This window comes from Sphaerisporangium sp. NBC_01403, from assembly GCF_045040145.1.
Classification (GTDB): Bacteria; Actinomycetota; Actinomycetes; order Streptosporangiales; family Streptosporangiaceae; genus Sphaerisporangium; species Sphaerisporangium viridialbum.
Genome location: NZ_CP109534.1, coordinates 6,976,257 through 7,437,629, shown reverse-complemented (window position 1 = coordinate 7,437,629; position 461,373 = coordinate 6,976,257). Strand labels below are relative to the sequence as shown.

Genomic DNA, 461,373 nt, shown 5'->3' with positions numbered 1-461,373 from the left:
CCGCAGTGCCAGGACCCGTAGACCTGGAGCGGGGTGACCGCAGCCTTGGCCGGGGCCGCCAGGAACAGGGGAACGAGTAAGCAGAGAAGCGCGGCCAGGCGGTGCATGCCAACCTCCCGTTGAAGGAAATTGTTAAGAAGCTTAACTTTTAGCGAAGCCGATTCCCTTACCGCAAGGCAGCAAATGTGTGATCCGCGAGATCCCTGCCATGCCGCCGCTGATCCTCCGCCAACCCAGCGTGCAGCAGTGGGTGCACCGTGGGCACCCCTATTCGGGCGGCCCTTCGTAGACGATTCGGCAGCCGGATCCTCGTAGGAACACGTACACGGTTTCCACTTTCGATGCCCGGTCCTCCTCAGGTGCGGGTGCCGCGGTGGTCGGTACTTCGGCCGGCATGAGGCGCTCGTCGTCGGCCATCCTGGTGAGGGCAGTGTGATGGGCGTCGTGCCAAGTCCAATTGGTGCCCAGCCGTTCGTTGGCGCGCTGCAGCACCCGTTGTATCGCCCAGTACGTCATCGGCCGGGACTCGTCGCGGCGGCTCCGCCAGATCGGCTGTCCAGGGGCGGGAAGCCCATCGCTCGCCAGATAATGGCCCAGGTAGCGAAAGGCGTCCGGAGATGCCGGGATCGGCTGGCGGAGCTTGGTTCTCATGGGGACGACATAGATGAGCTGACCGCCCCAGTCGATGTCCTCCAAGGTCAGCCTGAGAAGTTCGCTCACCCGCGCTCCGGTGCTGACGTAGAACGCCAGCAGGGCGCGATCACGATCGCCGGCCATCGCCGCGAACAGCTCGGCCCACAGCGTGTCCGGGATCAGCCGTGGCGCTCGCCCCGCCACTTGCTGCCGTAGCGGGGCCCGCTGGACGATCTGTTCCAGTTCCAGGGAGTGACCGTGTGCCAGCACCTGCCATCGCTGGGCGGAGTCGGGAACCGGGTTGGTCACCGGACCATCTCCGGAACGGCCATGGAAGGAGTAGAAGCCATGAACGACGGTCAGCGCGTGATTGATCGTTCTCGGGGCATATCCCACTCGCGGTGATGGCTTGCCGGTCTTGAGGTTCACCGATCCCGCGGGACCCGGCTCGGTCTGCTTGCGTTCCCTCTTTGGATCGCGTGCGTTCTGCAGCCAGCCCACCAGCGTCGCGACCTCGGCCTCGGTCGCCTGCTCCCAGCCGATCTCAAGGCACCACAGCAGCCGGTACCACCGCAGGAGGCCGAACGCATAGCTTCGGCACGTCAGGGGACTGGCGTTCCCGAGCATCATGTACCGGAGGTAGGCGCTCACAGGCTCGAGTTCCTCTCCGTCGGCGTCCACGACGCAGAACGGCAACAGGGCCGCCCGGCCGGTGATCACCGATCCCACCGAAGGCACTGAGCACCGGCCCTCCATCAGTGCGCGCCGGACGCCGTCACCCACGTCCCGGCCCTCCCGACAGACCGGCCCGGACGGCCGTCGATGATCCAGATGAGGTGCGGTCAGCGGGGAGGAGGCGGGCGCTCGGTCGCCTACTCGTGGACTTCATCGCCGGCGAGAGCGGTCGGTTCCGCCGGCGCCGTCTCGGCCGGCGCGATGATCGCGGTGGGCGCCGGTACGGGGCTCGGTGCGGGGTTCGGTGTGGGACTCGGCGCGGGTGTCCTGGGGCGGCTTGGCTTGTCGGCGCAGCTGGGATGGGACCCGTCCGGATCGGATAGGGAGGAGCGCGACGGCTTCCGCGCGACATGTGGCTTCAGCGTGCCAGGCGTCTTCGAGGCGTCGGGCTCACCGGGGAGGACCGCCTTCGCCGCGGGGGGAGTGCTACCCGCCGCGGGCGGACCGGTCGTGTCGCCCCGGCCAGCCCGGTCGCCGGAATCCGGAGGGTCGCCGTCGAGGCCCGTGCCGGAGGACGGCGGCCGCGGCATCAGCGAGGTCGTGTTCGCCTGAAGGTCGGTGTCGCCGAGCGATCTCACCACCACGGTGGTCACGGCGACGGCCATCGCGCAGCCGACGACGCCGATCGCCATCTTGAAGGCCAGCGACTTCGCGAGTCTCGGCCTGGGCGGCTTCACGTCGGCTGGGAACGGGCGGGGCGAGGGCTCATGATCCGCGAGCAGCCCGGTGAGGCTCGCCAGCCGGCGTCGACCGCGATCCTCCCAGTCGGGGCCGTACTGGTCGAGCGCGACCGACTCCAGCTCCGCGAGGAAGACCTCGGCGTTCGCCGGTCGTTCCGCGGCCTGCTTGGCCAGGCCGCGCCTGACAAGGTTCCGCAATGCCGAGGGAACCTGCCCGATGGGAGGTTCGGCGGTCTGGTGCATGTGGGCGAGCGCTGCGATGTTCCGCGCCTGGAAGGGCCTGATGCCGGTGAGACACTCGAAGAACACGACGCTGGCGGCGTAGATGTCGGTCGCCGGCGACGCCGGCGACCCCGACCACTGCTCAGGCGCCATGTAGGGGGGTGTGCCGGCCCCGGCGATGCCGTCCCCCGAGTGGACGGCGATGCCGAAGTCGCCCAGCTTGCTCTCGCCGTCGCCCGTCACGAGGATGTTCTCCGGCTTGACGTCCCTGTGCACGATGCCGCCGGCATGGGCGGTGGCCAGCCCCAGCAGCGACCTCTTCAGCAGGACGAGCGCGGCTGCCGGCCCCGTCGGTTCCTCGGAGCGCAACAGGGTCCGGAGGGAGACGCCGTCCACCAGTTCCATGACAATGGCGGCGTGGCCTTGGCCGCTTTCGAAATACCCGTAGGAACGCACTGTGCACGCGCCGTCCAGCAGTCCGAGTCCGGGAGCCTCATGCCGTAGCCGAGAGATGAAGTTCGGGTTCGCGCAGAGATCCCTGGAGAGGTATTTGATGGCGACGAGCACGTAGCCGATGTCGTCGCGCGCCATGACGACACGCCCTGACACGCCGATGCCGAGATCGCGGATCTCGGTATAGCCGGGGACATGCCAGTCCCGTGTGTTGCTGTCCATGTGGTCTCCTTGTGCGGCCGGTACGACAGGTGCGGTTTCCGGTTGAGGCCAGGTCTCCATCGGTTGACGGAGTGAGAGGGACGGCGGTGTGTCGCCGGCCCACCTGCACCTCGGTAGCGGCCGCTCTCCGAGCACCAGCCACACCCAGGTGGTCAGGGACATCCGGTAGATCCGGGGCGGTGATCGTCAACGGATGCGTCGGCGATGGCGTCGGTCATGCGGCCGCGCTGCCAGTACCACATCCGGACGCCCTGCAGCACGCAGACATAAGCGGTGTCGGCGTCTGTAGACCGTTTTGCGGCGCGTGCGGCGATCTGGTCCCAGGTGGCCACGATAAGCGTGGAGTCGCGCAGCCCGGTGGTGACGCTGGTGAGGGTGTAGGGGGTGGCGTCGTCGGGGGTGATTTCGGTGACGCTGCCGAGGAGGCGGGGTTGCTGGTATCGGGTCAGGATGGTCTGCCAGGGGGGCCAGGCTGATGCGGCCAGCAGTGCCAGTAGTAGTGTCCCCGCGATCCACCAGTGCACGTTCATCGGGACTCCTTTCATCGCAGGAGCCTGTTTCCGGGAGTCTGTCGCCGGCGGATGAGGCTCTTGTGGTCGAATGCCGCGTAGATCTGCGGGGTTACCCGGAGTGCGGTGATGTTGATCAACCGTGCTCGGGTCGCTGAGTGAAGCGCGCGGAGCGGGCTTGGCCGAGTCGCTGTGGTGCGCTTGTGGTGTGGTCTGCCCGGCGGTCGAGGTCACGGTCCCGGGCGGGAGCGGCCGATAGAGCGGCTGCGATCCCCCATCGCAGCCGCTCTGCCGCGGCGTGTGCCCATCCCCGCGCTCATGCTCGGCCTGGCGGCGGAGCATGATGATCGTCCGGCTCACCGTGGAAGACAATCGCGCCACGGGCTCGACTCCAGGCGCGTACTGAGCATCCAGGATGTCCCCGCCGATCTCAGCGGGCGGGCTCCCTCCGCGTGTGTCCCGGTTCTGTCGTTGTCCGCGCCCCCGAGCCTGCGGGGACGTTCACCGCCCGGACACACTGGCGTCCGAACGGCCGGCGGCGACATCACCGGTTAACGCAGACCCCGGTCAGCGGTGCTGGCCCCCGCCACCACCGTTGCCGCCACCGTTGTGGCCGCCGCCACCACCGTTGCCGCCGCCGTTGCCGCCGCCGCCGTTGCCGCCGCCGCCGTTGTGCCCGTTGCCGCCGTTGTGGCCCCAGCCACCGTTGTGGCCCCAGCCACCGTTGTGGCCGCCGCGCTCGCCGTACCAGCGACCGGGCAGGCCGACGGGCTGGTCGCACCAGTCGCCCGGCAGGTCGTACTGGCGACCGCCCACGTAGTACACCGGACGGGTCTGGCCGCAGCCGGGGGCGATGTACACGCCACCGTTCACGATGGACTGGCAGCTGGGCAGGAGGTACGTCCGGCCACCCAGGACGTAGCGGTTGCCGGGCGGGTCGTACCGGTGACCACGCAGGCCGTACCAGCGGCCGGGCAGGTCGAGGCCGACGGGCTGGTCGCACCAGTCACCTGGCAGGTCGTACTGGCGACCATCCAGGATGTACACGGGACGGGTCTGGCCGCAGCCGGGGGCGATGTACACGCCACCGTTCACGATGGACTGGCAGCTGGGCAGGAGGTACGTCCGGCCACCCAGGACGTACCGGTTGCCGGGCGGATCCCACCTGTGACCGCGCATGACGTGCGCGAAACCGCGCCCGCCGTACCCGCGACCGTTCGGGCCGTGCTCGCGGGGGCTGCTGTGCCCGCCCTGGCTCGACGCGCTCGCGTGGTGCGCGGTGCTGGTCGTCTGCGCCGCGGCCGTGGTCGCCGCGCTTGCGGGCATGGTGGCCACGGCCGCGGGGGCGACCAGGGCAGACGCGGCGAGGAACCCAGTGACGAGAGTTCGTTGCATCGTCAAGAGACGACTCCTTTTCCTGAGGATGAGACTTGTGGGAATGGCGCTAGGCTCCGCCTAGCCGACGTAGCGTCGAGTACGTATCCCGGCCTTCGCCGAGATCCCCGTCCGAGGATCAAAAGCACGGACCCTCGGATCAGGCACGCGCACGGCGGGCATTGTCGCTCCCGTGTTTGTCAGCAGATTTTGCTGACATTCCGAGGTCGAACAGATCGAGAGTATGTACGCCCGCCGCCGCCGCGACGGCGTCCGCCGTGGTACGACGGCATGTGCCTCGCTTGAGCAGACCGTCGATGCACTGCCTTGTGAGTGCCGCGCGGCGAGCGAACTCGGCCACGCTGGGGCTGCGATGTCCGGACATCAGGGCGCGCAGGAGAGCTGCGCTCCGCAAATGCATCTGTGGCTTACCGGCCATCGTCAACCTCTCCGACGGATCGCTACGTCATCATTTTTTGCTGACAACTCGACTGCAGGTTGGACTCTAATCGAATGGCCATGCGGGCGCAGGTGAATTTGGAAGGTTCCATGCACGTAGCCCAAGCATGGGAGCCGTCCGGTCATCCATCTTGTTGACGGAACGGCTACTGGTTTCACCGAGGATTGCTCCTCGTCATCAGGCTCTAGCAGCCATCATTGATGCGATCATGCCGAAAAGAAATCGAGGAGCTGACAACCAAATGCCGCCATGGGGCGTGACAGCCGATCCGTCCCCCACCCCTCTGAGTGACCGCATCCGCGAGCATGTCAAGGACAAGGACCCCAGCATCCGCACGCTCGCCTTGCGGTCGGTGGATCCGGCCACCGGTCAGCATCTCACCGCACAGTGGATAACCGACGTGCTGAGCGGCCGGGTGCCCCGGATGCCCGACCTGTGGCGCCTGGACGCTCTGGCGACGGGCCTCGGCCTGGACCCCGACAGCGTGAAGGCGATGGCCATCACCCAGTGGATCGGATGGGACATCGCCGACGTCCAGACCGGCGCGGGAGAACGCCTGCTCTTCCGTGTGCCCAAGGACTACACCCCTGAGCAGTGCGCACGCCTGGCCGGCGAACTCAACCGAGCGATCAGCGCGGCAGAGCTCCATAGTGACAGGGAGGGTTGAGCCGCCCGGGTCTGAGGGAGGCTCGATTCCCTAAGTAGACCGGGTCATGGCACCTTCATGCCCTTGTCCCCTGAACCACGTAAGCGTGCGGTCCGCATGGTCGGCCCGCGTAAGGAACGGCACGCCGTCAAGCGGACCTTCGACCTGTTCGTTGACGAGCACGACGCGGGCTGCTGGAAGACCGTCGAGGCCGAGCTGCTCGGCGACGAACTGTCGATCCCGACATGAACAAAGCGGCTCGCTCGTCGTCGCTTGATCGCATGGAGGTGGGTGTTCGTCCGGTCCTACGCCGCATGGCTTAATGCGCCCGGCCACGCGAGGGCGTTGCCCAAGCACGCCAACCAGACAAAATGGTCAATTCAGACCTAACGGCATCGCGTACACCCGGAGGTACGTCTCGGATCAGGCGGCACTGATGGTATTCGGCAGCGTACGGCCATAAACAGTGTCGTTCATGGATTTCCGCCTCCTTTGTTTCCCACACCAACACGCGCAATGACAAATAGGAATTGGATTCGAGCTGAGTGGCCGGGTGCAACGTTGCCGGGCATCAATTGGATCAGCGACGTCATCTGTCCCGATCGCCGCACGCGACAAGGCCGATCCGCCGTGTTATCGGGTGAACCTCATGGTCGGTTGTCCCGACCTGCCGGCTGGGCCTCATCGGTCACCGGTGGCCCGGACACGCACACCGTGTCCGGGCCACCGAGTGACGGCCTTCTTGAGGTTCCCACCTGCGGGCCGCGATGGGTCGGCGCGGACGCCATCGGGGCCGTCAAGTCATCCGACGGATGAAGTCACGGGAGATCCAGGTGCCCGCGTCGCTCAGAAAGTTCGCCAAGTCCTCCGACAGGAGGGTCTTCTCGACCCCGACGGTGATCCCTTCTGGTGTGACCTCGACGACCGCGAGCTCACGTCCTAGGTCTCCGCTTCGTCGGACGCGGACGCGGAGCGCCGGCACCGGGCGCGTCTCTTCAACGGGTTGGAGCAGGCTGAGCGCTCGCATGCTGATCTCGTCCATAGGGAGCTTTAACTCAGGGCCGAACTGCAACTCATTGACATAGGCGATGATCCGGTGTCCTGGGGAAATGCGGTTAATCACTCCTGGGCAACCGTGCAGCAGTGGAATGCGGCGGTACTCCACCGATGGTTGTGACGGCGATGACGGACGGATCATCCCATCCACCGTAGCCTCTCTGCCAGTTACTTCCTGAGCGTTTGCGCGGCGTGCAGCCGCTCGTGTATCAGGAAAGCTTGACGCATCCGGCCCTGGTGGCGATGGTGTATCAGGAAAACCACTGTTTCTCTTCGTCCCCATTGGTCGCAGACTCTGCCGCGCTGATCGCTCGGTTGAGTTCGCCGGCCAGGCGTGCGCACTGCTCAGGGGTGTAGTCCTTGGGCACACGGAAGAGCAGGCGTTCTCCCGCGCCGGTCTGGACGTCGGCGATGTCCCATCCGATCCACTGGGTGATGGCCATCGCCTTCACGCTGTCGGGGTCCAGGCCGAGGCCCGTCGCCAGAGCGTCCAGGCGCCACAGGTCGGGCATCCGGGGCACCCGGCCGCTCAGCACGTCGGTTATCCACTGTGCGGTGAGATGCTGACCGGTGGCCGGATCCACCGACCGCAAGGCGAGCGTGCGGATGCTGGGGTCCTTGTCCTTGACATGCTCGCGGATGCGGTCACTCAGAGGGGTGGGGGACGGATCGGCTGTCACGCGCCATGGCGGCATTTGGTTGTCAGCTCCTCGGCTCTTTTCATCGTGACTGCCCTCATGATGCCCGCTAGATCCTGACGACAGGGAGCAATCCTCTGTAAACCAGTAGCCGTCCCGTCAACAAGATGGAGGCCAGAACACCCGCCCACATCCGGGGAGGTGGTATTTGGGAAGGTAACTGATAATTGACGACTATTGGGAAGTGGCCAGCTCAATAGCCATTTTAGCATCATTTGCCCGATTTCCGGACGTGGTCTTTCTCACGGCGGTCCGCGAGGATTCCCCGCCCCCATGTAACGGCGCTGCCCGGACCACTCGTCATCCCGCTCGGCCCGGTGCGGACTCTGGCGCTTTCCCGCAACTGGCGCGGGGCGGCTGGTGAGCCGGCGTCGACCGCGTTCGGCCGTGGCACAGGACGCGAACCGGGCATGGCCGGCGGGTATCGGCCCCGAACGTGACCACCATGGCGACGCTGGCTCCAGGATGCGCCGCAATGTCCTTGCGGGCAAGTGGCCTGCCGGCCCGTTCGGTCGAGGGTGAACGCGGTCCGGTCGTACCGGCCTGGACGCGCGCCTGGAGCGGTGGTCCGCGAGGACCGCTGTGGTCAACCGGCCGTGGGGCGCACGGGTACAGCCGTTTGGTCTCTGAGCAGGTGGGCTGAGCCGACTTGGAGAGCTCCCTCGGTCAGGTCCGTTCGCCGGAGACGTCGACGGTGAGGTCCAGGCGGTGGCGCGTCGGCAGCCGACCGAGTGGCTGGACGGGCTCAGGGCCGTCAATCCTCGGGCTTATCGGCTCGCTCGCGAACCGAGCCCGCGGCTGTCTGAGACTGACTGGAGGGGCGCTCGCCAACTCGCGGATCGTGGCCGGCGAGGTGGGCTTCGGCGAGCTTCCGGAAGGCCGCGAGCAGGCGGCTGCGGTCGTCAGGGCGGGTTGCCGGCACGTTCGAGGTCCTCGATGGGGACCGCGGTGAGGTCGGGTCGCAAGCTGGCGGTTCGGACGCCGGCCGGTGTGATGGACACGGCCTGGCCGCCGGCGATGAGTTCGATCTGGTCCTCGTGGGCCTCGACGAGGGGCCTTCGGGTGCCCGGCCGCCGTCGGGTCGGGGGTCGATACGCCAGAAGGCGTTCCAGTCAGGGCGGGGAAGCCGGGGGAGCGGTTCGCCGGCGATGTCGTCAGGAGCGACGGACTTCTTGCCGACCCTTCGGTGGACGTGATCCATTATCAGGAGTGTCCACGCCAAAGGGGAACTTCAACGGCGGATCGGGGCAAGCAGCGGGCCGGCCCGCATGGCCGGCCACTGAGCTGGGCTTACGGCCGGAAGCCGACACGTGGCGGGCCCTGCGGCGTCGCACCAGCTCGAAGAAGTCCGGGGTCTACTTGGGCGTCAGTCGTGAGACCTCGTGTCTATGGGGGTAGGAGAGGCGCGGGCGATCGGTGAGGCGGAGGCGCGACACCGCCGTTCTGGGTCTCGCCTGTCAGCAAATTTCGCTGACAACCGAGACCCAGAAAAGGGCCCGAGACCTCCGGGCCTGACTGTGAGCGCGCCGACCCCGGCGCGATCACCCGCGTGTGTAACTGGTCACGGCTTTCCTACCCGACAAGGCTCTGCCCGAGGACATTCCTCGTCGGACCGTCGCCCCATGACCGGTGCTGGATCAGCCGCAGACGCCGCAGCCGCTACCGATGCCGTTGGCGACGATTACGCCGCCGCCGCCGGACAGGTAACCACCGGGCAGGTAACCGGCAGGCAGGTAACCGGCAGGCAGGTAACCGGCGGGCACGTAAGGACCGCCCACGTAGCCGCCCCAGTAACCGCCCCCCCAGTAACCGCCGCCCCAGGGGCGGCCCCAGCCGCCGCCCCAGTGGCCGCCGCCTCCGGGACGACCCCAGCCGCCGCCCCAGCCGCCGCCCCAGTGGCCGCCGCCTCCGGGGCGGCCCCAGTCGCCACCCTGGTCGGCCTGCGCGGCTTTGACGGGATGGTGCGGAGCGGACGCGTCCGCCGAAGCGGCGACCGGTGCTACGACGGCGAGAGCGGCACAGGCAGAACTGACCAGAAGTAGTCGGCGAATCATACTTGTATCCTTCTGTCCGATTGCAGTCACTGATTGTGACTGCTGCCACGCTACCCAGCCGTCGATCATGGTTCTGGACGCAAGCAGGTCAAGGAATGGCAAGCAGGTGATCGCCGCACGGCACAGCGGCCGATTCCGGACAGACCGTCGCCTGCCCCGACATCGCATCCACTTCGTCGTAGCGGCTAGGACCCGGCACAGCGCCCCGGGGGCAGACGCGGATCTCGGCCACGTCGCGGAACAGGGGACACAACTCCCTTGCCATGCCGCCCTCTACCTGCGCCGTATGACTGGCGACGTCGAGCGCCTGCCACCGCGTCCCCCAACTCTCCGCCGCGGCCTAGCCGGTCGACGTCGACCTGGACTCCGCCGGTGAGTTGGCCACCGGGTGGGTGGACCGCCCCGAGGACCTCGTCCGCCGGGTGCGTGTCCGGCGCCGCCACCCACATCGGCGACGCCGAAGTCCCCCTGCGGCTCATCATGTGCGAGACCCGGCACAACAACCTCCGCACCGCGATGCGGTACGTCAGACCCGGCGCCGAGGCCATCGCCGAGATCCCTCTCGGCTTGCCCGTGCCCCCGTAAACATTCGCGTTTTGGGCTGGTGACGCGTTGGTTAACAACCCCTCGCGTTCCTCCCGGTAAGAAACTCACCAGCATTGGGTGAATGACCAGCCGAAGGCGAACCCCCGAGGGCTACCTTCAGTGCTCGTTCACATCCGAAAACGTATTCGGGGAGTTTTCATGCGCACTTCAAGCAATATTCGGGGCGTCCTCGCGCTGGCCGCCGTCACAGTGGGCGGTGTCTGGCTGGGGATGGGCAGCGCCGCCGCAGCGGTGCCCGGCGGTGACGACCCGGTGGCCTCGCAGGAGTCGTCGAGCACCGCGCCTGCGGTCACCGCCCCGGTGGCCTCGCAGGAGTCGTCGAGCACCGCGCCTGCGGTCACCGCCCCGGTGGCCTCGCAGGAGTCGTCGAGCACCGCGCCTGCGGTCACCGCCCCGGTGGCCTCGCAGGAGTCGTCGAGCACCGCGCCTGCGGTCACCGCCCCGGTGGCCTCCCAGGACCCGTCGAGCACCGCGCCGGTGGTCGACGCCCCGGTGACCGATCTTCAGGTGCCAAGCGTGATCAAGCAGAGCGCCGGCCGCGACCTGATCACCGACATCCGACACATCGGGACGAACGTACTGGACGTCCCTGCTCCCGACGCCGACCCGGCGCCTGGCCTCGACTCCACGCCGGACCTTCCCGGCCAGCCCGTCGACGATCAGACCCCACCCGTCCCCGGTGCGGAGACCGACCCCGTGGCGCCTTCTGCGGTGTCCCCGCAGGAAGCACCGAGCCTCGGGAACGTCGTCAGCGTGGCGCCCGCGGATGCCGCTCACCAGTCCGAGGCCGCGAAGAAGGATGACAAGGCCTCCCTCTCCGGGAGCGCCACGCAGCCGCAGAAGGATGACAAGGCCTCCCTCTCCGGGAGCGCCACGCAGCCGCAGAAGGATGACAAGGCCTCCCTCTCCGGGAGCGCCACGGAGCCGCAGAAGGATGACAAGGCGGTGAGCGCCGACCTCGAGAAGGTCCCGTCCGTCGACGCGACGCTGCCCAGCGTCCCCGTCCTCTGAACCTTCCGCACCTAGAAGATCAAATAGCAAGTCGGACCGTACGGGCCGTGACCGGTGGGGGTCACGGCTCGTACGGCTTTCCGGGTGCGCGTGTTGGTCGCTCCGTTCGATCAGGTCGAGCCAGACGGCTCACCACCTGCCCACCTGCCTTGCCGGCCTGTGCGCTGAGTCCCTGCCGTACACGGCGCGGCGGATGCCACTGCCGGGCGACTTCACCATCGGACATGCGTCAACGAGCCCTATCCAGCATCCGTGGTGCAACGCAGCGATCAAGACGTTGTAGCCCCTCTATCGATACTGAAGCCAAGACGACTGGCACCCTGACCAACGCAGGTAGCGAACAGCAGGACTTCCTGATCTACATCGATGTGCCGGAGAGCAGGGGTGCCCGATTTGCCGAGGCGTGCAACCGGATCGATTGGGTTAAGCCGGGCAAGGCCGTTTTGGGCCACTGGCAGTCGCGAGACCGCCGAGAAGATCACCGGCAGGCTGCAGCTTGAGCTCACGCGGGTCGAGATCGCACCTGAGTCGTAGATCATTGCCCTGCTGTCGTCGCGAGGGACGCACCATCAAGCGATTCACGAAGGTCCCAGCAAGTCTGGGACTTTTGGGGTACCAAGGGCTGACCTGGCCGAACAGCTCCAAGATCATCACCTGCATATTTCGTGAACAGCCAGTCAGGGTGGCTCACAGTGGCCTACGGCTGCACAGGGACGCATGCCGTCCTCAGAAAGAATCCGCAGACCAGACGCCGAATCACAAGGTCAACTAGTCTAGCCAGCAGCATCCCCCCTCAGTGCCTACTCCCGTGGTGACAGCGCTCCACTCTCGCCTTCGACGATTTCCCTCCAGTCGGCACAAGTGGCATTCCACCATGGAGAGGCTTCACGCTTCCCTGTTCGGTTCAGAAGTGTGGTCATGACTGGTCGGGGTGGTGGTGCGCGAGCGGCGGTGGTGTGCCGTCCAAGTCACCAGGGCGGTGGCGAGATTGAGCACGCCGACCGCTAAAGGAATCCATTCGCTGGGCTGCATGGGAACCTCCAGTCGTGGAAAGTTCTGGTGACATCCACGACATACCGAGAGCTCAAATCCGGCAGCACATCCGGACCAGGCCGTACCAGATACGCACGGCCAAGGTTGTGCGGTGCAGATGCCAGGCCAGGCCGGGCGGTGAGTGGCCATGGGCGGGTTGATGATGGAGAGTTGCAATGTCCGGCCCGTCCGGTCCATGGCTTCGGACACCCACGTTGGATCTCATTCCCACCGGGAGCACCGCATGACGGACAATCCTCCCCTGTTCATTCCCGGAGACCTCTTGGATGGACCGGATCCAGACGCCATCCACACCGCCGATGATCTGGCGGCTGCCCTGAAGGCACTTGCGGGAGCACGCTCCTATGCCGACATCAGCCGAGCAGCGCGCGGGAAACTCCCGAAGTCCACGCTCTCGGACGTGTTCGGAAAGGGACGTCCGAGCCGGGAAACGCTGGAGTTGATCCTGCGCGCCTGCCTGGTGCCACGGGACCGATGGTTAGCCTGGCAAAAAGCTCGCGATAGGGCCATCTCAGCAATTCCGGAGTTAGTCGGGCTGACCTGTGTTGAGCAGGCCGACGCGCGGCGGCTGGGCGTGCATGCCGCGATCGATGCCCCGGGAGCCATCGGTGATCTGCCTGATTACGTCCTTCGCGATACCGACACCGCGCCGGGAGGAGTACGCGCTCTGCTGGCCAAGGCGGCTGGCCGTGGTGGGATGGTGCTCCTGGTCGGCGGGTCATCGGTAGGCAAGTCCCGATGCGCATATGAGGCGCTCCGCGCAGTGATGCCACATTGGTGGTTGCTGCACCCTGCCGATGCCGAACAGGTTCGGCAGGCTGCCGCCCAGCCGCCCGCACGTCTGGTGGTGTGGCTCGATGAGCTGCAGCGATACCTGGGCGGCCCGGTCGGTCTGAACGCCGGGACCGTACGGACCTTGCTACAGGCGCGGGCGGTGCTGATCGCGACCATGTGGCCGGAGCGCTACACCGCTTACACCGCACTTCCAATGCGAATCCAGGCCGACGTGTATGCAGCCGAACGCGAGCTTCTCGACCTGGCCGACGTGGTTCACCTGCCCGCGTCCTTCAGCGCCGAGGAGCAGAAACGCGCCCAGGCCGCCGCGGCCGCCGGCGACCAGCGGATCACGATAGCCCTGCGATCAAACGACTACGGACTGACCCAGACGATCGCTGCAGCCCCCCAACTGGTGGACAGGTGGCGCGGCGCCGACCCCTACGCCGCCGCCGTACTGAATGCCGCCATCGACGCCACCCGCCTCGGCGCCCTGTCGCCGCTCAGCACCGACCTAATCCGCTCCGCCGCACCCGGCTACTGTGACGCCCGCCAACGCGCCGCCGCACCGACCACCTGGTTCGAGACCGCCCTCGCCTACGCCACTACCGACCTGAACGGTGCGGCCGCCGCGCTCGCTCCAATCGCCAACCCCAACGCCATGGGGCATACCACCGGCTATCTCGTCGCCGATTACCTCCAACAACACGCCGGGCACCAACGACGACCAACGCAGGTACCCACCACCTGCTGGCAGGCGCTGGTCGACCACCTCACCGACCCGGGAGATCAAACCCGCGTTGCCCACGCCGCACAAAACCGCCTGCTGGACCACTACGCCAAACCCCTCTACCGTCGCGCCATCCACGCTGGCAACGGGCAGGCAGCCAGCCTGCTGGCCGGGCTACTGGCCGGACAAGGCCAACTGGCGGACGCCTTGGCACTCTGGCGCGCCCGGGCGGACGCCGGTGAAGACTCGGCAGCCACCACGCTGACCGGGCTCCTTGACGAGCAAGACCGGGTAGAGGAAGCGCTCGCCCACTGGCAGGCGCGGGCGGACGCCGACGGCCGATCCGCCATCGTGCGATTGACCGGTCTTCTAGTCGCATGCGGTCGCGCGGAAGAAGCTGTCCCTCTCTGGCAAACCTGCAGAGATGCCGGAGACCAGTCCACCCCTGTGAGGCCTGACAATCAGCGCGACAGCCAGATCACCGCAGATGAACTAGCTGAGGCGCTGATGACGGCGGTGGAGATCAAAAGCCCCTATACGCGGCAGCATAGCGAGCGGATGGCCGAGCTGGTTGTCATGATCGGGTACCAGATCGGGATGCCACACGAGAGGATGCAGGCGGCACGGCTCGCCGGACTATTGCACGACATCGGCAAATTCGCCATCCCGAGCACCGTCCTGCACAAGGAAGGACGTCTCACGGAAGAGGAGTACAGGCTCATCCAAGGGCATGTCACTCACGGCGTCAGCATCGTCGCGAAGCTGGTGGAGCTCTTGGACCACATGCTTGAGCCCGCCGCCCGCCAGCTGCTGACCGACGCACCCTTCGAAGGGATCCTCCACCACCACGAGCGATTCGACGGCCGCGGCTACCCCAAAGGCTTGGCAGGCCAGGAGATCCCGCAGATCGCCCGCGTCATTGCCGTGGCCGACGCATTCGACTCATTGACGACCCATCGCAGCTATCGCAGCGCACGGACCATCCCGGAAGCCGTCACGATCCTGCGAGGTGAAGTGGGACGCTCCCTCGATCCTGAGGTCGTGGAGGCATTCCTGACGATCTTCGAAAGCCATGCCGACCAGATGGAACAACTTGCTTGGTCTTGCCCAGCCTGCAACTGCCGCATGACCGGGCCGCACACGGAATGATCCACAACGTTGGGCGGGACTCAACGTGTGTTACCCAACGAGCGATCACCAATCAAGACGCTCTTTAAGCACGGCCCCGGGCAAGATGCGCTTGGACGGCGAGGCAATGGTCTCGAAATCCAGTTACCGTAACGGGCATGGAAGCCGTTCTCACCGCTGTCATCGCGATTTCTGGCACCCTGCTGGGTTCTCTCGTTACGTTCATCTTCCAGCGGATGACGGCCAACAGGACCGAGCGCTTCACTCTTGCTACCCGGTTGCGCGAGGAGAGGATGGCCATATACAGCGGCTTCGCTGGTGCCGTGCTTGAGTTCCGCGTTGCGCAGTTCAACCGTGGAATATTGCGACGACGCGAGGGGCGGGAGAGTGAATACAACGAGGCAAGGGCGGAGTCTTCCCGTCTCCGAGCTTCCGCGTGGCATGCCCTCTATCGCGTACGGCTGATCGCTGATGACCTTGACGTGATCCGACTCGCCGAGGCCGCGATGAATCTGGCAACGGACATGCATCACGCGGGGAGCCGGGATGCTCTCACGGCCTGTTCCGAAGAGGTTCGGAAAGCCATCGAAGCGTTCGTGTCCGGTTCATCGACTCAGCTTCGACTGGCAGGGGTTACGCGAAGTGCGTCGAGGGACGGGTCACAGGCCGGGAAGAGCATGACGGCTCTAGAGGAGTGATCAAAAGGGTTGCCGTGGAAGGGCTCTGGCGATGTCGTGGGAGCTTGTCGTCTGGATGCGTGACCTGCGAAAACGCTACCTTGATCACTTCGCACATATTTCGCGATCACTGACATGCAACTGCCTATGGTGGCCTACACCTGCCCTCGATCAGCACAGGGCTGCGGCGAAGCCCCAGCTAGTGTCATGCGCCAGAAATTCGTCGGCAATATCGGGCGAGGGATTCGAGGATTTCCTCTGCGGTCTTCTTCCACACGAACGGGCGTGGGTTGTCGTTCCACTGATCGATCCAGGTGCGGATGTCCTTCTCCAGAGACTGGACGCTTTTGTGGACTCCGCGCCTGATCAACTGGTCGGTCAGGAAGCCGAACCACCGCTCGACCTGATTGATCCACGAGGACCCGGTCGGGGTGAAATGCATGTGGAACCGGGGATGCCGGGCCAGCCACGCCTTGATCGCCGGGGTCTTGTGGGTGCCGTAGTTGTCACAGATCAGGTGGATGTCCAGCTCGGTCGGCACCGCCTTGTCGATCGTGGCGAGGAACTTCTTGAACTCGGCAGCCCGGTGCTGGCGGTGCAACTCGCCGATGACGGTCCCGTCGGCGATGTTGAACGCGGCGAACAGGCTGGTGATCCCGTTGCGCACGTAGTCGTGGGTCCGAGGTATCGGCCTGGTGCGGCTTGAGGCCGAAGTCCCGCCAGATCCGCCCGATCGTCGACTTGCTCAGTCCGCTGCGCTGGGCCATCAAGGTGCGTGACCAGTGCGTGGCGTCCTTGGGGGTCTGCTCCAGCGTCGCCACCACGACCTGTTCGACCTGGTCCAGGCTGATGGACGGCGGCCGGCCCGGCCGCTGCTCATCCATCAGCCCCTCCAACATCAGCCGCAGGAACCGGGTACGCCACTTGGACACCGTGTCGGGGTGGACCCGCAACTCCGCGGCGATCTGCTTGTTGTCCTTTCCCGCCGCGCATGCCAGAACGATCTGCGAGCGCATCGCCAGGACCTGCGAGGACTTCGCCCGGCGTGCCCATCTCTGCAGCGTCGCGCGTTCCTCGTCGCTCACCGTCAGCTCAGCCTTCGGCCGCCCCGTCCGGGGCTTGTCGAGCAGGGCCTGTGTCCCGCCTTCGGCAAAGGCGATTCGCCACCGGCGGACCGTCGCCACACTCATACCGAGTTCCCGTGCCACCTCAGCGTTGCTGGCCCCGGGCTCGGCGCAAGCCAGCACGATCTTCGCGCGGCTCGCCAGTTCCGACGCCTGCGCCGTCAGGCCGCACAGCAAAGCACGCTCAGCATCGGTTAACTCGATTGGTACCGCAGACGGACCTGGATGCCTCATACACATCAGGTAAGAAATTATCCGACAGATTTCAGGTGCACCACACTAGTGGCCAGTTTGGCCTGGTCGAGAGGTGCCCCCGGCAGTGTGCTGGTTCAGGACATAGGACCCATCTCTCAAGACATAGGAAACCTCGGCGGTCGACAGTCGGCCCGTGTCGAAAGCCAAACTTGTCATCACCGCGGTGGTCATCGAGGGGCGCTCGCAGGCAGAGGTCGCCCGTTCCTACGGGGTGTCCAAGGGGTGGGTTTCCAAGCTGATCGCCCGCTACCGGGCCGAAGGTGAGGCGGCGTTCCAGCCGCGATCCAGGCGACCGAAGACCTCACCGACCGCGCGACCAGGGTTTGGACGCCGGACCGGACACGATCGGCTGGCACCTTGAGCACCACCACCAGGTGACCGCCTCGCGAGCCACGATCAGCCGCTACCTGACCCGGCACGGCCTGGTCACCCCCGAGCCGAAGAAGCGGCCACGCTCCTTCTACATCCGCTTCCAGGCCGCACTGCCCAACGAGACCTGGCAGGCCGACTTCACCCACTACCGGCTCGCCGACGGCACCGAGGCCGGGATCCTGACCTAGCTGGACGCTCCACATCGGAGGATCAGCGGGTCTTCACGCCGCTCACTCCCCGGGGGAAACCGCGCCCGTAGCGTCATCATCGCTGGTCTCCACCCTGCGCGGCCTGGATATGCTGTGAACGATCTCGTTATTACGTGAACTGTCAAGCTGTCGCAAGGGTGTCGGTGTCGCAGCTTCCGTGACGTTGACCCGATCCTGAGCCCGGGGGTCAGCCCTGGGACGCCACGGTGAGGATGCTGCACACCCGGTCCTCGGAACAGTCGGCGGGATCCGTGGCGGAGGCGCGACGCTTCAGGTCGCGGAGGGCGTCGCGGGCTTGGGCGAGTTCGGCGAGGCGTTGTTCTGCCTGAGCCAGGTGCTGGTCGATCAGGTCGGTGACGTGCTGGCAGGGGCTTGGCCGTCGTCGCGGATCGCCAGGATGCTCCGGATCGGGCTGCCGCCAACCCCGGTCAGGGCGACGACCGGCGCGTTGATCCACGGTGTACGGATGCCACCGACGGCGATCGTCGGCATTGGTGGGGAAGGTGCCATTCGCGAGTAACCCCGGCCCGGGCAAGGTACAATATAGACACCACACCTAGCATAATGATGTCGCTTTCGGCGCGATAGTTGTGGGTGGGCTGGTTTCTCGGGGGATACGTAGTCGAGAGATTTTCTCGGGGGGTACGTATGTGCTCGTCCCAAGGTCCTCACAGTAGAACGGTCGTTATTGCGTTGCTAACGATCGTGGTAACCCTGGCGGCTGCCTGCGCGCCGCGGTCGCTGGCCACCCGGCAGAGTGCGGTGGTTGGCGTGACACAGGCGCCGGCGTTGCCTGGCGCGCAGCCGATCTCGGCGAATGACCGGGTGTATACCGCCGACCAGGATTCCAACACGGTTAGTGTGATCAATCCGAAGACCGACACGGTGCTGGGCACGATCGCACTGGGCAAACCGCGCATGGATGTCGACGCAGATATTCTTGGCGCGATGTACGACGGGGAAATCGACGTCCACGGCCTCGGTTTCTCGCGCGATGGCCGGTACCTTGACGTCGTCGACGTCACCACCAACGCCGTCCACGTCATCGATACCGCCACCAATGCCGTCGTGCACACCATCTACCTTGAACGCGCCCCACACGAAGGATTCTTCTCCGCTGATGGAAACGAACTGTGGGTCGCCGAGCGAGGCGTGGACACCGTCGCGGTCATCGATTGGCGCCATGACCGGGTCATCGCCCGCATCCACTCCGAAGACGGCCCGTCGAAGGTGGTCTTCAGCCCGGATGGCCGGCGGGCCTATGTGAACCATCTGCGGGCCGAAGCCTTCGATGTCATCGATGTGCCCAGCCGCAAGATCATCCAGCACGTCACGGTACCGAACGTTGCTGGTGGTTCCTCCGACGAGGCGATCTCCCCCGACGGCAAAGAGATCTGGTTGGGCATGCCGGACAACGGCTATACCACCGCCGTGGTCAACGCGCAGACGTACAAGGTTGAGGCCGTCTTGAACACCGGTCCGCGGACGAACCACCCTAACTTCGTCACGGTCGATGGCGTGAACTATGCCTACATGACCGTGGGCGACCTCGGTCAGACCATCGTCTATCGGCGCTCGACCACCGGCGGCCCACCGACGCTGGTCAATCGCATCCAAAACCATGGTCTCGGTCCGCACGGTATCTGGCCCAGCCCGGACAACACCCGCATGTACGTGGCGCTGCAGTACTCCGACGCAGTCGACGTGATCGACACCAGATCCATGAAAGTGATCGATACCCTGCGCATTGGTCAGTCCCCGATGGCGTTGGTCTACGTCGCCCGCACCAGCCCAGGCAGCACCGCACACCTCGGTCAGCAGGGCTTGGGCATGCGCATCGAAAACTACCCCATCGAAGTGCAAGGAGTCCCCGGGGCGGCGGGGAACGCCCAAATCCGGGCACTTCCCGGAGTCGATGAAGTGGACATCGACGTCCGGGGCCTACCGGCGAACCGTGCCTTCACCGTGTACGCCACCCGCGGCAACAACGCCACCGCGCTGCTGACCGCACACAGCAACGAGATGGGTGTGATCCCCGAAGCACTGGCCTTCGTCTCCTTCTTCGCCAATCACTACGACAAGATCGTCCTGCGTCCCTCTACGGGATGACGGTTCCGGGTGCATTTCCCCTCGTAGCGTGGACATATCGCCTTGAGGGAGGCAGGCGATGGCAGAGATGCGCAGGAAGTTTGACCAGGACTTCAGAGGCAGGGTGCGGTCCGGGAGACCGGCAAGCCGATCGCACAGGTAGCCCGGGATCTGGGGATCTGTTCGAGCACGTTGAAGAAACTGGGTGGTCGGGGACCGCTGGCAGCGCGAGGGCGGCGATGGCAGGCTGGCGCGCGACAGCCCCCTGGCGGGGGCCGGCCTTGACCCCGGGGACCCTGCGGCCCCTGGGCAGGAAGACGCGGGCAGGCCCAAGCCGCTCTCGCTTGCGGCCGATGCCTGGCAGCGGGTGTCGTGTGGGGCGGGTCCAAGGATGAGCGGTGTTACGACTGGGCGTGGATTCACCTGGATTCCCGTCGCTGCGTGCTCGGTCCGCCGATCGGTGTCCGACCCGTCCGACCTGCGTGCGACCACCCTCGCCCAAGCCCGCGAAGGCATCGCGAGCCTCGAAGTGTCGGCCGCGTTCGGCGTCTGGGGGCCGCTTGGCCGCACTGGCCGCCGGCCTGTGGCTCGCCGTCGACGCCTGGAACTGGCAGGGCTGGATCATCGCCGGCCCCACATCCGGTTCCAAGCCGACGAACTCGAGACCGCCGAATTCTGGCCCCGGGAGGCGGCTGCCGCCAAGCTTCCCGCCGCCACCGCCGCTCGCATTCCGGCCGCCGCGCACCGCGCGCGAAAACCCAGCAGACGATCTCGTGCCTGCCGAACATGCCAATCCGCCGTACTTCTTTACGCACAGCGAGGCGTCACAGGGGTCCCAGTAGTCCCGGGGAAATTTCGGTCGGATTTGGCTGACCTGCGCTAACGCTGCCTCGGAGGCGTCGTGGCCGGAGGAGCGTCATCAGCGGTTCGGACAGATCCCGCAGCAGATCTTCACCGAGGACAACCGGGTCGCTCACGTCGCTGACTACGAAGGCCGTCCCGAACGGGGCCGCTCACCTACGAAGAAGTCCAGGCCCTGTTCGATGCCGCCGACGGTCGGGTGGAGGCCGCTCGAGACAGGGGTCGCAAGGGAGCGTTGACCGCGATGCGGGACTCCGCCCTGCTCAAGACCATCTACGCCTACGGGCTGTTCTTCGGGGCTCCGCCCGCGTGCGTCTCCGCAATTCTTTGAGTTTATGCAGCTCAGAGGCTGATGTGGGAGATGTTTGGCGGTCGCAACGGGTGTGGTGCAAGCAGGCGCGGTTCCAGGCGTCCTTACCTCCGGTGGGGACGCTGGACATTGGCGACGAACCGGCCACCCGCGGAACTGACCGCTCATGCCGAAGACAGCGCTGTCCGAACCGGCCACGGCGCCGAGGAACTCGGTCGGTCGGCCCGGGATGACTTGCACATGCACGGGCCGACCCTGACGACACCGGCTCAGGCCAGGGCGGGCAGATGGATCGAGGCGAGTTTGGCCGGGTCGACGATGATGTGGATGCCGGTGATCCGGCCTTCGGTGACTGTGAAGGCGATGACGGAGAGAGGGGTTCCGTCGGGGCGCCAGGACATGTGGCCGGGGATGCCGTTGACCAGCACGGGTCGGTGGCGGGCGACCTCGCCGGAGAACATGCGGGCGCCGGCGGCGACCTCGGTGGCGCCGAGGGTGACGACCACGCCGTCGGGGGTGTCGACGGTCAGCTTCACGTTCGGGTCGAGGACACGCAGGAGCGCTTCGAAGTCGCCGCTGAGGGCGGCGGCGCGGAATGCCTGGACGACCTCTCGGTGCTCGCGGCCGGTGCCCGCCGGCCGGTCCGTGGCTTGGACCTTGCGGCGGGCGCGGCTGGCGGTCATCTTGGTGGCGTCGGCGGATTTGCCCAGGATCTGGCCGATTTCGTGGAACGGGACCGCGAACATGTCGTGCAGGACGAACGCCAGGCGCTCGCCCGGGGTGAGCGAGTCGAGCACGACGAGCAGGGCGAGGCCGACCGAATCGGCCAGCGCCACCTGCTCGTCCGGCGCGGGGTCGTCGTCGGGCGTCACCACGAGGTCCGCAAACTCTTGCCCGTAGGCGGTTTCGGGGTGGGCTTGGCGGGATCTCAGGAGGTCCAGGCTGATTCGGCCGACCACGGTGGTCAGCCAACCCGCCAGGTTGCCGATGGTCGCCTCGTCCTGGCGGACGAGGCGCATCCAGGCTTCCTGGACCACGTCCTCGGCGTCGGCGTGCGAGCCCAGCACGCGGTACGCGACGGCGCGCAGCCGATCGCGCTGGGCTTCGAACGCCTCGGTCACGAGGCCGGACGGGTGTGCGCTCACGGCTTTCGCTGCTGACGGAGCGAGACCCGGTTGCCGTCCGGGTCCACCGCCTCGATGCGGACCCCGAACGGATAGTCCTCGGGTTCGGACTCTTCGAAGATGACGCCGCGCTGGCGCAGGATCTCGAAATCCTTTCGCAAATCGTCGGATTCGAGGATCAGCGGACCGGGCGCGGCATGCTGGCCCACGTCGGCCGGCTGTCCCGCGGCCGCCGCATGCGACCACAGGATGATCTGCACCGGGCTATCGGGAACGCCGACGGTGAGGAAACGTCCGTCGGGCCCCGGGAAGTCGATCCGCTTCTCCAGGCCGAGTCCCTCGGTGTAGAACCCCAGCGCGCGGTCCTGATCGGTGACGTAGATCGTCACGTACATGATGTTGGTCAGCATCCTGTTCTCGATTCACTCGTTGGTGCGACGACCGTTCGTATTCGGTCGTCGCACCTATGACGAGTGCCGACGGGAGAAGGTAACAGGACCGGTCCGCCGGAGCGGTTACCGGGCGCATGCGGTGTGGCTCGGCAGCACGTGTCCAGGCCCAGCACATGGTTCAGCTGATCGAAACGGAACACACCCCCGCCAGGGAGTATGGCCACCAGCCACCAGAATCGGTGGCCGCCCATCACCAGATCTTGGCCGTGTACCACCAGGTCCGGTTGGCCACTACCAGCCTGGGGGTGGGGTGTCTGATCAGGCGCTGGTCGGCTGGGCCTGCGCGGTGGTCTGTTCGTCGTGGTCGCGGAGCATCAAACGGCGAGGATGTTGCGCTTCACCTCCATCGACTTGGTCTGCCGGTGCCCACCGGAGTGGGTGAAGCAGTCCAGGAACCCGGTCCGCACGTCCAGCTCGATCAGCAGCGAGGCGATCGGCGCGAACGGCAGCATCCCGGCCAGTTCCTCCTTGAGCTCGCGGGCCTCGCCCGGGACGTCCTCGGCCGACAGCTTGGGGACCACCAGGTTGTCGTCGTCGTCCAGGCGGACCGCCCCCGTATCGTCCGGCAGCGCCCCGGCCAGGGTGTTCTCCAGCTCGCCCAGCGCCTCATGCAGCTCAGCCTTGCCCTGGGCGATCGCGTCAGCCGCATCGGCGGGCTTGCCGACCAGCTTGCAGAACTCCACGCGCCGCGGCGCCCACTGCGCCGGGGTGTACAGGTAGGTCGCCGGGTTGGCGTACTTCGGATGCGTTCACGGGTCCGAGCCAGGTCAATGCGTACGCCCGCTGCGCGAAGCTCGCCTGACGGCCAGGCGCGCCAGGCGCCGCAGCGTTGACGTTCTCCTACGCGTGTACGCCAAGTGCCTCGACGGCCAGCAAGACCACATCAACGGAAAGATCAACCACGCTCTCGGCTGACTGACCTCCGCTCATCTCGGCCCCGGCTTCCTCGCCGGGGCCTTCTGCTTGCCATACCTCCCGATGGCCCCCTTCCGCTCCCGCAACAATGGAGCACCCCGTCAGGCCGAGGAACTGGTCAAGGTGTACTGCGCGGAGCGCGGCGAGGACGAACGACAGGGTCGTTGCGCTCCCGGGGGTGATCCAAAAGCCGGAGCGGCCTCTATCCGTTGTGGTGAAATATGCCGAATGGAGCGGATGAGGCAGCTGGTAGGCGAGATGCTGATGTACTGTTTCGTGGTCGTCCTGCTCACCGGCGGCTTCCTCGCGTTCTTCTACACGCCAAGCGGCCAGATGGTGTCCTACGGCGGAACCTACGAGCCGCTGCGCGGCGTCCCGATGAGCGCCGCCTACGACTCGATCCTGAAGATCAGCTTTGACGTGCGCGGCGGCCTGCTCATGCGGCAACTGCACCACAGCTCCTCGGTCCTGCTCGTCCTGGGGACCGTCGTCTGGGCCATGCTCGGCCGGTTCCGGTATGCACTCGTGGTGCTGGGCCTGGGCGTGCTCGGGGGGCTCGCCGGCTACGGTGCCGCCGATGACCTGCTGTCCGCGACCGTCCTGGGAAAGCTCCCCGTTCCCTTGTGGTACGCCCTGCACCTGCTGGTGGCGTCGGCCGTGGGCACCGTGCTGGTGATCTCCTCGCGGCGAGAGGCCGCTCGGCACCCGAGGACGCTCCGCTTCGTGGCGCTGGGCCTGGGCCTCACTGTTCTGGTGTTCTTCTGGCTTTGACCCGCTACCAGCCGCGCTGAGGATGAGCCTCCACCTGCCTGACCCGGGGCCTAGGTTGGCTTCTCGTGAAGCATCACGTGACCGGCGAGGCCGAGAGAAGCAGCACGCGCAGACATCAGCCACGGTCACCGATGCCGTGGGCCGACGAAGGAGGCCAATCGGCGGCGATCGCCCCAGCCCGCTACGCAGATCAGCCACCGTCAGCGATCGTCACGGCGGATGGTGCTACGGGCCTGACCTTCTCAACGACGGCTCAATCCTGACCCCGTAGCGGCGAACCCACCCGACGCCATCGTGAGCACCTGCGTACGGCCGGCCCGAGCGCAGAGCTCGTCGATTTCCTCTATCCGGGCATGGGTCACAACCTCCCACGCGAACTCTGGCCCGCCATCACGGTCGATCCACCTGCCTGGATCGCCCCAATCAAGGGGCGTGATCTGACGACTGCTCGCGCGGTGCAGACCCGGCCGCTGGAACCGTCAGAGTGACGCTCAGGCCCCCGTCCGGGCGGGGAGCGGCGGTGACCGTGCCGTCGTGCACGGCCGCGATCGACGAGACGATCGCCAGCCCCAGCCCGAAGCCGTCGGACCCGGTGCGATCGGTCAGGCGCTGGAAGGGCTCGAACAGGGCGCCGACCCGGTCCGCGGGGACATCCGGCCCGGTGTTCGCCACTGAGAGCGTGACGTGCCCGTTCCTGGCGGAGGTGGTGAGCCAGATGTCGCCGCCGGGCAGGTTGTAGCGGATGGCGTTGTCGACCAGGTTGGCGACGAGCCGTTCCAGCAGCACGGGGTCGCCCCACGTCACCACCGGCTCCAGTGTCGTGTGCAGCTTGCGGTCGCCGAGCCTGGCCTCGTCGAGGACGTCCTCTGCCACGGTGGCCAGGTCGACCTTCTCCCGGACGCTCAGCCCGCGCTCGTTCCGCGCCAGGGTGAGCAGGGCCCCCACGACCGCCTCGGCCTGGTCGACGGCGACCCGGACGTCCCGGCCCATGCTCAGCAGCTCCGCCTCCGTGGGTGCCCGCTTGCCGAGGACGACGTCGACGGTGGCGCGCATGACGGTCAGTGGCGTGCGCAGCTCGTGGCTGGCGTTGGCGATGAACCGCCGCTGGCTCTCGAACGCCGCCTGCAGGCGGCCGAGCATGTCGTCGAAGGTGTCGGCCAGCTCGTGCAGCTCGTCGCGCGGACCGGTCAGCGACACCCGCGCCGACAGGTTGTGCTCGGACGCGGCGCGTGCCGCCGCGGTGATGCGGTGGACCGGGCGCAGCACCCGCCCGGCGACGATCCACCCGGCGAGCGCGGCGAGGAGGGTGACCGCCACGAGGGTGATCAGCGAGTACCGCAGCAGGTGTGACAGGGTCGCCTCGCGCTGGCCCGCCGCGCCGGCCACGACGCCTTCCAGGTAGGCCAGGTCGCACTTGGCCTGAAGCCCGGGGTCGGCGTCCACGCGGAGGGCCTGCCTGCAGTATGTGAGGAACTGCTCGGCATTGTCCGCCGGGCGCGTCCCCGTGCCTTGGATCTCGGGAAGCCCGGCCACGAGGAAGTAGGTGATGGCGACAACGATCGCCCCGCACGCCGCGAACAGGCCGGTGTAGAGCAGCGTGAGGCGGACCCGGATGGTGAGGCGCGGCCGGGTCACAGCCGGTAACCCCGTCCGACGACGGTCTCGATCACCGGCGGCGGACCGAGTTTGCGGCGTAACCGGGTCATCGTGACCGAGACGATGTTGCTGAACGGGTCGGCGTTGGCGTCCCAGACGTGCTCCAGCAGCTCCTCGGTGCTGACCACGCCGCCGTCGGCGGCCATGAGCATCTCCAGGATCCCGAACTCCTTACGGGTGAGCGACAACGCGCGGGTGCCACGGCTGGCCCGGTGGCGGGCCCGGTCCACGACCAGGTCGCCGCGGCGGACGATCGGCGGCGCGGACGGCGCGCGGCGGCCGAGCGCGCGCACCCGGGCGACCAGCTCGTGAAACGCGAACGGCTTGCCCAGGTAGTCATCGGCGCCCAGCTCCAGCCCGTCGACCCGATCGTCGACCCCGGCCGCCGCGGTGAGCATCAGGATGCGGGCCCTGCCACCGGCCAGCGACCGGCACACCTGGTCGCCGTGGACCCCGGGCAGGTCCCGGTCGAGCACGATCACGTCGTACGCCGTGGAGGCCGCCTCGACCATGGCGGCCGCTCCGTCGGTGACCACGTCGACCGCCATCCCGGCGTCTCGGAGCCCTTCGGCGATCCGATGGGCCAGCGTGACGTGATCCTCGACCACCAGGACTCGCATGAGGTCATTCTGCGTCGCCGGGCATGACATCGGTCCGACATCGGACGTAGCGGTGCTGTCACCGGCCGGGGCGTAGACCTCAACGGCATGAGACCAATTCTCGTGATCCCCGTCCTGCTGTGCGGGCTGGCGGTCGCCGCCTGCACCAAGGCTCCCGAGGGCACCGGTATCGCCTCGGCGACCAGCGGCAGCGCGAGTGCCGGCCCATCCGCGCCCCCGACCGGCGATCCGGTCGGCTTCGTGAGGTGCATGGGGGAGCACGGCCAGAACATGCCGGAACTCGGCCCGAACGAACCTCTCCGGCTCACCCCGCCGCCCGGCAAGGAACGCGCGTGGCGAACCGCCCTGCGGGCATGCCAGCGCTTCCTCCCGGAGGGGGTAGGGGAGGCCGGCCCCCCGCCAGAGCAACTGGAGCAGCTCCGGGCCTTCGCCGTGTGCATGCGCGCCCACGACGTCGAGATGACCGACCCCGACCCAACCGACGGAAACATGAAGATCAAAGGCCGATTCGCGAACGTCACCCGAGCACAGCTCGACAGCGACCCGGTCTACAAGGCGGCCATCAAGGCCTGCAAGGACAAGCTGCCCCAGGAACAGAAGGAGGGGAAGTGAACCGGCCGACCCGGACGGTGCTGGCAGGCGGGTCGGCTCTGCTGGCGGTCGCGGTGGTGACGGCCGCCGCGATCGGCTTCGGCGGAAAGAGTCCGTCGGCCTCGTCGAGCACCACCAGGGCACTTCCCGCCACCGCTCCGGTCACCCGGACCACCTTGACCCGGAGCCAGCAGGTGAACGGGGTGCTGGGCTATGGGGCGTCGGTGACCGTCGCCGGACGCGGTTCCGGCACCCTCACCTGGCTACCGAGCCTCGGCACCACGATCAAACGCGGCCGGTCGGTCTACCGGGCGGACGACGACCCGGTGCCGCTGTTCTACGGCAGGCTCCCGCTCTACCGGCAGCTGCGCATCGGGGACGTCGGCAGGGACGTCGAGGAGGTGGAGCGTAACCTGACCGCCCTCGGCTATCGGGGGCTGACCGTGGACCGGCGGTACACCTGGGCCACGGCGGTCGCCGTACGCCGGTGGCAGAAGGATCTCGGGCTTACGCAGACCGGGGTCTTCGACCCGGCGTCCGTGGTGATCGCGCCCGGCGCGATACGGGTGGCGTCACTCACCGGGCGCCTCGGCGCCCCCGGGAGCGGGCCGATCCTCGCCTACACCGGCATCACGAAGGTGGTCAGCATCGCCTTGGACGTGGCGCTGCAAACCCTGGTCAGGCGGGGGCTGCCCGCGACGGTCGAACTCCCGGACGGCAAGACCGTCAAGGGCAGGATCGCCAAGGTGGGCACCGTGGCCACCGCCGGGGCGGACGAGCAGCGCCCCGCGACGATCGACGTGACCGTGACCCTCCGGGACCAGTCGAAGATCGGCCGGCTGGACCGGGCCCCGGTCGTCGTCAGCCTGGTGTCGGACAGCGTGCGCGACGTGCTCACGGTCCCCGTCTCGGCGCTGGCCGTGCTCGCCGAGGGCGGTTACGGCCTGCAGGTGGTGACCGGCTCCACCAGCCGGTACGTGCCCGTGCGGCTGGGCATGTTCGGCGACGGCCGGGTGGAGGTCAGCGGTGACGGCATCGCCGAGGGCACGCTCGTGGGGGTGCCCGAATGATCACCCTCAACGGAGTGGGCAAGACCTACCCGGGCGGCTTCCAGGCGCTGCGCGACGTCTCGCTGACGATCGACGCCGGCGAGCTGGTCGGCGTCGTCGGCCCGTCCGGCTCGGGCAAGTCGACGATGCTCCATCTCATAGGGGCGCTGGACCTGCCGACCAACGGGACGGTGACGATCGCCGGAACCGACGTGTCCCGGCTGCCGGACCGGAGGCTCTCGGCGCTGCGGGGGCGCACCGTCGGCTTCGTGTTCCAGCAGTTCCACCTCGCGGCGGGCGTGCCGGCGGTGGACAACGTGGCCGACGGCCTGCTCTACGCCGGCGTACGGCTGCGCGAGCGACGCCGCCGGGCGGCCGCCACCCTGGAGCGGCTGGGACTGGGCCACCGGCTGGACCACCGCCCGCACGAGCTCTCCGGTGGGGAGAAACAACGGGTGGCCATCGCCCGCGCGGTGGTGGGCGATCCGCCCGTACTGCTCGCCGACGAGCCGACCGGCAATCTCGACTCCACCTCGGGCGCGGAGGTGATGCGGCTGCTGCGGGACCTGCGCTCCACCGGCACCACCGTCGTGGTGATCACCCATGACCGGGACCTCGCCGCAGGGCTGCACCGCCTGGTGCACCTACGCGACGGGCAGGTGGTCGCATGACCGCGCCATCGCGTCTTTCGCCCGCGGACGCCTTCCGCGTCGGCGCCGCCGGTCTGCGCGCCCGGCCACTGCGGGTGTTCCTGTCCGCGCTCGGCATCGCGCTCGGCATCGCCGCGATGGTGTGCGTGGTCGGCATCGCGAGCTCCAGCCGGGAGAGCCTCAACCGGCAGCTCGCCGCGCTCGGCACGAACCTGCTGCGGGTGTCCCCCGGGCACACCCTCCACGGCGACCAGTCGCACCTGCCGGAGGAGTCGGTGGCGATGATAGGCCGGATCGGCCCGGTGCTCTCGGTGACGGCCACGGGGACGCTGACCAGCGCCAACGTGTACCGGAGTGACCGTGTCCCGCCGGGCGAGACGGGCAACCTGACGGTGATGGCCGCGCGGACCGACCTGCTCGGCACAGTGGGCGCGAGCGTGGCCAACGGGACGTGGCTCAACGCGGCCACCGTGCGGTACCCCGCCGTGGTGCTCGGGGCCTCGGCGGCCAAGCGGCTCGGCGTCGTCTGGGCCACCCCGGACGTGAAGGTGTGGCTGGGCGGCCAGTGGTTCACCGTCGTCGGCGTCCTGCGCCCGGTCGTCCTCGCGCCGGAACTGGACTTCGCCGCCCTGGTCGGCTGGCATGCGGCGAAGTCCACCCTGCGCTTCGACGGGTATCCGACCACCGTCTACACCCGTACGCGGGACGACGCCGTACTGGCGGTGAAGGCTGTCCTGGGCGCCACCGCCAACCCGGAGAACCCGAATGAGGTGGACGTGTCGCGGCCGTCGGACGCGCTCGCGGCCAAGCAGGCCACGGACACGGCCTTGACCGGGCTGCTGCTCGGCCTCGGCGCGGTGGCCTTGCTGGTCGGCGGCGTGGGCGTAGCGAACACGATGGTCATCTCGGTGCTCGAACGGCGCGCGGAGATCGGCCTGCGCCGGTCGCTGGGCGCCACCCGGGGACATATCAGGATCCAGTTCCTCGCCGAATCCCTGCTGCTGTCGGCGCTCGGCGGCGTCGGCGGCGCACTGCTGGGGATCGCCGTGACAGGGGCGTACGCGACGTACCAGAACTGGCCCGCGGTGGTGCCCGCGTGGGCCGGCGTCGGCGGCGTGGTCGCCACGCTGGTGATCGGCGGTTTCGCCGGCATCTACCCGGCCTGGCGCGCCGCCCGCCTCTCCCCCACCGAGGCCCTTGCCGCCCCGTGACCCTCCGTCAGGGCCAACACAAAGCGCCCCGGAGCGATCAAGCTTCGGGGCGTTTGGGCTGTTCAGAGGATGTGGTCAGGGGCAGGGTCGAACTGCCGACCATCCGCTCTTCAGCCGCCCTCGGGGCCGACGTTCCTGGAATTCGCACAGACCTATGCTCAGCCGGTGGCGCACCTCGGCGGCCCGGACCCGGGAGACTGACGTCTACGGCCTGCTATAGCTGGTTCCCGCCCTGGTGACGGACCTGCCGAACCGGCCGCAGGAGAGCGACATGCGCGAGGTGCTGCGCAGTCACGCCTGCTGCCCAAGGACCGGCGCGGCGAACTGCCCCTTGCCCTGGCGCTGGCGTTGGCCTGGCTGGAGAAGGCATCGCTGTCGCTGGCCGACCTGCAAGACCCTCGTGTGGCGCGGACTGCCCTCGAAGCGATCTCGGTGACCTTCGTCGACCGCGTCAGGCGCGCGGTCGGTGAGCTCCCCGGTGTGAACAGCGTCGGGAAAGAGCTCTCCTGACTGGAGGCCGCCCGTCAGCGGCGCTAAACGCCGGCGCGTCGGCCACAGCCGAGGATATCCGCCTCAGTCCTGCCAGGCGCCGGCCGCGTTTCTACCTAAGCACCGGGAACTCCAGGACCGCTCTGCCTGTGGTGGTCTAGTACGCCCTCGCCGCCATGGTGCTCGCCGTAGGGTCACGCCCTGCGAAGGCGTCGGCTCGCCCCGCGGGTAGCTGAGTTATCCGCCACCACTTGGGAAAACGCCGTTGAGAGCGGATCGCGTATGGTTCGCGATCACTGGCCTACGGCTGTACACGACGGCACTCGGCTGCATCTGATCGCCAAGAGGCGAAGCGCTGAACCCCAGGTCAGGGGCTAAGCGGCTGGTCAGGTGAGTGCCCCCGGCAGGATTCGAACCTGCGGCACCCGCTTTAGGAGAGCGGTGCTCTATCCCCTGAGCTACGGAGGCGGGGCTGGTGTAAGCGTACCGAAAGGCGAGCACCATGTGTGCAGAGGCGTGGCTTGGCTTTGCGACTCCTATCTCATGTGTGCCCTGAGCTGGGGTAAAAGGCTGACATGCCAGCAACGTACGGTAGCGCTGGGTGACTACTGTCGCGCAGCGTGACCGTTGAGCGACGAATGCAGGTTGAGAGGCGCCGGGGTGTCCGGCCGGGTGTGCTCGTGGCGGCGATGCTGGCGCCCGCGGTCCTCGCGGCAGGGCTCCTTGTGGCTGAGCTCACTGGCTATGAGGAGCACGTGCGGGGCCGGCAGGCACATGTGGTGAATGTGAAGGCGCTGTCGGGGTGGCAAGGCGTCCCCAGCATGGTCTTCGTGACTCCGGTACCGGCTCCGCCGCATGCGGATTATGAATACGAAGGTGTGATTCCGTCTCCTTTGATCTCCGGGGACGAGGAGGCGCTGGACGTCTCGCGGATGACTGTCGGCGGGTGGGAGTCGATGTATCCGCTCCTGCGGGTCGGCCATGAGGAACCGGCCGGACGGTATCCGCAGGCTGATCGCGATGGTCGGCTGACTCGCGCGTTACGGGCGGACGTGCCGGAGGCGGTGGGGATGTGGCCTCGGGTGAGGAGTGATCGTCCGGGGCGGCATGTATGGCGAGCGCTGCCGGAGGAGGAGCGCGCGTCGGCGTTGCCGCTGGGAAAGCACGGGCGAGCGGCGCGACCGGATGAGCGGGCGCCTGCGGTGTCGCATGAAGATCACGCGAGCGCCGTGCGGCCGGAGGAGCCTGCGCAGGCGGTGCCCTCCGCAGATCACACGCCAGCGGCGCATCCAGCGGAGCGTGTGCAGGGCGTGGTTCCGGACGAAGGTGCACAAGCGGCACACCCAGAGGAACGACCACAACGCCTGCGAGCTGAGGAGCATAGGCAAGCTGGTCCGCCGCCGGGACATGTGCAAGCTGGTCCGTCCGATAAAACTGCGCAGGCCGGTCGGTCGGTGGGGCGTGCGCAGGCGGGTCCGTCCGATAAACGTGCGCGGGCCGGTCGGTCGGGGGGACGTGCGCAAGCTGGTCCGTCAGTGGGACCTGGGCGAGCGGTGGGGTCGAGGGGGCGTTCAAAGGTCACACGCCTGGCGGGACGTGGGCAAGTGGTCGGTTCGAGGGGGCGTAAAGGAGCCGCACGCCTAGGTGGACGTGGGCGAGCGGTGCGGCCGAAGGAGCATTCACTAGCCGCACGCACGGCGAGACGAGGGGAAGCGGAGCAACCGAGGAAACGTCAGGAAGCGGAGCCGTCGGCGCAACCTGGGGACGCGGGGCTGTCGGTAGGGCGAGGGGACGCGGGGCTGTCGGTAGGGCGTGGGGAAGCGGAGCCGCCGGTACGGCGTGGGGAAGGGGAGCCGTCGGCGCAATCTGGGGACGCGGAGCTGTCGGCAGGACGTGGGGACTCGGGGCCGTCGGCAGGGTCCGGGGTGTTGGCCGCGAGGTTCGCTGGGCTGGCGGTGCGGTCGGCATTGGGAGTGTTGATGGTGAGTTCGGCCATGGCGGGTATGCCGGAGGCCGGGTGGCGGCGGGGATGTTCTTCTGGGTGGCGCGGCAACGGGCTGTGGCAACTGTGCCAACCGTGCGATAGCGAGAAGGTATAAATGCCATGATCCGTACCTAACGGCTGGCATGACTCGGGTCCGACTATGCAGCTTGCTGTAGTAACGTGCGTGCCGGGCTCAGGTCACAAGTTCGCAAACGGAGGGGTCCGTAACGTGCCATCTCCCCGATCGGCGGGCCTGGTCGCCGCACTCATGGTGATGGTCTCCATGCTCACCATGACGTCGTCGGGCTCGGCGCAGGCGCGGGCGGTCACCCACCAGGCTGCACCCCAGGAGCTGGATCCTGGCAATCTGACGCAATTGCGCCGCGACGCCGAAAAATCGTCCCAGGCGCTGGCAGAAGCCACCAAGGCACTGGAGCAGCGGCAGGCGACGCTGGCGAAGGCCGACAAGGAGCTCAAGGGCAAGCTGGAGCAGCTGCGTACGGCCACCCTGGAGATGTCCAAGGTGCGAAGGCCGCTGGCGGACCTGGTGCAGTCCCTGTATCAGGAGCCTTCGGGCGGCGACATGGCGCCCTTCTTCACCGGCGAAAGCGATGGGACCAGCCTTCGCGCTCTGAGCGACATGACCTACATCGTTTCGGGACGTGACAAGGTTCTGGCCGACGCGGGGCGGCTCTACCAGGAGCAGCAGAGGCTGGCCGGCGAGGCGCAGGATCTTCGTGCGACGAAGCTGCTGGTCGAGGCCCAGCTCGGCCTTGAGATCGACACGCTGAGGAAGCGGTCGGCGACGGTGGTGAAGTCGCTCTCCCAGGCGCTGACCAAGCTCGGCGTGCGCGTCAACCAGGGCGGCCGTACGGGGGCGGCGTGCGACCCCACGCAGGTGAGCTCCGCCGCGCAGTATCCCAACGGGCTGCTGCCCAAGAGTGCCCTGTGCCCGCTGCAGCAGCCGGGCCGCGAGTTGCGGGCGGACGCGGCGATCGCCTTCGTCGCGCTCAACGAGGCGTACAGGAAGCAGTTCGGCAGGCCGATGTGCGTGACCGACAGTTACCGCAGCCTCGGCCAGCAGCAGGCCGTCTTCTACCGCAGGCCGGGCTTCGCGGCGGTGCCCGGGCGAAGCAACCACGGGCTTGGGCTCGCGGTGGACCTGTGCGGTGGTGTCGACGTCTTCCGCTCGGTGCAGTTCAACTGGCTTGAGGCCAACAGCAAGAAGTTCGGGTGGATGCACCCCGACTGGGCCTATCACAGCCCGTTCGAGCCGTGGCACTGGGAGTACGACCCGAAGCTCGGCTCTCTGCTTTAGTCGAGATCTGTGCTGCTGGGGTCGCCGGTAGCGGTCGTCATCGGGAGTGGCCGTGGATGGTGATTGACAGGCGTGAACCCGTGCCGGCTCGGGCGAGACGGGCGGCCTGCTCGGGTGTGGTGGCCAGAACGACGAGAGCGCCGCTTTCCGTCATGGAGTCGGCCGAGTCGGCCGAGCGCGGAAGGGCGACGACGGTGACGGCCTGGGCCACCGTGGCCGCCCGCGGATCGAGGGCGGCGTCGTCCCACTGGGCGGCGGCTGCGATCACGTCGATGACATCGCCCACGCGAAGCAGGCGGGCCGAACCGGCGTCCGTGATGCGTACGGGCGTCGCCAGCAAGCCGGGGCCGTAGGCGTCGACCAGGGCCGGGCCAAGCAGGCGTAAGTCGGTGAGAGGCTCGCCGCGGCGGGCTGGTGCGGCCAAGACGCGTCCGGCGACGGACGCACCTGGGCGGAGCGCGCCATCGGGCACGGTTGCTTCCGGAATGCGTGCCACGGTCAGGTCTGATGCTGTCAGCGTGCCTGCCCTGAGGTCGCGAGCGGCGGCCAGGACCTCAGTGAGGGGAGCTGGACGCATGGCCAGGCCGATGCTTCCCGCGGCCATGGCCGCGAGGACGACGGCCATGAGCCGGCGTCGCCGATTGAGTATCCGAGCTACACGTAGTGCGGCCCGCATGGCTGTCTCCTGCGGCTGAGGTGTACGTCGACATTCAGGACAGAGTTAGGCCTCGGGTAGCGCCCTAGCGAGATCCTTCGTACGGGCGGGCGGGCAGGTCACCTGCGGAAAGCCCTAAGGCGAGGGGCGAGGCATGGCTTTGCGCGCGTGTGGCGAGAGCCCTCACGGTACGGAGGCGGGGAGAGGGTGATCGGGCAACCGCTGCCGGGTCGCCGTTCAGGGCGGGCGGGGCGCGCCAGAGAAAGGCTTGGGGCTGATGCGCATAGCGAGGCGGGGTCAGGGTGGTGGTTTCGCGGGGCGTGGGATCGAGAGCGCTGGGCTGGGAGCCCAGGGGGTCAGTTTGCTGGAGTTGGGGGGTGGAGCTTGAGGGCCGTAGTTCGTTGAGTCGGGGGTGTGGAGGGGTCAGGGGAGTTCGAAGGGGAGGTTGATGCCGTTCAGCACGTCGCCGCAGGGGCAGGTGCGCTCCGTCGGGAGATCCTTGACCACCGAGCCGACGAGGGCTCGCATGCGCTCGCTGTTGGCCGCGAAGAAGGCGAAGACTTCATCCTGGGTGACGCCCTCACCCGTGTCGACGCCGGCGTCGTGATCGGTGACGAGGGCCAACGTCGTGTAGCAGAGGGCCAGTTCACGGGCGAGAACGGCCTCTGGGTAGCCCGTCATGCCGACGATCGACCAGCCGTTGGAGGTGAACCAGCGTGACTCCGCCCTGGTGGAGAAGCGGGGGCCTTCGATGACGACGAGAGTGCCGCCGTCGACGGCATCCCAGCCGTCGGACTCAGCCTTCGAACAGGACAGAGCCCTGCCGACGGGGCAGTAAGGATCGGCGAACGGGACGTGGACCGCGCCGTTCGCGTCGTAATAGGTCTGCACCCGGCCCGATGTGCGATCGACGAGCTGGTCAGGGATCACAAGGGTGCCCGGGCCGTACCGCACCTGGAGAGACCCGACGGCGCTCGGTGCCAGCACCTGGCGCACGCCGAGGGAGCGAAGCGCCCAGAGGTTCGCCCGATAGGGAATGCGATGGGGAGGAAACCGGTGGTCGCGGCCGTGGCGGGGCACGAACGCCACTGAGCGCGAGCCGATGTGGCCCACAGTGATGGTGTCGCTCGGAGGCCCGTACGGCGTGGCGACGTCGATCTCTTCGGCATCATCGAGGAGGGAGTAGAACCCTGACCCGCCGATGACCCCGATGTCCGCTCTCATGACCATGGCGCAGACACTAGCGCCCCAGGCCCGGGCAGAAGAGATCAGAGTCGAGACCTGTGGATAACCCTGGCCGTGAGATCGCCGGTGGGGCGGAAGTCGTGGTGCGTTGCGATGGGGGAGGCCGGGCCGCTAGAACGCCCCTGTGACCGGCTTCTTGGAGCACGGCGTGGCCGCGTGCGGTTCTGCGAGCCACTTGCAACGACCAGTCATGCCGCGACGGAAGGGCCGGTGGCAAGGTGCAGGCGGTCGGTTTGATGGTGTCGCGTCCGGCTTGCGCTGTGAAGAGGGCAACGCCACTACGGCCTGTGCATGGGAGAAGGCAGGCGTCCAAGCGAGGTTGTACGGCCTGCGGGAGCCGTACAACCCAGGGCGTCGTCAGGCTGCCGAGCTGCTCGCGGGCGCCGAAGAACTCGCCGAGGCGGGCTCCTTCTTGGTGGAGGTGGTGGTTCCGGAGTCGGAGCCGCCGGAGTCCCCGGAGCTGCTGGAACCAGAGGAAACCGAGGCACCAGAAGAAGCGGCGGAACCGCTGGACGTCGAGCTTCCGGTGGACGAGCGGTTGTCCGTCCGATAGAAGCCGGAGCCCTTGAAGACGATGCCGACGGCCGAGAACACCTTGCGCAGTTGGCCCTCGCAGCTCGGGCATGTGGTCAGCGCGTCGTCGCTGAATCTCTGGACGACCTCGAGCCCTTCACCGCAAGCGGTACAGGCGTACTGGTAGGTGGGCACGCACTCCTCCTCGTATGACTCACGCCGAGTATGACTCACGCAGACTGGCACTCTACCGATGCGACTGCTAATGGTACGCAGCCGATTAGGCTAAACGCCACCCAGGCAGGTTCTAATCCCCGTCACAAGCTCTGTGGGGTGCCCCGTAAAGGCTCTGCGGAAGCGATGCGGAAGCGAGCCGGCGGGCTGTGACGAGCGCGGCTCCGTACCTGGTCGTGAGATCCATCGGGCCTGGAGCCTCCGAGCGGGGCACGGCGAGGCGACGAGACCGAACTGGGGCTGGCAGCCTGGTCGAGCTGGGGCCGAAGTCAGGGGACCAGAGGGCCGGTGACGTCGGCTCAGGGTCACTCGCCGCGTTCGCCGTACCAGCCGGCGAGTTTGCCCCGGCGGCTCACCGCTCGGAGGCGGCGTTCGACGGTCTGCCTGTATGCGGCCGTGGTGACGACCAGGAGCTGGTCCTCGGCTCGGAGGCGCGTGGAGCCCTCGGGGACGAAGGAGCGGCCCTCGCGTACGACCATCGTGACGGCCGCGTCCGAGGGCAGGCGGAGCTCGAAGATCTCTACTCCGTGCAGCCCTGAGCCCGGCGGGATGGTGATCTGAAGGAGGTCGGCGTTGAGCTCTTCGAGCGGAGCCGCCTCGACACCCAGGTCACGGGCCTCGTCGAGCGCGTTGACCCGCAGGATCCGCGCGAGGTACGGCAGCGTCGGCCCCTGCACCATCGTGAAAACGATCACGATGACGAAGACCTCGTTGAACACCCCCTTGGCACCGATGAGCCCGGTGGCCCACGGGATGGTGGCGAGCACGATGGGCACCGCCCCCCGCAGTCCCGCCCAGGACAGGAACGCCTGTTCGCGCCAGGAGAGCTGGTCCACCCGCGCCAGCCGTACGATCAGGGCGGAGACCACGACGGACAGGGGCCTGGCGAACAGCAGCAGGGCGAGGCCGGCGATCAGGCCGGGCACGACGGCCGTGGGCAGCTCGTGCGGGCTGGCGAGTATGCCGAGCATGACGAACAGGCCGATCTGCGCCAGCCACGCGGCCCCCTCGGCGAAGCCCCGGGTCGCCGCCCGGTGCGGCAGCCGCGTGTTGCCGAGGACGAGCGTGGCGAGGTACACCGCGAGGAAGCCGCTTCCGTGCAGCAGCGCCGCGCCGCTGTAAGCGATGAACGCGAGGGCGAGCACGGCGATGGGGTAGAGACCGGACGACGGCAGAGCCACCCTGCGCAGCGCGTATCCCCCGAGGGGGCCGACCGCGAGGCCCACCGCGCACCCGACCGCGAGCTCGAAGAACGCGTCGAAGACGACGTGCCCCACGCTCGGCAGGGGTGTGTTCACCTGACTCAACATGGCGACGACGATGACCGTGGGCGCGTCGTTGAAGCCGGATTCGGCCTCCAGGATGCCGGACAGGCGCTGGGGGAGGCGAAGGCGCCGCAGTACGGAGAACACCGCGGCCGCGTCGGTCGAGGCGAGGATGGCCCCGAGCAGCAGGGCCGTACGCCAGTCCATCTTGAGCAGCCAGTGCACCGCGGCGGCGAGGGAGACGATGCTGATCGCCACTCCGACCGTGGCGAGCACCAGCGCGGTCGGTACGGCCCGGCGGACGTGCTGCCAGTTCGTGGTGAGGCCGCCCTCGGCCAGGATGACGGCGAGGGCGGCGAGGCCGATCTGCTGGGCGAGCTGCGCGTTCTCGAACTGGATGCCCAGCCCCGCCTCGCCGACCAGCAGGCCGAGCCCGAGGTAGATCAGCAGGCTCGGCAGTCCCGTGCGGTGGGCCACCCGTACGGAGGCGATGGCGGCGATGACGACGACGGACGCGAGGAGCAACCAGATATTAAGGTTCACCGGCCCCCCATCTCGCGTTTTCCGTCCATTGTGTCGTATTCGTGTGGGCCTCTACCACGATGAACTGCTATGAGCTACCGTCACACGCGACACAAGCGGCGCTATATCGACGGGTATCAGGTGACGGCAGTGACCGACGAGGCTTCCCCGGTTCTGGAGAACACGAGGAAGGATGATCCCGCCGGTGGCGAGGAGGCCGTGCCGGCGGAGCCGCCCAAGAAGCGGCGCCTGCTGCGCCGGCTGCTTATCGTTACGGGGCTCATCTTCGCCATGGTCTTCGCGGCGGGGTTCGCGCTGGTGATGGAGCGTCAGATCACGCTGAACGGCAACATCGAGCGTATCCCTGGAGCGTTCCCCGAGGACGTGGGGCGGCCGGTCAAGGCCGTCGGGGAGGCGCAGAACTGGCTGCTCATCGGGTCGGACAAGCGGCCGGGCGAGTCGGGCAACCAGCGGGCCGACACGATCATGATCGTCCATGTCCCGGCCGGCCGGGATCGGCTCACCCTCATCGGCATCCCCCGCGACTCTTATGTCCGTATCCCCGGGCACGGAAACAACAAGATCAACGCAGCGTACGCCTTCGGTGGCCCGAAGCTGCTGATCAAGACGGTCGAGGACCTCACCAAGGTGCGCATCGACCACTTCGCGGCGCTCGACTTCCAGGGATTCGTCGCGATGACCGAGGTGATCGGCGGCGTCGACGTCTACGTGGCCCGCAAGGTGTACGACCCGATGAACAAGATCACATGGCCGCAGGGTCAGGTGCACCTGCAGGGTGAGAAGGCGCTCCTGTTCGTGCGGCAGCGGTACAACCTGCCGGGGGGCGACTTCGACCGGATCAAGCGGCAGCAGGCGTTCGTCGGCGCGATGGGTCACAAGATCATCAGTAAGGAGCTGCTGACCGATCCGTTCAAGCTGAACGCCTTCCTGGAGGCGCTCACGAAGGCGGTCAGCGTCGATTCGGGCGTGACCCTGAGCACGCTGCGGGACCTCGCCCTGGAGCTGAGGGACATCCGGCCGAACACCGTCGACTCCACCACCATCCCCACGATCGGCACCGCGACCATCAAGGGCGCCAGCGTCGTACGCCTCGACAAGAAGGCCGGTATGTCATTCTTCGAGGCGGTCAGGAACGACACCCTGGAGGAGTACTTCAACGACAGCGGCGGCCTCAACGACCTCACGATCGTCCCGTGACACGTCAGAAGGTGATGATCCCGGACGGGAGCGCCGCCATCGAGACGGCCTGGTCGTGCGGCTCCGAGGGAATGCCCTCGATCAGCTCGCCCTCGTGGAGCAGCGCGACCGTCGGCACGTTCGGGCCGACCCGCGCCAGCGCCCGGTCGTACGAGCCGCCGCCGCGCCCGAGCCTGACCCCGCTGGACCGGTCGACGGCCAGCGCGGGGACGATGACCAGCGCGGCCGTGCGGATGGTGTCGACCCCCCGCCGCGTGTCCACGGGCTCCATGACGCCGCGCGGCCCGGGGGCCATCGAGTCGGGCCCGTCGTACACCGCCCAGTCGAGGTCGTTGTCCGGTTTGAGCACGGGCAGAATCACCGTGGCGCCGTGCTTCCAGAGGGCGAACACCAGGCCCTGCGTCGCCGGCTCCGTGCCCACCGACCAGTAGCACGCGACCAGCCCGGCCATCTGCACCCAGGGCTGGTCGAGTAGCGTTTCCCTGATCGCGGTCGCCGAGCCGCGCGGATCGGAGAGCCCTGCTCGTGCGGCGACGATCCTCCGGCGCAGCTCCGCTTTGTCCACTCGGCCCTCCATTAAGGTGCATCCCATGGCTGACTACGATCCAGTGACGAAAGTCGTCATCCCCGCCGCCGGTCTCGGCACGAGGTTCCTGCCGGCGACCAAGGCGACCCCCAAAGAGATGCTGCCGATCGTCGACAAGCCGGCCATCCAGTATGTCGTCGAAGAGGCGGTCTCGGTCGGGCTCCTCGACCTCCTCATGGTGACAGGCCGGAACAAGCGTTCCATCGAGGACCACTTCGACCGGGCGTACGAGCTGGAGGAGGTGCTCGCCGCCAAGGGCGACTCCGAGCGGCTCTCGCAGGTTCTCGAGCCGGTGGAGATCGCCACCTTCCACTATGTGCGGCAGGGTGAGCCCAAGGGCCTCGGTCACGCGGTCCTCTGCGCGAAGCAGCACGTCGGCGACAACCCGTTCGTCTGCCTGCTGGGCGACGACCTCATCGACCACCGCGACCACCTGCTGAAGCGCATGATCGAGGTGCGCGACACCTACGGCGGCAGCGTCGTCGCGCTGATGGAGGTGCCGAGGGAGCAGGTCTCCCTGTACGGCTGCGCGGCGATCTCGCCGACCTCCGAGGACGACGTGGTCCGCGTCACGGGGCTCGTGGAGAAGCCCGCGCCCGAGGACGCCCCGTCGAACTGGGCGGTCATCGGGCGTTATGTCATCGACCCCGCGGTGTTCGAGGTGCTGGAGAACACCGCTCCTGGACGTGGCGGGGAGATCCAGCTCACCGACGCGCTACTGGAGCTCGCCGGCCGTTCCACGGACGAGGGCGGCCCGGTCCACGGCGTGCTCTTCCGGGGGCGCCGTTACGACACCGGTAACAAGATCGACTACCTCCGCACGGTCGTCCAGTTCGCCGCTGACCGTCCTGATCTCGCGCCCGAGTTCATCTCGTGGCTGCGCGAATTCCTGGACGAGCTGCCCAAGTAAGGCACCGTTCGATGCGATGAAGCCTCCACAGACGGGTCGATGCGAATGGACGCGATGAAGACGGTTGACGCCCATCTGGCCGAGATCCTCGGCGCGGTGCGCCCGCTGGATCCGGTCGAGCTCGACCTGGAGGAGGCGCTCGGCTCCACCCTGGCCGAGGACGTCACCTCGCCGGTCGCGCTGCCGCCCTTCGACAACTCCGCCATGGACGGCTATGCCGTACACGCCGGGGATGTCGCGGGCGCGACCGGCGACGCCCCCGTGGTGCTGCCGGTGACCGTCGACGTGCCCGCGGGCGACACCGCGTCGCGGGTCGTCGAGCGGGGAACCGTCACGCGCATCATGACCGGGGCGCCCGTGCCCGAGGGCGCCGACGCGGTCGTGCCCGTCGAATGGACCGACGGGGGCACCGTCAAGGTGTCGATCAGCCGGCCGGCGCCGCCGGGCAACGCCATCCGCAGGTCGGGGGAGGACGTCCGGGCCGGCGACCTCGTGCTGGCCGCGGGCACCGTGATCGGCCCGCCCCAGCTCGGCATCCTCGCCGGGGTCGGGCGGCGTACGGTCCTCGCCCATCCACGCCCGCGCGTGGTGGTGCTGTCCACCGGCGCCGAGCTGGTCGAGCCGGGCAGGCCGCTGGGGCACGGGCAGATCTGGGAGTCCAACAGCTTCACCATGGTCGCGGCCGTCCAGCAGGCGGGCGGGGTGGCGTTCCGCAGGAGCGCCGTGGGCGACGATCCCCAGGAGTTCTTCACCACCCTGCACGGCCTTCTCGGCGAGGCCGACGCGGTGATCACCACGGGCGGCATCTCGATGGGCGCGTACGAGCCCGTCAAGGAGGCGCTGTCGCCGCTGGGCACCGTGCGGTTCGAGAAGGTCGCCATGCAGCCGGGCATGCCCCAGGGCTTCGGGCTGCTGGGCGACCGCCGGGTGCCGATCTTCACGTTGCCCGGCAATCCCGTCTCCTCGTACGTCTCTTTCGTGCTGTACGTGAAGCCCGCGCTCGCCAGGATGCGCGGCGTCGCCGCCGGGCCTCCCGCCACCGTGACCGCCACCACGGCGGCGGCGTTGCGTTCCCCGGCGGGCAGGCGCTCCTTCCTGCGCGGGGTGCTCAGCGTGGACGGCGGGAGCGCCGTGGTGACCCCCGTGCACGGGCAGGGGTCCCACCAGCTCGCGGCGCTCGCGGGAGCCAACGCCCTGATCGTGGTACCCGAGGATGTCACCGGCCTGCCCGAGGGTGCGGCCGTGGAGGTGATCCCGCTGTGAGTGAACTGACGCATATCGACGAGTCCGGCGCCGCCCGCATGGTGGACGTGTCCGCCAAGGACGTCAGCGTCCGCACGGCCCTCGCCACAGGCCGGGTGCTGCTGTCACCGGAGGCCGTGGCGATCCTCCGGTCCGGCGCGGTGCCGAAGGGCGACGCGATCGGGGTAGCCCGCATCGCCGGCATCCAGGGCGCCAAGCGCACGCCCGACCTGATCCCGCTCTGCCACCCGATCGCGCTGCACGGGGTGAAGGTGGAGGTCGTCGTGGTCGACTCGGGCGTTGAGATCACCGCCCGGGTGAAGACCGCCGACCGTACGGGCGTGGAGATGGAGGCGCTCACGGCCGTCTCGGTCGCGGGCCTGGCGATGATCGACATGATCAAGGCGGTCGATCCGGCGGCGGTGATCACCGATGTGCGGGTCGAGGAGAAGACCGGTGGGAAGACCGGCGTCTGGACCCGGCCGTGAGGGCGCTGGTGGTGACGGCCTCCAACCGCGCCGCCGCCGGAATTTACGCCGATAAATCGGGACAACTGCTGGCCGAGCTGCTCGCCGAGGCCGGCTGCGAGCAGGTGGACGGCCCGAAGATCGTCCCCGACGGTGAGCCCGTCGAGGCCGCCCTGCGCGAGGGTGTCCGCGAGGGGTACGACGTGATCGTCACCACCGGAGGCACCGGGCTGACCCCGCAGGACCTCACCCCGGAGATGACGGGCCGGGTGATCGAGCGCGAGATCCCCGGCATCGCGGAAGCCGTACGGCAGGCCAATCGCGAGAAGGTGCCTACCTCGATCCTCTCGCGCGGGCTCGCCGGTCAGGCGGGGACGACCCTCATCGTCAACCTTCCCGGGTCCTCGGGAGGCGTGCGGGACGGCATGGCCATCCTGGCTCCGATCCTCCGGCACGCCGTCGATCAGATCAGTGGTGGCGACCATCCCCGCCACTGACAAGGCACTGTCAGGGCGTGGGTCTGGCCCCCGCCATGGCGAATTCGGGGTCGGACAGGGGATGATTGACGCGTGGATCGACTTCGCGGCTGGCCGGCGACCCTGAACGAGGGACCGGTGGGACTCAGGCCGCTGCGTCTGCGCGATGTCAGTGCCTGGCGCGAGACGCGACTGCGCAACGCCGACTGGCTGCGACCATGGGAGCCGAGCAACCCTGAGACCCCGCTGTTCCGCACCGGCCTCGGGCCGTACATCTCCATGGTGGGCACCCTGCGGCGTGAGGCGCGGCAGGGCCTTGCGCTGCCCTGGGTCGTGACCTGGCGCGGGGCGTTCGCCGGCCAGCTCACGGTGGGCGCGATCGTCTGGGGCTCGGCGAGGTCCGCCCAGGTCGGCTACTGGGTGAGCGGCACCCTCGCGGGGCGCGGCATCACTCCCACGGCGCTCGCGATGGCCGTCGACCACTGCTTCTTCACCGTCGGCCTGCACCGCCTGGAGGCGAACATCAGGCCCGAGAACCACGCCAGCCGGCGGGTGGTGGAGAAGCTCGGCTTCCGCGAGGAGGGGATCCGCCGCCGGCAGCTCCACATCGACGGCGCCTGGCGCGATCACATCTGCTACGCCCTGACGCTCGAAGACGTGCCCCGGGGGCTGCTGGCCCAGTGGCGGCAGACCCGGGAGAAAACCGCCCACGACGGCTCCTCCTAGACGGCCATAGACAGCTTTGACACAGGCCTGGCGATAAACAGGTTGACGATCTCGCGACACACCGCACCGAATGCTCGTCAACCAGTGACACGCGGTCCTACGGTGCGTGACGTGAGCACATTTGCGACCCCACCGGCCCTGCGGTGTGTTCACGCTGCCCGCAGCAGGGCTCTCCGGCCTACTGCCGGGCGCGGACCTCTGATCGCGCCGGTGGACGTTGGCCGGGAGGTGGGCGGGTGAGCAGTGCCTTCCTCTATCTCGGCATCGTGCTCATGTGGCTGTGCGTCCTCGTGCCGATGTGGCTGCGCCGTGACCGTCACTCCGTCGAGATCGCCGAGCTCTACAACGAGGGCGAGGAGTCCGACGGGGACACCCTCGCCGACATCCCGGTCTCCGAGGTCCCGTCCGGCCATGCCGCTCTCGCCACGGACACCGCCGACGACGAGATCACCATGGAGCTCGGCACCCCTGAGCCCCGCGTCGAACCAGTCCCGCACGCCTCACCTCGTACGGTGTCCCACACGCGCGCCGATGCCGAGCCGTACGGGACGAGCAAGCCCGGCGCCTCCTCTCCAGTGGGCGACACCCCAGCGATCACCGGTCCGAGGGACGGCTCTGCCGAGGATGCCTCCGACGGCTCCACCGCAGCCGAGTCCGAAGCCGTTCCCGAGGAACTCTCGGAAGAGGACCTGTTCCAGGCCGAGTGCCGCCGCCGGGCGCGGGTGCTGGCACGCCGCCGCCGATGGCTTCTCTGGACCGTGCTACTCCACCTCGCCTCGGTGGTGACGGCGGCCGTCGGCGTGGCCCCTTGGTGGAGCGTAGCGCCTTCCGCCGTCCTGCTCGTGTCCTACCTCGCGGTACTGCGCGTCGCCGTGGCGGCGGACGCGGAGCGGCGCCGGGAGGCCGCCAAGGCCCGCGCCGAGCGGGATCGGAGGGCACGCGAGCACCAGCGTGCGCTCGAAGAGGCCGCCCAGCAGGCCGAGGCCGAGATCCTCGAGTTCCGCAAGCGCGTCGAGCCCTTCGACCAGTACGCGGACCGCACCCGCCGCGCGGTGGGCGACTGAGCCACCCTCGGCTGTTGGCCGCCCCTCACGTCTGGATGATTGACTCCAAGCGGTGTGCGGTCAGTGATCGTAGGCGGTGAGGGATCGGGCTGCGGGGGGAGTGTGAGGCGCAGTAGCCGTACTCGGCCCAGCCGGCCAGGTCGCTGCGGCGGGCGGTCTGGCGGCCGCATTCCACGAGGCCGGCCGCCACTCCACAGGCCGGTGCCCCTGCCCAGAATACCGATCATGTTCATGACCAGGGTTGATGCCGCTCGTAGCCGCTTGTTGTAGCCGCTTTGGCCGGGCAGATAGGGAAACATCCCGCTCAGGTGTGCGTGGGCGTATCGCAGCCGGCGGCGTTCTGAGGTGAATCCCAGCAGTGCCGACAGCACCGCCAACGTCACCAGTTCGGCATCGCTGAGGGTGGGCTTGAGAATCAATCATCTAGAAGTGCTCTGCTGTTCCGACACCCTTCATAGTCATTCGGATGCACAGCGATCTTGGTTTTGAGTCCAGCCCTGGAGGAGGGAGGCACGTCCCAGGGCTTCAGATGCCCTAGAAGGCCTTGACCAAGACGCTCCAATGCATCCCCCACCCTCAGCCGCGCCAGACGCCCCACGGTGGCCGACACAGCGGGCCAGATGATCACGATCACATTTCTCACCGGCGGACTGCCCGTCTGAGTGGCGCGGGTGGTCGCCAAAGTTTGCTAATCTGGTCGAGTCCTAGGGGCTGTAGCGCAGTCCGGTAGCGCACTTCGTTCGCATCGAAGGGGTCAGGGGTTCGAATCCCCTCAGCTCCACCCAGGGGCCGTTCTTGAGTTAGCTCAAGAACGGTTGACGAGATCCCGTCCGATCGGCTTGATCGGGCGGGATTCGCCGTTTCTTGGGTTGATGTGATCGCTTAGCGAGCTCTGAGGGGCGCGTCGGGCGGCTGTGGAGGCGGTGCCGACGGTGATGGATCGCTGCGGACGCGCGAAAATCTGGCCGTGGGGCGTGCTGGATCTCACGGTTGACGATGTGCTGTTCGGTTTCGGAGGGCGGAATTCAGCGGTTGGGCGGCGGCCTGCTGTGCGGGGAGAGGCCGGGCGTTGCCATCGTCATGGTGAGTGCGACGGTGGGATCGGTGATTCCGGCCGGATGGTCGCTGGTGTTCTGCTGGTGCCAAGTGGCCAGGATGTGCAGGTTGCCAATGCAGACCATGAGCGCGACCAGAACGGTTTGGGCCGCCTGGCCATGGGCGAGCCGGTTTTTGGGATCGGCCAGGTCGATGTGGTGTCCCTTGAGTCTGCCGTTGAGTCCTTCGTTCTGTGCCCGGATGGGTTTGTAGGCGCCCTTCCAGGAGTCGGTGAGGTAGTGGAGATCCTGGCGGAGTTTCCCCAGATCTTCGACACCGATGGTGATGGTGGTCTGGCGGCAGATCCGCGGCAGTTGGTCCGGGGTGGGCGGACGGCGAGTCTCGTTTGCGGGCAGCACGACGGTTGGTCGGGCGGCGGGGTGGGCGGCTCGCTGCCGGGGGTTGGCCAGATCGACCGGCGCGGGAGCAGCCTGAGCCTTGGGGTGCAGGCGATTGAATCGGGGGCAGGTCAGGGCGGGGGAGGTGCCGGCGGCGGGGCATTGCAGCCGGATCGCTCCGCGCGGGTCGGGGCCTTGCTTGTTCTTGAGGTAGTAGGGCTCGCGAGCAGTGATCTGCTGAGTGAGTTGGTCGCTGGGAGTGCGGATCGCTTTGTCGTCCAGGCCAGTAGTGGCGTGGGCGAGCGTGGTGGGGATGGCCGGACAGATCAGGTTCCCGTCGACCATGGGGGCGCCGTGCAGGCTGCCTTGGACGCCGCGTTGGTCTTGTTTGTAGTCCAGCACGAGTCGATATCCCAGGCGACGGGCCGGGATGGCGAAGTGTTGGGCGGTTTGGTCGGTGTATGCGCGGTCGACGGCCAGCAGTCCGGCCGGCAAACCGAGCGGGGTCAGACCGGTCAGGGCGGTGATGGCGTTTTCCCCGATGCGCTTTCCGGGGGTGTCCACCACCAGGCCGAGTGCGAGCTGCGGGTGGGTCGCGGTGTGGAGCGGTGTGGGGCGACGGCGGGCGGCGACTGCCAGGGTGGCGCTGTAGCCGAAGGTGGGCTGGGTGGCTCCGGCGCTGTGGTGCCAGCCTGCGGTGATCTCTATCGAGGCCAGATCGCGGGTAGGTCGGGGCGGCCGTGCCCAGCTGGCAATGGCGGTGGTGTCGATGCCGATATCACCCTCAAAGTGCTTGAGGCGCCCACGGACGGCGGCCTTGCGGACGGGGGCCAGCACCAGGCGGGTGGCGATGTCTTGCAGCAGTCGACGGAGCCGCAAGTGTTCAGGCTCGTCGTCTTCCCACGCCGAGGTCGAAACCGCGGCTTGGGCCAGAGACAGACGGCGGCGCCGGTCGGTGCGGGCCGGATCAAGGACGCTGGTCAGGCGGTCGAAGGCCCGGTAGAGACGCCGAGAGCAGGCCAGATGGGCATGCAGGTCGCCCTCGCTTGTGCCGTCAAGGCCGAGGTCGGCCTGGGCGTTTTCAGTGAGGGAGAAGGAGAGCAGCCGCCAGGCCTCGGCCAGGGTGGCCTTGCCGGTGTAGTGGATAGCCAGCATCAAACCAATCAAGACGGTGCGGACCGGGAGGCCGGAAGGTCCCGGCCGTCCAGCGAGTTCGGCGTCAATCAGCGGAAGGATCCCTGTCTCATCCAGCAGCGCGGCCAGCTGTGTCACCTTGGAGTCGGGGATCCGCACTGGTGCGTCAGTGGCCGGACGCGGACGGCAGGCTGCGGCACCGGCCACAGACCGCTGTCTGCTTGGGCTGGGTATCACCGGCGGCCACGTAGCAGCGTTGTTGCGGTGTCCTGGTCCAGAGCGGGCACGAAATGCTGGTAGCGGGCCAGCGCGGCGGGCGAGGCCAACCCCGAGGCCGCGGCGACCACCGCGGTGTCGATGCGGGCGGTCAGCAGTTCCACGATCCAGCTGGAACGCAACCGGCGAACAGAGAGCGCCGGCAGGCCACCGCTGGGGCGGTGTGCTGTGCACCACGAGCCGATCAAGTTCTTGGCATAGGCGGTGGTGCGGCTCGGCCGGAACAGATAGCGCTCGCCTGCGGTACTGGCCGCCCCGGCCAGTTGCTCCTCCCAGCAGGCGCGGGCGACGATCAACCGGCCCAGGTGCGCCGAGGCGATGACCACCGCCCCGCAAGGGGTGATGCGTACGTCACTTCCCCGAACTGGGGCCAGCTCGCCGGGTGCCAGCCCGCATCCGGAGGCCAGCGCCATCAACGCCAGCCCGTCAGAGCGTGCTCGGCCGGGCAGGTGCTCGGCCCAGGCCCGCAGGGCCGCGAGTTCACTCCTGGTGTAGGGAGCGGTGACGCCGGATGGGGATTTCATAGGCGGTGGAGTCTGCTCGCCCCGCTCAGCCCAGACCAGCACCGCCCGCATCCGGCGCAGCCAGGCACGGTAGGTCTGCGCCGAGCGCGGTGCCAGATCGGGGCAGCCGGTCAGCACGAACGTATCGATGGTCTCGTGCCGCAGCCAAAAATCCGGATCACGGGGCAGGCCGTGCCGCTCGGCCCAGATGGCGAGGCGAGCGGTGGCGTGCAGCAGCCGCTCGACGCTGTAGCCCGCCATCTGTGCGCTGGCGGCCACGAGCGTACGGACCAGGTCAGCGACGTGCTCCCACTCCGGTGGTGGCTTGTGGGGCCGGTAGTTGGAGATCTTCGCCGAGGTGACGGGATCGAGAGTCACCCACCATCCATACCGGCTGGACAAGCAGCCGTCCGGCGTTCGAGTCACATCGATAGAAAGAAGGACCGGTAGATGGTCGGAGGACGTGCCCGTGCCCAGGCCCCGAGGGAGCTGGCCCAAGATCCGGATCTCTGGCCCGAGGCGGACCTGGCCGCTCATGTGGCCGCGGCCGCTGTCCAAGACATCGCCCGCAACCTGGCCAGTGCTATGGCAAGCCGGCGATTGAGTCTTCGGCAGCTCGCGGCCCTCTCCGGGGTCAATCGCCAAGCCATCGCTGACCTGCTCGCAGGCCGCAGCTGGCCGGACGTGGCCACTGTCGCCCGCCTTGACCACGCCACCGGCAACCGGCTGTGGCCTAAAAGCGGCGAATCCTGATTTACCAGGTGATCCTGGCCGTCCTCGGGACACTGTCGTTCTCCCGCGCCAGCCCGGCGATCTTCGACAGGCATGGCGAATTACGGCTCGACGGCCCCGAGGCGTAGCGCACTGCATTACGCTCGAAGGCGCGTAGAGCTAACCGTTGGTTGACCTAGGGGCGCTCACGCAACCCCGGTGCCGTCGAGCTGAACCCTCGGCGGCACCGCACTCGTCTGGTCCTATCAGCGGAGGCGTCCGGGCTTACGCCGTGCCCCGCCTAGCCTCTGTCACACGCCAGCGCTGGCCACTCCTTTCTGGTGATTTCCATTCACCCCGATGGCGACAGTGAACTGCCCAGGTTCGCGCTCGGCCAGCCAACCTGCGGCCACCAGCCGCTTAAGCCGCGTGCGGGTGGTCTCGACCCGCCGATGCTCGTTGGGCTCGCCCATCGCCAGCGCCACATCCTTGGCCCGCATCGGCCGCCCGGCACTGGCCATTAGCACCATTACCTGTTCGTTGACGCCGGTCAACTCCCGCCGCCCTGGCGGGGCTGTAACTTCCGGGTCGCCGCCGGACACGGATCCCGAGCGGGCGTTGCCCTCGTTACCCTGGCCCGGCGTCCTCTCAGCTGCGTCCTCCTCGGCGAGCGACAACAGGGTGTCACGGGTGATGGCCAGATGGACGAGCCTGTTCTCCAGCCCGGCAACCTGCTCCTGGAGTACTGCGGCTTGCTCGCGCAACGCCACGAGTCGCAGCCGCACAGCTGCCTCGTGCTTATCCAAGCGGTCGAACTGCGACGTCATCGCCTGCCTCCCGAGCCTGCGGGAACCTTTGCAGCCGCCTCGATACGGCCGATCACTGAGAGGATGTCTGCAACTCCAAACTGTAGGGGCCTGTGGGCTGCTTGTGCAGACAGATCCCAACATCCCAGGCCCAGGAGGCGGACAACCTTCAACGGCTCAGGGGCGGGACACGACGCGCATCCCGTGACGGGCAAGGAGGCTCGATTGCGAAACGCACCGGTGTTGCAGTGAGCATGGTCACGAACCGCAGCGCTTGATCGAGATCGCTCATCACAACTATGTTCACAATCTGGAGACATGCCCTCTAATGGGAACCGGCCTGGCGTAAGCAGTCAGCATGGTGAACCACCCCGTATCGGAAGACCGCTTCGTCCCCGACTGGGCGACCTGCCAGTCCACCAGCAACGAGTCCTGCATCGGCATCCAGGCTGCGCCCTTTGACTGTTGCCTCAACCATCTCCAGGACGAGGAGCTGGGGCAGGTGCTCGACCGATTCCGGCCAGGCGCCGACATCGACGTATCCGGAACACGAATTGATGCGAATCTATTCACTCGGATTCGCATCGCCTTCCGCGGTGAACACGGCATCACGAGGTTTGGTGAAGCTCGACAGAGCCCAGTTCAGAGGAAACGTCAGGTTCTTCCCGGCGACTTTAATGGCCATGTCGGGCTCGGCAAGGCCCAGTTCAGCAAAGCTCTGGACTTCAGAGGTAGCAAGTTTGACCACGCTAAAGAACTGCGGCAGTTCTCTGCCAATCTCCTGAACCTGAATGAAACAGAGTTTTCCTTGCCAATCGATCGACGCTACGGTCGTTAGCGTATATGGGCAACGAGCGAAATTCGCATCGGGCGTGACACTACGACTTAATGGAGTCGAGCAGTTCACCCTAGACCAGGCTGTCTTGGCGGGTCCGTCCTCGGTCTCAGGTACCCCCCAATGCCGAATCACCTCACTCCGCGGGCTGGACGCATCCCATCTCGTCCTTACAGACGTCGACCTCACTCGATGCCGATTCGCAGGCAGTCACAACCTTGACAAGCTGCGCATGGAAGGCCGGATTCGATTCAGCCGCCCTCCCCGCTGGCCTCGCATCGGTCTCGCCTGGCCTCCACTGTGGTGGTGGACAAGTCGCCGACTCCTAGCGGAGGAGGTCGCCTGGCGCGCCCAAAACTCCCGTAAAAGCCGCGGCTGGCAGATACGCGGCGATGATGAGCAGCCCACCTCGGGCGTGGGAACTGAGCGACTGGCGGCTGTCTACCGCGCATTGCGCAAAGCCCGTGAGGACAGCAAGAACGAGCCGGGAGCCGCTGACTTTTACTATGGTGAGATGGAGATGCGTCGCAAGGCCACCTCCATACCTTGGCATGAACGACTTGTGCTCACTATGTATTGGCTTTTGTCCGGATACGGCCTACGAGCATCACGTGCCTTTCTCGTACTTATAGCCCTCGTTGCCCTCGCAGCGCTGGCGCTATCCCGCTATGGCTTCTGCCCTCCCGGTCACCTCTACACCGCAGCCGTCCAGCCCTTGCCTGACACCATCATCTACGCAGCTGGCTCCGCACTCTCCCTTGATATGAAGATCGGCGGTCTGCCGGAGAAGCTGACCTTGTGGGGACAAGGCCTGCGTATCGCGCTGCGGATCACAGGCCCAATGTTTGGGCCTTGGGGCACTCGCCATCCGAGGCCGCCTAAAAAGATAGATGAATCGCTAGCACGCGAGCGTTTTATCGAGGCACAATGATCCGAAAAGATGCAAATCATTCCGGAGAACACAAACTTCGCAAACCTTCTTGGCTCTAGGCGGTGATGTGCTAGATTTGAGCCGCAGATTCTCGGGTTCCAAGAAGGATCAGTGTCGGTTGTTGGACAAAGATGGCGGCCAGACGGGCCGTTTATCGATCTGGGCAGTTTTTGCCTGAGCGGTGGCGAGGCTGATATGCAGGCGTTCGGCTTCCCGGCACGTCCCTCCCGCTCGACCTCGGCGATGCGTTGATCAGCTCAGCAGTCGCCCGGTATCAATTTCAAGATTCCAAGGCTCCGGGAGCATGAGGACGCCTCCCAGTTCCACGCCAATCTCCTTAGAACGTCTCGGCGAGTTGGCCGCCCTCGACCGCAAGACCATTAACCGAATCGAGAACGGCATGTATAGCCCTCGACTCGATAACGTGTTTCAGATCGCTGACGCATTGGAGATCACAGTCAGAGAACTTTTCGAGACGGATATCAAGTCATAAATACTGTGAGCCCTTCTCTGATGGCACAAGGCGGGTCTTACTGGTGGGGGTAGGTAGGGGGCTCGGGTCGGTCGGTGATCCAGCGCAGCAGTCGGAAGGCGCGTTCGCTGTGACGGTCGCAGCCATACAGCGCGGTCGCCACAACGGTGAGGCCGGCAGCGGCCTCCACGGCGCTGATGGCGGCGCTAAGCGCAGGGTGAATGGCCCAGGCGGCGGCGGGGACACCGGCTGCGGCGGTGGTGAGGACGGCCAGTCGGCGGTGGCTCGAGGTCGATGTGGACATGGTCTGATCTCAGCAGCCAGATCTTCGTGGGTCTGCATTATCGGCCAACCCCGGTTTACGTTGAGTCGCCTTGATTGGCAGGGAAGGTGACGAGGTGGTCTTTTGCCTGCCGCTGCCACGAAGAGCCACTTACTCTGAGGGCCCGCGTCATGGACCACCGGCGGTCGGGGCGGATCTGTGGGGGCAGGACAGAAGGGAATAAGGGGCATGGGACAGCCGCAGACCACGCACGACGATGGGCCACAGGCCTTCATCGGCTATCTGCAGCGGGCCCGTGCGGTGGCTTGGAATCCGTCGGCCGAGTGGCTGGCCCGCCAATCAGGGATCCCAAAAAGCACCGTCGAGACATTGATCAATGGTCGGCGCAAACGGCTGCCCGACTGGAGCGAGCAGGTCTTCCCTTTGCTCGAGGCCTACCGCCTGAAGGTACGAGACGAAGGGCGCGGGGATCCGGATGCGCTGCTGGGCAGCATGCCAGCCTGGAAGAGGGCCTATGACGACGCCCAACTCCACCGGCCCCTCACGTGTCCGCTCCCGACGTCTTCTCCTGCAGGGCAGCCGGTTCAGCCTGGTCCAGGACGGCCGCTCGGCGAGGCACGCCCTCTAGATTTGGAGGTGCATCCGGCGATCGATGCCGGGGCGAAGGCGGCGGGGCTGGGGGAACTTCCCACCTACATTCGCCGCCCACACGATGAAGCCCTGGCGTTGGTGGTCGACCAGGTCCGCACTGAGGCTGCCAGTCGGATCTTGATGCTGGTGGGCGGATCCTCCACGGGCAAGACGCGCGCGTTATGGGAGGCGGTGCGCGGGCTCGGGGAGCCCTGGCGGCTATGGCATCCGATCAACCCCGGTCGGCCGGAGGCAGCGCTGGCCGAGCTGGAATCGATCAGCGCACACACAGTGGTATGGCTGAATGAGGCCCAGCACTACTTGCTCACCCCCGGCCCCGAAGGGGAACAGATCGCCGCCGGGCTACGTGAACTGCTGCGAACCCCGGAGCGGGGGCCCGTGCTGATGGTGGGCACGCTGTGGCCGGAATACTGGAACATCCTCACCACGATCCCGGAGCCTGAGAAGCCCGACTTGCACTCCCAAGCCCGGGAGCTGCTGAAAGACGTCACTGTGGCCCTCCCAGATACCTTCGACAACCTGCACGTTGTCGCTCGGACTGGAGCCATCAGTAGAGACCCACGGTTGGCCGAAGCCCTGCGTAGGGCGTCCGACGGTGCGCTGACCCAGTATCTTGCCGGCGGTCCGGCGCTGATCGAGCGCTACGAGAAGGCCTCCACTGCGGCTCAGGCGGTATTGCATGCGGCGATGGATGCCCGCCGCTTGGGTCACGGCCCTGCCTTGCCCCGGCTGCTGCTGGAACAGGCTGCCGCCGGATACCTCAACGACCAGCAATGGGACTTGCTGGCCGATGACTGGCTAGAACGAGCGTTCGCTTATCTGACAGACCCGATGTCCTGCCGCGGGGCCCGCGCTCCGCTGACCCGGATCAGAGCCCGGCCTGGGGGCTCACCTGCCAAAGAACAGCAGGACGGCGAGCCGTCCTACCGTCTAGCCGACTACCTCGAGCAACACGGCTCCTATACCCGCCGCACGCTCTGCCCCCCTGCCACCTTCTGGGATGCCGCCACTCGCCACGCCGCTGCCACCGATGACCACATCGCTCTCGCTCAAGCCGCAGGTCAGCGCTTTCGCTACCGTCACGCCTTCAGCCTGTGGCAGCGCGCTGCCGACGCGGGGGACACCGAAGTACTGGGGATCCTTGCCTTGCTGCGCGAACGGACTGGGGACCACGAGGGGGCCGAGCGACTGGCCCGCGCCGCCACTGAGGCCGGCGACACCGGTGTACTCAAGGAGCTGGCGGAGTCACGGGAGCGGGCCGGGGATCACGAGGAAGCCGAGCGACTGGCCTGTGCCGCCGCCGAGGTGGGTAATACCAGCGCACTGAGGTCTCTCGCCGAGTGGCGGGAGCAGGCGGGAGACTACGAAAGGGCCGAGCGACTGATTCGCGCCGCCATGAATGCCGGCAACATCGGTGTACTAGGGGATCTTGCCCGGCTGCGGGAGCGGGTCGGCGACCTCGAAGAAGCCGAGCGACTGTACCGCGCGGCCGCCGATGCTGGGGAGACCTACGCACTGGAATATCTGGCCGGCCTACGGGATGACGCCGGGGACTATGAAGGGGCCGAGCGACTGGCCCGTGCGGCCGCCGATGGGGGCAAAACCTACGCGTTGATGGAACTGGCGGAGTCACGAGAACGCGCTGGGGACCAGCAGGGGGCTGAGCGGCTGGCCTACGCTGCCGCTGAGGCGGGAAATACCAGCGCACTTAGGGATCTTGCCCGGCACCGGGAGCGGGCTGGGGACCACCAGGGGGCTGAGCGGCTGGCCTACGCTGCCGCTGAGGCGGGAAATACCAGCGCACTTAGGGATCTTGCCCGGCACCGGGAGCGGGCTGGGGACCACCAGGGGGCTGAGCGGCTGGCCTACGCCGCCGCAGAGGCGGGAAATACCAGCGCACTAAGGGCTCTCGCCGAGTCTCGGGAACAGGCAGGGGATCAGGAGGAGGCCGAGCGGCTGGCGCGCGCCGCCGCCGATGCCGGTAACCCCGGTGCATTGGGAAGTCTAGCCCGGCATCGAGAGCGGGCGGGGGACCGCGAGGAGGCCGAGCGATTGGCTTACGCAGCCGTTGGCATAGGGGACATCTATACATTGGAGGATCTAGCCGAGTCACGAGAGCGGGCCGGGGACCACCAGGAGGCCGAGAGACTCGCCCGCGCAGCCACCGACGCCGGCAATACCCGCGCGCTGTGGAGCCTGGCACGGCTGCGGGAACACGCCGGGGACCACCAAGGGGCTGAGCGACTGGCCCGCGCGGCCGCTGATGCCGGCGATCCAAGCGTACTGCAGAATCTAAGCCGGTACCGAGAGCGGGTCGGGGACCGCGAGAAGGCCGAGCGACTGATGCGCGCGGCCGCTGATGCCGGCGATCCAAGCGCACTGGCGAGACTATCCCGGCAGCGAGAACAAGCTGGGGAACACGTGGAGGCCGAGCGACTGGCGCACGCGGCCGCCGACGCAGGCAACACCAGCGCGCTGACGGCTCTGGCCGAGTCGCGGGAACAGGCGGGGGACCTCGAGAAGGCCGAACGATTGGCCCGTGCCGCCACCGATGCCGGTGATTCCAGCGCACTAGAGGCTCTATCTAAGCGACGAAAGGCGGCCGGGGGCCTCGGGAGGTGGGGGGATCTGCTGCAGTTTGGGTTGGAGGCGGACGGTGTGATCGCTCATCCGTGGTAGCCGCCTCCGTGGCCAACGAAACCTATGCAAGCTGTTTATAGCGTGCTATGGCACGGACCTGCCGCGCTCCACGGGCTATTACGCGGGTGTGTATCCAGTGCCTGACATGCTGCAACATCCTTAAAGGTTCAGCGCGGTGCCACGGTTCCTCTGGGCTAGTGGCCAGGGGCCAATTCCACCAGGCTTACCGTTTAACCTTGCACGCCGCCGTGTGAACGGAGACGGCGGGTCAGGCCGTGCGTGGACTGCGGCCGTCGAGGGCGTTGCTGTCCTTCTGTCCGATGGACCCTTCGTCGCGGGCGAGTTCGTCACGAGTTACGGTGATGAACGCCAGGATCCCGTCGGTCAGTTCCGCGAGAGCGGTATCCATCTGCGGGCCGGACGCAAGCTTCGGATTGCGACTGAGGATGCTTGTGCTCAAAAGATCATTGATTCCGCCGCTGACCGCGTACACCTCATCGGCAGCGGCCCTGGCCGGGGCGCTTCCTCCGATCGCAACGGCGGCGTATGCCACCTGGAACGACATGAGCGTCTCCGAACCTCGGTCGATTATCTCCTTAGCCTTGGCGTCTTCGGGGGCACCGTTGGCGTAGTAGAGCTGAGACCGGCGCAAATGGCGGAAGTGCCCTTGAGCCTCTCGCAGGAACTCGACGTAAAGTGCGCGGCGCCGGTCGATCTCGGCCGTCGACCGCGCCAGGTCGGCCTTGACCCTCTCTACCCTTGAGGCGATCCAGCCGCCTAAGCCGACGCCACCCAAACCGGTGAAGGCGGTGATGACGTTGCTCCAAATGTCGCTCACGAGCGGATCTTCCCGCATTCAACTCGGTAGCGCGAATCGAATGGCTAGACGAGATCACAGCGTGGCATCTGTCTCCCCTGTCTGATAGTGCCGCCGGCGTATCGGAGAACCCCTTGAACGGGGCTGCTGGTCAGTGGGCACGAACGCGGCGAAGACGACCATGACGAATATCACGCGCAGGATGATTGAGCGAGGGCTTCCCGGCACCGCTCTTCGCTGGCGCGCTGGCTACGCGTCTACTGGCTGTGCATCTTGGGAAAGGGGCGCGCGGCGCCCTTTGGTTCGTCCCCAACAGGCCACGGAGCCAAGAGCCAGCGATGGTGCGCATTTGTAGCGTGGGTGAGCTCGTCGACCAGATTGTGCCTCAACCTGGCGGCGCGTTGTGATCGTTCTGCTTCAGGCGGGCGAGCTCGTTGAGAGCATCGTGGGGTTGTGCTCTTTCGGCTCTTCGTGACGATCCAGCGCGAGGACCATGGTGCCCTGCGTAACCGTTGGCTTGCCTCAGCTGCCGGTCCGGGGGCGGCCAGCTTGTCCTTCGTGGCTTTCAGTCGAACCGGACCAAGCTGGGTCTCGGCCAGCAGCACCTTGCATGACGTGGGATCTCGGGTCATCCGATCGGCAGGCCTTGTCTGTGCGCTTCAAAGCAGCCGGGTAGTTTTTCATGCGAATTATGTCTTTTTAGTGGCTTGTGTCCAAATATGGCTTGATGTGAAGGGTCGCCCGCGATGGTCAATATCGATAGCATCGAGCGAACTGATTGTTGGCCAGCCATTTACGGTCCACTGCCACCGCTTGTCCATTGAATGATCAAGTGGTGATCTTATTTGGAGGTCGGGTGGGGGGTACGGACCGGCAGGTGGCGAGCGGGCAACTCGACTTGCTCACGGTGCTGGCTCAGGTTGACACTGATTCAACCGGTGTTGACACCTTTGAGCGTTACGTTTGGCAGGCTAAGCAAGCTGTTCGGCAGTGGCTGACCTGTCTGTCCAAAAACGACGGACCACAATTCCTGGTATGCGAGCGGGTTGAGGACCTTGTGCTCGTCTATGCCGACTACATCCGGTTCCTGCAGCTCAAGACACGCGATCGAGGTTCATGGAGCGCCTCGGGGATGTGCGACCGAGGGATTGACTCCCTGGTGCGTTCGTATACCGCTGCCCGTGCCGAAGGCCTTCACGAATCGGCCACGTTCGAATTGTGGCTGGAGGGACCGATCTCCGACGTTGCCGAGACGGTCGCCTTCGTTAAAGCGCCAGCCGGTGCGGCCAGAACGGTACGAAACAAGATCGTCGAACACGGGTTGGATCGGTCCTGGGTCGATGACTTCCTGCAACGCTTGGTCATTCGCCCAGACCAGCCCGGCAGAGCACACATCGACGCGAAGGCGTTGTGGGAACTTGGCGCGCTGTGGCCGGCATTGTCTCGACCGGAGCTCAGCCTCGTCTACGAACGACTACTGCTCGCCGCGACGGCCGCCCAGGCGGACTCTCCCACCCCGTTCACCGTTCAGGCTCACCTGGCAGCAGCACGTCCCCACATCGGCCATCGCCTCCCTGAATCCCATGAACCCGGTGGCGCGGCCGTTGATGCGATCCGCAACCAAGTGTTGAGCCATGGCGTCTTGGTCGGTCTCACCCCGCCGATCCCCGGAGCCTCTGTCGAACAACTACTGGCACGGGTGGCTGCCGGTTCTGACGCCTCGTTGCTTGAGCTGAAGATGATGGCAGCGGGTGCCGGAGCACAGACCATCCAGCAGGCGAAGGAACTGCGGGCCGACATGGAGGTCGAACGACAACTCCTCTTGGCCAGTCGTGAAACCGCCGAGATGGATCTCCAGCAGCTCGCCACCCGGGTATTGAGGGTAGCCGAGGCGACGGCCAAGAAGATCGCATTGTCATCGGCGAGTAATCCCGCCGCGGCCGCCCGCCCGGCAGAGGCGATCGCGGCCGATCTACTGAGTCGGCCTGCCGACCTGGGCCAGTGTGATCGTGCATCGCTCTTCGATCGCGACGGACAACTGATCTACGGCTTCCTTGGCCACCTGTCTGACATTTGCCACTTCGGCTGGCACGTGGCATGAGCGTCGCCGCAAGTAATGATGACTCCGGCCCCGACGCGGCTGCTGGTTCACCACCCGATTCTTCTCTCTCCTCGCAGCGTCTGCGGTTTCGCCCTTCGCGGGAAGCAGAAGCCCGGCTGCTGCTCCTCATCGACGCGTTCAGCCACAAGCAGCGAGGCGCGATCCGACACCTGGAAGGTCGCGTCAAACTCGCCAAGCTGGACTTCCTGCTGCGCTACCCCCGCCATCTGCGTCGGGTGTTGCTCGCACACGGCGCCTCCGGCGAGGAGGTGGCCAGCATCGATCCCAACGAGGCGCCGCTCGACACCCGCATGGTGCGCTACCGCTATGGTCCCTGGGATCCCTCGTACTACGCGGTGCTGGGTTCCCTCATCGGCCGCGGTCTGATCGACGTAACGCCACTCGCCAGGGGATTCGGTTATCGCACTTCGGCTACCGGTGCCGAACTCGCGGCCTCTTTGCGTTCCGATGAGAGCTTCGCCCATCTCGCCGATCGCCTCATCCTGTTGCGTCGCTATCTCGACAAGTCCGGTGCCACCTTGAAGAAATACCTCTACGAACTCCCCGATATCGCTGACGCCGCTTGGCATGAGGACCTCACGTGAACTCGTCTTCTTCACCCGTTGAACCGCAACAGTCAGGTGATGTCGAGGCCAGTGCGCATCGACTCGAACTCATCGAAGTCGAACTCGTCGGAGGCGATCGCACCGTCCCGTTCCATCCTGGCTTCAACATTATTTTGGGTGACATCACCACTGGGAAAACCACCCTCGTCCGGCTCATCCGGGCAATGCTCGGCACCATGCCCCGCGGCCTGGCGCCAGAAGTCGACCACCTCAAGGCCATCCGAGGACGTGTCGCGCTCGGCAACCGGACGTGGCAGATCTACCGGCCGAGAACCTCCGTGCGTGAGGCACTTGTTGAAGTCAGCGAAGAACATCCAGACCCCAACTGCGAACCCATCGCCCTCCGTCTTCCAGTAGCCGGCTCCAACCGCTCCTACAGCCTGTTTCTGCTCGACCGGCTCACGATTCCGGCCGTTAGCGTTCCTCAGGCACGCAACCAGCCCACCGGAACACTGACGCCGGTGACGATGACGGACTGGCTCGGCTACTGCATCATCACCGGTGACGAACTCGACACCGAGGTCTTTGGACATCGTCGCGAGTGGCGCAACATCAAACGCCGGTGGGTTTTTGAGCTGGCATACGGCTACTACGACCCCGACCTCGCGCAGCTGAACGCCGAACTACGTCACGTCGAACTTCAGCTCGCCTCCCTGGAGCAGGACGCCGCGATCAGAGAGAAGTTCCTGGCCGACACCCCGTTTGCCGACATGGCGATCCTTGAGCAGCAGCTCCTTGTGCGCCAGGGCGAACTCGAGCGCGTCGTCATCCAGAGGCGTGACCTCAGCACCGAGGTCAACGACATACCCGGCGTTCAGGAACTCCGCCAGACTCTCCTGGCGGCCCGCGCCCGACGAGCCGAGATCACCGACCGTCTGAATCGCCTGAACGCGCAGCTCACTGACCTCACCGACCTGCACCGTCAGCTGTCGAGCCAGTCTGCTCGGCTAACGCGCGCGATCGTGGCCGATGAGTGGCTCGTCGACTTTGACTTCGTTGTCTGCCCGCGCTGCGGCAACGACATCGACGCTGGCCGCACTGATCCTCATCTGTGCTACCTCTGCCTGCAAGAGCCGACGCCGGCACCGTCACGCGAACACATGCTCTCCGAGCAAAACCGCGTCGCCAGCCAGATCACCGAGACCGCTGATGTCATCACTTCTCGACGCACCGCTCACGAACGCCTGCGCGATGAGGCGGCCCGGCTTGACGAGCTCATCTCCGACTTCGCCACTGAACTCGACCAGCGTACGGACGCGTTCGTCTCCGACCGCGCCACCCAGCTCGAACACCACGCATCCGAACAAGCGCGAATCGAAGGAGAAATCAAACGGCTGCGCGAGTACTTCGCACTGCTGGAGCGCCACCACCAGCAACTTCAGGGCCGCGAAGAACTAGAAAACCGCCGCGAGGAATTAACCGCTGAAATCAACGCCCGGGAGCTCGGCCAGATCGATGCCGAAGGCAACGTGCGCGCACTGGAAGAACGAATGCTCGAATACCTTCAAGAGCTGCACATCCCCCACCTCGGCCAGGAGCTATCTGTCACGATTAATCGCACCACGTATATGCCGGAAGTATCAGGGCGTACCTTCGATGAGCTGTCCAGTCAAGGACTCAAAACACTGGTGAACATTGCTCACGCTCTCGCTCACCACACTGTGGCGATCGACCGCAACCTCCCCCTGCCGGGCCTGCTCATACTCGACGGCCTGTCAGCAAACGCTGGCCATGAGGGTTTCGACCAAGAACGCATTCGCGATGTATACCGGCTACTGCACACAGTCGCGCAGCGGTACCAGGGGGCACTACAAGTAATCGCGGTCGATAATGAGCTATCTAGAAACATTATTCTTGATTTCGTTAGCTACGTCGTCCTTACGCTCAAACAGGCCAACCGCCTTATTCGTATCCCAGCGACGCCTCCTGGCTAAACTAGTTAGAAACTTTATTTGGAACTATAAATAATGACTCGGGTGGCCTTGGTGAAACGGACCAGTGCGGCGATGCGGTCGGGCGACTAGCCCGCGTTCTGTAACAGGCGTGGCATCCTCCGCGTGACCGTTGCCTCAGGCGAGAACTCGCTTCTGGCTAGGCTGTCGCCGAAGCCGTCTCGATGCTCTTCACAACTCGTGACGGCAGGAGATCGCGGGCGGGACCGCTCTCTGGTGAAGCCAGGTAGTCCAGTAGTTTCGTCGGCTCTTCCGGCTGGCCGAGAGGGACCGGTTCGACGCGGCGCCAGCCCCTGGCGGACGCCGTCTTGATGGCCGTCAGATAGGTGCTGTCGCTCATGCGGCCCAGGGTGCGGGCGCGCATGAGGAGGGCCGCGAGGGACACTTGCCAGTGCCGCTTGAGTCCAAAGAGGGTCGGCCAGTCGACTGTGGTCGGCAACTGGTCGTGGATTTCGTCGGCGGGCATGAGGAAGGCTGCCGCGAACTGGTGGGCCTGGGTCTCGACCTCTTTGACACCCCAGATCTGCTCGCCGTGTAGGACGAGGTGGGCGAGTTCGTGCGCGCTGTCGAACCGTGATCGGGCGCGGTCGTTCTTGTCCGTGCCGAGGACGACGACCGGGTGGTCGGGGAAGGGCAAGGAGAAGGCGTCGACGCCTGCGCTGTCCAGCGGGAGACGGATCACGGCGATCCCGTGCGCTTCGAGGAGCCCGACGACGTTCGAGACCGGGCCGGAGGGGATGTCCCAGAGCGACCGGACTTGAGCTGCGGTCCGCTCGATTTCGGCCGCTCCGGCGTCAAGACCGCTCGCGGGAATCATCGGCACGTCGCTTGAGTGAAACTTATCTGTGGACGCGGCATGGACAGCGAGGTCGTGGGCTACGTGGGCGATCGCCCGGGCGCGGCGGCGATCGATCACAGACGTGCGACGCAAAGACCGGAAGAAGCCCTCGTGGGTCTCGATCATCGTCTGGTGGAGGAAATCGGTGGGTACCGCGAGGACCTCGCCCAGGGTGCTCACTGTGTCAGGGCTCGGGCGCGCGGCGCCGCTCTCGAACTGACTGATCGCGGCAGGCGTGAGCCCGGCCTCGCGCGCCAACTGCGCCTGGCTGAGTCCGGCCAGCTCGCGAGCGGTTCGAAGGCGCGTTCGCTCGAACGCCTGCGTGCTCATTTCTCTCCTTGTCTGATCTTGGTTCCCACATCTTGGCGGGTCGAGGAGGCCATCTACGCTCCGCCATGGTGGCACGGCGAAAGCGTTGCGATCTCAGTGTAGAAGGCCGCGCGGAAAACAATGCTGTGATATTAAGTACTCTCGATAGTGAAGATCGGCTCGACGAGCCGATCTTCAAGGACTTCCCGTGTGGAGGCGGTAGAGCTGACGAAGCGATTCCAGATCCTGGCTCTGGACGGTGGTGGCTTCCGCGGGATGTTCTCCGCGGCGGTCTTGGCCCGTCTCGAAGAGGATCTCAACGTCCGGATCACAGACCACTTTGACCTAATCGCGGGCACCTCTACCGGTGGAATCATCGCGCTGGGCCTCGGCCTCGGGCTGTCACCCCGGGAGATCCTTACGTTCTACACTGACCACGGCCCGCGGATCTTCCGTGACCGCAGCCGTATGCGCGGCGTCCGGCATCTCTTCCGCGCGAAGTACGGCTCCGGTCCACTGCGGGCCGCACTCACCGAGGTCTTCGGCGACCGTACCTTCGGGGAGAGCACCAAACGACTGGTGATCACTTCCTATAACGTCGCCGCCGATGACGTGTACCTCTTCCGGACCCCGCATCTGCCCACTCTGAAGCGGGACTGGCGCGAGAGCGCTGTCAACATCGCGCTGGCCACCTCCGCGGCACCCACTTATCTACCTGGAATGCGTCTGGACGGTGCGCGTCTCGTCGACGGCGGGGTCTGGGCGAACAACCCGGCCATGGTCGCGTTGACCGAGACAGTGGGACCGCTCGGCATTCCTCTCGACGCGATCCGCGTGTTCAGTCTCGGCACCACGATCGACGTCCGTCACCGCCACCGCCGCCTTGATCGCGGCGGCCTGCTGCCCTGGGCTGGTGACGCGGTGGAGGTGCTCATGCGAGCGCAGAGCGAGAGCGCGGCCAAGCAGGTGCGCCACTTCGTCGGGAAGACCAATGTTCTCCGTCTCAACCCAACGGTGCCCACCGGCGCCGTCGCGCTCGACAAGGTGAACATCGAAACTCTCTACGGGCTGGCCGGCCACGTGAGCAGGGACGCCTCTCCAAGCTTCGACCGCACCTTCGGCGATCACGTCGCTCATCCGTATGTTCCCTGCTATCCAGCACGTGAGGCATAACGTGGACTCACTTGATCAGATGTTATCGATGCTGCTCGACGGCGCCGTCGAGACGCTCGACATCACTCCACACCTCCATCGTCTCGCTGTCGAGCGCTACGAGGAGGTTGGTACCTGGCTTGCCGAACACGGCAGCTCAGGATGGCGGATCTATCCGCAGGGCTCTTTCCTCCTGGGCACCGTGGTCCGCCCCAACACCAAGACCGGCGAATATGACATCGACCTGGTCTGCAGGCTGCCGCTGTCCAGGGAGAGCGTCACTCAAGAATGGCTCAAGCAGCGGGTCGGCGATCAGCTGACTGCCTATCTGATCTGGAAAAAGGAGCAGAGGCAGACCGACGGTCCTAAGGACCTTGAGCCTCGCCGTCGCTGCTGGACCCTGGGTTACCCAGGGTTCCACCTCGATGTCCTACCGACCATTCCGGACACAGATCACCCGCCCACTGGCATCCTCCTGACGGACAAGAACCTGTGGAAGTGGCAGCACAGCAACCCCATCGGCTACGCGGCCTGGTTCCAGGGACAGTCCGACCTGTCCCGCCGGATCGAGGAGAAGCGGCATGCCAACGTCGCGCACGTCCCCGTGTGGAGGGCCCGCAGCACGCTGCAGCGCGTCGTCCAGATCCTCAAATGGCACTCCATGCTCGTATTCGCGAAGGACATCGACAACCGGCCGCCGTCCATCCTCATCACGACGCTCGCCGGCCGCGCCTACTCGGGTGAGAGCGACCTGTTCACCGCCGTGCGCAACGTGCTGGCGGGCATGACGGACTTCATCGAGAAGCGGAACGACAAGTGGTGGGTGCCCAACCCGGCCCATAAGGAGGAGAACTTCACCGACAAGTGGAACGAATACCCCGAACGGCGCGAAGCCTTCTTGGGATGGTACGACCAGATCGCTACGACGATCGGCGACCTCGCTCGCATGGAGAGCAAGGGTTTAGACGTCGTCGCCACCCGCCTGTCGGAAGCCTTCGACCGCGACCCCGTACTCCACTCGTACGAGCGATACGCAGCGCGTATGAGTATGGCCACGAACCTCCGGATGGGCACGACGGGAGCGCTCTCCCCGATCGTGACCGGCCCTCGTAAACGGGAGCACGTCTTTCATGGCCAGCATTCCGTCGCGCGCCCTTAACCTTGGCTTGCAGATGGCCGCGATCAAAGCGGTACTTCCCCAGGCTCAGGGAGCCGTGCGCGGCGGTGAGCTGGTCTGCAAAGTCGCTCTGCAACCTACTCCCGCCAGCAGGGTCTATACGGTGCGGATCGCCTACCGGCACAGGCGAAGGCCGAAAGTGACGGTTCCCGATCCGCTGCTAGCTCTCCGCCCGCACGCCACGGCATTACCGCACGTCTACCCCGGCAACGAACTGTGCCTGTAAGTGCCGGGGCAGTGGAAGGAGAGCATGCTCTTGGCCGACACGATCCTGCCGTGGACCTCAGAATGGCTCCTGCACTACGAACTGTGGCTGGTCATGGGACGCTGGGCTGGCAGTGGTCATGACCACGCCATGCCAGGAGCCGTTGAGGCCTCTGAAAGCTTCGTCGGGCGGAGATCTGTCGGTCTTAGTGTCCCCACGCTGTTGGAGTTAGAAGGTACGGCACGTGAGTGAACCCAAAGCCGCCGCTCCGGCTTGCGGCGCGCCCGAGGTAAGGAAACAAGCGAGTAGCCCCTATGCCGCCGGCGGTGGGGGAAGTACTTTCGGGCATCGTGTTGCAGCCATATATCTAGCACACGGGCTGCTCAATGAGGGGCGAGCCGAAACTGACGATCTACCGATCACGCAGGTGGAGTTCCAGACGAACCCCGAACATGACGTCGACGACCTGCTGGTCATCGCGGGTACCGGTGGCGATGAGGTTCGGCTCAGCGTCGCTGCCCGGAGGGCACCGAAATTTGTAGTCAGTCATGTGAAGACTCGTGAGCTGGTCGCGTCGCTGATGCTGGAAGTCGAGGCGGCCGGTGACGACGAGCGTGCGCGCGTCGTCGTGGCGGTGGCGGATTGGAAGGCCGAGTACGGACAGGTTCAGCAGTTGGCGGAGCTGGCACGGGGTAACGCCGACGAAGGCGTTTTCTACACCCAGCTTCACACGGAACGCCGCTGGGATGGTAAGGCCCGAGATCGTTACGGCTACCTTAAGAGCCTCGTCAGCGACGGCCGATTGTCAACGTCGACCGAGGATAAGGCGCGCCTGTTGACCTGGCGGCTGCTGAGGCGTCTGTGGGTCGTCCAGTTTCGGGTCGAAGCGGCGGATGAGTCGGACTGGTCGCAGATCGCGAACTCGTTGAACCGGCTGGTGCGGGAGGGGCGCACCGGCGCCGGGCTGCGCGACCGGCTCGCGGTCTGCTGCACTCAGTTCGACTCGCTCGGCACTGCAGTCGATATGAGAGTGGTTCGCCGAGAGGTGCACACGTTACTCAAAGCGACCGCTATCCGCCGCGACCCAGGATGGGCTGTCCTCGACAGTATGAAGCATCATGCGTACGAGGCGGTGCGGTATACGCTCGGGCCCGACTCTGACGGCGGCGCATCGGTCACCATCAACCGGGCCATACTGCACGGTCAGCTAGCTGACGCGCTGCTGGGCAACGGCGCGAAGGGCCAGGCGGTCGTCGTCAGCGGCGACTCCGGTACCGGGAAGAGCAGCCTGGTCCTCTCAGTGGTCAAGTCGTTGGAGGCCGAAAAGGCGGAGTCGTTCGAGGCCCTCGTCGTGAATCTTCGGCGACTTCCCGGCAGCGTCCCCGAGCTGACGAGTGTGCTTGGGCGCGGTCTCCGGGAGTTTCTGGAGGACCTGACAGCTCCATCTCGTGTCCTTGTGGTCGACGGCGCCGACAGTGCACTCGAGGGGCGAGGTCCACTGTTGGCTGAGATCGCCTCCGAGGCCCGCCAGGCCAACGTCGGCTTGGTCGTAGTCACCGCCGATACTGCGGCCGAGTTCGTCACCGACCAGGTCAAGCGAAGCTACAACGATCCTGGCCTGTTCACGGTCCCGGTGCTAGACGATGCCGAGATCGCCACGATCGCCGCTGGTATCCCGCAGATGGTTGGGCTGCTGCGCGATCTGCCGGAGCATTCGCTGCTGAGACGTTTGGTTGTGCTCGACCTGCTCTCCCGCACGGGTCTCACGCTCGGCAGCTCGATGACCGACTGGGCTTGCCTTGAGGTTGTCTGGAAAGGCCTCGTGCGGCGGAACGAGAGTGCCGAGTTCGGTTCGCCGGAGGCCCGCGAACGTGCGCTCCTGGCGCTCGCCGAGGACGAACTCAGGCTACCTAGTGTCGCCCGCCGGCATCCCTTGCCGGACCCCGCCGCGGTGGACGCGTTGCGGCGGGACCATCTTCTCGTACCGCCAAGTGTCTACGACTCGCGCCCGCAGTTCGCTCACGACGAGGTGCGACGGTACGCGACCGCGCTGACTCTGTTCCGGTCCAGGGACATCACCGGTGTGCTTGAGAACGCGGGCGTACCACGTTGGGCGATGTCCGCCGCCCAGCTGGCATGCCATGGCCAGTTCGTTCGAGGGAACGCGGACCCGAGTACGGCTTTCACCCAGGCTGCAGCCGCGTTCATGACCGTTGGGATCGAACATGGTGCCAGGTGGGCAGATGCGCCGATCGAGGCCGCGCTGGAGTTGCCGCAGGCGTTCGAATACCTGAGGTCGGTGCAGCCCGGCGCTGCCTCGGCGTCCGCGCCAGGACTAGAAGCCGTAATGCGGGTGGTCGAGCAGCGCCACACCGTCGACGGCCTGCCGGAAGTGCAGTGTGGTGAGGCAGTCGTTCGCGTCCTGCTTGAACAGGACGACACGCCTTGGCTGCTGTCCAAGCGCGCCTTCGAGACCATCGCCGGATGGCTCCAATCGATGGTCGTGGCGAATGCACCTACCGGGACCATCACCCGCGAGGTTCTGCGAGGCAAGCTGCTCGCCTACTGGACAGCGCACCAAACACCGCCATCTCCCACGCGCGGAGGGCTGGACGTTCCGAACACAGTCGACAACGGCGCCATGTCCCGCAATCTCGATCGACGTAGGCGCCGCCAGCGGAACCTCGACTACAGGCTTAGGCAAGAGGAGTTCGTTGAACTGCTCGCGCTTCTGGGCGCAGACATCGACGACGACATCGAACGCTGTCTTGCCGAGATTGCCGACGATGCGCCGGAGTATCTCGCGCCCGCCGTCGATTCGCCGCTGAGCGCTCGAGGCATTGCCCAGCACAGCGTCGACCTGCTGGTGAAACTCGTCGAGGCGTACTACATCGACAACCACCCGGGCAGGTGGGGCTTCCGGGACTGGGGCATCCGCAGACATCAGGGACGGTGGCATCAATTTTCGCCGCCGTTCGCGGCGTTCCACTTCGGTGCCTTCTGGCCCCTGTTCAACTACGCCGGTCCGGCGCAGTCAGCAGCGGTTCTCAACAAGATGTTGAACCACGCTGCTCGGTATCGGGTCGAGGACCTATCCGGGCGCCGTGGATACGATCCGGCGCCTGACGGTGAGAACGTCGACAACTACACGGTTTCGCTGCAGATCTCCGGAGAGGCGCGCAGCTACATCGATGACGCTCACATGTGGGCATGGTACCGGGGAGCACCTGGCGGTCCGTATCCGTGCATGAGTGCGCTTCAGGCGATGGAACGCATCATCGACGGCTGGCTCGAGCGTGGCGCTTCGATGTCCAGGGTCGTCGAAGTGCTCCTTGACGGCTGCGAGAACCTCGCGGTGCCTGCGCTGCTCGTAGGCATCATGGTCCGCCACCTGGACAAGGCCAATGGCGTCATCGATTCCTTCCTCCGCGAGCCGCTCGTCTGGCATCTGGAATTCGGGCGGACGGTTCAAGAGCAGGTGGGGCTTCGAAGTGCACTGTCGGACGGGCTGGCGAACGCGGAGCGTCGCACCTGGACCTTTCGCGAGGTCTGCATGGCGATGGTCTTAGGTGGGGACGAGAGCCGGCGCGAGGAGCTTCGCCGCCTCGGAACGGAGCTCGTGGCTACCGGTCAGGAAGCGGGAATGGCCGACGAAGTCGCGAACTGGGCCATCTGCTTGGACGCCTCCCGTTTTCAAGTTCGCTCGGAAAACGAGCAGCTGGTGGTCGAGGTCAGCCCGTCGAAGGAACTGGCTAAGTCCCAGGCGGAGTGGGCACGCGAGCAGGAACGGAACAGCAACGTGCTACGCATCCAGAACCGTTACTGGGCTGCGCCCCGACACGTCGGCGCCGGGTACGTGCCGCCGACGAGCGAGGAGATCGCAGTTGACCTCTCCCAGGCGAGGGACCTACTTGAGTCGCCACCCACCTTCACCGCGTCTGATCCGATGCGCGGGGCGGCGCACGTGGCTTCCACGGCGATACGGCACGCAGCTGACGGTGAGCCCACCGCGTTCGGCGACAACGCCGCCTTCGCGGTGGTACTTATCATGACGATCGCGTCCAGCTTCGAGGACTGCGAAGACACGACCGACGAAGACCAGGGTTTCGACCTCGGCGCTGATCGTGCGGCTGCCACCGCCGTCCCGTGTCTTCTGCTCCCGGCCCTCGAGACCACCCTCACCGACGCCGGTTTCACGCGGATCCAGGTCAACACCGCCGCCCTAGCAGTGGCCAGTAAGAGCTCGCTGGAGACGCGGCTGCATCTGGCTCGCGGATGCGATCGCGTTTGGCGGGCGTCGTGTACCGGCGAACCGTGTATCCACACCATCGCATTCGAGTGGGTCACAGAGGCGGCACGCGGTGTCGAGATCGGCCCGTGGGACGCCGAAGGCCAAACCCACCTTCGTGTGTGGATCGACGGCGACCTCGCGGAACGGCTCGCAGATTTGGACGGCGACTCCATCGATACGCGTGTCCTCGACGCAGCCATCCGCGGCTACGGGGCTGCCGCCGCAGAGGGGTGTTGCGTCTCCGAGCGGGCCGCCGAGCAACTCACTATCCTCATCCAGGCTCAACGCGAAGGGATGCTGATCCAAGACGAAAAGGGATGGTCGGTGGACGACCATGAGGCTCAGTCACTCGTCACCGCCCGCGCGCTCCTGCAGACCAGCTCTGGCGGCGCCGACGGCGATGCCCTGGTTGACCATCTGACAGCACTCAGCGGCAACGCTCTCCTACTCAGCAACTTCCTGCACGAGCTCGGCGCCGCAGGCGCGGAAACCGCGAAGCTCGCTGAGAGCGCCCGCGGGGTCTGGCCCACCGTGATGAAGCACGTCATGACGTTCGCCGACGCCGAACCCAGCCCGTTCACCGAGCGCTCGTGGGGTGAGTGGGCGCTTGCGGCGCTTATCCCACAGCCGCTGGTGTGGACAGACGGCCTGTTTAACGAGACCGACGCAAACCCGATCGACTGGGTCGTCCCTGAGGAACTGCTTGAGGCAATCCCGGAGTGGGTGCGGCTCGCCCATGGCAGCCGGAGGTGCCTCGACGACCTCATCAGCTTGATTCGAAGGCTGAGCATTCGGGAGCAAGTTGAGCTCGGCCTCCGGTGGGTCGCGGACATCTGTGTCCGGGAACGCAACATTGGCGTCTACCGGGCACGGTTGCTCGACGAGTGGCTCGTCGAACTCCATCCGCACACCGAAGCGTTCGGCCACTCGCGTGAATGGCAGCGACTGGTTGACCACCTCGTCGTGGCGGGCAACCAGCGGCTGGCGCGCTACTCGGTGTGAGCGTCGTGCGTCGCGGTTGGTGAGTGACCGAGCGGAGTCAGCGAAAAGTCAGTGAACCCGCTGACATGGGAGCGCAGCCGAGATCATCGGATGCCATCTTCCAGGGCACCTGACGGCACCATATGACACTCAGCGATCAGGCTCGGTACGCGGTGCCTGTCAAACCTCGTGAGACACGTCAGGCTGCTTGATCTGCCTCGGGGTCCTCTTTCTCCTTCGGCGGCTCGTTGATCCACACCGTCTTGGGAAGTTGCGGCGGGGTGGGCTTGCGGCGGAAGCGTTCAGGGTTGGCCGCGTAGGCCGCCTGGAGTGTCTTTGCCCGTTCGGCCCGGACCTGAGCCGCGGTGTCCAGGTGCACCGACGCGGGGGTGTGCAGTCCGATCCCCGAATGCCGATGCTCGTGGTTGTAGTAGGAGAAGAACTCGGCGCAGAACGCTCGGGCATCCTGGATCGAGGCGAACCGCCCGGGGAAGACCGGGCAGTACTTCAACGTCCGAAACTGCGCCTCCGAATAGGGGTTGTCGTTGGACACCCGCGGCCGGCTGTGCGACTGGGTGATGTTCAGATCGGCCAGCAGCGCCGCGACCGGTTTGGAGGTCATCGAGGTGCCCCGGTCGGCGTGTATCGCCTTGGGCGCGATCCCGCCGTTGGCAGCGATCGCATCGGCGATGAACTGCTCGGCCAGCTCGGCCGTCTCTCGTGGGGCGACCTGCCAGTGCACGACGTACCGCGAGTAGATGTCGAGCATCACATACAGATCGAAGTAGACACCTCTAACCGATCCCTTCAACTTGGTGATGTCCCAGCTCATGACCTCGTTCGGGCCGCGAGCGGCCAACTCGGGCCGTACCCGCGCGGGATGTGTGGCCTGACGGCGACGCTCACGCACCTCACCATGCGCCCGCAGCAGCCGGTACATCGTGGAGATCGAGCACAGGTAGATGCCCTCATCCAGCAGCGTCGCCCACACCTGTGCGGGCGCCTTGTCGGCGAACCTGGCCGAGCGCAGGATTTGCAGCACCTGCTCCCGTTCGGCCGCCGACAGGGCAGCCGGATGCGATGCCGGCGCCGGCCGAGGACCCAGTACGTGGGGCTGGGGGTTGCGCCGGCGATGCACGGTCGCCCGCGAATTACCCGTCAGGGCGCAGGCTGCTGTGATGCCCACGACCGGTTCCAACTGGGCGAACGCCTCATCGATCACTTCTTGCGCGGCGCGTCGGTCTCCGCGCTCTCGGACAGCAACTCCAAGAGCGCGTGCGCTTTTCCCATGATCTCCAGCGCTGCTTTGGTCTTGGCCAGCTCTCGTTCGGCCTTCTCGGCACGCTCGCGCAGCCGCTCGTTCTCCCTGTCGGTCTCGCTCTTGCGCGGCTTGGGCCCCGACGGCTTGGCGGCCAGGGCGTTCAACGCGCCCGCGTCGCGGGCCTTTCGCCACTCGATGATGTGGGAGTGATAGAGCCCCTCGCGGCGCAGCAGCGCTCCTTTGGCGCCGGACTCGGTCGCGGCGTCGTAGGCCTCCACCATCGCCAGCTTGTACTCCGGCGTGAACGACCGCCGCTTCGGCCGATCCGATCGAGGTCTGTTGCCCTTGCCCACCCCACCATCATCGGTGAGATCCACACGAAGGTCGGCCAACGTCAAGGTCGCTGTCTGAAAGATCCTATTCTCGCCCTGCTTGAGTCACAGAAGACTCCTTTGTCCTCAAGTCTCACGGGAGTCTGACAGAGAGGGACTACGCGTCCTGATCAGTGACGGTGAAGGTCCTCAACCGCACTCCGCGCTCCAGCACTTGGCCGTCGACGGCCGCACCACCCCCGAACTCCAGGCCAAATCCCGGCACCAGCACCTGGGCAGCCTCGGCCGCTACGTGCGACTCGGCGAACAGACCTCCGCTCAGGTCACCGCCGACGCAGACCCAGCCACCCGCCGCAAACCCCGCTGAACAGCGGGCCCCGACGCGACCCGACCAGCCATTGTCACCGCAGGTCAGCGGCGGGTTCGTTGGATTTTCCGCGATTACTACTGGCAGTTACTGATCGAAGTCGACGCTGGTCATGACCTGTTCCCTGGTGATCGCATCATAGGCGGACAGGTCCCAGGGCCGAAGAGCAGGGCCAGCCGGTCCAGGAGCGCGGAGTCCTGGACCGGAGGAGGCGGAGGCGGTCCGCGCCGTGATTGCTCACCAGACCGAGCTGTACCGGTTGCCGCGGACAGTACACTCGCCGAGCATCTGTGAGCGGTCTACCTGGCGCGCAGGGAGCACGGCCTGGGCCTTCAGACCTCGCCGGGACTACAGCTGGAGGATCAACGCCTCGACCTGCTGCAGAGCACCGACGCTGGCCTCGGCAGTGCTGCGAGCTTTGGTCAGTTTCTCCATCCATTCGATCCGCTGGTCGGCTGACAGGGGCTGCTCCTCCAGGTCGTCGCGCAACCGCCGGGCGGTTTCGAAGTCGGCCAGGAGCGCGTCTGCGGACTGGACGGCGCGTTCGTACGCGCCGGCGGTGAGCTCGATCCGAGCGGGCAGTTCCCGCCGAAGATCATTGAGTCGTGCACGAGGGTCGGCCGCCACGGTTTCAGGCGCCCGCATCACGCTCTCCGAATTGGAGTTGTCGCTGCCGGACTGGCCGTCGTCCTCGTCCTCGGCACTGCCTGCGGCCTGTGTCGTGACGGGTGGGAAGGTCTTGTCGAACCACGCCTTGTCCACGACGAAGGCCGTGGGGTTCCCATCAGTGTCCGGTACAAGGACCATGCCCGCAACGATCGGCGTCCTGTTGTCGGGTTCCCAGCCTTGCTCGCCGTAGCAGATCGGAACCGTTCCATCAGGCGCCGTCGGAGCGCTGGAGACGTCGGGATGGGCGAGGATCCCCTTCGCGAAGGCGATAAGCAGTCCCCGGGTGACGGATGGCGCACGCCCCTGCGTGTAGGCCAGTTTCAGCGCGGCGACGGCGCTGGACGGGCTACGGCGTAGCCCCTTGCGCTGCTCGCCGGCCTCGCTGCCCTGCCCGGGCGTGATCAGCGGCTGGGGGGCGTGGATCAGGTTGGGCACCATGCGGTCGACCAGAGCCGACCACGCCGCGGGCTTTCCGGCCTCAGCTTCCAGGAGCAGCGTTCTGACCGAGCGGGGGTCTTGTCGGGCGCCTTCCTTGACGTCCGGAACTCCGAACAGGCCTGTCGCGGACAGGATGTTGCCACGCTGCAGAAACAGCTGAGCGATGGCAGCCGACCAGAGCCTGGTACGGGTCTCAGCGGCCTTCTTGCCGATCTGGCTCCAGGCGGGCTCCTGAAGCGCGCCCCGCACGATCGGCCAATTCTTTCCGGTATCGCGCCACTGGCGTCGCCCCGTCGGTTCTGGCGCCGCCGGAATATCGGGAAAGACCAGCGCGGTGATGGCACGGATGGCGATATCTCGCAGTGTCACTGGATCGGGTGTCTCCTCCAGCGGCAGCAGCGGAGCGAGCGGGTCGAGCGGTCCGTTGGCGGTGAGTGCCGCCCGCACGCCATCCACGTTGAGCTGGTCAGCGGCCCGAGCCTTGGGAACGGCGTCGCTGAGCGCTGGCACGAGCTGCTCGTCGGTGACGTAGGCGTCGACAAGGATGGCCCATAGGGCCATGAGGCGGGCGTCTTCGTCGTAGGGCTGGACGCCGCGCAGGTGGTCGTCGACGTTCAGCGTCCGCAGCAGGTGCTCCAGGGCCGCCGGATTGCTGCAACCGATCACGATGTCCGTCGGCACGGTGGTGATCTTCGCAGCACGGTAAGCGGGGTACTCCTGGCCAGCGTCCTCTCGGGCTCGGGCGGCGTTGAAGGAGGCGGAGATGCGGTTCAGGACTTCCCGCAAGCTGAGCAGCAGCGTGGGGGCGGAATTGTGGTTCGGCATCGACCACTGAGATGAGGGCATGCCCGTCACCAGATGCTCGGCCTGCACACCGTAGAGGTCGAGCCGGGCCAGGGCTCTGTTGTTCGCCGTCACGGCGACCATCCGCCACAGCTTCGTCATCTGCCCGTCGGGCTGCTGGATCTGCCACTGCTGAAGAGCGCACATCCCTCGCGACAGTTGGCCGGAGGCGACCAGCGACTCGACTAGGTCGTAGCCCCGGCGGCGGCCAGCGCGGCGCAGTTTCTCCACTGCGTAGCGTTGGAGGTGCACGGCCACGTCCTGTGGCTGGGGCGCGAGCACGAACGCTGCAGCGGGCTGCCCGTTGTGCTCCGCGGGCCGGACGATGGGGCGGGGCCGGCGATGACCCAGCGACGACAGCAGGCGGTCCTGTTCTAGCCGTGCTTCTTTCGCTACCTTAGCGGCAGCTCGGTGCTTGTTGTCCGCTGCTTCGAGTGCGGCGGCGGCGTGGGGCTGGCCATGTCCTGAGCGGCCGCAGGACGCCAGTTCCATCTCGGCAAGCTTCGCTGCCTTGTCGGCCTGTTCCACGGCGAACTCGGCGACAACAAGTTCCTGGACCAGTCGTGTCGCTTCGTCGCTGGGAGTGGTCCAGGCTCCGACCGTGCGGTCGTTGAGGTCCCATGGGACGATGCCCGCGCCGTGCACGTCGCAGGTGAGCAGGATCACCCTGTCTTCACCGGCCCCGACGAGCCGGTAGGCATGGGGAACGAGGACCCTCTTGCCCCGCTGAGAGGTCACCAGCTTCTTGATCTCGGTGTCGCTCAGGGCGGAGGCGAGGCCCTCGATGATCGCGTCCCGAGGCGGTGGGGTCAGCTCCACCTCGGCGCAGGTGTTTTCGATGGCATCAGCGAGACGTTCCCCGTAGACCGGGGTGCTGATGTAGCGGTAGATGCCGTCCGGCCGCTTCGTCGCGGTCATGGTGATCTGCTTTCTCCGGCTGCGCCGGGAGAAAGCACGCCCTCGGCTGTCGAGGGTGTGACACGCACCCGAGAGCCGAAGCCTCGCGCCAGCAGAACACGGACCGGTCCGCCAAGCGTCCGGTTCCGACCTGCTCCGTACGACCCTCCTGCCGCTGCCCGCAGAAAGATCAGCCCCAACGGCGCCACGGCGGCACCTGGACGTCTCGCAACTGGCTCCTACTCCGCCGACGGCGGCACGAGGCGGACACCGGTGGAGAACCACCGACGTGCGGATCAATGCTGGCATAAGGGAGTCCCGAGTGATGTCGAAACGGGAACTTGCGCGGCTCGCGACTCGGTTTGAGGGGAGTTGGCAGGTGTCAATTCCCTCAAAACGTGGAGACGGTCCTATGCCACAGCAGCCCTCAGCAGGGCCGTTGATGCTTGCCTCTTCTCGATCACCCGACGCTCGAATGTGATGGGCGGCAGCCCTTCATTGGCGCTGTGCCTCCTCCTGGCGTTGTAGAAATCGGTGATCCAGGTCGCGATCTTCAGACGAGCCTCGGCTCGAGTACGGAAGCGCTGCCGGTGGACGTACTCGACCTTGCGTGTGCTGTTGAACGCCTCGGAGGCTGCATTGTCGAGCGCGCAACCGGCCCGGCCCATCGACTGGACCACCCCATGCCGACGACATTCGGCCTGGTAGCAGGCGGCGGTGTACTCCGACCTGCGATCGGAATGGAAAATCACCCCGTCCACATCACCGCCACGGGTGGTCACCGCCATCTGCAGCGACGCGACGGTTAACGCCGCATCGTGATGCTCCGACATCGCATAGCCGAGCAGGCGGCGGGAGAACAGGTCCTCAACGGTGGCCAGGTACAGCGACTCATCGGTATTGATCATGGTGCCGTCACCGACCCACAGAACATCCGCAGCGACCGCGGCGAACTTCCGGCCGACCAGGTCCGGCGCGGCCAGACGCCGGCCCTGCCGCGTCAGCGAGCGCGGCTTCTTCGGCTTGCGGCCGGCCAGGCCCAGCTCGGCCATCCGCTTGGCCACCGTGTTCTCCGATACCTTGCAGCCCTCCGCGCGCAGATCTTGAGTGATCCGCGGCGAGCCGTAGGTGCCCCCGACGCCTCGAAATACCGCTTGATCTCCTCATCCAGGCTGGCCCGTCGCTGCTCGCGGTCCGTCGGCGCGCGATTGTGGGTTTCCATCGAGATCAAGCGTAGAGAGCCGCACCGTCAAATTGGTACTTCTCTTCCCTCTCCGCACAGGCCATGTTGCTGATTGGGTGTCATAGCTGAGCGCGACCACCGGTCAGCCACAAGGATCACGAGCGTGGTGACCACTGTCGACACGCACAACCCGAAGGCCACCATAGTGCTGGGACTGAGCATCTTGGAGATCACGGCGCAGCCGTCCTGGGACGAGGGTCACTCAGCCGAGGATCAGGAAAGTGCGATCAGGTTGTCCCGATAGCCAAGGGCGCGTATCTTTCAAGCAGGCATGGAGTTCGGAATTGGGTCTGAGCCACCGCCGACACGCTTCGAGGTGCTGGTCTCGTTAGGTGTGACCAGGCACCACATCCTCCTCTCCTCGAGTCGATTGGACCTGATGCGTCCTTTCGGCTGAAAGGACGCATCCCCATGGCTATCTACTCCCAGCACGCGAATCGCGGAAAGGTGCAGATCCTGGCCACTTATCGTGCGCCGGACGGCGTTCGGTCGGTGACTGTGACGAGCGTGGAGAACACTGCGCTTGCTACACCTCTGGTGAGTGCACTCAACAGAATCTCCGCTTATGCCACCGTCCCTATCACTGTGTGGGACGAGCGCAGAGAGCGTGTGGCGCGCTATCCCGCCGACCACCTTGCAGCGCTCGTCGACCAGAATGCGCGAGAGGATCTGCTAAAGGGCGCGCACAGCCTCTGGTACGAGTACGTGAAGCTGCTGCTTCACCAGGCGCTGACCGATCTGGACGCGGCAACGTCTTCGGTGCCCGGACCTGTCCGGACCGCAGTCGAAGCCGAGATCGAAGCGGAGGCGGGCGCACTGACCAGTTCTTCAGGGGACCTCGACCCCGAGGAGACGGAAGACATGCGCTTGTGCGAGTTCGACAATCCGTTCGTCACTTTCGATAGCCGGCGCGGGAACGTCTTCTTTGGCGATCCTCACTGCCTGGAAGGCGAACGCACCCGCCTCGACCGCCTCGAACGCGGCGCTTCCCGCAAGCGCCTTGAACGGGCAGTTGACGATCTACGGCTCCTCTATGACGCCCATGCCCGATGTGACAACGAGGGGGCGAACCTGATCATCGACAGCTCTCTGTTCGTCGAATATGAGCCATGGGACGAACCGGGCCGCTACTTCCTCAACATCTTCGCCCCTATGCCCAGCGATGATGACAACGCCTGGCAGTTGGAGATCGGGCGATGGATACCCGATGACCCAGAGGATGAGGACGGTTCCGCAACCGGAGAGACAGTTCTTCGCTGCGTTCGAGCAACCCCACCTACCGCCTCAGAGCTCATAGAAGTGCTGAATCTTAGTTGGGGGCGAGCTCAGCAACTGGCTGGTTGGGCGGTAACTCCCGTAGGCGAGGCGCTCGACGGTACGACGTTCGTGGTGACCCGCCGCTACGACAATTAGTACAGAGGTGGGTGACGAGTTCGATGACCCTGGGAAACGATTAGTTTCGGCCTGGGAAGCGATCTTCTGACATCCGCCATCACGGCTGCTCGACCGTACTCGTGAACCCCCAACCCAGGGCCGTTCTTGAGTTGGCTCAAGAGCGGTTGACGAGATCCCATCCGATCGCTTGATCGGGCGGGATCTCATCGTTTCCGAGGCTCTGTGGCCGCTGGGCGGGCTGATTTCGGCTCGTGCGGTGGCCCTGGCGGAGGGCGCTGCTGGTGGTGGACCGCAGTGTGGGACTGGCCGGTGGGCGTGCGAAACCCAACGGTCGTCGTGGTGTTGTGCGGTTGGTGGCAGGGCGGATCACTCGCGAGGTGGTGGTCTGCTGTCTGCCTTGGGCGGGGCGGGGTCGTGCTCGGCAGGCGTTGTCGTGTCCTGAGGTGCGGGCTCGGGGCGGTCGTGGGTTTGCCGCCAGCTGAGCAGGATGTGCTGGTTGGCCATGCAGACCATGAGCGCGGTCAGCAGTGTTTGGGCCACGCGGCCGTGCGCGAGCCGGTTCATGGGGTCGCCGACATCGATGTGGTGGCCCTTGATCCTGCCGTTGACGCCTTCGGTGTTGCCTCGGATGATCTTGCAGGCGTCCTGCCAGGTGGGGTGAGGTAGCGCCGGTCTTGACGGAGTTTGTCCCTTGATGCCGAGGTCGTCGGGGCGCAGCGTGATGGTCGACTTCTGGCAGATGCGTGGCAGTTCGGCCAGGGGAAGGGGCCGTTTCCTCTCGTTGTCGGGCAGCAGGATCGTGGGTTTGGCGGCCATGTGGGCGGCGCGGGCGTTGGCCAGATCCATCGCTGCGGGAGAGGCAGGCGGGGTGGGGCGGGTGCGGTTGAGGCGCGGGCAGGTCACCGAGGGGGAAGGGCCCGCGGCCAGGCATTGCAGTCGTACCCGTCCTTGGGTGTCGGCGCTTTGTTTGAGCTTGAGCCAGTAGGGCTTCGCTACCCGCACGATGCTCTCCGCCCCGGCTGTCCTCACCGGTCTCGGCATCGCTGTCCATCAGGCGACCGGCCTGACCCAGAACGCCGACAGCATCACGCCCGCCGGGCTGACCAAGCTCTTGGACGGCATCCGCTGGGATAAGGAGCCCGCGTTCTGGTCCGGCATCGCCGGGAACACCAACGTCCATGGCAAGCTCACCATCGGCGGGGGCGCAAAGGACTCCGGCGGCCGGGTCGCCGACGCCGTTCTGTACCCGAACAGCACGACCGGTCGCCAGATCCGCGGCCGGTAGCAGCACTCGATGAGTGGTCCCCGCCGCCCGCAATGCGGCGGGGACCATCTCGTATTCTGCAGCCCTGGCTCCGCCCTCCCCCCGGCGAGCGGGGCCAGGGCGCGTCCAGTTCAGCCCGAGCCGCTACCCACCTGCTGCATGGTCACCCGACCCCCGGCGGATCTCGATCAGCGGCGCCTGGTGGTGACGACTACTACCAGAGCCAGTGCAAGATCTGGGGAAGCGGCCAGCCAGCGGGCCTGGCAGTAGTCGCCGAAAATCCAACGGATATCGCCGACCATCGTCGACGTGAGGCATCCGGGCGAGGTCAGTGGCACCTTCGGTCCGGCCCGCCGCACGCACTGACCGGCGCACCAGTTTGAGGGCTGAACCCACGGGGTCGGGGCGCGGCGCGTGTGGGTGCTGATCGATGACGCGCTGCGGACGTCCGGAGCGCTGCTGTAAGCCGACAGGAGTCCGCGGATGCTCAGCGGCTTGTTTCAGGCAGCATGCGCAGGGGGATCGAACAAATGATCGACGGGAGTGGTTTTCGGCAGAGTGAAGTTTATAATGGCTACATGTCTCGTCAGCCTGAGCCCTTCGCGCCTGGCGTGTTGTCCCTGCTTAGGGCGAATGCCAGGCTGACGGTGTCGGGTTTGGCGTCTGCGGTGGGGGTGTCGGCGCGGCAGATCATCTACTACGAGCAGGGCAGGCACTCACCCTCACCGGCGCGGTTGAAGAGGCTGGCTGAGGTACTTGGGACTTCGGCGCAGGCGTTGACGGGTGTTCCCCGCGAGGAGGAGACCCTTACGGACTTGCGTCGATTTGCTGGGCTGAATCGTGGGGGCGCCGCCAGGGCGTTGGCGGAACGGGTGCCAGAGGTGACGGTCTGGAAGCTGCAGGCGGTCGAGTCCGGCATCGTTGTCCAGGCGTGGGCTGACCCGGCGTCCCTCGAACAGGTCGTTGCAGGTTTCGCTGAGATATACGGCACGTCGACGTCTGCTGTTCGGCAGGCGTGGTTGCGGGCTTTTCCGCAGCAGGCGTACCTGTTCCGCGCGGCACCGGTCAAGCGGGGGAAAGACGAGACGGTGGTAGCTTCATCGGACAAGGGGATGCGTGACTGGCGGGCGTTGAACGAGCGGCAGCAGGCCTATCTGGTGGCCTGCTTCCATCAGGATCAGGAAGCCGAAGCTCACGCGCGCGCTGAGCACGCGGCTGGGCGTGATCTCGGACCGGCCAGCGTCTGGCGTAAGCTGCCGTTCACCATCAAAGCCGACCCTGCTTTCACCGGCTACACCGACATCCAACTGCGGCTCAAGGAACAGGGGCTGCTCGATCCAGGTGCAGGCTCGAGTCTGGCTGTGCTGAAACGCCACGGACTGATCACGCTGACCGAGGATCAGGTGGAAGTGTTCCCTCTGGGGCCGGTCAATCGCGTGCTGGTGGAATTGACCCGGGTAGGTAGGGCATGTGTACGGGCAGGACTGGGAGCCCAAGCGCCGGTTCGGACCCCGGCGCATCTGTTATCCGCGTGGTTGTGGGAGAACCTGTTGAAGGTCGCCTCAGCCGAGCCCGATGGGTTGCCGGAAGCCGGGTTGTGGGGGAAGGCCAGGTTCTATCTGGGGACAGGGTTCCGGCCGAATGGGGCGGCCAGTCGCGGCTACATCGACGCCGAGCCGATTCGCGTCGAGGTCGCCCAGGGCGCGTTCGTCAAGGAATACCGCTGGCATCTCACTGAAGCTGGCCGACGGCACATCGTTGATTATTTCGATGACTATCAGGACCTATATCCGCAGTTCGAGGTGGACGAAAGGACCCGTGCCGCGGCTGCTGCCGATCTCTGAGCGTTAGAGTGCAATCTCAAACTGTCACACCCACTGGTTAGCATGCCCGGTGTGAACGACCCGAGCTCACTCTTGGATGCTCCCGAGGTTCGGCATACGGTGATGGCGGCCGCTGCCTTGGCAGCGCAGGCCCTCACTGACGCCGAGGCGCCCCCAGAGCATCGACTACGCACCTTGATGGAATCCCACGGCCGGATCATGGCGGCCCGCGGCCCCTCTCACCCACTGACCTTCGCTGAATTCCGTGAACTGCTCACTGGAGACCTCAATCTTCTGCTGCCGGGGGAAGTGCCAGCGGAGGAGATGCAGGGCGTTCGTCTGATCACTGGAGACGGGCAGTTCGACGACGACCTATACGACCTGGAGGCCGAGCAGCGGCTGGTGCTGCGGACCTTGTCTCGGCTGACTCGCGGTGGCCGCTCAGCAAACGGAGATGATCTCGAAGCGGAGATGGACCAGGAACGGGCCTACGCTGGCCTGAAGAAGGCCATGGACCAGACCGTATATGTGGAGGGCCGCAAGGCACTCATTGACTATCCGGCCGGGCCGGTCAGCAAGCTCCGTAAGCTGCCGCTGCCCAGTAGCGTTCGGCAGTTCTACACCGACATCCCGCACGCTGCGGTCTTCGACCGTTGGTGGTTCGCCTGTCCGGTATGCGAATGGCCCATGCGGGTGACGCTTCAGCAGACCCGCGGCGGTCGGTCCGGAAGCGTCCAGTGCTTCCACCGACCGCACCGCGACTTCGGAGCCAAGTACCACTTCAAGATCCCGGCCGACGGCGGGGCGCCGAAGCTGGTCCCCGCCGCATCGGCGCCCGTCGCACGGTCGGGCAACGACAAGGTGCTGTTCCCCACAGTGCATGGCGTGACGCCGCAGGCGACACTGGTCAAGGACCACGCCGCGCTCACTCGTGGCGTATGGCGCTGGACCACCGTGCCAGGTCTGGTCGAGGTCGCACTCTACGAAGCCCTCAAGGCGCGCGGCCTGGCGCCAGTCCTGTGGCCCGATCTCGACTCCTACGACCTTCAAATCGAGGTTGCCGGCGCGGGAGGGAAGACGCAGTTCCGGATCGATCTCAAGGATTACAGCCACCCGCTGCTGCTGGCCCAGAAGATCCAGGCGGATAAGGGCGACGCCGGAGGAGCCGACTGGCTTGCTGTTCCCGACTACCGGGCCTCCAGCCTCCCCTTGCTGAGCCGCGTATGCAGCGAGTTCGGTTTGAGTGTCTCGACCGCGGGTGACCTCGGCGCGAAGATCTGTGAGGAGGCAGGTGTCCAGTGGGCCTGACGAAGCTATCGAAGAACGATGCTGCCATCTGCTGTGCGCTGGCGCTGGCCGCCCACTACTTCCCCGGTTACGACGAGGGGGGGAACCCGTGCGGCTCCTTCCGGTACGCCGCCTACCTGCTGAGCGGCCAGCTCGATAAGTGGTCGAGGTGGCGAGGCCTGCCGCATGAGGAGAAGCAGCGTCTCGCTGCCGTAATGGTGGCCGCGCCCGAAGACCTGTCCAAGACGACCGTGTTCGGCATTCGGGCCCGCAAGCTCCTCACGCCCACCGAGCAGGGTCCAGCCCCATGGCCGTTCCGCCTATCCGGTGAGAGCGGCCGCGAGCAGGCAGCTATCCCGATCGTCGGGGGCGATCTGCTGGCCTACGTGGACCGTATGCTGGATCGGCTCGGCAAAGATCATCGGCGACGGCGGCCACCCAAGCCTGCCGATGCGGGGGATTGGCTCACCCGCGATCGTTACGTGGCTGGCCATGGGCTCGTACAGGGAAAAGTCACGATTCCCGGCTTCACCTCAGGCGCTGGCGAGATGACGCCGCTGGAGGTGGTCACCGCTCCTTATCGGGCCGAGATCACAATCGACGTGCCCGACTTGCTGGAGGTGGCACGGGAGATCGACCTGCGGTACCCGCCGGAAGGCCGGTATCTGGAGCAGGTCCTCACCGATCTGACGAGTCAGTTGAACACCATCGACTCGTTGAAGGCTAGCGATATGATCCGGCTTCTGGCCGGGCCGATGGAGATCCTCAACGCACCCACCGGCACAGGAAAGAGTGTGCTGGTCCGGGTCGCCGCGTCCTGGTTCGCGCTCAACGGCATGACCATCACGATCGTCCTGCCGACCGTGGACGCCACCTTGGCCACTACCTGGGACATCCACGAGGACCTCCAGCACCTGTCCGCCCGTAGAACGATGCCCGCACCGGTCTCGTGCACGCCGTTGATGTCGGCTTGGGGGTTGCATGACCGGGCGATTAAGGCTGCGGGCCGTGTTGAGGGAGCGTTCCTCCACCAGTCGACCAAGACGCTCTGGAAAATCGACCAGCTGGCCTACGGATGTGCGCTGAAGGCCCACACCCAGATCAGCCACCCCCTCCCCAATGGGGAAGAGCCCTGTACGGCTTTGCGAGCCCTCCCTCCTGGCCGGGGCACGCGCTCATGCCCGTTCATGTCGACCACCTGCGGGAAGTTCGAGCAGCACCGACAGGCGGTGACCGCGTCGGTGTTGGTGACCAATCACCACAACCTAATGATGGGACGGTTCCCGCTCGGTGTCCTGGCCGACGGCCGTCTGGTCGGCGATATGACGATCGCCGAGCTGGTGCTGCGCCGCTCTGACATCGTCATGATCGACGAGGTGGACCAGTTCCAATCAGTCGCGATCGGACAATGTGCACGAGAGATCGTCTTGGATTCCCGGCACCGCCGCACCGTTCCACTCCGGCAGTTGGACGACGACAAGACCGACCTGCCGGTGGAAGCGGTCAAAGACCTCTGCCCGACAATCAGCCATGCCCGGTATCTTTCAGAATTCCTGCTGGCGTCGATCTGCACCGGGGACATCCACCTGAGGCAGTACGAAGGAAGCGGCCCCGCCAAAGACCGGCCCGGTCTCAACACGACCGGTTGGCACCTGGCAGGAGGCCGAGACCGTCGCCTCATCACTCTGCTGTTCCCAAGCGCTGGCATCACCGATCTGCAGGACATCCCGAAGGACCTGTTCGATACCCTCAACGCCCTGCACCCCGTCCCGCCCGCCGCGACGAGCGACACCCGGCCCGACTCTGCACCGGTCCAACTGCCCGACCCCTTGGCGAAGGTGCGGGACCTGCTGGAGAGAGTCCTCGCTCCCCGCGGCGACGACCTGCTCGCTCAGGTCAAACTGGAGCTGAACGAGGCGCTGGAGCAGACCGTCACCAATGCTCACGACCGTAGTGAGGCCATCGAACTGCTACTCGTGCGGACCTGGCTGACCGAGCTCGACGACGCACTCGGCCTGCTCCGCAGCAAGACCGCCCAACTACGATCCGTCGGCCTGCAGTCCGCTCGTGATCTGGCCGAACGCCTGGAGTCGAAGATCGGCGGCAACATCTTCCCCTACGGGATGCTCGGTGGCGCGATCGTCGGCTATCGGGTCACCGGACTGGACGACCCGGACAAGAACGCCGAACTCACTGCACAATTCATCACCGGCGACCCGCACACTTACACCGCCCAGCTAGGCAGCATCCTGTCCCTCGCCCTGGCCGGAGTCGAACGCCCTGTCATGGGGCTGTCGGCCACCGCCTACTTCCCCCAAGCGGTCCGTGAACATGTCCATGCCGACGTCAAGTGGTGGATGACCGACGCCGCACCCGCCAGCATCCGCGCCGAACGCCATATGATCACCGATGCGGTCACCGACAAGGCCATCCAGATCTCCGGTATCCCCCAGGCGATGAAACGCCGTGCGCTGATCACGCTCGGGGAACGGCTCTACGACACCGAGATCCACAATGAACTCGCCCGAATCGAGCGCACCGACCCGGCCCGCGCACACGCCGCCGTCGTTGTGAACTCCTACGAGCACTGCCGCCACATCGCCATCGGCATCCATAACGCTGGCCGGTTCACCGGCGGCCTGTGCATCGCCGTCCCCGCCGAAGCGTCCCGCCGCGAGCAACTACGGCGACTAGCGCCACTGCCGCCAGACGTCGTCGAGCTGACCCCGGACGAATTCGAAACCTTCCCGACGCGCGGCCGGATCCTCATCGTGCCGATGGCACGGATCGCCCGCGGCCTCAACATCGTCATCGGCACCAAATCCGCCATCACACCCGTCTACCTATGCACCCGGCCGCTTGCTCTGCTCACCGACCCACCCGAGATGTACGCGAGCGTTAACGCCGCCGGCCTGCACGCCCTGCCTGCTCTGCCCTCAGACGACCCCGTTGCCGCTCTCGCGGAGGCCCGTCAGGCAGCCTGGCAGCGTCTGGGAGTGATCATGCGCTCCGCTCCCGGGTTCGTCGCCGCCCGCCCCGAACTTCAGGAGGAAATCGTCGCGGGAATGATCGTCGACATGATCCAGCTTGCTGGCCGTGCCCGACGCGGCGGCACCGACATGACCTTGCACCTGGTCGACTACGCCTTCCACGAGGACTCCTGGCAGTCCGACCTGGCGAACATCCTGCGCCGCATGTACGACGGATGGCATCCTGACACTCGCCGCCGAATGAACGCGATTTACCGAGAAGCCCTGGCCGCGTTCCTCGCCTACGCCGGCATTGACACCAGCGCCGACGACGCCTGACCAACCGGCCTCCCCGAGGGAGACGCCCTTCACTTCCCCTAAGGAGGGAACCCTTCCCATGGCTGGAAAACTCCGTCGGCAGTTGGACCTGCTGGCCTACCGGGCTACCCCCGCCCTGCTTGCAGACGCCACAGTCAGCCTTCGACTGTTTGAGCCCGGTGTCGTGTCGATGTGGCGGCTGCTCGATCGGCAGTACCGGGAGTTGGTGAAGAACAGCGACGCTCAGACGCCCTACTCGATTGCGACCAACGCGCTGCGCTGCCTCACCGGCGGTTACGTTCACCTCGACACCGACCGCGGGTTCCTTGTCAGCCGCGACCCGATCGACGACGACACCCTCTGCGACACCTTCACCCTGCTCACCGGGCTGGTCAACGGGCAGACTGTCGAGGAGGTCAACCTATTCAAGCCCAGCACTCTCGCCGAACGCATCGCCGGTACCGTTCAGGAGGAGCGGCTTCTGGCTGACCACCTCCTCGTTACCACGAGCGGGCAGCCCAACGCCGACGCGTGGGTGTATCAAAGCATCGGCTGGGACCTAGCTCGCCGATTCTGCAAGGACCCGTGGGAAGTAGACGGGCAGACGGTCCATCTGCGACCTGACAGCGGCGGCGGGTTCATCGCTTGGAACCTTCCCTGGTCGAATAAAGCAGGCACCGCACACGCCCTGGCTCGCGGTCGCATGCTGATGAAGACCATGGCGAACATTGGCGACCCGCTCATCTTTCTATCGGCGTCCGCGACCCGCATCCAGAACAGCATGACTTGGGCCCGCACCGTCCTGGTCGAGCAGACCAAGAAAGACAGACCGATCATCGCGGTCGAATTGGCAGGGCGCGGTCAGTTGCGCGTCATCCATCGCATGACGCTTCAAACTCTGGCCCGTCTCAACATGGACCACTCGGTCCTACACGGCGTCCAAGAGCGGATCGACCACGAAGAACGTGCGCGTCAAGAGGCCAAGGAAGCCGGGGACGACACGTGGCGTCCTCCAGGCGGGCCGCTGACCAGGATTCGGCCCATCGAGAGTAAACATTACAAATTCCCTATCGGGACAGGCGTCGGCCTGTTCTTCGAACGCGAACTCGACCGTAGGTTCCGGGAGGTATTCGGCGACACGGCGATCAGCCCAAACGTCGTCGTCGACACCGTCGGAATGAAGCAGCGCAAACAAGCCGACATCCTGCCCACCCCCGAAGAAGTCGCGAGATCGCTTCGCACCATGGGCTACCAGCGGTTGCGTCTGGTCTGCCTGTGGTACAAGGACGAGAATCGCCTTCGGATGATCCGCGCCCTCTGCTCCGCCTACAGACTCGAGACCGAAGCCGACCCGGTCGACGGCGAGTCGGTGGCGTTGCTCGACGACCGCGTCACCGCTGTCTTCCATGAAGCACCCCGGTTTCTCAAGCACGGGCCCGACTCCGGGATGAAGGAGGACCTCGACGGCCTAGCTGGACTCCAGTCGGAGCAGGGAACCCTGATCGGGGTGTGGGCCGAGACCGAGTGGGATGACGACGAGGACGAACAGCAGGAAGCAATCGAAGGGGACGACCAAGAACTGACGGGTATAGAGGGCAGTAGCGAAGAATCCGCCGGCCGACCGGGCGAAGACGAAGACGCCAAGCACCGCAGCCGTCGCACCCTATCCCGCCGCAACATCGCCTCGCAGTACATCAAAGACGGCAAGAAGAAGACCGCCAAGACGAAGACCACCACCGCGAAGCAGCCTGTTGATCCGGCGCAGACCAAACCCAAGAAAAAGACCCAGGACCACCCGGCGATCTACGCCCAGCTCGACCTCTATCGGAGCCTGGGAATCGTCGACCGGCGCATCGACGACGTCATGGTCGGCGGTGTTGTCGACCGCATCGGTCCATATAAAGCGACCGAGGTCGCGCACTGCGGCATCCACGTCCGCCGCCAGAGCAAGCGCCGCGGTGAGCGGTCGGCGAAGATCTGCGTAACCGCCACCGTCCTGAGGCCTCCGGCTGACCCAAGTCAGGCATGGACACTGCACGGGTGGAGCTACACCGATCGCAACTGGCAGCCCTATACCGACGCCCAGAACGCCTTCCACGCCGAGGACTACCCGGAGGGCAAGATGACCGAGCTCATCGATGACAACAAGGGCCACAAGTTCGTCGCCAAGACCATCGACCAAGCCCTAAACGACCTCGCCCGCTACCTCGACGGAACCCCATACACCGTCACGGTCGACGGCAACGCTACTCGACGCCTTTGGGGCGGCCTACACAACAACAAGCAGGGCGAGACAGGCAAGCCCGGTACCACCTGGCTGCCTGGATACAGCCTCCGGGAGGACTATCGCCCCGTCGCTGTGATCCGGATCAACAAGGACACCTACGAGACACCTCGCCCGTTCGGCGCCACGTGGATCAGCGAGGACGACGAACACAACACTAAAACGACGTCGAAGAGTCTGTTCCGCGTTGACCCCGACTTCGGTCACCCAACCTGGCTGCTCGTCACCGTCCCACCCCAGCATGACGGTGCCAACAGCGGCCGACTCGGCGAGGATAAGACCCGCTGGGCCGCTGACCACGGCTCCAACATCGAAGGACAACTCCGCAAGAATGAGATGGCCGCCAACTGGTACGCGATGACCGCCACCGAGATCTACGTCATCCCGCTCCGCGACGACATCCAGCCCCGCCCCCTCGCAGTCCTCACCGCACGCCTGTGCAACCAGCCACTCACCTGGGCCAACCGCACCCGCTATAGCGCCCCACTACACGCGGCCCAAAAAATGGACCAAGATCATCCGCAATATCGCCGCACTCAGGTCGCCGAATCCGACGACGGCACTGCGCAGTTGGGATTGACTGACAGCCTCGACTGATCAGGACATGACTACTCGGGCGGCGCGTTCTGCGCGTCGAATTCGGTCAGTTGATCACGGAGTAGAGCGGCCTCGGCTTCAGCTTTTTGGAGACGACGTTGCAGGCTGGCTCTAGAAGGCGGTGCCGGAGGTTCGGGCTTTCGTTCTCGTGGAAGAAGCCAGCCGATGCGTTGATATGCGACGATGTATCGCGCACGAGGGCAGGTGTAGCACAGTTCCTCGGGTTGCGGCCTCGGCCAGCCTTGAGCGAGCATTCGCTTGTAGTGTTCACGTTCGCGCTCGTCCTGCCTATCAGGGTCTGACGCCCAGAACTCCTCAAAGTCAGCGGTCATCTCTTGAAGTCTCTCGGGACTGACTCGATGAGGGCCGTCCTCGGGCTTCCAATCCAGGTCCGTGACGACGTCGGTCGCGTGCCCACATGACAGGGTCACTTTCCAGAAAGCCTTGGTGCAGCGCTCATCGCGGCGGATCAGGGCCCACGACTCCGAGTCCTCACCCTCTGGTGGGTCGACGGGATCCGCAGGGAAGGAGACTTCTCTGCGGGTTCCCCAGTCGGTGATATCTCGATAGGGCTGGGGTGGAGTGTCGTCGTGGGAACAGAGAATCTGGCCTACGGGTAGTGAATTTTCGTTGACATGATCATGCCATCTTGCCTGGTCAGGCAGGTTGTTGTCGCCGTAGGTCAGGACCTCGGTAACGCAGTCGCAATCGAGTTGGATGCGCCACCGGTAAAACTTGTCTGGGTCAGGTGCCCAGAACGCCCAGAGGATGGATGGGATGCGTTCGCGACGCTTGGCGTTCAGGTCGAGGTACTCCCGCAAAATATCCGTGCGTGGTCGTGCTCTTCCAGGCAATCGCCGAGGGACTCCTGCTTGCGGAGGTGTGATTGCCGGCAGCGAAGATCCCGTCTCGGTGGTCGGCGAGGTATGCATGGTTGGGCTCCCTCCTACTTCCACCAACGATGGTAAGGACCGACACCGCATGACAGGCGTAGAAGCGGCAAGTCCATGTCCAGGACCGGAGGTGATCCTGGCCCAGGGCCGAGTCTTGCGGGGCATCGAGAGCGCCGAGCGGCTCGCAGGGCTGGCCGCGCGGCCCGCTGTGCCCAGCGGGCACAGCATCGTGCCCGGGAACGCGGCTGACGCCCGCTACTACGGCCGGGAAACGATCTTCGTCGCCTCGGGAAGCGATCTTCGAGATACCTTCAGCGCCCCAGGCCAGACCTACTCGTGAACACCCCACCCAGGGCCGTTCTTGAGACGGTTGGACTGAAGTTGACGGGATCCCGTCTGATCATCGAGATCGGGCGGGATCTTGTTGTTTCGGGGAGTTTCCGAATCGGGTTCGTCCTGGTTTGGGAGTCGCGGAACAGTGTCCGGGAAGGCCCGGGTGATGTCAGGCCGCTGGTGGAGGTCCGAGTTCGCGTCGCTGGGCATGCCGACGCCAGCTCCGGGCTGGGTGCTGCGACAAGGTGATCTGAATTGCAGGTTATGGGACGGGTGGTGGCCTGCTCCGGCCCGTGAGCGGTGTGCGGTCGATGGGCTTTGCTGGGATCTCGGGGATCTCGGGGATCTCGGGGATCTCGGGGATGTCGGCGGATGTGTCGGGCTCGTCTGGGGACTGGTGGGTGTGGCGCCAGCCGCCCCAACTGATAGATGCGGGAAGCGATCAAGTTCCATCCCGGAAGCGATCAAGGCGGTGCCCTCTCCGCCGCAGGCCGAAGCCATTCGTGAACACCCCACCCAGGTCAGAGGCCGTTTCCGTAGATCGGAAACGGCCTTTTGCGTGCAAGGGCTTGGGAATCGATGCTTGGAAAGATGGCGTCCATGGCTTGAGCCCCCTCAAGGAGGACCGGCCGGAGCTGCTTCCGGTAGACGGTCTCGTCACGATGGTGTTGCTGTGGCCGACCAAGCGGGAGATGTGCTCCAGGGGCACGCCGCTGTCCGAGAGCAGCGCTTGACTGCCGTCGAGTCGATTCGAGCCTACGGCCCCGTATGTCTAAGCGTATAGGCGCGGCAAAGCTGGCTGTCTGCACTGGAGTCCCAGCCATGCGTCTTGTCTGCTAATCAAGGCAACTTGGTTGCCTTGATTGTGGCAACTCGGTAGCCTAAGCTTGTGAAGCGAAATGACCTTCTCAATCGGATGGCGCGCCTGGCGAAGAAGTTCGGCTTCGACTTCTCCAAGACGCCTGATGCCCACGGTGCTAACCATGACAAGTGGTACGTCGGAGGTGAGCCGGTCATCGTGCCGCGACACAATGAGATCAACGAGTTGACGGCCAAGAGCATCCTCCGAAGCTGGGAAGAGATGCTTGAAGAGGCAGCGAGTTCGGAAGAGGGGGAGGGCGAGTGAGCACCTTCCGTGTGACGGCGCAGAAGTCCGATGACTGGTGGGCGCTGACTGTAGAAGGTCCAGGGCTCCGTCGCCCGGCGTACACTCAGGCTCGTCGCTTGGATAGGGCCGAGGCCATGGTTCGCGACTTGCTCGCTTTGCACTTCGACGCTGACCCTGCCGATGTGGGGGACATTGAGATCATCCCTGCCGACGAACCTCTGGCGGACGAGTTGGCCAGCACTCGCAAGGTTCGTCGTGAGGCCGATCGCCTTCGCGATGAGGCGACCACCCGCACCCGCTCGACAGCGCGGCACTTGAGGGAGCGAGGTTATGCCCAACGCGAGATCGGTGCATTGCTCGGGGTGAGCCATCAAGCTGTCGGAAAACTGCTTGGCGAACAGCCGAAGCGCAGCGTGGACGCCTGAAGCGGACTCCGCAGAGCGGCACGAGCAGGCGCAAAGATGCGGCTGGCCAAGATGCGCGATTCATAGTCTGGCGTTGGCGACGCGTCGTTGCCGCCCTCTACAGACCCACTGGAGAACAGCTCTTGGAGCGGGGTTCGAGGTGCAGTCGGCTGTTGCGGCTATTCCGTGGGTCGACGTGCCTGTCTTACTTCGCGGTCGATTGCCCAGGCGTCCGCCACTGGGCCCACGTGCCCGAGCTTGTCGGGGTTGATCACCGCGCGGATCGTCTGGATCTGCCCGTCGAGTACATCGAGCGCCAGGGTGTGGAGCACCTTGCCGTCCCGGTCGAGGAAGATCGCGCCCGGCTGGCCGTTGACCTCGTGCGGCTCGAACGTCACGCCGATCATGGCCATCTGGGGGAAGACGGAGGCGAGCAGCCGGGCCACGTTCTGGGCGCCGATGACGGCCTTGGCCAGCTGCGGGGCCTTGCCGCCGCCGTCACCGACCATCGATACGTCGGCAGCCAGCAGGTTCTGCAGGCCGGCGATGTCGCCTTCGCGGAGGGCGTCGAAGAACCGCGACGCCAGTTCTTCTCGCTCTTTGCGGTCCGCCTCGAAGCGGGGCCGGCCTGCGGCCATATGGCGCCGCGCCCGCACCGCCAGCTGGCGGCACGCCGCCTCGGAGCGCCCCACGGCCGACGCGACCTCGAGAAAGCCGAAGTCGAACACCTCCCGCAGCACGAAGACCGCCCGCTCGAGCGGGGACAGCCGCTCCAGCAGCACCAAGGCCGCCATCGACAACGAGTCGGCCAGCTCCGCCGACCGCTCCGGGTCCTGGTAAGGGTCGGAGAGCAGCGGCTCGGGGAACCACGGCCCGACGTACTCCTCCCGCCGGACGCGGGCCGAGCGCAGCACGTCGATCGAGATCCGGGTCACCGCGGCCGACAGGAACGCCTTGGCCGACCTGGGGTGTGTCGGGGAGGCCTCGAAGCGCAGCCAGGTCTCCTGGACCGCGTCCTCGGCCTCGCTCACGCTGCCCAGAATCCGGTAGGCGATCGAGAACAACAGCGGCCGCAGCTCCTGAAACTCCTCGGCCCTGCTCACACCAGCTCCTCCTTGAAACCCTGCCGCCACGAGGGGTAGCGCAGCTGCCAGCCGAGCTCCCGCTTGGCCTTGGCATTGGAGAAGCCGCGCCCCTCGGTCATCATCGTCACCGCCACCTGTCCGGCCAGCAGCCGGGCCAGCCATGTGGGCACCCGCTTCGGCCGCTTCGCTCCCGCGCACTCCGCCAGATACGGCAGCCATTCGCTGGCCGGGGCCGGTTCGTCGTCCACGACGTTGAACACCCCTCTGGCCTTCTGCTCCACCGCCAGGACCGTGGCACTCGCCGCGTCGTCCAGATGCACCCAGGAGGAGTAGCCGGTACTGCCCCCCACCAGCGGGAACTGCCGCCTGCGGATGAGCTCGACCTGGTCGTCGATGGCCCCCAGCCCGTACAGCCCGCCATAGCGTAGGGCCGCACCGCCGGCCTCGACGACCACATCCTCCACATGGCGGATCGCCGCCGCCCCGGCGCGCGCCACCGTACCCTCCTCCGGGTCCAGCGGGTCCTCCTCGGTCTTCACCCATCCGCCCTGCCGGACGCCGTTCCATGAGGCGTGGCTCTGCGCGACGACGTGGGAGACCCCGGTGGCCTCGGCGGCGGCGAGCAGGTGGTCCGTCCCCTCCGTGCGCAGCCGGTTGGTCTGGGTGAACCACCGGTCGATGTGCTTCATGTCGGGCTTGCCCGCGTGCGCCATCGAAATCGCGGTCATCTGATGCGCGATCGCGTCCGGCCGAGCCGTGGCCACCGCCTCACCGACCGACATCGCATCCAGGCCGTCCATCACCACCCCCTCCGCGCCCAACGCCGCCAGCAACCCCAACTTGGCCTCGCTCGTCGTCGTGGCCGTCACTTGGTGACCTCGCGCCACGAGCTGCGACACCAGCCGCTGCCCCAGAACCCCGCTCCCGCCTGCCACGAACACTCGCATGATCATCACTCTCCATGATCGACCATCGCCCCTCCGCGGGACGGGGCCAGATGATCGGGAACTGTGTGTCGCCGCCGGTCAGCCGGTGAAGGACCCGGGGCCGAAGCGGCCCCACGCGATGAACGCCGCAACCGCGAGATAGACCAGGTTCAGCACCACGAACGCGGATTCGCCACGTCGGCCGTGGGTGATCATCGCGCCGACCATCAGCAGGATCCAGCAGACCGCAGTCACCGGCACCAGAACCGGCGCGATGTCGAGCGCGGCGGGCAGGATCAAGCCCACCGCAGCCAGGAGCTCAAGGACACCCAGGGTCCTGACGAAGCCGACACTGGCGTCTGAGGTCCATCCCCCACCACGGAGCGCAGCGAGCTTCTCTTTGGGCACGAACGTCTTGCTGATGCCGCCGCTCAGCGCTACCACGGCCAGCAGCCCGGCAGCGATCCACAACGCGGGGTTCATCGTCTACTCCTTTGATCGAGGATTGCCTGCACCTCCCTAGACGAGACAGCAACCCCCGCCAGTGACATCCCCGAACACTCGCGCGCGTACGGCCTTCTCGGGCACGTCCTCATCCCGACCATCAATGACCTTCATCGGGGTCCCCGGCGGGGCGCATGCCGTGTGGACCACAGTGATCCTGATCTGGCGACTGGCTGACCGATGAACATGGTCCGCCGGTACCAGCCACCAGGCCGCAACGGGCTCTCGATTGTGAGGGCGCTCACACCGTGTCACAGCTCAGCGGGGTGTCTCGTCTCAGAGGGCAATGACGAACTCGGAACAGACCTCGGTGCTGATCACCGGAGGCAACAAGGGGCTCGGTTTTGAGGCGGCCCGGCGGCTCGGGGAGCAGGGTTGGACGATCTTCCTCGGCTCGCGCGACGAAGGGCGAGGAGGGGCGGCTGCCGCGAGCTCGCCTACAGCTCGTCGAAGGCGGCGCTGAACATGATCATCGTCCGGTACGCCCAGGCGCTCCCGGAGATCAAGTTCAACATCGTCACTCCCGGAGAAGTCGCCAACCGCAAGTTCGCCGCCACCGACATGAACAATCACACCGGCCAGCTGACGGTCACCGAGGGCACCGACCCGATCGTCAAACTCGCGATGATCGACGCCGACGGGCCGACCGGGATCTTCATCGATCGCCTCGGCCCCGTCGCCTGGTGACGGACGCGTAACCAACCTGCGGTCGACGACGCAGACCCCGCAAAGGCCCGAGGTGTCACATCTCGAGGCCACCCTTGACCCGGGAATCGCCGGGGTACGGGTAATCCAAGCCGTTCTTCGAGCTGAACATCGTTCGGCGAGTACCGCGACGACCTCCGCGCAGCACGAGATCGCGCCTGGCGTCGGGACGCCCGACTGAGCATCGTGGCGAAGGACGGCGTGCGGTCAGAGCGAGGTTCAGAATCACGCCCTGGCCGGCGTCGAGCTGCCCACCGGAGAGGACGTGTGTCAGGTGCCCGATCTCAATGTCGACGATTCTTATCTCAGGTCCTCACGCCGGTTACCTGCCAGTTCGGCGAGTGAGAACCCGATCCGTTCCATCGGGAAACATCACGCATGACACGTACGCAGCCGGTGGAGACGGCCGAGGCGGATGACGCCGAGCTGATCCGCCGGTCACACGACGACCCCGAGCAGTTCGCCGGGCTCTTCGACCGCTACATCCAGCAGATCCACCGCTATGTCGCCCGGCGGCTCGGTACCAGGTGGCCGACGACATCGCGGCGGAGACGTTCCTGAAGGCCTTCTACTGCCGCGAGTCCTACGACCTTGCGCAGCGGATGGCCAGGCCCTGGCTGTACGGCATCGCGACCAACCTCATCGCCAGGTACCGGCGCGACGAAGCGCGCTTCCTGCGGGCGCTGTGCCGTACCGGCGTGGACCCGTTGCCGGAGCCGATGGCCGCTGCGGTGATCGGCCGCGTCGCCGCGCAGGAGGAGGACCGTCGGCTCGCGGGGGCGCTGGCGGGTCTGTCGCAGGGTGATCGCGACGTGCTGCTGCTGGTGGCGTGGGGCGACCTGGCCTACGAGGAAGTGTCCGAGGCGCTCGGCATCCCGATCGGGACGGTCCGCTCGCGCCTGCAGCGCGCCCGCAAGAAGGCAAAGGTCGCCCTCGGTGGCGACGACCCGACCCGAGAGGAAGCATGATGGACAAGATCAAGCACTTCCGTGGCCCCATCCCAGTGATCACTAGCGAGGCCGAGGACGCGGCGCGTGCCCGGCTGTTGCACGCGATGCGCGAGCCGGCTCCGGCGCCCAGGCGGCGGCGCACGCCCGTCTGGCGTGGCGCTTCGTGTTGGCGGCATCAGTCGCCGTGGCCGTCGTCGGGGGCCTCACCGTGGCGCGCGACGGTGATCAGCGGACCCTCACCCCCGTCGCGAGCGTCCAGGATCTCGGCGAACGGGCCGCCAAGGCGGCCGAGACCGACCCCTACAAGATCACCCCTTCGCCAGGCCAGTGGCTGTACGTGGAACAGACCATCGCCCCGATCCGCGACGAGCCCAGGGCACATGGCGTAGACCTCGACAAGCGGATCACCCTTGAGACGTGGAACAGCGTGGACGGCAAGCAGACAGCATTGGACGACGGGAAGGGCAAGCTCGTCGTCCACAACGCCGGTCCGGGTATCACCGGCGCAGACCTCGCCAAGGCCCCGGTCACGCCAGAGGAGATGCTCACCAGGATCGAGGTGGCGATCTCCAAGGATCCCGCGTCCCTCGGGGTCGCATCCGATGACACCGTAAAGGCGCCCAAGGAACAGCGGGTCTTCGAGGCGATCTTCCATCTGATGAACAACCAGGCGCTCGTGCCCGACGTGCGGGCCGCGCTCTTCCGCGCGCTCTCGACGATCAAGGGAGTCACGGTCAAGAAGGACGCCGTCGACGCGGCGGGCCGCCACGGGATCGCCTTCGTCTACACCGGAGCATGGGAACGCTTCGAGATCATTCTCAGCGGCGATGACTACCGATTCCTGGGCACGTACGGTGAGACCGTCGCTGACCGCACGTTCAGCGTCCCGCAGATCGTAACGAATAACGTCAAGGCGGGCACTCCCGTGGTGTGGAGCGCCATGCTCGCGACCAAGGCCGTCGACAGGCCTGGCGACCGGCCATAGCGCGTGTCTGACAACTCGGCGTGACAATCCCGCAGGGCGCAGCTCCACCCCAGGGAGTGGTTGAGCTGGGCGTTTGTGGTCGGGGCTGTCTGAGCGAGGAGTCCGTTGTCCACCGTGTGAGCAGGTGCGCGAGGCGGTGGTGGCGATGGGCTCGTTGCTGGAGGAGTTGGCGCGGCGGGAGGCGGGCCGCTCGCCGGCACCCCATCGGCCGATTCCTACGTCAGGTCCTGGACCTCGAAGTCGCTGAACTCGGGTGGCGGACCAAGCCGAAGGTAATCGCCAATGCGGGACAGGCCGGTGCGCAGGTCGGACACGACCTGCTCTGGTGTGGCGTCGCCGAGATCGTAGGTGTGGTCGAAACCGAACCAGGACTCGGCTGTCGTCCATCCTCGGGAAGTTCGCTCGGTGCGCGGCCCCGGCCCGAGGTCTCCAAAGAGGATCAGTTCTTGCAGGCCTGAGCTCTGCCACCAGGCCCGCCATTGGCGGGATCCGTTGACGGCCTGGACGAGTTGGTCTGATCTGCGCTGGTAGGCGCTATCGCGGGGAAGGCTGCCGCGGTCGTCGCTCCAGAAGACCCACAGCCATGGCCGCTGCGGGTCGGAGTAGTCCGGGACGAAAGGCTCCGGCGGATCTTGGCGCTCGCCGTGCAGAGCCTTGCGGTAGGGCTCGAGGTGAGCGATGAACTCTCTCCAGGACTCGGGGCCGTAAGTTTCGGCGAGGTAGTTCCCCTGGGGCCGGGTGGCCAGGGCGAAGGCGGCAGCAGCCAGATCGCGCAGATCGTCATCGACGGTGAACGGGTTACGGTCGAGCCAGTGATGGGCGACCTCGTCCGGCGCGATGCCCGAGATCCGAGCAGCGACCAGGCAACTGATCGCCAACGACGACTCGACGTAGCCCTCCTCCACGTACTCCTGGCTGTCCTCAAGGAACTCAGTAAGTGCCTCCGCCATCGCGGCAGCGACATCCTCCTGCTCTTCAAGATCGGCGATGGCATCTGACGCCTCATCGCTGTCAAACGGGCCTTCGAAGAGAGTCCAGTCGTCCACCATGCAGCCTTTCCGGAGATATGCGCCGGTCGGGCTATATGGTCTCACCAGCACAAGACGCCCCGGCCGCTTGATCAACCCAGTCCCTCAAGGGGAGCCGCACCAAATCCCGCACCGGTCAGCGGCCCAAGCGGTTGACGTGGATCGGCGAGGTCCGCCGGCGGGGCCTGGCGGCGGAACATTCGCTGCCAGGCCTCTCGCGGGTTGAGTCAGCAAATGCCCTAGGGGCGGGAAACCAGCGGCGCGTACGAGTTCGGCGAACGCGGCCAGCATCGCGCGGGTCAACGGCATGGAAGCGAGTACGTTCCCGTAGAGCTCTGCGTAGTCCGCGGCGACGGTGTCGTAGGAGGCCCGGAGAGCGGTCAGGTAGGAAGGCTCGGTCATGCGGATCACCGTAGCCAGTTGCCCGGCACCAGCCCCATGTCCCAACTCCCCAAACTGCCCCCGACCATCGATGGCTCTCGAGCGGGAAACGATCAGTCCAACTGCGGGAAGCGATCTAGAACCATCCTTTTTTCGCGCAGGTCACACGTACTCGTGAACACCCCACCCAGGGCCGTTCTTGAGTTGGCTCAAGAACGGTTGACGAGATCCCGTCCGATCGCTTGATCGGGCGGGATTTCGTCGTTTCCGAGATCCTGTGGCCGCTGGGCGGGCTGATTTTGGCTCGTGTGGTGGCCCTGGTGTAGGCGGAGGGCGCTGGTGGTGGTGGACCGCTGTGAGCGCGTGTGGGACTGGCCAGTGGGCGTGCGAAACCCAACGGTCGTCGTGGTGTTGTGCGGTTGGTGGCGGGACGGATCACTCGCGAGGTGGCGGTCTGCTGTCGCCCTGGGCGGGGCGAGGTCGTGCTCGTCAGAGCGGTGGTGCGGTGACATCACCTATCTCCCGGTCGGGGACTCCTGGCTGTATCTCGCCACGGTGATCGACATCGGATCACGGCGGCTAATCGGCTGGTCGATCGCCGACCACCTGCGGACCGAGCTGATCAGCGATGCGCTGGATGCGGCGGTGCGAGCTCGTGGCGGACGCGTGAACGGGGTGATCTTCCACTCCGACCGGGGATGTCAGGGCGGACTCAACCGGTCGTCGCAACACATGAAGAGCGGAGTGTGTTGTGGCGGACAGAAGGTTGCGGGCCGCTTATCGGGCTGGTCGTGCGCCGATGCGGTCTCCCGGACGGCCTCCGGCCAACCGGCGAGAAGAGCAGCAGCGTTTCTGGCGGAAGATCGCTGAAGGGCTGTCCAGCGAGGACGCCGCGCTCGCGTGCGGCGTGTCGGCACCGCTGGGGCCTCGGTGGTTCCGTCAGGGTGGCGGGATGCCGCCGATCAGCCTCGCCCCGCCGTCGGGGCGGTATCTGTCGTTCGCCGAGCGTGAGGAGATCGCGTTGCTGCGCGCCCAAGGGTGCGGGGTGCGAGACATCGCCCGTAAGGTGGTCCGCTCCCCGTCCACGATCTCACGTGAGTTGCGGCGTAACGCCGCCACCCGCGGCGGCCGCCTGGACTACCGGGCCTCGACCGCGCAGTGGCATGCCGACCGGCGCGCCCGGCGCCCCAAGGTCGCCAAACTCGCCGCGAACGACCGGCTGCGCAACTACGTTCAAGACAGGCTCGCCGGCACGGTCACCGCAGCTTGCGGGACGCCCGTTCCCGGCCCGCAGGTGCGCTGGATCGGACGGCGTCACGGGCGCCGCCAAGACCGGCGCTGGGCGACCTGCTGGAGCCCAGAGCAGATCGCGGGCAGGCTTGGAGTGGACTTCCCCGAGGACGAGACGATGCGGATCTCACATGAGGCGATCTACCAGGCCCTGTATATCCAGGGCCGCGGGGCGTTGCGCCGCGAACTGACCGCGTGCCTGCGCACCGGACGTGCGATGCGCGTCCCCCGTGCTCGAGCCCGCCAGCGCGGCAGGAAATTCGTCACCGAAGAGGTGATGATCAGCCGGCGGCCCGCCGAGGCCGAGGACCGCGCCGTGCCAGGGCACTGGGAAGGGGACCTCATCCTCGGCGTGAACAGCTCCGCGATCGGCACCCTGGTCGAGCGCACCACCAGGGTCACCATGCTGCTGCACCTACCGCCCATGGACGGACACGGCGGCCCCCGCACCAAGAACGGCCCGGCTCTGGCCGGGCACGGCGCCCAAGCCGTCCGCGATGCCATCGCCGTCACGATCACGACGCTGCCCCACCAGCTCCGCAAGTCACTGACCTGGGACCAAGGGGCGGAGATGGCCCAACACGCCCAACTGCGCATCGACACAGGCCTGGCGATCTACTTCGCCGACCCGCACAGCCCCTGGCAGCGCGGCACCAACGAGAACACCAACGGCCTGCTCCGCCAGTACTTCCCCAAAGGCACCGACCTCACCCGGCACACTCCAAGCGACCTGGACGCCATCGCCGCAACCCTCAACACCCGACCCCGCAAGACCCTCGGCTGGAGAACCCCAACCGAAGCCCTCAACGATCACCTACTATCGCTCCAACAAGGCAGTGTTGCGACGACCCCTTGAACCCAAGCAGTACATGTCGGCCGAGTTCGCCAGGCTCTGCGAGGCGAACGGGATCCGCCGATCGAGCGGCAGGACCGGGACATGCCTGGACAACGCCCTGGCCGAGGCGTTCAACGCCACCCTCAAGCGTGAACTGCTGCACGGCAGGAACAAGCGCCGCTGGAGCGACGAGGCCCAGGCTCGCACCGAGATCTTCCGCTGGATCGCCTGGTACAACAACCGGCGCAGACACCCGGCCACGGGGAACCTACCCGCGACCGGGACGAGTATCGCGTGGCCGACATGGCGGCCGTCTACGAGCATGCGCACCGCGCGGCGGAGTCGGCCGGGGCACGGGTCCTCTTGGGCGTACGGTATGTCGACGCGTCGATGGGTTTTGTGCGGTTCGCGAGTGCGGAACCGGTGACGGCCCGGTTCATCGTCGGCGCGGACGGCGCCCGCTCCCGAGTGGCCCGTGATCTCGGCCTTGATGTCAACCGGCGCTTCCTCGTCGGTGCCGAGATCGTCTACCCGATCGCGTCGGGCACGACCACCCCGGCGTTCCACTGCGTGCTGGACCCCCGGATCGCTCCGGGGTACCTGGGATGGGTCATCGACGACGGCCGGCGTGCGCATGTTGGCGTCGCGGGATATCCGAACGCGATGCGCACCGGCATCCGCCACCTGCTGGACGCCTTCGCCGCGGATGCGCCCGGCAGTACACCGCCGGCTGGGCCGGTCGAGCGCCGAGGTGGTCCGATCCCGGTCGGCGGTGTGCTGCGACGGTTGGCGTGCCCCGCCGGACTGCTCGTCGGAGACGCGGCGGGCGCGGTGTCGCCGCTGACGGCCGGTGGGTTGGACCCTTGCTTACGCATGTCCGAACTGGCCGCGGCGGTCACCGCCGGGTACCTGCGTACTGGCGACCAACGCATGCTGAGCCGGTACGACGGGAACGCGTTGCGGACCCGGTTCCGAGGCCGACTGTTGCTGCGCCGCGTGTTCGCCGGCATCCGATCCCCTGCTGCGGCAGAGGCGGCGGTGACAGTGCTACGCGGTCGTGCCGGTCGTGCCTTGGCGGCGCGGATCCTGTTCGGCGACGGCTCGTTTCCCGGAGTCAACCCACGGCTCGCGGACCTGGCGATCGACCACCCTTAGTGCCTCGAACGGCGAAGGGCCCCATTGCGGCGGCGGCCGATTCGCGCCGCGCGATTTAGGATCGGGCCATGCCCCTGGCCGCGAACGACATCGACCGGTTCGAGGCCTCTAGGCCGCGCCTGGAGGCCATCGCCTACCGCCTCCTCGGCTCCGCCGGCGAGGCCGAGGACGCCGTGCAGGAGACATTCCTGCGCTGGCAGGCCGCCGACGTCGACCGCATCGAGGTCCTCGAGGCTTGGCTGACGAAGGTCCTCACCAACCTGTGCCTCAACCAGCTCACCTCCGCGCGGGCGCGCCGCGAGACCTATGTGGGCCAATGGCTTCCCGAGCCGCTGCTCGCCGGGGATCCGATGCTCGGCCCCGCCGAAACCGCCGAGCAGCGCGAATCGGTCTCGTACGCGATCCTCACCCTCATGGAGCGCCTCTCCCCCAACGAGCGGGCGGTGTACGTGCTGCGGGAGGCCTTCGCCTACTCGCACCGGGAGATCGCCGTGATTCTCGACATCACCGAGGCCGCCAGTCAACAGATCTTCCACCGCGCCAAGAAGCACGTCGCAGGCGGCAAGGCCCGAACCGAAATCGACGAGGCCACCGCTTGGCGGATCGTCGAGGAGTTCCTGGCGGCCGCCACCAGCGGTCAGACGGAGCCGCTCGTGCGCCTGCTCACAAAGGACGCCATCTCGATCGGAGATGGTGGCGGGAGGGTCCCGGCCCGCGCCAAGGCGTTCGAGGGCGCTGTCGCGGTCGCGAGGTTCCTGCGGGGCCTGTTCAAACCCGGCAAGGCCAAACGCGCCATGGTCGGCGGCGCGCCCGAGGTCTACGCCTGGACCGCCAACGGTGACCCCGCCGTCGTGGCCGTCGTGGACGGCCGGGTCGTCGGCGTCATGTGCCTGGAGGTCACCGCCGAGGGCATCGCCGCGTTCCGCAGCCAGGTCAACCCCGGCAAGCTCGAACGCGCGACCGCGCGCTGGGCGGCGGCCGACCATGGGGAGGTCCTGTGCAACGCTTTCTAACCAGTATGTGAGGTGCTTCACATCGCGTTCCTGTCAGGAAACGGCGGGCCGCCCGGTTCAAGTGGCAAACCTGCGCAAGACAGGAGCAAGGAAATGCAGCACCGCATCATCGTCCTGGGAGCCGGATACACCGGAGCCATCGCTGCCGGCCGCCTCGCCAAACGATTCCGCCGCGAGGACGTCGCCATCACCCTCGTCAATGCCGAACCCGACTTCGTCGAACGCGTCCGCATGCATCAGCTGGCGGCCGGCCAGGACCTCAAGCCCCGGCCGTTCAGCGAGATGTTCGCGGGCACCGGCGTCGAACCGAGGCTCGCGAAGGTCACCGGCGTCGACGTCGACTGCAAGACCGTCGCCGTCGTCGACGCGAACGGCGCTGAAGAACTCGCCTACGACACGCTCGTCTACGCCCTCGGCAGCGGCTGGAACGCCCAAGGTGTCCCTGGGACCGCCGAGCACGCCTATGAGATCGCCAGTCGCCCTGGAGCACTTCGGCTGCGCGAGCGCCTGGCCCGCCTCGGCGCCGGGCAGGCGGTGGTCGTCGTCGGCGGCGGCCTCACCGGCCTGGAGACCGCGACCGAGATCGCCGAGGCCCGCCCAGACCTCGACGTCGCCCTCGCCGCCCGCGGCGACCTCGGGGACTGGCTCTCGCATAAGGGCCGCGAGCATCTGCGGAAGGCCTTCGGCAAGCTCGGGATCACCGTGCATGACCGCACCGCCGTCACCGGCGTCGAAGTCGAGCGCGTCGTCACCGCCGACGGCAAGGCCATCCCGGCCGCGGTCACCGTGTGGACCACTGGCTTCGCGGTCCACCCGATCGCGAAGGCGACCGGCCTGGAGGTCACCGGCACCGGCCAGATCGTGGTCGACGGGACCATGCGCTCGGTCTCGCACCCGGACGTATACGCCGTCGGCGACGTGGCCATGGTGATGGGCCCCGGGGACAAACCGCTGCGGATGTCGTGCGCCTCGGGAATTCCGACCGCGTGGCAGGCCGCCGACGCGATCGCGGCGCGCCTGACCGGCGGGAAGCTCCCGAACGCGCCGATCCGCTACTTCAACCAGTGCATCTCACTGGGCCGCAAGGAGGGCTTGATCCAGTACGTCACCGCCGACGACCGCGCCGTGCGGGCGGTTCTGACCGGACGGCTCGCCGCCGTCTACAAGGAGCTGGTCTGCAAGGGCGCCGCCTGGGGCGTCGCCAACCCGATGCTCGGGCTGCCGACCCGGCGCCGCCGCGTCACGCGGGAGCGGGCCGCGGCGGGCTCGGCCGTCAAGGCGCCGGCGTAGAGCACGAAGCGAAGCAGGCGCCCTTGATGCTGTCGACCAGTGAAAGAAGACGGCGAAAAATCAAGAAGCCTCACGGCGGGCACCCTAACGACCTCGACACCTCACAACCCCGGGAAATGATCACAGGAATTCCGGGAAGCGATCTTCCTGATTCCTCCTGTGTCCCAGGCCGGCCCTACTCGTGAACGCTCCACCCAGGGCCGTTCTTGAGTCAGCTCAAGAGCGGTTGACGAGATCCCGTCCGATCGGCTTGATCGGGCGGGATTCGCCGTTTCATCGCTTAGCGAGCTCTGAGGGGCGCGTCGGGCGGCTGTGGAGACGGCGCCGACGGTGATGGATCGCTGCGGACGCGCGAAATCAGCGCACCCTCTGACGTGCGAGTTCCGGAGTCGGTCTGTCGTGTCGTGATCGGCTGAACATCGCGCCTGAGCCAGAGTGATGCCAATCTGAGCCAATATGGCTTGCTGATGGCATCACGGTGTGCCATAGTGATGCCATGGACCTGACCCCGTATGTGGCCTCCCTCGGTCGCGAGTTGCTGACCGCCGTCGAGACCGGTGATCCTGACGCCAGTGTGCTGATCGAGCGGTTGACCGTGTCGATGGAGTCGGCGATCCGGCTCACCCTGCTCGAGGCGTTGTCGGCGGCTGCCGACGAGATCACCCGAGACCTGGCTCCCGGTTCGGTCCAGGTGCACCTGCGTGGACGTGACCCGAACTTCGTCGTGACGGCTCGGCAGGTGGAGCAGCCACTCGAGGACACCCCGGATCTGGGCGCGGTGTCGGCTGATGACGCCGCGGCGAGCTTCGAGGACGGCCCATTGGCACGGATCAACGTCCGCCTCCCGGAACAGCTCAAGGCCGCGATCGAGGAGGCGGCGGGCAAGGAAGGTCGCTCGCTCAACGCCTGGCTGGTGCGGGCCGCCTCGACCGCGCTGCGTGCCCCGGAGCGCGACCCCGGCTCCGACCGGCGCGGCAAGCGCAGCGCGCAGCGTTACACCGGCTGGGCTCGCTAGCCCACGCCGACACCCAGAACTACTTTCTTCGTACATCTCCTACCAGCGGGGATGTTCTTCTGACTCATTCTGAGGGGATAGCCATGCCGGTTTTCGCCACGCCTGAACCGATTTCCGCCACGATCGAGCTCTCCGTCGGTGACGTGCAGATCATCGCGAGCGACCGGACCGACACCGTCGTCGAGGTGCGGCCGAGCGACGAGTCCGACGAGTCCGACGTGGACGCCGCGCAGAAGACACGCGTCGAGTACGCCAACGGCACGTTGACGGTCCGTGGGCCGAAGGCCCGCATGCTCGACTTCTCCAAGAAGACCAGGTCGGTCGACGTGCTGATCGAAATTCCCACCGGCTCGGACGTGCACGCGGACCTGTCGGTAGCGGACCTGCGCGGCGTCGGCACGCTGGGGGAGTGCCGGCTCAAGGCGTCGGTCGGGCATTTCCGCCTCGACCGGACCGGATCGCTTCGACTGGGCACCTCCGGTGGCGACATCACCGTCGAAACGGTCGCGGGCAACGCCGATGTCTCCACCGGCACCGGGCGCGTGCACATCGGCGAGATCGGCGGCACCGCCGTCATCAAGAACTCCAACGGCAACACCGACATCGGCACCGTCACCGGCGAACTGCGGGTGCGCTCGGCCAACGGCGACATCTCCGTCGACCGGGCCGACGCCATGGTGGAAGCCAAGACCTACAACGGAACCATTCGCGTCGGCCAGGTCACGCGCGACACCGTCACGCTGCACACCTCGACCGGCCACCTCGAAATCGGTGTCGCCGCCGGCACCGCCGCATGGCTCGACCTGAACACCTCGCACGGGCGGGTGGAGAACTCGCTGGACGGTTTCAGCGAAGCACCGGAGAAGTCCGAGCAGACCGTCGAAGTCCGCGCGCACACGTCGTTCGGCGACATCACCGTCCGCCGTTCCTGACCAGATCTCGAAGGGGTTCTCATGACCATGCCATCCCAATCTGCGATCACGGCGACCGGACTGCGCCGGTCGTACGGCGACCACGTCGTGCTCGACGGCGTCGACCTGAACGTCCCGCGTGGCACCGTCTTCTCGTTGCTCGGCGCCAACGGCGCCGGCAAGACCACCACAGTCAAGATCTTGTCCACCCTGATCCGCGCCGACGGGGGCAGCGCGCGGATCGCGGGTCACGACCTGTCCGCCGAGCCGGACGCGGTGCGTGCCGCGATCGGCGTCACCGGCCAGTTCTCGGCGGTCGACAACCTGCTGACCGGTCAGGAGAACCTGACCCTGATGGCGGATCTGCACCACCTCGGCCGGAAGGCGGGCAGGCGCAGGACCGCCCAGCTGCTCGAACAGTTCGACCTCATCGACGCAGCCAAGAAGACGGCGGCGACCTACTCCGGCGGGATGCGGCGGCGGCTCGACCTCGCGATGACGCTGGTCGGCTCACCGCAGGTGATCTTCCTCGACGAGCCGACCACCGGGCTGGACCCGCGCAGTCGCCGCGCCATGTGGCAGATCGTGCGGGAACTCGTGGCGGGTGGCGTCACCATCCTCCTCACCACCCAGCACCTGGAGGAGGCCGACGAGCTCGCCGACCGGATCGCGGTGCTCGACCACGGGAAGATCGTCGCCGAGGGCACCGCGGACGAGCTCAAGCGGCGCATTCCCGGCGGCCACGTCCTGCTGCGGTTCGCCGACGAGCGCGACCTCGAATCCGCCGCGCGCGCCGTGGGCCAGGTGTCCCGCGACAGCGACACGCTCGCCCTGCGCGTACCGCACGACGGCAGCCTCAGGTCGCTGAAGGCGCTGCTCGACCGGCTTGACCAGAACGCGGTCGAGGTCGACTCGCTGAGCGTGCACACCCCCGACCTCGACGACGTCTTCCTCGCTCTCACCGGCAACAAGGAGAAGGTGACCGCACGATGAGCACTGTGTCGTACGCCCTGACCGACTCGGCGACGATGCTTCGCCGCAACCTCAAGCGCATGGTGCGCTACCCGTCCATGACACTGCAGCTCATCGGCATGCCGATCGTCCTCCTGCTGCTGTTCGTCTATGTCTTCGGCGGCACGCTCGGCGCCGGGCTCGGCGGCGTCTCCGGCGGACGTGCGGAGTACGTCAACTACGTCACCCCCGCGATCATCCTGATGACGATCACCGCCGCGGTCCAGGGCACCACCATCTCGATCGCCATGGACATGACCGAGGGCATCGTCGACCGGTTCCGCACCATGGCCATCGCCCGCGTGTCCGTCCTAACCGGACACGTCATCGGCAGCCTCATCCAGACGATGCTCAGCATCGCGGCGGTCATCGGCGTCGCGCTGCTCATCGGCTTCCGGCCGTCGGCGGGGCTCGGCGACTGGCTCGCCCTCATCGGTGTCCTGGTGATGATGGCCTTCGCCTTCATCTGGCTGTCGGTCGCGTTCGGCCTGGCCAGCAAGACCGTCGAGTCGTCGAGCAACGTCGGTATGCCGCTGGTGCTGCTCCCGTTCCTGGGCAGCGGGTTCGTCCCGACCGACTCGATGCCCACCGTGCTGCGCTGGTTCGCCGAGTACCAGCCGTTCACGCCGCTCATCGAGACCCTGCGCGGCCTGCTGATGGGCACGCCGATCGGGAACAACGCCGTCATCGCGGTCGGCTGGTGCGTCGTCATCGCGCTCGGCGGCTACCTCTGGTCGAAGAAGCTGTTCAACCGCGAGTCCACCCGCTAAGCCACGACGGTGAACGTGTTGACCACGCTGCTGACCCCCGACGCCGGGAAGGTGGTCGTCGCCGGGCACGACGTGGCCACGGAAACCAAGGCGGTGCGCCCGGCGATCGGGGTCGCCGGGCAGTTCGCTTGGAACCTAGGCCGATGAGAGGAACGACCATGGAACACACCGTCACAACGCTGCCGGCCGCGCGTCAGCCCGGCTGTCCCTTTGACCCGCCCAAGGAGCTGATCCAGGCCCGCGAGCACGGCCCGATCAGCCGCTACACCTTCCCCGGCGGAAAACCCGGCTGGCTGATCACCGGATACGACCTGGTCAGGTCGGTCCTGGCCGACTCGCGGTTCAGCTCGCGCAAGGAGCTCATGCTCCACCCGTCCATCGACATCACCGGCATGGAGGTCCCTCCGGCGCCGCCCGGCGAGTTCCTGCTCATGGACGAGCCACAGCACGGGCGCTATCGGAAACCGCTGGTGGGCAAGTTCACCGTACGGCGGATGCGACTGCTCACCGAGCGCGTCGAGCAGATCACCGCCGACCACCTGGACGCCATGGAGAAGGCCGGGCCGCCGGCGGACCTGGTGACCGCGTTCGCCAAGCCCATCCCCGCCATCGTGATGTGTGAGCTGCTGGGGGTGCCGTACCAGGACCGGGGCTCCTTCCAGGAGCAGGTCGACTCGTTCCTCAGCGGGGAGGCAAGCGACGAGGACCAGATAGCGGCCTACACCGCGACCCAGCACTACCTCGCGGAGCTCGTGGCCGCCAAACGCGCGAACCCCACCGACGACGTGCTCAGCGACCTCACTGACAGCGACCTGACCGACGAGGAGCTGAGGGGTGTCGCCCTGATCCTCCTGGCGGCCGGGCTCGACACCACCGCGAACATGCTGGCGCTGGGCACCTTCGCCCTGCTGCGCAACCCGGCGCAGCTCGCCGCGCTGCGCGCCGATCCCGCGCTCGCCGACCGGGCCGTGGAGGAGCTGCTGCGGTATCTGAGCGTCGCCAAGACGTTCATGAGGACGGCGCTGCAGGACGTCGAGCTGGGCGGCCAGACCATCGAGGCCGGTACGACGGTCATCCTGTCGTACAACACCGCCAACCGCGACCCCGAGCGCTTCGCCGATCCCCACATGCTCGACCTCCGGAGGCAGGACGGCGGGCACCTGGCCTTCGGCCACGGCATCCACCAGTGCCTGGGTCAGCAGCTGGCCCGCGTCGAGATGCGGGTCGCCTTCCCCGCGCTGGTCAACCGCTTCCCCGCGCTGCGCCTGGCCGTACCGGCTGAAGAGGTCGGCCTGCGCCCGGAGACCGCGGACATCTACGGGGTGAAGAGCCTCCCGGTCACCTGGAACGTGTGACCGCGAGCCAGTGACGGGCGTCAGATGACACTTCATGATTCCTTTCCACGGCGACGGTGTCGTAGGAGGCCCGGAGAGCGGTGAGGTAGGAAGGCTCGGTCACGCGGATCACCGTGGCCAGTTGCCCGGCGCCAGCCCCCATTTCTCAACTTCCCCGAACCGCCCCGACCATCGATGGCTCTCGAGCGGGAAACGATCAGTCCAATTGCGGGAAGCGATCTAGAACCATCCTTCTTTCGCGCAGGTCACACGTACTCGTGAACACCCCGGACAGCACAAGGGATCGGCAAGCCATGGCCAAGTCGATTTCAAGCGCCGGGTGGTGTGCTTCAGCCACGAGCTGAAGACGTCTCCGCACCTTCCCGGGCGGGGCGCGCGGCTCACTGTGAAGGAAGGAAAGAACATGAACAAGAAGATCGTGAGTCTGGACGATCTCAGCAACGAGCCGACGGCGATCGATGAGGCCGACCTCTTCCTCGTCGCCGGTGGCATGATGTCGCGCTGCTACAGCACGGGTGGACACCCGGCCACCGACTGGGTCTCCGACTACTAAGAACAATCGGGGCCGCGTGGGAGGAGCGCACGCTCCTCCCACGCGGCTGAGGAGGCTACATGCTACTGATCCTTAGTGAACCCGGCGACGCCACCGTGGAACTGGTCCTGCCCAAGCTGAAAGCCCGGGGCGCGGAAGTTCTCTGGTGGGATCCCAGCGAGTATCCGGCCGCCACCCAACTGACCGTCCGATTCGAAGCCGACGGCCCCGAACTCGCCCTGGCCGGAGGCGGGCGTGCCGTCGACCTTTCCGAGACGACGGCCGTGTGGAACAGACGCCCCGGGCAGCCTCGCGCCGCGGAAAGCGTCACAGCCGCCGATCAGCGGGATCGCGTGGCGGAACTCTCGGCGTGGTTTCTCGAAGGCTTCTGGGATCTGCTGGACGCGCGATGGTTGCCGGGCAGGCAGCCGGTGCTGCGCAGGGCGCACAACAAGCTGATCCACCTGGCCCTGGCCCAGAAACTGGGCTTCGCCGTGCCGCGGACCGTGGTCACCAACGATCCGTCCGAGCTGGTCCTCGCATATGAGCGGGCGGATGGCAGGCTCATCGCGAAACAGATGGAGCACACCCTGTTCCAGATCGACGGCGCGGTGCATGCCGTGTACACCACCGTCGTGGACCGAAGGGCTCTTGTGGGCCGCAACCGGATAGCCCACGAGCCGGCCATCTTGCAGCCGTATGTGCCCAAGGCCGTGGAGTTGCGGGTCACCGTGGTCGGGCGGCAGGTCTTCGCCGCCGAGATCGCCTCGCAGGATTCTCCGCGCACGCGCGACGACTGGCGTCACTATGACTTCCAACGCGCCCGCCACAGCGTGCACAACCTTCCCGACGACGTCGCCCGCCGGTGCGTGGACCTGGTCGCCGCGCTCGGCTTGTCGTTCGGGGCGATCGATCTCATCCTGACCCCCGACGGGGAGTACGTGTTTCTCGAGATCAACCCGAACGGCCAGTGGGCCTGGATCGAAGATTTGACCGGCCTGCCCATCAGCGACGCCATCGCCGACTGGCTCATGGCCGGAGAAACGGACGCGCAATGACTGACTCTCCCCTCGGCCCGGCCCTCGAAAGCGGCGTGAGCCTGCTGCGCGGGCTGACCCGCCGGCGTTCCGCGGTGGAGGACGCACATCGCACCGCCGCCGCCTGGGCCGAGTCGCACCCTTCGTTGGCCGCCCAGCTCGTGACCAGCCCGCGTCCCGGTTCGCCGGTCGTCGACTACGACCTGCTGATCGACGACCCTTCGGGCGGCACGATCATGCTCGGCGTGCAGGTGGACGACGGAGCGTCCTGGCTCGTTGATCATTCGACCCATTGGGCGGCCAGTAATCTGGTGACCGTCGACGGGCGGCACATCTCCATGTCCGAGGCGATGCTCATGCTCCGTTCGCTCACGCGCCCCGGGCAGTCGCCGCAGGAGGAGTTGGTGCGGAGCTGCGTCCTGCGCAACGCCGCCGCCGCCGAGCAGGTCACCCTGGAAGACATCCAGGCGGCCGCGGACGGCTTCCGGAAGCGGCGCGGCCTTACCAGCCGCGACGCGATGCTGAAGTGGCTGGAACGGATGGATCTGAGCGCCGAAACGTTCCATGACCACATGGCCACGAGTGCCAGAGATCACAAGTTTCGCACCCGGATGCGTGATGAACTGGGCCCCGGGCATCTGGCCCGTCATCGCGACCAGTTCGCGCGGGTATGGGCGGCCTGGGTGCTGTCGGAGGATGCGATCGACGCCGCCGAACTCCACGGCTCTCTCAGCGACCGGTGGGAGCTACGACTGACCAAGACTCGGGGATGGTCCGGCGATCTGCCCTCACCCCTGCGAGAGGTACCGGCCGGAGGCAGCGTTGGACCGGTTCCCTTCGAAGGACGCTTCCTGACGGGCTTGATCCTCAAACGGGAGGAGGCCGTAGAGGACGCAGGCACCCTGGAGGCCGCGGGTGAGGCAGCCTTCGATCAGTGGCTAGCCGACGCCGCCAACCAGGCGCAGATCACATGGCATTGGCTTTGAGCTTGTCGTTCAACCGCTGATCTGCGCATTTGCGGCATTCTTCGCCTTCCTCGATCGCGAAACCCAGGGCGGGGCGAAGCTCGTGGGTGTCTCTCTATTGCGGGACGGCAGACACTAAGAGCCATCCAAGAAGACGACTATGCTGCCGCGTAGCCCAAAGCCCTGACGTGTCTGTCGAATCGGGGCAACTCCCAGCAAAGCGCTTAACGGTGGGCGTTGAGCTGATCACTTTTCGCAGGAGAGACAAGATGATCAAGCCCCTCCCCGGCAGGCCCACCAGCCCACATGAGCTGTCTGACGTCCCGATCTCAACACGGCTGGAGCGCTGGCACGAACTGTCCGACCGTGACCTGCACGTGCAGGCGATCGCCACGTTGAAATCCCGGGACGATTACCACCCCAGCCGCCACGGTGACGCCGGCAAGTACCCGCCGCTGACCGCAGGCGAGCATGTCGAACTGTTGGTACTGGGGGAGTTCCATCGCGAGGAGCATCCGGAACCCCGCCCACGTCGACCGGGCGCTCCAGGCGGGCGTGACCTGGCAGCAGGTGGCCACGGCGACCGGCCAGGACGAGCAGGACGCGCGCCGGGACTACCAGGTGTGGGCTGACGACCGGCACGATCTGCACCAGGACTACCCCGGCACCACCAGCGGCATGACCGACGAACAGCATGCCCAGGCGAGCGCCCGAGCGGCCGCGCCGTGATCGTCAGGAGGACAAGGTTCGGCGGTTGCGCCAAGATTCCCAAGGATGGCGGCTCACCGAGACGCGCAAGCGCCGAGGCCTCACCCAGATCCAGGTCGCCGCGCGCCCCCGCAGCCGACGGCCGGACACGTCGGACTAACGGCCGTGAGCGGCTCGCAGCTCGTGGAGCACTGCGTTGACCGCCGGCTGGGACGCCCGCGGCCGGCGTACCGCCGCGGTGATCCGCCGGGGCACCGGTGCCCGCAACTCCCGGGTGACCACGTCGAAGCGCGGCTCCACCGCCAGGCTCGGCAGCAGCGCGACCGACAGGCCCGCCTCCACGTGCTGTAACGCGATCATGTAGTTGTTGAACCGGCACATGACCATCGGTTCGAAACCCGCCTCCCGGCACAGCCGGGTCGCCAGGTCGGACATGTACGAGCCGGTCACGTCGAACGCCCACCGCTGGTCCGCGCAGGCCGCCAAGTCGATGGTCTCGTGCGCCGCCAACGGGTGGCAGGCGGGCAGCACCACCACGATCGTGTCCTCGGCTATCGGCACGAGGTCGATGCCCGGGTCGAGTTCCGCGCCGACGAAGTCGGGGGTCGTGATGATGATGTCCACGTCGCCGCGCCGCAGGGCCTGCATGCTCTCGTGTGGCTCCAGCTCCTGCAGCACCACCGCGACGTCCGGATATCGGGCCTCGAGACGTGCGACGGCCGGCACGGCGAAGGCGTGCACCGCGCTCTGGAACATCGCCAACGTGACCGTACCGGCCGGTTCGTCGCCCAGCCCACGCAACTCCGCCTCCGCGGCGTCCATCGCGGCCAGGATCCCCCGAGCGCGCTTGGCCAGCAGCACCCCGGCCGCGGTCAGGCGGACCCGCCGCCCGGTGCGCTCCAGCAGTGCTGTGCCGGTCTCCCGTTCCAGCACGCCGAGCTGCTGGGACACTGCGGACGGGCTCAGGTTGCCGGCCTGCGCCACGGCCCGGACCGTGCCGAGCACCTCCAGGTCGGCGAGCAGGCGCAGCCGCCAAGGATTCAGCGTCATGCCGAGACTGTACGGCGTGGCTGAACAGTAGCGGCACTTTTCTGAGATGGACGTGACGCTCGGCGTCTACCTACCGTGAACGCATGAGTGACACCTTCTGGTCAGACGCCGACCGCCACCTCGTCCGCTACTCCGGCGCCGGCGGCTTCGTATCGGAGATCATCGAACGGGCTGAGGGCAGCTTCGTCATCACCTCTGGTGGTCGTCGCATCCTCGACTTCACCTCCGGGCAGATGAGCGCGATCCTCGGGCACTCGCATCCCGACATCGTCGCCACCGTCCAGCGTCAGTCCGCCACCCTCGACCACCTGTTCAGCGGCATGCTCAGCCGTCCGGTGGTCGACCTGGCCCGCCGACTCGCCGACTCGCTGCCCGATCCCCTGAGCAAGGTGCTGCTGCTCACCACCGGCGCGGAGGCGAACGAGGCGGCGATCCGGATGGCCAAGCTGGTCACCGGCAGGCACGAGATCGTCTCGTTCACCCGTTCCTGGCACGGGATGACGCAGGCGGCCGTGAACGCCACGTACAGCTCCGGCAGAAAGGGGTACGGTCCGGCCGTGCCCGGCAACCTCGCGATCCCCACCCCGAACCCGTACCGGCCGGATTTCACCACCGCCGGCGGCGAGCTGGACTGGCGGCGGCAGCTGGCCTTCTCCTTCGACCTGATCGACGCGCAGTCTGTGGGGAGCCTGGCCGCGTGCATCGTCGAACCGATCCTCAGCTCGGGCGGCGTGCTCGATCTGCCGCCCGGCTACCTGGCCGCCCTGCGCGACAAATGCCGCGAGCGCGGCATGCTGCTGATCCTGGACGAGGCGCAGACCGGCCTGTGCCGCACCGGCGACTGGTACGCGTTCCAGCGCGACGGTGTTGTACCGGACATCATCACGCTGTCCAAGACGCTCGGCGCCGGGCTACCGCTGGCCGCGGTGGTCACCAGCGAGGAGATCGAGCAGGCCGCGCACGACCGTGGATTCCTTTTCTTCACCACGCACGTCTCTGATCCGCTGGTCGCCGCGGTCGGCAACACCGTCCTGGACGTCCTGGAACGCGACCAGCTGGACCGGCGGGCCGCGGAACTGGGCGCGCGCCTGCGACAGGGCCTGATCGCGATGGCGGAGCGGCACGAGGTGATCGGCGACGTCCGCGGCCGCGGCCTGTTGGTCGGTTTGGAGCTGGTCCTGGACCGCGAGACCAAGGAGGGCTCGGACGAGCTGGGCGCGGCGGTCACCCGGCGCTGCCTGGAACTCGGCCTGCACATGAACGTGGTCCAGCTCCCCGGCATGGGCGGGGTGTTCCGGATCGCGCCGCCGCTCACCTCCACCGCCGCCGAGCTGGACCTGGGCCTGGAAATCCTGGATGCGGCGATCGGCGACATCGCCCCCAAATTCCTGACCTGAATGAGCTCCTTCACCCACTGACCCCGTCAATGTAAGAGTTGATCAGCCGGGCGAGGTGTCGGCCGGCGATCTCCAGTGGCTCATCGCTTCTCGAAACCTGTGCGGCGAGCTCCGCGCCCTCAAGGGTGTTGATCACTGTGTGGGCTAGGTCGAGGACGTCGTTCTCGGCGATGTTCGTGTGGCGCAGATGGTCGGTGACCAGGCCTCGCCAGTGCTCGAAGGACTCGGTGACGGCCTGCTGGATCTCCGGGACACGCCCAGACGTTTCCAGGGCGGTGGCCGTGATCGGGCAACCGTCGAGCCAGCCGGAGTCGCGCAGGTGCGTGGCGAGTATCCGGGTGCACGCGATCATCGCGTCAGCCGGATCATCCTCGCCGGCCAGCGCTTCGCGCAGGATGTCGGCGAACTCCTGATCGGCGTGGCGGACCGCCTCGACGGCCAGTTCCTGCTTCCCGCTGGGGAAGAAGTGGTAGACCGAGCTGAGCGCGACGCCGGCCTCTCGGGAGATCTGCTTGATCCCGGTTCCTTCGTAGCCTTGTCGCTGCATCAGCCGTGAGGTTGTCCGGACGATGCGCTCGCGGGTGCCGAGAGAGGCGGCCGGCCGGACTACCTGAGCCTGCCGTGTCATGTCGTTCATCTCACCACAGTACTGGTTGGAACGTTCGCTACAGGCGCGTGTTATGTTGGGTAGAACGTTCGTTACAGACGCCTCGAAGTGAGGAGCAGAGACATGCAACAAAAGCGCGTTACCGCCAACGGGATCGACTTCGCCTATCTGGAGGAGGGCGAGGGACCGCTGGCACTGCTGCTGCACGGTTTTCCGGAGGCCCCGAGCATGTACCGGCACCTGATGCCCGTCCTCGCGGAGGCGGGTTACCGGGCCATCGCCCCCGCCATGCGCGGCTTCGCCCCGACCCAGATCCCGCCGGACGGCAGCATGCGTATCGCCGACCTGATCGCCGATGCCAACAGCCTGCACGAGGAACTGGGCGGTGACACGGACGCGGTCATCATCGGACATGACTGGGGCGGCTTCTCCACCTGGGGTGCCGCGGCCCACGCGCCTGAACGCTGGTCAAAGGTCGTGGTGGCCGACGTCCCGCCGGTCCGGTTCTACGACCGCAAGGCCACGGACCCCGTTCAGATCCACAAGAACAGCCACTTCTACTTCTTCCAGATGGCCATCGCGGATCAGATCGTGCCCGTGAACGACTTCGCCTATCTCGACTGGCTCTGGGAACACTGGAGTGGGTCCGTCCCGGGCTTCGACTCCACCGAGGACCGGAAGGCCGGGAAGGACAGCCTGAGGGCACCGGCCAACCTGCGTTCAGGTCTCGGGCTCTATCGCGACAACTTCAACTCGGTGACATTCGGAACCGACAAGTGGGAGATGGGAGCCGTATTGGCCGAGCTTCCCTCGCAGCCGACGCTCTACCTGCACGGCAGTGAGGACCCCGTGGTCGACGCGGCGACACTCGCCGACATCGTCGACGTGCTGCCCCCGGGCTCGGACGGCGCCCTACTGGAAGGGGTGGGCCACTTCCCGTTCCTGGAGCAGCCCGAGGAGGTGAACCAGCGGATCCTCAAGTTCCTGACGGCCTGACACACGGCCGGCCCCGGTGAGCCCCTCGCCGAGCGAGGGGCTCGCCACCGAACGGCGTACCCGCGAATTCTTCTCCTGCCGGCCGGTCGCCTCGCACCCGCTGACGCTTGGGACATGATGCCGATCTTGAACCTGCGATGCCACATCTGCTACCGTCATTTCGGAAAATCACGGTCAGGCGTGAATATCACGACCGCCTGAATACGAGGTAGTCAGGAGCCGGGCGATGGACAGGAAGGTGGCGACCATGATGGTCTGCTCCGCCTGTGATCCGGCCGCTTCCTCCTGTTGTCGCGACTGACGCGCAGCTCGTACCTTTGTACCGCCCCACAGGCGGATTCTCTCAACGCGATTAAGTGACGCCGCGTATTTCGTCTTCCAAAAAGAGTGGACCATCATGTCTGAAACGCTTTTGCCGATAGAGCCGCGGTCGAACGCGCCGTGGCGATCGCCGAGCGCATGATCGGCATACCCGCCGGGAAGATCGTCCTGCGGGACGAGGGCACGAAGACGAACTGGGAGGCCGAGGTGGCGGCCTTCCGGCTCGCGCCCTGCCCCGTGACCCGCGAGCTGTACCGCGCCGTTCGAGGTGAGGCGCCCGCGAGTGCGGCGGGCCCGCGTACGCCGGTGACCGAGGTCTCCTGGATCGAGGCCGTTCGGTTCTGCAACCTGCTCTCCCGGGCCAGGGAGCTCAACCCCTGCTACTCGATGGGCGACGACCCCGACGGGCAGGACGTGGTCTGCGACTGGGAGGCCGACGGCTATCGCCTCCCCTCCGAGGCGGAGTGGGAGTACGCGTGCAGGGCCGGGACCTCCGGCGTCCGCTATGGAGAGCTGGACGAGATCGCCTGGTACCGGGGGAACAGCGGCGGCGAGGTCCACGACGTCGCGACCAAGGCGCCGAACGCCTGGGGCCTCTACGACATGATCGGCAACGTGTGGGAGTGGTGCTGGGATGTCTATGACCCCAGGGTCTACGGCCCGTACCGCGTATTCCGCGGCGGAGGTTTGTACGATCAGCCCCGAGGATGCCGGGCATCGTGCCGCCGCAAGAGTCACCCGGCCTTCAACATCGACGATCTCGGCTTCCGGCTCGCCCGGTCTCTGTGAGCCGTCACCGGGTTCGAGCGCGTCGAGGTTCTGCCCTGTCATGGGATGAAGGTGATCTTGTCGTAGACGAAGCGGGGCGGTGCCGCTGACCCTGAGTCGTGTTTTCGCTGGTAAAGGTTGCATGATGAGTGGTATGCGGGGGAAGTGGACTGGGTTCACCGCACGCCACCGTGGCGAGATCGGGGACGTGCTGCTGGCTGCTGCCGTCCTGGCGTTCACGATCCCGACGACGCTCATGGGCGAGTCCTTCTCGCTGGTGGGTCGCGCGCCGGAGTGGCTGCTGATCCTCGTCGGCGCCGTCACGGCCGTGACCATGCTGCTGCGTCGTCGTACGGCCTGGCCGATGATCGTCGGCGCGGTCGCCTGCGCCGTGCTCGTCGGGGCGACCGTGCCGCTGGCCCTCGCCGCCTACTCGATGACGGCGGAGGCCAAGGTGCGCCGCTGGCGGTGGGTCGCCATGGCCATGACGGGCGTCTACATCGTCGTCGACTACGTGAACCCCTACACCGACCAGTTCCTTTACCTGATCACCGTGCGGGCGCTGACGCTGGTGTACCTGCCCGCGCTGGTCGGCACGTGGGTGCATGAATACCGCAGCATGAACGCCGAGCTGCGTACCGGGGTCAGGTTGCGTGAGGAGCACGCCGCCTCCCAGGAGCGGCGGTGGATCGCGGCTGAGCTGCACGACACCGTGACCCACGCGGTCACCGCCATGGTGCTCAATGCGGGGATCATCCAGGACACCGAGGACCACGCCGAGGTCCGCAAGCTGGCCACCACCATCGAGGACAAGGGCGTGCAGGCGCTCACCGAGCTGCGCGGCCTGCTCACGGTGCTCCGGCGCGAGGAGGTCTACCAGTCGTTGCAAGGGGTGGAGGCGATCCCCCAGCTGGTGGAGGAGGCGAGGGACATCGGCCTGCGGATCGACCTCCACCTCGACGTCCCGCAGGGCGCCCTGTCCCGGCAGCTGGGCCACGAGTGCTTCCGGGTGGTCCAGGAAGGGCTCAACAACGTCCGCAAGCACGCGCCCGGATCGGAGGTGCGGGTCGTCTGCGAGGCCAACGGTGACGTGGTCAACGTCTCGGTGGTGAACACAGGGGAGGGCCGGACGGAGACCGTCCGGGACTGCCCGGTGCTGGAGTCGGGCTTCGGGCTGGCCGGCCTGTGGGAGCGGATCACCCTCGCCGGAGGCCGGCTCGAATCAGGCCCCACGACCGAGGGCGGTTACGCCCTGACGGCCCAGGTCCCCTTCCAGCCCGTACGAGAAGACCAGACATAGATCAACTCGCGTGGCGTCCCGTGACGCGGAAGCAGGCGAACTCCCGTACACCAACTGCGTCCGACCAGCGTGCTCGTCCCCGCGATTCGCAGGTCGGAGGAGATGCTCACCCACCGGCCGAGCCGAGCAGAGGGACGATGGCCTCGCGTACGGTGACGCCGATGGGGCTCGGGCGCAGCGTCGCCGGGTCGATCTTCACCTGTACGCGCCGGCCTTCCGCGTGGACGACGGTGTGGTCGCCTGACAGGACGCGGAAGCCGTAGACCACGCTGGTCGTGCCGAGGCGCTCGACCCAGAAGTGCACGGCCACCTCGCCCACCGTGTTGACGGGGACGTGGTAGGTGATGGCGAACTCGCGCACCACGAAGAAGACCTCGGCGAAGTGCGGCCGGGTCGGGTCGAACGGCCAGCCGTGCCCGGCCCAGTAGGCCGACAGCGCGCGTTCGAGCAGCAGGACGTACCGGCCGTTGTGGACCACGCCCATCGCGTCGAGGTCCTCGAAGTGGATCTGGACGGGCTGGACGTGCCCCGTCTGAAGGGCGGTGGTCATATGTCAGGCCTCCGGGAGGATGGTGGGGTCGGTCGCGAGCGCGCGGAGCCGGTCGAGCACGGCGCGGCGGGCGTAGGCGTAGCCGCTCTCGCGGCGCAGAAGGTGGGCGTGGACGACCACGGCCTCGCCGAGCGCCTGGATCTCGAAGGCGAGCTGCCCGACGTCGGTGCCCTCCCGCAGCTCTCCTCGCTCGACGGCCTGGGCGGCGATCGTGGTCAGCAGGCGCATCCAGTCGTCGTTGGCCTGGGCGACGGACTCGCGCACAGGGCCCGGCCGGTCGTCGAGCTCGGCGCCGACGGCGGCGAAGAAGCAGCCGCCGGGAAGTGTCCCGGCCTCGTAGAAGGCCAGGCGATGCTCGTGCAGCGCCCAGAGGCGCGGCAAGGCCTTGGGGGCTCGCAGGGCGGGGCGCACGATGAGATCGGTCCACTGCTGCCGGGCGTGCTCGACGATCGCGAGCTGCAGCCGCTCTTTGTCGGGCCAGTGCACGAACAGCCCCGACTTGCTGACGCCGAGGGTCTGCGCGAGCCGCGCGAGGGACAGGCCCTCAAGGCCCTCCACCGAGGCCAGCGAGACCGCGGTGTCGAGCACGGCCTGCCGGGTGCGCTCCCCGCGCAGGAGTCGTCCGTCGATCACCCTTCGACCCTACCAAACAAAGTGACCGACCGATCATATAGATTTAATTTCGTAGGGCCAGCCGCGGGTCAGTGTCTCTTGGACGCGCAGGCGATGCAGGTCTTCGCCGCCGGGCGCGCCTTGAGGCGTTCGAGGGCGATGGGGCCGCCGCACCTTTCGCACACCCCGTACGTGCCGTCGCGCAGGCGTTCGAGAGCGTGGTCGAGGTCGGTGAGATGGGTGGCCGTCTGGTCGAGTAGCGACTGGATGTGAGCCCGTTCGAAGGCGGTCGAGGATCCTTCGGGGTCGTGCTCGTCGTCGGTGGCCGCCATCGCGGAGGACTCGACGATGTCGGTCCAGTCGCGCGTCAGCGAGGCGACGCGTGACATGGTGCGCTCGCGGTCGGCGCCGAGAAGGTTCCGCATGGTCGCCTGCTCCGAGGGGGAGAGGGCGGCGTCCTGAGATCGCTCAGCCATCACGGCCTCACCTCCTGATCCAGCTTATTCACGCCCGCCGCGAACCCTGTCGGCCGGGCGGGACGGGGAGCCGGTCGGTGGCCTGGCGGACGGCGAAACCGCCTGCCGCTGGAGGAATGGGGCTCCCGGAAACGGAGGAATGGCGCGATAACCCCGAAGAACGTTCCTTTCAGACGAGAACAACATATGTCTTCTTTGCCGTTCGAGGTGTTTACCTGATAACCGCCGAACGGGCGCCCATGGCATGTCACAGTGGGGGAACCCGCGCTCGGCGCGGGCGTCGATATTCGTATGGCACGCGTCTGGTCCGTCGGAGGTCTGAGTGGCGACAGTCGACAACGGGGATGGAAAGACGTCCGGATGGCCGCGCATTCTGGTGCCCGCCCTCATCGGCACCGCCGCGGTGCTCATCGCCTCAGCGATCGGCTATTCCGCCACGACTCCGGTCAAGTCGCCCTCGTCGGCCCCGCCCGCCTCCCAGGGCTCCTGCGAGCGGCTGGCTTCGCGCGTCGCGGTGCGCCAGGTGAGCGCCGCCATCGTGTTCCCCGAGGTGTCGTACGCGGTCGACGACGCGGGCGACCGGCCGCGCATCGACCTGGCCGGAAGCTATCGGGGGGCCATCGACGAGGGCAAACGTGTCGCCGTCATCGTGCGGGCCGATCCCCGCTCGTACGACTCGACGCCCGAGCACCAGCCGGGGGACGGCCGTTACTACTACGAGCAGGAGCTCCAGATCGACGAGCAGGCGCACTGCTGGTCGGCGATGTCGCTCAACCCGGCGCACAGCGGGTCGAGCGGGCTGGTCTGGCATATCTACCTGGCCCTGGTCCCCGCAGACTTCGGCGTCACCTCCGTGTCCGCGCGCAACGAGGTCGAGGACGGCGTCTTCAACGGCCTGGACGTGCTCGCCGCGTTCACCGTACGCACCTAGCCCCTCTTATGCCGAAATATCAACTCAATACGGGCAAAAGGTCTCGTCTATAGGAATTAGCTCATATCTCCTTATCCATGCCTATCGTTACCAGCCATGGCGAAGGGTAGGAAAGTAGCGTCAAGACGCCGCTATCAAGGGGGGCATATGATCAGGACACTCCACCGAATGGGCATCCGATCCGGCATGATGTACACGGCCGGCATCGTCTCCGTCGGCGCGTCATTCGTTTCGTGGCTTCTGTCCAAGGAGTACGAGCAGGATCTCGCCCGCGCCGACCGCTGGGGCCTGTTCGTCGGCGAGTGGGCGCCGACCTTCTTCGCGATCGGCGTCGCCCTCAGGATCGAGGAGACCCGCGAGGAGGTCATGACCGGTCGCACCGAGGAGGACCGGCGCCAGCAGGATCGCATGGGCCGACGCCTCGGTGGCCGCGTGACCGCCGGCGTCTAGCGGAGCCACGGGCCGTCGAAGGAACATGGTCGGCCGCGCGTCTTGCGAGCCACGGGCCGTCGGAGGAACACGGCCGGCCGCGCGCCTGAGGCATGCGGCCGGCCCGCGCGTCAGTTCAGCCGTTGCGCCTTGCTGAGCAGGCGCTGCGCGATCACCACCAGGGCCAGGAACCCGCCGCTCACCACCTGCTGGAAGGACGAGGTGAGGTCCCCGATCTGGTTGATGAGGCTCTGGATCACCCCGAGCAGCAGCACCCCTGCGACCGTGCCGGTCACCCCGCCCGCGCCGCCGGTCAGCAGGGTGCCGCCGATGACCACGGCCGCGATCACGTCCAGCTCCAGCCCGATGCCGAGGATGGTGACCCCCGAGGACAGCCGGGCCGCGTTGAGCGCCCCCGCGAGCCCGGCGAGCAGGCCGGACATGAGGTACACCAGCACCTTGGTGCGGGCGACGGGTACGCCCATCAGCGTCGCGGCGTGCTCGTTGCCCCCGATCGCGAAGACGTTCTGGCCGAACCCCGTGCGTTGCAACAGGAGCATCCCGAGCAGGGCGAGCGCGGCGGCGATGTACACGGGGTAGGTCAGGCCGAGAAGCTCGCCCTGCCCGAGGCGGGCGAAGGCCGGATCCTTGACCAGGTAGGTCGTCGCGCCCTCGTCCGAGATGGCGAGCATCAGCCCGCGCACGCCGAGGAGGCCGGCCAGCGTCACGATGAAGGGCGCCATGCCGGTGCGCGCGATGATCAGACCCTGGACCAGCCCCACCGTCCCGCACACCGCGAGGGGGAGCAGCAGCGCCACCAGCACCCCCGCCTGCGAGCCGTACGCCGCGAGCACGCCGCCGAGGACGAACAGCGACCCGACGGACAGGTCGATGCCGCCACTGATGATCACGAAGGTCATGCCGAGCGCGATGACGGCCAGGAAGGACGACGAGACCACGACGCTCGCCGCGTTCTCCGCGGTGGCGAAGAAGTCGAAGGCGACGCTCCCGGCCGCCACCAGGGCCACCAGGACGATGAGGGCCCCGTGGTGCTGCAGGACGTGCCCGAGCCGCTCGCGCCGCGCCGCGCCCGCGCCGCGTACGGCCGGGGTCTCGAACGCGGGGACCACCTTGGAGTCGGTCATCGCGATCCACGCTCCCGGGTGACGTACACGGCGGCGAGGATGATGACCGCCTGGACCATCTGGGTCCACGACTGGGGCAGGTTGTGCTTGATCAGGGTGGCCGACAGCAGTTGCATCAGCAGGGCTCCCATGACGGTGCTGAAGACCCTGATGCGCCCGCCGGCGAGCGGGGTGCCCCCGACGACGACCGCGGTGATCGCGGAGAGCTCGATGAACAGGCCGAGCGAGGTTGGGTCGCTGGCCTGCAGGCGGGCCGTGGCCAGCACTCCCGCCAGCGCCGCCAGCACACCGGAGATCATGTAGACCGTGAGCAGCACACGCTTCACCGGCAGGCCGGAAAGCTCGCTCGCGGTGCGGTTGCCTCCGATCGCGACGACCTGCCTGCCGAACGTCGTCCGCCGTACGAGGAACGCCACGAGCAGGGTCAGCGCCGCCGCGATCACCACGATGACCGGCACGCCCGCCACCGAACTGCTGCCGAGCGCGATGAGGTCCGGATTGCGGAACTCCATGAGCTGCGGCACGAGCACGTTGGCCACGCCCCGCACGCCGACCAGCAGGGCGAGCGTGGCGACGATCGGCTGCACGCCCACGTACGCGACCAGGGAGCCTCCGGCCGCCCCGACGGCGGCGCCCGCGACGAGGGCGACCAGCAGGGCGGGCAGCACGCCGTACCCGAGGTAGAGCACCACCATCGCGGCCGACAGCGCCATCACCGACCCCACCGACAGGTCGATGCCCTGCGTGCCGATCACCAGGGCCATGCCCAGCGACACGATCACGATCGGGGTGACCTGGACGAGCTGGGTACGGAAGTTCGCGACGTCCAGGAAGCGGGGCGTGAACAGCACGTTGAGCACCAGGAGCGTCAGCACCGCGGCGTAGACCCCGTACTCCTGGAGCCAGGCGAACAGCCGCGCCCGGTCCACGCGCGGGAGCGCCGCCGTCGTCTCAGTCATGGGACTCCCCCCTCGTAGAGTGGGCCGCCGGTGTCGTCGAGGCGGCCGGAGCGTGGTCGGCGATGGAGGCCATGATCCCTTCCTCGGTGACCTCGGCGCCGGACAGCTCGCCCACGACCGCCCCCTCGCGGAGGACGACGATGCGGTCGGAGCCCTCGGCGAGCTCCTCCAGGTCCGAGGAGATCAGCAGCACGCCCAGGCCCTCGCCGGCCAGTTCCTCGATCAGGGCCTGGACCTCCGCCTTGGCGCCCACGTCGATGCCTCGGGTGGGCTCGTCGAGCAGCAGCGCCCTGGGCCGCATCGCGAGCCAGCGGGCGAGGAGCACCTTCTGCTGGTTGCCCCCGGACAGCTCTGAGACCTTCTGGTGCGGCGAGGAGGCCTTGATCCGCAGCTTGCGCATGAAGGCCGCGACCACCTCGTCGATGCGGGCGTCCGACACCACCCCACCTCGCGCGAGGGAGGGAAGCGAGGCCAGGACGATGTTCTCGCGAACGGACAGATTGGGGATGATGCCCTCGGCCTTGCGGTCCTCGGGCAGCAGGCTGACCCCGGCCCTGATCGCCGTGCTCGTGGACCCGCGCCGCAGCGGGAACCCGGCCACGAGCACCTCACCGGAGTCGAGCGGCATCGCCCCCATGATCGCCTTGGCGGTCTCGCTGCGGCCCGCGCCGAGCAGCCCGCCGAGGCCGACCACCTCGCCCGGCCGCACGCTGACCGAGACCTCGCTGAGCACGTGCCTGCGGGTGAGCCCGCGTGCCTCCACGACGGGCTCGCCGGTGGCCACTGCCTCGTGGTCCCGGGAGAACCTCGTCGCGCCGCCCGTCCTGACCTCGTCCAGGTCGCGGCCGAGCATGAGGGAGATGAGCTGGAGCCGTTCGAGACCGGCCAGCGGACCGGTGTGCGCCGTGCGGCCGTCCCGCAGCACCGTCACCCGGTCGCACACCTGGTACAACTCGTCGAGCCGGTGGCTGACGTAGACCACGCCGATGCCGTCGTCGCGGAGCCGTCTGATCACCCCGAACAGCGTCTCCACCTCGCGGGGTTCGAGGGACGAGGTGGGCTCGTCCATGATGACGACCCTGGCGTCCACCGAGATCGCCCTGGCCAGGGCCACCATCTGCTGGGCGCCCATGCCGAGGGTGCGGAGGGGGCGCCGCACGTCCGTCCTGACCCCGTAGCCGGAAAGGACGCGCTCCGCCTCGGCGTACATGCGGGTGGCGTCGATGACCCCGAGCCGGTTGCGGGGCTCGCGCCCGAGCAGCAGGTTGCGGGCCACGCTCATCATGGGGACGAGGTTGATCTCCTGATAGATCGTGGAGATGCCCGACCGCCGGGCGTCCAGCGGGGTGGCGAAGGCCGCAGGGGCACCCTGGTAGCGCAGCTCACCGCCGTCCGGCCGGTAGACCCCGGTGAAGATCTTGATCAGTGTCGACTTCCCCGCGCCGTTCTCGCCGACCAGCGCGTGCACCTCTCCCGGGAGCACCGCGAACGACACGCGGTCGAGCGCGACGACGCCCGGGAAGCGCTTGGTGATCTGCCTGGCCTCCAGCACGGGCTCATCGGACGTGCCCAATGGCTTCCCCCCTCCACGTCGGTTTCACGAGCGCGCCTGATGTTCCTGCGGTCAGTAGGCCTCGTCCAGACCCGCCTTGGCGGTGTCCCCGGCGTACTCGCGGTCGGAGATGATGACCTTGTCGGGGATCGGCTGCCCGTCCAGGAACTTCTGGGCGGTCTCGAAGGCCAGCGGGCCGAACCTCGGGTTGGACTCGATCACCGAGTACAGCCAGCCGTCGACGATGCCCTGCACCGCGCTGCGGGTGCCGTCCACTGAGACGATCTTGATGTCGCCGGCCTCCTTGCCCGCGCCCTTGAGCGCGGTGACCGCTCCGAGGGCCATCTCGTCGTTCTCCGCGTAGATCCCGTCGATGTCCGGGTTCGACTGGATGAGCTGCTCGGTGACCTGCTGGCCCTTCTCCCTCGCGAACTCCCCGGTCTGCTCGAAGGAGATCTCGATGCCCGGGGCCTGCTTCACCACCTGCTCCTTGAAGCCGTTGGTGCGCTCGGTGGTCACGTTGTTGCCAGGAGCGCCGAGCAGGATGGCTACCTTGCCCTTGCCGCCCAGCGCCTTGATCATCTGGTCGGCCGCGCGTCTGCCCTGCTCGGTGAAGTCGGACCCGATGAACGTGAGGTAGTCGCCGCACGACTTGGCGTTGATCTTCCGGTCGACCGTGATGATCGGGATCTTCTTGGCGGACGCCTGCTGGAGCACCGGCTCCCAGCCGTCGGAGTTCAGCGGTGCGATGACGAGCAGCTGAGCCCCCTGCGCGATCAGTTGCTGCACGTCGGTGATCTGCTTGGAGAACTGTGACTGCGCGTTGGTCACCCTGAGCTGCTGGATGCCCAGCTTGGCGGCCTCGTCCTTGATCGACCTGGTCTCGGCGATCCGGAACGGGTTGGCCTCCTTCTCCGACTGCGAGAAGCCCACCGTGGCGGTCTTCAGGTCGAACTTCTTGCCGCCGAACTGGTCCAGCGTGCAGGTCGGCCCGGATTCTCCGGACGGCGTCTGCACGACCTGCCGCCCTTGGGTGCTGCTCGCGGCCGGCGTGGCCGTGGTCTCCTCTGACTTGGCGCAGCCGACGGCCGCGAGGACCACGGCGAGGGTGACGGCGGCCGTCCGGACATGGCGGCCGGGCTCCATGGTCATGGTCGTCCTTCCCTTCGAGCTGACGTGCCTGTACGGCGACGTCTGATGGGGTGATCGGTCTGTCCATCGCGGGGAGGGGCCTGACAAGATCCCTCCCCGCGCACCGGAGGCAGGTCAGCCGCAGCCGACCGGTGTTCCGTCGGTGACGGCCTTGTTGGCGTCATGGACGCGCCGCACGTCGGGCTTCGTCACGGCCCGGTCGTACGTCATCAGGCCGTTGAGCTCGGTCTCCACGTCGGTGGTCTGCGTGTAGATCGCCGCACTCAGGCCGTCGCAGGTCTGGAGCCGCCGGAGCCGCTCGCTCATCTCCACGTACCGGTTGGTGAGCGCCACCGGGTCCGGTTCGACGGCGTAGCCCCATCCGCCGCCCGACCAGGTGTGCCCGATCACCGGCATGCCGAGCCCGCCGTACTCGCCGAGGACCGAGGCGCGCGTGCCGGTGGGCCGCTCCGGGCTGCCGGGGCCGGGGTAGATGTGGAAGTCCTTCACGTCGCCGTTGCCGCCGTCGACCGCGCCGCAGCAGTTGACGCCGCTCATGTTGTTCACGAGCCGGGACGGATCCCAGCCCTTGACCGTGTCGGCGAGCCTGGCCTGGTCGTACTGGCCCCAGCCCTCGTTCAGGGTCACCCACATCACGATGGAGGTGATGCTGCGGTGCTGGTCGACCATCTCCCGCAGCTCCGCCTCGAACTGCCTCCTGTCGTCCGCGTTGGAGGTGTCGAACATCGCCGGCATGTCCTGCCAGACCAGCAGACCGAGCTTGTCCGCCCAGTAGTACCAGCGGTCGGGCTCGACCTTGACGTGCTTGCGCACCGTGTTGAAGCCCATCCGCTTCGTCTGGTCCAGGTCGTACTTCAGGGCTTTGTCGGTGGGCGCGGTGTAGATGCCGTCCGGCCAGAAGCCCTGGTCCAGCGGGCCCATCTGGAAGATCGGCTTGCCGTTGAGCAGCAGGCGGTTGACGCCGTTCACCTGTCCGAGCGAGACCGAGCGCATCCCGAAGTAGCCGCCGACCGAGTCCACGGTCTTGTGCCCGTCCTTGAGCGCCACGCTGAGGTCGTACAGGAAGGGGTCTTCCGGCGACCACAGGCGGGGGTCGCGAACCGGCAGCCGCAGCTCGGTGCCGGCCGGTCCTGTGACCGTTCCCACGACGCGACCCTTGGCACGGGCGGTGACCACGGCTACCTTGCCGGTGGCGCCGGTCGCGTCGACGGTGACCTTGAGTGCCTTGCCCGGGACGTCCGGGGTGAGGCGCAGGGCGTCGACGCGCGCGGCGGGCGCCGGCTCCATCCACACGGTCTGCCAGATGCCCGACGCGGAGGTGTACATGATGCCGCCGGGGTTCAGCCGCTGCTTGCCGATCGGGTGGTGTTCCTTGTCGGTCGGGTCGTACACGCCGACGACCAGCTCCTGTGCACCCGAGGGCTTCAGCGCGTCGGTCACGTCAACGCTGTAGTGGCCATAGCCGCCCTTGTGGGCGCCGACCTGCTTGCCGTTGACGTAGACGGTGGACTCCCAGTCGACCGCGTCGAGGTGCAGGAGCAGCCGGTCGCCGCCGGCGCGGATCTTCCACCCGTTCGGCACGGTGAAGGTGCGGCGGTACCACATCCGCTCCTCGTGCCGCCCGATCCCGGAAAGGACGGACTCCACGGGGTAGGGCACGACGATCTTCTCGCTGAGGTCGCGTCCGAACGGCGGGGCCTCGCCCTGCTTGGCGCCGGCGAACTGCCAGGTCCCGTTGAGATTGCGCCACTGGTCGCGGGTGAGCTGCGGGCGCGGGTACTCGGGGAGCGGGTTGGCGGGGTCGACGTCCTTGGCCCACTTCGTCCGGAGCGTGTACGTCGAGCCGTTCACCACGACGACGTGGGAGAACCCCTCCAGCGCCTTGCCGTCGGCGAACGTGATGCCACCCTGGCCGTCGTACGAGAGCCGTACGGAGCCGCCGGCCTTGCCGGGAATGGGATAGGCCAGCTTCAGCCGGATCACCGATCGGTTGGTGGTGTCCTGCGACACGGAGGTGATCGGCCAGGAGGTCCCGGCGACGGTCAGGACGAGGTGATCTCGCGCGCCGGCGGGAAGCGCGGCGAGGTCGGCCCCGAAGTCGAGCGACACGGTGTCGCCGACGGCCTCGATCACCGCGGACCGCGGGCCGGGCGGGTCGAAGCCCTCGGGCAGGAAGAACGCCTCCGCGGGGACGATCTCCTTCGGCCGGCTCGGGCTCTCCCAGCGCAGGCGCAGGTTGGAGCCGCCGAAGTGCTCGAAGTACTCGACCTTGACGTCGTACTTGTGGCCGGCATCGAGGGCGATCGGGGTGCCGACCTTCTCGACGTCCCAGGTGTCCGTCCAGTTGTCGATCACCAGTTGCCCGTCGACCCAGAGCCGGAAGCCGTTGTCACCGATCATCGAGAAGGTGTAGGGCTCGGAGAACTTCGGCTCGATCTGGCCGGTCCACCGTACGGTGACGTCGTCCACGCGGCCGGTGAGGTCCTTGAAGACCGGTTCGAGATCGGGGAACTCGATGGAGGGGTCGACGACGGTGGCCTTGAGCTGCCCGAAGTCGAAGGCCCCGGGAGCCGTGCTGAGGTAGTAGTCACCGCGCAGCCCGTGGCGCGGCGCGTCGGCGGCGGTCGCGCCGGTCATCCCGGCGACCTGCCACGACAGGCAGAGGAGTACGGCGAGCAGGATGAGGGAACTTCGTCTCTTGGCTTGCATCCAGGGGGGTCCTTTCCGCATAAGGCGGGAAGCCGAGCCTTTTCGCGCAAAACCGAACATGTCCGGACTCGTACAGAGCCAAAATAAGCACCTCTGGACGCAAACAGTCAAGAGATCCGATCGCAAACGCTCTGAATCGGTCACTGCCGAAGGCGTAGCAGGCGGTCGGCGCCCGGCTCGCGGTGTCCTGGGTGGCCGACTATGATCAGAATCGGTTATACGTGCGGCACGGATGACAAGGTGGGAGCCGTGGGCGACACCGAGGGATCGGGGGAAGTCCGCCGGCCCGTGTTCGCCGCCGAGCGCAGGCAGCGCATCATCGAGCTGGTGCGCGTCAACGGCGCGGTCTCGCTGAGGGAGCTCGCCCTGGCGGTGCGGTCCTCGGAGGTCACGGTCCGCCGCGATTTGCGCGCCTTGGAGGCCGAGGGCCTGCTCAACCGCCACCACGGCGGCGCGACCCTGCCCGGCGAGCTGTCGCGGGAGCCGACGCACTCGCAGAAGGCGCAGGTCGCCTCCGTCGAGAAGAGCGTGATCGCCGACCTCGCGGCGTCCCTGGTCGAGGACGGCGACGCCATCGTGGTCGGGCCCGGCACCACCACCCAGGAGTTCGCCCGCAGGCTGAGCAGGAACACCGAGCTCGCCGTCGTGACGAACTCCCTTCTCGTGGCCCAGGCGCTCGCCGGCTCGCCGCGCGTCGAGGTCGTCCTCACCGGCGGCACCCTGCGCGGCTCCATCCACGCCCTCGTCGGCAGCGCGGCCGAGCACTCGCTCGCGGGCCTGCGGGTGCGGCGGGCGTTCATCTCGGGCAACGGGCTCTCGGCAGAGCGCGGGCTCTCGACCCCCAACCTCCAGGTGGCCAGCGTCGACCGCGCGCTCGCGGCGGCGGCCGAGGAGGTCGTCGTGCTCGCCGACCACACCAAGATCGGCATCGACACGATGGTGCAGACGGTGGCGGCCGAGCAGATCGACCACCTGGTCACCGACGACGCGGCCCCGCGCGACGTGCTCGACGAGCTGGCCGGCAAGGGCGTACGGCTGCACGTGGCCAGGCTCGGCTGACCTTGACTGGTTCTGATCGGCTGTGACCGGATAAGTTTCCTTCTGTTACGAGATTGTTTCCTCGCGCGATCACCATCGGTCCCAACGAGGTGTCTCCTCTCGCCCAGGCAGGCAGTCCGGGGAGGAAGCTGGTGACAGGTAGCAGCATGGTCCTCCAGGCCGCCGGCGTCCTGAAGAGCTTCCCCGGCGTCCGGGCGCTCGACCACGTCTCCGTGGCCGTCGCCGAGGGAGAGGTCCACGCGCTCATCGGCGGCAACGGCGCCGGCAAGTCGACCCTGGTCAACCTCTTCTCCGGGGTGTACCAGCCTGACGGGGGCGAGCTGCGCTATCTCGGCGAGCCCGTGAGGTTCGGCGGCCCGCTGCAGGCGCTGCGCGCGGGCATCGCGACGATCTACCAGAAGGGCAACCTCGCCCCCCAGATGAGCGTCGCCCGCAACATCTTCCTCGGCAGGGAGCCGCGCGGGCGCCTGGGGCTCATCGACTTCGCCCGGATGCACGCGGACGCCGAGGAGATCCTCGCCCGGTACGGCGTGCGCGCCGACGTCCGCCGTCCGGTCGCGTCGCTCCCCGCCGGGACCCAGCAGATGGTCGCCCTGGCGCGCGCCGCCTCGGCCGGGCCCCGCGTCGTGATCATGGACGAGCCCACGTCGTCGATGGAGCCCGGCGAGATAGAGACGCTGTTCGGCGTCATCAGCGCCCTCCGCGACGACGGCCGGTCGGTGATCTACGTGAGCCACCGGCTGGAGGAGCTCTACCGCATCTGCGACCGGGCCACGGTGCTGCGCGACGGCAAGGTCGTGCACACCGGCCCGATGGCCGGCCTCGACCGCTTCAGGCTCGTCTCGCTGATGCTGGGCAGGCCCTTCCACCCGCCGCGGGCCCCCGTGGACCTCGGCGGCGGCCCGGCCGACGAGCCTGGCGACCTGCCGATCCTTTCAGCCAGGGGGCTCAGCCGCCGCCATGTCCTCGCCGACATCTCGATCGCCCTGCGTTCGGGAGAGGTGCTCGGCCTCGGCGGGCTGCTCGGCGCCGGGCGCAGCGAGACCGCGCGGGCCATCGCGGGCGTGGAGCCCGTGGACGCCGGGCAGGTGACGGTGGCGGGCGCCCCGCTGGGCAAGTGGTCGATCAAGAGCGCCATCAGGGCCGGCGTCGGGCTCGTCCCGGAGAACCGCAGGACCGAGGGGATCGTCCCGACCCTGTCCGTGCGGGACAACATCGCGCTCGCGGCGCTGCCCCGCCTCTCGCGGGCCGGCATCGTGTCGGACGCCCGCCTCGACCGGGTCGTGGCGACCTTCATGCGGCGGCTGCGCATCAAGGCGGTGTCACCCGGCCAGCGGGCGGGAGAGCTGTCGGGAGGCAACCAGCAGAAGGTGCTGCTCGCCCGCTGGCTCGCCATGAATCCCAAGGTGCTCCTGCTGGACGAGCCGGGCCACGGCTTGGACGTCCCCAGCAGGGCGGAGATGCGCGCGCTCATCGACGAACTGGCCGTCGACGGGCTCGCCGTCCTGCTGATCTCCTCCGACGTGGCCGAGCTGGCGGAGAACTGCGACCGCGTGGTGGTCCTGCGGGACGGCAGCATCGCCAGGGAGCTCACCGGCCAAGACGTGACCGAGGACAACATCATGTCCGCCATCGCGGCCCCCGGCCTCGGAAGCGCCCGAAGCTGACGGCGTGCCGGCCGCGCCTCGTGGCTCAGCTCAGGGCGGTGACTTAGCCGGCCGCACCTCGTGGCTCAGCTCAGCGTGGTGACGTACTGCCGGGGGCGCCTCTGGCTCAGCTCAGGGTGACGTACTGCCGGGGACGGAGCGCCTGACCGCGCAGGGCCGCCAGGGCGGCGGCCCTGCCCGCCGGGGTCAGCTCGGCCGGGGCCAGCGCGTCCGGCGAGGGGGCGGGGGAGACGCACAGGTCGAACGCCTCCAGGCGGTGGCGCAGCTCCACCAGGGGACGGACCACGTCGGCGGGGGTCGCCGTGCGCCAGCCCTCGCCCACGACCACCTCGGTGACCCGCTCGGCCAGCGACCCGCAGGGCACCTCCTTGCCGTCGGTCAGGAGCATCAGCCCGACCTCGCGCACCGACATCTCCATCTCGCGCTCACCGGGCGCGGGCGTCAGCAACGCCGAGGACGCGGCCTGCCACATGGCCTCGGGGTCGGCGAGCAGCCTCCTGCCCGTCGCGGTGATCAGAAGCCTCCTGCCGGTGCGGTGCACGGCCCGCATCTCGTCCTCGGCCATGTGGCGCAGCGTGCGCAGGGCGGCGACGCCGCCCTCGCTGCGCGTGCCGGTCAGCGGCCAGCCGAACCGCTCGGCCGCCTCGACGACGAGCGCGCGGGCGATGTTGTGCCGCTGGGTGAGCGGCACGCCCCCGGGCCTGGCCGCCGTCTCCAGCAGCCAGCACAGGGCGGCGAAATGTGACCCCTCGGGGACGGGGACGGGCGCGTGGAGGCGTACCTCGAAGGGCTGGGCCAGCTCGCGGCGGGCCGCGCCGCGGCCGAGCACCCAGCGGTTGAGGCGCTCACCGTGCACGCGGTTGAGCCAGTTGTCGCCGCCCAGCTCGGTGCGGGGGGCCGTGAGCCAGCGGCGGGTCAGCGCCTCGGCGTGGGTCTTCCAGCTGCTCGCCGCCGGCTCCAGCTCGCCGGACACGATGGCGATCTCCAGCGCGGCCGAGCACGCGAGGTGGGCGCCTAACTCCTCGGGACCCATGATCGAGCTCCACCGGAGCTCCGGCACGTCGGGCGGCAGCACTCCGGTGGCGGCGAGGGCGCGCTGGTAGGCGGCCGTCCCGGCGTCCTCGCCCTCGCGCGCGTACGTCCGCAGGATCTGGGAGGTGGTCGGGGACGCGCACAGGGCGGCGTAGCGGTCCATGCCCCCGAGGCGCAGCAGTCTTCCGAGCGCCCTGGCGATGTCGCCGTGGTCGCCGGTCACCTTGAGGGGCAGCGTGTACCAGAGGAACTCGCACACATCGAGCTGAGTGATCGTTTCGAGCGGCTCGGCGCCGGTCAGCCACTCGACGGCGGTCCTGGCGTCGTCGGCGACGTCCGGATCGGAGCGCTCGAGCTCTGTCAGGAGCGCGGCAACGTCGGGTGCAGGCATGCCTCGCAGTCTGCCGTATAGGCCTGCGCCCTGACGACGACCACCACCACGGACGATTTCCACGTCACCTACCTGTAAGGCCAGAAAGAGCAGAAGGGCTGGGTTGTGCGGGTTGAGGGGTCATATCCAGCGGTCGAGCAGCATGCGCCGATGCCAATCGTCGTAGGGGATGATCTCGGCGGCGATAACGGGGTACAGCCACCAGAAGTTAATCAGTGCCACGAGCACGAAGGCACCCGAAAGCGAGGCCCCGATGATCCGCCGCACCGGCTCGCCGTTGGCCGGACCGATGAGCAGCCCGGCGGCGAGCACGATGGCGAGGATCATGAAGGGCAGCATGGGCGCCGTGTAGAACAGGAACATCGTGCGCTTGTCGGCCAGGGCGTAGTAGACCCAGGGCAGCCCGCCGATGGCGTAGGCCAGCAGCACCGCCCCGGCCCGCCAGTCACGGGTGGACACGTACCAGACGATCATGGCGAGCAGGGCGATGATCGCTCCGTACCAGATGACCGGGGTGCCGACGCCGAGCACGGCCTGCGAGCACTTCGCCGCCCCGCAGCCGCCCGGGCTCTCGTAGAAGAACGCCACCGGCCGCAGCAGCAGGGGCCACTCCCAGGGCCACGACTGGTACGGGTGTGACGAGTCGAGGCCGGTGTGGAAGCTCAGGACCATCCACTGGTAGTTCCACCAGGAGCGCAGGGAGTCGAAGATGAAGTATCCCCAGCCGCTGGAGGTGGCCTGGGCCCAGTTGCGGCCGTACCCGTAAGCGCTGGCGAACCACCCGGTCCAGCTCAGCATGTACCCCACCGCGGGCACCACCGCCATCGCCACCACACTGGTCGGCGCGTCCTGACGCACCACCCCCGCCAACGGCCTGCGCAACCCGATCGCCCGCCGCGCCACCGCATCCCACACCAGGCTCAACACCCAGAACGCCACCAAGAAGAACACACCGCTCCACTTGGTCGCACACGCCGCCGCCAGGCACAACCCCGCACCGATCCGCCACGGCCGCATCCCCAGCCACGGACCCACCCCACTCAGCCGCGACCCCTCATACCAAACAGCCAGCCGCTCCCGCGAACGATCACGATCGACCACCAGGCACCCGAACCCCGCCAGCACCCAGAACATCAAGAACACATCCAGCAACGCCGTCCGGCTCAACACGAAATGCAGACCGTCCAACGCCAAAAGCAACCCGGCCATGCACCCCAGCAACGTCGAACGCGTCATCCGCCGCGCCACCCGCGCCAAAACCAGGATCGACAACACCCCGACCACAGCCGCCGCGAACCGCCACCCAAAAGGATCGGCCCCGAACAACCACTCACCCACACCGATCATCCACTTCCCCAACGGGGGATGGACGACGTACGAGGCGCACTTGTCGATCTCGGTGGGCGCGCAGTGCTGCCAGATGTTGGCGTCGCCCTTGAGCAGCAGCTTGTCGGCGTCCTTCACCGCGACCCGCTCCACGCCGAACTTGATCAGCGAGAGTGAGTCCTTGGCGTAGTAGGTCTCGTCGAAGACCACCGCGTTGGGCGATCCGAGGCGGTTGAAACGCAGGAACGCCGCGAAACCGGCCACCAGCAGCGGTCCCAGCCATCCCCACAGGGGGCTGCCCTGGAAAGGCGGAACCAGCCGGTCGCGTACAGATCCCGGCTGTGCGGGCTCGTCGCGCGGCTCCGGCTGCTCGAAGTCCTGGTTAGGGAAGTCCGTCAGGGCCATCCGGACATCGTACGGGGCGGCTATTACGTCCAGCCTAAGAAACACCTCTTACGTACCCAATTGGGGGACTCATGCCCGAAGGTGCTGTGCTGATGACCTCCTCGTGCATGGGAGAGGATGGGCATGTGAACGACAACGGCAGGTTGGTCCTGGCGGGTGCTCCGATCGGGCGGGTCGACGACGCCTCCACACGGCTGCGCGAGGCCTTATCCACCGCGAACATCATCGCGGCCGAGGACACCCGCCGGCTGCGGCGGCTCGTCGCCGACCTCGGAGTGACGCTCGGCGGGCGCGTGGTGTCCTACTACGACGCCAATGAGGCGGCCAGGGCGAAGGAGCTGCTCGGCGCCCTGCAGGACGGTGAGACCGTGCTGGTCATCACGGACGCCGGCATGCCCGGGGTCTCCGATCCCGGCTACCGCCTGACGCACCTCGCCGTCGAGGCGGGCATCCCGGTGACGGCGCTCCCCGGGCCGTCGGCGGTCACCACCGCGCTGGCGATCTCCGGGCTGCCGAGCGACCGGTTCTGCTTCGAGGGGTTCCCGCCGCGCAAGCCGGGGGAGCGGGCCAGGCGGCTGGCGAGCCTGGCCACCGAGGAGCGCACGATGGTCTTCTTCGAGGCGCCGCACCGGCTCCAGGCCTGTCTGGTGGCGATGGCCGAGGCCTTCGGCCCCGAGCGGCCGGCCGCCGTCTGCCGCGAGCTCACCAAGACCTACGAGGAGGTACGGCGGGGCGGGCTCGGCGAGCTGGCCGAATGGGCCGGGGGAAACGTGCGGGGCGAGATCACGCTGGTCGTCGCCGGGCACGAGCCGAGCACGGCCGAGCCCGACCTCCAGGAGCTCGTGTACGAGGTCGCGCGCAGGGAGGAGGCGGGGGTCTCGCGCAAGCAGGCCATCGTCGACGTCGCCAAGTCCGCGGGCATCCCCAAGCGCGAGCTGTACGACGCCGTCCACCGCTGACGGCGATCGTCTCGCCTGGCCTTCTTGATCCTCTGGATGCGGGCCGCCCGTGGCGCATAGGGTGCCCGGGTGGCTGTTCGCGCCTTCCCCCTAAAATTTGCTGGAATTTTGCGGCTTCTTGGGAAACCGCCCGCCTCCTCGGCTGAGAGGCCGGGCTCGGTGCCCACGGTGCGCGACCGGCTGGTTCCGCCTTTCCAGGGCAGCCCCCTGTGGGGATGGCTGGCGCCGCTTCTGGTGACCGCCTTCGGCGCCTTCCTGCGGTTCGACCGCCTCGGGTCGCCCAAGGACATCGTCTTCGACGAGACCTACTACGCCAAGGACGCGCTGTCGCTGCTCAGGTACGGCGTCGAGCGCACCTTCCTCGGCACCACGAAGAACCCCATCGCCGACCCCCGGCTCCTGGCCGGCCGCAAGGACCTCTGGGTCACCTGCACGCCGGACGATCTCAACCCGTGCGCGCTGTACGTGGCGCATCCCCCGTTGGGGAAGTGGATGATCGGTGTGGGTGAGTGGTTGTTCGGGGCCGATCCGTTCGGGTGGCGGTTCGCGGCGGCTGTGGTCGGGGTGTTGTCGATCCTGGTTTTGGCGCGGGTGGCGCGGCGGATGACGCGTTCGACGTTGCTGGGGTGCATGGCCGGGTTGCTTTTGGCGTTGGACGGTCTGCATTTCGTGTTGAGCCGGACGGCGTTGCTGGACGTGTTCTTGATGTTCTGGGTGCTGGCGGGGTTCGGGTGCCTGGTGGTCGATCGTGATCGTTCGCGGGAGCGGCTGGCTGTTTGGTATGAGGGGTCGCGGCTGAGTGGGGTGGGTCCGTGGCTGGGGATGCGGCCGTGGCGGATCGGTGCGGGGTTGTGCCTGGCGGCGGCGTGTGCGACCAAGTGGAGCGGTGTGTTCTTCTTGGTGGCGTTCTGGGTGTTGAGCCTGGTGTGGGATGCGGGGGCGCGGCGGGCGATCGGGTTGCGCAGGCCGTTGGCGGGGGTGGTGCGTCAGGACGCGCCGACCAGTGTGGTGGCGATGGCGGTGGTGCCCGCGGTGGGGTACATGCTGAGCTGGACCGGGTGGTTCGCCAGTGCTTACGGGTACGGCCGCAACTGGGCCCAGGCCACCTCCAGCGGCTGGGCCTACTGGGTGTTCAGCTCGCTGAGGTCGTGGGTGGACTACCAGGTGCAGGTGCTCGGATTCCACACCGGCCTGTCAGAACCTCACGCCTACCAGTCGTGGCCCTGGCAGTGGCCCCTGCTCCTGAGGCCGGTCGCGTTCTACTACCCCACCGACAGCAAGGGCTGCGGGGCGGCGAAGTGCTCGGAGGCAGTGCTGGGGGTGGGCACCCCGGTCATCTGGTTCGGCGCGGTGCTCGCGCTGATCGCGTTGATCGCCTGGTACGTGGCCACCCGTGACTGGCGGGCCGGAGCGGTGCTGCTGGCCTACGCCGTGGGATGGCTCCCGTGGTTCTACTACGCCGTCGCCGACAAGCGCACGATGTTCCTGTTCTACATGGCGCCGATGCTGCCGTTCATGATCCTCGCGCTGGTCCTCGTGGCGGGGCTCCTCATCGGGCCCGCCAGGGGCGAGACCACGCGCAGGGCCGTCGGAGCCGCGGTCGTGGGGGCGTTCATGCTGCTGAGCGTGGTGAACTTCGGCTGGCTGTACCCGGTGCTGTCGGCCGAGCTGATCCCCTACGACGAGTGGAACCGGCGCATGCTCTTCCGCAGCTGGATCTAGGCGGCCGTCTCCCCGGCGGGCACGGTGGCAGGCACGGCGGAGGGCCTGCGGCGCGGCCGTACCACGCGGCGGAGCACGATGGCGGCGGCGAGGAACGCCAGAGGGGCCGCGGGCAGCAGGTAGCGGTAGTCGAATTCCGCGGTGGCGGCGGGGGCGACCACCAGGGCGGCGGACGCCACCAGCGGCAGGAGCGCGGGGCCGCCCAGCCGCCGCCAGCGCACCACGACGCCGACGATGCCCACCAGCAGGGCGAGGCCCACACCGAGGCCGGGCAGGTAGAAGATGCGCTGGTAGCGCTCCATGAAGGTCGCCCACGGCCAGTAGGCCTTGGTGCTGGCCCGGCCCTGCTCATAGGCCACCATGTCGCGGTCGGTGGTGCTCCCCTGCGGGTAGCTCGGCCACTTGGGCACCGACGACGTCTGCCTTACGGGGTCCTTCCTGCTGACCCCCTTGTTGGAGAACTGGTACTGGTTCCAGGTGTTGGCGTCGGGGAAGACCGGACGGTCCCACCGGAAGCTGCGCAGCAGGTCGCCGGTGACCGCCGAGAGGTAGTCGCCCGGCTGGGCCAGGATCGCGCGCTTGGCGAACTTCCCCGCCGCGTCGTTGATCGACCTGTCGAACTTGTCGGTGCCCCAGCGGTGCAGGACCTCGCCGAGGCCGCTGTACCAGAGGTAGAGCTGGGAGAACTCGCTGCGCTCGATGCTCGGGTTGTTGCACAGCGGGATCAGGTCCTGCTCGCGCTGGAGGTCGGGCTTGATCTTCTTGCAGTCGGCGAACTTCGCCGTGCGCATGTAGAGGATGAGCCCGTCGCTCTGGGTCATCGCGAACTGGCCGTTCGCGGCGGCGAACCACCCCATGTACGCCACGACCGGCACCGCGCAGGCCGTCACGACCGCCGTGATCGGCTTCCAGCCGGTGCGCTTGATGAGCAGGAACACCACGACCACGGCGAGGATGGGCAGGCCGATGCTGCGGGTGAGCGCGGTGAGCGCCAGCAGCAGGCCGACGGCCGCGCCGGTCCGCCACGACATCTTCCTGTGCCACAGGACCACCGTCACCAGCGCCACGATCAGCAGCGTGAACATGGTGTCCGACATGACCATCTGCTCTAGCTGGATCTGGTACGCGTCGAAAAGCACCGGCACCACGGCGAGGGTCGCGCCCCAGTCGGGCAGCCCAAATTTGCGTCTGAGAAGCACATAGATCAGCACCGCCGTCGCAAGACCCATGAGGTGCTGCGTAAAGACCACCAGCGCGAAGCTGTGAAAAGGCTTGAGGATCAGCAGCCAGAAGGAGTAACCGTCGGGGCGGATGGGATGCGGGCGGGGGTGCAGGGCGACCGAGACGTACTCGTAGGAGTCGTTGAACCACATCGCCGGCCGGTAACCGAGCATCGCGACCACTCTGAGCAGCGAACCCAGCGTGAAGGCGATCACGAAAAGGCGGCGCCGGCCCAGGAACCCGAGAAGGCGCGCACCCTTGCTCGGCGTCGGCACATCGGCCTGCGCCGGTTCGGCAACGGTCACCATGGTTTACAGGATGCCAGCCCTTTCGCGGACTTGACCCGAGCATCTGGGGGCAGAGGGCATCATGGTCTAACTACGCACCGGATGATCGAGGCGCAAACGAGGGGTTTCGACGTGGAACTGACCGTGGTCATGCCATGCCTGAACGAGGCGGAGACCGTCGAAACGTGTGTCCGCAAGGCGCTTGCCTGCATGGCGGAGCACGGCATCGAGGGCGAAGTGGTGATCGCTGACAACGGCAGCACCGACGGCTCCCAGCAGCTCGCCCGCGACGCGGGAGCCCGCGTGGTCCACGTGGACGAGAAGGGGTACGGCAACGCCCTGATCGGCGGCATCCGCGCCGCGCGCGGCCGCTATGTGATCATGGGCGACGCCGACGACTCGTACGACTTCACGGCGCTGCTGCCCTTCGTCGAGGAGCTGCGCGCGGGCGCCGACCTGGTGATGGGCAACCGCTTCCGCGGCGGCATCGCGCCGGGCGCCATGCCTCCGCTCCACAGGTACCTCGGCAACCCCGTGCTCTCGTTCATCGGCCGGCTGTTCTTCCCCAGCGCCATCCGCGACTTCCACTGCGGCCTGCGCGGGTTCCGCCGCGACTCGATCCTCAAGCTCGGCCTGCAGACCGGCGGCATGGAGTTCGCCAGCGAGATGGTCGTCAAGGCCACGCTTCAGGGCCTCAACGTGCGCGAGGTCCCGACGACCCTCAGCCCCGACGGCCGTTCGCGCCCGCCGCACCTGCGCTCGTGGCGGGACGGCTGGCGCCACCTGCGCTTCCTGCTGCTCTACAGCCCCCGCTGGCTGTTCCTGATCCCCGGCGCCGTGCTGATGGCCCTCGGCCTGGTGGCCGGCGCCGCGCTGACCTTCGGCCCGGTCTACATCGGCAAGCTCGCCTTCGACGTCGACACCCTGGTGGGCGCGTCGGCGATGGTCGTGATCGGCTTCCAGGCGGTGCTGTTCGGCCTGTTCACCAAGGTGTACGCCGCTGAGGAGGGCTTCCTCCCCGAGGACCGCCGCATCAAGCGCCTCGTCGACGTGGTCACGCTGGAGAAGGGCCTGGTGGCGGGCAGCCTGCTCGCGATCGGCGGCCTCGCGGGCATGGTCGCGTCGCTGGCCCACTGGCAGGTGCGCAACTTCGGCGAGCTGATCCCGGCCGAGTCGCTGCGCCTGGTCGTGCCGTCCGCGACCGCCCTCATCATGAGCTTCCAGACCATCTTCGCCGCGCTGTTCATCAGCATCCTCGGCATCCGCCGCACCAAGGAGACCCCGGTCGACGTCGCCGCCTCCGCCGCGGAGGAGGCCGCCGAGGCCGTCAAGCGCGAGGCCACCCCCGCCGCCTGACCTCGGCGGCGACCGGCCGGGGTGCTTGGAAGATCAGCGCAACCTTCGTAATCTGTTCGAGACGCCATGCCCGGCCGTCTAGGCTTGTCCCATGTCCCAGCACATTTTGACCGCCGTCGCCTGGCCCTATGCCAACGGCCCCCGCCACATCGGGCACGTCTCCGGGTTCGGGGTGCCGTCCGACGTCTTCAGCCGCTACCAGCGGATGGCGGGCAACAAGGTGCTGATGATCAGCGGGACCGACGAGCACGGCACGCCCATCCAGGTGCAGGCGGACAAGGAGGGCGTGACCGCCCGCGAGCTCGCCGACCGCTACAACCGGGTCATCACCGACGACCTCACCGCCCTGGGGCTGTCGTACGACCTGTTCACCCGCACCACGACGGGCAACCACTACGCCGTCACCCAGGAGATCTTCAAGGGTCTCTACAACAACGGCTACATCTTCCCGAAGACCACGATGGGCGCGGTCTCCCCGTCCACGGGCCGCACGCTCCCCGACCGCTACATCGAGGGCACCTGCCCCATCTGCGGGTACGACGGGGCGCGCGGCGACCAGTGCGACAACTGCGGCAACCAGCTCGACCCGATCGAGCTGATCAACCCCAAGAGCCGGGTCAACGGCGAGACGCCCAAGTTCATCGAGACCGAGCACTTCATGCTCGACCTGCCCGCCTTCGCCGAGGCGCTGGCCGGCTACATGCACGCGAAGCAGGGCGAGTGGCGTCCCAACGTCCTGAAGTTCGCGCTCAACCTGCTCGGCGACATGCAGCCCCGCGCGATCAGCCGCGACCTCGACTGGGGCGTGCCGATCCCGCTCGACGGGTGGAGCGACCGCGGCGACAAGCGGTTGTACGTCTGGTTCGACGCGGTCATCGGCTACCTCAGCGCCTCCATCGAGTGGGCGCGCAGGTCCGGCGACCCCGACGCCTGGCGGCAGTGGTGGCAGAACCCCGACGCCCGCGGCTACTACTTCATGGGCAAGGACAACATCGTCTTCCACGCCGAGATCTGGCCCGCGATGCTGCTCGGCTACAACGGCGAGGGGGTGCGCGGCGGCACGGCCGGGTCGCTCGGCAAGCTGGCGCTGCCGTCCGAGGTGGTCTCCAGCGAGTTCCTGACGATGGAGGGCCGCAAGTTCTCCTCCAGCCGCCAGGTCGTGATCTACGTCCGCGACTTCCTGGAGCGCTACGACGCCGACGCCCTGCGCTACTACATCTCGGTGGCGGGCCCCGAGAACCAGGACACCGACTTCACCTGGTCGGAGTTCGTCAACCGCAACAACGGCGAGCTCGTCGCGGCCTGGGGCAACCTCGTCAACCGGTCGATCTCGATGGCGGCCAAGAACTTCGGCGTGGTGCCCGAGGCGGGCGAGCTGACCGACGCCGACCGGGCGCTGCTCGCGCGGAGCCGGGCCGCGTTCCCGGCCGTCGGCGCCGAGCTGGGCAGGTCGCGGTTCAAGAACGCCATCACCGAGTCGTTCGACGTCGTGCGCGATGCCAACCGCTACCTCGCCGAGCAGGAGCCGTGGAAGATCAAGGACGACCCCGACCGGGTGAAGTCCATCCTGCACGTCGCGCTCCAGATCGTCGACGACGCCAAGACCCTGCTCACCCCCTTCCTGCCGAGCTCCTCGAACAAGATCTACTCCATGCTCGGCGGTGAGGGCGTCTGGTCGGGGATGCCCGAGATCCGCGAGGTGGACGAGGGCGGCACCCCCTACCGCGTCATCACCGGCCAGTACGACGGCGCGGCGGTGTGGGAGTCCAGGCCGATCCGGCCGGGCGTCCCGCTGGCCCCGCCGACGCCGCTGTTCCGCAAGCTCGACACCAAGGTGGTAGACGAGGAGCTCGCCCGCCTCGCCGAGTGAGCTGAGTGAGCTGAGTGAGCTGAGTGAGCGCAGTGAGTCCGAGTGAGCGCAGTGAGTCGAGTGGGCCCGGTGGGCCGTTCACGCCGGCCGGTCAGCACGATGGGGAGTCGCGAGTGACCACCGTTCCCGCCCCGCCGCCTCTGGGCGCCGAGGTGTTCGACAGCCACTGCCACCTGGACATCATGGTCGGCGACCGCAAGGCGTCGTCGGGTGATCCGGTGGCGCTGGCCGCCCAGGCGGCCGAGGGCAGCGTCGGGCGCATCCTCGCCGAGGCGCGGGCGGTGGGCGTCACCCGGCTGGTGACCATCGGGTACGACCTGCGGTCCTCCCGCTGGAACGCCGAGGCCGCGCGCGACCACGAGGGCGTCTACGCCGGGGTGGCGATCCACCCCAACGAGGCGCACGCGGCCACGCCCGAGACGCTCGCCGAGATCGAGAAGCTCGCCCGCGAGCCGCACGTGCGGGCCGTGGGCGAGACCGGCCTCGACTACTACCGCGACTGGGCCTCCCGCGCCGACCAGGACGCCTCGTTCCGCGCGCACATCGAGATCGCGAAGCGCACGGGCAAGGCGCTGGTGATCCACGACCGCGAGGCCCATGACGACGTGCTGCGCGTCCTCGCCGAGGAGGGGGCGCCCGAGGTGGTGGTGTTCCACAGCTTCTCCGGCGACGCCGGCATGGCCCGCAAGTGCGTCGACGCCGGATATTTCATGTCCTTCTCCGGGCCGGTCACGTACAAGAACGCCGCCTATCTCCGCGAGGCCGCCCGGGTGGCGCCGCAGGAGCTGATCCTCGTCGAGACCGACGCTCCGTACCTGCCGCCCACCCCCCATCGGGGCAAGCCCAACGCGCCCTACCTGATCCCGCTCACGATGCGCTGCCTCGCCCAGGTCAAGGGCATGGACGTCGACGACCTGGCCCGTGCGGTCAGCGCCAACGGCGAGCGCGTCTTCGGCGCCTGGTAAACGGCGGCGCCCGTCGTCGTCATGGCCGTGCCCATCGCCGGGTGATGAAGGCCGGTAACGCCAAGTGACCGCCATGTGACCCACTGTTTTCGGTGATCCGGTTGAGGTGTGCGCGGGGCGGCGCTAGCGTCGGCAGCCGGTCTACCCCGAAGGACGCGCAGTGGATTCATCACCGGCCCCGACAGCCGCCGCCCGGCGTGCAGGGTCGCGCCGCGCCCCGCGCCGCCCCTCCCGGCTCCGCTCAGGCCTCGTGTCCGGCATCCGTTCCCCCTGGGCCCTCGTGGTCTGCGCCGTCGGGGCGGGCGTCTCGTTCGGCCTGCTCACCGGGGTCGTCCTGGCCAAGGAGGTGCGTCTGTCCGTCGACGGCGGCGAGACGACGGTACGCAGCTTCGGCGGCACCGTGCGCGATGTGCTCGCCGACGCGAAGGTCGAGGTCGGCCCACAGGACAAGGTGTTTCCCTCCGGGTCCGCCGAGGTGCGCGACGGCACCTCGATCGTCGTGCGGCACGCCAGGCCGCTGGTGCTCACCGTGGACGGCAGGAAGACCACCCACACGGTCACCGCGCTCAACGTCGGCGAGGTCCTCCAGCAGTTCAACCTCAGCGGCCGCCGGGCCACCCTGTCGGCGTCCCGGATGCGGCAGATCCCGGTGTCGGGCTTCGCGCTTGACGTCCGGACCCAGCGCCGGGTGACCGTCGTCAGGGGCGGGGTACGGCTGGACGCGGTGACCACCGGCCGCACGGTGCGGGCCGTGCTCGCCCAGCAGAAGATCACCCTGGCCAAGGGCGACCGGGTGCGCCCGTCGATGAGCACCTTCCCCGAGGACAGCGAGGTGATCCGCATCATCCCCGCCGCGCCTCCGCTCCCGGTGCACACGGTGCCGGTCAGCCCGTACGTCGCCTCGCTCAACTGGGCGGCGCTTGCGCGGTGCGAGACGCTCGCCAACCCCAAGTCGTTCAACCCCAGCGGGCCCTACTACGGCATGTACCAGCTCAGCCTTCCCATGTGGCAGGCCGTGGGCGGCAGCAGGACACCGCTCGACTGGTCGGCGCCCGAGCAGACCTACCGGGCGCAGTTGCTCTACCAGCGGGTCGCGGGCCGGTGGCGCGGCCAGTGGCCCGGCTGCGGCGCCCGCCTGTTCATCCGCTGACGTGCCGACCACGGCCCAGGAGGCCGACCGGCCCAGGGGGTCAGCCGCTGACTGAGGCGCCGAAGTCGGCGGGCGAGCCTTCTGGCACCGCCGGCACCCCGCCGCGTCCGGGCACCAGCAGCCGGGTGGGGCCGCCTTCCCGTATCACCGCGACGGCGCCGCCGGGAGCCGAGTGCTCGTCCGGCACCCCGGCCAGCAGGCCCGTACCGGCGGCGAACGGGCCGGTGGCGCCGAAGGAGGCGACGGACCAGCCGAAATGGTCGTGGGCGTGCGGTTTGTCCAGCCGGGCCGGTGGAGCGCCCCCGTCGCCGCTCAGGAGCACCCGCGTGATCGCGCCCGCCTCCGTCCCGCCACGGGAGTCGAACGGGTTGCCGATGGCCAGGTAGAGGGCCTTGGGCGTCGCGACCATGGCGAGCGACCAGCCGAGGGCGGCCTTCGCCTCGGCGGGCCGGTCGGCGAGGCCCTTGGCGCCGAGCCTGATGGTCTCCGCCGGTCGCAGGTTCCCGGCCTGGTCGGTCTGGAAGGTCTGCACCAGCCCGGAGTCCGCCACTCCTCCCGCGTCCGCGAGGGGCGCGCTCGCCGCGAGGTAGGCCGTGCCGCCGAACTCGGCGTAGGCCAGGGCGTAACCGTACCGGTCTCCCGCGTGCTCCTCGACGTCCTTGACCGACTGCGGGATGCCCCACTTCACACTGGTGTAGGCGTCGCCCGCCTCGGCGACGTCGAAGATGACCTCCACCGCTCCGGTGTCCGCCTTGCCGGAGTCCGCGCCCTGCTTGCCCACCCCGTCGTCGTTCTCGTACGGCGTGCCGATCGCGAGGTCGGCGGAGCCGGCCTGCCCGCCCAGGTGGCCGAACACCAGCGACCAGCCGAACATGTCGCCTTCCTCGCTGTTGCCCACGACGCCCTCGCTCTCCTGGGTGACGCGCTTGGGCGTGCGGGGCCCGAGGTCCGCCTGGGCGGGGTACACGTAGACCGCGCCCGCGTCGGCGGTGCTGTCGGCGTCCTCGTACGGCGCTCCGACCGCGATCACGCCTCCCGGGCCGTCCTTCGGCCCGGCGGCCGCGAGGGCCCAGCCGAAGTGCGCGTTCACCTCAGGCTGCGGGGGCGAGAGCTTCTCGATGGCCTCGGGAGGCACCTGGCCGCCCTTGGCTCCGCCGTGGATCACGTACACGGCTCCCGCGCCGGCCGTCCCGTCGGCGTCCGCGTAGGGGGCACCCACGATGACGTCCAGGCATCCGTCGCCGTCGACGTGGGTCGTGCGGACCGTCCAGCCGAAGGCGTACCCGGGGCCCACGTCGGGCGCGGTGACCACGAAGCCGCCGCCGCTCCCGTCGGCGGGCAGGATGTGGACGGCCCCGGCCCCCGGCACACCGGCGGCGTCCGCCAGCGGATCGCCCACGGCCACGTCGTCGCGGCCGTCACCGTCGAAGTCGGCGGCGCCGGCCTTGGAGCAGTCGGCCGCGGCGTCGGCGCGCGAGGGGGCCGCCCCGGTCAGGGATGCCGCCAGGAGCCCGGCTACCAGCGGGGAGACGAGAAGCGAGCGCCACGTCACAGCCGTACCTCGATCGTTCGCGTGTCGGAGATCCGCAGCTTGAGCACGGCCGCGTCACGTGCCGGGGGCACGTCGTAGACGAACACCCCGTCGATCTTGTCGCCGGGATAGAGGGTTTCGGGCACGGCCGTGGAGGACTGGTCCAACTCGTGCTCGCCGCCCCGGTCGTCCACCAGGACAGGTGGTTCGGCAGGCGGCGTGGCGGAGGTGCCGCCGGGGTTCATCAGGGTCCACGCGATCACGCAGAAGCGGCCCCGTGACGGCGTGGCGCCCTCGTACGTGGTCAGCCCGCACCTGGCGGGCCTCGGGACGACGAACTGCGCGTCCTCGATGAAGGAACCCGTTGTGAAGCGCCTGCCCACGTCGGTCTCGGGCGCTGCGGGGGTGGCGGCGGCCACGCCGGTCGCGCGGACCTGTGAGCGGCCGTGGACCACCATCGCCAGCACCCCGCCCGTGACGAGGAGCCCCGCGAGCACGGTGAGCACCGGCAGCAGCCACTTGCGGGACCCTCCCCGCGCCTGCTGTTCCTGCGTGAGGCCGGGCATCGTGGCGGCGGTCGTCCCGGTCTGCGGACGGGTGTCGTCGGCCGGGAGGGGTGGGTCTTCGAGGACCGAGGTGGCGGGGACGAGGGTCGCAGGAAGCGGGGAGGCGGGGGTGCCGGAGGGAGGTTCGGCGGGGGAGACACCTTCTGGGGGCGAGGCCGCGCCGGGGCCGGCCGCTTCGGCGGGGTCGGCCTCGGGTCCCGAGGGGGCCCCAGGGGCCTCCGCGTGGGAAGCGGCCCTCAGGTGGTAGGCGAGCCCCGGAAGCGACAGGCCCGGCTGGGTGTCGTCGGTGTCCGCGCCGTCGTCGGCGGCACCTTCGAGGCGGGAGTCGAAAGCGCTGCCGGGACCACCGCCGGAGCCACCGTCTGAGCCGCTGGCCGAGGCCGTGACGGCGGCGGCGACGTTCGCGGGCGGCTCCCACGACTCGCTGAGCAGCTCGGTCGCCACGAGCGTCGGTGGGTCGGCCGAGGCGGGCGACGGCGCGGGACCGGGCCGCGCGATGTCGCCGCCCACCAGCGCGATCAGCAGGTCCTGGGCGGAGGGCCTGCGTAAGGGATCGGGATCGGTGGCCAGCCGCACCAGCCGGTCGAGCGGCGCGGGCAGGGTGCCGAGGTCGGGCCTGCCGGTCAGCACGCGGGACGCGAGGGTCAGCATGTCGCCGCGCCCGTACGGATGCCGCCCGTTGCCGGCGTAGGCGACCAGGCACCCCCAGGCGAAGACGTCGGCGGCGGGGGAGATCTCCTCGCCGCGCACCTGCTCGGGGGCCCACCAGCCAGGACTGCCCAGCAGCTCGCCGGACTTCGTGACCCCCTGGGTCGCGTCCAGGGCGCGGGCGATGCCGAAGTCGATCACGCGGGGGCCCGACATCGAGAGGATGACGTTGGCGGGCTTGAGGTCGCGGTGCACCAGGCCCGCGACGTGGATGGCCGCCAGCGCCGCGGCCACGCCCAGCGCGACGCCGTGCAGCGTCCCGGCCTCCAGCGCGCCGTAGCGGGAGATCTGCGCCGACAGCGGAGTCCCGGCGATGTACTCGGTGACCATGTACGGCCGGCCGTCGACGGCGTTGCCGTTGTCGAGCACCTGCGCCGTGCAGAACGACGCGACCCGGCGGGCGTTGGCCACCTCTGAGTGGAACCGCACGGCGAAGCCCTCGTCGACCGTGAACTCCGCCTTGACCACCTTGACGGCGACCGGCCTTCCGGTGGGGGCCTCGGCGAGGTACACCGTGCCCATGCCGCCCTGGCCGAGCCGGCCGAGTAATCGGTACGGCCCGATCCGGGGTGGATCGTACGGTTGTAACGGTTCCGTACCGGCACGGTCCACTGACGACGCCTCCTCGCTTCCGGGCGCGGCCAAACTACCCATGCCCACTTTCCTCCCGCTTGAAGATCGGTTACGGCGAGTAGAGGGCTTGCGGCGATTTGTCGCCTTCCACCGGAGACCATTCGGTGCGGGACACTGGGTGGATGGCGAGCTCAATTGTTAACCTGCTCGGTCCGGTCGAAGTACGTAATTTGGCGGACAAGCTCGATCTTCGTCCGACCAAGCGGCTCGGGCAGAACTTCGTCATCGACGGCGGCACGGTGCGGCGCATCGTCCGGGTGGCCGAGGTGTCGTCCGACGACGTGGTGATCGAGGTCGGGCCGGGGCTCGGGTCCCTGACCCTCGCCCTCCTCCCCGAGGTCCGTCAGGTGGTCGCCGTCGAGATCGACCCCGTCCTCGCCGCCCAGCTCCCGCTGACGGTCGCCGACCGCGCCCCGACGCTGGCCGACCGGCTCACGGTCGTCCAGGCCGACGCGATGCGCGTGCGGCCGGAGCAGCTCGGCCCCGAGCCGACGGCCCTGGTGGCCAACCTGCCGTACAACGTGGCGGTGCCCGTGGTGCTCCACCTGCTGGAGGTGCTCCCCTCGTTGCGCAGAGGGCTGGTGATGGTCCAGTCCGAGGTGGCCGACCGCATGGCGGCGGGCCCCGGCTCCAAGGTGTACGGCGTGCCGTCCGTCAAGGCGGCCTGGTACGCCGACGTGCGCCGTGCCGGGCCGGTCGGCCGCACCGTCTTCTGGCCGGCGCCCAACGTCGACTCCGGGCTCGTGGCGATGTCCCGCAGGGAGCCGCCGGAGACCACCGCATCCCGCGAGGAGGTCTTCGCGGTGGTCGACGCGGCGTTCGCCCAGCGCCGCAAGACCCTCAGGGCCGCGCTGGCCTCGTGGGCGGGCACGGCCGCCGCGGCGGAGGCGGCGCTCAGGGCGGCGGGTGTCGACCCGTCGGAGCGCGGGGAGCAGCTCCGCGTCGAGGACTTCGCCAGGATCGCCGAGAACCGCCCCTGACCTTCCCCGGGAAGCCTCGGGAAGCCTCGGGAAGCCCCGGGAAGCCCCTACCCGGCGACCGCGGCGCCGAAGTCGACCCCCTGGGCACGGCCCTGGAACGGGGCGATCCTCCCGTCGCCTGGCCGCAGCATCCGGGCGTCGCCGCTTCCCGGCGGTACGAGCGCGACCGCGCCGATCCGCTCGCGGTCGGGCACGCCGACGACCAGCCAGCCGCCGCCCGCGCCGCTGACCGCCCAGCCGAGATGGTCGTAGGTCTGCGGCGTGCTCGCCCTGATCAGGCGTCCTGGCCGGCCCTGGCCGCTCACGCCAGAGAGGTCCATGGGGATGACGTGGACCGCGCCCGTCTCGGGGTGCGTGCCGTCGCCGTCGAACGGGACCCCCACCACGAGGTCCTCTCCGGAGAAGGCCAGCGAGAAGCCGAACGCGTCGTGCGGCTCGGAGACGTCCGCGACCCCTCCGGCCCCCTGCCACAGGGTTCCGGCGGGCTGCGGGTCCTGTCCGGGACGGCCCTGACGGATGAGCTGGACGATCCCGGCGTCCCGCGTGGCGAGCGGATCGGCGTGGGGAGCGCCGGCCGCGAGGAACCCCACGCCGCTCTTCTCCCCGTAGGCGAGGGAGTACCCGAACAGGTCGCCCCCGTCGGCCGGCACCTGCTCGGTGAGCTGGGACAGGTCCCATCCCTTGCCGCGGTAGCCGGTCCCGGTCCCGGTCCCGGTCCCAGGGTCGTACAGGACCGTCACCGCTCCCGCGTCGGTCATGGCCGTGCCCCCGCTGTCGGTGTCCTCGTACGGGGCTCCGACGGCGAGGTCCGGGGCGGGGCCGCCGCCGAGCGCGCCGAGGGCGACCGACCATCCGAACAGGTCGCCGGCCTCGCTGTTGCCGGGGACTCCGGGCGACTCCTGGGTGATGCGGCGGGGCGCCTCAGGGGTGCGGCCGTCGGCGCCGCCGAAGCGGTAGAGGTAGACCGCGCCGGAGTCGGGGACGCCGTCCGCGTCCTCGTAGGGCGCGCCCACGGCGAGGGTGCCGTCGGACACGGCCAGCGACCAGCCGAAGTGCGCGCCGTTGCGCTGCTCGGGCGCCCGCAGCTCGACGCGGCCCGCGTTCGTACGGCCGAAGTCGGCACCGCCCCAGTAGACGTGGACGTTGCCCGCACCGGGAACCGAGGTGGCGCCGCGGCCGGAGCCGTCCGCGGCCGAGCCCGTCCAGTAGGGGCTCGCGACCACCAGGTCCAGGCAGCGGTCGCCGTCGATGTGGCCCGCACGGGCGACCCAGCCGCTCAGGCCGTCGCCGCCGTAGAAGGGCGTGCCCCGCACGCTGGGGAACCCCTCACGGGTGCCGCGCAGGAAGAACAGGTGACCCCCGCCCGTCCAGGTGCCCGGAGGGTCGCCGAGCGGGTCGCCGACGACCACGTCGTCGAAGCCGTCGCCGTCGAAGTCCGCCGCGCCGGCGTTCGCGCAGCCGTCCGGGGCCCCGTACGCGGGGACGGCGCCGCCGAGCAGCAGGGCCAGCACCAGCAGGAGCCGTCTCACACCCGCACCTCGATGCTCTCGCCGCCGCTGATGACCTGTCCCGCGAGCGCGACGGCGCGCCGCCCCTCGGGGAGGGCGTACTCCCCGCCGAAGGCGAGCACCTGCCCGGGCTGGATGTCGACGGCCCCGGTGCCGGGCGCGGCTCCGGGGCCCGAGGGGAAGCGGTCGTCGGTGCGGATGACGCGGGAGACCTTGTGCCGTTGGGCCCGGTCGTCGACGAGTTCGAGGAAGCCGGCGAGCTTGATCGGTGTCCCGCCCATGTTGAGGACGAACCAGGAGGCGCGGCACGACCACGGGCCCGCGATCGGCTCACCGTCCGCGTCGAGCGGGCCGCCGCAGTCGGGGGGCTCGTGCAGGACGATCTGCAGGCCCTGGTCGCCGACGAGGATCCGCCGCCCGACGTCGTTCGCCCGCACGGGGGTGTCCGCCTCTCCCGTCCAGGTCGCGGTGCCCGTGGCCGTACGGTCCCAGCGGGCCACCACCGCGGCGGCGGACACGGCGAGCACGGCGGCCAGTGCGACGAGCGCCCAGGCCTTCTGTCGCCCGCGCGGCCGGCCGGCGGGGGCCTCCGTACGGGCGCGCAGGTTGTCCGGGGGCTCCCACATCGCTTCCATGACGCGCGTCGAGGGGCCGTCGGAGGCGGTGCCGCCGCCGATGAGGGCGAGCAGGAGTTCCTGCGCCGTCGGGCGGGCGGCGGGGTCGCGGTCCAGGGCGCGCGGGACCAGGCGGTCGAGCGGCGCGGGGAGGCCGCGCAGGTCGGGCTCCTCGTGCAGGATGCGGTAGGCCACCGTCATGGGGTCGCCCGCGCCGAAGGGGTGACGGCCGCTGCCGGCGTAGGCGACCAGGCATGCCCAGGCGTAGACGTCCGTCGCCGGGGTGACCGGACGCCCTTCGATCTGCTCGGGCGCCCACCATCCGGGCGTGCCGACGACCTCGCCGGTCAGGGTCGGGCCCGTCAGGCCGTCCAGAGCGCGGGCGATGCCGAAGTCGATGACGCGCGGCCCGGTCGTCGAGAGGATCACGTTGCCGGGCTTGAGATCACGGTGGACCAGCCCCGCCGCGTGGATGGCGGCGAGCGCGGCGCAGACGCCGAAGGCCACGCCGACCAGCGGGGACTCCTCCAGCGGGCCGTACTGCGCGATCTGCGTGGACAGCGGGGTGCCCGCGATGTAGTCGGTGGCCATGTACGGGCGCCCGTCCTCGGCCACGCCGTCGTCGAGGACCCTGGCCGTGCAGAACGACGCGACCTTGCGCGCGCTCGCGACCTCCGAGTGGAAGCGTGCCGTGAACCCGGCGTCCTCGGTGAACTGCCGCTTCACGACCTTGACCGCCACCTGCTGCCCCGTGGCGGACGTGCCGAGGTAGACCGTGCCCATGCCGCCCTCGCCGAGCCGTCCGGTCAGCGTGTACGGCCCGATCTCGGCGGGATCGCCCTTTCCCAGAGGGGAGGCGATGTTCTGGCCGTCGATGGATGCTCTCCTTCACCGTCACCCCGAAGCCCCCGAACGGTCACCGTACAGACATTCGATCTGCCTTGTCCGAGCGTTGCCCGGCATTGGGGACATGTCGTTCATCAGGGACACCGGGCGGGCGTTCACCTGGTCGGGCGGGGCGGAGCACTACCATCGACTTCCGTGACTTCCGTGACCGTCCGCGTGCCCGCCAAGGTCAATCTCCAGCTCTCCGTGGGCCCGCCGCGTGACGACGGCTACCACGACCTGGTGAACGTCTTCCACGCCGTCTCCCTGTTCGACGAGGTCACGGCCTCGGACGACATGTCGGTGCTCCCCGGTGACCTGGTCGGGGGCGTCGTCTCCGAGCAGGTCACGGTCATGGTGGGCGTCGAGGGCGAGTCCGCCGGCCAGGTGCCCGTCGACGCGGAGAACCTCGCGGTGAGGGCGGCCTTCGCCCTCGCAGAGCGCGCGGGACGTCCGCTGAGCGCCCGCCTGCTGATCCGCAAGGCGATCCCCGTCGCGGGCGGCATGGCCGGGGGCAGCGCCGACGCCGCCGCCGCGCTGGTGGCCTGCGACGAGCTCTGGGGGCTCGGCCTTCCCCGGGAGGAGCTCATGGAGATCGCCGCCGGGCTCGGGAGCGACGTGCCGTTCGCCCTGCTCGGAGGCACGGCCGTGGGCACCGGCCGGGGCGAGATGCTGGTGCCTGCCCCGGTCGCGGGCGGCTTCCACTGGGTCTTCGCGCTCGCGGAGGGCGGTCTGTCGACCGCCCGCGTCTACGCCGAGTGCGATCGGCTGCGCACGGCCACGGGGGAGCAGGTCGGCTGGCCCCGGGCCGACGAGGCCCTGATGGACGCCCTGAGCGCGGGAGACGCCGAGACGCTCGGCAAGGCACTCTCCAACGACCTGCAGCCCGCCGCGCTGATGCTCTGCCGCCCGCTGGCGCGCACCCTCGAAGCGGGCCGGCAGCACGGCGCCCTGGGAGCTCTGGTCTCCGGATCCGGCCCCACCTGCGCCTTCCTCGCCGAGTCCGAGACCCATGCGGCCGCTCTGGCGATGGCCCTCTCGGCCGCGGGGGTCTGCCGCTCGGCCGTCACGGCCCACGGACCGGTACCCGGAGCCACGATCGTTCATCCCCTGCCCTGACCTCGGCGTGGCACGGCGCGCATGGGCTGCCGATAGGCTTTGGGTGCGATGAATCTGGTAAACCTCGAATCGGTCTCCCATGCCTACGGGCCGAAGCCGCTGCTCGGTGACGTCTCCCTCGGCATCGAGGCGGGCGACCGCATCGGCGTCGTCGGGCGCAACGGCGACGGCAAGACCACCCTCATCTCCGTGATCGCCGGCACGCTGAAGCCCCACGGCGGCCGGGTGACGCACACCCGCGGCCTGCGCATCGGCTTCCTCTCCCAGCGCGACGACCTCGACCCCGCGCTCACCGTGCGCGAGGTCGTGCTCGGCGACCGCGCCGAGCACGAGTGGGCCGGCGACCAGGCGGTCAGGGAGATCCTGGCCAACCTCCTCGGCGACATCGAGCTGGCTGCCAGGGTGGGCGAGCTGTCCGGCGGCGAGCGGCGGCGCACGGCCCTCGCGCGGCTCCTGATCGACGAGCACGACCTGGTCATCCTCGACGAGCCCACCAACCACCTCGACATCGAGGCCATCGCGTGGCTGGCGGGCCATCTGTCGGCCCGCAGGTCCGCCCTGCTCGTCGTCACCCACGACCGGTGGTTCCTGGACGCGGTGTCCACGCGCACCTGGGAGGTCGTCGACGGCTCCGTCCAGCGCTACGAGGGCGGTTACGCCGCGTACGTCCTGGCGAAGGCCGAGCGGGCGCGCGTCGCCCAGGCCACCGAGGAGCGCCGCCAGAACCTCATGCGCAAGGAGATCGCCTGGCTGCGCAGGGGCCCGCCCGCGCGCACGTCCAAGCCCAAGTTCCGCATCGAGGCGGCGCAGGCGCTGATCGCCGACGAGCCCCCCGCGCGCAACACCGTCGAGCTGGTGAAGTTCGCCTCCGCGCGGCTCGGCAAGACCGTCTACGACCTCGGCGACGTCACCCTGCACGCCGGTGGCCCCGGCCAGGGACCGCTCGTGCTCGACCGGTGCACCTGGCAGTTCGGCCCCGGCGACCGCGTCGGGCTGATCGGGGTCAACGGCTCGGGCAAGTCGTCGGTGCTGCGGCTGCTCGCCGACTCGGTGAAGCCCGACTCCGGCAAGGTCGTCAGGGGCAAGACGGTGCGGCTGGCCCACCTGTCGCAGGAGCTCGCCGAGCTCGACCCTGGCCGGCGCGTGCTGGAGACCGTCGAGGAGATCCGCAAGTTCATCCAGGTCGGCAAGCGCGAGTGGACCGCCTCGCAGCTCCTGGAGCGGCTCGGCTTCCGCGGCGACGCCCAGTGGAAGGTCATCGGCGACCTGTCGGGCGGCGAGCGGCGGCGTCTCCAGCTCCTGCGCCTGCTCATGGACGACCCCAATGTCCTGCTGCTCGACGAGCCCACCAACGATCTCGACATCGAGACCCTGAACGAGCTGGAAGACCTGCTCGACGCCTGGCCGGGCACGCTGATCCTCGTCAGCCACGACCGCTACTTCCTTGAGCGGGTGACCGACCGCTGCGTGGCCCTGCTGGGCGACGGCAGCCTGTCGCTCCTGCCCGGAGGCGTCGACGAGTATCTCCAGCGCCGGTCGGCGGGCGCGGCCCTCACCGCGCGTGCCGGCTCCCCGAGTGCTCCTGCAGCCGCCGAGGCCCGCGAGGCCGCGCCCTCGGGGCCGTCCGCCAAGGAGCTGCGCGAGTCGCAGAAGGAGCTGTCCAGGCTCGAACGCCAGCTCGACAAGATCAGCGGGCGTGAGGTCACGCTGCACGCGGCCATGGCAGACGCGGCCTCCGACTACGGCAGGCTTGCCTCCCTGGACGCCGAGCTGAAGGACCTGAAGGCGCAGAAGGAGTCCATCGAGCTCGAATGGATGGAGCTCGCCGAGAGGCTCGGCGAGTAACCCCGCGAGGGGGTCAGGCGCCGTTCTCGGGGGAGTCGAACGGCACCAGGATGGTGCGGAGCAGCGAGGCCAGAGTGCGCTGGTCGCCCGGGTCGATGCCGGCGAGCAGGTCGCGCTCGCGCCGGAGCAGGTCGGCGAAGGCCTGGTCGACCCGCTCGCGGCCGAGGTCGGTCAGCGACACCAGCACGCCGCGCCGGTCCTCCGGGTCGGGACGCCTGCGCACCAGGCGGGCGGCGGTGAGCCGGTCGATGCGGTTGGTCATCGTGCCCGAGGTGACCAGGGTGGCGCGCAGCAGGGCCCCGGGGCTCAGCTCGTACGGCTCGCCTGAGCGGCGCAGCGTGGTGAGCACGTCGAACTCCCAGGGCTCCAGGCCGTGCTCGGCGAAGGACGCCCGGCGGGCGCGGTCGAGGTGCCGCGCGAGCCTGGACACCCGGCTCAGCACCTGGAGGGGCGACACGTCGAGGTCGGGACGCTCTTGCCGCCACGACATGACGAGCTGATCCACCTCGTCCCGCAGAGCGTCTTCGGCGTCTTCGGCGGCCCCGTCGCTTCGGCGCGTCGTCATGCGGCCGAGTCTATCTCTCTTGACATCGAGACATCTCTCCTTATAAGACTTATCTTGATGTCAAGAGATATTTGGGACCCCACGGTTTACGGCCGGTACGCCGACGAGCGTGCCCGCCCGTTCTTCGAGCTGGTCGGCCGGGTCCGCGCCGAGAATCCCGGCCTGGTCGTCGACCTCGGCTGCGGGACGGGCGAGCTGACCGCCGAGCTCGCCCGCCGCTGGCCGGGAGCCTCCGTCCACGGTGTCGACTCCTCGCCCGCGATGATCGCCAAGGCGCCCGAAGGCCCTGCCTTCAGCGTGGGCGACGTGCGGTCCTGGCGTCCCGAGCGGCCGGTCGACGTGATCGTCTCGAACGCCCTCCTGCAGTGGGTGCCCGAGCACCGCGAGCTGCTTCCGCGCTGGGCCGGGCATCTCACCCCCGGAGGCTGGCTGGCCTTCCAGGTGCCGGGCAACTTCGACGCCCCGAGCCACGCGATCGTCAGGCGGATCTGCCGCACACCCGCCTGGGAAGGCGAGCTGGGCGACCTGGTGCGGTACGACCCCGTGGACGGCCCCGAGGGCTATCTCGCGCTGCTCGCCGGGGCCGGCTGCGAGGTCGACGCCTGGGAGACCACCTACGTCCACCTGCTCCAGGGCGAGAACGCCGTGCTCAACTGGATCATGGGCACGGCCCTGCGGCCGATGCTCGACCGCCTGGGCCCCGGCGACAGGCGCGAGGCGTTCCTGGCCGACTGCGCGCGGGAGCTGGCCGAGGCCTACCCCCGCGAGCCGTACGGCACGGCGTTCCCGTTCCGGCGCGTCTTCGTGGTGGCGCGCTCAGGGCGGTGAGCGGCTTACTTCAGCACGCGCAGCCAGAGGTTCGTCGCCCCCGGCGCCTCGGTCAGGCTGAGGCGTTCGAGCCTGATGTTGGTGCCGCCCGGGTGGTCGAACAGCCGGACGCCGTCCCCGAGCAGGACCGGAGCGATGAGCACGAGGATCTCGTCGAGCACGCCGGCTTCGAGGCACTGCCGGGCGATGCTCGCGCCGAGGACGTTGACGTACTTGCCGCCGGCGGCGGCCTTGGCCGCGGCCACGCCGCTGTCGAGGTCGCCGACGAAGGTGACGTCGGGCACCGTGGTGTCCGGGATGTGGTGGGTGACCACGAACTGCGGTCCTTCCCAGCCGCCGCCGAACGGCTTGCCTTCCTTGTCGGTGCCTCTGTGGGGGTCGTCGCCGCGGAAGGTGCGGTTGCCGACGAGAAGGGAGCCGATCTGCTCGATGACCTCGCCCACCAGCGGGTTCGGGCCGAGATGATCGGTCAGCCACGACATGTCACCACCGGTCCCGGCGATGAAGCCGTCCAGTGACATGGTGACCGAATACATCAACTTACCCATGATCTGACCTCCGTCGAGGAGTGAATTCCGGCTGACCCCTGTTGAGACGGAGGATCGCGCGAAAACTCATCGGTGCGCCGGTGGCAACGCCGTGGCCAGGCCGAACGCCGCGAACAGGCCGGGGTCGTGGAAGGCGGTGAGCTCGGCGACGCGGCCCTCCTCGATCCCGAGCACGGCGATCGCGAAGGCGCGGTGGGCGGGCTCGCCGGGGCCCCGCACGTAGGCCGCCGCGGCCGGCTGCCGGTTGGCCCCCGTGGGCACCATCCGGAAGCTGCCCACGTAGTGCGGCGAGCCAGGGTCCCAGCTCGCGGCCAGTGTGGCCACGACCGCGTCGCGTCCCTGGAACCACATCAGGTACGGCGGCATCGTCGCCCGTACGTCCTCGGCCAGCAGGGCCGCGACCCCGGCCACGTCGGCGCGCTCGACCGCCTCCATGTACCGCCGCAGCACCGCCCGCTCCTCCTCGGTGGGCTCCGTGGACGGCGCCCACTCAAGGCGGCGCTCGGGCAGGTGCTCCCTCATCGTCGCCCTGGCCCGTTGCAGGGCGCTGTTCACCGACGCCACGCTGCCTGAAAGCAGCGCCGCGGTCTGCTTCGCCGGCCAGCCGAGCACGTCGTGCAGGATCAGCACCGCACGCTGCCTGGGCGGCAGATGCTGGATCGCGGCCAGGAACGCCAGCTCGATCGTCTCCCTGGCGACCGCCGCCATGTCGGGCCGCGCCTCGCTCGGCGCGGCCGGCTCCCACAGCCGATCGGGGAACGGCTGCAGCCAGGCGATGTCGGTGTCGGGCGGCAGCGGGACGCTCGGATCCGACGGCGCCGTCACGTCCTGCGGGAGCACCCGGCGTGCCCGGCCGTCCAGGGCGTCGAGGCATGCGTTCGTCGCGATGCGGTACAGCCAGGCGCGCAGCGTCGAGCGACCCTCGAAGGCGCCGATGCTCTTCCAGGCGCGCAGGAACGTCTCCTGCACCAGATCCTCCGACTCGTCGAACGAGCCCAGCATCCGGTAGCAGTGCACGCGCAGCTCTCTCCGGTGGCGCTCGACGAGCGAGGCGAACGCGGACCGGTCGCCCGCCCGCGCGGCGGCCACGACCACATCGTGCTCATGGTCCTCGTCCGTGGCCAACGACACCCTCCGTCCGCGCCTGCACCATCCCTTGTTCAGCTGAAAGTGACATTATGGTCGAAAGTCGGCTAGCTGCGGGGTAACCATGGCAATCGAGATCGAAGACAAGTTCGATGTGCCGGCGGAGTTCGAGACTCCCGAGTTCACCGGGGTCCCAGGTTGCGCCGAGGCGGTCGACCTGGTGAGCCACAATCTGACCGCACTCTACTTCGACACGCCCGATCTGCGGCTCGCCGCCCGGGGGATCACCTTGCGCAGGCGCCGTGGCGGCGAGGACGCCGGATGGCACCTCAAGCTGCCCAAGGCAAAGGGCGTGCGCGACGAGATCGCCCGTCCCCTGACCAGAAGCGCCAAGATCGTGCCCCGGGAGCTGGCCGATCTGGTCCAGGCGTACACCCGAGGCGAGCCGCTGATCCCGGTCGCCGAGCTGGAGACTCTCCGCAAGGTGACCAGCCTGCGCGACGCCGAGGGCCGGCCGCTGCTGGAGGTCGCGGACGACCACGTCAAGGGGACGGTGTTCGGCGAGGACCGGCACGTCGACCGCTGGCGCGAGGTCGAGGCCGAGCTCGTCGGCGGGGACGCCGACGTGCTGAAGCGGGTCGGCAAGATCCTGCGCAAGGCCGGCGCCACCCCGGCCGGCTCGGCGAACAAGCTCGCCCGCCTGCTCGGCCCGCGCATCCCGGTCACGCCGGTGCCGGACCCCGACGACGGCACGGCGGGCCGGGTCGTGGTCGACTACCTGAGGTCCCAGGTGGCCGCGCTGGTCGCCCAGGACCCGCAGGTGCGGCGGGCCACCCCCGACGCCGTCCACCAGATGCGGGTGGCGAGCCGCCGCCTGCGCAGCGCGCTGAAGTCCTTCTCCGGAGTGGTCGCGGAGACCACCGGCATCCAGGACGAGCTGCGGTGGATCGCCAACGTCCTCGGCGAGGTGCGCGACCTGGAGGTCATCCGCGAGCGGTTCGCCGCCCACCTGGACACGCTCGACCCCGACCTGGTCGTCGGCAGGATCCGCACCCGCCTCGGCGACGACCTGGCGGAACGCGAGCGTGCGGCGCTCGTGCGCGTCACCGGGGTGATGAGCGGGGAACGCTACTTCGCCCTGCTCGACCGGCTCGACGCGCTGGTCGCCGCACCGCCGCTCACCCCGCTCGCCATGAAGGACGCGGAGAGGACGCTCGCGAAGGTCGCCGGCAAGAGCTGGAAGCGCGTGGTCGGCAAGTACGAGACGGCCCAGGCCATCGAGGACACCGAGCAGCGCGAGATCGCCATGCACGACGTGCGCAAGGCGGCCAAGCGCGCCCGCTACACCGCCGACGCGCTCAAGCCCCTGCTGGGAGACCAGGCGTCCGTGCTGGCGAAGCGCGCCAAGGCCGTACAGGAGGTGCTCGGGCTGTACCAGGACGGCATCGTCGCCCAGCAGATCGTGCTGGAGGAGGCCCAGAGGGCGCGCGAGGCGGGCGAGGACACCTTCACCTACGGCCTGCTCCTCGGCATCGAGCGCGCCGACGCCGATCGCTCCCACTCGGAGTTCCCCGGGGTCTGGGCCGAGGTCACCGGCGAGGACCATTCCTGAGGGGGCGGGCCCCGCTAGGTGAGGTAACGCTCCACCGCCACGATGCGCCCGCCGGTGTGGTGCAGCACCGCGATCGCGCCCTTGCGCAGGTGGGTGTCCTCGGCGTGGCCGTCGAAGCGGTGCTCGCAGATGCCCGTGATCAGCTCGGGCAGCACCTTGCCGTGGCCGCAGAGCGCCGTCGGCCTGCCCTCGTCCAGGATGGACAGCACCAGCGACAGCGAGAGCGAGGTGTCGTACTCGGTCTCGGTCAGCAGCCGCTCGGTGCGGATCTTGAGCACCTCCCTGGCGGCGTACGGCAGGAGCGTCTGCACGCACCGCCTGCTCGGCGAGCTGACCAGCGAAGTCGGCCGGTAGCCGTACAGCAGGTCGGCGATGGTCGTGGCCTGCGCCTCGCCCGCCTCGTCCAGGGGGCGCAGGTCGTCGTCGCCGCTCCAGTCCTGGCGCGTGCCCGCGTACCCGTGCCTGGCCACGACGAAGGGCGTGGTCTCAAGCGGCGCCGCGCCGAACGCCCTGAGCAGCCCGGCGTCCCACTCGTACGTCAGCCGGGCGCGCGCCTCCTCGACGGGCAGCCACACGAGCGCGTCCACCTCGTCGGAGGGCTCCTGGGCCACCTCCTCGATGGCCCGCGCCACCCAGTAGTCGACCCGCTTGAGCCGTCCGCCCTTCATGTAGTGGACGGGGGGCAGGTGGCGGCCAAGCACGACGCTGAGCCCGGTCTCCTCGGCCACCTCGCGCAGGGCGCCCGCGATGACGTGCTCGCCGGGCTTCAGCTTGCCCTTCGGGAAGGACCAGTCGTCGTACTTCGGGCGGTGGACGACCGCGACCTCGGGATCGCGGCTGTCGCCCCGCCACACGATCGCCCCGCCCGCGCGGACGATGTCGGTCGGGTGGATATGGCATTCAGTCATCGATGGACCTCCACCGCCGGGTTCCGACCAGATGGGACTGGAGGTCGAGCAGGGGCTCGCCGTTCTCGCCGAGGTGGTGGCGCACCCATGTGCCGTCGCCGTTGAGCCACCAGCTGCTGGTGGTGTCGGCCATGGACAGGTCGAGCAGCTCTGAGAGGTACGCGCGATGCTGCGCACTGCTGACCTTCACCAGCGACTCCACCCGGCGCTCGATGTTGCGGCGCATCAGGTCGGCGCTCCCGATCCAGATCTCCGGCCGCCGGCCGCCGCCGAACTCGTAGATCCGCGAGTGTTCGAGAAACCGTCCCAGGATGCTCCTGACCCGGATGTTCTCCGACAAACCTGGGATGCCCGGCCGGAGCGTGCACACACCTCGCACGACGAGGTCGACGGGCACGCCGGCCCTCGACGCCGCGTACAGCGCGTCGATCAGCGGCTCGTCCACCAGCGAGTTGGTCTTGACCCGGATGCGCGCGGGGCGGCCGGCCGCGTGGTGGGCGATCTCCCGCTCGATCCTGGTCAGCAGCCCGCCCCGCATGGAGTGCGGGGCGACCAGCAGCCGCCGGTAGGCCGAGTGGGCGGAGTAGCCGGTCAGGTGGATGAACAGGTCGGTGAGGTCCTCGCCCACCAGCGGGTCGGCCGTGAGCAGGCCGAAGTCCTCGTACTGCCGGGCGGTCTTCGGGTTGTAGTTGCCCGTGCCGATGTGGCAGTACTGGCGGAGCTCGCCGGACGGCTCCTGCCGTACGACCAGCGCCAGCTTGGCGTGCGTCTTCAGGCCGAGCACCCCGTAGACCACGTGACAGCCCGCGCGCTCCAGCTTGCGCGCCCAGGTGATGTTGGCGTGCTCGTCGAACCTCGCCTTGATCTCCACCACGACCACCACCTGCTTGCCGGCCTCGGCGGCGTCGATCAGCGCGTCCACGATCGGGGAGTCGCCGCTGGTGCGGTAGAGCGTCTGCTTGATGGCCAGCACGTTGGGGTCGGCCGCCGCCTGCTCGATGAACCGCTGCACGCTGGTCGAGAAGGAGTCGTACGGGTGGTGGACCAGGATGTCGCGCTCCCGCAGGACCGAGAAGATGTCGTCCTCGGCGTGGACGGCCTCCGCGGGGACGAAGGGCGTGAAGTTCAGGTCGCCCCGGTCGAGGTCGGCGATCGCGTGCAGCCCCGTCAGGTCGAGCGGGCCGGACAGCCGGTAGATCTCGTGGTCGGACACGTCCAGCTCGTCCACGAGGAGGTCGAGCACCGCCTGGCTGATCGTGTCCTCCACCTCGAGCCGCACGGGCGGCCCGAAGCGCCTCATCAGGAGCTCCTTCTCCAGGGCCTGCATGAGGTTCTCCGTGACGTCCTCGTCCACGTCGAGGTCCTCGTTGCGGGTCACCCGGAAGACGTGGTGCTCCACCACCTCCATGCCCTTGAAGAGCTGGCCGAGGTGGGCGGCGATCACGTCCTCCAGCGGGACGAAGCGCTCCTTGGAGGCCGAGACGAAGCGGGGGAGCTGCGAGGGGACCTTGACGCGCGCGAACACGGTGTGCCCGGTGCTCGGGTTGCGCACCGTGACCGCGAGGTTGAGTGATAGGCCCGAAATGTACGGAAATGGGTGAGCGGGGTCCACGGCCAGCGGCGTGAGCACGGGCCTGACCCGCTCGCGGAACAGCTTGCGCATCGCCGTGCGCTCGTCCCTGTCGAGGTCGTCCCAGCGCACCACCTCGATGCCCACGCTCGCGAGCTGGGGGCAGACCTGCTTGTGGTAGGCGGCCGCGTGGCGCTGCGCGAGATCGTCGGCGATGGCGGCGATCCTGGCCAGCTCCTCGCGGGGCTTGAGCCCGCTTTTGGTGCGAAGCAGCAGGCCGGTCGCCATCCGGCGCTTCAGTCCCGCGACGCGCACCCGGAAGAACTCGTCGAGGTTGCTGGCGAAGATGGCGAGGAAGCGCACCCGTTCCAGCAGTGGCACAGAAGAATCTTCGGCAAGCTCTAGTACCCGTTCGTTGAAGTGGAGCCAGCTCTCCTCTCGATTGAGGAAGCGCTCCTGGGAAAGAGGCAGGTCGTCGTGTCCTTCAGGGGTCGGCGGCACGATCTCGGCGGACATATGTCCAAAATGCCCTACTTACTTGAACGGCACGTTAACTTTTTAGCAACGACGGTTTTACTTACCCGTAGATGCCGGGTCGCCGCCCTGCCGATGTTCCCCCGCCTGCCCGTGCTCCGCGCCCGCGACGAGCTCGGCACGTTCCACAAGCGGGACGCGCTCCACCAGCTCTACGCGCTCGACCGACTCCACCCGCTCCGCGCTCTCGGCGGCGAGCCGGGCCCGCCGCGCGGCCTCCCGTTCGGCCTGCTTGGCCTTCTGCTCCAGCAGCTTGAGCTCCTGTGCGCGGATCTTCTCCTGCTCACGGCGCTCCTGCGCCTCCAGCCGCTCAAGCTCGCGCTGCTCGCGTGCCCGGAGCTTCTCCTGGTCGCGAAGGAGCTTCTCCTGCTCGCGCTGCTCGCGCGCGCGGAGCTTCTCCTGCTCCTTGAGCTCCTTCTCCCGGGTCTTCTCCTGCTCCTTCAGCTCGCGCTCGCGGGCCTTCTCCTGCTCCTTGAGCTCCTTCTCCGTGGGCCGGGTCAGGCCGCGGAGCTCGATGACGGGAGGGACCGCGAGGCGCCCGCGCGTGGAGGCGGCGGTGAGGCCGGGATGGGCCTCCAGCCCCGTCAGGCCGTTCCAGGCGAGGTTGACCAGGTGGGCGGCCACTTCCTCGCGGTCGGGCTTGCGGGCGTCCAGCCACCACTGGCCGGTGAGGGCCACCATGCCGACGAGCATCTGGGCGTACATCGGGGCGAGCGTGGGCGCGTACCCTCGGTCGGCGAACTGGTCGGCGAGCACGTCCTCGACCTGGCTGGCGATGTCGCTGATGAGGCTCGCGAACGTGCCGGTGCCCGAGGCCGCGTGGGAGTCGCGCACCAGGATGCGGAACCCCTCGCTGGACTCCTCGACGTACTGCAGCAGGGCCAGGGCGGCGCGTTCGAGGCGGATCCTCGGATGGCCGGCGTTCAGCGCGACGGCCACCAGGCTGAGCAGCCGCTGCATCTCTCTGTCGACGACGACGGCGTAGATGCCCTCCTTGCCGCCGAAGTGCTCGTAGACGACCGGCTTGGAGACCTTCGCGCTGGCCGCGATCTCCTCTATGGAGGTGCCGTCGAACCCCTTCTCGGCGAACAGGGTGCGGCTGACGCGGATCAGTTGTTCCCTGCGTTCCTTACCGGTCATGCGTACGCGCGATCGCGGTTCGGTCATGGGTCTAATAATGGCGGGCGCGGCGGACACGGCAACCGCCAACGTCCCGGTTTGCACAGCTGTATCGAGATTTGAAGGGTCAGACGCGGAGGGAATGGGGGTTCGGGCCGCCGACCGGCGGCCCGACATAGGGGCTGAATCACCCAAGCCGCTTCGCCGCCAGACGCTCAGGGGTCGGCCACCTGACGTCGGTCGCCCAGCCGGCCTGCTCGAACCAGCGGATCACGCGGGCGCTCGGGTCGAGCTGTCCCTTGAGCGCGCCGTGGCGGGCGGAGGTCGGGTCGCAGTGGTGCAGGTTGTGCCAGGACTCGCCGAAGGACGGGATGGCCAGCCACCACACGTTGCGGGACTTGTCGCGGACCTCGAAGGTCTCGTCGCCGAACACGTGGCAGACCGAGTTGATCGACCAGGTGACGTGGTGCAGCAGGGCGATGCGCACCAGGCTGGCCCAGAAGAACGCGGTGAGCGCGCCGGTGAGCGACCAGGTCACGAGCCCGCCGATGACCGCGGGCAGCACCAGGGAGGCGAAGACGAGCCAGGGGAACGCGCGGTGGATGCGCGCGACGTCCTTGTCGTTCATCAGGTCCTTGGCGAAGCGCTCCTGGTTCGTGCGCTCGGAGGAGAACATCCAGCCGATGTGGGCGAACAGCAGGCCCTTGGTCAGCGCCTTCCAGTCGTTGCCGAAGCGCCACGGCGAGTGCGGGTCGCCCTCCTTGTCGGAGTACTTGTGGTGGCGGCGGTGCGTGGCGACCCAGTCGATGACGCCCATCTCCAGGGACATGCTGCCGGCGATGGCGAGCACGATCTTGAGCGGGCGGTTCGCCTTGAAGGACCCGTGCGTGAAGTAGCGGTGAAGACCGACGGTGACGCCGAGCCCGGTGAAGACGTAGAAGAACGCGGTGATCGCGATGTCGCTCCAGCCGAGGAAGTGTCCCCAGGCCATCGGCACGGCGGCGAGCAGCGCCAGGAACGGAAGCGTTACGAAGATGACCAGGAGGACACGTTCGAAGTTGCTCTTGGGCTCGGGCTCGAGATCGGGCCGGGGGGGCGGCGGCGGCGTCGAACGGTCTACGACGACGGTCATGGGCTACCTCACGTGATTCTCGACGAAGTACTGACGATCTGTAGCTACGTAACCGTAACCTACGCCATCGTAAGTTAGGAATCCCTAAGCTTGTAATGTGGAGAAGATGACGCTTCGGGCGTCATCCGGTGGCGGATCCACGCCTTGCGCAATCATGCCCGTATCTGTTAGAGCAACGCGCGCGGCAGGCCAAAAGGCTGGCCGAGATGTCCCAAGGATGCGTTCCTGTCCCCGGGACACCCGTGCTGACCAGGGGAATCGCCGCGCGGCACGCGGAGGGCCGAGGCTCGGCCGTATGGCCCGGCCGTAACGACGCGCGCGCCTCGCGCGGGGGGCCCGGCCGGGCCATGAGGGCCTCCCTGTCCCGCCGGTCGCGGGAATTGCGTTGAACGGTAAGGGGCTCTGGTGGGTATCCTTGTCACCGCGGTTTGGGAAGGTCTCGAATCGATCCGGCGTGGGGTAATTGGCAGCCCACCTGCCTTTGGAGCAGGGTTGTCCTGGTTCGAGTCCAGGCGCCGGAACTCTTTCCTCGCGGTCCCGCGCTGCCCGCGTCCGAGATTGTCAGTCCTCTTCGCCGAGGGGGCTGGATCGGTCCGGGGAGGCGGCAGGTATTCTCACGGTGTCGGGCGGATGGCCGTGCGGTGCCTGGGTGGTGGCCGTGCGTCATATCCCGCACCGTCATGTCTCAGCCGCGACGCCGAGGGAGCCTCAGTCCGTGAGTGTGCCGCGCCCGGCAGCCGTCATCGTCCTCGCAGCCGGCGAGGGAACCCGGATGAAGTCCAGCAAACCCAAAGTCCTCCACGAGCTATGCGGTCGCGCCCTTGTCGACCACATGCTCACCGCCGCCAGAGGCCTCGCGCCCGAACGCCTGATCGTCGTGATCGGCCACGCGCGTGAACAGGTCCAGGCCTACCTCGCCACAAACGGCCCCGACGCCCACGCGGTCGTCCAGACCGAGCAGAACGGCACGGGCCACGCCGTCCGCACCGTCCTTGAGTCGGTCGGCACGATCAACGGCACGATCCTCGTGACCTACGGCGACACGCCGTTGCTGCGCACCGAGACCCTGGCCGAGCTGCTCGCCACCCATGGGGCAGAGGGCAACGCCGTCACCGTGCTCACCGCCGAGGTCCCCGACCCGACGGGGTACGGCCGCATCATCCGCGACACCACGGGAGCCGTCCTCGAGATCGTCGAGGAGAAGGACGCCTCGCCCGAGCAGCGGGTGATCAAGGAGATGAACTCCGGCGTCTACGCCTTCGACGGGCTGCTGCTGGCCGACGCCGTGAAGCGCGTCTCCACCGCCAACTCCCAGGGCGAGGAGTACCTCACCGACGTGCTGTCGATCCTCAGGGAGGACGGCCACCGGGTGGGGGCGTACGTCGCCGCCGACCACGTCGAGGTCGAGGGCGTGAACGACCGCGTGCAGCTCGCCTTCGCCCGCTCGGTCCTCAACACCCGCATCCTGCGGGCCCACATGCGCGGCGGGGTCACGATCGTCGACCCCGCGACCACCTGGATCGACGTCGAGGTGACCATCGAGCCCGACACGGTGGTCCAGCCGGGCACCCAGCTCCACGGACGCACCGCCATCGCCGCGGAGGCCGTGGTCGGGCCCGCGACGACCCTCACCGACACGGTGGTGGGCGCGGGGGCCGTGGTGCGCAACTCCGTCTGCGAGGGGGCCGAGATCGGCGAGGGGGCCTCGGTCGGCCCGTTCGCCTACCTCAGGCCCGGCACGGTGCTCGGACGCGGGGCCAAGGCCGGCGCGTACGTCGAGATGAAGAACGCCCGCGTCGGCGAGGGCTCCAAGGTGCCTCACCTCACCTATGTGGGCGACGCGACCATCGGCGAGGGCACCAACATCGGCGCCGCGAGCATCTTCGTCAACTACGACGGCGTCGAGAAGCACCACACGACCGTCGGCGACCACGTCAGGGTCGGCAGCGACAACATGCTGGTCGCTCCGATCACGATCGGCGACGGGGCCTACACCGCCGCCGGCTCGGTCATCACCAGCGACGTTCCACCAGGGGCGATGGCGGTGGGCCGGGCGCACCAGCGCAACATCGAAGGGTGGGTCGCGCGCAGGCGCGCGGGCACCGCTTCGGCGGAGGCCGCGCGGCGTGCGACGGCTGACGAGGCCGCACAGGCCGACCAGGCCACGCAGGCCGGGGAACAACAGCGGGGGAGCACGAAATGAACGAGCACGCTGAGCCTGCCGAGAGGCACGGCGATGCTTTCGCGAGCGCGCCGGGCCAAGCGCCAGGCGAGGAGGGAAGCATGACCGGCAAGAAGACCACCGGAGAGAAGCACCTGATGTTCTTCTCCGGGCGGGCCTATCCCGAGCTCGCGGAGGAGGTGGCGCAGCACCTCGGCATCGAGATCACCCCCACCAAGCTGCACGACTTCGCCAACGGTGAGATCTACGCCCGCTACCTCGAATCGGTCCGGGGCAGCGACGCGTTCATCATGCAGAGCCACACCGAGCCGATCAACAAGTGGATCATGGAACAGCTGATCATGGTGGACGCCCTGAAGCGGGCGTCGGCCAAGCGGATCACCGTGGTCCTGCCGTTCTTCGGCTACTCCCGCCAGGACAAGAAGGGCCGTGGCCGCGAGCCGATCACGGCGCGGCTGATGGCCGACCTGTTCAAGACCGCGGGCGCCGACCGGCTGATGTCGGTCGACCTGCACACCCCGCAGATCCAGGGCTTCTTCGACGGGCCGGTCGACCACCTGTTCGCTTTGCCGGTGCTCCACCGCTACCTCAGCGGCAAGCTCGACCCCGCGAACACCACGATCGTGTCGCCCGACACCGGCCGGGTGCGCCTCGCGGAGCGCTGGGCCGACCAGCTCGGCACCGCGGTCGCGTTCATCCACAAGCGCCGCGACCTCGACGTGGCCAACCAGGTCAAGGTGCACGAGGTGGTCGGCCAGGTCAAGGGCCGCACCTGTGTGCTGATCGACGACATGATCGACACCGGCGGCTCGATCTGCAAGGCGGCCGACGCGCTGTACGAGCAGGGAGCCACCAACGTCATCGTGGCGGCCACCCACGCGATCTTCTCCGACCCGGCCGTCGACCGCCTGAAGAACTCCCGCATCTCCGAGGTGGTCGTGACCAACACGCTGCCCATCCACGAGGAGAAGCGGTTCGACAAGCTGACCGTCCTGTCGATCGCCCCGCTGATCGCCCGCGCCATCAGCGAGGTCTTCAACGACGGCTCCGTAACCAGCCTCTTCGAAGGCGACAGCTGACCTCACCGCCCAAGAACGGCCTCTGACCACTCCGGTCGGGGGCCGTCCGGCTTTCCGCGCGGGCCTTCAGCCAAGTACGAGGCATGGTCCGCGTCGTGCGGCGCTTCCGTTGATGGATCGGCCGTACCCGGCGGGCGGGTAGTCTTTGAGGGTTGTTCGCGCTCGTAACGCCTTCCGCTAGGGCGGGTGAGGGTGAGCGCCTTCCATTCACTGAGATTCCCTAGGAGACACGCCGTGTCCGAGGTACGCATCGCCGCCGAGCCCCGCACCGAGTTCGGCAAGGGGGCCGCGCGCAAGATCCGCCGCGAGAGCAAGGTTCCCGCCGTCCTGTACGGCCACGGCATCGACCCCAAGCACCTGACCCTGCCGGGCCACGAGCTGCTGCTCGCTCTGCGCACGCCCAACGTGCTGATCCGCCTCGAAGGCGAGGGCGTCAACGAGCTGGCGCTGCCCAAGGGCGTCCAGCGCGACCCGATCAGGGGGTTCTACGAGCACGTCGACCTGCTCCTCGTGAAGAGCGGCGAGAAGGTCACCGTCGACATCCCGGTCACCACGATCGGTGACATCGCCCCGGGCGGCCTGCTCGACCAGCAGCTCATCACCGTCTCCGTCGAGTCGGAGGCCACCCACATCCCCACCGGTGTCGAGGTCGACATCGAGGGCCTGGAGATCGGCGCCGTCGTGACCGCCGGCGACCTGAAGCTCCCCAAGGGCACCTCCCTGATCGCCGAGTCCGAGACGGTCGTCCTGCAGGTCATCAACGTCCCGACCACGGCCGGGGCCGAGGGGGCCGCGGAGGGCGAGGCGGCCGAGTCCGCCGAGTCGGCCGAGTAGTCTCCCGTATCCTCGGCAGGGCAGCCAGGAGGCCGGTCACCGGTCACCGGGCTGCCCTGTTCGGTATCAAGGGGTTCGGTATGAAGGGCACTCGAAGGCCAGGCGCTGAAGTGGAACGGAGAGGTCTGTCGTGGACCGCTGGTTGATCGTCGGGCTGGGCAACCCCGGGCCTGAGTACGCCGGTAACCGGCACAACGCCGGGTTCATGGTGCTGGACGACCTCGCCGCCCGGGTGGGCGGCCGGTTCAAGGCGCACAAGGCCCACGCGGAGGTCGTCGAAGGGCGCCTCGCGGGCGCTCCCGCCGTGCTGGCCAAGCCCCGGTCGTACATGAACCTCTCCGGCGGGCCCGTCAAGGCCCTGGCCGACTTCTACAAGGTCGCCCCGGCGAACGTCATCGTGATCCACGACGAGCTGGACATCCCGTACGGAGCGCTGCGCGCCAAGCTCGGCGGGGGCGACAACGGGCACAACGGCCTGCGGTCGATCAGCAAGTCGCTGGCCACCAAGGACTACCTGCGGGTGCGCTTCGGCGTCGGCCGCCCGCCCGGCCGCATGGACGCGGCCGACTTCGTGCTGCGGGACTTCGCCACGGCCGAGCGCAAGGAGCTGCCACTGCTGGTCGACCGCGCCGCAGACGTGGCCGAGTCGCTGATCGTCTCGGGCCTGGAGGCCACGCAGAACACCTTCCACCCCTCCGACCTGAAGCCGGTCAAGCCGCCGCGCTAGGCGAGCGCTCCGCGGAGTTTCTGGATTTCCCCAAGATTCTCTCATGTTGCCGCTAGCATCCCTCACGGACGGTGCCCGATCGGTTACGGGGAGGATGCGTGGTGGACGGCGAGAGGTCGGCGGTCACCGTCCGGAAGGCGTCGAATGCCGCCTTACCCGGTCGCCCGTCCCTGCCCGGGTGGGCGCGGCGCCACCGCCTCCAGGCCATGGCCGCCGATCTCGCGTGCGGTCTCCTCGCCGGGGCCGCCGCCGTGGTCGTGCGCTTCGGTGAGGTCACCCCGTACGTCACGCCCTATCTCCTGCTCAGCCTGGTTCTGCCGGTGCTGTGGGTCGCCATGGTGGGGCTCAACCGGGCGTACGAGGCGCGGCTGATCGGGGTCGGGTCCGAGGAGTTCCGGCGCATCACCCAGTGCGGGTTCTTCCTCACCGCCGGAGTGGCGATCACGGCCTATGTCACCAAGACCGACCTCGCCCGAGGGTACGTCGTGCTCGCCCTCCCGCTGATGACGGTGCTCACCCTTTCCTGCCGGTACGGCCTGCGCCGGAGGCTTCACGTGATGCGGGCCAGGGGGCTGTGCATGCGCCGCGTGGTGGCGGTGGGCCACCGGGCGTCCGTCGCCGACCTCGTCCGCCTGTTCCGGCGCGAGCCGTACCACGGCATGGAGATCGTGGGAGCCTGCCTGCCGCGCGAGGACTTCATGGAGGACGTCGAGGGCGTCCCCGCGCTGGGCGACTTCTCCGACATCCCCCTGGTGGTCTGCCAGGCCGCGGCCGACACCGTGGCCGTGCTCGCCTGTCCCGAGCTCGACGGCACCGCCCTGCGCCGCCTCGCCTGGCGGCTGGAGAAGACCCGCACCGACCTCGTCGTCGCCCCGGCGCTCATGGAGGTCGCAGGGCCGCGCACGACGATCAGGCCGGTGGCGGGGCTGCCGCTGCTGCACGTCGAGCACCCCGAGCTGTCCGGGGTCCGCCAGCTGCTCAAGAACCTCTTCGACCGCACGGTCGCGGCCGTGGCGATCGCCGTCCTCGCGCCCGTCCTCACCGCCCTGGCGCTGGCCGTGCGGGCCACGAGCCCCGGGCCCGCGCTGTTCCGGCAGACCCGCGTCGGCAGGGACGGCGTGGAGTTCACCATCCTGAAGCTTCGTACGATGAGCCGCGACGCCGAGCGCCACAAGATCCACCTCGTCAGTGACGGCGACGGCCTGCTGTTCAAGATCAGGGGCGATCCACGTGTCACCCCGCTCGGCGGCTGGCTGCGGCGCCACTCCCTCGACGAGCTGCCGCAGCTCCTCAACGTCCTGCTCGGCCACATGTCGCTGGTCGGGCCCCGGCCTCCGCTTCCCGAGGAGGTCGCCGGGTACGGTGACGACGTCCGGCGGCGACTGGTCGTCCGTCCGGGGATGACGGGTCTGTGGCAGGTGAATGGCAGATCCGATCTTTCCTGGGAGGAATCGGTACGGTTGGACCTGCGTTATGTCGAGAACTGGTCTCTCATGCTGGATCTTCAGATCCTGTGGAAGACCTGGTCCGCCGTGGCACGTGGCTCGGGTGCTTACTGACCCGGGGCCAGGAGAACTCGGGTGCGGCATCAGGAAGGGCAACGTGACGATACGCGACGACCACGCACTGGCCAGAGATCTCGCGGCCGAGGCGGGTGAGAGGCTGCTCGCGCTGCGCTCCCGCCAGGGGTTCGACGACCCCGTGGCCCTGCGCCAGGCGGGTGACCGCGAGGCCCACGCCTACCTCGCCGAGTCGCTGTCGCGCCTGCGGCCGAGCGACTGCGTGCTGTCGGAGGAGGGCACGCGCGAGGAGCGGCTCGACCCGCGCCGCCAGTCCGCCGACCGCGTCTGGATCATCGACCCGCTCGACGGCACGCGCGAGTTCGGCGACACCGGGCGATCCGACTGGGCCGTCCACGTGGCCCTGTGGCAACGCACACCCCGCGGGTCAGGCGGGCAGGGTGAGCTGGTCGCGGGGGCCGTGGCGCTGCCCGCCCAGGGCGTGACGCTCACCACCGCCCAGCCGCCCGCACTGACCGCCCACGGCCCGGCTCCGAGCGCCGCGCAGCCGTCCAGCGGACGCGAGGGCAGGGTGCGCATCGCGGTCAGCCGCACCCGGCCGCCGGAGTTCGTCAGGAAGCTGGCGTACCTCGTCGGCGCCGACCTCGTGCCGATCGGCTCGGCGGGCGCGAAGATCGCGGCGGTGCTCACCGGGCAGGTCGAGGCGTACGTCCACGCCGGAGGCCAGTACGAGTGGGACTCTGCCGCGCCCGTGGCCGTCGCGCAGGCCGCGGGAGCCCACGCGAGCCGCATCGACGGCTCCCCGCTGATCTACAACCAGGGCAACCCCTCGTTGCCGGATATCCTGGTCTCCCTACCGGATCTGGCGCCAACGTTGCTCGCCGGCATCCGCGACGTGCACCGTTAGGGCAAGACTCCCGGAGGAAGAGTAGATGCTTCAGAGCGACTACACGACGTCGCAGCTCGACGTCCTCGAAGCCGAGGCCATTCACATCATGCGTGAGGTCGCCGCCGAGTTCGAGCGCCCCTGTCTTCTCTTCTCCGGCGGCAAGGACTCCATCGTCATGCTGCGCATCGCCGAGAAGGCGTTCTGGCCGGCGCCGATTCCCTTCCCGCTGATGCACGTGGACACCGGGCACAACTTCTCCGAGGTCATCGAGTTCCGTGACCGGCGCGCCACCGAGCTGAACGCCCGCCTCGTCGTCGCGTCCGTCCAGGACTCGATCGACACGGGCAGGGTGACCGAGGAGACCGGGCGGCGCGCGAGCCGCAACCGCCTCCAGACCACCACCCTGCTCGACGCCATCGAGGAGCACGAGTTCGACGCCGTCTTCGGCGGCGCGCGGCGCGACGAGGAGAAGGCCCGTGCCAAGGAGCGCGTGTTCTCCTTCCGCGACGACTTCGGCCAGTGGGACCCGAAGAACCAGCGTCCCGAGCTGTGGAACCTCTACAACGCGCGCATCCGCAAGGGCGAGCACATCCGCGTGTTCCCGCTGTCCAACTGGACCGAGCTCGACATCTGGGACTACATCCGGCGCGAGGGCATCGAGATCCCGTCGATCTACTTCGCGCACACCCGCAAGGTCTTCGAGCGCGACGGCATGCTGCTCGCCGACGCCGACGTCGTCAACCGCTACGAGGACGAGCCGACGTTCGAGACCGTCGTGCGCTACCGCACCGTGGGCGACATGACGTGCACGGGCGCGGTGCAGTCCGACGCCGCCACGGTGGACGAGATCATCGCCGAGATCGCCGCCACCCGCATCACCGAGCGGGGCGCGACGCGGGCCGACGACCGCGCATCCGAGGCCGCCATGGAGGACCGCAAGAAGGAGGGCTACTTCTGATGCCCATCCTCCCTGTCCCGGGTCCGTTCCCCCGCCGCGCCGGCCGCACTACCGATGGAGAGCAGTTCTGATGGACATCCTGCGTTTCGCCACGGCGGGCTCGGTCGACGACGGCAAGTCGACCCTCATCGGACGCCTGCTCTTCGACTCCAAGGCGATCTTCGAGGACCAGCTGGAGGCCGTCGAGCGCACCAGCCGTGACCGAGGCACCGAGTACACCGACCTGTCGCTGCTCACCGACGGCCTGCGAGCCGAGCGCGAGCAGGGCATCACGATCGACGTGGCCTACCGCTACTTCGCCACGCCGAAGCGGAAGTTCATCATCGCCGACACCCCGGGTCACACCCAGTACACCCGGAACATGGTCACCGGCGCTTCCACGGCCGATCTGGCGATCGTGCTGATCGACGCGCGCAAGGGCGTGGTCGAGCAGTCCCGCCGCCACGCGTTCCTCACCACGCTGCTGCGGGTGCCCCACCTGGTGCTCGCTGTCAACAAGATGGACCTCGTCGACTACTCCAAGGACCGGTTCGAGGAGATCCGCGAGGAGTTCACGGCGTTCGCGGCCAAGCTCAACGTCTCCGACCTGACGTTCATCCCGATCTCGGCGCTGCACGGCGACAACGTGGTGTCCCGTTCGGAGAACATGCCGTGGTACCAGGGCACCTCGCTGCTGCACCACCTGGAGAACCTGCACATCGCCTCCGACCGCAACCTCGTCGACGTGCGCTTCCCCGTGCAGTACGTCATCCGTCCCCAGCGGGCCACCGACCCCGCCTTCCACGACTACCGCGGGTACGCCGGCCAGGTCGCGGGCGGCGTGATCAAGCCCGGTGACGAGGTGCTGCACCTGCCGTCCGGCCTGGCGACGCGCGTGGCCTCGATCGACACCTTCGACGGGCCCGTCGAGGAGGCCTTCGCGCCGATGTCCGTCACCCTCCGCCTGGAGGACGACATCGACATCTCGCGCGGTGACATGATCTGCCGGCCCAACAACAGGCCCCAGGTCGCCCAGGACCTCCAGGCGATGGTCTGCTGGATGACCGACGGCCTCAAGCTGGGCCCGCGCTCCAAGCTCGTCATCAAGCACACCACCCGCACGGCTCGCGCGCTGGTGCGCGACCTGCACTACCGGCTCGACGTCAACACCCTGCACCGGGACGAGGCGGCCACCTCCCTCGGGCTGAACGAGATCGGCCGGGTGTCGCTGCGGGTCACCCAGCCCCTGTTCGTGGACGACTACTCGAGGAACCGCCTCACCGGCGGTTTCATCCTGATCGACGAGACCACGAACGGCACCGTCGGCGCCGGCATGATCGTCGACGCTCGCTGAGAAGTGTCGGTGGCGGGTGGCAGACTCGCTCGGCATGAGTGACGATCTGCGGCTGAGGGCCGTCGACGAAGCCGACCTGGAAGTGTTCCTGGAGCAGGAGCACGACCCCGAGGCCGTGCGGCGGTCCAAGTTCCCTCCCCGGGAGCGTGAGGCCTTCATGACCCACTGGACCACCAGGATCCTTGGAGATCCCACGGTCCTGGTGCGGGCGGTCATCGTCGACGGCGAGCTGGCCGGCAACATCGTGTCCTGGTGGGAGCAGGAGCGGCGCTTCATCGGCTACTGGTACGGCCGCGCGTTCTGGGGCCGGGGCATCGGCAGCACGGCGATGATGCTCTTCCTCCAGGAGGAGAAGACCCGCCCGCTCTACGCCGATCCCTACGTCGGGAACACCGGCTCGGTGCGGCTGCTGGAGAAATGCGGTTTCCAGCGCACCGGCACCGTCCAGCACGGCGACGACGAGCACGTCATGCTCGTCCTCTCCGAGAGCTAGCCAACTGCTCCGGTCGTGGGAGGGCACGTCGTGCTCTGGCCAACTGCTCCGGTCCGTCGTGCCCGCAGCCATCGCACAGACCTTCAGCGGGCTCTCAGCTCTGCGGGCGTGGCACTCGAACCTCAGAAGAGACCGGCAACATTCTGAAGACTTCTGGCATCTCATGAAGCATGGAACTTCGTACGGTTCTCGCGACACTTCTCCTGACCGCCGTAACACTGACCGGACAGCCCGCGGCGGCTGCCACCCCGGTCACGATCGCGTACGCGCAGCGAACACAGACCTGGGAACTGGTGCTGACCAACGGAGATGTGGTGGAGGTGCCCGAAGCGCTCACCGTGGCGACTGAGGATCTTTCGATCAATGCCGGCGCGCGGGCGCCGTTCCTGGTCAGTGGGGATAGGCGGCATTTCTTTTATTTCCGGAAATCGGATGGGCTGTTTGTCGAGCGGACTCTGAACGGCAAGGAAAGGGTGGTGTCACGGAAGCGGCTCACGGCGTCCTCCATCTACGAGGAGTGGCCGGTGGTGTCGGACGACGGCAGCTATGTGGTCACAGAGACCTCGGCGCCGGGGCTGGGGGTCATCGCGGACCTGCGGAAAGGTAAGGTGTTGCCGCCTCCCGGAGGGACGGATGCGTGGAGCTTCGTCGGCTTCAGCCCGGACAGCAAGCGGCTGCTGCTGGTAGGGGAACGGCTGACGGTCTTCGATCGAGGGCTGCGTGCCCGGATGCGGCTGAAGACGCGGCTGCACCCGATGGCGCTGGCGAATGACTACCTCACGGCGGCGGTGCCTGTCGGTACGTCGGGCAAGTTCCGCAAGCTGCGCCTGCTCAACCTGCGTACCGGCCACACGAGCGGCACGGTGACCGTGCGGTTGCCGCGCGGGCAGTACATCGACGACCTCGACTTCGACCAGGCTGGACGCATGACCGTCCGATCGGAGACCCGGACGGGGGTGGCGATCTACCGGGTCTCGAAGGCGACCGGCAAGGCGACGCTGCTACGGACGATTGCCAGGCCTGATGCGGAGGTTTGGGTGCTCCCCGGAGACAGTACGTACGAGCCATGGACGGAAAGGAAAAGCAAGGCGCCTCAGGAATGACAGGCCCTCCCGGCACCCGTGTGACGGGGCAAGGTGTGGCTGCCCACCCAGACCATGGCTTCCGCACACCCGGCCGTTGCGGGGCTCACATCCGGCGCCGAGACGGTGGGGAGTGGAGCGGCGAAGTCGGCGCGGCTGTATGGCGGGCGACCGGTGCAGTGTGGTTCGTGGGCCCCTGATCAACCAAGGTGGGACGACGGGGACATGTCGAGTAGGAGTGGACCGGGGCCGAGGATGGTGGAGGTGTCGTCCGAGGGGCTGTCCCGTTCGGGCTGCTTGGTGGCGATCTCGCACCATACCGTTCGGCCAGGTCCATCAGGGTTGAGGTGAAAGCCCCAGTTCCCCTCCGACAGCATGTCGACAATGGCCAGGCCCCGCCCGCCCTCGGCGAGGAGGAATGCCGGATCCGCCGGGATGCTCTCCGTAAGGAGGAACGCCGGATCCACGCGTAGGCGAGGGCTTCCGACGGTCAGCCCGCTGTCTGTGACGTCGATGCGCAGCCGATCGCCACCCACCGACAACCGGAGTGTCACCGGCTCGATACACGCCTTATCGGGGAACCCAAGCTCGGTGCTCCCCGCGTGCTCGGTACCTCCCGCGGTCCCCGTACCTCCCATGTTGTCGGCGACCTTGTGCCGGGCGTGCCGTACGGCATTGGTGACCAGCTCGCTGACGGCCAGCCGTACGGGCTCGTAGGCCGGATGCTCCTCCCCGAGCCAGTCACGGACCTCGGCCCGGGCGCGAGCCGCTGATCCGGGATCGCTGGGCAGACGAATCTCTTTGAGCGTATCCGGCGCCATTGATATGCCTTCCCAGTCCGTTCCGGCTGAATTTCTGTTTCACTCGGCTCGCTGGCCGAGGCGCCGCCGTGTCTTCGGCGTGACCCTCATACGGTGGCAAACAATCGGGGGAGTGAAACGGTTATTCGTGTTCGCAATGTGTTCACAATCGCGTGAACCCTCTCGACCGACTTTGTGAACGCCCAGCATGATGGCCTTGACGCGGTATCAGGTGGCAAGAGAGGAGACCGAAGGATGACCGTCACCCTGGAGCCGGATCCATCCATATCCCCGCGCATTCAGTTCGGTACAGAACTGCGCAAATTCCGACTTTCCATGGGTTTCTCCCAGCGGAAACTCTGCGATGCGATCCATGTATCGATCAGCCAGCTCAGCATGATCGAGAACGGCCACCGGGCGCCGACGATGGAGTTGGCTCAAGCGGCGGACGAGGTCCTCGGACTGGGGACGACCCTCACCGGGCTCCTCGATCGCCTTAACCGCGCAGCCGCCCAACTGCCCCGCTGGTTCCGCCCCTGGCTCGACTTCGAACGCGAAGCCGAGGCCCTACATATCTGGGAACTGTCCATGATCCCCGGCCTGCTTCAGGTTGAGGGATACGCGCGAGCTCTGATCGCGAACGAACCGGACGTAACCGAAAGGCAGGTCGAAGAACGTATACAGGCTCGGTTGGATCGCCAGAAGATCCTCCATCGACCGACCCCCCCGATGTTGTGGGTGGTGTTGGACGAGAGCGTCTTGCACCGGCCTGTGGGCGGCCCTGACGTAATGACGAACCAGCTCTGCTACCTTCTTGATCTCGGCGAAAGCCGGCGAATATCGCTTCAGGTGCTCCCCTATGGTGCTTACGGGACGGTCGGCTTGCTCGGCGGATTTATGGTCGCCGACATGCCTGGAGCCTCTGCATCCGTGGCATACATCGACTCACAGAGCACTGAGGATCGAGTAAGCGATCGAGCCGACGAGGTCCGAGGTTTAGCATTCAGGCATGGCGTGATCCGAGCGGACGCACTACCCCGACGCGAGTCGCTCAACATGATCAAGGAGACGATGCGGAGATGGACAGCGTGACCAACGAACTCACCGACGTCCAGTGGCGCAAGTCCAGCTTCTCCGGGGGAGACGGGAGTAACTGCGTCGAGGTTGCCCACCCGGCCGGCGGGCGTCGGGCCGTACGTGACAGCAAGGATCGCAACGGCCCAGCCCTCCTCTTCACCGTCGCGGAGTGGACCACCTTCCTCGCCCACCTCAAGGCCGACCACTCCGCCTGACCCCGGCATCCCTTAACCGCTTCACCGAAGTCCTCCGACCACACATTCCCGGAGGGCTTCCCGTCACGGAAACGATGCGGAGATGGACGACGTGACCCAGGAACTCGCCAACGCTCACTGGCGCAAGTCTTCTCATTCGGGAGACGACGGAAGCAACTGCGTCGAGGTTGCCCACCTGGCCGGCCGCCGGGCCGTACGCGACAGTAAGGATCACGGTCGCTCCGCGCTTTTCGTCAGTTCGGTTGAGTGGGGCGCCTTCCTTGACCACCTGAAGGTCGATCATTTGGCCTGATGTCGGCACACCGCTCTGACCGCGTTTCCACTCTGGCTCGTACGGGGGCGGTGACGGCCTGCCGCTCCCAGTCGATCCAGCGTCTGGCGCCCATGCGGTAGCCGTTCAGCTCCACCTCGGCGTCCACCGGGCGGACCAGGCCGTTGTACGTGGCGGTGGGCGCGGCGTTGTACCGGGCGACCTCCTCGCGCACGCGGAGTCGTACCAGCTCCCGTGCCGAGATGCTGTCTGGAAGATCGGGGAGCGCGAACTCCTCTAAAGGCCTGCCCGTGGCAGTCTCATCCCGGAAGGTGACCGTGGCCATCCCATGTCTCCCTTGATGAAGGATCATCGTGATGGGCCAATGAGTATCAACCTGCTCCGACAGAACGGCATCCCTCGATCGTGAGCCTGGCAGGGTCGTACAGCGCGCCGTGAACCCGGATTGGGACTTGTGGCGAGATATCGCTGACAAGTCCCCTACGGGAAGGCCGGCTCGATGCCATGGTGTCGACGATGACCGCACCACCCACGACCCGGAGCCCGGATTCGGAGCTCATCGCCGAGTCCAGGGCGCGGCCGGAGGCATTCGCCGCTCTGTTCGACCGCTATTCCGGAATGCTCTACCGGTACGTCTCCCGAAGGCTCGGCCCCGAGGTCGCCGAGGACCTGGTGGGGGAGACGTTCCTGACCGCCTTCGGCCGTCGCGACCGGTACGACCTGACCCACACCGACGCCCGGCCCTGGCTGTTCGGCATCGTGACCAAGCTGATCTCCCGGCACCACCGCACGGAGGAGGCCCGCTACCGCGCGCTGATGCGGGCACCGGTCGAGCGCAGCACGGAGTCTCCCGCCGACCGGGTGGCCGCCGGGGTCACCGCGACGGCATCCCGCGCGCTGCTCGTGCCCGCGCTCGCGGGTCTCTCGAAGGGCGACCGCGACGTCCTGCTGCTGATCGCCTGGGGTGACCTGTCGTACGAGGAAGTGGCCGAGGCCCTCGGCATACCAATCGGAACAGTGCGTTCCCGCCTCAACCGGGCCCGGCGCAAGGTGCGCACGGCACTCGGTGACACCAACCCGATGACGGACGAGGAGTAGCGATGGACGACCTTGCGATGCTTCGCGACCTCGGCCGCGACCTGGAGCACGAGCCGCCCGCCACGCTGGCCCACCAGCGTCATCGCCTGCTCGGCATGACCGCGGGCGAGGGGTCCCGCCGGGACCTGTCCGGGGCGAGTTCCCGCCGGGGCCTGTTCGGGGCGATCACCGGTGGGGGGAGACGCCGTCTGACCGGCCGGATGCGGTGGATGACGCTCGCGGTGGTCGCGGGAGTCACCGCCGCGCTCGTCGTCGTACCGACGGTGCTGCTGCGGGGCACTCCCGCTTCGAGAACCCTGACGCCGCCCACCTGGGACAGACCGCCGAAGCAGAACGAAGCCCTCAACGTGCTGGTGGTGGGCTCAGACATGCGACCCGGACCGAGAGGAATGCCCGCGAACCTCAACCTCGGCGAGCGAAGCGATGTGATGATCCTTCTGCACCTGTCCGCGGACCGGAAGAACGTCACGGTGGTCAGCCTGCCGAGGGACTCCATGGTCCGCATGCCCACGTGCGCAACCGGTTCCGGTCAAGTGAGCATGATCAACCAGGCGTTCAACGTGGGGGGCCTGAAGTGCGCGTGGAAGACGGTCGAGTCCGCGACCGGTGTCCATGTCGACCACGCGATCGAGATCCGCTACTCCGGGTTCAAGGAGATGGTGGACGCGCTGGGTGGGGTCGAGGTCACGCTGCCCACGGCGGTGGACGACCCGAAGTCGAAACTGCGGTTGTCCGCGGGCCGGCACCATCTCGGCGGTGAACAGGCGCTGGCCTACGTCCGCACGCGCTACGGCCTCGGCGACGGGTCGGACCTAGGGCGGATCAAGCGGCAGCAGGCCTTCATGAACGCCATGCTGAAGCAGGTAACGGGCCATTTGAAGGAGCCCGACCGTCTGGCCGCCTTCGTCGACGTGGTCCGCAGGTCGATCACCACCGACGAGGGGCTGGATCTGGAGACCATGTACTCCATCGCCAGAAACGTGCATGAGGCCGGGGCGCGTGTCCGGTTCGTCACCGTTCCCTGGCAGCCGTATCGCGAGGACCCCAACCGCTTGGAATGGAAGCAACCCGAAGCCGCCCAGCTCTTCGCCAAGCTCAAGCATGACTGAGAGTGACCGCCAGAGGCAGGGGTCCACCCCGGCCCTGCCCGGCCTTTTGCCTGGATTATGACGATTCGTTGAGCCGGTGACGGCGGGGCGGCCCTCCCGGCCGCATGCCTGTCTTGAGTGGTCATGGTCCTCAGTAGGAAGCAACCGGGTGCCCCGGTCACACGGGAGCGGGGAGGGAATGACGCACCCGGCCCAACCAGTCCACCGCCCAACGGGTGCCGGGTTGTTGGTAGATCCTTTGTGATTCCAGCACCTAGCGATTACTCTCTGTGTTAGCTTCAGTACGTTTCGTGTTGGCTGTCCTCGGGGGTCCAGTGGCTGTTCGTGTGATCTTCCTAGGTGGGCTGGGGCGCAGCGGCACGACCCTGCTTGAGCGGTTGCTCGGTGAGGTCCCCGGCGTCGCGCCCCTTGGTGAGGTGGTTCACCTGTGGGAGCGTGGGGTCCGCGCTCACGAGCCGTGCGGGTGCGGGGAGCCGTTCGCCGCCTGTCCCTTCTGGCGCAGGGTCGGCATCCGGGCGTTCGGTGGATGGTCGCCCGGCCTCGCCGACCGCGTGCTCACGCTGCGGCACAGGGTCGACCGCACCCGCCACATCCCCGCCATGGCGGCACGGCATTGCCGCGTCGGCCTCAGCGGTTACACCCGGGCGTACTCGCGGGTCTACGAGGCGGCGGCGCAGATCGCCGCGTGTCCCGTGGTGGTCGACTCCAGCAAGCACGCGTCCCTGGCCTTCTGCCTGAGCACCTCCCCGGTCGTGGATCTGAGCGTCGTCCACGTGGTCCGAGATCCGCGCGCGGTCGCGTACTCCTGGCGCCGGCAGGTCAGAAGACCCGAGGACGGCACCCCGATGACCCGCTGGCGGCCCTTCCGCACCTCCGTTCACTGGGTCGTGCAGAACCTCGCCTTCGAGCTGCTCGCCCGCAGAGGCGGCACCGTGATCCGCATCCGGTACGAAGACCTGCTGGCCGATCCCCGCGCGGTCCTGTCCACGTTGCTGGCCCGCCTGGGGTTCGGTGAGGCCGACGGGGGTGACCTGGCGTTCCTCCGTCCCGGCCTGGCCGAGCTGTCGGTGGCGCACACCTGCGCCGGCAATCCGATGCGGTTCACGGCCGGGCCCGTGGAGCTCAGCAGGGACGACTCCTGGTGCGATCGACTCTCCCGCCGCCACGGATGGCTGGTCACCGCGCTGACCTGGCCCCTGATGATCCAGTACGGCTATCGCGTACGCGATCGGCAGGCACCGGAAGGGGCGACTTCCCCATGGCTCGCGGCAGGGCTTCCCGCGTCGGAATGCCGGTGAACCCCACCGTCGGCGTGGTCATCCCCACGCGGGGAGACCGTCCCCACCTGCTCCAGGCCGCGGTGCGCGCGGTGCTGGCCCAGCGTCATCCGGGCGGGGTCGACGTCGTCGTGGTGGTCGACGGCGACCAGGTGGACGCCGTGGTGGCGCAGGTGGCCGATGCCGTCGCCGAAGCCCCGGGGAGGGTCCGCGTCCTGCCGAACCGCTTCAGCCCCGGGCTGCCGGGCGCCCGCAACACCGGCATCGCCGCCCTCGCCACCGACCTGGTGGCCTTCTGCGACGACGACGACATGTGGCTGCCGGGCAAGCTCGGCGCCCAACTCGCCGCGCTCGCCGCCGACCCCGCGGCCGAGTTCGCGGGCTGCGCCATCGAGGTCGAGTACGACTCGCGGCGCGTCCCCCGCCTCGCAGGCACGAGTCAGGTCACCAGACAGCACCTCACCCGATCCCGCATGGTGATGGTGCACTCCTCGACGTTCCTGTTCAGGCGCGGGTCCGTATGGCCGGACGAGAGCGCCCCCGCCGGGCAGAACGAAGACTGGGACCTCGCCCTCCGCGCCGCCGGGCGCCATCCCCTGGCGTACGTCGACCGGCCGCTGGTGCGGGTCCGCTGGGGAGCCTCCGCGTACGCGACACGGTGGGCCGACCGCATCGCGGGGCTCGAATGGATTCTCGCCCGGCACCCCTACCTGGCCGCCGACCCGCGCGGCGCCGCGCGCATCTACGGCCAGCTCGCCTTCCACAACGCCGCGCTGGGACGCCGCCGCGAGGCGTGGCGCTGGGCCGTTCGCGCGTTCGCCGCCCGCTGGGGGGAGCCCCGCGTCCCGATCGCGCTGGCCGTGGCGCTCGGCGTGGTCCCCGCCCGGGCGGTGCTCAGCGCTCTGCACACCCGAGGGCATGGCATCTGATGGCACCTCGGACACAGACCCGTGAGGGCGCCGCGCTCGCGATCAACGGGAGCCGCCCCCGAGTGAAGGTCGCGGGCGTCGAGGTCGACGCCCTCACGGAGGGGGAGGTGGTAGGCCACGTCGTCGCCGCCCTCGCGCGGGGGGAAGGCGGACACGTGGTCACCCCCAACGTCGACATCTGCCGCGCCTGCTCGCGCGACCCCGAGGTACGGGCGCTCGTCGCGGGCGCCGACCTCGCCGTTCCCGACGGCATGCCGCTGGTGTGGGCGTCCAGGCTGCTCGGCACGCCCGTACCCGAGCGCATCACCGGTGCCGACCTGATCTGGTCGCTGTCGGAGGCGGCGGCGTCCAACGACCTGCCGGTCTATCTCCTCGGCGGGCCGCCGGGCGTGGCCGTCCGCGCGTCCGAGGTGCTGGCCGACCGTTATCCCGGCCTTCACGTAGCGGGGGTCGTCTCCCCTCCGCACGGCTTCGACACCTCCGAGGAGGGTGTGATGGCGGTACGTGAGGTGCTGCTCGCGGCACGTCCGCGCCTGGTCTTCGTGGGTCTCGGCTTTCCGAAGCAGGACCGCCTGATCGCCGCACTCCGCGCCGATCTGCCCGGGGCCTGGTTCGTCGGCTGCGGCTCGGCGATCGCCTTCACCGCCGGGTCGGTTCGGCGGGCCCCCGAGTGGATGCAACGCTCAGGCCTCGAATGGCTCTTCCGCCTGGCCGCCGAGCCTGGCCGGCTCGCGCGCCGCTACCTCGTAGACGACCTGCCCTTCGCGCTGCGCCTGCTCACCGTCTGCCTTCTGAAGCGCCTGATAAAGAGCGACAGAGAGCGCGTGACCCCCTCCTCTCATCCCTCCCGCACTCACGGACGCCGAAGCGCGGACAGCAGTGGCCGGCCGGGGCGGTAAACCGGTGGCGTGGCCGCCGAAGGCGGTGAAAGGCTCCACCGATGACTGTAGCCCGCATCGGTTCGGCGTCGGATTCCTGGCGCAGGAACACGCCGCCTTCCTGCCAGGTGAACTCGCTCCACGACGCACCGACGTCCTCGACCTTCGGCTGTACCGTCCACCGGCCGACGAGCGCGTCGAGCCCGGCGAGCGTGGGATGCCTGTCGTCCATGTTCGGGTCCCTTCTCGTTGACGTCCTCACCAGCTACCGGCGGCCATGACGGGGAAAGGAGCCGCGACCACTGTGCTGCGGCAATCTAGGGCAGCGAACCCCCTGTGGCCCAGGGCAGATCGCTCAGGGGGAATGGGTCAGGCGGCGGATTCGGGTGATCTCCTCGGGGGTGAGGTGATCACGGTAGCGGTCGAGGGCCCGGCGCGAGTCCATGGGCCGGTAGGCGGTGCGTGACAGGCCCGACCAGGCGAAGCCGCCGTCCTTCGCGCCGCGCGGCGGGCCGTCGCCGTTCGAGCCGTCCGCTGGGCCGGCGTTCGTCCGGCCGTCCGCCGGGATGGCGTCCGTCCGGCCGTCCCCCGGGATGGCGTCCGTCCGGCCGTCCCCCGGGATGGCGTCCGTCGGGCCGTCCCCTGCCGTGCAGGCCTGCTCGATCCGCCTTTCGGCCGAGGCCGACCAGGTGAGCCCGCACCACTCGTACAGATCCCGGTAGCCCGTCACCGGGTCGGTGGCGAGGTGCTCGTAGCGGGCCAGGCGGATGGACGGGTGCCGCTCGGCCAGCGCCTCGGCGACGGACCGCGCCACCCGCCACAGGGTGGCGGCCTTGGCGAGGCGGTCCTGTGAGCCGATGAGCGGGCGTAGCGCCTCGACGGATGGGTGGTCGCGCACCAGGAGCGGCTGTTCGAGCAGCTCGTGGAAGTAGACGGTCCACCCCAGCCGTTGCCAGCTCGCCGCGAACGACACCGGGTCGCGCACCAGCAGGACCACGCGGCAGCCCAGGCGCTCGGCGAACCAGCCCGCCGAGAACAGCGCGAACGGGTCGTCCAGCAGCGCCCGGCGTCCTCGTAGCCTGCCCAGCGTGAAGGCGGAGGCGTTCTTCGCCAGGCGCGCCAGGTCGCCGGGCGACCGGTTGCGGCGCAGCTCGGCGGCGTATCGGTAGCGCAGGGCCACGGTGTCGGCGAAGGCGCGCAGCCACGGGCCTTCGTTGTCCTCGCAGATGTACTGGAACCGGTGGCCGACCGTGGCGTTCAGCACCCCGGGGGAGCGGCCGGGCGGGCGCTGCGGGTTGAGCGGCTCGTTGACGTAGACGACCTCGCCTCCGGCGGCGAGCATCTTGCCGGCCCAGCTCGTGCCGCTCCTCGGGAGCCCGGTGACCAGGATGGGCCCACGGTTCACACGGCCTCCGAGCAGGGTGGGCCCCTCCTGCACGTGGCCTCCTCGACGCGTCATGTGGCCTCCTCGGCGCGCCAGGGCCGCAGGGAGGGCAGGCTGTGGACGCCGAACGGGCGCAGCTCGTACCGGCGGGCGATCTGGAAAAGGGGAAGCAGGTTCTTGGCGAGGACCCCGCCGGACCAGCCGAGGACGGCGCCGAACGCGCCGTGGGAGGGCACCAGGACGACGTCCAGGGCGATGGTCACCGCGATCGCACCGAGGATGTTCACCATGCTGGACGCGGTGGCCCCGGCGGCGATGAGCACGACGTCGGCCATGCCGCAGGCCGTCGCCAGCATCATGGTCGCGGCGAGCACGGCCGCCACGGCGGCTCCGTGCCGGTAGCCGTCGCCGAACACCCGCAGCAGCCATGGCGCGAGCGCGGCGTACCCGAGCCACAGGGGCCAGGTCAGGACGATCAGCCACATGGTGGTGATCTGGTAGAGCTTGCGGGCGAGGGAGAGATCGCCCTCCGCGAGTGCGCGTATGAGCCGGGGTTGCACGGCCTGGGTGAGCCCTTGGTTGACGAGCTGGCCGACCACCTTGAACCGCGTGGCGGCGGTGTACAGCGCGGCCTCCTCCGGCCCGGCGAGCACCGCCACGATCACGATGTCGAGCCGCTGGAACACCGCCTGCACCGCGCCCCCGAGTGCCCGAGGCCCCACATAACGCCAGAACTCCCCCGCCGTCCCCCCGACGTACGGCCCCGCCGTTCCGGGGACGTCCGGTCCCGGGGTTCCGGGGACGTCCGGTCCCGGGGTTCCGGGGACGTCCAGTCCCGGAGTTCCGGGGACGTCCGGTCCCGCGGTTTCCCCGGCGTCCGATCCTCGGGTCCCCGTGACGTACGGCTCTGCAGGCACGCGTCGGCGTAACCAGAGGGCGCTGAGGATCAGTACGGGCAGGGCGGGCACGGCCCAGGCGGCGGGGAGCGCCCAGCTGAGACCGGTGGCGGCGCCTGCCAGGGCCACGGCCCCCACGAGGACGAGCTGCGCCGCGGGCTGGAGCACCCCGCTCAGCAGTGCGGTCGGGCGCATCGACCCGAAGCCCCTGGTCGCGGAGACCAGGACGTCGGCACAGACGATCACCGGAAGCGCCACCCCGAGCACCCGAAGCGCCGAGCCCAGCACAGCCGTGACCGAGCTGGACGCGGTGCTGGTCACGGCGGTGCTGGACGCGGCGGAGCCGGACGCTGCCGTGGCATGGGTGGGGACCAGGGCTACCGTGATCGCGTCTGCCCAGACGATCACTAGGATCGCCGTGATGACGGACAGCACGATGACTGGCACCAGTGCTGTACGGAAATACCGGGATATGTCATGCCTGCCGTGCCTGCGTGACCGGGCGATGAAGTAGATCAGCCCGTTGCCCGAGTCCAGCCGGAGGATTCCCGCGACCATCAGGCACAGCGTCGTCGCGGTGAAGATGGCGCCCGCCGTGCCGGCGTCGAGCCCTCGGGTCAGAGCGACCACGATCAGGAACTGCGAACCCGCGTTGACCACCGCCCCGGCAAGCCCCGCCACACCCCCCCTGACCAACGACCCCCCGCCGCCCACCGGCGAGCCCGCGCCGCCCATCGGCGAGCCCGCGCCGCCCATCGGTGAGCCCGCGTCGTCCAGTGGGGAACTCACCCCCTTTACCGGCGAACCCTCGTCGCCCATCGGGGGTAGCGGCCCGTCTGTTGGCGGTGTCGTGTCGTCGCCGGTCATCTGCGCCAGGAGGGAGTGCCGGACAGCCAGGCCTGGAGTCGTTCGTCCCAGGGGGTGAAGTGGTCGGACAGGGTGTTGCGCAGCGAGGCGGGCATGTCGGTGGGCCGGGGACGCGCGTTGTGGCGCTCGAAGATCGGGTCGCCGAGGCGGGGCAACCCCAGGAACTCCAGCACCTCGTCGTACACGCACTCCGGCGAGGTGAAGAACCGCCCGCTGTCGATCACCAGGATCCGGCCCCGGCCGAACAGAGGCTCCAGCCGATCGAGCTGCTCGGCGTACTGGCCCCGGGCGAGGTACGCGTGGTGGCGGTGCGCGTGGCTCAGCACGTACGGCTGCTCGCACAGCCGCTCCGTCACGCCCGCCAGCCGGTGGGGTTCCAGCTCGATCGCGCGCTCGAATGACGGCTCGGTCTCGAAGCCCCGGGCCACCTCGTGGGCGTGAGCGGAGTACGCGCGCTCGACGGGATCGCGGACCAGCACGATGAGCTTCGCCCCCGGCAGGTCACCGGCGATCCGGGAGGCGGCCAGCGGGTGGAACATGTAGTAGGGCGAGGATTCGAAGGCCAGGGGCCGCATGCCGTACCTGCGCTCCAGGCGGTGGGCCGTGGCCTTCAGCGGGAAGTGCGCGCGGTACCACGACAGCCCCTTGCCGTACGCGGCGTCGAAGTAGTGGACGCCCTTGCGGAGCACGGGTTTGAGCATGAGCGGATGCTGAGCGAGGGTGCGGTACAGGGACGTCGTGCCGCCGCGCTGCGCCCCCACGATCAGGAACGATGGCAGGAGGCGCCCGCTCACGGTCAGCCGCCCCGCCGTGTGGGAGACGGCGTGGGCGGACAGCTTCACGGTGCGGTTCAAGGCAGGACCTCCTGATGATCGACGAGCGGATTGAGCCATTGGGAGGGAGGCCCGAGCGGCTGGTGGCCGTCCCGCTCATACCGGTCGGCCAGGGCGATCAGGTAGCGGACCGCAGTCTCCCGCGCCTCGCCCGCCGACAGCCCGAAGGGCGCGAGCGTACGTACGGCCTGCGCCAGGCACGCCTCGGCGGCGACTGGCGGTGGCATCCGGCGCAGCGCCCGCTGGAAGAAGTGGTGAAGTGCGTCGAAGCCCAGGGGCACGCCGGTGGCGAAACGCTCCCAGTCCCAGACGAGCAGCCGGCCGTCGGGCGAGGGAGCCATGTTCCACGGCGAGAAGTCACCGTGCCAGGCGTGGTGGCCGGTGCCGCTCGGCCCCGATGAAAGGCTCACCGGGTGCGGGTGCGGGTGCGGGTGCGGGTGCGGGTGTGCGTGCGCGAGCGGGTGTAGGTGTTGGTAAGGATGTGGATGCGGGTCCCTTCGGCCGGCTCCCGGGGGGGCCACGCGTGGCAGGCCGAGCGTGGCGATCTCCGCGATGGCGCGGTTGAGCAGGGCCGGTGAGATCCGGCCGCGCCGCACCGGCAGGGGGGAGATGCGGTCGCGCCTTACCGGCAGGGGTGAGAGGACCAGCACCTCCAGGCCGTTCCACACCCCGTGGTGCAGGACGGCAGGGCTGACCACGACCTTCAGGGGCGTGGCCGCCAGCAGTTCGAGCGTCGCGCTCTCGTGCCGGACCAGCGCCCGCGAGCGGTCGGTGTCGCCGATCTTGACGAAGGCGAGCGGCTTCCCGGTGGCCCCGTGGATCTCCAGGATCGGTTTGCGGTTCGCGCGCAGGGCCGGTCGTACGTGGCAGGTGGCCCTGACCGGCTCTCCGAGCACCTCGCTGAGGTAGCCCTCGATCGTGCCGGGCCCCTGGGGCAGACGCCGCCGTCCCGGCAGCCACCGGGACCGGGGCACGAGCCGGCGCGGCAGAAACCTGCTCGGCACCAGGGCGTACGCGGCGTACGAGACGCGGCTCGCCGGACAAGCCGCTGGAACGGAAACCGTCGCCCCCACCCCGGGTGGAGAGGGGTAGAGGAGGGGGAGCACCTGGTCGAGGTAGTGGAGGCGGGTGCGGTGGTCGGTCATGGGCGTGCCTCCAGCGCCCGGACGCCATCGGCCCGGCCGTTGCGCCAGAGCAGTGCGAACGAGATCAGGTAGAGGCTCAGCGCGGTCACCAGGCCGTCGTAGACGAACATGTAGAGCAGCACGAGAATCATCACGAGCGTGCCCGCCTGGCCGATCGGCGTGCGGTCGCGCCAGAAGCGGCGGATGGCCCCGGTGAAGAACGCCACGTACAGCGCCGCCCCGGTGAAGCCCTGAGTGATCAGCAGCAGCCAGATCTGCCCGTCGCTCCCCAGCGGCGGATGCCCGCATTCGGCGCACCAGCCGGTCCTGCCCGTAGTGATCGTCTGGTAGTTGCCGAAGGCGTTGCGGGTGTTGCCGTACCCGATGATCGGGGAGTGGGTGGCCGCCTCCAGCGTGCTCGCGACCGTGAACGCCCTGATGGCGTTGCTGTGCGGGCTCTCCAGGCGCTGGGCCACGATGGTGTTGAGCGGGCCGGCGACGAACACGAGCGCCGCCGCCGCGAGGGCCGTGCCGATCGCCAGCCCCGTGCGGGGACGGGCGCGCATGAGGACGTACGCGACGGCGACGGCGAGGCCGATCCACAGGCCGCGGTTCAGCGAGTAGACGATCGGGATCGTGGCCAGCGCGGCCACGGCCACGCACAGGACCCTTCGCATCGGCCCGCCGTAGGTCCACCAGCCGACGACGAACCAGATCAGCAGCACCGAGATGTTGCTGCCCCAGGCGTTGGCCCACTCGAACGGGGCCTCCGGACGCGGCGAGGCGTGCCCGAGGACGTGCTGCACCTGGGCCGCGGTCGGGTGGATCAGGTTGCGGACGAAGGAGTTGCCGCTGATCCACTCGGGCAGCACCATCTCCACGGGCGAGGTGAACTCGAAGCGCGGGGCCACCACGCCGAGCAGCCCGCCGGCCACGGTCGTGACGCACAGCACGCCGAGCATGCGCACCAGCGTGCGCTGCGGCAGCTCCCGCTCGGTGAGGTTGCCCAGGTAGAGCACCATGACCAGCAGGGCGACGTAGAGGGCGAGCCGCATGACGTAACCGAGGACGCGGCCGGTGCCGAGCTCGCCGTACGTGCCGGGAGGCGAGTCGCCCAGCATGAGCGCGCTCACGAGGTAGCCCGCGAGGAGCAGCATCCACAGGCCCATGCCCTTGGGGACCATGATCGGCCGCCGCCGCCAGAGCACGAACGCCATGGGGCCCGCGACGACGAGGATCGACAGGCCGCCGAAGCCCAGGGCCCACCAGAGGGGGTACCCGACGAGCAGCGCGGCGATCGGCCAGGTGACGGGGGGCGGCATCCTCAGGACCCCCGCGCCGTGGGGTCGTACGGGGGGCATCCTCAGGACGCCCGGACCGCCGGGGCGTTCGGGTGGCGGTGGGGTGGGGAGGGGTGGCAGTCGCACGATGCCCGCGCCGCGTGGTGGCGGGGTGGCGGCTGGGGGCCTCACGAGGCCCGGGCCGGAGGGTCGTTCGGGTGGCGGCGGGGGTGAGCGGGGCGGGACTCGCCGCGCGGGAGTGCGGCGGGCGAGGGGAGCAGGATCACGCCCAGCGCCGCGGTGTCGGTGCGCCGGAGCTGCCGCACGGCCTGGGCGAGCTGCTTGGAGCGGGCCGCGCGGCTCTCGACCACCAGCAGGGCGGCGTCGGCCCGTGCCGCCTGGTCGGTGCGCACCCAGATCGGCGCGAGGCCGGTCAGCGCCACGCGCAGGTCGTCGGCGATGGGTTCGGGGTCGGTGCCCGGCGACACGCTCCGTACGAGCAGCTCGCCGCCGTCGCGCAGGTGCCGTGCGACGGCGATGGCGAGCTCGCGCAGCTCGCGGGCGTTCTCGCCCTCGCACAGCACGGGGAGCCCGCTGAGCCGCTCGACGTCGGCCGCGGTTCTGAGCCGGGTGTCGAAGCGGTCGCGGACCATGGCGGCTCCGGTCCCGGCGAGCAGGCCGAGGAACAGCCCGCTGCCGAGGTAGAGCGACGGGCTCGGCTGGGCGGGCGAGGTGGGCGGGCGGGCGTCGCTGATGACGCTGCCGGGGGTGATCGCGACGGTCCTGAGGGCGTCGTACTTCACGGTGAGGTTGTAGACCTGCTTGCTCAGGACGTTCTGCCGCTGGGCGGCGATGGTGCGCGCCGCCGAGCCCGGCACCGTGCGGGGCAGGCCCGTGACGGTCGTGCCGAGGGCGGCGTCGACCTCGCGGAGCTTCCCCGCGAGCACCTTGAGCTGTGCGTTGAGCGCGTGCTTGGCCGTGGCCTCGCGGTTGGCGAGGTACGCCTTGGCGAACGCCTCGGCTCCCGCGGCGGCGGTGACCGGGTCACGGGCGGTGTAGGACACGGCGAGCACGGCGGAGTTGGGCGGCACGGTGACGGTGACCTGGTCCCTGAGCGGGTCGGGGTCCTTGACCTTCAGAGCGCGCGCGGCCCGGGAGGCGACGACGGCCGAACGGGCGACCTGGGCCTCCGTGTCGAGGTTGAGCGGCTCGCGCTGGCGCTGGCTCGTCTGGTTGGTCTGGTCCTGGACGCCGGTGGAGGACACCAGCACCTCGGCGGTCGCCGTGTAGGACGGCGGGGTCATCGCGAGCACGATGCCGCCGCAGCAGAGCCCGGCGAGCAGGAACCCGGCGAGCGCGACCCGGCGCCGCAGCAGCATCGAGCCGAACTCGGCGAACTCGCGCCCGGTGGCCGGGCCGGGGACTGAGGACGCCGGGTGGTTCATGAAAACGGCTGGCCTCTCGACGCGGGGTTGTTATGCATATCTGTCCCTATTGCTGCTTGGAGTCGTCGCCATGGGCGCCGACCCCTGGAACAGATCCAGTGAACTATAGGCACAACCCAAGATTCCTCGACCGCATACAGGAGTTTTTGGGGGTGGCGGATCCGTCCAGCCGCCGCGCATAAATGGATATTTCCATAATTAGGAAGCCGCAGCTCGGCGGCGGGGTACCGAGTTTCCGGCGGCCCGGCGGCGATTAGTGGGAAGGTGAATACCGGCCTTCGGGGAAATGGATTAGAAGGGGGTTTGACCGCCTTGCGCAGACTGACGGGAATGTGGGTTTTCGGGATGGGGATCGCCGCCGGCTGCGGGCTGATCGTTTACGCCGTGTCGTCGGTGCGGCCCCATGAGGAGGTCGCGACCGGAGACCGCGCGCCCGCGGCCGGCATGACGGTTCCGAGCGGTGCCCCGGGCTGTGTCGCGACGGCCAAGCTCATCCCGAGCTGCGGCGCGTGGTGGGGAGTGGCCCCCGACGTCTTCGGCGGCCGGCCGCCCTCACTGGCCATCGCCGCCGCCGAGGAGCGCATGGGCCGCAGGGCCGACATCGTGCACGTGTACCACCGGGGCGGCGACCCGTTCCCCACGCCGGAGGAGCGGCAGCTCGCCAAGAAGCGGCTGCTGCTGATCAACTGGAAGCCGTCCGTCCACGACACCTGGGCCGAGATCGCCGGCGGCGCGATCGACGCCCGCATCGACCGCGTCGCCGAGCGGATCAAGCACAGGCTGCGCGTACGGTTCTTCCTCACCATCCACCACGAGCCCGAGAACGACGTGCGCGCCAGCCCGGGGTCGGGGATGACCGCGGAGGACTACGCCGCGATGTACCGCCACGTGGTGCTGCGCCTGCGCGAGCGCGGCGTCAGGAACGCCGTGATGGTCATGACCTACATGGGGGCACCCAACTGGGCGACCAAGCCGTGGTTCGAGCAGCTCTATCCCGGTGACGACGTCGTCGACTGGATCGGCCTCGACCCGTACGCCGACCGCCGGGTGAACGACTTCGCCAACCTGGTCGACAAGACCCGTGGTGACCACGCGAGCTGGCCGGGCTTCTACCGCTGGACGCAGATGCGGTTCCCCGGCAAGCCGATCATGGTGGCCGAGTGGGGGGCCTTCGAACGGCACGACGATCCGGGCTTCAAGGTCACCTTCTTCAACTCGGTGCGCCGCCAGATCCGGGGGTACCCGCAGATCAAGGCCCTGGTCTACTTCGACTCGCCGCGCGCGCCGCGGGGCGACACGCGCTTCGACTCAACCGTGCCCGCCGCGCGCGCCTTCACCGAGCTGGCGCGCGCGCCGTACTTCAGCTCGACGCCCGTCCCCGACCACTGACCGCCGGCAGGCGTACGCGCCGGCAGGCGTACGGTCAGCGGATCCAGCCGCCCGAGCTGAGCACACCCAGCACGGAGTCGACGGCCCTCTCGACCGCCATGCCGGTCGTGTCGAGGGTCAGGTCGGCGTCGTCGGGCTCCTCGTACGGGTCGGAGATGCCGGTGAACTCCGGGATGAGCCCCGCCCGCGCCTTGGCGTACAGCCCCTTGCGGTCGCGGCGCTCGCACTCCCCCAGCGGCGTGGCCACGTGGACCAGCACGAAGTCGGCCCCCACCGCCTCGACCATGTGGCGCACCTCGTCGCGCGTCGCGGCGTACGGGGCGATGGGCGCGCAGATGGCCAGGCCGCCGTGCCGGGCGACCTCGGCGGCGACGAAGCCGATCCTGCGGATGTTCAGGTCGCGGTCGTGCTTGGAGAACGTCAGCCCCGCCGAGAGCTGCCGCCGCACCACGTCGCCGTCCAGGTAGGTGACGGTGCGGCTGCCGCGTTCGAGCAGCGCGTCGTGCAGGCCGCGGGCGATCGTCGACTTGCCCGACCCGGACAGGCCGGTGAAGAACACCACCAGGCCGCGCCGATGCGGCGGCCCGGGCAGCGTGATGGGCTCAGGCCCCGCCAGGTGCTCGTCGGCGCCGTAGGCGGTGGCGATGTGCTCGCGGAGCTCCAGGTCGATCTCGGGCTCGCGGGGGGCGAGGGGGACCACGGCGACCTGGGTGCCGGACGGGAGCCGGTCGCGGGCCTTGAGCGCCGCGCGCACGACCGCGGGGCCGCCCTCGCCGAAGGCCAGGGGGAGCAGCAGGATCGTCGCGTCCAGCTCGCGGGCCGTGGCGGTGATCTCGTCCAGGTCGTCCAGCGGGCCCCGCATGGTGACCACGAGGACGGCACGGTCGCCCAGCTCGGCGCGCACCTGCGCTGGGGGACGCCGGAGGCGCGCGAAGGGGCCGTGCTCGGAGGCGCCCAGCGACTTCACCGGGCCGGCCACCAGGCCGTCGGCCGTGCGCTCGGTCACGGTCATCGAGGCGATCGCGGCGCCCTCCGGGTCGCGCAGCGTGAGCTCCTGCCCGGCGGACACGGGGTGGTCGTGCGGCAGCATCAGCGTGACCGGGTCCGGCCAGGGCGTGCCGTCGGCCAGGCGGCCGTTCTCGACGACCGAGGCGACGTCGGCCGACCCGAGGAAGCCCGTGAGGGGGTCGAAGGCGCCGGAGAGCAGCAGCTCCAGATCGGCGAGCTCGCGGGCGTCGGGCACCCAGTCGGGGGTCCACTCGGGGTTCGCCGTCATCTGCTCCACATTTCCCACTGGGCCAGGATATTTACGGTTGGCGGGGGAGGCCTGGCCTGCCTCGTCCCGCGCGGCACCCTACCTTTCCACCCCGCGCCCCGTCGCCGCGCGGGGAAGCCGCTGGAAGCCGCCTGGGAAGCCGCTCGGGAAGCCCGTGCGATCGAGAGGCATAGCGAAGCGGAGCCGACCGCGTCCTAGAGGCTGACATCGACCCTCTGGAGGTGATCGTGGACGTTGCCGAGGAGCGACGTTTCCGCGAGTTCGTGTCGGCGAGCTCGCCGGCGCTCATGAGGCTGGGGTTCCTGCTCACGGGCGGGGACCAGCATGCGGCCGAAGACCTGCTTCAGACGGTCCTGGCCAGGACCGCCACCCGCTGGTCCCGTATCGGCGAGCCCGAGGCGTACGTGCGGCGCGCGATGTACCGCCAGCAGGTGAGCTGGTGGCGTCTGGCCTCCCGGCGGCGGGAGACCGTGGTGGCCCAAACCCCTGACGTCGCGGGACGCGACGACACGCACACGGCCGACCTGAAGCTCGTCCTGCGCCACGCGCTGGCCCGGCTCACCGCGCGGCAGCGTGCCGTGCTGGTGCTCCGTTACTTCGAGGACCTCCCCGAGGCCGAGGTGGCGCACATCATGGGCTGCTCGGTCGGAACGGTCCGCAGCACGGCCCACCGTTCGCTCGCCCGGCTGCGCGCCGTCGCGCCCGAACTCGCCGACCTCCGCCTGCCCGACCACCCTTTTGAGGAGGCCACCTCGTGAAGCTGGAAACCCTGCTGCCGGAGACGCTCCGGGACTGGGCCGAGGACGCCCGGGTCCCCCATGATCTCGCCGACCGGGCCCTGCGGGGGCGGCCCCGGCGTCCGATGATCACTGTGTCGTTCGCCGCGGGGGCGACCGCCGCCGTCGTGGTCGCGGGCGTGCTCGCCCCCAGGCTGATCCCCTCGGAGGCCCCGGGGGGCGGTGTGGCGGTCGCGGTGGATCCCTCGCCGGTGGCTCCGTCGCCGGGCGAGGACTCTGCCGCGCCCACCCCCGAGGACGTGCGGGCGCCGGACTCGGTGCTGACCGATACCGAGAACCCTCTGCCGAAGAAGCTGATCGCCGCGGGGAGGGTCGCCGTCTCGGCGTACTACGTGTGGGCGCGGGAGAAGATCGGCGACAGGAGTGACCGCCGTCACGAGACGTGGTTCCTCTACAACGCCGGGACCGGGACGTACGAACAGACCGACTGGGCCAAGCTCGACGTGGCTCCGGGCATGAAGCTCGCGGCCGTGCTGGAGCGCGACCTGCCCGCCCGCCGGGTCGGCGTGCTCGACATGACCACCCTGGAGGTCGTCAAGTGGGTCGACTTCGATCACCCCGTGGCCGACGTCTCCTGGTCGCCCGATGGCACCAAGCTGCTCGCCACGGCGTACGACAAGGACCCCACGATCCGCACCCACGTCTCCGCCGACGGGAACAGCTGGAGAAGCTCGGACCCCGGGCGCACCGGCTTCCAGGTGGTCGACGTGGCGTCGGGCCGGGCGTCGTTCCACCCCGTGCCCGCGCAGAGCGGCAGCCGGAGGTCGGCGATCTCCGCCTTCCGGTGGTCCGACGACGGCACGCTGATCTCGGAACCCGACGAGGTGAAGGGGTACGACAACAGGCTGTACTACGACCTGGACGGGCGGCGGCAGGACGACGCGCCGAAGGATCTGGTCAAGACCTACCAGCGGGCGGGCGTCTCCCCCAACGGGGCGCTGTACGCCGATGAAGGCACGCCGCCGGGCCCGGAGACGACGGTCAAGGATGTCGCCACCGGCAAGGTCGTCGGCAGGCAGAAGATGCTCCAGCTTCTCGCCTGGGCCGACGACGGGCACCTGATCGCCCTCGGCTGCGCGGGAGCCTGCGAGAACGAGTTCCACAACGGACTGGTGCTGGTCAGCATCGACGGGAAGACGAAGGTCCAGCTCTCGGGCAACCGCGAGAACACCCAACGCCCCAGAAGCTGGGAGCCCCTCTTCACTCGCCGCTGAACGACCGGCGGGTCACCCGCCGTAGTCCGGCGCCGGTACCGCCGTACCACGTCCCGCCGTATCGGCGCCGTGGCGTTAGCGCGCTGGTGGCGGGGTGTGAGGCGGTGGCGTGGTGGAAGCTGGTGGCCGGTGCGTCAGATCAGGCGGGCGAAGTGGTTCTGGGGTTTGCGGATCACCAGCGTGACCTCGTCCCTGGTGGAAGGGAGGCGGTCGCCCGCCAGCCTCCCGACCACCTGGCAGACGACGCGTACGAGCTTGGCGTGCGGGCCGCGCAGCGCGGGACCGGACGACCCGGAGTAGTCCTCGGCGATCATCAGCCCGCGCATCAGGCAGTACGAGTGGATGCCCTCGCGGGAGGCCACCTGCTCGTAGATCGCCGGGAGCGGGCCGACCATGCCCTTGGGGGCGAAGCGCGACCACAGGAGCCGGCGCAGCCAGCCCGGCATGAAGCGGTCGCAGAAGCCGTACGCGGAGGACCGGTCGCGCATGCGGATCAGCAGCAGGCCGCCGGGGCGCAGGGCGTTGACCATGCGGTCGAGCACGAGCTCGGCGTGGTGCACGCGCTCCAGCAGGAAGGCGACGTGCACGACGTCGAAGGTGCGGGGCAGCAACGGCGCGGCGCGCAGATCGCCGAGGAACCTCGCGTCCAGGTCGTCGCGGCGTCCGGTCGAGGCGCGCAGCACGGGGAGGTCCTCGTCGATGCCCGTGACGCGGGTCTCGACGCGGTCGACGTCGACGGTGTCGCCGCGCCCGCATCCGGCGATCAGGATGTCGAGCCGCCGGCCGAGCTGCTCGGTCCACAGCTCACGCATACGGAGACTGAACACGTCGCCTTGGGTTGCCGGCCACCATCGAACCTCAGACATGTGACTCAGGGTAGTCATGAAAACTCCTTCCGTAGTGGATTTACCGGGGAGCCGCAAAAGGCCCCGCCCTAAAGCTTTAGGGCGGGGATGAATGCGGTCCCCTTTAGGGGATGGCCCGCTGTGAGGCGGGAGGGCCCCGGAGCCCGTAGCGCGAGCCCGAGAGGTGCCCGAGAGGTCAGGTGGGGCGGCGCTGGTGTTCGATGTGCTGACCGGAAAATGACGACCTCAGCTGGGCAGGCGGCAGCGCACCCCGACCGATAATTGCCGATCGGGGCTGGTCGAGAACGGTATGGGTCAGGCAGTCTGGGTCAGAGTGACGGTGAACCCGAGTGCTTGGAGTTGCCGGACGTGGGTGCGGGTCTTCTTGCTCGGTCGATCTTGTTGGCGTGGTAGTCGGAGCCCAGATCGCGGTAGCGGGCGGTGGGATCGGCGAGCAGGTGCCAGACGATGACCAGGATCGAGCGGGCGACGGCGACCAGGGCCTTGAGCTTGCCCCGGCGTTTGACGATCCGCCGATAGCGTTCGCCAAGGAAGCTGTCGGTTCGGCCGCCACGGCCGCGGCGGTTCCCAGCACGCCCTTCAGGTAGGGGTTGCCCTTGCCGGTCTTGCCGCCCCGGCTCTTTGGGTCCGGACTGGATGGTGCGGGGACACAGCTTGGCCCAGGAGGCCAGGTGTCCGGCGGTGGCGAAGCAAGCCATGTCCAGCCCGACCTCGGCCAGGATGACCTGGGCGATCTGCGGGCTGATGCCGGGGATCTCATCCAGCCGTTCCACCGCGCCCATGGCTTGGCGGATGATCGCGCCAACCTCGAGATGCCCGGCCGGGTATCGCTGTCACGGTCGCCGTCGCTGTCCTGCTGATCGCGATCGTCGGCTGCTCGGGCGTCGGGCAGCTGGCCCAGTAGCGTTTCGATCCCGGTGGTGAGCTTGGCGATCGAGGCGTCCAAGCCGTCGATCTGCGCCAGCAGCATGGCGGCGAGTTCGGCGTGGTGGTCGTCGAACTGGCCGGTCAACGCCTCGACCAGCGCGGGAATCTTGACCCGCATCTTGCCCCGGGCCGGCTCGGCCGGCACCCGCGGGTTACGCTCCCCGGCGATCAGCGCCTCGATCATGTCCCGGATCGAGGCGCTCGTCAGCGTGCTGGCCACTGATGACACCTTGATCAGGGAGTCTTCGTTCTCCTCGCCAAGATCGGGGGATGAGACTTGCATGGCGGAAACCGGGTGTCCTCCACGCGATGTTCAGGTTCTGTCGTTCTGTCGTCACGGACCGGGTGCTCTGGATAATGTGTTCGAGTAACCGGTGAGGTTCCAGCTTGCGTTCGTGACGGGAGGTGTTCGGGGTGAGGCTGCGCTACAACTACCGGCTTTACCCTGATGAGTCTCAGCGGCAACTGCTGGCCAGGACGTTCGGGTGTGCCCGGGTGGTGTGGAACGACGCTTTGGCGGCGCGCAGGGCCGCCCGCAAGGCCGGGCTGCCCTACATCGGGGACGCCGAGATCCAGCGTCTGGTGCTCACCGCAGCGAAGAAGACCCCCGAGCGGGCGTGGCTGCGCGAGGTGTCCTCGGTCGTGCTGCAGCAGTCGGTCCGCGATCTGAACACCGCCTACAAGAACTTCTTCGACTCGGTGTCGGGTAGGCGTAAGGGCCCGAAGATGGGCTTGCCGGTTTTCAAGTCCCGCCACGACCACCGGCAGGCAGCCCGGTTCAACACCAACGCCTTCTCCCTCACTGCCGAGGGCCGGCTGTGCCTGGCGAAGGTCGGGCAGGTGGAGGTCCGCTGGTCGCGCGCGCTGCCCGCGGCCCCGTCGTCGGTCACGGTCGTCAGGGACGCCGCGGGGCGGTATTTCGCCTCGTTCGTGGTGGAGGTCGACGATGCCGCTCAGGTGCTGCCTGAGGTCGATGCGGAGACGGGGATCGATCTGGGGCTGACCCATTACGCGATCCTGTCCGGCGGGGAGAAGATCGCGAACCCGAGATGGTTGCGGCGCAGGGAGAAGAAGCTCGCCCGGCTGCAGCGGGGCCTGTCGCGTAAGAAGAAGGGCTCGGCCAATCGGGACAAGGCGCGGGTGCGGGTCGCCCGCCAGCACGTCAAGGTCGCCGACGCGCGCCGTGATTTCCTGCACCAGACCAGCACCTCGATCATCCGTGAGAGCCAAGCGGTGCATGTCGAGGATCTGGCGGTGCGGGGGCTGGCGCGGGGCCGGTTGGCCAAGTCGGTCCATGACGCGAGCTGGGCGGCGTTCCTGGCCCTGCTGGCGGGCAAGGCCGCCCGGTACGGCCGCACCCTGACCAGGATCGACCGCTGGTATCCCTCGTCCCAGCTGTGTCCCTGCTGCGGATGGCGGAACGGGAAACTCCCGCTCGATGTGCGGGAGTGGGACTGCCCGTCGTGTGGCGAGCATCATGACCGGGATGTCGCCGCGGCGATCAATATTCTGCTTGAGGGGCAGCGGCTCACCGCTGCGACCGTGGCCGCCGGGCCGGCTGGACACGGCATAAACGACTGTGGAGGGCAGGTAAGACCAGGGAAGGCAACTCCGACCCTGGCACCGCCCGGAACCTACGGTGCGCAAGCGGCGTAGCGGAAGCAGTAAGGACCTCACGGCGACGTGGGGGAATCCTTGGCGTTCACGCCGAGGAGGAGGTCAAGAAAGGAGCCTCGCCATGACCAGGCCACAGGCCCTTCGTGACCGGGCGGGGGCGCGAGGCCGCCCGCTGGTACTTTCGCGACAAGTCCCCCTCGATCGGGCGGAGGGGTGGTTCCCGGCATGGCGGGGCCGAGGGGGAAGTAGCCTTGTGGTAATCCCGGTGATTCGACGAACCCGGGATCGCGCGTGTCGCCGTACACACCGCACGGAGCCGTGCGGCCGTACGGAGTGGTCGCTGTTCGGGCGCGCGCGGTGGTGGGTCGCCACGTGGGGTGTTCGTAGCCGAGCAGGCGGTCCGCGAGGCGAATGATAAGGCGGGCGTGACCATGTGGGGGCATTTCTAAGATGAGTCTTTCCGGACTGCTCGACCTTGTCGTCGCCGAACCACAGCTGGCCGGGGCCCTGGAACGCACAGGTGAGGACATCAACCTCATCGCACCGCCTGCGCTCCGGCCGTTCGCGGTGGCGGCCCTGGCGCGCCACCGGCCCGTGCTCGCCGTCACGGCGACCGCGCGGGAGGCGGAGGACCTCGCCGCGGCGCTCACCGGCCTCGTCGGGGAGCACGCCGTCGCGGTCTTCCCGGCCTGGGAGACGCTGCCGCACGAGCGCCTTTCGCCGCGCAGCGACACGGTCGGCCAGCGCCTGGCCGTGCTGCGCAGGCTGGCCCACCCCGTCCAGGGCGACGCCGCCGCCGGGCCGCTGAGCGTCGTCGTGGCGCCGATCCGCGCCCTGCTGCAGCCGCTGGTCACCGGCCTCGGCGACCTGGAGCCGGTACGGCTGCGCTCGGGCGACGACGCCGACCTCGAAGAGGTGGTCGAGCGCCTGGTCGGCAACGGCTACCACCGGGTCGACATGGTGGAGAAGCGCGGCGAGGTCGCCGTGCGAGGCGGCCTGCTCGACGTGTTCCCCCCCACCGAGGAGCACCCCCTGCGCCTGGAGTTCTGGGGCGACACGATCGAGGAGATCCGCTGGTTCAAGGTCGCCGACCAGCGTTCGCTCGAAGTGGCCGAGGGCGGCCTGTTCGCCGCGCCGTGCCGCGAGCTGCTCCTCACCGCGGAGGTCAGAGAGCGGGCGAGCGATCTCGGCGAGCTGCATCCCGCGCTGAAGGAGATCCTCGACCAGCTCGCCGACGGCATCCCGGTCGAGGGCATGGAGGCGTTCGCGCCCGTGCTCGTCGACGGCATGGACCTCCTGCTCGACCACCTCCCCGCCCGCGCGGCGGTGTTCGTCTGCGACCCCGAGCGCATCCGCGGTCGTGCCGTCGAGCTGGTGCACACCAGCCAGGAGTTCCTCGAAGCGTCGTGGATCAACGCGGCGGCCGGGGGAGAGGCGCCGATCGACCTCGGCGCCGCGGCGTTCCGCAGCCTCGGCGAGGTGCGCCACCACGCCCGCGAGCTGGGGCAGCCCTGGTGGACCGTCGCGCCGTTCGCGACCACCGACCGCACCGGTCAGCCGGGCCGCGTGGACGGCTCCGGCGGGCCGGACCTCGCCGAGGACGACGTGTACGGCGAGAGCGAGATCATCGAGCTGTCGGCCCGCGAGGCCGAGTCGTACCGGGGTGACACCCAGCGCGCCCTGGGGGACATCAAGGGGTGGCTCGGCGACGGGCGCGCGGTCGTGCTGCTCAGCGAGGGCCACGGCCCCGCCGAGCGCATGGTCGAGCTGCTCAGGGGTGTGGACGTCGCCGCCAGGCTGGTGCCCGCCCTCGACACCGCCCCCGGCAGGGACGTGGTCAACGTCACCACCGGCCGCGTCGAGCACGGCTTCGTCAGCGACGCCGTGGCCGTGCTCACCCATCTCGACCTGGTGGGGCAGAAGGCCTCCACCAAGGACATGCGGCGGCTGCCGTCCCGGCGCAGGAACATGGTCGACCCGCTCCAGCTCAAGGTGGGCGACTACGTCGTGCACGGCCAGCACGGCGTGGGGCGCTACATCGAGATGGTCCAGAGGGCCGTCCAGGGCGCCACGCGCGAGTACCTCGTGATCGAGTACGCCAGGGGCGACCGGCTGTACGTGCCGACCGACCAGCTCGACGAGGTCACCCGGTACGTCGGCGGCGAGTCGCCCACGCTCAACCGCATGGGCGGCGCCGACTGGGCCAAGGCCAAGTCGCGGGCCAAGAAGGCCGTCAAGGAGATCGCCGGCGAGCTGATCCGCCTGTACAGCGCCCGCATGGCCTCGCCCGGGCACGCCTTCGGCTCCGACACCCCGTGGCAGCGCGAGATGGAGGACGCCTTCCCCTACGCCGAGACCGGCGACCAGCTAGAGGCGATCGACGAGGTCAAGCGCGACATGGAGCGCGCGGTGCCGATGGACCGCCTGATCTGCGGCGACGTCGGCTACGGCAAGACCGAGATCGCCGTGCGGGCGGCGTTCAAGGCCGTCCAGGACGGCAAGCAGGTCGCCGTCCTGGTGCCGACCACGCTCCTCGTCCAGCAGCACCTGTCGACCTTCGGCGAGCGGTTCGCGAGCTTCCCCGTCGTGGTCAAGCCCGTGTCGCGCTTCCAGACCGACGGAGAGGTCAAGGGGACGCTCGAAGCGCTCAGGGAGGGCGGCGTCGACATCGTGATCGGCACGCACCGGCTGCTCAACCCGGACATCCGGTTCAAGCAGCTCGGCCTCATCATCGTCGACGAGGAGCAGCGCTTCGGAGTCGAGCACAAGGAGGCCATGAAGCACATGCGCACGCAGGTGGACGTGCTCGCCATGTCGGCGACGCCGATCCCGCGCACGCTGGAGATGGGCCTCACCGGCATCCGTGAGATGTCCACCATCCTGACCCCGCCGGAGGAGCGGCACCCGATCCTCACCTTCGTCGGCCCGTACGACGAGAAGCAGATCGCGGCGGCCGTGCGGCGCGAGCTGATGCGCGACGGCCAGGTGTTCTTCGTGCACAACCGCGTGTCCTCGATCAACAAGGTGGCCGCCCGCCTCCGCGAGCTGGTGCCCGAGGCCCGCGTGGCGGTCGCGCACGGGCAGATGAACGAGCAGCAGCTCGAAAAGATCATGGTCGGCTTCTGGGAGCGCGAGTTCGACGTGCTCGTCAGCACCACCATCGTGGAGTCCGGCCTCGACATCCCCAACGCCAACACCCTGATCGTCGACCGCGCGGACAACTACGGCCTGTCGCAGCTCCACCAGCTCCGCGGCCGGGTCGGCCGGGGCCGCGAGCGCGGGTACGCCTACTTCCTGTACCCGCCGGAGGCGCCGCTCACCGAGACCGCGCACGAGCGCCTGGCGACGATCGCCCAGCACACCGAGATGGGCGCCGGCATGTACGTCGCCATGAAGGACCTGGAGATCCGCGGCGCGGGCAACATCCTCGGCGCCGAGCAGTCCGGCCACATCGCGGGCGTGGGCTTCGACCTGTACGTCCGCATGATGGCCGAGGCCGTGCAGGAGCAGAAGGCCAAGCTCGCCGGCGAGGAGGTCGTCGAGGAGCGCGCGGACGTCAAGGTCGAGCTGCCGGTCAACGCGCACATCCCCCACGACTACGTCACCTCCGAACGGCTGCGCCTTGAGGCGTACAAGCGTCTCGCCGCCGTGGGGTCCGGCGCCGACATCGTGGCCGTCCGCGAGGAGCTCGTCGACCGGTACGGGCGTCCGCCGCAGGAGGTGGACAACCTGCTGGAGGTGGCCCGCTTCCGGGTGCACGCACGCAAGGCCGGGCTGAGCGACGTCGCCTTCCAGGGCCAGCACATCAGGTTCGCCCGGGTGTCGCTGCGCGAGTCGCAGCAGGTGCGCCTGGACCGGCTTTACCCCAAGGCGATCTACAAGGTGGCCGCGGAGACCCTGCTCGTGCCGGTTCCGAAGACCAAGCCCATAGGCGGCCAGCCGCTGCGCGACCTCGATCTGCTCAAATGGTGCACCGACCTGGTCGAGGCCCTGTTCCTCGAACCCGCCAGGGCCGCAGGTGCTCGATGACCGTTCTCGCGCGCGGTTTGAGTAGAGTAAGCCCGCGTCTGTCGAAGGGACCGCTAGTGAAGTCGAATCGTGTGCGCGTGCTGCCGGCCGTCGCGGCCGCAGTGCTCGCCGGTGCCGCGCTGACCGCCTGTTCCTCGCCCGTGCAGGTCGGCACGGCGGCGACCGTCGGGAGCAGCCGCATCACCAATGGCGAGCTGGACTCCGAGGTCACGGAGTACCAGGCCGCGCTGAAGCAGGCCAAGATCACCGAGGCGCAGCTCCAGATCCCGTCCATCCCGCGGGCCGTGCTGCTGCAGATGATCTCCATTCGCCAGTTCGAGCAGTTCGCGCAGCGCAACGGCGTCGCGGTGACCGAGCGCGAGGTCGCCGACTTCCTCACCGAGCAGGGTGGCATCGAGAAGATCGGCCCGGCGGCGCTCACCAAGGGCGTGCCGCCGTCCGAGACCAACGCCTGGGTCCGCACCGCCCTGATCTACCAGAAGTCGCTGCAGAAGTACGGCGCCAACCTGACCGATCAGGCCTCCGTCCAGACCGCCCAGGTGAAGCTGTTCGGGCAGATGGACACCATTCCGGTCAAGGTCTCCCACCGCTACGGCACCTGGGACCCGCAGCAGGGCCTCATCGAGGAGGCACGGTTCGGCAAGCCCGCCGCCGGCACCGAGGAGACACCCCAGCCGGATCCCGCCGCCGGCCAGTGACATGACCCTCGTCGTCGTCACGACCTCGCCCAGGGTGGCCCCCGGCCTGCTGAGCGGGCGGGCGTGGGCGGTGCTCGGCTCCGGCCGGGTGCTCACCGGGTCAGGCGACCATCCCCTCCTGCCCTACCTCGCGGACGAGGGCATCCCGGTCGAGGTCGTGACGCCCGACCCGGCCGCCCTGGCGCGCGAGAGCCGCGACGGCACGGTGGTCTGGCTCGCCGCGCAGGACGGCGACGAGCCGTTCATGCGCGCGGTAGGCCGCGCCGCGCTCGACATGGAGGACCCACCCGTCATCGAGCTGGTCCCCGGCTCGTACGACCTGCCGGGCGCGCGGCTGCTCGACCTCGTGGCCGTCATGGACCGGCTGCGCCGCGACTGCCCGTGGGACGCCAAGCAGACCCACGAGTCCCTCGTGCCTTACCTGCTCGAGGAGTCGTACGAGGTCCTTGAGACCATCGAGGACGGCGACTACGCCGCGCTGCGGGAGGAGCTGGGCGACCTGCTCCTGCAGGTGATGTTCCATTCCCGCCTGGCCCAGGAGCGCTCGCCCGACGACGGCGGCTTCGACGTGGACGACGTCGCGGGAGGCATCGTCGACAAGCTGGTCCGGCGCCATCCCCACGTGTTCTCGGACACCGTGGTGAGCGGCGCCGAGGAGGTCAGCGACAACTGGGACACCATCAAGGCCGCCGAGCGGGCCGCCAAGGGCTGGGAGTCGCTGCTCGACGGCGTCCCGATGGGCCAGCCGGCGCTCTCGCTCGCCAACGGGCTCCAGAGCCGGGCCGAGCGCGCGGGGGTCCCCGACGCGCTCGCGCGCGCTGTCGGCCAGGGCATCGGCCGCGAGCTGTTCGACCTCGTACGGCGGGCGCGCGCGGCGGGTCTCGACCCCGAGGCCGAGCTCCGCGCCGCCGCCCGCGCCTACCGCGACCGGGTCCGCACCTGGGAGCGGTCGGAGCAGACATCGTTCCCCGAGCGTTGACGGCAACTGTTAGCGGCGTGTTCGCGGGGAGGCGTAGCCGTACTGGCCGGTAGGGCCCGATAGGCTCATGAGGCAAACCGTCCGCAACCGCATCGCGCACGACGGCGCGGTGGTGGGTTCCGGGGGCCCGTCCCCGGGCTGACAGATCTAGGAGCGCTTCGTGGCTGCCATCGAGGCCGTTACCGCCCGCGAGATTCTCGACTCCCGTGGGAACCCCACGGTTGAGGTAGAAATCCTGCTCGACGACTACAGCACCGGCCGCGCGGCGGTCCCGAGCGGTGCGTCCACCGGCCAGTTCGAGGCCGTGGAGCTGCGTGACGGCGACGAGCGCTATGGCGGCAAGGGCGTCCAGAAGGCCGTTCTCAACGTTACGGACGAGATCGCCGACGAGATCATCGGCTTCGACGCCGAGGAGCAGCGGCTGGTCGACCAGACCATGATCGACCTCGACGGCACGCCCAACAAGGGCAGGCTCGGCGCGAACGCCATCCTCGGCGTTTCCCTGGCCCTGGCCAAGGCGGCGGCCGACAGCGCCGACCTGCCGCTGTTCCGCTACGTCGGCGGGCCCAACGCCCACGTGCTGCCCGTGCCGATGATGAACATCCTCAACGGTGGCGCCCACGCCGACAGCAACGTCGACATCCAGGAGTTCATGATCGCTCCGATCGGCGCCGAGACCTTCTCCGACGCCGTGCGCATGGGCACCGAGACCTACCACGCGCTGAAGGGCGTGCTCAAGGAGAAGGGCTACGCCACCGGCCTCGGCGACGAGGGTGGGTTCGCCCCCAACCTGCCGAGCAACCGCGACGCGCTCGACCTGATCCTCGTCGCCATCGAGAAGGCCGGCTACGTCCCCGGTGAGGACATCGCGCTGGCGCTCGACGTGGCCGCGAGCGAGTTCCACTCCGGCGGCGTCTACACCCTCGACGGCAAGGGCCACAGCGCAGGCGAGCTGATCTCCTTCTACGAGGACCTCGTCCGCTCCTACCCCCTGGTCTCCATCGAGGACCCGCTCGACGAGGAGGACTGGGAGGGCTGGAAGGCCCTCACCGCCAGCCTCGGCGGCAAGGTGCAGATCGTGGGCGACGACCTGTTCGTCACCAACCCCGAGCGCCTGGAGCGCGGCATCCGCGAGGGCGCCGCGAACGCGCTGCTGGTGAAGGTCAACCAGATCGGCACGCTGTCCGAGACCCTCGACGCCGTCGACCTGGCGCACCGCAACGGCTACCGCTGCATGATGAGCCACCGCTCCGGCGAGACCGAGGACACCACGATCGCCGACCTCGCCGTGGCCACCAACTGCGGCCAGATCAAGACCGGCGCCCCCGCGCGGTCCGACCGCGTCGCCAAGTACAACCAGCTGCTCCGCATCGAGGAGCTGCTCGACGATGTCGCCCGCTACGCGGGTCGCGGAGCTTTTCCGCGTTTCCGGGGCTAGTTTTCTCCGTACGGCTTGCGCACTTTTGCGCGCAAGCCGTACGGACCTGGGAGGATCATGAAGAAACGACCGCAGCTGACGGGGCGCGCCGCGATCCTCGCGGTGGTCGTGTGCGCGATCGCCATGAGCCTTGCCTATCCTGTGCGGGAGTACGTCGCACAGCGACGCCAGATCGCCCAACTGGAGAAGCAGCAGGCTCAGGCGCTCAAGGACCTTCAGGAGCTCGGAGAGCGCAGCAAGCGGCTCGACGACCCCGCGTACATCAGGCAGCAGGCCAGGGCCCGGCTGCACTACTGCGGCGCCGGAGAGAAGTGCTACGTCGTGCTCGACCTTTCCAAGAAGGCCAAGCAGCCCAAGGCGGGGGCGCAGCCCCAGGCCAAGGCCCCGTGGTACCAGACGCTCTGGGAGTCGATCGAGGCGGCCGACCGCGGCACCGGCCAGCGAATCGAAGCGGGCCGCACGCCGGCTCCGTGACGTCTTCGCCGGTTGGGTGACGGTTTTCAGGGGAGTTGATGATGGTGGAACCGGCGAGCGTGGCCGGGGTTGATCCGGTGGACATGGCCGGGGTTGATCCGGCGAGCGTGGCCCGGGTTGATCAGGCCGACGTGGCCGCGGTGGAGCGGCAGCTCGGCCGGGCGCCCAGGGGGTTGCGGGCCGTGGCCCACCGGTGCCCGTGCGGGCTGCCCGACGTCGTGGAGACGGCTCCGAGGCTCCCCGACGGCTCGCCGTTCCCGACCCTGTACTACCTGACGTGCCCGAAGGCGGCCTCCGCGATCGGCACGCTGGAGTCCTCCGGGCTGATGAAGCGGATGCAGGCCAGGCTCGCGGAGGAGCCCGACCTGGCCGAGGCGTACGCCAGCGCCCACGAGGACTACGTCTCGCGGCGGGACAAGGTCGCCTCGGAGGAGGGGCTGGAGCCGCTGCCCCGCGACATGCAGAGCGCGGGTGGCATGCCGAACCGCGTGAAGTGCCTGCACGCGCTGGTGGGGCACGAGCTCGCCGTGCCGGGGAGCAATCCCCTGGGCCGTGAGGCTCTCGACGCGCTGCCCGAATGGTGGTGCGACGGGCCTTGCGTGGAGCCGGCCGCCGGCTCGGGCGCCCATGGTGGCGCCGAGGCCCTTTCGGGTGGCGCGGAGGTTCTTGCGGGTGGCGCCGAGGTCCTCTCGGGTGGCGCCGAGGCCCTTTCGGGTGGTGCGGAGCTCCTTTCCGGTGGCGCCGAGGTTCCAGAGGAGGACGTGTGACGAGGGACCTTCGGAGAACGCCGGTGGTCGCGAGGATGGGCTCATGACGCGCGTGGCGGCGATCGACTGCGGTACGAACTCCGTGCGCCTCCTCATTGCCGACATTTCTGGAAATGGGCTGTCCGAGGTCGAGCGCCGGATGGAGATCGTCCGCCTGGGCCAGGACGTCGACAGAACAGGGCTGCTCGCGCCCGAGGCGCTGGAACGCACGTTCACCGCGATGCGGGGCTACGCCAAGCTGATCAGGGAGCACGGCGCCTCCCGGGTGCGCGTGGTGGCCACCAGTGCCACCCGCGACGCCGCGAACCGCGCCGACTTCGTCGACGGGGTCCGCGAGATCTTCGGCGTCGAGCCCGAGGTGATCACCGGGTCAGAGGAGGCGCACCTTTCGTTCCTGGGCGCCACCACCGGGCTCACCGGCGTCGAGACCCCGGTCGTGGTCGTCGACATCGGCGGCGGGTCCACCGAGTTCGTGCTCGGCTCCGCCGACGTGGAGAGCGCGATCTCCGTCGACATCGGCTGCGTGCGCCTGACCGAGCGCCACCTGTCGTCCAGCGCGACCTCACAGGCCGTGGCGGCGGCCGGCGCTGAGGCAGAGGCGGGGGCCGGCGCGGAGGCTGTGGCGGGGGCTGGCGCGGAGGCTGTGGCGGGGGCTGGCGCGGAGGCTGTGGCGGGGGCTGGCGCGGAGGCTGTGGCGGCGGCGGGCGCTGACATCGAGGCCGCCCTTGATCGGGTGTCCGCCCAGGTGCCGGTGGAGCGGGCGCGCACCATCATCGGCCTGGCAGGGTCGGTGACCACGGTCGCCGGCATCGCCCTCGACCTGCCCGCCTACGACCCGGAGCGCATCCACGGATCGAGGATCCCGGCCGCGCAGGTGCACCAGGTCTCCCAGCGGTTGCTCGCCATGACCCACGACGAGCGGGCCGCCATCCCCGTCATGCACCCTGGCCGGGTGGACGTCATCGGTGCCGGGGCGCTCATCCTCGACCGCATCCTCAGCCGGTACGGCTTCGCCGAAGTGGTCGTCAGCGAACACGACATCCTCGACGGCATCGCGTACAGCCTGTCCCCAGGCGGGACGCTGTAAGCCTCGTAGACCTTGACCGGGCCTGGTGACTTTGGCGTGCACTGGGGTGGGTGGGATGGATTTTGCGCCCTCCCGGCACCCGGGTGACGGGTGAACCGTGTGCTGCCCACCCAGGCCGTGGCGTTCCCCGGCGGCGGGGAGAGCGGAGCGCTGCGCACGGGCCTGGGGGTTCTTCGGGGTGTCGTGGAGATGCCTCCCGGGTCTGGGGAGTCCAGTGATTGGGTGGGCAGCACTCGGCTCACCCGTCAATTGGGTGCCGGGTGGGATTCGTCCTTGGTGGGGGCAGCGCTTGGCTTACCCGTCAGTTTGGGTGCCGGGTGGGATTTTCGTCCTGGGTGGGGGCGCTTATCCGTGCCGTGCGCGGTAGCGATCGCGTAGTAGGGCGATCTCGGCTCTGTGGTGGGGCAGTTCCTGGTTGACCCACCAGACGGACCATGACTCTGAAGCAGGCGGTGACGCCGAAGAGATCCACGACATTGGCGGGCAGGAGCGCTGCGCAGGGGCCTGGGGGTTCTTCGGGGTGTCGTGGAGATGCCTCCCGGGTCTGGGGAGTCCAGTGATTGGGTGGGCAGCACTCGGCTCACCCGTCAGTTGGGTGCCGGGAGGGATTCGTCCTTGGTGGGGGCAGCGCTTGGCTCACCCGTCAGTTGGGTGCCGGGTGGGATTCGTCCTGGGTGGGGGCAGCGCTTGGCTCACCCGTCAGTTGGGTGCCGGGTGGGATTCGTCCTGGGTGGGGGCGCTTATCCGTGCCGTGATCCGAGTGCTGCCCACCCGAACAGTTGGACTCCCCAGACGGCACGGAGAGCCAGGGGAACTTGATGGTGACGTTCTGAGCGACGAGCGCTTCGTCTCGGCCTTCTTGAGCGCGGCCTCGCACCGGCATCCTCGGCGATGGGGATCCTTTCAGATCAATGTCCAGGTGTCCCGGGCACCGGGTTGGGGCTGGCACGATCGGTGGTATGAGTTTCGTTCCCCCTGGTAGCGGATGGCCGGAGGATCCCGCGGACCCCGGCACTCCGGTGGCGCACACCCCCGACGAGGTTCGTGAGCTCGCCCGATCGAGCCGCACTCTCGCCGAGCTCACCGCCAGGCAGTCGGTGTGCCGGGCGTGTCCTCGTCTGGTGGAGTGGCGCGAGGGGGTCGCGGACGTCAAGCGGCGCGCGTTCATCGACGAGACGTACTGGGGCAGGCCCATCGCCGGCTGGGGCGACGAAAAACCGCGCGTTCTTCTCGTAGGGCTCGCGCCCGCCGCGCACGGGGGTAACCGTACCGGCCGGATCTTCACCGGCGACCGCAGCGGCGACTGGCTGTTCGCGTCGCTGCATCGCACCGGGCTGGCGGCCCTTCCGACCAGCACGCACGCGGGTGACGGCCAGCGATTGCTCGGCGCGCGCATGGTCGCGGCCGTACGCTGCGCGCCACCGGCGAACAAGCCGGCCATCGAGGAGCGCGCCACGTGCTTTCCCTGGCTGGCCAGGGAGCTGGAGCTGGTCGCCGACCCGCTTCGCGTCATCGTCGCCCTGGGAGGGTACGCCTGGCAGGCGGTCTGGCCGGCGCTGCGGGAGGCGGGGTACACCCTGCCCAGGAGCAGGCCGCCGTTCGGCCACGGGGCCGAGGTGGAGATCTCGTACGGCTCGTCGCCGGTCCGCCTGCTGGGCTGTTACCACCCGAGCCAGCAGAACACGTTCACCGGCCGGGTCACCGAGCCGATGCTCGACGCGATCTTCGCACGCGCGGCAGAGCTGGCCGGCTGAACCACCCCCAGCCAATGCTGGAGCTGAAGCACCCCCCAGCCAGTGCTGGAGCTGAATCGCGGTCCTCAGCCAGTGGTGCAGTGAAGTCCATCACTAGACGAAAATTTCGGGAGTCTTTCCTGGGGAATCCCCCCTCAAGATGCACCAGTCCGAAAATATCCACATAGTTGCCAACAAGGGGATTGGCGTTGATACCCCTTCGTGACGTAGCCTTGTGAATGGTTTCACAAGCGACCATGCCACGAAGGGGCACTCAGGTGGACCAGAAGGCCAAGCACATCCTCATCGTCGGCGGAGGGTACGTCGGTCTCTACACAGGACTCCGGCTTCAGCGCTCTCTGCGCCGCGAGCTGAAGTCCGGAAGCGTCCGGATCACGGTCATCGACCCGCAGTCCTACATGACCTACCAGCCCTTCCTTCCCGAGGCCGCGGCGGGCAACCTGTCCCCGCGTCACGTCGTCACGCCGCTGCGCCGGGTGCTGTCCAAGGTCCGGATCCTCAACGGCAAGGTCACCAAGGTCCATCACGCCGACAGGTCCGTGACGTTCCAGCCCGCCTCCGGGCCGAGCGAGGAGATCGGGTACGACGTCATCGTCATGGCGGCCGGCTCCATCTCGCGCACGCTGCCCATCCCGGGGCTCGCGGACGCCGCGATCGGGTTCAAGACGGTCGGCGAGGCCATCGCGCTCCGCAACCGCGTTCTCGCCCTCTTCGACCGGGCGGACTCCACCGACGACGAGCAGGTGCGCCGGCGGGCGCTCAACTTCGTCGTGGTCGGCGCCGGTTTCGCGGGCGTCGAGGCCCTGGCCGAGCTTGAGGACATGGGCAGGGACGCGGTGAAGTACTACGACACCCTCAGCGAGAAGGACCTCCGCTGGGTGCTCGTCGAGGCCAGCGACCGCATCCTTCCCGAGGTCGGCCCCGAGATGGGCAAGTGGACCCTGGAGGAGCTGCGCAAGCGGGGCATCGAGGTCAAGATGCAGACCCTTCTGAAGTCCTGCGAGGGTGGCCACGTGGTGCTCTCGGACGGAGACACCTTCGAGTCGGCCACGATCGTGTGGACGGCCGGGGTCAAGGCCAGCCCGGTGGTCAACGCGGGCGATCTGCCGCTCGACGAGCGGGGCCGCATCAAGACCACCAACAAGCTCACCGTCGCCGGCGTCAAGGGCGCCTTCTCGGCCGGTGACGTCGCGGGCGTGCCGGACGTGACCAATCCCGGACAGTACTGCGCGCCCAACGCGCAGCACGCCGTGCGGCAGGCCAAGGTGCTCGCCGACAACATCGTCCGCCACCTGCAGGGACGTCCCCTGGTCGAGTACCGGCACAAGTACGCGGGGTCGGTCGCGGGGCTCGGCCTGCACAAGGGCGTGGCGAACGTCTACGGTGTCAAGCTTCACGGATTCCCTGCGTGGTTCATGCACCGCACCTACCATCTGTCCCGGGTGCCTACGTTGAACCGCAAGGTCCGCGTGGTGGCCGACTGGACGCTCGCCCTCTTCTTCAAGCGGGAGACCGTCTCACTCGGTGAGATCGAGTCCCCCCGCGACGAGTTCAAGGCGGCGGCCGCCACAGGCTGACGGGTTAGGTACGGCTCGCGCCGCAATGCCGGGGCGCGGGCCGTACTGTTCTCTTAAGGCCTAACAGGGGTGACGTGGTGAATTTGGGCTACTTGAGCGGTCTGTTGTTCATTGCCCGAGTCACGGGGGCGCGTGACGTATACCGTTATCTTGCGCACTACGGAAGGAAGAGCAGAGACGTGGGCTCTGACCCGTTACGCAAGTGTGGTCCGTTACGTATGATTACGGCGCCCCCGTAGCCCAATGGCAGAGGCAAACCCCTTAAAAGGGTTCCAGTGTGGGTTCGAGTCCCACCGGGGGCACCCCTGCCGACTATATGAAACGCCCCGCTGGCAGTAACGCACTCGCACACCTATATCCTTGTCGGTTCGCCTCCGGTCGCGAAGGTTTATCGCCACGGCCCCGATCGGGTCAAGCGGCGGGCTCGCTTCACCGCTTACGCGAATCGTTACCATTCCGTGCCGCATTACCCTCGTCGCCTGACCGCCGGACGCCTTCCCCCGCTTCAGCGGTCTCGGCGTACGAGGCCAGCGTGGACGCCGTGTCCTGATCCGCCGGGAGGAAGGCCTCCAGCTTCAGCTCCGCGAGCGTGACGTCCACGGCGGTGGCGAAGGTCGTGACGGTGGTGATCAGGCGCATCTCGCCTCCCTCCGACCGCAGGCGCAGCGGCACCGCGAACCCGAGGTGGCCCGCGCCAACGAGCGGCTGCGGCACGTACTCCCGCAGTTCCGCGTGCAGGTCCGCCAGCCGGTCGTCGGGATCGCGCAGGGAGTCCTGGTGGAGCCGTTCGAGGATGTGCGCGGCCCACTCCGCGAAGTTGAGGATCCGGGGCGCCATGCCGCGCGGGTGCAGGGCCAGCCGGTAGGCGTTCGCCGGCCGTGCGAGCAGCTCGGGCGCGACGCCTTCGCAGAGCACTCCGAAGGCGGCGTTGGCGGCCACCAGGTAGCCGTGCCGGTCGACGACGATCGCCGGGTAGGGCAGGTGGCCGGTGAGGATGTGGTCCAGCGCGGTGCGCACCGGGGCGAGCGCGGGATCGTCGAGGCTCGTCTCCGGATACACCGGGGCGTACCCGGCCGCCAGCAGCAGGCCGTTGCGCTCCCGCAGCGGCAGCTCCAGCGACTCCGCCAGCCGTACGATCATGCCGCGGCCCGGCGCCGACCGGCCGCTCTCCATGAAGCTGATGTGCCTCTGGGTCGTGCCCGCGCGGATCGCGAGCTCCAGCTGGCTGAGATGGCGCCGGTTCCTGCGCTTGCGCAGCGCCTGAGGGAAGTCCACGCCCCAGTTGTAGTGCCATTTCGCGGCACGTGGCGATTCCGTGCAGGGAATTGCCGCCATTCACCGGCGGCCCGCACGCTGTCCGGCATGGATGACGACAATGGATGAGGACATTCGCCTGGGCGTCCTGCTGCCGACGGGACAGGGCCAGTGGGGCGAGGGCACGGATCCCCGCCGGTTGGTCGACTTCGCGGTCCGGGCCGAGGAACTCGGTTATGCCTCCGTGTGGGCCAACGACTCGCTGCTCCAGCCGCGCGTCGAGGCGCTGACCATGCTCGCCGCCGTCAGCTCGGTGACCGAGCGTGTCACGATCGGCACCGCCGCGCTGATGCCGGTGCTGCGCCGTCCGGTGCAGGCCGCCCAGGCGCTCGCGTCCCTGGACCTCCTGTCGGGCGGGCGGCTGGCCGTGGCGGTGGGCGCGGGCTTCCCCGGGCGCTTCGGCAGGCCGCTGTACGAGCTGTCCGAGGTGCCGTGGGAACGGCGCTTCGCCCGCCTGGACGACACCGTCGCGCTCTGGCGCCATATCTGGACGACCAGGACCGCGAGTTCGTACCAGGGCCCGGTGCTGCGCTTCGACGAGCTGCCGCCGGGAACGGCGCCGTACCGGGCGGGCGGCCCGCCCATCTGGCTCGGTGGCGCCACCCCGGCGGCGCTCGCCCGTACGGGCCGGCTGTACGACGGGTGGCTGCCCTATCCGCCCGACGCAGCCGACTACGGGTCCGGCCTGGCCGACGTGCGCGGGGCCGCCGCCGGCGCGGGACGGGCACCGGGCGCGGTCACCCCGGCGCTGTTCGCCACGATCCTGATCACCGAGGACGTGGCGGCCGGTCGCCGCGCGCTGGACGCCTACAGCAGGGCGAACTACGGCCTGCCGCTGGAGGTCGCGGAGACGATCCAGACCATGATCGCGGGACCGTACGAGCACGTGGCGGAGCGCCTGGGCCGCTATGTCGACGCGGGGGCACGTCACATCGTCTGCCGGATCGGCGCGCTCGACCTCTCCTCGCAACTGGACCAGTTAGGGCGGGTCATCGGGCTTCAGGAGTCGTTGAAAGTTAAACGGCCATGAATGCCGGGCTGGCCCGGCGAATCCTTGCGATTCCACACCGCTCTTTGGAGGCCAGGGACGGGGGCAAAGCGGCGGCGGGCGGCGGCCGCCATTCGGCCGGCTCTGCTAAAGCAGCGGTAATGGGGCCAGGCCGGTAACGGTCTCCAGGGCTCGCAGAAAGGGTTTACTTCTCGACACCCACGATAAAATCCTCCTCTCCGCTGGGTTATCGGCCAGGACAGAACCCGGCTCGCCGCCATCGCACGTCGCAGGCCGCCCCCCCGGCTCCTGACCCGCCGCCCTCGGCGGGAGGTGATCGAAACGGGATCCGAGGGGCCGGAACTCGGGTGCGTGCCTGGTCGTTGTATCCGTTGCCGCTGGATCTCGGTATGCCGGGGTCTGGCGGTGACATACGGCAGGGGCCATCCTGACCGCCAGAACAGATGTAAAAGCTATGTGCTACAGGCGGCACTCCCTGTGCGGCTCGACCGAACAGGCTGATCGCAGGTCGCAGTGGAGGCAGTGATGCAGAGCAGGAACCCGGTCCTGAACAAACTGGGGCAGAACAATCGTCAGACCTGGGGCGGTCCCGCGGCGAGCCCCGAGTATTTGCAGAACATGTACAACGCCCCGTCGTACGCTCCCCCCACCGCGACGCGGCCCATGACCATCGACGACGTCGTCGTACGCGGGTTCATCACGCTCGGCACCCTCGTGGTGACCGCCGCTATCGCGTGGTACCTCAACTTCAGCGTGGCGATCGCCCTCCCCGCGGTGATCGTGGGCCTGGTGCTCGGCCTGGTCATCTCGTTCAAGCAGAGCACGAACCCCGCGCTGATCCTCGGCTACTCCGTCGCCTACGGCCTCGCCGTCGGGGTGATCAGCAGGACGTACAACGACGTGTACTCCGGCATCGTCTTCCAGGCGGTGCTCGGCACGATGGTGGCGTTCGCGGGCGTGCTGTCGGTGTACGCGCTCAAGATCTTCCGGCCGACGCCGAAGTTCACCAAGTTCGTCGTCGCCGCCGGCATCGCCGCGGTCGGGCTGATGGTTCTCAACATGCTCGTCGGCATCTTCACCTCCGGCGGCCTCGGCCTTCGCACCGACAGCCCCATCGGCTGGATCTTCAGCGTGGCGATGATCCTGCTCGGCTGCTTCTTCCTGCTGCTCGACTTCGACGCGGTGGAGCAGGGTGTGCGGGCCGGCGTCCCCGAGAAGTACTCCTGGCTGATGGCCTTCGGCCTCACGGTGAGCCTCGTCTGGCTCTACCTGGAGATCCTCCGGTTCATCAGCTTCTTCTTCAACAACGACTAGATCCTCTGGCAGAGGATCGCCCGGCGGGTTTCGGCCGGCCGTTTCTCTTTGGCATGGCCATGGAACCGTTGGGTAAGCCCACACACAGCGACTAATGATCTACCTCGTGTAAGAGAAGGCTGGCCATTGGGGGCTTGCCATCACGGGGCTGGTGATGCAGTGTCAAGCAAAAGAGGCTTCACTCATGGAGGTGCCCATGTCGTTGAACCACTCACCGGAGACGCAGAACAAGCTGATTGCCAGGGTTCCGGACATCACCGGACGCGCACTCCCAGAGTGGTTCCAAGCCATCGACAACGGCCCGGCTTTCCTACGGTGTGACGAACGGGCCAACTGGCTCGCGGACGAGCACGGGCTGACCCACGGCTACGCCGCGGCGATCGTGATCGAGCACGAGCGGCAGCGCCGTTCCCGCATGGGCTTCATGTAAGCCCCTGCCTGCCTAGCGCGCCCACGCCATCGCATGGCGTGGGCGCGACTCCGTTCCGGGCATGGATCATCATGGAGACATGGATCTCGACAAGGCCCGTGACTTCATCAGGAACAACCACCGTGCGGTGATGGTGACCACGCACGCCGACGGCCGCGCGCAGACCTCACCGGTCACCGTCGGCCTGGACGCCGACGGCCGTGCGATCGTCAGCACCCGTGAGACCGCCGCCAAGACCCGCAACCTCCGCGGCAACCCCGCCGTCACGCTGTGCGTGATGACCGACGCCTTCTTCGGCGACTGGATCCAGGTGGAGGGGACCGCCGAGATCGTGTCCCTCCCCGAGGCGATGGAGCCCCTGGTCGAGTACTACCGGGGCATCGCCGGCGAGCACCCCGACTGGGACGACTACCGTGCGGCCATGACCCGGGACCGGCGCGTGATCGCCCGCATCGAGCTCACGCGCGCCGGCCCCGACGTCCACGGCTAGTTCAGGCGCTCAAGCACCATGGCCATGCCCTGGCCCCCGCCGACGCACATCGTCTCCAGGCCGATCGCCTTGTCGTGGAAGCGCAGGCCGTTGATCAGGGTGGAGGTGATGCGGGCGCCCGTCATGCCGAACGGGTGCCCGACGGCGATGGCGCCCCCGTTGACGTTGAGCCGGTCGATGTCGATGCCGAGCTCCTGGTACGACGGGATGACCTGGGCGGCGAACGCCTCGTTGATCTCGACGAGGTCGACGTCGCTGATCGACATGCCCGCCCGGCTCAGCGCCTGGCGGGACGCCTCCACCGGTCCGAGGCCCATGATCTCGGGGGACAGGCCCGTGACGCCGGTCGACACGATGCGGGCCAGCGGCGTGATGCCCAGCTCGGCCGCCTTCACGTCGCTCATCACGATCACCGCGGCGCCGCCGTCGTTGAGCGGGCAGCAGTTGCCCGCCGTGACCGTGCCGTCGGGCCGGAACACCGGCTTGAGCTGGGAGACGGCCTCGTAGGTGGTGCCGGGCCTCGGCCCGTCGTCCTTGCTCACCACGGTGCCGTCCGGCAGGGTCACCGGCGTGATGTCCTGCTCCCAGAAGCCGTTGGCCAGGGCCTTCTCCGCGAGGTTCTGCGAGCGGACGCCGAACTCGTCCTGCTCCCCGCGGCTGACGCCGCGGATGCCGGCGACGTTCTCGGCGGTCTGGCCCATGGCGATGTAGACGTCGGGGAGCTGGCCGTCCTGACGTGGGTCGTGCCATTCGGGGCCGCCGCCCTGGGCGCCGGCGTCGGTGCGGGTCTTGGCGTCCAGGAACAGGGGGTTGGTGGTGTCGGGCAGCGAGTCGGAGCTGCCCTTGGCGAAGCGGGAGACGGTCTCGACCCCCGCCGAGATGAACACGTCCCCCTCGCCCGCCTTGATGGCGTGGAACGCCATGCGGGTGGTCTGCAGCGACGAGGAGCAGTAGCGGGTGACCGTGGTGCCGGGGACGCGGTCGAGACCGAGCAGTACGGACACCACGCGGGCCATGTTGAAGCCCTGCTCGCCGCCCGGCAGGCCGCAGCCCAGCATCAGGTCGTCGACGTCGTTGGGATCGAGCTGAGGGACCTTGTCCAGCGCGGCCTTGATCATCTGAGCGGTCAGGTCGTCGGGACGGATGTCCTTGAGCGACCCCTTGAAGGCTCGGCCGATCGGCGAACGTGCGGTCGCGACGATTACTGCCTCGGGCATTTGGCTCTCCTGGGTTCGTGGCAGGGCTCCCTTCAGCGGAGGTTACCGTGCGGTAGCGCGGATGCCACGCCCCGGGGCACCAAGAAACAGAACTATGTACGGCAAGCAGCAGAAAGGCCCCGTGATCGGATCACGGGGCCCTGAACGGCGGGTATCCGGAGCCGGCGTCAGCCGTACATGCCGGGAGCGGTGCCGGTGGTGTCCCTGGTGGCGTGCAGGGCGCCCTTCTCGTCACGCCAGAGGCGCCAGCCGTCCTGGCTGCCGGTGAACCACGCGGGCGGAGCCCCCGCGGGGCCGGGCACGCGCTTGCCGGTCGCCAGGTCGAACTCGCACAGGGAGGCCACGGAGTAGAAGCCCTGGGGCAACCCGGCGAGCGGCAGCGGCTTGGGGTCGGTGACGCAGAACGACCAGCCGCGCTGGTCCTTCACCGGGGTGGGCTGCCCGGAGGGCAGGTCGAACGCGGAGCCCGAACCGTTGGGCTTGAGGAAGTCGAGCCTGCCCATGTCCTTGGGGAACGCGAGCCACCAGCCGGTGCCCGGCACCTGACCGGCGGCGATCTGGCCGATCACGCGGCCGGAGCCGGGATCGAGCCGGGCGAAGCCGCCGTACTGGCCCTGCTCGTCGATGGGCCGCACCACGGGCGCGAAGCCGGGGCTGCCGCTCGGGTAGACGCGTACGACCGAGGGGCGCAGCCAGTTGACGGTGCCGTTCGAGAGCTTGACCGAGAAGAGGCCGAAGGCCGAGGTCCTGTTCTTCTTGGGGTTGGTGTACGGGGCGACGTAGCCGACGAGGTTCTCCCCGGAGGTGCCGAAGGCCCAGCCGCCCGACAGGTCGATGCCGGTGCTGAGTGCCTGCTCGACCGGAAGCTGCCAGACCGGCGCCCCGGTCTTCAGGTCGTGGGCGGAAAGGACGGGGTGCCTGGCCATGCGGAGCATGACGACCCTGGACTGATCGGACCACTCCACCTCGCTGATGCCGGGAAGTGTCCACAGGAGCTTGCCGGTGAGCGGGTCGAGCACGACCATGCGGGCCGAGGCCAGCGCGGTGTTCTCCGACATGCACAGGTACGGGCCGCACCGCTGCGGGCCGAAGGTCGACTGGACGGGCCTGGACCACTTCTTCTGGCCGGTGCGCGCGTCGCGGACGATCAGCGTGGCGTTCCACCTGCCGCGCTTTGCCGGGTCGACGGCGGCGACGACCGCCTGGCCCTGGCCGGTCTCGACCGCGGCGGGCGGCTGCACGCCCATGCCGGGCAGGCGCCCGGCGATCGTCGCTGGATGGGCCCACAGCCTCCTGCCGCGGGCGAGGTCGAGGGCGGCGGTCTCCAGCGTGCCGTCCGGCTTCAGCGAGGTCACGGCGGCCACACCGGCCGCCACGGTGGCGCGGCTGACGGCGTTCACCTCGCCGTTGAGCCAGGTCGGATGGGTCTCCTCGATGGCCGCCTTGCTGCTGGAGCAACCAGCCAGGGCGAGGACCCCGGCAAGGGCCCCGGCAAGGCGCAGAGCCGGTTTCGCTAAAGGCCGGATCACGGGCATTCCACTCCAATGCGGGCAGTGTGACGACTGCGTCGCGGAGGGTGACCGGGTTCAGGCGCTGCGAGGCATCGTCCCTGGCCGGCGGCGAAGTATCGTGGCCCACCTTCCTTGGGGGCCGGTCGCTCGGCCGGCGACGCGGGTCGCGGTGACCTCGGTGCCGGACTCCTCCGCGGCGATGGCCGCCGCGAGGTAAATCGATTGCGATCCCTCGCCACGCTCGGGTGCGAGCTCGGGCCACAACCCCAACGCGGCGCATACAGAAGGTAGCACTACGTAAGCGGACCGTTGGTAACCTCGCGCAGATGGGTGATATCGATCGGGTCCGAACATTTCGCCCGGATATGAGGCGAATTCCGGGCCGAGGATGTCCGCGAACGCGACCGTGCGACCGCCCTCCTCGATCACCGCGACCGTCTGGGCCGCGGCGAGCTGGCGGCTCCACCGCCGCGTGACCCAGCGCAGCGGCTGGCCGATCGGCCTGATCGTGCCGAGGTCGGGGCACGTGCCCACGACGACCTCCGCGCCCGCCTCGCGGAGCCTCCGCACCGCCTTCTGCAGGTGCCGTACGGCCTCGGCCGGCTTGGTCTGGGTGGTGACGTCGTTGGCGCCCACGAAGATCACGGCGATGTCGGGCTCCGTCCTGAGCGCCCGGTCCACCTGCAGGGTGAGGTCGGCGGACACCGCGCCGGACCTGCCGAAGACGTCCAGCCGCACGGGGCGCTCGGCGATGGCGGCCAGGCCGTTGGCCAGCAGCACGGCGGGCGTCGTGGACGGGTCGGTCATGCCGAGCCCCACGGAGGTCGAGTCGCCGAGCATGACCAGCTTGATGGGCTCGACCGGCACGTCACCGTGGCTCGGCCACTCCCCGTAGATGCCGTCGGAGGCCGGCCCCTCCATGCCGTGCGGGCGGCCGACGATCCTTCGTGCGAGCATCGCCTCGGCCATCAGCAGGCCGTACACGGCCGCTCCGAGGGCGGTGACGCCCCCGCTGCCCAGGGCGGCCGCGGTCGCGATACGGCGGGCTGCCCGTGCGGTTCCCGGCGTCCACATCACTGCCGTTGTCCTTCCTGATCCCTGTACCTTCGTCGTGGTTGCCCGTTGTGGTTTCAGTGGTCATATGCGCTGGCTTGTAGCTGTTTTCATGGTCTGATCATGGTCTTGACACTATGATCGCGGCCGTTCCGATTCGTGATGGCGCGACTCGCGGACGCCTGTCCCTTGGGTTGGTAGTCGTGACGGTACGGTGAGGAGTTGAACCCGCCGGACACCAGATCACCCATCGGATATCCGGCATCGGCAAGCTGACAAAGCTTCGGCAAATGAGGTGTTATTCCCGGTGCGCGTACACGACTCGCTCATCGAGCTCATGGGCGACACCCCGCTCGTACGGCTCCGCAAGGTCACGGCCGGCGTATCCGCGCAGGTATTGGCGAAGGTCGAGTACTTCAACCCGGGCGGCTCGGTGAAGGACCGCATCGCGCTGCGCATGGTCGAGGCGGCCGAGCGGTCAGGAGAGCTGCGTCCCGGCGGCACGATCGTGGAGCCCACGTCGGGCAACACCGGCATCGGGCTGGCGATCGTCGCCCAGGACAGGGGCTACCGCTGCCTGTTCGTCGTGCCGGACAAGGTGGCGCAGGACAAGATCGCGGTGCTCAGGGCGTACGGCGCCGAGGTCGTCGTCTGCCCGACGGCGGTCTCGCCCGACCACCCGGAGTCCTACTACTCGGTCTCCGACCGGCTGGCGCGCGAGATCCCGAACGCCTGGAAGCCCGACCAGTACTCCAACCCGGAGAACCCCGCCAGCCACTACCACTCGACGGGGCCCGAGATCTGGGACCAGACCGACGGGCGGATCACCCACTTCGTCGCGGGGGTGGGCACCGGCGGCACGATCAGCGGCACCGGCCGCTACCTCAAGGACGTCTCGGGGGGCCGGGTCCAGGTCATCGGCGCCGACCCCGAAGGCTCGGTCTACTCCGGCGGCTCCGGGCGGCCGTACCTGGTGGAGGGCGTCGGCGAGGACATCTGGCCCGCCACCTACGACACCACGGTGGCCGACCGCATCATCGCGGTCTCCGACAAGGACTCCTTCGGGATGACCCGGCGCCTGGCGCGCGAGGAGGCCCTGCTCGTCGGGGGTTCCTGCGGCATGGCGGTCGTGGCGGCGCTGAAGGTGGCGGCCGAGGCCGGGCCCGACGCCATCGTGGTCGTCCTGTTGCCGGACGGCGGGCGCGGCTACCTTTCCAAGATCTTCAACGACGACTGGATGGCCGACTACGGCTTCCTGACGTCCTCGAGCGACGAAGGGCTGGTCGGCGACGTCCTCGGCCGCAAGTCGCCCGGGCTGCCGGAGTTCGTGCACACGCATCCGCACGAGTCGGTCAGCACGGCGATCGCCATCATGCGCGAGTACAGCGTGTCGCAGCTCCCCGTCATGAAGGAAGAGCCCCCGGTCATGGCGGCCGAGGTGGTCGGCTCGATCGTCGAGCGCGACCTGCTGGAGGCCCTCTACCGGGGCAAGCTGCGGGGGGAGGACCCGATCGCGGAGCACATGTCGGCGCCGCTCCCCATGATCGGCTCGGGCGAGCCCGTCTCGGTGGCCATCGAGGCGCTGGAGAAGGCCGACGCCACGGTGGTCCTCGACGACGGCAAGCCGATCGGCCTGATCACCAGGCAGGACCTGCTCGCCTTCCTCGCGAGCGGAGCGAGCGCCTGAACGAACACAGCCTCGCGAGCGGAGCGAGCGCTTAGACAAACACAGCGCTCAGACGAACACCTCGCGAGCGCGGCGAGCGCCTGAAGAACACACAGCCTGTGGACAACTTGTGAAGAGCTGAGACCGGGTGCGGGGCCGAGGGAGGGCACGGCACCCGGGCTCAGAGGCGGGCCGGCTCGTGGCCTGCGGGGAACCACGCGCGGACCTCCCAGGCCCCCTCGGGGGTGGGGCCCGCGACGAGGTTCCCGCCGAGGGCCTTGACCCGCTCGGCCATGCCCACCAGGCCGAACCCGCCGCCCAGCCGGGCGACGCGCGGGTCGGAGGGCGATCTGTGGTTGCGGACGCACAGCAGCACCCCCCGTTCGGCAGGCCCCAGCTCGGCCCGCACCCAGCCGGTGCCGGGCGCGTGCCGCCGTACGTTCGTCAGGGACTCCTGCAGGACGCGGTGCAGGGTGGTGAGCACCTCGGGCGCCAGCGCGGACTCGCTGAGGCCCTGACGGACGTCGAAGTCCACCTGGGGGCCGCCCGCTGAGAACCTCTCGACGAGCACCCGCAGGTCGGTGAGCGTGGTGCCGGGGTTGCGGGACGCGTCGTCGTCGGCCCTGAGCACCCCGACCAGGCGGCGCATGGAGGTCAGCGCGTCCGTTCCGGCGTTGGCGATCGCTTCGAGCGAGGGCACGACGGCCTCGGGCTTCTGCGCGGCCACGGTTCTCGCCGCCTGCGCCTGGACCACGATGCCGGTGATGTGGTGGGCGACCAGGTCGTGCAGCTCCCTGGCGAGCTCCAGGCGTTCGGCCCTCCGGACGGCGTTCACCGTCTCCAGGCGGTGTTCTCGCTGGTAGCGAAGGTAGCTGCCGATGCCCATCGCCACCGCCCAGGCGACGAAGAACAGGAAGCCGAAGCCGACGGCCGAGGTCTTCTGGGTGCGCAGGCCGGCGGACAGTTCGAGGGTGACCATCGCGAGCACCGAGAGCAGCACGGCGAACCTGAGCGGCGTGACCCAGCGCAGCGCCCCCACGGTGAGCAGCAGCAGCGCTCCGGCGTCGGCGAAGCCGGGGGAGCCCGTCCAGTGGAAGACGCCGGTGAACAGCGACACTCCGGCGGACATCCCCATGAGCAGGACCATGCCCTGGACACGGAACCGCTCGCGCAGCAGGTACGCCCCGATGCCGATGAGCCCGCACAACGGCGCCGTGAACTGCGCCCGGCCCATCGCGACCGCGATCGCCGTGTCGCCGAGGAGGACCAGCCCGAGCCAGCCGACCAGCGCGATCTCGCTGAGCCGCCGGATCCAGTACACGAGCCGATGGGTTTCCCTCACGGTCGTCGAGGGTAATCGGAGCACCGCGGCACAGGATCGGCCATTCGGCCGACCCCCACCGCCGGACGGACGCTCAGGCCGTGTGTGGACCCGCCGCCGGACGGACGCTCAGGGCGCGTGGACCCGCCGCCGGACGGACGTACAGGCCGCGTGTGTGGACCCGCCGCCGGACGGATGCTCAGGCCGGGTGGGCGTCGCCGGGTGAGGCCAGGTGCGCGTCCGGCCGGTGCACCTCGGGGGCCGGGGCGGCGTCGGGCCACCACGCGCGGGCGCCGAGCATCGCGGTGAGCCCCGGGACGATCACCAGCGCGAGCGCCGCGCCCCCGGCGACCAGGCACACGCCGGACAGCACATCGTAAATCGCCGCGGTGAGCGTCCCCGTGGCCAGCAGGGCCGCGAGCGCGGGCGGGGCCGCGTACTTGGCGGCCAAGGCCGAGGAGGTACGGGGGTCACGGCCGGTACGGGCCGTCTCGCGCACCCGGGCGAGCACGAGCAGGGCGGTGGAGACGCTGACGACCAGCACGAACATGAACACGGCGATCTGGTCCCCCGGCCGGGCGGCGGCGGTGCCTGCCGCCCAGGCGACGAGCAGCGCTCCCGCCGTGAGGTAGACCGGGGAGATCAGGCTCCGGAGCACCAGCGCGAGAACGAGCGCGACCAGCACCCCGGCGACGGCCACGACGGGGAGGGGCAGCGGGGAGGGCACCAGCACCGGCCCGATCGCCCCCATCGCGACGATCAGCCCCGCCGCCAGGGACGTCCACGTGCCCGGGTGGGCGGCGACGGCCAGCCCGAACCTCGCCATGGCCGCCGGCCGTCCCGTGCGGCGCCGCCGCCGTGCGGGCCACGCCAGCCGGGAGCCCAGCACGGCGAGCACGGCGGGGAGCAGGGTGAGCACGACGAGCAGCTGCACCGAGGCCGTCACGGCGAGCGCGGGGCCGAGACCGCGCGGGTAGGCGCCGAGGGGCAGCGCGCCGCAGGAGGCGATCCAGGCCGCGCCCGCCGTGGCGACCACCGTCCCGGCCCGGTCCAGCGAGGTGCGCACGGCGTGCGCGGGCCCGTCGCCAGAGGCCAGGCGCTCCCTGAACCGGTGGATCAGCATGGTCGCGCACGCCGTCGTCGTGCCATAGGCGAACAGGCCCGGCGGGGTGGGCAGGCCCAGGGCCGAGATCGCCGTGGCGGACAGGCTGTGGACGGCCACCGCCGCCAGCAGGGCTGTCAGCGTCGCGGCGGGGGAGCGGAGGAAGGCGAGGAGCGCGAGGAGCGCGACGGCGGCGCCGAACGCTCCCGACGCGCCGGCCGGCAGCGGCCCGTACCCGCCGGAGACGCCGGGGAGCGTGTCGGGCCGGGCCGCCAGCGCGGCGGCGAGCACGGCCGTCCAGCAGGCCAGCACCCACCACGCATGGCGGGTCGTGAGCCTGCCGATGACGTCGAGCATTCGCCGTGGTCCCGTCGTGAGCACGTCGCGGGCGCCCGGAACGGCCTCCGCGGGAGGCCAGGCCAGGCGGCAATGAGGTCGAGATCGCGCGGTGCCGTGCAGTGGTCAGGTCGAACTCGGGTCGTGCCGTGAGGTGGTGAGGTCGAACGCGGTGGTGCGGTGGTGCGGTGAGGTGGAACTCCGGTGGTGAGGTGAGGTGAAGCCGGGAAGGGGGTTCCCAGCCGACGGTAGGCGGTGGTGAGGGGGGTTGCCATCGGACGGCGGGTTGATCCTCGTCTCGTCCTTCCGCCGTAGGCCTGCGGCGCGGTTTCGTCCTCCGGGAGGGGCGATAGCGTGGAGCCATGATTGAAGGCTTCGAGACTTTGGCCATTCACGCAGGCCAGGAGCCCGACCCGCACACCGGTGCGGTCGTGCCTCCCATCTACGCCGTGTCCACGTACAAGCAGGACGGCGTCGGCGGGCTGCGGGCCGGATATGAGTACAGCCGCTCGGCGAACCCCACCAGGAACTCTCTGGAGGAGTGCCTGGCGGCCATCGAGGGCGGGACGCGCGGGCTGGCCTTCGCCTCCGGCCTCGCCGCCGAGGACACCCTGCTGCGCACGGTGTGCAGGCCGGGCGACCACGTGATCATCCCGGACGACGCCTACGGCGGCACGTACCGGCTGTTCGCCAAGGTCCTCTCGCGGTGGGGGCTGCACTACGACCCGGTGCCGCTCGGCGACGTGGAGGCGGTGCGCGCGGCCATCCGCCCCGACACCAGGGCGATCTGGGTGGAGACCCCGACCAACCCGCTGCTGGGCATCGCCGACATCGAGGCGCTCGCCTCCATCGCCCACCAGGCGGACGCCGTGCTGCTGGTGGACAACACCTTCGCCTCGCCCTACCTCCAGCAGCCGCTGGCGCTGGGCGCCGACGTGGTGGTCCACTCCACCACCAAGTACGTCGGGGGCCACTCCGACGTGGTCGGCGGGGCCCTGATCACCCGCGACCGCAACCTCGGCGACGAGCTGGCCTACCACCAGAACGCCATGGGAAGCGTCGCGGGCCCGTTCGACTCCTGGCTGACCTTGCGCGGCATCAAGACGCTCGCCCTGCGCATGGAGCGCCACTGCGACAACGCCGAGCAGGTCGTCGACATGCTGCTCTCGCACCCTCGCGTCACCGAGGTGTTCTATCCGGGGCTGGCTGATCACCCCGGCCACGAGGTGGCCGCCAAGCAGATGAGGCGGTTCGGCGGCATAGTGTCGTTCCGCGTCGCGGGCGGTGAGGCCGAGGCGCTGGAGATCTGCGACCGCACGAAGCTGTTCACCCTCGGCGAGTCGCTCGGGGGCGTCGAGTCGCTGATCGAGCACCCCGGCCGCATGACCCACGCCTCGGTCGCCGGAACGGCCCTGGAGGTGCCCTCCGACCTGATCCGCCTGTCGGTCGGCATCGAGACGGCCAGCGACCTGATCGGCGACCTCAGGCAGGCTCTGGGCTCCTAGGGAGCCAAGGGCGCGCTCAGGGGTTGAACCACACCATCAGCACCAGGATCACGAGCCAGATGAGGGCCATGACCGACGAGAGGGTGGCGATGCGCCCGGTCTGAACCTTGGCGTCGTCCTCCGGAGTCTCGTTGGAGAGCACGCGGACGGCGGTGCTCTGGTCACGATCGATGATGACCAGCAGCACCGCCGCCACGATGAACAGCGTCATCGACACCGACAAGTACGGCTTGCCGATGTTGGCGCCCGCCAGCGCGAGGCCGAACAGGAACACGCCGAGGGTCAGCACGCCGAAGATGCGCGTGCTGCGGTGCAGGTAGCGCAGCACGGAGGCATCTCTGGCCCGGATGTATCGCGGGGTGAACATGGTGGCGGCGGTCAGCGGGCCGATCGCGAAGATCGCGAAGCCGATGTGCAGCCAGAGCAGAAGTTTGTCGAGGAACGACATGCCGCTGAGGCTATCGTCTCTGTGATCAGCGGGGAACGGCCGTCGGACAACCGTACGAAATCATGAGCGCGCGCTCATGATTTCGGGACGTCCTCCTGCGCCGTCTCGGCGGGGGTCTTGGGGACGGGCGGCTTCGGGGAACGGTGCCGGTTGTTCACGGTGACCTCGAACATCGTCACCGTGAAGATCATGAGGAGGAGGAGAGCGACTGCCGCGAACATGGCACCCTCCTTTCGGGACGGGCCGACCTCGGGGATCTCGGGTAAATCACCCTTTATGAATATCCTCCGAGATCGCATATCGATCGGCAACTGATTAACACCCAGCTCGACAAAGCGTATTGATTGTCCTTTCCCGAAAAGTGCGCCGGAAGATGGACATACCCCCGCAAACCGCTATTCAGTCAGCGGGTGCGGCGAGACCGCAGGAAGTCGCTGACGACGTACTCCCCGAGGCGGTCGGCGCTCGGGGAGAAGACCCGGCCGCCGTTGCGCCTGGCCACCTCGTCCACGAAGTCCTTGAGCCGCTCGTCCGTGGCCAGCATGAACACGTTGATCGTCGCCCGGCGGCGGGTCATCTTGTCGACCTCCGCCAGCGTGAGCTCCAGGGTCTCGCGGGAGGGCGGCCACTCGAACCAGTAACGGCCGTTCCGCATGAGGTGGGCGGTCGGCTCGCCGTCGGTGACGACGAGCACCACGGGCTCGAAGTCGGGGTGCCGGTCGAGGTGGCGGCCCGCGATCAGCAGCGCGTGGTGCAGGTTAGTGCCCTGGACCATGTCCCATTCGAGCCCGGCCAGCTCCTCGGCCTGCAGCACGCGGGCGTAGTTGGAGAAGCCGATGATCTGGACGGCGTCCCCGGGGAACTTGGACGCGACCAAGGCCTGCAGGGCCAGCGCCGTCTGCTTGGCGGGCGCCCAGGTGCCGCGCAGGGCCATGGAGTACGACAGGTCGACCAGCAGGCACACCGCCGCCGCCGTCCTCCGCTCGGTCTCGGCCACCTCGAAGTCGTCCACCGACAGCGACACCCGGCCGTCGCGGCCGGCGGGCACTCCCCGGCGAACGCCGTTGACCAGGGTGCGCACCACGTCCAGTGGCTGCTCGTCGCCGAAGCGCCACGGGCGGGACGAGCCGGTCAGCTCGCCGGCCGCTCCCGCGTCACGCTGGTCGTGGTCGCCGCGCCTGCCGGCGTCCAGCGAGTCGAAGACCCTGCGCAGGGCGGTCTCCCCGAGCCGGCGCACGGCCTTCGGGGTGAGCTCCAGCTTGCCGCGCTGCCGCCGGAGGTACCCCTGCTCCTCCAGCTCGCGCTCGATCTGCTTGAGCGTCTCCAGGTCGTCGACGGCCGACCGGCCCAGGGCACGGCGGATCGCGGCCTCGTCGATGTCGTCGAGCCGGGCTCCGGGGTAGTCCTGGCGGAGCGCCTCCTCCAGCCGGCCGAGGTCGGCGAGCTCCTCCAGGGCGCTGACGGCGTCGCCCATGCCGAGGGGCTGGTCGCCGTTCATCCGCTCAGGGGTGTCCCACGCGAGGTCGGGGCGGCGGGCGTACAGGGACTCGCCGAGGCGGGCCATCTGCTCGCCCAGGCCGGCCTGTCGCAGCGTCTGGTCGATCAGCCCCTGCAGCTCCTGGCGCTGCTCCGGGGTCATGGACGCGAGCATCCGCTGGGCCGCGGCGGACCTGCGGGCCAGGATGTCGACCAGCTCTTCGAGATTGCGGGGATTCTCCGGAAAGAATTCCCCATGCTTCTGCATGAATTGGTCGAAATCATCTTGGGTGTGCTCGCCGCGGGCGTCTCGGTCCAGCATGTCGTTCAGATCCGACATCATCTGCCGGACCCGTTCCATCGTCTCTGGATCGGGATTGGCCAGGGCTTCCCGCATGCCGCGGAACCTGCTGTCGAGGACCTCCCTGCGCAGCAGGTCGCGCAGCTCCTCGAACGTCTGGCGGGCCGCCGCCGAGCGCCACTCGTACGAGCTCAACTGCTGCACCGCGCTCGCGGTGTCGCTCGGCACCGCGTCGAGCTCCGACTCGCGCAGCCGCGCGTCGTCGGAGGGGTCGGGGAACAGCTCCGCCCGTTCCTGGCCGATGGCCTTGTCCAGAAGGGACCTGGCGCGTTCTAGCGTGCCGTCGAGGCTGCCGCGTTCCCGCAGCTCGCGGCGGCGCTTGCGCACCTCGCGCAGCAGCTCGTCGAGGCCGCGCCGGTCCTGTGCGCCGGGCAGGCCCCGCCTGAGCAGGTCGTTGAGGGAGTCCATCGGGCTGGACCCGGAAAGGATCGCGTCGCCCATCTCGTCGAGCGCGGCGCGCACGTCGTACGGCGGCGCCAGCGGATCGGGCCCGTCCTGGTACTCGCCGTATCGGTAGCCACTCATCTTTTGTGAGCCTAATCGTCGTGTGTCCGATGTGCGAGGAAACGCCAAGCGCCGCCCCGCCGCGCGAGGCACGGCGGGACCGAAGGCGGCTCACCGGCCAGGGGGCGCCGCCTCCGGTGGCGGAGCCCGGGCTCAGGTGCGGTAGACGGCGCCCCCGTCGACCTCGTCCTTGGACAGGCGCCGCATGAGATAGAGCCCTTCGAGGGCGAACTCCAGCGCGGCGGCGGCGTGCCCGGGGGACTCGTCGCCCTCGCCCATGCCCACGGCGGACATGATCTTGGCGAGGCCGTTGACGGGGCCGATCTGCTGGAGCAGGTCGGTGGCCGGGGTCAGCTCACCGGACTCGATCTGGACGCCCTCGCTGAACTTGTCCAGCAGCGCCGACAGGTCCAGGCCGCCGAGGGTGCCGCGGAAGGTCTCCGCGGTGGCCCGGCGCAGCAGGTGGGCGAGCACCTCGACCTCGCGGCCCTCCTCGCTCACTTCGAACTCCACCTTGCCGCGCAGCGTGGGGACGATGCCGGGCAGGTCGCACACCCGGGTCACCGGGCGCTCCTCGCCGGTCAGGGCGGCACGCCGTACGGCCGAGGCGGCGGCCGTCTCGGCGGCGGCGATCGCGAAGCGGGCGGAGACGCCGGAACGCGAGTCCACCGCCGTCGACTCCCGCACCAGGCGGGTGAACCGGGCGATGGTCTCCACCAGGTGCTCGGGCAGCTCGGCGCTCAGCCCGGCAGGCTCGCCCGCCGCGAAGTCCCCGGCCGGGTCCTGGCCCCGCCAGTTGAGCGCGGCCTCCTGGCGGATGAGGTCGAGCTCGTCCTCCAGGGTCAGCGGGTAGTGGGTGCGGATCTCGGCCCCGAACCGGTCCTTGAGCGGGGTGATGATCCGTCCCCGGTTGGTGTAGTCCTCGGGGTTCGCGCTGGCGATCAGCAGCAGGTCCAGGGGCAGCCGCAGGTTGTAGCCGCGTACCTGGATGTCGCGCTCCTCCAGCACGTTGAGCAGCGACACCTGGATGCGCTCGGCCAGGTCGGGCAGCTCGTTGACCGAGAAGACGCCCCGGTTGGTGCGGGGCACCAGGCCGTAGTGGACGGTCTCGGGGTCGCCGAGCGTGCGGCCTTCCGCGATCTTGATCGGGTCGACGTCGCCGATCAGGTCGCCGACCGAGGTGTCCGGCGTGGCGAGCTTCTCGCCGTACCGGTCGTCGCGGTGCTTCCAGGCGATCTCCAGCTCCTCGCCGTGCTCGGCGGCGAGCTTCACGCAGCGGACGCACGCGGGGGAGTACGGATGGTCGTTGATCTCGCAGCCGTCGACCACCGGGGTCCACTCGTCGAGCAGGCGGGTGATCGTGCGGATGAGCCGGGTCTTGCCCTGGCCGCGCTCGCCTAGCAGCACCAGGTCGTGGCCCGCCAGCAGGGCCCGCTCGAGGTGAGGGAGCACGGTGTCGTCGAATCCGACGATGCCCGGGAATCTCGGCCTGCCTGAGCGTAATCTGTCGAGCAGGTTTTCGCGGATCTCCGCCTTGACCGTGCGATAGGTGTGACCACTTTCGCGCAGGTCGCGGAGAGTGCGAGCTTGCGGCGTTTCACTTCGCTGTGTGGGCGATTCATGCACGGGAACGAGACTACGTCGCGCGGGGGGGATGCGGCAGCTTATACACATTTCGGATCTTGACCATTGCGTGACGCTATGCGCGCGTCGTTACTCCCGTAGTGGGGAGAATCCGGCCAAGAGGGGCAAATGGCCGACACTACGACTCGCGACGGAACGAGGAGGCGAGGCGTGTGGCAGTGCTGACGAGCCGGTTCGCGGACGGTCTCGCCGTGGGCTCCGACCTGGTGGTGGCCGCGGAGACCGCCGTGCGCCAAGCCCTCTCCGGTCTGTCGGGGCCGCCCGACCTGGTGTGCTTCTTCATCTGCGGCGAGGACCCCGAGGACGTCGCCCGCGCCGGGCTCCGCGCCATGCGCATGGCGCCGGGTGCCCAGGTCATCGGGTGCAGCGCCACCGGCGTGATCGGCGACAGCCAGGGGGTCGAGCTGACCTCGGCGGTCAGCGCCTGGGCCGCGAGCCTCGGCGGCGGGCGGGTCACGACCTTCGCGCTGGAGACCCTCCGCATGGAGGACCGCTTCGTGATCATCGGTCTGCCCGACCGGGGGGCCGACGACCAGGTGGCGATACTGCTGGCGGACCCTTACAGCTTCCCGACCGACGCCTTCGTGGAGCACTCGGCCGACGTCCTCGGCAACCTCCCGCTGGTGGGCGGGCTGGCCAACGGCATGCGGGGCCAGGGTTCCGTACGCCTGTTCGCGGGCGGCGAGATGTACACCGAGGGCGCGATCGGCGTGATGCTGAGCGGCCCCCTCAATGTCAGCACCGTCGTCAGCCAGGGCTGCCGTCCCATCGGCCCCACCATGGTCGTCACCCGCTCCGAGGAGAACCTTCTGCTGGAGCTGGCCGGGCAGCCCGCGCTCGCCCGCCTGGAGGACATCGTCAGCGGCCTCGACGAGGAGGACCGCGAGCTGGTCGCGTCCGGCCTGCAGATCGGCGTCGCGATGGACGAGTACGCCGAGAGCCACGAGCGGGGCGACTTCCTGATCCGCGGCATCCTCGGCATCGACCCCGAGCGCGAGGCCGTGGCGGTGGGCGACGTGCTCGACATCGGGCAGAGCGTCCGCTTCCAGGTCCGCGACGCCGCCGCGGCCGACGAGGACCTGTACGAGCTGCTGGACGCCCACGTCGAGCAGCGCGGGCGCATCGACGGCGCGCTGCTGTTCTCCTGCAACGGCAGGGGCGCCGCCATGTTCGGCAGCCCCGACCACGACGTGCTGGCGCTCCACGACACCCTGGGCCCGGTCGGCACGGCGGGGTTCTTCGCCGCCGGCGAGGTCGGCCCGGTCGCCGGGCACAACCACGTGCACGGGTTCTCCGCCTCGATCCTCGTCTTCTCCAGCGGCGCGGGCCAGAACGGCTCCGACGGCGGCCAGAAGGCGGCCCACGGGGTCTGAGCCCACTAGCAGGCCTTGGTGTAACGCTTTGTAGCTCTTCGTCCAAGCAGTGAGGTAAGCACTCGGACGACGAAGGGAGCGAAGCAGGTGCGCCTCAGACAACCGGGGTTGGCGGAGATCGCCGATGACCCCGACGCCTTCGAAGTCTTCTACCGGCGCCACTTCGACGAGGTGACGCGTTTCCTGGCCCGCCGGGTAGGCGATCCCCACACGGTCGCCGATCTTGTCGCGGAGGTCTTCCTCGCCGTGCTCGACTCGGCGCACACCTACCGGCCGGGCCGCGGGAGCGAGATCGCGTGGCTGTACGGCGTGGCGCGCAACACCGTCCTTGCCGAACGGCGGCGGGCCGCGCGCGAGCTCCGGGCCGGCAACCGGATCGCGGGCCGCAGGCTGCTGGAAGGCGACGACCTGGCACGCCTGGAAGACCGGATCGACGCGGAAAGCCCGGCGCGCCGGGCGCTCCAGGCCATGACCGGACTGCCGGAGAGCGAACGGGCGCTGCTGGAGCTGGTCGTGGTCGACCAGCTCACCGTGTCGGAGGCCGCCGCCGCCCTCGGCATCCGGCAGGGCACCGCCCGCGTCAGGCTCCACCGGGCCAGGCGCTCGCTCCAGCGGGTTCCCGGCGTCGTACCGCCCCTTGTGATGGAAGGAATCAGATGAACGACACATTCGAGGACAGGTTGCTCGCGGAGCTCAAGACGGAGATGTCCGTCAGGGCGCCACGGGGGCGCGCCCCCGCTCCGCGGTGGACCACCGGCCGAAAATTCCTGGCGGTGACAGCGGTGGCCGGAACGGCCGCGGCGGCGGCGATCGCCGTGCCACTGGTGACCGGGACCGGTGCCCCGGCCTACGCGGTGACCAAGAACCCTGACGGGTCGGTCACCCTCACGATCCGCGAGTTCCGCGACCCGGAGGGCGTCGAGAGGGAACTGGCCGCCGCGGGGGTGCGCGCCGACGTCACGTACATGCCGCTGGGCAAGCGGTGCGAGAGGCCAGGGTTCCGTCCCCTGGACGCGGACCAGGCGAACATGCCGACCGTCGAGGAGCTCGCGAGCAAGGATCCCGCGGTGCGGGCGAAGGTCAGGGAGAAGCTCGCCGGCTCGCCCTCCGGGAAGGCCATACGGATGCGGGACGGCATCACGATCTACCCCCGGTACGTCCAGCGTGACCAGACCGTGGTGCTGGAGATCGCGGAGAACCCGAAGGAGCCGACGGTGAAGAACCCGGGGGTCGCCTGGAGCTTCATTGGCAGGCTGACGGACGGGCCCGTCAACCCGTGCAAGCTCGTGGACGACCCCGGGGCGTTCGACATCGGGGACGCCACGCCGCCGCCGGGCATCTGACCCCGCCCGACGGGGCTTTCGCGCCGAATCCGGGCGTGAATAGGGGGCCTCCCCAGCCGCCGGACTGATGGTGGGCCGGTGCGGGTGCGTCCGGCCGGGGAGTGGGAGACTCTCCGTGCTGGAACGCGGGCCGGGCCGAGAGGTGATCGGCGTGGGGGCCGGGTGCGGCGGCCCGATGGCTTGGCCCGAGGGCGTCGTCCTGAGGGGCCCCCGTGCGGGTGCGGGGGACGTGGCTGCCTGGAGGCCATGGCCCGAGGCCCCGGCCTCGCCGCCTGGGCCCTGTCCCAGGGCTGGACTCCCGGCACGGGCGCCCGCCCGGCCGGGACGTACGTGGAGGCCGCCGAGGCGAGCGGGCGGCAACGCGACCGCGGTAAGTGATCCATTCCGAACAACGTGACGGGTAGAGAATTTGCTGCCTCTCTCCCCAAACACCGGCAATATGCCTGAGTGCCACGTCGGATCGTGATGATGATCTTGAAGCTGAATATGACGAGCAGAAGAGCCGATACCGTTAACCCCAGTGAGGCCATCCTGTCGTCGACGAAGCCTGCCGCCAACGCGACAACGATGACCGCCTCCATGCATACGATCACAGCGGCCGTCGACTTCACGGCTCTCGCCGGTACCATCGACCGAAGCGATTCGACGAAAGCCACCATATGACGAATCTTGCCGATCGCTGAAGTCACGAAGACGTACGGGGGATTTCTATGCGAATGGGCGCCAACCCCGTGACAGGGTCGCCGGGGAAGGACTCCGTCAACATGGCGGCGACGGTGTAGAGGTTCCAGGCGAGCGCGGGCTGCGATACCGAGGGCGCTGAGAACAGAGCTTTGAGTTCCTCCGGACGGACAAGTGCCGCCAATGCGTCAGCTCGTTCCAGGACGTAGTCGCCGAGCAGTCCGGACAGAACCGGCCCCGGACTGGTCCGCCAGTTCCAGCCGCCGCCGGCCTTCTTGGCGGGCTTCGTTGAGGGGGCCGTGCCGGACGACGACCATGGCCAACTCCAGCCCGACTTCTGCTCATCGGCAGCGAATCTCCACGGGCTGCCTTCGAGTTCGATTTTGTGCAGCCCCGGAGCGAATCGCCGGATCAGCTCGTAGACCACCTCTTCGGAGTGGCGCCACTGCTGGTCCAGCGAGAGTGCTTCGATGACCACCCGGTTGTCCAGGAACGGCTGAACGGGGTCACCACGGCGCAGCGACCCGGCTCTGGCCGAAGCATGCCATCGTCCTACCCGATAGGTGACGTACATATGATCGAGTACCTGCCAGGGGTTGCGCCCCGCTGTTTCCAACCAGGGGGCGGCGATCTGCCGGGCGTGATCGTTCGCCTCCTCTGTGAAAAGGGCCTCGTTCTTGAGAAAGAAATCCTTCACCCGGCGGAGCATGGCCTTGGCAGTGGTCTGCTTCTGGCTGTAGAGGAACCCGCCGCGCAGGATCTCCCCGCTCTGCCCCGACATGGTCGGCTTGGAGCTGTAGGGCAAATACTCCACGATGCTTTCGTAGGCGGAAGTCATCCCCTCGCACGTCCGCAGCACCTCGTAGGTGCGTTCGCTGGGGTGCGGCAGGAGAATGGCGTCCTTCTGCTCCGTCTGAATCGGAGGAATAACGTTGTGATCGATACGCAGCCTGCGCGCGATCAAACGGGCGATCCTGACGTCAGGATGGGTGTCGAGTCCGTTCGTGGTCGCCCTGAAGGGAATTCGTGCCGCGTGGAGCAGCGCGGCCATCAGTCGACTGTCCCGGCCGCCCGTCAAGGCCAGGTTCACTGGTTCCGCGGCAGACCGCAACGGCTCCACAGCCGCGACCAAAGCCTCTCCCAGTCCCGCGATCGCCGCACGCTTCGCCTTTGGTGATGTGGGGGTCGGACGGGCCTCGGGGAAGGTGCCTGGGGTGATGGTGCGGATCCCGCCGCGGATCGCGAGGGAGGAGGATGGGCCGAGAGCTGTCACCCCCGTGTAGGGGGTTTCGTCTGAGAGGAAGTACCCCTGGCGGATCATGGATTGGAGGGCGACCTCGTTCCAGGAGATGTTTTCGCCCGTCGCGACGAGATGAACGTGTAAGGCCCGACTACCGACCACATGCAGGTCAGCGCTCTCCGTGTAGAAGACCGGGAAGGCCCGAGTGCTGGAAGTCGCCGCTTGGATCTCTCCCCGAGCGGCACCGAAGGCGGAGAAACAACCACCCGTCCCGTCTGCTTGGTGGCCTAAGGAAGCCGTCTCAAGGAGTCGCCTGACGCCGTCCTTCTGGGCCATGTTGCCGCTGACTCCCACCGCTCGCCCTTCGCCCTGCGCGAGCAGCGGCGGACGGCCGGTGGTCGACCCTTCGTTGGACCAGGCTAATAATGCGGTCTCTTCGTCGATCCATTCGGCTGCGGTCACCGTGTCCAGAGGGACGGGAAACACCTTCCCGACAGCTGACCGTGCGACCGATATCGCCATATTAATATCGACTCCGGAACGCTTTGCGGCCAGTGCCAGAAATACTCGCATGATTCACCTTGTGATCGCACGTCGAATGAGTACCTCCCCACGCTTTGTCAAGCATGGGGAGGCCTTGACTAGCATATAGTACAGATCACGGGCAGGCGCAGGGACAGCCACAGGCGTAATAGGCCCAGCTTCCGCAACTGACGACGGTGCCGTTGCCATTCATCGTGCAGGTGTCCAATCTGTCCGGGACTGTCTTGGACGCGCCTTACTGGTTATTCGCCTGGTGAGTTGAGGTGGAAGTATGGATCTCAGCTTGAGAGGGGGCGTCGTTATATTGTTTGGGTACATCAGATGACTACGTTCCGCTTCCCATAAGTTCTATATTCGCGCCGGCCTTTCGGGCGGTCCGGAATGACGGGGGGAACATCTGTGGAGCGCTGGTGGGCGTTCGACATCGGTGAGCGCACCCCGCCGCCGGGCAGCTGACGGTCCCGCCTGAGCGCCGCATCCAGTGCTCGATAGGGGCTTGCCCCAGCCGTCGGACTGATGGTGGGCCGGTGAGGGCGAGGGGAGGCGATGAGTGGGAGACTTCGGGCATGGCGCACCCTGAGGTGACCTACGACGATGTGGTCGCCGCCCGTGAACTGCTCGACAACGTGGTCATCCGCACGCCGTTGTTGCATTCCCGGGTCCTGTCCGAGCTCATCGGCGGCCCGGTCTACCTCAAGTGCGAGAACCTCCAGCGGGCCGGCTCGTTCAAGGTCAGGGGCGCGTACGTGCGCATCGCCCGGCTCACCGACGAGGAGCGCTCCCGGGGCGTGGTCGCGGCGAGCGCCGGCAACCACGCCCAGGGAGTGGCTCTGGCGTCGGGGCTGCTGGGCTGCAAGTCCACGGTGTTCATGCCCCACGGCGCGCCGCTGCCGAAGGTCGAGGCCACCCGCTCGTACGGCGCCGATGTGATCTTCGCGGGCACGACCGTCGACCACGCGCTGGCGGCGGCCAAGGAGCACGCCGACGAGACCGGGGCCGTCTTCATCCACCCGTTCGACCACCCCGACGTCGTGGCCGGTCAGGGCACCCTGGGGCTGGAGATCCTCGAACAGCTCCCCGAGGTGGGCACGATCACGCTCGCGGTAGGCGGCGGCGGGCTCGCGGCGGGGGTCGCCCTCGCCGCGAAGTCCATGCGGCCGGGCGTGCGCATCGTGGGCGTGCAGGCCGAGCGGGCCGCCGCCTACCCCGCGTCACTCGCCGCGGGGCACCCGGTCGTGGTGGAGCCCGTGTCGACCATGGCCGACGGCATCGCGGTCGGCCGCCCCGGCGACATCACCTTCGAGATGATCCACTACCTGGTGGACAGCGTGGTCACGGTGTCGGAGGAGACGCTGTCGCGGGCGCTGCTGCTCTGCCTGGAGCGCACCAAGATGGTCGTGGAGCCCGCCGGAGTGGCCGGGGTCGCCGCGCTGCTCGACTGGCCGCACGCCTTCGAGCCGCCCGTGGTCGTGGTGCTCTCGGGGGGCAACATCGACCCGCTGCTGCTGTCGAAGGTGCTGCGCCACGGCCTGTCGGTCGCCGGGCGCTACCTGGCCTTCCGCATCAGGCTCCCCGACCGCCCCGGGGCGCTCGCCACGCTGCTCAGCCGCTTGGCGGACCTCGGGGCCAACGTGCTCGACGTGGGCCACGAACGCATGGACCCCCGGCTCCACCTCGACGAGGCAGAGGTGCTGATGCATCTGGAGACCAAGGGGCCCATCCACTGCGACGAGGTGCTCACCGGCCTGCGCCGCTACGGCTACAAGCTCATCTTCAGCTGAGCGCGGGGCGCTGCGGCTTGAAGAGCCAGGCGTCGAACAGGCCGCCGAGCTGCTTGCCCGAGAGCTTCTCGGCGAGCTGGACGAACTCGCCGGTGGTGACGCCGCCGTACTTGTGCTGCTCGGTCCACGTGCGCAGGAGCTTGAAGAACGTCTCGTCGCCGATGCGCTTGCGCAGGACGTGCAGCGTCATGGCGCCACGGAGGTAGACCGAGGTGTTGAAGAGGTCCTGCCGCTGGGCCACCCCGGGCGGGTACTTCCAGAGGGGCGCCGTCTTGGCCGAGTAGTAGTCCTGGAAGGTCTTCTCGGCGGTGAGGCCGCCGTTGTGCTCGGTCCAGAGCCACTCGGCGTACGTCGCGAAGCCCTCGTTGAGCCACAGGTCCCTCCACCGGGTGATGCTCAGGCTGTCGCCGAACCACTGGTGAGCGAGCTCGTGGGCGATGATGCTCTCGTCCGGCTCGAAGCCTCCGTACATCGGCTTGGTCTGGTTCTCCAGGGCGTAACCGGTGGAGAAGTCGTCGATCACGCCGCCCGTGGAGTTGAAGGGGTACGGCCCGAAGACCTTCGACCAGTAGTCGGTCACCTTGGCGGAGGTCGAGTACAGGAAGCCGAGGTCGTTCTTGAACGCCGGGTCGGTCGCCGCGTACACCGGGATGCCGCCCGGCGACTTGCCGGTCTTGACGTCGAACTTCCCGAGCGTGATCGTCGCGAGGTAGGTCGCCATCGGGTGGCCCTCGTGCCAGGCGAAGGTGGAGGTGCCACCGGAGGTGACCGGGTCGCCGCGCAGCTCGCCGTTGGCGACGACCGTGGTGCCGGCGGGCACCGTCACGTCGAAGTCGTACGTCGCCTTGTCGGACGGGTGGTCGTTGCACGGGAACCAGGTCTTGGCGCCGTTGGGCTCGCTGGTGACGAACGCGCCGTCCTTGGTGGGGATGAAGCCGTAGGTGCCGAGGTTGGAGGAGTTGCGCACGGGGTCCGGCTTGCCGGCGTAGTCGACGGCGACCTCGAACTCGGTGCCGTTGGCGATCACGGCGGCGGGGCTGACGGTGAGCTCGTCGCCCTCCCTGGCGAACTTCGCGTCCTTGCCGTCGACGGTGACCTTGCGCACGGTGAACCCGTGCAGGTCGAGGTTGAAACTCGACAGGCTCTGGACGGCCTTGGCCTTGACGCTCGCCGTGCCCGAGAGCTTCTTGGTCGGGGGGTCGTAGGCCAGCTTCAGCGCGTAGTGGCCGACGTCGTAGCCGCCGTTGCCGTCGAGGGGGAAGTCGGGATCGCCGATGCCCGCCGCGCCGGGCGTGCCTACCCCGGACTGGGCGGACTGCGCGGTGCCGGCGTCGGGTGCCGGGCTCTGCGCCGTCGCCCCGCTCGAGGCGGTACAGGCGTTCAGACCGAGAACGGTCGCGGACAGCATGGCGGTGGTCAGCCGCTTGGGCCCCTTCAGCTGCATGTCGTGCAGCCTACGGGAGAAAGACCAGGTCATCAGGCATCCACGACAATGGTCGAGGCGGCTTTGTCGTGCAAAGCCTGCTTCTTTCCGTCAAACAGGATCCACGCCACGTCGACGAGACCCAGGCAACAGACCACGCTGAAGATCCCGTACACGGCCTCGCGGACCGCCGCCTGCCCCGGCGATACGGGCTCCTGGGTGGGGTCCCGCACGACCCGCAGCCCGAACAGCTTCTTGCCCACGGTCTGGCCGCGCCAGAACGCCGTCAGCAGCCAGTAGTAAAGAAACCAGACGATCGCGACGGCGACCCCGTTGCTCGCATGCACCACCTCGTATGCCCCATCCGGCATCCGCTCGGCCACCGTGGAGGAGAACGGCGAGGTGATCAGCCCCACGATCAGGATGTCGAGGATGCCGGCGAACAGGCGTCTCCACCGCCCCGCGAGGGGTGCCGGCCCTGGTGATCCCATGCGTATGTGATCACCAGGATGCCCTCACCGCAAACAAGCGATCACAGGTTGCCGCGCCGGTCCTGCTCCCGCTCGATCGCCTCGAACAGGGCCTTGAAGTTGCCCTTGCCGAAGCCGAGCGAGCCGTGGCGCTCGATGAACTCGAAGAACACCGTCGGGCGGTCCTGCACGGGCTTGGTGAAGATCTGCAGCAGGTAGCCGTCCTCGTCGCGGTCGACCAGGATGCGCTGCCGCTTGAGCTCCTCGATGGGAGCGCGCACCTCGCCGATCCTCGCGCGCAGCGCCGGGTCGTCGTAGTACGAGTCGGGCGTGTCGAGGAACTCGACCCCGGCCGCGCGCATCTGCTCGACGGTCCTGATGATGTCGTTCGTGGCGAGCGCGATGTGCTGGACGCCGGGACCGCCGTAGAACTCCAGGTACTCGTCGATCTGCGACTTCTTGCGGCTGATCGCCGGCTCGTTCAGCGGGAACTTCACCTTGCGGGTGCCGTTCGCGACGACCTTGGACATCAGCGCGGAGTACTCGGTCGCGATGTCGTCGCCGATGAACTCCGCCATGTTGGTGAAGCCCATGACCCGCTTGTAGAAGTCCACCCACTCGTCCATCTTGCCGAGCTCGACGTTGCCCACGCAGTGGTCCACGGCCTGGAAGTACCTCTTGGCCGGGGGCTCGACCAGCGGCTGGGCAGGCACGTAGCCGGGCAGGTAGGTGCCGCTGTAGTTCGACCGGTCGACGAGCGTGTGCCGCGTCTCGCCGTACGCGGCGATGGCCGCCACGACGACCTTGCCCTTCTCGTCCTCGATGGTGTACGGCTCCGCGAGCCCGCGGGCGCCGGCCGCGACGGCGTGCGCGTAGGCGCCTTCCACGTCGGGAACGTCGAGGGCCAGGTCGATCACGCCGTCGCCGTGCTCCGCCACGTGGCGGGCGATCTCGGTGCCCGGCCGTACCGAGCCGCGCAGCTCGAAGCGCGCGCTTCCGGAGGTCAGCACGTAGGCCACCTCGTCCCGGCTTCCCGTCTCGGGCCCCTTGTACGCGACCAGGCGCATCCCGAAGGCCGAGGAGTAGTAGTGCGCCGCCTGCTTGGCGTTGCCTACCGCGAAGACCACCGAATCCATGCCGTGTACTGGAAATACATCGCTCATGAGGTCACTCTCAGATGAGGTGACCTATATGTGCAAGTGTTACCCAAACTGGTAGGCAGATTGACTAGCCATCCTGGACCTCCAGGGGTAATCCTGTACAGCATGACGATTGACGAGCTGGACGTACGGCTCATCTCTCTTCTCGCCGCCGAGCCGCGCGTGGGCGTCCTGGAGGCGTCCAGAAGGCTGAACGTGGCCCGGGGGACCGTCCAGGCGAGGCTCGACCGGCTCGTGGAGAGCGGCGTGATCACCGGGTTCGGCCCCGACGTCGACCCCGCCGCCCTGGGGTACCAGGTGACCGCGTTCGTCACTCTGCAGATACGGCAGGTCAGCGGCCATGAGCCGGTCGCGAGCCTGCTCGCGTCCATTCCGGAAGTGCTGGAGGTCCACACGATCACCGGTGGCGGTGACATGCTGTGCCGGGTGGTCGCGAGGAGCAACGCCGATCTTCAGCGGGTCATCGACCTGATCGTCGACGTCGAGGGGGTGGCGCGCACGTCGTCGGTGATCGCCCTGGACACGCCGGTCGCCTACCGGGTGCTGCCTCTCGTGGCCGGCACTCCGCGTCACCGTGACCGCTAGAGCCGCGCCCCTGAGCCCTACGCGGTTTCGTACGAAGACGTGGCAATAAGCAGATCTGTCCCGTACGCATATCGGGGAACCCGCGAGCATGTCCCATACGAGGACCTGGAAATCTGCGAGCCTGTGCAATGCGGAGATCGTGGGGCCACTCGACGAGCGGAGCACCGGTATCTATCGTTTACTGTGGACGATCCGCCCAGCTTACGGGGGTTTGCTGGGCAGCAGATCGGGGGTTGAGCCGTGCGGGACCAAGAGAAGAAGCGCTCGTCGAGGCGTCGTCTTCTCCGCCGATTCCTCATCGCCGGTGGCATCGCCGTTCTCGGCATCGTCGCGATGGTGGCCGTGGTCTGGGTTCTGACGCCGATCCCCGACACCACCCAGAAGGACGCGACGGCGCAGGGCTCGCTCATCTACTACCGCGACGGTAAGACGGTGCTCGCCCGGCAGGGCGTGAACCGCAAGAACGTCCCGCTCGAAAAAGTGCCCAAGGTAGTGCGTGATGCGGTCATTTCCGTCGAGAACCGTACTTTCTACCAGGACCAGGGCGTGTCTTTGCCGGGCACCGCTCGCGCCATGTGGTCGACCGTGACCGGCAACCAGGTGCAGGGCGGTTCGACGATCACCCAGCAACTGGTACGCAACTACTACAGCGGGCTCAGCCAGGAGCGGTCGGCCACGCGCAAGTTCAAAGAGATCATGATCTCGCTGAAGGTGGATCGCTCCAAGTCCAAGTCCTGGGTGCTGGAGCAGTATCTCAACACCATCTACTTCGGCCGGGGTGCGCACGGCATCCAGGCCGCCGCGCAGGCCTACTTCGGCAAGGACGTCAGCAAGCTGACCCCGTCGCAGGGCGCCTACCTCGCGGCCGTGATCCAGCAGCCGTCGCGCTTCGCCGCGCCCCAGGGCGCCGACCTGGACGCCGCCAAGGCCCGCTGGCAGACCGTGGTCGACGCCATGGTGCAGACGCGCTCGCTCGACCGGTCCGAGGCCGCGACGCTGACCTTCCCCAAGCTCGCCAAGCTCAAGAACCCGCTTTCGCTCAACGGCCAGAAGGGCTACATGCTCGCCCAGGTACGGGCGGAGCTGAACCGCCGGGGCCTCTCCGACGAGGACATCCAGCAGGGCGGCCTCAAGATCACGACGACGTTCGACAAGGGGCTCATGGCCATCGCCGAGCGCGCCGTCGAGGAGACCCTGCCCTCGGACACCTCCGGCAAGGTGCGCACCGGCCTCGCCGCCGTCGACCCGGGCACCGGTGAGGTCGTCGCCTTCTACGGGGGCAAGGACTACACCGAGAACCAGTACGACAACGCGTTCTCGGCGAAGGTCCAGGCCGGGTCCACGTTCAAGCCGTACACGCTGGCCGCCGCGCTGGAGAACGGCCTCGACCTGAACACCCGGGTCAACGGCAACTCGCCGATCCGGGTCGCCTCGGCGAAGGACCCGATCCCCAACTCCGGCGGCACCTCGTACGGCTCGTCCATCGACCTGGTCGAGGCGACGCGCAACTCGGTGAACACCGCCTTCGTCGACCTCGCGCAGAAGGTCGGGCTGAAGAAGGTCGCCAAGGCCGCCGAGGCCGCGGGCATCCCGGCCGGCCAGATCGCCAAGCAGAAGGACTACCCGACCTTCCCGCTCGGCACCGCGTCGGTCAGCGCCGTCCAGCAGGCCTCCGGGTTCGCCACCTTCGCCGCCAACGGCATCCACAGGGAAGCGCACGTCATCCGCTCGGTCACCGACGCCAAGGGTCACACCAGCAAGTTCACCGCGACCGGCGTCCGCGCGTTCAGCGAGCAGACGGCCGCGGACGCGACGTACGCCATGCAGCAGGTGGTGGAGGGCGGCACCGGCACGGCCGCCCGGTTGTACGACCGCCCCGTGGCCGGCAAGACCGGCACCAGCGACTCATCCAGCTCAGTGTGGTTCGTCGGGTACACCCCGCAGCTCTCGACCGCCGTGAACATGTTCCGCGACGACAACAAGACCGTGAGCGTCCCCGGGTACGGCGCGCTGTTCGGCGGCTCCCTGCCGGCGCAGGTCTGGCGGGCGTTCATGTCCGAGGCGATGTCGGGCCGGCCGGTCAAGGACTTCCCCGGCTCCACGTCGTACGACCCGTACTACAACGACTGGAACGGCGGCTTCAACGGCTGGGGCGACAACGGCAACGGGAACGGCTGGGGCAACAACCGGAACGACGGGACGCCCCCCAACAACCGGGCTCCCGCGTCGCCGGACCCGCAGCGGCCCGACACCCGGCCGACGCCGAACCCCGACACCACCGGCAGCCCCGACCCCAACCCCAACCCCACCACCGGACCCGACGGCACCACTCCCCTCCAGCCCGACAACCGCCCCGTCGAAACCCCACCCCCACCGGGCTGACACGAACAGCCTTCTTCCCACCCGTTGCCGCCGTGGGTGGTGAGCCCCGTGCTGCCCACCCAGATCGTTGCCTAGCCGCAGCGGCAGGTGGAGGGCGGCACCCGCAACCTGCGGCGCGTGGTGTTCGGCTACCGAGCAGCGTGGGAGTCAAGCGGTCCCTATTGCTGAAATGCAAAGAGCCGAGCCGCTAGGGGCGATCGGAGGCATGTGATCAAAGTGCAGAAATGGGCATTATCTCGCTGATGAGGTGACGACTGTCTGGCTGCCGGGACGACGATCAGACGAGGTCGCCGAACGCGCCGCGCTTGATGGTGCCGAGGCAGGCGGCCCACGCGGCGCGGTTGACCTTCAACGCCGGTCCGTCCGGCTCTTTGGAGTCGCGAACGGCAACCATGCCGTTGTGTAGTTGCGCGATCTCGACGCAGTTACCGTTGCCGCCGCTGTAGGAGCTCTTGCGCCAAGTGACGCGGGACAGATCCGTGTCAGACATCCCGCGCCTCCTCTGTTTTGATCACTACATGAGTCTATCTGCTGCTTGCAACAGCATATCGGCTGAATCATTCGGGCTAAGCGCTGCCGCACGCAGGTAATCGAACACGGTTCCGTACTTCCGCACGTCAGCCGCTTCCTCCAGATAGAGCGCGCTTGCCATGTTCTCCAGGTACACCACGTCAAGGTCGCTCGGTGCGGGGAATCCTACGATGTTGAATGACCCTGCCAACGCTGGATGTGCTCCTGCGCGGTATGGCAGGACTTGAACCATCACGTTCGGCCGTCGGTCTGCCAGGCGCCGCAATTGCTCGGCTGCTGTCTCTGTCGTCCCGACATGCTGTCGGACGACTCCCTCACCGAGGACCACGGACAGTTCGAGCGGGCGATCGTCGGTAAGCCGCTTTTGTCGTTCCATCTTGACGGCCACGAGACGGCTTATCTCGTCGGGTGAGTCGCTCGGACGGAACGCTTCGATGATTGCCCGTGCGTACGCCTCGGTCTGCAACAGTCCCGGCACCAATGTTTGCTCGTAGTTCCTGACGGTGACCGCTTCTGCTTCCAACCCGATGAGCGTTGCGTACTCGCTGGGCAGCACGTTGCCGTAGTTCTGCCACCAACCGCGTTGCTGGGCTTCTCTGGCGAGGGTCAAGAGGGCTTCCCGTTCCGGTTCGCCCACTTGGTACAGATCGAGAAATAGGCGTAGGTCGCGGGGACGTATCCCGCGACGTCCTGTTTCGAGGCGACTGAGAGACGCGGCGGTCATCTCTACTTTCTCCGCTACTTCTTGCATGCCCATCGCGCGTTCGATCCTGAGTCTTCGCAGCTCAGAAGCTAGGCGACGACGGCGCACGGTTGGGCTTGTGTCCGCGGGCATGCGATCCCCTTTCTGGAAACTTCCATTGGAAGCTTCCAGAGGTAGTAGGTTTCCGGTAGCTTCCGGAGAGTGTACAGCCGGTGACAGTGAGTGATCGGCCGACGGCCATGCTGGCGCCAGGTCCATACGGCGCGCCGACGAAGGGCGGATTCGATGAAAGTGCCGTACGCGCAAGAGCAGTTCATTCACCTGGTCAGGTTGGCGTGGGACCTGCGTGAGCGGGGCCTGAGCGCTTCGGTTGACCTTTCGCGTGGAAAGGAACCGACCCTGTTGGTTCCTCGGGCGTCCAAGCCGCTAAAGGTAATGGCGCTGGCGCGCAAAGGGACGTGGTTCTTCACCTGGGGGCGGGGGGAGGGTCACAGAGTGCGGGCGCTGGCCCTCGACGCGACGGATCGAGTCTGGGAGGTGGCGCAATGAGGACCGTGGGATTTCTCGGCGCCGTCGATGTCCTGGCCAAGGCCAGTTCGATCACGCTGGCGCGGGGGTATGTGCGTAGCCTGCTGGCAGGGCATCCGGATGTGGAAGAGATTGAGCTGCTGGTGAGTGAACTGGTGGCTAGCCTCGATCTTTCGCGATCTTCGTTTGGTCGGCTGAGCGGTTCGGCTGGGAGTTGAATTCGCCGTTGTGGTCAGCCCAGTGGCCCGGCTGTCGCGCCGGGTGGGCGGGGTTCCACGGGCCCGACGGGCTCCTTTCGTGCTTGTTGGGGCGGTTTTGTGGTGGTCAGGTTGGTGCGGGTAGTGCTTGTAGCCGGGCGATGGCGGCGGTGAGCTGGCCGGCCCAGGGCCAGCGCGCGGGCAGGCGCAGTCGTAGCCTGCGGCCGCCGCGGACAAGGCGGGCGGCGACGGCGAACAGGCGTAGCCGAAGGCGTTTGGGTTCATACCGGCGGGCGTGCCCCTCCAGGGCGAGCATCTGCATCCAGGCCAGCAGTTCGCAGGCCAGCGCGACGATCTCCAGCCAGATCTGGTTCTGGGCGAAGTCATGCAGCGGGAGGTTGCGCAGGCCGGTGTCCTTGGCGGCTCGGATACGGTCCTCGCAGCGGGCGCGGCGGCGGTGGCGTAGCTCCAGATCGGCGAGCTGACCGGCTGGGGTGTTGGTGACAAAGCAGGTGAAGCGGTGCCCATCGATATCGGTGAACCGCAGTTGCGCCCCCGGGTGCGGGCGTTCCTTGCGAACGATGAGGCGCATCCCCTTCGGCCAGGCCGACAAATCCAGCATGCCGGTGAGCTCGGCGACCCAGGCGCCGGGCCGCACCTGCCGGTCGGCGTCGTAGGCCGGCGTCCAGGCACTGGCGGGCAGGGCCAGGATCGCGGCGCCGATGTCGTCGGTGAGGGTGAACCCGATCGAGTAGGGCAGTCGGCGGCCGGGCCGGGTCAGCCAGGTGAGGAACCCATGGGTGCCGCCGCCGGAGTCGGTGCGGATCAGCACACGGCGACGGCGGTTCTTGGGAAGCTGGGCCAGGGCCAAAGTGGTGGTGTCGATGTGGTCGGCGGCGGTGTTGGACCCGGCATTGCCCGCGCGCAGCATGATGGCCAATGGTTCACCGGCAGCGCCGGGGCCGTGGTCGGCGAAGGCCGTCATCGGGTGAAAGCCGAAGGTCTTCTTCCAGGTTGGTGTGGCCTGCTGTTTGTCGGAGTGGGCGATGACGATGGTGGCGTCGATGTCCAGCGGGATCAGTTCGCCCTCTGCGCCGGGCGCATCATGCCCGGCCAGGGCCCAGGCCCGCTCACGGGCGGCGGCACGGGCTACGCGGATGGCCTTCAGCGCCCGCATCGGGTCGGCGGCCAGTCGGTCGATCAGCCGCGAGACGGTGGGATCGGAGGCCACGGGGCCGAACAACTCGGGCTGAGCGCGCAGCATCGCGATGTCGGCCAGGCAGTCCCCGCCCAGCGCCAAAGTGACAGCCAGATCAGCGATGACCTTGCCGGGATCGTGGACCGCCCGCGTCGGCCGCCACCGCTCCAACCGATCCGATAGCGCCCGCTGCAGACCGGTGATGCGCAACGTCTCCAACAGCAGCAGCCCGCCGGCCTGCGAGATGAGCCCCGAACCGTCGGCGGACACCACGATCTTGCGCTGAGAGACGATAGTCTTCACGTGAAAAGTGCCTTCTGAACTGGCGCGGATTGGACCCTAGACAAGCCCTATCCTCCCAGCTCAAAGGCACTTTTCTCATGTAAACGATCAAGATGACTCAAATTCGCCGCGAAAGCCGCAGGCTAATGCAGTGCGGCACTCCAACTCCGGGCGTAGGTCGGGTGGGGTGGTGCGACTGGTGATAACCGACATCGTTCATGCCCTGCGGATCGAGGTGACCGATGAAGGTTCTGTCAGTGCCATCCCGCAGATTCCCGCTCAAATGGACACGCTCAGTGAAAGCGGGCGTGGCCTGTGGATGGTCCGAGAACTGTCGTCGGCCTGGGGCTGGAACGATGACGAGACGCGGCGGGTCGTCTGGTTCGAGATGGCGGGATGATGGCCCCCCTTGGACCCGTTACTCCCTTTCACTGACTGACGCGGCAACGATAACCGACCTCGTGCTGGAGTCGTCCTGGAGAATTGCGCCCACCCGTCACCCGCTTGACGGGTGATCCGTGTGCTGCCCACCCACACCGTTGTCCCTGCCACGCCAAGGCGAAGCATGCTTCGACCATCGAGCCGCGTAGGAGCTGTGCTGACGCGCGGCAGATATGGCCGACACCGCGAACTATCTCAAGTGCGGAGAGCCCACGCGCGAGGTCGAGGGCTCAATCGTCGATCTGGCTACCCTTGACGCTACTGAGGAATGCCCTCCAGCCGCCTGGCGTGAGGACGAGGACGGGGCCGGTCGGGTTCTTGCTGTCTCGAAGGGCTACGACTTCGGGGAGGTTGGTGGCTACTTCCACACATTCACCGCCGTTGTTACCGCTGCGGGAGCTCTTCCTCCACCTAGCCTTGGAGAGGTCCATGGCGGTCAGCTCTTTGTGGTCCATCGCTCTGCTGCTTCCTCAATCCTTGCGAGTGATTCGCCCGGACGATGCGCCTCTGTACGTAGTCTGTCATACCGGTCGGAGATCAGCTCAACGAGATCGTTTTCCGCTGACACCTCACCTTTGCCGGCGGAGTCCACAGATACGGTGGTTGGCGCGTCCGCCAGCTCCGCAATCACGAACGACGACGTCAGGCCATCGGTGCAAGAAGTGTCGTAAGGCCACTCTCCCTACCGCGCTCCGCCGCACTGGCCTACTCAGGATGCCACCTTCGCAGTCGGGGAAGCGCGCTTTGGATTCGGCGGTGTGCTGACAGCTCTCCACGATTGTCTGTGGATCAATCACCCATGGCGTAATCATGCCGCCGAGTACAAACCGGGGCAGCTTGTGACGGCCGCGGAATGCGGTTTCGCTCTCGCTCCTACGTTGATCACGAATGATCCGTTCGAAGCTCGGGCGTTCGCTGAAACGTATTCGCCGATCGTGTACAAGCCGCTGCGTCAGTCGATCCAGAAAGATCAAGACGGCGTCAACGGAATGATCTGGGTGCGGCCGGTTGATCCGGCTGAGCTGGATGACGCCGTGGCGGGAACCGCGCATATGTTCCAGGCCGAGGTGGAGAAGGTGGCCGATGTACGGGTCACCGTGGTCGGCCATCGCCTGTTCGCTGTGCGTATCGACAGCGGACTGATCGACTGGCGGGCCGACTACGACACTCTTACCTACACCCTGATTCCGTGTCCCCCTGCTGTGGAGTCATCCATTCGCCAGTACATGAGCAGCTATGGGCTCGTGTTCGCCGCCTTCGACTTCGCGCTCACCCCGACCGGGGGTTGGATCTTCCTGGAGTGCAATCCCAACGGTCAATGGGCGTGGATCGCCGAGCAGGAACAAGCGGTGGCGGATGCGCTGACCGATCTTCTTGAGAGGGGACATCTTTGACCAGTCCACCGACCGCACGACTACGGCAGGCACTGGCACGGCGTCTCGTCACCGACGACTATCTGCACGACATGGGGTGGATGGAGGCCGTTGAGACCATTCCTCGTGAGGTCTTCCTGGGCGAAGCGATCTTCCGTCCAACCGAAACGGAGAGCGGGACTCTATGGGAACCCTTGCGGCGCTCGGATGTGGGAGATGAGCAGTGGACGTCGTTCGCGTACACCAACCAGACGTGGGTGACTCAGGTCGGCGGTATCTCAGCGAGCGACGCGTCCCGTCCCCTGGCCGGCTCCCCTACGTCTTCTTCCACGCTGCCCGGCATAGTCATTCGGATGCTGGAGATCGCCGGGATCTCTGACGGCGACACTGTGCTGGAGATCGGGACGGGCACCGGGTACTCAGCGGCCCTGATGAGCCACCGACTCGGCAACAGGGCCGTGACCTCGATCGAGTATGACCCCGTGGTCGCCCAGCATGCCTGTGAAGCGATCACGGAAGCCGGATACGCACCCACGCTCGTCGTCGGCGACGGGCTGGCCGGGTACGAGAGGAACGCCGAATACGACCGTCTGATCGCTACCTGCTCAGTGCGCTACATTCCCGCCTCCTGGATGTGGCAGGTGCGCGACGGCGGCACCATCACGACCCCGTTTTGGGGGTGGATGAACGCCAACGGCCTGGCCAACCTCACGCTGGGGGATGACGGCACCGCAACAGGGCACTTCGACCCGTTCGAGGTGGCGTTCATGCCCGTACGTCCACATACCGCCCCTCCGTTGTCGCACTACCTGATCGGTCGCGGGGAGCGGCGGGAGAGCAGGATCGATCCGAACGTCCTCGATGATTCGACCGGGCTGTTCGTCGCGCAACTCGGAGCCCCGTCCGCGCAGCGCATGGGATCCGGGGACGAGGTGATCCTCCTCGACGTCGCCACCGGTTCCCAGGCCGCTACACAAGCTGATCCGGCAGGTGGATGGACAGTCCGCCAGCGCGGACCATTGCGACTGTGGGACGAGGTGGAGGACGCCGTAATGACCTGGCAGGGAGCCGGCTGTCCGCCGCAGTCGGCGTTCGGCCTCATGGTCACCAGGGATAGGCAATACGTCTGGCTCGGAGACACTGAAGGGCCGAACTGGAACCTGCCCGCCTGAGCTTGGTGTCCGAACTCGGGTTGCTGAAGTGCCAGTCATGGAGAGCTGGAGCCTGCTCCGCTTTGTCAGACTCCCGTGGCCCGGCACTGGCGTTCACGCCCAACCTATGGGCTGCGATAAGTGACCTCGGGCTGGAGCCGCCCTGGAGTATTGCGCCCACCCGTCACCCGCTTGACGGGTGATCCGTGTGCTGCCCACCCACACCATGGCCCCCACCAGCGCGGCGAACAGGACTCGTCACTTCCCGGGGCCTTCGGCAGGTGTTGTTCCTACCGCGTTGGATGGGGTCGATTTTTGGGTGGGCAACACCTGGATCACCACCCAGGTGCTTGACGGGTGGGCGAAATTAAGGACTCGTCACTTCCCGGGATCTTCGGCAGGTGTTGCTTCTACCGCATTTGATGGGGTCGATTTTTGGGTGGGCAACACCCGGGTCACCACCCAGGCGCTTGACGGGTGGGCGAAATTAAGGACTCGTCACTTCCCGGGATCTTCGGCAGGTGTTGCTTCCACCGCATTGGATGGGGTCGATTTTGGGTGGGCAACACCCGGATCACCACCCGACCGCTCGACGGGTGGGCGAAGAACTATGTGCCTCAAGCCTTCGCCCACCGGTGAGTCTCGCGCATCAGCGTGTGGTTGAGGCATGTAGTTCTCTGGTCAGGGCGGCGGGAGTGGTCACGGGGGCCTGGCAGGTGAAGTGGTGGCAGATGTAGGCGGCGGGGTGGCCGTTGACCAGGCCTCGGCCTTCCATCAGGGGCACGTTTCCGTCGCCGAGGGCGATCACGGTGCCGGGGACGCCGGCCATCAGCGCGGCCCGGTGCAGGGCGGTGGTGCGGGGGTCGTCCAGTGGGCCGGTGATCGCGACCTCAACCGGTCCGGCCAGCGCGGCCTCGGCGACCGCGAGGCCCCAGCCGGCGAACCTGGCGTGCTTGTCGGCGAGTACGGACACCGTGCCGATCGCCGCCTCTGCCGCTTCGCGGTGGCGCGCCGACCCCGTCAGGGCGCCGTACGACAGCAGCGCGCCCGCCGCCGCGAACTGCCCGGACGGTGTGGCGTTGTCGGTCGGGTCCTGGGGCCGCTGGAACAGCCGCTCGCCGTCGTCGGCGGTGTCGAAGAACCCTCCCGACCCGTCGGGGAACCGGTCGAGCACCGTGTCGAGCAGGGCGCCCGCCAGTTCGAACCACCGGGACTCCCCGGTGACCCCGTACAGCGCGATGAACCCATCGGCGACGTCCGCGTAGTCCTCCAGCACCCCGGCGTTGGTCCCGGCGCGGCCGTCCCGCGAGGTGCGCCACAGGCGTGAGCCGTGCAGGTGGACGTCGGCGAGCAGCTCCGCGGCCGTACGGGCCGCGTCGACGAGGTCGCGGCGTTCGAGGAGCGCGCCCGCCTCGGCGAGGGCGGCGATGGCGAGCCCGTTCCAGGCGGCGACCACCTTGTCGTCCCGGCCGGGGCGCACCCGGGCGGAGCGGGCGGTGAGCAGCTCCGCGCGCACGTCGTCGTACATCGCGCGATCGGAGGGGTCGGAGAGCAGTTGGAGCACCGAGGAGCCGTGCTCGAAGGTGCCCTCGGGCGTCACCTCGAACAGCGACGCGGCCCAGGCGCCGCGTTCCGCGCCGAGCACCTCGCGCAGCTCGGCGGGCGTCCAGACGTAGAACTTGCCCTCCACGCCCTCGCTGTCGGCGTCGAGCGCGGAGGCGAAGCCGCCCTCGGGGGTGCGCATCTCGCGGAGCAGCCAGTCGGCGGTCTCCAGGGTCACGCGCCTGGCCAGGGGGGACCCGGTGGCCCGCCACCAGTGGGCGTAGACCCGCAGGAGCAGGGCGTTGTCGTACAGCATCTTCTCGAAGTGGGGCACCACCCAGGCGGCGTCGACGCTGTAGCGGGCGAAGCCCCCGCCGAGCTGGTCGTACATGCCGCCGCGGGCCATGGCGCCGAGGGTCTTCTCGGCCATCTCCATGGCGTCGGGGGTGCCGTGCCTGAGCAGGAACTCCAGCACCATCGACGGCGGGAACTTCGGCGCCCCGCCGAAGCCTCCGCGGACGGGGTCGAAGGTGCGGGCGAGATCGCGCACGGCCGTCTCGGTCGTCTCGGCCGTCGGCAGGAGCCCTCCCGGCAGCGCGGAGCCCTGGCCGAGCGCCTCCACCACCTTGGACCCCTGGGAGAGCACCGCCTCGCGGTCCTCCGTCCAGGCCTGCGACACACCGGCCAGGAGCCGCTGGAACTGCTGCCGGGGGAAGTACGTGCCGGTGTAGAACGGATGACCCTCTGGCGTGGCGAAGACGGTCATCGGCCAGCCGCCGTGCCCGGTCATGGCCGTGGTGGCGTTCATGTAGACGGCGTCCACGTCGGGACGCTCCTCGCGGTCGACCTTGACGTTGACGAAGCGCTCGTTCATCATCGCGGCCGTCCCCGCGTCCTCGAAGGACTCGTGGGCCATCACGTGGCACCAGTGGCAGGCGGAGTAGCCGATCGAGACGAGCAGCGGCACGTCCCTCCTGCGGGCCTCCGCGAAGGCCTCCTCGCCCCATTCGAACCATTCGACGGGGTTATCCGCATGCTGAAGCAGGTACGGGCTCGTCGCGTCCTTCAAGCGGTTCATCGAGATCTCTCCCACCGTACGCGGAGCGTACGTTCTCGTCGCGTGAGGTGCGCAGAGCTGCGCGCCACCGTTACTACCCGCACGGTCCTCCTCACACTAGGCCGGGCACCGCCTGCCGCGAAACGAGTGGCCCGCCGGTGCGGTCGGCACCGGCGAGCCACCTCCCAGAAGGAGGTAAACAGCCGTTTGATGAAGGAACGCCGGAGAATGTCGAAGACGGCGCGCACCCCGTGGGTGGGCGCCGTCTCCGGAACGTCTTTCGGGCCGGGGCGTCAGGCCGTGGCGGTGACGAGCCAGGCGATGCCCAGCAGCACGACGACCGGGATCAGCCACATCACGGCCTCGACTGCGAACTCCTTGTACATCGTGTACTTCTCCCTCTGAGTGCCTGTCACGCCGCGAATGGCGCGCCATGCAGCATAACGGGCCGCGCAGGCAGCCTTGACCAGGCGAAAGGCCTACGCGTCGAAGAGGTGCGCGTTGACCTCGCGTACGTGGGGGGCCAGGCTGGGGATCTCGACGACCTCGACCCCCGCGTCGCGCAGGGTCTCGGCGCCGGTGCAGTCGACGAAGACGTCCGGTTCGCGCCAGGCGAAGACGACGCGGCGGATGCCGGCGGCGAGGATCAGCTCGGTGCAGCTGCGCGGGCGCGACGCGCGCGTGGTGCAGGGTTCCAGGGAGCTGTAGATCGTCGCCGAGGCGAGCCGGGGGTCGTCAGCGGGGATCTTGGCCAGGGCGGCCTCCTCGGCGTGGTCGTGGGGATCGCCCTCCCGTGAGTAGCCGGTGGCGATGACCTGGCCGTCCGCGTCCACGACGACGGCCCCGACCGCGAACGCGGTGGCCGAGGCGGGGCACAGGCGTGAGAGCTCGACCGTCTTGTCCAGCCATCGCAGGTCCACGTCAGTCATGGGACTCCTCGGACTCGCCGGGCACTCGGGAAAGCCCGCCGGACGCCCGGGAAACCGCGTCCGGCGCTTGGGGAAGGTAGCGCAGGAGGACGACGTCGCCGATCTGCCGAGTCTCGGCGAGGCGCAGCGGGTTCGCCGGGCCGTACGGGAAGGGGCCGGCGCCGACGAAGCGGGGAGCCGAGGGGTCGCCGACGAAGAACGGGGCGACCACCAGATGGAGCTCGTCGACGAGCCCCGAGGTGAGGAAGAGCGTGTGGACGCCGCCGCCGCCCTCGACCATGAGCCGCCGTACCCCGCGCGCGGAAAGGTCGGCGAGGACGCCGGGGAGGTCGAGCGGGTCACCGGCGTCCACCACGGTCGCCACGTCGGAAAGGCTCTTGCGAGCGCCGTCCACGCAGGAGGCCGCAGCGTACACGATCTTCTCGACGTCGCCCAGCGCGAAGAAGCGGGCGTTCGGGTCGAGGTCGCCGCCGCCGGTCAGGGTGACCTTGAGCGGGGTCTCGCCGAGCCCGCGCCGCACGCGCTCGGCACGGCGGGCCGCGGAGCGGACCAGGAGCCGAGGATCGTCCGCGCGGACGGTGCCCGCGCCGACCAGGATGGCGTCGCATCCGGCGCGCACCTCGTCCACACGGTCGAAGTCGGCCGCGTTGGACAGCGCGAGCGGTTCGCCGGAGGCGTCGTCGATGTAGCCGTCGATCGACGTCGCGACCGACAGGAGGATGTACGGGCGCTCAGCCACCGAGGGTCTCCATGACGTCAATCATGGACCCCCTGCGTCCGAGCGCCGAGTCCGACCGGCGGCTGCCCTCGCGAGGCGCGGGCGGTTCCGCCGGGGTGATCAAGACCGCCCGAGTGGCGGCCCTGTACTGCCAGAGTTCAGGCCGCCCGGAGAGCGGCCTTGTGTCACTGGATTCGGGCCGCCCGAGTGACGGCCCTGTACTTGCCGGGTTCAGGCCGCCCGAGTGGCGGCCCTGTACTTGCCGGGTTCAGGCCGCCCGAGTGACGGCCCTGTACTGCCGGGGTTCAGGCCGCCTGGGGGGCGGACTTCTCGATCCATACCTGTACGAGGCGCACGACCAGCGCCTCTACCAACATCACGGCCGCCTTGGCCAGCACAGAGGCAAGGAAGTTGTACACCGGGACCTCACAGTAGGGGATTGACTGCTTTATACAGCATTGAGGACCGATGTGACCACATGTCCAGATTGAAGTGACCGTTCGGTGAACGGTCAGTGACCGTTCCCTTCCGGCGGATTGATCAGCCGGCCCGCCACCCCCGCCGCGGTCCCGCTGCCCAGCCCGATCGCCCAGCCGAACGGGCCCACCGGCCGGCACCCGAACAGCTGGCTGAGCCCCGGAGTCGAGACGACCAAGAACAGGCACGCCAGTGACACCGAGGCGGCGGCCATGACCGTGCGGTCCCTGCCGCCGACCATCAAGGTCTGCACGAGCTGCGCCGACACCAGGCCGATCAGCCCGACGGTGTCGGCGCGCGCCTCCGTGCCGGTGGACCGCCCGAGCACCCAGGCGACGGAGGCCGCCGCGGCCGTGGTGGCCGCGCGCGCGTAGATGTCCCTGGTGAGCGCGGTGCCGAGCGATGCCTCCGGCCCCTCCGTCAGCAGCTTCTCCGGGCTCGTGGCGCTCGGCGGCCGGATGGCGATCGCCAGGGCGGGCAGCATGTCGGTGAGCAGGTTGACCAGCAGGAGCTGGCGGGCGTTCAGGGTGTTGCGGCCGGCGAACAGGTTGGACCCGACCGTGAACACGATCTCCCCGAGGTTGCCGCCCAGCAGGATGCCGAGCGAGTCGCGGACGGAGCTCCACATCGCCCGTCCCTCGACGATGGCCTCGACGATCGTCTCGATGCGGTCGTCGGTCACCACCACGTCGGCCGCCGCCCGCGCGGCCGGGGTGGCGCGCGAGCCGAGCGCCACGCCCACGTCGGCGAGCCTGATGGCCGGGGCGTCGTTGGCGCCGTCGCCGGTCACGGCCACGACCTTGCCCGCCCGCTGAAGCCCCGCGACGATCCGCGCCTTGTGCGCCGGGGTGACGCGGGCGAACACCGACACGTCCGGCAGCACGTCGGCGAGCGCGGCGTCGTCGATCGCGTCCAGCTCCGGCCCTGTCATGACCCGCAGGCCGTCGAGCACGTTCAGCTCGGCGGCGATGGCCTCGGCCGTGCTGGGATGGTCACCGGTGATCATGACCACCCGGACACCCGCGCGCACCAGCCGGTCCACGCTGTGCGCCGCCGTGGGCCTGACCGGATCGGCCAGCCCGAGGAAGCCCAGGAAGCACAGCCCCTCGACGCGGGACTCGTCGAGGTCGCGCCGGCTCGTCGCGGAGCGCTCGGCCACGGCCAGCACGCGGTAGCCCTGCTGGGCGAGCCGGTCGACCTCCTTGGTGAGCGCCTGGGCCGCCTCCTCGTCCAGGGGCGAGACCTCGCCGTCGTCCAGCATGCTGGTGCACCGGGTGAGCACCACCTCGGGAGCCCCCTTCACGCTGAGCAGGTGAGTGCCCCTGCCGCCGGGCACGGTCGTCCCCGGTCTCCCCGGGGTCCCGAGCACGGCGTGGTAGCCCCGGGCCGACTCGAAGGGCATCTCGTCGATCCGCTCCCAGGTGCCCACTCCCTCGGAGGGGACCACCCCGAGCCTCTCGGCCCCCTCCACCACCGCGCGGTCGGTGAGGTGCGGGACGGCCCGCTCGCCGCCGAGCTGGGGCCCCGCCCGCAGCGCCGCCGCGAGGATGTGCCGGAAGTCGTCTGGCAGGCTCTCGACGGGGTGCTCAAGGCGGCCGTCGGAGACCCGGCCCAGGGAGATGTGCCCCTCGGTGAGGGTGCCGGTCTTGTCGAAGCAGAGCACGTCGACCCGCCCGAGCGCCTCGATGGTCGACGGGTTGCGCACCAGCGTCTCACGCGTCGAGAGCCGCCTGGCCGCCGCCAGCTCGGCCACCGTGGCGATGAACGGCAGGCCCTCGGGGACCGCGGCCACGGCGAGGCTCACCGCCGGGGCCAGCGCCGAGGCGAGCGGAGAGCGGCGCAGCAGGTTGGTCACCATGAGCATCGCGCCCGAGCCGACGGCGACCGGCATGATCTGGCGGCTCAGGGCGCGCAGCCGCAGCTCGACTCCGGTCGGCGGCGCCTCCCGCTTTCCGAGCTCGGCCGTGCGGCCCGCCTCGGTCGCCGGGCCGGTGGCGACCACCACGGCCAGGCAGTGGCCCGCCGCGATCGTGGTGCCCTGGTAGACCATGGAGCTGCGGTCGGCCACCGCCAGGGCGGCGGTGGGCTCCGGTGACTTGGTGACGAGCTGCGACTCGCCGGTGAGGGGCGCCTCGTCCACTTCCAGGGCACGTGCCTTGAGCAGGCGGCAGTCGGCCGGAACGGCGTCTCCCGCCCGCAGTTCGATGACGTCTCCGCGCACGAGGTCGTCGGCGGTCGCGTCCACCGGCCCCTGCGGGCGGCGCAGCCGTACGGGGACGGCGGTGGCGTCGGTCAGCCGGGTGAGCGCCCGGTCGGCGTTGGTCCGCTGAGCTCCGCCGATGAGCCCGTTCACGGCCAGCACGCCGCCGATGAGCACGGCGTCCAGGGCGGACCCCATGGCGGCGGACACGCCCGCGGCGGCGGCCAGCACCGGCGTCAGCGGGTTGGCCAGCTCCTGGGCGGTCGCGCGGAGCAGCGAGGCGCCTCCGGTCTCCGGCAGGATCGGGGCGGTCCTGCGGCGGGCGGCCTCCGCCTCGCTGAGCCCGGCCGTCGTCGTGGACAGGCGGGCCAGCACGTCCTGCACCGGCAGCGCGTGCCAGGGCGTGCGGTCGACGTGCTGCGGCAGCCCGCCCCGGCCGAGGTCGCGGCCCGACCACGCGCCCGTCGCGAGGGTCACCAGCGACGTGCAGTCGCCGACGAGCTGCACCCTGCGCACGGAGCCCTCGGCGGCCCCGAGGACGGTGAGCGCGCCTCCGAGCACGGCGCCCGCGGCGGAGACCTTCACGCTGCGGTCACTCGTGGTCCTTGCCATGTGGAGCGACCTCAGCAGCAGGTGCGCCGCGTCGGGGCCGCCGATCACGTCCGCGTCCCACGGCGGGCGTCCCGCGTGGGTCAGCACGCCGATGCCGAGGTCGGCCTCGCGCAGCCCGCGACGGGAGCGCTGCGTCACGACGGCGACCCCGTGCCCGTCCGCCTGCAGGGCCCTCACGGACGCGGGGAGCCTCGCGCCCCCCGCGACCAGCCGCTCGGCGCCGAGCCGCCAGGCGAGGTCCGGGTCGCCGCCGGCCATGACGATCTTGCACGCGTCACCGGCGGCGCCGACGAGCGCCTCGGCGAACGGATGGACCTCGCGGACCACGCCGACCAGCGCGACCGCTTCGCCCTTGTAGGTGACGGCGACGGGCCGGATGCCCTTCTCCCGCCAGTGCGCCGCTTCGCCGGGAACCGACTCCGGCGGCTCGGCCGCCCAGTCGCCGTGCTCGCGGCGCGCGGTCGCGTCCGTGCCTTCGAGCAGCGCGTAGATGTGGGCGTGCAGGACTCCGGGATCGAGGTAGGCGGCCGGGGCCAGGGGCACCACCTCGTGGACGGTCCAGGTGCGCATCGTCAGGGCGTCGGCGTCGAACACCACCGTGTCGACGCGGTCCATGCAGCGCATCGCGTCGCGGTCCAGGACCAGGGCGCCCCGTCGCGCGACCGCGAGGCCCACGGCGCTGACGAAAGCGTCGCGCCCGAGCCTGGCAGCCTTGGGCGTCCCCGCGACGAGCATGGCGAGCGCCCGCTCGTGATCGGGGCTCACGATCGAGGTGATGCCGTACGAGGCGAGCGCGCCGACGCTGACGGTGTCCGCGTAGCGCTCGATCGGCCCGTACGGCACGGGGCGCGGGCGCGGGGTGACGGCCGTCCTGATGTGGCGGTAGCCGCCCTTCTTCCCGGCGAACTCCTCTTCCCTCGCCGTCCACGCCCGGCGGGCCACCGTGGACTCGGCGAGACGGCCCGCCGCCGCCACCGAGTCGATGAACAGGCCGAGCGGGCGCAGCGCGAGCGTCTGGGCGGCGAAGCGGGTCGTGGCGAACACCATGTTCGCCGTCGGCCGCCCGACACGGCGCTCCACCTCGTGCCGTACCCGGGGGGTGGACTCCGCGAGCTGGAGGAGGGCGGGAAGCGCCGCGGGCGCCTTGGTCACGCGCGTCACCCGGCCGGCCAGGGTCACGCCGACGCCCATGACGCCGGCGCCGAGCTCCACGAGCGCGCGGGCCTGGTTCTCGATCGCGTGCCGGGCCGCGTGGCCGTCGCCGTCCTGCTCCGTCACGTCCAGCTCGTCGACGATCGCGAGCAGCTTGCCGACGTCCACGGTGTCGCTGTCGCAGTCGACGAAGACGAAGCCGAGCGCGCCGTTCACCTCCGCCCGGTCCGCCCCGCCGAGGTCGACCAGACCCTTTTCGAGCGCGCGGGCCTCCCGCGAGGTCTCCGGGCCGCCGACGTTCCGCAACTGGACGCGGACGCCTCCCGCGTACTTGTGGACCTGCCGTGGACAGGGGAGCAGGCCGCGGACCGTCTCGGGGAGCAAGGACGCGATGAGGCCTACCGGACCCCTGAGGTCACGTAGCGGGAACAAAACGCCTCCAGGGAACCAGGTGCCGACAAGATGATCAGGCCGCGTGGCACGCGGCCTGATCATTCGACCCTAAGTATGCCCAGGTCAGGCGGTTGAACGCCTCTCTGTTGCGGTTGTCGTCGTCTGTGCCGTTCCAGCCCGCGCGGGCTAGGTTCCGGAGGCGCGCGACGACCGCGAGGGCGTACGGGTGGACGTCGACGAGGACGCCCGTGACGTCCGGGACCTGGAGGACGCCGGGGTCGACGCCCGTGTGGACGACGCCCGTGTGGTCGATGCTCGTGTGGACGATGCTCGTGTGGACGCTGCCCGGGATGCCCGTGTCGTCGCCCGGCCCGTCGACGGAGTGGTCCGCGAGGACGCCCGTGCCGAGGGCCGCTGGGCGGCCATGGGCTCCGGCTGGGACTTCTGGGCGGAGGCCCGCGCCGCCAGCATGGTCCCGGCTCCGATCGCCGCGGCCACCGGCCACTCCAACAGCCCGAAGGCCGCGAGCAAGCCCAGCCCGCCGTAGTAGGCGAGGCGCTCGGGCGGCGGGAAGAACGTCTTGGCGGTCTCCATCGCCCTGTCCATCTCCTGCCCTCGACTGCTGGACACGCCCGGCATGCGAGACATGTCAGGCATGTGCATTCGCGGCATCTTGGGCATGTGCGGGCGGTGGACGTGGAGGCTGACGACAGGAGTGTCGAGCTGGATCAGATCGCCGTCGGAACTGGATGTCGGTCGTGTGCGATCACGGCTCGCGCGCGACGTCTGGGTCACGGTCATGGCCCCCTCCTCGGGTGCGAAGCAAACTCCTCATTTCACCCTTTGCCCACTTCAGAGGTCACGGCTAGGGCCTTTCGTCCCGTCCTGACGTGTCGTCTCGCGGATCGGCGGACCGGTCCGCCCCGCCCATCGCGGCGTGCGAGCGATGGTCACGCTGTCACGTTCGGAGACATGGGCGTAGGCTCACGGGGCGTGAGCATGGATCTGGACTTCGTCAGCGAGCACGCGGGCCGGCCCGCCGCCCGCCTGACCCGGCGAGATGTCGCCCGGGCACTGCTCGCGCTGCCGAGTGGCCAGGCGCTGGTGGCCATACCCGACCTCCGCCGCGCGATGCTGGCGGCGGGCAACCCCCTGTCGGCCGCCTTCTGGGACTCCGCCAAGGCCACGCTCACCGGCATCGAGGCCGGCGTGGCGACGGTCGGGGACGTCCAGCGGTGGCTGGAGTCCACCGGCACCGAGCCCATCCTCATCACCCGCAGCTATTTCGTCTGGCCGGAGGAGGGCGAGCGCGGCCCGGTGGCGGCCGAGCTGTACGAGCGGCTCGTGGCCCATCTGGAGCAGCACGTCAGCGGTGGCGGCATCGACCCCGACCGGCTCGTGGCGGGCGACTCCGAGGCCCGCGAGGTCTACGAGGGCATCCAGGACCGCTGGCTGTCCACCGCGCTTCCCGACGGGCGGGTGCCCAGCATCGCGGTCGGTGACGAGCTGGACGAGGGGCTGTTCGCCTCCTGGGACGAGGAGGAGGCGTTCGCGCTCAGCGAGCTGCACCGCGTGCTCGCCGACCTTCCCGAGCCGCCGTGCCCCGAGGACGACCTGGACACCGCGGCCCGGCGGCTCCGCGTGGTCCTGGGGGAGCCGGGGTACCCGGGCACCGTGCTCAAGGCCTGCGCGGGCCTCGACGGCGGCCCGCTTCCCGAGAGCGACACCGAGCTGTGGCTCATGGTGGCGGCGGGCATCGCCTCGCCCGTCTCCGACCTGCAGGACGAGGACGAGCACCAGTTCTGGGACCTGGAAGGCGAGCTGAGCCAGGAGGACGCCGCGCTGGCCGCCATCTGCACCATCCACCACGCCGACTGGCTCGCCGCGGTCATCGCGCTCGCACGGCGCGGCCCCGGCGTGCTGGCCTCGCCCGAGCGCATCGCGAGGTTCGTCGCCGAGTCCGAGGACATCGACGTCGAGATGGACGACCCCGAAGACCTGGAGACCACCGAGGCGCTTTTCACCTCGGTCACGCCGCTGTGGCAGCGGCTCGGCATCGTGGACGACAAGGCGATACTCACCCCGCTCGGCTGGTGGGGCCTGCCGAAGGCGCTGGAGCGCGCGTGGGCGCCTGAGTGACGCGTCAGCCGGTGGGCTCCGCCGCGTCAGGACGGTGCCCGGCCACGAGGTCGCGGTACTCGGGGTGGCGCTCGATGTAGCGCGCGACGAAGGGACAGCGCGGCACCACCGACAGCCCGGCGGCGCGCGCCGAGTCGAGGGCGTCGTGCACCAGGCGGCTTCCGAGCCCCTGCCCCTCGAACGCGTCGTCCACCTCGGTGTGGGTGAAGACGAGCCGGCCGGTGAGGCGGTGGTACTCCGCGAACCCGCCCAGCTTGCCGTCGACCGTGATCTCGAAGCGCTTGGCGTCCGGGTTGTCGGTTACCTCGATCGCGTGGTCCATGTGGGGGATCCTCTCGTGGACCACAGCGCTCAGCGGGTCCCGTTGGGTCGTGGGTGGGCTTCCTGCTCGCCGGGCTCGGGCGTGCCCGGCTCGGCTTCGCGCTTGCCCAGCTCGGCTTCGCTGGGAACCTCGATCTTGGAGATCTGCCTGTTCATCGACTTCACCAGGAGGTACAGCGCGACGCCGATCGCGGCGACCACGAGGAAGCCGATGAGGCCGGGGCCGACCGCGGCGGCCGGAGCGGCGGCTCCCGGCAGGGAGGCAGCGGCTTGTGCGGTGAAATCAGTCACCTGTCAAGTCTGCCACCAGGGGGCGCCACCCCCTGCGGCGGCAGGCTGGTGACCTGCCGCCCGGGGGCTTTCGCCTTACTGGTGGGCGCGTGAGACCTCGCCCGCGTGGATGCCCGCGAACAGGTCGTCCTCGGGCAGCGCGGTGTCGACCAGCGACCGGGCGAGGTGGTAGTCCTCGGTGGGCCAGATCTCCCGCTGCAGGTCGCGCGGGCAGACGAAGAAGAAGCCGTCCGGGTCGATCTGGGTGGCGTGCGCGAGGAGCGCCAGGTCGCGGGTCTCGAAGTAGTCGCCACACGGCACGCGCGTGGTGATCTCCCACTTCTGCGGGCGGTCCTCCCAGCGGGCGATCCAGTCGCCGTACGGCGAGCCGATGCCCCGGTCGGTCATGGCCTCGTGGAGCGCCTCGAACCGCTCACGGGTGAAGCCCATGTGGTAGTAGAGCTTGAGCGGCTGCCACGGGTCGCCCGCGCCGGGGTAGCGGTCGGGGTCGCCGGCCGCCTCGAAGGCCTCGACGGAGATCTTGTTCGTCATGATGTGGTCGGGGTGCGGGTAGCCGCCGTCGTCGTCGTAGGTCAGGATCACGTGCGGCTTGAACGCGCGCACGGCGGCGACCAGCGGAGCCGCCGCGACCTCCAGCGGCTGGAGCGCGAAGCACCCCTCGGGCAGCGGCTCGCTCTCGTCCTCGGGCAGGCCGGAGTCGACGAAGCCGAGGAAGCTCTGCTCGACGCCGAGGATCTCGCGCGCCTTCTCCATCTCCTCGCGCCGCACCTCGGTGATGTTCTCCAAGATGTCGGGCCGCTCCATCTTGGGGTTCAGGATCGAGCCGCGTTCACCACCGGTACAGGTGCAGACCAGCACGTCGACGCCTTCGGCCACGTAGCGCGCCATGGTGGCGGCTCCCTTGCTCGACTCGTCGTCAGGGTGCGCGTGTACGGCCATCAGCCTCAGCGGTGCACTCACGGCTCGGTTTCTCCTCAGTTGTCCAGGACAGCTCCCCCGAGAGGCTAGTTTCTCCTGGGGCGACGCGCAGGGCGGAGCCCCCGCAGGGGACAATTGTCTCGTGCAACGACGAGGGACCGCTGGGAGATTCCGCGATGGCCGATAGTGGTGTCGGTTCGGGCGTGGCAGGGCCGGTCCTCGGGACCCCGGACTCCTTTCCTGACCGTCCGGGACGCTTCGGACGAGGCGGGAGATCCATTGCCTTCCTCATCATCGGGATCTTTATCGCGATCGCGATGGGTGGCTGGGGTTACGTCATGATGTCCGCCAAGGGAAATCCTGACGTGATGACCGAAGTGATCGCTTTCCAGGTGGGCGGGCCGAGCTCGATCACGATAACCTTCCAGGCGCACAAGGCCGCCGACCGCGCGGCGGTGTGCAGGCTGCGGGCCACCGACACCGACCACGTCGAGGTGGGCACCCGCGACGTGACACTCCCCGCCGGGCAGGCGGATGTCCAGCTGACGGAGCGCCTGGAGACCAGCGCCCGGGCCACTTCGGGCCACGTGCAGTACTGCTATCTCGTACAATGAGACTTTTGGGAAAGCGTTCGGCGGGGTTAATTTGTTAGTCTCCCCGAATTCGAACGCTCGCAACTCTCACGAGTACGCAAGGAGAACCCGTGGTCGACTCCCGCGAAGAGAACGTCACCTGGTTGACGCAGGAGGCGTACGACCGCCTGAGGGCGGAGTTTGAGTATCTCTCGGGGCCCGGGCGTGTCGACATCGCCAAGAAGATCGAAGCCGCTCGCGAAGAGGGAGACCTCAAGGAGAACGGCGGATACCACGCCGCCAAGGAGGAGCAGGGCAAGATGGAGGGCCGCATCCTCCAGCTCCGCCAGCTCCTCGACCAGGCGAGAGTGGGCGAAGCCCCGCGTGCGGAAGGCGTTGTCGGCCCCGGAATGACCGTGACCATACGGTTCGACGGTGGCGACGACGAGGAGGTCACCTTCCTGCTGGCCTCCCGCGAGGAGAGCGGCGCCCCGATCGACGTCTACTCGCCCCGCTCCCCGCTCGGTGCCGCGATTAACGGCAAGAAGATCGGTGAGAGGGCCACCTATACGCTGCCCAACGGCAGGCAGAACACCGTGGAGATCCTTGAGGCGGTGCCGTACATCGGCAACTGACCCACCCCTTCGACACCCACGTCCGACCCTGTGACATGATCCGCCGGAGCGCCGCTTCGGCGGATCGAGGCTGATTAAGGGAGAATCACCGGACATCGGGGGTCGAAGTTCGGGACAATCAGGCACTGATGGGACGACGTACGCCTGGCGTGCGACACCGCTCGACGTGAGATACCAGGGCGAAAGGGGTGGAACGTGCTCGATCGGCGACCGCGTGGTACGACCGTCGTCCGAAAGAGCCTCACCCGGGGCCTGAGCGGTGTCCGCGACTACCTGGGCGGCGCGCTGGCGGAGGCGCGGGAGGATCTCGGCTACCGCCCTGGCCCGGTTCCCCGTCTCAGGCGTCGCCGGCGACCGGTGCCCCGGCTGCTGCGCCGGGCCGTCCCTGCCATCGCCGTCGGCCTCGTGGCGGTGCTCGCGGCCGACCTCATGGTCCTCGGCGAGCTCCGGCAGCAGCAGGCGCAGGTCGCCGAGCCGGCTCCCCGCCGGCAGCTCCCTGCGCGCGACACCGGCTACGTCGCGGCCACCAGAGACCTTCCCGCCCCCGCCGCGCAGGCCCAGGTGGCGCCGCTGACCGAGCTGCGCAAGCCGCACCTGTTCGTGGTGACGCCGCGTCCGCTCTCGGCCGCCGCCGTCCGGCGGGTCAAGGCCCGCAAGGGCGTCAAGGCGGTCGAGGTCGTCAGCGCCGCCGACGTCATGATGGACGGCAAGCGCGTGCAGACCATGGGGGTCGACCCCTCGACGTTCCGCGCGTACACCCCGCGCTCCACCGCGCGGTCGGACGCCCTGTGGAACAGCGTCGCGGCGGGCGACATCGCGGTGTCGTTCACCCTGGGCAGCGACGGCGGTGTGGCGCTCGGCTCCACCGTCAACGGAGGCGGCAGGAAGCTCCGTGTCGGCGCGTACGCGACGATGGGCATGGGGCTGATCAACGCCGTGGTCTCCCAGCAGGTCGCGACATCGCTCGGCATCCCTGAGCGCAACGCCCTGGTGGTGAGCGCGCCCGGCGTCGACTCCACGCGGCTCCGCCTCTCGCTTCTGAAGATCCTTCCCAAGGGCAGCCAGGTCGCTCTCATCAACCCGGTGCTCACCCCTCCCGCGCAGGCGCGCACCACCTGGCCGGCCAGCTCGTTCATGTCGGCCGACCAGCTCCGCGTGGCGCTCACGGCCGCCGTCGGCAAGCTCGGCCGGCCGTACGTCTGGGGCGCGGAAGGCCCCGACTCCTTCGACTGCTCGGGCCTCGTGCAGTGGGCGTTCGCCCAGGCGGGGGTGCGCATGCCCCGGGTGACCCACCAGCAGTGGGTCGCCGGCCCCCAGGTGCCGCTCTCGCAGGCGCAGCCGGGCGATCTGCTGTTCTGGCGTAACGATCCGACCAACCCCGGCTATATCTCCCACGTGGCGATCTACTGGGGCGACGGCAAGATGCTGCACGCGCCGCACACGGGTGACGTCGTCAAGATCGCGCCGGTGTACACCAAGAACCTCGCCGGGGTCGTCCGGGTGAGCCCCTGGGTCGCCGCGCGGGTGCGCTGACCCGCGCCTCCGCCTTCCGTGCGAGCCCGCCGCCCTCCCCGGGTACGGTGACCTGCCCGTCCGTCTCACGGATGAGCGACGATCACCCGCACGAGGGACGCCCAGCGCTACCTCGCCCCCTTAAGTTCCTCTTGGGGACGGCGCACAAAGGGTGCGCCGTGCATACATAAAGGGTGGGAATCGCATGAGCAAGACGCGGACTTCCTTCGACGACATCGCGGCCGTTGGCCCCGAGCTCGACGAGGCTCAGCTTCTTCAGGTCAGTGGCGGCGCGAAGAGCCAGGTCATCGAGATCCACGGCAACCACAGCCACACCTCCGGCGACTCCTGATCGGTGCGGGGGCGCGTCTGAGCGACGCGCCCCCGCGTGCCGGGGAGGCACAGAGATGATCCTCGTACTGACCTGCGACGGTGACGACCATGCCGACCGGGTCGTCGAGTTCCTCACGGCCGGCGGAGCCGACGTCGTCGTCTTCGATCCGTCCTTCTATCCCACAAAAGCCCGCCTGGAGATCAGTCACTCGGGCACCGGGTCGACGGCCCGGGTGCTCCACGCCGGTGGCCGGCGTATCGTCCTCGACGAGCTGACGGCGTTCTGGTACCGGAGGCCGCTGAACCCGGTCGCGCATCCGGAGGTGGCGCCCTACGCCTACGCGGGTTACATCCAGGACGAGCTGTGCGCCGTCTCCGACAGCCTCTGGGACAGCCTCGACTGCCTCGCGGTCCCCGCGTCCCGGCCCGTCATCGACCGCGCCGCCCGCAAGCCCTACCAGCTCGAACGGGCCCGCCTGCTGGGCTTCGAGCTCCCCGCGACGCTGGTCACCACCGACCCCGGGACCTTCCTCGACTTCTACGACCGGCACGAGGGACGCGTGATCACCAAGCCGGTGCACGGCAACCGGCTGGAAGGCCAGGGAGAGCGGTTCGGCCGGTTCGCGGCGCCCGTGTCCACGGCCGACACCGGATACGCCGACGCGCTGCGCTACTGCCCGGTCATCGTGCAGGCCTACGTGCCCAAGCGGGTCGAGATCCGGGTGACCGTGGTCGGGACGTCGGTCTTCGCCGCCGAGATCCACTCTCAGGTGAGCAACCACACGAAGTACGACTGGCGCCACTACGATCCTGGCGCCACACCGATCCGGGTCCACGACCTGCCCGAGGAGATCTCCCAGCGCTGCATGGCGCTGGTCGAGGGGCTCGGGCTGACTTATGGCGCGATCGACCTGATCCTGACGCCGGACGGCCGGTACGTCTTCCTCGAGATCAATCCGAACGGGCAGTTCCTGTGGATCGAGGCCGCGACGGGCCTGCCCATCTGCGCGGCGATCGGCGATCTGCTCACGTCGGGAAGAGAGAAGTGACGGTGGACGGGCGGACACTGGCCGACGCGGTCGGCCTGCTCAGCGGCGGCACGGCCGAGCGGGACCTGGACGCGTTCCGGGTAGGTCATCCGGGGGTACGGGCGCGCCTGATCAGGCAGCGGGAGGAGTACGACGGTTCGCTGCACCACGCCCTGCTCCTCAAGGACGGGAGCGGTGCCACGGTCTCGCTGTCGTGGTGCCCCGAGACCGCCCTGCCGTGGCCGCTGCGCGGCGTCCACCGGGCCGCCGAGCACCTGCTGCTGCGGGTCAACGGCGTCGACACCCCGGTCGCCAGGGCCATCGCGTGCCTGGACTTCATCTGGGACGAGTCCCGGGCGGCCGATCGCCTCGTCCGCGACGGCCTCGTACGGGAGGTCCTGGAGGAGTCGCCCGAGCGCTTCACCGACGCGGAGCTCCAGGACGCCATGAACGCGTTCCGCCGGGCACGGGGGCTCATGACGGGCGAGGCGACGCGGGCGTGGATGGACCGCAACGGGCTCTCGCATCGGGAGCTGGAGGAGCTGGTCGCGACCGAGGCGTCGGTCGCGCGGCTGCGCGAGCGGGTGTCGGCCGGGCTGGTGGAGCAGTGGTTCGCCGAGCACGGCCACGAGCTCGACGTCGCGCGCGTCGTACAGGTGGCGCTGGATGCCGGCGAGGGAACCCGGTCCGGGTTCGCGGCGAAGCCCGAGGATTTCCTCGTGGCCGCCGAGCGGGCGTTCGCCGACGGCACGGCCACGTCGGGGCCGATCTTCGTCACGCTGCGAAGAGGAGAGCTGGACACGGAGGCGGCCGGTCAGGTGTTCGGGGCGGACCCCGGCACGGTCGTCGGGCCGGTCGAGACCAAGGACGGCGCCGCGCTGTTCAAGGTGCTGGCCATCGTGCCCGCCGTCCTCGACGGCACCGTGCGGGACCAGATAGAGCGGCGGATCTTCGCCGAGTGGATCGAGCGGCGCAGGAGCACCGCCAAGATCGAATGGTTCTGGGGCACCACCGACCGCACGAACTGATGAACGCCGCAGATGGCATGCTCGCGAGTCCGTGCCGCCCGGCCGGTGGTGTCCCCCCGGACACGCCACCGGCCGGGCGGACGGGTTTCCGTTCCGTCCGAAGGTCCATGACGTCGGCCGCCGCGGGGCTCGTCTAGAGGGGCAGGCCTTCCTCCAGCAGGATCAGCGCCTCGTCCATCAGCCCGATGAGGCGCTCCTCGCCGTCGGACCGTACCCAGCGCTCGACGGCCGCGATCCACCCGCCCACGAGCGCTCCGGCGAAGACCCGCACCGCGAACTCGTCGGCCGACCGGCCGGTGCGCTGGGCGATGGCCGTCGTGAGCATCGTCATCGTGGCGATCTGCCCCTCCACCTGCCGCGCGCGCAGCGACGGGATCGACCAGACGAGCTGGATGCGCCGGAGGGTCGTCTGCTCGTCGTAGGCGAGCACCTCGCCGTATACCAGGCGGACCGCCTCGCGCATCGCCGCGAGAGGTGACAGCGACGCCGGCTGCTCCAGGAAGGCGGAGGCGAGCAGCGGGTCGTAGTCGTCCCGGATGACGACGTCCTCCTTGGTGGGGAAGTAGCGGAAGAACGTGCTGGGCGAGACCTCCGCGGCCTCCGCGATCTGCTCGATCGTCGTGTTCTCGTACCCTTGCTCGGCGAACAGCCGCATGGCCTGCTGCTGGATGGACAGCCGGGTCTTGGCCTTCTTTCGCTCGCGAAGACCGCATTGCTGTTCGATGCGCGGAGGTGAGCTCATCTTCTGATTCTCGCGTGCCGAACGCCGTACGGTCTCGCTTCACCTGTCCCGAGTAGTTCGGGCGTCCCGGAGGTGGCCGGGCTTTACCTCTTGAAGCTTCGACGTATGGGTGTAATCTCAATTACATGGAAACAGATGAAGCAGTCATCATCTCCTGGTTCACCGGCCGCCTGCCGCAGGAGTGGTTCTCCGGGCAGCACGAGTTCGTCCTCGACCGCGAGGAGATCGCGGTCATCGGCTCGCTCCAGGTGCCCGACGCGCCGGAGGACATGTCGAGCGCCGAGCGGGCCGCGCTGCTGGACGGCCTCATCCAGCGCTTCAGGGAAGAGACGCGCGAGCGCCGCATCGAGATCGCCCGCGAGGCCGAGCACCGGTTCCGCCGCAAGGTCTCCTGGGGCGTTTCGCTGGACGGCGAGACAGTGATGTTCACCACCCTTTCGATCCCGGTCATGACCCGCCTGCGCCAGCAGGAGCGGCGCGTGCTCGACACGCTGGTCGCCGCCGGCGTCGCCCGCAGCCGCAGCGACGCGCTCGCGTGGTGCGTACGGCTGGTGGGCAGCCACACCGACACCTGGCTCGCTGACCTGCGCGATGCGCTCCAGCATGTCGACCGCGTGCGTTCCGAGGGCCCGGAGATGAATGCGTAAATTGGCCTAAACCAATTCTTTGACAGGCCTAGACCATTCGAATTGGCCTATACCAATGCGTGCTCGGCGACTGACGGGTGGCAGGTCCGCAGGGCTGGGGCGTCTCTATTATCTCGGTCAACTGTGGGTAAACTCCCACGGACCATCGCGGTCCCTGCCTGCCGTGACGTCGTACGCACGGGCAGCGGACAGGGGCCACGGCGGCGCACCGATTTCACCGGCGTGAAACAGCGGCGAAATGGGAAGAGCAGATCTTCTGACTTTAGAGGTTCTTGCACTTTCGTTTCACCGACTGGTCTATGCCAATTGGATTCGGAGCGGTTTGTCGTTAATGATGTTTGGCCTGAGAGTAAGGAGCCGGCCCCGTGTCAGTTTCCAGTGAAATGACCGCCCCGACGACTCACGCAGAGCTGGTCGCGTGGGTCAGGGAGATCGCCGAGCTGACCCGTCCGGACCGCGTCGAGTGGTGCGACGGTTCGGAGGCCGAATGGACGCGCCTCACGAACCTGCTGGTCAAGCAGGGCACCTTCACGCGCCTCACCAAGCGGCCCAACAGCTTCCACGCCGCGTCGGATCCCTCGGACGTCGCCAGGGTCGAGGACCGCACCTTCATCTGCTCGGAAAGCCCCGAGGACGCCGGTCCCACCAACAACTGGGTGGCGCCGAAGGAGATGCGCGAGACCTTCGACGAGCTCTACAGCGGCTGCATGCGCGGGCGCACGATGTACGTAGTGCCCTTCTGCATGGGCCCGCTCGGCGGCGAGATCTCCCAGCTCGGGGTTGAGATCACCGACTCCCCGTACGTCGTCGTCTCCATGCGCGTCATGACCCGCATGGGCGAGGCGGCCCTGCGGCTGATCGAGGAGAGGGGCGACTTCGTCAAGGCCGTCCACTCCGTGGGGGCCCCGCTGGCGCCCGGCCAGGAGGACGTCCCTTGGCCGTGCAGCACCACCAAGTACATCAGCCACTTCCCAGAGACCCGTGAGATCTGGTCATACGGCTCCGGGTACGGCGGCAACGCGCTGCTGGGCAAGAAGTGCTACGCGCTGCGCATCGCCAGCGTCATGGCCCGCGACGAGGGCTGGCTCGCCGAGCACATGCTCATCCTGAAGCTCACCCCGCCGTCCGGCGAGACCCGGTACGTGGCCGCCGCCTTCCCCTCCGCCTGCGGCAAGACCAACCTCGCGATGCTTCGGCCGACCATTCCCGGGTGGAAGGTCGAGACGGTCGGGGACGACATCGCCTGGATGCGCTTCGGCGAGGACGGCAGGCTCCACGCCATCAACCCCGAGGCCGGCTTCTTCGGCGTGGCGCCGGGCACCGGCGAGTCCACCAACGCCAACGCCATCAGGACGCTCTGGGGCAACAGCATCTTCACCAACGTGGCGCTGACCGACGACGGCGACGTGTGGTGGGAGGGCCTGACCGACGAGCCTCCGGCGCACCTCACCGACTGGAGGGGCCGCGACTGGACGCCGGGCTCCGGCGAGCCCGCCGCCCACCCGAACGCCCGGTTCACGACCCCCGCGGCCCAGTGCCCGACGATCGCCCCCGAGTGGCGCGACCCCGAGGGTGTGCCGATCTCGGCGATCCTGTTCGGCGGGCGCCGCGCGACGGCCGTGCCGCTGGTCACCGAGTCGTTCAGCTGGCAGCACGGCGTCTTCCTCGGCGCCAACGTGGCCTCGGAGAAGACCGCCGCGGCCGAGGGCAAGGTCGGCGAGCTGCGCCGCGACCCGTTCGCGATGCTGCCCTTCTGCGGGTACAACATGGGCGACTACTTCGCCCACTGGATCAAGATCGGTAAGGCGGGCGGCGACAGGCTGCCCAAGCTCTACTACGTCAACTGGTTCCGCAAGGACGCCTCGGGCCGGTTCCTGTGGCCCGGGTTCGGCGAGAACAGCCGCGTGCTCAAGTGGATCGTCGAGCGCCTGAACGGCGAGGCGGAGGCCGTGGAGACGCCGATCGGCCTGCTCCCGGCGCAGGGCGCGCTCGACACCGACGGCCTGGACGTCTCCGAGGCCGACATGGAGACCCTGCTGTCGGTCGACGGCGAGGTGTGGAAGGAAGAGGCCGCGCTGATCCCCGGGCACTTCGAGACCTTCGGCACCCACATGCCGAAGGAGCTGTGGGACGAGTACCACTCCCTGGTGAGCCGCCTGGGCTGACCCTCCGGTCCAGGGGGTCGGTCCGGCCCGAGGCCGGGCCCCCTGCCGTCCGCGTACCGGAGGTGAACGCTGACCGAAGTGGGGACGGGCAGGGGCCCGGGCGCGTGATAATTGCGTGTTGTCAACGCCCCCAAGCGGACGGGTGGCGAAGGGGAGGTCTCATGGGCGTGCGCGATCTCGTGTACCGGCTGTACGAGCGCCGACTCGGGACGAGGCTGTCCTCCGACCAGATACCCCGGCACGTGGGCGTCATCGTCGACGGGAACCGCCGCTGGGCGAGGGCCATGGGCCTGCGCGACGTCAGGCACGGCCACCAGAAGGGCGCGGACAAGATCTCCGAGCTCCTGGTGTGGTGCCGTGAGGCGGGCGTGGAGGTCGTCACGGTGTGGCTGCTCTCCAGCGACAACCTCTCCCGGCCCAAAGAAGAGCTCGACCCGCTCATGCAGATCATCGAGGACACCGTCGAGGGGCTGGTCGCCGGAGGCTGGCATGTCAACACGATGGGCGCCCTGGACCTTTTGCCCGATCGCACGGCTCGCATCCTTAAAGATGCAAAAGAAGCGACATCACGCCGACCTGGGCTGATTGTGAACGTTGCAGTTGGGTATGGAGGAAGACGTGAGATCGCTGATGCGGTGCGCTCCCTCCTCCAGGAGCACGCCAGCAAGGGCGCGAGCATCGAGGAGCTTGTCGAGGTCCTCGATGTCGAGCACATCGCGGAGCATCTCTACACGCGCGGCCTCCCCGACCCGGATCTTCTCATCCGGACCTCGGGAGAGCAGCGGCTCTCCGGATTCCTGCTCTGGCAGAGCGCCCACTCGGAGTTCTACTTCTGCGAGGCCTACTGGCCGGACTTCCGCAGAGTCGACTTCTTGCGGGCGCTGCGGTCGTACGCCGCGCGGCACCGACGGTACGGAAACTGAAACACCCCGTGAACCCCCCCTATCAGCCCTGGTTGAGCTGTTGGGTAGGGGGCATCCACGACGTACCGTAAGTGGTAGGCAGTCCATACGGCCTACTTCGGGAGAGGGTCCGCCCTTGCGTCGCCTTTTGACGAGGAGGGCCGGTATCCGGCATCGCCTCGCACATGCGGCGGCGCGCGACCGGGCCCGGTCCGTTCACCACCTCATCTGGCAGGGTGCTTACTCCTGGCGCCCGGGGGAGAACGCGTGGCAGTGTCCTCGAGCAACCCGTCCACTACCTCCAGTAGCCCGACGCCGTCCAGGCGTACCTACATTGTGGACACCTCAGTCCTCCTAGCCGACCCAGCGGCGATGAGCCGCTTCGCCGAGCACGAGGTAGTTCTACCTATCGTCGTCATCACCGAGCTGGAGGCCAAGCGGCATCACCCCGAGCTCGGTTACTTCGCCCGTAAGGCGCTGCGCGTCCTGGACGACCTGCGGGTGAAACACGGGAGGCTGGACGAGCCCATGCCGATAGGCGAGGGCACCATACGGGTTGAGCTCAACCACAGCGACCCCGCGATCCTGCCGGCCGGCTTCCGGCTCGGCGACAACGACACCCGCATCCTGACCGTCGCCCGGTCTCTCGCCGCAGAGGGCTGCGACGTGGTGCTGGTCTCCAAGGACCTTCCCATGCGGGTGAAGGCCGCCTCGATCGGGCTCGCCGCGGAGGAATACCGCGCCGACCTGGTCGTGGAGTCCGGCTGGACCGGCATGGCCGAGCTCCAGGTGACCACCGAGGACGTCGAGTCGCTCTTCGAGAACGGCGGTCACGACCTCGAAGAGGCACGCGAGCTGCCGGCGCACACCGGCCTGCGGCTGCTGTCCACCAGGGGTTCCGCGCTGGGGCGAGTGCTGCCCGACAAGTCCGTGCGCCTGGTGCGCGGAGACCGGGAGGTGTTCGGGCTGCACGGCCGCTCGGCCGAGCAGCGCATCGCCCTCGACCTGCTCATGGACCCGGAGGTCGGCATCGTCTCGCTCGGCGGCCGGGCGGGCACGGGCAAGTCCGCCCTCGCGCTGTGCGCGGGTCTCGAGGCGGTGCTCGAGCGCCGCCAGCACCGCAAGGTCATCGTCTTCCGCCCGCTGTACGCGGTGGGCGGCCAGGACCTCGGCTACCTGCCGGGGTCCGAGAACGAGAAGATGGGCCCGTGGGCGCAGGCGGTCTACGACACGCTCGGCGCCGTCACCACGCCCGAGGTGATCGAGGAGGTCCTCGACCGCGGCATGCTGGAGGTCCTTCCGCTCACGCACATCCGCGGCCGCTCCCTGCATGACGCCTTCGTGATCGTCGACGAGGCCCAGTCACTGGAGCGGGGCGTGCTGCTGACCGTGCTGTCGCGCATCGGCGCCAACTCCCGGGTCGTGCTCACCCACGACATCGCCCAGCGCGACAACCTCAGGGTGGGACGGCACGACGGAGTGGTGGCCGTCGTCGAGAAGCTCAAGGGGCATCCGCTGTTCGCCCACGTCACGCTGACGCGGTCCGAGCGCTCGCCCATCGCCGCCCTGGTGACCGAGATGCTGGAGGACATCACGGTCTGACCGGTCGCGCACCGTCACCCTCGCCGTGGCCGGCGGTCACGGCGGGAGGTTGACGTTGGCCGCCGCGAGGTCGTGGTACTCGCGGCAGGTGTGCTCGCCCAGCGCCATCGGCCCCTTGGCCGTGGTCTGAGTGATCTTCACGGCCCAGATCTCCTCGCGCAGCCGCGCTGTGCAGGTGATCTGGGCCATCGCCGTACGCCCGAGCCTGCCGGGGCCGTTCACTATCACGTGCAGCCGCAGGCCCACGGGGTTCTCCGGGTCGTTGCGCACGCCGCTGTCCACGCCGTACCGCCCGAGGACCGTCTGTTCGAGCCGGAACCCCCGCAGCCCGGTGCCGAGGCCGTCGCCCGACCGCTTGCCCACCTCGAACAGGGCCGTGATGACGTCCTGGGCCGCCGCGGAGGCGGTGGCGACGTTCTTGGGCGCGAGCCGCCCGTCCCGGAGCAGGTAGACGGTCGCGGCGGCGCCACGGGCGCTTATCACCGGGGCAGGCCCGGCGTCGACGACGCCCGTCGGGTCCACGCCGCACGCCGCCGTACCCGCCAGCAGCGCGGCCAGGGCCGTCACGGCGAGCCGGGCCAGGCGCCCGCCTCGGCGCGGGGGGCGGGGAACGCGTTCAGGATTCATGGGTGCGGTATCCACAGGGTGAACTGGGTTCCGGGGTCGCACAGCTCCACCCTGATCGTGCCGCCGTGCAGCTCAGCGTTGGCCTTGGCGATCGCGAGGCCGAGCCCGCTGCCCTCACTGCGCGCCCTGCCCGCGCCCACCTTGTAGAAGCGCTCGAAGACGTGGGGCAGCGCCTGCTGGGGGATGCCCTTCCCTCGGTCGCGCACCTTCACCTCCAGGCCGCTGCGGAGCGCGCGCGCGGTCGCCGTCACCGGGGGCGCGCCGTGGTGCAGGGCGTTGCCCATCAGGTTGGCCACGATCACGTCGAAGCGCCGGGGGTCGAGCGAGAACGACAGCCCGCGCGGGACGTCCAGGCGCACGCGGCCCGTCCATCCCCTGATCTCCAGGCAGTCGGCCAGCGCCTCGCCGACCTCGACGTTCTCCCTGGTCAGCACGGCGGTGCCGGAGTCCAGCCGGCTCGCCTCGATGAGGTGCTCCACCAGGACCCGCAGCCGGTTGATCTCGCGTACCACGAGGTCCACGGCCTTGCCCGCGTCCGGGGGAAGGCGCTCCGCCTCCTCGGTCAGCATGTCGGTCACGGCGGTCATCGCGGTCAGCGGAGTGCGCAGCTCGTGGGAGACGTCGGCCACGAAACGCCGCGACATCGCCTCCAGGGCGCGCAGCTCCGACACGGTCTGCTCCAGGGCCGAGGCCGTGTCGTTGAACGTCGCGGTCAGCCCGGCCAGCTCGTCGCGGCCGTGCACCGGCAGGCGGGTGTCCAGGCGTCCGGCTCCAAGCGCCCGGGCGGCGTCGCCGAGCCTGCGAACCGGGAGCAGGACGCTGCGCGCGGACACCAGCGCGACGGTGAGCGCGATCGCCAGCGTGATGCCCGAGGCCTGGGCGAGCGCGGTGCGCAGCCGGGCGAGGACCCCGTCCTCCTCCTTCAGGGAGACGAACACGAAGACGGTCATTCCGGTCGGGCGGACCGCCCCGGTACGGGTGAGCCGGTGTACCTGGGTGCCGATCAGCAGCCAGGGCTGATCCCTGATCAGCAGCCGCTGGCGGACCATGCGCGACGAGGCCTGCCTGCGGAGCTCGATCGGGACGTCGTCGAGCGCGAGCCTCGTGCCGGTGCTCAGCCGCTCCTGGTCGCCGTACTTGAGGATCACCTGGCGGTCGGGACCCCCGAGGGAGTCGGCGAGGTTGGTGAGATCGCTCTCGGTGACCACCGCGTCGGTCGGCCAGAGCAGGTCGCTGGTGCCGATGGGCAGCGATACCCGCTCAAGGACGCTCTTGACGTCGACGGTGGCGCTGCTCTCGACCCGGTCGAGCAGCGCGCGGCGGACGAGTTGGTAGCCGATGCCCGCCACCAGGGCCGAGGCGGTCACCGCGACGAGGACGAAGGTGATGACCAGCCGGCCGCGCAGTCCGGTGGGACGACGGCGGCCGATGCTCACGGGGGGCTGAACCGGTACCCGAAGCCCCGCACGGTGTGGATGAACACCGGCTCGGCCGGCACTGGCTCGATCTTGGCGCGGATGCGCTGCACGCAGGCGTCCACCAGGCGGGAGTCGGCCACGTGGTTGTGGTCCCAGACCGCGCGCAGCAGGTACCGGCGGTTGAGCACCTGGCCGGGATGGCGTACCAGTTCCAGCAGCAGGCGCAGCTCGGTCGGCGTGAGGTGTATCTCGCGGCTGGCCAGGGTAACCTTCAGCGCTCCCCGGTCGACCACCAGGTCGCCGAAGCTGATCCGGTCCGCCGAGGCGGACTCCAGGCGCCGCAGGACGGCCCGGATGCGGGCGTCGAGCACGCGCGGCTCCACGGGCTTGACCACGTAGTCGTCCGCGCCGGCCTCCAGCCCGACCACCATGTCGAGGTCGTCGCCGCGTGCCGTGAGCAGGATTATCGGCAGGGAGTCGAGCCTGCGGATGCGCCGGCACACCTCGACGCCGTCGATTCCGGGCAGCATGACGTCGAGGATGACGATCTCGGGACGCCGGGCGCGCACGTGGTCGAGGGCCTCCTCGCCGGTCGCGTAGGCGGTGACGGAGTGACCCTGCCGCGTGAGTGCCAGCTCGAGCCCCGTCCTGACGGAGGGATCGTCTTCGACGAGAAGGATGCCGGCCACCCGGACATTATTGCCGAAACTCCGTTATCCCCTTCTCTGTCACAGAACTGTGACGTGGCGCCGACGCAACCCCGACAGTAACTAAGCAGCCTGAGGGGGTCCGCGCCCGAGCCGGGTTCCCGCGACGCCCTCCTGCCGTACCGGCCCAGAGGGGCGGGGGTGTTCACGCCTCGTTCACGGACGCGCCTCCCGGATGGCACGCCATCCGCCGCCCTCCGGTGCGGGGGTCCGGAGGGCGGGCGCGGGGCGGGCGGTGTGACGAGAATCACATTGAGGGGGATAAGCGCACGTTACTCCACAGTTAGGCCATGTGCCCTTCAAAGAACTTTGACGTTTGGGTTGCGAACCACCCCCTATGTCACGGCAAGCTCATAGGCCGTGAGCTCAGGTCAGCAGTTGCGGGACAGGCGAGGCAGGCGGGACGACGACCATCCCCCGCCGCCGCGGGGCCGTGCGCGCCAGCGGGCCGGGCGCAAGGCCTGGCTGACCCCCAAGCGCGTGATCGGCGTCGGGCTGTCCCTGGCGGTGGTCGCGGCGCTCGGCGTCTTCGTGGTCAAGACCGTCAAGGAGAACGAAGCGGCCTCGGCGAACCCGCTGACGCTGGATGACCTGATGCGGGTGAACGACCCGTTCGCGCCCGACCCCGAGACCGACGCGCTCAAGGCCGTCGCGGCTCAGGCGCAGCGGGCGTACGACATCAAGAACGCCCGCAAGAAGGGCGCGGCGGGCTTCGACCCCGTGAAGATCGTCAGGAAGGCGCCCGGAGGCGAGGGCTTCACCCCGCAGGCCTTCCCGCCCGGTTCCAAGCCCAACCCCGGCAGCAACAAGGCGCTCGGCCAGAAGATGGCCGCCGCGCGCGGCTGGTCAGGCGAGTGGGGCTGCCTCGAGAAGCTGTGGGACAAGGAAAGCCACTGGAACGAGCGGGCCATGAACCGCAGCAGCGGCGCGTACGGCATCCCGCAGGCCCTGCCCGGCAGCAAGATGGCGAGCGCGGGCAACGACTGGCAGGTCAGCGCGGCGACCCAGATCGAGTGGGGCCTCGGCTACATCGCGGCCCGCTACAAGACCCCCTGCGGCGCGTGGGGGCACTCCCAGGCGACCGGCTGGTACTGACCCGCGGGCCGGCAGGGTACTGAACAGCGCGAACTCTTAGTCAGGGTTGTTTGACGTTTCGGCAAGCCTGGCTGCGCCCCGGTGGTGCGCGTCGCACGCTGGCCCACATGGGTGTGAAGGTCAGCGTGGTGGTGCCGGTATCAGAGCCAGGCCCGGACGATGACGCGTTCGACGCGTGCGTACGTTCGCTGCTGGAGCAGTCGATGCCGTCGGACGAGTACGAAGTGATCTTCGCGGACGACAGGTCGGGGGACGGCACGCGGGAACGCCTCGACGCCGTCGCCGCCGTACGGCCCAACGTCAGGGTCCTCCACCTGGAGCACACCGGCTCGCCCGCGCGCGGGCGCAACGTGGGCCTGGCCGTCGCCCAGGGCGAGTACGTCTACCTGCTCAGCCAGCGCGACCGGCTGGAGCGCGTGGCCCTTGAGGTGATGTACCGCACGGCCGTCGAGACCGACGCCGACGTGCTGATCGGCCGGCTGGTCACCGGCGACAACCCGCCCCCGAGGGCCTTCACCCGCAACCGTGAGCGCGCCGACGTGCTGCGCGACCGCCTCCTCGGGCTGCCGACGGCGCACAAGCTGTTCCGCCGCGCCTTCCTCGACACACGCGAGATCCGCTTCTCCGACATCGATCCCGAGCTGTCGGAGCAGGCGTTCGTCATCGAGGCGTACCTGACGGCCAAGGTCATCGCGATCCTCGCCGACCACATCTGCTGCCATGTGGGCCCCGCGCCCGACCGTACGGTGGACCCGGCGGTCCACGTCTCCGGCATCCGGGCGATCCTCGACATCATCGACGCCCACAGCGACCCGGGGGACCAGCGCGACCGGCTGCGCGCCCACTGGTTCCGCACGGGCGTGCTGCGCCTGCTGGGCGGTCGCCCCTTGCTGTCCGCCCGCTCTGACCAGCGTGCCGCGCTCTTCGCCGCTCTGCGTCAGCTGACCGCCGAACGGTTCGGCGAGGAGCTGGATCGCCATCTGCCGGTCCACCTTCGCGCCCGGGCGGTTCTGGTCCGGTCGGGCGAGCTGGGGCGTCTGGTGGCCCTCAGCGAGGCTTCCAGGGGTACGTCCGTGCGCGCCGAGCTGCGCGACGTGCGCTGGGAGGAAGGCACCCTCCTCCTGGACCTGGCCGTGGAGATCGTCGGCGCAGAGGGGGCGCCGGTGACCTTCAGGGCCGAGGGCGACCGCCTCCACTGGACGCCCCCGCTCGACGGCCTGGCCCTGCCGCCGGAGGTCACCGACGTGACCGAGGCGGTGGCAAGGGCCCGCATGGAGGTCTACATCCGCCACATGGACAACGGGCTGATCTACTTCCTCCCGGTGGCCGGCGAGGTGTGCCGGTCGCAGGAGGGCGACAGGGTGCGCGTCTGGGCCGTCGGACGGGCCCGGCTGGATGTGGGCACGGCCGCGCTCGGACGTTCCCTCCGCCCTGGCGAGTGGGAGGTGCACGTCCGCATGCACAGCGGCGCGCAGCAGGCCCGCACCCGCGTCGCGGGACACCGGGGCGATCAGCTGAGCTGCGTCGGCGTGCTCGCCGGGCAGCCGCACAAGCTGATCATCCCCTGCTGGTCGGACCAGAGGGAGCTCAGCGTGTGCGTGGAGCCCCGGTCGTTCTCCGAGTCGATCGTGCTCGTCTCGCCCGGGGCCTCCATCACCCACAGGGAAGGGCACGTGTTCGTCGTCCTGCCCGTCCCGTACGTCCCGCCGAGCGGCGGGCCTCCGGCGGAGCTGGTGCTGCGGCAGATCGCGAGCCGGGGACGGGTCATCGCGGTCCCCGCGCTCGTCGAACCGGGGGTCCCCGGCCGCTTTCCCGGCCAGCTCGTCGCCAAGGTCGCGGTACGCCGCTTCCCCGGCGAGGGGCACATCGGCCCCGGCCTGTGGACGCCGCGCCTGCGCGTCGACGGCAAGGAGGTCGACCTGCGGTTCGTCCTGGAGATGGGCAGGGGAGGCAAGGCGAGGATCCAGGCCGGGGGAGAGCCGGGCCTGCTCTCGGCCAGGCGGTCCATCCTGGGCAGGCTGGCGTCCCACGTCCCCGGCGGCAGATACGCCGTCCGCCTCGCCCACGCCGTCCAGCAGCGCTACCTTCCCTCCCCACCCCCGGACTGACCACCCCCGGCCCGGCCTGAAGCCACTGCCTTGCCGTCTACGCGTCCCTCGCTTGGCCCTGGGGGTTTTCAGGGGTTATGTGTCGGATTCCTCGGGTTTGGGGGGGAGGTCATGGAGAGGACGTCCAGGGCGGCGTCGAGTTGCTCCTCCGTGAGCTTGCCGGAGGACACGTGGCCGCGCTCGATCACGACCTCCTTGATGGTCTTGCGCTCCTTGAGCGACTGCTTGGCGATGCTCGCCGCCTCCTCGTACCCGAGGGTGCGGTTGAGCGGGGTCACGATCGACGGGGAGGACTCGGCGTACTCCCGCAGGCGGTCGGCGTTGGCGGTGATCCGGTGCACGCACTTGTCGGCGAGCAGCCGGGACACGCTGGCCAGCAGGCGGATCGACTCCAGCACGTTGCGCGCGATGACCGGCATCATCACGTTGAGCTCGAAGCTCCCGGACGCCCCTGCGAACGTTACCGCCGCGTCGTTGCCGATGACCTGGGCCGCGACCATGGTCACCGCTTCGGGGACCACAGGATTGACCTTCCCCGGCATGATCGAGGAGCCGGGCTGGAGGTCGGGGAGGTTGATCTCGCCCAGGCCCGCGCGCGGCCCGGACCCCATCCAGCGCAGGTCGTTGGCGATCTTGTTGAGGGACACCGCGACCACGCGTAGCTGGCCGGACAGCTCCACGAGCGCGTCGCGGGCGCCCTGGGCCTCGAAGTGGTCGCGGGCCTCGGTGAACGGCAGCTCGGTGGCCTCCCTGAGCTTCTGGACGACCCCCTTGGCGAACCCGGGCGGCGTGTTGATGCCGGTGCCCACCGCCGTGCCGCCCAGGGGCAGCTCGGCGAGCCGGGGCACCGTCGCGCGCAGCCGTGCGACGCCGTTCTCCACCTGCGTGGCGTAGCCGCCGAACTCCTGGCCCAGCGTCACCGGCGTGGCGTCCATCAGGTGCGTGCGCCCCGCCTTGACCGTCTCGGCGAACACGCCGGCCTTCTGGCGCAGCGCGATGGCCAGGTGGTCGAGCGCCGGGATCAGCTCGTACGCGACGTCCACCATCGCCGCCACGTGGATCGACGACGGGAACACGTCGTTGGACGACTGCGACGCGTTGACGTGGTCGTTCGGATGCACCGGGCGGCCGAGGCGCTTCTCGGCGAGCGTGGCGATCACTTCGTTGGCGTTCATGTTGGACGAGGTGCCAGAGCCGGTCTGGAAGACGTCGATCGGGAACTCGTCGTTCCACTCACCCTCGGCGACGTCGGTGGCGGCCTCGGAGATGGCCTCGGCCATGTCGGCTTCGAGGACGCCCAGCTCGCCGTTCACCTCGGCCGCCACCGCCTTGATCAGCCCGAGCGCCGCTATGTGGGCCGGTTCGAGCCCGCGCCCCGATATCGGGAAGTTCTCTACGGCGCGCTGCGTCTGCGCCCGCCACTTGGCCGACGCGGGGACGCGTACGTCGCCCATCGAGTCATGTTCGATCCGGAAATCCTCCATGACTCCAGTTTTGCTCTACGAGCCGCCGGATGTGTCCCTGCGGGCGGGCTGGAATGAGGAGAGGACCGTTTCGAGCTGTGGCCGGTGGGACTTCCAGCCGGCCTCCGGCGTGGACCAGTAGATCGCGTAGCTGTCGCCGCCGGGCACGGCGACCCAGCGGGACAGCACGTGAGCAGGGCCTGAGCTCGCGGTGTAGGTGAACTCCCAGTCGGCCACGTCGGTGCCGGGGTACGGCGCCGGGGTGGTCACGGCCAGCCGGATGAGCTTGTACCCGGGATAGGTGCCCGCCGCGACGGCCCGCGCCTGCGCGGCCTTCGCCGCGGCGAGGACGTCCGCGGTGCCGTTCGCCGAGCGGCTGATGCGCACCGTACGGACGTCGCCCTCGGCGCTGAACCCGACGCCCCCGCCCTTCGCGACGCCGCGCAGCTTGGACGGGAGGTCGATGATGTAGCCGGTCTTGTCGATGTAGCGGCGGAGCCCGGAGGCGGGCGGCGTGGCCGTGCTCGTGACGGCGTCAAGGGTGGTGCTCGCGCTGGCGTCGACGGTCGAGGCGGTGGTGCCCCCGCCGGAGCCGCCCGACACCTTGGCCCCGTTCGGATCGGTGGCGCCGCTGCTCGACACCGCGGCGGCCACGAGCATGACGATGGCCGCCAGCCCGAGCAGGGCCACGCCGACCAGGATGATCATCCCGGCGGGGCTGCTGTACCGGGGCGGCGCCGTGCCCTGGAAGGCGAACAGGTCGGTGCCCAGCCCGTTCTCGGGCGTGGCCGGCTCGGCCCAGGAGCTCGCGTCCTGCGCCGTCCCCTGCGGAGAGAGCGTTCCAGCGGCGGCCGGCGCGACGGCTCCCCTGGCCCCCGGCGGGGTCTGGACCCCGGCCGTGGCATGGGAGGCGGCGGCTTCCTGCCTGGCGGGGGGTGTCCCGGATGCGGGGGGTTTCGTGGGCGCGGGCGGTGTCCTGGACACGGGAGGTGCAGGGCGGGGGGCGCGTGCGGCGGGCGCCGAGGGTGCGGGGGAGGGGCTCTGGATGGGGGGAAGCAGCCCGACCATGGTCGCCTGGCCGTCTTCGTCCTCGTCGGCGTCTGTGGAGACGGCCTTGCGCGCGGGGGCCGGCCGGTCGGCGGCAGCGTCCTTTTCGGACTGGACTCCGGGGATGCGCAGGCCGCCCTTGGGACGGATGACCATCATCGTCTGGTTCGGATCGACGTCCGGCTCGGAACCGGTACCCGGCTCGGACGTGCCGTTGGTGTCCCGGGTGGTGGGGGTTTTGGCGGTGGCCTCGGGTTTTTGAGGAGCGGGGGGTTTCGGGGGCGCGGCGGGCGGGGGGCTCGCGGCGGCCTTGGCGGCGGAGGTGCGGGCGACCGCGCGGAGCCGGGAGACGGCCTGGTCGTGCGTGAGCCGCTTGGTGTGGTCCTTCTCCAGCAGCGCCTCGAGCGCGGGGCGGAGCGGGCCGGCCTGGGTGGCGGGGTCGGCCTGCTCGGTCATCAGCGCGGCCAGCGTCTCGCTCACCGAGTCGCGTTCGTACGCGGGCCGGCCCTCGACCGCGAAGTACAGCGTGGCGCCGAGCGACCACAGGTCGGACTCGGGGCCGGTGTGGTCTCCCCTGGCCCGCTCGGGGGCGGTGTAGCCGGGTGACCCGATCACCATGCCCGTCTTGGTGATGTTGCTGTCGCCCGCCGCCTTCGCGATGCCGAAGTCGGTGAGCACCACGCGTCCCGTGTCGGTCAGGAGCACGTTGCCGGGCTTGACGTCGCGGTGCAGGATGCCCTGATCGTGCGCGGCGCCGAGCGCTCCCAGCAGGTCGAGGCCGATCTCGGCGACGAGCCGGGGCGGCAGGGGGCCCTCCTCGTCGATCACCTGCTCCAGCGACCTGGCCTCGACCAGCTCCATGATGATCCACGGGCTGCCGTCGACCACGATGGCGTCGTGGACGGTGGCCACGGAGGGATGGGCGATCTTGGCGGCGGTGCGACCCTCGCGGATCATGCGTTCGCGCAGCTCGTCGCGTTGCTCCTTGCTCAGCCCCGAGTCCTGGCGGATCTCCTTGACGGCCACGTCGCGGCCGAGGAGGCGGTCGTGAGCGCGCCAGACAGTGCCCATCGTCCCTCTGCCGAGGGGGGTGATCAGCTCGTATCTGTCGGCGAGCAGCCGCCTCTGCTGTTCCGGCATGAGTAAGAAGATAGCGACAGTGACTTGAGAATTGCTTTCGACGCACTAACGCATATTTTTTGGCCAGAAGCGGCGCGGCAGGACCATGCGCACGATATCGGACAGCTGGCGCATCACCTGGCTCAGCTCGGGGTTCGCGGGAGCCCGTCGGCGGCCCGGCGCGAAGTCCGGCGGCTTGCGGTGCACCCCTTCGGCGGCCCTGCGGGGCATGCGGGGCTGCGGCACGGGGCCGGGATCGCGGGGCGGGAGGTAGACCGGGCGGGCGTCGGGCCTGGCGTCGGCCCGGTGCTGACCCCGGTGGGACGGCCTGCGGGGCGAAGGCGGAGACGGGGACGACGGCGACAAGGCGCCCATCGAGGCGTGCGGCGCGGGCGGCGGCATGCCGCCCATCGTGGCCGGTGGCTGCTGGCGGGGCGCCGTGCGGTGGGCGGGGCCTCCGAGCGGCTCCTCCGCCGAGCCGCCCGCCGCCACGCGGGCGAGCATGAGCGAGGCGCGCATGCCGTCGAGCCGGGCGTCCGGGTCGATCTGGAGCAGGCCGCGCAGGATGGGGGCGAGCGGCCCCGCCTTGTCCATGGGGATCGGCTCACCGCTGGTGAGCGCGGCCAGCGCCGCCGCGGCCGTACGCCTGCCGTGCAGGCCGCGGCCCTCGACGGCGGTGTACAGGGTGGCGCCGAACGACCACAGGTCGGCGCCGGGGCTGGCCTTGTCGCCGAGGACGCGCTCGGGCGCGATGTAGCCGGCGGAGCCGAGCACGATGCCGGCCTGCGTGATCGACGCGTCGCCCTCGAGGGCGGCCAGGCCGAAGTCGGTGAGCACCGCGCGGTCCTCGGTCACCAGCACGTTGCTGGGCTTCACGTCGCGGTGCAGGATGCCCTTGGCGTGCACCGCCCGCAGCGCGCCGAGCACCTGGCGGCCGATCTCGGCGACGCGGCGCGGGGGAAGCGGCCCCTGCTCCTTGACCAGGTCTTCCAGCGATCGCGCGTGGAGGAGCTCCATGACGATCCAGGGCCGGTCGTCCTCGGTGACGACGTCGAAGACGGTGATCACCGAGGGGTGGGCCACCATGGCGGTCGCCCGGGCCTCGCGCTCGGTGCGGGCGCAGAGCTCGGCCCGCAGCTCCTCGTCGAGGACCAGCGGGAGGCGCACCTCCTTGACAGCCACGTCACGGTCGAGCAGGTCGTCGTGCGCACGCCAGACGGTGCCCATGCCGCCGCGGCCGACCGGCTCTACGAGCCGGTAACGCGAGGCTAGCTCGTATCCGGACGGGGCGCGCATGGGTGGCAGCTTACCGATTTGTTTATCGCCGCCTGTAGAGGCCATGCCGATTCTCTGTTGAGATCTTCCGTCAGATTTTGTCAGATTCGGCGACCGATGGTGAGCACGGGGCCACTGGTGTCCTCGAAGAAGTCGGCGCCCTTGTCGTCGACCACGATGAACGCGGGGAAGTCCTCCACCTCGATCTTCCAGACGGCCTCCATGCCGAGCTCCGCGTATTCGAGGACGTCCACCTTCCTGATGCAGTCCTGCGCGAGCCGGGCGGCCGGGCCGCCGATCGAGCCGAGGTAGAAGCCGCCGTACTTCTGGCAGGCCTCGGTGACCTGCTTGGAGCGGTTGCCCTTGGCCAGCATCAGCAGGGACCCGCCCTCGGCCTGGAAGCGCTCGACGTAGGAGTCCATGCGGCCGGCGGTCGTCGGGCCGAAGGACCCGGAGGCGTACCCCTCGGGCGTCTTGGCCGGTCCGGCGTAGTAGACGGCGTGGTCCTTCAGGTACTGCGGCATCTCCTCGCCGGCGTCGAGCCGTTCACCGATCTTGGCGTGCGCGATGTCACGGGCGACGACGAGCGGGCCGGTCAGCGAGAGCCGGGTCTTCACGGGGTAGCGCGTGAGCTCGGCGAGGATCTCGCTCATGGGCCGGTTGAGGTCGATGGACACCACGTCGTCCGAGAGGTGCTCGTCGGTCGTCTCGGGCAGGAAGCGCGCCGGGTCGGTCTCCAGCTTCTCCAGGAAGACGCCCTCCGGCGTGATCTTGGCGAGGGCCTGCCGGTCGGCGCTGCACGAGACGGCGATCGCCACCGGGCACGAGGCGCCGTGCCGGGGGAGCCGGATCACCCGCACGTCGTGGCAGAAGTACTTGCCGCCGAACTGCGCGCCGATGCCGAGCTTCTGGGTGAGCTCGAAGACCTTCTTCTCCAGCTCCAGGTCGCGGAAGCCGTGACCCGAGGGGGAGCCTTCCGTGGGGATCGTGTCGAGGTAGCGCGCGGAGGCGTACTTCGCGGTCTTCAGCGCGTACTCGGCGCTGGTGCCGCCCACGACCACCGCCAGGTGGTACGGCGGGCACGCGGCGGTGCCGAGGGAGCGGATCTTCTCCTTCAGGAACCGGAGCATCCGCTTCTCGTTGAGCACCGCCTTGGTCTCCTGGTAGAGGAAGGACTTGTTGGCGCTGCCGCCGCCCTTGGCCATGAACAGCAGCTTGTACTCGTCGGGGTGGCCGTGCGGGTCCTCGGCGTAGAGCTCGATCTGGGCCGGGAGGTTGCTGCCGGTGTTCTTCTCGTCCCACATGGTCAGCGGGGCCATCTGGGAGTATCTGAGGTTCAGCTCGGTGTAGGCGTCGTAGACGCCGCGCGAGATGTGCTCGGGGTCGGCGCCGTCGGTGAGCACGTGGCGGCCGCGCTTGCCCATCACGATCGCGGTGCCGGTGTCCTGGCACATGGGGAGCACGCCGCCCGCCGAGATGCTCGCGTTCTTGAGCAGGTCGAGGGCCACGAACCTGTCGTTGCCGCTGGACTCGGGGTCATCGATGATCTTGCGGAGCTGGGCGAGGTGGGACGACCGCAGATAGTGCGAAATATCGTGAATCGCGGTCTTGGTCAGGAGGCGCAGCGCCTCCGGGTCCACTTCCAGGAACGTACGGCCCGCCGCCTCGACCTTCCGCACCCCCTCAGCCGTGATCAGACGGTATTCCGTCTCATCGGGGCCCATCGGAAGCAGGTCGGTGTAGTCGAACTCGGGCATCGCCTGTGCTCCTCCGTATTCGTGGCGCGCTCGCCGCCGTCCTGTGCAGGGTACGGCTCCCTATGACGTCCTCCTGACGCGGGGCTGTACACACTTGGCACAACCTTGGCGTAGAGGTGGCGTCCCTCCATCACATGTGGGTCGAATGCGTTGATATGTGCGTTCGATAATGAAAGTACGCGCGACATCCAAGATCGGGGGAAATCATGGATCCGGGCAACATCGTGGTGGTGGTCCTCGGAGTGATGGTCGTCGCGTCGGCGCTGGGAGTCGCGCTCGTCACCATCGTTCTTTGCGGCATAAGGGGCGAGCACGCCCAGTGGCCGGTGACTCCTGACGCCAGGCACGCGCCGCACGCACCCGAGCTCACCGCAGCCGAGGCGCGTGCGGCCGGGATCGAGGGCCGCCATGAGGAAGACGGGGGAGAGCACCCCGAGTGGACGGCCCGCGAGCTCGCGGGCGAGGACCTGCGGCCGGTCGGCACCCATGAGGAGAGGAACGCCGCGCCGGGACGGGCGCGATGGTGGTGACCGACCTCCCGTCCCGGGAGCCCGGATCTTCCCGTAACCGTGGAACGTCCGGGCTCCCGCATGTGCGGGCCATCGCGTGAGGCCCCCGGCGGCTCACGACGTCGCCAAGACCATAGTTCGTCTGAATGTCAGGACAAATTCTTGACTCCCGGCATTCTGATACTTAGAACTGTGGACGGGTCGTGATGAGCTGATCGAGCCGCGGAGGCAGTATGCGTGTGGGTCTGTTGGGTCTTGGCCGCATCGGAGCGTTCCACGCGACGACGCTCGCCGCCCATCCGGAAGTGGGCGAGCTGATCGTGTCGGACGCCGACGAGGTGCGGGCCAAGGAGGTGGCGGGCCGGGTCGGCGCGCTGGTCGGGGACGCGTTCGAGGCCGACGCCGTGGTCGTGGCCACTCCCACCTCCACCCACGCGGAGCTGATCCGCAGGGCCTGCGACGCCGGGATCCCGGTGTTCTGCGAGAAACCCGTCGCGCCGGGCATCGAGGAGACCGCGCGCGTCGTCGAGGCGGCCGCCCGCAGCGGCACGCTCGTCCACATCGGCTTCCAGCGGCGCTTCGACGCCGGGTACGCCGCCGCGCGCCGGGCGCTGCGCAGCGGCCAGGTGGGGGAGCTGCACAGGGTCCACATGCTGACCGCCGACCCCCGGCCGCCGGACGCCGCCTACATCCCCCTCTCCGGCGGCATCTTCCGCGACTGCCACATCCACGACTTCGACATCCTGCGCTGGGTCACCGGCCGCGAGGTCGAGTCGGTGTACGCCACGGGGGCCAACCGGGGGGCCGCGTTCTTCGCGGAGGCCGGCGACGTGGACACCAGCGCCGCGCTGCTGACCCTCGACGACGGCACATTGGTGACGATGCAGGGGTCTCGTTACAACGGCGCGGGGTACGACGTGCGGATGGAGCTCGCAGGCACACGTGACACGGTGGTCGTCGGACTGGACGACCGCGTGCCCCTCACCTCGGCCGAGCCCGCCGCCGAGTTCCCCCGCGGCGAGGCGTGGCCCGACTTCGGCGCCCGCTTCGAGGCGGCGTACGTCACCGAGATCGGGGCCTTCCTCGACAGCGTGCGCGATGGCGGGCAGAGCCCCTGCACCGTCCAGGACGCCCTCGCCGCCCTGCGCGTCGCCGAGGCGGCCGAGCTGTCCAGGAGCACCGGGCGCCCGGTGCGGGTCGCGGAGGTGACCGTATGAGCGCCCCGGCCGCCCCGGGCACAGGCGCATCGACCGGCCCGGTGCGGATCGCCGCCGCGCCGATCTCATGGGGGGTCTGCGAGGTACCTGGCTGGGGCCACCAGCTCGGCCGCGACCGCGTACTCGGCGAGATGCGCGCGCTCGGCCTGACCGCCACCGAGCTGGGCCCCGACGGCTTCCTGCCCCCGTCTCCCGAACACCGCCGCACGCTCCTTGAGTCGTACGGCCTGAGCGGCATCGGTGGCTTCGTCCCGCTGGTGCTGCACGATCCCGCGTACGACCCGGTGCCGGAGGCGCAGGCCACGCTTCGGGCGTTCGCCGAGGGTGACGTGGGGACGGTCGTGCTGGCGGCGGCGACCGGCGCCGACGGCTACGACGAGCGGCCCGTGCTCGACGCCGAGGGCTGGAAGACGCTACTGGCCAATCTCGGGCGCGTGATGGAGGCGGCGGAGCGCTTCGAGCGGGCCGTCACCCTCCACCCGCACGTCGGCACCATGATCGAGACGCGTGACGAGGTCGACCGGGTGCTCGACGGCTCCGAGATGCCACTCTGCCTGGACACCGGCCACCTTCTCATCGGGGGCACCGACCCGCTTGACCTGGTGTCCAGGGCAGCAGCCAGAGTCGCACACGTTCACCTGAAAGACGTGGACGCCACGCTCGCCGAGCAGGTCCGCGCGGGCGGGCTCACCTACACCGACGCCGTGCGCGCCGGCGTCTACCGCCCCCTCGGCAGGGGCGACGTGGACGTGGCGGGCATCGTGACCCGGCTCGGCGACGCCGGCTACCAGGGCTGGTACGTCATGGAGCAGGACGTCGTCCTCGACGGTGAGCCGGCGAGCGGCGAGGGGCCACAGGCCGCGGTCCGCGAGAGCCTGGCGTACCTTTCGGCTCTCTCGCGCCCCGCGCCCGAGGCGGTGCCGGGATCCGGTCTGCCCGGGCGCGGCGCGGAAGGCCCCGCATGACCGAGGTGCTCACGATGGGCAGGGTGGGCGTCGACATCTACCCCCTCCAGGTCGGCGTCTCGCTGCGCGAGGTCGAGACCTTCGGCAAGTACCTCGGCGGCAGCCCCGCCAACGTCGCGGTCGCCGCCGCCAGGCTGGGCCGCGCGTCCGCCGTGATCACCCGCACCGGGGCCGACCCGTTCGGGGAGTTCCTCCACGACGCGTTGCGCTCGTACGGCGTGGACGACCGCCATGTCACCGAGGTGCCGGGGCTGCCGACGCCGGTGACGTTCTGCGAGATCCGGCCGCCGGAGGACTTCCCGCTGTACTTCTACCGCTATCCCAAGGCACCCGACCTGGAGATCCACCCGCACGAGCTGGACCTCGCCGCGATCAGGGACGCGCGCCTGTTCTGGGCGACGGTCACCGGGCTGTCCGAGGAGCCGTCCAGAAGCGCCCACTTCGCCGCCTGGGAGGCCAGAGGCCGCGCGCCGCTGACCGTGCTCGACCTCGACTACCGCCCCACGTTCTGGACGTCGCCCGAAGCGGCACGAGAATGGGTACGCCAGGCTCTGCGGCACGTCACCGTGGCCGTGGGAAACCTCGACGAGTGCGAGGTGGCCACCGGCACGCGCGAGCCGTACGAGGCGGCCAGGGCGCTGCTCGACCAGGGCGTCGAGCTGGCGGTCGTGAAGCGAGGGTCGGGAGGCGTGCTGGGCATGACGGCCGGGGAGACCGTGGAGGTGCCGCCGGTGCCGGTCGAGGTGGTCAACGGGCTCGGCGCGGGCGACGCGTTCGGCGGCGCGCTGTGCGACGGCCTGCTGGCCGGCCGGAGCCTCGCGGAGACCCTGCGCTTCGCCAACGCGGCGGGGGCGATCGTCGCGGGACGGCTCGCCTGCGCGCCGGCGATGCCCACGGTCAAGGAGGTCGAAAGCGTGCTCTCGGGGGATGTCCATGCGTGACGAGGACCGCAGGAGGCTGGCCGAGTACCGCGCCAGGTACCCGGAGAAGATCGCCCAGGCCGCGGCGGAACGCCGGCGCAGGCCGCTGCTGGCCGACCGCGACCAGCTCCTGATCATCGCGGCCGACCACTCGGCCAGGGGCGCGCTCGGCGTGCGCGGGCGGCCGATGGTCATGGCCAGCCGCATCGACCTGCTCGACCGGCTGTGCGTCGCGCTGGCACGGCCGGGGGTCGACGGCCTGCTCGCCACCCCCGACATCGTGGAGGACCTGCTCCTGCTCGGCGCCCTACACGGCAAGGTGGTGATCGGGTCGATGAACCGCGGCGGTCTCCACGGCACGGCCTTCGAGTTCGACGACCGCTTCACCGCCTACGACACCGAGTCGATCGTCCGCATGCGGCTCGACGGGGGCAAGATGCTCTGCCGCGTCGGCCTGCGGTCCGCCGAGACGGCGGACACGCTGGAGTCCTGCTCGCGCGCCGTGACCAGCCTGGCCAGAGAGGGGCTGGTCGCCATGGTCGAGCCGTTCTGGTCCCACAGGGACGAGGGCGTCGTCCACCACGACCTGTCCCCCGAGGGCATGATCCACGCCATCCACGTCGGCCAGGGGCTCGGCGCGACCTCCGCGCACACCTGGCTGAAGATCCCGGTCATCGACGAGATGGAGCGGGTCATGGAGGCGACCACCCTGCCCACCCTGCTGCTCGGCGGCGACCCGACCGCGGCCCCCGACCAGGTGTACTCCTCCTGGAGCAAGGCGCTGCGGCTTCCCGGCGTGCGCGGTCTCGTGGTCGGGCGCGCGCTGCTCTACCCGCCCGACGACGACGTGGCCGCGGCCGTCGACACCGCCGCCGGGTTGCTGGAGGTGTCCTGATGTCGTACATTCCCGCGGGCTCCACCGCCGAGTCCCCCTGGGCCCTGCTGATCTCGCCCGAGAGCGCCGGATGGGCATACGCCGGGCTCCGGGCGCTCAACCTCTCGGGCGAGACGGTCGAGTTCGCCACCGGGGGCGAGGAGATGCTGGTCGTCCCGCTGTCTGGGTCCTGCGCCGTCGAGTGTGACGGGGTGCGCCTCGAACTGCGCGGCCGTGAGTCGGTCTTCGGCGGCGTCACGGACTTCGCCTACCTGCCCATCGGGTCGAGCGTCCGGCTGAGCGGGGAGGGCCGGTTCGCCCTGCCGTCGGCCGTCGCGACGCGGCGGCTCCCGGTGCGGTACGGCCCGGCCGAGGACGTCCCGGTGGAGGTGCGGGGCGCCGGGCAGGCCAGCCGGCAGGTCAACAACTTCTGCGCCCCGGACGCCTTCGAGTGCGACAAGCTCGTCGCCGTCGAGGTGCTGACCCCCGAGGGCAACTGGTCGTCCTATCCGCCGCACAAGCACGACACCGAGGCCGACGGCGAGGCGGTGCTGGAGGAGATCTACTACTTCGAGGGCGGTCCCGGATACCAGCGGGTGTACGGCTCGCCGGGCAGGCCCATCGACGTGCTGGCCGAGGTGAGCTGCGGCGACGTGGTGCTGGTGCCGCACGGCTACCACGGGCCCTCGATGGCGGCCCCCGGCTACGACCTGTACTACCTGAACGTGCTCGCCGGGCCCGCGGACAAGCGTTCCATGGCCTTCTGCGACGACCCCCGGCACGCCTGGATCCGCTCAAGCTGGGAAGGCCAGGCCGTGGACCCCCGCGTCCCCATGACCTCCTACGACCGCCCATCACCCGCGAACGGCAGGCCGGAGGCGAAGGCATGACGACGATCAGGCTCACCGTGGCCCAGGCGCTGGTGCGGTTCCTCGCCGAGCAGTGGAGCGAGCGCGACGGAGTGGAGCAGCGGCTGATCGAGGGCTGCTTCGGCATCTTCGGGCACGGCAACGTCGCCGGCGTCGGCCAGGCGCTCGCGGAGCAGGGCGCGGGCCTCGGCGACCCGCTGCCGTACTACCTGGCGAGGAACGAGCAGGCCATGGTCCACACCGCCGTGGGCTTCGCCAGGACGCGCAACCGCCTGTCGACCTTCGCCTGCACGACGTCGATCGGCCCGGGCGCCACCAACATGGTGACCGGGGCGGCGCTCGCGACGATCAACCGGATCCCGGTGCTCCTCCTGCCCGGCGACGTCTTCGCGACCCGCGCCGCCGGGGCCGTCCTGCAGGAGCTCGAGGACCCCCGGTCGTACGACGTCAGCGTCAACGACTGCCTGCGGCCGGTGTCGCGCTTCTTCGACCGGGTCAACCGGCCCGAGCAGCTCCCCTCGGCCCTGATGGCGGCGATGCGGGTGCTCACCGACCCCGCCGAGACGGGCGCGGTGACGCTCGCCCTGCCCCAGGACGTGCAGGCCGAGGCGTACGACTGGCCCGCCGAGCTGTTCGCGCGCAGGGTGTGGCACGTGGCGAGGCCCATCCCCGACGCAGCCGCCGTGGAGCGGGCCGTGGAGGCGATCAGGCGTTCCCGGCGCCCGCTGATCGTCGCGGGCGGCGGGGTGGTCTACAGCGAGGCGTGGGAGGAGCTCACCGCCTTCGCCGAGGCCCACGGCGTGCCCGTGGGGGAGACCCAGGCGGGCAAGGGCGTCCTGCCGTACGACCATCCGTGCGCGCTCGGCGCGATCGGGCACACGGGCACGGCCGCCGCCAACGCCGTCGCACGCGAGGCCGACCTGGTCATCGGGGTCGGCACCCGTTACACCGACTTCACGACGGCTTCCCGCACGCTCTTCGGCGACGCCCGCTTCGTGAACCTCAACGTCACGGCCTTCGACGCGGCCAAGCACGCCGGCGTCATGCTGGTGGGCGACGCCCGCGAAGGGCTCGCGCTGCTCGACCTCGGCGGCTGGAAGGCCGACCCGTCCTGGACCTCACGGGCCGCCGAGCTGGGCCGCGCCTGGCAGGACACGGTCTCGGCGCTGTACGCGGGGGACACGCTGACGCAGCCTGTGGTGCTCGGCGTGCTGAACGAGGTCGCGGGGCCGGACGGCGTGGTGGTCAACGCCGCTGGATCGATGCCCGGTGACCTGCACAAGCTGTGGCGCGCCTCCGACCCGAAGGCGTACCACGTCGAGTACGGCTACTCCTGCATGGGGTACGAGATCGCGGGCGGCCTCGGCGTGAAGCTGGCGGCGCCGGACCGCGAGGTCTTCGTGCTGGTCGGCGACGGGTCGTACCTGATGATGGCCCAGGAGATCGCCACCGCCGTCCAGGAGGGCGTCAAGCTGGTCGTGGTGATCGTGGACAACCACGGCTTCGCGTCGATCGGTGGCCTGTCGGAGTCCGTGGGCGCGCGGCGGCTCGGCACGGCGTACCGCAGGCGCTCGCCGGAGGGCGGGCTGGACGGGCCGTTCCTGCCGGTCGACCTGGCCGCCAACGCCGCGAGCCTCGGAGCCGACGTCCTGCGCGCCTCCGGCCCCGACTCCCTGCGCGTCGCCCTCACCAAGGCCAGGGAGTCCGGCACGACGACGGTCGTCTACCTGGAGACCGTCCCAGGCCCGTCCCCGGAGACCACCGCCTGGTGGGACGTCCCCACGGCCGAGGTCTCCACCACCCCCGGCCTCCACGAACGGTACGAGCGGGCCAAGCGCGCCCAGCGCCCGTACCTCTAGACCCGTGGCGGGGCTCAGGCCTCGCTGGGCCGCGGTGCCGGAAGAGATCGTGACGGCTGGAAGCCGCGGGCCAGGAGGATGATGGCCGCCGCGAGGACGAGGGGGGCCGCGAAGGCCACCTGGTAGTTCGCGGCGTCCGCGATCCCGCCGACCAGGGCCGCTCCGACGATGAAGCCCACGTAGTTGAACATGTTGACGCGCGCGATGGCCACGCCCGTGCCGGCCGGGTCGAGCCGTCCGGCGGCCGAGAACGACTGGGGGGCCACGACCGACAGGCCCACACCGGTCACGCCGAAGGCGACGATGGCCAGGGGCTCGTTTGGGGCGGCGACGATGCCGGCGAACCCCAGGGCGGCGAGCGCGCCCCCGACGCGGACGATCGCGGCCGGGCCGTACCTGCGCACGGCCAGGTCGCCACCGGCCCTGACCACGAAGGTCGTCGCCTGGTAGGCCCCGAGCGCCAGCGGGACGACCGCCGCCGACCCGTGCATGATCTTGTCCATGTAGACGGACCCGAAGTTGGAGATCGACGCGTCGCCGACGTAGAGGAAGGCCATCGCGAGGCACAGCGGCAGGATCGGGCGCCATGGGAATCCACCGCCGGCGGGCGCGGGGGTGCGGGATTCGGCTTCCGCCGGCCGCACGTGTTCTTCCTCGGGGGCGCACAGGGCCGGACCGGCGAGCACGGCGATGGCCACACCGGCGATCATGGCGACGGCGAAGGTGGCGGGAAGGCCGAGCCCCATGCCTCCGGCGGCCGAGGCCCAGACCGCGCCGACGACCGCCGCGGCGCTCCACAGCGCGTGGAACCCGGTGAGGATCGCCCTGCCGTACCTCCGCTCGATCGTGACGGCCTGCATGTTCATGCCCGCGTCGACCGCGCCGAGGCACAGGCCGAACAGCACGTTCGCGGCGACCAGCTCGGGCACGCCGGCCGCGAGCCCCGCGAGCACGACGGCGAGACCGGCGAGGGGCTGGGCGACCCGGAGCACCACCCTGCTGCCGTACCGCTTGGCGATCTCCCCCGCGAGAACGCTGCCGGCGCCCGCGATCACGGGCACGACCAGGAGCAGGATGGACAGCTCGCCGTCGCTGAGCCCGTGCTTCTTCTGCAGGGCCGCGACCTGGGTGAGCAGGGTGGCGAACGTCAGCCCCTGGACGAAGAAGACGGCGAAGGCGGCGAGGCGCGCGCGCCGGTCACGTGGGGTGGGCACCACGGCCTCCGAGGGGGGACGGAGCGGAAACATGAGGCTAATTCAGGTTTCGCCAGGGTATGGTCGCGGCCCACACCGGTCAATGGCCCAGAGCGGAGGGCTAGGGCCAGACTCTCTCACCGGTCGGGGTGTCCGGGGACGGTGACAGGCGCACCGCCCTGGTGTCCTGCACGGTGAAGGCGTGCACCACGTGGCGGTTGTGGACCAGGAAGCCGATGACCCCCGCGACGGCCTGCCCGCCCCCCGCGGCGTTCGCGTGGCCGGTCAGAAGGTAGATGCGAGGAGCCGACAGCTTGTCGAGCAGGAACCGGCGGCCGTGGCGGTGGACGTCCTGGAGGGCCTTGACCGGGATCGGCTGGTCGGAGGTGAACCACACTGCGACGTCCCAGACGGGCAGATCGGGGTCAGGGTCGGCCGACTCCTCATAGCAGCTGACGCAGCCGTGACGGGCGTCCTGCCCGTGGGGGCACGCCCAGAAAGCGGCATCGTCCCGGTAGCTCACGCGGTCGGCTCCTCCTCGCACAGGTCGGCGATCATCGCGGCGGCCTCCGGTGAAGCGGGGCAGCCGTAACGGCCGAGTCAGATAATTCTGACGGATCTTCTGTCCTGATGTGCTTCGTACCTGGTGGTATTCCGCCAAGTCATGGCGGTAGGGGTATGTCACGGGTCATCCCGCGAGTTAGTGTCGAGGCGTGGAAGCCCGACGCGGAGCGCCTTACGACCGCTGGAACGACCGCTGGAACCGGCAGGGAGCGCCGGTCCTCAGGCAGTTCCTGGCCGGCGTGCTCAACGGCGTGGCGTCCGACCGGCAGGGCCCGGCACCGCAGGAGCTGAGGGCGTCCGACTCCGATCGTGAGCGCGTGGTCACCGTGCTGGGCGACGCCCTGGCGGACGGCAGGCTCACCCAGGAAGAGCACGAAGAGCGCGTCGAGGCCGTCTACAGCGCCCGCACCCTCGGCGAGCTGGTCTCCGTCACCGCCGACCTGCTGCCCGAGCACCTCCAGCCGCTGCGCGCCGACGGGCGGCCGGTCATGGCGCTGTTCCGCTCGGAGCAGCGCGCGGGCCGCTGGGTGGTGCCCTCGAACTACTCGGTCACGGCCGTCGGCACCGGCGTCACGCTCGACCTGCGCGACGCGCTGCTCCAGAGCAGCCACATCACCGTGCAGGCCACCGTCGTGGGCGCGACGCTCACCCTGATCGTCCCGGAGGGCGTTCGCGTGGACATCCCCGCGTCGGCCGTCCTCGGAGGGAAGAAGAACAAGGTGCCGGACTTCGCCCCTCCCGACGCACCCGTGATCGAGATCACCGGCATGATCATGATGGGCAACGTCGTGGCGAAGGTCCCGAAGCCGCCGAGGCGCGGCTGGGCCCGCCGCCGCAGGCCCTGAGCGAGGCAGGTCCGCCCACAGGGCCGTCGTCCGCTTCGAGTCGCCGTCCGCGGTTCAGGTCGCGGTGTCGAAGTTGATCGCGCTGTAGGCCCGCAGCTTCCACAGCTGGTGCTCGCTCTCCACCTTGCGCACGGTGCCGGAACGGCCGCGCATGACCAGCGAGTGGGTGACCGCCGCCCCGCTGCGATAGCGGACGCCGCCCATCAGCTCGCCGTCGGTGATGCCCGAGGCGGCGAAGAACACGTCGTCGGAGGTCACCAGGTCGTCGGTGGTCAGCACGCGGTCGAGGTCGTGCCCGGCGTCCAGCGCGCGGCGGCGCTCGTCGTCGTCGCGCGGCCACAGCTTGCCCTGGATCACGCCTCCCAGGCACTTCAGGGCGCAGGCCGCGATGATGCCCTCGGGGGTGCCGCCGATGCCGAGCATGAGGTCGACGCCGGTGTCGGGGCGGGCCGCCATGATCGCGCCGGCCACGTCTCCGTCGGTGATGAACTTGATGCGCGCCCCCGTCTCGCGGATCTCCTTGACGAGCCGCTCGTGGCGGGGCCGGTCGAGGACGACCACCATGACGTCGGACGGCGAGCATCCCTTGGCGCGGGCGACGGCGGCGATGTTCGCGGCCACGGGAGCGTCGATGTCCACCGCGTCCGCCGCCTCGGGGCCGGTCGCCAGCTTGTCCATGTAGAAGACCGCCGAGGGGTCGTACATCGCGCCGCGCGGGCTCACCGCGATCACGGAGATGGCGTTGGACATGCCGAGCGCGGTCAGCCGGGTGCCGTCGATCGGGTCCACGGCCACGTCGCACTCGGCGCCGCTGCCGTCGCCGACGCGCTCGCCGTTGTAGAGCATCGGGGCGTTGTCCTTCTCGCCCTCGCCGATCACCACGACGCCGTCCATCGACACCGTGTTGATCAGTTGGCGCATGGCGTTGACCGCCGAGCCGTCGGCGCCGTTCTTGTCGCCCCGGCCCACCCACCGCGCCGCGGCCATCGCCGCCGCCTCGGTGACGCGGACCAGCTCAAGGGCCAGGTTTCGATCGGGCGCGCGCTCTTCTGTGGCCAGCGCGGGCGGTACGGACGTCTGCTCCGACATGATTACAAGCCCCTCTATATCGTGCGATCGGCGACCGGGACGCCCTGTACTGGACCTACCAGGTTCCCCGCTTTCTAATCCAGCCGACTCCAACGATCGTAGTTGTCTCACTTCCGCGGCCGACGGAGGGATACTGTCACCTGCATGAGCAGCGACACGGAACGACCGGTGACTGTGCGCACCTCGGAACGCGGCGCCGCCACGCGCGGTGCCCTCTTGGACGCCGCCAGGGAGACATTCGTCACAAGCGGCTTCGCCGAGGCCGGGGTCACCGACGTCGTCTCCCGTGCGGGGGCCAGCGTCGGCAGCCTCTACCACCATTTCTCGGGCAAGGCCGACCTCTACCTCACGCTCTTCGACGAGTTCCAGAACCGCCAGACCCAGCGCACCAAGCAGGCCGTGCAGGCGGCGCGCGCCGAGGGCGAGTCCGACCCGATGCGCCTGTTCATCGCCGGTGCCCGCGCGTACCTCGAAGGGTGCTTCGACGAGCGCGAGCTCGCCGCGCTGTTCCTGCGCGGAGACGGGCCCCCCGGCTTCGAGGTGATCATGCGCGACCGCATGCGCCAGTGGGCGCGGCGCAACGCCGCCCTGTTCGAGGACGACAGGGGAGCCCTGGTCGTGGTCGTCACGGGCGCGCTGGCCGCCGCCGTGTCCGAGGTGACGCTGTCGGACGACGTGCACGCCTCCAGGAGGCTCGCCGAGGACGTCCTGACGATCATCGGCCAGATCCGGCGCCCCTAACTCGGCCTCCGTGGAGTGGCCGCCCGCGTGCGCCCGGCCGTACGGGCCATCGCGGGTGGCGGGTGCGCGTCCCAGGCCGCCGCCCCCGGCCGGTATTGTCGCTGGTTGTGCGTCGATTCACCGAAGGCTTCTACGGATACGCGTTCGCCGTGCTCTTCTGCCTGGCGCTCGTCGGAGTCTTCCTGCTGATCGCTCCGCAGAGCCGCGAAGAGCACATCCCGAGGGTCGACTACTCGATCACCCTGGCGAACCTGCGCCGCGTCGCGCCGTACGAGGTGCGGGTGCCCGAGCCCGTCCCCGCGAACTGGGTGCCGAACAGCTCCACCGTCGAGGAGAAGCCCTACGTCACCTGGCGGCTGGGATTCGCGACGGCCAAGCGCTCGCACGCCTTGCTGGCCCAGAGCGGCCAGCCCGGCCAGGAGTTCGCCAACCGCATCGCCAACAGCGACAAGGTCACCGGCACCCGGCAGATCAACGGGCAGACCTGGCAGGAACGTTTCCGCCCGGACAAGAAACAGCGCTCGCTGGTCAGCTTCCAGCCCGGCGTCACGATCGTGGTCACCGGCCTCGCCGACTGGGACGAGCTCACGCAGCTCGCCGGGTCGCTGAAGGCCCAGCCCAGGGGGAGCTCCACGATCGAGCCCACCCAGACCTCGACGCCGAGCCCCATCCCGTCCTGAAAGGCCGCTAGAAGGGGGCGTTCTCCGGCTCGGCGCCCGGCTCCTCGCGGCGGGCCATCGCCGCCGCCAGCCTGACCCGGGCTCCCTGCAGCCACTCCTCGCAGATGGCGGCGAGCTTCTCGCCACGCTCCCAGAGCTCGATCGACTGCTCCAGGGTGAGGCCGCCCGTCTCCAGGCGCCGAACCACCTCGGTCAGCTCCTCGCGGGCCTGCTCGTACGACGGGGTCTCAGCTTTCTCCTCAGCCACGTCACCCACCTTATGGGCAGCCACGGCGTCCGCCCCCTCAGGCCGAGGGCTTCGCCACCGTGACGTCGACGCGGTCGTCGGAGAAGCGCACGCTCAGCTCCTCGCCGGCGCTCAAGCTCGACGCCAGGCGCACGACCTCGCCGGAGGGAAGCTGCACGATGGCGTAGCCGCGTTCGAGGGTGGCGGCGGGTGACAGCGTGACCAGGCGGGCCCGCAGGTGCTCCAGGGAGTCCTCCGCGCGGTCCAGCGACGAGGTCAGGCAGCGGCGTGCCCGGTCGCGAAGGCTCTCGGCCTGCTCCGCCCGGCGCTCGATCTCGCGGACGGGGTCGGCCAGCGAGGGCCGGGAGCGTACCGCCGCCACCCAGGAGGCCTCGCGGTCGAGCCGGCCGACCACCACGCGCCGCCCCCGGTCGCGCAGCTGGCGCACCAGGACGAGCTGCTCGCCGACGTCGGGGACGACCTTCTTCGCCGCGTCCGTCGGCGTCGAGGCGCGGACGTCGGCCACCAGGTCGAGCAGCGGGTTGTCCTGCTCGTGGCCGATGGCGCTGACCACCGGCGTACGGCAGGCCGAGACGGCGCGCACCAGCGACTCGTCGGAGAACGGCAGCAGGTCCTCCAGGGAGCCGCCGCCCCGGGCGATGATGATCACGTCGATCTCGCGGTCGGTGTCGAGCCTGTGGAGGGCGTCGGTGACCTCGCCGACGGCGTACGGCCCCTGGACGGCGACGGTCTCGACCTTGAACCGCACGGCGGGCCAGCGGCGGCGGGCGTTCTCCAGGACGTCGCGCTCAGCGGCCGAGTCGCGCCCGCAGATCAGGCCGATCGTGCCCGGCAGGAACGGCAGCCGGCGCTTGCGATCGGCGTTGCCGAGGCCCTCGGCGACGATGATCTGGCGCAGCCGCTCCAGCCTGGCCAGCAGCTCGCCGATGCCCACCGGGCGGATCTCGAGGGCCGTGAACGCGAAGGAGCCTCTGTTCACCCAGAAGTCCGGCTTGACCAGCACGACCACTCGGGCGCCGTCCACCGGGCGGGGCACCGTCGCCTCGTACACGTTGCGGGGGCAGGTGACGCGGGCGGACACGTTGGCGACCGGATCGCGCAGCGTGAGGAACACCGTGCCGCCGCGGGAGGACAGGTCGGTGATCTGCCCCTCGGCCCAGACGGTGCCGAGCTTGCCGATCCACTGCGCCACCATCTGCAACACCGAGCGGATGGGCAGTGGCTGCTCCGGTGAGGTCTTGGCCGTCATGCGGGCAGCCTACAAACCATCCGGGGCTATTCCCCTGCTTCGAGCTTGGCGAGGCGCTTGGCGTACATCTGGACGATGTCGTCCCTGTCCGAGGTCTTCCGCTCGTACTCGATGAGCGACCTGATCTGGTCGGCGGACTTGCCCCGCAGCCGGGCGCGCAGCGACGCCATGGTGAGGTCGGAGTAGCCGGGGAGGGGCTCGGCGAGCGTCGAGGTCGTGCCGGCGGGGGAGGACGCGGGGCCCGCTGACGGCGTGGACGGCGTGGACGGCGTGGACGGCGTGGTCGCGGCGGCGGGGATCTGCGGCGCGGTCGCAGCCTCGGGCGCGGTGCCGTTGCGGGCGGCGTCGGCCGGCTTGCCCGTCGCGGCCCTGGGCTTCCTCGTACGGGGCTTCGGCTCGGCGGTGGCCGCCTTGGCCTTGGCCGTCGCGGAGGCGGCCTTGGGCTTCGCTACCGGCTCCGCCTTGGGCTTGGGCTTGGCCACCGGCTCGGCCTCGGCCTTCGGCGCGGCGGCGGCTTCCGGCTTCGCGGCCGGGGCGGCTTCGGGCTTCGTCGTGGCCTCGGGCTTCGCGGCCGGAGCGGCTTCGGGCTTCGTCGTGGCCTCGGGCTTCGCGGCCGGGGCGGCCTCGGGGGTCGCGGCGGGCGCGGGCCTCAGCTGGGGGGCCGGAGCCGTGGGCGGGACGGTCACGGTGGACTCGGCCTTCGGCGTGGACCCGTTCAGGCTGTCAGCCGGTGTGCTCGGACGGGGGGCGAAGATGACCGGCTCGCGCCTGGCGGGCTTCTCCTCGCGCTCCCCGGCCACGACGGGCGACGCCGGGCCACCGGCCGCCCGCACCTCGGAGGCCGCCCTGTCGTCCTCGCTCAGCAGCCGCTTGATGCCCGTGCGGATGCGGTCGCCCAGCATCAGGGCCTGGCCGACCCCGGTGAGCGCGGTCTGCAGCACGTTGAGGGGCAGGTCCTTGGCCTTCTCCTTCAACTCGCGCGGATGGGTGACGGTCTTGGCTATGGTGCGGACGATGTCGGTCACTGACATGCCGGCTCCCTAGAGGGTCTGATATTGGACGACCAGTCTCGCCGGACTGTGCCGCATGAGGACAAGGGGAGGACGGACAGGGCCGTCGCACACTCCCTCAAGCATAGGAAACCAGATAAACGGTGCGTGTTTACGGATGCCGAGCATGAGGCTGGCAAGGAATCCACGAGCGCATAGCATTGAGGACATGATTCCGGAGACCTCCACGCCCCGTCGTGTCCTGGTGGCCAAGCCGCGCGGTTACTGCGCGGGCGTCGACCGCGCAGTCCAGGCGGTCGAGAAGGCTCTGGAGCGGTACGGCGCGCCAATCTACGTCCGCAAGCAGATCGTCCACAACACCCACGTCGTCAAGACGCTGGAGGAGCGTGGCGCGATCTTCGTCGAGGAGACCGACGAGGTGCCCGAGGGCGCGATCGTCGTCTTCTCCGCCCACGGCGTCGCCCCCGCCGTCCACGACGAGGCCGCCCGGCGGTCGCTGAAGACCATCGACGCCACCTGCCCGCTGGTCACCAAGGTGCACAACGAGGCCAAGCGGTTCGCCGCCAGCGACTACGACATCCTGCTCATCGGCCACGAGGGCCACGAGGAGGTCGAGGGCACCGCGGGCGAGGCCCCCGACAACATCCAGCTCGTCGACGGTCTCGACGGAGTCGACGGCGTCCAGGTGCGCGACCCCGAGCGGCTCGTCTGGCTCTCCCAGACCACGCTGTCGGTCGACGAGACCAACGAGACGGTCACCCGGCTCAAGGAGCGCTTCCCCAACCTCATCGACCCCCCGAGCGACGACATCTGCTACGCCACGCAGAACCGCCAGATCGCGGTCAAGGAGATCGCCCGCGAGTCGCAGCTGGTCATCGTCGTCGGCTCCACCAACTCCTCGAACTCCAAGCGCCTCGTCGAGGTCGCGAAGGACGCCGGGGCCGACGCCTCCTACCTCGTGGACAACGCCTCCTTCATCAAGGACGAGTGGCTCGACGGCGTGACCACGGTGGGCGTGACCAGCGGCGCCTCGGTGCCCGAGGAGCTCGTCGAGGCGGTGCTGGCCCGTCTGGCCGGGCACGGCTTCGGTGACGTCGAGGAGGTCGAGTCGGTCGCCGAGAGCGTCCGCTTCGCCCTGCCCCACGAGCTCCGCCGCGACCTCCGAGCCGCCACCCGCTGACCCCGCGAAGGTCAGCCGCTCGTGCGCCACGGGCCCGCCTCGGGGCCGGTGTCGATGACCGCGTCGGCGCGGGCCCGCACGTCGTCGGCGGCGAAGTAGGCCCGTTCCTGGCGTGCCCAGCGCTCCCAGTGCGGGCGGTAGGCCTCGCCGTCCCGGCTGAGCGCCCTCGCCTTCCGCACGGCGAGCGGCGCCTCGGTCCAGACCAGGAACGACAGGTACGGCGCCGTGGCCACCGCTCCGGCTCCGACCCCCTCGACGATCACGACGTCCGAGGGGGGCAGCTCGCGCCACTCGGCGTACGCCCCGAGCGTCCAGTCGTAGCGCCGCCAGCGGGCGGGCGTCCCTCCGGCCAGCGGGCGCAGGATCCACTCCACGAGCCGGTCGACGCCGCCCCGCAGGCCGTCCCAGCCGGGGTAGAGGTCGTCCATGTGCACCAGGGCGGCCTCCAGTTCGACCGCGAGCGCGCCGCCCAGCGTCGTCTTGCCGGACCCGGAAGGCCCGTCCACGGCGATCACCCGCGCCCGCTCGGCGCGCAGCCGTACGGCCACCTCGGCCACGCACGCGGACGCCTGGCCCGCGCGGCCGTCCGGAACCTGGGGAGTCGCGGGGGTCTCGGCGGTCACGGGGTCGCCTGAGCAGCGGGGGTCGAGGCGGTCACGGTGGTCACGGGGGTCGCCTGAGTTGCGGGGGTCACGGCAGGGCTTCGCCGTACGGCAGGGACCGGCGGAAGCGCCTGGCCCGCTCGCGCAGCGCCGCGGGGTCGCCGCCGTCGGCCGCGTCGCCGATGAGCGGGGAGCCGACGCCGACGGCCACCGCCCCCGCGTCGAGGTAGGCCCCCACCTGGTCGGCCCGCACGCCCCCCACCGGGATCAGCGGCACGCGGGGGAAGGGCTCACGCAGCCGGGCGATGTAGGAAGGGCCGTGCGCCGAGGCGGGGAAGACCTTGACCGCGGTCGCGCCCGCCTCCGAGGCCGCCCACACCTCGGTCGGCGTCAACGCCCCGATCAGGGTCGGGATGCCGAGCTCGACGCCGCGCGCCGCGCCCTCGCACATGGCCGGGGTCACCAGGAACCGCGCGCCCGCCTCCCGCGCGCCGTCGGCATCGGCCCGCGTCAGGACCGTCCCCGACCCTAGGACGACCCGGTCACCGAGCGCCGCGTGGATCCTGCCGACGACCGCGAGTGAGTCGGTGCCGGTGAGCGAGACCTCCATCACGTCGACGCCCTCCTCCGCGAGCACGCAGGCGGTACGGAACGACGCCTCGGGATCGCCGCCCCGGATGATCGCCAGCAGGTGTTTCTTCCAGAGCAGGCTCAGCAACTGCATGTTTCGGCTCCACGCTCGGTTCGCGGACGGCACGGCAAGATCGAGGGGGGATCGGCGGCCTGACGCGGGGGTCAGTCGTTCTGCTCCCTCGGGGATCCGTACACGCGAGGCTCGAAGTAGCCCTCGGGCTCAGGAGCGAAGGCCTGGTCGTCGCCCGGCTGCTTTCGCTTGGAGGCGGCGGCGGGACGGCTCGCGCGAAGGTCGGCGCGGAGCTCGCTGACGTTCGCGGGAAGGCCGCGGAACCACGCGGCGGCGAGCACCAGCGCCGCGCCTCCGAACAGCCAGGGCGCCGCCGCCGACAGCTTCGTGACCAGGCCGAGGCCCAGCGCCTGCACTATCGACGGTGCCCCGAACGCGCCGAGGACGGCGCTGATGAAGGTGGCGACGAAGAAGATCAGAGGGGGCGTCACCACGAGGGACAGCAGATCGCGTGGTTGGACGAGGAAGACGGCGGCCAGGCAGGCGACGGAGAAGACGAGGCCGACGATCACCGTCGACCCGGTCACCTCCGACAGGAGCGTGATCACGAAAATGAGCGCCATGGCACCCCGGGCGGTCAGCCTGACGCCCGGTCGCGCTTGCTCCTTTGTCACCACTGTCGCCCCCTCCGAGCCTGGTCGGCGGCCTCGCGGCCGGCAGGCTGGCCCTACGACAAGTCTTGCGCCAACTTACCGTTCAGAGGCGGGGCCGGGAACGGGCTTGCCGTCTCTTCACCGTGGGGTTGCGGGGTCTCTGCCCCCGCCTGTCCGAGCGGCTCCCGATCGAGGTCCTCGCCGACCAGTTCGGGCATGGAAGGTCGCCTGGGCAGGTCCTCGACGAGGTCCGGCTGGGGGAGCGGCCCGTCCACCAGGCCGAGGTCGTTCAGCTTGCGGGCGCTCACCAGCACGCGGCTCTCCAGCGAGCCGACCGTCTTGTTGTACGCCACGACCGCCCGGCTCAGCGCCTTACCCACCGCGTCGACGTTGCGGCCCATGGCGCCGAGCCGCTCGTACAGCTCCTTGCCGAGGTCGAAGACCGCGCGGGCGTTCTCGCTCAGCGCCTCCTGCTGCCAGGCGTACTGGGCGGTGCGCAGCATGGTGATCAGCGTGGTCGGGGTGGCGATGTGGACCCGCTTGTTCATGGCGTACTCGAGCAGGCCCGGGTCGCGCTCCAGCGCGGGGGCCAGGAACGCCTCCCCGGGGATGAACAGCACGACGAACTCGGGGGCCGGGCTGAACGCCTGCCAGTACGCCTTGGCGGCCAGCCTGTCGACGTGGTCGCGCACGTGGCGGGCGTGGGCGTCGAGCCGCACCTCCTGCATGTCGCTCTCGCCGGCCTCCGCGGCCTCCAGGTAGGCCGCGAGCGACACCTTGGAGTCCACGATGATGTTCTTGCCGCCCGCGAGGCGGACCACCATGTCGGGCCGTACGACCCCGTCGGAGGTCACCGCGCTCGCCTGCTCGTCGAAGTCGCAGAACCTCGCCATGCCGGCGATCTCGGCGACCCTGCGGAGCTGCAGCTCTCCCCAGCGCCCGCGCGCCTCCGGCCGCCGCAGTGCCCTGACCAGGGCGGTCGTCTGGGTCTTGAGCTGCTCGGAGCTGTGCCGCACGAACTCCATCTGCTTGCCCAGCTCGGCCTGGGCGACGCGGTTGCCCGTCTCGCTGTCGCGAAGCTGGTCCTGCACCTTGGCCAGGGTCTCTCTCAGCGGGGCGACGAGGTTCTCGACGGCCTGCCTGCGCTGCTCCAGGTCGCCCGCGGCGTCGGCGCGCGAGGCGGCGAACCGGCTCTCGGCCAGTTCGAGGAAGCGCAGGTTGTTGACGTCCAGGGCCCGTGTGGACAGCGACTGGAAGTGCCGGGTCATCTGCTCCTCGACGTAGGCGACCTTGTCCTCGGATGCCTGGGCCCTCGCCTCGGCCAGCGCGACCCTGCCCTCGGCCTCGGATGCCCGGGCCGTCGCCCGGGACCGGCCGAGGACGAAGCCGATGACCAGCCCCGCGGCCAGCCCCACGGCGAGTTGGAAGGCGAGTGCCATGACGTCCACCTCCCGCATGATTCCAGTCGCGCGGCCCCCGCGCGTGTCCGGCGTACAGCCGGGGCACCGTAAACTCGGCGAACGTGAGCCTGAGCATCGGCATCGTCGGCCTGCCCAACGTCGGCAAGTCCACGCTTTTCAACGCGTTGACCAAGAGCGGCAACGCTCTCGCGGCGAACTACCCGTTCGCCACCATCGAGCCCAACGTGGGGATCGTCGGCGTGCCCGACTCCCGGCTGGGCAAGCTGGCCGAGATCTTCGGTTCCGCCAAGATCCTCCCGGCGAAGGTCGAGTTCGTCGACATCGCGGGCCTGGTCAAGGGCGCCTCCGAGGGGCAGGGGCGGGGCAACCAGTTCCTGGCCAACATCCGTGAGACCGACGCGATCTGCCAGGTGATCCGGGTGTTCACCGACCCCGACGTCACCCACGTCGACGGCGAGATCTCCCCCCGGCGCGACATCGAGACGATCAACACCGAGCTCATACTCGCCGACCTCCAGACGATCGAGAAGGCCCTGCCGAGGCTCGCCAAGGAGTCGAAGTTCAACAAGGACCGCAAGGGCGTCCTCGAAGCGGCGGAGGCCGCCTCCAAGATCCTCGACGGCGGCACCACCCTCTACGCCTCGGGCGTGGACCTCGCCGACCTGCGCGAGCTGCACCTGCTGACGGCCAAGCCGTTCCTGTACGTCTTCAACCTCGACGCGGACGAGCTCACCGACGAGGCCCTGCGCGCCCGGCTGTCGGAGCTGGTGGCCCCGGCCGAGGCGGTGTTCCTGGACGCGAAGATCGAGTCCGAGCTGGTCGAGCTGCCGGACGACGAGGCGCTGGAGCTGCTCCAGTCGGTCGGCCAGGAGGAGTCCGGCCTGACCCAGCTCGCCCGCGTGGGCTTCGAGACCCTGGGCCTGCAGACCTACCTCACGGCCGGTCCCAAGGAGAGCAGGGCCTGGACCATCCGCAAGGGCGCCACGGCCCCGGAGGCGGCGGGCGTCATCCACACCGACTTCCAGCGCGGCTTCATCAAGGCCGAGGTCACCTCCTTCGCCGACCTGGTCGAGGCAGGGTCGCTGGCCGCGGCGAGGTCCGCGGGCAAGGCCCGCATCGAGGGCAAGGACTACGTGATGCGCGACGGCGACGTCGTGGAGTTCCGCTTCAACGTCTGACCGTCTTCGGCACGTACGACCGCCTCCGGCGCGCCACTGCCGCGCCGGAGAGGCCGTCACCAAACGCGCTCGCCGGTGCGTGACCCTGGGACCTGCGGATAGCAATGCCTGGCTGTCAGGTAATCGAGCGGGGCTTCCCGCCGCGCGTAATCTCCAGTGTTTGGGTCGGTTGTGTGCCCCGCCGGGGTCGACGGCCGTTGACGTGGCCGCCGTGCGCCGACTCGCACGAGCAGCCTGGCGGAAGGGAGGCCGGTGCGTGCGGACGGTTCGCTGCCTCCCGGCCGAGCCCGACGCCTTCTCCACCGTTTCCACCGAGAGGCCTTCGCGGATCGGCGCGCGCGGTCCGTTCACCTGCGTGAGCAGGGATTATGCCGGCAATGCAAGTCGTTTCCCATCTGGTGCGAGCTTTGTCCGTAATGCGGATTTTCATGCGGGTGTCACTCGTGGCTCACCGGCGAACACGGGCCCTGTGTCCTGCGTGAACTCTGCGGACGCGTTCCTGAAACCGGAGGAAGACCGACTTGGTCTGCTACGTGGATGCCTGCAGCATGGGCGTGGCTTTCCTGGAACAATTGGTGGGGCGGCTAAAGTGAATACTTCACCATGGATAACAGGATCGACAGTAAGACAACAGCGCGTCAGCCGGGGGGATCGGCGCGAGCGGAGGCGTGATGGCTCGCAGGTCAAACGTCCAGCAAGGTCTGCGGACCTCTGGCGAACCCGAGCATTCCGCGTACCCTCCGTCGCCCTACGATCAAGGCCCTGAGCACATGCCGGTTCGGGGACGCAACGCACCCCGCCGCGGCGGATGGTCCGGTGGGGGCGGGCGTTGGCTGGTGTGGACGGGCAGGGCCGTGCTGTGGGCCGTGATCATCGTGATCGTCGTCAACGGCGTCCGCGCGCCCATCGAGCGCATGGCCCAGGGCAATGAGCCCACGGGCACGTCCGCGAGCCCCACGACCTCCGGGTTCCCCACGGCCGACGCCGCGGCCTTCGCCGGCCAGTTCGCGGCGGCCTATTTGAGTTTCGACGGTTCCAAGCCCGACGACAGGGCCGAGCGCCTGAAGCCTTTTCTTCCCGAAGGCGCCGAGCGCCAGTTCGGCTGGAATGGGCTCGGCCGCATGTCAGCGGGTGCGTACCAGTTCTCCGGCATCGAGGTCACTGACGCGCAAAATGCCATTGTGACCGTTTTCGCCCAATCCGGTGCGCAACGCTGGAAGCTTTCCGTGCCGGTTTACTACTCCGACGGCAAGTTCGTGGTCTCCGGCCAGCCCGCCCTGCTGCCGGCCGGAGGTCCCGCCGGCCTGCCCCAGCTCCCGCAGGTGGAGCACGACGACACCGCTGAGAGCGAGCTCCGACCGCAGCTCGAAGGCTTCTTCAAGGCCTACGCCGCGGGTGACGCCACGCAGCTCCAGCGTTACGTCGCCCAAGGCGTGACGCTCGACGGCTTCGACGGCAACGTCACGCTGGCCGAGCTCAAGAGCGTCAGTGCTCCCCCCGGCGGCACCAGCCGCGAGATCACCGCGGTGGTCGTGTGGGGCCTCCCCACGGGCGCCACCCCGTCGCCCGCGGCCACGAACACCGATCCGTCCGTGCAGGCGGCCGGACTGGAGCAGGCGTACCGGCTCCTCGTGGAGAAGCAGGGCGACAACTGGTACATCAAGAACATTCGCGGTGCGACCCGGTCCGCGGGGTGAGGCCGGGCGGCGATGGGAGCGAGGGAGCGGCAAAGGGAGCGCGACAACCCGGACCGGTCCGAGGACCGGCCAGCGCGACCATGAGCAGGAGGACGAAAGTTGATTCTGAAAACCATCGTGGAGCACTCGCTGGAGCTGGTGACGCCGTCGGCGCCGCCGTCCGGCGGGGTGAACACCGCGGGCCTCGCGGACTTCCTGCGGAAGTTCTTCGCGCCCCTGTTCCTTGTCGTGGTCTCCGTCGTCGCGATCTTCTTCCTCTTCACGCGGGAGATCACCAGATTCGTCCAGTTCATCATTCTGGCGGTCGCGATCGGTGTGATCTTCTATGTGCCCAACGTCATCGAGGTGACGGCCAGGGCGATCGCGGGGGCGCTCGGCATCAAGTGAGCGCCACCGGAAGGCCGTGACAGGGAGAGGAGGATCGGGTGGACCTGCCTACCTATACCAATATCTGGCGGATTGAGAAGCGGCTCTACAAGCTGTACGACCTTCGGCTGCCGATGCCGCTTCCGATCGTCTGGATCGGTGTGTTCGTGGGCGTGCTGGTCCCATGGTCGATCCTTCTGATGCTCGTCAGGATCCCCTTCGACGCGCCGTGGCACGTGCTCTACCTCGTGCCGCCCGGCATCGTGACCTGGCTGTCGACGCGGCCGGTGATCGAGAGCAAGCGGCTCAACGAGCTGCTCCAGTCCCAGGTCCGCTACCTCGGCGAGCCGAAGGCCTGGTGCCGCCTGGCGCCGGTCGACGAGCCCGACGAGATCACGTTCACCGCGCGGGTTTGGAGGTCGGCTCCGCAGGCCGCGCTCCTCGTGTCCGCCGACACCGCGAAGTCCGCCTCCCGGGCGCGGCGCGGCACCAGGGCGAAGCCCAGGCACACTGCGCCCCGGCGCAGGCCGCTGGAGGCCTGGGGCCCCGCGCGGCAGCTCCCATCCGTCAAGGCGGGCGCCCGCAGGGGCGCGGTCGTCCCCGGCGAGGTACGTCCCGCCGTGGCCGCCGCCGCGGCGGCCGTGACCACCCTGCCCACGGCCGAGCCCCCCCTCCGCGTGACCGAGACCCCGGTCCGCGCGACCGAGACTCCCGTCCGCGTGACCGAGACCCCGGTCCGCGCCGCCGAGACCCCGGTCCGCGCCGCCGAGACCCCGGTCCGCGCCGCCGAGACTCCGGTCCGCGTGACCGAGACTCCGGTTCGTGCGACCGAGACCCCGGTCCGCGCCGCCGAGGCTCCCGCCCGCGTGACCGAGGCTCCACTGCGGTTGACCGAGCGGCCACGTCTCACCTGGGGCGCCGTGGCCACCCACTCGGCCCCCGGGCTCCCGCCCGGCACGTCCTCGTCGCCCGACGCCTCCGTGCCCGCTCCCGCCCGGGCCCTCGAACCCCCAAGGCCCACCCCGGACCGCGTCACCGACATCCCGCGGCCCAAGGCCGGCCGCATCGCCGAGCTCCCGGCATCGGGGCCGGAGCAAACCCCCGACGTCCCGGCGTCGAGGTCCACCCAGGGGGGCCTGTCCGCCACGCAGGCCGGTCCGCCGGTTCAGGAGCCCGCGACCGCGGAGACCCACAGGGCCACGCAGCCTGTGGCTCCGATCGGCACCGAGGCGCTGCGCCGCCTGCGCAGGCTCGCGGCGTCCGCCGAGAGCCGCGGGCCCGCAGCGTCCGCGGAGAGTCGCGGGCCCGCGACGCCCAAGCCTCAGGCCGCCATTCCGGAGCCGGAGCTTCATACGCCACAGCTTGAATCCGCCACCCCCGAGCCCGAGGCCGCCACTCCGGAGGCTGCGGGCCACGCGACGGAGGGACATGCGGGGATCGCGGGTGTCTCGTCCGTGGGGGGCGACCCCGATGCGGAGACGGAGCTGCGCGAGCAGCACCGCAAGGGACAGCCGCCGCGCCCGGCCGCGTACACCCGGTTGCCCGAGGCTCGTACGGTCTGGCCGGTGTCCCCGTCGCGCACGCCGGAGACGCCCGTCCCTGCGGACCCGGGCCAGACCGCGCCCAAGCCCCTGACCACGGGCCCCGTCCAGTCCGTCTCCAAGCCCAAGCCGGCGGTGCCGAGGAGTCCGGTGCGGCCGGCGGCGGGTGAGCACGGGGCGCCGCCGCTGTCCATCCGGGCGGTGCCGGGGCCCGGCACGACCGCCGATCCGGCCGCGCCGTCCGTGCCCGTGCCGGTTCCCCGTACGGGCGACGAGCCGCGCGTGCGTCGCGTCGAGTCCGTCGTGGGCCGTGACCAGACCGGAGGCTGGCGGCGTCTCGCCCAGGTGGTGGTCGGGGGCGGCGGTCCGAGCCGCAACGACGGCATCGAGACCGACGAGGCGAGGGCGCGCACGGTGCTCACCGGCAGCCGCCGCATCGTCGTGCTCGGCTGCACCGGCGGCGCGGGGCAGACCACGACCACGCTGATGCTGGGCCACACCCTCGCCCGTTACCGCGAGGACCGCGTCATCGCCGTCGACGCGAACACCGGAGACCACACGCTGACCGGCCGCATCCCGGCGGACTCGCCCGAGACGCTGACCTCCCTGCTGTCAGGGCTGGACGGCGTGAGCGGCTATCTCAGCATGCGGGCGTACACCACCCGGTGCGAGTCGGGTCTGGAGGTCGTCGCCTCCGACGCCGACACCGCGGCGGCCCGCCGGCTCGCCGACCAGGGCCTCTTCTCCGACCAGCGGCTGGCGCAGGCCATGCGGGTGCTCGACCGCCACTACCGGCTGATCCTGGTGGACCCCGCCGCGGCCGTGGCGGCGCGCATGCTGCCGTACGCCGACCAGCTGATCCTGGTGGCCCCCGCCAGCGAGGACGCCCCCGACGCGGTGGCCATGACCTTCGACTGGCTCGACGGGCACGGGTCGACCGAGCTGCGCCGGCGGGCGATCATGGTGATCAACGGCGTGAGCCGGCGGAGCATGGGCGGTGTGGAGCAGGCGGAGGCCGTGGCCCGCGGCCGTTGCCGTGCGATCGTCCGCGTCCCCTGGGAGGACGAGCTGGCCCCCGGGCAGCCCGGCCACGCCCAGCTGACCCATCTCCGGGCCGGAGGCCGCAGGGCGTACGTCGCCCTCGCGGGAGTCGTGGCAAGCGGGCTGGCGGCGGCGAGCCGCCCGAGCGAGGAGGAAGTGGCCCAGTGACCAGGGAGCGTGCCCAGCGCGGGGGGCGGGCCGGCTGATGGCGAGAACGTCGCGGTCGAGGAGCAGGCTGGCCGTTCGCTATTTCGACGACCGGATCCTCCTCACCGACTCATCGGCATGGGCATATTTCCGGCTTCCGACGGTGAGCTATGAGTTCGTCACCGCCGAGGAGCGGGAGGCCCTGGCCACCAACATCACCATCGCCCTCGCCGCCATCCGCATGACCGACGCCGAGGTGCACCTGCGGGTCGCCCACCGGGCCTATCCCGCCGCCGACTGGGCCATGGCGCTCAACTCCACCTCCGACGAGGGGGACGGCTGGCGCGACTACCTGGAGGACATGTACCGCCACGTCTGGGCGAAGGACTTCTGGTCGAAGGAGGTCTACCTCGGGGTGCGGCTCGGGCCGCGCGGCGCGCAGCTCGGCACGGGGGTGCTCGCCCAGCTCTTCGGCTTCTACCAGCGCAGCGAGAAGACCCTGGGCCTGGAGGACGACCACGTCCCCGACAACGAGATCAGCAAGTGGACCGACCAGGCCGAGCGCCTCGGGCGGGCCCTCGGCTCCAGCGCCCTGTACGCCCGCCACGCCTCCTCCGGCGAGATCGCCTGGCTGTTCCGCCACGCGGCCTCGGGCTCGCTCGGCGACCCGCCGTCGTCGGCGACCCCGTCCAGGCGGTGGGGCAAGGGCGAGGTCGAGTCGCTGGTCGAAGGCCAGATCCACAACGGCAGGTCGCTCCTGCGCATCGAGCAGCCCGCGGGCGACTCCTACGTCGCGCACCTGTCGTTCGCCAGGTTCCCCGACCTGATGCCGTTCCCCGACGGGGAGCCGTGGCTGCACTTCATCGACCAATTACCGTTTCCGGTGGAAGTCAGCTCGCGGATGCGCTTGATCCCCCCGGTCAAGGCGAGCAAGGACGTCGCGCGCAAGCTCGCGCACGCCCGTGACATGGACATCCACATCCGTGAGGCCGGTGCGGAGGCACCCATCGCGCTGGCCGAGCAGATCGACGCGGCTCGCATGCTGGAGCACGGCATCACGAAGGAGCGGCTGCCCTTCGTGTACGGCTGGCACCGGCTGATCGTGGCCGCGCCGACCGAGGAGATGTGCGTGCAGCGCGTCGAGGCCGTCGTGGAGCACTACCGCGACATGGGCATCGACATCGTCAACTCCACGGGCGACCAGTTCTCGCTGTTCTGCGAGGCGCTGCCCGGCGAGCGCGTGCGCGTCAACGCCTACGCCCAGCGGCAGCCGCTGCGCACGATCGCGGGCGGCATGGCCACGGCCACGGTGGACCTCGGCGACCGCATCGACGAGAGCGGTGCCGGGTGGGCCGGGCCGTACATCGGGGAGACCCTCGGGCGTGCGCGGTCGATCGTCCACTTCGATCCGCTGGTGGCCGCGACGCGCAACCGGCCGACCGCCATCGCCATCACCGGCGAGCCCGGTGGCGGCAAGACCACGCTCGCGCTGCTGCTCATCTACCAGATGGCGCTGCGCGGGGTCACCGTCGCGGTCATCGACCCCAAGGGCGACGCCGAGTCGCTGGTCCAGCTCCTGCAGAACCGCGGGCGCAAGGCGCGCATCATCCCGCTGGGCTCGGCGGCCCCCGGCCTGCTCGACCCGTTCTCCTTCGGCGACGACATCGCGGCCAAGAAGACCATGGCGACCGAGACCCTGCGGCTGCTGCTCCCGCGCATGTCGGAGGAGCGCGAGTCGGCGATGATCCAGGCCGTGTCCACGGTGTCCAACGCGCCCGATCCGTCGCTCGGCAAGGTCGTCGACCACCTGGAGGAGGCCGAGGACCCGGCCTCCAGGAACCTCGGCGCGGTGCTGCGCTCGATGGCCGAGATGCACCTGGCCCGGTTGTGCTTCGACCCCTCCGGCGGCGAGCAGGTCGACACCGAGGGCTGGACCACGGTGTTCACCCTCGGCGGGCTGACCCTTCCCGACGTCGCCACGGCGCGCGACGACTACTCCTACGAGCAGCGCCTCTCGGTCGCGCTGCTCTACCTGGTGTCGCAGTTCGCCCGGCGGCTCATGAACGGCCTCGACCGTCGCGCGCCCAAGGCGATCTTCCTGGACGAGGCCTGGGCGATCACCTCGACGCCCGAGGGCGCCAAGCTCGTGCCGGAGGTCTCGCGCATGGGCCGTTCCAGGAACACCGCGCTGGTGCTGGTCTCCCAGAACGCCGGTGACCTGCTGAACGAGCAGGTCACGAACTGCCTGTCCTCGGTGTTCGCCTTCCGCTCGACCGAGCGCGTCGAGGTCGACCACGTGATGGCGTTGCTCGGCGTGGAGCCGTCCGAGGAGCACAAGGCCGCGCTGCGGGCTCTGGGCAACGGTGAATGCATCTTCCGCGATCTGGACGGCCGGGCGGGCCGTATAGGGGTGGACCTCATCTCCGAGGAACTGCTGCGTTGGCTGGACACCAATCCGACCCACGACAAACCCGACGAGAGCGTGCATGATCCTCGTGGGCGGGCAAGCAGGCCGGGGACTGCGCAGGAGGTGCGGTCATGAGACGTCACGAGCACCGCGACAGGCGGCATGACGAGCAGCGTGGAAGGCACCGTGGACCGAGGGCGCCTCTGGGGCGCGCGAGTGGAGCGAGCGCATGAGACGGTTGCGGCGCAAGGTCGTTGTGGTCCTCGCGATCCTCGCGAGCGTTCTGGTGGTGCCGATCGCGTTCTCCCCGACCGTGGCCGGCGCCGCCGGGCCGTGTGACCTGTCACCGGACCTCGCACCCGAGATCGTCGGCGGTGGCGTCGACGGGCTCGTCAAGCCGCCGCCACCCGACCCTGCGCCGGGTACGGGCGCGACGGGCACGGCGGGCCTGGGCGACACGACGTCGCCGGACGCGTACTCCGCGACCACCGGTACCACGACGTCCGGCAAGGACGTGGCGGAGCCGCTGACCAACTACGACCGTTATGGCATGGCCGGGCAGTTCTGGCACACCTACGGCCTCGGCTGCAACGACGTGGCGGCGGTCCTCGGCAACGCGTGGGCCAACACGGTCTTCTCCTGGGCCAAGGCCATCGACCGGATGACGATCACGACTTACCAGGCGGCCGCCACCGAGGGACCGCTCCAGTCGATCAAGGACATGGTCGACGACATCGTCACCAACCTCGCCAACGCCATGTACTGGCCGTACCTGCGGGTGATCATCCTGCTCGGGGCCGTGTGGCTGGCGTGGTACGGCCTGATCCGCAAGCGTGCCAGCACGACGGCCGAGGGCGTGATCTGGATGATCCTCGCCGTCACGGTCGCCGTGTGGTTCTTCAGCCGTCCGGGCGACTTCACCGGCCTCGGTAAGACGGTGACCGACAAGACCGGCGAGATCGTCAACTCGGCGTTCAGCGGGCTGCCCGGGGCCGGCGGCGCGTCCTGCCTGCCGGCCAAGGGCGAGACGAACGCCAAGGCGGGCCCGGGCGGCTACGGCCAGAGCGGCACCCCGGGCGTCGCCCAGAACGCCGACGCGCTGTGGTCCACGCTCGTCTGCAAGCCCTGGCTGATGGGCGAGTTCGGCACCGCCGACCCCAACGCCGCGATCGTCCGCACGTTCGGCGCCAAGACCCTGGACATCCAGGCGACCGACGTCCAGGAGCAGCGTTCGGGCCAGAAGCCCAGCTCGGGCTCCCATCAGGCGAGGTTCGAGGAGGAGGTCGCCAAGCCGCTGGAGAACACCCCGATGTTCTTCCTCTTCCAGGGCAAAGACTGGACGAGCAGGCTCGGCATCGCGATCGGCGCCCTCATGGCGGCCATGGTCACGGGTGTGCTGATCTTCCTGGTGGCGGTGTCGCTCATCGCGCTCAAGATCGGCTTCCTGCTGCTGCTGATCCTCGGGCCGGTGTTCCTGCTGATCGGCGTCCACCCCGGCTCGGGGCGCATCATCGCCATGCGCTGGGTCGAGATGCTGGTCGGCACGCTGCTCCGCCAGGCCGTGCTCGCATTGGTGCTCGGCGTGCTCGTGTACGGCTACGCCTTGATCATCTCCACGAACCTCCCGTGGGGCATGCAGATCATGTTCATCGCGCTGCTGACGATCGCGGTGTTCTTCTACCGCCGGCCCTTCCAGCACCTGTTCTCCTCCATGGACGGGCACACGCTGGCCACGCGGATGCTCGGCGAGGCGGCCTCCGCGCCGACCCTGTCCCGCGCCGCGAACGCCCTGCCGCCGGTGGCCGCGGCGCGCATGGGCCGCTGGGGCCTGCGCAAGGCCGAGCCGGTCATCAACGCGGCGGCCATGGCGGCCGGAGGCGCCGCGGCGGCGACCGCCTCCTCGGTGGCCCAGGGCCGGGTCAGGGGCGAGGAGGTCACCCCGGGAGCCACGCAGCAGTCCGGCACGCGCGTGCCGGTGGGTGCCCAGCCCGCCCCGCTGGACGCCGACGGGCAGGCGGGGCTCCGGCGCAAGGCGACCGGGCGCGGCACCGCGGTCCCGCGTCCCGGGGCCGCGCCGCCGCTCAACCTCTCCGGCCGCATGGGCGGCTCCGGCCGTCCCGGCGGCGCGGGACCCGGCGCCCCGAGCCCGCGCCCCGCGACCCGCACCGGCACCAGCACAGGCACCGCCGCCGGGACGGGCGCGGGAGGCGGCGGTTCGTCGGGTAGCTGGTTCGGCGGCAGGTCCGGTGGCGGGTGGGCCTCACGGTCCGGCTCCTCGGGCGGGTCGTCCGGCGGCTCTTCGGGTGGCTCCCGCCGTTCCGAGGGGGCGGCGCCGAGGGCTCCGCGCTCCACGGCCGGCGGGCCCCGGGGCGTGTCGGGCGGCGGCGGTTCGTCGGGACGTTCCTCCGGCGGCTCGTCGGCGCGTTCGTCAGGCGGGTCGTCCAGCGGGTCCTCGGGTTCCTCCGGGAGGTCGTCGGGCCGTTCTTCGGGCGGTTCGTCGGGAAGCCTGTTCGGCGGCTCGTCCAGCCGGTCTAACGGCTCCTCGGGCAGTTCGTCGGGCGGGTCGTCCGGCTGGCTGTCCGGAGGCGGCCGGTCGTCCTCCGGGGGCGGGCGCTCGGGGTCCGGCGAGGCCCCGCCGCTCTGGCTGCCCCCGCGCTCCGACTCCGGACGCGGTGAGGCCGAGCAGTCGCCGTTCTGGCTCCGACCGGCCGACCGCGACAAGGACTGACGATGGTGCAGGTCAACGACCGGCGAGGGCTCGTCTTCGCCGGTGTGGTCGTCGCACTGGCGGCCGTCGGCATCTACCTGTCCATGCGGCCCGCCTCGGGCGGGTCGCAGGACGGCGGTCCTCCGAGGACTGCGGCGGTCTCGACCCCCACCGCACCGCCGCAGACGGGAACGTCGCCGGCTCCGGCGGTGAGCCCCGGCGCGTTCGACATCTACAGGTTCCTCCCGGTTCCCAAGGAGCAGATCGCCATGGCCGCCGACGTGGCCCAGCGGTTCGCGGTCTCCTACGCGACGTACCGGTTCGACGAGGACCCCGCGTCCTTCGCCGAGCGGCTGAAGGGGTTCACCACGGTCGAGATGGGCGCGAGCCTCGCCCGGGACGTCACCACGCCGGCCACGGTGGACCAGAACCGCGCCGATGAGGTCGTGTCCCAGGGATCGGCGCGGTTGAAGACCATCAGGAACATCTCCGATGGCTCGATCGTGTTCGTGGTCACCGCCATCCAGCACATCACCGCCAAGAGCGGGTCGCAGGAGCGCAGCACCGACTACGCGATCACTCTCACCCAGATCGGCACCGAGTGGCGGGTGTTCGACATGCAGCGCGCCGACGCGGGCCAGGACGGGGACACCGGCGACGGGACCACGCAGTGACCTCCCGCGTGCGCATAGCGCTCCTCATCGGGCTGGCCGGGGTCGTGCTGGTCACTCTGATCATGGCGCCGATGCTGATGAGCACGTTCCCCTCGTTCCTCGGCGGCGGCAGCACGGCCGGCGGCGACTGCACGGACACGGTCACCAAGGTGACGAACGTCTCCACCACCGCTCAGTCGGACATCCCGCCTGACTACCTTGAGCTGTACAAGAAGTGGGGCAAGAAGACCGGGGTCCAGTGGACCGTGCTCGCCGCGGTCGGCAAGCGCGAGACCGACCACGGCCGTTCCAGCCTGACCGGGGTCAAGAGCGGTACGAACTACGCCGGAGCCGCGGGTCCCATGCAGTTCCTGATCAGCACCTGGGGCGGCAAGGCCAAGATCAAGATCCCGTCGAAGTTCAGCGGGTACGCGTCGGACGGCGACGGCGACGGCTGGGCCGACGTCTACAACCCGGCCGACGCGATCCTCGGCGCGGCCAAGATGCTCAAGCGCAACGGCGCCCCCGCCGACCTCAAGCGGGCGCTCTTCGTCTACAACCATGCGATGTGGTACGTCGAGCAGGTGCTGGTGATCGCCAGGCGGTACGCCTCCGACGGCACGCTGGAGCTGCCCCCGGAGGCCGATCCGGCCTGCGACGCGCCCATCGTGGAGGCGGCGCCGACCGACATCGTGCGCAAGATCCTCGCGTACGCCCTGGCCCAGCGCGGCAAGCCGTACCGCTGGGGCGGCACGGGCCCGGACGCCTTCGACTGCTCGGGCATCATCTACATGGCCTACCGCGCGGCCGGGCTGTCGATCCCGCGCACGACCTTCGGCCAGTGGCCGTTCGGCGCGAAGGTCGCCAAGGGCTCGGAGCAGCCGGGTGACCTGGTCTTCTTCAACGCGGGGCCCGGCACGTCCTCCAGCAGTCCCGGGCATGTGGGCATGGTCGTCTCGCCCGGCAAGATGGTGGAGGCCCGGTGCACCCTGTGCGGGCCGATCAAGATGACGACGTACCGCGACCGGCCCAACATCGTCGGCTACACCCGCCCGCTCCAGAACCCGACGGTCATCGGGCAACTCAAGCAGCTGGGCCTCCCCTAGATCGGGTCATTCCGCGCACTTGCCGCATTCTCGATGCGTCCAGGAGCGAGACCGGGGAGAGACTCCTTAGTCTTTACCCGCATGGAGAAGATTGTTGTCGCGGCGGCCATCGTCGAGGGGGGCAGGCTCCTGGCCGCCCAGCGTGCCGGGCCGCCGGAGATGGCAGGGGGCTGGGAGTTCCCCGGCGGCAAGGTCGACCCGGGTGAGAGCGACCACGCGGCGCTGATCCGGGAGTGTCAGGAGGAGCTCGGCGTCGCGATCGAGGTGGGGGACCGCATCGGCGGCGACTGGCCGCTCAGTCCCGGGTACGTGATGCGCGTCTGGCTCGCACGGCTCATCTCGGGCGTTCCGCACCCCCACGAGCACTTGGCGCTGCGCTGGCTCGGCCCTGACGAGCTCTTCGACATCCCTTGGCTACCTGCTGACCTGCCCATTGTGCGGGCTGTACAAGATCTGATCCCTGAGGGTTGAGGCCCGGCACGGTGTGAGATAACAGCTACACAGCGTGACGAGTTTGTCTCGCACCGTATCGGGGGACGGGGATCTGCAGTGGCCGGTTGGTGGCGACGTGCCCATGTGGTGTCCGTAGTCGGCGTTGGAGCGCTGGCTCTGGGAGGCGGGGGTACCTCTCTCGCCGCGACGGCGGCGGAGCGCGGCTCCGTGGAGCCGCCGGATACGGCCGATGGCGCCCAGCTCAGCGTGCGCCTGGTGCCCGTGCGCGATCAGGGACGGCAGGACAAGCCGATTCGCGAGGGCGACCTGCTGCACTTCCGGGTCAGGCTGGAAGGCCCGGCCGAGGGCGCGCGCCTGGCGGTGGCGGCCACTCCGAGGGACGCGCTGGCCTCGGTCGGCTGCGACGACGTCGCCGACATGCCCGTGAAGCCGGCCTCGCGCCCGGAGACGTGCGAGTTCGGCGACGTCTCGGGCACCAGGACGGTGGACGTCGCGCTGAGGGTTCCGCGCCAGGCGGGCGAGGTCGGCGTCACCGCCGTCGCCCAGATGCGCGACCCGGGCGGCGTGCAGTGGATCCGCCGGATGGCGGACGTCAAGATCAACCTGGACGGCCCGCCCGGCACCCGGGGCCCCGAGCCGGATCCGGGCGCGCCCGACTTCAAGTCCCGGAACGAAGGCGAGATCCAGGGGCTCGGCCCCGGATCGATCCAGCAGGGCGAGCCGGGAGAGCCCGCCATCGGCGCGGGTCCGGCCGCGGGCGAGGGAATCGCCGCGCCGGAGTCGCCGGGCATCACCCTGGCGGGACCGTCCGGGCCCTCGGACGCCTCGAAAGAGACCGCCCCCAAGGCCAACGCCCCGAAGGACAACGCCCCGAAGGACAACGCCCCGAAGGACAACGCCCCGAAGGACAACGCCCCGAAGGACAACGCCCCGAAGGACAACGAGCCCAAGGGCAACGACCCCAAGGGCAACGACCCCAAGGAGAACGCTCCCAAGGACAACAAGCCCAAGGGCAACGACCCCAAGGGCAACGCGTCCAAGGAGAACGCCCCGAAGGAGAGCGCCCCCAGGGGGGACGTCTCGCAGGGGGACATCGTGAAGGGCGAGGCCCCGAGGCCGCAGATCGGGGAGTACCCCCTGCCGCTGGGCATCGGCGGCCCTCTTCCGAAGATCGGTGACGCCGCCCCGCCCGAGACGCTGGTGAAGGACATCGACGGCCCCAGGGACGCCGACAACGTCAAGGACCTGACCCTTCCGGCGGCCCCGACCGGCTCCGCGGGTGCCGCCCAGCCGCCCGCGGACGCCGCGACGTCCCCCGAGAGCCTGCTCGAGAGCACCCCGCGACCGGCGGAGCGGGTCGTCGACCTGACCGGCCCGGCTTCCGTGCCCGTCGGCGCCCATGACCAGGGCGCCACCCCGAAGTCGCGCCCGGACTCCGCGCAGGCGATCCCCGGAGCGTCCCGGCTTCCGGCGGGCAGGCTCAAGGCGTCGCCCGCGATCCCGCACCCGGCGCCCGGCGCCCCGGCCAAGCCCGCGAAGGCAGCGGTGCCGCCCCCCGCGATCCCGTTCCCGGCGCCGATGCCGCTTCAGGGGCCGGTCCCCGCGCCCGTCCAGGGTCCGCCGGTGGCGCCTCTGGGCGGCGCGATCCAGATGCCTCCGGCGGCCGTCATGCCGCCCGCGCCGGTACCGGCCCCGGCGCCCAGCCCGGTGCCGGGCACCGTGCTGGCTCCCGGCATCCAGCCGCCCGTTCCGGGCGCGGTCCCCGGCCAGCAGCCCGTCCCCGGGCAGCCGATCCCGGGCCAGGCGCCCTTCCCCGGTCAGGCGCCGTTCCCCGGTCAGGCGGCGGCACCCGGCCAGGTGCCCGGGGCGGTCCCGCCGCAGGCCCCGGCGATGGGGGCGCCGCTTCCTCAGGAGATGCGCCCCGGGAACCCGAACCTCGTGGCTGGCACGGAGCAGGACGACCTTGAAGTGGTGCGGGGGTTGCCCGCGGCCGTGGCCGCGGTAGGCCTGTTGCTCGGCGCGCTGGCGCTGCAGATGAAGTTCCGGCGCAGGCGGGCTTCCCGGAAATTCCTGCACTAGATGGATCGGTGTCGCTGAACGTCCTTTACTGTTACTTTTGCCCAACTAGGATGTGCTCTAGTTTGATCGGCAAGAGTGGCAAGCTGGAGGGCAGCGGTGAGCGGACGCGTGCGTGTGACGGCCGTGTCCGCAGTGGTGGCATCGATGGGTCTCACCGGCGTCGTCCTGCTCGCGACGGCGCCGCTGACGGCCTCCCGGGCGGACGCCGCGCAGGTCGCGATGGCCGACCCCACGCAGATCGAGCCCAGGGACCCGACCATCACCGATGACCCGGGCACCGACCAGTCGCCGCAGCCTGAGCCGACGGTCACGGTCACCATCACGACGAGCCCCGACCCGACGGTCACCCACACGAAGACGGTGAACCCGAAGCCGCCCGCCAAGGCGTCGAAGACGCCCAAGCCGACGGCGACGAAGACCTCCCCCATCGAGCCGCCGCCGACGTCGGTGGAGCCCCCGCCGACCAGCGCGCCGGTGATCCCGTCCAGCGAGCCGCTCGTGCCCACGAGCCAGCCTCCGGCGGACGTGGCGCCCGAGCCCCAGGTCTCGCTCGCGCTGGTCACCCCGACGCCCACGCCGTCGGAGACCTCCGAGCCGAGCCCCTCCTTCGAGGAGCCGACGCCCGACTCGGTGCCCATCGAGATCCGCAACGCGTCCCCCGAGTACAACCAGATGGAGCTGAGCAGGAGGCTCGCCGTCCCCGGGGTGCTGCTGGCCGTCCTCGTGATGCTGGGCGTGCTGATCTTCGAGGGCAGGATCCGGCGCACGGCGCACGCGGCGGCGGTCCGCAGGGCCGGGCCCCGCTCGCCGGGCCAGCACCGCGACGACGTCCCCGGCCCCTATCCCATGCCGGGCTACCCGATCTACCACGGGGGCACGGCGTACGCGCCCATCATCAGCTTCGTGCCGGTGCAGGGCTTCCCCGGCGGCCCGCAGGACCCGCAGGGGTACGGCGTCGCGTACGAGCAGGGCCTGAGCGGGCCGCTCCCGCTCGCGGCGGGCCCCTCCGAGCCGTGGCCCCGCAGGGAGGACGTCGAGTACCTCGGCGACTCTCCCGCGACCTTCCAGGCATCCAGCGGTCAGCCGCTTCCCGGCGAGCCGCTTCCCGGCGAGCCGCCGGCCGGGGTGAACCCGCCTCCGGCGGGCGGGGAGCAGGCGACGCTGCAGGCCCCTCTGCCGGGCGGCAAGCCCGGCCGGGGCCTCCTGGGCCGCTTCCGCCGCGGCTCCTCCTGAGACGCCGTACGGCCGCGCACGAGGCCGCCGTACGGCCGCTCGGGTGCTCTCCGGCACGCAGGGCGGCCGAATCGGGTGCTCTCCCGCACGCAGGGCCGCCGTACGGCCGCTCGCGTCCGCTCCCGCCTGCGGAGACCGTGATCGTCCGCCGGGCGTCCCTCAACGCATACGGGCCGCCGACCGTCGTGTCCGCGGTCAGCGGCCCGTCACCACGTCCGGGGTCTAGCCGGTCTTGGAGCCCGACGAGCTCGACGAGCCCGAGCGCTTGAAGATCTTGTTGCCGAGCCAGACCAGCGGGTCGTACTTCCGGTCGACCACGCGCTCCTTCATCGGGATCAGCGCGTTGTCAGTGATCTTGATGTGCTCGGGGCAGACCTCGGTGCAGCACTTGGTGATGTTGCAGTAGCCGAGACCGTGCTCCTCCTGCGCGGAGTCCTTGCGGTCGGCCACGTCGTACGGGTGCATGTCCAGCTCGGCGATGCGCATGAGGAAGCGCGGGCCGGCGAAGGCCGCCTTGTTCTCCTCGTGGTCGCGGATCACGTGGCAGACGTTGTTGCACATGAAGCACTCGATGCACTTGCGGAACTCCTGGGACCGCTCGACGTCGATCTGCTGCATGCGGTACTCGCCGGGCTTGACGTTGTCCGGCGGGGTGAAGGACGGGATCTCCCTGGCCTTCTGGTAGTTGAACGACACGTCCGTGACGAGGTCCTTGATGACGGGGAACGTGCGCATCGGGGTGACGGTGATCGTCTCGTCTTCCTCGAACGTCGACATGCGCGTCATGCAGCCGAGCCGGGGCTTGCCGTTGATCTCCATCGAACAGGAGCCGCACTTGCCGGCCTTGCAGTTCCACCGGACCGCGAGGTCGGGGGTCTGCGTGGCCTGCAGCCTGTGGATGGCGTCGAGGACGACCTCGCCCTCGTTCACCTCGACGACGAAGTCCTCAAGCTTGCCCTCGCCGCCTTCGCCGCGCCAGATGCGGAACTTGGCCTTGTAACCCATCAGGACTCCTTAACGAGCGCGTCGAAGTCCGTCAGCTCGTCGGCTGTGACGTACTTGCTGAGCTCCGCCCGGTCGAACAACGTGATCAGGTCCTCCCGCATGGGAGGCTGGTGCTTCTCCTCGATCGTGACCTCGCCGTCCGGGGTGAGCCCGCACCGCAGCAGCTTGCGCCGCCACTCCGCCGACATGCCGGGGAAGTCGTCGCGGGTGTGCCCGCCGCGGCTCTCCTCGCGGATCAGCGCCGCGCGGGCGACGCACTCGGAGACCAGCAGCATGTTGCGCAGGTCGATGGCGAGGTGCCATCCCGGGTTGTAGATGCGCCCGCCGGGCGCCCCGGCGTTGGAGGCCCGCTCCTTGAGCTTCTCGACGACCTCCAGGGCCTCCTTGACCTCCTCGGCCTTGCGGATGATCCCGACGAGCTCGTTCATCGTGCGCTGGAGCTCGTGGTGGACCTCGTACGGGTTCTCCCCGCCCGTCCGCGAGAGGGGGGCCATGGCCTCGATCTCGGCGCTCTTCAGCGTCTCCTCGGCCGTGACCGGCCGGGCGGCGAGCCCGTCGACGTACTCGGCGGCCCCCGCGCCCGCGCGGCGGCCGAACACCAGCAGGTCGGAGAGCGAGTTGCCGCCGAGGCGGTTGGAGCCGTGCATGCCGCCCGAGACCTCACCGGCCGCGAACAGGCCCGGCACCGACGAGGCGGCGGTGTCGGCGTCCACCTCCACGCCGCCCATGATGTAGTGGCAGGTCGGACCGACCTCCATGGGCTCGGCCGTGATGTCGACGTCGGCCAGCTCCTTGAACTGGTGGTGCATCGAGGGCAGCCGCTTGACGATCTCGGCGGCGGGAAGCCGGCTCGACACGTCCAGGAACACGCCGCCGTGCGGGGAGTTGCGCCCGGCCTTCACCTCGGAGTTGATCGCCCGGGCGACCTCGTCACGCGGCAGCAGCTCCGGAGGGCGGCGGTTGTTGGCCTGGTCGTTGTACCAGCGGTCGCCCTCCTCCTCGGTGGTGGCGTACTTGTCCTTGAACACCTCGGGGATGTAGTCGAACATGAACCGCTTGCCCTCGGAGTTGCGCAGCACCCCGCCGTCACCGCGTACGGACTCGGTGACCAGGATGCCGCGCACGGACGGCGGCCAGACCATGCCCGTCGGGTGGAACTGGATGAACTCCATGTTGATCAGCTTCGCCCCGGCGAGCAGCGCGAGCGCGTGCCCGTCACCGGTGTACTCCCAGGAGTTGGAGGTCACGGTGTAGGACTTGCCGATGCCGCCGGTGGCGAGGACGATCGCGGGCGCGTCGAAGCAGATGAGACGCCCGGTCTCGCGCCAGTAGCCGAAGGCCCCGCTGATGGCGGCGTCCTCGGTGGGGCCCTCCTTGAGCAGCTGGGTGATCGTGCACTCGGCGAAGACCTTGATGTACGCCTCGGGGTCGCCGTGCAGCTTCTCGTCCTCCTGCTGGAGGGCGACGACCCTCTGCTGGAGGGTGCGGATCAGCTCCAGGCCCGTACGGTCGCCGACGTGGGCGAGCCGGGGGTACTCGTGGCCGCCGAAGTTGCGCTGGCTGATCTTGCCGTCCTTGGTGCGGTCGAACAGCGCGCCCCAGGCCTCCAGCTCCCAGACGCGGTCGGGGGCCTCCTTGGCGTGCAGCTCGGCCATCCGCCAGTTGTTGAGGAATTTCCCGCCGCGCATGGTGTCACGGAAGTGCACCATCCAGTTGTCGTCGGGATTGACGTTGCCCATGGCCGCGGCGGCCCCGCCCTCGGCCATGACCGTGTGGGCCTTGCCGAACAGGGACTTGCAGACGATGGCGGTGCGCTTCCCCTGCTGCCGGGCCTCGATTGCCGCCCGGAGTCCGGCGCCGCCCGCTCCGATGACGACGACGTCGTATTCGTGACGCTCGATTTCCACTAGTGATCCTTAAGCGAACGGGAAGTTGATGATGCCCTTGGCGACGAGCCGCACGTAGAGGTCCGCCAGCATGACGGAGTACATGGACAGCCAGGCCAGGAGCATGTGCCTGGAGTTGAGCTTCGAGACGAAGGTCCACGCCTTGTAGCGCACGGGGTGCTTGGAGAAGTGGTTGAGCCGTCCTGCCGTGATGTGGCGGCAGGAGTGGCAGCTCAACGTGTACGCCCAGATCAGCACCACGTTGATCCACAGGATGGCGGTGCCGAGGCCGAAGTGACCCCAGTTGCCGTGCGCGTCGCGCAGCGCGAGAACCGCGTCCCAGGTCAGCACCGCGGCGATGAGGATGGCGCCGTAGAAGAAGTAGCGGTGGACGTTCTGCAGGATCAGCGGCAGGCGGGTCTCACCGGTGTACTTCTTGTGCGGCTCGGCCACGGAACACGCCGGCGGCGAGAGCCAGAAGGCGCGGTAGTAGCCCTTGCGGTAGTAGTAGCAGGTGAACCGGAACCCGGCCGGCAGGCCGAGGATCAGGATGCCGGGCGGCAGCGTCCACCAGTCGCCGAACGGTGCGAGCCCGAGGAACCGCGCCCCCTCGGGACAGGACGTCGCGAGACAGGGCGACGAGAACGGGGCGATGTACGGCTCGACGAAATAGCTTTTGTCGAAGATCGCCCACAGTCCGTAGACAAGGAACGACGCGAGCGCCGCGAAGGTGATAGCCGGGGCCAACCACCATCGGTCCGTGCGCAGCGTGCGGGCCTTGATCTGGGCCCGCTGCTTCCTCTGCGCCGGTTCACTGGTCGGCCGACCGGCCGTTGTCTGGGTCATCGGAGAACTCTCCACCTCCCGCGGACCCCCCTCGCCTCATGGGTGCGGGGTCCGGGCTTTCACGTTTGGCTGGGTGCCGCGCGCGTTGTGGTTCGCGCCGTCACACAACCGCGCGCGTGCCGGTGGGGCCCTACGTTACGACGGCGCGATCCCTCTGTGTGAGAAGGGTCACTCACTTTTTCGACTGACCTGGTGTGATTCCCGTCACGTCTCAGTCAGCCTCAGGAACGTTGACCAGTTCTTGGCAGTTTGACGACCGTCACGAAGAAGTCGTCGATCTGTCGCACCACCCGGATGAACTGGTCGAAGTCCACTGGCTTGGCGACGTACGCGTTCGCGTGCAAATGATAACTCCGCAGGATGTCCTCTTCGGCCTCGGAGGTCGTGAGGACGACCACGGGGATGCTCCTGAGGTCGGCGTCGGCCTTGATGTCCTCCAGCACCTCCCTGCCGTCCTTGCGGGGCAGGTTGAGGTCGAGCAGGATCAGGTCGGGCCTCGGCACCTCGGCGTACTGGCCCTCCCGGCGCAGGAAGGCCATGGCCTGCTCGCCGTCGCTCACCACGTGCAGGGTGTTCTGGACCTTGTTGTGCTCGAACGCCTCCTGCGTCAGCAGGACGTCTCCTGGGTCGTCCTCCACGAGCAGGACGTCGATGAAGCGGTAGTCATCCATGCAGTTCTCCGGGAATCGCGGGCAAGGTCCAGCGGAATGTCGTGCCTGGCCGGCCGTCGGCGGAGTCTTCCAGCCAGATCTTCCCGCCGTGGAATTCGACGATCTTCTTGCACAGCGCCAGGCCTATGCCGGTGCCCGGGTACACGTCCCGCGGGTGCAGGCGCTGAAATATCAAGAAGATCCGGTCAGCGTACTTGCTGTCGACACCGATGCCGTTATCGGCGCAGGCGAACTCCCACATGTCCCCTCGCTCCGTGGCGGAGATGTGGACGTTGGGCGGCTCCCCGGAGCGGAACTTCAGAGCGTTGCCGATGAGGTTCTGGAACAGCTGGGTCAGCAGCACCCTGTTGCCGAAGACCGCGGGGAGCTCGTCGTGGGTCACGGTGGCGTCGGTGTCCTCGATCTGCGCCGAGAGGTTGCCCACCGCGGTGTCCAGCACCTTCCGCATGTCCGTGGGGGCCTTCTCGCCGCCCACGCGGCCGACGCGGGAGAGGTCCAGGAGATCGTTGATCAGGAGCTGCATGCGCTTCGCGCCGTCCACCGCGAAGGCGACGTACTGCTTCGCGCGGTCGTCGAGCTGGTCTCCGTACCTCTGCTCCAGCATCTGCGTGAAGCTCGCGACCTTGCGGAGCGGCTCCTGCAGGTCGTGGCTCGCGACGTAGGCGAACTGCTCCAGCTCGGCGTTGGAGCGCCGCAGCTCGGCGGTCTGGTCGGACAGCTGGCGCTGGGCCTCGGCGGCGCGGCGCCACTCGCGCACGATGCGCCCGCGCATGGCGTCGACGCGGCCGGACAGCTCCGCCAGCTCGGCCGGCCGCTCGACCTGCAGGGTGCGGTCGAAGTCGCCGAGCGCCACGGCCCTCACCTGCTGGGTGAGCTGGGAGATCGGCCGGAGCACGATGTACCTGACGATCAGCGTGAAGGTCACAGCGGCGCCCACGGCCACGACCGCCAGCAGGATCAGCACGAGGTAGAAGGTGCGCCAGCCGGCTTCGATGCGGGCGCTGCCCTTGTCGTGCAACCGCCCGAGGTTCTGCTGCTGCGCGGAGAGCGCCGCCCGTACGGCGGTGAAGCGCTGGTTGTTGACCTGGGCGTAGGTGGTGGCGGTCCGCGTCTTCAGCGTCGGCACCTTGGCGATCACCACCTCGGCGTAGTCGCGGCGCCAGGCGGACGAGGCCTCGACCAGGCGCGCGAGGTCGGCCTTGGCCGTCCCCTCGGGCATCCGGGCCATCAGCGCGCCGAGCTTCGCCGTCGCGGCCGCCTCGGCCCCGAGACCGGCCTTGTAGTCCTGGAGGTACTGGTCCTCGTTCGTACGCCCGTAGGTGCGGATGGAGCTTTCCTGGGCGGACAGGGAGGTCGCGATCTCCAGGGTGCGCAGGACGGCCGGGTCTATCACGTCGACGACCGCCTCACGGGCCGTCCGCATGTCGCCGATCGTGGCGATGGTCATGCCCGTGCCGACGACGAAGGCGAGCGCGACGAGCATCCCGGCGATGAGGAACCACCGCCCGAGGGGGAGCCGCCCGAAGCCGCTCGGCGGCGCGGGCGGGGGCAGGGGGGCGAGGTCGGTCACAGCGGACCTCTGCCGACCAGTACGGCCGCGAGGTCGTCGCTGAGCGCGTCCCTGTGCATCTCCTGGACGGCGGTGATGATCCTGTCGAGGTCGATCTCGCCCTGCTCGCGGATGAGCCGGATGAGCCCCTCGGTGCCGAGCAGGTCGGGCCCGCCGCCCACCGTGGCCTCGATCAGGCCGTCGGTGTAGAGGAGCATCGACCAGTCGTCGCCGAGCTCCAGCTCGATCGTGGTCCACTCGACGTCGCTGAAGATGCCCAGTGGCGGGCCGGAGGGCGCCTCGGCCACGACGTCGAGGACGCCGCGCCGTACCCCGCCGCGCACGAACAGGGGCGGCGGGTGGCCGACCACGTGGAGCCGGGCGTGGCTCAGGTCGGGGTCGATCGCGACCATGCACATGGTCGTGAAGATCTCCGGCGACTTGCGCTCGTTGCGCAGCACCCTGTCGAGGGTCGCGAGCAGCTCGTTGCCCGTGTGGCCGGCGAGCACCAGGGTGCGCCAGGCGATGCGGAGGGCGACGCCCAGGGCGGCCTCGTCGGGGCCGTGGCCGCAGACGTCGCCGATGACCACGTGCACGGCGCCGTCGGGGGTCTGGACCGTGTCCCAGAAGTCGCCCGCGAGGAGCGCCTGCCTGCGCCCGGGCAGGTAGCGGGCCTGGTGCTGCAGGCCTTCGCGCTCGAGCTCCTTCTTCAGCATGGGCACGGGCAGCAGGCCGTGCTCCAGCCGGGCGTTCTCGCGGCTGAGGTGCTGGGCGTCGGCCAGCTTGCGCTGGGCGAGGTCGGCGCGCTTGCGCTCGATGGCGTAGCTGATGGCGCGGGCGAGTAGCCGCTCGTCGACGTCCTGCTTGACCAGATAGTCCTGCGCGCCCGCGGCGACGGCCTCGACCCCCACGTGGGCGTCGTTGAGGCCCGTGAGCACCAGCACTGCGGTGTTGGGGGCCATCGAGAGCACCTGGCGCAGGGCCTCCAGCCCGGTGGCGTCGGGAAGCGAGAGGTCGACCACCACGCACTGCACCTCGGCGGTCAGCCGGTCACGGCTCTCGGCGAGGCTGCGCGCCCAGATGATCTTCGGCGGTGTCGGGGCGGAGGCCAGCAATTCCTCGACCAGGAACGCGTCACCCGCGTCGTCCTCGATGAGGAGGATCGTCTGCATCTCGGTCGGCGCCTCCGGCATGCCGGGCGAGAGCGCGGTCACTGGTGCCTCTTGTGAAGTGGTGGTTGACCTTGGCTGTTGCCCTGCACCATATAGCGAAAGTCGTCCAGACGCATGAAAGTACGAAACCGTGACTTGGGGGTATGAAGCATATGAAATGCCACTGTATTACCGGCGGGTAACCCGATAGGACTACTCGGCCCGGGGTGAGGCCAAACCGACACCCTGCGGCAACGAACCCTCCTCGGCGGCATCCGACAGGTAGGAAAGCAGCGTAGCGCGGAAGGCCTGAGCCGCCCGGGTAGGTTCCACGTCCTTGCGGTGAGCGAGCGCTATCGTGCGGCGAAGCCCCGGGGGGGCGAGTGGGGTGCCCGCCAGGCCCGGCCGCCCGTCGAGGACCATCGACGGCACCACCGCGACCCCGAGCCCCGCCTCGACGAACCGCAGCACGGCGTCCATCTCGCCGCCCTCAACGGCGAAGCGCGGCTCGAACCCCGCCTGCCGGCAGGCGCTGAGCGTCGCCTCGCGCAGGTCGTACCCCCGGCGGAACATCACCAGAGACCGCCCGCGCAGCTCGTCGATGCGGATGTACGGCTTGCGCCCCCGCGTCGCGGCGGGGCACGCGACGACGAGGTTCTCCTTGAGTATCTCCTCGGTGATCAGCGACGGGTCGCTGCTGTGCAGGGGCAGGATGATCAGTGCCAGGTCGAGCTGGCCCCGCGCCAGGTCGCGGACGAGATCCCGCGACCCGCCCTCCTCCACCAGCAGGTCGATGCCGGGGTAGTCGCGGTGGAACCGGGCCAGCGCCTCGGCCAGCAGCCCCGCGCACAGGGAAGGGGTGGCGCCGAGCCGCACCCGTCCCCGGCGGAGCCCGGCCAGCTCGGCGACCTCGCGGCGGGCCGTGTCCGCGTCGGCGAGCATGCGGCGGGCGAGGGGGAGCAGCGCCTCGCCGGCGGGCGTGAGGGTCACGTTGCCCCTGGCGCGGCTGAACAGCGGCGCGCCCAGCTCGGTCTCCAGGGTCTTGATCTGCTTGCTCAGCGACGGCTGGGCGACCCGCATCCGCTCCGCCGCGTGCGTGAAGTGGGAGGTCTCGGCCACAGCGACGAACGAGGCGAGTTGCTGTAGCTGCACGTCTCACAGCGTACGGGGGCGGTTCTGGACGGTTTCTCGCGGGCGAGGCTTGTGAGATTGCTCGCATCGCGCGCCCGCGCCCGCGCCGCCAGACGTACGGAGCCATGGGGCATAGCCTCTGGCTATCGGGACCAGGCGTTTCATGACTTGGACGCTTACGGATCCCTTACCTAGCGTCCGAAGACGTGACATCGACGATCGAACGCGGTGCGGCCACCGCAAGGGTGACGCCCCGCGCCACGCCTCCCAAGACGCCGGCGCCGGGGAGGTCCCCGGGGTTCCGGGGCCTCTTCAGGTCGTCCAACGGCAAGAAGGCCGTCATGGCGGTGACCGGCGCCGTGCTGGTGCTCTTCCTCATCGGTCACATGCTGGGCAACCTCAAGATCTTCCTCGGCGCCGAGTCCTTCAACTCCTACGCCGAGTGGCTGCGCACCGTGGGCGAGCCCGCGGTACCCGGCCGCAGCCTGCTGACCGTCACCGAGATCGTGCTGACCCTCGCGGTCGTGCTCCACATGTGGTCGGCGGTCTCGCTGGCCCGCCGCGCCTCGAAGGCCCGGCCCGTGAAGTACGTCGCCAAGCGCAGATCGCAGGCGAGCGGGTACGTCGTGCGCACCATGCGGTACGGCGGGGTCATCATCCTGCTGTTCGTGGTCTGGCACCTGCTCGACCTGACCTTCGGGGCGGTCAACCCCAAGGGCTTCGACGCCACCCCGTACGACCGCGTCGTGGCCGGCTTCGCCCTCTCCCGCTGGTGGGTGACGGCCTTCTACATCGTGGCGCTGGCCATGGTCGGCCTCCACCTGCGCCACGGCCTGTGGAGCGCGTTCCAGACGCTCGGCCTGGCCAACGGCCGCAGGCGCCACCTGCTCAACGCCTTCGCCGCCGTCTTCTCCGCCGTGCTCGTCCTGGGCTTCGTCGCCGTCCCCATCGCCGTGATGATCGGAGCAGTGAAGTGAACTACACGATCGGCGAGCCGATTCGCGACACGAAGGCCCCCGAGGGGCCCATCGAGGAGCGCTGGGACACGCGCCGCTTCTCGGCCCGGCTGGTCAACCCGGCCAACAAGCGCAAGCTCAACGTCATCGTGGTCGGCACCGGGCTCGCCGGCGGATCGGCCGCGGCGACGCTCGGCGAGCTGGGCTACAAGGTCAAGTCGTTCTGCTACCAGGACTCGCCCCGGCGCGCGCACTCGATCGCCGCGCAGGGCGGGATCAACGCGGCCAAGAACTACCGAGGCGACGGCGACTCGATCCACCGGCTGTTCTACGACACCGTCAAGGGCGGCGACTTCCGCGCCCGCGAGTCGAACGTCTACCGGCTCGCCCAGGTCAGCGTGAACATCATCGACCAGGCGGTGGCCCAGGGCGTGCCGTTCGCCCGCGAGTACGGCGGCCTGCTCGACACCCGCTCCTTCGGCGGCGCGCAGGTCTCCCGCACGTTCTACGCGCGCGGGCAGACGGGCCAGCAGCTCCTGCTGGGCGCGTACCAGGCCCTGGAGCGCCAGATCGCCGCCGGGACGGTCGAGATGCACACGCGCCACGAGATGCTCGACCTCGTCATCAGCGACGGACGGGCGCGCGGCGTCATCGTCCGCGACCTGGTGACCGGCGAGATCGAGACGCACCTCGCCGACGCGGTCGTGCTGGCCACCGGCGGGTACGGGAACGTGTTCTTCCTGTCCACCAACGCCAAGGGCTGCAACACCTCGGCGATCTGGCGGGCGCACCGCCGCGGCGCCTACTTCGGCAACCCGTGCTACACGCAGATCCACCCGACCTGCATCCCGGTCAGCGGCGACTACCAGTCGAAGCTGACGCTGATGTCGGAGTCGCTGCGCAACGACGGCAGGGTGTGGGTGCCGCTCCGCAAGGGCGACGACCGGCTTCCCGCGGACATCCCCGAGGCCGAGCGCGACTACTACCTGGAGCGCATCTACCCGGCCTTCGGGAACCTGGTGCCGCGCGACATCGCCTCCCGGGCCGCCAAGAACGTCTGCGACGAGGGCCGTGGCGTCGGGCCTGGCGGGCTCGGCGTCTACCTGGACTTCGCCGACGCGATCACCCGCCTCGGCAGGGACGCCATCGAGGAGAAGTACGGCAACCTCTTCGAGATGTACGAGCGCATCACCGGCGAGGACCCCTACACCCGGCCCATGCGCATCTACCCGGCCGTCCACTACACGATGGGCGGGCTGTGGGTCGACTACGACCTGCAGTCGACGATCCCCGGCCTGTTCGTGATCGGCGAGGCCAACTTCTCCGACCACGGCGCCAACCGCCTCGGCGCCTCCGCGCTGATGCAGGGGCTGGCCGACGGGTACTTCGTCCTGCCGACCACGATCGGCGACTACCTGGCGGACGGGCCCTTCGGTGAGGTCGACCAGGGAGCCGTGGACGAGGCGCTCGGCCAGGTCACCGGCAAGATCGGACGCCTGCTGTCGGTCGACGGAACCCGTACGGCCGACTCCTACCACCGCGAGCTTGGCAAGATCATGTGGGAGTACTGCGGCATGGAGCGCACCGAGGAGAGCCTGCGCAAGGCCCTTGAGCGCATCCCGGAGCTTCGTGAGGAGTTCTGGAACAACGTGAAGGTGCCCGGTGACGAGGAGGGCCTCAACCAGGCGCTGGAGCGCGCGGGGCGGGTCGCGGACTTCTTCGACCTCGCCGAGCTGATGTGCCTCGACGCGCTGCACCGCACCGAGTCCTGCGGAGGCCACTTCCGGGGCGAGTCCCAGACCGAGGACGGCGAGGCGCTGCGCGACGACGAGAACTTCGCGTACGTCGCCGCCTGGGAGCATGGCGGCGAGGGCGCCCCGGTGCTGCACAAGGAAGAACTCGACTACCAGTACGTCAAGATGAGCCAGCGGAGCTACAAGTGAACCTCACCCTGAAGGTCTGGCGGCAGAACGGCCCCGCCGACAGCGGACAGATGGTGACTTATCAGGTTAAGGACGTGTCGCCGGACATGTCCTTCCTGGAGATGCTGGACGTCCTCAACGAGCGGCTCATCCTCGAAGGCGACGACCCCGTCGCGTTCGACCACGACTGCCGCGAGGGCATCTGCGGCATGTGCGGCATGGTCATCAACGGCGTCGCCCACGGCGAGCAGCGGGCCACGACGACGTGCCAGCTGCACATGCGCCACTTCGAGGACGGCGCCACGATCACCATCGAGCCGTGGCGCGCCGCGCCCTTCCCGGTGGTGAAGGACCTGGTCGTCGACCGCAGTTCCTTCGACCGCATCATCCAGGCCGGCGGCTTCGTCTCCGTGCCCGCGGGCTCGGCTCCGGACGCGCACAGCGTCCCGGTGAAGAAGGACGACGCCGACGACGCGTTCGACGCCGCCACCTGCATCGGGTGCGGCGCCTGCGTGGCCGCCTGTCCCAACGGCTCGGCCTCGCTGTTCACCGCCGCGAAGATCACGCACCTGGGCCTGCTCCCGCAGGGCCAGCCCGAGCGCGACTCCCGCGCCATCGCGATGGTGGAGCAGATGGACCTCGAAGGCTTCGGTGGCTGCACCAACACCGGCGAGTGCACCGCCGTCTGCCCCAAGGGCATCTCCCTGGACGTCATCGCCCAGATGAACCGCGACTACCTGAAGGCCGCGAAGTAACTTTCGCAGGCTAGAGCCGTACCACCGCGGGTACGGCTCTCGGCGGAAACTGATCTTAGGGAGGGGTCAGCCCGCCTGTCGCGTGTGGAGCACCATCAGGGCGTCGTTAAGCCGCTGGCCCGCCTCCTCCACGTCGCGACGTACCCGATCGAGGTCAACTGGTCGATTAGAAGCAGCCAGGGCACAGTGCCGAAGGTAGGAGGAGAGTGTCATTCCCGCCTCATTGGCGGCCCGGCGTACGACTGTGGCCTCATCGGGGGCGAACCGAACCGAGACCATGGTGGACAAGCGGGTCGGTTGTGTCTGTAGAACCTCTTCGCCCAAAGCGTCTGGCTCATCGCGATGGGTGTAGTAGTAGTCGGCCAGCTCTGCTTCGCTCATCTGATCTGGCTCTTTCATTCCAACTCCCATGCCGTGATCGGCCGTATGGATTTGGTGTCAGCCTTCCACGCGACCACAACGGCTACGTGACGTCCTCCGTCTGTGTACCCCACGGCGATGTAATCGCCTGATCGCTCCCGCTTGTTCCTCCGGTAGACGGGACCATTGCAGAGTGACTGTTCGATCTCCAGTGCACTCACCTTGTGGCGTGTCGCGTGGAGTTCGTTGTGTTCATCCCACTCGATCTCCGCGGGCCATTCGATCACTGCTTGCCCCTTGAGTGTATGACAGTCACTAGCCATACGTCATACACTCCGGAGAGTCATCATGCAGGTGCTTCTCGTAATTGTGTCAAATCTCCGTAGATCCATGCGCGCCGCTGTCTCTTTGAGGGGCGCGTTGATGTTGTGCCAGAAGGCGTGCGACGCCTCCCGGCACCCGACTACGGCATCACAACGCCCCCTGATGGATCAGGCAAGAGTATGGTCGCCGCTGGCGATTCGGGTATGAGTGGGACTCGACGTAGACGAGGTGCGGATCGGTAGGCGGTGCCAAAGCCGTACGGTTGCCCGGGCGTCCTGCCGGGCTAAATCTGGCGTCTCTTTGACGCGGGACATACCTGGACAAATGCCTTAAATGCATAGCTTGAGGGAGGGGCTCATGGGGGAGAGGGTGACATGGCGGCTGGAGGGTTCTGCCGTTCCGACGGCTCCGCCTATCTGCCGATCGCCGATCACGGGCTGATCGGCGACCTTCGTACGGTCGCCCTCGTGGGCACGAACGGCACCATCGACTGGTACTGCTGCCCGCGCTTCGACGCCCCGAGCGTGTTCGGGTCCATCCTGGACGCCGGCCGCGGCGGATCATTCCAACTGGCCGCCGACGTGCCGGCCACGACCAAGCAGTTCTACTTCCCCGACACCAACGTTCTGATCACCCGGTTCTTCGCCGCCGACGGAGTGGCCGAGGTCCAGGACTTCATGCCGATCGCGGACGACTCCCGCGAGATCGATCGGCACCGGCTGATCCGGCGGGTGATCTGCGTGCGCGGAACGCTGCCGTTCCGGGCCCTCGTGGCGCCACGGTTCGGCTACGCGACCCAACCGCACACCACGCGCGTCGAGGACGGTCAGGCGATCTTCGAGTCAGAGGACCTCTCGCTGATCCTGACCGCCAGCGTGCCGATCGACTGCGATGGACAGGACGTGCTCTCGCAGTTCAAGCTCCACGAGGGCGAGCAGGCGGTGTTCGCGCTCGACCGGGCCTGCGAGGGCGTGACGCCGCGGTCGTGCCCGCTCGCCGAGGCCGAGCAGGAGTTCGCCGCCACGGTGAAGTACTGGCGTCACTGGCTGTCCTCCTCCCGCTATCGCGGCCGGTGGCGGGAGGTGGTGCACCGCTCCGCGCTCACGCTGAAGCTGCTCACCTACGCCCCGACCGGAGGGATCGTCGCGGCGCCCACGACCAGCCTCCCCGAGCAGATCGGCGGCGAGCGCAACTGGGACTACCGCTACGTATGGATCCGCGACGCGGCCTTCTGCGTGTACGCGCTGCTCAGGCTCGGGTTCACCGACGAGGCGGAGGCCTTCATGGGCTTCCTGTCCGAGCACGTCACCCTCAGCGGCGACGGTCTCTCCGGCCCGCTGCAGATCATGTACGGCATCGACGGGGCCACCGAACTGCCCGAGCAAGAGCTCGGCCATCTGGAGGGCTACGAGGGATCCGCCCCGGTACGCGTCGGGAACGCGGCCGTCGGCCAGCTTCAGCTCGACATCTATGGAGCGCTCATCGACTCCATCTACCTCTACGACAAATGGGGCAAGCCCATCTCCAGTGACCGCTGGGACGAGCTCTGCATGCTGGTGGAGTGGGTCTGCCAGAACTGGGACAAGCCCGACGAAGGAATCTGGGAGACCCGCGGCGGGCGCAAGAACTTCGTGTACTCGCGGCTGATGTGCTGGGTGGCGATCGAACGAGCGATGCGCGTGGCCATCCATCGCGGGCTGCCCGCCGAGATACCGCGCTGGCGGGAGGCCCGCGACGCGATCTACCGGCAGATCATGCGGCTCGGCTGGTCGCCCAGACTGCACGCGTTCGTCCAGCATTTCGACGACGAAGTGCTGGACGCCTCCGTGCTCATGATGCCGATGGCCAAGTTCGTCTCGCCCACCGACCCGAAGTGGCTGTCCACCCTGGACGCGCTCGGCGAGCAACTGGTCTCCGACTCGCTGGTGTACCGCTACGACCCCACCGTGAGCCCCGACGGGCTGCGGGGCATCGAGGGCACGTTCTCGATCTGCTCGTTCTGGTACGTGGAAGCGCTGGCGCGCGCCGGGCGCCTGGACGAGGCCCGGCTGGCCTTCGAGAAGATGCTGACCTACGCCAACCACCTCGGCCTGTACGCGGAGCAGATCGGGCACACCGGGGAGCAACTCGGCAACTTCCCCCAGGCCTTCACCCACCTGGCGCTGATCAGCGCCGCGTTCAACCTCGACCAAGCCCTCGGCTAGCGCGGCCTTCAACCTCGATCAGGCTCTGGGCTAGCGCCGCCTTCAACCTTGACCGGGCCCTCGGCTGGCGCGGCCTTTCGTGGACAAGGGTGGCAGGAAGCGGTCAGGGCGGTGCAGCTTGCTGCCGCCCGTTCGTCTGGTTTGTGGGTTGTGATTCCCGCAGAGTTGTTTGTGCGAGAACAAATACACAGCCCTCCAGAAAAGAGACAGAGAAATGACGAACACGACCTTCTCCCCGGCCATCTCCACCCGCTCCGCCGGCACCACCTGGGACTCCTACTCCCGCACCGCCGGAACCACCTGGGACAGCTACTCCCGCACCCCCGGCACCACCTGGGACTAATCAAACCCGTAGAGACCGGCTAAATCGAAACCCGGCATTATCCAAGCCCTAGTAAAACGTACGAGAATTTCTCCCGCTCGGGGGAACTGCCTGATCTCTCCACCGGCATCCGCCACCCGACCGGCTGACTATCAGAGAACCCACTCAGCTACAAACCGAACAGCCAGCTGTGGCTGACCATCAAGCGGTCGTAGCCCACTCTTCACCACGAAATGGCAGATAGCCTTCCCGTACGGAGCCTTGGAGTTGGACCCTGAGACGCAGGTTAGGCGGAACGTCGCCTCTGTTCACCTGAGCTACACGAATTGTCATGCCGCCGACATCTCGAACAACATGGACGTAATCAAGTAGGAGATCTGGAATCCAGCCGAGCTCGTCTCCGCCATGCGTTACCAGGAGCGCACGGGAATTAACCGGATTCTGCTTATCGTCCCTCAAGACGAGCAGCTCGCCCTCGTGAAGAGCCGAGATCCGGGATTCGGCTCCTGCCTTGTAACGCGTGCCGTGCACGAAAAAGCTTGCGGACGTCCGGCCTTCGTCGTCGACCTTGGGTTCGGCCATCAGGAAGATCGAATCTCCCGCACGGCGGCCTTCCGACCTGCCCAACACGACCAAGGCCGGAGCGCCTTCAGGCAAACCCAGAATGGTCAAGTAACGGTGGTAGTCGGATCGGCGCGAATCCATGAGACGCTGGCGGAACAGCGGGAACAGCTCGGCCGACTCATAGCGGCGCTCTAGATCCTCGAAGCCCAGCAGGGGGCGGAAGCCGGGAATGTCCAGCACTCGTTGCAAATAAGCGAAAGAGAAGCCTGCAGAGAGCTGATCGAGGACGCCAACGGGCATGATCAAACGGCTTCGTGGGTCTTGCCAGGCGACCAGCAGTCGAGGCGCGTCCATCGTGCTACCCGCACGCGCGGACATGGTCCGCCGGGTCGAACTAGGCATCCAACAACCTCCTCCTGTTAGTGTCCACGAGCTCCACTGCGAACCTACGTGCGGCCTCCGACATTTCGGGGATGGACGCGGCCAGACACGTAATGCGATCTTCATCGCAGGCCGCCAGCCGGTCAAGCCAGTATCCGCGAGCTCCTGGGCCAACAAGCCCCAACGCCTCCGACGCGAAGTCAACCAGGGGAATCTGACGACACCCTTCGAACCGATGCGCCGTGCCCCTCCGCAGGAATGCTTCCCATTCCCTCTCGTCGCGCAACTTCCGAGTCCGCTCCTCGTCTGTGAGACTGAAGCCGAGGCTCGTCGCATGATCGTAGGAAGGAGACAGCCTCTGATCTCCAACGCCCGGCCCGCGCAGCACCGACCAGTTCGCCGGGTGCCTGTCGCGGTTGGCGATCAAGCCGTCGAGCACCAAGTAGCCAACGAAGACATCGAACGCGCCCAGATCGGCGGGGCCTACGAACCCCGGCGGCTGGCCGTAGTCCTTCAGGACTTCCCGAATGTTCGGCAAGGTGTGCCCTTGGTGCTGCTTATCCATCGGGTCATGGTTCCCAAGCAGATGGGCGAGCAGCAGCCAGCCCGGCTGCAGCTCCCAACCATCGGAAGGCTTGACATCGTAGGAGACGCATCCCCGGCGCCCATCCCGAACCACAAGATCGATATCGGCCGCCGGTACGCCCATCAGGCGCGCCAGCTCGGACGCGAACTTCTCCGGCCAGTGGTCCGCCTGCTCGGCGTTGTCATGCCGCACATTGGGCTTGAACAGGGCCCGCCGTCCAGTCTTCGGATCGTTCAGCCAGACCTTCTCCTCTGATCCGCCCACCTCAAACAGGTCCACGGGCCAGTCTGTGGCATCCACCACCTGGAAGGACTCCGTCACCCCAACACGGTATCCAGTCCGCCACAGCAGGGTTTGGATTTCACCCACCTACAGCGGCAACGAACTTAGCCATGCCCTGCGGGGTGTCCACCCGACTTCTCAATGGTTCCCGTCCCCAGCGACACGGCCGGAGTCCGTAGTGACACCGCCGGGGTAGCGAGCGGCCGGAGGCCCCATCGATGCGGCGGGATTCCGTCGAACAGCACGGCCGACCAGTGCCCCGGTGCAGAGTTGCATATCTACGCTTTTGGACCGACCCGCGCCTTCCATGAGGGCCGCGATCCTTACACGCCGACGACGGCGATGAAAGGATACGGCTTATCCTTTCATCCCCCGCCGAGGTGATGCCCTCGGCTTGCGGCGGCTCTGGTGAGGTGTTCGGGCTCACCTGGTGGCGTGGTTCGAGCCCCAAACGGGTCTTGCACGTCGGGCCTGAGCTGCGGTAGGGCGTGCTGGTGCCGCTGGTCGGCCGGGGCCCTGACCTGGAAGGATGCCTTCCGCACGGGTTCACGGCGGTATGTCTCCTGTGGGCATGGCAGGAAGCGGTCAGGGGGGTGCAGCTTGCTGCCGCCGGTTCGTCTGGTTTGTGGGTTGTGGTTGCCGCAGAGTTGTTTGTGCGAGAACAAATACACAGCCCTCCAGAAAAGAGACAGAGAAATGACGAACACCACCTTCTCCGCGGTCAACTCCACCCGCGCCGCCGGAACCACCTGGGATTCGTACTCCCGCACCGCCGGCACCACCTGGGACAGTTACTCGCGCGCCGCCGGCACCACCTGGGACTAAGCGAAATCAAATCACCTAAGCCGGTACGCGAACCACGCTTGAAGCTTCATCTATCTAAAGTTTGAAACCGACAAAAGTTATCTACGCTTCACAGTGAACATCGAAAGTATGTGAACAGGCTCTGCCAAGCCGACTAAGACCATCGTTCTTTGAGAGATGATGGCATCGGCAAGCATCGAAGCCCTAGACACTGAAACGGCCCGGTCAATGCCGAGAGGTCACTCTCCAGGTTCCGCCGGCCGGCTCCCCACCAAGATCGCCTGACAGCTCCGCCTTGTCTGCCATTGCGACGAACGGGTGACGAGCCTTCCTGGCACCTGCCGTGACGGGTCAGGGAGCTGCCCCCACCCAGGCCTCGGAGCCGCGCGCAGAAGGGCCGGATGCCGGACCTGACGAATGGCGATGGCCATGACGGTGGCAAGCCAGCACGCGGCGCAAACCAGGCCCGACAGGAGCCAGGCGTGGCGGTGAAGCTGTCCGGTTGGGCTGGGCATGTTGTTCCCTCCCGGCACCCGGGTGACCGGGGCACCCGAGTGCTTCCCACCCGGCGATCATGCCCACATCCACGGCGAGCGGGGCCCTACCCGTGCGACGGCAGCCTCAGCCCGACCCAACCAGCCGACGCGCCGGTCACCTACTGCAGAACGATGCACGCGCGACCGACTGCCCTGACGGCTGGTCACATGCGCCCGGTACGAGTGGTTCCCGCGACGGGCGCCGTTGGCCGTCGCTGAAAGATCCGGCCGTCGCCCAAAGATCAGGGCTGACTGGTGTCACGGAGTGCGGCACTCAACGGGAGAGAACCGGTTTCAGTGGCCCGCGGTGGCGATGTACTGACGTCCTGACCTGGGGTTATGGCTCAGCTCGGCATGTCGCGTGTGGGGGTGGCAGGAAGCGGTCAGGGCGGTGCAGCTTGCTGCCGCCGGTTCGTCTGGTTTGTGGGTTGTGGTTGCCGCAGAGTTGTTTGTGCGAGAACAAATACACAGCCCTCCAGAAAAGAGACAGAGAAATGACGAACTCCACCGCCTCGAAGCGTTCCGCCGGCACCACCTGGGACTCGTACTCCCGCACCGCCGGCACCACCTGGGACAGCTACGGCCGCACCCCCGGCACCACCTGGGACTAAGAATAAGCAAACCATTCGGCCCGGTACGATAAACCACACCGCCAGCCCGGCGAACACTCCTTCAGAAAACGGTAGATCAGCTCCACTCGACAGCACATAAGAAAGCACACGGACAGGCCAGGCCAAGCCGATTGAGACGATCGCCATCCAGATCCAGGACCGATGGCACCGGCAGGAATCAATCGGCCAAACATTCAATCGGCCAAACATTCAATCGGCCAAACATTCAATCGGCCAAACATTCAATCGGCTGGACATCGAAGCGGCCGGACATCGAAGCGGCCGGAGATGAAGACGGTCAGGGCAGACGCTGAGACGGTGCTCGCCAGGCCCGACCAGTCAGGTCCCCAGCGGATTCTCCCGCCTCAGGGCGTCCACCACCCCCAGCGTCCAGACGCCGCCCCCGTGGCCCCGCACACCCGGCCCCCGCGACGTCAACCACCTGCGACGCCGGCCCCCGCACACACCCGGCCCTCGCCAGGCCCGGCCCCAGTGACGCCAGGCTCCCCGTCACGCGTTCTGGGCCCCCGCTGCCTCCTGTCTACGTCATACCCGGCCCACGGTCCTAGTGAGACCTGGTCAGCCGGCGAGGTTGTCGGAGTACTGCGGTACGGGAATCGGTTCGGTGCGCCGGGAGGCGAGACGGGTGGCGGGTACGAGCACGGCCAGCCCGGCGAGGGTGAGGGCCGCGCCAGTCCAGATGGGCGCGGTGTATCCCAGGCCGGCGGCGAGGGTCAGGCCGCCGAGCCACGCGCCGAAGGCGTTGCCGATGTTGAACGCCGCGATGTTCGCCCCCGAGGCAAGCGTGGGCGCCCGGTCCGCGTAGTGCATGATCCGCATCTGCAGTCCCGGCACCGTGGCGAACCCGAAGGCCCCCATCAGGACCAGGGAGATCGTCGTCATCACCTGGTTGTGCGCGGTGAGGGCGAACACCCCCAGCACGACGGTGAGCGCGGCGAGGACGGTGATCAACGTGCGGGGAACGGACCTGTCGGCCGCCTTGCCGCCCGCGAAGTTACCGGCGAACAGGCCGGCGCCGAACAGGACCAGCAGCCACGGCACCGCCGAGGAGGCGAACCCGCTGACCTCGGTCAGGGTGTACGCGATGTAGGTGAAGGCGCCGAACATGCCGCCGAAGCCGAGGACCGTGACGGTGAGCGACAACCAGACCTGCGGGTGGGTGAAGGCGGCCAGCTCGCCCCGTAGCCCGGCGTCCCGCGCGCCGTCCGGGCTCCGGCCGGAGACCAGGGTCGCCACGCCGATCAGGGCGATGACGCCGATGACGGTGATGGCCCAGAACGTGGAGCGCCAGCCCAGTTGCTGGCCCAGCAAGGTGCCGAACGGCACGCCGAGGACGTTGGCGGTGGTGAGGCCGGCGAACATCATGGCGATCGCGCCGGCCCGCTTGGCCGGTGCCACCATGTCGGCGGCGACCACGGATCCGATGCCGAAGAACGCGCCGTGACAGAGGGCGGCGACGACCCGGCCGAGCATCATCACCGCGTAGCCGGGAGCGATCGCGGACAGCAGGTTGCCGATGATGAACAGCACCATCAGGCCGAGCAGCACGTGCTTGCGGTTGAACCTCGTCGCGGCGGCCGTGAGGCCGATGGCGCCGATGGCGACGCTCAGCGCGTACCCGGAGATGAGCCAGCCGGCGGCGGCCTCCGTGACGCCGAAATCACGGGCGACCTCGGGTAGCAGGCCGGCGATGACGAACTCGGTGAGTCCGATGCCGAAACCCCCGATGGCAAGGGCGAGCAGACCGAGAGGCATCCGTCTTTCCTTCCGATGATTAAACGCGTATGCAACTAGCCGCGTGGGCAACAATATACTTGCACACGCGCTTAATCGCCACTGGCGTGTAAGCTGCTTGCAGAAGGTGAACGGCCGTCCCAGGGGGAGGGCCCAGGCCCCTCAGGAGGCGGTCATGGGGATCGGGGACGACGCGGTGGAGGTCCGCGCCCAGGGCTGGCGCACGCTGGCGGCGCTCCACGGCCTGATCGAGGCCGCGCTGGAGCGTGAGCTGCAGTCCGAGTACGTCCTGTCGGTCGTGGAGTACACGGTGCTGGACGCGCTGTCGCGACAGGACGGCTGGCACATGCGCATGCAGCAGCTCGCCCGCGCCGCCGCGCTCTCCAGCAGCGCGACCACGCGGCTGGTGAACCGGCTCGAAGATCGCGGCCTGCTGACCCGCATCCTGTGCCAGGACGACCGCCGGGGCATCTACACCGAGCTCACCGGCCAGGGGTGGGAGCTGCTCACCAGGGCCCGGCCGGCCCACGACGCGGTCCTCGCCAAGGCGCTGGCCGAGGCCGAGCAGACCCCCGAGCTCGCGCCTCTGGTGGAGGCGCTGCACCGCCTGCCGGCCGAGCCGAGATCAGCGCACTAGCGGGACGCGGCCGAGTTCAGGCGCAGGCCGGCGATCGGAGTGGCATGCGCGCCCGGGGTCCGGGGTCAGGCCGGTGATCGGGGTGGCATGACCTCGCGGAGGAACTTCACCAGGTCATCGGAGTCCAGTCCGAGCAGGCCGGCGCGGTGGGCGGCCATCAGGAGCAGGTGGGCCACCAGCTCGGTGCGGCGTTCGTGGTCGCCGAACCATTCCCACAACCGGTCGAAGCCGAGGTCGGTGAGCTCGGTGCCGAGTCCGTACCGGTCCCTGACCTCGGACACCACTCCCGCGATGGCGTCCAGCGGCGAGGATCCCGGACGCAGGCACAGCAGGCCCGGGCGGTGGGGCTCGGGTGACCACCGGCAGCCCGAGGGCGGATGTGCCTTGACCTCGGCGTAGACGTCGAGATCGTCCCTGTCGGATCCGCAGGCGGTGAACTGCAGCAGGAAGGCGAACACCGGCTCCCCGTCGGCGCCGGCCAGCACCGGCGGGGAGACGTCCAGCACGTTGATGACCCGCTGCTCCGCGACCAGCTCCTGGAGCTGCCATGCGGCCATGCGCGGGTCGTCCACCGTGACGGTGCCGATGCCGGGAAGCGAGGCCTGCCACAGGCCGTCCTCCACCTCCACGATCGTGGCGACCGGTCTGCCCCCGTTCATCCGCCTACCTTCCCGCTCACGGATCCGGAACCGCGCGAATCCAGGACCTGTGACACCGAGACTAGGCGTCTCGCGCCTCGTCGGGCCTGGATACGCGCGCGTGCCCGTCCTCAGGTCAGCGCAGTTCGACGCGGACCTCGCGGCGGAGGGTCTCGAAGTCGACGCCCGCGTCGGCGATGACCCGGGCGGCCAGCCCCTGGCCCTCCCGGAGCAGGCCGAGAAGGATGTGCCCGTTGCCGATGTAGTTGTGCTTGAGGGCGATGGCCTCGCGCAGCGAGAGCTCCAGCACCTTCTTGGCACGTCCTGAGAAGGGGATGTGGCCCCCGAGGCGCCACGGGCGCCCGCGGCGCGGCCGGGGCTCCCGGTCGAGGGCGCCCGGCCCGAAAGCGGCCTCGACCTTCTCCCGAATCGCGTCGAGGTCGATGCCGATCGACTCCAGCGCGCCCGCGTCGAGATCGTCGGCCGGCGCCGCCGCCAGGAGCCGGGCCACGGCGTCGCCGATCTGGTCGTGGTCGAGCCCGTGCCGCGCGAGGACCCGCGCGGCCACCGTGTCGGGTTGCTGGAGAAGGGCGAGCAGCAAGTGCTCGGTCCCTATGTAGTCGTGGTTGAACAGCCGGGCCTCGTCTTGGGCGAGCACGACCGTCTGGCGCGCGTCCTCGTGGAACCGCTCGAACATCCCTACTTCTCCCGCCTCAGTAGCCCTCGGCCGCCTGCGTACTTCTTGTGGACCGCCTGCCTGCTCACGCCGAGCAGAACCGCGATCTCCTGCCAGGACCAGCCCTGTTCGCGGGCGTTGTCCACCTGGAGTGCCTCCAGCCGCTCGACCAGCGTCCGCAGCGCCCGTACGGCCCGGAGGCCGACGGCCGGATCGCGGCTGCCGGCGTCGGAGGCCAGCTGTGCCGTGTTGCTCATGAGTGTCAATATAAGTTGACACCAGGAGCGTGTCAACCATAGTTGACGAGCGAAGGCGGACGATCTACGCGGACCGCGTTCTAGGCCTGATGTTTTCGCTGGTATGGCCGCATGAGGCCGGAAAAATCGTTTGCCGCGCCACCCCAGGGTTTGCCAGCCTGGAGGGGCTATGCGCTCCCTGCCTCTTGCCGATCCCGGCATTCCCGATGCCCGCAGTCCGCTCCGGTACCTGTGGTGGGTGGCACGCGGGCAGGCGAGCCCGCTGCTCACGGGCATCGGATTCGCCGTGCTGTGGTGGCTGGGGCAGGCGCTCGTCCCCTCGGCCCTCGGCAAGGCCGTCGACAGCCTCACCACACGCGACACCGAGGGGTTGGTGCGCTGGTCAGCGGTGCTGCTCGGTCTCGGTGTCGTGACCGCGTTCGGCGGTGTGATGCGCCACCGGCTGGCGGTCTTCAACTGGCTGGCCGCCGCCTACCGCACGGTTCAGGTCACCGCGCGCCAGGCCACCCGGCTCGGCGCCACGCTGCCCAAGCTGCTGTCGACCGGCGAGGTCATCAGCGTCGGCAACTCCGACATCGCGCACATCGGCAACGCCATGGACATCCTGCTGCGCGGCATCGGCTCGGTCGTCGCCATCGGCGCCGTCACGGTGATCCTCATCACAACCTCACCGCAGCTCGGCCTGATGGTGCTGCTCGGCGTCCCGCTGATGGCGCTGGCCGTCGGCCCGCTGCTCAGGCCCCTGCACCGGCGGCAGCACGAGCAGCGCGACCTCCAGGGTGACCTCGCCACCCGGGCCTCCGACATCGTCGCGGGCCTCCGGGTGCTGCGCGGCATCGGCGGCGAGCAGGTCTTCTCCGACCGCTACCGCGAGGAGTCCCAGCGGGTGCGGGGAGCCGGAGTGCGGGTGGCGTCGATGGACGCCGCTCTGGAGGGCGCCCAGCTCCTGCTGCCGGGCATGCTCATCGCCTTCGTCACCTGGCGGGGCGCGCACTACGCGATGGACGGCACGATCACGGTCGGCCAGCTCGTCGCCTTCTACGGGTACGCGCTGTTCCTGGTGGGCCCGCTCCGCACGCTCACCGAGGCGGCCGACAAGCTCACCAAGGGCCATGTGGCGGCCCGCAGGGTCATCCGCATCCTGTCGCTGGACCCCGAGGTCCAGGGCGCGGGTACGGCCGTGACCGCCGGGGGCGATCTGGTGGACGCGGCGTCCGGCGTCACCGTGCGGCAGGGACGGTTCACCGCCCTGGCCGGCGCGGTGCCCGAGGACGCCATCGCCGTCGCCGACCGGCTCGGCCACTACGTGGCGGCAGAGGCCACCTTCGGCGGCGTGCCACTGGCCGACCTGCCGCTGGAGGAGGTCAGGCGCCGCATCCTGGTGGCCGACAACGGCGCCAGGCTGTTCAGCGGGCGCCTGCGCGACCAGCTCGACGTCACCGGCTCCGCCTCCGAGGACGCCCTGCGGCGCGCCCTGCGCACCGCCTGCGCCGAGGACGTCGTCGAGGCGCTCCCCGGGGGCATCGAGTCGCACGTGGCCGAGGCCGGCAGGGAGTTCTCCGGCGGCCAGCAGCAGCGCCTGCGGCTCGCACGCGCGCTGCTCGCCGACCCCGAGGTGCTCGTCCTGGTGGAGCCGACCAGCGCGGTCGACGCCCACACCGAGGCGCGCATCGCCGAGCGGCTCGGGGAGGCCCGTCTCGGGCGCACGACGCTGGTCTGCACCACGAGCCCGCTGGTGCTCGACCGGGCGGACACCGTGATCTACATGCGGGACGGCCGGGTGCGCGCCGAGGGGTCCCACCGCTCGCTGCTCGCCACCGATCCCGACTACACCGCGACCGTGACCCGAGGGGAGGTCTGACCGTGAGCGTGCGCCAGGCCAGTGAGAGCGAGCTGGCGGAGAGCCCGTCAGGCGAGAGCCGAGCCACCGAGGACCGTCCGCGCGAGGACCGTACGCGCGAGGGCCGTGCGGACGAGGGCGAGACCGGCGAACGTCCCACCGGCGACGGCAAGCCGGTCACGAGCGGCGACCAGAGGCGCATCCTGCCGGTCGCCGACCAGGCGCAGGTGCGGGCGTACGCCAGGCGGCTGACGCTGAAGTATCCGCGCCGGCTCGCGGCGGCCCTGGGCCTGCACGGCCTCGCCGCCGTCGCGGGCCTGACCGGGCCGCGCCTGCTGGGCGAGCTGGTCGAGGGCGTGCGCGACGGCACGGGCATCAGCGTCGACGCCGTCGCGCTGACCATCGCCGGCTTCGTCGTCGTGCAGGCCGTGCTCATCAGGTACGCGGTCTACGTCTCCGCCAAGCTCGGCGAGAAGGTGCTCGCCGAGCTGCGGGAGGAGTTCGTCGACCGCGTGCTCGCACTGCCCCTGTCGACCGTCGAGCGCGCGGGCTCGGGCGACCTGGTCACCCGCACCTCGCGGGACGTCGACTCGCTGTCGCGCACGGTGCGGCACGCCGTGCCGGAGACGCTGATCGCCGTGGTGGCGGGCGCGTTCGTGCTGGGCGCGCTGGCCCTGGTGGGGCCGCTGCTCGTGCTGCCCTCGCTCCTCGCGGTGCCCCTGATCTGGTTCGCCACCCGGTGGTACCTCAAGCGGGCCAGGGACGGCTACCTGCGCGAGAACGCCGCGTACGCGGACATGACCGAGGGCCTCACCGAGACCGTGGAGGGCGCGAGGACCGTCGAGGCGTTCGGCCTGCAGCGCCGCCGGCACGAGCGCACCGACACCGACATCACACGGTCCTGGGCGGCCGAGCGCTACACCCTTGGCCTGCGCACGGTGTGGTTCCCCTCGGTGGAGTTCGGCTACGTGATCCCCATCGTCGCGACACTGCTGATCGGGGGCCTGTTCTACCTGCGCGGATGGGTCTCGCTGGCCCAGGTGACCGCGGCCACGCTGTACGTGCAGCAGCTCATCGACCCGCTCGACCGGCTGCTGTCGTGGGTCGACGAGCTCCAGGTCGGCGGGGCGTCCATGGCCAGGCTGCTCGGCGTGGCGAACGTGCCCGACGACCGCGACGCGGGCGCGGGCCGCCCCCTCGGCGAGACGATGGTCGCCGACGACGTGCGGTACTCCTACCGCGACGGCCACGACGTGCTGCACGGCGTCTCGCTGCGGGTCGCTCCGGGTGAGCGGCTCGCGATGGTCGGCCCCTCGGGGGCGGGCAAGTCGACGCTGGGCCGCCTGCTCGCGGGCATCCACGGCCCGCGCACCGGCTCGGTGACGGTCGGCGGCGTCCCGCTGGTCGACCTGCCCCTGGACGAGCTGCGCGGCCACGTCGCGCTCGTCACCCAGGAACACCACGTGTTCCGGGGCACGGTGCGCGACAACGTGCTCATCGCGCGGCCCGAGGCCGACGACGCCGCCGTCAAGGAGGCGCTGGAGGCCGTCGACGCGTGGGAGTGGGTCGAGGCGCTTCCTGACGGGCTCGGCACGGTCGTCGGCTCGGGCGGCCTCGCGGTGTCGCCCGCGCAGGCCCAGCAGATGGCGCTCGCGCGGCTGGTGCTCGCTGACCCGCACACGCTGGTGCTGGACGAGGCCACCTCGCTGATCGACCCGCGCGCCGCGCGGCACCTGGAGCGGTCGCTGGCGGCCGTGCTCGACGGGCGCACCGTCATCGCCATCGCGCACCGGCTGTACACCGCGCACGACGCCGACCGGGTCGCCGTCGTCGAGGACGGCCGCATCAGCGAGCTGGGCTCGCACGACGAGCTGGTCGCCGCGGGAGGCGCCTACGCCGCCCTGTGGGACAGCTGGCACGGCATCTCCCGCTGACGACCGGGCCCGGGTGGGACCTCAGGCGTCCAGGGAACGCCTGAGGAACTCCACCTGGAGAAGCAGCAGGTTCTCCGCGACGACCTCCTGCGGGGTCATGTGGGTGACGCCCGAAAGCGGCAGCACGGTGTGGGGACGGCCGGCGGCGACGAGGGACGACGAAAGGCGCAGCGTGTGGGCCGCCACCACGTTGTCGTCGGCGAGGCCGTGGATGAGCAGCAGCGCCCGCTCGAGCTTCTCGGCGTCGGCCATGAGCGACGACCGGTCGTACACGTCGGGAAGCTCGCCGGGGTGGCCGAGGTAACGCTCGGTGTAGGCGGTGTCGTAGAGCCGCCAGTCGGTGACGGGTGCCCCGGCGATGGCCGCGTGGAAGACGTCGGGCCTGCGCAGCACCGCCAGCGCCGCGAGGAAGCCGCCGAACGACCAGCCCTTGATGGCCACCCGCGAGAGGTCGAGGTCGCCCGGGTAGAGCTGGGCGGCGCCCTTCAGGGCGTCGACCTGGTCTTCGAGCGCGGGGGTCGCCAGGTCGTGCAGCACCTCGCGCTCGAAGGCGGGGCCCCGGCCCGGGGTGCCCCGGCCGTCCGCCACGATCACCGCGAAACCCTGGTCGGCGAACCACTGGGACTCGAGGAACCCACGGCCCGAGGCCATCACGCGCTGCGCGTGGGGCCCGCCGTAGGGGTCCATGAGGACGGGGAGGCGCCGGGAACCGGGCACGTGCCCGCTCGGCAGCAGCACGGCGGTGGACAGCTCTCGCTCGCCCGTGCGGACCAGCGAGACGCGGGGCTCCAGCTTGGGCCGCTCGGCCAGCGAGGCGATGTGCAGGCGCTTCTGGCCGTTCTCGACCCGCACCGTGGTGCTGGGGCTGTCGAGAGTCTGGCTGACGACCAGCAGGGTGCCGCCGGACAGGCGGCCGTTGTGGACGCCGGGCTCGCTGGTGACCGGGGAGATGGCCCCGCCCGACCAGGTCCACAGATGGATCTCGGTGGGCTCGGCGCTCGCGCGGAACAGCACGGTGTCGCCGGAGACGCCGAGCACGTCGCGGACCTGGAGGGTCGGCGGGGTGACCGGGGCGTCGCCGACGACCAGGCGCCGGCCGCCGCCTGCGTCGGCCACCCACACCAGCGTGCCGTCGGAGAGGCACGCGGGGACCCCGGCGACGACGTCGACCCACGCGTCGTCGGTGTCCTCGCGCACGAGCTCGGTCGCGCCGGTGGCGGGGTCGACGGTGAGGACGCGGATGGCCTTCTGGTCGCGGGGCATCGTCACGATCGTCGCGCCGTGGCGGTCCCACACGGCCGTCACCAGGTATTCGTCGTCGAAGGGCACCTGCGTGCGGGAGCCGTCGAGACCGAGGACGAGCAGCTCGACGGTGGCGTTGGCCGTGCCGGCCGATGGGTAGGCCACCGCCGTGGGCGTGCGGGACGGGTTGGCCGGGTCGGCGATGTGCCAGGTCTGGACGGGCGACTCGTCGGCACGCTCGGCGAGCAGGGCCGTGCCGTCGGGGGACCACCAGTAGCCGCGCATGCGGTCAAGCTCCTCGGCGGCGATGAACTCCGCCAGGCCGTACGTCACGCCGGCGCCCTCTGGGGACGCCAGCGCGCGGTCGTCGCCCGTGGCGACCTCCTGGACGTGCAGGGCGCCGCCGGTGACGTACGCCACGCGGGCGCCGTCGGGGGACAGGCGGGGGTCGATCACCGGGCCGGGGGTGTCGAGCCGCCGCACGGCGCCAGACCTCAGATCGGCCAGGTAAAGCCCGCCGGACAGCGCGAAGGCCGCCGAGGTCAGCGCGGAGTCGGCGCCGAAGGCCACCACGCCGCCGGCCTGCTCCCTGGCGCGCTCACGGCGGGCCTTCTCCTCGGCGGGCAGGTCTTCGTCGGCCGCGCCGAGGTCGGCGGGGTCGACCACCATGCGCTCGGCGCCCGAGGAGAGGTCGAGCTCCCACAGGCAGGTCACCGGGTCGGTGCCCGACCGGCTGCGCAGGAAGACGACGCGGTCGCCGTCGGGGGCGATGACGAAGCCACGGGGCACTCCGAGGGTGAAGCGGCGGGTCCTGGCGTAAAGACGCGGAAAGCTCTCACTCATGCTGTTCATATTGCCAGGCCAACACGTTGGGAGATGCTTCCTGTCGGAGGCCGGGGATACCCTCGACCACATGACTGAACGTCGTTTGCTGCTCGTGCACGCCCACCCCGATGACGAGACGAGCGGCACCGGGGCCACGATGGCGAAGTACGCCGCGGAGGGCGCCCACGTCACGCTCGTCACCTGCACCCTCGGTGAGGAGGGCGAGATCGTGGTGCCCGACCTGGCCCACCTCGCCGCGGACAAGGAAGACCGGCTCGGCGAGCACCGCGTCGGCGAGCTGGAGGCCGCGTGCAAGGCCCTGGGCGTCGACGACCACAGGTTCCTCGGCGGGCCCGGCCGCTGGCGCGACTCCGGCATGATGGGCGTCCCCGCCAACGACAACCCCCAGTGCTTCTGGCGGGCCGATCTCGACGAGGCCGCCGGCGAGCTGGTCAAGATCATTCGTGAGGTCAGGCCGCAGGTGCTGGTCACCTACGACGACAACGGCTTCTACGGCCACCCCGACCACATCCAGGCGCACCGGGTCGCCTGGCGGGGGTTCGAGCTGGCCGCCGATCCCTCGTTCGGTGAGGGTGAGCCCTGGCAGATCGCCAAGTTCTACTTCACGACCATGCCGAAGTCCGCGATGCGGCGGGTCGCCGAGGCCATGCGCGACACCGACTTCGACTTCTTCAACGAGGAGACTCTGGACGACCTGCCCTTCGGCTCCGCCGACGAGGAGGTCACCACCGAGATCGACGCCCGCCCCCACGCCGTCGCCAAGCTGGACGCCATGCGGGCCCACCGCTCGCAGATCGACCTCAGCGCGCCCTGGTTCGTGATCTCCGACAGCATGGGCCACGAGTCCATCGGCATCGAGCACTTCATCCTCAAGGCCGGCCGGCGCGGGCCCGCAGGAAGGGGCGTGCCGCAGGAGGCCGGCGGTCTCGGCGAGCCGCACGACCGCGAAGACGATCTCTTCGCGGGCATCGGCTAGCCTTTCAGCATGGAGGAAGAGCAGGTAGAGGACGAAACCGCGACGCGGCGGGGCTCCGACGCCGTGATCACGGGCGCGGCCTACGGCATGCTCTTCGTGCTCGGCGTCGTCTTCGGCGTCGTGGCCGGGCTTGAGCACTCCTGGGACGTGGGAGACGCCGTTCCGCCCATTCCGATCATCCTCTCCCTCGTGCTGTTCGGCCTGCTGTACGGCGCGGGGCGGCTGATGGACAGCAAGCTGGGCGCGTTCGTCCCCGGCATGGGGTGGATGCTCGCCGCGCTGCTGTTCTCGGTCAAGAGGCCCGAGGGCGATCTGGTCATCGCCGCCAACGTCTCCGGCTACTGGTACCTCGGCTGCGGAGCCCTGGCCGTGGTGGTCGCCGTCCTGCTCATTCCTTCGTCCGGTTCGTGGCTGATGCACCAGGGTTCGTATGGCAAAGGGCGCCGCATGAATATTTCGGATGGGATGTCCGCATAAGCTGGCCAGCGTGTATCAGGGATCTGTCGAGAGCCAGGTTGATCAGGCGGTCTTCCGCAGGGTGACGGGGCGCTTCGCCACCGGCGTCGCGATCGTCACCACCCTCGCCGACGGCATCGACCACGCGATGACGGTCAACTCCTTCGCCTCGGTCTCCCTTGATCCGCTCCTGGTGCTGGTGTGCGTCGAGAAGATCGCCAGGTTCCACGACGCCGTGATCGACGCCGGGGTGTGGGGGGTCTCCATCCTCGGAGAGGACGGCGAGGAGGCCTCTCGGGCCTTCGCCACCCGCGGCCGTACGCTCGAAGGGCAGCTCGACCGCTGGTCGCACCGCCGGGGCAGGCTGGGGCTCGCGCTGTTCGACACCGCCATCGCGACGCTGGAGTGCCGCACGACCGTCGTCCACGACGGAGGCGACCACTCGATCGTCGTCGGGAACGTCGTCTCGGCGGACACTCCGAGGGACGTCCCTCCGCTCATCTACTACGAGGGCCGCTACCGCCACCTGCGCCCGCCGGGTAGATAGGCCGCCCTACCGGTCGCCGGGGCCGTTGGGTGACAATCAAGACATGCGCGGACGGCACCGGACGAGGCAGGTGCTCAACTACGTCAACCTGTCGACACCGCTGGGGCTGCTCATCGCGGTGATCGGGCGGGCCGAGGTGCGGCGTGGCGAGCACGGCCTGCTGTACGCCCACGGATACCGCATCCCCTTCCCGGTCGCCGGCGCGTTCACGGTCGGCAACGTGGTGCTGACGGCCCAGCGGGAGGGCTACCTGACCGGCGCCCTGCTGAGGCACGAGGCCCGGCACGCCACCCAGTACGCCTTCTGCGTCGGCCTGCCCCTGCTGCCGCTGTATGTCCTCGCCCTGCTGGTGTCGGTGGCCGTCTGCGGCCACCCCGCCTCCTGGAACGTCTTCGAACGCCTGGCCGACCTGGACGAGGGAGGCTACCCGAGGCACCCATCCCGATGGAGAAGGCGCACCCTGGAGGAGAAGACCCTGGCTGAACGCCGTCCAATCCACACCAGGGAGGACATGACGGATACCTCGTACGACTGAGGCATGTTTTCCGCCCACGGGGGATCATCAGAGCAGAGTGGTGATAGATCCCTGTGGAACAGCCCCGCCTCCCACTCGGCGACGAACCGGAGGGTCGCATGTCGCAATCCGTCAGCCCTGAGGTTTCCCCTGTCACACAGCCGCGTGAGCGGACGTTTCCCGCCGACTTCAAGGACCGCCTGACCTGCCCGCTGCCCGACTTCCGCGAGGTCATGAGCGTCGCGTGGCACGGAGGTTTCCGCCCCGACATCGGGGACGCCGACCAGATCCCCGTGCTGAGGGCGGGTCTGTCCCCGATCACCGCGACGGACGCGGCGGTCACGTGGGTGGGCCACGCGACGTACGTGCTGCGCATCGGGGGCCTGACGGTGCTGACGGACCCCGTCTGGTCGCGGAAGATCCCGGGAGTGCGGCAGCGGCTGACACCGCCCGGCGTGGCCTGGAGCGACCTGCCCCCGGTGGACGCCGTCGTGATCAGCCACAACCACTACGACCATCTTGACGCCCCGACGATGCGCCGCCTGCCGAGGCACACTCCGGTCTTCGTCCCCGCCAACCTGGCGAGCTGGTTCACCAAGAAGGGGTTCACGAACGTCACGGAGCTCGACTGGTGGGAGAGCGCCCAGATCGGCGAGGTGACCTTCGACTTCGTGCCCGCCCACCACTGGAGCCGCAGGTCGCTGTTCGACACCTGCAAGTCGCTGTGGGGCGGCTGGGTGCTGACCTCGCAGGACCAGCGCGTCTACTTCGCCGGGGACACCGCGTACGGCGACCGTTTCAAGCTCATCGGGGACCGCTACCCCGGCATCGACCTCGCGCTGATGCCGGTGGGCGCGTACGAGCCGCGGTGGTTCATGCACGTCTCGCACGTGGATCCCGCCGAGGCCGTGTTGGCGTGCGCCGCCGTCGGCGCACGGCGGATGGCGACCATGCACTGGGGGACCTTCGTGCTCTCTGGCGAGCCGCTGATGGCTCCCGTGCAGGAGGCCCGCGCGGCCTGGATCGCCTCAGGACGCGACCGCGCGGACCTCTGGGACCTGGCGGTGGGCGAGACCAGGGTGCTCACCTGACCTTCAGGACCACTGCTGTCCCTGCGGGGTGTCGGTGACCTTGACGCCCAGCGCGGCCAGCTCGTCGCGGAGGCGGTCGGAGGCCGCCCAGTCTCTGGTCTCGCGGGCCTTCGCCCTGGCCTCCAGCAGCTCGGCCGCGCCGGGCGGCAGGACCGCGACGACGGGCGGCTTACCGATGTCGACCGAGAGGTCGAGGCCGAGCACGTGGTCGAGGTGCAGGAACGTCTCGAGGCGGGAGCCGGGGTCCACCGTCTCGTCCCGTTCGAGCTCGCGCACGACGCGCAGGGCGGTGGGGGTGTCCAGGTCGTCGTCGAAGGCGGCCTGGGCGCGGTCGGCGTACTCGGCGGCGATCGGCCGGCTGGGGGACTCCGCCCACTCGGCGACGCGCTGCCGCCACCGGCGCAGGGTGCGGTCGGCGGCGTGGAGGGTGTCCCAGGTGAGGTTCATCTGCTGGCGGTAGCGGTGTTCGAGCAGCGCCAGACGCACGGCAAGGGGGTCGAGCCCGGCGGCCACGACGTCGGACAGGAGCACGACGTTGCCGGTGGACTTGGCCATCTTGCGGCCGTCGAACAGCACGTGCTCGCCGTGGACCCAGTGCTTGACGACGTCGTGCCCGACCGAGGCGTTCGACTGGGCGCGCTCGTCCTCATGGTGGGGGAAGCGCAGGTCCTTGCCGCCGGTGTGGATGTCGATGTGCTCGCCGAGGAAGCGCAGGGACATGGCCGAGCACTCGATGTGCCAGCCGGGGAACCCCCGGCCCCAGGGGGTCTCCCAGGTCATCTCGCGGTCGGAGCCCTTCCACAGGGCCCAGTCGGCGTGGAAGCGCTTGCGCGGGTCGACGCCCTCGACCCGGTGGCCGGGCTTCAGCGCGTCAAGCCGGTTTCCGGAAATTTCGCCGTAAGTCGGGAAGCTCCGCGCGTCGAAGAAGACCGAGCCGTCGTCCACGGCATAGGCGTGGCCCTTCTCGATGAGCTTGGCGATCAGCTCGATCATCAGGTCGATCGTCTCGGTGGCACGCGGGGTGTGCTCGGGGGTGCGCATGTTGAGCGCCGAGGTGTCGCGGCGGAAGGCGTCCTCGTAGAAGCGGGCGATCTCCATGGCCGAGCGCCCCTCGCGGCGGGCCTGCTGGAGGACCTTGTCCTCGCCCGACGCGTCGATCTCCTCGTCGTCGACCAGGTGGCCGACGTCGGTGATGTTCTGGCAGACCACCGACCGCACCCGGCTCTGCTCCAGGACCCTGCGGATCAGGTCGGACAACAGGTACGACCTGAGGTTGCCCACGTGGGCGTACCGGTAGACGGTCGGCCCGCAGGTGTACATGCGCAGGACGCGGGCGTTCGCGGGGACGATCGCTTCGAGCTGCCTGGACCTGGTGTCATACAGCCGCAACATGCCACCGAGCTTAGGCCATGGATTACAGGCTGTACGAGCCCTGGGGATCATCGGCGGCGGGCATCACGAGGCTCGGCAGGTCACCCCGCCTCGGGGTCGAGGAAGGCCAGGATGTCGCGGTCACCGCGCTCGCGGAGGCGGGTCAGGACCTCCTCGCGCGAGGCGCCGTCCGCGAGGCCGATGCGGGCCCCGATCAGGCGCAGCGCCTCGGCCTCGGAGGCGACCGGGGCGGTGTACCCGATGAGGTGCAGCGCCATGTTGACCGGCGGAATCCCCTGGGCGGCCTGCGGCAGGTAGCGGGTCAGCAGCTCGCCGCCGTCCGACACCGTCATGAAGATCGAGTCGCCCTCGCTCGCGTTGTAGTCGGCGAGCACCGGCCTGATCGAGCCCATCGTCGGCTGGTTGTGCCAGCTGATCACGACGTCGCCCGAGGGCGTGGAGGTCGTGAGCTGCCCGCCGGGTGCCATGCCGAGGTGCGCGGCGAAGCCGGTCGGAAGCGGGGACCCCGAGCCGCGCAGGTGCTCGGCGTTGACGTCGACGCGGTGCCACCAGCGCCCGTCCCGGCTGCGGAACGACCGGCGGGTCATCGACACGTCGCGGCGCGGGTGGTACGCCTCGGCCTGCTCGGGCGCGGCGACGCGGATCCATCCCCGCTGGGTGCGCTCGAACCCCGGCCCGCCCGCGTACGCGCGCACGGAGCTCTCGCTGACCTCGTACCGCGTGGTCAGGTTGGCCACGACGGTGTTCACCGAGGCCTCGCCGCCCGCCCGTTCGATCTCGCGGACGATCATCTCGCGGATGCCGATGTACTCCTCGCCGCCCCAGCGCGACAGCCCGTAGCGGTTCCTGTCGACGCGCAGGAAGCGCTCGTCGGCGGTGAGCTGGTTGCGGATGCCCACGAGGCTGTAGTCCTCGCCGATGCGGGTCTGGATCTCCTCGGGGCTCAGCGGGCTCTCGGCGACGGCCAGCACGGCCTCGGCCTTCTCGTTCACGCTGCGCGGCCACGGGACGACGTGACCCTCCAGGATGCGCAGGTGCGGGACGGAGGCGAGCCAGCGCTCGGCGACGTCCTCCCGCACCCCGAGCTGGGCGACCATCGTGACGGCCTCCGGCAGCTTCACCGGCCCGCCGGTGAACAGCTGACGGGTCTTCTCCTTCAGCTCGTCGGCGCCCCCGGCGACCAGCCAGCCCTCCACCTGGTCGTAGCCGGTCAGCAGGGTGCGGACGAACCGCCAGGTCGGCACGCCCAGGGTCGCCAGCTCGGTGCGGTGCCAGGGCACCGCGGCGGCGAGGTCGTCGGCGGGCACTGCGGAGCCGAGCCGTCCCCGCAGCCAGGCGAGGTGGGCGGCCAGCGGGGTGGCCTCGGGGGTGGCGAGCCGCGTCTGGACGTGGTCGCGAAGGTCACGCTCGATCTGCCGGATGCGCTCGCGGGTCACGGAGAACCGCTGCGCCAGCTCGTCGAGCGTCACCCGGCGCTCGGCGTAGACCCGGTCCTTGGCGATGGCCCGCTGCCGGTCGTCGAGCGCGGCGAAGATCCCGTCGATCAGCTCGGGGATCGGCCGGTCGGGCTTGGCCGGCTGGGTGGGCACGGGCGCGGCCTCGCGGCCGGGCTGCGTCTCGGAGGCCAGCATCCGCGACAGCACGCTCGTGAACAGCGCGTGCACGACCTCGCGGCTCTCGGGCGTGCGCAGGCTCTTCTCCGGGTCCGTCATCCGGATCAGGGGCAGGATGTCGCCGAGCGGTAGGTGCCCCCAGCAGGCCATGGACAGGTCGGCGAGTCGCGCCGCGACCTGAGCGGTTCCGACGATCAGGCAGGCGCGGTCCAGGGGGAGTGCCTGCCACCACGCGTCCGGGAGACGGGCGTCGCTCGCGATCGGCTCGACCTGGCTGGGTGCTGTCCAGCGCAGGGGAGGCACGATGTCGCTAAGGCTCAAATTCATGGGGGTCCAACCGGCATGGGGCTTGGGTCGGGATGAGACTCGGTCTTATCCGCAGTTCAGGTTATTGGGTCATGGTGGCAGAAAGGGACTTGCCCGGCCGGAGTAGGACACGTAAAGCCGCTCGGCGGCCCGCGTGCAGGCCATGTAGAGCAGCCCTCGTTCCCGCTGCAGGTCGTGGGCGCGTGCCGTCGGATCCTCGGCGGCGGGGGTGAGCGCGTCGGCCGATGGCACGATGCCGTCGGCCACGCCGATCAGGGCGACCCGGCGGAACTCCAGGCCCTTCAGGCCGTGGAGCGTGGTGACCCGCACCGGGGCCTCCGCGCTCGCGAGCGCCGCCTTGGCGTCCCTGACCAGGTCGCCCAGGCGGGTCGCGACGGCGATCTCGTCGGGGGGCACCCCGTCGCCGATCCACTCCTTGACGAGGGTCACCAGGCCGGCCAGCTCCGCCTCGCCCGAGGTGTACTCCCGGACGATCGGGCGGGTGCCCAGGTGCGTCGCGCGGAAGCCCACCAGCTCGATGATGCCGTCGACCAGCCCGTCGGCCGGGCCCCCGCCGCGCAGCCGCACGCCCCACGAGAGGATCTCCTGCGGCAGGCGGTGGGAGATGGTGAGGCGGTGGCTCTCGGCCTTGATGCCGAGCGTGCTCAGCGCCACCCGGGTGTCGAAGACGCGCTGGTGGGGGTCGCCGACGATGAACAGGTCGTTCGGCGCGGGCGGCACGGCGGCGCGCAGGAGCCGCCACTGCGCCGGGTGCAGGTCCTGCGCCTCGTCCACCACGATGTGCCGGTACGGCTCGCGCCCCGGAGCGTCGTCGCCGAGCAGGTCGCCCGTGGTACGGCCGAGCAGCGTGGAGGCCTCGGAGGCGAGCTGGAGCAGCGTGCGCCTGCCGGAGGCGCGCAGCCGCCCGGTGACGTGCTCGATGGCCTTCCAGACCGCGGTGCGCTCCTCGCATTCGAGCTCGACGCTGCGGCCGGGACGTCGCGCGGTGAGGTACTCCTGCACGGTGCAGAGGTTCTGGGCGAGGATCACCTGCTCCCACTCGCGCAGCAGGAACGCCGGGCTGTGCAGGTCGCCCGAGACCTCCGAGGCCTCCTGCCACAGCGTGGCCAGGTCGGGCGCGCCGACCAGGAGCGGGGGACGGCCCTCGGCCTCGGCGACGATGCGGTGGGCGAGGCGCTCGACGTTGCCGACCTCGATGCGCTCGCGCACCTCCTGGTCGTCCACCAGTAGGTCGAGCTTCGCGGCCACGTCGGTGGCCACGCCGTGGGAGAAGGTCACGAGCAGCACCCGGCCGGCGCCCGCCCGGGCGAGGTGGGCGGCGCGGTGCAGCGCCACCAGGGTCTTGCCGGTGCCCGCGCCGCCGGTGACCAGCACCGGCACGGCGTAGCTGTCCTGGTGGGCCAGGCGGTGCTGGGTCGGGTAGAGGAACGTGCACCAGTGCGGGGTGGTGAGCACCCGGTCGAGCGCGCTCGGGTCGCGGACGAAGACGGCCCGGTCGGGCGTGCGTTCGAGGGCGGCGGTGAGGTCGGTGACGTCCACGGTGGTCGCGGGCACCGCGACGCGCGTGTCCAGCGCCCGCCAGGCCTCGGCGACCGAGCCGCCCTGGCCGAGAACCGACAGCGGGGCGAACTGGCTCTCGGGGAGCAGGGGTTCGAGCGCGTCGAGGTTGGCGCCCGTGGTGATCAGCCGCACCAGGGGGAGCACCTCGGCGTCGATGCCGAGCCCGAGCAGGTCGCTGTCGCAGACGTGCGCGAACAGCCGCCACTCGGTGGACTCCGCCGACCGGCGCAGCGCGGGCTCGACCCGTTCGAGGGCCTCGGCGTTCCAGATCTCGGCGACCCCGATGGCCGCGTTGACGGCGAAGCGGTGCCGCTGGGCGTACGACCAGGCCTCGGCGTCCGGCAGCACGGTGAGCATCCAGTAGACGTCGCGCTGCCGCACGACCACCCCGCGGTGGTGGTCGGCGAGCCGCAGCGTCGCCACGCGCGAGTCCCGGGTGTTGCGCACCCGCTCGGGGTGGGGAGCGGACGTGGTGTTCTGCAGGAACCGGCGCATGGCGATCACGGCGTCCCGGCGTACGGGCCGGGGAAGCGCGTCGAGATCCCGGGGGACCTCGGGGGCGATCGCGAGCCGGGGCACCGCGGTTCCCGTCAGACCATCAGGGACAGCAGGTCGCGGTCCCCGCGTTCTCGGAGCCGGTTCATCAGGTCGGGCAGCCCCACGGGCCCGGTCATGCCGATGCGGGTCGCCAGCACCCGGATGGTCTCTTCGAGCGACTCGGGGCCGCCCTTGGTGGTGTGGCCGGCCAGCCGCAGCGCCACCGCGCCCTTGTCGAGGTCGCCGGTCGACGAGGGCACCAGCCTGGCCCGCAGGACCTTGTCCTCCTCCGCCACGGTGAGGAACAGGTGGGCTCCGGGCTGCGCGCCCATGTCGTGGAGCAGCTGTCCGAGCGACTCGATGACGGGACGGGCCTGCCAGCTCAGCGTGACCTCTCCCGCCGCGCTCATCACGGTGTGGCTCTCGCCCGGCGACAGCCCAAGGTAGGCGGCGAACCCGCTCGGCAGCGGGCACTCCCCGCCGGTGAGCTGCTCGGGCGCGACGTCCACCCTCAGCCACCAGAGGCCGTCCGGATGCCGGAAGCACCTGCGGGTCATCGACACGTCCTTGAGCTGGCCGGTCGGCGTCGACTGGGGCCCCTCGGGGTCGCCCGGCCGCTCCTCCTCGGCCTTGCCGGGCTTCTTGTTGCTCTGGATGCGTAGCTGCGGGACGTTCTCCAGCCACTCCTTGGCGACCTCGGGGTGGATGCCCAGGGTCGACACCAGTTCGAGTGCGCGGGCCACCGTCGGCGGGCGTTCGGCGTTGAGGATCAGGGCGCAGGTCTGGTCGCGCAGCTCCGCGATGTCCCCCGACACCAGCCAGTCGTCCTGGACCGTGTAACCGGGCAGCGTGGCGAGCACGAACTGCCAGGCGGGGACGTCGAGGGAGCGCAGCTCCCTGGTGTGCCAGTCGGCGGCGGCCATCAGGCGCGACTTGGGCGCGGCCACGCCGAGGGTGCCGGGGAGCTTCTCCAGGTGCTGGGTGTACGGCGCGGCGTCCGCGCTGTCGAGCCAGGCGGCCAGCCTGCCGCGCAGCTCGTCCTCAAGGGCCACGATGTCCTCGGGGCTGACGGCGAACAGCTTGGCCAGCTCCTCGGGGGCGGCGGGGGAGTCGGCGAATACGTGGTTCTGCGCCACCGCCCAGGTCTTGTCGTCGAGGTCGGCGAAGGCCGCGTCGATGAGCGCGGGGATGTCCCTCTCGGTGCGCCCGGTGCCCAGCTCGTCGGTGTTCGTGCCGGCGGGGGACCCCTCGGAGGCGGCGGGGCCCTCGGGCTCGCGCGGCGGCTCTCCGTCGTCCGCGATGTCGCGGTCCTGCGTGCCCTCGGGGCCGAGGGGGGCCACGTCGCCTTCCGCGGTCCCGAAGCTCTCCGCGATCCCGAGGTCTTCCGGGGCGTCCGTACCTCCCGGGGCTTCTGCGCCTTCCGGGCCCTCCGGGGCTTCTGCGGGCGCGGGGCCCTTGGCGGCGAAGGGGTCGGGGGCGGGGCCGCCGGGCCCGAACGGGCCGGAGTCCGGGCCGAACGGGTCGAGGTCGCGGGGGAACGGGCCGGGATCGAACGGCTCCGGCTCGGGCACGAAGGGGCGGGGAGCCGGAGTGAACCCAGGATCGTCCCCGCCGAACCCAGGGCCGTCCGGGGAGAATCCGGGCACGTCATTGCCGAACGCGGGAACGTCGTTGCCGAAGGCGGGGACGTCGTTGCCGAAGGCGGGGACGTCGTTGCCGAAGGCGGGGACGTCGGGGGGGTAGGTGGGCGCGCTCGGGGCGGTGAAGGGACGTTCGGTGCGCGGGGGCGGGGTGAACATCGAGGTGCGGGACCGGCCGGAGCCGCTCTCGCCAGGGGCGGCGCCGGGGAACTCCCTGGAGACGTGCTGCTTCAGCGCGGCCTCCGCCATGCGGGCCGCGGCGAGGCCGAGGGGGTCGCTCCGGTCGATCGACGACTTCTGTCTCTTCGGCAGCGGCGGCGCGGGCCGTACGGGAAGCGGCTCGGCCCGTGCGGGCGACCCGGTGTCCGTGGAGCGGTCCGCGGGGGACGCCTGAGGCCCTGTGGAGGCCCCGTGGGCCGGTACGGGGCTTTCGTGAGCCGGTGCGCGCCTGCGCGCCTCCGGAGCCGCCGAGGCGGGCTGGGGCGTCTCCGTGGCCCGTGAGGGCGTCTCGCGGGCCTCCTCGGCGTGGAGGGACGGCCGTGCCGTGTGGTCGTCGAGATTGGCGCTCTGGTCGCCGGTGGGCGTCAGCCGTACGAAGACCGCGGTGAACAGGGCGGTCAGGACCGGCCTGGCGCGGATGAACGGCTGGTCGGCCAGCTCGCGGCCGGTCAGCGAGAGCAGGCCGAACCACGAGCCCACGCGGTCGAGGGCGATGGAGACCTGCGGCTCGTCGGCCTCGTCGGGATCCATGACGTGCAGGGCGGGCAGGATGTCGCCCAGCGCGGCGGCCGGCCAGTGCTCCATCGACAGCTCTGTGAGGAGCTCACCGAGCGCCTCGGGGCCGAGCACGGCGAAGACCCGGCTGAGAGGGGCGGCCCGCCACCAGGCGTCCGGCAGGTTTGGCACGTCGCGGAGCTGCGAGAATGCGGTCGCGTCACTCCACCGAAGCGGAGGCACGAGATCACTCAGGCAGAAGTTCATCCCGTTTCCTCTCCGGTGATTCCGTTGACCAGACCATAGTCTGGCAAATCGCTAGATCGTAGGCGGCGGTTAGGCCCGCACAGCGGCGAATCGCAGCCTCACGTAGTCGGCCACCCAGCCAGATTCGCGGCGCAGGGCGGGTGCCGCGAGCTCGTTGACCCTTCTCAGCAACGGCTCCACCGTCCCCGGCGGCACGCCGTCCAGCAGGGAGCCCGCGAACATGCGGACCCAGTCGGCGGCGCCGTTGGGGCATTCGTCGAGCGGCGTCGGCCGGTCGAAGTATTCGAGCAGCCGCACGGTGAACCCGCCCTTCTCCAGGCGGACGGCGTACTCGGCAGGGCTGGGGAAGTACCAGGGCAGCTCGGGCTCCGGCAGCCCGTACTCCCGCCAGGCCGTGAGCATCGCGGAGGTGAGCGCGGCGCAGTTGCCCGCGCCGCCCAGCTCGGCCACGAACCGGCCTCCCGGGGTCAGCGCCGTGCGCACGCAGCGGATCACCGCGTCGGGATCGCGGCCCATCCAGTGCAGCGCGGCGTTGGAGAACACCGCGTCGTACGGCTGCCCGACGCGGAAGTTGGCGCCGTCGCCGACCATGAAGTCCAGGCCCGGGTGGTGGGCGACCGCGACGTCGATCATCGCGGCGGAGCCGTCCATGCCGAGCACGGAGGTGCCCCTGGCGGCGATGTCGGCGGTGAGCACCCCGGTGCCGCAGCCCAGGTCGAGGATGCGCTCGCCCGGCTGGGGGTCCAGCAGTTCGATCAGCGGTGCCCCGTGCGCCGAGACGTAGCCGAACGAGCTGTCATAGGCGCGAGCGTTCCACCGCATCAAACTCGGCGTGTCGTATCGCAAGGCCATCAGCTCGCATTCTCAGACATCGCTTCCCGTGTCCGTAAGTACAGACACTTTAGAGCCTTGATGTCCTCGCGACACATCTGTCCGTGTGCTTCGCCCTTACTCTCCCGGCACAGGTATGGAGATGGGGGAGGAATGGCCAGGGTCAGCTCATCGCCTTGGACCAGTTGGCCTTCAGGTACGTCTTGGCCTCGTCCGCCTGCGGGATCGTGAGCAGGACCGGGGTGCCGGACACGGCGGGCAGCTTGGCCGCGGCCTGCTTGTCGAGCTTGCCCTTCATGTCCAGCGCCTCCATGCGCGCCGGGCGGGCGAATCCCTTGAGGAAGAGGTTCTGCACCGCGTCGCTGTAGAGGAACTCCTGCCAGAGCCGGGCGGCGGCGGGGTGCGGCGCCTTCTTGTTGATCGCCTGGACGTAGTACGACGCGAGCGTCGCGTTCGACGGGACCACGACCTTCCACGCGGGCTTGTCGTCTCCGGCGGTCTGGGCGGCCTTGGCGGCGTTCACGTAGTCCCAGTCGACCAGGGTGTTGGCCCGGGACGGGAGGCTGAAGCCGCCGGACTTCTTGAGCTTGGAGAAGAACTCGACGCCCCGCTGGGCCTCGGGCTTGCCCGAGTGGAGCGACGCCGCCATGACGCCGTTGAAGGCCGCCGCGGTCTGCAGCGGGTCGCCCGGCAGGGCCACGGCGTACCCGGGTTTGAGCAGGTCGGAGAAGCTCGCCGGGGCGCCCACCTTGCGAGGGTCGTACCCGATCGACATGTAGCCGCCGTATCCCGCGTACCAGTGACCCTTGAGGTCCTTGACGCCGTCGGGGATGTCCTGCCAGGCGGTCACCTTGTACGGGGCGAACCTCTGCGCGTTGGCGATCGCGACGTCCATGCCGAGGTCGAAGACGTCGGGGACCTTGTCGGGCGTCGAGCTCCTGGCGACGTCGATCTCGCGCTGGCTGCTCGCGCCGGGCTCGGCCACGTTGACCCGCAGTCCGTACTCGCCGGAGAAGCGGTCCATGATGGCGCCGTAGTTCACCCAGTCGCGGGGGACCCCGATGAGGTTCAGCGAGCCCTCTTTCCTCGCGGCCTCGACCAGCCGGTCCATCGAGCCGAACCCTTCGGCGAGACTGGCGGCCTTCGGGTTGACCGGAGGGAGCTTCTTTTCGTTGGTGGTCGCTGACGAGCACCCGGCCACGGCTGTGGCGAGGAGCGCTACTGCGGCTGCGGCACGTGAGGTCACGAGGTGAATACTCAACGTCACGCTCTCCCGCGTCGAGGAGGCACGCGGACGTTTGGGCCAGCATTGGGGTGCGGTTGAGGGCTTACTACGCGAAAAGGACCCGGCTCAGCGCTCGGGGACGATCTTCGCCGCGACGACCTTCTCCTCGGGGATGTCGACCAGCGTGCCGTCGCGCTTGCGGACCTTGAGGAACCCCTCGTGCCAGGCCTCGAGAACCCCGACCGTGTCGCGGAAACCCTCGGGCTCCCTGCGCCGCACCGTTACCCTGCTGCCGACATCGGACGGGGAGACGGAGACGAGCAGCCTTCCGCCAAAGTGCGATGTCACCAGCTTTCCCCCCCTCCCGTTTCAGACATGTGGCCAGCACGGCAATACTAGGTCTAGCAACCCGCGGTCGAGTCGTGCGAAGGCGCGGAGAAGAAGGAGCCCGAGGTGACCTACGTCATCGCGCAGCCTTGCGTGGATGTCCTGGACAAGGCGTGCATCGAAGAGTGCCCCGTCGATTGCATCTACGAGGGCAACCGCATGCTCTACATCCACCCAGACGAGTGTGTGGACTGCGGCGCGTGCGAGCCCGTCTGCCCGGTCGAGGCGATCTTCTATGAGGACGACACGCCCGACCAGTGGAAGGACTTCTACAAGGCGAATGTGGAGTTCTTCGACGAGCTGGGCTCGCCCGGCGGAGCGTCCAAGGTAGGGAAGATCGCCAAGGATCACCCGATCGTGGCCGCCCTTCCGCCGCAGGCAGAGGAGCACTGACCTTCGGCCCGTCCGTGGTCATGAGGTGCCGCCGGGTACCGTGACCATCAGGTCGCGGTACCGCCGGTGACATGCCCGGCCGCCGACATCCATGATCGCGTCTGACTTCTGGGGGTTGTTTCGGTGATCGGGCTGCCTGACTTTCCGTGGGACCGTCTGGTGCCCTTCAAGGAACGGGCGCTCGCCCATCCCGGTGGCATCGTCGACCTCTCGGTCGGCACCCCCGTCGACTCGGTGCCCGCCGTGGCGCGGGAGGCCCTCGCGGGCGCGGCCGACAGTCCCGGATATCCCCTGACCCACGGCACCGAGCGGCTCCGCCGCGCCGCCGCCGGCTGGCTCGCCCGCCGCCACGGCGTCACGGTCGACCCCGCAGACGTCCTGCCGACCATTGGCTCCAAGGAGCTCGTCGCCTGGCTGCCCACCCTGCTCGGCGTGGGGGCCGGCGACCGCGTGGTGATCCCCGCCCTGGCGTACCCCACCTACGACGTCGGCGCCCGCATCGCCGGGGCGGCGCCGTACGCCACCGACGGCCTGCTGGGCCTCGGCCCCGAGCGCGTGCCGCTGGTCTGGGTGAACTCCCCCTCCAACCCCACGGGCCGCGTGCTGCCCGCCGAGCACCTGCGCAAGGTCGTCGCCTGGGCGCGCGAGCGGGGGGCCGTCGTGGCCTCCGACGAGTGCTACATCGAGCTCGGCTGGGAGGAACGGCCGATCTCGATCCTGCACCCCGACGTCTGCGGCGGCTCGCATGAGGGCCTGCTCGCGGTGCACTCGCTGTCCAAGAGGTCCAACCTCGCCGGCTACCGCGCGGCGTTCGTCGCGGGTGATCCCGCGCTCGTGCGACGGCTGCTGGAGGTGCGCAAGCACGCCGGCATGATCATGCCCGCGCCGGTCCAGGCCGCCATGGCCGCCGCCCTGGACGACGACGAGCACGCCGACGCGCAGCGCGAGCTGTACGCCGCGCGGCGCGCCCTGCTGAGGCCCGCGCTCGAAAAGGCCGGATGGCGCGTCGAGCACTCCACCGCGGGGCTGTATTTGTGGGCGACCGACGACCGTAACTGCTGGGAGCAGGTCCAGGCGCTGGCCGAAATCGGCATTTTGGTCGCGCCGGGCGACTTTTACGGACAGGCAGGTTCCTCGCATATCCGGATCGCCATGACGGCAACTGACGAACGGGTCAATGCGGCGGTGCTCCGCCTCCAGTAGGATCCCGCGGCATGACCGTTGCGGTCGTGCTCGCAGTGAGCGCAGCCATCTTCGTCGTGGTGCTGGGCGCTTTTCTCGGTACGCGACGGCCCGAGAAGACGGCTCGGCCGGCTCCCAGACCCCCTGAGCCGGCGTCCGAGCCGAGTTCGTCACACCCGGCGCTGGCCCGCCCGGTCGTCCTGGACCCCGACTACCTCGATCCAAGGACGATCAAGGTCGGGGACACCATCGACCGCCAGGGCGCGCGGTCGCGCGTCCTCGGCGCCCTGCACCTGTCGTGGCAGGGCGACCAGTGGATCGAGTACCTCCTCGAAGAGGGGGTGCGCCACTACCAGTGGCTGTCGGTCGAGGAGCGCGAAGGGGCGACCCCGGACGACCCGCCGCACCTTGAGGTCTACCTGTGGACGCCGGTCCCGACCCAGGGCATGGTGCCCGCGAAGAGCATGCTGATCATGGAGAACGTCGAGTTCTACCCGATCGACCGGGGGACCGCCGCCTTCCGCTCCGAGGGCACCACCGGCTATCCCGAGCGGGGCCTGGTGGACTTCGCCGACTACCGCGCCGCCGACGGGCGGCTGCTGAGCTTCGACCGCGTGCAGGGCCAGGCATGGACCGCCGCCTACGCGCAGCCGCTCTCGCCCGGCTCGATCAACGTCGAGCGCATGCTCTAGGCGATCTCGACCTTGCCCTCGGAGGACTTGGCGTCGGTCAGCCAGCCGTCATGGCCGGACGCGGACTTCCACGCGACGCCGGCGTAGCGCACCTGGTGCAGGCCGTACTTCTGGGCGTGGGCGACGGACCAGGCGGCGATCAACCAGCCCCTGCGCTGCGTCGCCGCGCTGATCTGGTTGCCGACGCTGGAGGTGTCGCCGAGGGCCCTGCTGAGCTCCTTGCGCGCCTTGGCGGGCTGGGAGGGCACGGGCTTGTCGGCGGGCGGGTACCAGCAGTGGACGGCCTTCGGGACGCGCCCGGTGAACGCGCCCGCGAGGATCTTGGCGTCCACCTCGTGCTGGGCGTACGCCGAGCCGTCGGCGGAGCGCTGCACGGCCTGGGCGGCCTCGTGCAGCGGCAGCTTCTGGTAGTGCTTGACCTTGACCAGCGCCGAGAAGAACTTGCGCGTCGCGTACACAGGGTCCTGGAGCTGCTCGACGGTGCCCCAGCCCTGCGAGGGGCGCTGCTGGAACACCCCCACGGAGTCGCGGTCGCCGAAGGGGAGGTTCAGCAGCTTGGACTCCTGGATCGCCGTGACGTAGGCGATCTCCACGGCCCGCTCGGGCAGCTTGAGGCGGGTGGCGACCGCGGCGATCGTGGCCGCGACCTGCGCCTGCTCGATCTCGAGGTCGAGCGTGCCCACCGTGGTCTTCACCTCGCAGTGCTCGCCCAGAGCGAACGGCTTCGCGCGGTTGAGCAGGTGATAAATCCCGAAAAATATGGCTACGCCGAGCACGAGGACGATGCCCGTAATCGTCAGAACCGCTCGTGAGAATCGCCGTGCCACGCACAAGAACCTACCGGCCCAGCCGTGGTCCCCGTGCGGGACTAAGCTTCCCTTGCATGAGCGAGACCTTCGAAAGCCCCTTGCCGGCCACTGTGGACGAGTTGTGGGAGCGCCGCGCCGAGCTGTCGCCCGATGACGCGGAAGCGCGTGGCGTGATCGTCGGTGCCGTGGACATGCTCGACACCGGAAAGGCCAGGGTCGCCTTCGTCGACCACTCCTCCGGCGACGTGATCGTGGACGAGCGGGCCAAGCGCGCCATCCTGCTCAGTTTCAGGGTTCTCGGCATGGTCAGGAGCCAGGTCGGGGACTTCCACCACAACGACCGCATCCCGCTGAAGACGTCCCTGGAGGGCGTCCGCGTGGTGCCGGGCGCCATCGCCCGCTGGGGGTCCTACCTTGCCTCGGGCGTCGTCCTGATGCCGTCCTTCACCAACATCGGGGCGTATGTCGACAGTGGCACGATGGTGGACACCTGGGCCACGGTCGGCTCCTGCGCCCAGATCGGCAGGAACGTCCACCTGTCGGGCGGTGTCGGCATCGGCGGCGTCCTGGAGCCCCCGAACGCCGTCCCTGTCATCGTCGAGGACGAGGCGCTGATCGGCAGCCGCTCGATGATCGTCGAGGGCGCGCGGGTCGGCAAGGGCGCCGTGGTGGGCGCCGGCACGATCCTGACCTCGTCCATGCCCGTCATCGACGTCCAGACCGGCGAGGAGATCAGCCGGGGCCACGTCCCCGACTGGTGCGTCGCGGTCGGCGGCACGCGCCCCAAGGAGTTCCCCGGCGGCACCTTCGGGCTCCCGTGCGTCCTGGTGCTCAAGCGCCTGGAGGCCGGTCAGCGCCACGACAAGGCCGAGCTCAACGACGTCCTGCGCCAGCACGGCCTCAATGCCTGAGACGGCGCCGCTCGACCTCACCGGTGACGTGCGGGCGCTGACGGCGGCGCTCGTCGACATCGAGTCGGTCAGCGGCGGCGAGAAGGCCCTGGCCGACGCCGTCGAGGCGGCCCTCGCGCCGCTGCCGCACCTCACCGTCGTCCGCGACGGTGAGGCCGTCGTGGCGCGCACGCGGCTCGGGCGTTCCGAGCGGGTGGTCATCGCGGGCCACCTCGACACCGTGCCGCTCGCCGGGAACCTCCCCTCGCGCGTCGAGGGCGACCTGCTGTACGGCTGCGGCACCACCGACATGAAGAGCGGCGTCGCCGTGGCGCTCAAGCTGGCCGCCGGGGTGCCGAGCCCCGCCAGGGATGTCACGTACGTCTTCTACGACTGCGAGGAGATCGAGGCCGAGCGCAACGGGCTGGCCCGGCTCGGCCGCACCCGTCCCGAGCTGCTCGCGGGCGACTTCGCCGTGCTCATGGAGCCCACGGGCGGCGAGATCGAGGGCGGCTGCCAGGGCACCCTGCGGGCGCAGGTCGTCACCGAGGGCAGGCGGGCCCACAGCGCCCGCTCCTGGTACGGAGTCAACGCCATCCACGCCGTGGCGCCCATCCTGGCCCGCCTGAACGCCTACGAGGCGCGCGAGCCGGTCGTGGACGGCCTCGCCTACCACGAGGGGCTGAACGCCGTCGGCATCGCCGGAGGGGTCGCGGGCAACGTCATCCCCGACGAGTGCGTGGTGACGGTCAACTACCGCTTCGCCCCCGACCGCTCGCTCGAACAGGCGCGGGCCCACGTGCGCGAGGTGTTCGACGGGTACGCCGTGCGGTTCACCGACGGCGCGTCCGCCGCGCGCCCAGGGCTGACCCATCCCGTGGCCGCCGCGTTCGCCCGGGCCATCGGCGGCACTCCCCGGGCGAAGCTCGGCTGGACCGACGTCTCGCTCTTCTCCGACCTCGGCGTCCCGGCCGTGAACTACGGCCCCGGCGACCCGAATGTGGCGCACCAGCAGGGCGAGTACGTCTCGCTGGCCCAGATCGCCGAATGCGAGCGCAGGATGCTCGCCTGGCTCGGCGCCCCGGCGTCCTGACCGCGCGGGTTCCCGCCCCTGGCCTCGCCGAGCGGGGCCGTACGGGTGTCCGGACAAAAGAAAGTGGCTTTCCTCGCCGGCCATTTGGCGGGGAAAGCCACTTTCAGTCCCGAGCAGCACCCTCGGCTCTTAGACGCAGCCTCGCGAAGAAACGGTTCCGCTGCTCCGAGCAGATTTTTCAAGATTCTTTGGGACTCGTGTGAGACCTCCCCATCCGATGCGGCTTACGCGCTCGCGCGGGCGGTTAGCGTGATTCGCATGAACAAAGCACCTCGCGAGGAACGCCGTCAGGGACCGTCTCTGGTCCGGGGGAAGTTCCTCCCCGACACCACCTATGACGAGAGACTCCTCGACCACCGCGGATCCACCGAGTGGCTGCACATGGACCCCTGGCGGGTGCTGCGCATCCAGGCCGAGTTCGTGGAGGGCTTCGGGCAGCTCGCCGAGCTGCCGCCCGCCGTCACCGTGTTCGGGTCCGCGCGCACTCCCGTCGACAGCCCCGACTACGCGCTGGGCGAGCAGGTCGGCAAGGCCCTGGCCGGGGCGGGGTACGCCGTCATCACCGGCGGCGGGCCCGGATGCATGGAGGCGGCCAACAAGGGGGCGCGCCAGGCCGGCGGCGTCTCGGTGGGGCTCGGCATCGAACTGCCCTTCGAGCAGAAGCTGAACGACTACGTGGACCTCGGCATAGAGTTCCGCTACTTCTTCGTCCGCAAGACCATGTTCGTGAAATATTCGCAGGCCTTCGTGGTCATGCCCGGCGGCTTCGGGACTCTCGACGAGCTCTTCGAAGCCATCACGCTCGTCCAGACGGGGAAGATCACCCTGTTCCCGATCGTCCTCATGGGGACAGAGTTCTGGAAGCCGCTCGTCGACTGGATCAAAGACACCCTGCTGGTCAGAGGCATGATCTCGGAGGATGATCCGAAGCTGTTTCACCTCACGGACGATCCGGACGAGGCCGTCCGCCACATCGTGGCCAGCCATCAGCAGGCGGCCGTCGAATCCCGTGTCCGAGCCGCCACCGCAGAGGCCGAGGCAACGTGACTCCACGGTCGGCTTGGCCCCCGGCAGCGGCTGGAGGAGGCCGCCGCCGGGTATCCGAGCGGGTCTAGGAGGTCAGGTGGCGGCCGCCTGGCCGAGAAGGACGGGTAGCTCGCGGTGTCCGTTGGACATGAAGGACTCAAGGGGACGAAGTTGGTCCACTGGACTGGCGAGAGCGAGGCCGGGGAAGCGGTCGAACAGCGCGGGCAGGGCGATCTCCGCTTCCAGGCGGGCCAGGGGCGCTCCGAGGCAGAAGTGGGTGCCGTGCCCGAACGATAGATGACGGTGCCGGGTGGGACGCTGGATGTCGAACTGGTCCGCGTCCTGGCCGTGCAGGTCAGGGTCCTGGCCGGCGGCGGCGTAGCCGATCACTATGGCATCACCAGCGTGGAACACCAGCCCACTGGCTGTGTCGTTGATGTCTTCCACGGCGAAGCGCATGATCAGGTTGGCGACCGGTGCCTCCTTGCGGAGGGTCTCGTCTATCACGTCGTCCCAGGTGGCTTGGCCGGTGCGGACCAGGGCGAGCTGGTCGGGGTGGCTGAGCAGGTTCACGATGGCGTGGTCCAGGAGGTTGACCGTCGTCTCGTGCCCGGCGCCGATGAACAGGAGAAGCGTGTCGAGGACTTCCTGTTCGGACAAGTTCGAGCCGTCCCGGTCTTCGGGGGCTGCGATCAGGGCGCTGGTGAGGTCGTCGCCGGGAGCCTGACGCTTGGCGGCGATGAGGTCGGCGAGCATCATGTAGATCTCGCGGGCGTTGGCCGCGGCCTGTTCCTCGGTGAGGTTGGTGGCGAACAGGCCGCCGACGGTGCGGCGGAACCCGTCGTGTGCCTGTTCGGGGACGCCGAACAGTTCACTGATGACCAGCAGGGGCAGCAGATAGGCGAACTGAGCGCGCAGGTCGACGGCGCTGTCGGCAGGGGAGGCGGCGAGTCGCGCGAGGAGATCGTCGGTGATCTTCTCGATCGTCGGCTTCAGCGCGGCGGTCCGGCGGGGGGTGAAGGCGGCGGACAGCAGGCGGCGTAGCCGGGTGTGCTCGTCGCCGTAGGCGGTGAGCGCGCTGCGGACCTCCACCCAGGGGCGCAGTGGCCAGTTCTCCGGTATCTCACCGTTGATGAAGGCCGGCCAGTGCTGGTGGGCGTCCTTGGACACTCGGGGGTCGCTGAGCAGTCTTTTGATCAGGGCGGGATCGGTTACCGCCCACGCCACCACTGCACCAGGAAGTTCCACCGGCGTCGCGGGGCCCTGGGCGCGGAGGAGCCGGGCTTCGGCGTGGATGTCCTTGCCGGTGGGGTCTAAACGGTGGGGGCAGGTGTCCATGAGTCTCCAGACATCGTGACAGGTGGGAAGGTGCCGGGCAGTGTGGACCGACCGCTTGGCGGCGGGTGGGTCAGTACGTGGACGAGCCCCGGCTGAGCGAGAGCTCCTTGATGTCGCCGGCATCGGGAGAGACTGCCGCGTTGCCGCCGGAGAGGATGGCCACCACGGGCCCGGCCGGCAGCGTGGGCCCGTGGGCGAGATAGGCCGCGGTGGCCACCGCGCCGCTGGGCTCCGCGTGTTCCCCCAGTTCCCGCCGCAGAAGTCCGACGGCGACCTCGATGCCGTCCTCGCTGACGGTCACCATGTCGTCCACGTACCGGAGGATGTGCTCCCAGGCCAGGGCGCCCAGGACCGGGGCGCGCAGACCGTCGGCACGGGTGCGGTAGGTCTCCTCCACCCGCCACGCCGTGCGCCGGCCGGAGCGGAAGCTGGCCCGGCCGTCGGCGGCCAGCTCGGGCTCGACGCCGATCACCCTGATCGCCGGATCGACGGCCTTGGCCGCGACCGCGACGCCGGCCAGCAGGCCGCCGTTGCAGACCGGTACAAGGATCGTGCCGACGCGGGGCAGATCCTGGCCGATCTCGGTCCCGGCGCTGCCGTGCCCGGCGATGATGTCGAAATCGTCGGACCGGACCACGGTGGCCCCGAGCCGGTCGGCCAGGGCCAGGCAGGTGATCTCCCGCAGGGCCGGCGGCGTGATCACCACCTCGGCGCCCAGCGCGCGGGCGGCGGACACCTTCAGCTCCGGCGCCGTGTCGGGCAGCACCACGGTCGCCCGCAGGCCCAGCCTGTCGGCGGCGTACGCGATGGCTTGGGCGTGGTTGCCGGAGGACTGGGCGATGACGTGCCCGACGCCCCGCTCGGCCAGCCGTCCCACGGCGTTCAATGCACCGCGCACCTTGAACGAGCGGGTGGGCTGCCGGTTCTCGGGTTTGACCCAGAGCCGTTCGCCGGGCAGGCGAAGCAGCGGCGTGCGCCCCACGAACGGCGAGATCCGGGCTGTCGCGGCGGTGACGTCGGCTTCCGTGACCAGGCTCATCCCTTCAGCACCTCCGCCTGGATCGCGTCGAGGTCGGCCTCGGCCTCGGGCGGCGGCGCGGCGTCGGGGATCTGGTCCTCCAGGTGGTGCAGTGGGCGGTGACGCAGCCCCAGCACGCCCCAGATCGACAGGAGAACGCCGCTGGCCAGCAGCACCGCCGCCGCACCCCGGCCCGGGCCGGAGACGTACAGCTGGGCCCAGTCGGCGAGCGGTCCCGCGGCCAGGAAGCCCAGCGGCTGCATGGCCGTGGCCAGCATGACGTTGACGGCCAGGACCCGGCCCTGCAGCTCGGGCCCCACCTTCACCTGGATGATGGACAGCCAGTGCGCGTTGCCGATGCTCATGCAGGCCAGCCGGATGAACAGGCCGGCCGCGATCAGCCACACCGCAGGCCACGCGCCCATCAGCACCACGCCGATCCCGGACCCGACCACGAAGCCGATCATGCCGGTGGCCCGGCGCCGGGTCCCGCCCCACACCAGCACCGCCCCGGTGCCCACGGCCGCGCCGAGGCCGCCGACCGCGGTCACCGTCCCCAGGGCGGCCGGGGAGCCGATGGCCAGCACAACCGGGGTGATGAGCACCCACATCACGGCGGTGCAGAAGTTGACCACCGCGAAGTAGAGCGCCATCACGAGCAGTGGCCGGCGCCGCCGGAGGAACCGCCAGCCGCCGGTCACCGCGGCCCGGAACGTCTCCTCCTGCCGGTGGAACAGCCGGTTGGGGAACCGGACCGCCAGCAGGGTCGCCACCCCGATGGCGAACGAGGCCACGTCGAGGGTCACCACCGCGGTCAGCCCGAACATGCCGATCAACGCGCCGCCGGCGAGCGGCGCCACCACGGTGCCGACGCCGAAACCCAGGTTGGCCACGGCGTTGGCCTGCGTCAGGTACGGCTTGGGAACCAGTTGCGCGATCGCGGCCAGGTAGGCGGGTTGCTGGAAGGCGGTGACCAGCGAGGTGACGCCGACGATCAGGCACACGTTCCACAACGCCAGCCGGCCGGTGCTCAGCAGCAGGACCAGCGCCACCATGACCAGCCCGGATATCGCGTCGCAGGCCAGCATGATCCGGCGCCGGTCCACCCGGTCGGCCAGCGCGCCGCCCAGCGGGGTGAGCAGCACGGTCGGGATCTGGGACAGCATCACGACCAGGGCCAGGTCCAGAATGCGGCCGCTGTTCTGGTAGGCCCAGACGCCGAGGGCGAAGGAGCTCAGCGCCGTGCCCACCGCCGAGGCGAACTGCCCGCCCGCGACGGTGAAGAACGGGCGCAGGCCGGTCCGGCCGGGCGGGCGCACCGGGTCGGGCAGCTGTCCGGACGCCCAGCGCCGCAGGTGCCCGATCAGCAGGTCGGCCAGCGGCTCGGCCTGGTGCCGCAGGAAGTAGTGGCCTGCCCGGGGCAGTACGGCAAGCTCCGCCCTGGGTGCGAAGGCCCCCCATTCGGCGTACCGCTCCTGGTGCAGCTCGGTGGCCCGGTCCCGTTCCCCGACGACGCACAGGACGGGGGCGCGCAGCAGCGGTCCCTTACCGGCCAGCTCGCGGCTGAACCAGTCCCGCGCCTGGTCGGCGTCGTGACGCATCGCGCCCACCGCGGCCCGTTTGGCGGCCTCGTCCATGTCGTCCAGCAGCCCGCCGGTGGCCCGCAGCGCGTCCCTGAACATCTGGTCGGAGACCCAGCGGTCACCGCGGAACAGCCGCCGGGCCAGGCCGGGCAGCCGGGCACTGGGGAAGCCGGCGGCAGCGATCACGCCCAGGACGGGGATCCCGTCCGCCTCCAGCCTGCGCGCCAGGGCCACAGCGGGCGCGGAACCCACGCAGTGACCGTAGATCGCGATCGGGCCGGACGCGGTCGCGGCCACCTCGGCGGCCAGGATCTCCACCAGCTCCTCCATCGGCAGCGGCAGCTCGTCCGGCCGGGCCGGATCGTGGCCGGGCAGCTCCACGGAGAGCACCTCCACCCGCTCGCCCAGGGCCCAGGCCAGCGGTTGGTACACCGCCGCCGACCCGCCGCCGTACGGCACACACACCAGGGTGAACTCGCTGGTGCGGCCACCGCCCAGGCGGTGCAGCAGCCCACCGCCGTCCTTCCGCTCCAGGAACGCGGCCAGCCCGGCGACGGTGGGCCGGGTGAACAGGTCGATCACCCGCAGGCCGTGGCCGATCTCCTTGACCGCGCGTACCGCGGCGAAGGAGTCCCCGCCGAGGGCGAAGAAGTCGTCGTTCGCCCCGACCTCGGCCACGCCGAGCACCTTGGCCCACGCCTGGGCGACCAGCTCCTCGCCGGCCGTGGCCGGCGGCACGAACACGGTGGCCTCCGGCTGAGGCTCGGGCAGTGCGGCCCGGTCCACCTTCCCGTTCGGGTTGAGCGGGATTCGGTCGAGCACGACGAGCTGAGCCGGGACCATGTAGTCGGGCAGCCGCTCCCGCAGCGCGGACCGGACCGCCGACGTGTCCACGGTGGCGGGTGTCACCCAGGCGGCGAGCTGCCGGGCCTTCCCCTCTCCCACCGGCAGCACCACGGCGTCGGCGATCTGCGGCAGGGCGCGCAACGCGGTGGTCACCTCGCCCAGTTCGACCCGGTAGCCGCGAACCTTCACCTGATCGTCGACCCGGCCGCGGAACTCGACCCGCCCGTCGGCCATGACCCGTAGCAGGTCCCCGCTGCGGTAGCAGCGCCCCTGCCCGGTCAGCGGATCGGGCACGAACCGTTCCGCGGTCAGCTCGGGCAGGCCGATGTAGCCGCGGGTGACCCCCGGGCCGCCGACCACCAGCTCACCGGGCACGCCGGCCGGCACCGGCCGCAGGTGCGCGTCCACCAGGTGCCCGTGAACCCCCGCCAGGGGCCGGCCCAGCGGCACGATCCCCGTCCGGTGCTCGGCCGGGATCTCCTCGGTGTCGCAGACCAGGCAGATCATGGTGGACTCGGTGTGCCCGTAGTGGCTCTGGATCCGCAGTCCCGGCCGCGCGGCCCTGGCCCGCTCCACCAGGTCCCACGGGCACGCCTCCCCGGCAAGGATCAGCAGCCTTTCCGGCAGCACCGCGGCCAGGTCGCCACCGGAGGCCAGCAGCTCCAGATGGCTGGGCACGCACTTGACCACGTCGATGCGGTGCGCCTCCAGATAGCCGGCGAACGCGTCGGGATCCATCGCGGTCTCGCGGGGCACCAGGTGCACCGTCCCGCCCGTGGTCAGGGCGCCGAACACGCAGGTGAGCCCGAAGTCGGCGGCGGGAGTGGACACCACCGCGTACGACCCGCCGGGCACGCCGATCCGCGGGAGCATCCCGGTCAGGTAGCTCGTCACGCTGCGGTGCTCGGCGGCCACGGCCTTGGGCGTGCCGGTGGATCCGGAGGTGAAGATCACATGGTGCAGGTGTTCGGGCCGCACGTCCACATCCGGCCGGGCCGGCGACAGGGACGGCAGCCGGTCCAGCGCCAGCGCCCGGCGGTCCGGTCCGATCCGGTCCAGGAATTCGGCCGTGGTGACCACGGCCCGCACCCCGGCGGCGTCGAGCATGGCGGCGATCCTCGCGTCCGGGTATCCCGGATCCATGGGCAGGTAGCCGCCGCCCGACTTCTGGATCCCGAACAGGGCGCACGCCAGGTCGGCCCCCGGTTCCAGAAGCACGCCGACGGGCTCGTCGGCGCGCACCCCGGCGGCCAGCAGCCAGTGGGCGATCCGGTTGGCGGCCGCCTCCAGCTCGGCGTAGGTCAGGCTGCGGTCCGCGCCCACCACGGCCGGCGCGTCGGGGACGGCGTCCACCCAGCGCTCGATCAGCCGGTGCACCGCGGCGTCCTCCGCCGACGGCAGCGGCTCACCGGCCAGGACCGGGTCGGTCACCGGCTCCAGCGGCACCGCGCCCACGGGCGCGTCCAGGTCGGCCAGCATTCCGTCCAGCAGGGTCAGGTACCACCGGGTGAACCGGGACGCGGTGGCCGCCTCGAACAGGTCCGTGCGGTAGCCCAGCTCGCCGCGCAGCGGCCGTCCGGGCCCGCTGTCGACCACCTGCCAGTTCAGGTCGAACTTCGCCGTCTGCTCGGGCAGGCGGATCTCGGCCACTTCCAGGCCGGGTAAGTCAGGCCGGCCCGCGTCGGAGACGTAGTTCAGCATCACCTGGAACAGCGGGGTGGCGGCCAGGTTCCGGTCCGGCCGCAGCCGGTCCACCACCCGGTCGAACGGCGCGCTCGCGTGGGCGATGGCGCCCAGCGCGGCCTCCCTGACCCGGGCCAGCAGCTCGTGGCCGGTCGGGTCGCCGACCACGTCGGTCCGTACCACCACCGTGTTGAGGAAGCAGCCCACCACGCCCTCGGTGTCGGGGTGGTCCCGGCCCGCGACCGGCACGCCGACCGCGATGTCGGTGCCGGCGGCCAGCCGCGCCAGCAGGGCCTGCAGGCCCGCCAGCAGCACGATGAACGGCGTCGCCCGGTAGGCGGTGGCCACCGCCCGGACCCGCTCGCTCAGCTCCGCCGGCAGCTCCAGGTCCACTGAGGCGCCGCCCGGGTCGGCCACCGCGGGACGCGACCGGTCGGAGGGCAGGTCCAGCACCGGCGGCAGGCCGTTGAGCCGCTCGGCCCACCAGTCCAGCTCTTCCAGGTCGGGGACCGGGGCCACCTCGGCGTACTGGGCCTGCGGCGGCTCCAGCGGCGGACGCAGGCCCAGCCGGGCGGCGTACAGCGCGGACAGCTCGGACAGCAGCAGTCCACGGGTCCAGGCGTCGGTGGCGATGTGGTGGAAGGTGAGCGAGAGCACATGCTCCTCGTCGCCGACCGTGAGCAGCACCGCCCTCATCGGCGGCTCCCGGTCCAGCGCGAACGGCGTGGCCAGATGCGCGGCCACCGCGTCCTCGACCTGTGACCGGTCGATGTCCACCGTGGACACCGGTACGTCTCCGGCCGGTCGTACCACCGAAACCGGCTCGTCGCCGGAGTCGTCGATCACGCTGCGCAGCACGTGGTGCCGCTCGGCCAGGTCGCGCACCGCGCCCAGCAACGCCTCCACCTGGAGCGGCCCGTGCAGCCGCAGCGCCACCGGCACGTTGTACGCCGTGCTCTCCGGCTCAAGCTGCGCCAGGAACCACAGCCGGGCCTGCACCCCGGACAGCGGGGTGGGCCCGTCCGCCCGCTCCCGCCGCGCCCCGGCCGCCGAACCCGGACGGGGGAGCGCGGCGGCCAGGTCGGCGAGCACCGGATGCTCGAACAGCAGCCGCACAGGGACCGGCGCGCCCAGCCGGTCACGCAGCCGGCCGACCACCCGGGTGGCGGCGAAGGAGTGCCCGCCCAGGGCGAAGAAGTCGTCGTCCGCCCACGCCCGCGGCAGGTCCAGCACCTCGGCCCAGATCTCGGCGACCAGGTGCTCCCGCGGCGTGCCCGGCGGCACCCGCACCGCCGGTCCGGCCTCGGGGACCGGCAGCGCCGCCCGGTCCACCTTGCCGTTCGGGGTGAGCGGCAACGCGTCCAGAGTGCCGATCGCGGACGGCACCATGTAGTCGGGCAGCCGCTCACGCAGGGCGGTCCGTACCTGCGCGACGTCCACCGTGGACGGCGTCACCCAGGCGGCCAGGCGCCGGGTGGCCCCGTTGCCGACGGGCTGCACGTAGGCCTCCGCCACCTGCGGAAGGGCCCGGAGCGCCGCGGTGACCTCACCGAGCTCCACCCGGAACCCGCGCACCTTCACCTGGTCGTCGATCCGGCCGAGGAACTCCACCAGCCCGGCCGGGGTCATCCGCACACGGTCACCGGTGCGGTACCAGCCGCCGGCGAACCGCTGCGCGGTCAGGTCGGGCCGGCCCAGATAGCCCCGGGCCACGCTGGGCCCGCCGATCCACAGCTCTCCTGGCACGCCGGCCGGCAGCGGACGCCCGGCGGGGTCCACCACCCGGCACCGCACGTTGGGCAGCGGCCAGCCGAGCGGCACCACTCCGGGCGCCACCTCGTTCACGTCGCAGCCCAGCACGGAAACCGTGGTCTCGGTGGGCCCGTAGTGGATCTGCACCCGCAGGTCAGGCCGCGCCGCCCGCACCCGCTCCACCAGATCGCCCGGTACGGCCTCACCGGCCAGGATCAGCAGCTCCTTGGGCAGGGCGTCCATGCCCAGCAGCTCCAGCTGGCTGGGCACCATCTTGACCGCGTCCACCGGATGCGCGGCCATGTAGGCGGCGTACGCGGCCGGGTCGGTGGCCGTCTCGTGGTCGATCAGGTGCAGGGTGGCGCCCCAGGTCAGCGCGCACAGCACGTTGGTCAGGCCCAGGTCGGCCGCGGCGGTGGACACCAGGGCGAAGGACGTCATCCCGGCGGGGATCCGTTCGCCCACCGCGCCCAGGTAGTGAGTGATGTGCCGGTGCTCGACCGCGACCCCCTTGGGCTCCCCGGTGGAGCCGGAGGTGTAGATCACGTACGCCAGGTGGTCGGGTGGCACGGTCACGTCCGGGCGGTCCCCGGACTCGCCCGCGGCGGCGGCGACCTCGGCCTCGGTGAGCACGATCCGGGCGCCGGCGTCGGCGAGAACGGCCTCGGTCCGCCGCGCCGGGTAGACGGGATCCAGCGGCAGGTACGCCGCACCGGCCTTGAGCACCCCGAGCAGGGCGATCACGAGTTCAGGCCGCCGCTCCAGCAGCACCCCGACCGGCTCCTGAGGCCGCACCCCGCGGGCCAGCAGCCAGTGCGCCACCTGGTTGGCCCGCCGGTCCAGCTCGGCGTAGCTGAGCGAACCGACCGCGGTCGCGTGGGGGCGGGCGTCGGCCACCCGCTCGACGAGCGCGTGCAGCGGCACGTCCGTCCGCAGGTCCCTGGCCGGGCCGTGAAGGTCGGGCCCGGCGGGCAGCCGGACCGGCGCGTCGGGCTCTGTGAGCATCCCGTCCAGCAGCGCCAGGTACCAGTCCACCAGCCGCCGGACGGTGGCCTCCTCGAACAGGTCGGTCCGGTAGCGCAGCTCACCGGCGAACCGGCTCCCGTCGCCGCCGAGCGTCAGGTTCAGGTCGAACTTCGCCGTCGGCGACGGCAGCGGTTCGGCCCGCATCTCGACCCCGGGCAGGCCCACCTGCGGGCCGGCGTCGTACACGTTCAGCATCACCTGGAACAGCGGGGTGACCGACAGGTTCCGCTCCGGTCGCAGCCGCTCCACGATCCGCTCGAACGGCGTACGGGCGCGGGCGAACGCGTCCAGCGCGGCCGTACGGGCCCTGGCCAGCAGTTCGGCGCCGGTGGGGTCGCCGGAGGTGTCGGCGCGCAGCACGAGGGTGTTGATGAAGCAGCCCACCACCCCTTCGGCATCCGGGTGGTGCCGGCCGGCGTGCGGTACCCCGACGGCGATGTCGTCGCTGCCGGACAGGTGGGACAGCAGCGCCTGCAGGCCGGCCAGGAACACCATGAACGGCGTGGCGCCCGCCACCGCGCGCACCTTGGCGGACAGGGCCTCGGGCACCTCCACCCCGATCGAGCCCCCGTGCCAGGTGGGGACGGCAGGGCGGGGCCGGTCGGAGGGCAGGTCCAGCACCGGCGGCAGGCCGTCCAGGTTCTGGGTCCACCACTCCAGGTCGGTCTCGGGCTGCTCGGCCTCCCATGCCGCCACGTCGGCGTACTGCAGGGCGGGCGGTTCCGGCTGCGGCGCCAGGCCGAGCCGGGCGGCGTACAGGGCCGAGAGATCCTGGAGCAGCAGTCGTTCCGACCAGGCGTCGGTGGCGATGTGGTGCAGTGTCAGCGCGAGGACGTACTCGTCCCCGCCGAGCCGGAACAGCGTGGCCCGCATGGGCGGCTCGGCGTCCAGCCGGAACGGGCGCCAGGACTGCTCGGCCAGCTCTTGCTCCAGCGCCTCGGGCTCCACGTCCACCACGGAGACGGGCACGCCGTCGGCCGGCCGAACCCTCGCGCCGTCGACGACGCCGCGCAGGATCCAGTGCCGGTCGGCCAGGTCGGCCACCGCGGCGGTGAGGGCGGCGACGTCCACCGGCCCGGTCAGCCGCAGCGCGAGCGGCACGTTGTAGGCGGGGGTGTCCGGTTCCAGCTGGCCCAGGAACCACAGCCGTTCCTGGGCCGGGGACAGCGGCATGTCCACCGCGGACAGCGCTGGAATGCCCCCCGTCGCGAAGGTCTCCGCCGCGGCCCGGGCGGCCGCGAACCGGGACCGGACCAATTCGGCGATCCGGTCCTGAGTAACCTCGGTCATGCGTCGTTCCCGTCTGTCAGTTCCGCGACCAGCAGCCTCTCCAGCCCTGCGGCGAAGTCGGCCAGCACTGGTCGTTCGAAGAGCAGCCGCACCGGAACGGCCAGACCCAGCGCCTCCCGGATCCGGCCGGCCACGCGGGTCGCGGCGAAGGAGTGCCCTCCCAGGGCGAAGAAGTCGTCGTCGGCCCACACGGCGGAGCGCTCCAGCACGGCGCCCCAGATGGTGGCCACCAGGCGCTCGGAATCGGTGCGGGGGGCCGTCCGTTCGGCCTCCGGCGCGTCGACCGGTTCGGGCAGGGCCGCGCGGTCGACCTTGCCGCTGGACAGGACCGGCAGGGTCGGCAACGCGACCCACCGCCTGGGCACCATGTGGCCGGGCAACCGCGACCGGAGATGCCGCTCCACGGCGGCCACGTCCGTCGTCTCCGGCACGACGTAACCGACCAGATGCGCCTGGGCGTCCGAGCCGGCCACGGTCACCGCCCCCTGGGACACCTCGTGCAGCACCGCCTCGATCTCGCCCAGCTCGATCCGGTATCCGCGTACCTTCACCTGGTGGTCCCTGCGGCCGTGGAACTCCAGCGTCCCGTCCGGCCGCCACCTGACCAGGTCTCCGGTCCGGTAACACCGGCCGCCGGGGACGAACGGGTCGTCGATGAACGCGGCCGCGGTCAGGCCGGGCCGGCCCCGGTAGCCCCGGGTCACCCCGGCGCCGCCCAGCAGCAGCTCGCCGACCGCTCCCGGAGGCACCAGGCGCAGCTCGGAGTCGACCACATAGGCCCGCTCCCCCGGCATCGGCAGCCCGATCGGCACCTGGCCCGTCTCCTTCGCACCCAGCCTGTGCTGGATCGAAGCGACGGTGGCCTCGGTGGGACCGTAGGTGTTCCACAGCTCGCCGACCCGCGGCAGAATCTCCCCGGCGAGGGCCGGATCCAGGGCTTCCCCCCCGGAGATGGCCAGCAGGCCCGGCTGTCCGGCCCAGCCCGCGGCCAGCAGCATCCGGTACGTGGTGGGCACCAGGTCGATCACCGTCGCTTCGCCGGCCGCGATCACATCGGCCAGCGCGTGGCCGTCCACGGCCGTGGCCCGGTCCACCACCACGCAGGTGCCGCCGACGCTCAAGGGGACCCACAGCTCCGAAGCGGAGGTGTCGAAGGTCAGGGGCGCCACGGCCGGTTGGACATCCTGCGGCCCCAGTCGCAGCTCGGTCGCCAGCCCGGAGACGTAGGCCACCAGATTGCCGTGGGTGACCTCGACGCCCTTGGGCGCCCCGGTGGAGCCGGAGGTGTAGAGGACGTACGCCAGGTCGTCGGTTTCCACCTGCGGCAGCTCCACCGGTTCGCCGGGGAGGGCCACCAGGTGGTCCAGGTCCAGGGCGGGCAGGCCCGGAACGGTCACGCCGCCCCGGGTGAGCACCACCCGCACCCCGGCGTCCCGGGTGAGCCGGCGCAGGTGCTCGACCGGATGCTCCGGGTCGAGCGGAACGTACGCGGCGCCGGCCCGCCACACCGCCAGCAGCACCGCGGGCAGGAGATGGTCCCGCGGCAGGCAGACCCCGACCACCTCGCCCGGCGCCACCCCCTGCCGCACCAGCGCGGCCGCCGCCCGGCCGGACCACTCCTCCAGCTCCGCGTAGCCGAGGCGGGCGCCGTCCGGGCCGACCACCGCCGTCCCGGCCGTGTGCGCTCCCAGCGCCTTCGGCACCGTCTCTGGAAACTCCGGCAGCCGCGGCCCAGCCGCGGCGGCAAGCAGGGCCGCGCGTTCGACTGGGGTGACCAGCTCGAACGCGGACAGCTGCCGGTCTGGGTCAGCCAGCCCGCACCGCAGCAGCTCCGTCAGCCGGTCCAGGTACACCTCGGCCCGCGCCGGATCGAGGTGGGCGACGCCGTACTCCAGGTGCAACTCGGCGCCGTCCGCGGTTCGGTTGACCAGCACGCTGAGCTCGTGGCCCGAGGCTCCCGATCCCAGGTCGGTGAGCAGTTCCAGATCGCCCTGGCGCACCGGCACCTCGGCGTGCTGCATGGCCAGCAGCACCGGGGCCCGAGGCAGGTCGGCAGGCGGGATCTCCTGGTGTACCAGCGCCCGCGTGGTGGCCTCGGCGGCCTGCCGGACCAGGGCCCGGAAGCTCAGCGCGCCTGTGGGCCGCAGCCGCACCGGCACGGTGTCCACCAGCGGGCCGATGATCCCGGTCAGCTCCGGGCCGGCCCGCCGTGCCGCGACCACCCCGACCAGCGTGTCGGGCTCGCCGCAGGCCAGGGCCAGACCGGCCAGGTACACCGCGAACGGGGTGACGCCGCACTCCCGGGCCAACGCCGCCACACCGGTCACGAACTGGCCGGGCAGCGGCCGGACCACCTTGCTCGTCGTCAGGTCCGCGGGCGCCGGGCCCGCCGCCGGCGCGCCGGCCAGCTCGGCCCGCCAGAACTCCCGCAGCCGCTCCAGATCCTGCGGCTCCCGCTCGCGCACGGCCACGTCGCCGACCTGGACCGCCGGCCCGGTGACCGGCTCGCCGGCCAGCTCGGCGGCCAGCTCGCCCATCAACACCCCGACCGAGCCGCCGTCGAAGGCTATGTGGTCCACGACCACCACCAGCTCGGCCTCCGCGTCGCCCAGCCGGCACAGATGGGCCCGCAGCAGCGGCACCTCGCCCGTCACGTCGAACACGTGCGCCGCCGCGGCCATCGCCACCGTCCGCGGGTCCTCTCCCGCGGCGTGTTCGACGAATGGCACGGGGGCCGGCGGGTGTACCACGGCGTACGGCACGCCGTCCTCGTCGACGGCGACCGTGCTGCGCAGCACCTCGTGCCGGCGTACGACCGCGTCCAGGGCCGATCTGAGGGGCGCGGCGTCGGGCAGGTCGCGCACGCGCAGCCGGATCCCCAGCGTGGTGACCGGGTTGTCCGGGTGGAGTTGCTTCAGTGTCCAGAACTCGCGCTGCATGTGGGTGAGCGGATGCCGGGTCCGGCCGCTCTGCCGGATCGGCTCCGATCCGGCCTGGCGTAGCCGGGTGGCCAGGCCGGCCGCGGTGGGGGCGGTCAGGAAGGCCGCCAGTGGCACGGTGTGCCCCAGCCGGCGGGACAGCTCGGTGACCACCCTGGCCGCGGCCAGGGAATGCCCGCCAAGGTCGGTGAATCGATCGTGTACGCCGACCTGCGGCAGGCCCAGCACGTCGGCGATCACCTCAGCCGCAAGGCGTTCGTCGTCGGTGCGAGGCGCGACCGGTGCCGTGTCGGCCGACCGGAAGGCGCCGAGCTTGGGCAGGGCCGCACGGTCCACCTTGCCGTTGGGGGCGAGCGGAAGGTCCTCGACCACGCCGATCCGGGCCGGCACCAGGTGATCGGGCAATCGGGCGCGCAGCCAGTCCCGCAGCTCCGGCTCGCTCACTCCGGATGCCGCCACGTGGCCGGCCAGATAGGCGATCCCGTCGTCGTCGCTCGCGGGCAGCACGACGGCCCGGCGTACCGCGGGATGGCGGCCCAGCGCGGCCTCCACCTCACCGAGCTCCACCCGGTAGCCACGGATCTTGACCTGGTCGTCGGCGCGGCCGGCGTAGCGCAGTTCGCCGTTGACCCGGCGGACCAGGTCCCCGCTGCGGTAGACCCGGCCGCCGTCCGGTTCGGTGTGGAACGCCGGAGACTCCCGCCCCAGGTAGCCGCGGGTCACCCCCGGCCCGCCGATCCACAGCTCGCCCAGCTCTCCGTCCGGTACGGGGTTCCCCGTCGCATCGCGTACCGAAAGCACCGCGCCGGCCATCGGTTCGCCCAGGGGAGGATCACCCTCGTGGTCTCGGGCCACCTCGAAGGCGGCGCACGTGGTGGTGCACTCGGTCGGGCCGTACAGGTTCAGCACCCGGCGGACCCCGGGGTTGGCGTAGATCCGCCGCACTAGGGCGCCGGTCAGCGGCTCTCCGCCGGAGAACACCGCGCGCACCCCACTCGGCAGCGGCTCGCGCAGCAACACCGACAGCGCGGAGGGGACCCCGTTGATGGTGGTCACCTCCTCTCTGGCGGGCAGCGTCGGCAGCGCCAGCAGGTTGTCGGCGAGGATCGCCGTCCCACCGGCGACCAGCGGCACGAAGAGCTGGGTGATCGACGCGTCGAAACAGACCGAGGAGGAAGCCAGCATTCCGCTGAGCTCCTCGGCGGAGTACGCCGAGGCCTCCCAGCGCAGCAGGTTCAGGGTGTTGCGGTGTTCCACCACCACGCCCTTGGGCGTTCCGGTGGAGCCGGAGGTGTAGATGACGTACGCCGCGTCGCTCGGATCTCCGGCCACATAGGGCGCCCCGTCGCCCGGCGCCACGTCGTCGACGAGGATGGTCTCGGCCCCGGTCAGGACGGCGGTCCCGCGCAGCGCGCCCGAGGTGATCACCGCGGAGAAGGCGGAGTCCTCGGCCATGAACCGCAGCCGCTCGGCCGGGTAGGCGGGGTCCAGCGGCACATAGGCCGCTCCCGCCTTCCACACCCCCACCAGCGCGGGCACCAGCCACTCATCGCGATCCAGGCAGACTCCGACCAGGTGGCCGCGTCCGACGCCCTTCGCGGCCAGGGCGCCTGCGACGTCGTCGGCTCTGCGGTCCAGATCGGCGTAGGTGAGTCGGCTGGTACCCGCCACGACGGCGATGCGGTCCGGAGTACGCCGACTCTGGAGCGCTATCGCCTCGTGGACGCGACCTGGCAGGCCGGAGTTGTCGGTCGCCGTTGCGGTCTCCCCCTGCCACGCCGCCGTCCGCCATTCGACGCGTGTCACATCAACGGTCACTTCGTCCTCTTTCCCACCAAGATCGCGTAGGTGGCGAGAGCTTGTAAGATCCCTCACGTTTTGCCAAAGGGTGAAATAGGTGCCTTGCAGGAGGCTTGCAGCGACTTGTGAGCCAACTGCCCGGCAGGTGCGGCCGGTCCCGTCCCACCCGCGGAGATCGACGCACTCCTTCGCGCCGTGCCGGAGCCGTCCGTACGGCCCCGTGACGGGCCGTCCGTATCCGCGAGATCAGGCTCAGCCGCGCGGCACCACGTGGCCGAAGCGGAAGAGGCCCGCCGGGTCGTACAACCCCTTCAGCTCCACCAGTTTGCGCAGCACCGGCTCCGGCCAGGCCCGGGAGATCCGCTCCGGAGAGAGGTCGCCGCCCTGGAAGTTGATCAGCGCGCCGCCCGCCGACCAGGGGGCGAGGGCGCCGATCACCGCCTGGACGCTCGCCGGCACGACCGTCTCCATCAGCTCGGGGACCGGTGCGCCGATGACCAGCAGGGAGAAGGCGGCGTCGCGCCCGCCGACGGCGTTCGGCTCCTTGGGCGCGCGGGCCAGCGCGCCGCCGAGCTGCCGCAGTTCCACGACGGCCAGCGGGATCTCCGCCGAGGGACCGGCGACGGCCAGCAGCGCCTCCACCGTGTCCTCGGTCAGCTCGCGGAGCGAGCCGCCGCGCTCGCAGACCGGCATCGGGGCGACCGGGTCGTTGTGGATGGAGTCGATCGCGGTGTAGGGGAGGTGCCCGATGGTGTCGAGCACGGGCTCGGCCACGGCGCGCATGGGGGCCAGCAAGCCCTCCGCCTCCTGGCCGTCTCCGAGGTGGGCGAAGCGCAGGTGGACGACGAACCGTCCTCGCAGCGGCGGCGGCAGCTCGGGCAGCGGCGGCAGCCGGAGCAGCGCCACCGAGGTGGTGGAGGCCTCCGGCAGCGTGCCGGTCCAGGTCCGGTAGGCGTGCAGGACCCGGGCCGCGTCGTCAGCGGCGTAGTAGAGCCCGCCGGCGTACAGGGTGGTCACCGGGAACAGGTCGACGGTGATCGAGGTCACCACGCCGAAGCTTCCCTTGCCGCCGCGCAGCGCCCAGAACAGGTCGGGCTCGCGCCCCGCGTCGACCGTGCGCACGATGCCGTCCGCCGTCACCACGGTGATCTCCCGCACGTGGTCGGCGGCGAAACCGAAGGTCCTGGCGATCGGGCCGACGCCGCCGCCGAGGGTGAAGCCGACCACACCGACGGAGGTGGCCGAGCCGCAGAGCGGGGCGAGGTCGTACGCCGCCGCGGCCGCGACCACCTCGGTCCAGGTGCAGCCGGCGCCGATCCGGGCGGTGCGGGCCAAGGGGTTGACGTCGAGCTCGCGCATCCTCGACGTGGTGATCAGCAGCGCCCCGTCGGCCGCCTGCACGGCGCCGTGGCCGGTGGCCTGGACGGCGACGGGCAGCCCGCGGACGGCCGCGAACCGGACCGCCGCCACGACGTCGTCCTCACAGGTGGCGGCCACGACGAGGGCGGGGTGGTGCCGGACGGCGAGGTTGAAGGCGGAAACCTCCTGCTCGAAGCCGTTCTCGCCCGGGGACAGTACGGGTCCGGAGATCTGGCTGCGCAGCCCCGAGAGGTCGATGCCGAGGTGGTCCGCTGACGGGCGGGCGGTACTCATTGATCATCTCCTGATGACGAGAGGTTGACGCTCCAGTTGTCCCGCACGGCGTTTGGAATTCTCTGGCGGACGACTTGTGCGGGCCCTGACCCGGCCGGTGGACGGCGGGCCGGGACACTAGCGACGCCCAAGACGCCTCGTCAGTACGATGAGCCAGGCATCGGGCCCCTGGCGGTCACCTGGCTCATGCGCGAGCTGTGATGGAGGCGGCCCTCGGCATCATCCTGAGCCCGGCGATCGAGATGGACGGAGCCGTCAGAGTGAGCAGAACCGGCGTGCCGGACGACGCGAGCGCCGCGCACGATCTGGACTTCCGGATCCTCGGACCGCTGGAGGTCGTGGACGGCGCTGGAATGGTCCTCGACCTCGGTTCCCGCAAGCAGCGTGCCGTGCTGGCGCTGCTCACGCTGAGCGCGCCGCACGTCGTCCCCCTCGACCAGCTCATCGACCGGCTGTGGACGAACGAGCTTCCATCCAGCGCCACCGGCACGCTCCAGGCGTACATCTCACAACTGCGCAGGGTCCTCGAACCCTGGCGCAGCCCCCGTTCCCCCGCCCGCGTCCTGCGCACCCGGGAGCCGGGCTACCTGCTCGACATCGCCCCCGACCAGCTCGACGCCAACCGCTTCACCCGGGCCACCGAGGCGGCGCACGCCGCCCTCGCGGAGGGCAGGCCGGAGGACGCAGGCGTGGCTGGCCATGGTCCGAGGCTTGCCGAGGCCGGTGCGTGGTGGTTTGGGTAGGCGGCACGATGAGGCGGTGTGGAGCCTTCACGATTGAGAGCACCTTCGCCAACACTTAGATGGCTGCCGCATTCTCGCCAAGCCACACCCGAAGCGCATTCGACGTACTGATCCCGACGGTCTGGCGACCGTTGAGGGAGCGGCGATGTTTCGGACTCCTTTAGCCTGCCCCGACCTCGGGGCAGGCTAAAGCCCCGTCCTGAAGGTATCTGGAGGATGACCGACTTCACATCTTCGCGTAGCGGCTTTTAGAGGGATAAACTTCACTTATGGACGCTGCGGAGCGCCTGGGAGGATTTTTGCGCTCGCGCCGCACTCGACTGCACCCCCAAGAGCTTGGTGTGACCACTTATGGGGGGCGACGGCGCGTCAAGGGGTTGCGCCGCGAGGAGCTCGCGCAACTGGCAGGTGTCAGCGTCGACTACTACGCGCGGCTGGAACAGGGGCGCAGCCGGAACGCCTCACCCCTGGTGCTCGATGCTCTTGCCCGAGCCTTGCAGCTCGATGAGAGCGAGCGTGCCCACTTGTTCGACCTGGCCGCCCTCATCCCTGACCAGGATCGCGGGTGTCCTCTGCCCCCACCACTGGTCCGGCCCGCGACCTACCAGCTCCTCGAAGCCCTCGACAAAGTCGATATGCCGGCCGCCGTGGTTGGCCTCCGTGAGGACATCCTGGCGAGCAATGTGCTGTACCGGGCGTTCGTCAAGGACTTCGCCGCCGCGCCGGCTCCCGAGCGGAACATGGCGAGGTTCATGTTCTTTGACCCGTTCTCGCGGGAACTTTACCTGGACTGGGAGGGGTCCGCCGGCTTGACCGCCGCCTTCCTTCGCTTTGACTTCGGTCGTTATCCCGATGATCGGCAGCTGCGCCAGCTGCTCAACGAGCTCGCGGTAGGCAGCGAGGACTTCCGCCGCATCTGGGCAGAACAGCCTGTGCTGTCGCGTACCCATAGCGGCTCGAAGGATTATCGCCATGAGCTCGTCGGCATGTTCACGGTCACTTACCAGCTCATGGCGCTTCCGGACGTGCCTGACCAGAACATCGTCATCTACACCGCCCAACCCCACTCTCCGTCCGCCGAGGCCATGCGCTCGCTTGCCAAGTTCGCCAGGGACAACATCGATCCGAGATCGAAACCCAGATAGATCTCATCTAGGGGGTACTGCCCGTCCTAGGCTCGATAGGGAGTGGTTACCGCAGAGGCGCGCTCTTAATGTTGAAGGCACGTAATGCGGCAACGTGGCGCCTGCGGGAAGTTCTCCGCTCGCGTGGGTTGGCCGATCGTCCCAAGGGACTGCCCCATGATGGGATTCGGGCGGGCCCCAGATGCGCCACGACATGCCGCCATGGCCGTGCCGCCGTCTGCGCTGGCGGCCGTTTGGAAGGCAACATGGGCTCGATCTTCTTGGAAGCATCGGATACGGAAAGGTGGGCAATGTGCCTCATCGCTAGGAGCATGCAGCCCGCCTATGTCGACGACCTTGAGCACTCCGCGCGGCTGATGTCAGACGGCGGGGCCGATTTCTCGAGTATCGACAGCGTCTCGGCTGACCCCTGGTACCAGTCACGGGACCTCGCCTCCCGTCTCTCTCACGCGCTGCGCACTCCGCTGACCGCGCTGCGCGCCGAGCTTGAGGAGGCTCGGCTGCATCCCGACCAGACGCACGTGCTGCAGCTGGTAGACCGCGCACTGCCCAGCATCGACCGGCTGGAGGCAGTGGCCGTCTCCATGCTCGAGCTGGGCCTGAGCAGAGCAAGATCCTGACTGCGCCGGAGCCTCGCTGAGCCGGCGCTGTGCTCCAGGAGCGAGATGCCCACGGCTCCGCCGATCTGTTGGGTGGCGTTGATCAGCGCGCCGACCAAGATCGCATGGTCGGCCGGCGGGACATGTGACCGGTCGCCGCCCTTTCCGGACGAGACGGTCTGTGTAGGGTTACCGGCGTGGATATGGCGATCTGTGTGTTCTGTGCCTCCAGCCAGAAGATCGACCGCAAGTACCTCGACCTCGCCACCGAGGTCGGCACCGAGCTGGGCCGGCGCGGGCACACGCTCGTCAGCGGCGGCGCCGTGGTGTCCTGCATGGGCGCGGTGACCCGTGCCGCGCGGGCGGCGGGCGGGCGCACGGTCGGCGTGATGCCTCAGGCGCTGGTCGACATGGAGATCGCCGACACCGACTCGGACGAGCTGATCATCACGGACGGCATGCGCGAGCGCAAGGGCATCATGGACGCCAGGTCCGACGCGTTCCTGGTGCTGCCCGGCGGCATCGGCACGCTGGAGGAGCTCTTCGAGATCTGGACCTCCCGCACGCTCGGCCTGCACGACAAGCCGCTGGTCATCCTCGACCCCTGGGGCCTGTACGCCCCGCTGCGCCGGCTCGTCGACGGCATGTACGAGCAGGGGTTCACCCGCCCGGACGTCTTCGACGCGATCTCCTGGACCACCACGGTCGAGGAGGCGCTGCACCACCTGGAGAGGCCGGGCCGTCTCCTGACGCCCAACGCCGAGGAGCTAGGCGAGGCCGCGGCGGGCTAGCGCGGGGGGCCGCCTGCCGGCCAGCGCCTCGGTCATGTCGATCGCGAGCCGCACCTGCTCCTGGTGGTCGGTGCGGAACACGCGGGCTCCGAGCCAGGCGAACACCGCCGCCGTCGCGAGCTGCGTGGTCTCGTCCCCCGTCAAGGTCACCACGACCGTACGGCCGGCGCGGGCGTGCCGCTCGACCTCGGCGGCCGAGCCCGCCTCGACCCAGGAGGCGTCGAGGGGCCGGTCGGGGCCGGTCACGAGCACGGGCGTCATGCGCCGATCGTGCCACATGTCGGGCACGGGGCCGTCACGTCGGTCCCAGGCACGGTGCGGATCAAGGCACCGGGTCAACTAGGCGCGCTCAAAGGCACCGATGTGGCACGATTCGTATGTGCTGGTCCTACTCGCCGTCGCCGCGCTCGCCGTACTGTTCTGCGTGGTGCTGGTCTCGCAGGGGCGCGGTGGCGAGCTGACGGAGTTCGCCCCCGACGTGCCGCCGCTGGACCTTCCCGAGCCCGGGCAGCTGACGGCCGTCGACTTCATGGCGCTGCAGCTTCCGGTGAGCCTCGTGGGTTACCACACCCAGAGCGTCGACGAGACGTTGCAGCGGGCCGCGACGGCACTCGGCGAGCGGGACACCCACATCGCCGTGCTGGAGCAGCGCGTCGCCGAGCTGCTCGCGGGGCGCCTGCAGGCCCGCCAGGAGTCGTACGCGCGGCCGTCCTGGGTGCCCGGCTCGTCCGAGCCCGCGACGGAGCAGGGGCTCGCCTCAGGGCCCTTCGCGACGGCGGAGCACCCGCTCGGCGAGGGGGTGGCCGCCGGGACGCACCAGAACCTCTTCGACGCCATCACTCCTGCCCCCGGCCTGCCCGCCGTGCCCGCCGAGGACCCCGGCCCGCTCGGCTCGTCGGACGCGGCCCGCGAGACCGGCTCCACCGGGAAGGCGGACGCCCCAAAGGAGCCCTCCTCAGAGCCCACCTCAGAGCCCTCCAACGGGCCCTCCAAGGAGCTCTCCTCAGAGCCCTCGCCGGAGCCCTCCAAGGACGCCTCCGGCGAGCCGGCGAAGGAGTCCTCACCGGAGTCCTCCGGCGGAAGAGGCCCGCTGACCCGGTGACCCGCTCGCCCGCGGCGTGCGGGGCTTCGCCCGCCGGCTTGTAACCTCGGTAGCTGTGACCCCTGAGCTTGTGCGATGCGGCTGGGTGACCACCGCGCCCGACTACATCCGCTACCACGACGAAGAGTGGGGGCGGCCGGTCCGCGGCGACGACCTGGTGTTCGAGCGGCTGACCCTGGAGGCGTTCCAGTCGGGCCTGTCCTGGCTGACGATCCTGCGCAAGCGCGAGAACTTCCGCGAGGCCTTCGCCGGCTTCTCGATCGACGCCGTCGCCGCGTTCGGCGAGTCCGACGTCGAGCGGCTGCTGGCCGACGCCGGGATCATCCGCAACCGGGCCAAGATCGAGGCGGCGATCGCCAACGCCCGTGCCGCGGTCGAGCTGCCCGGAGGCGTCTCCGAGCTGGTCTGGCGGTACGCCGACCCGGCCGCGCCCGTGCCGAAGTCGCTCGCCGACGTTCCCGCGACGTCGGCGGCCTCCAAGGCCCTGGCCAAGGAGCTGAAGCGTCACGGCTTCCGCTTCGTCGGCCCGACCACGGCCTACGCCCTGATGCAGGCGATCGGCCTGGTCAACGACCACCTGGCCGAGTGCTGGGTGCGCGACCGCGTCGCCTGACGGCCGTCAGCGGCCCTCGAAGACGGGACGCTCCTTGGCGAGGAAGGCCCTGGTGGCGTTGTGGTGGTCCTCCGACTTGGCGCAGGCGTCCTGGAGGTCGGCCTCGACCTCCAGAGAGTCCTCCAGGGAGTGCGCGGCCGAGAAGTCGAGCGCCTGCTTGATCGCCCCGTAGGCCACCGTCGGGCCCTGTGCCAGCCGTACGGCCAGCTCGCGCGCACGGGCGGTCAGCTCCCCGGCGGGGACCACTGAGGTCACCATGCCCAGCTCCAGCGCCCTCGCGGCCCCCACGGGCTCGCCCAGCACCAGCAGCTCGCGCGCCCTGGCCGGGCCGACGAGCCTCGGGAGCGTCCAGGAGGCCCCGGAGTCGGGGGCGAGGCCGATGCCGCTGAAGGCCATGGCGAACTTGGCGCCGTCCGCCACGACCCGGAAGTCGCAGGCGAAGGCCAGCGAGGCGCCCGCGCCGGCGGCGATGCCGTTGACGGCGGCGATCACCGGCTTGCCCATCCCCGTGATCGTCAGGATGATCGGGTTGTAGTGGGCGCGGACGGTGTTGTCGAGGCCCACCCCGGCGTCCAGGTTGTCCGCGTGCTCCCGCAGGTCCTGCCCCGCGCAGAACCCGCGCCCTGCGCCCGTCAGCAGCACCGCCCGCGCGCCGGCGTCGTCGCGGGCCCGCTCCAGCGCCTCCAGCAGCGCGGCCTTCATCAGGATGGTCAGCGCGTTCATGGCGTCCGGGCGGTTCAGCGTGATCGTGGCGACGCCGTCCTCGACGGAGTACAGGACATGGTCGTGCCCGTGCTCGTCCGCGGTCGGCGAGGAGGGCGCCACCGCGCCCTCGGGCGCGGCGCCGGTGAGGTCAGGTCGCTGATCCATCAGTGGACTCCCTTGTCCAGGTTGCGGTCGACGAAGGCGGCCGCCGCCGGCAGCAGCCGGGCGGCCTCCTGCTCGAAATAGGCGCGTGCCTGGTCTCCGGGCCAGGCCGCGGGCAGGAGCTCGTGCGGAAGGCCCGGATCGCGGAACAGGAAGTTGCGCCACCCGTGGACCAGTCTGCTACGGGCGGCGAAGACCCGGTCGCCGGGGGCGTCGGGGGCCAGGGCGCCGACGAGGTCCGCGGCCTGGTGCATCCACTCCTCATAGGCCCGGGCTATGGCGCGAAGGTCCCACGCGCGGGCGACCAGCTCGCGGGGGTCTCCGTCGAGGGTGCTCTCGAACCGGTCGGCGGGCACCCCCTGGTCGTCCAGCAGGGCGTCCAGCTCGGGGGAGGGCCTCAGCCCGATCCAGGTGGTCTCCGACAGGGGGGCGTAGCCGAGGAAGGACAGGTCGGCGCGCAGCCGCTCGCGCGTCCCCCGCCGGCGTACGGGCTGGAAGACGAGCACGTGCCAGCGCCCCGGCCACGGGGCCGACCCGGTGCGGTAGACGCGCAAGGCGGTCTCGTCGAGGCGCCGGACGCTCTTGGGCGTCAGCGCGTACCCGGGCCCCTGAGGGAGCCGCACAGGCGCGAGCCAGTCCTGCCGGACCATGCGCGAGATCGCGGTGCGGACGGCGGGCGCGGCGATGTCCAGAGGGGCGAGAAGCCTTACCAGGGCGGCCACGGACGCTCTTCCGGCACGGATGCGCAGGTGGTCTCCGTAGAGGTCGAAAAGCGCGGCGCGGGCGTTCACATAGACCAGTTTGATCGGCGCAAGGGCCCCGGACAACGCATTCTGGGAGGAGATCGTTACCCATGCGCGCTCGCGAGGCGGGATAATGGGACGTCACAGAAGACGTGAAAGCGGCGGGCGGCCGGGCGCGGACAGGCGCGTACCGGCATCGCGCAGGCCGAGGCAGGAAGGGATACACGCATGGCGGCGATGAAGCCGCGGACCGGCGACGGTCCGCTGGAGGTCACCAAGGAAGGACGGGGCATTGTCATGCGGGTCCCTCTCGAGGGTGGCGGTCGACTCGTCGTCGAGCTCTCACCAGATGAGGCCAGAGCCCTTGGCGACGCTCTGAAGAACGTCGTCGGCTGACATACCCCTGACACAACCCACCGACACAGGCGACTTGACGGCCCCGGCGGCCGGGCCGCATGCCCCCATGCCGGGGCTGTCGCACATCCAGGCAGGGGAGGACCACCATGCCAATTGAGACCGCGCTGCGATTCATCGACCCCCCGGCGCAAGACGCCGATCTGCTCGCCGTCCCCTTCCGTAGCGACCTGTCCGCGGACGTGCATCTTCCCGTGCCGGTTCCCGCGCTCCTGGCCCACCACGAGTCCAAGGGCGAGCCCGGCGAGGTCGTGGAGGTGCCCGTGGCGCATGGGGCGACCGTACGGCGGGTGCTGCTCTACGGCATCGGTGACGGCACCCCCCGCGCGCTGCGGAAGGCGGGCGCCGCCGTCGCGCGGCGCGCCAAGGGACGGCGCTCGATCGACGTCACCCTCCCGCGCGACGTCGGAGAGCGGGGGTGGTCGGCCCTGGCCGAAGGCGCCCTGCTCGCCTCCTACACCATGAGGATCGGCGCCATCCGCACCAACGCCGTCGAGGAGATCCGCTTCTCGGGGCCGGAGGAGGCCCGGCCGGCCATCGTCCGCGCCGAGGTGATCGCCCGCGCCACGGCCGTGGCCCGCGACCTGTCCAACATCCCGTCCTCGGAGAAGACCCCGGCCTGGCTGGCCGACAGGGCCGTCGAGGTCGCCGAGCGCTCGGGCCTGACCTCCAAGGTCTGGGCGTCCGACGAGCTCGCCGCGGGCGGCTTCGGGGGCCTCATCGCGGTCGGGCAGGGGTCGGCGAGCCCGCCCCGCCTCATCCAGCTCTCGTACGAGCCGGAGGACGCCGACGGCACCCACATCGTGCTGGTGGGCAAGGGCATCACGTTCGACAGCGGCGGCCTGTCGCTCAAGCCCACGGACGGCATGAAGTTCATGAAGACCGACATGGCGGGCGGCGCGGTGGTGATCGCCGTCCTTGGCGCGCTGCGCGAGCTGGGCGTGCGCACCCGCGTGACCGGTCTGGTCGCCGCCGCGGAGAACATGCCCTCCGGCACGGCCCAGCGGCCGGGCGACGTGATCACGCACTACGGCGGCCGCACTGTCGAGGTGCTCAACACCGACGCCGAGGGCAGGCTGGTGCTCGCCGACGCGCTGGCGTACGCGGACGACGTCCTCGACCCGGACACCGTGGTCGACCTCGCCACGCTCACCGGGGCCATCGGCATCGCCCTCGGGCGCGACATCGGGGCGGTCTTCTCCACCAGCGACGACCTGGCCAAGGAGCTGATCGAGGCGGGCACGGCCTCCGGCGACCCCCTGTGGCGCATGCCACTGATCGAGGACTACCGGCCGGCGCTCGACTCCCAGGTGGCCGACCTGTCCAACGTCGACGCCGAGGGCACCTATGGCGCGGGCGCCGTCACCGCGGCCCTGTTCCTGCGGGAGTTCGCCGGCGGGCGGCGCTGGGCCCACCTCGACATCGCGGGAGTGTCCCGCAGCACCGCCGACGACGGCATCCTGACCAAGGGCGCCACCGGGTTCGGCACCCGCCTGCTGCTGGAGTGGCTCGTGGCCCCTAGTTCGCGATCTTGATTGCGGCGAGGAGGCCGTCGCCCAGGGGCATCATCAAGGCCCGCAGCCGCTCATCGGCCTTGATGAGCTTGCCCAGCTCGCGGATCGCGACGGTCTCCGGATCGCGCTGCGCCGGGTCGGCCACCCGGTTGTGCCACAGCGCGTTGTCGAAGGCGACGATGCCCCCGAGGCGCAGCAGGCGCACCGCCTCGGCCAGGTAGTCGCCGTACTCCAGCTTGGCGGCGTCGCAGAACACCAGGTCGTACCCGCCGTCGGCGAGCCGGGGGAGCACGTCCAGCGCGCGCCCGCCGATCAGGCGGATCTTGCTGCCGGAGAACCCCGCCTCCGCGAAGGCCTGGCGGGCCAGCCGCTGGTGCTCGGGCTCGACGTCGACGCTGGTCAGCGTGCCGTCCGGCCGCATGCCGCGCAGCAGCCACAGTCCCGAGACACCGCATCCGGTGCCGACCTCGACCACGGACCTCGCGCTGATCGCCGTCGCCATGAAGCACAGCGCCGCGCCGCCGCCGGGCAGGATGGGAACGGCTCCCACCTCGATGCCACGCCGCCTCGCGGCGAGCAGCACCTCGTCTTCGGGATGGAACTCCTCCGCGTAGGCCAGCGTGGCCTCCACCGGATTTGTCGGCGTCGGGGCCATCGGCCTCTCCTCCCCGCCTTCGCCGTACGCACGTATTGGTCGCAGCCTAGGGGAGTCGGGGCCGAACGGGAACTCACGCCACAACGGGTACGTTGCACGCTTTGAACGACCTTTGTTCACGGGCGGCAAAGAACACAGTCCGGCCTCGTTGGCTCGTGGGTACGCAGGAAGGGACGAAAGCAGGCACTATGGCTGTAGCGGTGGTCCCGGAGAGAGGAGTGCTGGTGGACGACTACCACCAGGCTGATACTCCCGATAGCGCGTTCCCGGGGGGAGACCCCCGGCTGCCCGATGGAGGCTGGACACCTCCGACATGGGAGGAGGTCGTCCGCGACCATTCGGCGCGCGTCTACCGGCTGGCCTACAGGCTGACCGGCAACATCCACGACGCCGAGGACCTCACGCAGGAGGTCTTCGTCCGGGTGTTCCGCTCGCTGTCCAGCTACACCCCTGGAACCTTCGAGGGCTGGCTTCACCGCATCACCACGAACCTCTTCCTGGACATGGCGCGGCGCAGGCAGCGCATCCGGTTCGAGGGGCTCGGCGACGACGCCGCCGAGCGTCTGCGCGGGCGTGAGCCCTCACCCGCCCAGGTGTTCGACGACTCCCAGCTGGAGCCCGACATCCAGGCGGCTCTGGACGCGCTCCAGCCCGAGTTCCGCGCGGCCGTGGTGCTGTGCGACATCGAGGGCCTGTCCTACGAGGAGATCGCGGCGACGCTCGGCGTCAAGCTGGGCACCGTTCGCAGCCGAATCCATCGCGGTCGCAGCCAGTTGCGGGAGGCACTCGAGCACCGGGCACCCCGTCGCGACGAACTCCCCCCGACCGTTAGCAGGGAGGGAGCATGAGCCATCTCGGAGAGCGCGCTTCCGCGCTCATTGACGGTGAGCTTGGTCACGCCGAGCGAGAACGCGCTCTGGCGCATCTGACGTTCTGCGCGGACTGCCGCGCCGAACTCGATGCGATCCGGGCGCTCAAGAGCCGTCTTCGATCACTCGACCCGCCCGCCGTTCCGGCGGACCTCACGATGTCGCTTCTGCGCATGTCCGAGCCCGGCGGGCCGCTCCCGCCGCGGGTGCGCCCGTTTCCGAACCCGACCTACTCTCTGACCAGCGCTCCGATCGACAACAGGCCGCGGCGCAGCGGCGGGTTCGCAGGGCCGGGGCGTTCGGGGGGTAACCGCCGGGCGGGTTATGTGGCGGTCGGCGTCGCGTCGGCCGCCGTCGCGCTCGGCACGCTGTTCATGGTCGGAGGCGCCGACAGCAGGCCGTCGGCCCCGCCGGTCGAGATGTTCGCCAACCAGCACCGCGCCACCACTCCGGCCGGCCAGGTCCTGCCGGGGCGCGCGGGCACGACTTCCCGGCAACCCTGAGCTGTTCGGCCACCCTGAACGGGACACGGGGCGTCACTTCACCCGTCCGTGCCGTTCACGCCGATGCGGGCATACGATCGGATGGACCCTGTGCGGGCTTACGGCGCTCGTATGGGGTCCGAGCGAGAATCTGGCGTAGCCCACGTTGACTGGCCTCGGGAGTGAGCGTTCGATGACCGACGAGACACGTACCTTCGATTCAGGGGACGTGGCCACTCCCTCCCAGCATTCCCGGGAAGGCTCGGCGTCGGGGGCCCCAGGCTCCAGCGGGATGCGCGTGAGACCCGAGTTCCTGCCCGCCTCCGAGGGGTGGCCCGCGAGCGGGCCCGACGCGTTCACCGGGCCCAACCCCTTCGCGGCCGGCGGCGGGGGGCACGATCCCTTCACGCCGGCGGGCCGCGATCCGTTCGCACCCGCCGACGCAGGGCGCGACCCCTTCGGCGGCGACAGCACCGGGCCCATCCCGTTCGCGGCCGACGCGCCGCGCCACGGTGGCGACGAGGGGGCTTCCGGCTGGGGCAACCCGTCCGGCGGGCCGCTCCCGCCCTCGCCCGGCGGCCCCTACGGGCCGACCCCGCCGCCTCCTCCGGTCAACCCCTTCGGCATGGGCCCGGGCTGGGCCCCGCCGCCCGGTGCTCCCCGCGCGGAGCCGGCCGGAGCACGGGCGCCGAAGACCGGCGTCCTCGCGGTGCTCGCCGTCGTGATCGCCCTGGTGGCCTCGACGGCCGGAAGCGTCGGCACCTACCTGCTCACCCGCAGCGGCTCAGGCACCGACCCCTCCTACAGCCTCGGCACGCCGACCGGCGCGATCGTCAACCGCGCCCCCGACTCGGTGGCGGGCGTCGCCTCGAAGGTCCTGCCGAGCGTGGTCTCGCTCGACGTGAAGGGCAACAGCGAGGCGGGCACCGGCTCCGGCTTCCTGATCAAGGGCGGCTACATCGTCACGAACAACCACGTGGTGGCCGCGGCGGCGCTGACCGGCAACATCAAGGTGACGTTCAGCAGCAAGAAGTCCACCACCGGCAAGATCGTCGGGCGCGACCCGAGCTCCGACATCGCGGTCGTCAAGCCCGACCAGACCTTCGGCGCCCCCGAGATCACCCTGGGCAACTCCGACCGGGTGGTCGTGGGCGACCCCGTGATCGCGATCGGCTCGCCGCTTGGGCTCACCGGCACCGTGACGACGGGCATCGTCAGCTCGCTGAACCGTCCCGTGACCGCGGGCGGCGAGAGCGGGTCCGAGTCGTCGTTCATCAACGCCATCCAGACCGACGCGGCGATCAACCCCGGCAACTCCGGCGGCCCGCTGGTGAACGCCGCCGGCGAGGTGATCGGCGTCAACTCCGCCATCGCGACGCTCGGCAACAGCTCGTTCGGCGCGCAGAGCGGCAGCATCGGGCTGGGCTTCTCCATCCCGGTCAACCACGTGCGGCGTGTCGCAGAAGAGCTGGTCACCACGGGCACGGCCAAGAAGTCCCGCATCGGCGTCCAGCTCGACGAGAACTACCAGGGTGACGGCGTCCGCATCGCCACCGCCACGCAGCAGGGGCAGGAGCCGGTGATCCCCGGAGGCCCGGCCGACAAGGCGGGGCTCAAGGCGGGCGACATCATCCTGGAGATCGACGGCACCCCCATGACCCAGCCGTCCGAGCTGATCGTCACGATCAGGAGCAAGGCGCCCGGCGACAAGGTGACCGTCAAGTACCAGCGTGGTGGACAGGAGAACACCGCCACCGTAATCATCGACGCGGTTCCGGTCCCCACGCCGCAGCCGTCGTGATCAGGTGTCCTGTTTGGTGCCCATTGCCGGACCGGGGTACTAGTCTGGACGTAGCCAGGTCGCTGTTGGACGGTCCCGGTCAACAGCAGGCATCGGCGTAGGAGAGCGTAGGAGATCACCGTGTTCGGACTCGGCTGGCCTGAGGTCTTGGCACTAGTGGTCATCGCCCTGCTCGTCTTCGGGCCCGACAAGCTCCCGCAGGCGGCTTCCCAGGCGGGCCGCATGTTGCGCCAGGTCCGGCAGATGGCCAACAACGCGAAGACCGACCTGCAGGACAACCTCGGCCCCGAGTTCGCGAACTTCGACCCCACCGACCTGCACCCGAAGAACTTCGTCAGGAAGCACCTCCTGCAGGATCTCGAGGACGACTGGAACCGGCCCGCCACCGAGCACAGCCCGTCCTACTCCGATCCCGCCGACTCCTACGCCACCGCGGGCGTCGGCGAGCTGGGGTACGGCGAGATCCCGCCGTACGACTCCGAGGCCACCTGACCCTCAGGGCACGACATGCGAAGAGGGGCCATCCCGGTGACGGGACGGCCCCTCTTTCGTGTCGTGGCGAGGCTCAGCGGCCGGACGGGGACAGCCCGAGCTGGAGGCCCTTGATGCTGCCCGACTTCTTGCTCAGGCCCTCGGCGATCCTCCTGAGCTCGGTCGCGGCGGGCGAGTCGGGGTCGGTGAGCACCAGCGGCTTGCCGTTGTCGCCGCCCTCGCGCAGGCGCAGGTCGATCGGCACCTGGCCGAGCAGCGGCACCCGGGACCCGAGGGTGCGGGTCAGCCCGTCGGCGACGCTCTGACCACCGCCCTCCCCGAAGACCGCGATGCGCTCGTCGCAGTGCGGACAGGGCAGCCACGCCATGTTCTCGATGACACCGGCGATCTGCTGGTGGGTCTGCGTGGCGATGGAGCCCGCCCGCTCGGCGACCTCAGCGGCGGCCTGCTGCGGGGTGGTCACGACCAGGATCTCCGCGCCCGGCATGCGCTGCGCCACCGAGATCGCGATGTCGCCGGTGCCCGGGGGCAGGTCCATCAGGAGGATGTCGAGGTCCCCCCAGTAGACGTCGGCGAGGAACTGGTGCAGCGCCCGGTCGAGCATCGGCCCGCGCCACACCACCGGGTCGTTGCCCGGCGGCTTGAACATGCCGACCGAGATCACCTTGATGTCATGCGCCACCGGCGGCATGATCATGTCTTCGACCTTGGTCGGACGCTCGCTCACCCCCAGCATGCGGGGGACGGAGTGGCCGTAGATGTCGGCGTCAAGGACGCCGACCTTGAGACCCGCCGCCGCCATCGACGCCGCGAGGTTCACGGTGACCGACGACTTGCCGACCCCGCCCTTGCCGCTCGCGACCGCGAAGACGCGGGTCAGCGAGCCCGGCTTGGCGAACGGGATCTCCTTCTCGGGCCCGCGGTTGCCGCGCAGCTTGGTCTGCAGGGTCTTGCGCTGCTCGGTGCTCATGACGTCGAGGTCGACGTGGACGGCGGTGACGCCGTCGACCTTGGAGACGGCGGCGGTCACCTCGCGGGTGATGGTGTCACGCATGGGGCAGCCCGCGACGGTCAGATAGACCCCGACTCGCACCACCCCATCGGGAGAGATATCGACGCTCTTGACCATGTCAAGGTCGGTGATCGGCCGGCGGATCTCCGGGTCGTTGACCGTCGCCAACGCGGCCGTCACCAATTCTGGGGTTGGTGCCATGGATCCATGCTACGAACCCAGGACCGATCCGACGAACTCCGGACCCTCCGGTAGGGGCCAAGAGACCCCAACAGGGAGGTGTATGTGTTTATGCAACCTTCTAGGATGACCGCGTGACGTCCAGGACGGCGGAGATCACCCCGCAGCAGCTCATCGTCTGGCGCATGGTCCAGCGGGCCCAGGTTCACATCACCCGGAGCCTTGAGGGTGAGCTGCTGAGCCGGCACGATCTGGCGCCGGCCGCCTACGACGTGCTGCTGCAGCTCTCCGAGACCACGGGCCGGAGGCTCCGCATGAACGATCTGGCCGAGCGGGTGCTGCTGTCCCGCAGCGGGCTCACGCGGCTCATCGACCGCCTCCAGCGCGACGGGCTGGTCGAGCGCGAGGCCTGCGCGAGCGACGCCAGGGGCCTGTTCGCCGTGCTGACCAAAGCGGGTGACCAACGTCTCTCCGAGGCCACCCCCACCTACCTTCGCGCCATCCGGGGGCAGTTCCTCGACCTGCTCGACGAGGAGGAGCTGCGGCAGTGCGCCGACATGCTCACCAAGCTCTTCCCGCAGGTCTCCCTCTGATTCTCTTTCGCTTCCGCGCTCACTGTGGGCCTTTGGGGGCTCCGTCCCGGGTTGAGCCGTCCTGGCGGGCGGGCGGCTCGCGGATCTCGTCCAGCAGGCGCTCCAGCTCGCCCCTGATGTAGTCGCGGGTGGCCAGGTCGCCGAGGGAGAGGCGCAGTCCGGCGATCTCCCGCGTCAGGTACTCCACCTCGGTCTGGTTGCGCTCGGTGGTCATCCGGTCCTGCTCGCTCTGCACGCGGTCGCGGTCGGCCTGGCGGTTCTGCGCGAGCAGGATCAGCGGAGCGGCGTACGAGGCCTGGAGGGACAGGATCAGCGTGAGGAAGATGAACGGGTACGGGTCCCAGGCCAGGCTCCTGGGCGCCAGCGCGTTCCAGGTCACCCAGACCGCGATGAACCCGGTCATGTACACCAGGAAGCGCGCCGTGCCCAGGAAGCGCGCGATCTGTTCGGACAGGCGTCCGAACGCTTCTGGGTCGTAGTGCGGGCGGATGATGCGGCGGAGCTCCCGGGGCTGGTCGAGCCGGTTAACCGCCACCGGTCACCTCGGGCGTACCGTCGTGCGGCTCGTTGGCGCCGGGCGCCTGCTCGTCCCGCTCGCGCCAGTCGGCGGGCAGCAGGTGGTCGAGCACGTCGTCCACCGTGACCGCCCCGACGAGCCGTCCGAGCTCGTCCACCACCGGGGCCGCCACCAGGTTGTAGGTGGCGAGGTACGACGTGACCCCGTGAAGGGACAGGCCAGGGCGGATCGGGTCGATGCTGCTGTCGATCGCCCCGCCCACCAGGGTGGAGGGCGGCTCGCGCAGCAACCGCTGGAAGTGGGCCACGCCCAGGTACTTCCCGGTGGGCGTCGCCACCGGGGGCCGGGTGACGTACACCTGCGCGGCGACCGCCGGGGTGATGTCCTGGCGGCGGATCTCGGCGAGGGCCTCGGCGATCGTCGCGTGGGGCGGCAGCACGACCGGCTCGCTGGTCATCATGCCGCCTGCGGTGTTCTCCGCGTACCTGAGCAGGCGCCGGACGGGCGCGGCCTCGCGGGGCTCCATGCGCGCCAGCAGCGCCTCGGCCTGCCCGGGCGGCAGGTCCTGCAGCAGGTCGGTGGCGTCGTCGGGATCCATGGCCGCGAGCACGTCGGCCGCGCGCTCGGCGTCCAGGCGGCTCAGGATGCCGATCTGGTCGCGTTCCGGCAGCTCCTCCAGCACGTCGGCGAGCCGGTCGTCGTCCAGCGCGGCGGCCACCTCCGCCCGCCGCTTGTCGGGCAGGTGGCGCAGGGCGTTGGCCAGGTCGGCCGGACGGGTCTCCTCGAAGGCGGCCAGGAGGTTCGCGGCCCCCTGGTCCTTCTGCACGGCGCCGAACCCGTTGACGTCCGACCAGTCCACGACCAGCGTCTCACCGCGCCTGCGGCGGAGCCCCCGCGCGGCGCCTCCGCGCATCACCGCGACCTTGGTGATCAGCCACTCGCCGCTCCTGCTGCGCTCCATGGCGAGGTCGAGCACGGTGACCTTCTCGCCGCCGACCTCCACGGTCAGGTCGAGCAGCTCTCCGATAACCAGGGACTCGGTCGAGTGCTTCTCGAAGCGCCGCAGGTTGATGCTGCCCGTGAAGACGACGGCGTCGGCCTCGATGTTCTGCAACCGGGTGATGGGGAGGAACACGCGCCGTCGCGGCTGGACCTCGACGACCAGGCCGTGCACGCGGGGCGGATCGTGGGCGCGTATGGCGACCACGACGTCCCGGATCCGCCCGATCTGGTCGCCGGCGGGGTCGAAGACCGGGGTTCCGGCCAGCCGGGCGACAAAGATCCTCACTATCGCAGCGTACGAGGTCATAGTGGGTGCGCCGTGTCGGCCTCCCTTAAAAGCCGTCTCAACGTACGGTCGCTCCTTGATCTCACCATTCTCCGTATGACAGCATCAAAACCATCTAACGGTCATTACGGGGATGGTGGCGGATGAGGGGCGCGGCGCTGGCGGTGGCCGTCGTATCGGCCTGGTGCTTTGGTTTCTCCGGATCCATGGCGAAATTCGTCGGCGCGGGCGGTCTGACGCCTCTGCAGGCGGTATGGGTGAGGATGGCGGGCGCGGCCCTGCTGCTCATCGTGATCCTCGCCGCGTTCCGGCCGAAGGCCCTGCGCATCCCGCCGGGGAGGCGAGGGTTCTTCGCCGCGTACGCGCTGATCGCCGTGGCGGGGGTCCAGGCGCTGTTCTTCCTGGCCATCACCCGGCTCCCGGTCGGGGTGGTGCTCCTGCTTGAGTACACCTCGCCGGTGCTCGTCGTGTTCTGGGTGCGGTTCGTCAGGCACGTACGGCTGCCGCGCTCGGCGTACGCGGGCGCGGTGATCGTGCTCGTCGGGCTCGCCGTCGTCGTCGAGGTCTGGCACGGGATGAGCCTGGACGGCATAGGGCTGCTCCTCGGCCTCGTCGCCGCCGCCTGCTGCGCGGGCTACTTCCTCATGAGCGACGGCTTCGGCGGTGACATCGACCCGCTCGGCCTCATCGCCTGGGGGCTCGCGGGCGCCGCCGTGGTCCTCGCGCCGATCTCCCAGGCCTGGGACATCCCCTGGGGGGCCTTCGGGACGAGCGTGACGCTCGGCGGCCACACCCTGCCCGTGATCGCCGCCGCCCTGTGGCTCATCGCCATCGCCACCGTGCTGGCCTACATCACTGGGGTCATCGCGGTCCGGCGGCTGTCGGCGGCGGTCGGGGCCACCGTGGCGTCCCTGGAGGTCGTCACAGGCGCGGTGATCGCGTGGGTCCTGCTCGGCGAGCACCTCGGCACGGCCCAGATCGCGGGCGGCGCCATCGTGCTGGGCGGTGCCCTACTGGCTCAGACGGCCACTTCGGGCGTCGGCCGCACGGTGGAGGAGATCGGGTCCGCCGGCGCGTCGGCTCAGCCGGCCACTTCGGGCGTCAGCCGTACGATCGAGGAGGCGGAGGCCCAGCGGGCCGGGAGCCCCGCCGCGTCGACCGCGTTGAGCCGCTCCTTGGCCAGGGCGGCCACGGCGGCGGCCTCGGACTCAGACAAGAACGCCTGATCGACCAGGTGCACGCGGGCGTCGAACGAGACCAGCTCGGCGCCGTTGTCCTTGCTGCGCAGGGTCACCCGGACGCGTGAGGCCTCCACCAGGCCGGGAAGCGACTGCTCCTGGCCGCCGGTGACGATGTAGATCGCACCGTCGTGCCACGTGTGCCACGCCAGCCGATCACGCCCGGACAGCGAGACCCATAGGACGCTCGACTTCTTGGCACCCTCTTCGATCAGCGACAAACTCACACCAGCAATCTACGACGGTTGCGGCTCGTCGCGTACTTGTGCGGTTGGACGGTATTTTCGCCCTCCCGTCGAGCGGTTGGGTGGTGGTCCGGGTGTTGCCCGCCCTGGAGTTGGGCTGCCTGGTGGGGCGGGTGAGGGGGTGACGTGTCGGAGGGGGGCCGGTTGGGGACGGCTGGCGGAGGGGGTTTGACGGATCTGAATTTTCGCCCTCCCGTTGAGCGGTTGGGTGGTGGTCCGGGTGTTGCCCGCCCTGGAGTTGGGCTGCCTGGAGGGGCGGGTGAGGGGGTGACGTGTCGGAGGGGGGCCGGTTGGGGACGGCTGGCGGCGGGGGTTTGACGGATCTTTGTTTCGCCCACCCGTCGAGCGGTTGGGTGGTGATCCGGGTGCTGCCACCCAAGACTTGACCTCATCGAATGCGGCAGGTAGCTCACCATGGCGGGTCTTAGGTCCGTGACTTTCGAAGGATGGCCGGCCGGAGCACGAATGGGGCAAGGGGCAAAGCGCTGGGGGTGGCATGCGCAAGAGAGGGAGAGGGGGCGTCTCCCACTCGCCGCGCTGGGGCCCACGGTGTGGGTGGGCAGCACACGGATCACCCGTCAATTGGGTGCCGGGTGGGCGCGAATCCTCCAAGAGGGCTCCCGCACGAGATCGCTAACCGGTGCCGTCACATGAGGTAGTGGCGACAGAACCGGGCTGAAACGGGGCGTCGCTGGGCAAGCGGCGGGGCCGGTGGCGGCAGGCCGAAGGGATCCAGGGAGTGACCGGCTCCCGCCCGCTGGGCTGGTGGGGGCCACGGTGTGGGTGGGCAGCACACGGATCACCCGTCAATTGGGTGCCGGGCGGGCACGAACCCTCCAAGAGGGCTCCCGCATGAGATCACTAATCGTTGCCGTGTCAGGCTGTGAGCTCTTTGGGCCAGGTGCCGGTGGCCGGTCAGGCGAAGAAGGGGTCGTAGACGGCGTGCGGCATGGCGAGCCGCCACAGCTTGTCCCGTACGTGGACGCACTGCCGAACGACGGCAGGGAACGTACTCACCAGGGCGCCCCAGAACATACTCACCGGGGCGCCCCAGAGCGGAACCTGCCTCAGCGGCCGGCGAGCTTCCAGGCGGCGGGGAGCAGGCCGGCGGCGGCGAGCACCTTGAGGCCGTCCCCGACGAGGAACGGCACGACACCCGCGGACAGGGCGGCGGGCAGGTCGAGGCCCTTCGCCACCATCAGCCACGGCAGGCCGATGGCGTAGATGAGCAGGGTGCCGAGGGCCATGGTCGCAATGGTGCGCAGCGGGGTGCGGTCGCCGCCCCTGCTCGCGAGCGCCCCGACGACCGAGGCGGCGAGGATGAAGCCGACGACGTACCCGAGGGTGGCGTTGCCGCCCGACGGCGCGAACCACGGCACGCCGAGCTGCCCGATCGCGAGGTAGAGCGCCATGCCGAGGAAGGCCCTCGGCAGGCCGAGCGCGGCACCGGTGAGCAGGACGGCGAAGGTCTGCAGCGTGAACGGCACGGGCGTGCCGGGAAGCGGGATGCTGACCTGCGCGGCCAGCCCGGTCAGACCAGCGGCCCCCACGACCAGCGCGATGTCGCGGACGAGCTTTCCGGGAATGAGGTCGGACAGTACGGCGGGCCGAACCGCTATGGACGCGTCAGTCATTGGCCATCTCTCCCTTGCGGAATCCCCCTACGGAGGCTTGAGGTCCATTGTCAGGACAGAGTCGAGTAAATCCCTACGAGATCCGTGCCAAGAACCAGGGGTGGCCTTTGTGACGCCCCCACAGGCCGGTGGCGGCGGGCCGGGCCACTACCGTGGGCGTATGCGCTCCCGTCGTTCCTGTCTCGCAGTGCCCGGCAGCAACCCTCGTTTCCTCGACAAGGCGCAGGGGCTCCCCGCCGACGAGGTCTTCCTCGACCTGGAGGACTCGGTCGCCCCGCAGGCCAAGGAGCAGGCCAGGAAGAACGTCGTCGCGGCGCTGCGCACCGGCGACTGGACGGGCAAGATCCGGGGCGTACGGGTGAACGACCTGTCGACCGCGTGGACGTACCGCGACGTGATCGAGGTCGTCGAGGGAGCCGGGGACGCGCTCGACTTCCTCACACTGCCCAAGGTGGAGGACGCGGTCCAGGTTGCCTGGCTCGACCTGCTGCTCACCCAGATCGAGAAGGCGAACGGGCTGCCGGTGGGACGCATCGGCATCGAGGCGCAGATCGAGAACGCCCGGGGCCTGGTCAACATCGACGCCATCGCCGCCGCGTCGCCACGGCTGGAGGCGCTGGTGTTCGGGCCGGCCGACTTCATGGCCTCGATCAACATGAGGACGCTGGTCGTCGGGCAGCAGCCCCCCGGGTACACCGAGGGGGACGCATACCACTATGTCCTCATGCGGATCCTCATGGCCGCCAGGACCTACGACCTTCAGGCGATCGACGGGCCGTACCTGCAGATCAAGGATGTCGACGGGTTCGCCAAGGTCGCGCGCAGGGCGGCGGCGCTCGGCTTCGACGGCAAGTGGGTGCTCCACCCGACGCAGATCGAGGCGGCCAACGAGGTGTTCTCGCCGGCTCAAGAGGACTACGACCACGCCGAGCTGATCCTGGACGCCTACGAGCATGCCACGACGGTCGAGAGGCGGGGTGCGGTGATGCTGGGCGACGAGATGATCGACGAGGCCTCGCGCAAGATGGCGTTGGTCGTCGCCGCCAAGGGACGGGCGGCCGGGCTCAAGCGCACGAAGACCTTCGCCCCGCCCACCTGACCGGGTACGCCCGCCTCAGAACGCCCGCCTCAGAACGCCTGACCGGGAAGGCCCGCACCGAGAGCGTCCGATCCAGAACATCCGCCTGACCCGGGGCCGTGTAAAGACCTACAACGTGACGCCGAACGTCGTGAAGAACCAGTAGGACGACGTCAGCCAGAGGCCGGTGAGCGCTGTGAAGGCCAGCCCGCCGAGCATCGGCAGCGTCCAGCCGGGCAGGTCGCGCTTGGGGAGCGAGAGCATCTTGGCGACGAACACGCCGTAGAAGAACGTGCCGAGCAGCGAATGGATCAGCACGCGCGGGGTGTCGAACTGGGCGCCGAGCGCGTACAGGCAGTGGAAGGCCACCGGCACCGACAGCAGGAACGCCCCGCGCCCGGACCACCGGTGCAGCGTGCCGGTCCACGACGGCGCCCGTACGCCGGGAAGCCTGCCGTACATGGCCAGCGCGGAGACCAGCTGGACGATCGCGAGCACGAACGTCCCGGTGGCGAGCCACGACTTCATGGCCTGGGCGCCGGAGAAACCCGACAGGCCCACCGCGTACCCGGTGGGCGTGTGTGCCCGGCCGTACACGCCGAGGGCGACGGCCACGAAGCCGCCGACGAGGAGCGGGACGAGGTAGGGCGCGAAGGTCTGCCTCCGCGCGGGCTGGGTGATGGTCATGGCTGGAGTTCCCTCTCAGAGATCGTCGATGAAGACTCAAGAGATCGGCGCTAAGGCTCAGATGGAGACTCAAGGACGTCGATGAAGGCTCGGTCGAGAAGCCTGAGATGACGTCGATGAAGGCTCAGAGGTCGTCGATGAAGGCGTCGGTGTCCTCGGGCCGCAGTTCGGTCCCGTCGACGTTCACGGGGGAGCCTGGGGTGAGCTTCGGAGCCGGGTACGGGGAGTCGTCGACGTTCACGAGGCCGATCTGACGCCCGCCCAGCAGGACGATCCAGCCGCCGACGACCTTGGCGCCGCGGACGACGGCGGTCGCGCGGTACAGGCCCGAGGGCTTCTTGACGAGCGGGGCCGTGAAGCGCCACTTCGCCTTGCCGACCTGGAGCCTGCCCCGTGCCCTGCCGTCGCCGAGCGCGGCGGTGATCAGCGAGCCCTTCCCTGTGAGCGTGACGGTGTTGTCCTCGGCGGTGCCCTTGAGCCAGGACTCGACGCGCCCGTCGCAGAAGTAGGCGACCGCCTTGCCGTTCTTGATCGAGAGCGCGACCAGCCCGCCGTTGCCCTGTGCCACGCCCGCGTAGTCGGCGCGCTTCGGAGTCGGGTCGGCGGCCTCGCCGGCCTCGGCCGTGCCGGTGGGCGCGGGGGCCACCGAGGCCGTGTCAGTGGGCTCGGGAGTCACCGAGGTGGTGGCCCCGGCGGCCGGTGGGCTGGAGGCGGCCGCCGGGGTGGCCGTGTCGGCTGTGCCGGCGATGGCGGCGGCGTCGACGGTGGAGGGCGCGGTCCCGACGCTCATAGCGCCCAGCGCGACGGCGACGACCGCTCCCGCGGCTAGCGTGTGAAAGGGCCCTGGCCGTTTCATGTTCTGCTCCTGGATAAGCCTGGATAGCCGGGATAAGCCTGGTAAGTCCGACGAGCCCGCAGATGGGCCCGGACGAGCGTGGATGAGCGCGGATGAGTGGATCCGTGCTTGCAGGCTGGGCCCTTCCAAGGCGGGCGTCTATGGAGAAAGACGCACAACGGCATCCAGCCGCGAGACGTCCCGGCCAGGTGAGGAGAATGGCGGGTATGCACGATCCGTCGCAGGCGCACCAGCCACAGCCCGAGCCGGGGCCTTCGGGGTTCGGGCATCCGCCACAGGCCCACCAGCCACAGCCCGAGCCGGGGCCTTCCGGGTTCGGACATCCGCCACAGGCGCACCAGCCGCAGCCGGATCCTGGGTCTTCCGGGTTCGGGCATCCGTCACGGGCGCACCAGCCGCAGCCGGGGTTCGGGCATCCGCCGGCGGCTCGCCCGTACTATCCGGGCGCCCAGCCCTGGCAGGCGCCACCGGCTCCGAAGCCGTGGGTCGTGCCGCCTCCGCCCGGCACGCGGTACGACCACCTGGCGCGCACGCCTCTGCACCGCTGGTGGCGTCCCATCGTGGGAACCGCCGGCATCGCCGGGGCGTTCGTGGGCGTCGGACTGTTCGTGATCTTTCTTGGCATGATCGTCGCGGGGCTCCTCGGTATCCCGGTGGTGATGCGGGGCGACAGGCTCTTCGGGAACTCGGTGTTCGAGCTTGCGGTGCTGCTGCTGTCGATCGCGGCGGTCCTCCCGTTCGTGTTCGCCACCGCGTGGCTGGTCCAGCGCCGCCCGCCCGGCACCCTCTCGTCCGTGCTGGGACGGCTGCGCTGGGGGTGGCTGCTGACCTGCCTGGGAGTGGCCTTCGTGGCGCTCCTGCTGGGCCAGGCCGCCATGGTCGCGACGTACGCCGTAACAGGGGAGAAGCTCGGGAACCTCTTCGGCTGGGTCGGATGGCAGAGGTTCCTGCCCGGCCTGGTGGTGATCCTGCTGCTGGTGCCCTTCCAGGCCGCGGCGGAGGAGTACATCTTCCGCGGTTGGGTGCTGCAGGCCTTCGGCGCCTACTTCACGACCCCCTGGCCCGGCATCCTGCTGGGCGCCGCCGCGTTCACTTCGCTGCACGCCTACACCGACTGGGGCATCATCGACGTCTTCAGCTTCGGTGCCCTGATGGGCTGGCTCGCCGTCCGCACGGGCGGCCTGGAGGCGCCGATCGGGCTGCATGTGATCAACAACGTGGTGAGCTTCCTGCCGGCCGCCGCCTCGGGCGACCTCGGGGATGCCCTGAAACAGGGGGCGGTGCCGTGGCAGGCGCTCTCCGGGACCGTCGTGCAGTTGGGTTTCTTCGTCATTGTGGTCGCGATAATCGCCCAGAAGCGGGCAATTCAGACGGTCTCTAGATAAATCTGACTAGAGAGGTCTCGCCAGAAGGGGCCTCGGCATGTTGCCCTGGAAGGTGTGCGGGCCGGCAGTCGGTCCCAGGGAGGTGCGCGCTGGCGGCGAGGGCGAGAGCGACCACCATCCCACCCAGTTATGTGATCACTGGGCATGGGTTGGGTATCGGTACGATCGCAGGTGATCTGTTGTCGATGCAATGGATGAGCTGGAGTTCGGTGGAACGGTCCCGAATCACGGCCTTCAGACTGGGTTAGGCTGCCTACGAGGAGGTGCTGAGCGTGGCCTCGGGCCCCCACGACCCGCGCTCGTCATGGTGGTCGGCCGGCGACGGCGCCGACCACGGAAGCACGTCACGCCCCAACGGGTCCCACCAGGCCCACATGCCACCCCCGACGCTCCACCACTCCCCGCCCGATCCCTCGGACACCCGCTCCCGGAGCCTCCCCCTGGACTCACCGTGGGCCCTTCCGCCCTTCGGGGCGCCCACCCCCGACGAGGGCTCCTCCACCCCTGAAGACCCCGCTGCGGAGCCGCCGAGGCAGCCCTCGGCCGGGCGCCACCCCTATGCGCGGCCGTACGGCGGCGCGGGCGCCGAGCCCCGGCACAGCGCGGGCCACGCGTCCCCCGGGGACCCGGGTGAGGCGTACCCCGGGTGGGTGCCGGAAGCGCCCCCGGAGGAGCCCGACGAGCCCGCCTGGCCCCCGCGCCGGCTGGTGAACCGTCCCGACAAGCTCGTCGCCTCGGGGCCGCCGCGCACGCCGCCGCGCACGCCCTCGCGGGCCCACACGCCACCGGCGCCCGAGTGGGACAGGCCGGGGATCAGGGTGGAGCCCAGCATCCCCGCCGAGCCCGAGGCCGCTCCGGAGACCGAGGACGCGCCCAGGTCCGGCATCACGCGCGAGCCCGCCGGCCCGTACGCCGAGCCCGGCGACCCGTACGCCGAGCCCGCCGGCCCGTACGCTGAGGACGTCCCGGTGGAGGAGCGCATCGGCGGGCCCCCCGGAGGACGTCCCGCCCGCCCCAGCCGTCCCGACATCCTCGTGGCGTCCGGTCCGGCGCGCCCGCGCGGCGGTGGTCGCGGCCGTCACCACCGCGACCAGGCGGACCCGAGACCACCGCGCCGGCCCCGCACGCCACGGCGCAGGCCCGGGCGCGGCCTGCTGACCCCGATCCTCGTGGTCGTCGTGCTGCTCGCGACGGCGGGGCTCGGACTGGTGATCGTCAACTGGGTGAACTCCCCGACGAGCTCGGGCCTGCGGCTCGCGGCGGGCGACGGCGGCTCGGGCGACCAGGCGTTCGTGGCCCCGCCCGGCATCAGCGGCAACGGCTCCAGCCAGGTGCTCAACGCGGTCACCTCCGTCGGCTCGACCGTGGTCGCGGTCGGCAGTGACACGACCAGCCCGGTGCCGCGGCCGCTCTTCCTGGTCTCACCCGACGGCGGCGCGTCCTGGGAGCTCGGCAGGGTGACCGGTCCGGCCGGGTACCAGCCCGCCGGGTCGGCGGGCCGCGTCGCCGGCGGCGCGGGTCGCTGGCTCGCGGCCGGCACCGAGGCGCCGGGCTCGGCGGGCGCCTCCGCCCGGGGCATGTGGACCAGCGCCGACGGGCGCTCCTGGACGGCGGTCGACCCCTCCCGGCTCTCGGTCTTCTGGAACGGCGACCGGATCACCGACCTGGCGCGGACCGCCAGCGGCTTCGTCGCCGTCGGCTCCACGACCCTCCAGGACGGCGGGTACGGCCCGGTGGCCTGGGTGTCACCGGACGGGCAGAGCTGGAGCCGCGTGGACACCGGGCAGATCGGCGCCACCGACAAGGTGCGGGCCATCCGCGCGGTGGTCGCCAAGGGGGACGCCGTCGTGGCGCTGGCCGACCCGGGCAAGGGCGACACGACCTCGGTCATCCTGCGCTCCCCGGACGGCGGCCGCACCTGGCTCCGTACGGCCGCGGCCCTGCCCGGCGTGCGGCCGGAGCCCGGCGCGCTCGCGGTGGCCGCCAAGGGGTTCCTGCTGGTGCCGACCCTGCAGAAGTCCAACGCCGGAGAGGTCCGCGTCTACTGCTCCGACCTCGGAGACGCGTGGAGCCAGTGCGGGGTGATCGGCGGGCTCGGGCGCGAGGCGACCGGCGTGCGGGGTCTCGCCACCTCCGCCGCCGGGGTCGCGGCGGTCGCCGAGTCGGGCTGGGAGCGCTACGGCGTCTTCACCAGCACCGACGGCAAGAACTGGACAGAGAGCACCGACCTCGGGCAGATCCCCGGCACGCTGCGCGGGCTCGCCGTCACCGACGCGGGCATGCTCGTCGCCGCCGGTGACCAGCGGGCCGGCGGCCTGGACAACCTGCCGGTGCTGATGACGGCGGCCAAGGGCAAGCCGGCCGCGCCTGTGCCGCTGGACGAGATCAGCGGGCTCACCCGCTCGGCCCGCGAGACCACGGCCCTGGTCGCGGCGGGCAACTCCTTCGTCGCGGTCGGCTCGGTCAAGGGGGACGCCGGCATCTGGACCAGCGCCACCGGCCAGAACTGGAAGGCCGTGACCTCGCCCGCGCTCGGCGGGGCGGGCAGGCAGGCGCTCAACGACGTGGCGCACGGCCCCCACGGGTGGCTCGCCGTGGGCAGCACCACGGCAGACTCGGCGTTCGTCAGGCCGCTGCTCGCCACCTCGACGGACGGGCGGTCCTGGCGCCACGCGCCCGAGTCGCCCGCGCTCGGGGCCTCCGGGCGGTACGCCGTGGTCCCGCGCGTGGTCGCGGCCGGTCCCAAGGGATACGTGCTGGCGGGCGACGACAGCGGCCCCGATGGTGTGGTGGCCGCGCTGTGGTTCTCCGCCGACCTGCGCCGTTACTCGCGCTCGGCGCCGGAGAGCCTCCCGGCGGGCGGCGCCGACGTGCGCATCGAGGACGTCGTCGCGACCCCGGACGGGTTCCTCGCGGTCGGCGGGTCGGGGACGGCGGGCCGTACGTCGGGCGTGGTGTGGGTCTCGCGCGACGGGCTGAACTGGACGGCGCGCAAGCGCGTGATCCCCGAGGGGGCGCGCTCGGCGAGCCTGCGCAGGGTGCTCCTCCAGGACCACGAGGTCGTGGCGGTGGGCAGCGCGACCAACGACAAGGGCGTCGACCAGCCGTTCGCGGCGGTCTCCGGAGACGACGGGGTCACCTGGCAGTACTCCTGGCTCCCGGCCGACGCCGCGGCCACCGTGCTGGACATGACGTCCTCGGACTCCGGCCTGGTCGCCGTGGGGTCGTACGGGCCGCCCGCGACCGCCGACAGCGCGGTCTGGACGTCCCCGGACGGCCGCGACTGGCAGCGCCACACCCTCACGGGGGACGGCATGGCGGGTGACGGCGCCCAGTGGCTCGGCGCGATCGCCGTGATCGAGGACAGAGTGGTCGCACTCGGCCGCTCCACCACCTACACCTCCGACCACCTCACCCTGTGGCGGACGTCCTTCAGCCGCTGACCCCGGCGGGAAGGACGTGCCACGCGATCAGCGTGTCGAGGAGGCCGGAGGTGAGCGGGAGCCGCGCGAGATCGGCGGGGGCGAACCACCCCACGCCGGCCGCGTCGTCGCCCGGCCGGGGCGTGCCGGCCCCGGCCGAGGCGAAGTAGTCGTGGATCTCGTACAGGACGCCGCCCGGGCCCGGCCGCTCGACGGTGCCGGCGAGCCCGCCGACCGACACCGGCAGGCCGGTCTCCTCCAGAAGCTCGCGCGCCAGGGCGCCGGCGTCCGACTCGCCGGGCTCGACCCGGCCGCCCGGGAGCGACCACAGGCCCTCGCCCGGCGGGTGGCCGCGCCTGACCAGCAGCAGCCGCCCGGCGCCGTCGAGGACGATCGCTCCCACGCATCTCACGCGCATAGGCCAAGATTACGCCGGGATAACGGGATGCCCCTTGACTTTCGCGCGTTGACGGAAGCACCGTGGATAACTGTGAGAGCCGCTCCCACCTGCCCTCGGTGTTTCGGCACGCTACGTCCACCTAGCGCATGGTCAAGCGCTTGGCGTTGCGGCGTGCACGGCACCGTCCTGCCCTTCCAGTCGAGACGCCCGTCCGAGGAGGCGCTCGACGTGGTCCGCAAGGGTTCGCGCGTCCCCTTCTGGTTGCCGTGGCCGTTGCCGACGGGGTGGCTGGTGACCGGGTTCGGGGATGCCGGAGAGGAGCTCACCGGCACCCATGCCGGGGTGGTGGCCCTGTCCGGGCCGGCGGTCACCCACGGGCCCGCCGACCTCCTCATCGTGGCGGAGGAGCCCGGCATCGGGCTCGGGGCGGCCTTCGCGGGGCTGGACGGCCCTGATCCCGGCCCGGGGTTCGACCTCGGCCCGCCCAACGCCAAGGTCGACACCCTCGGGCACCCGACGGCGCTCTGGCTGGTGGAGGGCCCGTCCGACCGCGTCGCATACGTCGGCGAGGCCATGGGCAACTGGCTGTGGGTCATCGGCTGGCCGGCCGAGGCCGGGTGCCTCGTCGAGCTCGCCCAGCTCGCCCTGCGCGACCTGAGGGAGCAGGACCAGGACCTCGACCTGCCCTACGGCGCCTTCTCGCCGCGTCTGGGAGCCGAGCCGTAGGCCTGGGGCACCGTCCGGCGTGACCGTATAACCGGCACACGGCGTGAGGTTCTTCGTCAATGTCATCCGTTTGCTTATCGAGACCGGTTCAAGTGTTCGGTAAGGTCGTGGCCGTGACAGCGCGTATCGAGCGAGTGGTGACCGAGGGCGTCGTGGAGATCGACGGCGCCGAATACAAGGTCGAGAACAACACGTGGATCGTGGGCGACGACGAGGAGGTCATCGTCATCGACCCCGCGCGCGACGCGGAGACGATCCTTTCCAGCGTGGGTGAGCGCGAGGTGCTCGCGGTCATCTGCACCCACGGCCTGCCCGACCACGTCGGCGGGGCCATCGAGGTGGCGGCGCGCGACGAGGCGGTCGTCGCCCTCAACCGCAAGGACCGCCAGCTCTGGCGTGACACCTGGCAGGAGACCTACCCCGACATCGACATGGAGGACGAGGGCATCTTCGGCGTCGCCGACGTCGAGCTGGAGGTGATCGCCACGCCCGGCATCACCCCGGGCGGCGTCTCGCTGTACGTCGAGGCGCTGGGCGCGGTCTTCACCGGCAAGACGCTCCTGGCCGACGGGCCGGGCAAGCTCGGCGGTGAGTATCCCGCGCTTGCCGACCAGCTCACGGCGATCGGCGAGCGGCTCTTCACCCTCCCGGCCGACACCAGGGTGCTTCCCGCCCACGGCGAGGAAACCACGATCGGCGAGCAGGAGCCGCACTTCGACGACTGGCTCGCCGGGTCGCTCACCGGTGCGGGCCCGGCCGCCGCCGCCGAGGGTCCGCTCTCCGACGGCACGCGTGTCTCGGGCATCAAGCTCAACCTCGACGACGAGTGATCCGAGGCCGAGCCCGTCGTCTCCGGCGCCGGGCTCGCCCGGCGTGCTCGGCTACCGAACGCCGGACTCGCTCGGCGTGGCCGGCTACCGAACGCCGGACTCGCTCGGCGTGGCCGGCTACCGAACGCCGGACTCGCTCGGCGTGGCCGGCTACCGAACGCCGGACTCGCTCGGCGTGGCCGGCTACCGAACGCCGGACTCGCTCGGCGTGGCCGGCTGACGATCTGCTGCCTTGGCGGGCGGCCTGTGCCTTCCGGGGCGAAGGGAGAGGCTGACCGTGGGGCAACCAGAGGGGCAGCTCGGTCTCGAAGGCATGCCCAGGCGGCTCTATTCGTGCACGCCGTCGCGGCTGAACGCCTGGCTCGACTGCCCTCGGCGCTACCGTTTCACCTATCTCGACCGCCCGGCCCCGCCCAAGGGCCCGCCGTGGGCGCACAACAGCGTCGGCGCCTCGGTCCACAACGCGCTGGCCGGATGGTGGCGCGAGCCGTACGAGCGCAGGACCCCCGCGATGGCGGGCATCCTGCTCACCAAGGGGTGGATCACCGAGGGCTTCCGCGACCAGGAGCAGTCCACGGTGTGGCGCGACCGCGCGCGGGCCATGGTCTCGGGCTACACCAGCACCCTCGACCCCTCGGACGAGCCGGTCGGCGTCGAGCGCACCGTCGCCACCCGCACCTCCGTGATCGCGGTCTCAGGGCGCATCGACCGGCTCGACCGGCGCGGCGACGAGCTGGTGGTGGTCGACTACAAGACCGGCAGGCGTCCCCTCACCGAGGACGACGCCCGCTCCTCCCTCGCGCTGGCGATCTACGCCGTGGCGTCCTCGCGCGTGATGCACCGGGCGTGCCGCAAGGTGGAGCTCCACCACGTCCCCACGGGCTCCATCGTCGAGTGGGAGCACACCGACGAGTCCCTCCGCCGCCACATCGGCCGCGCTGAGGAGATCGCGATGGAGGCCTCGGAGGCCGACGAGCTCTACCGCGCCTGGCGCGCGGACTCGGCCCCGCCGCGCAACGGCTCCCGCACGGCGGCCTCCGGCGCGGCGGGTGGGGGTTCTCGTACGGCCGCGGCCGGCGCCGGGCCCGCGCCCGTGCCGCCGGAGATCGACGCGAGCTTCCCCCCGAACACCGGCCCGATCTGCTCGTGGTGCGACTACCGCAGGCACTGCCCCGAGGGTCAGGCCGCAGGCACCTCACACCAGCCCTGGGACGGCCTCGCGGACTCGTCCTGATCCCTTCCGGGACACTCGCGTGGGTTCAGGCGGTGGCGAGGCCGGTGGTGGCCAGGGTCAGGAGGCGGTCGACCCTGCCCTCCTGGGTGGAGTGCTGGCTCGCCCAGGCGACGCCCGCCGCAAGCGACGCGTGCCGGCTCAGCCTGCCGGGGCGGGCCACCTGCGGGGGTCGGTCAGTCCCTTGAGCCCCCTGCTCACGTCGTACCCCGCGGCGCCGAGACGCTCGCGGGCCCCGGCGAGCATGTCGCGGGTGCCGGGCAGGAAAGCGCGGTCGTGCACGGTCTCCGGCAGCGAGTTCATGCCGAGCCGGAACGCCCGCAGCGCCGCAGTCACGGCCCCCTGGGGCACCTCGGGAAGCACCCCGTACATCCGTCTGGCCCAGCCGGGCAGCGTGTAGTAGCACAGCGCCCCGAACGGGAGGTACGCCGGCTTGCCCGGCGTCAGGAACCGCAGGTGCCGCGGCATCCTCGGCCAGATCAGGAACCGGACCGCCGCCACCGACTCGGGCGTCACCGCGAGGGCCGGTCGCACGCCGGCGAAGTAGTCGCGCATCTCACCCATCGAGCCGGGAACGTCCTCCTCGTGCAGGCCGACGTAGGTGGCGCTGCGGCGCTGCTCCCTGAGGTAGCGGTCGGCCTGGGCGTCCGTGATCCGCAGCCCGCCGCGCCTGGCCGTCTCCAGGTACGACGACACCTCGGCGCAGTGGACCCACAGCAGCAGCTCGGGATCGTCGACGCGGTGGGTCCTGCCGGTGGCGGGATCGCTGATACGCAGCCGCCGGTGGATGTCGCGCACGCGGCGGCCGATCTGGTCGGCCTCCTCCGGGCTGCCGAAGGTCACGCGGCCGACGAAGTCGGCGGTGCGGCGCAGGCGCCCGAACGGATCGTCCTGGAAGCCGGAGTTCTGCCAGATGCCGCGCATCGCGAGAGGGTGCAGTGCCTGGAGCATGAGGCCGCGGACGCCCCCCACCCACATGGCGCGGTCGATGTGGACCAGCCAGGTCACCCTGTGCGGCGGCTGGACGACGATCTCGCCGATGTCCCTCATAGCGAGTAAAGGATGACATGACGTGCGACCGGCCCCGCGAGGGGGCCGGGGCGTCAGCCGGTGTGGAGGAGGCGCTGCTCGGCCTGGTTCCAGAAGCGGGTGAGCGCGTGCGCCGTCGTCTCTGGAGCCTCGACCGCGGGGGAATGGAGCGCTCCCGGCACCACGACGCAGTCGGCGTCGAGGCGGTGCGCCATCTCGGCCTGGATCGCGGGCGGCCAGCCGTCGTCGTGCTCTCCGTAGAGGACCAGGGTGGCCACGTCGACCTCGCTCAGGTCGTCCAGCCGGTCGGGGGCGTCCAGCACCTGCTCGGCCATCGTCATCAGACCGGTCGCCGAGTTGGACAGGAGCCGCCTGCGCAGGAACGCCAGGATGTCGTCGGTAACCCCGGCCACGATGGCCTCGGGCTCCAGCCGGTGAGTCCAGAGGTGTTCGAGCCCGACCTCGGGAAGCTCGCGCAGCATCACGCGGCACGCCTTCTCGCGGGGGCCGGTGATCCCGGACGGGCCCGAGCTCATCAGCGTGTACGACGCGAGCTTGGTGGCGCCGCCGATCACGGTCTCGCGGGTGACCAGGCCGCCGAAGGAGTGGCCCACCAGGTGGACGGGCTCGCCGCCCCCCACCATCGAGGCCACATGGTCGATGTCCTCGCCGAGGGACTCGCAGGTGTACGCCGAGGGGTCGTCCGGCCCCTTGGTCTCGTACTGGCCGCGCATGTCGACCGCGACGACGCGGCGCCCCGCCTGGGCGAGCGTCTGGAAGATCGCTATGAAGTCTTCCTTGCTGCCGGTATAGCCCGGGACCAGCAGCGCGGGCCATCGCTCAGGGACACCGCGGACGGGCAGGGCCTCCAGGGCGGCGAACGTGCCCACGGAGGTCTCGATCTGCTGCGCACGGACACCAGGAGGCAGCGTTAGGAAGCGCGGCGTACTCACGCGGCACCACGATACTGAGGATTCATCCCGGCAACACCGTCAAACGCTCTACGTCGGTCGCGTGGTTGACTTTCCACTTTCTCACCTGATCGGATGGCGCTTCACCCCGGCCGGGAGCGCGCCGTTCGAACGGCGGGCTGCCCGCGAGGGCTTCCCGCCGTTCTCACCGCTCTGGCCGCTCTGGCCGCGGTCGTTCATACGCCGGCCCGTTCAGCTCCTCCGGGTAGGACGCTGGTACGCGGGCCTGCGTCGCTGCTGGACGCGCTCGGAGGCCGCGGACGGGGCAACATCGTCGTCCGTCGCCAGATCGGGCGACTGGAAGATGATCGAGAACGGAGTCGGCGGGATGATCCGCTCCGGCTCGGTGCGCTCGACGGGCGCGACTCCGAACCCGTCGGGCAGGGCGGGCGCGGGCGTGTGCCGTGCCGCCGGGGCGTAGTCGTCGGACACGGCGGGCGCCGGCGTGTGCCGGGCCGTCGCCTCGATCTCCTCGGTCCTGATGAGCGCCTCCTGGGCGACGGGCGCGGTCGCGCCGGGCTCTGCGGCCACCGAGGGGGTAACCTCGGCGAGCGCCTCGGACAGCGCTGCCTTGCTCGCGCCACGGCGGGCGCGCCGGGGGGCGGGCACCTCCGCGGCGACGGGCTCCGGGGAAGGCGTGGTCGCGGCCTTCTTCGGGGCCCTCACCGCCTTCGACACGGTGGCGGGCTGCTCGGGAGCGAGGATGTCGCCCTCCACCGCCGTGTAGTCGGCGTAAGCCCGCTCGAACCGCTCGGTGCCCGCGACCTCGGCCGCCACGACACCATCGGCCGCCACGGCACCGTCAGCCGCCACGGCACCGTCAGCCGCCACGGCACCGTCGGCCGGCACGACACCGTCGGCCGGCACGACGCCCTCGGCGGCCTGGCCGCCACGGGTGCGGCGCCGCTGCCGGTTGCGGGCCGGGCGCTCGCGGCGCTCGGAACGGTCGGACCGCTCGGTGCGGTCGTCGCGCTCCTTGCGGGAGCGGTGACGCCCGGTCTCGCCGATGTCCTCGATCTGCTCGGCGTCCAGGCCCGCGCGCGACCTCTGGGCGCGCGGGAGCACGCCCTTGGTCCCCGAGGGGATGTTGAGGTCGGTGTAGACGTGCGGAGAGGTCGAGTACGTCTCGACCGGCTCGGCGAAGTCGAGGCCGAGGGCGTTGTTGATGACCTTCCAGCGAGTGAGCTCCTCCCACTCGACGAAGGTCACCGCGACGCCCGTGCGCCCCGCCCGGCCGGTGCGGCCGATGCGGTGGACGTAGGTCTTCTCGTCCTGCGGGCAGTCGTAGTTGACGACGTGGGTGACGTCGTCGATGTCGATGCCCCGCGCCGCCACGTCGGTGGCCACCAGAACGTCGATCTTGCCGCTGCGGAACGCGCGGAGAGCCTGCTCGCGCTGGCCCTGCCCGAGGTCGCCGTGCACGGCCGCGGCCGCGAAGCCGCGCTCCTTGAGCTGCTCGGAGACCATGTCGCAGGCGCGCTTGGTCTCGCAGAACACCATCGTGAGCCCGTGGCCCTCGCTCTGCAGCATGCGGCCGACGATCTCGATCTTGTCCATGCGGTGCGTGCGCCAGACGAACTGGATCGTCTTCGACATGTCCTGGTCGCCGGCGTCGGCGTTCTCGGCGCGGACGTGCGTCGGCCGGGAAAGGTAACGGCGGGACAGGGTGACGATCTCGCCCGGCATCGTGGCGGAGAACAGCATGGTCTGCCGCTCGGCCGGGATGAGCTTGATGATGCGCTCGATGTCGGGAAGGAAGCCCAGGTCGAGCATGCGGTCGGCCTCGTCCAGGACCAGCATGGACACCTGGCTGAGGTCGAGGTGCTTCTGGTTCACCAGGTCGAGGAGGCGGCCGGGCGTGCCGACGATGACGTCGACGCCCTGCTTGAGCGCCTCGATCTGGGGCTCGTACGCGCGCCCGCCGTAGACGGTGAGGATGCGCGAGCCCAGCTTGCCGCCGGCGACGACGAGATCCTCGGTCACCTGGAGGGCCAGCTCGCGCGTCGGGACGACGACGAGCCCGCGGGGCTTCTTGCGGTTCTTGCGGGGCTTGCCGACGCGCTGCAGCATCGCCACGCCGAAGGCGTAGGTCTTGCCGGTGCCTGTGCGCGCCTGGCCGATGACATCCTGTCCGCTGATCGCGAGCGGAAGGGCCATCTCCTGAATGGGGAACGGTGAGATGATGCCCTCGGTTTCCAGGGCATCAGCGATCTCGGGTATGACTCCAAGGTCTCGGAACGTGGTCAGCTCGGCCTGCCTAAGTCTCCTGCGAAGGCGGGCCTCCGGGACCGCTGGCCGAGGTGGTCTCGTGCCGGGTCCGCGCGGAAAAGCCAACCCTCATCTCGTCTCGGCGACCGCCGCGGCGTAGCTCGCGTGGGGGCTATCAGGCGATAATCTCCCTGAATACATACTGCGGTCGCACTCTTACAGGGCAGTGTACTCGATACCACAAGACCCAGCCGATTTCTTCGTGTTCCGCATGGTCGGTCGCCGTGTTCTGAGGGGCGCGGAGCCCACGCGGCCGGGGTCAGAGGCCGGGGGCGAAGCTCGTACGCTGCATCCATGAGTGATTCCCCTGCCGGCGTCGTCGAGCTGCTCGGCGTCCTCGCCTACGCGGAGCTGACCGCGTTCCTCAGGCTCGCCGAGGATGCCGCCACTCTCGCGCCCTCGCTGACCGACCGGGCCGCGCTCAGCGGTCTGGCCGCCACCGAGTACGCCCACTTCGTGCTCCTGCGCGACCGGCTGACCTGGCTCGGCGCGGACCCCGAGGAGGCCATGGCGCCGTTCGTGTCGTCCCTGGACGACTGGCACGCCCAGACCCGGCCGGGGGACTGGCTGGAGGCCCTGGTCAAGGCGTACGTCGGCACGGGCATCGCGGGGGACTTCTACCGCGAGGCCGCGCGGCACGTGGATCCCGACACGCGGAAGCTCGTCGACGAGGTGCTGGCCGAGGAGATCAGGTCGGAGTTCGTGGTCGAACGGGTGCGCGCGGCGCTGGCCGGAGATCCCCGGCACGCCGGCCGGCTCGCGCTCTGGGCGCGGCGCATGGTGGGTGAGGCGCTGAGCCAGGGGCACCGGCTGGCGGCGGCGAGGCCGCACCTCGCCCTGCTGCTCGTCTCGGCCTCCCCCGAGGGGCCGGAATCCGGCCGGCCGAGCACGGATGCCGATCTCGTGGAGATAGGCCGGTTGTTCGCCCGTCTCACCGAGGAACACGGCAAGCGCATGGCGGCTCTGGGGCTGGTGCCCGGGCCCTAGGCGAGAAGGTTTCGGACTCCTGGCCAATTAGGTGCCGTGATCGAGCGGCGCGAAAGCCCCGAGCGGTTGTAGCGTTCGAGACATGAGGGCCTCGCGCCGCTACGGCAGTTCCTTGATGAGATGTGGACCCAATCGCTGGACCTCGCGGCCCGTGTTAAGAAGGGGGAGCTCGGGCTGCCCGGCCGTCAGCCACAAGCGAGACGACGTCAGGCGTTTCCGTCGCCCATGTGGCTGCTCGCTCGGCTCACGCGAGGAATGCACGGGCCTCTGAGCCCGCGCCGGTCCGATCTTCCGGGGTCCTGAGCCGGGCCCCGTGCTCACGCCGGCGCTTTGGGGAGCGAAGGCCCCCCAAAGCGCCAGGCTCAGAGCGTGCCGCCGAAACCGACGACGCGCGAGGCGTCCTCGCCGATCTCCACGAAACCGAGCGAGGAGACCGGGACGACGACGCGCATGCCCTTGTTGTCGGTGATCGAGAAGACCCCGCGGTCGGCGGCGAGGGCGTTGCGGAGCTCCTGCTCCACCTCGTCGGCGGTCAGGTCGGTCTCTATGACGATCTCGCGGTGCACGGAACGTACGGCGATCTTTACTTCCATCGGGATCCCTTTCGATTTCGATGAGCCTCGATGGGCGCTGTAATCCTCATCGTTACTCCTCGGGTGTCCCGTGACCCCTGTTGATCGCGTCAAGCGAACAACCCCGCGGTGCGGCAGGACCCGCTATGTGGTGCGGGGGAAGCCGCCGATGCCTCTCCAGGCGAGGCGGGCCATGAGCTGGGTCGCCACGTCCTTGGGGATGGTGCCGTGGCTGGCGAGCCAGTAGCGCGCGCTGACCTCGGCCATGCCCACCAGGCCGACGCCGAGGAGGTGGGCCTCGTCGCTGGAGCAGCCGGTGTCCTCCTGGATCACCTGGCTGATCATCTCGGCGCTCTCGCGGAGCGAGCGCTCCATGCGCTGCCGCACCGGCGCGACGTTGCGCAGGTCGGACTCGAAGACCAGGCGGAAGGCCTCGCCCTGGCTGGAGACGAAGTCGAAGAAGGCCCCGATGGCGGCCTGGACGCGCTGCTTGTTGTCGGTCGTGGAGGCCAGGGCCTCGCGGCAGCGGTTCGCCATGTCGTCGACGTGGAGGTCGAGCAGGGCCAGGTAGAGCTCCAGCTTGCCGGGGAAGTGCTGGTAGAGCACCGGCTTACTGACCCCGGCCCGCTCGGCGATCTCGTCCATCGCGGCCGCGTGGTAGCCGTTCTCCACGAAGACCTCCTGCGCCGCGTTCAGCAACTGTCGGCGACGGGCCATCCGGGGCAGCCGGGTGCCCCGGGGCTTGGCGTCCGGGGTAGCGGTCACGGGACTCTCCTTGGGGACGGTTCGCGCGTCGCACGACCGGTGATCGCGCTCAGCTTCCTGCTGATCGAGTTGGATTCGGATCTCAGCCGGCCAGGCGTCCGCCTGCCCCTCGCTCCCGTGGATCCGCTTCGGGTTCACATCCTACGCGCGGGTAACCAGGTCAGCGATAGTCGTCGTCGCCGAGGTCGACCGTGCGCTCCTGGTCGGCGGCGTCGGCCGGGTCGACGTCGTAGGGGATCTCCAGAGGCCATTCGCGCTGGTCGGCGCGGATGGTCAGGTGCTGCTCGATGGCATCGGCCTCGGGGACCTCCGTCTCCAGCGCGTCGGCCACGTCGTCGAGGGGCTCGAGCGAGTCAAGCGAGACCTCGTTCCCGCCCACATCCATCTCCGACATGTTCAGTCCCCTCAGTAGGCGGGCGAGCTCGAACTCCCCGCTCCATACCCCGATGCGTCCAGCCTAAGGCTCGTTCCCGGTGCCGCTCCGCTCCGGCGGGGCCATGAGATCGCCCAATTCCCCGACACGGCGCAGGACGTCCTCGGCGGTGAACACGAGATCCTCCGGCCGGGAACAGCTCTCCACCTCTTCCCACGTGATCGGGGTGGACACCGTGGGCAGCCGGTTGGCGCGCAGCGAGTAGGGGGCGATGGTGGTCTTGGCGGGGTTGTTCTGGCTCCAGTCGATGAAGATCTTGCCGGGGCGCAGCTTCCTGGCCATCTGGCTCACGATCTCGTCGGGCCGCTCCTTCTCCAGCCGCCGGGCGATCGCCTTGGCGTACTCGGAGGGGCTCTCGGACCTGTGGGACCAGGGGACGTACACCTGCATCCCCTTGTTGCCGCTGGTCTTCGGGCAGCCCTCCAGATCGTCCTCTCGAAGGACCTCCCTGAGCCGCGTCGCCACGCGGCAGCACTCGACGATCGTCGCGGGGGCGCCGGGGTCCAGGTCGAAGACCATGGTGTCGGGCGGCTGGGGCCCGCCCTGGTCGTCGACCCGCCACATCGGCGTGTGGAGCTCCAGGGCGGCGAGGCTCGCGAGGTAGACCAGCGTGGGGAGGTCGTCGACGACGGCGTAGTCGATCGTCTCGCGGTCCTTGGTGCTGCCAGGAGCGGGCAGGCGCACCGTGCGGACCCAGGCTGGCGTGTGCGCCGGGCGGTTCTTCTCGAAGAAGAACTGCTGGTCCACGCCGTTGGGATAGCGCTTGACGGTCACCGGGCGGCCCCTGAGGTGCGGGAGCATGACGGGGGCGACGCGGCTGTAGTAGTCGATCACCTCCGCCTTGGTGAACCCGGCCTCGGGATAGAGCACCTTGTCCAGGTTGGTCAGCGTCAGCTCCCGGCCGTCGACCCTGACCCGGACCTTCTCCGCCACGCGTACCACTTCCCCCGCTGGGTTTTCTTTTCCCGTGCTCAGGTCGGACCCCGATCAAACCAGGCGGCGGCCTGACCGGATACGGCATTCAACACTGGGTATCTGCCCATCTAGGAATGCTTTGCGCCCTTGCCGCTAACGAACGTGTGTTCGATAGTAGGGGCGAGGTGAGGAGTTGTCATGCGTAGCATCTGGAAGGGTGCCATCTCGTTCGGGCTTGTCACCATCCCTGTGAAGCTCTACTCGGCCACCGAGCAGAAGGACGTGACGTTCCACCAGGTGCACCGCGAGGACGCCGGCCGCATCAAGTACAAGCGCGTCTGCACCGTCGACGGTGAGGAGGTGCCGTACTCCGAGATCGCCAAGGGGTACGAGCTCCCCGGCGGCGAGGTGGTCGTGCTCACCGACGAGGACTTCGCCGACCTGCCGCTGAGCACCTCGCGCCGCATCGACGTGCTGCAGTTCACCCCTGCCGACCAGCTCGACCCGATCTTGTTCAACAAGTCGTACTACCTGGAGCCCGAGTCCACGGGCGTGAAGCCGTACGTCCTGCTGCGCGACGCGCTGGAGCGCACGGGGCAGGTGGCGATCGTGAAGGTCGCGCTGCGGCAGCGCGAGTCGCTGGCCGCCCTGCGCATTCGCGACGGGGTGTTCGTGCTGGAGACCATGCTGTGGCCCGACGAGGTCCGCGACCCGGGGTTCGCGTTCCAGGACGAGGACGTCGAGGTGCGCCCGCAGGAGCTGCAGATGGCCGAGTCGCTCATCGAGACGATGGCGGGGGAGTTCGATCCCACGGAGTACCACGACGCCTACCGCGAGGCGCTCCAGCAGGTCATCGAGGCCAAGGTCGCGGGCAAGGAGCTCGTGCGCCCCGAGGCGCCCGAGCAGGCGGGGCCCGCCGTCGACCTGATGGCGGCGCTGCGGGCGAGCGTCGACGCCGCCAAGCGCGAGCGGGAGGGCGCCCGCGAGAAGGCCCCCGCCTCGGCGGCCGCCAAGAAGAAGCCGGCCGCGAAGTCCGCCGAGGCCGCCGAGGCCGAGGAGAAGGACGAGAAGGACACCAAGAAGCAGGCCCCGAAGCGCCGCGCCCGCAAGACCGCCTGACCGGGCGGAGAAACAACCCGGAAAAGCGAAATTATCCCGAGAGGCCGGAAATTCCGGAGCCGGGATAAAGTGTCCGAGTAGAGAGGGAGGCCCCGGAGCGGAATCGCTCCGGGGCTTCCCGTATTCTGTCGGCTAAGCGGCTGGTGCTACCAGGCGAACGGCAGCCTGGAAAGTCCGCCTAGGAATGGATGTTTACCTCTCCTCGTTGCCGTGGTGGTGCTTGTTGCCGTGGTGGTGGTGATGATGGTGCTCGGGACGCCAGTGGCGACGGTGGTTGTCACGGAAGAAGTCGTGGTGGCCGCCGCCGTGGCTGTTGTGGCCGATGATCGCGCGGAAGAAGCGCGCCTCTACGATCTTGAAGTAGCAGTTGCGGTGGCCGCCTCCGGCGCGGTGGTGGTGACGGTGGTGACGCGAGAAGCCGCGGCCCTTGCCGCCCCAGCCCCCGTCGTCGTCGTCGCCGAAGCCGCCTTCGTCGCCGAAGCCGCCATGGTGGCCGTGGTGGCCGCCGCCGCCGCCGTGGTGGCAGTGGCCGCCGCCGCCCTCGAAGCCGCCTCCGCCGCCGCCGTCGAAGCCGTCGAAGCCGCCTCCGAAGCCGTCGAAGTTGGTGATCGCGGTGGACGCGTTGGCGCTTGTAGCCGTGGTGGCGCCGAGACCGGCGAGACCACCAGTGAGTGCCGCGGTGACGGTCAGCATTGCGGCGTATTTCTTGACGTCGGGCATTGCGTTTTCCCCCTTGACGCATCGGGTTGCCCAGCGGACGCATTTCCTCATTTTCGAGGTAAATGCTGGGGTGACTCGTTATGAGTCTTCCCACTTGTCTTGTTTTCCTAGCGGCGCATACGACAAACGAGGATCACTGCCTTTTGGCATCTACTTAACCTGCCCTTATGTCTTTCAGTTCGATATTTCCCGATTTGCCCGATATTTCCTGTGATCTTGTGGCCTCTCCGGTCCTGTCCGGGGTAGCCCCAGCAGGGCGCGGTGCTCGGCGCGAGCTGTACGGCGCCGGGTTATCGTCGGAACGGACGGTGAACAAGAGGGGGGAAAGATGGTGGACGAACCGATTCCGCACTGGCCAGGGGAGCTGCTCGACCTCGACGGCCTAAGCGTCTACGTGCGGTCCACTCCCGAGGGGCCGCAGGAGAAGGCCGTGTTCGTGCACGGGCTGGCCGGGTCCGCGACCAACTGGACCGACCTGATGGCCGAGCTCCGGCACCAGGTGAGGGGATACGCCATCGACCTGCCGGGAGCGGGCTACTCTCCCGCGTCGCCCGGCGGCGACTACTCCATCGGCGCGCACGCGGCGGCCGTCACGGCGCTGATCGAGCACCTCGGCGGCCCCGTGCACCTGCTCGGCAACTCCCTGGGCGGCGCCGTCGCGGTGCGGGTCGCGGCCACGCGCCCCGATCTCGTCCGCACCCTCACGCTCGTCTCGCCGGCTCTGCCCGACCTGCTTCCCCGGTACGGCCCGGCCCGCGTAGCCATGTCGGCGGCCCCCCGCCTCGGCGAGTGGGCCGTCACCCGGCTCCGCGCGCTGCCCCCCGAGCGGAGGATCAGGGCCACCATGGCCATGTGCTACGCCGACAGCGGGCGGGTGCACCCCGACCGCCTGGAGGACGCCGTGGCCGAGCTGCGCCGCCGCGACGAGCTCCCCTACGCGGGCCTGGCGCTGGTGGCCACGGCCCGTGCCCTGGTCAACGAGTACTTCCGGCGCGGCGCCGACAACCTGTGGCGCCTGGCGGCCCAGGTGACCGCCCCCACGCTGGTCGTGCACGGGCGGCACGACCGCCTCGTGGACCCGCGGATGGCGACGAGGGCCGGGCGCACGTTCCAGGACGTCCGGCTGGTGCTCTTTCCCCACGCGGCCCACGTCGCGCAGATGGAGTTCCCCGCGCTCGTCGCCCGCCACGTACGCGTCCTGATGCAGGACGGCGCGTGGAAGGCGTCCGCGGGCGGCGACGGTGCGCGGGGGACGGAAGACACGCGGAGCGCGGAGAATACGGCCGCCGTCGGCTAAGATCGCCGATTCGGGAATGCGGGGGCAACCGGGTTAGGTTGTGACAGACGGCTGGGCGCGTAGCCTGACGGGCAAGCCGCCAAATGGGAAGATCCCCTGAAACGGGAGCGTAGAACTGTGTCGTTGCCACCGCTGGTAGAGCCGGCCGACGAGCTGACCGTTGACGAGGTGCGCCGCTACTCTCGCCATCTGATCATCCCCGACGTGGGGATGGCCGGGCAGAAGCGGCTGAAGAACGCCAAGGTGCTGTGTGTGGGCGCCGGCGGCCTCGGTTCCCCGGCCCTGATGTACCTCGCCGCGGCCGGTGTCGGCACGCTCGGCGTCGTCGACTTCGATGTCGTTGATGAGTCCAACCTTCAGCGGCAGATCATCCACGGACAGTCGGACGTCGGCCGCCTGAAGGCCGAGAGCGCCGCCGCGACGGTCCGCGAGATCAACCCCCTGGTCAACGTCGTGATCCACAACGTGGCGCTCACGACCGACAACGTGATGGACATCTTCGCCGCCTACGACCTGATCGTCGACGGCACGGACAACTTCGCGACGCGTTACATGGTGAACGACGCGGCCGTCCTGCTGGGCAAGCCCTACATCTGGGGCTCGATCTACCGCTTCGACGGCCAGGCCAGCGTGTTCTGGGCCGAGCACGGGCCCTGCTACCGCTGCCTCTACCCCGAGCCGCCGCCTCCTGGCATGGTGCCGTCCTGCGCCGAGGGCGGCGTCCTCGGCGTGCTCTGCGCCTCCATCGGGTCGATCCAGGTGAACGAGGCGATCAAGGTGCTCACGGGCATCGGCGAGCCGCTGGTCGGGCGCCTGATGATCTATGACGCCCTGGAGATGAAGTACCGCGACGTCAAGGTCCGCAAGGACCCCGAGTGCCAGCTCTGCGGCAAGAACCCCACGATCACCGAGCTGATCGACTACGAGGCGTTCTGCGGCACGATCTCCGACGAGGCCCAGCAGGCCGCCACGGGATCCACGATCACCGCCCAGGAGCTCAAGGACATGCAGGACCGCGGGGACGACATCTTCCTCGTTGACGTCCGCGAGCAGAACGAGTACGAGATCGTCAACATCCCCGGCGCCGTGCTGATCCCCAAGGGCGACTTCCTGCGGGGCGCGGCCCTTGAGCGGCTGCCGCACGACAAGAAGATCGTGCTGCACTGCAAGTCGGGTGCTCGTTCGGCCGAGGCGCTGGCGGTGCTGAAGAACGCCGGGTTCTCCGACGCCGTCCACGTCGGCGGCGGCGTGCTGAGCTGGGTCAAGACCGTCGACCCCTCGCTTCCGACCTACTGATCGACCGGCCGGCGAGGCCGATCCCGCGACGCGTGAGGCCCGCGTCCTCCCACAGGAGGGCGCGGGCCTCACGCCGTCTACTCGCCGGTGAGCGACAGCCCCGAGCGGGCGACGATGGCCTGGAGCGCGGCGACATGGGCCGCGTACGCCTCCCGGCCGGCGTCCGAGAGCCTGAGCCAGGTGCGGGGGCGCTTGCCGACGTGGCCCTTGCGTATCACGACGTACCCCGCCGTCTCCAGCGCCGCGGCGTGCTTGGACAGCACCGAGTCGCTGACCTCGACCGCGTCGCGGACGAACGCGAACTCCGCCTCCTCCATCGCGGCCAGCAGCGACATGACGCGCAGCCTCGCCGGAGCGTGGATGAGCGGGTCGAGCCGCTCCATCAGCGGCCCTCGATCTTCGCCGCCATGCGCCGCGTGATCGCGTGGCCGACGGCCGGGCCGGTGACCGCCAGGTACGCCGTCATGGCCACGCCCGCGTACGTGCGCCCGTAGGCGACCTCGGCCGACGACAGGGTGACCGCGAGCACCATGCAGACGGCGACGCCCACCAGAAGCCAGACGACGAAGGCGCCGACCACAGCGGGCCTGACGAGGCTGCGGTGGGGAACCTGCCGGTTGGTGCGGGCCAGCGCGACGATCAGGCCGGCGAGGGCGACCGTCAGGAGGGTGATCCCCGTCACCGCGAGCGGGCCGGAGGTGCCCGGTTCCATGAAGAACTGCAACCCGGTCGCGTAGACGCCGACGCCGACGGGATACCAGGTGGGGAACCACGGCCTGGCCCTCACGATGCCCGCCTGGGACGCGCGGATCTCGCGCAGGCTGTGCGCGGCGGCTTCCGGGGTGATGGACGCGGCGTCGTCAGGGGTGGCGTTCATGCAGGTCTCCCATCGTTTCCACTCAGGAAAGTACTTTCCACTTTCCATTCCGTCAAGTACTTTCCAAAGGGATCTATGCGGATGGAACGGCCGATGCCTCCCCACCGGGGGCGTTAGGGTCGGGCAGGTGAGTGAGTCGCGTGCGTGGCCGTCCCTGGTGATGGCGTCAGCGCTCACCCTGATCTGCGCGATCATCGCCGGAGTGGCGGCCGGGGCCGCGGGCGCCGAGCTGACCCGTGGCCCGAGCGTCGCCGAGATCCAGCAGGCCTCGGCCGAGGAGACGGCCCGCCGCTGGCAGGCCTGGCCCGCGGGCGAGATCTTCCCGGCCCTGCTCCCATACGTCGCCGAGCAGGGCGGCCAGGAGAACGCCCGCAGGGTGGGCATCTCCTCGCGCACCGACTGCGCGGCGGCCGTGGACGCCGCCCTCAGAACCGTGCTGAAGGCGGCCGGCTGCCGGGCCGTGCTCCGCGCGACCTACCTCGACGCGCTCCAGGGAGTGGTCGTGACCATCGGGGTCGCGGCCTTCCCCGACCAGGGGTCCGCGCTCGCGGCCAGGGCGGCGTTCCCGCCGGGCGGCGTGCCCTCGCCTGGCCTGCGCGCGCTGGCCTTCCCCCAGACCGTCGCCGACCGGTTCACCGCCGCCGCCCGCCAGGCGTCCTCGCTGGCGCAGGCCGGGCCGTACCTCGTGCTCACCACGGCGGGCCAGGTCGACGGGCGGCCGGCCAGGTCGGTGGGCCACCAGCGTTCCACCATCTTCAGCTTCGCCTCCGACCTGGAGGACCGGATACTGACCACGCTGGCCACCCCCGCGCGTCCCGACTGCGCCGGCAAGGACTGGCAGTGCTGAGGGTCCGCGCCGCGCGGCGTCCCCGTGCCGTGCTCGCGGCGCTGCCGGTGCTGGTGGTCATGCTGGTGCTGCAGGTCGCCGGCGCGCTGGCGGCCGGGCCCGCGCTGGCCGACCAGGTGCGCGGGAGCCAGCGCCAGGTGATGCGCACCCTGGACGTGGCCGCCGCCTGGCGGATCACCCGAGGCGCGGGGGTCAAGGTCGCGGTGCTGGACTCCGGAGTCGACCCCCGCCACCACGACCTGGCCGGGTCCGTGCTCACCGGCCCCGATCTCACCGTGGGCGCCAACCCGCGCGGCGTCGCGCCGCTCCGCCTGCATGGCACGTACATGGCCTCGCTGATCGCGGGGCACGGGCACGGCCCGGGGCACTCCGACGGGGTGATCGGGGTCGCGCCCGCCGCCAAGGTGCTCTCGGTGCGGGTGATCCTGGAGGACGACGAGCCGGGCTTCCACGCCTTCAACTCCGAGGCGCGGTTCGAGAACGTCGTCGCGCGCGGCATCCGCTACGCCGTCGACCACGGCGCGGGCGTGATCAACATGTCGATCTCCAAGGACCAGCCCACCCGGCAGGAACGCGCGGCCATCAAATACGCGATCTCCAAGGGCGTGGTCCTGGTGGCGGCGGCGGGCAACGACGGGGCGGGCCGCAAGGACGGGCCGTACTCCTACCCGGCCTCGCTCCCCGGCGTGATCTCGGTGGCGGCGGCCGATCGCGGGATGCACAAGGCGTCGTTCTCCAACCGCAACTCGCTGGTCCTCCTCGCGGCGCCCGGTGTGGACATCTTCGGGGCCGGTCCCGGTGACCAGTACTGGGTGGGCAGGGGCACGTCGCAGGCGACGGCGCTCGTCTCCGGGGTCGCCGCCCTCATTAAAGCGAAATATCCAAAAATGTCGCCTGCGCTTGTCGCTCAGGCCCTCACCACCGGCGCCACGCGCCGCCCGTCCAGGGGTTACGACCCCGGCATGGGGTTCGGCGTGGTCAACGCGGCGCGGTCGCTCGCCGAGGCCGCGAGGCTGGCGCGGCACCGCCACACCGCCTACGGCGCGGGTGTGCAGGACGCCGACCTGCCGATGTCCCCCGACGCCGACGCGGCGGCCTCTCCGCTGCCGCCGGTGCAGGTCGTCCGGCGGGACACGGGCATGATCACCGTGTACGGGGGACTGGCCCTGGCGGCGACCGCGTGCGCGGGCGCGAGCCTCACCGTCGTGATCGTGCTCGTACGGCGCTCCCGGCGCAGCCGGGAACACCGGGAACACGATGAGCCCCAGGAGCCCCAACCGGGTGGGCGGCAGCGGGCGCCGACGTAGCATCGATGTATGTCGCCTGAGGAGCCACGGTCACGACCGGTGACGCCTTGGCCCGCCCGTGTGAAGGGTGCGCGGAGCGCGGGAAGGTTTCCTTCGGGCGATGGCACAGCCCGTGAGGGAGCGCGGCCGTGGGCCGGCGCCCGGGCGCGTGCCGCCGGCGTGCAGGCGGCCATCGACCGCATGGAGCTTGAGCGGGGCGTCCGGTTTCGATCGCTGTTCCTGCTGATCATGGGCACCATCCTCGCCATCGCGGCGACCAACGTGCTGCTCGGCGTGGTCGGCCTGCTGCAGGAGACCCGCGCGCGGCCGCTCACGGTCGCCGAGCGCACCCGTTTCGCCGAGGAGGACGTCGCCAGGCGCTGGTACGCCTGGCGGGCCGACGCCGTGTTCCCCGCCGAGGTGGAGTACCTCGGCCTGTCCCGGGTGCGGCAGTCCGCCCGGCGCGTCGGCATCGCCAGGGAGGCGCCTTGCGCGTCCGTCGTGGACGCCCCCGTCGCCACGGTCCTGCGGCAGCACGGCTGCCGCACCATGCTGCGCGCGACGTACGTCGACCAGACCTCGACCTTCGTGATGACCGTGGGGGTGGCCGTGCTCGACGACGAGGAGACCCGGGTGCAGACCGGGGGTGACCTGCCCGTCGACGACCGCGTGGGCGTGCGCCCCGTGGCGTTCCCCGGCACGGTCACCGAGTCCTTCGGCGCCGCGCAGCGCCAGCGCACGAGCTGGACGGGCGCGGGGCCTTACATCGTCTTCTCCACCGCCGGGTACGCCGACGGGCGCACGCGCGAGTCCGTGCCGATGGAGGAGATCACGCACAGCGAGCTGTGGCCGACGGCGCAGTCCATCGCCGGGCACATCGCCCGAGGCCTGTCCGCGCCACCCGAGATCCCGCGCTGCACCCAGGGGAACGTGTGTTGAGGGTGCGGGCCGGCGCCGCGCGCGCGTGCGCGGTCGCGGGGGCGGTGGCCCTCGCCGGGCTGCTCGCGGCTCCCGTACGGGCCGACGGGGTGCGTGACCAGCAACGATGGGTGCTCGACGCGCTCAACGCCGAGCAGGCGTGGAAGGTCACCCGGGGGGACGGCGTGACCGTGGCCGTGGTCGACAGCGCGGTGGACCCCAAGGCCCCGGTGCTGAAGGGCAAGGTCACCGTCGCGCCCGACATGCGCGCCAGCGTGTTCGACGACGGCCCCCCGCCCGTCGGGCCGCACGGCACGGCGATGGCCTCGCTGATCGCGGGGTCCGGCCACGACGGAGGCCTGATCGGCGTGGCCCCAGGCGCGCGCATCCTGTCGGTTCCCGTGATCTCCGAAGACGAGCCCGAGTACGACCTCGTCGAGCCCGACGACGGTCTCGGCCTGCCCAGCGAGAGCCCGCTGTCGAGGGCATTGCGCTACGCCACCGACCACGGGGCCAAGGTCATCAGCATGTCGCTCGGGGAGTACGCCACGCAGCGCGCCGACCGCCAGGCCGTCGCGTACGCGCTGGCGCGCGGCGTGGTGCTGGTGGCGGCCGTGGGCAACGACGGCGACTCCGAGTACGCGCGCAAGAACGGCACCACGTTCTGGAGCTTCCCCGCGGGCTACGCGGGGGTGATCGGGGTCGGCGCGGTCGACAGGCAGGGCAAGGCCACCGGGTTCAGCAGCGACAACCTCTCGGTGCTGGTGGGCGCGCCCGGCGTGGGGGTCCCCGCGGCGGTTCCCGGCGGCGGCTTCCGGCAGATGGAGGGAAGCAGTGCGTCGACGGCCCTGGTGGCCGGGGTGGCCGCACTAATAAAGGCGAAATATCCGAATCTAAGCCCTGATTTGGTTGCCCGTGCGCTCACGTCCACCACCAGGAACAAGCCCGCCGCCCGTTATAGCGACAAAGTGGGATTCGGGGTGGTGGACGCGGCGGCCGCGCTCAAGCGCGCGGGCGAGCTCACGGCGTACACCACCTCGCTTCCGGTACGGAGCGACCTTCATTTCGGAAACGGCACGACGGCGCCCGCGCCTACTCCGCCAGGGCCCGATCCTGTGCGACTCTGGGTCTACGGCGCCGGCGTTCTCCTCGGGCTCATAGGGTTCGGAGCCGGGGTGGTCGTGCTCACCCGGCGGTCCGAACGGCAATGATCACGTCGTGGACGCGATTGGGGCGCTATTCGGCTGCCGTTCGGCGGCATTTCGGATGCGGTCTGACCGAACTTGCTCTTTCGTGTACCAGTGATCGGTAAAGGTTCGCTAGGGTTCCCGTCTCGTGGGATACGAGTTGCGTGTACAACGCGAATCGCCGCTCGCCTACGCCGAGCTCACGAAGGCGACGGCGTCGGCGGACGCCGGCTTGGAGCTGCGCGGCACACCGGAGGCCGGCGAGGTCTTCGCGCGCCACGGTGACGGCGAGTACGCCATCGCCACCTGGCAGGGGCGCCTGTACGGGAAGCCGACCTCCGACTGGGAGGTCGCCCAGCTGGCCCGGCTCGCCGGCATGCTCGGCGGGAGCCTGGTCGGCGAGGACGGCGAGGCGTACGGCATCCGCGACGGCATCGTCGAGCAGGTGAACGGCGACGCGGCCTACGAGTTCGGGAAGCTGGAGGAGATCCTCTCCCTCGGGCCCGCGCAGTGGAGCGCGTGAGCGACCCCACGCCCTTCGCCGAGCGGGTGCTCGACCTGGTCGAGCGCATCCCGCCGGGAATGGTCATGTCCTACGGCGACATCGCCGAATACCTCGCGGAAGGCGGCCCGAGGCAGGTGGGCCGCGTGATGTCCACCTGGGGAGGAGGCGTTCCCTGGTGGCGCGTCGTCCACGCCGACGGCACGCCGCCCCCCGGCCACGAGAGCAGATGCCTCTCCCGGTGGAAGCAGGAGGGCACTCCCCTGAGGGGCGAGCGCGCCGACATGCGCCGCGCCCGATGGCAGGGAGATCATCAGTGAGTTCTCAGTAAGTCGCATTACCATTCCAGAGACGCCCTTTGCGGTCGACTGGAAAGGCGGTGCCTCCCTGATGGCCACCGGTGCCCCGCCCGCGCCAACCGGCGACGTCGTCGCCGACCGGCTGCGGGCCGCCCAGGACCTCTATGACAGGGGAGAGCCGCTCGACGCGCTGATCGCGGCCGTCCACTCCACGGGCCTTTCCCGCTCCGAGCGCCGGCGGCTGCACGCCGGGGCCCTCAACGGGCCGCTGGCCCTGCGGCTGGAGACCGCCGCCAGGCGGGACGCCACGCGCCTGCGCCAGGCCGTCGACCTGCTGCGCGACTATCTCGCCGAGGTCGAGCCCTCGGTCAAGCGCCGCCTGCCGGTCGCCAGGCGGCTGGCCTGCTACCTGGTCGAGAACCGCGACCCGGCGGAGCTCGCTCAGGGCGACGAGCTGGCCAACCTGGTCGCCGCCACGGCCGAGCCGTCCAAGAGGGTGCGCAAGGGCCTCGCCTGGTACGCCGACCTGCCCGTGGTCGCGCCCGAGCCGCTCTTCCGCCTGCGCAGGTCCGACCTCGTCCCGGTGACCGAGGTCGACGACGTCTCCTGGCAGGGCGGGCGGCTGCGCGTCAGCGGCCACGCCTACCTCGTCGGGCTGTCCGTGCGCAGCCGGCGTCTCAACCGCGCGACCGTGGTGCTCAGGGGCCCGCGCTGGGTGCCGCCCATCTCCGCCCGCACCCGCCGCGTCTACCGCCCGGAGGCCACCTACGGCGCGGGCGAGCCGGGCTGCAACTACGACTGGGCCGGGTTCGTGGCCGAGATACGTCCGTGGTCGCTGCGCTGGCGCGCGGCGATCCGCGCCGCCGTCCACGGTGCCCAGCGGCTGCTGCGCCGCCGTCCCGCGGTCCCCGACACCACCACCTGGCGTGCCGACATCGTCATCTGGAGCCGTGGCGCGCGGGCGACCGGCGCCCTGCGCGGTCCCGTGGTGGGGCGCACCGAGCGCCCGGCCGGGCTTCGCGTACGTCCCGGCTGGTGGGTGCGCCCGGCGTGGACCTCCGACCGGGCCTTCCAGGTCGTGCTGCAGCCCACCAGGGCCGAGCTGACCGGGGTCGCGCATGTGGGCGACCAGGTCGAGCTGACCGGTTTCCTCCCCGGCGCGACGGCGACCAAGGGCAGGGCCCGCCTGGGCGGTCACCGCATCCACGCCGACTTCACGCCGGTCGAGGGCGGCACGCGGTTCTCGGTCGCGCTCGCCGTGCCCGCGCTGATGAAGGAGCGGGACGCCCGCCGGCTGTGGATCGAGCCGAAGGGCGATCCGGCCGCGCCGATCATGATGGAGAACACCGCCGAGACCCACATCGCGATCGACCGCCACGAGGTCACCGTGCTGCGCGACCGGCGCGACCGGGCCGTGGTCTCGGCCCACCGCGTCTGGCCGGTGATCACCTCGGCCGCGTGGGCCGCCGACGGCACGCTGACGCTGGCGGGCACCTATCCCGACACCGATCCGGGGCAGCGCGAGCTGGTGCTGCGCCAGCGGGCCGGCCTGACCTACCGCGTGCCGCTGGGGCGTTCCGGGTCCGAGTTCTCCGTACGGCTCGCGCCGGGCGCCATGCCCAGATTCGGGAGCACGGTGGCGCTGGCGTCCGGGGCCTGGAGCCTGTCGGTCGCGGGCGGCAAGGGCACGACCGCGCCCCTGCGTGTCGACCACCGCCTGCTCGACACGCTGGACGAGGGCGTCCACATCGTGGGCGACCGCGACTACCGCCTGGTGGCCACGCGGTTCGACGTTCCCGTGCTGGTCGCCGCCGAGCACCTGCCCGACGACGAGAAGGGCGCGGGCGGCCTCTGGGCGCTGCGCAGGGTCCACTACCCCGCAGAGCGCCGTCGCGAGCTCCGCGACGCGACGGTCTACGTCTCCTTCGACGGTCGCTCCTACTCCGACAGCGCGCGGGCGGTCTACGAGGAGCGGCTCAGGCGCGGCGACGACCGCGAGCACATCTGGGTCGTCAAGGACGGCGCCTTCGTCCCGCCGGACTCCGCCGCGCTCGGCCTCGGTCCCGGCATCACGCCCACGGTCGTGCGTGAGGGCAGCCGCGAGCACTACACGGCTCTGGCGCGGTCGAGCCACATCATCACCAACACGCTGCTTCCCCAGTGGTTCCGCGCCCGCGAGGACCAGATCTGCGTGCAGACCTGGCACGGCACCCCGCTCAAGCGGGTCGGCGGCGACCAGCGCCACATGTCACGCGAGCCGAGGCCGGCCGCCTGGTACCGCCAGGCCGCCGAGGTGGCCAACTGGGACCTGCTCGTCACGCAGAGCCCGTGGGGTTCCGAGGTGCTGCGCCGCGCGTTCGGTTACGGCGGGGAGATCCTCGAGTCGGGCTACCCGCGCAACGACGTCCTCGCCCACGACCGCTCCGACCTCGCCGCGTCCGTGCGGCGCAACCTCGGCGTGCCTCTGGGCAAGCGCGTGGTGCTGTACGCCCCGACGTGGCGCGACCACGACCGCAGGAACAGCTCGGTGCGGCTCGACCTGACCGAGGCTAGGCGGGTGCTCGGGCGCGACCATGTGCTGCTGGTCAGGGGCCACATGACGCAGGCGCCGCCGGCGGTTCCCGGGCTGGTGGTCCCCGGGCCCGCGTCCCTGGTTCGTCCCGGGCCGATGAGCCGGGAGTACCCCTTCGCCCTCGACGTTACGACTTATCCCGATATAGCTGATCTTTTGCTGATCGCGGATGTGCTGATCACCGACTACTCCTCGGTGATGTTCGACTTCGCGGTGACCCGGCGCCCGATGGTCTTCTTCGGGTACGACTTGGAGCGTTACCGCAACACGCGCGGCCTCTACCTCGACCTGCGCACCCAGGCCCCGGGGCCGCTGCTGTCGGAGGGGAGCGACGTGATCGAGGCCGTGCGCCTCATCGACGCGCTCTCCGGCGACTACGCCGACCGGTACGAGTCGTTCGTCCGCACCTACGCGCCCAAGGACGACGGCAAGGCCACCGCCAGGCTCGTCGACCACGTCTTCAGCACGCAGCCGTGATGATGAGCGACCGGCTGATGACCGTGCTGGTGGTGTGCGGGGTCCTGCTCGTGGCCGCGGGCCTCGTGGCCGTGCTCGTACGGGGCAAAGTCGCTCCCCGCGAGCGCGGCGGGTCCCGTCCCGGGCGGAAGCCGTCCGCCCCGGGAGGCCGGAGGCCGCGTCCCCCGCGGAAGGGGCGTCCCGCCGCCGGTCCCGGGCGGCGGCCGCTGCCCGTGCACTCCCGCCCGCCGAGCCCGGCGTGGGAGTCGCGGCCCGCGCCCGGCCAGATCTGGTGGGCCGACGTCCCCTACTCCGACGGCTCGGGCTCCAAGGTCCGCCCCTGCCTCGTCGTACGGACTCACCCGCGCAGCGTGGAAGTTCTGAAGATCACCAGCCAGGACAAGTCCGACCGCGGCGAGTACCTCTCCATCCCGACGGCCGGGTGGGATCCGCACGCGACCAAGGACAGCTGGCTCGACCTGTCCGAGACGCATGTCGTGCGCGACCGCGACTTCCGCAACCTCGCCGCCGCGTCGTGCGACGCGCGGACGTGGAAGCGCGTCACCCGCCTGCAGGACACCGGCTGGGTCTACGACGGCTGACCCCGGTTGCGAGCACCCTGTGGCACCCTGCAAGGCGCGTCAACGGCCGGTTGACTGCGGGGAAAATCGGTAGATTTGTCAGCGAATGTGGTCGATGATGCCGGATGTAGCGGGTTCGAGGGGCCCGGGACGCATCTTCGGGGGTAATGCATGGAATCGGGCTTCGCCGACCGGCCAGGTGTCACGGACGTACCGATCAGGCGGCTCGGTCCCGGTGACCTGCGCGACTGCCTGCTGCTGGCCATCGACCGCCAGTGGCTCCCCGAGGAGGCCAAGTGGCGCCTGCTCTTCGAGGTCGGCGAGGTCTACGGCATCGACGACCCGGCGGGCGGCCTGGCCGGCACGGTGGTGCTGACCCGCTACGGGCGCGATCTGGCCGTGGTCAGCATGGTCCTGGTCGCGTCCCGGCACGGCCGCATGGGGCTCGGACGCAGGCTCATGCTCCACGCCCTCCAGCAGGCCGGCGACGTGACGGTCTTCCTCACCGCGACCCAGTACGGCAAGGGCCTGTACGAGAAGGTGGGGTTCGAGACGGTCGGCACGATCGTCACGCACATCGGGCACGTCGCGCTCGAACCCGAGGACTTCAAGCACGACGGGGTCCGCCCGGCGCACGAGGAAGACCTTTCGGCGGTCATCGCCCTGGACGCTCAAGCGTCGGGAGCGCCCCGCACGCGGCTCGTCACGCGGCTGTTCACCTTCGCGGAGCAGACCCGTGTCGTCGAGCGCGGCGGCGCCATGGTCGGGTTCGGCGCGGCATGGCGCAACGTGGACAACGTCGCCGTCGGGCCCGTGGTCGGCGAGAGCACGGCCGTGGCCAAGGCTCTGATCGCGGAGCTGGTGACGGGCCTGCACGGGCAGGTCCGCCTGGACATCGACACGCGGCACGCCGAGCTGACGGCCTGGGCGGTCGCGCGCGGGCTCACCCCGGCCTTCTCCACGGAGCTGATGGTGCACGGAGGCCCGCTCCCCGGCGACCTCGACCGCCTGTTCACCCCCGTCATGCTCGCGCTGGGCTGACCGCGCCCCCAACAAGCAGTCCACCTGACCGCGCGCCGTGGGAAAGTGGACCGAGCTTTCCAGGTCGAACGGGGTGACAGGTGGACACGTCGCGCGCATCACGTCCGCAGCGCGCCCACGGCTTCGAGCGTTCGGAAAGCGAGGTCATCGCCTCGTTCGCGACCTGGCCCAGCGGCACCGGCCCGCTCTACCGCAGGCTGGCCGACGGCATACGCAAGGCCATCGAGACCGGCGCCCTGCTCCCCGGCCAGCGCATCCCCTCCGAACGGCAGCTCGCCGGGGCGCTGCGGGTCAGCCGCACCACCGTCGTCGCCGCGTACGAGGCCCTGCGCGAGGCCGGGCTGGTCGAGAGCCGCAGGGGCAGCGGCACCCGCATCGCGCGGAACGCCACCACCCGCCGGCCGATCTCGGACGGGCGCGTGCCCGGCGGCACGGGCACCGCGATGTACCAGTACCTCATCGACGGGCCCGGAGACCTGATCTCGGTGGCGAGCTCCTCGCAGGGAGCCGTCCCCGAGCTGGTCACGGCCCTGCGCGACCTCGCGGGCGCCGACCTTGAGACGGCCTTCGACGAGCCCGGCTACCACCCCGCCGGGCTTCCCGAGCTGCGCCGGGCCATCGCCCAGCACCTGACCGGCACCGGGCTCCCCACCACGCCCGATCAGATCCTCGTCACGACGGGCGCGCATCAGGCCCTCGTGCTGGTGTCCGAGCTGTGCCTCGGGCCGGGCGGCACCGCGCTGGCCGAGTCGCCCGGCTGGCCCGGCTGCCTCGACGTGTTCCGGGCGCGCGGCACCCGCATCGTCACCGTTCCCGTGGACGACGAGGGCGCCGACGCGCGCGCCATGGCCGGCGTCCTGGCCTCCGGGCGGCCCGACCTGATCTACCTGATGCCCACCTTCCACAACCCGACCGGCGTCCTGATGTCGGCGGCCCGGCGGCGCAGGGTGGCCGAGCTCGCCGCCCGGTACGACATCCCGGTCCTGGAGGACAACTCCTACCTCTCCGAGGACCCCGGCCTGCTCGCCGCGTACGCGCCGCGCGGGGCGAAGGTGCTGTCGGCGGGTTCCCTGGCCAAGGTGGTCTGGGCCGGGCTGCGCATCGGATGGGTACGTGGCCCCTCGGAGCTCATCGAGAGGCTGGCACGCCGCAAGGCCCTCGCCGACCTCGGCAGCCCCGTCATCGACCAGATGCTCGCGGCGCGGCTCGTTCCCGGCCTGCCCGGGATCCAGGCCGCCCGCGCCCCCGTACGGGAGCAGCGTCTGGACCACATCGAGAAGCTGCTCCGCGAGCGGCTGCCGGGCTGGCGGTGGCGCAGGCCGGACGGCGGCGGCGGGCTGTGGGTCGAGCTGCCCGGGGTCGACGCCACCGAGTACGCCCACGTGGCCCTCCGGCACGGCGTCGAGGTGACGCCGGGCTCCACGACGGACCCCACCGGCGCGCACGACCGGTTCCTGCGCCTGGCCTTCACGTTCGGCCCGGACGTGCTCGACCGTCTGGTCGACCGGCTGGCTCGCGCGTGGGCGGAGTTCGAGCGGCCTGAACGGCGGCCAGGGGCGCCCGCCGGGGGCGCAGGCCGAGGAGAAGGCCGCCGATGACCAGCGCGGCACCGAGGAGGTCGGGGACGCCGGGGTGCCCGGTCCCGAGGAGCACGCTGGAGACGATCGCCCCGATCGGCAGGAAGCCCGAGAACAGCCCGGCGCGTTCAGGACCGAGCCGGGGCAGCGCGTCGTACCAGCAGAAGAACGCGAACGCCGTCACCACGAGCGCGAGGTACCCCATCGCCGCCGCCTCGCCGAGCGTCGGCGGCCGTATCGCCGCCCGCCCGTCCGATGCGAGCCCGGCGACCGCCAGGAGCGGGACGGCCGCGGCGGTCGCGTACGCCGAGACGCGGATCGCGCCGAGCCGGGGGAGCAGGGGGACGGCGAGGAGGGAGAATCCGACCTCGCACGCGAGCGCGCCGAGCGCCAGGAGCACCCCGAGCAGTGTGGCGTGGCCGAGACCCGTGGCGACCGCCGCGCCGGCCGCGACCACGGCGGCGGCCACCACGATGTGCGGGGTCGGCCGCCGCCGGTCCATCAGTGGTCCGGCCAGGGCCAGGATGATGGGCACGGTCGCCACGATCGTGCCGACGGTCGCCGGGTCGGCGTACCGGGTCGACTCGATGACGAAGATGTTGAACGCGGCGAGCCCGACGGCGGCGAGGAGCACGATCAGGGTGATCTCCCTGGCGTTCAGCCTCAGGTGCGGGAGCCGGCGTGCCCGCATGACCAGGAAGAGCGGGAGCGCGCCGGCGGCGTACCGCAGGGCCTGCCCGCCGTAGACCGGATAGTCGTGCAGCGCCGGGGACACCGCCGTGAGCGTGCCGACGCAGAACATCGCCGTGGCCGCCCCCGCCGCCGCCCGCCGCCGGTCACGACGGCCATCCCCGGTGCCGTCGCCCGTCATGCGCTCGCCGCCCCGTAGAGCACCGTGGTCATCGGCATGTCGTCCTCCCCGTGAAGCCGTCGTCGCTCGTCCGCTCGCCATGCTGGCAGCGGGGCTGATCGCGAGACAGGGCCAATCAGGGCCGAAGCGGACCCCTGCCTCTTCCCGTGGGAGACGGGAGGAGCGGGCGCGGCGTACGACGTCCACCGAAGGCTTTTCCGGCTGTGTGCCGTGTCACTCCGGCAGACCGGAGCAACCCCCCAGTAACGTGTTTTGTCGTCCTCGGCGGAGATCGACACACGCACCGTACGGTCGAGTCGGCACGATCTACCCCTGTGGTCTGGTGGAATAGCGTGTTGTGAGTGGTCAGGCCTACCGACTGGTACGGCGGGGAAGCACGGGGCAGGCGATGCCTCCTGCTCTCGACGAGCACCAACGGGCGGTGGTGCGCCACGAGGGCGGCCCGTTGCTCGTGCTCGCGGGCCCGGGCACCGGCAAGACCACCACGATCGTCGAGAGCGTCGTCGACCGCGTCGAGCGGCGCGGAGCCGACCCCGAGCGGGTGCTGGTGCTCACGTTCAGCCGCAAGGCCGCGGAAGAGCTGCGCGAGCGTATCACCGGCCGCATGCGCCGCACCACGCGCACACCGCTCGCGCTCACGTTCCACAGCTATGCCTACGCCTTGTTGCGCCGTGAGGCCGTCCTCGCGGGCGAGCCGCCCCCGCGCCTGCTGACCGGTCCCGAGCAGCTCCTGGAGATCCGCCGCCTGCTCCACGGCGAGCTGGAGGACGGCGCGCGGCAGTGGCCCTCCAGCATGCGCGAGGCGCTGAAGACCCGCGGGTTCGCCGAGGAGCTGCGCGACTTCCTGGCGCGCGGCGCCGAGCGCGGCCTCGACGGCGAGGACCTCGTCGTGCTGGGCCGCGAGCACGGCCGTTCCGACTGGGTCGCGGCCGGCCGGTTCGCGTACCGCTACGCCGACAGGTTCGACCTCGACCCGAGCCCCGCGCTCGACTACGCCGAGCTGATCCGCGCCGCCGCCGCCCTGCTCACCGACGTCGACGTACGGGCGCGCGAGCGGGCCGCCTACGACGTGGTGTTCGTCGACGAGTACCAGGACACCGACCCCGCGCAGGAGTTCCTGCTCCAGCAGCTCGCCGGGGACGGCCGCGACCTGGTGGCCGTCGGCGACCCCGACCAGTCGATCTACGGCTTCCGCGGCGCCGACGTGCGCGGCATCCTGAGCTTCCCCGAGAGGTTCCGCACGCTGGACGGCCAGGAGGCGCCCGTCGTGGCGCTGCGGGTCTGCCGCCGCAGCGGCCCCGAGCTCCTGACCGCCTCCCGTCGCGTCGCGTCGCGCCTGCCGGTGCCTCCGGGCGCGGGCCGCAGCCGTGGCGACCACCGCGACCTGCTTCCCGTCGAGAGCGCCGACGCGGGCCAGGTGCGGGTCCTGCTCGCCGACAGCGAGACCCAGGAGGCCGCCATCGTCGCCGACACGCTGCGCCGGGCGCACCTGCTCGAAGGGGTGCCCTGGTCGCGCATGGCCGTGCTGGTGCGGTCCGCCAGCCGCCAGGTGCCGATGCTGCGCCGCGCGCTGCTCACCGCGGGGGTGCCGGTCGTGGTGGCGGGCGACGAGGTGCCCCTCATCCAGGAGCCCGGTGTGCGGCAGCTCGTCACGTTGCTGCGCGTGGCGCTCCATCCGGCCACGCTCGACGTCGCCACGGCCGAGGAGCTGCTCACCGGCCCGCTGGGCGGCACGGACGCGATAGGCGTGCGCCGCCTGCGCCGCGCGCTGCGCATCGCCGAGCTGGCGGCGGCGGCGCTTCCGGCGGCGGCGCTTCCGGCCGGCCCGATGTCGCTGCCGCCGCGCTCGTCCGACGAGCTGCTGGTCGCCGCCGTGCGCGACGCGCGCGAGCTCATCCCGATCGAGCCGCACGTCGGCGCCTGCGCCCAGCGCGTCGCCGCCCTGGTCACCGCCGCCCGCGAGGCCGTGAGCAGGGGCGACACCGCCGAGGAGGCGCTGTGGGCGATCTGGCAGGCGTCCGGCCTGGCCGAGCGCTGGACGGACATGAGCCTCGCGGGCGGGGCCAAGGGAGCCCAGGCCGACCGTGACCTCGACGCGGTGGTGGCCCTGTTCGACTACGCCGCGCGCTTCGTCGACCGCCTTCCGCACGCCGGCCCCGAGGTCTTCCTGGACGACCTGGTCTCCCAGGAGATCCCCGGCGACTCGCTCGCCGAGCACGCGCCGGACGGCGACGCCGTGCGCATCCTGACCGCCCACCGTTCCAAGGGCCTCGAGTGGGACGTCGTGGTGGTCGCGGGCGTGCAGGAGGGCGTCTGGCCCGACCTGCGCCTGCGCGGGTCGCTGCTCGGCGTCGAGGAGCTGGTCGAGCTGTCGGAGGGCTCCGTGCTCGACGGGGCCGACGCCGCCGGAGCCGCCCTCGCCTCCAAGCTGCTCGCCGAGGAGCGCCGCCTGTTCTACGTGGCCGCCACGCGCGCCCGCTGCCGCCTGGTGGTCACCGCGGTCGGCGGCGAGGACACCGACGAGCGGCCGTCCCGGTTCCTGTCCGAGCTGCTCCCCGGGGCCGTCGAGGAGGCCGCGGTCGACGACCGCGCCCGCTGGCTGAGCATGTCCGCGCTGGTCGCCGACCTGCGATCGGCCGTGTGCGACCCGACCAGGCCCGAGCCCATGCGCACGGCCGCCGCCGGGCACCTGGCGCGGCTGGCCCGCGCCGGCGTCCCGGGAGCCCACCCCGACGAGTGGTACGCGCTCACGCCGATCTCCGACGACCGCCCGCTGAGCTGGCCGGAGAACATCGTCCGGGTCTCGCCTTCCGCGGTCGAGAGCTTCACCAAGTGCGGGCTGCGCTGGCTGCTCGAGACGGCCGTCGGGGCCTCGGGCACCGACATGTCCCGCAGCCTCGGCAGCGTCATCCACGCGATCGCCGTGCTCGCCGTGGCCGGGCAGGCGGGCGACACGCTCGGCAAGCGGCTCGACGAGGTCTGGGACGAGCTCGACTTCGGCGGGGTCTGGTTCAACCGCAAGCAGCGCAAGGTGGCCGAGCAGATGGTCGCCCGGTTCCTCTCCTGGCACGAGCAGAACCCCAGAGAGCTGGTCGCGGTCGAGGAGGCCTTCACGGCCGTCCTGTCCGACGGCGTGCAGATCCGCGGCCGCGTCGACCGCGTCGAGCGCGACGGCGAGGGCCGTGCCGTGATCATCGACCTCAAGACCGGCACCGCCAAGCCGCCCGACGCCGAGCTCGACCGCCACCCGCAGCTCGGGGTCTACCAGCTCGCCACGCTTCTCGGGGCCTTCGAGCGCCACGGCATGACCGAGCCCGGCGGCGCCGCGCTCGTCCAGGTCGGCAAGGCGGCCGGCAAGGAGGCCAAGGTCGCCAAGGAGCAGCGGCAGGGCGCGCTCGGCGAGGACCCTCAGCCCGAGTGGGCGCGCGAGCTGGTCGACACCGTGGCCACCGGCATGGCCGCCGGGGTCTTCACCGCCAAGGTCAACGACGGCTGCCGCACCTGCGCCGCCAAGGTGAGCTGCCCGGTCAACGACAGCGGGGGCCAGGTTTGCTAGGCCCCACCCCGCCGGGCCCCGAGGCCGACTCCGCCGCGGAGACCACCCGCCCGGCCCTGATCGGCCCGATCGAGCTGGCCGAGAAGCTCGGCATCCCGCCGCCCACCCCCGAGCAGGCCGCCGTCATCGAGGCGCCGAGGGAGCCGATGGTGGTGGTCGCCGGCGCGGGCTCCGGCAAGAGCGAGACCATGGCGGGCAGGGTCGTCTGGCTGGTCGCCAACGGGCTGGTGCGCCCCGAGCGCGTCCTCGGCCTGACCTTCACCCGCAAGGCCGCCGCGGAGCTGGCCGCCCGGGTGCGCAAGCGGCTCACCCGGCTCGCCGAGGTCGGGCTCGCCCCGCCCGAGCTGCTCGACGCCGAGCCGACCGTGTCCACCTACCACGCGTACGCCGCGCGGCTGGTCACCGACCACGCGCTCCGCGAGGCGCTGGAGCCGACCATGCGGCTGGTGAGCCCGGCCATCTCCTGGCAGATGGCGGCCCGCGTGGTCGGCCGGTATGACGGCCCCATGGACCGCGTCGACCTCGCGCCGCCCTCGGTCACGGCGGCCGTGCTCGACCTCGCGGGCGAGCTGTCGGAGCACCTGCGCACCCCCGACGAGGTTCGCGAGGTGGGCCACTGGCTGGACGAGCGCTTCGCCCGGCTCGGCGGCAGGCCGACGCTCGCGCAGCGCCGCCCGGTGCGCACGCAGGACATCCGCGAGCAGTTCCTCCCCATGGTCGACGCGTACAACCGGCTCAAGCGCAGCCGCGAGGTCATCGACTACGGCGACCAGATGGCGCTCGCCGCCCGCATCGCCGACCGGCACCCCGAGGTCGGCGCGATCGAGCGCGGCAGGTTCTCGGTCGTCCTCCTCGACGAGTACCAGGACACCAGCCACGCCCAGCTCGTGCTGCTGCGCGCGCTGTTCGGCGGTGGCCACCCGGTGACCGCCGTGGGCGACCCCTGCCAGTCCATCTACGGCTGGCGCGGCGCCTCGTCGGGCAACCTCAAGCGGTTCGTGCACGACTTCCCCACCACGACCGGCGAGCCCGCCCCCGTGCGCCGGCTGTCGGTCAGCTTCCGCAATGGCGAACGGGTCCTCGACGTCGCCGCCCGGGTGCAGGTGCCCCTCCGCGAGGAGGCGCGGGAGGTGCCCGTGCTCGTGCCGGGTACGAACCGCGTCGGGCGCGGAAGGGTCGTGTCCGCGTTCCACCAGACCGCCGAGGACGAGGCCGCCTGGATCGCCGACGGCGTGGTGCGCATGCTCGGCAGGGAGGTCGCGCCCGACGGCCTGCCGTGGGGCGAGGGCGAGCGCGACAAGCTCCGCGAGAAGGTCAAGGCGGGCGGCACCTGGGGCGGCGCGATGGCCCTGCAACCACAGGACATCGCCATCCTGGCCCGCAAGCGCGCGCAGTTCCCGGCGCTCCGGCGGGCCCTTGAGGCGCGGGACATCCCGGTCGAGGTGGTCGGCCTCGGCGGCCTGCTGACCGTCCCCGAGGTCGCCGACCTCGTCGCGACGCTGCGCGTGCTGTACGAGCCGACCGCCGGTGACGCGCTCGTACGGCTGCTCGCCGGGCCGCGCTGGCGCATCGGCCCGGCCGACCTGAAGGTGCTCGGAGACCTGGCCAGAGAGCTGACCGTGGCCGGCCGGGGCGGCCCGGCCGGGGACGACCCGCTGGACCAGGTCGTCGCCGACATGGCCGAGGAGCGCGGCAGCCTGGTCGACGCCCTGGACGAGCTGCCCGACCGGCCCGAGTGGCTGGAGCCCTTCTCGCCGCTCGCCCGCGCTCGCCTGCCGCGCCTGGCCCAGGAGCTGCGCGTCCTGCGGGCGCACACCGGCCAGCCGCTGCCCGACCTGATCGCCGAGATCGAGCGTCGGCTCGGCCTGGACGTCGAGGTCGCGGCGAGGGGCGGCGGGCCGCTCACCGCCCGCGCCGACCTGGACGCCTTCCTCGACGCCGCGTCACGCTTCGCCGGCGACGCCGAGGACCCGACATTGGGGGCGTTCCTCGCCTATCTCAAGGCGGCGGAGTCCGAGGAGTTCGGCCTGGAGGCCGGGCGGGTCGGCGAGACCAACAGCGTCAAGCTGATGACCGTGCACGCCTCCAAGGGGCTGGAGTGGCCGGTCGTCATCGTGCCGGGGCTCTCGCAGCTCACCACCCAGAAGGGCGCGCTGGCCAAGGGCAGCGTCTTCCCCGCCACGCCCGTCACCAACTCCCGGTGGACCGAGAACCCCCGCAAGCTGCCGTACTCCCTGCGGGGCGACCGGGACGACCTGCCGGTGCTGAACGGCCTGGAAAAGGACGACCTGGCGGAGTTCGACGACCTCTGCCGCGAGCGCGACCTGATGGAGGAGCGCCGCCTCGCCTACGTCGCCGTCACGCGGGCGCACTACCTGCTGATCGCCTCCGGCTACCGGTGGGGGTCGGCCGCGCGGCCGCTCGACCCCTCCGACTTCCTGCTGGAGATCCGCGAGGCGTCCGGGCAGGTGGCCTACTGGGCTCCGGAGATCGAGGACGACGCCGCGAACCCCCTGCTGGCCGAGCCTCCGGCCGAGCAGTGGCCGGCCACGCCCGAGGGCGAGCGGTACGACGCCATCCAGAGCGGCGCCGACCTGGTCCTGAACGCCATCAACGGCGTGGCCCCTCTGCCGGGCCCCGGCTCTTCCGCACCTGCCTCCGCGACGAGTCCCGGGAGCCCGCCTGGCTCGGAGGGTCCCCCGAGCCCTGCGAGTTCTGTGGGTTCTGTGTCCTCTGTGGGTTCTGTGGGTTCTGTGGGTTCGATGAAGGAGTGGGAGCAGGAGCGTGTCCGGGCCTGGGCTCGGGACACGGAGCTGCTGCTGAAGGAGCGCGACCAGTCCAGGAGGCGTGGTGGGGCCGTCGTGGAGCTGCCCGCCCACCTGACCGTCTCGTCGCTGGTGACCCTGGCGGCCGACCCGGCCGCGCTGGCGCGGCAGATCCGCCGCCCGCTGCCCCACAAGCCCGCGCCGCTCGCCCGCAGAGGCACGGCCTTCCACCGCTGGCTGGAGGGACGGTGGGGACAGCAGCGCCTGATCGACGACTTCGAGCTGCCCGGCGCCTCCGACGACCTCTCCGGAGTCGACACCCAGCTCGCCGAGCTGCAGGCCCGGTTCGAGGAGAGCCAGTGGGCGTCCCTGGAGCCGGTCGACCTGGAGATCCCCTTCGAGACCATGATCGCCGACCGGCTCGTGCGCGGTCGGATGGACGCGGTCTTCACCGATGGCGACGGCTACGTGGTGGTCGACTGGAAGACGGGGGAGCGTCCGCGCGGGCAGGCGGCCAGGGCCTCGGCCGTCCAACTCGCGGCCTACCGGCTGGCCTGGGCCCACCTCGCTGGGGTCCCGCTCTCGAAGGTCGGCGCCGCCTTCCACTACGTCCGCGCCAACGAGACCGTACGCCCCGTCGACCTCCTCGACGCCAGAGGTCTTGTCCGCCTGATCGAGTCGGTCCCCGAGGACAGATAAGGTCCTCGCCTCCGGCTCAGGCAGCGCTGATCGAGCCGGTCCCCGAGGAAAGTTGACCGAGAAAAGCCATGCGATCACTTGGCGTGAGCCGTACCCTGCGGCGCGTGTGCCTGTGGGTGTGGGCAACGATTTGGGTGGGCAGCAGGTGGCCCACCCGTCACTCGGGTGCCGGGTGGGCCGATGAAGGTTGGAACGGCCTGCGCCTGCACAAAGGGCCTGCCGGGCCATCCAGCCCCCAGCCAAGTCGGCTAACGCGGCGACCGCAGGGCCGAGGCCGAATGGTTTGAAGCCGGCGGTCCGCTCGTCGGGCGGCGGCCCAGAGATGGCGCTTTGCTGCTTCCCGAGTTACAGTTATTTCAGATATCGTCTTGGCGGTGGAGGTGACCATGCCTCGTACAGGTGTTCTGGCCGGCGCTACACGTGTCGAAGCAGACAGCGGCGACCGTGAGCTACTTGCTGATGTTGAGACTGCCGCTGCCGCACTGCATGCCCAACTGGTGCTTCGCAGGCCCGAGGGCCGTGACATCGTGCTGCCCGAATCACTCGTGAGTCTCGTGGTGGCTGCGGCTCACGACCTTGCGAAGGGCAACGCAGTCTTCACCCTTCCGGTTGAGACCCGTCTGACCCCGAATGAGGTCGCCCAGTTGCTCGGTCTGTCGCGCCCATTTGTCACGCGCTTGCTGGACGAAGGGGAGATCCCTTCCCAGCGTTTGCCTGGCAGCAGTCACCGTCTGGTCCGACTGGCAGATGTCTTGGAGTTCCAGGAACGTCGTGAGCACCGTGCCGAAGGCCGTCGGAGGATCATGGAAGTCGCCGAAGAGGCAGATCTTCCCTACTGATCTCCCAAGGGGTACCGGCCGATGGCCCGGGTCTTCGTCGATACTAATGTGCTGTTCCCATTCTCACTAATGGATCTGATGCTGGCTCTGACCGAGGACGCGGTGCATGCCCTGGTCTGGAGCGATCATCTGCTGGAGGAATGGGAGCGTGTGATCGTGCGCGAGCGGCGGCGCTCGGCCCCGGCGGCGGCGCGCATCAGTGCGGCTATCCGGGAGTTCTTTGCCGATACCCGCGTTTCCGAGGATGACTACAAGCACTTGCTTGACCGGATCGACGGCCCCGACCCCGACGACTGCCACCATATGGCCGCTGCCATTGCTGGTCGTGTACAGACTTTGGTCACCTGGAACCTCTCCGACTTCCCTGCGTCGACTCTGAGTTGCTACGGATTGACCGTCGTCGACCCCGATACCTATCTGTGTGCGCTGCTGGCCCAGAACCTTCATGAGGTGATGGGCGTTCTGGCCAGGATGTCGGCCGGGAAACGTCGCCCGCCCATGACCGTGCTGGACATCACTAACGCGTTGGACCGGGCAGGTGTCCCAGGCTTCGCCCAACGGATACGCAGCCGTCTGTCAGTCCAACCGGGTAAACCCTGACAACCGTGCATTCCGTCTAGATCGTAGAGACCCTTCATCTATCCCGAGCGTCACTCCGACATCGCGTAACGCGCCCGTTGACCATGTCGCCTGTCGTCTTGGACACTGACGCCTCCTGTCTGATCCACAAGCGCAGACTTCCAGCGTCTCTGGCAGCCAAGCTGGCGGGGGCCGTTCCGCTGATCACATTTGTGACGCTGGCGGAGCTGACGAAGTGGATGGAAATTCGCGATTGGGGCACACGGAGTCGTGGCGCTCTTGCCGAATGGCTCAGTGGCGTTCCAGTTCTCCCCGGAGATGAGGACATCGCCGTGACCTGGGGCAAGCTCGGTGCCGCCGCGATGAAGCGCGGTCGTCCCCGCCCGATGAACGATATGTGGATCGCGGCCTGCTGCCTGACACACGGACTTCCCCTCGCCACGTTGAACGTCAAGGACTTCGAGGACTTCAACACTCACCACGGCCTTACGTTGATCACGCCTTAAGGCCGCGTGAGGTGTCCAACTGTGAGGAAGCCGGGGCGTGTGCCTGTGGGTGTGGGCAACGATTTGGGTGGGCAGCAGGTGGCCCACCCGTCACTCGGGTGCCGGGTGGGCCGATGAAGGTTGGAATGGCCTGCGCCTGCACAAAGGGCCTCGCCTTCAGCTCGGGCAGTATTTCCAAGGGCCTGCCGGCCCTGCTCGGTCTGTCGCGCCCATTTGTCACGCGCTTGCTGGACGAAGGGGAGATCCCTTCCCAGCGTTTGCCTGGCAGCAATCACCGTCTGGTCCGACTGGCAGATGTCTTGGAGTTCCAGGAACGTCGTGAGCACCGTGCCGAAGGCCGTCGGAGGATCATGGAAGTCGCCGAAGAGGCAGATCTTCCCTACTGATCTCCCAAGGGGTACTCACCCGTTGATGCACGAGGGCCCCGCCCTTTAGACAGCGGGGCCCAGTGTCATTGGTCGGGTGGGTCAGCCGGTTATGGCGATTCTGGCGCGCTCTTTCGGGTGTTTCTTGTGATGCACGCGGAAGTGCGGGCGCTTGTGCTTCTGGGCCTTGTGATAGACGTGATGGTGGCCCTTGTGATGTGCGGATCTGTTCCCATAGGTGCTGTGGTGGCCTCCGTGCGCACCTTCACTGATCACTCCGTGAAGGGTGTGGAGCGTCTGGATGGTCACCAGGCGACCGTGCTCCCTGCGGTGGTGCCTGCGGTCCCATTCCCGCCGTTTGTGATCGCGGGCCTTGGCCTCGTTCGCGTTCGTCGGCCTCCCCTCGTCTGCCTGGTCTTCCTTGCATTCCTCCTCGTTGCCCTTCGCCACCGAGCCGGGCACGACGGTCGGCGTCGGTGTCGGTGTCGGTGTCGGTGTCGGTGTCGGCGTGGGGGTCGGCGTGGGGGTCGGCGTGGGGGTCGGTGTGGGAGTGGGCGGAGGAGTGGGCGGGATGGGGCCGCTGACGATGACCTGGGTCAACGTCGGTGAGGTGCTGGAATTGAACTGCCCCGAGCCCGAATAGGTGGCGACGATCTGGTGTGTGCCGATGGGCAGGTTCGAGACGGTCAACAACGCGTTGCCGCTCGCGTCCAGGGGGACAGTGCCGATGCTCATTCCGTCGGAGGTGAAGTTGACCGTGCCCATGGGGATGGGCCCGGAGGTGGATGTCACCTTCGCGGTGAACGTGACCGGATTTCCCACCTGAGCCGTGGGTGACGACGAGGTCAGCGTGGTGGTGGTCGTCCTGTCAGGCGCGATCAGGCAGTCGGTCCGCGTGATGTTGTCCGAGTTCAGGGTGACGGCGCCGTTGCGGGCGAGCAGCCGGCCGTTCACGGTCACGCCGGTGTTCACGGTGATCGACGTGAGCGCCAGGATCGTCCCGACGAAGCTGGAACTCGTCCCCAGAGTGGCCGAGCTGCCGACCTGCCAGAAGACGTTGCACGCCTGGGCACCCCCGACAAGGGTCACCGTGCTGGCGGACGCGGTGATAAGGGTCGAGGCCGCCTTGAAGATGAAGACCGCGTTCGGGTCGCCTTGGGCGTCGAGGGTCAGGTTCCCCGTGATCCCCAGGGTGCCCGCGGCGGAGCTGTAGACACCTGGCGTCAAGGGGGTCCCGCCGAGCTCCGTGGGCACCACGGTGACGGGAGTACGGCCCGCGGCGTCGTTGTAGGCGGTGGTCAGGTCGACCTGGGCCTGTACGGCGGCGGCGTCGGCCACGTGGACGCTTCCGATCACGGCGCCGGGCGGGAACCCGGTCACCGCCGAACCGGGACTCAGTCCGAGATCTCCGGTGACCACGGTGGGGCCGGTGTTGGTGACCGCGGAGCCGGCGAGAACTGCGTAGCTGGTGGCCGTGCCGAGCCCCACCGGGGCCTGCGCCGCCCCGGCGGCGTGTGGCGTCGCGACGACGAGCCCCATGGCGACGATGGCCGTGAGAGTCGCGGCCAGCCAGGAACGGGCGGTATTTCGCGGCACGGCGCGACGGCGACTGACATATATCATAAAGCTGTCCTCTGTTTTTTGTATTGCTCCGTCCAGACGCGTAGTACACGATGCGCCATTGTTTCCGACTGTACGTATTCATGGCGTCGTGCTTATTGTCCGACATGCGGAAGATTTAAATCCGGCGACTATTTGCCGATATAATGGGAATATCGCTACGGCTGTTGTGCGGCGGGGTGGACGCGGGCATCGTCGGCGTGACGACGGTGTGGTGATGACCCGATCTCAGGGGTGTGGATGGCAGTCCCCAAGGCTGAGGTCGTCCTGGGCCAGCAGGCCGAGCCAGCGGAGGATTTCGGAGACCTGTTGCACGGGGAACTGGAACTCCGGCATGTCCCCCGCAGGAGTGATCATGATGGCCGTGCCCCACAGTCTCGTGCGTACGGTGACCTTCGCCCGCCCTTTCGCGTCCGCGCCGTAGACGATCATCTCCGTGGGGTTGTAGGCGCGCTGCGGTGGGATGGTTTCGGTGCCGATCGCGAGCCGCACCCTTTTGAAGATGTGGCACCGGATGCCTTCACCGGCCAGATGGCGGTGCAGGATGGCGAGCAGGTCGGCGTCCTCGTTCGCCCTGCTCTCGGAGACGATCTCATCTGGCTTCATCGATCTCCGCCCATTCGTCGTCGGTGAGGGGAAGCCGGCCGAGCACCCTGGCCGCGTCGTCGAGTTCCACGCGTGAAAGGCCCCGCGCCCGCATCTGGCGTACGGCGCGCTGCCACGCCATCTCGGTCTCGACGGACCGGCGTACGGTCTCGCGATTCACCGCGTTCAGCACGGTTTCGGTGTCCTGGGCGGGTTGTACGAATTTCTTGTGATGCGGAATCTTATGCAGGGTAATTGCCCGTGGCATGGCGGCCACCATTTCGTTGACGGTTTCGATTGGCCTTTCCAAGGTTGCCGCCGAACCTCTACCCTGCGTAAGGGAATGGTGACAACAACGTAGTGATTCCGTTGTTGTGCCCCATCGCATCCAGTTGCATTCCGTTGCGTGGAGGTCAGGTGCCGCGACAACCGACGACCAATCCGGAGACCTCGCCGGCAGCCCGTTTCGGGTTCGAGCTGCGAAGACTCCGTCAGGAAGTGCGAGTCACCCAGTCCGAACTGGGGCGCAGGATCGGTTACACCGGAGCGGCGATGGGGGCCATCGAAAGAGGGCTCCGCCTGCCGCAGCAACGAGGGTTCGTCGAGCAGTGTGACGCGGCTCTGGGAGTTAATGGGGCATTACTCCAGGTGTGGGAGCTATGCCGATCCGACGGGAACCAGCGCTGGTTCTATCCGTGGCTGGAGGCCGAGCAGCAGGCGGTGACGCTGCGTACCTGGCAGCCGAACCTCGTCCCTGGACTCCTCCAGACCGCCGACTACGCGCGGGCCGTTTTCCTTGGAAGGCCGGGCATGTCACGGGAGGAGATCGACAAGGCGGTGGAGGCTCGACTCGATCGACAAGCGCTCTTCTCGCGCAAGCACCCCCCGGTGATGTGGGCGGTGCTGGACGAGGGAGTTTTCCAGCGCCCCATAGGCGGCCCGGCCGTCATGGAAGAGCAGCTGAAACAACTCTTGACTATGGCCGAACATCCATGTATCACGCTTCAGGTAGTCCCGCTGAGTGCGCCTTGCACCGCAGGATTGCTGGGAGGTTTCATCCTCGCGCAGGTGCAAGGCGGTCGCGAAGTTGTCTACCTTGATTCCGCCGGAAAGGGGCAGGTGACGGCCCAGCCCAGGGAAGTGCGAGACATCCAGATACGGTACGAAGCGATACGAACGAGCGCGCTTCCGAACGATGGGTCACTGAATCGGATCAAGGAGTGGGTGCAGAAATGGACGACCTGACGAACGCCAGGTGGGTCAAGTCCTCACACAGCGGCGACAACGGCGGCGACTGCGTGGAGGTCGCCTCCTTGTCCGGCAAAGGTATGGCGGTACGTGACAGCAAGCGTCCGTACGGGCCGGTGTTGCGGTTCACCGGTGCTGAGTGGGACGCGTTCCGCAACGGCGTGAAGAACGGCGAGTTCGGCGACCTGCCCGCCTGAGCCCAAGCAATCAAGCGAAGGGCCCGCACCTCCCGGATGCGGGCCCTTCCGCATGCGGCTTGTCGGCTGGTCGGCTTGTCGCGTGGAGTCGTGTGGTGTTGGGGCGGTCGGGTTGTTCGTCCCGCCCGGCACCCGTGTGGGTGGTGAGCCGGTGCTTCCCACCCAGGTCGTGACTTCCCGCGAAGGCGTCCATTGCCCCATCGGGCACCCTTGGCTTGCCGGTGAAGACGGGCCTGGCGCTTCACCCGGTGGGTCTCACTCGGTGCGTTGTTGGGGTGGGGGCGGTGTGGGTGGGTGGCAGGTGGCTCACCCGTCAATTGGGTGCCGGGCGGGCGATAGATGCAGGAACGGTCCGTACATCTGCCTGGAAAACTTGCCCGCCGATCAAGAATCGAGCTCGGCCCAAGCGATTCAGGGCGTAACGACGGTTGATGTTTGCAGCCGTCCCCGCTGGGCCATTCCGAACGGAGGCGACCTTTCTCGTCCGCACGGAATCGGATCAAGGAGAGTGGTGCAGAAATGGACGACCTGACGAACGCCAGGTGGATCAAGTCCTCACGCAGCGGCGACAACGGTGGCGAGTGTGTGGAGGTCGCCTCGTTGTCCGGCAAGGGTATGGCGATCCGTGACAGCAAGCGTCCGTACGGGCCGGTGTTGCGGTTCACCGCCGCTGAGTGGGATGCGTTTCGCACGAGCGTGAAGAACGGCGAGTTCGGCGGCCTGCCCGCCTGAACCTGGGCAAGCGATGCCGGGTGGACATGTCAGCAGGCCAACTGGATGCGCCTGCGGTGCCATGGTGCCGAGCGTGGGCTGGGCGCGCGGTATCAGCCGGCGTGCAGCCTGGTGATGAGCTGGTGCGCGACGTCCATGAACTGATCGCGCGAGGACGTCGTCGTCTGCAGGTCGACGAACGCCTCGTGGGCACCGGCCTCGGCGATGGCCAGCATGTAGTCACCGATTTGCTGCACGGTTCCGACGTACGGCACCTGGTCGTCGGGCGCGGGAGAATCGGTGATCATCGGATTGATGCGCACCACCATCCGCAGGGCCGAGGGATCCCGGTCGGCACGTGCCGCGCTCTGCAGCGCCACATCCCACAGGGAGGTCAGATAGGGCATGGGCAGTGGCACGCACAGCCAGCCGTCGGCTCGCCGGCCGATCCTCTCCAGAGCCGGGGGCGTGTAACCGGCGAGCAGGATCGGGGGGCGCGGGCGCTGGAAGGGCTTGAGGTCGATGTGCGACGGCGGCACGGTCCAGAGCGTGCCCTTGTGCTCGACCACCTCGCTGCCCCAGGCGGCCTCCATCACGTCGAGCGTCTCTTCGAGCCGGGCTCCCCTTCCCTGCCAGGGCACCCCGGTCGCGGTGTATTCGTCACGCAGCCATCCGAGGCCGATGCCGACGTCCAGCCGTCCGCGGCTGAGCAGGTCGAGCGAGGTCAGCATGCGGGCGAGCAGGACCGGCGGTTGCCACAACGCGTTGAGCGTGCTGGTTCCCAGCCGGACCTCCCGCGTGCTGACGGCGGCCAGCGTCAATGCGGTCAGCGGGTCGAAGAACGTCGAGAAGGCCGGGGGGATCGTGCCGTCTCCTCCCGGGTAGGGGTCGCTGGGTGCGAGCGGCACCATGATTCGATCACCCGCCCACAGGCTGTTGTAGCCCATGGCCTCCAGATCCGTGCTGGCCTGCCGGATGAAATCCGGGTCGGCGAAGGCGCCGTACTGCGGGACTGTGTATCCGATCTGCATGAGAGATTCCTTGGAACTTCGCCGTGGAAAGCCGGTCAGAAATGAGGTGCCTACCGCGTACGCATCTCACTCCCTGGACGCTCCCGGTCGAGCGTCCAGGGAGACGTTAGGCGGCACCCCTTGGATAGGACTTGGGCCTGGCTTGACCGGCCGCGATGCGACTATGGGGATCCCGGAGTGGGCCCGGGGGTCACCAGGTCGGGCAGCTCCACCGGCCGGGTCGACCTCCGCCTTGAAACCGCCGTCGAAGCGGAATGCCTGGTCCGAGGCCACGCCGATCGCGATTGCCAGGTCCCCCGCGAAGGGACTCACATCGTCACCGCAGCCCGCACCGCTGAAGCCTGAGTTCGTGCGAACTGCGTCTCTGGCGGTCCGTTCCAAGTGGAATACAAGATCATCCACCTAGCGTGAGCGGCGTGCGTGAAGTGATTGTCGCGGGTGTTCTGATCGCGGTCCTCAGCGGCTGCGCAGGTGGAGGCGGGGAACAGGTGATGGGTACGACCGGTGCCAGACAGGAGACGACAACGGGGCAGGAGACGACAACCGGGCAGGAGACCACGGCGGGGGTGGAGGCCGGGGTGCTCAAGGGCCGGGTCGTCGACGCGGCGGGCCGGCCCATCGCGGGCGCGGAGATCGTCGCCGACAACCAGTTCCTGCACAACAGCAATCTGGTCGTGATGACCGACGCGGACGGTCGCTACCGGGTGAGCACCAACGTCGCCACGGCCACGTTCCAGGTGTCCGGCACCGTGACCCGGCGCTTCGAGGGCCGCGTTTACACGATGCAGCTCACCCCCCACGACGACACGTCCTTCGCCGGTCCGACCGGCGCGGTTCGCGACTTCACCTGGCGGCTCACCGGCGAGAGGTCCGACGGGCTGGGCTTCTACGGAAGCCTGGTGCTCTTCAACATGGACGTCTGGGATCTGCCGAACCCGGATGACTACCTGCGCGAGGAGGACGTCACTCTCACCCTGACCCCCCAGGGACCGCTGATCGACGGGTCGGCCGGTGAGGTCATCACGCGGCGAGCCGAGCGCACCGCCGACGGACCCGGCCTGACGGACATCCCGATCGGCCGGTACCGGATCACCGCCGAGAGCCTCGGGCGCCCCCTCCGGATCCGGCTCCGCGACACCGGCGAGTACGCCGAGGCCGTCGTCACCGTTTTCGAGCGCTTCCTGACCACCTCCCACCGCATCGAACTCGACCTCAAGCCCTAGAAAGTTCTAGGACCGACGCCCGCAGGTCGAAGAGACGACCGCCGAACTCCGAAGCCCCTCGCTCGCCGGCGGAAACCGGCCTGACGCTTAGCCCGATGGTCCCCACTCGACGCGTTGCGGGGTTGCGGGCAGTGCGGGCGGGCAGCAGGCGGCCCACCCGTCAATCGGGTGCCGGGCGGGCGATCACCCAAGACTCCAGCGCATCCTGGTCGCACATTGGTCGGCATTTGAAGCCTTCATCTAGCAGAAAATGACGTGAGCGGTATCCTGCTTGCATGTTGCTCCCTACTGAGGGCAGGATCTGATGTTGATCGACTTCGCGGTGGCGAACTTCAGATCCATTCGGGACCGCCAAGAGCTGAGCATGGTCGCACTGGACAAGGACGAGTCGATCGCTCTCACCGAGATCCCGGGGGCTCATCTCAAGGCCCTGCCTGCCGTCGGTATCTTCGGGCCCAACGCCTCGGGCAAATCGAATATCCTTCATGCCCTAAATTTCATGATTCAGGCGGTTCGGCTGTCCCACCAGCGCTGGCTGCCGGGCCAGAAGATCAAGCGAAGCCCGTTCCTGCTCGACAGTGCTTCCAGGGGAGGGCCGACCACCTTCGAGGTGGACATTGTCGTCGATAACATCCATTATCAGTATGGATTCTCGTGTGACGACGACACGTTCCTGAGCGAGTGGCTTCATTCTTACCCGGAAGGCAGGGTGCGCAGGATATTCCACCGCACCGGCGACGATATCAAGTTCGGCCCGCACTTCTCCGGGCCACGCAAGTCCATCGCCCGGCTCGTGAGGCCGAACAGCCTGTTCCTGTCCGCCGCTGCGGCGAACAATCATGCGCAGCTTTCGCCCGTTTATGAGTGGTTCGGCCGAGACTGCCGTGTGGCGATCGAGGGGAACAACAGTGGCAGGCTCGAGGAGACGCTCCATCTTCTCGATCACGAGGTGTCCAGGCGAACGATCCTGCGGCTCATCGAATTCGCGGACTTCGGGATCAGGGATGTGCGAATATCTCGTCATGACGTCTCACCGGAAGAGGGACGACGGATCGCCGACGCGCTCCGGATACTTCAGGTCGATGAGATCGATATCGATCCAGCCGATATTCTGCTCAGGCCCGAGATCGAGCTCGTGCATGCCGTCGAGGACGGCGAGGGGGTTCTTCCGCTCGAGGTCGAGTCCTCGGGGACCCAGACGTGGCTGGAGTTCGTGGGCCCCGTCTTCACCACTCTTGTCTCCGGGGGCGTGCTGGTTGTGGACGAGATCGACGCGCGGCTTCATCCACTCCTCACGGGCCATCTCGTCAAACTCTTCCAAGATTCGGTGACGAATTCCAAAGGGGGCCAGCTTCTGTTCAACTCGCATGACGTCACCCTGCTCGGCCCGAACGCCCCCGCCCGGCTGAGGCGTGACCAGGTATGGCTGACGGAGAAGAACCGGGCGGGAGCGACCGTCCTTTATCCGCTGACTGAGTATCGTGTGCGAGATGGCTTGGACAACGTGGAGAGGTCCTATCTGAAGGGGCGCTACGGCGGCGTCCCGTTCATAGATGAAAGTCTCGTGTCCACGATTTCGGAGGCGTGACCTCTCGTATGGCGAAAAACAGGCTCAACCGCCATGCCGGTAAAAGGGAGCCGCTGGCCACGTTCTCCATCTATTGTGAAGGCCGGCTCACCGAGAGGAGATACTTCGAACAGGCGCGCGCGGCCCTGCGAAATACGGCCAAGAAGAAGAACGGACCTGACTACGCGGAGCTGGAAAACAGGTATGCAGCCGCTCGCGAGCGTGCGATACGTCTGGATCGCATCCATCAGGACAAGCCGTCCATAGTGGAAATGAACCCGAGCACATCCGTTTGGAGGCTCATCGACGCGTTGGCGGAGCATGATGTCCGTGTCTCGGGCGGGCAGAGATGACGATGGCCCGGCTCTACGAACAGCCCCAGGCCGGACCGCCGCCTTTGTCGCTGACGGAGTTCCGGCCAGGGGGATGTTCACCGCAGTGTGGACCGCATCTGGAGTGCCGCCACGCCGCCCCAGGCCATCCCGGTGATCGCGCCGATGGCCAGGGTCAGGGAGCCGGCGCGCCCACCTGACATCGCCCAGCCGTCGCCGAGGACGAAGATCAGACCGCTGAGCCGCGAGGCGGCGGCGAAGGCCGGGCGGCCGGCGCGGGAGTAGTGGCGACCCAGGACGAAGCAGGCGGCGATGAGCGCGGTGAACGCGATCGAGCCGCTGACCATGTGCATGAGGGCGTGCCAGCTCATCGAGGTCC

General features: G+C 69.5%; 401 protein-coding genes, 4 tRNA genes and 9 pseudogenes (2 of these 414 running past the window's edge). 240 read left to right on the top strand and 174 right to left on the bottom strand.

Features of this window, described 5'->3' with window-relative positions; genetic code table 11:
- The 5 genes from OG589_RS33230 to OG589_RS33210 all read right to left on the bottom strand — a co-directional run.
- On the bottom strand, window positions 1-107 hold the start of the coding sequence (locus tag OG589_RS33230; RefSeq protein WP_405142049.1) for a hypothetical protein. The gene continues 964 nt to the left of window position 1, outside the view; only the first 107 of its 1,071 coding nucleotides appear in the window; it begins with the start codon at window positions 105-107; its stop codon lies off the left edge, out of view.
- A gap of 160 nt (window positions 108-267) precedes the next feature.
- On the bottom strand, window positions 268-1,362 hold the full coding sequence (locus tag OG589_RS33225) for a tyrosine-type recombinase/integrase (protein ID WP_405142048.1): 1,095 nt from the start codon (window positions 1,360-1,362) through the stop codon (window positions 268-270).
- A 143-nt stretch (window positions 1,363-1,505) separates the two neighbouring features.
- Window positions 1,506-2,945 (bottom strand): protein kinase domain-containing protein, encoded by a 1,440-nt coding sequence (locus OG589_RS33220; protein ID WP_405142047.1) that lies wholly within the window; start codon window positions 2,943-2,945, stop codon window positions 1,506-1,508.
- 152 nt (window positions 2,946-3,097) lie between these two features.
- Complete coding sequence (locus OG589_RS33215; RefSeq protein ID WP_405142045.1) at window positions 3,098-3,475, bottom strand: hypothetical protein; 378 nt, start codon at window positions 3,473-3,475, stop codon at window positions 3,098-3,100.
- 546 nt (window positions 3,476-4,021) lie between these two features.
- Window positions 4,022-4,855: a hypothetical protein gene (locus OG589_RS33210; protein WP_405142044.1), complete on the bottom strand. Its 834-nt coding sequence runs from the start codon at window positions 4,853-4,855 to the stop codon at window positions 4,022-4,024.
- 674 nt (window positions 4,856-5,529) lie between these two features.
- Between OG589_RS33210 and OG589_RS33205 the strand changes: the two genes are divergently transcribed.
- On the top strand, window positions 5,530-5,955 hold the full coding sequence (locus OG589_RS33205) for a hypothetical protein (protein WP_405142042.1): 426 nt from the start codon (window positions 5,530-5,532) through the stop codon (window positions 5,953-5,955).
- Between the two features lie 96 nt (window positions 5,956-6,051).
- On the top strand, window positions 6,052-6,183 hold the full coding sequence (locus OG589_RS33200; RefSeq protein WP_405142041.1) for a hypothetical protein: 132 nt from the start codon (window positions 6,052-6,054) through the stop codon (window positions 6,181-6,183).
- A 547-nt stretch (window positions 6,184-6,730) separates the two neighbouring features.
- On the opposite strand, the gene OG589_RS33195 is transcribed toward OG589_RS33200, so the two are convergent.
- The 3 genes from OG589_RS33195 to OG589_RS33185 all read right to left on the bottom strand — a co-directional run bounded on the left by OG589_RS33195 (window position 6,731) and on the right by OG589_RS33185 (window position 9,742).
- Window positions 6,731-7,132 carry a hypothetical protein gene (locus tag OG589_RS33195; RefSeq protein WP_405142040.1) on the bottom strand — a complete coding sequence of 134 codons (402 nt, stop codon included), beginning with the start codon at window positions 7,130-7,132 and terminating at the stop codon, window positions 6,731-6,733.
- A 109-nt stretch (window positions 7,133-7,241) separates the two neighbouring features.
- Window positions 7,242-7,685, bottom strand: coding sequence for a hypothetical protein (locus OG589_RS33190; RefSeq protein ID WP_405142039.1), 444 nt, complete (start codon window positions 7,683-7,685; stop codon window positions 7,242-7,244).
- 1,640 nt (window positions 7,686-9,325) lie between these two features.
- Window positions 9,326-9,742: a hypothetical protein gene (locus OG589_RS33185; protein WP_405142038.1), complete on the bottom strand. Its 417-nt coding sequence runs from the start codon at window positions 9,740-9,742 to the stop codon at window positions 9,326-9,328.
- A 372-nt stretch (window positions 9,743-10,114) separates the two neighbouring features.
- On the opposite strand from OG589_RS33185, the gene OG589_RS33180 reads away from it, so the two are divergent.
- Both OG589_RS33180 and OG589_RS33175 read left to right on the top strand, forming a co-directional pair.
- The gene (locus tag OG589_RS33180; RefSeq protein WP_405142037.1) at window positions 10,115-10,327 is read left to right on the top strand and encodes a hypothetical protein; all 213 of its coding nucleotides are present in this window, start codon (window positions 10,115-10,117) and stop codon (window positions 10,325-10,327) included.
- A 159-nt stretch (window positions 10,328-10,486) separates the two neighbouring features.
- A complete protein-coding gene (locus OG589_RS33175; protein ID WP_405142035.1) occupies window positions 10,487-11,359 on the top strand; it encodes a hypothetical protein in 873 nt (290 codons plus the stop codon).
- Between the two features lie 885 nt (window positions 11,360-12,244).
- On the opposite strand, the gene OG589_RS33170 is transcribed toward OG589_RS33175, so the two are convergent.
- On the bottom strand, window positions 12,245-12,391 hold the full coding sequence (locus tag OG589_RS33170) for a hypothetical protein (protein WP_405142034.1): 147 nt from the start codon (window positions 12,389-12,391) through the stop codon (window positions 12,245-12,247).
- Between the two features lie 244 nt (window positions 12,392-12,635).
- Here OG589_RS33170 and OG589_RS33165 point away from each other — a divergent pair, with 244 nt between their 5' ends.
- Both OG589_RS33165 and OG589_RS33160 read left to right on the top strand, forming a co-directional pair.
- The gene (locus tag OG589_RS33165) at window positions 12,636-15,065 is read left to right on the top strand and encodes an HD-GYP domain-containing protein (protein ID WP_405142033.1); all 2,430 of its coding nucleotides are present in this window, start codon (window positions 12,636-12,638) and stop codon (window positions 15,063-15,065) included.
- Between the two features lie 137 nt (window positions 15,066-15,202).
- Window positions 15,203-15,742 (top strand): hypothetical protein, encoded by a 540-nt coding sequence (locus OG589_RS33160; protein WP_405142032.1) that lies wholly within the window; start codon window positions 15,203-15,205, stop codon window positions 15,740-15,742.
- 184 nt (window positions 15,743-15,926) lie between these two features.
- On the opposite strand, the pseudogene OG589_RS33155 reads toward OG589_RS33160, so the two are convergent.
- A pseudogene (locus OG589_RS33155) lies at window positions 15,927-17,079 on the bottom strand (IS630 family transposase).
- Window positions 17,080-17,233: 154 nt separating this feature from the next.
- On the opposite strand from OG589_RS33155, the gene OG589_RS33150 reads away from it, so the two are divergent.
- Complete coding sequence (locus tag OG589_RS33150) at window positions 17,234-17,461, top strand: helix-turn-helix domain-containing protein (RefSeq protein WP_405142031.1); 228 nt, start codon at window positions 17,234-17,236, stop codon at window positions 17,459-17,461.
- A gap of 13 nt (window positions 17,462-17,474) precedes the next feature.
- Window positions 17,475-17,660 carry a hypothetical protein gene (locus tag OG589_RS33145; protein WP_405142030.1) on the top strand — a complete coding sequence of 62 codons (186 nt, stop codon included), beginning with the start codon at window positions 17,475-17,477 and terminating at the stop codon, window positions 17,658-17,660.
- A 208-nt stretch (window positions 17,661-17,868) separates the two neighbouring features.
- Here OG589_RS33145 and OG589_RS33140 read toward each other — a convergent pair whose 3' ends face one another.
- Window positions 17,869-18,015, bottom strand: coding sequence for a hypothetical protein (locus OG589_RS33140; RefSeq protein WP_405152180.1), 147 nt, complete (start codon window positions 18,013-18,015; stop codon window positions 17,869-17,871).
- Between OG589_RS33140 and OG589_RS33135 the strand changes: the two genes are divergently transcribed.
- Together OG589_RS33135 and OG589_RS33130 are read left to right on the top strand one after the other, a co-directional pair.
- Window positions 17,977-18,201 (top strand): hypothetical protein, encoded by a 225-nt coding sequence (locus OG589_RS33135; RefSeq protein ID WP_405152257.1) that lies wholly within the window; start codon window positions 17,977-17,979, stop codon window positions 18,199-18,201. The two genes, OG589_RS33140 and OG589_RS33135, sit on opposite strands and share 39 nt — an antisense overlap.
- A 185-nt stretch (window positions 18,202-18,386) precedes the next feature.
- Window positions 18,387-19,790 carry a hypothetical protein gene (locus OG589_RS33130; protein ID WP_405142028.1) on the top strand — a complete coding sequence of 468 codons (1,404 nt, stop codon included), beginning with the start codon at window positions 18,387-18,389 and terminating at the stop codon, window positions 19,788-19,790.
- 1,419 nt (window positions 19,791-21,209) lie between these two features.
- On the opposite strand, the gene OG589_RS33125 is transcribed toward OG589_RS33130, so the two are convergent.
- The 3 genes from OG589_RS33125 to OG589_RS33115 all read right to left on the bottom strand — a co-directional run bounded on the left by OG589_RS33125 (window position 21,210) and on the right by OG589_RS33115 (window position 23,199).
- Window positions 21,210-22,085, bottom strand: coding sequence for a sigma-70 family RNA polymerase sigma factor (locus tag OG589_RS33125; protein WP_405142026.1), 876 nt, complete (start codon window positions 22,083-22,085; stop codon window positions 21,210-21,212).
- The gene (locus OG589_RS33120; protein WP_405142024.1) at window positions 22,082-22,474 is read right to left on the bottom strand and encodes a VOC family protein; all 393 of its coding nucleotides are present in this window, start codon (window positions 22,472-22,474) and stop codon (window positions 22,082-22,084) included. The genes OG589_RS33125 and OG589_RS33120 overlap by 4 nt, the downstream gene beginning before the upstream one ends.
- A gap of 356 nt (window positions 22,475-22,830) precedes the next feature.
- On the bottom strand, window positions 22,831-23,199 hold the full coding sequence (locus tag OG589_RS33115) for a hypothetical protein (RefSeq protein WP_405142023.1): 369 nt from the start codon (window positions 23,197-23,199) through the stop codon (window positions 22,831-22,833).
- Window positions 23,200-23,668: 469 nt separating this feature from the next.
- On the opposite strand from OG589_RS33115, the gene OG589_RS33110 reads away from it, so the two are divergent.
- On the top strand, window positions 23,669-24,202 hold the full coding sequence (locus OG589_RS33110; protein WP_405142021.1) for a hypothetical protein: 534 nt from the start codon (window positions 23,669-23,671) through the stop codon (window positions 24,200-24,202).
- A gap of 423 nt (window positions 24,203-24,625) precedes the next feature.
- On the opposite strand, the gene OG589_RS33105 is transcribed toward OG589_RS33110, so the two are convergent.
- Both OG589_RS33105 and OG589_RS33100 read right to left on the bottom strand, forming a co-directional pair.
- Window positions 24,626-25,837: a sensor histidine kinase gene (locus OG589_RS33105; RefSeq protein WP_405142019.1), complete on the bottom strand. Its 1,212-nt coding sequence runs from the start codon at window positions 25,835-25,837 to the stop codon at window positions 24,626-24,628.
- The gene (locus OG589_RS33100; protein WP_405142018.1) at window positions 25,834-26,478 is read right to left on the bottom strand and encodes a response regulator transcription factor; all 645 of its coding nucleotides are present in this window, start codon (window positions 26,476-26,478) and stop codon (window positions 25,834-25,836) included. The genes OG589_RS33105 and OG589_RS33100 overlap by 4 nt, the downstream gene beginning before the upstream one ends.
- 87 nt (window positions 26,479-26,565) lie before the next feature.
- Here OG589_RS33100 and OG589_RS33095 point away from each other — a divergent pair, with 87 nt between their 5' ends.
- The 5 genes from OG589_RS33095 to OG589_RS33075 all read left to right on the top strand — a co-directional run bounded on the left by OG589_RS33095 (window position 26,566) and on the right by OG589_RS33075 (window position 30,489).
- Complete coding sequence (locus OG589_RS33095; RefSeq protein ID WP_405142016.1) at window positions 26,566-27,090, top strand: hypothetical protein; 525 nt, start codon at window positions 26,566-26,568, stop codon at window positions 27,088-27,090.
- Window positions 27,087-28,139, top strand: a complete 1,053-nt coding sequence (locus tag OG589_RS33090; protein WP_405142015.1) for a peptidoglycan-binding protein — start codon at window positions 27,087-27,089, stop codon at window positions 28,137-28,139. The genes OG589_RS33095 and OG589_RS33090 overlap by 4 nt, the downstream gene beginning before the upstream one ends.
- Window positions 28,136-28,789 carry an ABC transporter ATP-binding protein gene (locus OG589_RS33085; protein ID WP_405142014.1) on the top strand — a complete coding sequence of 218 codons (654 nt, stop codon included), beginning with the start codon at window positions 28,136-28,138 and terminating at the stop codon, window positions 28,787-28,789. Before OG589_RS33090 ends, OG589_RS33085 begins: the two co-directional genes overlap by 4 nt.
- Window positions 28,786-29,979, top strand: coding sequence for an ABC transporter permease (locus tag OG589_RS33080; protein ID WP_405142013.1), 1,194 nt, complete (start codon window positions 28,786-28,788; stop codon window positions 29,977-29,979). The genes OG589_RS33085 and OG589_RS33080 overlap by 4 nt, the downstream gene beginning before the upstream one ends.
- A gap of 348 nt (window positions 29,980-30,327) precedes the next feature.
- On the top strand, window positions 30,328-30,489 hold the full coding sequence (locus OG589_RS33075; RefSeq protein ID WP_405142012.1) for a hypothetical protein: 162 nt from the start codon (window positions 30,328-30,330) through the stop codon (window positions 30,487-30,489).
- 374 nt (window positions 30,490-30,863) lie between these two features.
- Here OG589_RS33075 and OG589_RS33070 read toward each other — a convergent pair.
- Window positions 30,864-30,936 (bottom strand) — tRNA-Arg (locus tag OG589_RS33070).
- 1,745 nt (window positions 30,937-32,681) lie between these two features.
- Here OG589_RS33070 and OG589_RS33065 point away from each other — a divergent pair.
- A complete protein-coding gene (locus tag OG589_RS33065; protein WP_405142011.1) occupies window positions 32,682-33,770 on the top strand; it encodes a D-alanyl-D-alanine carboxypeptidase family protein in 1,089 nt (362 codons plus the stop codon).
- Between the two features lie 37 nt (window positions 33,771-33,807).
- On the opposite strand, the gene OG589_RS33060 is transcribed toward OG589_RS33065, so the two are convergent.
- From OG589_RS33060 to OG589_RS33045, 4 genes are all read right to left on the bottom strand, one after another.
- Entirely contained in the window at window positions 33,808-34,395 is a 588-nt protein-coding gene (locus OG589_RS33060; protein WP_405142010.1) for an RcpC/CpaB family pilus assembly protein, read from the bottom strand.
- A 453-nt stretch (window positions 34,396-34,848) separates the two neighbouring features.
- Window positions 34,849-35,655, bottom strand: coding sequence for an S-methyl-5'-thioadenosine phosphorylase (locus OG589_RS33055; protein WP_405142009.1), 807 nt, complete (start codon window positions 35,653-35,655; stop codon window positions 34,849-34,851).
- 372 nt (window positions 35,656-36,027) lie between these two features.
- A complete protein-coding gene (locus OG589_RS33050) occupies window positions 36,028-36,378 on the bottom strand; it encodes an FmdB family zinc ribbon protein (protein ID WP_405142008.1) in 351 nt (116 codons plus the stop codon).
- Between the two features lie 344 nt (window positions 36,379-36,722).
- On the bottom strand, window positions 36,723-38,225 hold the full coding sequence (locus OG589_RS33045) for a potassium/proton antiporter (RefSeq protein ID WP_405142007.1): 1,503 nt from the start codon (window positions 38,223-38,225) through the stop codon (window positions 36,723-36,725).
- 129 nt (window positions 38,226-38,354) lie between these two features.
- Between OG589_RS33045 and OG589_RS33040 the strand changes: the two genes are divergently transcribed.
- The gene (locus OG589_RS33040; protein WP_405142006.1) at window positions 38,355-39,422 is read left to right on the top strand and encodes an LCP family protein; all 1,068 of its coding nucleotides are present in this window, start codon (window positions 38,355-38,357) and stop codon (window positions 39,420-39,422) included.
- Between the two features lie 4 nt (window positions 39,423-39,426).
- Here OG589_RS33040 and OG589_RS33035 read toward each other — a convergent pair whose 3' ends face one another.
- Window positions 39,427-39,987: a 5-formyltetrahydrofolate cyclo-ligase gene (locus OG589_RS33035; RefSeq protein ID WP_405142005.1), complete on the bottom strand. Its 561-nt coding sequence runs from the start codon at window positions 39,985-39,987 to the stop codon at window positions 39,427-39,429.
- Between the two features lie 25 nt (window positions 39,988-40,012).
- On the opposite strand from OG589_RS33035, the gene galU reads away from it, so the two are divergent.
- The 7 genes from galU (at window position 40,013) to OG589_RS33000 (ending at window position 45,674) form a co-directional block, all read left to right on the top strand.
- A complete protein-coding gene (gene galU, locus OG589_RS33030) occupies window positions 40,013-40,918 on the top strand; it encodes a UTP--glucose-1-phosphate uridylyltransferase GalU (RefSeq protein WP_405142004.1) in 906 nt (301 codons plus the stop codon).
- Between the two features lie 54 nt (window positions 40,919-40,972).
- Window positions 40,973-42,181, top strand: coding sequence for a gephyrin-like molybdotransferase Glp (gene glp / locus OG589_RS33025; protein ID WP_405142003.1), 1,209 nt, complete (start codon window positions 40,973-40,975; stop codon window positions 42,179-42,181).
- On the top strand, window positions 42,178-42,648 hold the full coding sequence (moaC, locus tag OG589_RS33020) for a cyclic pyranopterin monophosphate synthase MoaC (protein WP_405142002.1): 471 nt from the start codon (window positions 42,178-42,180) through the stop codon (window positions 42,646-42,648). The genes glp and moaC overlap by 4 nt, the downstream gene beginning before the upstream one ends.
- A complete protein-coding gene (locus tag OG589_RS33015) occupies window positions 42,645-43,124 on the top strand; it encodes a molybdenum cofactor biosynthesis protein B (protein WP_405142000.1) in 480 nt (159 codons plus the stop codon). The genes moaC and OG589_RS33015 overlap by 4 nt, the downstream gene beginning before the upstream one ends.
- Window positions 43,125-43,196: 72 nt before the next feature.
- Complete coding sequence (locus OG589_RS33010; protein ID WP_405141999.1) at window positions 43,197-43,829, top strand: GNAT family N-acetyltransferase; 633 nt, start codon at window positions 43,197-43,199, stop codon at window positions 43,827-43,829.
- A gap of 236 nt (window positions 43,830-44,065) precedes the next feature.
- Entirely contained in the window at window positions 44,066-44,893 is an 828-nt protein-coding gene (locus OG589_RS33005; protein ID WP_405141998.1) for a hypothetical protein, read from the top strand.
- Between the two features lie 707 nt (window positions 44,894-45,600).
- Window positions 45,601-45,674 (top strand) — tRNA-Ala (locus tag OG589_RS33000).
- Window positions 45,675-45,918: 244 nt separating this feature from the next.
- On the opposite strand, the gene OG589_RS32995 is transcribed toward OG589_RS33000, so the two are convergent.
- Window positions 45,919-47,619, bottom strand: coding sequence for a hypothetical protein (locus OG589_RS32995; protein WP_405141997.1), 1,701 nt, complete (start codon window positions 47,617-47,619; stop codon window positions 45,919-45,921).
- Window positions 47,620-47,693: 74 nt separating this feature from the next.
- On the bottom strand, window positions 47,694-48,617 hold the full coding sequence (locus OG589_RS32990) for a hypothetical protein (protein WP_405141996.1): 924 nt from the start codon (window positions 48,615-48,617) through the stop codon (window positions 47,694-47,696).
- Window positions 48,618-48,689: 72 nt separating this feature from the next.
- Here OG589_RS32990 and OG589_RS32985 point away from each other — a divergent pair, with 72 nt between their 5' ends.
- On the top strand, window positions 48,690-48,992 hold the full coding sequence (locus OG589_RS32985) for a helix-turn-helix domain-containing protein (RefSeq protein ID WP_405141995.1): 303 nt from the start codon (window positions 48,690-48,692) through the stop codon (window positions 48,990-48,992).
- 269 nt (window positions 48,993-49,261) lie between these two features.
- Here the strand turns inward: OG589_RS32985 and OG589_RS32980 are convergent, their stop codons facing one another.
- Entirely contained in the window at window positions 49,262-49,777 is a 516-nt protein-coding gene (locus OG589_RS32980; protein ID WP_405141994.1) for a hypothetical protein, read from the bottom strand.
- Window positions 49,778-50,114: 337 nt separating this feature from the next.
- On the opposite strand from OG589_RS32980, the gene OG589_RS32975 reads away from it, so the two are divergent.
- The 3 genes from OG589_RS32975 to OG589_RS32965 all read left to right on the top strand — a co-directional run bounded on the left by OG589_RS32975 (window position 50,115) and on the right by OG589_RS32965 (window position 52,015).
- The gene (locus OG589_RS32975) at window positions 50,115-50,594 is read left to right on the top strand and encodes a hypothetical protein (RefSeq protein WP_405141993.1); all 480 of its coding nucleotides are present in this window, start codon (window positions 50,115-50,117) and stop codon (window positions 50,592-50,594) included.
- Between the two features lie 511 nt (window positions 50,595-51,105).
- Window positions 51,106-51,522, top strand: a complete 417-nt coding sequence (locus OG589_RS32970; protein WP_405141992.1) for a hypothetical protein — start codon at window positions 51,106-51,108, stop codon at window positions 51,520-51,522.
- Between the two features lie 304 nt (window positions 51,523-51,826).
- Entirely contained in the window at window positions 51,827-52,015 is a 189-nt protein-coding gene (locus OG589_RS32965; protein WP_405141991.1) for a helix-turn-helix transcriptional regulator, read from the top strand.
- 37 nt (window positions 52,016-52,052) lie between these two features.
- Here OG589_RS32965 and OG589_RS32960 read toward each other — a convergent pair whose 3' ends face one another.
- Window positions 52,053-52,298 (bottom strand): hypothetical protein, encoded by a 246-nt coding sequence (locus OG589_RS32960; RefSeq protein WP_405141990.1) that lies wholly within the window; start codon window positions 52,296-52,298, stop codon window positions 52,053-52,055.
- Window positions 52,299-52,505: 207 nt separating this feature from the next.
- On the opposite strand from OG589_RS32960, the gene OG589_RS32955 reads away from it, so the two are divergent.
- Complete coding sequence (locus OG589_RS32955; RefSeq protein WP_405141988.1) at window positions 52,506-55,607, top strand: hypothetical protein; 3,102 nt, start codon at window positions 52,506-52,508, stop codon at window positions 55,605-55,607.
- A 229-nt stretch (window positions 55,608-55,836) separates the two neighbouring features.
- Here OG589_RS32955 and OG589_RS32950 read toward each other — a convergent pair whose 3' ends face one another.
- Window positions 55,837-56,406 (bottom strand): hypothetical protein, encoded by a 570-nt coding sequence (locus OG589_RS32950; protein WP_405141987.1) that lies wholly within the window; start codon window positions 56,404-56,406, stop codon window positions 55,837-55,839.
- Window positions 56,407-57,241: 835 nt separating this feature from the next.
- Here OG589_RS32950 and OG589_RS32945 point away from each other — a divergent pair.
- Genes OG589_RS32945 through OG589_RS32935 form a run of 3 tightly spaced genes read left to right on the top strand, consistent with a single transcriptional unit; the run spans window position 57,242 to window position 61,046 of the window.
- Window positions 57,242-58,486, top strand: a complete 1,245-nt coding sequence (locus OG589_RS32945; protein WP_405141986.1) for a dsDNA nuclease domain-containing protein — start codon at window positions 57,242-57,244, stop codon at window positions 58,484-58,486.
- Entirely contained in the window at window positions 58,483-59,091 is a 609-nt protein-coding gene (locus OG589_RS32940) for a hypothetical protein (RefSeq protein ID WP_405141985.1), read from the top strand. The genes OG589_RS32945 and OG589_RS32940 overlap by 4 nt, the downstream gene beginning before the upstream one ends.
- A complete protein-coding gene (locus tag OG589_RS32935) occupies window positions 59,088-61,046 on the top strand; it encodes a hypothetical protein (protein ID WP_405141984.1) in 1,959 nt (652 codons plus the stop codon). The genes OG589_RS32940 and OG589_RS32935 overlap by 4 nt, the downstream gene beginning before the upstream one ends.
- Window positions 61,047-61,203: 157 nt before the next feature.
- Here OG589_RS32935 and OG589_RS32930 read toward each other — a convergent pair whose 3' ends face one another.
- A complete protein-coding gene (locus OG589_RS32930) occupies window positions 61,204-62,232 on the bottom strand; it encodes a helix-turn-helix domain-containing protein (protein WP_405141982.1) in 1,029 nt (342 codons plus the stop codon).
- Between the two features lie 189 nt (window positions 62,233-62,421).
- Here OG589_RS32930 and OG589_RS32925 point away from each other — a divergent pair, with 189 nt between their 5' ends.
- The 3 genes from OG589_RS32925 (at window position 62,422) to OG589_RS32915 (ending at window position 70,038) form a co-directional block, all read left to right on the top strand.
- Window positions 62,422-63,384, top strand: coding sequence for a CBASS cGAMP-activated phospholipase (locus tag OG589_RS32925; protein WP_405141980.1), 963 nt, complete (start codon window positions 62,422-62,424; stop codon window positions 63,382-63,384).
- 28 nt (window positions 63,385-63,412) lie between these two features.
- A complete protein-coding gene (locus OG589_RS32920) occupies window positions 63,413-64,522 on the top strand; it encodes a cyclic GMP-AMP synthase DncV-like nucleotidyltransferase (RefSeq protein WP_405141979.1) in 1,110 nt (369 codons plus the stop codon).
- Window positions 64,523-65,172: 650 nt separating this feature from the next.
- The gene (locus tag OG589_RS32915) at window positions 65,173-70,038 is read left to right on the top strand and encodes a hypothetical protein (RefSeq protein ID WP_405141977.1); all 4,866 of its coding nucleotides are present in this window, start codon (window positions 65,173-65,175) and stop codon (window positions 70,036-70,038) included.
- A gap of 178 nt (window positions 70,039-70,216) precedes the next feature.
- Here OG589_RS32915 and OG589_RS32910 read toward each other — a convergent pair whose 3' ends face one another.
- The 4 genes and pseudogenes from OG589_RS32910 to OG589_RS32895 all read right to left on the bottom strand — a co-directional run.
- Entirely contained in the window at window positions 70,217-71,239 is a 1,023-nt protein-coding gene (locus OG589_RS32910; protein WP_405141975.1) for an IS3 family transposase, read from the bottom strand.
- Window positions 71,236-71,631, bottom strand: coding sequence for a hypothetical protein (locus OG589_RS32905; protein ID WP_405141973.1), 396 nt, complete (start codon window positions 71,629-71,631; stop codon window positions 71,236-71,238). The genes OG589_RS32910 and OG589_RS32905 overlap by 4 nt, the downstream gene beginning before the upstream one ends.
- A gap of 694 nt (window positions 71,632-72,325) precedes the next feature.
- The gene (locus OG589_RS32900) at window positions 72,326-74,845 is read right to left on the bottom strand and encodes a hypothetical protein (protein ID WP_405141971.1); all 2,520 of its coding nucleotides are present in this window, start codon (window positions 74,843-74,845) and stop codon (window positions 72,326-72,328) included.
- 389 nt (window positions 74,846-75,234) lie between these two features.
- Window positions 75,235-75,966: pseudogene (locus OG589_RS32895) on the bottom strand (IS3 family transposase); the annotation flags it as partial.
- A 512-nt stretch (window positions 75,967-76,478) separates the two neighbouring features.
- On the opposite strand from OG589_RS32895, the gene OG589_RS32890 reads away from it, so the two are divergent.
- Window positions 76,479-77,480, top strand: a complete 1,002-nt coding sequence (locus OG589_RS32890; protein ID WP_405141969.1) for a hypothetical protein — start codon at window positions 76,479-76,481, stop codon at window positions 77,478-77,480.
- Window positions 77,481-77,828: 348 nt separating this feature from the next.
- Here the strand turns inward: OG589_RS32890 and OG589_RS32885 are convergent, their stop codons facing one another.
- On the bottom strand, window positions 77,829-78,464 hold the full coding sequence (locus OG589_RS32885) for a hypothetical protein (RefSeq protein ID WP_405141967.1): 636 nt from the start codon (window positions 78,462-78,464) through the stop codon (window positions 77,829-77,831).
- Between the two features lies 1 nt (window position 78,465).
- On the opposite strand from OG589_RS32885, the gene OG589_RS32880 reads away from it, so the two are divergent.
- The 5 genes from OG589_RS32880 to OG589_RS32860 all read left to right on the top strand — a co-directional run bounded on the left by OG589_RS32880 (window position 78,466) and on the right by OG589_RS32860 (window position 88,004).
- On the top strand, window positions 78,466-78,747 hold the full coding sequence (locus tag OG589_RS32880) for a hypothetical protein (RefSeq protein ID WP_405141965.1): 282 nt from the start codon (window positions 78,466-78,468) through the stop codon (window positions 78,745-78,747).
- 557 nt (window positions 78,748-79,304) lie between these two features.
- The gene (locus tag OG589_RS32875; protein ID WP_405141963.1) at window positions 79,305-80,570 is read left to right on the top strand and encodes a helix-turn-helix domain-containing protein; all 1,266 of its coding nucleotides are present in this window, start codon (window positions 79,305-79,307) and stop codon (window positions 80,568-80,570) included.
- Between the two features lie 51 nt (window positions 80,571-80,621).
- Window positions 80,622-81,857: a hypothetical protein gene (locus OG589_RS32870; protein WP_405141962.1), complete on the top strand. Its 1,236-nt coding sequence runs from the start codon at window positions 80,622-80,624 to the stop codon at window positions 81,855-81,857.
- Window positions 81,848-85,144 (top strand): hypothetical protein, encoded by a 3,297-nt coding sequence (locus OG589_RS32865; RefSeq protein ID WP_405141961.1) that lies wholly within the window; start codon window positions 81,848-81,850, stop codon window positions 85,142-85,144. The genes OG589_RS32870 and OG589_RS32865 overlap by 10 nt, the downstream gene beginning before the upstream one ends.
- A 58-nt stretch (window positions 85,145-85,202) precedes the next feature.
- The gene (locus OG589_RS32860) at window positions 85,203-88,004 is read left to right on the top strand and encodes an RNaseH domain-containing protein (protein ID WP_405141959.1); all 2,802 of its coding nucleotides are present in this window, start codon (window positions 85,203-85,205) and stop codon (window positions 88,002-88,004) included.
- Between the two features lie 11 nt (window positions 88,005-88,015).
- Here OG589_RS32860 and OG589_RS32855 read toward each other — a convergent pair whose 3' ends face one another.
- The gene (locus tag OG589_RS32855) at window positions 88,016-88,936 is read right to left on the bottom strand and encodes a hypothetical protein (RefSeq protein ID WP_405141957.1); all 921 of its coding nucleotides are present in this window, start codon (window positions 88,934-88,936) and stop codon (window positions 88,016-88,018) included.
- 115 nt (window positions 88,937-89,051) lie between these two features.
- On the opposite strand from OG589_RS32855, the gene OG589_RS32850 reads away from it, so the two are divergent.
- The 4 genes from OG589_RS32850 (at window position 89,052) to OG589_RS32835 (ending at window position 90,763) form a co-directional block, all read left to right on the top strand.
- Entirely contained in the window at window positions 89,052-89,237 is a 186-nt protein-coding gene (locus OG589_RS32850) for a hypothetical protein (RefSeq protein ID WP_405141956.1), read from the top strand.
- Between the two features lie 598 nt (window positions 89,238-89,835).
- A complete protein-coding gene (locus OG589_RS32845; RefSeq protein WP_405141954.1) occupies window positions 89,836-89,964 on the top strand; it encodes a hypothetical protein in 129 nt (42 codons plus the stop codon).
- A gap of 155 nt (window positions 89,965-90,119) precedes the next feature.
- Window positions 90,120-90,356, top strand: a complete 237-nt coding sequence (locus tag OG589_RS32840; protein ID WP_405141953.1) for a hypothetical protein — start codon at window positions 90,120-90,122, stop codon at window positions 90,354-90,356.
- Complete coding sequence (locus OG589_RS32835; protein WP_405141951.1) at window positions 90,353-90,763, top strand: hypothetical protein; 411 nt, start codon at window positions 90,353-90,355, stop codon at window positions 90,761-90,763. The genes OG589_RS32840 and OG589_RS32835 overlap by 4 nt, the downstream gene beginning before the upstream one ends.
- A gap of 158 nt (window positions 90,764-90,921) precedes the next feature.
- On the opposite strand, the gene OG589_RS32830 is transcribed toward OG589_RS32835, so the two are convergent.
- The 3 genes from OG589_RS32830 to OG589_RS32820 all read right to left on the bottom strand — a co-directional run bounded on the left by OG589_RS32830 (window position 90,922) and on the right by OG589_RS32820 (window position 93,236).
- On the bottom strand, window positions 90,922-91,845 hold the full coding sequence (locus OG589_RS32830; RefSeq protein WP_405141950.1) for an RNA polymerase sigma-70 factor: 924 nt from the start codon (window positions 91,843-91,845) through the stop codon (window positions 90,922-90,924).
- Complete coding sequence (locus tag OG589_RS32825; protein WP_405141948.1) at window positions 91,842-92,780, bottom strand: NAD-dependent epimerase/dehydratase family protein; 939 nt, start codon at window positions 92,778-92,780, stop codon at window positions 91,842-91,844. Before OG589_RS32825 ends, OG589_RS32830 begins: the two co-directional genes overlap by 4 nt.
- Before the next feature lie 72 nt (window positions 92,781-92,852).
- Window positions 92,853-93,236, bottom strand: coding sequence for a DoxX family protein (locus tag OG589_RS32820; protein ID WP_405141947.1), 384 nt, complete (start codon window positions 93,234-93,236; stop codon window positions 92,853-92,855).
- 307 nt (window positions 93,237-93,543) lie between these two features.
- On the opposite strand from OG589_RS32820, the pseudogene OG589_RS32815 reads away from it, so the two are divergent.
- The 5 genes and pseudogenes from OG589_RS32815 to OG589_RS32795 form a co-directional block, all read left to right on the top strand.
- A pseudogene (locus OG589_RS32815) lies at window positions 93,544-93,633 on the top strand (dehydrogenase); the annotation flags it as partial.
- Window positions 93,633-93,944, top strand: coding sequence for a hypothetical protein (locus tag OG589_RS32810; RefSeq protein ID WP_405152256.1), 312 nt, complete (start codon window positions 93,633-93,635; stop codon window positions 93,942-93,944). The pseudogene OG589_RS32815 and the gene OG589_RS32810, both read left to right, overlap by 1 nt.
- A gap of 396 nt (window positions 93,945-94,340) precedes the next feature.
- A complete protein-coding gene (locus OG589_RS32805) occupies window positions 94,341-94,523 on the top strand; it encodes a hypothetical protein (RefSeq protein WP_405141946.1) in 183 nt (60 codons plus the stop codon).
- A complete protein-coding gene (locus OG589_RS32800) occupies window positions 94,490-94,930 on the top strand; it encodes an RNA polymerase sigma factor (RefSeq protein ID WP_405141944.1) in 441 nt (146 codons plus the stop codon). The genes OG589_RS32805 and OG589_RS32800 overlap by 34 nt, the downstream gene beginning before the upstream one ends.
- 109 nt (window positions 94,931-95,039) lie before the next feature.
- Window positions 95,040-95,897, top strand: a pseudogene (locus OG589_RS32795) (CU044_5270 family protein); the annotation flags it as partial.
- 215 nt (window positions 95,898-96,112) lie between these two features.
- Here OG589_RS32795 and OG589_RS32790 read toward each other — a convergent pair.
- Window positions 96,113-96,946, bottom strand: a complete 834-nt coding sequence (locus tag OG589_RS32790; protein ID WP_405141943.1) for a DUF4259 domain-containing protein — start codon at window positions 96,944-96,946, stop codon at window positions 96,113-96,115.
- An 855-nt stretch (window positions 96,947-97,801) separates the two neighbouring features.
- On the opposite strand from OG589_RS32790, the pseudogene OG589_RS32785 reads away from it, so the two are divergent.
- The 16 genes and pseudogenes from OG589_RS32785 to OG589_RS32710 form a co-directional block, all read left to right on the top strand.
- Window positions 97,802-98,011 (top strand): annotated as a pseudogene (locus tag OG589_RS32785) (DDE-type integrase/transposase/recombinase); the annotation flags it as partial.
- A 94-nt stretch (window positions 98,012-98,105) separates the two neighbouring features.
- Window positions 98,106-99,452, top strand: coding sequence for an IS30 family transposase (locus OG589_RS32780; protein ID WP_405141941.1), 1,347 nt, complete (start codon window positions 98,106-98,108; stop codon window positions 99,450-99,452).
- Window positions 99,453-99,465: 13 nt separating this feature from the next.
- Window positions 99,466-99,672, top strand: a pseudogene (locus OG589_RS32775) (integrase core domain-containing protein); the annotation flags it as partial.
- Window positions 99,673-99,725: 53 nt separating this feature from the next.
- The gene (locus tag OG589_RS32770) at window positions 99,726-100,586 is read left to right on the top strand and encodes an FAD-binding monooxygenase (protein WP_405152255.1); all 861 of its coding nucleotides are present in this window, start codon (window positions 99,726-99,728) and stop codon (window positions 100,584-100,586) included.
- Window positions 100,587-100,654: 68 nt separating this feature from the next.
- A complete protein-coding gene (gene sigJ / locus OG589_RS32765; protein ID WP_405141940.1) occupies window positions 100,655-101,599 on the top strand; it encodes an RNA polymerase sigma factor SigJ in 945 nt (314 codons plus the stop codon).
- Between the two features lie 93 nt (window positions 101,600-101,692).
- Window positions 101,693-102,889 carry an NAD(P)/FAD-dependent oxidoreductase gene (locus OG589_RS32760; protein WP_405141938.1) on the top strand — a complete coding sequence of 399 codons (1,197 nt, stop codon included), beginning with the start codon at window positions 101,693-101,695 and terminating at the stop codon, window positions 102,887-102,889.
- A gap of 496 nt (window positions 102,890-103,385) precedes the next feature.
- Window positions 103,386-103,904: a toxin-antitoxin system HicB family antitoxin gene (locus OG589_RS32755; protein WP_405141937.1), complete on the top strand. Its 519-nt coding sequence runs from the start codon at window positions 103,386-103,388 to the stop codon at window positions 103,902-103,904.
- Between the two features lie 83 nt (window positions 103,905-103,987).
- Window positions 103,988-104,836 carry a DUF4097 family beta strand repeat-containing protein gene (locus OG589_RS32750; protein ID WP_405141935.1) on the top strand — a complete coding sequence of 283 codons (849 nt, stop codon included), beginning with the start codon at window positions 103,988-103,990 and terminating at the stop codon, window positions 104,834-104,836.
- Window positions 104,837-104,857: 21 nt separating this feature from the next.
- Window positions 104,858-105,808: an ATP-binding cassette domain-containing protein gene (locus OG589_RS32745; RefSeq protein WP_405141933.1), complete on the top strand. Its 951-nt coding sequence runs from the start codon at window positions 104,858-104,860 to the stop codon at window positions 105,806-105,808.
- Window positions 105,805-106,596, top strand: coding sequence for an ABC transporter permease (locus OG589_RS32740; RefSeq protein WP_405141931.1), 792 nt, complete (start codon window positions 105,805-105,807; stop codon window positions 106,594-106,596). The genes OG589_RS32745 and OG589_RS32740 overlap by 4 nt, the downstream gene beginning before the upstream one ends.
- Window positions 106,597-106,605: 9 nt before the next feature.
- Window positions 106,606-106,743, top strand: a complete 138-nt coding sequence (locus tag OG589_RS32735; protein WP_405141929.1) for a hypothetical protein — start codon at window positions 106,606-106,608, stop codon at window positions 106,741-106,743.
- Between the two features lie 11 nt (window positions 106,744-106,754).
- Window positions 106,755-107,951: a cytochrome P450 gene (locus OG589_RS32730; protein WP_405141927.1), complete on the top strand. Its 1,197-nt coding sequence runs from the start codon at window positions 106,755-106,757 to the stop codon at window positions 107,949-107,951.
- Between the two features lie 403 nt (window positions 107,952-108,354).
- Entirely contained in the window at window positions 108,355-108,504 is a 150-nt protein-coding gene (locus OG589_RS32725; RefSeq protein WP_358555124.1) for a hypothetical protein, read from the top strand.
- A 59-nt stretch (window positions 108,505-108,563) separates the two neighbouring features.
- Entirely contained in the window at window positions 108,564-109,541 is a 978-nt protein-coding gene (locus OG589_RS32720; protein ID WP_405141925.1) for an MvdC/MvdD family ATP grasp protein, read from the top strand.
- Between the two features lie 35 nt (window positions 109,542-109,576).
- Window positions 109,577-110,506: a TIGR04500 family putative peptide maturation system protein gene (locus tag OG589_RS32715; RefSeq protein ID WP_405141923.1), complete on the top strand. Its 930-nt coding sequence runs from the start codon at window positions 109,577-109,579 to the stop codon at window positions 110,504-110,506.
- Window positions 110,507-110,956: 450 nt separating this feature from the next.
- Window positions 110,957-111,214, top strand: a complete 258-nt coding sequence (locus tag OG589_RS32710) for a hypothetical protein (protein ID WP_405141921.1) — start codon at window positions 110,957-110,959, stop codon at window positions 111,212-111,214.
- Window positions 111,215-111,349: 135 nt separating this feature from the next.
- On the opposite strand, the gene OG589_RS32705 is transcribed toward OG589_RS32710, so the two are convergent.
- Window positions 111,350-112,243, bottom strand: coding sequence for a LysR family transcriptional regulator (locus OG589_RS32705; protein WP_405141919.1), 894 nt, complete (start codon window positions 112,241-112,243; stop codon window positions 111,350-111,352).
- Window positions 112,244-112,326: 83 nt separating this feature from the next.
- On the opposite strand from OG589_RS32705, the gene OG589_RS32700 reads away from it, so the two are divergent.
- Window positions 112,327-113,640: an aspartate aminotransferase family protein gene (locus OG589_RS32700; RefSeq protein ID WP_405141917.1), complete on the top strand. Its 1,314-nt coding sequence runs from the start codon at window positions 112,327-112,329 to the stop codon at window positions 113,638-113,640.
- A 10-nt stretch (window positions 113,641-113,650) separates the two neighbouring features.
- On the opposite strand, the gene OG589_RS32695 is transcribed toward OG589_RS32700, so the two are convergent.
- Window positions 113,651-114,277, bottom strand: coding sequence for a TetR/AcrR family transcriptional regulator (locus OG589_RS32695; protein ID WP_405141915.1), 627 nt, complete (start codon window positions 114,275-114,277; stop codon window positions 113,651-113,653).
- A gap of 93 nt (window positions 114,278-114,370) precedes the next feature.
- Here OG589_RS32695 and OG589_RS32690 point away from each other — a divergent pair, with 93 nt between their 5' ends.
- The 3 genes from OG589_RS32690 (at window position 114,371) to OG589_RS32680 (ending at window position 117,632) form a co-directional block, all read left to right on the top strand.
- A complete protein-coding gene (locus OG589_RS32690; protein ID WP_405141913.1) occupies window positions 114,371-115,243 on the top strand; it encodes an alpha/beta fold hydrolase in 873 nt (290 codons plus the stop codon).
- Window positions 115,244-115,702: 459 nt separating this feature from the next.
- Window positions 115,703-116,353, top strand: coding sequence for a formylglycine-generating enzyme family protein (locus tag OG589_RS32685; protein WP_405152179.1), 651 nt, complete (start codon window positions 115,703-115,705; stop codon window positions 116,351-116,353).
- A gap of 133 nt (window positions 116,354-116,486) precedes the next feature.
- Window positions 116,487-117,632, top strand: a complete 1,146-nt coding sequence (locus tag OG589_RS32680) for a sensor histidine kinase (RefSeq protein ID WP_405141911.1) — start codon at window positions 116,487-116,489, stop codon at window positions 117,630-117,632.
- A gap of 106 nt (window positions 117,633-117,738) precedes the next feature.
- Here the strand turns inward: OG589_RS32680 and OG589_RS32675 are convergent, their stop codons facing one another.
- The 3 genes from OG589_RS32675 to OG589_RS32665 form a co-directional block, all read right to left on the bottom strand.
- On the bottom strand, window positions 117,739-118,182 hold the full coding sequence (locus OG589_RS32675) for an acyl-CoA thioesterase (protein WP_405141909.1): 444 nt from the start codon (window positions 118,180-118,182) through the stop codon (window positions 117,739-117,741).
- Window positions 118,183-118,185: 3 nt separating this feature from the next.
- On the bottom strand, window positions 118,186-118,815 hold the full coding sequence (locus OG589_RS32670; RefSeq protein WP_405141908.1) for a TetR/AcrR family transcriptional regulator: 630 nt from the start codon (window positions 118,813-118,815) through the stop codon (window positions 118,186-118,188).
- 68 nt (window positions 118,816-118,883) lie between these two features.
- Window positions 118,884-119,270 (bottom strand): TraR/DksA family transcriptional regulator, encoded by a 387-nt coding sequence (locus tag OG589_RS32665; protein ID WP_405141906.1) that lies wholly within the window; start codon window positions 119,268-119,270, stop codon window positions 118,884-118,886.
- 322 nt (window positions 119,271-119,592) lie between these two features.
- Between OG589_RS32665 and OG589_RS32660 the strand changes: the two genes are divergently transcribed.
- Both OG589_RS32660 and OG589_RS32655 read left to right on the top strand, forming a co-directional pair.
- Window positions 119,593-120,201 carry a hypothetical protein gene (locus OG589_RS32660; RefSeq protein ID WP_405141904.1) on the top strand — a complete coding sequence of 203 codons (609 nt, stop codon included), beginning with the start codon at window positions 119,593-119,595 and terminating at the stop codon, window positions 120,199-120,201.
- Window positions 120,202-120,369: 168 nt separating this feature from the next.
- Entirely contained in the window at window positions 120,370-120,651 is a 282-nt protein-coding gene (locus tag OG589_RS32655) for a hypothetical protein (RefSeq protein ID WP_405141902.1), read from the top strand.
- A 110-nt stretch (window positions 120,652-120,761) separates the two neighbouring features.
- Here the strand turns inward: OG589_RS32655 and OG589_RS32650 are convergent, their stop codons facing one another.
- The 5 genes from OG589_RS32650 to OG589_RS32630 form a co-directional block, all read right to left on the bottom strand.
- Window positions 120,762-121,775: an ABC transporter permease gene (locus OG589_RS32650; protein WP_405141900.1), complete on the bottom strand. Its 1,014-nt coding sequence runs from the start codon at window positions 121,773-121,775 to the stop codon at window positions 120,762-120,764.
- The gene (locus tag OG589_RS32645; protein WP_405141898.1) at window positions 121,772-122,734 is read right to left on the bottom strand and encodes an ABC transporter permease; all 963 of its coding nucleotides are present in this window, start codon (window positions 122,732-122,734) and stop codon (window positions 121,772-121,774) included. The genes OG589_RS32650 and OG589_RS32645 overlap by 4 nt, the downstream gene beginning before the upstream one ends.
- Entirely contained in the window at window positions 122,727-124,307 is a 1,581-nt protein-coding gene (locus OG589_RS32640; protein ID WP_405141896.1) for a sugar ABC transporter ATP-binding protein, read from the bottom strand. Before OG589_RS32640 ends, OG589_RS32645 begins: the two co-directional genes overlap by 8 nt.
- Window positions 124,308-124,358: 51 nt before the next feature.
- Window positions 124,359-125,438 (bottom strand): ABC transporter substrate-binding protein, encoded by a 1,080-nt coding sequence (locus tag OG589_RS32635; protein WP_405141894.1) that lies wholly within the window; start codon window positions 125,436-125,438, stop codon window positions 124,359-124,361.
- A gap of 114 nt (window positions 125,439-125,552) precedes the next feature.
- Entirely contained in the window at window positions 125,553-128,147 is a 2,595-nt protein-coding gene (locus OG589_RS32630; protein WP_405141892.1) for a PA14 domain-containing protein, read from the bottom strand.
- A 249-nt stretch (window positions 128,148-128,396) separates the two neighbouring features.
- Here OG589_RS32630 and OG589_RS32625 point away from each other — a divergent pair, with 249 nt between their 5' ends.
- A complete protein-coding gene (locus OG589_RS32625) occupies window positions 128,397-129,206 on the top strand; it encodes a DeoR/GlpR family DNA-binding transcription regulator (protein WP_405141890.1) in 810 nt (269 codons plus the stop codon).
- A 131-nt stretch (window positions 129,207-129,337) separates the two neighbouring features.
- Window positions 129,338-130,873 (top strand): sugar ABC transporter ATP-binding protein, encoded by a 1,536-nt coding sequence (locus tag OG589_RS32620; protein ID WP_405141889.1) that lies wholly within the window; start codon window positions 129,338-129,340, stop codon window positions 130,871-130,873.
- A 106-nt stretch (window positions 130,874-130,979) separates the two neighbouring features.
- Here the strand turns inward: OG589_RS32620 and OG589_RS32615 are convergent, their stop codons facing one another.
- Together OG589_RS32615 and OG589_RS32610 are read right to left on the bottom strand one after the other, a co-directional pair.
- Window positions 130,980-132,296, bottom strand: coding sequence for a hypothetical protein (locus tag OG589_RS32615; protein WP_405141887.1), 1,317 nt, complete (start codon window positions 132,294-132,296; stop codon window positions 130,980-130,982).
- A 120-nt stretch (window positions 132,297-132,416) separates the two neighbouring features.
- A complete protein-coding gene (locus tag OG589_RS32610; protein WP_405141885.1) occupies window positions 132,417-134,027 on the bottom strand; it encodes a dolichyl-phosphate-mannose--protein mannosyltransferase in 1,611 nt (536 codons plus the stop codon).
- A gap of 107 nt (window positions 134,028-134,134) precedes the next feature.
- On the opposite strand from OG589_RS32610, the gene rsmI reads away from it, so the two are divergent.
- Complete coding sequence (gene rsmI, locus OG589_RS32605) at window positions 134,135-134,986, top strand: 16S rRNA (cytidine(1402)-2'-O)-methyltransferase (RefSeq protein WP_405152178.1); 852 nt, start codon at window positions 134,135-134,137, stop codon at window positions 134,984-134,986.
- 168 nt (window positions 134,987-135,154) lie between these two features.
- Entirely contained in the window at window positions 135,155-136,708 is a 1,554-nt protein-coding gene (locus OG589_RS32600; RefSeq protein ID WP_405141883.1) for a dolichyl-phosphate-mannose--protein mannosyltransferase, read from the top strand.
- On the opposite strand, the gene OG589_RS32595 is transcribed toward OG589_RS32600, so the two are convergent.
- On the bottom strand, window positions 136,705-138,237 hold the full coding sequence (locus OG589_RS32595) for a hypothetical protein (protein ID WP_405141882.1): 1,533 nt from the start codon (window positions 138,235-138,237) through the stop codon (window positions 136,705-136,707). The genes OG589_RS32600 and OG589_RS32595 overlap by 4 nt on opposite strands.
- Window positions 138,238-138,348: 111 nt before the next feature.
- On the opposite strand from OG589_RS32595, the gene OG589_RS32590 reads away from it, so the two are divergent.
- The 4 genes from OG589_RS32590 to OG589_RS32575 all read left to right on the top strand — a co-directional run bounded on the left by OG589_RS32590 (window position 138,349) and on the right by OG589_RS32575 (window position 143,557).
- Window positions 138,349-139,572 carry a glycosyltransferase family 2 protein gene (locus tag OG589_RS32590; protein WP_405141881.1) on the top strand — a complete coding sequence of 408 codons (1,224 nt, stop codon included), beginning with the start codon at window positions 138,349-138,351 and terminating at the stop codon, window positions 139,570-139,572.
- A gap of 91 nt (window positions 139,573-139,663) precedes the next feature.
- Complete coding sequence (metG, locus tag OG589_RS32585) at window positions 139,664-141,442, top strand: methionine--tRNA ligase (protein ID WP_405141880.1); 1,779 nt, start codon at window positions 139,664-139,666, stop codon at window positions 141,440-141,442.
- A gap of 113 nt (window positions 141,443-141,555) precedes the next feature.
- Window positions 141,556-142,407, top strand: coding sequence for a TatD family hydrolase (locus OG589_RS32580; protein ID WP_405141879.1), 852 nt, complete (start codon window positions 141,556-141,558; stop codon window positions 142,405-142,407).
- Between the two features lie 250 nt (window positions 142,408-142,657).
- Window positions 142,658-143,557, top strand: a complete 900-nt coding sequence (locus OG589_RS32575) for a ubiquitin-like domain-containing protein (RefSeq protein WP_405141878.1) — start codon at window positions 142,658-142,660, stop codon at window positions 143,555-143,557.
- A gap of 40 nt (window positions 143,558-143,597) precedes the next feature.
- On the opposite strand, the gene OG589_RS32570 is transcribed toward OG589_RS32575, so the two are convergent.
- Together OG589_RS32570 and OG589_RS32565 are read right to left on the bottom strand one after the other, a co-directional pair.
- On the bottom strand, window positions 143,598-145,109 hold the full coding sequence (locus tag OG589_RS32570; RefSeq protein WP_405141877.1) for a VCBS repeat-containing protein: 1,512 nt from the start codon (window positions 145,107-145,109) through the stop codon (window positions 143,598-143,600).
- Complete coding sequence (locus OG589_RS32565) at window positions 145,106-147,016, bottom strand: serine/threonine protein kinase (RefSeq protein ID WP_405141876.1); 1,911 nt, start codon at window positions 147,014-147,016, stop codon at window positions 145,106-145,108. The genes OG589_RS32570 and OG589_RS32565 overlap by 4 nt, the downstream gene beginning before the upstream one ends.
- A gap of 101 nt (window positions 147,017-147,117) precedes the next feature.
- Here OG589_RS32565 and rsmA point away from each other — a divergent pair, with 101 nt between their 5' ends.
- Window positions 147,118-147,975, top strand: coding sequence for a 16S rRNA (adenine(1518)-N(6)/adenine(1519)-N(6))-dimethyltransferase RsmA (gene rsmA, locus OG589_RS32560; protein WP_405141875.1), 858 nt, complete (start codon window positions 147,118-147,120; stop codon window positions 147,973-147,975).
- 47 nt (window positions 147,976-148,022) lie between these two features.
- Here the strand turns inward: rsmA and OG589_RS32555 are convergent, their stop codons facing one another.
- Together OG589_RS32555 and OG589_RS32550 are read right to left on the bottom strand one after the other, a co-directional pair.
- The gene (locus OG589_RS32555) at window positions 148,023-149,504 is read right to left on the bottom strand and encodes a hypothetical protein (RefSeq protein ID WP_405141874.1); all 1,482 of its coding nucleotides are present in this window, start codon (window positions 149,502-149,504) and stop codon (window positions 148,023-148,025) included.
- Window positions 149,501-150,907: a serine/threonine-protein kinase gene (locus tag OG589_RS32550; RefSeq protein WP_405152177.1), complete on the bottom strand. Its 1,407-nt coding sequence runs from the start codon at window positions 150,905-150,907 to the stop codon at window positions 149,501-149,503. Before OG589_RS32550 ends, OG589_RS32555 begins: the two co-directional genes overlap by 4 nt.
- Window positions 150,908-151,138: 231 nt before the next feature.
- Between OG589_RS32550 and OG589_RS32545 the strand changes: the two genes are divergently transcribed.
- Both OG589_RS32545 and OG589_RS32540 read left to right on the top strand, forming a co-directional pair.
- The gene (locus OG589_RS32545) at window positions 151,139-152,101 is read left to right on the top strand and encodes a 4-(cytidine 5'-diphospho)-2-C-methyl-D-erythritol kinase (RefSeq protein WP_405141873.1); all 963 of its coding nucleotides are present in this window, start codon (window positions 151,139-151,141) and stop codon (window positions 152,099-152,101) included.
- Between the two features lie 48 nt (window positions 152,102-152,149).
- Window positions 152,150-153,946, top strand: coding sequence for an ABC-F family ATP-binding cassette domain-containing protein (locus OG589_RS32540; protein WP_405141872.1), 1,797 nt, complete (start codon window positions 152,150-152,152; stop codon window positions 153,944-153,946).
- 13 nt (window positions 153,947-153,959) lie between these two features.
- On the opposite strand, the gene OG589_RS32535 is transcribed toward OG589_RS32540, so the two are convergent.
- Window positions 153,960-154,511, bottom strand: a complete 552-nt coding sequence (locus OG589_RS32535; RefSeq protein ID WP_405141870.1) for a MarR family winged helix-turn-helix transcriptional regulator — start codon at window positions 154,509-154,511, stop codon at window positions 153,960-153,962.
- A gap of 57 nt (window positions 154,512-154,568) precedes the next feature.
- On the opposite strand from OG589_RS32535, the gene OG589_RS32530 reads away from it, so the two are divergent.
- The gene (locus OG589_RS32530; protein ID WP_405141869.1) at window positions 154,569-155,339 is read left to right on the top strand and encodes a trans-aconitate 2-methyltransferase; all 771 of its coding nucleotides are present in this window, start codon (window positions 154,569-154,571) and stop codon (window positions 155,337-155,339) included.
- Window positions 155,340-155,344: 5 nt separating this feature from the next.
- Here OG589_RS32530 and OG589_RS32525 read toward each other — a convergent pair whose 3' ends face one another.
- The gene (locus OG589_RS32525; RefSeq protein ID WP_405141867.1) at window positions 155,345-155,887 is read right to left on the bottom strand and encodes a dihydrofolate reductase family protein; all 543 of its coding nucleotides are present in this window, start codon (window positions 155,885-155,887) and stop codon (window positions 155,345-155,347) included.
- A gap of 66 nt (window positions 155,888-155,953) precedes the next feature.
- On the bottom strand, window positions 155,954-157,012 hold the full coding sequence (locus tag OG589_RS32520) for a sigma-70 family RNA polymerase sigma factor (RefSeq protein ID WP_405141866.1): 1,059 nt from the start codon (window positions 157,010-157,012) through the stop codon (window positions 155,954-155,956).
- A gap of 85 nt (window positions 157,013-157,097) precedes the next feature.
- Between OG589_RS32520 and OG589_RS32515 the strand changes: the two genes are divergently transcribed.
- A complete protein-coding gene (locus tag OG589_RS32515) occupies window positions 157,098-158,585 on the top strand; it encodes a CHAD domain-containing protein (RefSeq protein ID WP_405141864.1) in 1,488 nt (495 codons plus the stop codon).
- Between the two features lie 14 nt (window positions 158,586-158,599).
- On the opposite strand, the gene OG589_RS32510 is transcribed toward OG589_RS32515, so the two are convergent.
- From OG589_RS32510 to OG589_RS32495, 4 genes are all read right to left on the bottom strand, one after another.
- Window positions 158,600-159,493 carry an NUDIX domain-containing protein gene (locus OG589_RS32510; protein ID WP_405141862.1) on the bottom strand — a complete coding sequence of 298 codons (894 nt, stop codon included), beginning with the start codon at window positions 159,491-159,493 and terminating at the stop codon, window positions 158,600-158,602.
- Window positions 159,486-161,579: an RNA degradosome polyphosphate kinase gene (locus OG589_RS32505; protein WP_405141861.1), complete on the bottom strand. Its 2,094-nt coding sequence runs from the start codon at window positions 161,577-161,579 to the stop codon at window positions 159,486-159,488. The genes OG589_RS32510 and OG589_RS32505 overlap by 8 nt, the downstream gene beginning before the upstream one ends.
- A gap of 57 nt (window positions 161,580-161,636) precedes the next feature.
- Window positions 161,637-162,764 (bottom strand): TetR family transcriptional regulator, encoded by a 1,128-nt coding sequence (locus OG589_RS32500; RefSeq protein WP_405141860.1) that lies wholly within the window; start codon window positions 162,762-162,764, stop codon window positions 161,637-161,639.
- Between the two features lie 139 nt (window positions 162,765-162,903).
- Window positions 162,904-163,848, bottom strand: a complete 945-nt coding sequence (locus tag OG589_RS32495) for an acyl-CoA desaturase (protein WP_405141859.1) — start codon at window positions 163,846-163,848, stop codon at window positions 162,904-162,906.
- A 448-nt stretch (window positions 163,849-164,296) separates the two neighbouring features.
- Between OG589_RS32495 and OG589_RS32490 the strand changes: the two genes are divergently transcribed.
- The 11 genes from OG589_RS32490 (at window position 164,297) to OG589_RS32440 (ending at window position 174,966) form a co-directional block, all read left to right on the top strand.
- Window positions 164,297-164,369 (top strand) — tRNA-Gln (locus tag OG589_RS32490).
- A 194-nt stretch (window positions 164,370-164,563) separates the two neighbouring features.
- On the top strand, window positions 164,564-166,051 hold the full coding sequence (gene glmU / locus OG589_RS32485; RefSeq protein WP_405141858.1) for a bifunctional UDP-N-acetylglucosamine diphosphorylase/glucosamine-1-phosphate N-acetyltransferase GlmU: 1,488 nt from the start codon (window positions 164,564-164,566) through the stop codon (window positions 166,049-166,051).
- Window positions 166,052-166,131: 80 nt separating this feature from the next.
- Window positions 166,132-167,109 (top strand): ribose-phosphate diphosphokinase, encoded by a 978-nt coding sequence (locus OG589_RS32480; RefSeq protein WP_405141857.1) that lies wholly within the window; start codon window positions 166,132-166,134, stop codon window positions 167,107-167,109.
- Window positions 167,110-167,343: 234 nt separating this feature from the next.
- A complete protein-coding gene (locus tag OG589_RS32475; protein WP_405141856.1) occupies window positions 167,344-167,943 on the top strand; it encodes a 50S ribosomal protein L25/general stress protein Ctc in 600 nt (199 codons plus the stop codon).
- A gap of 130 nt (window positions 167,944-168,073) precedes the next feature.
- Window positions 168,074-168,670 carry an aminoacyl-tRNA hydrolase gene (gene pth / locus OG589_RS32470; RefSeq protein WP_405141855.1) on the top strand — a complete coding sequence of 199 codons (597 nt, stop codon included), beginning with the start codon at window positions 168,074-168,076 and terminating at the stop codon, window positions 168,668-168,670.
- Window positions 168,671-168,876: 206 nt separating this feature from the next.
- On the top strand, window positions 168,877-170,229 hold the full coding sequence (locus OG589_RS32465) for a sugar transferase (protein ID WP_405152176.1): 1,353 nt from the start codon (window positions 168,877-168,879) through the stop codon (window positions 170,227-170,229).
- A gap of 43 nt (window positions 170,230-170,272) precedes the next feature.
- Window positions 170,273-171,097: a 3'(2'),5'-bisphosphate nucleotidase CysQ gene (locus tag OG589_RS32460; protein ID WP_405141854.1), complete on the top strand. Its 825-nt coding sequence runs from the start codon at window positions 170,273-170,275 to the stop codon at window positions 171,095-171,097.
- 25 nt (window positions 171,098-171,122) lie between these two features.
- Window positions 171,123-172,037: a sulfate adenylyltransferase subunit CysD gene (gene cysD / locus OG589_RS32455; protein WP_405141853.1), complete on the top strand. Its 915-nt coding sequence runs from the start codon at window positions 171,123-171,125 to the stop codon at window positions 172,035-172,037.
- 70 nt (window positions 172,038-172,107) lie between these two features.
- Window positions 172,108-173,370: a sulfate adenylyltransferase subunit CysN gene (cysN, locus tag OG589_RS32450; protein ID WP_405141852.1), complete on the top strand. Its 1,263-nt coding sequence runs from the start codon at window positions 172,108-172,110 to the stop codon at window positions 173,368-173,370.
- 34 nt (window positions 173,371-173,404) lie between these two features.
- Window positions 173,405-173,863 carry a GNAT family N-acetyltransferase gene (locus OG589_RS32445; protein WP_405141851.1) on the top strand — a complete coding sequence of 153 codons (459 nt, stop codon included), beginning with the start codon at window positions 173,405-173,407 and terminating at the stop codon, window positions 173,861-173,863.
- 170 nt (window positions 173,864-174,033) lie between these two features.
- The gene (locus OG589_RS32440; protein WP_405141849.1) at window positions 174,034-174,966 is read left to right on the top strand and encodes a hypothetical protein; all 933 of its coding nucleotides are present in this window, start codon (window positions 174,034-174,036) and stop codon (window positions 174,964-174,966) included.
- A 179-nt stretch (window positions 174,967-175,145) separates the two neighbouring features.
- On the opposite strand, the gene OG589_RS32435 is transcribed toward OG589_RS32440, so the two are convergent.
- Entirely contained in the window at window positions 175,146-175,766 is a 621-nt protein-coding gene (locus tag OG589_RS32435) for an ATP-binding protein (protein WP_405141848.1), read from the bottom strand.
- A 234-nt stretch (window positions 175,767-176,000) separates the two neighbouring features.
- Between OG589_RS32435 and OG589_RS32430 the strand changes: the two genes are divergently transcribed.
- The 8 genes from OG589_RS32430 (at window position 176,001) to OG589_RS32395 (ending at window position 182,620) form a co-directional block, all read left to right on the top strand.
- Entirely contained in the window at window positions 176,001-176,837 is an 837-nt protein-coding gene (locus OG589_RS32430) for a helix-turn-helix transcriptional regulator (protein ID WP_405141847.1), read from the top strand.
- On the top strand, window positions 176,825-177,037 hold the full coding sequence (locus tag OG589_RS32425) for a DUF397 domain-containing protein (protein WP_405141845.1): 213 nt from the start codon (window positions 176,825-176,827) through the stop codon (window positions 177,035-177,037). Before OG589_RS32430 ends, OG589_RS32425 begins: the two co-directional genes overlap by 13 nt.
- A gap of 82 nt (window positions 177,038-177,119) precedes the next feature.
- On the top strand, window positions 177,120-177,329 hold the full coding sequence (locus OG589_RS32420) for a DUF397 domain-containing protein (protein ID WP_405141844.1): 210 nt from the start codon (window positions 177,120-177,122) through the stop codon (window positions 177,327-177,329).
- A 495-nt stretch (window positions 177,330-177,824) separates the two neighbouring features.
- Window positions 177,825-178,406: an RNA polymerase sigma factor gene (locus tag OG589_RS32415; RefSeq protein ID WP_405141842.1), complete on the top strand. Its 582-nt coding sequence runs from the start codon at window positions 177,825-177,827 to the stop codon at window positions 178,404-178,406.
- A gap of 2 nt (window positions 178,407-178,408) precedes the next feature.
- Entirely contained in the window at window positions 178,409-179,515 is a 1,107-nt protein-coding gene (locus OG589_RS32410) for an LCP family protein (protein WP_405141841.1), read from the top strand.
- A gap of 314 nt (window positions 179,516-179,829) precedes the next feature.
- Window positions 179,830-180,813, top strand: coding sequence for a sulfotransferase (locus tag OG589_RS32405; protein WP_405141840.1), 984 nt, complete (start codon window positions 179,830-179,832; stop codon window positions 180,811-180,813).
- Window positions 180,810-181,721, top strand: coding sequence for a glycosyltransferase (locus tag OG589_RS32400; RefSeq protein WP_405141838.1), 912 nt, complete (start codon window positions 180,810-180,812; stop codon window positions 181,719-181,721). The genes OG589_RS32405 and OG589_RS32400 overlap by 4 nt, the downstream gene beginning before the upstream one ends.
- Window positions 181,721-182,620, top strand: coding sequence for a WecB/TagA/CpsF family glycosyltransferase (locus tag OG589_RS32395; protein ID WP_405141837.1), 900 nt, complete (start codon window positions 181,721-181,723; stop codon window positions 182,618-182,620). Before OG589_RS32400 ends, OG589_RS32395 begins: the two co-directional genes overlap by 1 nt.
- Window positions 182,621-182,954: 334 nt before the next feature.
- Here OG589_RS32395 and OG589_RS32390 read toward each other — a convergent pair whose 3' ends face one another.
- The 6 genes from OG589_RS32390 to OG589_RS32365 form a co-directional block, all read right to left on the bottom strand.
- Window positions 182,955-184,058, bottom strand: coding sequence for a sulfotransferase (locus tag OG589_RS32390; protein WP_405141836.1), 1,104 nt, complete (start codon window positions 184,056-184,058; stop codon window positions 182,955-182,957).
- On the bottom strand, window positions 184,055-185,668 hold the full coding sequence (locus OG589_RS32385; protein ID WP_405141835.1) for a lipopolysaccharide biosynthesis protein: 1,614 nt from the start codon (window positions 185,666-185,668) through the stop codon (window positions 184,055-184,057). The genes OG589_RS32390 and OG589_RS32385 overlap by 4 nt, the downstream gene beginning before the upstream one ends.
- A 74-nt stretch (window positions 185,669-185,742) precedes the next feature.
- Entirely contained in the window at window positions 185,743-186,639 is an 897-nt protein-coding gene (locus tag OG589_RS32380; protein WP_405141834.1) for a sulfotransferase domain-containing protein, read from the bottom strand.
- Window positions 186,597-187,724 (bottom strand): hypothetical protein, encoded by a 1,128-nt coding sequence (locus tag OG589_RS32375; RefSeq protein ID WP_405141833.1) that lies wholly within the window; start codon window positions 187,722-187,724, stop codon window positions 186,597-186,599. The genes OG589_RS32380 and OG589_RS32375 overlap by 43 nt, the downstream gene beginning before the upstream one ends.
- On the bottom strand, window positions 187,721-189,025 hold the full coding sequence (locus OG589_RS32370; RefSeq protein WP_405141832.1) for an O-antigen ligase family protein: 1,305 nt from the start codon (window positions 189,023-189,025) through the stop codon (window positions 187,721-187,723). Before OG589_RS32370 ends, OG589_RS32375 begins: the two co-directional genes overlap by 4 nt.
- A gap of 146 nt (window positions 189,026-189,171) precedes the next feature.
- The gene (locus tag OG589_RS32365; RefSeq protein ID WP_405141830.1) at window positions 189,172-190,428 is read right to left on the bottom strand and encodes a Wzz/FepE/Etk N-terminal domain-containing protein; all 1,257 of its coding nucleotides are present in this window, start codon (window positions 190,426-190,428) and stop codon (window positions 189,172-189,174) included.
- A 330-nt stretch (window positions 190,429-190,758) separates the two neighbouring features.
- Here OG589_RS32365 and OG589_RS32360 point away from each other — a divergent pair, with 330 nt between their 5' ends.
- Entirely contained in the window at window positions 190,759-191,817 is a 1,059-nt protein-coding gene (locus OG589_RS32360) for a glycoside hydrolase family 26 protein (RefSeq protein WP_405141828.1), read from the top strand.
- A 34-nt stretch (window positions 191,818-191,851) separates the two neighbouring features.
- Here the strand turns inward: OG589_RS32360 and cysC are convergent, their stop codons facing one another.
- Window positions 191,852-193,093, bottom strand: coding sequence for an adenylyl-sulfate kinase (cysC, locus tag OG589_RS32355; RefSeq protein WP_405152175.1), 1,242 nt, complete (start codon window positions 193,091-193,093; stop codon window positions 191,852-191,854).
- A gap of 221 nt (window positions 193,094-193,314) precedes the next feature.
- Between cysC and OG589_RS32350 the strand changes: the two genes are divergently transcribed.
- Both OG589_RS32350 and OG589_RS32345 read left to right on the top strand, forming a co-directional pair.
- On the top strand, window positions 193,315-193,851 hold the full coding sequence (locus OG589_RS32350) for a SigE family RNA polymerase sigma factor (protein ID WP_405141826.1): 537 nt from the start codon (window positions 193,315-193,317) through the stop codon (window positions 193,849-193,851).
- The gene (locus tag OG589_RS32345; protein ID WP_405141824.1) at window positions 193,848-195,104 is read left to right on the top strand and encodes a hypothetical protein; all 1,257 of its coding nucleotides are present in this window, start codon (window positions 193,848-193,850) and stop codon (window positions 195,102-195,104) included. Before OG589_RS32350 ends, OG589_RS32345 begins: the two co-directional genes overlap by 4 nt.
- A gap of 134 nt (window positions 195,105-195,238) precedes the next feature.
- Here the strand turns inward: OG589_RS32345 and OG589_RS32340 are convergent, their stop codons facing one another.
- Both OG589_RS32340 and OG589_RS32335 read right to left on the bottom strand, forming a co-directional pair.
- A complete protein-coding gene (locus tag OG589_RS32340) occupies window positions 195,239-195,916 on the bottom strand; it encodes a class I SAM-dependent methyltransferase (RefSeq protein ID WP_405141822.1) in 678 nt (225 codons plus the stop codon).
- Between the two features lie 362 nt (window positions 195,917-196,278).
- A complete protein-coding gene (locus OG589_RS32335; protein WP_405141820.1) occupies window positions 196,279-196,752 on the bottom strand; it encodes a transposase in 474 nt (157 codons plus the stop codon).
- 138 nt (window positions 196,753-196,890) lie between these two features.
- On the opposite strand from OG589_RS32335, the gene OG589_RS32330 reads away from it, so the two are divergent.
- The 12 genes from OG589_RS32330 to OG589_RS32275 all read left to right on the top strand — a co-directional run bounded on the left by OG589_RS32330 (window position 196,891) and on the right by OG589_RS32275 (window position 211,619).
- Window positions 196,891-197,268: a hypothetical protein gene (locus tag OG589_RS32330; protein WP_405141818.1), complete on the top strand. Its 378-nt coding sequence runs from the start codon at window positions 196,891-196,893 to the stop codon at window positions 197,266-197,268.
- Window positions 197,269-197,311: 43 nt separating this feature from the next.
- A complete protein-coding gene (locus OG589_RS32325) occupies window positions 197,312-198,553 on the top strand; it encodes an RNA-guided endonuclease InsQ/TnpB family protein (protein WP_405141817.1) in 1,242 nt (413 codons plus the stop codon).
- Between the two features lie 411 nt (window positions 198,554-198,964).
- Entirely contained in the window at window positions 198,965-202,543 is a 3,579-nt protein-coding gene (gene mfd / locus OG589_RS32320) for a transcription-repair coupling factor (protein WP_405141815.1), read from the top strand.
- Window positions 202,544-202,599: 56 nt separating this feature from the next.
- Window positions 202,600-203,241 (top strand): SurA N-terminal domain-containing protein, encoded by a 642-nt coding sequence (locus OG589_RS32315; RefSeq protein WP_405141813.1) that lies wholly within the window; start codon window positions 202,600-202,602, stop codon window positions 203,239-203,241.
- Window position 203,242: 1 nt separating this feature from the next.
- Window positions 203,243-204,220, top strand: a complete 978-nt coding sequence (locus tag OG589_RS32310; RefSeq protein WP_405141811.1) for a MazG family protein — start codon at window positions 203,243-203,245, stop codon at window positions 204,218-204,220.
- Between the two features lie 160 nt (window positions 204,221-204,380).
- Window positions 204,381-205,658, top strand: a complete 1,278-nt coding sequence (gene eno / locus OG589_RS32305; RefSeq protein ID WP_405141810.1) for a phosphopyruvate hydratase — start codon at window positions 204,381-204,383, stop codon at window positions 205,656-205,658.
- A 57-nt stretch (window positions 205,659-205,715) separates the two neighbouring features.
- Window positions 205,716-206,132, top strand: a complete 417-nt coding sequence (locus OG589_RS32300) for a septum formation initiator family protein (protein WP_405141808.1) — start codon at window positions 205,716-205,718, stop codon at window positions 206,130-206,132.
- An 83-nt stretch (window positions 206,133-206,215) separates the two neighbouring features.
- Window positions 206,216-206,899 (top strand): DUF501 domain-containing protein, encoded by a 684-nt coding sequence (locus OG589_RS32295; protein WP_405152174.1) that lies wholly within the window; start codon window positions 206,216-206,218, stop codon window positions 206,897-206,899.
- A gap of 43 nt (window positions 206,900-206,942) precedes the next feature.
- The gene (locus OG589_RS32290) at window positions 206,943-207,986 is read left to right on the top strand and encodes an exopolyphosphatase (RefSeq protein WP_405141806.1); all 1,044 of its coding nucleotides are present in this window, start codon (window positions 206,943-206,945) and stop codon (window positions 207,984-207,986) included.
- 959 nt (window positions 207,987-208,945) lie between these two features.
- Window positions 208,946-209,740, top strand: coding sequence for a uracil-DNA glycosylase (locus OG589_RS32285; RefSeq protein WP_405141804.1), 795 nt, complete (start codon window positions 208,946-208,948; stop codon window positions 209,738-209,740).
- A gap of 236 nt (window positions 209,741-209,976) precedes the next feature.
- Window positions 209,977-211,317: an NAD(P)/FAD-dependent oxidoreductase gene (locus tag OG589_RS32280; RefSeq protein WP_405141803.1), complete on the top strand. Its 1,341-nt coding sequence runs from the start codon at window positions 209,977-209,979 to the stop codon at window positions 211,315-211,317.
- 229 nt (window positions 211,318-211,546) lie between these two features.
- Window positions 211,547-211,619, top strand: a tRNA-Leu gene (locus tag OG589_RS32275).
- A gap of 127 nt (window positions 211,620-211,746) precedes the next feature.
- Here OG589_RS32275 and OG589_RS32270 read toward each other — a convergent pair.
- Window positions 211,747-212,592: a helix-turn-helix domain-containing protein gene (locus OG589_RS32270; RefSeq protein WP_405141801.1), complete on the bottom strand. Its 846-nt coding sequence runs from the start codon at window positions 212,590-212,592 to the stop codon at window positions 211,747-211,749.
- A gap of 100 nt (window positions 212,593-212,692) precedes the next feature.
- Between OG589_RS32270 and OG589_RS32265 the strand changes: the two genes are divergently transcribed.
- The 4 genes from OG589_RS32265 (at window position 212,693) to OG589_RS32250 (ending at window position 215,874) form a co-directional block, all read left to right on the top strand.
- Window positions 212,693-213,661 carry an LLM class flavin-dependent oxidoreductase gene (locus OG589_RS32265; protein WP_405141799.1) on the top strand — a complete coding sequence of 323 codons (969 nt, stop codon included), beginning with the start codon at window positions 212,693-212,695 and terminating at the stop codon, window positions 213,659-213,661.
- A gap of 504 nt (window positions 213,662-214,165) precedes the next feature.
- Window positions 214,166-214,954: a Bax inhibitor-1/YccA family protein gene (locus tag OG589_RS32260; protein ID WP_405141797.1), complete on the top strand. Its 789-nt coding sequence runs from the start codon at window positions 214,166-214,168 to the stop codon at window positions 214,952-214,954.
- Window positions 214,955-215,150: 196 nt separating this feature from the next.
- Window positions 215,151-215,384: a DUF4287 domain-containing protein gene (locus OG589_RS32255; protein ID WP_358551373.1), complete on the top strand. Its 234-nt coding sequence runs from the start codon at window positions 215,151-215,153 to the stop codon at window positions 215,382-215,384.
- A gap of 79 nt (window positions 215,385-215,463) precedes the next feature.
- Window positions 215,464-215,874 (top strand): PPOX class F420-dependent oxidoreductase, encoded by a 411-nt coding sequence (locus OG589_RS32250; RefSeq protein ID WP_405141796.1) that lies wholly within the window; start codon window positions 215,464-215,466, stop codon window positions 215,872-215,874.
- Here the strand turns inward: OG589_RS32250 and OG589_RS32245 are convergent.
- From OG589_RS32245 to OG589_RS32235, 3 genes are all read right to left on the bottom strand, one after another.
- Complete coding sequence (locus OG589_RS32245) at window positions 215,871-217,091, bottom strand: acetyl-CoA C-acetyltransferase (protein ID WP_405141794.1); 1,221 nt, start codon at window positions 217,089-217,091, stop codon at window positions 215,871-215,873. The genes OG589_RS32250 and OG589_RS32245 overlap by 4 nt on opposite strands.
- Window positions 217,092-217,258: 167 nt before the next feature.
- A complete protein-coding gene (locus OG589_RS32240; protein WP_405141792.1) occupies window positions 217,259-218,626 on the bottom strand; it encodes a hypothetical protein in 1,368 nt (455 codons plus the stop codon).
- 51 nt (window positions 218,627-218,677) lie between these two features.
- Window positions 218,678-219,676, bottom strand: coding sequence for an SGNH/GDSL hydrolase family protein (locus OG589_RS32235; protein ID WP_405141791.1), 999 nt, complete (start codon window positions 219,674-219,676; stop codon window positions 218,678-218,680).
- A 286-nt stretch (window positions 219,677-219,962) separates the two neighbouring features.
- On the opposite strand from OG589_RS32235, the gene OG589_RS32230 reads away from it, so the two are divergent.
- Entirely contained in the window at window positions 219,963-221,342 is a 1,380-nt protein-coding gene (locus OG589_RS32230) for a cystathionine beta-synthase (RefSeq protein WP_405141789.1), read from the top strand.
- A 160-nt stretch (window positions 221,343-221,502) separates the two neighbouring features.
- Here the strand turns inward: OG589_RS32230 and OG589_RS32225 are convergent, their stop codons facing one another.
- Together OG589_RS32225 and OG589_RS32220 are read right to left on the bottom strand one after the other, a co-directional pair.
- On the bottom strand, window positions 221,503-222,663 hold the full coding sequence (locus OG589_RS32225; RefSeq protein WP_405141787.1) for a sensor histidine kinase: 1,161 nt from the start codon (window positions 222,661-222,663) through the stop codon (window positions 221,503-221,505).
- A 178-nt stretch (window positions 222,664-222,841) separates the two neighbouring features.
- Complete coding sequence (locus tag OG589_RS32220) at window positions 222,842-224,101, bottom strand: MMPL family transporter (RefSeq protein ID WP_405141785.1); 1,260 nt, start codon at window positions 224,099-224,101, stop codon at window positions 222,842-222,844.
- A gap of 341 nt (window positions 224,102-224,442) precedes the next feature.
- Between OG589_RS32220 and OG589_RS32215 the strand changes: the two genes are divergently transcribed.
- Entirely contained in the window at window positions 224,443-225,585 is a 1,143-nt protein-coding gene (locus OG589_RS32215) for a cystathionine gamma-synthase (RefSeq protein ID WP_405141784.1), read from the top strand.
- A gap of 16 nt (window positions 225,586-225,601) precedes the next feature.
- Here the strand turns inward: OG589_RS32215 and OG589_RS32210 are convergent, their stop codons facing one another.
- The 4 genes from OG589_RS32210 to OG589_RS32195 form a co-directional block, all read right to left on the bottom strand.
- On the bottom strand, window positions 225,602-226,033 hold the full coding sequence (locus OG589_RS32210; RefSeq protein ID WP_405141783.1) for a hypothetical protein: 432 nt from the start codon (window positions 226,031-226,033) through the stop codon (window positions 225,602-225,604).
- 74 nt (window positions 226,034-226,107) lie between these two features.
- Window positions 226,108-226,254, bottom strand: coding sequence for a hypothetical protein (locus tag OG589_RS32205; RefSeq protein WP_405141781.1), 147 nt, complete (start codon window positions 226,252-226,254; stop codon window positions 226,108-226,110).
- Window positions 226,255-226,436: 182 nt separating this feature from the next.
- Window positions 226,437-228,395, bottom strand: coding sequence for a vWA domain-containing protein (locus OG589_RS32200; RefSeq protein ID WP_405141780.1), 1,959 nt, complete (start codon window positions 228,393-228,395; stop codon window positions 226,437-226,439).
- Between the two features lie 132 nt (window positions 228,396-228,527).
- Entirely contained in the window at window positions 228,528-230,048 is a 1,521-nt protein-coding gene (locus tag OG589_RS32195) for a sigma 54-interacting transcriptional regulator (RefSeq protein ID WP_405141778.1), read from the bottom strand.
- Between the two features lie 122 nt (window positions 230,049-230,170).
- On the opposite strand from OG589_RS32195, the gene OG589_RS32190 reads away from it, so the two are divergent.
- From OG589_RS32190 to OG589_RS32175, 4 genes are all read left to right on the top strand, one after another.
- A complete protein-coding gene (locus tag OG589_RS32190) occupies window positions 230,171-231,391 on the top strand; it encodes an FIST N-terminal domain-containing protein (RefSeq protein WP_405141776.1) in 1,221 nt (406 codons plus the stop codon).
- 87 nt (window positions 231,392-231,478) lie between these two features.
- On the top strand, window positions 231,479-232,051 hold the full coding sequence (locus OG589_RS32185) for an RNA polymerase sigma factor (protein WP_405141775.1): 573 nt from the start codon (window positions 231,479-231,481) through the stop codon (window positions 232,049-232,051).
- On the top strand, window positions 232,048-232,734 hold the full coding sequence (locus OG589_RS32180) for a hypothetical protein (RefSeq protein ID WP_405141774.1): 687 nt from the start codon (window positions 232,048-232,050) through the stop codon (window positions 232,732-232,734). Before OG589_RS32185 ends, OG589_RS32180 begins: the two co-directional genes overlap by 4 nt.
- Window positions 232,735-232,812: 78 nt before the next feature.
- On the top strand, window positions 232,813-233,112 hold the full coding sequence (locus OG589_RS32175; RefSeq protein WP_405141773.1) for an ROK family protein: 300 nt from the start codon (window positions 232,813-232,815) through the stop codon (window positions 233,110-233,112).
- A gap of 80 nt (window positions 233,113-233,192) precedes the next feature.
- Here the strand turns inward: OG589_RS32175 and OG589_RS32170 are convergent.
- Together OG589_RS32170 and OG589_RS32165 are read right to left on the bottom strand one after the other, a co-directional pair.
- Window positions 233,193-233,393: pseudogene (locus OG589_RS32170) on the bottom strand (hypothetical protein); the annotation flags it as partial.
- 26 nt (window positions 233,394-233,419) lie between these two features.
- Window positions 233,420-235,228, bottom strand: a complete 1,809-nt coding sequence (locus OG589_RS32165; protein WP_405141772.1) for an asparagine synthase-related protein — start codon at window positions 235,226-235,228, stop codon at window positions 233,420-233,422.
- Window positions 235,229-235,764: 536 nt separating this feature from the next.
- On the opposite strand from OG589_RS32165, the gene ilvA reads away from it, so the two are divergent.
- Window positions 235,765-236,979, top strand: coding sequence for a threonine ammonia-lyase (gene ilvA / locus OG589_RS32160; protein ID WP_405141770.1), 1,215 nt, complete (start codon window positions 235,765-235,767; stop codon window positions 236,977-236,979).
- Here the strand turns inward: ilvA and OG589_RS32155 are convergent.
- The 3 genes from OG589_RS32155 to hppD are packed head-to-tail and all read right to left on the bottom strand — an operon-like array spanning window position 236,972 to window position 240,008.
- Window positions 236,972-238,423 (bottom strand): M1 family metallopeptidase, encoded by a 1,452-nt coding sequence (locus OG589_RS32155; RefSeq protein WP_405141769.1) that lies wholly within the window; start codon window positions 238,421-238,423, stop codon window positions 236,972-236,974. The genes ilvA and OG589_RS32155 overlap by 8 nt on opposite strands.
- Window positions 238,424-238,455: 32 nt before the next feature.
- Window positions 238,456-238,893 carry an RDD family protein gene (locus tag OG589_RS32150; protein ID WP_405141768.1) on the bottom strand — a complete coding sequence of 146 codons (438 nt, stop codon included), beginning with the start codon at window positions 238,891-238,893 and terminating at the stop codon, window positions 238,456-238,458.
- Window positions 238,894-238,934: 41 nt separating this feature from the next.
- The gene (hppD, locus tag OG589_RS32145; RefSeq protein ID WP_405141766.1) at window positions 238,935-240,008 is read right to left on the bottom strand and encodes a 4-hydroxyphenylpyruvate dioxygenase; all 1,074 of its coding nucleotides are present in this window, start codon (window positions 240,006-240,008) and stop codon (window positions 238,935-238,937) included.
- 129 nt (window positions 240,009-240,137) lie between these two features.
- Here hppD and OG589_RS32140 point away from each other — a divergent pair, with 129 nt between their 5' ends.
- Both OG589_RS32140 and OG589_RS32135 read left to right on the top strand, forming a co-directional pair.
- The gene (locus OG589_RS32140; protein ID WP_405141765.1) at window positions 240,138-240,617 is read left to right on the top strand and encodes an Lrp/AsnC family transcriptional regulator; all 480 of its coding nucleotides are present in this window, start codon (window positions 240,138-240,140) and stop codon (window positions 240,615-240,617) included.
- A 240-nt stretch (window positions 240,618-240,857) separates the two neighbouring features.
- Window positions 240,858-242,999: a transglycosylase domain-containing protein gene (locus OG589_RS32135; protein WP_405141763.1), complete on the top strand. Its 2,142-nt coding sequence runs from the start codon at window positions 240,858-240,860 to the stop codon at window positions 242,997-242,999.
- 277 nt (window positions 243,000-243,276) lie between these two features.
- Here the strand turns inward: OG589_RS32135 and OG589_RS32130 are convergent, their stop codons facing one another.
- Together OG589_RS32130 and OG589_RS32125 are read right to left on the bottom strand one after the other, a co-directional pair.
- A complete protein-coding gene (locus OG589_RS32130) occupies window positions 243,277-243,489 on the bottom strand; it encodes a DUF397 domain-containing protein (protein WP_405141761.1) in 213 nt (70 codons plus the stop codon).
- A gap of 24 nt (window positions 243,490-243,513) precedes the next feature.
- Window positions 243,514-244,365 (bottom strand): helix-turn-helix domain-containing protein, encoded by an 852-nt coding sequence (locus OG589_RS32125; protein ID WP_405141760.1) that lies wholly within the window; start codon window positions 244,363-244,365, stop codon window positions 243,514-243,516.
- 413 nt (window positions 244,366-244,778) lie between these two features.
- On the opposite strand from OG589_RS32125, the gene OG589_RS32120 reads away from it, so the two are divergent.
- Window positions 244,779-244,979, top strand: a complete 201-nt coding sequence (locus tag OG589_RS32120) for a hypothetical protein (RefSeq protein WP_405141759.1) — start codon at window positions 244,779-244,781, stop codon at window positions 244,977-244,979.
- A 106-nt stretch (window positions 244,980-245,085) separates the two neighbouring features.
- Here the strand turns inward: OG589_RS32120 and OG589_RS32115 are convergent, their stop codons facing one another.
- A complete protein-coding gene (locus tag OG589_RS32115; protein WP_405140689.1) occupies window positions 245,086-246,459 on the bottom strand; it encodes an IS1380 family transposase in 1,374 nt (457 codons plus the stop codon).
- A gap of 130 nt (window positions 246,460-246,589) precedes the next feature.
- Between OG589_RS32115 and OG589_RS32110 the strand changes: the two genes are divergently transcribed.
- Complete coding sequence (locus OG589_RS32110; protein ID WP_405141757.1) at window positions 246,590-246,838, top strand: ATP-binding protein; 249 nt, start codon at window positions 246,590-246,592, stop codon at window positions 246,836-246,838.
- A gap of 271 nt (window positions 246,839-247,109) precedes the next feature.
- On the opposite strand, the gene OG589_RS32105 is transcribed toward OG589_RS32110, so the two are convergent.
- On the bottom strand, window positions 247,110-247,334 hold the full coding sequence (locus tag OG589_RS32105; RefSeq protein WP_405141755.1) for a DUF397 domain-containing protein: 225 nt from the start codon (window positions 247,332-247,334) through the stop codon (window positions 247,110-247,112).
- Window positions 247,316-247,540: pseudogene (locus OG589_RS32100) on the bottom strand (Scr1 family TA system antitoxin-like transcriptional regulator); the annotation flags it as partial. The gene OG589_RS32105 and the pseudogene OG589_RS32100, both read right to left, overlap by 19 nt.
- A gap of 97 nt (window positions 247,541-247,637) precedes the next feature.
- Here OG589_RS32100 and OG589_RS32095 point away from each other — a divergent pair.
- On the top strand, window positions 247,638-248,273 hold the full coding sequence (locus OG589_RS32095) for a hypothetical protein (RefSeq protein ID WP_405141754.1): 636 nt from the start codon (window positions 247,638-247,640) through the stop codon (window positions 248,271-248,273).
- On the top strand, window positions 248,270-249,424 hold the full coding sequence (tgmC, locus tag OG589_RS32090) for an ATP-grasp peptide maturase system methyltransferase (RefSeq protein ID WP_405141752.1): 1,155 nt from the start codon (window positions 248,270-248,272) through the stop codon (window positions 249,422-249,424). Before OG589_RS32095 ends, tgmC begins: the two co-directional genes overlap by 4 nt.
- A 628-nt stretch (window positions 249,425-250,052) precedes the next feature.
- Here tgmC and OG589_RS32085 read toward each other — a convergent pair.
- From OG589_RS32085 to OG589_RS32065, 5 genes are all read right to left on the bottom strand, one after another.
- Window positions 250,053-252,023: a thioredoxin domain-containing protein gene (locus OG589_RS32085; RefSeq protein ID WP_405141751.1), complete on the bottom strand. Its 1,971-nt coding sequence runs from the start codon at window positions 252,021-252,023 to the stop codon at window positions 250,053-250,055.
- A 272-nt stretch (window positions 252,024-252,295) separates the two neighbouring features.
- Window positions 252,296-252,418 (bottom strand): hypothetical protein, encoded by a 123-nt coding sequence (locus tag OG589_RS32080; RefSeq protein WP_405141750.1) that lies wholly within the window; start codon window positions 252,416-252,418, stop codon window positions 252,296-252,298.
- A gap of 63 nt (window positions 252,419-252,481) precedes the next feature.
- Window positions 252,482-252,931 (bottom strand): deaminase, encoded by a 450-nt coding sequence (locus OG589_RS32075; RefSeq protein WP_405141749.1) that lies wholly within the window; start codon window positions 252,929-252,931, stop codon window positions 252,482-252,484.
- The gene (locus OG589_RS32070; RefSeq protein ID WP_405141748.1) at window positions 252,924-253,670 is read right to left on the bottom strand and encodes a RibD family protein; all 747 of its coding nucleotides are present in this window, start codon (window positions 253,668-253,670) and stop codon (window positions 252,924-252,926) included. The genes OG589_RS32075 and OG589_RS32070 overlap by 8 nt, the downstream gene beginning before the upstream one ends.
- Before the next feature lie 490 nt (window positions 253,671-254,160).
- Window positions 254,161-258,474: an HAD-IC family P-type ATPase gene (locus tag OG589_RS32065; RefSeq protein ID WP_405141746.1), complete on the bottom strand. Its 4,314-nt coding sequence runs from the start codon at window positions 258,472-258,474 to the stop codon at window positions 254,161-254,163.
- A 235-nt stretch (window positions 258,475-258,709) separates the two neighbouring features.
- Between OG589_RS32065 and OG589_RS32060 the strand changes: the two genes are divergently transcribed.
- Complete coding sequence (locus OG589_RS32060; RefSeq protein WP_405141745.1) at window positions 258,710-259,030, top strand: hypothetical protein; 321 nt, start codon at window positions 258,710-258,712, stop codon at window positions 259,028-259,030.
- Window positions 259,031-259,482: 452 nt separating this feature from the next.
- Complete coding sequence (locus tag OG589_RS32055) at window positions 259,483-260,622, top strand: hypothetical protein (protein ID WP_405152173.1); 1,140 nt, start codon at window positions 259,483-259,485, stop codon at window positions 260,620-260,622.
- Between the two features lie 4 nt (window positions 260,623-260,626).
- On the opposite strand, the gene OG589_RS32050 is transcribed toward OG589_RS32055, so the two are convergent.
- The 3 genes from OG589_RS32050 to mca form a co-directional block, all read right to left on the bottom strand.
- Window positions 260,627-260,944 carry a GNAT family N-acetyltransferase gene (locus OG589_RS32050; RefSeq protein WP_405141744.1) on the bottom strand — a complete coding sequence of 106 codons (318 nt, stop codon included), beginning with the start codon at window positions 260,942-260,944 and terminating at the stop codon, window positions 260,627-260,629.
- Between the two features lie 29 nt (window positions 260,945-260,973).
- Window positions 260,974-261,234 (bottom strand): hypothetical protein, encoded by a 261-nt coding sequence (locus OG589_RS32045; protein WP_405141743.1) that lies wholly within the window; start codon window positions 261,232-261,234, stop codon window positions 260,974-260,976.
- A gap of 75 nt (window positions 261,235-261,309) precedes the next feature.
- Complete coding sequence (mca, locus tag OG589_RS32040) at window positions 261,310-262,194, bottom strand: mycothiol conjugate amidase Mca (RefSeq protein ID WP_405141742.1); 885 nt, start codon at window positions 262,192-262,194, stop codon at window positions 261,310-261,312.
- A 134-nt stretch (window positions 262,195-262,328) separates the two neighbouring features.
- Between mca and OG589_RS32035 the strand changes: the two genes are divergently transcribed.
- The 6 genes from OG589_RS32035 (at window position 262,329) to OG589_RS32010 (ending at window position 267,260) form a co-directional block, all read left to right on the top strand.
- Entirely contained in the window at window positions 262,329-262,766 is a 438-nt protein-coding gene (locus OG589_RS32035; RefSeq protein ID WP_405141741.1) for a DUF4307 domain-containing protein, read from the top strand.
- An 89-nt stretch (window positions 262,767-262,855) separates the two neighbouring features.
- Window positions 262,856-263,359, top strand: a complete 504-nt coding sequence (gene greA / locus OG589_RS32030) for a transcription elongation factor GreA (protein ID WP_405141740.1) — start codon at window positions 262,856-262,858, stop codon at window positions 263,357-263,359.
- A 195-nt stretch (window positions 263,360-263,554) separates the two neighbouring features.
- On the top strand, window positions 263,555-264,892 hold the full coding sequence (locus tag OG589_RS32025) for an NlpC/P60 family protein (protein ID WP_405141739.1): 1,338 nt from the start codon (window positions 263,555-263,557) through the stop codon (window positions 264,890-264,892).
- A gap of 184 nt (window positions 264,893-265,076) precedes the next feature.
- Complete coding sequence (locus tag OG589_RS32020; protein WP_405141738.1) at window positions 265,077-265,223, top strand: hypothetical protein; 147 nt, start codon at window positions 265,077-265,079, stop codon at window positions 265,221-265,223.
- 55 nt (window positions 265,224-265,278) lie between these two features.
- Window positions 265,279-266,253 (top strand): MvdC/MvdD family ATP grasp protein, encoded by a 975-nt coding sequence (locus tag OG589_RS32015; RefSeq protein WP_405141737.1) that lies wholly within the window; start codon window positions 265,279-265,281, stop codon window positions 266,251-266,253.
- 2 nt (window positions 266,254-266,255) lie between these two features.
- On the top strand, window positions 266,256-267,260 hold the full coding sequence (locus tag OG589_RS32010; protein ID WP_405141736.1) for a TIGR04500 family putative peptide maturation system protein: 1,005 nt from the start codon (window positions 266,256-266,258) through the stop codon (window positions 267,258-267,260).
- A 133-nt stretch (window positions 267,261-267,393) separates the two neighbouring features.
- Here the strand turns inward: OG589_RS32010 and OG589_RS32005 are convergent, their stop codons facing one another.
- Window positions 267,394-268,002, bottom strand: coding sequence for a TetR family transcriptional regulator (locus tag OG589_RS32005; protein WP_405141735.1), 609 nt, complete (start codon window positions 268,000-268,002; stop codon window positions 267,394-267,396).
- Window positions 268,003-268,127: 125 nt separating this feature from the next.
- Here OG589_RS32005 and OG589_RS32000 point away from each other — a divergent pair, with 125 nt between their 5' ends.
- The 4 genes from OG589_RS32000 to OG589_RS31985 all read left to right on the top strand — a co-directional run bounded on the left by OG589_RS32000 (window position 268,128) and on the right by OG589_RS31985 (window position 273,318).
- Window positions 268,128-268,649, top strand: coding sequence for a hypothetical protein (locus OG589_RS32000; protein WP_405141734.1), 522 nt, complete (start codon window positions 268,128-268,130; stop codon window positions 268,647-268,649).
- A 383-nt stretch (window positions 268,650-269,032) separates the two neighbouring features.
- Complete coding sequence (locus tag OG589_RS31995) at window positions 269,033-270,814, top strand: phosphoenolpyruvate carboxykinase (GTP) (protein ID WP_405152172.1); 1,782 nt, start codon at window positions 269,033-269,035, stop codon at window positions 270,812-270,814.
- A gap of 161 nt (window positions 270,815-270,975) precedes the next feature.
- A complete protein-coding gene (locus tag OG589_RS31990) occupies window positions 270,976-271,737 on the top strand; it encodes an isoprenyl transferase (protein ID WP_405141733.1) in 762 nt (253 codons plus the stop codon).
- 312 nt (window positions 271,738-272,049) lie between these two features.
- Window positions 272,050-273,318 carry a PhoH family protein gene (locus OG589_RS31985; protein WP_405152171.1) on the top strand — a complete coding sequence of 423 codons (1,269 nt, stop codon included), beginning with the start codon at window positions 272,050-272,052 and terminating at the stop codon, window positions 273,316-273,318.
- A 36-nt stretch (window positions 273,319-273,354) separates the two neighbouring features.
- Here the strand turns inward: OG589_RS31985 and OG589_RS31980 are convergent, their stop codons facing one another.
- Genes OG589_RS31980 through OG589_RS31970 form a run of 3 tightly spaced genes read right to left on the bottom strand, consistent with a single transcriptional unit; the run spans window position 273,355 to window position 276,052 of the window.
- Window positions 273,355-273,945, bottom strand: a complete 591-nt coding sequence (locus OG589_RS31980) for a hypothetical protein (RefSeq protein ID WP_405141732.1) — start codon at window positions 273,943-273,945, stop codon at window positions 273,355-273,357.
- On the bottom strand, window positions 273,942-275,381 hold the full coding sequence (locus tag OG589_RS31975; protein ID WP_405141731.1) for a sensor histidine kinase: 1,440 nt from the start codon (window positions 275,379-275,381) through the stop codon (window positions 273,942-273,944). Before OG589_RS31975 ends, OG589_RS31980 begins: the two co-directional genes overlap by 4 nt.
- Window positions 275,378-276,052, bottom strand: coding sequence for a response regulator (locus tag OG589_RS31970; protein WP_405141730.1), 675 nt, complete (start codon window positions 276,050-276,052; stop codon window positions 275,378-275,380). Before OG589_RS31970 ends, OG589_RS31975 begins: the two co-directional genes overlap by 4 nt.
- Window positions 276,053-276,430: 378 nt before the next feature.
- Here OG589_RS31970 and OG589_RS31965 point away from each other — a divergent pair, with 378 nt between their 5' ends.
- Window positions 276,431-277,165: a lytic transglycosylase domain-containing protein gene (locus OG589_RS31965; protein ID WP_405141729.1), complete on the top strand. Its 735-nt coding sequence runs from the start codon at window positions 276,431-276,433 to the stop codon at window positions 277,163-277,165.
- Window positions 277,166-277,272: 107 nt separating this feature from the next.
- On the top strand, window positions 277,273-279,273 hold the full coding sequence (locus tag OG589_RS31960; RefSeq protein ID WP_405141728.1) for a glycosyltransferase family 2 protein: 2,001 nt from the start codon (window positions 277,273-277,275) through the stop codon (window positions 279,271-279,273).
- 68 nt (window positions 279,274-279,341) lie between these two features.
- Here OG589_RS31960 and OG589_RS31955 read toward each other — a convergent pair whose 3' ends face one another.
- The 4 genes from OG589_RS31955 to OG589_RS31940 form a co-directional block, all read right to left on the bottom strand.
- Window positions 279,342-280,757 carry a class II fumarate hydratase gene (locus OG589_RS31955; protein WP_405141727.1) on the bottom strand — a complete coding sequence of 472 codons (1,416 nt, stop codon included), beginning with the start codon at window positions 280,755-280,757 and terminating at the stop codon, window positions 279,342-279,344.
- Between the two features lie 15 nt (window positions 280,758-280,772).
- Window positions 280,773-282,923, bottom strand: coding sequence for a serine/threonine-protein kinase (locus OG589_RS31950; protein ID WP_405141726.1), 2,151 nt, complete (start codon window positions 282,921-282,923; stop codon window positions 280,773-280,775).
- 45 nt (window positions 282,924-282,968) lie between these two features.
- Window positions 282,969-284,198: a serine/threonine-protein kinase gene (locus tag OG589_RS31945; RefSeq protein WP_405141725.1), complete on the bottom strand. Its 1,230-nt coding sequence runs from the start codon at window positions 284,196-284,198 to the stop codon at window positions 282,969-282,971.
- Window positions 284,199-284,278: 80 nt separating this feature from the next.
- On the bottom strand, window positions 284,279-285,934 hold the full coding sequence (locus OG589_RS31940; RefSeq protein ID WP_405141724.1) for a fumarate hydratase: 1,656 nt from the start codon (window positions 285,932-285,934) through the stop codon (window positions 284,279-284,281).
- 206 nt (window positions 285,935-286,140) lie between these two features.
- Between OG589_RS31940 and OG589_RS31935 the strand changes: the two genes are divergently transcribed.
- The 7 genes from OG589_RS31935 to iolD all read left to right on the top strand — a co-directional run bounded on the left by OG589_RS31935 (window position 286,141) and on the right by iolD (window position 293,147).
- Entirely contained in the window at window positions 286,141-286,464 is a 324-nt protein-coding gene (locus tag OG589_RS31935) for a hypothetical protein (protein ID WP_405141722.1), read from the top strand.
- Between the two features lie 212 nt (window positions 286,465-286,676).
- Entirely contained in the window at window positions 286,677-287,660 is a 984-nt protein-coding gene (locus tag OG589_RS31930; RefSeq protein WP_405141721.1) for a Gfo/Idh/MocA family oxidoreductase, read from the top strand.
- Window positions 287,657-288,625 (top strand): TIM barrel protein, encoded by a 969-nt coding sequence (locus OG589_RS31925; protein WP_405141720.1) that lies wholly within the window; start codon window positions 287,657-287,659, stop codon window positions 288,623-288,625. Before OG589_RS31930 ends, OG589_RS31925 begins: the two co-directional genes overlap by 4 nt.
- Window positions 288,622-289,566 carry a 5-dehydro-2-deoxygluconokinase gene (iolC, locus tag OG589_RS31920; RefSeq protein WP_405141719.1) on the top strand — a complete coding sequence of 315 codons (945 nt, stop codon included), beginning with the start codon at window positions 288,622-288,624 and terminating at the stop codon, window positions 289,564-289,566. Before OG589_RS31925 ends, iolC begins: the two co-directional genes overlap by 4 nt.
- Entirely contained in the window at window positions 289,559-290,440 is an 882-nt protein-coding gene (locus OG589_RS31915; protein ID WP_405141718.1) for a class I fructose-bisphosphate aldolase, read from the top strand. The genes iolC and OG589_RS31915 overlap by 8 nt, the downstream gene beginning before the upstream one ends.
- Window positions 290,440-291,309 (top strand): 5-deoxy-glucuronate isomerase, encoded by an 870-nt coding sequence (gene iolB, locus OG589_RS31910; protein ID WP_405141716.1) that lies wholly within the window; start codon window positions 290,440-290,442, stop codon window positions 291,307-291,309. The genes OG589_RS31915 and iolB overlap by 1 nt, the downstream gene beginning before the upstream one ends.
- A complete protein-coding gene (gene iolD, locus OG589_RS31905) occupies window positions 291,306-293,147 on the top strand; it encodes a 3D-(3,5/4)-trihydroxycyclohexane-1,2-dione acylhydrolase (decyclizing) (RefSeq protein ID WP_405141714.1) in 1,842 nt (613 codons plus the stop codon). Before iolB ends, iolD begins: the two co-directional genes overlap by 4 nt.
- A gap of 14 nt (window positions 293,148-293,161) precedes the next feature.
- Here the strand turns inward: iolD and OG589_RS31900 are convergent, their stop codons facing one another.
- Window positions 293,162-294,361, bottom strand: a complete 1,200-nt coding sequence (locus tag OG589_RS31900; RefSeq protein ID WP_405141712.1) for an MFS transporter — start codon at window positions 294,359-294,361, stop codon at window positions 293,162-293,164.
- Between the two features lie 100 nt (window positions 294,362-294,461).
- Window positions 294,462-294,863 (bottom strand): hypothetical protein, encoded by a 402-nt coding sequence (locus OG589_RS31895; protein WP_405141710.1) that lies wholly within the window; start codon window positions 294,861-294,863, stop codon window positions 294,462-294,464.
- A gap of 190 nt (window positions 294,864-295,053) precedes the next feature.
- On the opposite strand from OG589_RS31895, the gene OG589_RS31890 reads away from it, so the two are divergent.
- Window positions 295,054-295,749, top strand: a complete 696-nt coding sequence (locus OG589_RS31890) for a DUF1707 domain-containing protein (protein WP_405141709.1) — start codon at window positions 295,054-295,056, stop codon at window positions 295,747-295,749.
- Between the two features lie 54 nt (window positions 295,750-295,803).
- Here OG589_RS31890 and glpX read toward each other — a convergent pair whose 3' ends face one another.
- Window positions 295,804-296,838 (bottom strand): class II fructose-bisphosphatase, encoded by a 1,035-nt coding sequence (gene glpX / locus OG589_RS31885; protein WP_405141707.1) that lies wholly within the window; start codon window positions 296,836-296,838, stop codon window positions 295,804-295,806.
- 144 nt (window positions 296,839-296,982) lie between these two features.
- Between glpX and OG589_RS31880 the strand changes: the two genes are divergently transcribed.
- Complete coding sequence (locus OG589_RS31880; RefSeq protein WP_405141706.1) at window positions 296,983-297,579, top strand: TetR/AcrR family transcriptional regulator; 597 nt, start codon at window positions 296,983-296,985, stop codon at window positions 297,577-297,579.
- Window positions 297,580-297,686: 107 nt separating this feature from the next.
- The gene (locus tag OG589_RS31875; protein WP_405141705.1) at window positions 297,687-298,259 is read left to right on the top strand and encodes a DUF4245 domain-containing protein; all 573 of its coding nucleotides are present in this window, start codon (window positions 297,687-297,689) and stop codon (window positions 298,257-298,259) included.
- A gap of 7 nt (window positions 298,260-298,266) precedes the next feature.
- On the opposite strand, the gene OG589_RS31870 is transcribed toward OG589_RS31875, so the two are convergent.
- Genes OG589_RS31870 through OG589_RS31860 form a run of 3 tightly spaced genes read right to left on the bottom strand, consistent with a single transcriptional unit; the run spans window position 298,267 to window position 300,786 of the window.
- On the bottom strand, window positions 298,267-298,506 hold the full coding sequence (locus tag OG589_RS31870; protein WP_405141704.1) for an exodeoxyribonuclease VII small subunit: 240 nt from the start codon (window positions 298,504-298,506) through the stop codon (window positions 298,267-298,269).
- Between the two features lie 37 nt (window positions 298,507-298,543).
- Window positions 298,544-299,755 (bottom strand): exodeoxyribonuclease VII large subunit, encoded by a 1,212-nt coding sequence (xseA, locus tag OG589_RS31865; protein ID WP_405141703.1) that lies wholly within the window; start codon window positions 299,753-299,755, stop codon window positions 298,544-298,546.
- Between the two features lie 26 nt (window positions 299,756-299,781).
- Window positions 299,782-300,786, bottom strand: a complete 1,005-nt coding sequence (locus OG589_RS31860) for a hypothetical protein (protein WP_405141702.1) — start codon at window positions 300,784-300,786, stop codon at window positions 299,782-299,784.
- Window positions 300,787-300,973: 187 nt separating this feature from the next.
- Here OG589_RS31860 and OG589_RS31855 point away from each other — a divergent pair, with 187 nt between their 5' ends.
- The gene (locus OG589_RS31855; protein WP_405141700.1) at window positions 300,974-301,945 is read left to right on the top strand and encodes a 4-hydroxy-3-methylbut-2-enyl diphosphate reductase; all 972 of its coding nucleotides are present in this window, start codon (window positions 300,974-300,976) and stop codon (window positions 301,943-301,945) included.
- An 11-nt stretch (window positions 301,946-301,956) separates the two neighbouring features.
- Here the strand turns inward: OG589_RS31855 and OG589_RS31850 are convergent, their stop codons facing one another.
- The 4 genes from OG589_RS31850 to rmuC form a co-directional block, all read right to left on the bottom strand.
- Window positions 301,957-302,568 (bottom strand): hypothetical protein, encoded by a 612-nt coding sequence (locus OG589_RS31850; RefSeq protein WP_405141699.1) that lies wholly within the window; start codon window positions 302,566-302,568, stop codon window positions 301,957-301,959.
- A 67-nt stretch (window positions 302,569-302,635) separates the two neighbouring features.
- Complete coding sequence (locus tag OG589_RS31845) at window positions 302,636-303,271, bottom strand: bifunctional 4-hydroxy-2-oxoglutarate aldolase/2-dehydro-3-deoxy-phosphogluconate aldolase (RefSeq protein WP_405141697.1); 636 nt, start codon at window positions 303,269-303,271, stop codon at window positions 302,636-302,638.
- A gap of 71 nt (window positions 303,272-303,342) precedes the next feature.
- A complete protein-coding gene (locus OG589_RS31840; RefSeq protein ID WP_405141696.1) occupies window positions 303,343-303,813 on the bottom strand; it encodes a DUF6542 domain-containing protein in 471 nt (156 codons plus the stop codon).
- 104 nt (window positions 303,814-303,917) lie between these two features.
- Window positions 303,918-305,282: a DNA recombination protein RmuC gene (gene rmuC / locus OG589_RS31835; RefSeq protein ID WP_405141695.1), complete on the bottom strand. Its 1,365-nt coding sequence runs from the start codon at window positions 305,280-305,282 to the stop codon at window positions 303,918-303,920.
- A gap of 83 nt (window positions 305,283-305,365) precedes the next feature.
- Between rmuC and ychF the strand changes: the two genes are divergently transcribed.
- The 11 genes from ychF (at window position 305,366) to OG589_RS31780 (ending at window position 321,872) form a co-directional block, all read left to right on the top strand.
- Window positions 305,366-306,442: a redox-regulated ATPase YchF gene (gene ychF, locus OG589_RS31830; protein ID WP_405141694.1), complete on the top strand. Its 1,077-nt coding sequence runs from the start codon at window positions 305,366-305,368 to the stop codon at window positions 306,440-306,442.
- A gap of 770 nt (window positions 306,443-307,212) precedes the next feature.
- Entirely contained in the window at window positions 307,213-308,139 is a 927-nt protein-coding gene (locus OG589_RS31825) for a conjugal transfer protein (RefSeq protein WP_405141693.1), read from the top strand.
- A 99-nt stretch (window positions 308,140-308,238) separates the two neighbouring features.
- Complete coding sequence (locus OG589_RS31820; protein ID WP_405141692.1) at window positions 308,239-308,526, top strand: hypothetical protein; 288 nt, start codon at window positions 308,239-308,241, stop codon at window positions 308,524-308,526.
- A gap of 38 nt (window positions 308,527-308,564) precedes the next feature.
- Complete coding sequence (locus OG589_RS31815) at window positions 308,565-311,255, top strand: TcpE family conjugal transfer membrane protein (protein ID WP_405141690.1); 2,691 nt, start codon at window positions 308,565-308,567, stop codon at window positions 311,253-311,255.
- A gap of 37 nt (window positions 311,256-311,292) precedes the next feature.
- A complete protein-coding gene (locus tag OG589_RS31810; protein WP_405141688.1) occupies window positions 311,293-313,776 on the top strand; it encodes an ATP-binding protein in 2,484 nt (827 codons plus the stop codon).
- Window positions 313,777-313,870: 94 nt separating this feature from the next.
- Window positions 313,871-316,369, top strand: coding sequence for a hypothetical protein (locus tag OG589_RS31805; protein WP_405141687.1), 2,499 nt, complete (start codon window positions 313,871-313,873; stop codon window positions 316,367-316,369).
- A gap of 2 nt (window positions 316,370-316,371) precedes the next feature.
- Entirely contained in the window at window positions 316,372-317,022 is a 651-nt protein-coding gene (locus tag OG589_RS31800) for a hypothetical protein (RefSeq protein WP_405141685.1), read from the top strand.
- Window positions 317,019-318,107, top strand: coding sequence for an NlpC/P60 family protein (locus OG589_RS31795; protein WP_405141683.1), 1,089 nt, complete (start codon window positions 317,019-317,021; stop codon window positions 318,105-318,107). The genes OG589_RS31800 and OG589_RS31795 overlap by 4 nt, the downstream gene beginning before the upstream one ends.
- 81 nt (window positions 318,108-318,188) lie before the next feature.
- Complete coding sequence (locus OG589_RS31790) at window positions 318,189-318,578, top strand: (deoxy)nucleoside triphosphate pyrophosphohydrolase (protein ID WP_405141681.1); 390 nt, start codon at window positions 318,189-318,191, stop codon at window positions 318,576-318,578.
- Window positions 318,579-318,767: 189 nt separating this feature from the next.
- A complete protein-coding gene (locus OG589_RS31785) occupies window positions 318,768-320,639 on the top strand; it encodes a hypothetical protein (protein WP_405141679.1) in 1,872 nt (623 codons plus the stop codon).
- A gap of 144 nt (window positions 320,640-320,783) precedes the next feature.
- Entirely contained in the window at window positions 320,784-321,872 is a 1,089-nt protein-coding gene (locus tag OG589_RS31780) for a hypothetical protein (protein ID WP_405141678.1), read from the top strand.
- A gap of 222 nt (window positions 321,873-322,094) precedes the next feature.
- Here OG589_RS31780 and OG589_RS31775 read toward each other — a convergent pair whose 3' ends face one another.
- From OG589_RS31775 to OG589_RS31745, 7 genes are all read right to left on the bottom strand, one after another.
- Window positions 322,095-322,877: a succinate dehydrogenase/fumarate reductase iron-sulfur subunit gene (locus OG589_RS31775; protein WP_405141676.1), complete on the bottom strand. Its 783-nt coding sequence runs from the start codon at window positions 322,875-322,877 to the stop codon at window positions 322,095-322,097.
- Window positions 322,877-324,784 carry a fumarate reductase/succinate dehydrogenase flavoprotein subunit gene (locus OG589_RS31770; RefSeq protein WP_405141675.1) on the bottom strand — a complete coding sequence of 636 codons (1,908 nt, stop codon included), beginning with the start codon at window positions 324,782-324,784 and terminating at the stop codon, window positions 322,877-322,879. The genes OG589_RS31775 and OG589_RS31770 overlap by 1 nt, the downstream gene beginning before the upstream one ends.
- A 9-nt stretch (window positions 324,785-324,793) precedes the next feature.
- Window positions 324,794-325,609 (bottom strand): hypothetical protein, encoded by an 816-nt coding sequence (locus OG589_RS31765; protein ID WP_405141673.1) that lies wholly within the window; start codon window positions 325,607-325,609, stop codon window positions 324,794-324,796.
- Between the two features lie 221 nt (window positions 325,610-325,830).
- Window positions 325,831-326,280, bottom strand: coding sequence for a response regulator (locus OG589_RS31760; RefSeq protein ID WP_358546218.1), 450 nt, complete (start codon window positions 326,278-326,280; stop codon window positions 325,831-325,833).
- Window positions 326,273-327,850 carry an ATP-binding protein gene (locus tag OG589_RS31755; RefSeq protein WP_405141670.1) on the bottom strand — a complete coding sequence of 526 codons (1,578 nt, stop codon included), beginning with the start codon at window positions 327,848-327,850 and terminating at the stop codon, window positions 326,273-326,275. Before OG589_RS31755 ends, OG589_RS31760 begins: the two co-directional genes overlap by 8 nt.
- Window positions 327,847-329,043: a PP2C family protein-serine/threonine phosphatase gene (locus OG589_RS31750; RefSeq protein WP_405141668.1), complete on the bottom strand. Its 1,197-nt coding sequence runs from the start codon at window positions 329,041-329,043 to the stop codon at window positions 327,847-327,849. Before OG589_RS31750 ends, OG589_RS31755 begins: the two co-directional genes overlap by 4 nt.
- A gap of 150 nt (window positions 329,044-329,193) precedes the next feature.
- Window positions 329,194-330,132 (bottom strand): LysR family transcriptional regulator, encoded by a 939-nt coding sequence (locus tag OG589_RS31745; protein ID WP_405141666.1) that lies wholly within the window; start codon window positions 330,130-330,132, stop codon window positions 329,194-329,196.
- Window positions 330,133-330,317: 185 nt separating this feature from the next.
- Here OG589_RS31745 and OG589_RS31740 point away from each other — a divergent pair, with 185 nt between their 5' ends.
- From OG589_RS31740 to OG589_RS31730, 3 genes are read left to right on the top strand one after another with little or no spacing between them, the layout of a single operon-like run.
- Window positions 330,318-331,088, top strand: coding sequence for a succinate dehydrogenase cytochrome b subunit (locus tag OG589_RS31740; protein WP_405141664.1), 771 nt, complete (start codon window positions 330,318-330,320; stop codon window positions 331,086-331,088).
- A complete protein-coding gene (locus OG589_RS31735; RefSeq protein WP_405141662.1) occupies window positions 331,085-333,010 on the top strand; it encodes a fumarate reductase/succinate dehydrogenase flavoprotein subunit in 1,926 nt (641 codons plus the stop codon). Before OG589_RS31740 ends, OG589_RS31735 begins: the two co-directional genes overlap by 4 nt.
- Window positions 333,007-333,744 carry a succinate dehydrogenase/fumarate reductase iron-sulfur subunit gene (locus OG589_RS31730; protein WP_405141661.1) on the top strand — a complete coding sequence of 246 codons (738 nt, stop codon included), beginning with the start codon at window positions 333,007-333,009 and terminating at the stop codon, window positions 333,742-333,744. Before OG589_RS31735 ends, OG589_RS31730 begins: the two co-directional genes overlap by 4 nt.
- Window positions 333,745-333,810: 66 nt before the next feature.
- On the opposite strand, the gene OG589_RS31725 is transcribed toward OG589_RS31730, so the two are convergent.
- Window positions 333,811-334,143 carry a plasmid mobilization protein gene (locus OG589_RS31725; RefSeq protein ID WP_405141660.1) on the bottom strand — a complete coding sequence of 111 codons (333 nt, stop codon included), beginning with the start codon at window positions 334,141-334,143 and terminating at the stop codon, window positions 333,811-333,813.
- Between the two features lie 659 nt (window positions 334,144-334,802).
- On the opposite strand from OG589_RS31725, the gene OG589_RS31720 reads away from it, so the two are divergent.
- Both OG589_RS31720 and OG589_RS31715 read left to right on the top strand, forming a co-directional pair.
- Complete coding sequence (locus OG589_RS31720) at window positions 334,803-336,632, top strand: glycoside hydrolase family 15 protein (protein WP_405141659.1); 1,830 nt, start codon at window positions 334,803-334,805, stop codon at window positions 336,630-336,632.
- Window positions 336,633-336,846: 214 nt separating this feature from the next.
- Window positions 336,847-336,975, top strand: a complete 129-nt coding sequence (locus OG589_RS31715) for a hypothetical protein (RefSeq protein ID WP_405141658.1) — start codon at window positions 336,847-336,849, stop codon at window positions 336,973-336,975.
- A gap of 180 nt (window positions 336,976-337,155) precedes the next feature.
- On the opposite strand, the gene OG589_RS31710 is transcribed toward OG589_RS31715, so the two are convergent.
- The gene (locus OG589_RS31710) at window positions 337,156-337,872 is read right to left on the bottom strand and encodes a hypothetical protein (protein ID WP_405141657.1); all 717 of its coding nucleotides are present in this window, start codon (window positions 337,870-337,872) and stop codon (window positions 337,156-337,158) included.
- A gap of 40 nt (window positions 337,873-337,912) precedes the next feature.
- Window positions 337,913-338,806: a HipA domain-containing protein gene (locus OG589_RS31705; RefSeq protein WP_405141656.1), complete on the bottom strand. Its 894-nt coding sequence runs from the start codon at window positions 338,804-338,806 to the stop codon at window positions 337,913-337,915.
- A gap of 657 nt (window positions 338,807-339,463) precedes the next feature.
- Here OG589_RS31705 and OG589_RS31700 point away from each other — a divergent pair.
- Window positions 339,464-339,592 carry a hypothetical protein gene (locus OG589_RS31700; protein WP_405141655.1) on the top strand — a complete coding sequence of 43 codons (129 nt, stop codon included), beginning with the start codon at window positions 339,464-339,466 and terminating at the stop codon, window positions 339,590-339,592.
- A 1,705-nt stretch (window positions 339,593-341,297) separates the two neighbouring features.
- On the opposite strand, the gene OG589_RS31695 is transcribed toward OG589_RS31700, so the two are convergent.
- Window positions 341,298-342,494 carry an MFS transporter gene (locus OG589_RS31695; RefSeq protein ID WP_405141654.1) on the bottom strand — a complete coding sequence of 399 codons (1,197 nt, stop codon included), beginning with the start codon at window positions 342,492-342,494 and terminating at the stop codon, window positions 341,298-341,300.
- A gap of 154 nt (window positions 342,495-342,648) precedes the next feature.
- On the opposite strand from OG589_RS31695, the gene OG589_RS31690 reads away from it, so the two are divergent.
- The gene (locus tag OG589_RS31690; RefSeq protein WP_405141652.1) at window positions 342,649-343,110 is read left to right on the top strand and encodes a MarR family winged helix-turn-helix transcriptional regulator; all 462 of its coding nucleotides are present in this window, start codon (window positions 342,649-342,651) and stop codon (window positions 343,108-343,110) included.
- Between the two features lie 65 nt (window positions 343,111-343,175).
- Here the strand turns inward: OG589_RS31690 and OG589_RS31685 are convergent, their stop codons facing one another.
- From OG589_RS31685 to OG589_RS31675, 3 genes are all read right to left on the bottom strand, one after another.
- Window positions 343,176-343,769 (bottom strand): hypothetical protein, encoded by a 594-nt coding sequence (locus OG589_RS31685; RefSeq protein WP_405141651.1) that lies wholly within the window; start codon window positions 343,767-343,769, stop codon window positions 343,176-343,178.
- Window positions 343,770-343,884: 115 nt separating this feature from the next.
- Window positions 343,885-344,445, bottom strand: coding sequence for a Clp protease N-terminal domain-containing protein (locus OG589_RS31680; RefSeq protein ID WP_405141650.1), 561 nt, complete (start codon window positions 344,443-344,445; stop codon window positions 343,885-343,887).
- Between the two features lie 2 nt (window positions 344,446-344,447).
- Window positions 344,448-344,681, bottom strand: a complete 234-nt coding sequence (locus OG589_RS31675; RefSeq protein WP_363916241.1) for a helix-turn-helix domain-containing protein — start codon at window positions 344,679-344,681, stop codon at window positions 344,448-344,450.
- Window positions 344,682-344,850: 169 nt separating this feature from the next.
- Here OG589_RS31675 and OG589_RS31670 point away from each other — a divergent pair, with 169 nt between their 5' ends.
- A complete protein-coding gene (locus OG589_RS31670; protein WP_405141649.1) occupies window positions 344,851-346,542 on the top strand; it encodes an ABC transporter ATP-binding protein in 1,692 nt (563 codons plus the stop codon).
- Between the two features lie 179 nt (window positions 346,543-346,721).
- Window positions 346,722-348,455: an ABC transporter ATP-binding protein gene (locus OG589_RS31665; protein WP_405152170.1), complete on the top strand. Its 1,734-nt coding sequence runs from the start codon at window positions 346,722-346,724 to the stop codon at window positions 348,453-348,455.
- A 21-nt stretch (window positions 348,456-348,476) separates the two neighbouring features.
- On the opposite strand, the gene OG589_RS31660 is transcribed toward OG589_RS31665, so the two are convergent.
- Window positions 348,477-350,540, bottom strand: a complete 2,064-nt coding sequence (locus tag OG589_RS31660; protein WP_405141648.1) for an LpqB family beta-propeller domain-containing protein — start codon at window positions 350,538-350,540, stop codon at window positions 348,477-348,479.
- A gap of 70 nt (window positions 350,541-350,610) precedes the next feature.
- Between OG589_RS31660 and mshB the strand changes: the two genes are divergently transcribed.
- From mshB to OG589_RS31635, 5 genes are all read left to right on the top strand, one after another.
- The gene (mshB, locus tag OG589_RS31655; protein ID WP_405141647.1) at window positions 350,611-351,519 is read left to right on the top strand and encodes an N-acetyl-1-D-myo-inositol-2-amino-2-deoxy-alpha-D-glucopyranoside deacetylase; all 909 of its coding nucleotides are present in this window, start codon (window positions 350,611-350,613) and stop codon (window positions 351,517-351,519) included.
- Between the two features lie 9 nt (window positions 351,520-351,528).
- Window positions 351,529-351,996 (top strand): DUF6113 family protein, encoded by a 468-nt coding sequence (locus tag OG589_RS31650; RefSeq protein WP_405141646.1) that lies wholly within the window; start codon window positions 351,529-351,531, stop codon window positions 351,994-351,996.
- A gap of 10 nt (window positions 351,997-352,006) precedes the next feature.
- The gene (locus tag OG589_RS31645) at window positions 352,007-352,522 is read left to right on the top strand and encodes a flavin reductase family protein (RefSeq protein WP_405141645.1); all 516 of its coding nucleotides are present in this window, start codon (window positions 352,007-352,009) and stop codon (window positions 352,520-352,522) included.
- A 43-nt stretch (window positions 352,523-352,565) separates the two neighbouring features.
- Window positions 352,566-353,057: a hypothetical protein gene (locus tag OG589_RS31640; RefSeq protein ID WP_405141644.1), complete on the top strand. Its 492-nt coding sequence runs from the start codon at window positions 352,566-352,568 to the stop codon at window positions 353,055-353,057.
- 98 nt (window positions 353,058-353,155) lie between these two features.
- Window positions 353,156-354,127 carry an MBL fold metallo-hydrolase gene (locus OG589_RS31635; protein ID WP_405141642.1) on the top strand — a complete coding sequence of 324 codons (972 nt, stop codon included), beginning with the start codon at window positions 353,156-353,158 and terminating at the stop codon, window positions 354,125-354,127.
- 3 nt (window positions 354,128-354,130) lie between these two features.
- Here OG589_RS31635 and cysS read toward each other — a convergent pair whose 3' ends face one another.
- From cysS to OG589_RS31600, 7 genes are all read right to left on the bottom strand, one after another.
- Window positions 354,131-355,519, bottom strand: coding sequence for a cysteine--tRNA ligase (cysS, locus tag OG589_RS31630; RefSeq protein ID WP_405141641.1), 1,389 nt, complete (start codon window positions 355,517-355,519; stop codon window positions 354,131-354,133).
- A gap of 80 nt (window positions 355,520-355,599) precedes the next feature.
- Entirely contained in the window at window positions 355,600-357,459 is a 1,860-nt protein-coding gene (locus OG589_RS31625) for a sigma factor-like helix-turn-helix DNA-binding protein (RefSeq protein WP_405141640.1), read from the bottom strand.
- A 69-nt stretch (window positions 357,460-357,528) separates the two neighbouring features.
- Complete coding sequence (locus tag OG589_RS31620) at window positions 357,529-359,598, bottom strand: UvrD-helicase domain-containing protein (protein ID WP_405141639.1); 2,070 nt, start codon at window positions 359,596-359,598, stop codon at window positions 357,529-357,531.
- Between the two features lie 11 nt (window positions 359,599-359,609).
- Window positions 359,610-362,102, bottom strand: coding sequence for a hypothetical protein (locus tag OG589_RS31615; RefSeq protein WP_405141637.1), 2,493 nt, complete (start codon window positions 362,100-362,102; stop codon window positions 359,610-359,612).
- A gap of 144 nt (window positions 362,103-362,246) precedes the next feature.
- Entirely contained in the window at window positions 362,247-362,999 is a 753-nt protein-coding gene (locus OG589_RS31610; protein WP_405141636.1) for a class I SAM-dependent methyltransferase, read from the bottom strand.
- Window positions 363,000-363,171: 172 nt separating this feature from the next.
- Window positions 363,172-364,254 carry an ABC transporter substrate-binding protein gene (locus OG589_RS31605; protein WP_405141635.1) on the bottom strand — a complete coding sequence of 361 codons (1,083 nt, stop codon included), beginning with the start codon at window positions 364,252-364,254 and terminating at the stop codon, window positions 363,172-363,174.
- A gap of 105 nt (window positions 364,255-364,359) precedes the next feature.
- A complete protein-coding gene (locus OG589_RS31600; protein ID WP_405141633.1) occupies window positions 364,360-364,581 on the bottom strand; it encodes a hypothetical protein in 222 nt (73 codons plus the stop codon).
- 105 nt (window positions 364,582-364,686) lie between these two features.
- On the opposite strand from OG589_RS31600, the gene fdxA reads away from it, so the two are divergent.
- The 3 genes from fdxA to OG589_RS31585 all read left to right on the top strand — a co-directional run bounded on the left by fdxA (window position 364,687) and on the right by OG589_RS31585 (window position 366,887).
- Window positions 364,687-365,013, top strand: coding sequence for a ferredoxin (gene fdxA / locus OG589_RS31595; protein WP_358550405.1), 327 nt, complete (start codon window positions 364,687-364,689; stop codon window positions 365,011-365,013).
- Window positions 365,014-365,136: 123 nt separating this feature from the next.
- Window positions 365,137-366,216 carry a succinyldiaminopimelate transaminase gene (gene dapC / locus OG589_RS31590; RefSeq protein ID WP_405141631.1) on the top strand — a complete coding sequence of 360 codons (1,080 nt, stop codon included), beginning with the start codon at window positions 365,137-365,139 and terminating at the stop codon, window positions 366,214-366,216.
- Window positions 366,217-366,227: 11 nt separating this feature from the next.
- Window positions 366,228-366,887 carry a DUF4178 domain-containing protein gene (locus OG589_RS31585; RefSeq protein WP_405141629.1) on the top strand — a complete coding sequence of 220 codons (660 nt, stop codon included), beginning with the start codon at window positions 366,228-366,230 and terminating at the stop codon, window positions 366,885-366,887.
- On the opposite strand, the gene OG589_RS31580 is transcribed toward OG589_RS31585, so the two are convergent.
- The gene (locus OG589_RS31580; RefSeq protein WP_405141628.1) at window positions 366,884-367,714 is read right to left on the bottom strand and encodes a hypothetical protein; all 831 of its coding nucleotides are present in this window, start codon (window positions 367,712-367,714) and stop codon (window positions 366,884-366,886) included. The genes OG589_RS31585 and OG589_RS31580 overlap by 4 nt on opposite strands.
- A 56-nt stretch (window positions 367,715-367,770) precedes the next feature.
- Here OG589_RS31580 and OG589_RS31575 point away from each other — a divergent pair, with 56 nt between their 5' ends.
- From OG589_RS31575 to OG589_RS31565, 3 genes are all read left to right on the top strand, one after another.
- Window positions 367,771-368,607, top strand: a complete 837-nt coding sequence (locus OG589_RS31575) for a 2,3,4,5-tetrahydropyridine-2,6-dicarboxylate N-succinyltransferase (RefSeq protein WP_405141627.1) — start codon at window positions 367,771-367,773, stop codon at window positions 368,605-368,607.
- Complete coding sequence (gene dapE / locus OG589_RS31570) at window positions 368,600-369,679, top strand: succinyl-diaminopimelate desuccinylase (protein ID WP_405141625.1); 1,080 nt, start codon at window positions 368,600-368,602, stop codon at window positions 369,677-369,679. The genes OG589_RS31575 and dapE overlap by 8 nt, the downstream gene beginning before the upstream one ends.
- Before the next feature lie 258 nt (window positions 369,680-369,937).
- Entirely contained in the window at window positions 369,938-370,726 is a 789-nt protein-coding gene (locus tag OG589_RS31565) for a TIGR00730 family Rossman fold protein (protein WP_405141623.1), read from the top strand.
- A 72-nt stretch (window positions 370,727-370,798) separates the two neighbouring features.
- On the opposite strand, the gene OG589_RS31560 is transcribed toward OG589_RS31565, so the two are convergent.
- The 5 genes from OG589_RS31560 to OG589_RS31540 form a co-directional block, all read right to left on the bottom strand.
- Complete coding sequence (locus tag OG589_RS31560) at window positions 370,799-372,043, bottom strand: cytochrome P450 (RefSeq protein WP_405141621.1); 1,245 nt, start codon at window positions 372,041-372,043, stop codon at window positions 370,799-370,801.
- Between the two features lie 70 nt (window positions 372,044-372,113).
- A complete protein-coding gene (locus OG589_RS31555) occupies window positions 372,114-373,082 on the bottom strand; it encodes a threonine/serine dehydratase (RefSeq protein WP_405141619.1) in 969 nt (322 codons plus the stop codon).
- Entirely contained in the window at window positions 373,079-381,241 is an 8,163-nt protein-coding gene (locus tag OG589_RS31550; protein WP_405141617.1) for an amino acid adenylation domain-containing protein, read from the bottom strand. Before OG589_RS31550 ends, OG589_RS31555 begins: the two co-directional genes overlap by 4 nt.
- Window positions 381,238-385,998 (bottom strand): amino acid adenylation domain-containing protein, encoded by a 4,761-nt coding sequence (locus tag OG589_RS31545; protein WP_405141616.1) that lies wholly within the window; start codon window positions 385,996-385,998, stop codon window positions 381,238-381,240. The genes OG589_RS31550 and OG589_RS31545 overlap by 4 nt, the downstream gene beginning before the upstream one ends.
- 234 nt (window positions 385,999-386,232) lie before the next feature.
- Window positions 386,233-387,633, bottom strand: a complete 1,401-nt coding sequence (locus OG589_RS31540) for an FAD-binding oxidoreductase (RefSeq protein ID WP_405141615.1) — start codon at window positions 387,631-387,633, stop codon at window positions 386,233-386,235.
- A gap of 260 nt (window positions 387,634-387,893) precedes the next feature.
- On the opposite strand from OG589_RS31540, the gene OG589_RS31535 reads away from it, so the two are divergent.
- The 4 genes from OG589_RS31535 to OG589_RS31520 all read left to right on the top strand — a co-directional run bounded on the left by OG589_RS31535 (window position 387,894) and on the right by OG589_RS31520 (window position 390,911).
- A complete protein-coding gene (locus OG589_RS31535; protein ID WP_405141613.1) occupies window positions 387,894-388,376 on the top strand; it encodes a winged helix-turn-helix domain-containing protein in 483 nt (160 codons plus the stop codon).
- Window positions 388,377-388,645: 269 nt separating this feature from the next.
- The gene (locus OG589_RS31530; protein WP_405141611.1) at window positions 388,646-389,521 is read left to right on the top strand and encodes a helix-turn-helix transcriptional regulator; all 876 of its coding nucleotides are present in this window, start codon (window positions 388,646-388,648) and stop codon (window positions 389,519-389,521) included.
- Between the two features lie 290 nt (window positions 389,522-389,811).
- Window positions 389,812-390,141 carry a histidine kinase dimerization/phospho-acceptor domain-containing protein gene (locus OG589_RS31525; RefSeq protein ID WP_405141609.1) on the top strand — a complete coding sequence of 110 codons (330 nt, stop codon included), beginning with the start codon at window positions 389,812-389,814 and terminating at the stop codon, window positions 390,139-390,141.
- A gap of 182 nt (window positions 390,142-390,323) precedes the next feature.
- Window positions 390,324-390,911, top strand: a complete 588-nt coding sequence (locus OG589_RS31520; protein ID WP_405152169.1) for a TIGR00730 family Rossman fold protein — start codon at window positions 390,324-390,326, stop codon at window positions 390,909-390,911.
- Here the strand turns inward: OG589_RS31520 and OG589_RS31515 are convergent.
- Window positions 390,888-391,172: a hypothetical protein gene (locus OG589_RS31515; protein ID WP_405141607.1), complete on the bottom strand. Its 285-nt coding sequence runs from the start codon at window positions 391,170-391,172 to the stop codon at window positions 390,888-390,890. The genes OG589_RS31520 and OG589_RS31515 overlap by 24 nt on opposite strands.
- A gap of 118 nt (window positions 391,173-391,290) precedes the next feature.
- Between OG589_RS31515 and OG589_RS31510 the strand changes: the two genes are divergently transcribed.
- Both OG589_RS31510 and OG589_RS31505 read left to right on the top strand, forming a co-directional pair.
- Window positions 391,291-392,013, top strand: coding sequence for a hypothetical protein (locus OG589_RS31510; protein ID WP_405141606.1), 723 nt, complete (start codon window positions 391,291-391,293; stop codon window positions 392,011-392,013).
- Between the two features lie 55 nt (window positions 392,014-392,068).
- A complete protein-coding gene (locus OG589_RS31505) occupies window positions 392,069-392,626 on the top strand; it encodes a DNA-3-methyladenine glycosylase I (protein ID WP_405141604.1) in 558 nt (185 codons plus the stop codon).
- A gap of 6 nt (window positions 392,627-392,632) precedes the next feature.
- On the opposite strand, the gene OG589_RS31500 is transcribed toward OG589_RS31505, so the two are convergent.
- Together OG589_RS31500 and OG589_RS31495 are read right to left on the bottom strand one after the other, a co-directional pair.
- Complete coding sequence (locus OG589_RS31500) at window positions 392,633-393,496, bottom strand: enoyl-CoA hydratase-related protein (RefSeq protein ID WP_405141603.1); 864 nt, start codon at window positions 393,494-393,496, stop codon at window positions 392,633-392,635.
- Complete coding sequence (locus tag OG589_RS31495; RefSeq protein WP_405141601.1) at window positions 393,496-394,284, bottom strand: PaaX family transcriptional regulator C-terminal domain-containing protein; 789 nt, start codon at window positions 394,282-394,284, stop codon at window positions 393,496-393,498. The genes OG589_RS31500 and OG589_RS31495 overlap by 1 nt, the downstream gene beginning before the upstream one ends.
- Window positions 394,285-394,464: 180 nt before the next feature.
- Here OG589_RS31495 and OG589_RS31490 point away from each other — a divergent pair, with 180 nt between their 5' ends.
- The gene (locus OG589_RS31490) at window positions 394,465-394,632 is read left to right on the top strand and encodes a DUF3117 domain-containing protein (RefSeq protein WP_114033903.1); all 168 of its coding nucleotides are present in this window, start codon (window positions 394,465-394,467) and stop codon (window positions 394,630-394,632) included.
- Window positions 394,633-394,739: 107 nt separating this feature from the next.
- Window positions 394,740-396,185 (top strand): leucyl aminopeptidase, encoded by a 1,446-nt coding sequence (locus OG589_RS31485; RefSeq protein ID WP_405141600.1) that lies wholly within the window; start codon window positions 394,740-394,742, stop codon window positions 396,183-396,185.
- Here OG589_RS31485 and OG589_RS31480 read toward each other — a convergent pair.
- On the bottom strand, window positions 396,169-396,819 hold the full coding sequence (locus OG589_RS31480) for an O-methyltransferase (RefSeq protein ID WP_405141598.1): 651 nt from the start codon (window positions 396,817-396,819) through the stop codon (window positions 396,169-396,171). The genes OG589_RS31485 and OG589_RS31480 overlap by 17 nt on opposite strands.
- 188 nt (window positions 396,820-397,007) lie before the next feature.
- Between OG589_RS31480 and sigE the strand changes: the two genes are divergently transcribed.
- From sigE to OG589_RS31460, 4 genes are all read left to right on the top strand, one after another.
- Complete coding sequence (gene sigE / locus OG589_RS31475; protein WP_358550371.1) at window positions 397,008-397,667, top strand: RNA polymerase sigma factor SigE; 660 nt, start codon at window positions 397,008-397,010, stop codon at window positions 397,665-397,667.
- Window positions 397,664-398,191 carry an anti-sigma factor family protein gene (locus tag OG589_RS31470; protein ID WP_405141597.1) on the top strand — a complete coding sequence of 176 codons (528 nt, stop codon included), beginning with the start codon at window positions 397,664-397,666 and terminating at the stop codon, window positions 398,189-398,191. Before sigE ends, OG589_RS31470 begins: the two co-directional genes overlap by 4 nt.
- Before the next feature lie 271 nt (window positions 398,192-398,462).
- On the top strand, window positions 398,463-399,971 hold the full coding sequence (locus tag OG589_RS31465; protein WP_405141595.1) for a S1C family serine protease: 1,509 nt from the start codon (window positions 398,463-398,465) through the stop codon (window positions 399,969-399,971).
- Between the two features lie 120 nt (window positions 399,972-400,091).
- Window positions 400,092-400,463 carry a sec-independent translocase gene (locus OG589_RS31460; protein WP_405141594.1) on the top strand — a complete coding sequence of 124 codons (372 nt, stop codon included), beginning with the start codon at window positions 400,092-400,094 and terminating at the stop codon, window positions 400,461-400,463.
- A gap of 73 nt (window positions 400,464-400,536) precedes the next feature.
- Here the strand turns inward: OG589_RS31460 and OG589_RS31455 are convergent, their stop codons facing one another.
- The gene (locus OG589_RS31455) at window positions 400,537-401,676 is read right to left on the bottom strand and encodes an Mrp/NBP35 family ATP-binding protein (RefSeq protein ID WP_405141593.1); all 1,140 of its coding nucleotides are present in this window, start codon (window positions 401,674-401,676) and stop codon (window positions 400,537-400,539) included.
- A 113-nt stretch (window positions 401,677-401,789) separates the two neighbouring features.
- Between OG589_RS31455 and OG589_RS31450 the strand changes: the two genes are divergently transcribed.
- On the top strand, window positions 401,790-402,248 hold the full coding sequence (locus OG589_RS31450; RefSeq protein WP_405141592.1) for a MarR family winged helix-turn-helix transcriptional regulator: 459 nt from the start codon (window positions 401,790-401,792) through the stop codon (window positions 402,246-402,248).
- Window positions 402,249-402,267: 19 nt separating this feature from the next.
- Here OG589_RS31450 and OG589_RS31445 read toward each other — a convergent pair whose 3' ends face one another.
- Complete coding sequence (locus OG589_RS31445) at window positions 402,268-402,783, bottom strand: DUF1003 domain-containing protein (protein WP_405141591.1); 516 nt, start codon at window positions 402,781-402,783, stop codon at window positions 402,268-402,270.
- Window positions 402,773-404,074, bottom strand: coding sequence for a magnesium transporter MgtE N-terminal domain-containing protein (locus OG589_RS31440; protein WP_405141590.1), 1,302 nt, complete (start codon window positions 404,072-404,074; stop codon window positions 402,773-402,775). Before OG589_RS31440 ends, OG589_RS31445 begins: the two co-directional genes overlap by 11 nt.
- Window positions 404,075-404,196: 122 nt before the next feature.
- Between OG589_RS31440 and OG589_RS31435 the strand changes: the two genes are divergently transcribed.
- Window positions 404,197-405,279 carry an EamA family transporter gene (locus tag OG589_RS31435; protein ID WP_405141589.1) on the top strand — a complete coding sequence of 361 codons (1,083 nt, stop codon included), beginning with the start codon at window positions 404,197-404,199 and terminating at the stop codon, window positions 405,277-405,279.
- A 1,324-nt stretch (window positions 405,280-406,603) separates the two neighbouring features.
- Here OG589_RS31435 and OG589_RS31430 read toward each other — a convergent pair.
- The gene (locus OG589_RS31430) at window positions 406,604-407,170 is read right to left on the bottom strand and encodes a biotin transporter BioY (RefSeq protein ID WP_405141587.1); all 567 of its coding nucleotides are present in this window, start codon (window positions 407,168-407,170) and stop codon (window positions 406,604-406,606) included.
- A 160-nt stretch (window positions 407,171-407,330) separates the two neighbouring features.
- On the opposite strand from OG589_RS31430, the gene OG589_RS31425 reads away from it, so the two are divergent.
- Window positions 407,331-408,269, top strand: a complete 939-nt coding sequence (locus OG589_RS31425) for an HpcH/HpaI aldolase/citrate lyase family protein (RefSeq protein ID WP_405141586.1) — start codon at window positions 407,331-407,333, stop codon at window positions 408,267-408,269.
- A 108-nt stretch (window positions 408,270-408,377) separates the two neighbouring features.
- Here OG589_RS31425 and OG589_RS31420 read toward each other — a convergent pair whose 3' ends face one another.
- Both OG589_RS31420 and OG589_RS31415 read right to left on the bottom strand, forming a co-directional pair.
- Window positions 408,378-408,935, bottom strand: coding sequence for a DUF6529 family protein (locus OG589_RS31420; protein WP_405141585.1), 558 nt, complete (start codon window positions 408,933-408,935; stop codon window positions 408,378-408,380).
- 124 nt (window positions 408,936-409,059) lie between these two features.
- Window positions 409,060-409,791 carry a hypothetical protein gene (locus tag OG589_RS31415; RefSeq protein WP_405141584.1) on the bottom strand — a complete coding sequence of 244 codons (732 nt, stop codon included), beginning with the start codon at window positions 409,789-409,791 and terminating at the stop codon, window positions 409,060-409,062.
- 488 nt (window positions 409,792-410,279) lie between these two features.
- On the opposite strand from OG589_RS31415, the gene OG589_RS31410 reads away from it, so the two are divergent.
- Together OG589_RS31410 and OG589_RS31405 are read left to right on the top strand one after the other, a co-directional pair.
- Complete coding sequence (locus tag OG589_RS31410) at window positions 410,280-411,176, top strand: CPBP family intramembrane glutamic endopeptidase (protein WP_405141582.1); 897 nt, start codon at window positions 410,280-410,282, stop codon at window positions 411,174-411,176.
- A 272-nt stretch (window positions 411,177-411,448) separates the two neighbouring features.
- The gene (locus tag OG589_RS31405) at window positions 411,449-414,619 is read left to right on the top strand and encodes a hypothetical protein (RefSeq protein ID WP_405141580.1); all 3,171 of its coding nucleotides are present in this window, start codon (window positions 411,449-411,451) and stop codon (window positions 414,617-414,619) included.
- Here the strand turns inward: OG589_RS31405 and OG589_RS31400 are convergent.
- Window positions 414,609-415,016, bottom strand: a complete 408-nt coding sequence (locus OG589_RS31400; protein WP_405141578.1) for an NUDIX hydrolase — start codon at window positions 415,014-415,016, stop codon at window positions 414,609-414,611. The two genes, OG589_RS31405 and OG589_RS31400, sit on opposite strands and share 11 nt — an antisense overlap.
- Window positions 415,017-415,043: 27 nt before the next feature.
- On the opposite strand from OG589_RS31400, the gene OG589_RS31395 reads away from it, so the two are divergent.
- From OG589_RS31395 to OG589_RS31380, 4 genes are all read left to right on the top strand, one after another.
- Entirely contained in the window at window positions 415,044-415,724 is a 681-nt protein-coding gene (locus OG589_RS31395; protein WP_405141577.1) for a DUF6758 family protein, read from the top strand.
- A gap of 113 nt (window positions 415,725-415,837) precedes the next feature.
- Complete coding sequence (locus tag OG589_RS31390; protein ID WP_405141576.1) at window positions 415,838-416,554, top strand: MBL fold metallo-hydrolase; 717 nt, start codon at window positions 415,838-415,840, stop codon at window positions 416,552-416,554.
- A 43-nt stretch (window positions 416,555-416,597) separates the two neighbouring features.
- Window positions 416,598-416,774, top strand: a complete 177-nt coding sequence (locus OG589_RS31385; RefSeq protein ID WP_405141575.1) for a hypothetical protein — start codon at window positions 416,598-416,600, stop codon at window positions 416,772-416,774.
- 93 nt (window positions 416,775-416,867) lie between these two features.
- Window positions 416,868-417,788: a RecB family exonuclease gene (locus OG589_RS31380; protein WP_405152168.1), complete on the top strand. Its 921-nt coding sequence runs from the start codon at window positions 416,868-416,870 to the stop codon at window positions 417,786-417,788.
- A 25-nt stretch (window positions 417,789-417,813) separates the two neighbouring features.
- Here OG589_RS31380 and OG589_RS31375 read toward each other — a convergent pair whose 3' ends face one another.
- The 4 genes from OG589_RS31375 to OG589_RS31360 form a co-directional block, all read right to left on the bottom strand.
- Window positions 417,814-417,948 (bottom strand): hypothetical protein, encoded by a 135-nt coding sequence (locus tag OG589_RS31375; RefSeq protein WP_405141574.1) that lies wholly within the window; start codon window positions 417,946-417,948, stop codon window positions 417,814-417,816.
- Window positions 417,927-418,835: an oxygenase MpaB family protein gene (locus OG589_RS31370; protein WP_405141573.1), complete on the bottom strand. Its 909-nt coding sequence runs from the start codon at window positions 418,833-418,835 to the stop codon at window positions 417,927-417,929. The genes OG589_RS31375 and OG589_RS31370 overlap by 22 nt, the downstream gene beginning before the upstream one ends.
- Window positions 418,836-418,888: 53 nt before the next feature.
- Window positions 418,889-419,767, bottom strand: coding sequence for an alpha/beta fold hydrolase (locus tag OG589_RS31365; protein ID WP_405141572.1), 879 nt, complete (start codon window positions 419,765-419,767; stop codon window positions 418,889-418,891).
- 210 nt (window positions 419,768-419,977) lie between these two features.
- The gene (locus OG589_RS31360; protein WP_405141571.1) at window positions 419,978-421,942 is read right to left on the bottom strand and encodes a DEAD/DEAH box helicase; all 1,965 of its coding nucleotides are present in this window, start codon (window positions 421,940-421,942) and stop codon (window positions 419,978-419,980) included.
- 405 nt (window positions 421,943-422,347) lie between these two features.
- Between OG589_RS31360 and OG589_RS31355 the strand changes: the two genes are divergently transcribed.
- On the top strand, window positions 422,348-423,040 hold the full coding sequence (locus OG589_RS31355) for a ferritin-like fold-containing protein (RefSeq protein ID WP_405141570.1): 693 nt from the start codon (window positions 422,348-422,350) through the stop codon (window positions 423,038-423,040).
- Between the two features lie 362 nt (window positions 423,041-423,402).
- Here OG589_RS31355 and OG589_RS31350 read toward each other — a convergent pair whose 3' ends face one another.
- From OG589_RS31350 to ligD, 4 genes are all read right to left on the bottom strand, one after another.
- The gene (locus OG589_RS31350; protein WP_405141569.1) at window positions 423,403-423,633 is read right to left on the bottom strand and encodes a DUF3107 domain-containing protein; all 231 of its coding nucleotides are present in this window, start codon (window positions 423,631-423,633) and stop codon (window positions 423,403-423,405) included.
- A 123-nt stretch (window positions 423,634-423,756) separates the two neighbouring features.
- Entirely contained in the window at window positions 423,757-424,377 is a 621-nt protein-coding gene (locus tag OG589_RS31345) for a TetR/AcrR family transcriptional regulator (protein ID WP_363916187.1), read from the bottom strand.
- Window positions 424,378-424,537: 160 nt separating this feature from the next.
- A complete protein-coding gene (locus tag OG589_RS31340; protein WP_405141568.1) occupies window positions 424,538-424,771 on the bottom strand; it encodes a hypothetical protein in 234 nt (77 codons plus the stop codon).
- Window positions 424,772-424,834: 63 nt separating this feature from the next.
- Window positions 424,835-425,743 carry a non-homologous end-joining DNA ligase gene (gene ligD / locus OG589_RS31335; protein WP_405141567.1) on the bottom strand — a complete coding sequence of 303 codons (909 nt, stop codon included), beginning with the start codon at window positions 425,741-425,743 and terminating at the stop codon, window positions 424,835-424,837.
- Window positions 425,744-425,923: 180 nt separating this feature from the next.
- On the opposite strand from ligD, the gene OG589_RS31330 reads away from it, so the two are divergent.
- The gene (locus OG589_RS31330) at window positions 425,924-426,844 is read left to right on the top strand and encodes a Ku protein (RefSeq protein WP_405141566.1); all 921 of its coding nucleotides are present in this window, start codon (window positions 425,924-425,926) and stop codon (window positions 426,842-426,844) included.
- 192 nt (window positions 426,845-427,036) lie between these two features.
- On the opposite strand, the gene OG589_RS31325 is transcribed toward OG589_RS31330, so the two are convergent.
- A complete protein-coding gene (locus tag OG589_RS31325; RefSeq protein WP_405141565.1) occupies window positions 427,037-427,564 on the bottom strand; it encodes a hypothetical protein in 528 nt (175 codons plus the stop codon).
- Between the two features lie 328 nt (window positions 427,565-427,892).
- On the opposite strand from OG589_RS31325, the gene OG589_RS31320 reads away from it, so the two are divergent.
- Window positions 427,893-428,861 carry an alpha/beta fold hydrolase gene (locus OG589_RS31320; RefSeq protein WP_405141564.1) on the top strand — a complete coding sequence of 323 codons (969 nt, stop codon included), beginning with the start codon at window positions 427,893-427,895 and terminating at the stop codon, window positions 428,859-428,861.
- A 117-nt stretch (window positions 428,862-428,978) separates the two neighbouring features.
- Entirely contained in the window at window positions 428,979-430,157 is a 1,179-nt protein-coding gene (gene moeZ / locus OG589_RS31315; RefSeq protein ID WP_405141563.1) for an adenylyltransferase/sulfurtransferase MoeZ, read from the top strand.
- Window positions 430,158-430,234: 77 nt separating this feature from the next.
- Here moeZ and OG589_RS31310 read toward each other — a convergent pair whose 3' ends face one another.
- Together OG589_RS31310 and OG589_RS31305 are read right to left on the bottom strand one after the other, a co-directional pair.
- Window positions 430,235-430,540 carry a winged helix-turn-helix domain-containing protein gene (locus OG589_RS31310; RefSeq protein ID WP_405141562.1) on the bottom strand — a complete coding sequence of 102 codons (306 nt, stop codon included), beginning with the start codon at window positions 430,538-430,540 and terminating at the stop codon, window positions 430,235-430,237.
- A complete protein-coding gene (locus OG589_RS31305; RefSeq protein ID WP_405141560.1) occupies window positions 430,540-431,034 on the bottom strand; it encodes a hypothetical protein in 495 nt (164 codons plus the stop codon). Before OG589_RS31305 ends, OG589_RS31310 begins: the two co-directional genes overlap by 1 nt.
- Window positions 431,035-431,161: 127 nt before the next feature.
- Between OG589_RS31305 and OG589_RS31300 the strand changes: the two genes are divergently transcribed.
- The 10 genes and pseudogenes from OG589_RS31300 to OG589_RS31255 form a co-directional block, all read left to right on the top strand.
- Complete coding sequence (locus OG589_RS31300) at window positions 431,162-431,881, top strand: hypothetical protein (RefSeq protein ID WP_405141558.1); 720 nt, start codon at window positions 431,162-431,164, stop codon at window positions 431,879-431,881.
- Window positions 431,875-433,188, top strand: coding sequence for a S8 family serine peptidase (locus tag OG589_RS31295; RefSeq protein ID WP_405141556.1), 1,314 nt, complete (start codon window positions 431,875-431,877; stop codon window positions 433,186-433,188). The genes OG589_RS31300 and OG589_RS31295 overlap by 7 nt, the downstream gene beginning before the upstream one ends.
- A gap of 180 nt (window positions 433,189-433,368) precedes the next feature.
- Entirely contained in the window at window positions 433,369-434,106 is a 738-nt protein-coding gene (locus tag OG589_RS31290) for a hypothetical protein (protein WP_405141554.1), read from the top strand.
- Window positions 434,107-434,108: 2 nt separating this feature from the next.
- A complete protein-coding gene (locus OG589_RS31285; protein WP_405152167.1) occupies window positions 434,109-435,296 on the top strand; it encodes a S8 family serine peptidase in 1,188 nt (395 codons plus the stop codon).
- A 136-nt stretch (window positions 435,297-435,432) separates the two neighbouring features.
- Window positions 435,433-435,795, top strand: a complete 363-nt coding sequence (locus OG589_RS31280; protein ID WP_405141552.1) for a hypothetical protein — start codon at window positions 435,433-435,435, stop codon at window positions 435,793-435,795.
- Window positions 435,783-436,094 (top strand): MGMT family protein, encoded by a 312-nt coding sequence (locus OG589_RS31275; protein ID WP_405141551.1) that lies wholly within the window; start codon window positions 435,783-435,785, stop codon window positions 436,092-436,094. The genes OG589_RS31280 and OG589_RS31275 overlap by 13 nt, the downstream gene beginning before the upstream one ends.
- Window positions 436,095-436,164: 70 nt before the next feature.
- Window positions 436,165-439,122, top strand: coding sequence for a CDP-glycerol glycerophosphotransferase family protein (locus OG589_RS31270; protein WP_405141549.1), 2,958 nt, complete (start codon window positions 436,165-436,167; stop codon window positions 439,120-439,122).
- On the top strand, window positions 439,122-439,703 hold the full coding sequence (locus OG589_RS31265) for a type II toxin-antitoxin system PemK/MazF family toxin (protein WP_405152166.1): 582 nt from the start codon (window positions 439,122-439,124) through the stop codon (window positions 439,701-439,703). Before OG589_RS31270 ends, OG589_RS31265 begins: the two co-directional genes overlap by 1 nt.
- A 150-nt stretch (window positions 439,704-439,853) precedes the next feature.
- Entirely contained in the window at window positions 439,854-440,723 is an 870-nt protein-coding gene (locus OG589_RS31260; RefSeq protein WP_405141547.1) for a GNAT family N-acetyltransferase, read from the top strand.
- A gap of 80 nt (window positions 440,724-440,803) precedes the next feature.
- Window positions 440,804-442,174 (top strand): annotated as a pseudogene (locus OG589_RS31255) (PLP-dependent aminotransferase family protein); the annotation flags it as partial.
- Between the two features lie 16 nt (window positions 442,175-442,190).
- On the opposite strand, the gene OG589_RS31250 reads toward OG589_RS31255, so the two are convergent.
- Window positions 442,191-443,171, bottom strand: coding sequence for a DMT family transporter (locus OG589_RS31250; protein WP_405141545.1), 981 nt, complete (start codon window positions 443,169-443,171; stop codon window positions 442,191-442,193).
- A gap of 388 nt (window positions 443,172-443,559) precedes the next feature.
- Here OG589_RS31250 and OG589_RS31245 point away from each other — a divergent pair, with 388 nt between their 5' ends.
- From OG589_RS31245 to OG589_RS31220, 6 genes are all read left to right on the top strand, one after another.
- Entirely contained in the window at window positions 443,560-446,727 is a 3,168-nt protein-coding gene (locus OG589_RS31245) for an ATP-dependent helicase (RefSeq protein ID WP_405141543.1), read from the top strand.
- Between the two features lie 56 nt (window positions 446,728-446,783).
- On the top strand, window positions 446,784-450,191 hold the full coding sequence (locus OG589_RS31240) for an ATP-dependent helicase (protein ID WP_405152165.1): 3,408 nt from the start codon (window positions 446,784-446,786) through the stop codon (window positions 450,189-450,191).
- A gap of 374 nt (window positions 450,192-450,565) precedes the next feature.
- Window positions 450,566-451,030 (top strand): helix-turn-helix domain-containing protein, encoded by a 465-nt coding sequence (locus OG589_RS31235; RefSeq protein WP_405141541.1) that lies wholly within the window; start codon window positions 450,566-450,568, stop codon window positions 451,028-451,030.
- 21 nt (window positions 451,031-451,051) lie between these two features.
- Complete coding sequence (locus OG589_RS31230; RefSeq protein WP_405141539.1) at window positions 451,052-451,630, top strand: PIN domain-containing protein; 579 nt, start codon at window positions 451,052-451,054, stop codon at window positions 451,628-451,630.
- A 98-nt stretch (window positions 451,631-451,728) separates the two neighbouring features.
- Window positions 451,729-452,115, top strand: a complete 387-nt coding sequence (locus OG589_RS31225) for a type II toxin-antitoxin system VapC family toxin (protein ID WP_405141537.1) — start codon at window positions 451,729-451,731, stop codon at window positions 452,113-452,115.
- 113 nt (window positions 452,116-452,228) lie between these two features.
- Window positions 452,229-452,501, top strand: coding sequence for a helix-turn-helix domain-containing protein (locus tag OG589_RS31220; protein ID WP_405141535.1), 273 nt, complete (start codon window positions 452,229-452,231; stop codon window positions 452,499-452,501).
- Between the two features lie 81 nt (window positions 452,502-452,582).
- Here the strand turns inward: OG589_RS31220 and OG589_RS31215 are convergent, their stop codons facing one another.
- From OG589_RS31215 to OG589_RS31205, 3 genes are all read right to left on the bottom strand, one after another.
- Entirely contained in the window at window positions 452,583-454,103 is a 1,521-nt protein-coding gene (locus OG589_RS31215; RefSeq protein ID WP_405141533.1) for an ice-binding family protein, read from the bottom strand.
- 225 nt (window positions 454,104-454,328) lie between these two features.
- A complete protein-coding gene (locus OG589_RS31210; RefSeq protein ID WP_405141531.1) occupies window positions 454,329-454,706 on the bottom strand; it encodes a hypothetical protein in 378 nt (125 codons plus the stop codon).
- Entirely contained in the window at window positions 454,693-454,995 is a 303-nt protein-coding gene (locus OG589_RS31205) for a hypothetical protein (RefSeq protein WP_405141529.1), read from the bottom strand. The genes OG589_RS31210 and OG589_RS31205 overlap by 14 nt, the downstream gene beginning before the upstream one ends.
- Window positions 454,996-455,102: 107 nt before the next feature.
- Here OG589_RS31205 and OG589_RS31200 point away from each other — a divergent pair, with 107 nt between their 5' ends.
- From OG589_RS31200 to OG589_RS31190, 3 genes are all read left to right on the top strand, one after another.
- Window positions 455,103-455,930: a helix-turn-helix domain-containing protein gene (locus OG589_RS31200; protein ID WP_405141528.1), complete on the top strand. Its 828-nt coding sequence runs from the start codon at window positions 455,103-455,105 to the stop codon at window positions 455,928-455,930.
- The gene (locus tag OG589_RS31195; protein WP_405141526.1) at window positions 455,918-456,130 is read left to right on the top strand and encodes a DUF397 domain-containing protein; all 213 of its coding nucleotides are present in this window, start codon (window positions 455,918-455,920) and stop codon (window positions 456,128-456,130) included. Before OG589_RS31200 ends, OG589_RS31195 begins: the two co-directional genes overlap by 13 nt.
- Before the next feature lie 519 nt (window positions 456,131-456,649).
- Window positions 456,650-456,862 carry a DUF397 domain-containing protein gene (locus OG589_RS31190; RefSeq protein ID WP_405141524.1) on the top strand — a complete coding sequence of 71 codons (213 nt, stop codon included), beginning with the start codon at window positions 456,650-456,652 and terminating at the stop codon, window positions 456,860-456,862.
- Window positions 456,863-456,954: 92 nt separating this feature from the next.
- Here OG589_RS31190 and OG589_RS31185 read toward each other — a convergent pair whose 3' ends face one another.
- Window positions 456,955-457,872: a TIGR03619 family F420-dependent LLM class oxidoreductase gene (locus OG589_RS31185; RefSeq protein ID WP_405141523.1), complete on the bottom strand. Its 918-nt coding sequence runs from the start codon at window positions 457,870-457,872 to the stop codon at window positions 456,955-456,957.
- A 416-nt stretch (window positions 457,873-458,288) separates the two neighbouring features.
- Here OG589_RS31185 and OG589_RS31180 point away from each other — a divergent pair, with 416 nt between their 5' ends.
- The 3 genes from OG589_RS31180 (at window position 458,289) to OG589_RS31170 (ending at window position 461,015) form a co-directional block, all read left to right on the top strand.
- A complete protein-coding gene (locus OG589_RS31180) occupies window positions 458,289-459,095 on the top strand; it encodes a carboxypeptidase-like regulatory domain-containing protein (RefSeq protein WP_405141522.1) in 807 nt (268 codons plus the stop codon).
- 304 nt (window positions 459,096-459,399) lie between these two features.
- Entirely contained in the window at window positions 459,400-460,683 is a 1,284-nt protein-coding gene (locus OG589_RS31175) for an ATP/GTP-binding protein (RefSeq protein ID WP_405141521.1), read from the top strand.
- Window positions 460,680-461,015, top strand: coding sequence for a hypothetical protein (locus OG589_RS31170; protein ID WP_405141520.1), 336 nt, complete (start codon window positions 460,680-460,682; stop codon window positions 461,013-461,015). The genes OG589_RS31175 and OG589_RS31170 overlap by 4 nt, the downstream gene beginning before the upstream one ends.
- Window positions 461,016-461,092: 77 nt before the next feature.
- On the opposite strand, the gene OG589_RS31165 is transcribed toward OG589_RS31170, so the two are convergent.
- Window positions 461,093-461,373, bottom strand: partial view of a DUF998 domain-containing protein gene (locus OG589_RS31165; RefSeq protein WP_405141518.1) — the 3' end only. Its footprint extends 388 nt past the window's final position; only the last 281 of its 669 coding nucleotides appear in the window; its start codon lies off the right edge, out of view; it ends in the stop codon at window positions 461,093-461,095.

Excerpts from the sequence above, each read along its gene's own strand:
- OG589_RS32420 (WP_405141844.1), top strand. The coding sequence starts at position 177,120 with ATGGACGACGTGACCCAGGAACTCGCCAACGCTCACTGGCGCAAGTCT.
- OG589_RS31960 (WP_405141728.1), top strand. The coding sequence starts at position 277,273 with ATGGGTGTGAAGGTCAGCGTGGTGGTGCCGGTATCAGAGCCAGGCCCG.
- OG589_RS31845 (WP_405141697.1), bottom strand. The coding sequence starts at position 303,271 with ATGCAGTTGCTGAGCCTGCTCTGGAAGAAACACCTGCTGGCGATCATC.
- OG589_RS32465 (WP_405152176.1), top strand. The coding sequence starts at position 168,877 with ATGGCCGCCGATCTCGCGTGCGGTCTCCTCGCCGGGGCCGCCGCCGTG.
- xseA (WP_405141703.1), bottom strand. The coding sequence starts at position 299,755 with ATGACGGCCAAGACCTCACCGGAGCAGCCACTGCCCATCCGCTCGGTG.
- metG (WP_405141880.1), top strand. The coding sequence starts at position 139,664 with ATGTCCCAGCACATTTTGACCGCCGTCGCCTGGCCCTATGCCAACGGC.
- OG589_RS32665 (WP_405141906.1), bottom strand. The coding sequence starts at position 119,270 with ATGGCTGAGCGATCTCAGGACGCCGCCCTCTCCCCCTCGGAGCAGGCG.
- OG589_RS32290 (WP_405141806.1), top strand. The coding sequence starts at position 206,943 with ATGACGCGCGTGGCGGCGATCGACTGCGGTACGAACTCCGTGCGCCTC.
- OG589_RS32365 (WP_405141830.1), bottom strand. The coding sequence starts at position 190,428 with ATGAACCACCCGGCGTCCTCAGTCCCCGGCCCGGCCACCGGGCGCGAG.
- OG589_RS31265 (WP_405152166.1), top strand. The coding sequence starts at position 439,122 with ATGATGAGCGACCGGCTGATGACCGTGCTGGTGGTGTGCGGGGTCCTG.
- OG589_RS33185 (WP_405142038.1), bottom strand. The coding sequence starts at position 9,742 with ATGATTCGCCGACTACTTCTGGTCAGTTCTGCCTGTGCCGCTCTCGCC.
- OG589_RS32335 (WP_405141820.1), bottom strand. The coding sequence starts at position 196,752 with ATGGGCGCGGTGGAACGGCTGGATGAGATCCCCGGCATCAGCCCGCAG.
- OG589_RS32920 (WP_405141979.1), top strand. The coding sequence starts at position 63,413 with ATGCTGCTCGACGGCGCCGTCGAGACGCTCGACATCACTCCACACCTC.
- OG589_RS32180 (WP_405141774.1), top strand. The coding sequence starts at position 232,048 with ATGAACGACACATTCGAGGACAGGTTGCTCGCGGAGCTCAAGACGGAG.
- OG589_RS32565 (WP_405141876.1), bottom strand. The coding sequence starts at position 147,016 with ATGGGTAGTTTGGCCGCGCCCGGAAGCGAGGAGGCGTCGTCAGTGGAC.
- OG589_RS31435 (WP_405141589.1), top strand. The coding sequence starts at position 404,197 with ATGAGGGGCGCGGCGCTGGCGGTGGCCGTCGTATCGGCCTGGTGCTTT.
- sigJ (WP_405141940.1), top strand. The coding sequence starts at position 100,655 with ATGCCCCTGGCCGCGAACGACATCGACCGGTTCGAGGCCTCTAGGCCG.
- OG589_RS32695 (WP_405141915.1), bottom strand. The coding sequence starts at position 114,277 with ATGAACGACATGACACGGCAGGCTCAGGTAGTCCGGCCGGCCGCCTCT.
- OG589_RS32015 (WP_405141737.1), top strand. The coding sequence starts at position 265,279 with ATGATCCTCGTACTGACCTGCGACGGTGACGACCATGCCGACCGGGTC.
- OG589_RS31400 (WP_405141578.1), bottom strand. The coding sequence starts at position 415,016 with ATGCGCGTGAGATGCGTGGGAGCGATCGTCCTCGACGGCGCCGGGCGG.
- OG589_RS31325 (WP_405141565.1), bottom strand. The coding sequence starts at position 427,564 with ATGCCCGACGTCAAGAAATACGCCGCAATGCTGACCGTCACCGCGGCA.
- OG589_RS32595 (WP_405141882.1), bottom strand. The coding sequence starts at position 138,237 with ATGGTGACCGTTGCCGAACCGGCGCAGGCCGATGTGCCGACGCCGAGC.
- OG589_RS32860 (WP_405141959.1), top strand. The coding sequence starts at position 85,203 with ATGGCTGGAAAACTCCGTCGGCAGTTGGACCTGCTGGCCTACCGGGCT.
- OG589_RS31695 (WP_405141654.1), bottom strand. The coding sequence starts at position 342,494 with ATGCCTCTCGGTCTGCTCGCCCTTGCCATCGGGGGTTTCGGCATCGGA.
- ilvA (WP_405141770.1), top strand. The coding sequence starts at position 235,765 with ATGGCGCACCCTGAGGTGACCTACGACGATGTGGTCGCCGCCCGTGAA.
- OG589_RS32645 (WP_405141898.1), bottom strand. The coding sequence starts at position 122,734 with ATGACTGAGACGACGGCGGCGCTCCCGCGCGTGGACCGGGCGCGGCTG.
- OG589_RS32340 (WP_405141822.1), bottom strand. The coding sequence starts at position 195,916 with ATGCGTGAGCTGTGGACCGAGCAGCTCGGCCGGCGGCTCGACATCCTG.
- OG589_RS33170 (WP_405142034.1), bottom strand. The coding sequence starts at position 12,391 with ATGCAGCCCAGCGAATGGATTCCTTTAGCGGTCGGCGTGCTCAATCTC.
- OG589_RS31635 (WP_405141642.1), top strand. The coding sequence starts at position 353,156 with ATGTCGCAATCCGTCAGCCCTGAGGTTTCCCCTGTCACACAGCCGCGT.
- OG589_RS31210 (WP_405141531.1), bottom strand. The coding sequence starts at position 454,706 with ATGAAGCCAGATGAGATCGTCTCCGAGAGCAGGGCGAACGAGGACGCC.
- OG589_RS32960 (WP_405141990.1), bottom strand. The coding sequence starts at position 52,298 with ATGTCCACATCGACCTCGAGCCACCGCCGACTGGCCGTCCTCACCACC.
- OG589_RS31360 (WP_405141571.1), bottom strand. The coding sequence starts at position 421,942 with ATGGCCCTTCCGCTCGCGATCAGCGGACAGGATGTCATCGGCCAGGCG.
- OG589_RS31555 (WP_405141619.1), bottom strand. The coding sequence starts at position 373,082 with ATGAGCCTGGTCACGGAAGCCGACGTCACCGCCGCGACAGCCCGGATC.
- OG589_RS32250 (WP_405141796.1), top strand. The coding sequence starts at position 215,464 with ATGGATCTCGACAAGGCCCGTGACTTCATCAGGAACAACCACCGTGCG.
- OG589_RS32105 (WP_405141755.1), bottom strand. The coding sequence starts at position 247,334 with ATGGACCACAAAGAGCTGACCGCCATGGACCTCTCCAAGGCTAGGTGG.
- OG589_RS31715 (WP_405141658.1), top strand. The coding sequence starts at position 336,847 with ATGACGAACACGACCTTCTCCCCGGCCATCTCCACCCGCTCCGCCGGC.
- OG589_RS31465 (WP_405141595.1), top strand. The coding sequence starts at position 398,463 with ATGCGCGTGAGACCCGAGTTCCTGCCCGCCTCCGAGGGGTGGCCCGCG.
- OG589_RS31955 (WP_405141727.1), bottom strand. The coding sequence starts at position 280,757 with ATGGAGGATTTCCGGATCGAACATGACTCGATGGGCGACGTACGCGTC.
- OG589_RS31840 (WP_405141696.1), bottom strand. The coding sequence starts at position 303,813 with ATGGCGCTCATTTTCGTGATCACGCTCCTGTCGGAGGTGACCGGGTCG.
- OG589_RS32965 (WP_405141991.1), top strand. The coding sequence starts at position 51,827 with ATGAGGACGCCTCCCAGTTCCACGCCAATCTCCTTAGAACGTCTCGGC.
- OG589_RS32480 (WP_405141857.1), top strand. The coding sequence starts at position 166,132 with ATGACCGGCAAGAAGACCACCGGAGAGAAGCACCTGATGTTCTTCTCC.
- OG589_RS32000 (WP_405141734.1), top strand. The coding sequence starts at position 268,128 with ATGGAAACAGATGAAGCAGTCATCATCTCCTGGTTCACCGGCCGCCTG.
- OG589_RS32805 (WP_405141946.1), top strand. The coding sequence starts at position 94,341 with ATGACACGTACGCAGCCGGTGGAGACGGCCGAGGCGGATGACGCCGAG.
- OG589_RS31550 (WP_405141617.1), bottom strand. The coding sequence starts at position 381,241 with ATGACCGAGGTTACTCAGGACCGGATCGCCGAATTGGTCCGGTCCCGG.
- OG589_RS32975 (WP_405141993.1), top strand. The coding sequence starts at position 50,115 with ATGGTGAACCACCCCGTATCGGAAGACCGCTTCGTCCCCGACTGGGCG.
- OG589_RS31980 (WP_405141732.1), bottom strand. The coding sequence starts at position 273,945 with ATGAATCCTGAACGCGTTCCCCGCCCCCCGCGCCGAGGCGGGCGCCTG.
- OG589_RS32510 (WP_405141862.1), bottom strand. The coding sequence starts at position 159,493 with ATGACTGAATGCCATATCCACCCGACCGACATCGTCCGCGCGGGCGGG.
- OG589_RS32220 (WP_405141785.1), bottom strand. The coding sequence starts at position 224,101 with ATGCTCGACGTCATCGGCAGGCTCACGACCCGCCATGCGTGGTGGGTG.
- OG589_RS31245 (WP_405141543.1), top strand. The coding sequence starts at position 443,560 with ATGCCTCCTGCTCTCGACGAGCACCAACGGGCGGTGGTGCGCCACGAG.
- OG589_RS33085 (WP_405142014.1), top strand. The coding sequence starts at position 28,136 with ATGATCACCCTCAACGGAGTGGGCAAGACCTACCCGGGCGGCTTCCAG.
- OG589_RS31805 (WP_405141687.1), top strand. The coding sequence starts at position 313,871 with ATGAGACGGTTGCGGCGCAAGGTCGTTGTGGTCCTCGCGATCCTCGCG.
- OG589_RS33160 (WP_405142032.1), top strand. The coding sequence starts at position 15,203 with ATGGAAGCCGTTCTCACCGCTGTCATCGCGATTTCTGGCACCCTGCTG.
- OG589_RS31995 (WP_405152172.1), top strand. The coding sequence starts at position 269,033 with ATGACCGCCCCGACGACTCACGCAGAGCTGGTCGCGTGGGTCAGGGAG.
- OG589_RS32740 (WP_405141931.1), top strand. The coding sequence starts at position 105,805 with ATGAGCACTGTGTCGTACGCCCTGACCGACTCGGCGACGATGCTTCGC.
- OG589_RS33190 (WP_405142039.1), bottom strand. The coding sequence starts at position 7,685 with ATGCCGCCATGGCGCGTGACAGCCGATCCGTCCCCCACCCCTCTGAGT.
- OG589_RS31585 (WP_405141629.1), top strand. The coding sequence starts at position 366,228 with ATGACCGTTGCGGTCGTGCTCGCAGTGAGCGCAGCCATCTTCGTCGTG.
- OG589_RS32685 (WP_405152179.1), top strand. The coding sequence starts at position 115,703 with ATGATCGGCATACCCGCCGGGAAGATCGTCCTGCGGGACGAGGGCACG.
- OG589_RS31330 (WP_405141566.1), top strand. The coding sequence starts at position 425,924 with ATGCGTAGCATCTGGAAGGGTGCCATCTCGTTCGGGCTTGTCACCATC.
- OG589_RS31775 (WP_405141676.1), bottom strand. The coding sequence starts at position 322,877 with ATGGGTTACAAGGCCAAGTTCCGCATCTGGCGCGGCGAAGGCGGCGAG.
- OG589_RS31540 (WP_405141615.1), bottom strand. The coding sequence starts at position 387,633 with ATGAGTACCGCCCGCCCGTCAGCGGACCACCTCGGCATCGACCTCTCG.
- OG589_RS32980 (WP_405141994.1), bottom strand. The coding sequence starts at position 49,777 with ATGACGTCGCAGTTCGACCGCTTGGATAAGCACGAGGCAGCTGTGCGG.
- OG589_RS32255 (WP_358551373.1), top strand. The coding sequence starts at position 215,151 with ATGTCGTTGAACCACTCACCGGAGACGCAGAACAAGCTGATTGCCAGG.
- OG589_RS31935 (WP_405141722.1), top strand. The coding sequence starts at position 286,141 with ATGGATCCGGGCAACATCGTGGTGGTGGTCCTCGGAGTGATGGTCGTC.
- OG589_RS32690 (WP_405141913.1), top strand. The coding sequence starts at position 114,371 with ATGCAACAAAAGCGCGTTACCGCCAACGGGATCGACTTCGCCTATCTG.
- rsmI (WP_405152178.1), top strand. The coding sequence starts at position 134,135 with ATGGGAGAGGATGGGCATGTGAACGACAACGGCAGGTTGGTCCTGGCG.
- OG589_RS31575 (WP_405141627.1), top strand. The coding sequence starts at position 367,771 with ATGAGCGAGACCTTCGAAAGCCCCTTGCCGGCCACTGTGGACGAGTTG.
- OG589_RS33200 (WP_405142041.1), top strand. The coding sequence starts at position 6,052 with ATGGTCGGCCCGCGTAAGGAACGGCACGCCGTCAAGCGGACCTTCGAC.
- OG589_RS32240 (WP_405141792.1), bottom strand. The coding sequence starts at position 218,626 with ATGCCCGTGATCCGGCCTTTAGCGAAACCGGCTCTGCGCCTTGCCGGG.
- mfd (WP_405141815.1), top strand. The coding sequence starts at position 198,965 with ATGAGTCTTTCCGGACTGCTCGACCTTGTCGTCGCCGAACCACAGCTG.
- iolC (WP_405141719.1), top strand. The coding sequence starts at position 288,622 with ATGACCGAGGTGCTCACGATGGGCAGGGTGGGCGTCGACATCTACCCC.
- OG589_RS32415 (WP_405141842.1), top strand. The coding sequence starts at position 177,825 with ATGACCGCACCACCCACGACCCGGAGCCCGGATTCGGAGCTCATCGCC.
- galU (WP_405142004.1), top strand. The coding sequence starts at position 40,013 with ATGGCTGACTACGATCCAGTGACGAAAGTCGTCATCCCCGCCGCCGGT.
- OG589_RS32610 (WP_405141885.1), bottom strand. The coding sequence starts at position 134,027 with ATGGCCCTGACGGACTTCCCTAACCAGGACTTCGAGCAGCCGGAGCCG.
- OG589_RS32445 (WP_405141851.1), top strand. The coding sequence starts at position 173,405 with ATGAGTGACGATCTGCGGCTGAGGGCCGTCGACGAAGCCGACCTGGAA.
- OG589_RS31720 (WP_405141659.1), top strand. The coding sequence starts at position 334,803 with ATGGCGGCTGGAGGGTTCTGCCGTTCCGACGGCTCCGCCTATCTGCCG.
- mshB (WP_405141647.1), top strand. The coding sequence starts at position 350,611 with ATGACTGAACGTCGTTTGCTGCTCGTGCACGCCCACCCCGATGACGAG.
- OG589_RS32780 (WP_405141941.1), top strand. The coding sequence starts at position 98,106 with ATGCGGTCTCCCGGACGGCCTCCGGCCAACCGGCGAGAAGAGCAGCAG.
- dapE (WP_405141625.1), top strand. The coding sequence starts at position 368,600 with ATGCCTGAGACGGCGCCGCTCGACCTCACCGGTGACGTGCGGGCGCTG.
- OG589_RS32210 (WP_405141783.1), bottom strand. The coding sequence starts at position 226,033 with ATGTCGTTCCTCGACAAACTTCTGCTCTGGCTGCACATCGGCTTCGCG.
- OG589_RS32205 (WP_405141781.1), bottom strand. The coding sequence starts at position 226,254 with ATGTTCGCGGCAGTCGCTCTCCTCCTCCTCATGATCTTCACGGTGACG.
- OG589_RS31710 (WP_405141657.1), bottom strand. The coding sequence starts at position 337,872 with ATGGACGCGCCTCGACTGCTGGTCGCCTGGCAAGACCCACGAAGCCGT.
- OG589_RS31690 (WP_405141652.1), top strand. The coding sequence starts at position 342,649 with ATGGGGATCGGGGACGACGCGGTGGAGGTCCGCGCCCAGGGCTGGCGC.
- OG589_RS32410 (WP_405141841.1), top strand. The coding sequence starts at position 178,409 with ATGGACGACCTTGCGATGCTTCGCGACCTCGGCCGCGACCTGGAGCAC.
- OG589_RS33095 (WP_405142016.1), top strand. The coding sequence starts at position 26,566 with ATGAGACCAATTCTCGTGATCCCCGTCCTGCTGTGCGGGCTGGCGGTC.
- OG589_RS32495 (WP_405141859.1), bottom strand. The coding sequence starts at position 163,848 with ATGACCGTCGTCGTAGACCGTTCGACGCCGCCGCCGCCCCCCCGGCCC.
- cysS (WP_405141641.1), bottom strand. The coding sequence starts at position 355,519 with ATGTTGCGGCTGTATGACACCAGGTCCAGGCAGCTCGAAGCGATCGTC.
- OG589_RS31660 (WP_405141648.1), bottom strand. The coding sequence starts at position 350,540 with ATGAGTGAGAGCTTTCCGCGTCTTTACGCCAGGACCCGCCGCTTCACC.
- OG589_RS32020 (WP_405141738.1), top strand. The coding sequence starts at position 265,077 with ATGAGCAAGACGCGGACTTCCTTCGACGACATCGCGGCCGTTGGCCCC.
- OG589_RS33165 (WP_405142033.1), top strand. The coding sequence starts at position 12,636 with ATGACGGACAATCCTCCCCTGTTCATTCCCGGAGACCTCTTGGATGGA.
- OG589_RS31440 (WP_405141590.1), bottom strand. The coding sequence starts at position 404,074 with ATGACCTCGTACGCTGCGATAGTGAGGATCTTTGTCGCCCGGCTGGCC.
- OG589_RS31250 (WP_405141545.1), bottom strand. The coding sequence starts at position 443,171 with ATGACGGGCGACGGCACCGGGGATGGCCGTCGTGACCGGCGGCGGGCG.
- OG589_RS31680 (WP_405141650.1), bottom strand. The coding sequence starts at position 344,445 with ATGTTCGAGCGGTTCCACGAGGACGCGCGCCAGACGGTCGTGCTCGCC.
- OG589_RS31670 (WP_405141649.1), top strand. The coding sequence starts at position 344,851 with ATGCGCTCCCTGCCTCTTGCCGATCCCGGCATTCCCGATGCCCGCAGT.
- OG589_RS32125 (WP_405141760.1), bottom strand. The coding sequence starts at position 244,365 with ATGCCCGCGGACACAAGCCCAACCGTGCGCCGTCGTCGCCTAGCTTCT.
- OG589_RS31685 (WP_405141651.1), bottom strand. The coding sequence starts at position 343,769 with ATGAACGGGGGCAGACCGGTCGCCACGATCGTGGAGGTGGAGGACGGC.
- OG589_RS32440 (WP_405141849.1), top strand. The coding sequence starts at position 174,034 with ATGGAACTTCGTACGGTTCTCGCGACACTTCTCCTGACCGCCGTAACA.
- OG589_RS32050 (WP_405141744.1), bottom strand. The coding sequence starts at position 260,944 with ATGGACCACGCGATCGAGGTAACCGACAACCCGGACGCCAAGCGCTTC.
- OG589_RS31485 (WP_405141600.1), top strand. The coding sequence starts at position 394,740 with ATGCCAATTGAGACCGCGCTGCGATTCATCGACCCCCCGGCGCAAGAC.
- OG589_RS31370 (WP_405141573.1), bottom strand. The coding sequence starts at position 418,835 with ATGAGGGACATCGGCGAGATCGTCGTCCAGCCGCCGCACAGGGTGACC.
- OG589_RS31915 (WP_405141718.1), top strand. The coding sequence starts at position 289,559 with ATGCGTGACGAGGACCGCAGGAGGCTGGCCGAGTACCGCGCCAGGTAC.
- OG589_RS31420 (WP_405141585.1), bottom strand. The coding sequence starts at position 408,935 with ATGACCATCACCCAGCCCGCGCGGAGGCAGACCTTCGCGCCCTACCTC.
- iolD (WP_405141714.1), top strand. The coding sequence starts at position 291,306 with ATGACGACGATCAGGCTCACCGTGGCCCAGGCGCTGGTGCGGTTCCTC.
- OG589_RS31230 (WP_405141539.1), top strand. The coding sequence starts at position 451,052 with ATGGCCCGGGTCTTCGTCGATACTAATGTGCTGTTCCCATTCTCACTA.
- OG589_RS33195 (WP_405142040.1), bottom strand. The coding sequence starts at position 7,132 with ATGATCCGTCCGTCATCGCCGTCACAACCATCGGTGGAGTACCGCCGC.
- OG589_RS32430 (WP_405141847.1), top strand. The coding sequence starts at position 176,001 with ATGACCGTCACCCTGGAGCCGGATCCATCCATATCCCCGCGCATTCAG.
- OG589_RS32285 (WP_405141804.1), top strand. The coding sequence starts at position 208,946 with ATGAGTTTCGTTCCCCCTGGTAGCGGATGGCCGGAGGATCCCGCGGAC.
- OG589_RS32200 (WP_405141780.1), bottom strand. The coding sequence starts at position 228,395 with ATGAGTGGCTACCGATACGGCGAGTACCAGGACGGGCCCGATCCGCTG.
- OG589_RS32880 (WP_405141965.1), top strand. The coding sequence starts at position 78,466 with ATGCTCTCCGCCCCGGCTGTCCTCACCGGTCTCGGCATCGCTGTCCAT.
- OG589_RS31930 (WP_405141721.1), top strand. The coding sequence starts at position 286,677 with ATGCGTGTGGGTCTGTTGGGTCTTGGCCGCATCGGAGCGTTCCACGCG.
- OG589_RS31990 (WP_405141733.1), top strand. The coding sequence starts at position 270,976 with ATGGGCGTGCGCGATCTCGTGTACCGGCTGTACGAGCGCCGACTCGGG.
- OG589_RS32295 (WP_405152174.1), top strand. The coding sequence starts at position 206,216 with ATGGCCGGGGTTGATCCGGCGAGCGTGGCCCGGGTTGATCAGGCCGAC.
- cysN (WP_405141852.1), top strand. The coding sequence starts at position 172,108 with ATGGACATCCTGCGTTTCGCCACGGCGGGCTCGGTCGACGACGGCAAG.
- OG589_RS32930 (WP_405141982.1), bottom strand. The coding sequence starts at position 62,232 with ATGAGCACGCAGGCGTTCGAGCGAACGCGCCTTCGAACCGCTCGCGAG.
- OG589_RS31565 (WP_405141623.1), top strand. The coding sequence starts at position 369,938 with ATGAACAAAGCACCTCGCGAGGAACGCCGTCAGGGACCGTCTCTGGTC.
- OG589_RS32745 (WP_405141933.1), top strand. The coding sequence starts at position 104,858 with ATGACCATGCCATCCCAATCTGCGATCACGGCGACCGGACTGCGCCGG.
- OG589_RS31925 (WP_405141720.1), top strand. The coding sequence starts at position 287,657 with ATGAGCGCCCCGGCCGCCCCGGGCACAGGCGCATCGACCGGCCCGGTG.
- OG589_RS32970 (WP_405141992.1), top strand. The coding sequence starts at position 51,106 with ATGGAGATGCGTCGCAAGGCCACCTCCATACCTTGGCATGAACGACTT.
- OG589_RS32280 (WP_405141803.1), top strand. The coding sequence starts at position 209,977 with ATGCCACGAAGGGGCACTCAGGTGGACCAGAAGGCCAAGCACATCCTC.
- OG589_RS32705 (WP_405141919.1), bottom strand. The coding sequence starts at position 112,243 with ATGACGCTGAATCCTTGGCGGCTGCGCCTGCTCGCCGACCTGGAGGTG.
- OG589_RS32390 (WP_405141836.1), bottom strand. The coding sequence starts at position 184,058 with ATGACGCGTCGAGGAGGCCACGTGCAGGAGGGGCCCACCCTGCTCGGA.
- OG589_RS31260 (WP_405141547.1), top strand. The coding sequence starts at position 439,854 with ATGGAATCGGGCTTCGCCGACCGGCCAGGTGTCACGGACGTACCGATC.
- OG589_RS32150 (WP_405141768.1), bottom strand. The coding sequence starts at position 238,893 with ATGGGATCACCAGGGCCGGCACCCCTCGCGGGGCGGTGGAGACGCCTG.
- OG589_RS32215 (WP_405141784.1), top strand. The coding sequence starts at position 224,443 with ATGATTGAAGGCTTCGAGACTTTGGCCATTCACGCAGGCCAGGAGCCC.
- OG589_RS31395 (WP_405141577.1), top strand. The coding sequence starts at position 415,044 with ATGCCCCTTGACTTTCGCGCGTTGACGGAAGCACCGTGGATAACTGTG.
- OG589_RS32265 (WP_405141799.1), top strand. The coding sequence starts at position 212,693 with ATGGATGAGGACATTCGCCTGGGCGTCCTGCTGCCGACGGGACAGGGC.
- OG589_RS32720 (WP_405141925.1), top strand. The coding sequence starts at position 108,564 with ATGCTACTGATCCTTAGTGAACCCGGCGACGCCACCGTGGAACTGGTC.
- OG589_RS33100 (WP_405142018.1), bottom strand. The coding sequence starts at position 26,478 with ATGCGAGTCCTGGTGGTCGAGGATCACGTCACGCTGGCCCATCGGATC.
- OG589_RS31640 (WP_405141644.1), top strand. The coding sequence starts at position 352,566 with ATGCGCGGACGGCACCGGACGAGGCAGGTGCTCAACTACGTCAACCTG.
- OG589_RS32525 (WP_405141867.1), bottom strand. The coding sequence starts at position 155,887 with ATGGGTAAGTTGATGTATTCGGTCACCATGTCACTGGACGGCTTCATC.
- rmuC (WP_405141695.1), bottom strand. The coding sequence starts at position 305,282 with ATGGCACTCGCCTTCCAACTCGCCGTGGGGCTGGCCGCGGGGCTGGTC.
- OG589_RS32790 (WP_405141943.1), bottom strand. The coding sequence starts at position 96,946 with ATGGTGGACGACTGGACTCTCTTCGAAGGCCCGTTTGACAGCGATGAG.
- OG589_RS32940 (WP_405141985.1), top strand. The coding sequence starts at position 58,483 with ATGAGCGTCGCCGCAAGTAATGATGACTCCGGCCCCGACGCGGCTGCT.
- OG589_RS33080 (WP_405142013.1), top strand. The coding sequence starts at position 28,786 with ATGACCGCGCCATCGCGTCTTTCGCCCGCGGACGCCTTCCGCGTCGGC.
- OG589_RS31855 (WP_405141700.1), top strand. The coding sequence starts at position 300,974 with ATGATTCCGGAGACCTCCACGCCCCGTCGTGTCCTGGTGGCCAAGCCG.
- OG589_RS32395 (WP_405141837.1), top strand. The coding sequence starts at position 181,721 with ATGGCACCTCGGACACAGACCCGTGAGGGCGCCGCGCTCGCGATCAAC.
- OG589_RS32360 (WP_405141828.1), top strand. The coding sequence starts at position 190,759 with ATGTGGGTTTTCGGGATGGGGATCGCCGCCGGCTGCGGGCTGATCGTT.
- iolB (WP_405141716.1), top strand. The coding sequence starts at position 290,440 with ATGTCGTACATTCCCGCGGGCTCCACCGCCGAGTCCCCCTGGGCCCTG.
- OG589_RS31725 (WP_405141660.1), bottom strand. The coding sequence starts at position 334,143 with ATGAAAGAGCCAGATCAGATGAGCGAAGCAGAGCTGGCCGACTACTAC.
- OG589_RS31530 (WP_405141611.1), top strand. The coding sequence starts at position 388,646 with ATGGACGCTGCGGAGCGCCTGGGAGGATTTTTGCGCTCGCGCCGCACT.
- OG589_RS31810 (WP_405141688.1), top strand. The coding sequence starts at position 311,293 with ATGGCGAGAACGTCGCGGTCGAGGAGCAGGCTGGCCGTTCGCTATTTC.
- OG589_RS31175 (WP_405141521.1), top strand. The coding sequence starts at position 459,400 with ATGTTGATCGACTTCGCGGTGGCGAACTTCAGATCCATTCGGGACCGC.
- OG589_RS31700 (WP_405141655.1), top strand. The coding sequence starts at position 339,464 with ATGACGAACACCACCTTCTCCGCGGTCAACTCCACCCGCGCCGCCGGA.
- OG589_RS31525 (WP_405141609.1), top strand. The coding sequence starts at position 389,812 with ATGTGCCTCATCGCTAGGAGCATGCAGCCCGCCTATGTCGACGACCTT.
- OG589_RS33120 (WP_405142024.1), bottom strand. The coding sequence starts at position 22,474 with ATGCTGACCAACATCATGTACGTGACGATCTACGTCACCGATCAGGAC.
- OG589_RS32500 (WP_405141860.1), bottom strand. The coding sequence starts at position 162,764 with ATGACCGAACCGCGATCGCGCGTACGCATGACCGGTAAGGAACGCAGG.
- OG589_RS32005 (WP_405141735.1), bottom strand. The coding sequence starts at position 268,002 with ATGAGCTCACCTCCGCGCATCGAACAGCAATGCGGTCTTCGCGAGCGA.
- OG589_RS33110 (WP_405142021.1), top strand. The coding sequence starts at position 23,669 with ATGAGGCAGCTGGTAGGCGAGATGCTGATGTACTGTTTCGTGGTCGTC.
- OG589_RS33220 (WP_405142047.1), bottom strand. The coding sequence starts at position 2,945 with ATGGACAGCAACACACGGGACTGGCATGTCCCCGGCTATACCGAGATC.
- OG589_RS31625 (WP_405141640.1), bottom strand. The coding sequence starts at position 357,459 with ATGAATTTGAGCCTTAGCGACATCGTGCCTCCCCTGCGCTGGACAGCA.
- OG589_RS31490 (WP_114033903.1), top strand. The coding sequence starts at position 394,465 with ATGGCGGCGATGAAGCCGCGGACCGGCGACGGTCCGCTGGAGGTCACC.
- OG589_RS32755 (WP_405141937.1), top strand. The coding sequence starts at position 103,386 with ATGGACCTGACCCCGTATGTGGCCTCCCTCGGTCGCGAGTTGCTGACC.
- OG589_RS31650 (WP_405141646.1), top strand. The coding sequence starts at position 351,529 with ATGGAGGAAGAGCAGGTAGAGGACGAAACCGCGACGCGGCGGGGCTCC.
- OG589_RS32955 (WP_405141988.1), top strand. The coding sequence starts at position 52,506 with ATGGGACAGCCGCAGACCACGCACGACGATGGGCCACAGGCCTTCATC.
- OG589_RS31185 (WP_405141523.1), bottom strand. The coding sequence starts at position 457,872 with ATGCAGATCGGATACACAGTCCCGCAGTACGGCGCCTTCGCCGACCCG.
- OG589_RS31860 (WP_405141702.1), bottom strand. The coding sequence starts at position 300,786 with ATGTCAGTGACCGACATCGTCCGCACCATAGCCAAGACCGTCACCCAT.
- OG589_RS32235 (WP_405141791.1), bottom strand. The coding sequence starts at position 219,676 with ATGTGGACGCCGGGAACCGCACGGGCAGCCCGCCGTATCGCGACCGCG.
- OG589_RS32380 (WP_405141834.1), bottom strand. The coding sequence starts at position 186,639 with ATGGCTCAATCCGCTCGTCGATCATCAGGAGGTCCTGCCTTGAACCGC.
- OG589_RS32055 (WP_405152173.1), top strand. The coding sequence starts at position 259,483 with ATGGATCTGGACTTCGTCAGCGAGCACGCGGGCCGGCCCGCCGCCCGC.
- OG589_RS32155 (WP_405141769.1), bottom strand. The coding sequence starts at position 238,423 with ATGCAGCTGAAGGGGCCCAAGCGGCTGACCACCGCCATGCTGTCCGCG.
- OG589_RS31340 (WP_405141568.1), bottom strand. The coding sequence starts at position 424,771 with ATGTCGGAGATGGATGTGGGCGGGAACGAGGTCTCGCTTGACTCGCTC.
- OG589_RS32725 (WP_358555124.1), top strand. The coding sequence starts at position 108,355 with ATGAACAAGAAGATCGTGAGTCTGGACGATCTCAGCAACGAGCCGACG.
- OG589_RS31220 (WP_405141535.1), top strand. The coding sequence starts at position 452,229 with ATGAAGGTTGGAATGGCCTGCGCCTGCACAAAGGGCCTCGCCTTCAGC.
- OG589_RS33215 (WP_405142045.1), bottom strand. The coding sequence starts at position 3,475 with ATGAACGTGCACTGGTGGATCGCGGGGACACTACTACTGGCACTGCTG.
- OG589_RS32985 (WP_405141995.1), top strand. The coding sequence starts at position 48,690 with ATGGTCGGAGGACGTGCCCGTGCCCAGGCCCCGAGGGAGCTGGCCCAA.
- OG589_RS31780 (WP_405141678.1), top strand. The coding sequence starts at position 320,784 with ATGGGTCTCACCGGCGTCGTCCTGCTCGCGACGGCGCCGCTGACGGCC.
- OG589_RS31950 (WP_405141726.1), bottom strand. The coding sequence starts at position 282,923 with ATGCCGGAACAGCAGAGGCGGCTGCTCGCCGACAGATACGAGCTGATC.
- OG589_RS31800 (WP_405141685.1), top strand. The coding sequence starts at position 316,372 with ATGGTGCAGGTCAACGACCGGCGAGGGCTCGTCTTCGCCGGTGTGGTC.
- rsmA (WP_405141875.1), top strand. The coding sequence starts at position 147,118 with ATGGCGAGCTCAATTGTTAACCTGCTCGGTCCGGTCGAAGTACGTAAT.
- OG589_RS32875 (WP_405141963.1), top strand. The coding sequence starts at position 79,305 with ATGTCTCGTCAGCCTGAGCCCTTCGCGCCTGGCGTGTTGTCCCTGCTT.
- OG589_RS33060 (WP_405142010.1), bottom strand. The coding sequence starts at position 34,395 with ATGGCCGTCGTCCTCGCGGCCATGGCCGCGGGAAGCATCGGCCTGGCC.
- OG589_RS31760 (WP_358546218.1), bottom strand. The coding sequence starts at position 326,280 with ATGGATGACTACCGCTTCATCGACGTCCTGCTCGTGGAGGACGACCCA.
- OG589_RS31455 (WP_405141593.1), bottom strand. The coding sequence starts at position 401,676 with ATGGCACCAACCCCAGAATTGGTGACGGCCGCGTTGGCGACGGTCAAC.
- OG589_RS32540 (WP_405141872.1), top strand. The coding sequence starts at position 152,150 with ATGAATCTGGTAAACCTCGAATCGGTCTCCCATGCCTACGGGCCGAAG.
- OG589_RS32760 (WP_405141938.1), top strand. The coding sequence starts at position 101,693 with ATGCAGCACCGCATCATCGTCCTGGGAGCCGGATACACCGGAGCCATC.
- OG589_RS31675 (WP_363916241.1), bottom strand. The coding sequence starts at position 344,681 with ATGAGCAACACGGCACAGCTGGCCTCCGACGCCGGCAGCCGCGATCCG.
- OG589_RS33175 (WP_405142035.1), top strand. The coding sequence starts at position 10,487 with ATGCGCACTTCAAGCAATATTCGGGGCGTCCTCGCGCTGGCCGCCGTC.
- OG589_RS31825 (WP_405141693.1), top strand. The coding sequence starts at position 307,213 with ATGCCGGTTCGGGGACGCAACGCACCCCGCCGCGGCGGATGGTCCGGT.
- OG589_RS31415 (WP_405141584.1), bottom strand. The coding sequence starts at position 409,791 with ATGAAACGGCCAGGGCCCTTTCACACGCTAGCCGCGGGAGCGGTCGTC.
- OG589_RS31425 (WP_405141586.1), top strand. The coding sequence starts at position 407,331 with ATGCGCTCCCGTCGTTCCTGTCTCGCAGTGCCCGGCAGCAACCCTCGT.
- OG589_RS32515 (WP_405141864.1), top strand. The coding sequence starts at position 157,098 with ATGGCAATCGAGATCGAAGACAAGTTCGATGTGCCGGCGGAGTTCGAG.
- OG589_RS31945 (WP_405141725.1), bottom strand. The coding sequence starts at position 284,198 with ATGCGCGCCCCGTCCGGATACGAGCTAGCCTCGCGTTACCGGCTCGTA.
- OG589_RS32820 (WP_405141947.1), bottom strand. The coding sequence starts at position 93,236 with ATGAACCCCGCGTTGTGGATCGCTGCCGGGCTGCTGGCCGTGGTAGCG.
- OG589_RS32890 (WP_405141969.1), top strand. The coding sequence starts at position 76,479 with ATGGCTATCTACTCCCAGCACGCGAATCGCGGAAAGGTGCAGATCCTG.
- OG589_RS32630 (WP_405141892.1), bottom strand. The coding sequence starts at position 128,147 with ATGCAAGCCAAGAGACGAAGTTCCCTCATCCTGCTCGCCGTACTCCTC.
- OG589_RS31270 (WP_405141549.1), top strand. The coding sequence starts at position 436,165 with ATGGCCACCGGTGCCCCGCCCGCGCCAACCGGCGACGTCGTCGCCGAC.
- OG589_RS32435 (WP_405141848.1), bottom strand. The coding sequence starts at position 175,766 with ATGGCGCCGGATACGCTCAAAGAGATTCGTCTGCCCAGCGATCCCGGA.
- OG589_RS31470 (WP_405141597.1), top strand. The coding sequence starts at position 397,664 with ATGAGCCATCTCGGAGAGCGCGCTTCCGCGCTCATTGACGGTGAGCTT.
- OG589_RS32140 (WP_405141765.1), top strand. The coding sequence starts at position 240,138 with ATGACGATTGACGAGCTGGACGTACGGCTCATCTCTCTTCTCGCCGCC.
- OG589_RS32505 (WP_405141861.1), bottom strand. The coding sequence starts at position 161,579 with ATGTCCGCCGAGATCGTGCCGCCGACCCCTGAAGGACACGACGACCTG.
- OG589_RS32035 (WP_405141741.1), top strand. The coding sequence starts at position 262,329 with ATGGCCGATAGTGGTGTCGGTTCGGGCGTGGCAGGGCCGGTCCTCGGG.
- OG589_RS32825 (WP_405141948.1), bottom strand. The coding sequence starts at position 92,780 with ATGATCATGCGAGTGTTCGTGGCAGGCGGGAGCGGGGTTCTGGGGCAG.
- OG589_RS31195 (WP_405141526.1), top strand. The coding sequence starts at position 455,918 with ATGGACGACCTGACGAACGCCAGGTGGGTCAAGTCCTCACACAGCGGC.
- OG589_RS32370 (WP_405141832.1), bottom strand. The coding sequence starts at position 189,025 with ATGCCGCCCCCCGTCACCTGGCCGATCGCCGCGCTGCTCGTCGGGTAC.
- OG589_RS32535 (WP_405141870.1), bottom strand. The coding sequence starts at position 154,511 with ATGACGACGCGCCGAAGCGACGGGGCCGCCGAAGACGCCGAAGACGCT.
- OG589_RS31305 (WP_405141560.1), bottom strand. The coding sequence starts at position 431,034 with ATGAACGCCACCCCTGACGACGCCGCGTCCATCACCCCGGAAGCCGCC.
- OG589_RS31190 (WP_405141524.1), top strand. The coding sequence starts at position 456,650 with ATGGACGACCTGACGAACGCCAGGTGGATCAAGTCCTCACGCAGCGGC.
- OG589_RS31500 (WP_405141603.1), bottom strand. The coding sequence starts at position 393,496 with ATGGATCAGCGACCTGACCTCACCGGCGCCGCGCCCGAGGGCGCGGTG.
- OG589_RS31790 (WP_405141681.1), top strand. The coding sequence starts at position 318,189 with ATGGAGAAGATTGTTGTCGCGGCGGCCATCGTCGAGGGGGGCAGGCTC.
- OG589_RS32120 (WP_405141759.1), top strand. The coding sequence starts at position 244,779 with ATGAGGACCGTGGGATTTCTCGGCGCCGTCGATGTCCTGGCCAAGGCC.
- OG589_RS31310 (WP_405141562.1), bottom strand. The coding sequence starts at position 430,540 with ATGGAGCGGCTCGACCCGCTCATCCACGCTCCGGCGAGGCTGCGCGTC.
- OG589_RS33205 (WP_405142042.1), top strand. The coding sequence starts at position 5,530 with ATGCCGCCATGGGGCGTGACAGCCGATCCGTCCCCCACCCCTCTGAGT.
- OG589_RS31940 (WP_405141724.1), bottom strand. The coding sequence starts at position 285,934 with ATGCCCGAGTTCGACTACACCGACCTGCTTCCGATGGGCCCCGATGAG.
- OG589_RS31320 (WP_405141564.1), top strand. The coding sequence starts at position 427,893 with ATGGTGGACGAACCGATTCCGCACTGGCCAGGGGAGCTGCTCGACCTC.
- OG589_RS31765 (WP_405141673.1), bottom strand. The coding sequence starts at position 325,609 with ATGACCCAGACAACGGCCGGTCGGCCGACCAGTGAACCGGCGCAGAGG.
- OG589_RS32650 (WP_405141900.1), bottom strand. The coding sequence starts at position 121,775 with ATGACCGACTCCAAGGTGGTCCCCGCGTTCGAGACCCCGGCCGTACGC.
- OG589_RS31880 (WP_405141706.1), top strand. The coding sequence starts at position 296,983 with ATGAGCAGCGACACGGAACGACCGGTGACTGTGCGCACCTCGGAACGC.
- OG589_RS32075 (WP_405141749.1), bottom strand. The coding sequence starts at position 252,931 with ATGACTGACGTGGACCTGCGATGGCTGGACAAGACGGTCGAGCTCTCA.
- OG589_RS31610 (WP_405141636.1), bottom strand. The coding sequence starts at position 362,999 with ATGCGGTGGAACGCTCGCGCCTATGACAGCTCGTTCGGCTACGTCTCG.
- OG589_RS31480 (WP_405141598.1), bottom strand. The coding sequence starts at position 396,819 with ATGGCCCCGACGCCGACAAATCCGGTGGAGGCCACGCTGGCCTACGCG.
- OG589_RS32085 (WP_405141751.1), bottom strand. The coding sequence starts at position 252,023 with ATGAACCGCTTGAAGGACGCGACGAGCCCGTACCTGCTTCAGCATGCG.
- OG589_RS33055 (WP_405142009.1), bottom strand. The coding sequence starts at position 35,655 with ATGGTCATGAGAGCGGACATCGGGGTCATCGGCGGGTCAGGGTTCTAC.
- hppD (WP_405141766.1), bottom strand. The coding sequence starts at position 240,008 with ATGGATTCGGTGGTCTTCGCGGTAGGCAACGCCAAGCAGGCGGCGCAC.
- glp (WP_405142003.1), top strand. The coding sequence starts at position 40,973 with ATGAAGACGGTTGACGCCCATCTGGCCGAGATCCTCGGCGCGGTGCGC.
- OG589_RS32310 (WP_405141811.1), top strand. The coding sequence starts at position 203,243 with ATGACCCTCGTCGTCGTCACGACCTCGCCCAGGGTGGCCCCCGGCCTG.
- sigE (WP_358550371.1), top strand. The coding sequence starts at position 397,008 with ATGGCTGTAGCGGTGGTCCCGGAGAGAGGAGTGCTGGTGGACGACTAC.
- OG589_RS32260 (WP_405141797.1), top strand. The coding sequence starts at position 214,166 with ATGCAGAGCAGGAACCCGGTCCTGAACAAACTGGGGCAGAACAATCGT.
- OG589_RS32675 (WP_405141909.1), bottom strand. The coding sequence starts at position 118,182 with ATGACCACCGCCCTTCAGACGGGGCACGTCCAGCCCGTCCAGATCCAC.
- OG589_RS32130 (WP_405141761.1), bottom strand. The coding sequence starts at position 243,489 with ATGTCTGACACGGATCTGTCCCGCGTCACTTGGCGCAAGAGCTCCTAC.
- cysD (WP_405141853.1), top strand. The coding sequence starts at position 171,123 with ATGCTTCAGAGCGACTACACGACGTCGCAGCTCGACGTCCTCGAAGCC.
- OG589_RS32425 (WP_405141845.1), top strand. The coding sequence starts at position 176,825 with ATGGACAGCGTGACCAACGAACTCACCGACGTCCAGTGGCGCAAGTCC.
- OG589_RS31520 (WP_405152169.1), top strand. The coding sequence starts at position 390,324 with ATGGCGATCTGTGTGTTCTGTGCCTCCAGCCAGAAGATCGACCGCAAG.
- OG589_RS32530 (WP_405141869.1), top strand. The coding sequence starts at position 154,569 with ATGTCAAGAGATATTTGGGACCCCACGGTTTACGGCCGGTACGCCGAC.
- OG589_RS31290 (WP_405141554.1), top strand. The coding sequence starts at position 433,369 with ATGGAGCTTGAGCGGGGCGTCCGGTTTCGATCGCTGTTCCTGCTGATC.
- OG589_RS32730 (WP_405141927.1), top strand. The coding sequence starts at position 106,755 with ATGGAACACACCGTCACAACGCTGCCGGCCGCGCGTCAGCCCGGCTGT.
- cysC (WP_405152175.1), bottom strand. The coding sequence starts at position 193,093 with ATGACGGCGAACCCCGAGTGGACCCCCGACTGGGTGCCCGACGCCCGC.
- OG589_RS32195 (WP_405141778.1), bottom strand. The coding sequence starts at position 230,048 with ATGTGTATAAGCTGCCGCATCCCCCCCGCGCGACGTAGTCTCGTTCCC.
- OG589_RS32700 (WP_405141917.1), top strand. The coding sequence starts at position 112,327 with ATGAGTGACACCTTCTGGTCAGACGCCGACCGCCACCTCGTCCGCTAC.
- OG589_RS31355 (WP_405141570.1), top strand. The coding sequence starts at position 422,348 with ATGAGTGATTCCCCTGCCGGCGTCGTCGAGCTGCTCGGCGTCCTCGCC.
- OG589_RS32655 (WP_405141902.1), top strand. The coding sequence starts at position 120,370 with ATGGGCATCCGATCCGGCATGATGTACACGGCCGGCATCGTCTCCGTC.
- OG589_RS32165 (WP_405141772.1), bottom strand. The coding sequence starts at position 235,228 with ATGCGAGTATTTCTGGCACTGGCCGCAAAGCGTTCCGGAGTCGATATT.
- OG589_RS31350 (WP_405141569.1), bottom strand. The coding sequence starts at position 423,633 with ATGGAAGTAAAGATCGCCGTACGTTCCGTGCACCGCGAGATCGTCATA.
- OG589_RS32680 (WP_405141911.1), top strand. The coding sequence starts at position 116,487 with ATGCGGGGGAAGTGGACTGGGTTCACCGCACGCCACCGTGGCGAGATC.
- glpX (WP_405141707.1), bottom strand. The coding sequence starts at position 296,838 with ATGTCGGAGCAGACGTCCGTACCGCCCGCGCTGGCCACAGAAGAGCGC.
- OG589_RS32300 (WP_405141808.1), top strand. The coding sequence starts at position 205,716 with ATGAAGAAACGACCGCAGCTGACGGGGCGCGCCGCGATCCTCGCGGTG.
- OG589_RS31560 (WP_405141621.1), bottom strand. The coding sequence starts at position 372,043 with ATGGACACCTGCCCCCACCGTTTAGACCCCACCGGCAAGGACATCCAC.
- OG589_RS31430 (WP_405141587.1), bottom strand. The coding sequence starts at position 407,170 with ATGACTGACGCGTCCATAGCGGTTCGGCCCGCCGTACTGTCCGACCTC.
- OG589_RS32635 (WP_405141894.1), bottom strand. The coding sequence starts at position 125,438 with ATGACCATGGAGCCCGGCCGCCATGTCCGGACGGCCGCCGTCACCCTC.
- OG589_RS32750 (WP_405141935.1), top strand. The coding sequence starts at position 103,988 with ATGCCGGTTTTCGCCACGCCTGAACCGATTTCCGCCACGATCGAGCTC.
- OG589_RS32855 (WP_405141957.1), bottom strand. The coding sequence starts at position 88,936 with ATGCATACCTCGCCGACCACCGAGACGGGATCTTCGCTGCCGGCAATC.
- OG589_RS31380 (WP_405152168.1), top strand. The coding sequence starts at position 416,868 with ATGCCCAGGCGGCTCTATTCGTGCACGCCGTCGCGGCTGAACGCCTGG.
- OG589_RS32375 (WP_405141833.1), bottom strand. The coding sequence starts at position 187,724 with ATGACCGACCACCGCACCCGCCTCCACTACCTCGACCAGGTGCTCCCC.
- OG589_RS32710 (WP_405141921.1), top strand. The coding sequence starts at position 110,957 with ATGTCGAACTGTTGGTACTGGGGGAGTTCCATCGCGAGGAGCATCCGG.
- OG589_RS31215 (WP_405141533.1), bottom strand. The coding sequence starts at position 454,103 with ATGATATATGTCAGTCGCCGTCGCGCCGTGCCGCGAAATACCGCCCGT.
- OG589_RS32900 (WP_405141971.1), bottom strand. The coding sequence starts at position 74,845 with ATGACCGCGACGAAGCGGCCGGACGGCATCTACCGCTACATCAGCACC.
- OG589_RS32615 (WP_405141887.1), bottom strand. The coding sequence starts at position 132,296 with ATGCCTGCACCCGACGTTGCCGCGCTCCTGACAGAGCTCGAGCGCTCC.
- OG589_RS31515 (WP_405141607.1), bottom strand. The coding sequence starts at position 391,172 with ATGACGCCCGTGCTCGTGACCGGCCCCGACCGGCCCCTCGACGCCTCC.
- OG589_RS32245 (WP_405141794.1), bottom strand. The coding sequence starts at position 217,091 with ATGCCCGAGGCAGTAATCGTCGCGACCGCACGTTCGCCGATCGGCCGA.